The 461,373-nt window shown below is 56.8% G+C and carries 387 protein-coding genes, 14 tRNA genes, 3 rRNA genes, 1 other RNA gene and 5 pseudogenes (2 of these 410 only partly in view); 243 read left to right on the forward strand and 167 right to left on the reverse strand.

Features of this window, described 5'->3' with window-relative positions:
• Nucleotides 1-234 carry the end of an L-threonylcarbamoyladenylate synthase gene (locus ACZ5Q2_RS11205; protein WP_061333110.1) on the forward strand. The gene continues 390 nt to the left of window position 1, outside the view, so the window shows 234 of its 624 coding nt (coding positions 391-624); its start codon lies off the left edge, out of view; the stop codon is at nt 232-234.
• Nucleotides 235-261: 27 nt separating this feature from the next.
• Here ACZ5Q2_RS11205 and ACZ5Q2_RS11210 read toward each other — a convergent pair whose 3' ends face one another.
• Nucleotides 262-924, reverse strand: coding sequence for a hypothetical protein (locus ACZ5Q2_RS11210; RefSeq protein WP_061333111.1), 663 nt, complete (start codon nt 922-924; stop codon nt 262-264).
• Between the two features lie 267 nt (nt 925-1,191).
• Between ACZ5Q2_RS11210 and ACZ5Q2_RS11215 the strand changes: the two genes are divergently transcribed.
• Nucleotides 1,192-2,808 (forward strand): methyl-accepting chemotaxis protein, encoded by a 1,617-nt coding sequence (locus ACZ5Q2_RS11215; protein WP_061333148.1) that lies wholly within the window; start codon nt 1,192-1,194, stop codon nt 2,806-2,808.
• A 24-nt stretch (nt 2,809-2,832) separates the two neighbouring features.
• On the opposite strand, the gene ACZ5Q2_RS11220 is transcribed toward ACZ5Q2_RS11215, so the two are convergent.
• The gene (locus tag ACZ5Q2_RS11220; protein ID WP_061333112.1) at nt 2,833-3,480 is read right to left on the reverse strand and encodes an MBL fold metallo-hydrolase; all 648 of its coding nucleotides are present in this window, start codon (nt 3,478-3,480) and stop codon (nt 2,833-2,835) included.
• A gap of 59 nt (nt 3,481-3,539) precedes the next feature.
• On the opposite strand from ACZ5Q2_RS11220, the gene ACZ5Q2_RS11225 reads away from it, so the two are divergent.
• The 4 genes from ACZ5Q2_RS11225 to ACZ5Q2_RS11240 are packed head-to-tail and all read left to right on the forward strand — an operon-like array spanning nt 3,540 to nt 9,293.
• Complete coding sequence (locus tag ACZ5Q2_RS11225; protein ID WP_061333113.1) at nt 3,540-4,322, forward strand: Wadjet anti-phage system protein JetD domain-containing protein; 783 nt, start codon at nt 3,540-3,542, stop codon at nt 4,320-4,322.
• Nucleotides 4,315-7,257 carry a coiled-coil domain-containing protein gene (locus tag ACZ5Q2_RS11230; RefSeq protein WP_061333114.1) on the forward strand — a complete coding sequence of 981 codons (2,943 nt, stop codon included), beginning with the start codon at nt 4,315-4,317 and terminating at the stop codon, nt 7,255-7,257. The genes ACZ5Q2_RS11225 and ACZ5Q2_RS11230 overlap by 8 nt, the downstream gene beginning before the upstream one ends.
• Nucleotides 7,250-8,677: a hypothetical protein gene (locus tag ACZ5Q2_RS11235; protein WP_061333115.1), complete on the forward strand. Its 1,428-nt coding sequence runs from the start codon at nt 7,250-7,252 to the stop codon at nt 8,675-8,677. The genes ACZ5Q2_RS11230 and ACZ5Q2_RS11235 overlap by 8 nt, the downstream gene beginning before the upstream one ends.
• A complete protein-coding gene (locus ACZ5Q2_RS11240; RefSeq protein WP_197463858.1) occupies nt 8,670-9,293 on the forward strand; it encodes a condensin complex protein MksE in 624 nt (207 codons plus the stop codon). Before ACZ5Q2_RS11235 ends, ACZ5Q2_RS11240 begins: the two co-directional genes overlap by 8 nt.
• Before the next feature lie 6 nt (nt 9,294-9,299).
• Here ACZ5Q2_RS11240 and ACZ5Q2_RS11245 read toward each other — a convergent pair whose 3' ends face one another.
• Nucleotides 9,300-11,144, reverse strand: a complete 1,845-nt coding sequence (locus ACZ5Q2_RS11245; RefSeq protein WP_061333116.1) for a diguanylate cyclase domain-containing protein — start codon at nt 11,142-11,144, stop codon at nt 9,300-9,302.
• Between the two features lie 214 nt (nt 11,145-11,358).
• Between ACZ5Q2_RS11245 and ACZ5Q2_RS11250 the strand changes: the two genes are divergently transcribed.
• Nucleotides 11,359-12,390: a hypothetical protein gene (locus ACZ5Q2_RS11250; protein WP_061333117.1), complete on the forward strand. Its 1,032-nt coding sequence runs from the start codon at nt 11,359-11,361 to the stop codon at nt 12,388-12,390.
• Between the two features lie 64 nt (nt 12,391-12,454).
• On the opposite strand, the gene ACZ5Q2_RS11255 is transcribed toward ACZ5Q2_RS11250, so the two are convergent.
• Nucleotides 12,455-13,129: a spermidine synthase gene (locus tag ACZ5Q2_RS11255; RefSeq protein WP_061333118.1), complete on the reverse strand. Its 675-nt coding sequence runs from the start codon at nt 13,127-13,129 to the stop codon at nt 12,455-12,457.
• A gap of 215 nt (nt 13,130-13,344) precedes the next feature.
• Between ACZ5Q2_RS11255 and ACZ5Q2_RS11260 the strand changes: the two genes are divergently transcribed.
• Entirely contained in the window at nt 13,345-13,899 is a 555-nt protein-coding gene (locus ACZ5Q2_RS11260) for a PEP-CTERM sorting domain-containing protein (RefSeq protein ID WP_061333119.1), read from the forward strand.
• Nucleotides 13,900-13,976: 77 nt separating this feature from the next.
• On the opposite strand, the gene ACZ5Q2_RS11265 is transcribed toward ACZ5Q2_RS11260, so the two are convergent.
• Nucleotides 13,977-14,053 (reverse strand) — tRNA-Arg (locus tag ACZ5Q2_RS11265).
• Between the two features lie 94 nt (nt 14,054-14,147).
• On the opposite strand from ACZ5Q2_RS11265, the gene ACZ5Q2_RS11270 reads away from it, so the two are divergent.
• Complete coding sequence (locus ACZ5Q2_RS11270) at nt 14,148-14,867, forward strand: TIGR04283 family arsenosugar biosynthesis glycosyltransferase (protein WP_061333150.1); 720 nt, start codon at nt 14,148-14,150, stop codon at nt 14,865-14,867.
• The gene (locus ACZ5Q2_RS11275; protein ID WP_061333120.1) at nt 14,854-15,495 is read left to right on the forward strand and encodes a TIGR04282 family arsenosugar biosynthesis glycosyltransferase; all 642 of its coding nucleotides are present in this window, start codon (nt 14,854-14,856) and stop codon (nt 15,493-15,495) included. Before ACZ5Q2_RS11270 ends, ACZ5Q2_RS11275 begins: the two co-directional genes overlap by 14 nt.
• Here the strand turns inward: ACZ5Q2_RS11275 and ACZ5Q2_RS11280 are convergent.
• Both ACZ5Q2_RS11280 and ACZ5Q2_RS11285 read right to left on the reverse strand, forming a co-directional pair.
• The gene (locus ACZ5Q2_RS11280; protein ID WP_061333121.1) at nt 15,492-18,344 is read right to left on the reverse strand and encodes an insulinase family protein; all 2,853 of its coding nucleotides are present in this window, start codon (nt 18,342-18,344) and stop codon (nt 15,492-15,494) included. The genes ACZ5Q2_RS11275 and ACZ5Q2_RS11280 overlap by 4 nt on opposite strands.
• Before the next feature lie 36 nt (nt 18,345-18,380).
• Nucleotides 18,381-18,680, reverse strand: a complete 300-nt coding sequence (locus ACZ5Q2_RS11285; protein WP_061333122.1) for a hypothetical protein — start codon at nt 18,678-18,680, stop codon at nt 18,381-18,383.
• A gap of 378 nt (nt 18,681-19,058) precedes the next feature.
• On the opposite strand from ACZ5Q2_RS11285, the gene ACZ5Q2_RS11290 reads away from it, so the two are divergent.
• Nucleotides 19,059-21,044: an SDR family oxidoreductase gene (locus tag ACZ5Q2_RS11290; RefSeq protein WP_061333123.1), complete on the forward strand. Its 1,986-nt coding sequence runs from the start codon at nt 19,059-19,061 to the stop codon at nt 21,042-21,044.
• A gap of 57 nt (nt 21,045-21,101) precedes the next feature.
• Here the strand turns inward: ACZ5Q2_RS11290 and rnt are convergent, their stop codons facing one another.
• Nucleotides 21,102-21,767 (reverse strand): ribonuclease T, encoded by a 666-nt coding sequence (gene rnt, locus ACZ5Q2_RS11295; RefSeq protein ID WP_072676981.1) that lies wholly within the window; start codon nt 21,765-21,767, stop codon nt 21,102-21,104.
• Nucleotides 21,768-21,804: 37 nt separating this feature from the next.
• Entirely contained in the window at nt 21,805-22,836 is a 1,032-nt protein-coding gene (pyrC, locus tag ACZ5Q2_RS11300; RefSeq protein WP_061333124.1) for a dihydroorotase, read from the reverse strand.
• Nucleotides 22,837-22,995: 159 nt separating this feature from the next.
• On the opposite strand from pyrC, the gene ACZ5Q2_RS11305 reads away from it, so the two are divergent.
• Nucleotides 22,996-23,922, forward strand: a complete 927-nt coding sequence (locus ACZ5Q2_RS11305; protein ID WP_432210112.1) for a flagellar protein MotY — start codon at nt 22,996-22,998, stop codon at nt 23,920-23,922.
• A 15-nt stretch (nt 23,923-23,937) separates the two neighbouring features.
• Here ACZ5Q2_RS11305 and ACZ5Q2_RS11310 read toward each other — a convergent pair whose 3' ends face one another.
• Nucleotides 23,938-24,864, reverse strand: a complete 927-nt coding sequence (locus tag ACZ5Q2_RS11310) for a histone deacetylase family protein (RefSeq protein WP_061333126.1) — start codon at nt 24,862-24,864, stop codon at nt 23,938-23,940.
• 207 nt (nt 24,865-25,071) lie between these two features.
• Between ACZ5Q2_RS11310 and ACZ5Q2_RS11315 the strand changes: the two genes are divergently transcribed.
• A complete protein-coding gene (locus tag ACZ5Q2_RS11315) occupies nt 25,072-27,819 on the forward strand; it encodes a bifunctional acetate--CoA ligase family protein/GNAT family N-acetyltransferase (protein ID WP_061333127.1) in 2,748 nt (915 codons plus the stop codon).
• 15 nt (nt 27,820-27,834) lie between these two features.
• Here the strand turns inward: ACZ5Q2_RS11315 and rdgC are convergent, their stop codons facing one another.
• The 8 genes from rdgC to ACZ5Q2_RS11355 all read right to left on the reverse strand — a co-directional run bounded on the left by rdgC (nt 27,835) and on the right by ACZ5Q2_RS11355 (nt 33,645).
• Nucleotides 27,835-28,761 carry a recombination-associated protein RdgC gene (rdgC, locus tag ACZ5Q2_RS11320; RefSeq protein WP_061333128.1) on the reverse strand — a complete coding sequence of 309 codons (927 nt, stop codon included), beginning with the start codon at nt 28,759-28,761 and terminating at the stop codon, nt 27,835-27,837.
• 99 nt (nt 28,762-28,860) lie between these two features.
• Entirely contained in the window at nt 28,861-29,061 is a 201-nt protein-coding gene (locus ACZ5Q2_RS11325) for a DUF2788 domain-containing protein (RefSeq protein ID WP_058090221.1), read from the reverse strand.
• 26 nt (nt 29,062-29,087) lie between these two features.
• Entirely contained in the window at nt 29,088-29,858 is a 771-nt protein-coding gene (gene yaaA / locus ACZ5Q2_RS11330; protein WP_152438452.1) for a peroxide stress protein YaaA, read from the reverse strand.
• 12 nt (nt 29,859-29,870) lie between these two features.
• Nucleotides 29,871-30,104 carry a glutaredoxin family protein gene (locus tag ACZ5Q2_RS11335; RefSeq protein WP_058090219.1) on the reverse strand — a complete coding sequence of 78 codons (234 nt, stop codon included), beginning with the start codon at nt 30,102-30,104 and terminating at the stop codon, nt 29,871-29,873.
• Nucleotides 30,104-30,856, reverse strand: a complete 753-nt coding sequence (locus ACZ5Q2_RS11340; RefSeq protein ID WP_152438451.1) for a YciK family oxidoreductase — start codon at nt 30,854-30,856, stop codon at nt 30,104-30,106. Before ACZ5Q2_RS11340 ends, ACZ5Q2_RS11335 begins: the two co-directional genes overlap by 1 nt.
• Nucleotides 30,857-30,921: 65 nt before the next feature.
• The gene (locus tag ACZ5Q2_RS11345) at nt 30,922-31,587 is read right to left on the reverse strand and encodes an HAD family hydrolase (RefSeq protein ID WP_152438450.1); all 666 of its coding nucleotides are present in this window, start codon (nt 31,585-31,587) and stop codon (nt 30,922-30,924) included.
• Nucleotides 31,577-32,293, reverse strand: a complete 717-nt coding sequence (gene ubiG, locus ACZ5Q2_RS11350) for a bifunctional 2-polyprenyl-6-hydroxyphenol methylase/3-demethylubiquinol 3-O-methyltransferase UbiG (protein ID WP_058090216.1) — start codon at nt 32,291-32,293, stop codon at nt 31,577-31,579. Before ubiG ends, ACZ5Q2_RS11345 begins: the two co-directional genes overlap by 11 nt.
• A gap of 23 nt (nt 32,294-32,316) precedes the next feature.
• A complete protein-coding gene (locus ACZ5Q2_RS11355) occupies nt 32,317-33,645 on the reverse strand; it encodes a TRZ/ATZ family hydrolase (RefSeq protein ID WP_432210111.1) in 1,329 nt (442 codons plus the stop codon).
• Between the two features lie 194 nt (nt 33,646-33,839).
• Between ACZ5Q2_RS11355 and mtnA the strand changes: the two genes are divergently transcribed.
• Complete coding sequence (mtnA, locus tag ACZ5Q2_RS11360) at nt 33,840-34,895, forward strand: S-methyl-5-thioribose-1-phosphate isomerase (protein ID WP_432210110.1); 1,056 nt, start codon at nt 33,840-33,842, stop codon at nt 34,893-34,895.
• On the opposite strand, the gene ACZ5Q2_RS11365 is transcribed toward mtnA, so the two are convergent.
• From ACZ5Q2_RS11365 to ACZ5Q2_RS11380, 4 genes are all read right to left on the reverse strand, one after another.
• The gene (locus tag ACZ5Q2_RS11365) at nt 34,884-35,642 is read right to left on the reverse strand and encodes a helix-turn-helix domain-containing protein (protein ID WP_072676989.1); all 759 of its coding nucleotides are present in this window, start codon (nt 35,640-35,642) and stop codon (nt 34,884-34,886) included. The two genes, mtnA and ACZ5Q2_RS11365, sit on opposite strands and share 12 nt — an antisense overlap.
• A 5-nt stretch (nt 35,643-35,647) precedes the next feature.
• Nucleotides 35,648-37,822: a carboxy terminal-processing peptidase gene (locus ACZ5Q2_RS11370; protein WP_152438445.1), complete on the reverse strand. Its 2,175-nt coding sequence runs from the start codon at nt 37,820-37,822 to the stop codon at nt 35,648-35,650.
• 266 nt (nt 37,823-38,088) lie between these two features.
• Nucleotides 38,089-40,239, reverse strand: coding sequence for a 3-hydroxyacyl-CoA dehydrogenase NAD-binding domain-containing protein (locus ACZ5Q2_RS11375; RefSeq protein WP_432210109.1), 2,151 nt, complete (start codon nt 40,237-40,239; stop codon nt 38,089-38,091).
• A gap of 29 nt (nt 40,240-40,268) precedes the next feature.
• A complete protein-coding gene (locus ACZ5Q2_RS11380; RefSeq protein ID WP_072676992.1) occupies nt 40,269-41,477 on the reverse strand; it encodes an acetyl-CoA C-acetyltransferase in 1,209 nt (402 codons plus the stop codon).
• A 190-nt stretch (nt 41,478-41,667) separates the two neighbouring features.
• On the opposite strand from ACZ5Q2_RS11380, the gene ACZ5Q2_RS11385 reads away from it, so the two are divergent.
• Nucleotides 41,668-41,931 carry a late competence development ComFB family protein gene (locus ACZ5Q2_RS11385; RefSeq protein ID WP_058090209.1) on the forward strand — a complete coding sequence of 88 codons (264 nt, stop codon included), beginning with the start codon at nt 41,668-41,670 and terminating at the stop codon, nt 41,929-41,931.
• A gap of 2 nt (nt 41,932-41,933) precedes the next feature.
• Here ACZ5Q2_RS11385 and ACZ5Q2_RS11390 read toward each other — a convergent pair whose 3' ends face one another.
• A complete protein-coding gene (locus ACZ5Q2_RS11390; protein WP_432210108.1) occupies nt 41,934-42,305 on the reverse strand; it encodes a hypothetical protein in 372 nt (123 codons plus the stop codon).
• 75 nt (nt 42,306-42,380) lie between these two features.
• On the opposite strand from ACZ5Q2_RS11390, the gene ACZ5Q2_RS11395 reads away from it, so the two are divergent.
• Nucleotides 42,381-43,706, forward strand: a complete 1,326-nt coding sequence (locus tag ACZ5Q2_RS11395; RefSeq protein WP_230716015.1) for an IS1182 family transposase — start codon at nt 42,381-42,383, stop codon at nt 43,704-43,706.
• A 119-nt stretch (nt 43,707-43,825) separates the two neighbouring features.
• Here ACZ5Q2_RS11395 and ACZ5Q2_RS11400 read toward each other — a convergent pair whose 3' ends face one another.
• Complete coding sequence (locus ACZ5Q2_RS11400; protein ID WP_432210107.1) at nt 43,826-45,988, reverse strand: DUF349 domain-containing protein; 2,163 nt, start codon at nt 45,986-45,988, stop codon at nt 43,826-43,828.
• Nucleotides 45,989-46,134: 146 nt separating this feature from the next.
• On the opposite strand from ACZ5Q2_RS11400, the gene ACZ5Q2_RS11405 reads away from it, so the two are divergent.
• A complete protein-coding gene (locus tag ACZ5Q2_RS11405; RefSeq protein ID WP_152438442.1) occupies nt 46,135-46,629 on the forward strand; it encodes a regulatory protein RecX in 495 nt (164 codons plus the stop codon).
• A gap of 22 nt (nt 46,630-46,651) precedes the next feature.
• Here ACZ5Q2_RS11405 and mltF read toward each other — a convergent pair whose 3' ends face one another.
• A complete protein-coding gene (mltF, locus tag ACZ5Q2_RS11410) occupies nt 46,652-48,184 on the reverse strand; it encodes a membrane-bound lytic murein transglycosylase MltF (protein ID WP_152438441.1) in 1,533 nt (510 codons plus the stop codon).
• Between the two features lie 253 nt (nt 48,185-48,437).
• Between mltF and purL the strand changes: the two genes are divergently transcribed.
• Together purL and ACZ5Q2_RS11420 are read left to right on the forward strand one after the other, a co-directional pair.
• On the forward strand, nt 48,438-52,343 hold the full coding sequence (gene purL / locus ACZ5Q2_RS11415) for a phosphoribosylformylglycinamidine synthase (protein ID WP_432210106.1): 3,906 nt from the start codon (nt 48,438-48,440) through the stop codon (nt 52,341-52,343).
• Between the two features lie 434 nt (nt 52,344-52,777).
• Entirely contained in the window at nt 52,778-53,089 is a 312-nt protein-coding gene (locus tag ACZ5Q2_RS11420) for a YqfO family protein (protein ID WP_152438439.1), read from the forward strand.
• On the opposite strand, the gene ACZ5Q2_RS11425 is transcribed toward ACZ5Q2_RS11420, so the two are convergent.
• Nucleotides 53,090-53,638: an NUDIX hydrolase gene (locus ACZ5Q2_RS11425; protein ID WP_152438438.1), complete on the reverse strand. Its 549-nt coding sequence runs from the start codon at nt 53,636-53,638 to the stop codon at nt 53,090-53,092. It lies immediately after the preceding gene.
• A gap of 95 nt (nt 53,639-53,733) precedes the next feature.
• On the opposite strand from ACZ5Q2_RS11425, the gene ACZ5Q2_RS11430 reads away from it, so the two are divergent.
• The 9 genes from ACZ5Q2_RS11430 (at nt 53,734) to rrf (ending at nt 62,324) form a co-directional block, all read left to right on the forward strand.
• Nucleotides 53,734-54,315: an NUDIX hydrolase gene (locus ACZ5Q2_RS11430; RefSeq protein ID WP_058090203.1), complete on the forward strand. Its 582-nt coding sequence runs from the start codon at nt 53,734-53,736 to the stop codon at nt 54,313-54,315.
• 17 nt (nt 54,316-54,332) lie between these two features.
• Complete coding sequence (locus ACZ5Q2_RS11435; RefSeq protein WP_152438437.1) at nt 54,333-54,860, forward strand: gamma carbonic anhydrase family protein; 528 nt, start codon at nt 54,333-54,335, stop codon at nt 54,858-54,860.
• A 2-nt stretch (nt 54,861-54,862) separates the two neighbouring features.
• A complete protein-coding gene (locus ACZ5Q2_RS11440) occupies nt 54,863-55,045 on the forward strand; it encodes a DUF1289 domain-containing protein (RefSeq protein WP_072676999.1) in 183 nt (60 codons plus the stop codon).
• Nucleotides 55,046-55,067: 22 nt separating this feature from the next.
• The gene (gene purT, locus ACZ5Q2_RS11445) at nt 55,068-56,270 is read left to right on the forward strand and encodes a formate-dependent phosphoribosylglycinamide formyltransferase (RefSeq protein WP_152438436.1); all 1,203 of its coding nucleotides are present in this window, start codon (nt 55,068-55,070) and stop codon (nt 56,268-56,270) included.
• Between the two features lie 496 nt (nt 56,271-56,766).
• Nucleotides 56,767-58,307: ribosomal RNA gene (locus ACZ5Q2_RS11450) — 16S ribosomal RNA — on the forward strand.
• Between the two features lie 240 nt (nt 58,308-58,547).
• Nucleotides 58,548-58,624 (forward strand) — tRNA-Ile (locus ACZ5Q2_RS11455).
• Nucleotides 58,625-58,847: 223 nt separating this feature from the next.
• Nucleotides 58,848-58,923: transfer RNA gene (locus ACZ5Q2_RS11460), tRNA-Ala, on the forward strand.
• A gap of 291 nt (nt 58,924-59,214) precedes the next feature.
• A 23S ribosomal RNA gene (locus tag ACZ5Q2_RS11465) occupies nt 59,215-62,106 on the forward strand.
• 104 nt (nt 62,107-62,210) lie between these two features.
• Nucleotides 62,211-62,324, forward strand: a 5S ribosomal RNA gene (gene rrf / locus ACZ5Q2_RS11470).
• Together the 16S, 23S and 5S rRNA genes with 2 tRNA genes alongside form the textbook arrangement of a ribosomal RNA operon.
• A 50-nt stretch (nt 62,325-62,374) precedes the next feature.
• Here the strand turns inward: rrf and ACZ5Q2_RS11475 are convergent.
• The 10 genes from ACZ5Q2_RS11475 to ACZ5Q2_RS11520 form a co-directional block, all read right to left on the reverse strand.
• Nucleotides 62,375-63,580, reverse strand: a complete 1,206-nt coding sequence (locus ACZ5Q2_RS11475) for an ISL3 family transposase (RefSeq protein WP_011785425.1) — start codon at nt 63,578-63,580, stop codon at nt 62,375-62,377.
• Nucleotides 63,581-63,699: 119 nt separating this feature from the next.
• Complete coding sequence (locus ACZ5Q2_RS11480) at nt 63,700-64,452, reverse strand: response regulator (RefSeq protein WP_152438435.1); 753 nt, start codon at nt 64,450-64,452, stop codon at nt 63,700-63,702.
• A 165-nt stretch (nt 64,453-64,617) separates the two neighbouring features.
• Nucleotides 64,618-65,298, reverse strand: coding sequence for a sensor histidine kinase (locus ACZ5Q2_RS11485; protein WP_072677002.1), 681 nt, complete (start codon nt 65,296-65,298; stop codon nt 64,618-64,620).
• Nucleotides 65,295-66,938, reverse strand: a complete 1,644-nt coding sequence (locus tag ACZ5Q2_RS11490; RefSeq protein ID WP_432210105.1) for a response regulator — start codon at nt 66,936-66,938, stop codon at nt 65,295-65,297. Before ACZ5Q2_RS11490 ends, ACZ5Q2_RS11485 begins: the two co-directional genes overlap by 4 nt.
• Nucleotides 66,935-70,453, reverse strand: a complete 3,519-nt coding sequence (locus ACZ5Q2_RS11495) for a PAS domain-containing hybrid sensor histidine kinase/response regulator (RefSeq protein ID WP_432210104.1) — start codon at nt 70,451-70,453, stop codon at nt 66,935-66,937. The genes ACZ5Q2_RS11490 and ACZ5Q2_RS11495 overlap by 4 nt, the downstream gene beginning before the upstream one ends.
• 27 nt (nt 70,454-70,480) lie before the next feature.
• On the reverse strand, nt 70,481-70,987 hold the full coding sequence (locus ACZ5Q2_RS11500) for a hypothetical protein (RefSeq protein ID WP_061332645.1): 507 nt from the start codon (nt 70,985-70,987) through the stop codon (nt 70,481-70,483).
• 103 nt (nt 70,988-71,090) lie between these two features.
• On the reverse strand, nt 71,091-72,860 hold the full coding sequence (locus ACZ5Q2_RS11505; protein WP_152438431.1) for a sodium:solute symporter family protein: 1,770 nt from the start codon (nt 72,858-72,860) through the stop codon (nt 71,091-71,093).
• Between the two features lie 6 nt (nt 72,861-72,866).
• Nucleotides 72,867-73,130: a DUF4212 domain-containing protein gene (locus ACZ5Q2_RS11510; RefSeq protein ID WP_058090360.1), complete on the reverse strand. Its 264-nt coding sequence runs from the start codon at nt 73,128-73,130 to the stop codon at nt 72,867-72,869.
• A 210-nt stretch (nt 73,131-73,340) separates the two neighbouring features.
• Nucleotides 73,341-74,048: a 3'-5' exonuclease gene (locus ACZ5Q2_RS11515; protein ID WP_152438430.1), complete on the reverse strand. Its 708-nt coding sequence runs from the start codon at nt 74,046-74,048 to the stop codon at nt 73,341-73,343.
• A gap of 14 nt (nt 74,049-74,062) precedes the next feature.
• Nucleotides 74,063-75,979, reverse strand: a complete 1,917-nt coding sequence (locus tag ACZ5Q2_RS11520) for a putative nucleotidyltransferase substrate binding domain-containing protein (protein WP_432210103.1) — start codon at nt 75,977-75,979, stop codon at nt 74,063-74,065.
• A gap of 197 nt (nt 75,980-76,176) precedes the next feature.
• On the opposite strand from ACZ5Q2_RS11520, the gene smrA reads away from it, so the two are divergent.
• From smrA to ACZ5Q2_RS11560, 8 genes are all read left to right on the forward strand, one after another.
• Nucleotides 76,177-76,758, forward strand: coding sequence for a DNA endonuclease SmrA (gene smrA / locus ACZ5Q2_RS11525; protein WP_432210102.1), 582 nt, complete (start codon nt 76,177-76,179; stop codon nt 76,756-76,758).
• On the forward strand, nt 76,745-77,008 hold the full coding sequence (locus ACZ5Q2_RS11530) for a hypothetical protein (protein ID WP_156471760.1): 264 nt from the start codon (nt 76,745-76,747) through the stop codon (nt 77,006-77,008). The genes smrA and ACZ5Q2_RS11530 overlap by 14 nt, the downstream gene beginning before the upstream one ends.
• Nucleotides 77,009-77,047: 39 nt before the next feature.
• Nucleotides 77,048-77,536, forward strand: coding sequence for a (2Fe-2S)-binding protein (locus ACZ5Q2_RS11535; RefSeq protein WP_061332650.1), 489 nt, complete (start codon nt 77,048-77,050; stop codon nt 77,534-77,536).
• A 1-nt stretch (nt 77,537) separates the two neighbouring features.
• Nucleotides 77,538-79,736, forward strand: coding sequence for a xanthine dehydrogenase family protein molybdopterin-binding subunit (locus tag ACZ5Q2_RS11540; protein ID WP_432210101.1), 2,199 nt, complete (start codon nt 77,538-77,540; stop codon nt 79,734-79,736).
• Between the two features lie 88 nt (nt 79,737-79,824).
• Nucleotides 79,825-80,451 carry a methylthioribulose 1-phosphate dehydratase gene (locus tag ACZ5Q2_RS11545; protein ID WP_432210100.1) on the forward strand — a complete coding sequence of 209 codons (627 nt, stop codon included), beginning with the start codon at nt 79,825-79,827 and terminating at the stop codon, nt 80,449-80,451.
• A complete protein-coding gene (locus ACZ5Q2_RS11550; protein WP_432210099.1) occupies nt 80,448-81,008 on the forward strand; it encodes a 1,2-dihydroxy-3-keto-5-methylthiopentene dioxygenase in 561 nt (186 codons plus the stop codon). The genes ACZ5Q2_RS11545 and ACZ5Q2_RS11550 overlap by 4 nt, the downstream gene beginning before the upstream one ends.
• A complete protein-coding gene (mtnC, locus tag ACZ5Q2_RS11555; RefSeq protein WP_106693675.1) occupies nt 81,005-81,697 on the forward strand; it encodes an acireductone synthase in 693 nt (230 codons plus the stop codon). The genes ACZ5Q2_RS11550 and mtnC overlap by 4 nt, the downstream gene beginning before the upstream one ends.
• An 11-nt stretch (nt 81,698-81,708) precedes the next feature.
• Nucleotides 81,709-82,770 carry a DUF3080 domain-containing protein gene (locus ACZ5Q2_RS11560; protein ID WP_432210098.1) on the forward strand — a complete coding sequence of 354 codons (1,062 nt, stop codon included), beginning with the start codon at nt 81,709-81,711 and terminating at the stop codon, nt 82,768-82,770.
• A gap of 7 nt (nt 82,771-82,777) precedes the next feature.
• On the opposite strand, the gene tfpB is transcribed toward ACZ5Q2_RS11560, so the two are convergent.
• Genes tfpB through arsC form a run of 4 tightly spaced genes read right to left on the reverse strand, consistent with a single transcriptional unit; the run spans nt 82,778 to nt 85,991 of the window.
• Nucleotides 82,778-84,583, reverse strand: coding sequence for a type IV pilus assembly ATPase TfpB (gene tfpB / locus ACZ5Q2_RS11565; RefSeq protein WP_138435498.1), 1,806 nt, complete (start codon nt 84,581-84,583; stop codon nt 82,778-82,780).
• Nucleotides 84,584-84,611: 28 nt separating this feature from the next.
• Nucleotides 84,612-84,971 carry a DUF2069 domain-containing protein gene (locus tag ACZ5Q2_RS11570; RefSeq protein WP_061332656.1) on the reverse strand — a complete coding sequence of 120 codons (360 nt, stop codon included), beginning with the start codon at nt 84,969-84,971 and terminating at the stop codon, nt 84,612-84,614.
• Between the two features lie 41 nt (nt 84,972-85,012).
• Nucleotides 85,013-85,618, reverse strand: a complete 606-nt coding sequence (gene wrbA / locus ACZ5Q2_RS11575; RefSeq protein WP_230714624.1) for an NAD(P)H:quinone oxidoreductase — start codon at nt 85,616-85,618, stop codon at nt 85,013-85,015.
• Between the two features lie 19 nt (nt 85,619-85,637).
• The gene (gene arsC, locus ACZ5Q2_RS11580) at nt 85,638-85,991 is read right to left on the reverse strand and encodes an arsenate reductase (glutaredoxin) (protein WP_286250432.1); all 354 of its coding nucleotides are present in this window, start codon (nt 85,989-85,991) and stop codon (nt 85,638-85,640) included.
• A gap of 138 nt (nt 85,992-86,129) precedes the next feature.
• Here arsC and ACZ5Q2_RS11585 point away from each other — a divergent pair, with 138 nt between their 5' ends.
• The 17 genes from ACZ5Q2_RS11585 (at nt 86,130) to ACZ5Q2_RS11665 (ending at nt 104,905) form a co-directional block, all read left to right on the forward strand.
• Nucleotides 86,130-86,552 (forward strand): TlpA family protein disulfide reductase, encoded by a 423-nt coding sequence (locus tag ACZ5Q2_RS11585; protein WP_432210097.1) that lies wholly within the window; start codon nt 86,130-86,132, stop codon nt 86,550-86,552.
• 2 nt (nt 86,553-86,554) lie between these two features.
• A complete protein-coding gene (dnaE, locus tag ACZ5Q2_RS11590) occupies nt 86,555-90,037 on the forward strand; it encodes a DNA polymerase III subunit alpha (protein WP_432210096.1) in 3,483 nt (1,160 codons plus the stop codon).
• 102 nt (nt 90,038-90,139) lie between these two features.
• Nucleotides 90,140-91,093, forward strand: a complete 954-nt coding sequence (gene accA / locus ACZ5Q2_RS11595) for an acetyl-CoA carboxylase carboxyl transferase subunit alpha (RefSeq protein WP_061332660.1) — start codon at nt 90,140-90,142, stop codon at nt 91,091-91,093.
• Nucleotides 91,077-92,414 carry a tRNA lysidine(34) synthetase TilS gene (tilS, locus tag ACZ5Q2_RS11600; RefSeq protein WP_061332661.1) on the forward strand — a complete coding sequence of 446 codons (1,338 nt, stop codon included), beginning with the start codon at nt 91,077-91,079 and terminating at the stop codon, nt 92,412-92,414. The genes accA and tilS overlap by 17 nt, the downstream gene beginning before the upstream one ends.
• Nucleotides 92,415-92,502: 88 nt before the next feature.
• A complete protein-coding gene (locus tag ACZ5Q2_RS11605; protein WP_061332662.1) occupies nt 92,503-94,131 on the forward strand; it encodes a CTP synthase in 1,629 nt (542 codons plus the stop codon).
• Nucleotides 94,132-94,133: 2 nt separating this feature from the next.
• Nucleotides 94,134-94,979, forward strand: coding sequence for a 3-deoxy-8-phosphooctulonate synthase (gene kdsA / locus ACZ5Q2_RS11610; RefSeq protein ID WP_432210095.1), 846 nt, complete (start codon nt 94,134-94,136; stop codon nt 94,977-94,979).
• A gap of 205 nt (nt 94,980-95,184) precedes the next feature.
• Complete coding sequence (eno, locus tag ACZ5Q2_RS11615) at nt 95,185-96,480, forward strand: phosphopyruvate hydratase (RefSeq protein WP_342630637.1); 1,296 nt, start codon at nt 95,185-95,187, stop codon at nt 96,478-96,480.
• 199 nt (nt 96,481-96,679) lie between these two features.
• The gene (locus tag ACZ5Q2_RS11620; RefSeq protein WP_022990067.1) at nt 96,680-96,952 is read left to right on the forward strand and encodes a septum formation initiator family protein; all 273 of its coding nucleotides are present in this window, start codon (nt 96,680-96,682) and stop codon (nt 96,950-96,952) included.
• Between the two features lie 227 nt (nt 96,953-97,179).
• Nucleotides 97,180-97,878 (forward strand): 2-C-methyl-D-erythritol 4-phosphate cytidylyltransferase, encoded by a 699-nt coding sequence (gene ispD / locus ACZ5Q2_RS11625; protein ID WP_061332664.1) that lies wholly within the window; start codon nt 97,180-97,182, stop codon nt 97,876-97,878.
• 45 nt (nt 97,879-97,923) lie between these two features.
• A complete protein-coding gene (ispF, locus tag ACZ5Q2_RS11630) occupies nt 97,924-98,403 on the forward strand; it encodes a 2-C-methyl-D-erythritol 2,4-cyclodiphosphate synthase (protein ID WP_061332665.1) in 480 nt (159 codons plus the stop codon).
• On the forward strand, nt 98,400-99,464 hold the full coding sequence (gene truD / locus ACZ5Q2_RS11635; RefSeq protein WP_061332666.1) for a tRNA pseudouridine(13) synthase TruD: 1,065 nt from the start codon (nt 98,400-98,402) through the stop codon (nt 99,462-99,464). The genes ispF and truD overlap by 4 nt, the downstream gene beginning before the upstream one ends.
• Nucleotides 99,465-99,475: 11 nt before the next feature.
• Nucleotides 99,476-100,246, forward strand: coding sequence for a 5'/3'-nucleotidase SurE (surE, locus tag ACZ5Q2_RS11640; protein ID WP_061332667.1), 771 nt, complete (start codon nt 99,476-99,478; stop codon nt 100,244-100,246).
• Nucleotides 100,243-100,899: a protein-L-isoaspartate(D-aspartate) O-methyltransferase gene (locus ACZ5Q2_RS11645; protein ID WP_061332668.1), complete on the forward strand. Its 657-nt coding sequence runs from the start codon at nt 100,243-100,245 to the stop codon at nt 100,897-100,899. The genes surE and ACZ5Q2_RS11645 overlap by 4 nt, the downstream gene beginning before the upstream one ends.
• Nucleotides 100,899-101,876: a DUF368 domain-containing protein gene (locus tag ACZ5Q2_RS11650; protein ID WP_061332669.1), complete on the forward strand. Its 978-nt coding sequence runs from the start codon at nt 100,899-100,901 to the stop codon at nt 101,874-101,876. Before ACZ5Q2_RS11645 ends, ACZ5Q2_RS11650 begins: the two co-directional genes overlap by 1 nt.
• A 312-nt stretch (nt 101,877-102,188) precedes the next feature.
• The gene (locus ACZ5Q2_RS11655) at nt 102,189-102,941 is read left to right on the forward strand and encodes a peptidoglycan DD-metalloendopeptidase family protein (protein ID WP_082780594.1); all 753 of its coding nucleotides are present in this window, start codon (nt 102,189-102,191) and stop codon (nt 102,939-102,941) included.
• Nucleotides 102,942-103,135: 194 nt separating this feature from the next.
• A complete protein-coding gene (rpoS, locus tag ACZ5Q2_RS11660; RefSeq protein WP_061332670.1) occupies nt 103,136-104,134 on the forward strand; it encodes an RNA polymerase sigma factor RpoS in 999 nt (332 codons plus the stop codon).
• Nucleotides 104,135-104,329: 195 nt separating this feature from the next.
• Entirely contained in the window at nt 104,330-104,905 is a 576-nt protein-coding gene (locus ACZ5Q2_RS11665; RefSeq protein ID WP_058090333.1) for a chalcone isomerase family protein, read from the forward strand.
• A gap of 55 nt (nt 104,906-104,960) precedes the next feature.
• Here the strand turns inward: ACZ5Q2_RS11665 and nth are convergent, their stop codons facing one another.
• Genes nth through metG form a run of 8 tightly spaced genes read right to left on the reverse strand, consistent with a single transcriptional unit; the run spans nt 104,961 to nt 113,180 of the window.
• Nucleotides 104,961-105,599 carry an endonuclease III gene (gene nth, locus ACZ5Q2_RS11670; RefSeq protein WP_061332671.1) on the reverse strand — a complete coding sequence of 213 codons (639 nt, stop codon included), beginning with the start codon at nt 105,597-105,599 and terminating at the stop codon, nt 104,961-104,963.
• A 20-nt stretch (nt 105,600-105,619) separates the two neighbouring features.
• Entirely contained in the window at nt 105,620-106,336 is a 717-nt protein-coding gene (locus ACZ5Q2_RS11675; protein WP_061332672.1) for an electron transport complex subunit E, read from the reverse strand.
• Nucleotides 106,337-106,338: 2 nt separating this feature from the next.
• A complete protein-coding gene (rsxG, locus tag ACZ5Q2_RS11680) occupies nt 106,339-107,040 on the reverse strand; it encodes an electron transport complex subunit RsxG (protein WP_061332673.1) in 702 nt (233 codons plus the stop codon).
• A 3-nt stretch (nt 107,041-107,043) separates the two neighbouring features.
• Nucleotides 107,044-108,096, reverse strand: a complete 1,053-nt coding sequence (gene rsxD, locus ACZ5Q2_RS11685; RefSeq protein WP_432210094.1) for an electron transport complex subunit RsxD — start codon at nt 108,094-108,096, stop codon at nt 107,044-107,046.
• A 21-nt stretch (nt 108,097-108,117) separates the two neighbouring features.
• Nucleotides 108,118-109,944 carry an electron transport complex subunit RsxC gene (gene rsxC, locus ACZ5Q2_RS11690; RefSeq protein ID WP_432210093.1) on the reverse strand — a complete coding sequence of 609 codons (1,827 nt, stop codon included), beginning with the start codon at nt 109,942-109,944 and terminating at the stop codon, nt 108,118-108,120.
• Nucleotides 109,944-110,522, reverse strand: a complete 579-nt coding sequence (rsxB, locus tag ACZ5Q2_RS11695) for an electron transport complex subunit RsxB (protein ID WP_061332676.1) — start codon at nt 110,520-110,522, stop codon at nt 109,944-109,946. Before rsxB ends, rsxC begins: the two co-directional genes overlap by 1 nt.
• Nucleotides 110,523-110,537: 15 nt before the next feature.
• Nucleotides 110,538-111,119: an electron transport complex subunit RsxA gene (rsxA, locus tag ACZ5Q2_RS11700; protein ID WP_058090326.1), complete on the reverse strand. Its 582-nt coding sequence runs from the start codon at nt 111,117-111,119 to the stop codon at nt 110,538-110,540.
• A gap of 24 nt (nt 111,120-111,143) precedes the next feature.
• On the reverse strand, nt 111,144-113,180 hold the full coding sequence (metG, locus tag ACZ5Q2_RS11705) for a methionine--tRNA ligase (RefSeq protein WP_432210092.1): 2,037 nt from the start codon (nt 113,178-113,180) through the stop codon (nt 111,144-111,146).
• Between the two features lie 180 nt (nt 113,181-113,360).
• Between metG and apbC the strand changes: the two genes are divergently transcribed.
• From apbC to ACZ5Q2_RS11725, 4 genes are all read left to right on the forward strand, one after another.
• Nucleotides 113,361-114,461: an iron-sulfur cluster carrier protein ApbC gene (apbC, locus tag ACZ5Q2_RS11710; protein WP_230714610.1), complete on the forward strand. Its 1,101-nt coding sequence runs from the start codon at nt 113,361-113,363 to the stop codon at nt 114,459-114,461.
• Nucleotides 114,462-114,776: 315 nt separating this feature from the next.
• A complete protein-coding gene (gene dcd, locus ACZ5Q2_RS11715) occupies nt 114,777-115,343 on the forward strand; it encodes a dCTP deaminase (RefSeq protein ID WP_011784457.1) in 567 nt (188 codons plus the stop codon).
• A complete protein-coding gene (locus ACZ5Q2_RS11720; RefSeq protein ID WP_106693700.1) occupies nt 115,340-115,939 on the forward strand; it encodes a YjaG family protein in 600 nt (199 codons plus the stop codon). The genes dcd and ACZ5Q2_RS11720 overlap by 4 nt, the downstream gene beginning before the upstream one ends.
• A gap of 65 nt (nt 115,940-116,004) precedes the next feature.
• Nucleotides 116,005-117,276 (forward strand): valine--pyruvate transaminase, encoded by a 1,272-nt coding sequence (locus tag ACZ5Q2_RS11725; RefSeq protein ID WP_061332680.1) that lies wholly within the window; start codon nt 116,005-116,007, stop codon nt 117,274-117,276.
• Between the two features lie 23 nt (nt 117,277-117,299).
• Here ACZ5Q2_RS11725 and ACZ5Q2_RS11730 read toward each other — a convergent pair whose 3' ends face one another.
• The 3 genes from ACZ5Q2_RS11730 to purM all read right to left on the reverse strand — a co-directional run bounded on the left by ACZ5Q2_RS11730 (nt 117,300) and on the right by purM (nt 119,845).
• The gene (locus ACZ5Q2_RS11730; RefSeq protein ID WP_432210091.1) at nt 117,300-118,049 is read right to left on the reverse strand and encodes a DUF3108 domain-containing protein; all 750 of its coding nucleotides are present in this window, start codon (nt 118,047-118,049) and stop codon (nt 117,300-117,302) included.
• 72 nt (nt 118,050-118,121) lie between these two features.
• Nucleotides 118,122-118,784: a phosphoribosylglycinamide formyltransferase gene (gene purN, locus ACZ5Q2_RS11735; protein WP_432210090.1), complete on the reverse strand. Its 663-nt coding sequence runs from the start codon at nt 118,782-118,784 to the stop codon at nt 118,122-118,124.
• The gene (gene purM / locus ACZ5Q2_RS11740) at nt 118,781-119,845 is read right to left on the reverse strand and encodes a phosphoribosylformylglycinamidine cyclo-ligase (protein WP_072677039.1); all 1,065 of its coding nucleotides are present in this window, start codon (nt 119,843-119,845) and stop codon (nt 118,781-118,783) included. Before purM ends, purN begins: the two co-directional genes overlap by 4 nt.
• Before the next feature lie 233 nt (nt 119,846-120,078).
• Here purM and ACZ5Q2_RS11745 point away from each other — a divergent pair, with 233 nt between their 5' ends.
• Genes ACZ5Q2_RS11745 through ACZ5Q2_RS11765 form a run of 5 tightly spaced genes read left to right on the forward strand, consistent with a single transcriptional unit; the run spans nt 120,079 to nt 123,788 of the window.
• A complete protein-coding gene (locus tag ACZ5Q2_RS11745; protein WP_061332684.1) occupies nt 120,079-121,338 on the forward strand; it encodes a DUF2066 domain-containing protein in 1,260 nt (419 codons plus the stop codon).
• A gap of 20 nt (nt 121,339-121,358) precedes the next feature.
• Nucleotides 121,359-121,919: a CDP-alcohol phosphatidyltransferase family protein gene (locus ACZ5Q2_RS11750; RefSeq protein ID WP_061332685.1), complete on the forward strand. Its 561-nt coding sequence runs from the start codon at nt 121,359-121,361 to the stop codon at nt 121,917-121,919.
• Nucleotides 121,916-122,614 (forward strand): DnaA regulatory inactivator Hda, encoded by a 699-nt coding sequence (gene hda / locus ACZ5Q2_RS11755; RefSeq protein ID WP_061332686.1) that lies wholly within the window; start codon nt 121,916-121,918, stop codon nt 122,612-122,614. The genes ACZ5Q2_RS11750 and hda overlap by 4 nt, the downstream gene beginning before the upstream one ends.
• A gap of 39 nt (nt 122,615-122,653) precedes the next feature.
• Nucleotides 122,654-123,451, forward strand: coding sequence for a ParA family protein (locus ACZ5Q2_RS11760; RefSeq protein WP_061332687.1), 798 nt, complete (start codon nt 122,654-122,656; stop codon nt 123,449-123,451).
• 10 nt (nt 123,452-123,461) lie between these two features.
• Entirely contained in the window at nt 123,462-123,788 is a 327-nt protein-coding gene (locus ACZ5Q2_RS11765) for a YqcC family protein (protein ID WP_106693705.1), read from the forward strand.
• Nucleotides 123,789-123,809: 21 nt separating this feature from the next.
• On the opposite strand, the gene nadC is transcribed toward ACZ5Q2_RS11765, so the two are convergent.
• The gene (nadC, locus tag ACZ5Q2_RS11770; protein ID WP_432210089.1) at nt 123,810-124,649 is read right to left on the reverse strand and encodes a carboxylating nicotinate-nucleotide diphosphorylase; all 840 of its coding nucleotides are present in this window, start codon (nt 124,647-124,649) and stop codon (nt 123,810-123,812) included.
• A gap of 224 nt (nt 124,650-124,873) precedes the next feature.
• Here nadC and ACZ5Q2_RS11775 point away from each other — a divergent pair, with 224 nt between their 5' ends.
• From ACZ5Q2_RS11775 to ACZ5Q2_RS11790, 4 genes are all read left to right on the forward strand, one after another.
• Entirely contained in the window at nt 124,874-127,195 is a 2,322-nt protein-coding gene (locus tag ACZ5Q2_RS11775; RefSeq protein ID WP_432210088.1) for a DUF1631 domain-containing protein, read from the forward strand.
• Nucleotides 127,196-127,291: 96 nt separating this feature from the next.
• A complete protein-coding gene (ampD, locus tag ACZ5Q2_RS11780; RefSeq protein ID WP_413774341.1) occupies nt 127,292-127,912 on the forward strand; it encodes a 1,6-anhydro-N-acetylmuramyl-L-alanine amidase AmpD in 621 nt (206 codons plus the stop codon).
• Nucleotides 127,913-128,800, forward strand: coding sequence for a regulatory signaling modulator protein AmpE (gene ampE, locus ACZ5Q2_RS11785; RefSeq protein WP_374814631.1), 888 nt, complete (start codon nt 127,913-127,915; stop codon nt 128,798-128,800).
• 115 nt (nt 128,801-128,915) lie between these two features.
• Nucleotides 128,916-130,946, forward strand: coding sequence for a methyl-accepting chemotaxis protein (locus tag ACZ5Q2_RS11790; RefSeq protein WP_432210087.1), 2,031 nt, complete (start codon nt 128,916-128,918; stop codon nt 130,944-130,946).
• 32 nt (nt 130,947-130,978) lie between these two features.
• On the opposite strand, the gene ACZ5Q2_RS11795 is transcribed toward ACZ5Q2_RS11790, so the two are convergent.
• From ACZ5Q2_RS11795 to ACZ5Q2_RS11815, 5 genes are all read right to left on the reverse strand, one after another.
• A complete protein-coding gene (locus tag ACZ5Q2_RS11795; protein ID WP_061332692.1) occupies nt 130,979-131,536 on the reverse strand; it encodes a cob(I)yrinic acid a,c-diamide adenosyltransferase in 558 nt (185 codons plus the stop codon).
• 23 nt (nt 131,537-131,559) lie between these two features.
• Complete coding sequence (locus ACZ5Q2_RS11800; protein ID WP_432210086.1) at nt 131,560-132,444, reverse strand: ketopantoate reductase family protein; 885 nt, start codon at nt 132,442-132,444, stop codon at nt 131,560-131,562.
• A 4-nt stretch (nt 132,445-132,448) separates the two neighbouring features.
• Entirely contained in the window at nt 132,449-135,301 is a 2,853-nt protein-coding gene (locus ACZ5Q2_RS11805) for a valine--tRNA ligase (protein WP_432210085.1), read from the reverse strand.
• Nucleotides 135,302-135,612: 311 nt separating this feature from the next.
• Entirely contained in the window at nt 135,613-136,122 is a 510-nt protein-coding gene (locus ACZ5Q2_RS11810; protein WP_432210084.1) for a DNA polymerase III subunit chi, read from the reverse strand.
• Nucleotides 136,112-137,602: a leucyl aminopeptidase gene (locus tag ACZ5Q2_RS11815; RefSeq protein ID WP_152438387.1), complete on the reverse strand. Its 1,491-nt coding sequence runs from the start codon at nt 137,600-137,602 to the stop codon at nt 136,112-136,114. The genes ACZ5Q2_RS11810 and ACZ5Q2_RS11815 overlap by 11 nt, the downstream gene beginning before the upstream one ends.
• A gap of 226 nt (nt 137,603-137,828) precedes the next feature.
• Between ACZ5Q2_RS11815 and lptF the strand changes: the two genes are divergently transcribed.
• Together lptF and lptG are read left to right on the forward strand one after the other, a co-directional pair.
• Nucleotides 137,829-138,932, forward strand: coding sequence for an LPS export ABC transporter permease LptF (gene lptF, locus ACZ5Q2_RS11820; RefSeq protein WP_244178167.1), 1,104 nt, complete (start codon nt 137,829-137,831; stop codon nt 138,930-138,932).
• Complete coding sequence (lptG, locus tag ACZ5Q2_RS11825; protein WP_432210083.1) at nt 138,925-139,986, forward strand: LPS export ABC transporter permease LptG; 1,062 nt, start codon at nt 138,925-138,927, stop codon at nt 139,984-139,986. The genes lptF and lptG overlap by 8 nt, the downstream gene beginning before the upstream one ends.
• A gap of 19 nt (nt 139,987-140,005) precedes the next feature.
• On the opposite strand, the gene ACZ5Q2_RS11830 is transcribed toward lptG, so the two are convergent.
• On the reverse strand, nt 140,006-140,563 hold the full coding sequence (locus tag ACZ5Q2_RS11830; RefSeq protein WP_319635301.1) for an RDD family protein: 558 nt from the start codon (nt 140,561-140,563) through the stop codon (nt 140,006-140,008).
• Nucleotides 140,564-140,722: 159 nt separating this feature from the next.
• Here ACZ5Q2_RS11830 and alaS point away from each other — a divergent pair, with 159 nt between their 5' ends.
• From alaS to ACZ5Q2_RS11860, 6 genes are all read left to right on the forward strand, one after another.
• Complete coding sequence (alaS, locus tag ACZ5Q2_RS11835; protein ID WP_286250349.1) at nt 140,723-143,353, forward strand: alanine--tRNA ligase; 2,631 nt, start codon at nt 140,723-140,725, stop codon at nt 143,351-143,353.
• Between the two features lie 107 nt (nt 143,354-143,460).
• On the forward strand, nt 143,461-144,699 hold the full coding sequence (locus ACZ5Q2_RS11840; protein WP_072677054.1) for an aspartate kinase: 1,239 nt from the start codon (nt 143,461-143,463) through the stop codon (nt 144,697-144,699).
• A gap of 171 nt (nt 144,700-144,870) precedes the next feature.
• On the forward strand, nt 144,871-145,068 hold the full coding sequence (gene csrA / locus ACZ5Q2_RS11845) for a carbon storage regulator CsrA (RefSeq protein WP_022989559.1): 198 nt from the start codon (nt 144,871-144,873) through the stop codon (nt 145,066-145,068).
• Between the two features lie 125 nt (nt 145,069-145,193).
• A tRNA-Ser gene (locus ACZ5Q2_RS11850) sits at nt 145,194-145,283 on the forward strand.
• A 58-nt stretch (nt 145,284-145,341) separates the two neighbouring features.
• Nucleotides 145,342-145,418, forward strand: a tRNA-Arg gene (locus tag ACZ5Q2_RS11855).
• Between the two features lie 20 nt (nt 145,419-145,438).
• Nucleotides 145,439-145,515 (forward strand) — tRNA-Arg (locus ACZ5Q2_RS11860).
• A gap of 246 nt (nt 145,516-145,761) precedes the next feature.
• Here the strand turns inward: ACZ5Q2_RS11860 and ACZ5Q2_RS11865 are convergent.
• Nucleotides 145,762-146,298, reverse strand: a complete 537-nt coding sequence (locus ACZ5Q2_RS11865; RefSeq protein ID WP_319634287.1) for a DUF2058 domain-containing protein — start codon at nt 146,296-146,298, stop codon at nt 145,762-145,764.
• Between the two features lie 104 nt (nt 146,299-146,402).
• Between ACZ5Q2_RS11865 and dbpA the strand changes: the two genes are divergently transcribed.
• The 4 genes from dbpA (at nt 146,403) to ACZ5Q2_RS11885 (ending at nt 151,407) form a co-directional block, all read left to right on the forward strand.
• Nucleotides 146,403-147,776 carry an ATP-dependent RNA helicase DbpA gene (dbpA, locus tag ACZ5Q2_RS11870; RefSeq protein WP_432210082.1) on the forward strand — a complete coding sequence of 458 codons (1,374 nt, stop codon included), beginning with the start codon at nt 146,403-146,405 and terminating at the stop codon, nt 147,774-147,776.
• 223 nt (nt 147,777-147,999) lie between these two features.
• A complete protein-coding gene (locus ACZ5Q2_RS11875; protein ID WP_061332702.1) occupies nt 148,000-148,251 on the forward strand; it encodes an OadG family protein in 252 nt (83 codons plus the stop codon).
• 41 nt (nt 148,252-148,292) lie between these two features.
• Nucleotides 148,293-150,071, forward strand: a complete 1,779-nt coding sequence (oadA, locus tag ACZ5Q2_RS11880) for a sodium-extruding oxaloacetate decarboxylase subunit alpha (protein WP_061332703.1) — start codon at nt 148,293-148,295, stop codon at nt 150,069-150,071.
• 13 nt (nt 150,072-150,084) lie between these two features.
• A complete protein-coding gene (locus ACZ5Q2_RS11885; protein ID WP_061332704.1) occupies nt 150,085-151,407 on the forward strand; it encodes a sodium ion-translocating decarboxylase subunit beta in 1,323 nt (440 codons plus the stop codon).
• 258 nt (nt 151,408-151,665) lie between these two features.
• Here the strand turns inward: ACZ5Q2_RS11885 and ACZ5Q2_RS11890 are convergent, their stop codons facing one another.
• From ACZ5Q2_RS11890 to imuA, 3 genes are read right to left on the reverse strand one after another with little or no spacing between them, the layout of a single operon-like run.
• Nucleotides 151,666-154,782 (reverse strand): error-prone DNA polymerase, encoded by a 3,117-nt coding sequence (locus ACZ5Q2_RS11890; RefSeq protein WP_432210081.1) that lies wholly within the window; start codon nt 154,780-154,782, stop codon nt 151,666-151,668.
• Nucleotides 154,782-156,200 (reverse strand): Y-family DNA polymerase, encoded by a 1,419-nt coding sequence (locus ACZ5Q2_RS11895; RefSeq protein WP_432210080.1) that lies wholly within the window; start codon nt 156,198-156,200, stop codon nt 154,782-154,784. Before ACZ5Q2_RS11895 ends, ACZ5Q2_RS11890 begins: the two co-directional genes overlap by 1 nt.
• 5 nt (nt 156,201-156,205) lie before the next feature.
• Nucleotides 156,206-156,895, reverse strand: coding sequence for a translesion DNA synthesis-associated protein ImuA (imuA, locus tag ACZ5Q2_RS11900; protein WP_061332707.1), 690 nt, complete (start codon nt 156,893-156,895; stop codon nt 156,206-156,208).
• A 126-nt stretch (nt 156,896-157,021) separates the two neighbouring features.
• On the opposite strand from imuA, the gene ACZ5Q2_RS11905 reads away from it, so the two are divergent.
• Complete coding sequence (locus ACZ5Q2_RS11905; protein WP_432210079.1) at nt 157,022-157,357, forward strand: 4a-hydroxytetrahydrobiopterin dehydratase; 336 nt, start codon at nt 157,022-157,024, stop codon at nt 157,355-157,357.
• On the opposite strand, the gene ACZ5Q2_RS11910 is transcribed toward ACZ5Q2_RS11905, so the two are convergent.
• Nucleotides 157,354-158,346 carry an integron integrase gene (locus tag ACZ5Q2_RS11910; RefSeq protein ID WP_286920967.1) on the reverse strand — a complete coding sequence of 331 codons (993 nt, stop codon included), beginning with the start codon at nt 158,344-158,346 and terminating at the stop codon, nt 157,354-157,356. The genes ACZ5Q2_RS11905 and ACZ5Q2_RS11910 overlap by 4 nt on opposite strands.
• A 1,199-nt stretch (nt 158,347-159,545) precedes the next feature.
• Here ACZ5Q2_RS11910 and ACZ5Q2_RS11915 point away from each other — a divergent pair.
• The 14 genes from ACZ5Q2_RS11915 (at nt 159,546) to ACZ5Q2_RS11980 (ending at nt 174,971) form a co-directional block, all read left to right on the forward strand.
• Nucleotides 159,546-159,815, forward strand: coding sequence for a CPCC family cysteine-rich protein (locus tag ACZ5Q2_RS11915; protein ID WP_432210078.1), 270 nt, complete (start codon nt 159,546-159,548; stop codon nt 159,813-159,815).
• Between the two features lie 1,336 nt (nt 159,816-161,151).
• Nucleotides 161,152-161,562 carry an immunity 70 family protein gene (locus ACZ5Q2_RS11920; RefSeq protein ID WP_061334055.1) on the forward strand — a complete coding sequence of 137 codons (411 nt, stop codon included), beginning with the start codon at nt 161,152-161,154 and terminating at the stop codon, nt 161,560-161,562.
• Nucleotides 161,563-161,679: 117 nt separating this feature from the next.
• Nucleotides 161,680-162,000, forward strand: a complete 321-nt coding sequence (locus tag ACZ5Q2_RS11925) for a hypothetical protein (protein ID WP_023007682.1) — start codon at nt 161,680-161,682, stop codon at nt 161,998-162,000.
• Nucleotides 162,001-162,482: 482 nt separating this feature from the next.
• Nucleotides 162,483-163,811: a group II intron reverse transcriptase/maturase gene (ltrA, locus tag ACZ5Q2_RS11930; protein ID WP_230716002.1), complete on the forward strand. Its 1,329-nt coding sequence runs from the start codon at nt 162,483-162,485 to the stop codon at nt 163,809-163,811.
• Between the two features lie 118 nt (nt 163,812-163,929).
• Nucleotides 163,930-164,589 (forward strand): protein-tyrosine phosphatase family protein, encoded by a 660-nt coding sequence (locus ACZ5Q2_RS11935; RefSeq protein ID WP_432210077.1) that lies wholly within the window; start codon nt 163,930-163,932, stop codon nt 164,587-164,589.
• Nucleotides 164,590-165,131: 542 nt separating this feature from the next.
• Entirely contained in the window at nt 165,132-165,545 is a 414-nt protein-coding gene (locus ACZ5Q2_RS11940; RefSeq protein ID WP_354449541.1) for a GNAT family N-acetyltransferase, read from the forward strand.
• Nucleotides 165,546-165,600: 55 nt separating this feature from the next.
• Nucleotides 165,601-166,008 carry a VOC family protein gene (locus tag ACZ5Q2_RS11945; RefSeq protein WP_354449542.1) on the forward strand — a complete coding sequence of 136 codons (408 nt, stop codon included), beginning with the start codon at nt 165,601-165,603 and terminating at the stop codon, nt 166,006-166,008.
• Between the two features lie 111 nt (nt 166,009-166,119).
• Nucleotides 166,120-166,506, forward strand: coding sequence for a RidA family protein (locus ACZ5Q2_RS11950; RefSeq protein WP_431475200.1), 387 nt, complete (start codon nt 166,120-166,122; stop codon nt 166,504-166,506).
• Nucleotides 166,507-168,203: 1,697 nt separating this feature from the next.
• Nucleotides 168,204-168,539 (forward strand): GFA family protein, encoded by a 336-nt coding sequence (locus tag ACZ5Q2_RS11955; protein ID WP_464597178.1) that lies wholly within the window; start codon nt 168,204-168,206, stop codon nt 168,537-168,539.
• A gap of 133 nt (nt 168,540-168,672) precedes the next feature.
• On the forward strand, nt 168,673-169,134 hold the full coding sequence (locus ACZ5Q2_RS11960; RefSeq protein ID WP_432210075.1) for a hypothetical protein: 462 nt from the start codon (nt 168,673-168,675) through the stop codon (nt 169,132-169,134).
• A 564-nt stretch (nt 169,135-169,698) separates the two neighbouring features.
• Nucleotides 169,699-171,270, forward strand: a complete 1,572-nt coding sequence (locus ACZ5Q2_RS11965) for a transposase (protein ID WP_432210074.1) — start codon at nt 169,699-169,701, stop codon at nt 171,268-171,270.
• Between the two features lie 727 nt (nt 171,271-171,997).
• Complete coding sequence (locus tag ACZ5Q2_RS11970) at nt 171,998-172,594, forward strand: HEPN domain-containing protein (protein ID WP_432210073.1); 597 nt, start codon at nt 171,998-172,000, stop codon at nt 172,592-172,594.
• Nucleotides 172,595-172,739: 145 nt separating this feature from the next.
• Entirely contained in the window at nt 172,740-174,311 is a 1,572-nt protein-coding gene (locus ACZ5Q2_RS11975) for a transposase (protein WP_432210072.1), read from the forward strand.
• A gap of 255 nt (nt 174,312-174,566) precedes the next feature.
• The gene (locus ACZ5Q2_RS11980) at nt 174,567-174,971 is read left to right on the forward strand and encodes a DUF2251 domain-containing protein (RefSeq protein ID WP_432210071.1); all 405 of its coding nucleotides are present in this window, start codon (nt 174,567-174,569) and stop codon (nt 174,969-174,971) included.
• A 210-nt stretch (nt 174,972-175,181) separates the two neighbouring features.
• On the opposite strand, the pseudogene ACZ5Q2_RS11985 reads toward ACZ5Q2_RS11980, so the two are convergent.
• Nucleotides 175,182-176,752 (reverse strand): annotated as a pseudogene (locus tag ACZ5Q2_RS11985) (IS3 family transposase).
• Between the two features lie 378 nt (nt 176,753-177,130).
• Here ACZ5Q2_RS11985 and ltrA (ACZ5Q2_RS11990) point away from each other — a divergent pair.
• The 5 genes from ltrA (ACZ5Q2_RS11990) to ACZ5Q2_RS12010 all read left to right on the forward strand — a co-directional run bounded on the left by ltrA (ACZ5Q2_RS11990) (nt 177,131) and on the right by ACZ5Q2_RS12010 (nt 184,024).
• Nucleotides 177,131-178,459 (forward strand): group II intron reverse transcriptase/maturase, encoded by a 1,329-nt coding sequence (ltrA, locus tag ACZ5Q2_RS11990; RefSeq protein WP_230716002.1) that lies wholly within the window; start codon nt 177,131-177,133, stop codon nt 178,457-178,459.
• Nucleotides 178,460-178,580: 121 nt separating this feature from the next.
• Nucleotides 178,581-179,399 carry a class I SAM-dependent methyltransferase gene (locus ACZ5Q2_RS11995; protein WP_432210070.1) on the forward strand — a complete coding sequence of 273 codons (819 nt, stop codon included), beginning with the start codon at nt 178,581-178,583 and terminating at the stop codon, nt 179,397-179,399.
• 496 nt (nt 179,400-179,895) lie between these two features.
• The gene (gene yghU, locus ACZ5Q2_RS12000; protein ID WP_230714994.1) at nt 179,896-180,768 is read left to right on the forward strand and encodes a glutathione-dependent disulfide-bond oxidoreductase; all 873 of its coding nucleotides are present in this window, start codon (nt 179,896-179,898) and stop codon (nt 180,766-180,768) included.
• 9 nt (nt 180,769-180,777) lie between these two features.
• Nucleotides 180,778-183,177 carry a Lon protease family protein gene (locus ACZ5Q2_RS12005; RefSeq protein WP_230714996.1) on the forward strand — a complete coding sequence of 800 codons (2,400 nt, stop codon included), beginning with the start codon at nt 180,778-180,780 and terminating at the stop codon, nt 183,175-183,177.
• Nucleotides 183,167-184,024 (forward strand): universal stress protein, encoded by an 858-nt coding sequence (locus ACZ5Q2_RS12010; protein ID WP_230714998.1) that lies wholly within the window; start codon nt 183,167-183,169, stop codon nt 184,022-184,024. Before ACZ5Q2_RS12005 ends, ACZ5Q2_RS12010 begins: the two co-directional genes overlap by 11 nt.
• Nucleotides 184,025-184,037: 13 nt before the next feature.
• Here the strand turns inward: ACZ5Q2_RS12010 and ftsH are convergent, their stop codons facing one another.
• The 3 genes from ftsH to ggt are packed head-to-tail and all read right to left on the reverse strand — an operon-like array spanning nt 184,038 to nt 187,902.
• Nucleotides 184,038-185,939 (reverse strand): ATP-dependent zinc metalloprotease FtsH, encoded by a 1,902-nt coding sequence (gene ftsH / locus ACZ5Q2_RS12015; RefSeq protein ID WP_106695965.1) that lies wholly within the window; start codon nt 185,937-185,939, stop codon nt 184,038-184,040.
• Nucleotides 185,936-186,184 (reverse strand): YkoF family thiamine/hydroxymethylpyrimidine-binding protein, encoded by a 249-nt coding sequence (locus ACZ5Q2_RS12020; protein WP_061332734.1) that lies wholly within the window; start codon nt 186,182-186,184, stop codon nt 185,936-185,938. Before ACZ5Q2_RS12020 ends, ftsH begins: the two co-directional genes overlap by 4 nt.
• 44 nt (nt 186,185-186,228) lie before the next feature.
• A complete protein-coding gene (gene ggt, locus ACZ5Q2_RS12025; RefSeq protein ID WP_432210712.1) occupies nt 186,229-187,902 on the reverse strand; it encodes a gamma-glutamyltransferase in 1,674 nt (557 codons plus the stop codon).
• 230 nt (nt 187,903-188,132) lie between these two features.
• Here ggt and purU point away from each other — a divergent pair, with 230 nt between their 5' ends.
• The 12 genes from purU to pyrF all read left to right on the forward strand — a co-directional run bounded on the left by purU (nt 188,133) and on the right by pyrF (nt 202,470).
• The gene (purU, locus tag ACZ5Q2_RS12030) at nt 188,133-188,987 is read left to right on the forward strand and encodes a formyltetrahydrofolate deformylase (protein WP_058090533.1); all 855 of its coding nucleotides are present in this window, start codon (nt 188,133-188,135) and stop codon (nt 188,985-188,987) included.
• Nucleotides 188,988-189,113: 126 nt separating this feature from the next.
• The gene (gyrA, locus tag ACZ5Q2_RS12035; RefSeq protein ID WP_138437600.1) at nt 189,114-191,687 is read left to right on the forward strand and encodes a DNA gyrase subunit A; all 2,574 of its coding nucleotides are present in this window, start codon (nt 189,114-189,116) and stop codon (nt 191,685-191,687) included.
• Complete coding sequence (gene serC / locus ACZ5Q2_RS12040; RefSeq protein WP_432210069.1) at nt 191,684-192,766, forward strand: 3-phosphoserine/phosphohydroxythreonine transaminase; 1,083 nt, start codon at nt 191,684-191,686, stop codon at nt 192,764-192,766. Before gyrA ends, serC begins: the two co-directional genes overlap by 4 nt.
• A gap of 2 nt (nt 192,767-192,768) precedes the next feature.
• Nucleotides 192,769-193,866 (forward strand): prephenate dehydratase, encoded by a 1,098-nt coding sequence (gene pheA / locus ACZ5Q2_RS12045; RefSeq protein WP_432210068.1) that lies wholly within the window; start codon nt 192,769-192,771, stop codon nt 193,864-193,866.
• A gap of 33 nt (nt 193,867-193,899) precedes the next feature.
• Complete coding sequence (hisC, locus tag ACZ5Q2_RS12050) at nt 193,900-195,024, forward strand: histidinol-phosphate transaminase (RefSeq protein ID WP_432210067.1); 1,125 nt, start codon at nt 193,900-193,902, stop codon at nt 195,022-195,024.
• A gap of 1 nt (nt 195,025) precedes the next feature.
• On the forward strand, nt 195,026-197,254 hold the full coding sequence (locus ACZ5Q2_RS12055) for a bifunctional prephenate dehydrogenase/3-phosphoshikimate 1-carboxyvinyltransferase (protein ID WP_432210066.1): 2,229 nt from the start codon (nt 195,026-195,028) through the stop codon (nt 197,252-197,254).
• On the forward strand, nt 197,254-197,934 hold the full coding sequence (cmk, locus tag ACZ5Q2_RS12060) for a (d)CMP kinase (RefSeq protein WP_319635607.1): 681 nt from the start codon (nt 197,254-197,256) through the stop codon (nt 197,932-197,934). Before ACZ5Q2_RS12055 ends, cmk begins: the two co-directional genes overlap by 1 nt.
• A gap of 131 nt (nt 197,935-198,065) precedes the next feature.
• Nucleotides 198,066-199,757 (forward strand): 30S ribosomal protein S1, encoded by a 1,692-nt coding sequence (gene rpsA / locus ACZ5Q2_RS12065; protein ID WP_058090540.1) that lies wholly within the window; start codon nt 198,066-198,068, stop codon nt 199,755-199,757.
• 133 nt (nt 199,758-199,890) lie between these two features.
• Nucleotides 199,891-200,187: an integration host factor subunit beta gene (locus tag ACZ5Q2_RS12070; protein ID WP_058090541.1), complete on the forward strand. Its 297-nt coding sequence runs from the start codon at nt 199,891-199,893 to the stop codon at nt 200,185-200,187.
• Between the two features lie 70 nt (nt 200,188-200,257).
• Entirely contained in the window at nt 200,258-200,560 is a 303-nt protein-coding gene (locus ACZ5Q2_RS12075; protein ID WP_072677098.1) for a LapA family protein, read from the forward strand.
• Entirely contained in the window at nt 200,560-201,729 is a 1,170-nt protein-coding gene (gene lapB, locus ACZ5Q2_RS12080) for a lipopolysaccharide assembly protein LapB (RefSeq protein ID WP_432210065.1), read from the forward strand. The genes ACZ5Q2_RS12075 and lapB overlap by 1 nt, the downstream gene beginning before the upstream one ends.
• Before the next feature lie 30 nt (nt 201,730-201,759).
• A complete protein-coding gene (pyrF, locus tag ACZ5Q2_RS12085) occupies nt 201,760-202,470 on the forward strand; it encodes an orotidine-5'-phosphate decarboxylase (RefSeq protein ID WP_432210064.1) in 711 nt (236 codons plus the stop codon).
• A gap of 600 nt (nt 202,471-203,070) precedes the next feature.
• On the opposite strand, the gene ACZ5Q2_RS12090 is transcribed toward pyrF, so the two are convergent.
• A tRNA-Asn gene (locus ACZ5Q2_RS12090) sits at nt 203,071-203,146 on the reverse strand.
• Nucleotides 203,147-203,217: 71 nt separating this feature from the next.
• Nucleotides 203,218-204,402: a pyridoxal phosphate-dependent aminotransferase gene (locus ACZ5Q2_RS12095; RefSeq protein ID WP_061332747.1), complete on the reverse strand. Its 1,185-nt coding sequence runs from the start codon at nt 204,400-204,402 to the stop codon at nt 203,218-203,220.
• A gap of 191 nt (nt 204,403-204,593) precedes the next feature.
• Here ACZ5Q2_RS12095 and uvrB point away from each other — a divergent pair, with 191 nt between their 5' ends.
• Nucleotides 204,594-206,651 carry an excinuclease ABC subunit UvrB gene (gene uvrB / locus ACZ5Q2_RS12100; protein WP_432210063.1) on the forward strand — a complete coding sequence of 686 codons (2,058 nt, stop codon included), beginning with the start codon at nt 204,594-204,596 and terminating at the stop codon, nt 206,649-206,651.
• On the opposite strand, the gene rimI is transcribed toward uvrB, so the two are convergent.
• Nucleotides 206,652-207,767, reverse strand: coding sequence for a ribosomal protein S18-alanine N-acetyltransferase (rimI, locus tag ACZ5Q2_RS12105; protein WP_432210062.1), 1,116 nt, complete (start codon nt 207,765-207,767; stop codon nt 206,652-206,654). It abuts the gene before it with no gap.
• 198 nt (nt 207,768-207,965) lie between these two features.
• On the opposite strand from rimI, the gene ACZ5Q2_RS12110 reads away from it, so the two are divergent.
• Nucleotides 207,966-209,465, forward strand: coding sequence for a RimK family protein (locus ACZ5Q2_RS12110; RefSeq protein WP_138437592.1), 1,500 nt, complete (start codon nt 207,966-207,968; stop codon nt 209,463-209,465).
• Between the two features lie 13 nt (nt 209,466-209,478).
• On the opposite strand, the gene ACZ5Q2_RS12115 is transcribed toward ACZ5Q2_RS12110, so the two are convergent.
• The gene (locus ACZ5Q2_RS12115) at nt 209,479-210,642 is read right to left on the reverse strand and encodes a cation diffusion facilitator family transporter (protein WP_286922091.1); all 1,164 of its coding nucleotides are present in this window, start codon (nt 210,640-210,642) and stop codon (nt 209,479-209,481) included.
• A 403-nt stretch (nt 210,643-211,045) separates the two neighbouring features.
• On the opposite strand from ACZ5Q2_RS12115, the gene ACZ5Q2_RS12120 reads away from it, so the two are divergent.
• Entirely contained in the window at nt 211,046-212,071 is a 1,026-nt protein-coding gene (locus ACZ5Q2_RS12120; RefSeq protein WP_432210061.1) for a quinone-dependent dihydroorotate dehydrogenase, read from the forward strand.
• A gap of 179 nt (nt 212,072-212,250) precedes the next feature.
• On the opposite strand, the gene rmf is transcribed toward ACZ5Q2_RS12120, so the two are convergent.
• Nucleotides 212,251-212,463, reverse strand: coding sequence for a ribosome modulation factor (gene rmf / locus ACZ5Q2_RS12125; RefSeq protein ID WP_058090550.1), 213 nt, complete (start codon nt 212,461-212,463; stop codon nt 212,251-212,253).
• A gap of 325 nt (nt 212,464-212,788) precedes the next feature.
• Between rmf and rlmKL the strand changes: the two genes are divergently transcribed.
• A complete protein-coding gene (rlmKL, locus tag ACZ5Q2_RS12130; protein WP_432210060.1) occupies nt 212,789-214,963 on the forward strand; it encodes a bifunctional 23S rRNA (guanine(2069)-N(7))-methyltransferase RlmK/23S rRNA (guanine(2445)-N(2))-methyltransferase RlmL in 2,175 nt (724 codons plus the stop codon).
• 162 nt (nt 214,964-215,125) lie between these two features.
• On the opposite strand, the gene ACZ5Q2_RS12135 is transcribed toward rlmKL, so the two are convergent.
• Nucleotides 215,126-215,731, reverse strand: a complete 606-nt coding sequence (locus tag ACZ5Q2_RS12135; RefSeq protein ID WP_061332753.1) for an outer membrane beta-barrel protein — start codon at nt 215,729-215,731, stop codon at nt 215,126-215,128.
• A 105-nt stretch (nt 215,732-215,836) separates the two neighbouring features.
• Nucleotides 215,837-216,322, reverse strand: a complete 486-nt coding sequence (locus ACZ5Q2_RS12140; protein WP_061332754.1) for a hypothetical protein — start codon at nt 216,320-216,322, stop codon at nt 215,837-215,839.
• A gap of 115 nt (nt 216,323-216,437) precedes the next feature.
• On the opposite strand from ACZ5Q2_RS12140, the gene ACZ5Q2_RS12145 reads away from it, so the two are divergent.
• Nucleotides 216,438-217,727, forward strand: coding sequence for a M18 family aminopeptidase (locus tag ACZ5Q2_RS12145; protein WP_061332755.1), 1,290 nt, complete (start codon nt 216,438-216,440; stop codon nt 217,725-217,727).
• A gap of 52 nt (nt 217,728-217,779) precedes the next feature.
• On the opposite strand, the gene ACZ5Q2_RS12150 is transcribed toward ACZ5Q2_RS12145, so the two are convergent.
• Nucleotides 217,780-217,855 (reverse strand) — tRNA-Asn (locus tag ACZ5Q2_RS12150).
• 168 nt (nt 217,856-218,023) lie between these two features.
• Between ACZ5Q2_RS12150 and ACZ5Q2_RS12155 the strand changes: the two genes are divergently transcribed.
• Complete coding sequence (locus tag ACZ5Q2_RS12155; RefSeq protein ID WP_082780596.1) at nt 218,024-218,902, forward strand: YheT family hydrolase; 879 nt, start codon at nt 218,024-218,026, stop codon at nt 218,900-218,902.
• On the opposite strand, the gene ACZ5Q2_RS12160 is transcribed toward ACZ5Q2_RS12155, so the two are convergent.
• Entirely contained in the window at nt 218,845-219,504 is a 660-nt protein-coding gene (locus ACZ5Q2_RS12160; RefSeq protein ID WP_061332758.1) for an arylesterase, read from the reverse strand. The two genes, ACZ5Q2_RS12155 and ACZ5Q2_RS12160, sit on opposite strands and share 58 nt — an antisense overlap.
• A 69-nt stretch (nt 219,505-219,573) precedes the next feature.
• On the opposite strand from ACZ5Q2_RS12160, the gene ACZ5Q2_RS12165 reads away from it, so the two are divergent.
• Both ACZ5Q2_RS12165 and ACZ5Q2_RS12170 read left to right on the forward strand, forming a co-directional pair.
• Complete coding sequence (locus ACZ5Q2_RS12165; protein ID WP_061332812.1) at nt 219,574-220,293, forward strand: ABC transporter ATP-binding protein; 720 nt, start codon at nt 219,574-219,576, stop codon at nt 220,291-220,293.
• Nucleotides 220,293-222,779 (forward strand): ABC transporter permease, encoded by a 2,487-nt coding sequence (locus ACZ5Q2_RS12170; protein ID WP_061332760.1) that lies wholly within the window; start codon nt 220,293-220,295, stop codon nt 222,777-222,779. The genes ACZ5Q2_RS12165 and ACZ5Q2_RS12170 overlap by 1 nt, the downstream gene beginning before the upstream one ends.
• Before the next feature lie 4 nt (nt 222,780-222,783).
• On the opposite strand, the gene ACZ5Q2_RS12175 is transcribed toward ACZ5Q2_RS12170, so the two are convergent.
• The 4 genes from ACZ5Q2_RS12175 to ACZ5Q2_RS12190 form a co-directional block, all read right to left on the reverse strand.
• Nucleotides 222,784-223,563: a substrate-binding periplasmic protein gene (locus ACZ5Q2_RS12175; protein ID WP_058090558.1), complete on the reverse strand. Its 780-nt coding sequence runs from the start codon at nt 223,561-223,563 to the stop codon at nt 222,784-222,786.
• Between the two features lie 173 nt (nt 223,564-223,736).
• The gene (locus tag ACZ5Q2_RS12180; RefSeq protein WP_152438323.1) at nt 223,737-224,924 is read right to left on the reverse strand and encodes an iron-containing alcohol dehydrogenase; all 1,188 of its coding nucleotides are present in this window, start codon (nt 224,922-224,924) and stop codon (nt 223,737-223,739) included.
• A complete protein-coding gene (locus ACZ5Q2_RS12185; protein WP_432210059.1) occupies nt 224,924-225,469 on the reverse strand; it encodes a hypothetical protein in 546 nt (181 codons plus the stop codon). The genes ACZ5Q2_RS12180 and ACZ5Q2_RS12185 overlap by 1 nt, the downstream gene beginning before the upstream one ends.
• 159 nt (nt 225,470-225,628) lie before the next feature.
• Nucleotides 225,629-226,864 (reverse strand): M48 family metalloprotease, encoded by a 1,236-nt coding sequence (locus ACZ5Q2_RS12190; RefSeq protein ID WP_432210711.1) that lies wholly within the window; start codon nt 226,862-226,864, stop codon nt 225,629-225,631.
• A 229-nt stretch (nt 226,865-227,093) separates the two neighbouring features.
• Between ACZ5Q2_RS12190 and ACZ5Q2_RS12195 the strand changes: the two genes are divergently transcribed.
• The 7 genes from ACZ5Q2_RS12195 to ACZ5Q2_RS12225 all read left to right on the forward strand — a co-directional run bounded on the left by ACZ5Q2_RS12195 (nt 227,094) and on the right by ACZ5Q2_RS12225 (nt 234,926).
• Entirely contained in the window at nt 227,094-227,834 is a 741-nt protein-coding gene (locus ACZ5Q2_RS12195; protein ID WP_432210058.1) for a DUF599 domain-containing protein, read from the forward strand.
• Nucleotides 227,835-227,852: 18 nt separating this feature from the next.
• On the forward strand, nt 227,853-228,323 hold the full coding sequence (locus ACZ5Q2_RS12200; RefSeq protein WP_432210057.1) for a PaaI family thioesterase: 471 nt from the start codon (nt 227,853-227,855) through the stop codon (nt 228,321-228,323).
• Entirely contained in the window at nt 228,320-228,754 is a 435-nt protein-coding gene (locus tag ACZ5Q2_RS12205; RefSeq protein ID WP_058090563.1) for a PaaI family thioesterase, read from the forward strand. The genes ACZ5Q2_RS12200 and ACZ5Q2_RS12205 overlap by 4 nt, the downstream gene beginning before the upstream one ends.
• Before the next feature lie 379 nt (nt 228,755-229,133).
• Nucleotides 229,134-231,026, forward strand: coding sequence for a molecular chaperone HtpG (gene htpG / locus ACZ5Q2_RS12210; protein ID WP_432210056.1), 1,893 nt, complete (start codon nt 229,134-229,136; stop codon nt 231,024-231,026).
• A gap of 13 nt (nt 231,027-231,039) precedes the next feature.
• Nucleotides 231,040-231,258, forward strand: coding sequence for a DUF2835 domain-containing protein (locus tag ACZ5Q2_RS12215; protein WP_058090564.1), 219 nt, complete (start codon nt 231,040-231,042; stop codon nt 231,256-231,258).
• Nucleotides 231,259-231,645: 387 nt separating this feature from the next.
• A complete protein-coding gene (gene katG / locus ACZ5Q2_RS12220; protein WP_432210055.1) occupies nt 231,646-233,817 on the forward strand; it encodes a catalase/peroxidase HPI in 2,172 nt (723 codons plus the stop codon).
• Nucleotides 233,818-233,948: 131 nt separating this feature from the next.
• Nucleotides 233,949-234,926 carry a tRNA dihydrouridine synthase gene (locus ACZ5Q2_RS12225; protein ID WP_432210054.1) on the forward strand — a complete coding sequence of 326 codons (978 nt, stop codon included), beginning with the start codon at nt 233,949-233,951 and terminating at the stop codon, nt 234,924-234,926.
• A gap of 25 nt (nt 234,927-234,951) precedes the next feature.
• Here ACZ5Q2_RS12225 and ACZ5Q2_RS12230 read toward each other — a convergent pair whose 3' ends face one another.
• Nucleotides 234,952-235,971, reverse strand: a complete 1,020-nt coding sequence (locus tag ACZ5Q2_RS12230) for a class I fructose-bisphosphate aldolase (protein ID WP_432210053.1) — start codon at nt 235,969-235,971, stop codon at nt 234,952-234,954.
• 147 nt (nt 235,972-236,118) lie between these two features.
• Here ACZ5Q2_RS12230 and ACZ5Q2_RS12235 point away from each other — a divergent pair, with 147 nt between their 5' ends.
• Nucleotides 236,119-238,173, forward strand: coding sequence for a dehydrogenase (locus ACZ5Q2_RS12235; protein ID WP_374787397.1), 2,055 nt, complete (start codon nt 236,119-236,121; stop codon nt 238,171-238,173).
• A 126-nt stretch (nt 238,174-238,299) separates the two neighbouring features.
• On the forward strand, nt 238,300-239,178 hold the full coding sequence (locus ACZ5Q2_RS12240) for a metal-dependent hydrolase (RefSeq protein ID WP_432210052.1): 879 nt from the start codon (nt 238,300-238,302) through the stop codon (nt 239,176-239,178).
• Between the two features lie 52 nt (nt 239,179-239,230).
• On the opposite strand, the gene ACZ5Q2_RS12245 is transcribed toward ACZ5Q2_RS12240, so the two are convergent.
• From ACZ5Q2_RS12245 to ACZ5Q2_RS12300, 12 genes are all read right to left on the reverse strand, one after another.
• A complete protein-coding gene (locus ACZ5Q2_RS12245) occupies nt 239,231-239,716 on the reverse strand; it encodes a GNAT family N-acetyltransferase (RefSeq protein ID WP_058090570.1) in 486 nt (161 codons plus the stop codon).
• A 110-nt stretch (nt 239,717-239,826) separates the two neighbouring features.
• Nucleotides 239,827-240,786: an aldo/keto reductase gene (locus ACZ5Q2_RS12250; protein ID WP_432210051.1), complete on the reverse strand. Its 960-nt coding sequence runs from the start codon at nt 240,784-240,786 to the stop codon at nt 239,827-239,829.
• Nucleotides 240,773-242,110, reverse strand: a complete 1,338-nt coding sequence (locus ACZ5Q2_RS12255; protein ID WP_432210050.1) for an NTP/NDP exchange transporter — start codon at nt 242,108-242,110, stop codon at nt 240,773-240,775. The genes ACZ5Q2_RS12250 and ACZ5Q2_RS12255 overlap by 14 nt, the downstream gene beginning before the upstream one ends.
• 142 nt (nt 242,111-242,252) lie before the next feature.
• A complete protein-coding gene (locus ACZ5Q2_RS12260; RefSeq protein ID WP_432210049.1) occupies nt 242,253-243,164 on the reverse strand; it encodes a histone deacetylase family protein in 912 nt (303 codons plus the stop codon).
• Between the two features lie 3 nt (nt 243,165-243,167).
• Entirely contained in the window at nt 243,168-244,166 is a 999-nt protein-coding gene (locus ACZ5Q2_RS12265; RefSeq protein WP_230715066.1) for a serine hydrolase domain-containing protein, read from the reverse strand.
• Between the two features lie 104 nt (nt 244,167-244,270).
• The gene (locus ACZ5Q2_RS12270; protein ID WP_230715068.1) at nt 244,271-244,759 is read right to left on the reverse strand and encodes a hypothetical protein; all 489 of its coding nucleotides are present in this window, start codon (nt 244,757-244,759) and stop codon (nt 244,271-244,273) included.
• A gap of 90 nt (nt 244,760-244,849) precedes the next feature.
• Nucleotides 244,850-245,551 (reverse strand): helix-turn-helix domain-containing protein, encoded by a 702-nt coding sequence (locus ACZ5Q2_RS12275; RefSeq protein WP_230715070.1) that lies wholly within the window; start codon nt 245,549-245,551, stop codon nt 244,850-244,852.
• 61 nt (nt 245,552-245,612) lie between these two features.
• Nucleotides 245,613-246,074: a carboxymuconolactone decarboxylase family protein gene (locus tag ACZ5Q2_RS12280; protein WP_230715072.1), complete on the reverse strand. Its 462-nt coding sequence runs from the start codon at nt 246,072-246,074 to the stop codon at nt 245,613-245,615.
• A 132-nt stretch (nt 246,075-246,206) separates the two neighbouring features.
• A complete protein-coding gene (locus ACZ5Q2_RS12285; protein ID WP_230715074.1) occupies nt 246,207-246,584 on the reverse strand; it encodes a hypothetical protein in 378 nt (125 codons plus the stop codon).
• A 34-nt stretch (nt 246,585-246,618) separates the two neighbouring features.
• Nucleotides 246,619-247,302: a DUF899 domain-containing protein gene (locus ACZ5Q2_RS12290; RefSeq protein ID WP_432210048.1), complete on the reverse strand. Its 684-nt coding sequence runs from the start codon at nt 247,300-247,302 to the stop codon at nt 246,619-246,621.
• A 72-nt stretch (nt 247,303-247,374) separates the two neighbouring features.
• A complete protein-coding gene (locus ACZ5Q2_RS12295) occupies nt 247,375-248,118 on the reverse strand; it encodes a hypothetical protein (RefSeq protein ID WP_058090578.1) in 744 nt (247 codons plus the stop codon).
• A 121-nt stretch (nt 248,119-248,239) separates the two neighbouring features.
• Nucleotides 248,240-248,551, reverse strand: coding sequence for a winged helix-turn-helix transcriptional regulator (locus ACZ5Q2_RS12300; RefSeq protein ID WP_197463848.1), 312 nt, complete (start codon nt 248,549-248,551; stop codon nt 248,240-248,242).
• Nucleotides 248,552-248,726: 175 nt separating this feature from the next.
• Here ACZ5Q2_RS12300 and ACZ5Q2_RS12305 point away from each other — a divergent pair, with 175 nt between their 5' ends.
• Genes ACZ5Q2_RS12305 through ACZ5Q2_RS12315 form a run of 3 tightly spaced genes read left to right on the forward strand, consistent with a single transcriptional unit; the run spans nt 248,727 to nt 249,967 of the window.
• Nucleotides 248,727-249,356, forward strand: coding sequence for a glutathione S-transferase C-terminal domain-containing protein (locus ACZ5Q2_RS12305; RefSeq protein WP_058090580.1), 630 nt, complete (start codon nt 248,727-248,729; stop codon nt 249,354-249,356).
• Nucleotides 249,353-249,727 carry a nuclear transport factor 2 family protein gene (locus tag ACZ5Q2_RS12310; protein WP_058090581.1) on the forward strand — a complete coding sequence of 125 codons (375 nt, stop codon included), beginning with the start codon at nt 249,353-249,355 and terminating at the stop codon, nt 249,725-249,727. The genes ACZ5Q2_RS12305 and ACZ5Q2_RS12310 overlap by 4 nt, the downstream gene beginning before the upstream one ends.
• Nucleotides 249,728-249,730: 3 nt before the next feature.
• Nucleotides 249,731-249,967 carry a tautomerase family protein gene (locus ACZ5Q2_RS12315; protein ID WP_058090582.1) on the forward strand — a complete coding sequence of 79 codons (237 nt, stop codon included), beginning with the start codon at nt 249,731-249,733 and terminating at the stop codon, nt 249,965-249,967.
• 55 nt (nt 249,968-250,022) lie between these two features.
• On the opposite strand, the gene ACZ5Q2_RS12320 is transcribed toward ACZ5Q2_RS12315, so the two are convergent.
• From ACZ5Q2_RS12320 to ACZ5Q2_RS12365, 10 genes and pseudogenes are all read right to left on the reverse strand, one after another.
• Nucleotides 250,023-250,559 (reverse strand): TFIIB-type zinc ribbon-containing protein, encoded by a 537-nt coding sequence (locus ACZ5Q2_RS12320; RefSeq protein WP_058090583.1) that lies wholly within the window; start codon nt 250,557-250,559, stop codon nt 250,023-250,025.
• 57 nt (nt 250,560-250,616) lie between these two features.
• A complete protein-coding gene (locus ACZ5Q2_RS12325) occupies nt 250,617-251,507 on the reverse strand; it encodes a glycosyltransferase (RefSeq protein ID WP_058090584.1) in 891 nt (296 codons plus the stop codon).
• Between the two features lie 71 nt (nt 251,508-251,578).
• Nucleotides 251,579-252,121: a DinB family protein gene (locus ACZ5Q2_RS12330; RefSeq protein ID WP_058090585.1), complete on the reverse strand. Its 543-nt coding sequence runs from the start codon at nt 252,119-252,121 to the stop codon at nt 251,579-251,581.
• Nucleotides 252,122-252,176: 55 nt separating this feature from the next.
• The gene (locus tag ACZ5Q2_RS12335; RefSeq protein ID WP_058090586.1) at nt 252,177-252,638 is read right to left on the reverse strand and encodes a hypothetical protein; all 462 of its coding nucleotides are present in this window, start codon (nt 252,636-252,638) and stop codon (nt 252,177-252,179) included.
• A gap of 102 nt (nt 252,639-252,740) precedes the next feature.
• Nucleotides 252,741-253,643: a class A beta-lactamase gene (gene bla / locus ACZ5Q2_RS12340; protein WP_412535702.1), complete on the reverse strand. Its 903-nt coding sequence runs from the start codon at nt 253,641-253,643 to the stop codon at nt 252,741-252,743.
• Nucleotides 253,644-253,661: 18 nt separating this feature from the next.
• Nucleotides 253,662-254,387: a hypothetical protein gene (locus ACZ5Q2_RS12345; RefSeq protein ID WP_058090588.1), complete on the reverse strand. Its 726-nt coding sequence runs from the start codon at nt 254,385-254,387 to the stop codon at nt 253,662-253,664.
• A 132-nt stretch (nt 254,388-254,519) separates the two neighbouring features.
• Nucleotides 254,520-254,906, reverse strand: coding sequence for a tautomerase family protein (locus tag ACZ5Q2_RS12350; RefSeq protein ID WP_058090589.1), 387 nt, complete (start codon nt 254,904-254,906; stop codon nt 254,520-254,522).
• A 60-nt stretch (nt 254,907-254,966) separates the two neighbouring features.
• Nucleotides 254,967-255,428, reverse strand: coding sequence for a GNAT family N-acetyltransferase (locus tag ACZ5Q2_RS12355; protein WP_412537674.1), 462 nt, complete (start codon nt 255,426-255,428; stop codon nt 254,967-254,969).
• Nucleotides 255,429-255,557: 129 nt separating this feature from the next.
• Nucleotides 255,558-255,791 (reverse strand): annotated as a pseudogene (locus ACZ5Q2_RS12360) (transposase); the annotation flags it as partial.
• 161 nt (nt 255,792-255,952) lie between these two features.
• Nucleotides 255,953-256,567 carry a hypothetical protein gene (locus tag ACZ5Q2_RS12365; protein ID WP_412535703.1) on the reverse strand — a complete coding sequence of 205 codons (615 nt, stop codon included), beginning with the start codon at nt 256,565-256,567 and terminating at the stop codon, nt 255,953-255,955.
• A gap of 154 nt (nt 256,568-256,721) precedes the next feature.
• On the opposite strand from ACZ5Q2_RS12365, the gene ACZ5Q2_RS12370 reads away from it, so the two are divergent.
• Nucleotides 256,722-257,765 (forward strand): IS110 family RNA-guided transposase, encoded by a 1,044-nt coding sequence (locus ACZ5Q2_RS12370; protein ID WP_058091137.1) that lies wholly within the window; start codon nt 256,722-256,724, stop codon nt 257,763-257,765.
• 77 nt (nt 257,766-257,842) lie between these two features.
• On the opposite strand, the pseudogene ACZ5Q2_RS12375 reads toward ACZ5Q2_RS12370, so the two are convergent.
• The 8 genes and pseudogenes from ACZ5Q2_RS12375 to ACZ5Q2_RS12410 form a co-directional block, all read right to left on the reverse strand.
• Nucleotides 257,843-259,229 (reverse strand): annotated as a pseudogene (locus tag ACZ5Q2_RS12375) (IS5 family transposase).
• A 528-nt stretch (nt 259,230-259,757) separates the two neighbouring features.
• Nucleotides 259,758-260,300 carry a DinB family protein gene (locus ACZ5Q2_RS12380; RefSeq protein ID WP_058091134.1) on the reverse strand — a complete coding sequence of 181 codons (543 nt, stop codon included), beginning with the start codon at nt 260,298-260,300 and terminating at the stop codon, nt 259,758-259,760.
• Nucleotides 260,301-260,408: 108 nt separating this feature from the next.
• Nucleotides 260,409-261,362, reverse strand: coding sequence for a hypothetical protein (locus ACZ5Q2_RS12385; protein WP_058091133.1), 954 nt, complete (start codon nt 261,360-261,362; stop codon nt 260,409-260,411).
• A gap of 28 nt (nt 261,363-261,390) precedes the next feature.
• On the reverse strand, nt 261,391-261,885 hold the full coding sequence (locus ACZ5Q2_RS12390) for a hypothetical protein (RefSeq protein WP_058091132.1): 495 nt from the start codon (nt 261,883-261,885) through the stop codon (nt 261,391-261,393).
• Nucleotide 261,886: 1 nt separating this feature from the next.
• Nucleotides 261,887-262,816: a hypothetical protein gene (locus ACZ5Q2_RS12395; RefSeq protein ID WP_058091131.1), complete on the reverse strand. Its 930-nt coding sequence runs from the start codon at nt 262,814-262,816 to the stop codon at nt 261,887-261,889.
• A 115-nt stretch (nt 262,817-262,931) separates the two neighbouring features.
• Nucleotides 262,932-263,486 carry a hypothetical protein gene (locus ACZ5Q2_RS12400; protein WP_058091129.1) on the reverse strand — a complete coding sequence of 185 codons (555 nt, stop codon included), beginning with the start codon at nt 263,484-263,486 and terminating at the stop codon, nt 262,932-262,934.
• A 299-nt stretch (nt 263,487-263,785) separates the two neighbouring features.
• On the reverse strand, nt 263,786-264,484 hold the full coding sequence (locus ACZ5Q2_RS12405; protein ID WP_058091128.1) for a TSCPD domain-containing protein: 699 nt from the start codon (nt 264,482-264,484) through the stop codon (nt 263,786-263,788).
• A 30-nt stretch (nt 264,485-264,514) separates the two neighbouring features.
• The gene (locus ACZ5Q2_RS12410) at nt 264,515-266,653 is read right to left on the reverse strand and encodes an adenosylcobalamin-dependent ribonucleoside-diphosphate reductase (RefSeq protein ID WP_058091127.1); all 2,139 of its coding nucleotides are present in this window, start codon (nt 266,651-266,653) and stop codon (nt 264,515-264,517) included.
• Nucleotides 266,654-267,108: 455 nt separating this feature from the next.
• Here ACZ5Q2_RS12410 and ACZ5Q2_RS12415 point away from each other — a divergent pair, with 455 nt between their 5' ends.
• Nucleotides 267,109-267,237, forward strand: coding sequence for a hypothetical protein (locus ACZ5Q2_RS12415; RefSeq protein ID WP_264754030.1), 129 nt, complete (start codon nt 267,109-267,111; stop codon nt 267,235-267,237).
• Between the two features lie 63 nt (nt 267,238-267,300).
• Here the strand turns inward: ACZ5Q2_RS12415 and ACZ5Q2_RS12420 are convergent, their stop codons facing one another.
• The 3 genes from ACZ5Q2_RS12420 to ACZ5Q2_RS12430 all read right to left on the reverse strand — a co-directional run bounded on the left by ACZ5Q2_RS12420 (nt 267,301) and on the right by ACZ5Q2_RS12430 (nt 270,048).
• The gene (locus ACZ5Q2_RS12420) at nt 267,301-268,095 is read right to left on the reverse strand and encodes an ABC transporter ATP-binding protein (protein ID WP_432210047.1); all 795 of its coding nucleotides are present in this window, start codon (nt 268,093-268,095) and stop codon (nt 267,301-267,303) included.
• A 9-nt stretch (nt 268,096-268,104) separates the two neighbouring features.
• Entirely contained in the window at nt 268,105-269,007 is a 903-nt protein-coding gene (locus tag ACZ5Q2_RS12425) for an ABC transporter permease (RefSeq protein WP_106695907.1), read from the reverse strand.
• Nucleotides 269,008-269,073: 66 nt separating this feature from the next.
• Nucleotides 269,074-270,048, reverse strand: coding sequence for an ABC transporter substrate-binding protein (locus ACZ5Q2_RS12430; protein ID WP_432210046.1), 975 nt, complete (start codon nt 270,046-270,048; stop codon nt 269,074-269,076).
• A 253-nt stretch (nt 270,049-270,301) separates the two neighbouring features.
• On the opposite strand from ACZ5Q2_RS12430, the gene ACZ5Q2_RS12435 reads away from it, so the two are divergent.
• The gene (locus ACZ5Q2_RS12435) at nt 270,302-271,969 is read left to right on the forward strand and encodes an AMP-binding protein (RefSeq protein ID WP_058091123.1); all 1,668 of its coding nucleotides are present in this window, start codon (nt 270,302-270,304) and stop codon (nt 271,967-271,969) included.
• A gap of 87 nt (nt 271,970-272,056) precedes the next feature.
• Here ACZ5Q2_RS12435 and ACZ5Q2_RS12440 read toward each other — a convergent pair whose 3' ends face one another.
• A complete protein-coding gene (locus ACZ5Q2_RS12440; protein ID WP_058091122.1) occupies nt 272,057-273,745 on the reverse strand; it encodes an ABC transporter permease in 1,689 nt (562 codons plus the stop codon).
• A gap of 180 nt (nt 273,746-273,925) precedes the next feature.
• Nucleotides 273,926-274,939 (reverse strand): Fe(3+) ABC transporter substrate-binding protein, encoded by a 1,014-nt coding sequence (locus ACZ5Q2_RS12445; RefSeq protein WP_058091121.1) that lies wholly within the window; start codon nt 274,937-274,939, stop codon nt 273,926-273,928.
• A gap of 180 nt (nt 274,940-275,119) precedes the next feature.
• Between ACZ5Q2_RS12445 and ACZ5Q2_RS12450 the strand changes: the two genes are divergently transcribed.
• The 3 genes from ACZ5Q2_RS12450 (at nt 275,120) to ACZ5Q2_RS12460 (ending at nt 277,553) form a co-directional block, all read left to right on the forward strand.
• On the forward strand, nt 275,120-275,398 hold the full coding sequence (locus ACZ5Q2_RS12450; protein ID WP_058091120.1) for a PilZ domain-containing protein: 279 nt from the start codon (nt 275,120-275,122) through the stop codon (nt 275,396-275,398).
• Nucleotides 275,399-275,471: 73 nt separating this feature from the next.
• Complete coding sequence (locus tag ACZ5Q2_RS12455; protein WP_058091119.1) at nt 275,472-276,068, forward strand: hypothetical protein; 597 nt, start codon at nt 275,472-275,474, stop codon at nt 276,066-276,068.
• Between the two features lie 225 nt (nt 276,069-276,293).
• Complete coding sequence (locus ACZ5Q2_RS12460; protein WP_230714199.1) at nt 276,294-277,553, forward strand: HD-GYP domain-containing protein; 1,260 nt, start codon at nt 276,294-276,296, stop codon at nt 277,551-277,553.
• On the opposite strand, the gene ACZ5Q2_RS12465 is transcribed toward ACZ5Q2_RS12460, so the two are convergent.
• Nucleotides 277,543-278,661: a hypothetical protein gene (locus ACZ5Q2_RS12465; protein WP_058091117.1), complete on the reverse strand. Its 1,119-nt coding sequence runs from the start codon at nt 278,659-278,661 to the stop codon at nt 277,543-277,545. The two genes, ACZ5Q2_RS12460 and ACZ5Q2_RS12465, sit on opposite strands and share 11 nt — an antisense overlap.
• Nucleotides 278,662-278,920: 259 nt before the next feature.
• On the opposite strand from ACZ5Q2_RS12465, the gene ACZ5Q2_RS12470 reads away from it, so the two are divergent.
• From ACZ5Q2_RS12470 to queF, 3 genes are read left to right on the forward strand one after another with little or no spacing between them, the layout of a single operon-like run.
• Nucleotides 278,921-279,871 (forward strand): ABC transporter ATP-binding protein, encoded by a 951-nt coding sequence (locus ACZ5Q2_RS12470; protein ID WP_058091116.1) that lies wholly within the window; start codon nt 278,921-278,923, stop codon nt 279,869-279,871.
• Nucleotides 279,868-280,641 (forward strand): ABC transporter permease, encoded by a 774-nt coding sequence (locus ACZ5Q2_RS12475; protein WP_058091115.1) that lies wholly within the window; start codon nt 279,868-279,870, stop codon nt 280,639-280,641. Before ACZ5Q2_RS12470 ends, ACZ5Q2_RS12475 begins: the two co-directional genes overlap by 4 nt.
• Nucleotides 280,642-280,659: 18 nt before the next feature.
• On the forward strand, nt 280,660-281,478 hold the full coding sequence (queF, locus tag ACZ5Q2_RS12480) for an NADPH-dependent 7-cyano-7-deazaguanine reductase QueF (protein WP_058091114.1): 819 nt from the start codon (nt 280,660-280,662) through the stop codon (nt 281,476-281,478).
• On the opposite strand, the gene ACZ5Q2_RS12485 is transcribed toward queF, so the two are convergent.
• A complete protein-coding gene (locus ACZ5Q2_RS12485) occupies nt 281,479-282,918 on the reverse strand; it encodes an adenylate/guanylate cyclase domain-containing protein (protein ID WP_058091113.1) in 1,440 nt (479 codons plus the stop codon).
• 222 nt (nt 282,919-283,140) lie between these two features.
• On the opposite strand from ACZ5Q2_RS12485, the gene ACZ5Q2_RS12490 reads away from it, so the two are divergent.
• From ACZ5Q2_RS12490 to secF, 18 genes are all read left to right on the forward strand, one after another.
• Nucleotides 283,141-283,716, forward strand: coding sequence for a nitroreductase family protein (locus ACZ5Q2_RS12490; RefSeq protein ID WP_058091112.1), 576 nt, complete (start codon nt 283,141-283,143; stop codon nt 283,714-283,716).
• Nucleotides 283,717-283,950: 234 nt separating this feature from the next.
• Nucleotides 283,951-284,349, forward strand: coding sequence for a flagellar basal body rod protein FlgB (flgB, locus tag ACZ5Q2_RS12495; RefSeq protein ID WP_058091111.1), 399 nt, complete (start codon nt 283,951-283,953; stop codon nt 284,347-284,349).
• Between the two features lie 32 nt (nt 284,350-284,381).
• Nucleotides 284,382-284,834 carry a flagellar basal body rod protein FlgC gene (flgC, locus tag ACZ5Q2_RS12500; protein WP_058091110.1) on the forward strand — a complete coding sequence of 151 codons (453 nt, stop codon included), beginning with the start codon at nt 284,382-284,384 and terminating at the stop codon, nt 284,832-284,834.
• A 17-nt stretch (nt 284,835-284,851) separates the two neighbouring features.
• Entirely contained in the window at nt 284,852-285,529 is a 678-nt protein-coding gene (locus tag ACZ5Q2_RS12505; protein WP_058091109.1) for a flagellar hook assembly protein FlgD, read from the forward strand.
• 28 nt (nt 285,530-285,557) lie between these two features.
• Nucleotides 285,558-287,459: a flagellar hook protein FlgE gene (locus ACZ5Q2_RS12510; RefSeq protein WP_058091108.1), complete on the forward strand. Its 1,902-nt coding sequence runs from the start codon at nt 285,558-285,560 to the stop codon at nt 287,457-287,459.
• A 73-nt stretch (nt 287,460-287,532) separates the two neighbouring features.
• Nucleotides 287,533-288,285 carry a flagellar basal body rod protein FlgF gene (locus ACZ5Q2_RS12515; protein WP_058091107.1) on the forward strand — a complete coding sequence of 251 codons (753 nt, stop codon included), beginning with the start codon at nt 287,533-287,535 and terminating at the stop codon, nt 288,283-288,285.
• 78 nt (nt 288,286-288,363) lie between these two features.
• Nucleotides 288,364-289,152: a flagellar basal-body rod protein FlgG gene (flgG, locus tag ACZ5Q2_RS12520; RefSeq protein WP_058091106.1), complete on the forward strand. Its 789-nt coding sequence runs from the start codon at nt 288,364-288,366 to the stop codon at nt 289,150-289,152.
• A gap of 3 nt (nt 289,153-289,155) precedes the next feature.
• A complete protein-coding gene (flgH, locus tag ACZ5Q2_RS12525; RefSeq protein WP_061332135.1) occupies nt 289,156-289,857 on the forward strand; it encodes a flagellar basal body L-ring protein FlgH in 702 nt (233 codons plus the stop codon).
• A complete protein-coding gene (locus ACZ5Q2_RS12530; protein ID WP_061332137.1) occupies nt 289,854-290,948 on the forward strand; it encodes a flagellar basal body P-ring protein FlgI in 1,095 nt (364 codons plus the stop codon). The genes flgH and ACZ5Q2_RS12530 overlap by 4 nt, the downstream gene beginning before the upstream one ends.
• An 8-nt stretch (nt 290,949-290,956) precedes the next feature.
• Nucleotides 290,957-291,952, forward strand: coding sequence for a flagellar assembly peptidoglycan hydrolase FlgJ (gene flgJ / locus ACZ5Q2_RS12535; RefSeq protein ID WP_286921214.1), 996 nt, complete (start codon nt 290,957-290,959; stop codon nt 291,950-291,952).
• Between the two features lie 6 nt (nt 291,953-291,958).
• Complete coding sequence (gene flgK / locus ACZ5Q2_RS12540; RefSeq protein ID WP_432210045.1) at nt 291,959-293,989, forward strand: flagellar hook-associated protein FlgK; 2,031 nt, start codon at nt 291,959-291,961, stop codon at nt 293,987-293,989.
• Nucleotides 293,990-294,005: 16 nt separating this feature from the next.
• The gene (gene flgL, locus ACZ5Q2_RS12545; RefSeq protein ID WP_432210044.1) at nt 294,006-295,253 is read left to right on the forward strand and encodes a flagellar hook-associated protein FlgL; all 1,248 of its coding nucleotides are present in this window, start codon (nt 294,006-294,008) and stop codon (nt 295,251-295,253) included.
• Nucleotides 295,254-295,335: 82 nt separating this feature from the next.
• Nucleotides 295,336-295,422, forward strand: a tRNA-Leu gene (locus tag ACZ5Q2_RS12550).
• Nucleotides 295,423-295,462: 40 nt separating this feature from the next.
• A complete protein-coding gene (gene queA, locus ACZ5Q2_RS12555; protein ID WP_230714210.1) occupies nt 295,463-296,548 on the forward strand; it encodes a tRNA preQ1(34) S-adenosylmethionine ribosyltransferase-isomerase QueA in 1,086 nt (361 codons plus the stop codon).
• 14 nt (nt 296,549-296,562) lie between these two features.
• Complete coding sequence (gene tgt, locus ACZ5Q2_RS12560) at nt 296,563-297,684, forward strand: tRNA guanosine(34) transglycosylase Tgt (RefSeq protein WP_432210710.1); 1,122 nt, start codon at nt 296,563-296,565, stop codon at nt 297,682-297,684.
• A gap of 42 nt (nt 297,685-297,726) precedes the next feature.
• On the forward strand, nt 297,727-298,089 hold the full coding sequence (gene yajC, locus ACZ5Q2_RS12565) for a preprotein translocase subunit YajC (RefSeq protein ID WP_058091100.1): 363 nt from the start codon (nt 297,727-297,729) through the stop codon (nt 298,087-298,089).
• 93 nt (nt 298,090-298,182) lie between these two features.
• The gene (gene secD / locus ACZ5Q2_RS12570) at nt 298,183-300,057 is read left to right on the forward strand and encodes a protein translocase subunit SecD (RefSeq protein WP_061332147.1); all 1,875 of its coding nucleotides are present in this window, start codon (nt 298,183-298,185) and stop codon (nt 300,055-300,057) included.
• Nucleotides 300,050-301,003 carry a protein translocase subunit SecF gene (gene secF, locus ACZ5Q2_RS12575; protein WP_058091098.1) on the forward strand — a complete coding sequence of 318 codons (954 nt, stop codon included), beginning with the start codon at nt 300,050-300,052 and terminating at the stop codon, nt 301,001-301,003. The genes secD and secF overlap by 8 nt, the downstream gene beginning before the upstream one ends.
• 92 nt (nt 301,004-301,095) lie before the next feature.
• On the opposite strand, the gene ACZ5Q2_RS12580 is transcribed toward secF, so the two are convergent.
• Entirely contained in the window at nt 301,096-301,896 is an 801-nt protein-coding gene (locus ACZ5Q2_RS12580) for an inositol monophosphatase family protein (RefSeq protein WP_058091097.1), read from the reverse strand.
• 191 nt (nt 301,897-302,087) lie between these two features.
• Between ACZ5Q2_RS12580 and trmJ the strand changes: the two genes are divergently transcribed.
• The 13 genes from trmJ (at nt 302,088) to der (ending at nt 314,771) form a co-directional block, all read left to right on the forward strand.
• Nucleotides 302,088-302,948, forward strand: coding sequence for a tRNA (cytosine(32)/uridine(32)-2'-O)-methyltransferase TrmJ (gene trmJ / locus ACZ5Q2_RS12585; protein ID WP_058091096.1), 861 nt, complete (start codon nt 302,088-302,090; stop codon nt 302,946-302,948).
• Nucleotides 302,941-303,720: a serine O-acetyltransferase gene (gene cysE / locus ACZ5Q2_RS12590; RefSeq protein WP_058091095.1), complete on the forward strand. Its 780-nt coding sequence runs from the start codon at nt 302,941-302,943 to the stop codon at nt 303,718-303,720. Before trmJ ends, cysE begins: the two co-directional genes overlap by 8 nt.
• Before the next feature lie 78 nt (nt 303,721-303,798).
• Nucleotides 303,799-304,296 (forward strand): Fe-S cluster assembly transcriptional regulator IscR, encoded by a 498-nt coding sequence (gene iscR / locus ACZ5Q2_RS12595; RefSeq protein WP_061332149.1) that lies wholly within the window; start codon nt 303,799-303,801, stop codon nt 304,294-304,296.
• A 19-nt stretch (nt 304,297-304,315) separates the two neighbouring features.
• A complete protein-coding gene (locus ACZ5Q2_RS12600; protein ID WP_374786533.1) occupies nt 304,316-305,464 on the forward strand; it encodes an IscS subfamily cysteine desulfurase in 1,149 nt (382 codons plus the stop codon).
• A gap of 66 nt (nt 305,465-305,530) precedes the next feature.
• Nucleotides 305,531-305,959 (forward strand): nucleoside-diphosphate kinase, encoded by a 429-nt coding sequence (ndk, locus tag ACZ5Q2_RS12605; RefSeq protein ID WP_058091092.1) that lies wholly within the window; start codon nt 305,531-305,533, stop codon nt 305,957-305,959.
• A gap of 62 nt (nt 305,960-306,021) precedes the next feature.
• Nucleotides 306,022-307,131 (forward strand): dual-specificity RNA methyltransferase RlmN, encoded by a 1,110-nt coding sequence (gene rlmN, locus ACZ5Q2_RS12610; RefSeq protein ID WP_058091091.1) that lies wholly within the window; start codon nt 306,022-306,024, stop codon nt 307,129-307,131.
• 36 nt (nt 307,132-307,167) lie between these two features.
• Nucleotides 307,168-307,974: a type IV pilus biogenesis/stability protein PilW gene (gene pilW / locus ACZ5Q2_RS12615; RefSeq protein ID WP_374786534.1), complete on the forward strand. Its 807-nt coding sequence runs from the start codon at nt 307,168-307,170 to the stop codon at nt 307,972-307,974.
• Nucleotides 307,964-308,947 (forward strand): RodZ domain-containing protein, encoded by a 984-nt coding sequence (locus tag ACZ5Q2_RS12620; protein WP_432210043.1) that lies wholly within the window; start codon nt 307,964-307,966, stop codon nt 308,945-308,947. The genes pilW and ACZ5Q2_RS12620 overlap by 11 nt, the downstream gene beginning before the upstream one ends.
• A gap of 33 nt (nt 308,948-308,980) precedes the next feature.
• Nucleotides 308,981-310,099, forward strand: coding sequence for a flavodoxin-dependent (E)-4-hydroxy-3-methylbut-2-enyl-diphosphate synthase (ispG, locus tag ACZ5Q2_RS12625; protein WP_374786536.1), 1,119 nt, complete (start codon nt 308,981-308,983; stop codon nt 310,097-310,099).
• A gap of 71 nt (nt 310,100-310,170) precedes the next feature.
• The gene (hisS, locus tag ACZ5Q2_RS12630) at nt 310,171-311,424 is read left to right on the forward strand and encodes a histidine--tRNA ligase (protein ID WP_432210042.1); all 1,254 of its coding nucleotides are present in this window, start codon (nt 310,171-310,173) and stop codon (nt 311,422-311,424) included.
• 42 nt (nt 311,425-311,466) lie between these two features.
• Nucleotides 311,467-312,123: a YfgM family protein gene (locus ACZ5Q2_RS12635; protein ID WP_106695888.1), complete on the forward strand. Its 657-nt coding sequence runs from the start codon at nt 311,467-311,469 to the stop codon at nt 312,121-312,123.
• Nucleotides 312,123-313,286 (forward strand): outer membrane protein assembly factor BamB, encoded by a 1,164-nt coding sequence (bamB, locus tag ACZ5Q2_RS12640; RefSeq protein ID WP_230714221.1) that lies wholly within the window; start codon nt 312,123-312,125, stop codon nt 313,284-313,286. The genes ACZ5Q2_RS12635 and bamB overlap by 1 nt, the downstream gene beginning before the upstream one ends.
• A 63-nt stretch (nt 313,287-313,349) precedes the next feature.
• The gene (gene der / locus ACZ5Q2_RS12645; RefSeq protein ID WP_230714223.1) at nt 313,350-314,771 is read left to right on the forward strand and encodes a ribosome biogenesis GTPase Der; all 1,422 of its coding nucleotides are present in this window, start codon (nt 313,350-313,352) and stop codon (nt 314,769-314,771) included.
• 36 nt (nt 314,772-314,807) lie between these two features.
• Here the strand turns inward: der and pta are convergent, their stop codons facing one another.
• Genes pta through ACZ5Q2_RS12660 form a run of 3 tightly spaced genes read right to left on the reverse strand, consistent with a single transcriptional unit; the run spans nt 314,808 to nt 320,618 of the window.
• On the reverse strand, nt 314,808-316,961 hold the full coding sequence (pta, locus tag ACZ5Q2_RS12650) for a phosphate acetyltransferase (RefSeq protein WP_152438280.1): 2,154 nt from the start codon (nt 316,959-316,961) through the stop codon (nt 314,808-314,810).
• A 27-nt stretch (nt 316,962-316,988) separates the two neighbouring features.
• A complete protein-coding gene (locus ACZ5Q2_RS12655; RefSeq protein WP_230714225.1) occupies nt 316,989-318,176 on the reverse strand; it encodes an acetate/propionate family kinase in 1,188 nt (395 codons plus the stop codon).
• 21 nt (nt 318,177-318,197) lie between these two features.
• The gene (locus ACZ5Q2_RS12660) at nt 318,198-320,618 is read right to left on the reverse strand and encodes a bifunctional diguanylate cyclase/phosphodiesterase (protein ID WP_431475148.1); all 2,421 of its coding nucleotides are present in this window, start codon (nt 320,616-320,618) and stop codon (nt 318,198-318,200) included.
• Nucleotides 320,619-320,873: 255 nt separating this feature from the next.
• On the opposite strand from ACZ5Q2_RS12660, the gene ccoM reads away from it, so the two are divergent.
• Nucleotides 320,874-321,023, forward strand: coding sequence for a cytochrome c oxidase subunit CcoM (gene ccoM / locus ACZ5Q2_RS12665; protein ID WP_374786540.1), 150 nt, complete (start codon nt 320,874-320,876; stop codon nt 321,021-321,023).
• Nucleotides 321,024-321,056: 33 nt separating this feature from the next.
• Here the strand turns inward: ccoM and ACZ5Q2_RS12670 are convergent.
• The 3 genes from ACZ5Q2_RS12670 to ACZ5Q2_RS12680 all read right to left on the reverse strand — a co-directional run bounded on the left by ACZ5Q2_RS12670 (nt 321,057) and on the right by ACZ5Q2_RS12680 (nt 322,529).
• Nucleotides 321,057-321,132 (reverse strand) — tRNA-Glu (locus ACZ5Q2_RS12670).
• Between the two features lie 85 nt (nt 321,133-321,217).
• Nucleotides 321,218-322,123: a TIGR01777 family oxidoreductase gene (locus ACZ5Q2_RS12675; RefSeq protein ID WP_432210041.1), complete on the reverse strand. Its 906-nt coding sequence runs from the start codon at nt 322,121-322,123 to the stop codon at nt 321,218-321,220.
• A gap of 28 nt (nt 322,124-322,151) precedes the next feature.
• Nucleotides 322,152-322,529, reverse strand: a complete 378-nt coding sequence (locus tag ACZ5Q2_RS12680; protein WP_374786542.1) for a sirohydrochlorin chelatase — start codon at nt 322,527-322,529, stop codon at nt 322,152-322,154.
• A gap of 92 nt (nt 322,530-322,621) precedes the next feature.
• Here ACZ5Q2_RS12680 and ACZ5Q2_RS12685 point away from each other — a divergent pair, with 92 nt between their 5' ends.
• The 5 genes from ACZ5Q2_RS12685 (at nt 322,622) to ACZ5Q2_RS12705 (ending at nt 326,946) form a co-directional block, all read left to right on the forward strand.
• A complete protein-coding gene (locus tag ACZ5Q2_RS12685; protein ID WP_061332167.1) occupies nt 322,622-323,224 on the forward strand; it encodes a DUF924 family protein in 603 nt (200 codons plus the stop codon).
• A 107-nt stretch (nt 323,225-323,331) separates the two neighbouring features.
• Nucleotides 323,332-323,407 (forward strand) — tRNA-Gly (locus ACZ5Q2_RS12690).
• 133 nt (nt 323,408-323,540) lie between these two features.
• Nucleotides 323,541-324,338, forward strand: a complete 798-nt coding sequence (locus ACZ5Q2_RS12695; protein ID WP_061332168.1) for an MOSC domain-containing protein — start codon at nt 323,541-323,543, stop codon at nt 324,336-324,338.
• 5 nt (nt 324,339-324,343) lie between these two features.
• Complete coding sequence (locus ACZ5Q2_RS12700) at nt 324,344-326,281, forward strand: ATP-binding cassette domain-containing protein (protein ID WP_061332228.1); 1,938 nt, start codon at nt 324,344-324,346, stop codon at nt 326,279-326,281.
• The gene (locus ACZ5Q2_RS12705) at nt 326,278-326,946 is read left to right on the forward strand and encodes a DUF6901 family protein (protein WP_061332169.1); all 669 of its coding nucleotides are present in this window, start codon (nt 326,278-326,280) and stop codon (nt 326,944-326,946) included. Before ACZ5Q2_RS12700 ends, ACZ5Q2_RS12705 begins: the two co-directional genes overlap by 4 nt.
• A 46-nt stretch (nt 326,947-326,992) precedes the next feature.
• Here ACZ5Q2_RS12705 and ACZ5Q2_RS12710 read toward each other — a convergent pair whose 3' ends face one another.
• On the reverse strand, nt 326,993-327,424 hold the full coding sequence (locus ACZ5Q2_RS12710; RefSeq protein WP_058091192.1) for a universal stress protein: 432 nt from the start codon (nt 327,422-327,424) through the stop codon (nt 326,993-326,995).
• Nucleotides 327,425-327,554: 130 nt separating this feature from the next.
• Nucleotides 327,555-328,373: a hypothetical protein gene (locus ACZ5Q2_RS12715; RefSeq protein ID WP_061332170.1), complete on the reverse strand. Its 819-nt coding sequence runs from the start codon at nt 328,371-328,373 to the stop codon at nt 327,555-327,557.
• A gap of 314 nt (nt 328,374-328,687) precedes the next feature.
• On the opposite strand from ACZ5Q2_RS12715, the gene fadB reads away from it, so the two are divergent.
• From fadB to topA, 3 genes are all read left to right on the forward strand, one after another.
• The gene (gene fadB, locus ACZ5Q2_RS12720; protein ID WP_061332171.1) at nt 328,688-330,835 is read left to right on the forward strand and encodes a fatty acid oxidation complex subunit alpha FadB; all 2,148 of its coding nucleotides are present in this window, start codon (nt 328,688-328,690) and stop codon (nt 330,833-330,835) included.
• A 32-nt stretch (nt 330,836-330,867) separates the two neighbouring features.
• The gene (fadA, locus tag ACZ5Q2_RS12725) at nt 330,868-332,043 is read left to right on the forward strand and encodes an acetyl-CoA C-acyltransferase FadA (protein WP_106695880.1); all 1,176 of its coding nucleotides are present in this window, start codon (nt 330,868-330,870) and stop codon (nt 332,041-332,043) included.
• Between the two features lie 264 nt (nt 332,044-332,307).
• A complete protein-coding gene (topA, locus tag ACZ5Q2_RS12730) occupies nt 332,308-334,947 on the forward strand; it encodes a type I DNA topoisomerase (protein ID WP_106695879.1) in 2,640 nt (879 codons plus the stop codon).
• Nucleotides 334,948-334,983: 36 nt separating this feature from the next.
• Here topA and ACZ5Q2_RS12735 read toward each other — a convergent pair whose 3' ends face one another.
• A complete protein-coding gene (locus ACZ5Q2_RS12735; RefSeq protein ID WP_432210040.1) occupies nt 334,984-335,853 on the reverse strand; it encodes an NAD(P)-dependent oxidoreductase in 870 nt (289 codons plus the stop codon).
• A 105-nt stretch (nt 335,854-335,958) separates the two neighbouring features.
• Entirely contained in the window at nt 335,959-337,233 is a 1,275-nt protein-coding gene (gene gltA / locus ACZ5Q2_RS12740) for a citrate synthase (protein ID WP_061332175.1), read from the reverse strand.
• A 477-nt stretch (nt 337,234-337,710) separates the two neighbouring features.
• On the opposite strand from gltA, the gene sdhC reads away from it, so the two are divergent.
• The 13 genes from sdhC (at nt 337,711) to rluB (ending at nt 353,048) form a co-directional block, all read left to right on the forward strand.
• Nucleotides 337,711-338,085, forward strand: a complete 375-nt coding sequence (gene sdhC / locus ACZ5Q2_RS12745) for a succinate dehydrogenase, cytochrome b556 subunit (protein ID WP_061332229.1) — start codon at nt 337,711-337,713, stop codon at nt 338,083-338,085.
• Nucleotides 338,079-338,423: a succinate dehydrogenase, hydrophobic membrane anchor protein gene (gene sdhD, locus ACZ5Q2_RS12750; RefSeq protein ID WP_432210039.1), complete on the forward strand. Its 345-nt coding sequence runs from the start codon at nt 338,079-338,081 to the stop codon at nt 338,421-338,423. The genes sdhC and sdhD overlap by 7 nt, the downstream gene beginning before the upstream one ends.
• A gap of 3 nt (nt 338,424-338,426) precedes the next feature.
• On the forward strand, nt 338,427-340,199 hold the full coding sequence (gene sdhA / locus ACZ5Q2_RS12755; RefSeq protein ID WP_058091184.1) for a succinate dehydrogenase flavoprotein subunit: 1,773 nt from the start codon (nt 338,427-338,429) through the stop codon (nt 340,197-340,199).
• A 15-nt stretch (nt 340,200-340,214) separates the two neighbouring features.
• Nucleotides 340,215-340,919 carry a succinate dehydrogenase iron-sulfur subunit gene (locus tag ACZ5Q2_RS12760; RefSeq protein ID WP_058091183.1) on the forward strand — a complete coding sequence of 235 codons (705 nt, stop codon included), beginning with the start codon at nt 340,215-340,217 and terminating at the stop codon, nt 340,917-340,919.
• 317 nt (nt 340,920-341,236) lie between these two features.
• Nucleotides 341,237-344,074, forward strand: a complete 2,838-nt coding sequence (locus tag ACZ5Q2_RS12765; RefSeq protein ID WP_061332177.1) for a 2-oxoglutarate dehydrogenase E1 component — start codon at nt 341,237-341,239, stop codon at nt 344,072-344,074.
• Nucleotides 344,075-344,099: 25 nt separating this feature from the next.
• Nucleotides 344,100-345,317, forward strand: a complete 1,218-nt coding sequence (gene odhB, locus ACZ5Q2_RS12770; RefSeq protein ID WP_432210038.1) for a 2-oxoglutarate dehydrogenase complex dihydrolipoyllysine-residue succinyltransferase — start codon at nt 344,100-344,102, stop codon at nt 345,315-345,317.
• Between the two features lie 35 nt (nt 345,318-345,352).
• Nucleotides 345,353-346,795 (forward strand): dihydrolipoyl dehydrogenase, encoded by a 1,443-nt coding sequence (gene lpdA, locus ACZ5Q2_RS12775; RefSeq protein WP_106695876.1) that lies wholly within the window; start codon nt 345,353-345,355, stop codon nt 346,793-346,795.
• A gap of 195 nt (nt 346,796-346,990) precedes the next feature.
• Nucleotides 346,991-348,157: an ADP-forming succinate--CoA ligase subunit beta gene (sucC, locus tag ACZ5Q2_RS12780; RefSeq protein ID WP_061332180.1), complete on the forward strand. Its 1,167-nt coding sequence runs from the start codon at nt 346,991-346,993 to the stop codon at nt 348,155-348,157.
• Nucleotides 348,157-349,029, forward strand: coding sequence for a succinate--CoA ligase subunit alpha (sucD, locus tag ACZ5Q2_RS12785; RefSeq protein ID WP_011784666.1), 873 nt, complete (start codon nt 348,157-348,159; stop codon nt 349,027-349,029). The genes sucC and sucD overlap by 1 nt, the downstream gene beginning before the upstream one ends.
• Nucleotides 349,030-349,263: 234 nt before the next feature.
• A complete protein-coding gene (locus tag ACZ5Q2_RS12790) occupies nt 349,264-350,439 on the forward strand; it encodes a tryptophan--tRNA ligase (protein ID WP_267313162.1) in 1,176 nt (391 codons plus the stop codon).
• A 37-nt stretch (nt 350,440-350,476) separates the two neighbouring features.
• Nucleotides 350,477-351,304: a segregation and condensation protein A gene (locus ACZ5Q2_RS12795; protein ID WP_432210037.1), complete on the forward strand. Its 828-nt coding sequence runs from the start codon at nt 350,477-350,479 to the stop codon at nt 351,302-351,304.
• A gap of 14 nt (nt 351,305-351,318) precedes the next feature.
• Nucleotides 351,319-351,987 (forward strand): SMC-Scp complex subunit ScpB, encoded by a 669-nt coding sequence (gene scpB, locus ACZ5Q2_RS12800; protein ID WP_432210036.1) that lies wholly within the window; start codon nt 351,319-351,321, stop codon nt 351,985-351,987.
• Between the two features lie 38 nt (nt 351,988-352,025).
• Nucleotides 352,026-353,048 carry a 23S rRNA pseudouridine(2605) synthase RluB gene (gene rluB / locus ACZ5Q2_RS12805; protein ID WP_432210035.1) on the forward strand — a complete coding sequence of 341 codons (1,023 nt, stop codon included), beginning with the start codon at nt 352,026-352,028 and terminating at the stop codon, nt 353,046-353,048.
• A gap of 16 nt (nt 353,049-353,064) precedes the next feature.
• On the opposite strand, the gene ACZ5Q2_RS12810 is transcribed toward rluB, so the two are convergent.
• On the reverse strand, nt 353,065-353,991 hold the full coding sequence (locus ACZ5Q2_RS12810) for a GGDEF domain-containing protein (RefSeq protein ID WP_432210034.1): 927 nt from the start codon (nt 353,989-353,991) through the stop codon (nt 353,065-353,067).
• 285 nt (nt 353,992-354,276) lie between these two features.
• On the opposite strand from ACZ5Q2_RS12810, the gene ACZ5Q2_RS12815 reads away from it, so the two are divergent.
• The 5 genes from ACZ5Q2_RS12815 to ACZ5Q2_RS12835 all read left to right on the forward strand — a co-directional run bounded on the left by ACZ5Q2_RS12815 (nt 354,277) and on the right by ACZ5Q2_RS12835 (nt 364,538).
• Nucleotides 354,277-354,957 carry a GntR family transcriptional regulator gene (locus tag ACZ5Q2_RS12815; protein WP_061332186.1) on the forward strand — a complete coding sequence of 227 codons (681 nt, stop codon included), beginning with the start codon at nt 354,277-354,279 and terminating at the stop codon, nt 354,955-354,957.
• 1 nt (nt 354,958) lies between these two features.
• Nucleotides 354,959-358,450 (forward strand): chromosome segregation protein SMC, encoded by a 3,492-nt coding sequence (gene smc, locus ACZ5Q2_RS12820; RefSeq protein ID WP_432210033.1) that lies wholly within the window; start codon nt 354,959-354,961, stop codon nt 358,448-358,450.
• Nucleotides 358,451-358,571: 121 nt separating this feature from the next.
• Nucleotides 358,572-359,639, forward strand: coding sequence for a cell division protein ZipA (zipA, locus tag ACZ5Q2_RS12825; protein ID WP_432210032.1), 1,068 nt, complete (start codon nt 358,572-358,574; stop codon nt 359,637-359,639).
• A 24-nt stretch (nt 359,640-359,663) separates the two neighbouring features.
• Entirely contained in the window at nt 359,664-361,700 is a 2,037-nt protein-coding gene (ligA, locus tag ACZ5Q2_RS12830) for an NAD-dependent DNA ligase LigA (RefSeq protein WP_432210031.1), read from the forward strand.
• A 150-nt stretch (nt 361,701-361,850) separates the two neighbouring features.
• Nucleotides 361,851-364,538 (forward strand): alpha/beta hydrolase, encoded by a 2,688-nt coding sequence (locus tag ACZ5Q2_RS12835; protein ID WP_432210030.1) that lies wholly within the window; start codon nt 361,851-361,853, stop codon nt 364,536-364,538.
• A 23-nt stretch (nt 364,539-364,561) separates the two neighbouring features.
• Here the strand turns inward: ACZ5Q2_RS12835 and ACZ5Q2_RS12840 are convergent, their stop codons facing one another.
• The 3 genes from ACZ5Q2_RS12840 to ACZ5Q2_RS12850 all read right to left on the reverse strand — a co-directional run bounded on the left by ACZ5Q2_RS12840 (nt 364,562) and on the right by ACZ5Q2_RS12850 (nt 367,782).
• On the reverse strand, nt 364,562-365,194 hold the full coding sequence (locus ACZ5Q2_RS12840; RefSeq protein WP_061332191.1) for a CBS domain-containing protein: 633 nt from the start codon (nt 365,192-365,194) through the stop codon (nt 364,562-364,564).
• A gap of 114 nt (nt 365,195-365,308) precedes the next feature.
• Nucleotides 365,309-367,180: a bifunctional tRNA (5-methylaminomethyl-2-thiouridine)(34)-methyltransferase MnmC2/FAD-dependent 5-carboxymethylaminomethyl-2-thiouridine(34) oxidoreductase MnmC1 gene (gene mnmC / locus ACZ5Q2_RS12845; RefSeq protein WP_061332192.1), complete on the reverse strand. Its 1,872-nt coding sequence runs from the start codon at nt 367,178-367,180 to the stop codon at nt 365,309-365,311.
• Nucleotides 367,181-367,185: 5 nt separating this feature from the next.
• Entirely contained in the window at nt 367,186-367,782 is a 597-nt protein-coding gene (locus ACZ5Q2_RS12850; RefSeq protein ID WP_061332193.1) for a peptidylprolyl isomerase, read from the reverse strand.
• 202 nt (nt 367,783-367,984) lie between these two features.
• Between ACZ5Q2_RS12850 and ACZ5Q2_RS12855 the strand changes: the two genes are divergently transcribed.
• Nucleotides 367,985-368,731, forward strand: coding sequence for a hypothetical protein (locus tag ACZ5Q2_RS12855; protein WP_061332194.1), 747 nt, complete (start codon nt 367,985-367,987; stop codon nt 368,729-368,731).
• Nucleotides 368,732-368,802: 71 nt separating this feature from the next.
• Here the strand turns inward: ACZ5Q2_RS12855 and ACZ5Q2_RS12860 are convergent, their stop codons facing one another.
• The 3 genes from ACZ5Q2_RS12860 to flgA form a co-directional block, all read right to left on the reverse strand.
• Nucleotides 368,803-369,273, reverse strand: coding sequence for a flagella synthesis protein FlgN (locus ACZ5Q2_RS12860; RefSeq protein WP_061332195.1), 471 nt, complete (start codon nt 369,271-369,273; stop codon nt 368,803-368,805).
• Nucleotides 369,274-369,280: 7 nt separating this feature from the next.
• A complete protein-coding gene (flgM, locus tag ACZ5Q2_RS12865; protein ID WP_061332196.1) occupies nt 369,281-369,607 on the reverse strand; it encodes a flagellar biosynthesis anti-sigma factor FlgM in 327 nt (108 codons plus the stop codon).
• Between the two features lie 128 nt (nt 369,608-369,735).
• Nucleotides 369,736-370,437 (reverse strand): flagellar basal body P-ring formation chaperone FlgA, encoded by a 702-nt coding sequence (flgA, locus tag ACZ5Q2_RS12870; protein WP_197463836.1) that lies wholly within the window; start codon nt 370,435-370,437, stop codon nt 369,736-369,738.
• 192 nt (nt 370,438-370,629) lie between these two features.
• Here flgA and ACZ5Q2_RS12875 point away from each other — a divergent pair, with 192 nt between their 5' ends.
• The 5 genes from ACZ5Q2_RS12875 (at nt 370,630) to ACZ5Q2_RS12895 (ending at nt 374,975) form a co-directional block, all read left to right on the forward strand.
• Nucleotides 370,630-371,559, forward strand: a complete 930-nt coding sequence (locus ACZ5Q2_RS12875) for a chemotaxis protein CheV (protein WP_061332198.1) — start codon at nt 370,630-370,632, stop codon at nt 371,557-371,559.
• Between the two features lie 37 nt (nt 371,560-371,596).
• A complete protein-coding gene (locus tag ACZ5Q2_RS12880) occupies nt 371,597-372,424 on the forward strand; it encodes a CheR family methyltransferase (RefSeq protein ID WP_061332199.1) in 828 nt (275 codons plus the stop codon).
• A gap of 3 nt (nt 372,425-372,427) precedes the next feature.
• Nucleotides 372,428-373,609, forward strand: a complete 1,182-nt coding sequence (locus ACZ5Q2_RS12885; RefSeq protein ID WP_061332200.1) for an MFS transporter — start codon at nt 372,428-372,430, stop codon at nt 373,607-373,609.
• Nucleotides 373,610-373,618: 9 nt separating this feature from the next.
• Complete coding sequence (locus ACZ5Q2_RS12890) at nt 373,619-374,515, forward strand: LysR family transcriptional regulator (protein WP_061332201.1); 897 nt, start codon at nt 373,619-373,621, stop codon at nt 374,513-374,515.
• Nucleotides 374,516-374,609: 94 nt separating this feature from the next.
• Entirely contained in the window at nt 374,610-374,975 is a 366-nt protein-coding gene (locus ACZ5Q2_RS12895) for a DUF7352 domain-containing protein (protein ID WP_061332202.1), read from the forward strand.
• Between the two features lie 77 nt (nt 374,976-375,052).
• On the opposite strand, the gene ACZ5Q2_RS12900 is transcribed toward ACZ5Q2_RS12895, so the two are convergent.
• Nucleotides 375,053-375,706: a cupin domain-containing protein gene (locus ACZ5Q2_RS12900; protein WP_432210029.1), complete on the reverse strand. Its 654-nt coding sequence runs from the start codon at nt 375,704-375,706 to the stop codon at nt 375,053-375,055.
• 19 nt (nt 375,707-375,725) lie between these two features.
• Nucleotides 375,726-376,256, reverse strand: coding sequence for an isochorismatase family protein (locus ACZ5Q2_RS12905; RefSeq protein ID WP_106695857.1), 531 nt, complete (start codon nt 376,254-376,256; stop codon nt 375,726-375,728).
• A 167-nt stretch (nt 376,257-376,423) separates the two neighbouring features.
• On the opposite strand from ACZ5Q2_RS12905, the gene ACZ5Q2_RS12910 reads away from it, so the two are divergent.
• From ACZ5Q2_RS12910 to ACZ5Q2_RS12920, 3 genes are all read left to right on the forward strand, one after another.
• Nucleotides 376,424-376,514: transfer RNA gene (locus ACZ5Q2_RS12910), tRNA-Ser, on the forward strand.
• Nucleotides 376,515-376,545: 31 nt separating this feature from the next.
• A non-coding RNA gene (locus ACZ5Q2_RS12915) (RtT sRNA) lies at nt 376,546-376,686 on the forward strand.
• 330 nt (nt 376,687-377,016) lie between these two features.
• Nucleotides 377,017-377,421: a DUF1330 domain-containing protein gene (locus tag ACZ5Q2_RS12920; protein ID WP_058091156.1), complete on the forward strand. Its 405-nt coding sequence runs from the start codon at nt 377,017-377,019 to the stop codon at nt 377,419-377,421.
• 41 nt (nt 377,422-377,462) lie between these two features.
• Here ACZ5Q2_RS12920 and ACZ5Q2_RS12925 read toward each other — a convergent pair whose 3' ends face one another.
• A complete protein-coding gene (locus tag ACZ5Q2_RS12925) occupies nt 377,463-377,798 on the reverse strand; it encodes a branched-chain amino acid transporter permease (RefSeq protein WP_061332205.1) in 336 nt (111 codons plus the stop codon).
• Complete coding sequence (locus ACZ5Q2_RS12930) at nt 377,791-378,495, reverse strand: AzlC family ABC transporter permease (RefSeq protein WP_061332206.1); 705 nt, start codon at nt 378,493-378,495, stop codon at nt 377,791-377,793. The genes ACZ5Q2_RS12925 and ACZ5Q2_RS12930 overlap by 8 nt, the downstream gene beginning before the upstream one ends.
• A 157-nt stretch (nt 378,496-378,652) precedes the next feature.
• Between ACZ5Q2_RS12930 and ACZ5Q2_RS12935 the strand changes: the two genes are divergently transcribed.
• The 5 genes from ACZ5Q2_RS12935 to pgsA all read left to right on the forward strand — a co-directional run bounded on the left by ACZ5Q2_RS12935 (nt 378,653) and on the right by pgsA (nt 383,788).
• Entirely contained in the window at nt 378,653-380,272 is a 1,620-nt protein-coding gene (locus ACZ5Q2_RS12935; protein ID WP_061332207.1) for a methyl-accepting chemotaxis protein, read from the forward strand.
• A gap of 73 nt (nt 380,273-380,345) precedes the next feature.
• The gene (locus ACZ5Q2_RS12940; protein WP_058091152.1) at nt 380,346-380,606 is read left to right on the forward strand and encodes a hypothetical protein; all 261 of its coding nucleotides are present in this window, start codon (nt 380,346-380,348) and stop codon (nt 380,604-380,606) included.
• Between the two features lie 108 nt (nt 380,607-380,714).
• Nucleotides 380,715-381,374: a UvrY/SirA/GacA family response regulator transcription factor gene (uvrY, locus tag ACZ5Q2_RS12945; protein ID WP_058091151.1), complete on the forward strand. Its 660-nt coding sequence runs from the start codon at nt 380,715-380,717 to the stop codon at nt 381,372-381,374.
• On the forward strand, nt 381,358-383,217 hold the full coding sequence (gene uvrC / locus ACZ5Q2_RS12950) for an excinuclease ABC subunit UvrC (protein ID WP_061332208.1): 1,860 nt from the start codon (nt 381,358-381,360) through the stop codon (nt 383,215-383,217). The genes uvrY and uvrC overlap by 17 nt, the downstream gene beginning before the upstream one ends.
• Before the next feature lie 7 nt (nt 383,218-383,224).
• A complete protein-coding gene (gene pgsA / locus ACZ5Q2_RS12955; protein WP_061332209.1) occupies nt 383,225-383,788 on the forward strand; it encodes a CDP-diacylglycerol--glycerol-3-phosphate 3-phosphatidyltransferase in 564 nt (187 codons plus the stop codon).
• Here pgsA and ACZ5Q2_RS12960 read toward each other — a convergent pair.
• The 7 genes from ACZ5Q2_RS12960 to ACZ5Q2_RS12990 all read right to left on the reverse strand — a co-directional run bounded on the left by ACZ5Q2_RS12960 (nt 383,756) and on the right by ACZ5Q2_RS12990 (nt 391,482).
• Nucleotides 383,756-386,245, reverse strand: a complete 2,490-nt coding sequence (locus ACZ5Q2_RS12960) for a protein kinase domain-containing protein (RefSeq protein WP_464597162.1) — start codon at nt 386,243-386,245, stop codon at nt 383,756-383,758. The two genes, pgsA and ACZ5Q2_RS12960, sit on opposite strands and share 33 nt — an antisense overlap.
• A gap of 199 nt (nt 386,246-386,444) precedes the next feature.
• Entirely contained in the window at nt 386,445-387,245 is an 801-nt protein-coding gene (locus tag ACZ5Q2_RS12965) for a PP2C family serine/threonine-protein phosphatase (protein ID WP_374786567.1), read from the reverse strand.
• Nucleotides 387,184-387,852 carry a vWA domain-containing protein gene (locus tag ACZ5Q2_RS12970; RefSeq protein ID WP_374786568.1) on the reverse strand — a complete coding sequence of 223 codons (669 nt, stop codon included), beginning with the start codon at nt 387,850-387,852 and terminating at the stop codon, nt 387,184-387,186. Before ACZ5Q2_RS12970 ends, ACZ5Q2_RS12965 begins: the two co-directional genes overlap by 62 nt.
• Nucleotides 387,853-387,941: 89 nt before the next feature.
• The gene (locus ACZ5Q2_RS12975; RefSeq protein WP_374786569.1) at nt 387,942-388,475 is read right to left on the reverse strand and encodes an ABC-type transport auxiliary lipoprotein family protein; all 534 of its coding nucleotides are present in this window, start codon (nt 388,473-388,475) and stop codon (nt 387,942-387,944) included.
• A gap of 89 nt (nt 388,476-388,564) precedes the next feature.
• A complete protein-coding gene (locus ACZ5Q2_RS12980) occupies nt 388,565-389,503 on the reverse strand; it encodes an MlaD family protein (protein ID WP_106695847.1) in 939 nt (312 codons plus the stop codon).
• Nucleotides 389,503-390,327 carry an ABC transporter ATP-binding protein gene (locus tag ACZ5Q2_RS12985; RefSeq protein ID WP_230714255.1) on the reverse strand — a complete coding sequence of 275 codons (825 nt, stop codon included), beginning with the start codon at nt 390,325-390,327 and terminating at the stop codon, nt 389,503-389,505. Before ACZ5Q2_RS12985 ends, ACZ5Q2_RS12980 begins: the two co-directional genes overlap by 1 nt.
• Nucleotides 390,328-390,330: 3 nt before the next feature.
• Nucleotides 390,331-391,482 (reverse strand): MlaE family ABC transporter permease, encoded by a 1,152-nt coding sequence (locus ACZ5Q2_RS12990; RefSeq protein ID WP_413774339.1) that lies wholly within the window; start codon nt 391,480-391,482, stop codon nt 390,331-390,333.
• Between the two features lie 281 nt (nt 391,483-391,763).
• On the opposite strand from ACZ5Q2_RS12990, the gene ACZ5Q2_RS12995 reads away from it, so the two are divergent.
• Nucleotides 391,764-392,495: a murein L,D-transpeptidase catalytic domain family protein gene (locus tag ACZ5Q2_RS12995; protein WP_106695845.1), complete on the forward strand. Its 732-nt coding sequence runs from the start codon at nt 391,764-391,766 to the stop codon at nt 392,493-392,495.
• 6 nt (nt 392,496-392,501) lie between these two features.
• On the opposite strand, the gene ACZ5Q2_RS13000 is transcribed toward ACZ5Q2_RS12995, so the two are convergent.
• Nucleotides 392,502-393,206 carry an START domain-containing protein gene (locus ACZ5Q2_RS13000; RefSeq protein WP_432210027.1) on the reverse strand — a complete coding sequence of 235 codons (705 nt, stop codon included), beginning with the start codon at nt 393,204-393,206 and terminating at the stop codon, nt 392,502-392,504.
• A 240-nt stretch (nt 393,207-393,446) separates the two neighbouring features.
• Between ACZ5Q2_RS13000 and ACZ5Q2_RS13005 the strand changes: the two genes are divergently transcribed.
• Nucleotides 393,447-393,522, forward strand: a tRNA-Gly gene (locus tag ACZ5Q2_RS13005).
• 54 nt (nt 393,523-393,576) lie between these two features.
• Nucleotides 393,577-393,650: transfer RNA gene (locus ACZ5Q2_RS13010), tRNA-Cys, on the forward strand.
• A gap of 153 nt (nt 393,651-393,803) precedes the next feature.
• Here ACZ5Q2_RS13010 and ACZ5Q2_RS13015 read toward each other — a convergent pair.
• Complete coding sequence (locus tag ACZ5Q2_RS13015; RefSeq protein ID WP_230714259.1) at nt 393,804-395,240, reverse strand: alkaline phosphatase PhoX; 1,437 nt, start codon at nt 395,238-395,240, stop codon at nt 393,804-393,806.
• A gap of 243 nt (nt 395,241-395,483) precedes the next feature.
• On the opposite strand from ACZ5Q2_RS13015, the gene ACZ5Q2_RS13020 reads away from it, so the two are divergent.
• From ACZ5Q2_RS13020 to ACZ5Q2_RS13060, 9 genes and pseudogenes are all read left to right on the forward strand, one after another.
• Nucleotides 395,484-396,284 carry an IS5 family transposase gene (locus ACZ5Q2_RS13020; protein WP_432210026.1) on the forward strand — a complete coding sequence of 267 codons (801 nt, stop codon included), beginning with the start codon at nt 395,484-395,486 and terminating at the stop codon, nt 396,282-396,284.
• Between the two features lie 438 nt (nt 396,285-396,722).
• Nucleotides 396,723-399,365 (forward strand): hypothetical protein, encoded by a 2,643-nt coding sequence (locus tag ACZ5Q2_RS13025; protein WP_432210025.1) that lies wholly within the window; start codon nt 396,723-396,725, stop codon nt 399,363-399,365.
• The gene (locus ACZ5Q2_RS13030) at nt 399,352-399,747 is read left to right on the forward strand and encodes a response regulator (protein ID WP_432210024.1); all 396 of its coding nucleotides are present in this window, start codon (nt 399,352-399,354) and stop codon (nt 399,745-399,747) included. Before ACZ5Q2_RS13025 ends, ACZ5Q2_RS13030 begins: the two co-directional genes overlap by 14 nt.
• Before the next feature lie 82 nt (nt 399,748-399,829).
• On the forward strand, nt 399,830-402,979 hold the full coding sequence (locus ACZ5Q2_RS13035) for a poly-gamma-glutamate biosynthesis protein PgsC/CapC (protein ID WP_432210023.1): 3,150 nt from the start codon (nt 399,830-399,832) through the stop codon (nt 402,977-402,979).
• On the forward strand, nt 402,976-405,402 hold the full coding sequence (locus ACZ5Q2_RS13040; protein ID WP_230715822.1) for a carboxypeptidase-like regulatory domain-containing protein: 2,427 nt from the start codon (nt 402,976-402,978) through the stop codon (nt 405,400-405,402). Before ACZ5Q2_RS13035 ends, ACZ5Q2_RS13040 begins: the two co-directional genes overlap by 4 nt.
• On the forward strand, nt 405,392-406,306 hold the full coding sequence (locus ACZ5Q2_RS13045; protein WP_230715820.1) for a hypothetical protein: 915 nt from the start codon (nt 405,392-405,394) through the stop codon (nt 406,304-406,306). Before ACZ5Q2_RS13040 ends, ACZ5Q2_RS13045 begins: the two co-directional genes overlap by 11 nt.
• Nucleotides 406,303-411,252 (forward strand): hypothetical protein, encoded by a 4,950-nt coding sequence (locus ACZ5Q2_RS13050; protein ID WP_230715818.1) that lies wholly within the window; start codon nt 406,303-406,305, stop codon nt 411,250-411,252. The genes ACZ5Q2_RS13045 and ACZ5Q2_RS13050 overlap by 4 nt, the downstream gene beginning before the upstream one ends.
• Complete coding sequence (locus ACZ5Q2_RS13055; RefSeq protein WP_432210022.1) at nt 411,242-415,375, forward strand: hypothetical protein; 4,134 nt, start codon at nt 411,242-411,244, stop codon at nt 415,373-415,375. Before ACZ5Q2_RS13050 ends, ACZ5Q2_RS13055 begins: the two co-directional genes overlap by 11 nt.
• A gap of 102 nt (nt 415,376-415,477) precedes the next feature.
• A pseudogene (locus ACZ5Q2_RS13060) lies at nt 415,478-416,893 on the forward strand (CASTOR/POLLUX-related putative ion channel); the annotation flags it as partial.
• A gap of 68 nt (nt 416,894-416,961) precedes the next feature.
• On the opposite strand, the gene ACZ5Q2_RS13065 reads toward ACZ5Q2_RS13060, so the two are convergent.
• The gene (locus ACZ5Q2_RS13065) at nt 416,962-418,017 is read right to left on the reverse strand and encodes a DNA-binding protein (protein ID WP_230715989.1); all 1,056 of its coding nucleotides are present in this window, start codon (nt 418,015-418,017) and stop codon (nt 416,962-416,964) included.
• Between the two features lie 134 nt (nt 418,018-418,151).
• Between ACZ5Q2_RS13065 and ACZ5Q2_RS13070 the strand changes: the two are divergent.
• Both ACZ5Q2_RS13070 and ACZ5Q2_RS13075 read left to right on the forward strand, forming a co-directional pair.
• Nucleotides 418,152-418,953, forward strand: a pseudogene (locus ACZ5Q2_RS13070) (IS5 family transposase).
• Between the two features lie 177 nt (nt 418,954-419,130).
• Nucleotides 419,131-421,059, forward strand: a complete 1,929-nt coding sequence (locus tag ACZ5Q2_RS13075) for an alpha/beta fold hydrolase (protein WP_230714761.1) — start codon at nt 419,131-419,133, stop codon at nt 421,057-421,059.
• Between the two features lie 28 nt (nt 421,060-421,087).
• Here the strand turns inward: ACZ5Q2_RS13075 and ACZ5Q2_RS13080 are convergent, their stop codons facing one another.
• Nucleotides 421,088-422,452, reverse strand: a complete 1,365-nt coding sequence (locus tag ACZ5Q2_RS13080; protein WP_230714759.1) for an NAD(P)/FAD-dependent oxidoreductase — start codon at nt 422,450-422,452, stop codon at nt 421,088-421,090.
• 103 nt (nt 422,453-422,555) lie between these two features.
• On the opposite strand from ACZ5Q2_RS13080, the gene ACZ5Q2_RS13085 reads away from it, so the two are divergent.
• Nucleotides 422,556-423,419, forward strand: coding sequence for an SDR family NAD(P)-dependent oxidoreductase (locus ACZ5Q2_RS13085; protein ID WP_432210021.1), 864 nt, complete (start codon nt 422,556-422,558; stop codon nt 423,417-423,419).
• On the opposite strand, the gene ACZ5Q2_RS13090 is transcribed toward ACZ5Q2_RS13085, so the two are convergent.
• On the reverse strand, nt 423,337-424,542 hold the full coding sequence (locus ACZ5Q2_RS13090) for an ISL3 family transposase (protein WP_011785425.1): 1,206 nt from the start codon (nt 424,540-424,542) through the stop codon (nt 423,337-423,339). The genes ACZ5Q2_RS13085 and ACZ5Q2_RS13090 overlap by 83 nt on opposite strands.
• Before the next feature lie 190 nt (nt 424,543-424,732).
• On the reverse strand, nt 424,733-424,939 hold the full coding sequence (locus ACZ5Q2_RS13095; protein ID WP_058091071.1) for a cold-shock protein: 207 nt from the start codon (nt 424,937-424,939) through the stop codon (nt 424,733-424,735).
• Between the two features lie 436 nt (nt 424,940-425,375).
• Here ACZ5Q2_RS13095 and ACZ5Q2_RS13100 point away from each other — a divergent pair, with 436 nt between their 5' ends.
• The 4 genes from ACZ5Q2_RS13100 (at nt 425,376) to ACZ5Q2_RS13115 (ending at nt 432,358) form a co-directional block, all read left to right on the forward strand.
• On the forward strand, nt 425,376-427,748 hold the full coding sequence (locus ACZ5Q2_RS13100; protein ID WP_432210020.1) for a sensor domain-containing phosphodiesterase: 2,373 nt from the start codon (nt 425,376-425,378) through the stop codon (nt 427,746-427,748).
• 104 nt (nt 427,749-427,852) lie between these two features.
• Nucleotides 427,853-429,004 carry an efflux RND transporter periplasmic adaptor subunit gene (locus tag ACZ5Q2_RS13105; protein WP_432210019.1) on the forward strand — a complete coding sequence of 384 codons (1,152 nt, stop codon included), beginning with the start codon at nt 427,853-427,855 and terminating at the stop codon, nt 429,002-429,004.
• A complete protein-coding gene (locus ACZ5Q2_RS13110; RefSeq protein ID WP_432210018.1) occupies nt 429,001-430,941 on the forward strand; it encodes a MacB family efflux pump subunit in 1,941 nt (646 codons plus the stop codon). Before ACZ5Q2_RS13105 ends, ACZ5Q2_RS13110 begins: the two co-directional genes overlap by 4 nt.
• Nucleotides 430,942-430,945: 4 nt before the next feature.
• The gene (locus ACZ5Q2_RS13115; RefSeq protein ID WP_432210017.1) at nt 430,946-432,358 is read left to right on the forward strand and encodes an efflux transporter outer membrane subunit; all 1,413 of its coding nucleotides are present in this window, start codon (nt 430,946-430,948) and stop codon (nt 432,356-432,358) included.
• On the opposite strand, the gene ACZ5Q2_RS13120 is transcribed toward ACZ5Q2_RS13115, so the two are convergent.
• The 7 genes from ACZ5Q2_RS13120 to ACZ5Q2_RS13150 all read right to left on the reverse strand — a co-directional run bounded on the left by ACZ5Q2_RS13120 (nt 432,336) and on the right by ACZ5Q2_RS13150 (nt 439,762).
• Nucleotides 432,336-433,130 carry an RES family NAD+ phosphorylase gene (locus tag ACZ5Q2_RS13120; protein WP_432210016.1) on the reverse strand — a complete coding sequence of 265 codons (795 nt, stop codon included), beginning with the start codon at nt 433,128-433,130 and terminating at the stop codon, nt 432,336-432,338. The genes ACZ5Q2_RS13115 and ACZ5Q2_RS13120 overlap by 23 nt on opposite strands.
• Nucleotides 433,127-433,492 carry an MbcA/ParS/Xre antitoxin family protein gene (locus ACZ5Q2_RS13125; protein WP_432210015.1) on the reverse strand — a complete coding sequence of 122 codons (366 nt, stop codon included), beginning with the start codon at nt 433,490-433,492 and terminating at the stop codon, nt 433,127-433,129. The genes ACZ5Q2_RS13120 and ACZ5Q2_RS13125 overlap by 4 nt, the downstream gene beginning before the upstream one ends.
• A 63-nt stretch (nt 433,493-433,555) precedes the next feature.
• The gene (locus ACZ5Q2_RS13130; protein WP_432210014.1) at nt 433,556-435,115 is read right to left on the reverse strand and encodes an FGGY-family carbohydrate kinase; all 1,560 of its coding nucleotides are present in this window, start codon (nt 435,113-435,115) and stop codon (nt 433,556-433,558) included.
• A 5-nt stretch (nt 435,116-435,120) separates the two neighbouring features.
• Nucleotides 435,121-436,707, reverse strand: coding sequence for a glycerol-3-phosphate dehydrogenase/oxidase (locus ACZ5Q2_RS13135; RefSeq protein ID WP_432210013.1), 1,587 nt, complete (start codon nt 436,705-436,707; stop codon nt 435,121-435,123).
• 7 nt (nt 436,708-436,714) lie between these two features.
• Nucleotides 436,715-438,319 (reverse strand): FAD-binding oxidoreductase, encoded by a 1,605-nt coding sequence (locus ACZ5Q2_RS13140; protein WP_432210012.1) that lies wholly within the window; start codon nt 438,317-438,319, stop codon nt 436,715-436,717.
• A 109-nt stretch (nt 438,320-438,428) separates the two neighbouring features.
• The gene (locus ACZ5Q2_RS13145; protein ID WP_106695831.1) at nt 438,429-439,088 is read right to left on the reverse strand and encodes a transglutaminase-like cysteine peptidase; all 660 of its coding nucleotides are present in this window, start codon (nt 439,086-439,088) and stop codon (nt 438,429-438,431) included.
• A gap of 8 nt (nt 439,089-439,096) precedes the next feature.
• Nucleotides 439,097-439,762, reverse strand: coding sequence for a type II secretion system protein N (locus tag ACZ5Q2_RS13150; protein WP_432210011.1), 666 nt, complete (start codon nt 439,760-439,762; stop codon nt 439,097-439,099).
• Nucleotides 439,763-439,999: 237 nt separating this feature from the next.
• Between ACZ5Q2_RS13150 and gspE the strand changes: the two genes are divergently transcribed.
• Genes gspE through gorA form a run of 11 tightly spaced genes read left to right on the forward strand, consistent with a single transcriptional unit; the run spans nt 440,000 to nt 449,853 of the window.
• On the forward strand, nt 440,000-441,490 hold the full coding sequence (gene gspE / locus ACZ5Q2_RS13155) for a type II secretion system ATPase GspE (protein WP_230714764.1): 1,491 nt from the start codon (nt 440,000-440,002) through the stop codon (nt 441,488-441,490).
• A 3-nt stretch (nt 441,491-441,493) separates the two neighbouring features.
• Nucleotides 441,494-442,708, forward strand: a complete 1,215-nt coding sequence (gspF, locus tag ACZ5Q2_RS13160; protein WP_058091060.1) for a type II secretion system inner membrane protein GspF — start codon at nt 441,494-441,496, stop codon at nt 442,706-442,708.
• Nucleotides 442,709-442,762: 54 nt separating this feature from the next.
• A complete protein-coding gene (gene gspG / locus ACZ5Q2_RS13165) occupies nt 442,763-443,215 on the forward strand; it encodes a type II secretion system major pseudopilin GspG (protein ID WP_072677266.1) in 453 nt (150 codons plus the stop codon).
• On the forward strand, nt 443,216-443,752 hold the full coding sequence (gspH, locus tag ACZ5Q2_RS13170) for a type II secretion system minor pseudopilin GspH (protein ID WP_432210010.1): 537 nt from the start codon (nt 443,216-443,218) through the stop codon (nt 443,750-443,752).
• Nucleotides 443,746-444,123, forward strand: coding sequence for a type II secretion system minor pseudopilin GspI (gene gspI / locus ACZ5Q2_RS13175; RefSeq protein ID WP_106695829.1), 378 nt, complete (start codon nt 443,746-443,748; stop codon nt 444,121-444,123). The genes gspH and gspI overlap by 7 nt, the downstream gene beginning before the upstream one ends.
• On the forward strand, nt 444,123-444,884 hold the full coding sequence (gene gspJ / locus ACZ5Q2_RS13180; RefSeq protein ID WP_432210009.1) for a type II secretion system minor pseudopilin GspJ: 762 nt from the start codon (nt 444,123-444,125) through the stop codon (nt 444,882-444,884). Before gspI ends, gspJ begins: the two co-directional genes overlap by 1 nt.
• Entirely contained in the window at nt 444,881-445,891 is a 1,011-nt protein-coding gene (gspK, locus tag ACZ5Q2_RS13185; RefSeq protein WP_058091057.1) for a type II secretion system minor pseudopilin GspK, read from the forward strand. Before gspJ ends, gspK begins: the two co-directional genes overlap by 4 nt.
• A 2-nt stretch (nt 445,892-445,893) precedes the next feature.
• Nucleotides 445,894-447,201 (forward strand): type II secretion system protein GspL, encoded by a 1,308-nt coding sequence (gene gspL / locus ACZ5Q2_RS13190; RefSeq protein WP_230714732.1) that lies wholly within the window; start codon nt 445,894-445,896, stop codon nt 447,199-447,201.
• 4 nt (nt 447,202-447,205) lie between these two features.
• On the forward strand, nt 447,206-447,739 hold the full coding sequence (gene gspM / locus ACZ5Q2_RS13195; protein WP_058091055.1) for a type II secretion system protein GspM: 534 nt from the start codon (nt 447,206-447,208) through the stop codon (nt 447,737-447,739).
• A gap of 48 nt (nt 447,740-447,787) precedes the next feature.
• Nucleotides 447,788-448,465, forward strand: a complete 678-nt coding sequence (locus ACZ5Q2_RS13200) for a GNAT family N-acetyltransferase (protein WP_072677270.1) — start codon at nt 447,788-447,790, stop codon at nt 448,463-448,465.
• A 26-nt stretch (nt 448,466-448,491) separates the two neighbouring features.
• Entirely contained in the window at nt 448,492-449,853 is a 1,362-nt protein-coding gene (gene gorA / locus ACZ5Q2_RS13205) for a glutathione-disulfide reductase (protein ID WP_432210008.1), read from the forward strand.
• 13 nt (nt 449,854-449,866) lie between these two features.
• Here the strand turns inward: gorA and ACZ5Q2_RS13210 are convergent, their stop codons facing one another.
• The 3 genes from ACZ5Q2_RS13210 to ACZ5Q2_RS13220 form a co-directional block, all read right to left on the reverse strand.
• Complete coding sequence (locus tag ACZ5Q2_RS13210; protein ID WP_432210007.1) at nt 449,867-451,798, reverse strand: HAMP domain-containing hybrid sensor histidine kinase/response regulator; 1,932 nt, start codon at nt 451,796-451,798, stop codon at nt 449,867-449,869.
• Nucleotides 451,795-452,694, reverse strand: coding sequence for an ABC transporter substrate-binding protein (locus ACZ5Q2_RS13215; RefSeq protein WP_286922561.1), 900 nt, complete (start codon nt 452,692-452,694; stop codon nt 451,795-451,797). Before ACZ5Q2_RS13215 ends, ACZ5Q2_RS13210 begins: the two co-directional genes overlap by 4 nt.
• 131 nt (nt 452,695-452,825) lie before the next feature.
• Nucleotides 452,826-455,045: a TonB-dependent receptor plug domain-containing protein gene (locus tag ACZ5Q2_RS13220; protein ID WP_432210006.1), complete on the reverse strand. Its 2,220-nt coding sequence runs from the start codon at nt 455,043-455,045 to the stop codon at nt 452,826-452,828.
• 123 nt (nt 455,046-455,168) lie between these two features.
• Between ACZ5Q2_RS13220 and ACZ5Q2_RS13225 the strand changes: the two genes are divergently transcribed.
• The gene (locus ACZ5Q2_RS13225) at nt 455,169-455,843 is read left to right on the forward strand and encodes a J domain-containing protein (RefSeq protein WP_432210005.1); all 675 of its coding nucleotides are present in this window, start codon (nt 455,169-455,171) and stop codon (nt 455,841-455,843) included.
• On the opposite strand, the gene ACZ5Q2_RS13230 is transcribed toward ACZ5Q2_RS13225, so the two are convergent.
• From ACZ5Q2_RS13230 to ACZ5Q2_RS13245, 4 genes are all read right to left on the reverse strand, one after another.
• Nucleotides 455,820-456,818, reverse strand: a complete 999-nt coding sequence (locus ACZ5Q2_RS13230; RefSeq protein WP_106695821.1) for a bile acid:sodium symporter family protein — start codon at nt 456,816-456,818, stop codon at nt 455,820-455,822. The two genes, ACZ5Q2_RS13225 and ACZ5Q2_RS13230, sit on opposite strands and share 24 nt — an antisense overlap.
• The gene (locus tag ACZ5Q2_RS13235) at nt 456,815-457,495 is read right to left on the reverse strand and encodes a FadR/GntR family transcriptional regulator (protein ID WP_432210004.1); all 681 of its coding nucleotides are present in this window, start codon (nt 457,493-457,495) and stop codon (nt 456,815-456,817) included. Before ACZ5Q2_RS13235 ends, ACZ5Q2_RS13230 begins: the two co-directional genes overlap by 4 nt.
• 79 nt (nt 457,496-457,574) lie before the next feature.
• The gene (locus tag ACZ5Q2_RS13240) at nt 457,575-459,059 is read right to left on the reverse strand and encodes a flavin-containing monooxygenase (RefSeq protein ID WP_286922564.1); all 1,485 of its coding nucleotides are present in this window, start codon (nt 459,057-459,059) and stop codon (nt 457,575-457,577) included.
• Nucleotides 459,060-459,133: 74 nt separating this feature from the next.
• Entirely contained in the window at nt 459,134-460,042 is a 909-nt protein-coding gene (locus tag ACZ5Q2_RS13245) for a LysR family transcriptional regulator (protein WP_286922565.1), read from the reverse strand.
• A gap of 116 nt (nt 460,043-460,158) precedes the next feature.
• Here ACZ5Q2_RS13245 and ACZ5Q2_RS13250 point away from each other — a divergent pair, with 116 nt between their 5' ends.
• A protein-coding gene (locus ACZ5Q2_RS13250) for an NADH-quinone oxidoreductase subunit L (RefSeq protein WP_432210003.1) crosses the window boundary here: on the forward strand, nt 460,159-461,373 show its 5' portion. The gene runs 393 nt beyond the window's last position; only the first 1,215 of its 1,608 coding nucleotides appear in the window; it begins with the start codon at nt 460,159-460,161; its stop codon lies off the right edge, out of view.

Genomic DNA, 461,373 nt, shown 5'->3' on the forward strand with positions numbered 1-461,373 from the left:
GAGCTGCTGGGCGAGTTGGGCGAGCCGATCATGAGCAGTACCCTGATTCTGCCCGATGAAACTGAGCCGATGACCGATCCCTATGAAATCCGGGATGTTCTGGAACATGAGCTGGATTTGATCATTGATGGCGGGTTCTGTGGGATGGAAGCGACTACAGTGGTGAACTTTCTTGGGGATGCGCCCGAGGTCACCCGGGTTGGTAAGGGCGATCCCGCCCCGTTTCAGGTTTAACGGTCAAAGACCAATGCCACCCGGGTATCAGGCCCGGGTGTTCAGGTTGAAGGCGTAGCGTTGTACGCTGTTACCGAAGTCGGGTTGGCCGCTGTTGGCGTTGCGTTTCAGGCTGTCGTAACGGTGGATGACATCCTGTAATCCGTTGAACTGCTGGTTGTCGCTGAGCAGTGAATCCAGTAGGGAGTTGTTCACGCCGTAGGCCTGATTGAGCTTCAGGGCGTTATCCATAAAGTGCAGTGTCGGTTCGCTGACGCTCAGCCGACTGAAGGCTTCCCGGAAGCCCCGGTTGTTGTTCAGGTCCATTTCAATTCTTTCGCGAAGCTCCTCGGGCAGCTTCCCCTCAACTACCGCATTGCCGTTCTCACCTTTTCCCACGCTCAGGGCCGTTGCCGGGTGCAGGTTGTACTCGGCAAGTTTGTGCCGGAGGGTTTCACGAACAAAGGAAAGATCCTGTGCAACGGTCTGTTTGTACTGGCCGAGTGGGAGCTTGCGAGCTTTCAGGCTGCCGGGGTCCAGCTCTGACTGCCCGGACGGGGTAAAGCGGTCATCACCCGGGCTACCGGCGGCTTCGGGTTGCTTCGTGGCAGCGGGTTTCTCACCATCAGGGTTGGCTGCCGGTGCCTGGCGGCTGTCCATGGCTTGCTGAAAGCGTGTGCTGGCTTGTATCAGGGATGTCAGCAAAGACATGGTGTATTTCCTCCTCGGCGGTAAATAACTGCCGGAAATCCGTTTATGGGTTGTGTTTGTGAGTAATAAGCAGGTTTTGGGCCAGGTTGTTCTTGAGGTTCGGCAGTCTGTACTTGCGCGGAAATGTAAAACTTTGCAACGAGTGTCATAGGGATCGCATCGGGCTGATCTGGGTCATATAAAAATTGACGTATGTCTATAAAGTTATGCCCGAAACTGCCGTCATAACAGATGGTTGTTCAGTTGATCTTCCGCTGCCGGGGTACCATGAAAAAACAACACTCGATCCGTTTTCTGCTGCTTGCGGCCCTGGCCGTTGCGTTTTCCATCATTTTGGCGTTTACGGTTGTCTACAGCGCCCATTCGCAGCGCGCGCACCTTGAGGAATACAGCCACAAGTATGTGGACGGGCTGGCAAAATCCTACTTTGACGGGCTCAACACCATGATGGTTACAGGCACCATCAACAACCGGGAAGTACTGCGCGATCGGGCAAAGGCATCCGAGGACGTGCTGGATATCCGGGTGGTGCGCAGTGACCAACTGAATGCGATGTACGGCGCCGGCAATGCGGAGGAGAGACGTCGCGAACCTGAAGATCTTCGAGCATTGCGTGGCGAGCGGGTGGAGCTCTACTCGGCAAATGACCAGGGCCGGGTTTATACCCTGATTGAGCCGGTTATTGCCGAGGCAGACTATCAGGGCGTGAATTGCCTGGGCTGCCACCAGGCCCAGGAAGGCGACATTCTCGGTGCCATCCGGGTGGATTATTCCCTGGCCCAGAGCGATGCCCGCCTGCAACAGCAGTTACTGGTGGGCGGTGGTGTTCAGGTGGTCATTTTCGTTGTGATTTTCTTCCTGACCGCGCTGGTTCTGGGGCGATTGGTGTTCTCCCGGTTACGTGGGTTGCATGACAGGATGGATGAAATCTCCCGGAATTCGGATCTATCCATCGAGCTGGATGTTACCCGTAACGATGAAATTGGTTCACTGTCCCGCGCCTTTAACCGAATGGTGGCGAAGATTCGGGAGAGCATGCATACGGTGATGGACAATGCCGCCCAGGTTGAAGCCGCCGCACGAACCATTGCCGGCAAGGCAGAGACCACGGAGCGTGAGGTTCTCGCTCAACGAGACAATACCGATCAGGTAGCCAGCGCCACTACAGAGATGGCGGCATCCGCAGTTCAGGTGCGGGAGAACGCGGTGAATACCGCTCGCAAATCCGCAGACACAGCGAAGGCGGCGGAGACCGGTGAACAACTGGCTCACAACGCCGTGAAAGGTATTGAGACACTTAACACCGAGGTGCAGAGCGGTGCCCAGCGAATCGAACAGCTGGACCAGCGCACCACCGAAATGGCCACCCGGCTGGAGCTGATTTCCGAGATTGCAGACCAGACCAACCTGCTGGCCCTGAACGCCGCCATCGAAGCCGCCCGCGCCGGTGAACAGGGCCGTGGATTTGCGGTAGTCGCTGATGAAGTGCGCGCGCTGGCGTCCCGCACCCAGGCCTCCACGGAGGAGATTCGCAACACCATAGATGGCCTGAAAAAAGAGGTGGTGGATTGCGTGGGCACCATGCGCCATGCCTCTGAGCTGGCGCAGCATCAGGTGGAGTCGATTCTGAAAGTGGAAACGGAATTGCAGACCATTGCGGCGGCGGTGCGCGAGATCACCGGCCTGAACGAAGAAATGGAAAGCGCGGCCAATGAACAGAGCGATGTGTCGGAATCCATCAATCACAACGTGATTGAAATCAGCCGTTCTGCGGAGCAAACCTCCAGCGACGCCCAGGAAACCGCCCGTATTGCCGGTGACCTCCTGGCCATGGCCGAAACTCTGCGTAAGACCATCGAGCAGTTCCGGTTGTCACAACACTGATTCCGGCCGCTGGTACTGGGGCGCTCAGCCCCGGTGATCCGACACGAAAGGGTTGGTAGCCCGTTCCTGGCCGAAAGTGGACATAGGGCCGTGGCCGCAGATGAAGTTCACATCATCCCCCAGGGGGAACAGTTTTTCCCGGATGGAATGAATCAGAGTGTTGTAGTCGCCTTTCGGGAAATCCGTTCGGCCGATAGAGCCATTGAACAGCACGTCACCCACCTGGGCCAGCTTTGATCCACGATGGAAAAACACTACATGGCCCGGCGTGTGGCCCGGAGTGTGCAACACCTCCAGGGTTTCATTGCCAACGGTCACCGTATCCCCGTCTTCCAGCCAGCGGTTAGGCGTGAACACCTCCGGCGCCGGAAACCCGAACATCTGCGCCTGCATGGCCAGGCCCTGAATCCAGAAGTTATCTTCCTTATGGGGGCCTTCGATGGGCAGTTCTTCCGACTTTGCCAGCTCGGCGGTACCGCCGGCGTGGTCAATGTGGGCGTGGGTGAGCAGAATTTTCTCCAGGGTAACGCCTTCGGCTTTCGCTGCTGCCCGAATGCGATCCAGATCCCCGCCCGGGTCTACGACCGCTGCTTTATGGGTTTCGGTACACCAGAGCAGGGTGCAGTTCTGTTCAAAGGGAGTGACGGGAATCACGCGGTACTTCAGGGACATAATCTGCCTCGGGTTGTAAACTTTCTGACAAGTTTACCAAGGCGACAACAGGTGAGCCATTGAACAACTACCTCGAGAAAATCCTTCAGGGCCAGGCCATCAACTACGAGGCCTTTCTGAAAAAGTTGCCGGATGTCCTGCGCCAGCGACATCGTGAGCTTTTTTCAACGGAAAAGGCGGGGCCGAACCGCTGGCGGGTAACCGTTCTGGATGAGGCTGCCTTTGAGGCGCTTCGGGAGCAGGCTGCAGCCCCGGTGAGCCGGGTAGATGCGGCGAGGAAGGGCGATTCCCACCGCCATGGCACCGAGGTGAGTTTCCTGCTGGTGTATCATCACGCCTTGACCGGCCACCGGCCGGACTCGGTAGTGATTGCCGGGGATTCGGTGGATATTGCTTATACGCCTGCATCCCGGGTGCTGGTGGTGGAAAACGAACGCAATTTTTATCATTACCGCCAGATGCTGGCCTTTACCGGGGAGTGCCTTGGCGAGCCCGTGGCTCTGAAAGATTGTGATGTAGTACTTGGCGGAGGTAACCGGATTACCCGCACGGCAGACCTGAACTGGCTGGCCGGTTACGATGAGGTGCTCTGCGCCTTTGATTACGATGCCGGCGGCCTGCAGATGTTTGCATCGGTGCGATCGGCGTTGGGCAACAAAGCCTGCTATCTGCAGCCGGCTGACTGGCAGCTCTGGCTGAGCCGCTTCCGCAAAACCCCGGACGCCACCGAAAGGTTTACAAAGGCCATCATGCTGGCGGAAGATCTGGGGTTTGTGTCATTGGCGCAGGCTTTCCGGGCCACCGGCAAATTCATGGAACAGGAGATGATTCTGGATGAGTGATTCACAGGCGAGCGCGAGCACCTTTACCTTCGGCATTCGCCGCCTGGTGCTGGTGGATTCCGCCGGCTTCTGTTATGTGGAAATTCCGGTGGATAACCATGGCCTGATTCTGGGGCCGGGCAATCTGGGTAAATCCAGCTTGCTGAACTCCCTGCGCCTGTTCCTGTTGCCGGAGAACAACTTCAAGAACAGCCGCAAGAAGTTTGCTTTCCGCAACGCCAGTGCCGGCAGTTTCTACACCAACGAAGAAAGCTACCAGCACTATTTCCCCAGCCAGTTCAGCTTTCTCATCATGGAAGCGGAGAACCCGGCGGGCACCCATTGCCAGATTCTATACCGGGACAACGCCAGCCAGCTCAGCTATGGCCGGGCCTTTGTGCCCGTGAGCTACGACCAGCTGCGGCCGCTGTTCTGGAATGGCGACGATGAAGATGGCATTGGCCAAGCGGTGCCGGAGTTGTCGTTTAGCCGGTTATCCGAAGCCCTGAAAAAGCTGTCGAAAGATACGAAGCTGGTCAACGACCCCGCCAAACTCAAATCCATGCTCTACAGCAGCGAGCTAATGAACGCCAATGCCGTGCGCTATTCGGTGTTGCCGTTGGGGGAATCCGACGAGCGCCGGGTGCAGTCCCTGCGCACGCTGATTTTGCTGCTGTTCGAGATGAAGGCCGACGACCAGGCCATGGCCAATGCGGTGGCCAGTATCATCGAGGCGGACAAGAAGTTTGCCGATGATGCCTTCGATTTCAACATCGACGATTTTCTGAATCGCCATGACCAACTGAAACAGCAGCAAAGCCAGCTCAACCGAATCGAGAAGGAGCGACCAAGGTTTGAGAAGCTGAACCGCGACTACCAGGCCTATCAGACTTTGCTGCGCAGCCAGCACGATTTTGCCGCCTTTCGGGACGGCGTGGCCAGTGCCCTGGCGGACATCGGCGCCAAACGGCGGGTGGCGCTGGACGCCTTTAACGAACAGAACGACACCCTGCGCCACGTGCTGCAAACCCTGAAAAAACTGGAACAGGAAGTCAGCGGACTGAAAGGCGAGATCCGCTCCGCTGACCGTCGCATCAAGCAGGCGGAGCAGAGTCAGAAAGACGGCGAGCTGCTGGTTGCGCAATACGGCGAGATGACCCTGCAGGAAATCGCGGACATCCAGACCGAAGAATTGGAAAGCAAGAAGGGCCACCTCGCCGCCCTGAAAAGCGCCGCCCAGGCGGAGATTCGTCTGGAACAGATCCAGCGCAAGAAGCTGGACCTGGAACGACAGCTGGAAAGTCTGAGAGACCGGGAAAGCAAGCAGCAGTGGCAGTTGCAGAACCAGCTGGACGAAGCCACCGCCGCGCCGCTTCGTGCTGTCGATCCCCGGTTGATGATGGCCAGTCCGGGTCAGGATCTGGATGCGGACAGCAAGTCCACTATTGAAGCCTTCGCGCGATTGTTCATACCCAACGATCAGGGTTTTGACTGGTTTGACGCCGAATACCAGAGCCAACCCGCTCGCCACACCAACTTTGCCGAACAGCGGCATCACATCGAAAGTGAACGAAACAGCCTTGAAAGAGAACGTTCAGAGCTCGCGGACACCGCCAATCAGGAACACGACCGGCCCCGGCTGATTGAGCGAACGGAAAAAGAAATCCGCGCTATTGAGAAAGACCTGGAAACGCTACAGCGCTATCCGGCGGCGGCCACTACCCTGAAAGACGCGACGGAGGAAAAGCTGGCGGCGGAAGAACAGCTCGCCAAACTGGACGAGCAAGCCCGCCTGGAGCAGGAAAAACAGGACGCGGTGCAACAGAAGGCCGCCAAGGCCAAGGCTGAGAAAGACCGCATCGAGGAACGGGAGCGGGAGCTGGCGGGCCTGAGCCGTAGCGTAGGCACCGTTGAACACCGCTTCCCGCACCTGAAAGCGGTGGACGCGGAACAGCCACTGGCCATTGAGAAAGTCTCCGCTGCCGCCTTTGACGACCTGCAAACCCAGCTGGACGATCTGGAAGAACGGCGCCGCAACATACTCGATCACCTGCGCCAGTTCGTTTATCTGGGCATCCACGAGGACAGCGACGGCGAGTTGCAGAAAGATAGCCCAGCGTCGTCCATTATTCGTGAGACCTTCAAGAGTCTTGCGGACCTGTTCGCCGGTATGGCCGAGCGTTGGCAGGTATTGGAAGAGCAGATTGCCATCCACAACGAGACCGTGGCCAGCTACCGCCAGGCGTTGAAATCCAACCACGAACACATTGCGCGCTTTGAAGCCCAGCTCAATCGGGAGCTGGACGGCGTTCGCATCAACGACCTGGTGGAAATTCGGGTGGACATCCACACCGACCCGAAATTCCGCAACCTGGTGGAAGAAGCCAACAACATCGACCCGTACGGCAACCAGTTGCAGTCCGACGCCTTCTACGACCGCCTGCGGGTGTTTGTGGCCGACTTTTTCGGCGAGCAGGGCGGCAGCAAACGCCTGACCATGGACAAGGTGATCACCGGCATTTCCTACCGCACCCGCAAGGAAAACGCCGCGAACCTGGACAAGAAAGGCCAGTCCACCTCCACCACCGCGCTGATCAACCTGGAACTGGTGTACCGGCTGCTCAAGCGGGTGCTGTACCCGGGCGTGCAGTTGTCGTTCCCCATGGTGCTGGATGAGCTGGCCAGTGTAGATATCAGCCAGATGCCGTCCTTGCTGGAACGGCTGCGCAGACAGGGCTTCAACCTGTTCTCCGCCGCCACTCACAGTGCCAGTGCCGAAGTGATCTACCTGATTGGTCGGCACCTGGAAGTGGGGCAAATGCGCACGGCGCGGCCATACAGCCCGCAACGGACCCTGGTGTTCTGGGGCGGCGCCGAAGGCTTCACCGGCGGCGAACCGCTGAGCCATTGGGCGGACCAGACCCAAAACAGCCTGCTGGAGCCGGTGGATGAGTAAGCGCTTCAGCACCCTGGATACCACCCGGCTGCTGTTCGAGCACCCGAAGATCCTGTTCCGAATGATCGAACGCATGGACCGGAATGAGGCCCGCTACATTCGTGAAAGCGACCTGGTGACCGAGGTGATGGACTATACCGGTAACCTCGGTAAGGCCGACCGGGACCGGGTCCGGCTGGCCATGAACACCGACAACCTGTTCCGTAGCGGCCTGATCATCGACATCATCAAGGCCGACGGCGAGCGCCGGCTGGTGTTCCAGGACGCCCTGATCAATCTGATGCGCGCCTGTAACGCCTCGCTGTATCAGGAGCTGACCGACGCCCGCCTGCGGGGCCATTTGGTGACCCTGCGGGATGTACGCAACCGCCTTGAAATCAGCAGTTTCAGTGAAGCAGACCCGGATTACACCGAACTGCGGGACGACCTGAACGAACGGGTTAGCCAGCTCATCGGCCTGTTGCGCCAGAACGTGCTGCGGATGCAAACCATCAGTGCCCAGCTGGCGGACTTGTCTGGTGATGCCAGCCGGGCACCGGAAAAGTACCTGGAGTTTCGCCATAACCTGTTTGAACAAATCGTGACCCTTTACGACCGGCACATTAAACCCACCCTGGTCTTCCTGAACCCGGACACCCGTCTGCCCGATGGCAGCAATTTGTTCGAAACCCTGGAAGCCATGGTCCGTTTGCTGGAAACCAACGACAACCACAGCCTGGCGGACCAGATTTTCCGCTCGTCCCTCAGCCTGAACGCGCTGTACAAACCCATTCAGGCAGTGGCCCAGGAAGTGGAGCACTTCCTGCGCAAAACCCGCCGGGGCATGGCCCAGTACAATGCTATGGAGCACTTCTACGGCAAGCTGCGGGCGCTCAAAGACGACACCGAAACCCTCAGCCTGCGCCGCAAGTGGCTGGAAGGTGGGGAGTTTGCCCGCAGCACCGGATTTCTGGTGGGGCTGCGGGCACAACAGCGGCCCAAGCATTATGCCTTTGGCCAGTCTTCCAGCTACTACCAGCTGTTGTTCAGCGAACTGGACCTGCGCCTGAGTGATCTTCGCCGCAAAGCGGAAGTGCCGGTGCTGCAGGAAGTGGATGGCAGCGGCCGCCATAGTCGTATCGACGTTCAGCGCATCAACCAGCTTTACCAGTGGCTGGAAACGCTGGAGCTGAGGCCTACGGCGGATCTGGTGCGGGAGCTGCACGGCCGGCTGGATGGTTTTATTCCCGGCTACCGCTTTCCGGACCTGCTGGCAGCGTTGAACCGCTTGGTGAATTCGCCACCTGAGGGTATGCAGGTGGTCACCACCAACCGCTTCCGCACCCTGGAGCAGGCGCCGGACAGCGAGCAATTCGTCTACCGAAAACGCCGGCTTGAACCCGGCGTAACCGACATCAAACAAGAGCCAAGCCATGCCTGATTTTTCTGACATGACCGAGACGGAAAACAGCCTTAGCGCAGCGCCCGTCGGCAGCTTCGAGCAGATCCTGCCCGCCCACAGCGCCGCCATCTACCGTGAGTTCCAGGCCGGCCGGGTGATCGTGCGGGACGTGTGGGACAACAACCGCTCGGAGCTGCGGGCCAATCCACTATACAACCTGCTGTACAACCACTTATCCCACTTTCGCACCTTTTACGAACACCTGGGCAGTGAGCTTGTATTCAATGAAACCGGCGCATTTTTCTTCCTGAAAGAAAGCAGCGACGATGAGAGCGAAGAGCACGATGAGAACGCCTTCAGGGTACAAGTAGTGTTGTTGTTGATTGGTCGTTACTTTGCCCGCAGCGGGAGGGATCTGGATTACCTGGGGCGGCCAGACGCCGGCCTGAATGAGCAGGACCTTGAAGCTATGGCCGGAGACGACGAGTACCAGGACATTCTCCGGGCCGCCCGGTTCGAGAAAGGCCTCACGGAAGCCCTGGATTACCTGGAGAAGCGAAATCTGGTGTTCCGGGCTGGTGCCGGGCGGTATTTTCTTAGTTCTGCAGGCCTGTATTTTCTCGGCCAGCTGGTGCAGGAATATGAGCAGGCCTGAGCGGTTTCAGGCGTAGGCCACGGCGTTACGGCCACTGGTTTTAACGCGATACATGGCGGCGTCCGCCTGTTTCAGGAGGTCTTCCGCCGCCAAGCCGTGGTCCGGATAGAGCGCAACGCCAACAGAGGCGCCTATCTGGATATTGTGCCCCTGGATGTGGAAAACATCGTTCAGAACGGCGACGATTTTGTCGGCAATAGGCTTGGCGTCGTCATCGCCATGCAGCGGCCCGGTAATCACCACAAACTCGTCACCGCCTCGCCGGCCCACCACATCGCTGCTGCGAATGCAGTGTTTCAGACGCTTGCCAACATTGCGTAGCAGCTCGTCACCCACCTGATGGCCATAGTTATCATTCACAGGCTTGAACTTATCCAGATCCAGGAACATCAGGGCAAAATGGCTGTTATCCCGGCGCGCCTGCTGAATGGCCTGCTCCAGGTGGTTCTCCAGTGCCACCCGGTTAGGCAGGCCGGTCAGTTCATCGTAATGGGCAAGCCGGATCATCTGTTTCTCGGCCTGTACCCGCTCCGTGATATTGCTGAAGGTCAGCACCAGTTGCCGGATCTGGCCATTTTTGTTTCTGACGGGTGACACCGTCATCAGGTTGGGAATGGTGAGGCCCTGATGGCCCTTCAGCCAGACCTCACCTTGCCAGGCGTTCACCGTGACCAGCTGTTTCCGAATCTCCTCCAGAACAACACCTTTTCCTTTCTGACAGTCCAGAAAGTCTGTCAGTGGCTTGCGATGTAACGCTCTGTTTGCTTCACCGGTAATGTCGGAAAAAGCAGGGTTGGCCCGAACGATCATAAAGTTTGCATCGGTGATCAGAATCGCCTCATGAGTGTGTTCGAACACCTGGTAGGCCAGCCGCAGCTCTTCGGTGGAACGGGCGATCTGAGACGTTTGCTTTACCATCGCGCCGACAATCGGTTTCAGTGACCTCCAGACCAGCAACCCCGCAAGCGCAGAGAGCATAAGGATAGCCAGAATACTGATCATGATATCAACGATAACGTCGGCGAAAACCCGTGAGGTTCGGGTGTACATATGCAGTTCCCAGCCATAACCCGCCAGTGGCCGGTGGAACGTGAGCACTCTGGAACCATCGTCAAGCCTTGCCCGGAAAGCACCGGAGCGGTCTCGGGTGGACACTCCCTGCCTGACAGCCAGGCAGCCCTCAGGGGCCGTTAGCTCGATCTGATCCGTCTGTGGGTTCAGGATAATACGCTTGGTTCTCTGGCTGTCGAGCAGACAAAGTGATGAATCCGGCTGACCCTGGAAGACCTGCGCCAGAGAGTCCGGCGAGAACAGGAGCTGGTCATAACCTACCACCCGTCCTTCGGCCAGTATTGGGCTTGCTGCCTGCAGCAGCGGGCCGCTGGTTTCGCCGGACACCAGCGCGAATGCATTGATGTCCAGGGTATCGGAGAGAGGGATATCCGCAGGTAGATCATTGGCCCAGGGCCCGACCCTGACCAGTTCGTTGCCGGCAGCGTCGTATCGGATTAATACTGCAAGGTCTTCTATGATTCGGGCTGCGTCTTGCAGTCTCGGGCGGGAAAACGTGTGCACAACACCGGCTGAAACCTCACCTTTGGCGTGTTGGCCCAGCACCTTTGCCAGTTCTGAGCGGCTGGCGGTCTGGCGGGCCAGGTCCTGGTGCTGATCAAAAACAGCTCTGACGTTCTCTGCTTTCGCGTCTGCAACGCCCTCAGCTGTCTGTGCCGCCTGGGTGTGAATCTGGTTGATCAGTGGAGCAGAAACCACTGCGGCAATAATGATGCCCGTCATAACCACGGCAACAATGGCGGTGGTGATGATGCGGCGTTTCTGCTCAAAAATATCCATCAAGACGGGTCCGAAAAGCACTACCTGAGGCAATGGTATCCGTTTCTTGCAAACCGTAAAGCGGATTGCGGTACTTTTATGTAATAAACTGCTACGGGTCAAATGGCTTGCACTCTCCTGTGTTCCTTGAAGGGACAGCGGTTAGCGATGCATGACTCCTATGGTGCCGGCGTTCCGTGTAGACTAAAACCTTTCAGGTTGCCGGGAGTACTCGATGCAAGAGCCTGTGCTGTTCAGAACCCACCGTCGCCGGAGTGTGCTCTGGCTGGCACTGATTGCGCTGGCTGTTGCCGTGCTGGTGGCGGTTCGGTTTCAGCCGCAACCGGTGGAAGAGCGGCTGGTACGCCTGCATGCCCAGGATGTATTTGGCGCAGGTTCGACGGTGCTTGCCGAGCCACTGCCGGTGCAGGCCCTGCTGCTTGATTATCGGGACGACCGCCTGCTGTTGTTGAAGGCCCAGGCGGCGCTGCAGGTGTACCCGGAACACACCAGGTTTCTGATGGAGTTATTCGGGGAGGAACCCGAGTTCCAGGATGCCTTGAAAGCCCACGGTGAGTATCTGGTTCCCCCTGTGATTCACTTCTACCAGAACCCAGTTCGGTCCATCGAAGTAATGAATCGCGTGGCCGGAACCCGCCAAACCCTCACACCCGAACAGCGCGCCTGGTATGCCGTCAATTTTGCCAACAAGGAAGGGCAGGATTTCACCGGTCAGTTTGTGGTGGGCCCGGACGGGAATGTCGAGTGGATCTGGACCGATCGCATCACCGAAGGCGTTACCCAGTTCTTTACCAGCGGCATTCGCACCCTGGAATCCCGGTATCGCACCGATCAGCCCATTCGTGCCAGCGATGTGGGCTGGGCCGCCGTGGATGCCATTGTTATCGGCAGTGCGGTGAAGTTTCTGAAAGCGGGCAGGGCGGCAGCCACCACGGCGCGGGCTTCTACCGTCACTGCCCGTTCAGCGGCTTACAGCACGCGCCTTGCCCGGGCCGGGCGCATGGCCTCGGTTATGGTTGGTCATGCCAAATGGCCCGCCGTGGCTGCCCTGGCCTATGTGGCCGTTCGACACCCGTTGGTGCTGAACGACCTGTTCGCCGGCGCTGCCAAAGTACTCGGCGTGCCACCGTGGATGGTACAGGTACCCGGCTGGTTCCTGATTCTGCTGCCGTTCCTGTTGCTGTTACGCTGGATGACGCGGGTTTGCCTGTGGTTTGTTCCCGCCAGGCGCTCCCGAGTGCAGTAATAAATTTTGGGGTCAGACCCCAAGACATTTGAAGCGGTGAAATGTTCTGGGGTCTGACCCCAAATTACCAGGCCAGCCAGATAGTGTGCCTGGCTCCCTTGCCGGGGCGCAGGGCCCGCACAACCACCGGTTCCACCGAGAACCCGGCACGGCGCAGGCGTTCGGTGAAGGCGTGTTCCGGGCCGGCGGACCAGTAGGCCAGAATGCCGTCCCTACTCAGGGATTTCTGGGCAGCAGCAATGCCTTCGGGTGAGTAAATCCAGTTGTTTTCCTTGCGGGTAAGGCCTTCCGGGCCGTTATCAACATCCAGCAAAATGGCATCCCAGTTGCCATCACCCTGTCTCAGAAGTTCTGCCACGTCGCCTATGTGCACCTGGGCTCGGGCATCGTTCAGCGGATAGCCGGCCGCCGAGCCCAGGGGGCCACGGTTCCATATTTCAACCTCCTGGACCAGCTCCGCCACCGTCACCCGCGCTTTTTCACCGGTTGATGCCAGTGCCGCCGCCAGGGTAAAACCCATCCCCAGCCCGCCAATCAGAATACGCGGCTCTGGCAGATGGCTCAGGCGTTCACAGGCCAGCGTGGCAAGGGCATCTTCAGAACCATGCAACCGGCTGTTCATCAGTTCACCAGGCGCCCCAGCGATCTTGATGGAAAACTCGTCATTGCGCTGCAGCAGGCGCAAGCGGGTGCCGTTGCCGGGGATGGTTGCGGTGCCAATTTCGTTAAAGCGGGCCATTCGATGGATTCCGGTGGTGACAGGGTAGGCGGCATTGTAACCCCAAACTGGGCGCAGCTAAGCGTGAGCGCTCCAAATATTCGGTGTCAGAATATTTTACATGTGAGTGGTGCGCCGTTTTGCTGGCCGTTTGAAAACCCAGTGATACGTGCCATGGTTCGATAATTGCTTTAAATTACCCTGATGGATCATAGGTAAATCGAGGGACTGAACGCGTGAAGAATCTACTGACTATTGTGCTTGCCTGTTTGGCGCCGGCCGCAAACGCCGCGCTAATCACCTACAGCTACGACCACCCCATTATGAACCCGTACGAGAGTCATAATGCCACCGCGATAATCGAGGTTGATTCGGTGCTGCGTGGCCTGGTTTCTGTTCAGTTTACCAGTGACCCGATAACGTTCAGTTGGACTGGGCTTGTACCGTTGATGTATGACCAACCGATATCCGATACCGACGCCCTTTACGAGAACGGATTCGAACCCTTTGTGGTAGATAACTTTGAGTTTTTCCTTTTTCTCGACCTGTTTTACCTCGAGGCCGGCAAGGATATTTTCGACAACCTGCACCTCACCGCACCGTTTGAGGGTGCGCACGTCGGTAATCGGGACTCTGGGGACTACTACTGGCTGACTGGTCGCCTTAAGAAGATTGCGCCGGCCAAGGTCCCCGAGCCTTCCAGTCTATTGCTGTTGCTTGCGGGTTTGCTGGGGATTGCCGGGTACCGATGGGTCAAGTCAATCAGGGGCGTTTCCCGGGTACCCTGCTAGAGGCGGTTGACCTTCTCTCTCAGGGTGCAAGAGTGTTCAGTGGTCGAGGGTAATAACAACACTTGAATAAGGTTGTTTGGTACCCCCGGCAGGACTCGAACCTGCTACCTTCCCCTTAGGAGGGGGACGCTCTATCCAGATGAGCTACGGGGGCATTTCAGAAGAGGCGGTATGATAGCCGGCAAGGGCTTGTGGCTCAAGGGGTGTCCGGTTATGGTTGGGCCTTGTTCTCTTGGTCTGTCGCTTTTATGGATGCCAATACCCGGATTGCTTTGTCTTTAAGCGTGGTCGTACCCGTGTGGCGGGAGGCGGCCGGTATTGAAGAATCTTTGCAGAGGCTACAGCCCATCCGCCAGGCCGGTCACGAAGTGATTGTGGTAGACGGCGGCAGCCCGGATAACACGGCTGACTTGTCGCGCCCGTTGTGTGACCGGTTGCTGGTATCTGAACCTGGGCGGGCAGTGCAAATGAACGCGGGCGCTGCCGCTGCCCGTGGCGGCCTGATTTTGTTCCTGCATGCGGATACGCGCCTTCCCCCCGATGCCCTCGAACAGTTAACTGAAAGCCAACGCCTTGGTCGCCCCTGGGGGCGATTTGACGTTCGCCTGAGCGGCCGGCACGTCATGTTTTCTGTGATTGCCTGGTTTATGAACTGGCGCTCCCGGCTCACCGGCGTTTGCACGGGGGACCAGGGTATTTTCGTGCGTCGGGACGTGTTCGAGGCGTTGGGTGGCTATCGCGCCATGCCATTGATGGAAGATGTGGAGTTGTCCAAACGCCTGAAACTGGTGGCACGCCCTTACTGTATTTCTTCGGTGGTAATTACCGACAGCCGGCGCTGGGAGCAGGGCGGTGTGTGGCCCACAATTGTGCTGATGTGGCGCCTGCGTTGGCGTTATTGGCGGGGCGACAGTCCCGAATCCCTGGCTGCCCTTTGGCGGAGGAACGTGCGCCATGCTAGACACTGATCATTCACCGGCGATTCTCATGCAGTTTGCCAAATGGCCGCAGGCGGGCCGGGTCAAAACCCGGTTAATTCCGGCCCTCGGTATTGAGGGCGCGCTACAGGCCCATATCACCCTGAGTCTGGAGGTACTGGATAATCTGTGTGCCACGGGCTATGACGTCAGCTTCTGGTGGGATCGTCCGTTGGATCAGCCGCCTGAAGAAGCTGCTCCCTTGCTGGCCAATATCGAAGCAGCCAAATTGCCCCAGTCTTTTCAGCAAGGTGGCGATCTGGGGGAGCGAATGGCCAGGGCGTTGGGGCAGGGTATTGCATCTCATCACCGGGCGGTGGTGATTGGCAGTGATTGTCCATCAGTAGACCCCGGTTATGTGCGCTCCGCGGTAGCGGCTCTGGAGCATTACGATGTGGTGCTGGGCCCGTCGGATGATGGTGGTTACGTGTTAATCGGTGCTCGCAGGCTGGCGCCCGGTGCGCTGGAAGGTATTGCCTGGGGTACGCCAGATGTTATGCAGCAAACCCTGCAGAGGATGGATGCGGCGGGGCTCAGCGTTTACCTGCTGGAACCCCGCTGGGATGTGGACGAGCCGGAAGACTGGCAGCGCTTCCGGCGTATGGTTGGCCAACGTTAGCGTTCTACTCGGGCTGGCACGGCATCCCGCTGGCGCAGTCGGTCAAGAACGGACCGGCTGTTCTCGCCATCATCGCCCGTAACCACCAGCAGTGCCCTTTGGCGCTCTATCATGGCGTTGCGGAAGGTCGTTTTCAGCTGATCCAGGGTAACTTTTTGAATGGCGTCCGCCAGGCGCTCCCGGCTGTCGAAGGCGGTGTTCCCCCGGTCGATTTCCCGCCAGTAACGGCCCGACACCTCACCTAACTGCCGGTCTCGCTGAAGCAACTGGCTGATCACCGCTTGTTTCTCCCGAGCCAGTCGCTCGGACGTTAACTCTGCCAGACGGTCTGCGTACCCTTCAGCGAATTCCATCACCGCCTGGTCAATGGCTTCAGCCGTTGCTTCCGGAGATTGCACAACCAGCCCCAGGGCCGGTGTTTCCAGTATCTCGAAAGCGGTGGCGTAAACGATGTAGCCCAGCTGGCGGTTGGTACGGATGTCCTCATAGAAGGGGCTGCTCAGAATCTGCGCCAGCAGGCGGAACCTTGCCCGCTCCTCATAGGAGGTGTCGCGCCCCTGCAAGTACAGCGTATAGCCGGTATCCGGGTGTTCCAGAGTCAGCGTCGCCAGGGTTTGACCCTGCGGCAGCTGGCGCATGCGCGAGCGGTCTACCGTGGTGCGCTCCCGATTGTTCAATACCATGGCCTGAACCTGCCGTGCCATATTCAGTGTCGCTGCCTCCGTCAGGTTGCCGTGGGCCAGCATTACCGGGTCTGTTTGTGCAACCAGGCGGGCGCCAAAGGCTTCCAGTTCGTTCAGGGTGACTTCACGCGCGGCAGCGAGTTTATCCGGTACCGGAAAGGTGCCATCGATGAGGGCCGTTTGAATGAATTCCGAGGTTTGCTGAACCGGCCGGTCTTTGGCTTTGTTCTCAAGACCATCGATCAGTCTCTGCCGGGCAACGTCGAAACGCTGCTCAGTAAACTTGGGATCTGCAAATTCCAGCAGAATCCGGTTCACCAACTTGTAGAGCTTGTCGTTATAGCCACCCACCCGGATGGTCACACCCCGAAGATGTGGGTAAATGCTGTAGTCCAGCCCGGCCAGCCGCGCAGAATAGGCCCAGGCGTTCAGGTTGGTATCGATGGCGTCCACCAGCAATTGGGTTAGCACCTCGTTGCGGGCGGAGGATCTCGCCTGCGGAGTGCGCAGGCTGATAAACACGTTGGCTTTGGGCGTGTTGAACTGGGTGTCCCTGGCGTACCAGACAGCCAGGCCATCCAGTTCGTCCAGCAGCACTGGCTGGGCCATGGTGTTTCCGGGCACCAGCTCCAGGTTTTCCGGAACAAACGGATTGGCGGCGGGTAGGGCCAGGCGCTCAGCCAGCGTGGACTCTACTTCACTTTCGACGCTGAGCGGCGCTCTCTGCCAGGGTGTCTGATACCACTGCGTAAACTGTGGCGCTTCGAAATTCCGGTTGGGGGCAAACACCCAGACTTTGAGGTTATCGGGTGTCAGGCGTTCCAGAAGCGCTTTGTACTGTTCCGGAGCGTAACGATCCATCAGCCAGGGCGCGCTCAACAGATCTTCCGGTGGATAGTCCCGTAAAAGGCTGGATAGGCGCATGGCTTCGCGCATCGGCTCACTGCGCTCGCGAAACCGGAAGTCAATCACCGCAAGCTGTTTCATTTCCTCGAAGCGGTCTTCGTTAACTCCGGATTGCCGGACCTTGTCGATGTACCGAAACGCCAGCGCGATGATCTCGTCCTGCCGTTCGAGGCCTTCGCGCGTGAGAGACATACGGATGTCCAGCGTGGCATGATCCCCGGTATCCATTCCCAGCCCGGCCGACAACGACTCCACCAGACCCGCCTGTTTGAGGGTGTCAAACAGGCTGCCGGGGCCCTCGTGGCCCAGTAGATTGGCCACATAGGATGCCGGTTTGGTCCGGTAATTGTCCCGCTGCGATGGGATCGGGAACGACAGCGTCATGCTGCGGGAATCTCGCAGGCTTTCAGCAGTAATGCGTTCGGGCAATCTGCTCTCAACGTACAGCGGCTGTGGGTGTGTCTTGGCCGTCAGGTTTCGGTTTTCGATGGCGATAAAGCGTTCCCGGACCATCTGCTCTAACTGGTCGAGGGGCTGCGGGCCGTAAACTGCCAGTGTCATGATGTTGGCGGAATACTGGTCCTGCCAGAACTGGATCAGGTCTGGTCTCAGGGGATTCTCTTCAGTGTTTTCCAGGGTTGTCAGGTTACCGACGGCAAACTGACTGAAGGCGTGATCGGGGTTGCCCCCGGCCTTCAGAACAGACAGGAACCGGCGGCCATCTTCCTTGAGTTTGGCGGTGTACTCCGAGTGCACAGCGTTACGTTCCCGGTCGACCAGCTCCGGTGTGAACAGCGGGTGGGAGAACTGCTGGGCGAAGCGGTCAAGGGCCGGCTCAAGGAATTCTGCCTCGACATCAAAAAAATAGTTGGTGTCGGCAAATGCGGTAAAGGCGTTATGACTGCCGCCATGGCTGCGAATGAACTGCTGGTACTCGCCCGGGTCCGGATACTTCTCGGTTCCCAGGAACAGCATATGTTCCAGGAAATGTGCCAGACCCTCGCGGTCGGCGGGGTCGTTGCCGCTGCCAACGGCGACATTCATTGAGGCGGCTGCTTTGTCGGCTTCGGGGTCTGAGGCCAGAATCACCCGCAGGCCGTTGTCCAGTTCCAGAAACCGGTATTCGTTAGGGTCGTTGGGGCTTTTGGTCGGCGATGCGCCGGCAACAGCCAGAGGGCTGAGCAGCACACTGCCAAGTAAAAATAACAAAACAAACTGGAAACGGTACAGGTTCTGGAACACGGGGCGGTCAGCTGTCATGGTGCCTCTTCTGTCCGGTCAAAGTGGGGGTTTTGCTCAGTGCATGATCCCGGATTGGGTGCCAGCGGGTTGCTGGTCCAGGGTTTTGCGGGCAAGGCTGGCGGCTTTGTCGGCGTCCAGTTCGCCCGAAGCGATACGTTCAAGTACGGTTGCCATGATGGCAACGGATTGCCGATATTCGGAAAACTCCGCCTGGAAAGCTTTGTCGATCGCCTGATAGACCGCCTGGATCTTCTCCTCCCGACTACCACTGTTAGCGGCGGTGTCGTTGATGGCCTTCAGGCAGGCGCGGGCGATGGCAATGTAGCGTTCGGTATTGGGGCTGTCGTTTTGCATGCTGGTCTGGTAACTCTCAGGATCGTGGCTAGTTAGTGACGCCGTCTGGCGCGGTAAGTTCCCGATTATCGCATTGCCGGGCGAGCCTTGCATTGCCCATCGGTAATTGTGGTCGCAAGGCTCGCAGCAGGTGTTTACTGTGCTAATCTCAAACTCAGTGTGTCGGCAACAGGGACATTTTCTGCCAGGCGGAAGGCCGGTTTTTAGAGTAAAGGCTCTAACAAAAACAAAGGGTTACAGAGCAAAAGCTCTAAAAAAGTTCGATACATGAAAGTTGCAATTAAGTACAATGCCGGCCAATGGAATGCAGGTAAGACTTTAGTCTTACTCGTGCTGGTGTAATGACAACAACAGAGCAACAGGCAGGATGGAGTACCTATGAATTATTTCCTGACAGGCGGTACCGGGTTTATCGGCCGCTTTCTGGTTGAAAAGCTGCTCGCCCGAGGCGGTACCGTGTATGTCCTGGTACGTGAACAGTCCCAGGGCAAACTCGAAAAACTGCGCGAGCGGTGGGGTGTGGATGAGTCCCGGGTAAAGGCGGTCATTGGTGATCTGACCAGCAAGAACCTCGGAATCGACGCCAAGACCCTGAAATCCCTCAAGGGAAATGTCGATCACTTTTTCCATCTGGCGGCGGTCTATGACATGGGCGCCGATGAAGAGTCCCAGGCGGCCACCAACATCGAGGGCACCCGGGCGGCGGTTCAGGCGGCTGAGGCCATGGCGGCCAAGCACTTCCACCATGTGTCATCCATAGCGGCGGCAGGCCTGTTCAAGGGCACCTTCCGGGAGGACATGTTTGAGGAAGCCGAGAAGCTGGACCACCCCTATCTGCGCACCAAGCATGAGTCCGAAAAAGTGGTGCGGGATGAGTGCAAGGTGCCGTTCCGTATCTATCGCCCCGGCATGGTGATTGGCCATTCCGAAACCGGCGAGATGGACAAGGTTGACGGCCCTTACTACTTCTTCAAGATGATCCAGAAGATTCGCCATGCCTTGCCGCAATGGGTTCCCACCATTGGTATTGAAGGCGGCCGCCTGAACATTGTGCCGGTCGATTTCGTGGTGAACGCCATGGATCACATTGCCCATCTCGAAGGGGAAGACGGCAAGTGTTTCCACCTGGTGGACTCTGATCCCTATAAAGTGGGTGAAATCCTCAATATCTTCAGCGAGGCGGGCCACGCTCCCAAAATGGGGATGCGTATTGATTCCCGGATGTTTGGCTTTATTCCCCCGTTCATTCGCCAGAGCATCAAGAATCTGCCACCGGTTAAGCGCATCGCCAGTGCCGTTCTGGATGATATGGGCATTCCGCCGTCGGTAATGTCGTTCATCAACTATCCGACCCGTTTCGATGCCCGTGAAACTGAAAGGGCGCTGAAAGGCACCGGCATCGACGTGCCGCGCCTGCCAAGCTATGCGCCTGTGATCTGGGACTACTGGGAGCGTAACCTGGACCCGGATCTGTTCAAGGACCGCACCCTGAAGGGAACAGTGGAAGGCAAGGTGTGTGTTGTCACCGGTGCCACTTCCGGTATTGGCCTGGCAACTGCCCAGAAGCTGGCGGAAGCCGGTGCAATCCTGGTGATTGGCGCCCGCACCAAGGAAACCCTGGACGAAGTGGCAGCCGATCTGGAAGCCCGTGGCGGTAATATCCACGCGTACCAGTGCGATTTTTCCGACATGGAAGACTGTGATCGCTTTGTAAAGACGGTTTTGGATAATCACGGCCATGTAGACGTACTGGTGAACAATGCCGGCCGGTCTATTCGACGCTCGCTGTCCTTGTCGTTTGACCGTTTCCACGATTTCGAGCGCACCATGCAGCTGAACTACTTCGGTTCTGTGCGCCTGATCATGGGCTTTGCGCCGGCCATGCTGGAGCGCCGCCGTGGCCATGTGGTGAATATCTCGTCCATTGGGGTACTGACCAACGCACCACGTTTCTCGGCCTATGTGGCGTCGAAGTCAGCGCTGGATGCCTTCAGCCGGTGTGCGGCGGCGGAGTGGTCTGACCGTAATCTGACGTTCACCACCATCAACATGCCGTTGGTGAAAACGCCGATGATTGCGCCGACCAAGATTTACGATTCGGTACCCACGCTGTCACCGGATGAAGCTGCGCAGATGGTGGCGGATGCCATCGTTTACCGGCCGAAGCGTATTGCGACTCGCCTGGGTGTCTTTGCCCAGGTTCTGCACGCCCTGGCGCCGAAGATGGGTGAGATTATCATGAACACCGGTTACCGGATGTTCCCGGATTCTCCGTCTGCCGCTGGTAGCAAGTCGGGTGAAAAGCCCAAGGTGTCGACCGAGCAGGTGGCGTTCGCGGCCATTATGCGAGGTATCTACTGGTAAGCTGTCTCCAGGCAAGAAAAAACCCGCTTCGGCGGGTTTTTTTGATTCTGGCGGTTATCAGCTTGTCGCTTCTTCCTCTGGCTCAATGAGCGGCGGCGGAAAACCGCCCAGCTCTTTCCAGCGGTTCACGATGCCGCAGAACAGGTCAGCGGTTTTTTCTGCATCGTAGGCTGCGGAGTGGGCTTCCTTGTTGCTGAAGGGGATGCCCGCCAGCTTACAGGCTTGCGCCAGCACCGTGTGGCCATAGGCAAGGCCAGCCAGGGTTGCGGTATCAAAGGTGGAGAACGGGTGGAACGGGTTACGTTTGATGTCGGCCCGCAAGGCAGCCGCAAACACAAAGTTGTGGTCAAAGGTGGCGTTGTGGCCGACCAGAACCGCACGCTTGCAGTCGTGGGCTTTCACCGCCTTGCGGATCGGGGAGAATATTTCGCTCAGGCCTTCCCGCTCAGGAACTGCCTCACGTTCCGGGTTCCAGGGGTCGATGCCGGTGAAGTCCAGGGCAGACTGCTCCAGGTTGGCGCCTTCGAAGGGGTCAATCTGCTGTACGTGGGTTTCCCCCCGGCGCAGCAAGCCATCGTCGTCCATGGTCAGTATGACGGCGGCAATTTCCAGCAGGGCGTCCCGCTCCGGATTGAAACCGGCGGTTTCAACATCGACAACCACAGGCAGGAAGCCACGGAAGCGTTGGGACATAGGATGTGGCGGCTTGTTTTCTTCTGACACTCGAACTCCGATGTTCGTGTTATGAATGAATGATGAGTTACGCCATGCGCCAGTGAACGGTTTCACCGGCCTTCAAGGGTACGATGTTACCGTCGGCCAACGGCAGTTGCTCTGGCATGGTCCAGGGCTCACGTACCAGGGTAATGGTGTCGGTGTTTCGTGGCAGGCCGTAAAAGTCGGCGCCGTTGAAACTGGCAAAGGCTTCCAGTTTGTCGAGAATGCCGAGTTCCTCAAAGACGTCTGCGTACAGGCCAATGGCGCCGTAGGCAGAATAGCAACCGGCGCAGCCGCAGGCGGCTTCCTTTTTGTCGCGGGCGTGGGGGGCGGAATCTGTGCCCAGGAAGAAGCGCGGATCGCCGCTGGCAACCGCCTCGCGCAGGGCCAACTGATGCTTGTTGCGTTTCAGGATCGGCAGGCAATACAGGTGGGGGCGGATACCGCCCACCAGCATGTGGTTGCGGTTGTACATCAGGTGCTGGGGCGTCAGGGTGGCGGCCAGGTTGCCGCCGGTGTGGGCGCGCACAAACTCGGCGGAGTCCGCCGTGGTGATGTGCTCCAGGACCACTTTCAGGGTCGGGAAGGCCTCGATGGTTGGGCTCAGGACCCGTTCCAGAAACACTTTTTCCCGGTCGAAGATATCAATGTCGGCATCCGTGACTTCGCCGTGAACCAGAAGCAGCATGCCGCACTCGGCCATGGCTTCAAGTACCGGGTAAATATTGCTGATATCGGTAACACCCGATTCTGAATTGGTGGTGGCGCCCGCGGGGTAGAGTTTGGCAGCGACAACGCCGGCGGCCTTGGCTTCCCGAATGGTTTCGGGGGTCATGCTTTCGGTCAGGTACAGCGTCATCAGTGGCTCGAAGGCGGTATTGCCGGCGGCTGCCCGGATCCGGTCACGGTAGGCCACGGCGGCTGCGGCGTCGGTTACCGGTGGCACCAGATTGGGCATGATGATCGCCCGGCCAAAGCAGGCGGCGGTGGCCGGCACCACGCTGTTCAGTACAGCACCGTCGCGCACGTGCAGGTGCCAGTCGTCGGGGCGGGTGATGGTGAGTGTTCTGGTCATGATGGTATCCGCTAAGCAGCCAAAAAATTTTGCGGATTATATCAGAAGGCGGATGGGAATGTTTTTGCTAATCCAGTCCCTTTGTGGCTCAAGTAATCATTTTGAACGCCGTTAAACAGTCATGTTGGAAACAGACCCGGTTTTCGAGGCGCTCTCACAATGACTTATTCGCTTCACCATTTGCTTCATCAAAAACTGGCAGCTGCAGGCGTGTCGGCTTTGCTTTCAGTGACAGCTACGCCTGTTTTGGCGACAAGCTACGGTGCCGGCATTGAGAACAGCCAGTGGTACCTGTCGGAATCTGTGTTTGAGTGTTCCCTGGTACACGAGGTACCGGGATACGGCAGGGCGGTTTTCCGCCATCGGGCCGGCGAAGCGTTGAGTTTCTATCTGGAATCCGAGATCCCGGTGATGCGCCCTGGTCGCGGCCAGCTAGTGGTGGAAGCGCCAGCCTGGCGTCCTGGCGTGGCGCCCCGGGTCATCGGCTCGGTAACGGTCTCTGACCAGCCCAGGGCGGTCACGGTCAGCAGTCGTGAGGCAACGCTGATGACTCAGGGCTTGTTGCAGGGGATGCGCCCGACCGTCACACGAGCTGCCCGTTATGATGACCGGCCCGTGCGGGTCCAACTTTCCAACGTTAATTTCTCAGGCCCGTACTCGGGCTACCGGGAGTGCGTATCCAGCCTGCTGCCGGTGAACTACGACCAGATTCGTCGTTCCCGAGTGCCGTTTGCCAGCGGCAGTACCAGCCTGTCTGATACCGACAGGCAGCTGCTGGATAACATCGTGACCTACGTAATGGCGGATTCCACCGTTGAGCGGATATTTGTGGACGGCCATTCAGACAGTGTTGGCAGCCGCATCGATAACCGGGCGCTGTCCGAAGAGCGGGCGAATGTGGTGGCGGACTATCTGCGATCCCGCGGTATCGATGATGACCTTCTGATTGTGCGTGGGCACGGTGACCAGTTCCCGGTTTCCCGCCGGCATGCGGATAATCGCCGTACCACCATTCGCTTGCAACGGCAGGGCGAGCGCCCCGAGTTACAGCAGGCGAACGGCCCGGGTATGGATTTCTCAGGCTGAATGGAGCGGGACTTGTCAGTAAACCGTGCTGAGCAGGTCCAGGTGGGCGGTGACGCTTTCGGCCAGCGCTTTCAGGTGATATCCCCCCTCCAGAGTTGACACAATCCGGTCGTTTGCGTGGTCATGGGCCACGCTGATCAGCATTTCCGTCAACCAGCGATAGTCATCGACTTCCAGATTCAGTTCTGCCATCGGGTCGAGTTTATGGCCATCAAAACCGGCGGAAATCAGTACCAGCTGCGGGCGGAAATCCTGCAATTTCTTAAGCCACGCTGCTTCCACCGTTTTACGGTAGTCCAGAGCCGAGCAGTTGGCCTCGATCGGCGCATTGATAATGTTGTCCGCCTGGCGATGCACATGGGAGTGCGGATAGAAAGGGTGCTGGAAGCTGGAGCACATCAGGATGCGTTCGTCTCCGCCAACGATGTCCACGGTGCCGTTGCCCTGATGCACATCGAAATCAACGATCGCAACCCGTTCCAGGTGATGGAAGGTGAGGGCGCGCATGGCTGCCAGTGCCACGTTGTTATAGAAGCAGAACCCCATGGATTTGGAGCGCTCGGCATGGTGCCCGGGTGGGCGGGCGCAGACAAACGCGTTGGTCACCTGACTACTCATTACCATATCGACCGCCTGGATATTGCCGCCGGCGGCCAGTCGGGCGGCGCGCAGGGTATCCGGCATCATGGCGGTGTCCGGATCGGTAAACACCCGGCCCCGGGTAGGCTGCATCATATCCAGCTGTTGAAGGTAAGTCTCGGGGTGCACCGTTAACAGCTGGTCACGGGTAATTTCTTCCGGTCGAACCCAGTCCAGATCCCGTTCCAGGTGAGTGTCTGCCAGATACGCGAGGATGGTGGAGATTCGCTCAGGGCATTCCGGGTGCTCCGGGCCCATATTGTGCTTCATGCAGTCATCGTGGGAGAAAAATGCCGTGGTCATACGTCTAGCCTGAACCCGAATATGCTTATTTTTCAGGCCATGTTATCAGGGAAAACCGAAGTTTGTCGTATTTCTTTGGTCTAATGGTTGTGATACCGGATTTACATCAGGAAATACCCATCTAAGATAAGTTATACATTGATAAGTATCCTGTTTTATTGAGATTCTTATCCATATCTTCGTCGCCCATGGTCAGGGAGAGTCACCTTGAGTACCCGCTATCTGGAAAGCCTGTTCAATCCTGAATCCATTGCTGTGATTGGTGCTTCCGAACGGGCCGAGAACCTCGGTGGTATGGTACTCAGGAACCTGCTGGGTGGTGGCTATCCAGGCCGCCTGGTGGTGGTCAACCAGACCGACTACGACAACGTGCACGGGGTTCCTTGCGTCAAGAAGGTCTCGAAACTGGATTTTAGCCCGGATCTGGCCATTATCTGTACGCCACCGGATACTGTGCCGAAAATGATTCGAAAGCTCGGCGAATGTGGTGTGCGTACTGCCATTGTGATGACCGGCGGTATGTCACGTACCCACAGTAAAACCGGGCAGCCGTTGATGTATTCGGTGCGGGACGCGGCCCGGGAAACCGGCATTCGGGTATTGGGGCCCAATACCATCGGCCTGATGGTGCCGGCACGTCATCTTAACGCCACCTATGCACACATGGGCGCCATTCCCGGACGGGTGGCGTTTGTGGGGCAGTCCGGCACCATTGCCAGTTCGGTGATTGACTGGGCTTTTGCCCGGGGTGTCGGGTTTTCTTACTTCCTGACACTGGGCGATGGCATGGACATTGATCACGACGACCTGATCGATTACCTGGCCCAGGACACCCAGACCCGCGCTATCCTTTTGCACATCGAAAATATTCCCAATCCCCGCCGCTTTATGTCGGCGGTACGGGTAGCCTCCCGGACCAAACCGGTTATTGCGGTGAAATCCGGCCGGGTGCCGGAGTCGGAGTGGTTCGCCCATGAGTTACCGGCCGGCATCAAGCGCAGTGACCCGATTTACGATGCCATGCTGCAGAGAGCCGGTGTGTTACGGGTGGACGGCCTGGGCCAGATGTTTGATGCCCTGGAAACCCTGACCCGAATGCGCCCGCTGCGGCGCGAATCGTTGGCGATCATGGCCAACGGGGTTGGCCCCGGTGTGCTGGCGGTGGACCGGTTGGCCGACCTGGGCGGCGAACTGGCGGAACTGTCGGAGCAGTCCGTTGATGCCCTGGCGGAGCTGTTGCCGGCCTACTGGACCCGGAAAAACCCGATCGACCTCAACTACGACGCCACGCCAGAACTTTATGGCAAGGCGATCAAGATTCTCGCCAAAGACCCGAACGTGGCCAACGTGTTGGTGATGTATGCGCCAACCCTGATCGAGGACAGCCTGCAGATTGCCGATGCGGTGGTGCAGGCTTCCAAGGGCACACGGCTGAACATTTTCACCTGCTGGCTGGGGCAGAGCACGGTGATGGATTCCCGTGAAGAGTTTTATCGTGCCGGCCTGCCGTCGTTCTTCAATCCGGAGAAGGCGGTCATGGCCTTTATGCAGCACGTTCGTCACCAGCGGGTGCAGAGGCTGCTGACAGAAACACCGGAATCCTTCACCGACCATTTCGCCGACCGTGCCAATACCCGGAAACTCGTGGCCCGGGCACTGAGCGATGGCCGGAGGCATCTGTCCAACCGCGAAGCCCGGCGGGTGATCTGTGATTATGGCATCAACACCATCGACACCGTTTACTGTGACGATGTCGAAGAAGTACTTGAGGTGTTTGCGGTGGAGCGCCGGCCCATTGATATTACGGTGGTGCATGAACAGGGCTGCTTTCCGTTTCTGGACCTGAGCCCTACCCAGCGCCGTTACAAAGGCACGGTCAAAAAGCTCAACAGTGAGCAAGCCATTATCGATAGCTGCCGCTTCCTGATGGATGAGTACAGGGAGCACTTCCCCCGCAGCGGATTTCTCGGTTTTGCCGTGCAGCGTTCGTATCAGCATGTGGGCGGCATTGAGTTCAGTGTGGGGATCACTCGGGACAACTTGTTCGGCCCGCTGGTGGTGTGCGGTGCAGCGGGGGCTCAGATCAACATCATGACCGACCGGCAAATTGCCTTGCCGCCGCTGAACATGGTGCTGGCCCGCGAGCTGCTGCGCCGCACCTACATGTACAAACTGTTGAAGGAGCACAGCCTCAAGCCTGAGGAAGACATTCGTGCCGTGTCGGAGACATTGGTCACCCTGTCCCAGATTGTCATCGACATCCCGGAGATTCGGGGCCTGGAGATTGCGCCACTGCTGTTCAATGAGCAGGGGGCGGTGGCGGTAAACATTGCCATTGATCTGGATGACCGCCGGGGCAAACCGATCATCCAGCCATACCCGAGGGAGCTGGAAGAGTGGATTGTGCTGCCAAAATCCGGTCGGCGAGTCATTATCCGCCCGGTGCTGGCGGAAGATGAGCCGGCCCACCGTTCATTCCACGAACATCAGTCACCAGAGTCCATTCGTTACCGGTTCTTCCAGTACCGAAAACATTTCTCCCGGGAAGACGTTGCCCAGATGGTGCAGATCGATTACGACCGTGAAATGGTGTTTATCGCCAATGCACCGCGGCTGGACGGTGAGGGAGAGGAAACCCTGGGCACTGTTCGCACCTGGACAGACGCAGACAACCTGCGCTGTGAGTTTGCTGTGATGGTGGACGACCGGATGAAAGGTGAGGGGCTGGGCGTGGCACTGATGCAGAAGATGATCGACTACTGCCGTGCCCGGGGCACCATGGAAATGATCGGCAACGTGCTGGCGGATAACCGCCCAATGTTAAAGTTGGCAGAGCATCTGGGTTTTGAAATCAAGTACAACCCGGAAGAAGAAGTGATGGATCTACGACTGGTGCTGAATGAGCCGGTAAAAGACTGGCAAAAAGAGCGGCTGGGGAAAGGGGGGCACCTGTAAGTACCCCCTTTGGCCTTATTCCTCGACGATGGCGGAGCGGTCTTCACCGCCGAGCGCTTCCAGCAGCCCGGGAATCATTCGGGAGAGTTCCAGGGTCATCAGCGTAAAGGCGGCGTCGAACTTGGCCACGGCGTCGTCCACGTCCACATCATCCAGCTGGTCCTGCAGGGTTTCACCGAATTTCAGCCGGCGGATGCCCAGTTCCTCATCCAGAACGAAAGAGACGTTGTCATCCCAGGTCAGCGCCAGCTTGGTCACCTGCATGCCGGTTTCGAGGTGGTTGCGAATTTCATCGGCTTTCAGGTCCAGGCCCTTGCACCGCACCACACCGCCGTCTTCTGAAGGATCCTTGAGTTCGCACTCGCCGCCCAGCACGATATTGGCCGGGTGATCGATGGTTTCCGTCAGCCAGCCGGTGAAGGTAAAGGCAGGTGCCTGCTCTACTGCCGGTGGGCGAACGGGCAGCGAACCCAGGCTTTTTCGAAGGGTGGATGCCAGATCTTCCGCCTGCTTGGCAGAGCCAGCATCGACCACCAGTACACCGTCCTGCGGTGCCAGGTAGGCAAAGCAGCGGCGGTTACGGGAAAACGCCTGGGGCAGCATTTCCAGCATCACCTGCTCTTTGATTTCCTCTTTTTCCTTCTTGCGCACTTTTCGGCCCTGGTCCAGCTCGATGGCCTCGGCTCGCTCTTCTACGGCTTCCTTGACCACAGGGCCCGGCAGAATCTTCTCTTCCTTGCGCAGAGCGATCAGGTGGTAACCGTTGGCGCTGTGCACCAATTGCTCACCGTGTTTTCCAAGGGGAGGTACCCAACCCTGGCGGGTGGTTTCCTGGGGGCCGCAGGGCTTGAAGGCATCCGCCTGCAGCTTTTCTTCCAGGGCTTCGGCGGTGATATCAAAAGGCTTGGTGAAACGGAAAATCCGGGCGTTACGAAACCACATTGGGGCTGAATCCTTGCTGTTTGTTCGGAGCGTTGCAAAAGGGCAGGGGATGATACGGCCACACGGTGGTGGCCGTAAAGTGACGGCGATCCGGGCAGATCAGATCTGCATGATTTCTACCAGCACGGTTTTCACGATAAACCCCACAACGCCGGCGCCCAGCACGGTAAACAGGGCAATGGTGCCGAACTTCCCAGCCTGGGATTTTTTGGCCAGGTCCCAAACGATGAAACCCATCCAGACAATAAGGCCCGTCAGAAACACCAGCATGGCGATCTGGGAGAAGACTGCTTCGTTCATGGTTACTCCGATATCAACAGGTACGGTTACTGTTCATCCCGCAGGAAAACCCAGTTGTTTTTATCGGATTGGTCTTCGCTGAAATAATAGCCTTCAAGGTTAAAACCCTTGAGGTCGTCGGCCTGGGTGATCTGATTCTGAATCGCATAGCGGCACATCAGGCCCCGGGCCTTCTTGGCGTAGAAACTGATCATCTTGTACTGACCGTTCTTCCAGTCCTTGAACTGGGGGGTAATCAGGCGGCCGTCAAGCTGCTTCTTTTGCACACTCTTGAAGTACTCGTTGGAGGCAAGGTTAACCAGAACCTGGTCGTCTTGCGCCAGCAGCTCGTTCAGGGCCTCGGTAATCTTGCTGCCCCAGAAGGCGTACAGGTCTTTGCCTCGCTGGTTCTCGAACCTGGTGCCCATCTCCAGGCGGTACGGTTGCATCAGGTCCAGTGGTTTGAGCAAACCGTAGAGGCCGGACAGCATGCGCAGATGCTTCTGGGCGAAGGCGAAATCCTGTTCAGAGAAACTTTCGGCGTCCAGCCCGGTATAGACGTCGCCCTTGAAGGCCAGGATCGCCTGGCGGGCATTGTCTGGTGTAAAGGGGGTATGCCAGGTGCGGAACCTTTCGGCGTTAAGCTGGCCGAGTTTGTCGCTGATGCTCATCAGGTTGCTGACCTGATGCGGCTCCAGTGCTTTGAGCTGGTCGATCAGCTCGCAGGCGTCGTCCAGAAAATCCGGTTGTGTATAGGTTTCCGTCGCCAACGGACTGTCGTAGTCCAGAGTCTTGGCAGGGGAGATGATCATCAGCATGTCAGCGGATCCTCATTGCAGAAACGTGAGTAACTGGTCCCTGGTGAACGGCCAGTCCAGCTCCGCGCCGGTGTCGTTACGGCGTAGCACCGGAATGCGTGTGCCGTAGCGCTCAACCAGTTCTTCAGACTGGGCTATGTCTACCACATCCACAGGGATCGGCTCCGGCATGGGCGTGCTGACCAAAAGCGCTTCCGCCAGCTCGCACAAATGGCACTGGGAGGTGGTGTAAAACAGGAGTTCCATTATTTCTTCGGCTGCGCGTCGATTTGCTGGCCGTTGATATCCTGGCTGTCTTTGCCCATCAGGTACAGGTACACCGGCATCAGTTCTTCCGGCGCCGGGTTCTGGTTCGGGTTTTCTGCCGGATAAGCCAGCACTCTCATATTGGTACGGGTGGCACCGGGGTTCAGACTGTTTACCCGGATGTTGTGGCGGTTGTCATCCAGTTCATCCGCCAGCAGCTGGCTAAGGCCTTCGACGGCAAATTTCGATACCGCATAGGCACCCCAGTAGGCCCGGGCCTGGCGGCCAACGCCCGACGAGGTAAAGATCATCGAGGCATCATCGGATTTGCGCAGCAGGGGAATCATTGCCCGGCTGAGTAAAAACGGGGCCGTGGCGTTTACCTGCATCACCTTGTTCCAGGTTTCCGGATCATAAAGCTCTACCGGGCTGCGGGAGCCCAGAATGCCGGCGTTATGCAGCAATCCGTCAAGCCGGCCGAAGTTCTCTTCCAGGGTCATCGCCAGTTCTTCGTATTCCTTGACCGCCGCACCCTCGAAATTCATCGGCACGATGGCCGGTTGCGGGTGCCCGGCGGCTTCAATTTCATCGTAAACCTCTTCCAGCTTGCCTACGGTGCGGCCAACCAGGATGACGGTGGCGCCATGGGCAGCATAGGCTTTGGCAGCGGCGCGGCCGATGCCGCTACCGGCTCCGGTTACCATGACAATGCGGTCTTTCAGAAGATCGGCGGGTGCCTGGTAATCTTGCATAACCTGTCTCCGTGTTCAGGCGGTTACTGGCCAGCTTGGGGCCGGTGATGGAAATGAATCGGCGGCTATTGTAACAGCTTTGCCAGGTCGCTGACGGTATCGACGATGATATCAGCTTGCCACAGGTCAACCGACTCCGGTTGCTCGATGTAGCCGTAGCGAACGGCGATGGTACGCATACCTGCGTTCCGGCCTGCTTCAATGTCTCGTTCGTGGTCACCCACGTAGATCGCCTGTTTCGGCTCTGCGCCAATCTCACGGCATGCCAGGAACAGCGATTCCGGGTGAGGTTTGCGCTCGGCCACATGGTCCGGGCAAATCAGCGTGGCGCATCGTTCTGCAAGCCCGAGGGCTTCGATCAGGGGGATGGCAAACCGGGCGGGTTTGTTGGTAACAATGCCCCAGGGAATAGACCGGCCTTCCAGATCAAGCAGCAACTCGTCCATGCCTTCGAACAGCGTGGTTTCGATGGCGACACCTGCTTCATACAAGTCCAGAAACGCCGTGTGCTTTTCCAGGTAATCCGGGTGTTCCGGCTCCAGGCCAAAGCCGACCCGGATCATCGCCCGGGCGCCGTTAGATACCGAACGCCGGATATGCTCCGCCGGCAAGGGCGCCAGCTCGTGCTGTTGTCGCAGCATATTCAGGCAGCGGATGAAATCCGGGGCGGTATCAATCAGCGTGCCGTCCAGATCGAACAGTACGGCTGAAGGGAGAACGTCAGTCTTCACGAATATCCCGCGCGTGCATCAGGTAATTGACGTCGACATCCCGGCCCAGTTTGTACACCTTGGTTAGCGGGTTGTAGGTCATGCCGGTGAGTTCCTGAACTTCCAGGCCAGCATGGCGCAGGTAGTCGGACATCTCGGAAGGCCGGATAAACTTTTTCCACTCATGGGTGCCCTTGGGCAGCATGTTGAGCACGTATTCCGCACCCACGATGGCAAACAGGAAAGACTTCGGGTTCCGGTTAATCGTGGAGACAAACATGTGGCCGCCCGGGCGCAACATGGCGGCGCAGGCACGGATAACCGAAGCGGGGTCCGGCACATGCTCCAGCATTTCCAGGCAGGTGACCGCGTCATACTGGCCGGCATGTTCCGGATCACGCGCCAGCTCTTCGACGGTGGTTTGCCGGTAATCAACATTCACACCCGATTCCAAACCGTGCAGTTTGGCCACTGATAAGGGCGCTTCACCCATATCGATACCGGTTACATGGGCACCGCGCAGGGCCATGCCTTCCGACAACAGGCCGCCGCCGCAACCGACGTCCAGCACCTTTTTGCCGGCCAGGGCTACCCGCTCGTCAATGTAATTCAACCGCAGGGGATTGATGTCGTGCAGCGGTTTAAACTCGCTGGTGGGGTCCCACCAACGGCTGGCCAGGGCCTCAAACTTGGCAATCTCGTTCTGGTCTACGTTCTGGTTGCTCATGGTGCTACACCTGGGTGAAAAGGTTAACTGAGAATCTGTTGCCGCCATTCACTGACCCGAAGCATCAGGTCAGGTACGTCGATACGGGTCAGGCGACCGTCCTGTAATTGAGGTACGCCGTGAATCCAGCTGTGGCTTACTGCCCGGCCATGGTTGCTGTAAACCAGGTGGGATGCCGGGTCGTAGACCGGCTGCAGGAAAGGATCGCTCAGGTCCACGGCAATCAGATCGGCCAGCTTGCCTGCTACCAGGGAACCCAACTCCTGTTCCCTGCCGAGCGCGCGGGCACCGCTCAGGGTGGCCATTTCCAGCGCCCGGTGGGCGGACAATGCCGAGGCATCCCCGGCCACGACCTTGGCGACCATGGCTGCGGTTTTCAGTTCACCGAACAGGTCCAGATCGTTGTTGCTGGCGGCGCCATCCGTGCCGATGGTGACATTGATACCGTGGTCCATCAGTTTCTGCACCGGGCACAGGCCGCTGGCCAGTTTCAGGTTGGATTCCGGGCAGTGCACGATGTGGGCGCCTGAGCGCACCAGCTGTTCCAGGTCCGAATCGTCAATCTGGGTCATGTGCACGCACTGGGTATTCCTGCCAAGAACCCCTAGCTCTGCCATCCGGGTAACGGGGCGTGAGCCCGTGGCTTTCATGGCTTCATCTACTTCGAAGGCGGTCTCGTGCAGGTGCAGCTGGATGGCCGCTCCGGTTTTTCCGGCCAGGGCGACGGCGTCTTTCAGCGGCTGGTCAGAGACCGTGTAGGGGGCATGTGGGCCAATCGCCGGCATGATGTATTCGTCACCCTGCCATTGTTCGATCAGGGCCGCCCCTTTGCGCAGGTACTCGTCCGGCCCGGAACCCCAGACCGTGGGCATATCCATCAGCGGAAAACAGACCTGGGCGCGCATTCCGGCGTCGTGGGCCGCCTGGGCCGTGACTTCCGGAAAGAAGTACATGTCGGAGAAGGTGGTGGTACCGGTACGCAGCATTTCCGCCATCGCCAGCCGCGTGCCGTCCAGCACAAACGGCTCGCTGACGAACCTGCCTTCGGCGGGCCAGATGTGGTCGTTCAGCCAGGTCATCAGCGGCAGGTCATCGGCCAGGCCCCGGAACAGCGACATGGCGGTGTGGCCGTGCAGGTTGATTAGCCCCGGCATGACCACGTTACGGTCAAGGTTAACCGTTTCGCGGGTGCGGTATTTCTGGTCTGCCTCTGATTGTGGCAGCACGTCTGCAATGCGGCTGCCCTGCAGGATCACCGCCTGGTGCTCCAGCACAACGCCGAAGGGTTCTACGGGAATCAGCCAGCGGGCGTTGATTCGACTATCGGCTGCAGTGATGGTGTCTGCCGTCATTAACCTGCCTTTGTGTTGTGGGGCTTGGCCAAGCCCTGACATTCAGCTGCAAAGTATAACCAGCTGCCGATGGCAGAACTACCCCGGCGGCAAGGTCATGCCTTGCCGGAAGGGCATTGATGCTCAAACCGGGCAGGCAAACGGGCGCCTTGGCGTTATACTGGCGGTTTTCAGTTACCGGAATGGAGTTGACTATGGCAAAACACACTGCCAATCGATCGATGGGCACCGTGGCTCTGCGCTGGCAGGGCGATAGCCTCGAGTTGCTGGACCAACGCCTGCTGCCTGCAGAAGAGCATTGGATTAAAGCTGAAGGCGCTTCCGGTGTCGCCCAGTGCATTACCGATATGGTGGTGCGTGGAGCCCCTGCGATCGGCATCAGTGCCGCCTATGGTGTTGCCCTGGCCGCCAGGCACGCGGGCGCAGGCGATTGGCGGGCAGAGATGCACAAGGCCATTGACGAGCTGGCGCAATCCAGGCCAACGGCGGTTAACCTGTTCTGGGCCCTGGAACGCATGAAAGGCGTGTTTGAGCGTTGTGAATCCCTGGCTGAAGCCACCCGTCAGCTGGCCGCTGAGGCAGTGCACATTCATGAGGAAGATCTGGCGGCGAACCTTGCTATGGCGGACCATGCGCTGGAAGTCATGGCGCCTGAAAAGGCCATGTCGGTGCTGACGCACTGCAATACCGGTGCCCTGGCAACCGGCGGCTATGGCACGGCGCTCGGTGTGATACGCCGGTTGCACGAGGAAAAGCTGCTGAGCCGTGTGTACGCGGACGAAACCCGGCCCTGGTTGCAGGGCAGCCGGCTGACGGCGTGGGAGCTCACCCGCGACAACATTCCGGTCACCCTGAACGCCGATGGCGCTGCGGCGGCCATCATGGCGTCGGGAAGGGTGAAGTGGGTGGTGGTCGGTGCCGATCGAATTACCGCCAATGGCGATGTGGCGAACAAGATTGGTACTTACAATCTGGCGGTTCTGGCCCGTCATCACAAGGTCGGTTTCATGGTGGTGGCACCCTCCAGCACGGTGGATATGGCGTTGGCGTCTGGCCAGGATATTCCCATTGAAGAGCGTGATGGCACCGAGGTTCGGGAAATCCGGGGAATTCCGCTGGCACCGGCTGGCGTTGAGGTGTTCAACCCGGTGTTTGATGTGACGCCAGCCAGCCTGATTGATGCGATTGTTACGGAAAAAGGTGCGGTCAGGAATCCGAACATCACCGGTATGCGTGCATTATTTGCCTGAGGGCGCTTTTTTCTCGGTAGGCCCGGAGGGCTGCAGGCTTGCCTTCAGTTCCTCCATCTCGGCTTCCTGCTGTTCGATAAAGTGCATCGACATCTCGAAGCTATGGCGGGTGAACTCCAATACCTTGCGGAACCCTTCGTCCGAGAGATTGCGGGCGTCATCATGGCGCCGGAAGATATTGATAAATTCCCGCTCCCGCTCGAACTGCAGGGGAATGCGGCCGATGCCCCAGTCGTTCAGAATCTGCCACACCTCCGGATTATAGTTCCGGGTGGTGCGCATGATGAACGGAATAGGGTCGTTCCTGGCGATCAGCGCCGCCAGCCGCAGGATCAGTTCGAAAGACAGGGTAGAGGTGCCGTTCTCGATGGCCTCAAGCAGGGACTTATCCTTGAGGTTCAGCGCTTCGCTCATCTCAGACAGGGTGAGGCCGGCAACTTCCCGGATGTCTTTCAGGGACTGGCCGGCAGCGAGCATGGTTCGCAGCTGGTCCTGGGAATTGACCAGTGCCCGGCCAACCCGCAACGAGGTATCGGTGGCCCGGGCACCCAGCCGGAGTGCCGAACCGGTAAAGCCTACAATGCGGTCGAGGATGCCATCGGAGGTTTTATTCCGGCCGCCGGACGGTTCAATGCTCTCCACCTGTTCCATGGAGCGCATGGCATGGAGCGCGTCCAGCAGCATATCCTGCAGGACGCGGGCCCGTTGGCTGCTTTCCGGTTGATCCTTCGCTGCCGGGTCAGTCATGGCGATTATCTGGCTTCAGCCTTGGCGGCAAATTGCGTTGGCTTCAGGATAGACGCGGTACGCTGATCAAGCTCAAGCAGGTCGGCCATGATATGGCCGCCTTCCCGGATCACAAAGTCCAGCTCTTCGTCGGTGCTGTCGAGATCAGCGGCCTGTTCGTCCTGCCATTGTTCCAGCTCATCCAGGGTCTTGAAGGGCTCTTCTCCGCGCAGTTCCCGACGTGCGTTGGCAATGGTCAGCCGAGTCCGCTCGATCTGTTCGTGGTGCGCCTTGCGTTCATCCATATTCAGGCTGACGTAGGTCATTTCACGTTGCTTGGTCAGGAATTCAATTTCCTGCTCCAGCAGGCTGAATTCCGGGCTGGCAGAGAACCGGGCTTCATGGCGCTTGCGCAGCTCGTCAATCACACCGCTGAAATCAAAGTAACGGGTGTGGGGCACGGCTTCGATCTGGTCCCAGGGCAGGGCATGATCCAGCGCGTCTTCGCCAATTCGCGACGTGTCGACCCGTGACGGAATCTCGATATCCGGAATGACCCCCTTGTGTTGGGTAGAACCACCAGACACCCGATAGAACTTGGACTGGGTGATCTTCAGCTGACCATGGTTCAGTGGCCGCACGGCCTGCACCGTGCCCTTGCCGAACGTCTGAGAGCCGACCACCAGGCCGCGGCCGTAATCCTGAATGGCGCCGGCAAAGATCTCGGAGGCCGAGGCGCTCATGCGGTTCACCAGGACCACCAGCGGGCCGTCGTAGGCAACCGAGGGGTCTTCGTCGTTGAGAATCTGCACGTCGTTGTTCGCGTTGCGAATCTGTACGGTCGGGCCCTTGTCGATAAACAGGCCTACCAGGTCATTGGCTTCATGCAGGGCGCCGCCGCCATTGTTGCGCAGGTCCATGACCACGCCATCCACGCCCTGTTCCTTGAGGTCGTCCAGCAGTCTGCGTACGTCCCGCGTGGTGCTCTTGTAGTTGGGGTCGCCGGCCTGCATGGCCTGGAAATCCGCATAGAAGGTCGGAATGGTGATCACGCCAACCCGGTAGGTTTCACCGGAACGATCCAATTCGATGATGTCCTTGCTGGCGCTTTGTTCTTCCAGTTTGACTTCGTCCCGGTTGATGGCAATGGTGCGGGTGACGCTCTCGTCGGCGGCGTTGGCAGGAATCACTTCCAGCGTAACGGTGGAGTTACGGGGGCCACGTATCAGGTCGACCACCTCGTCCAGACGCCAGCCAATGACGTTAACCGGCTTTTCGCCCTCCTGAGCCACGGAGATGATACGGTCTGCCGTTTGCAGTTGGCCCTGCTTGGCGGCGGGGCCGCCAGGCACCAGGCGAACCACTTTGGTGTATTCGTTGTCGGATTGCAGGACCGCACCAATGCCCTCAAGTGACAGGCTCATGTTGATGTTGAAGTTTTCAGACGTGCGCGGTGAGAAATAGGACGTGTGTGGGTCCCACATGCCGGCAAAGGCATTCATATACGCCTGAAACGCATCCTCGCTGCGGGCCTGGTAGGCGCGTTTCAGCTGACCTTCATAGCGGCGGCGCAGGTTGTCTTTGATGGTGTCGTCTTCCGTACCGTTCAGGCGCTGGGCCAGCACGGCATTTTTGATTCGTTTGATCCAGAGGGCATCGAGGGCTTCCTGGTCTGGTTCCCAGTCGGCCTTGGAGCGATCCACCCGAATGCGTTCATCGGTGTTGAAATCGAGCTCATCCAGGCCGTTATCAATAACATTCAGGGCAAACTGAAGCCGCTCGATGATGCGCTGTTGAACCAGGTTGTAGATCTCGAACCCTGGCTGAAGCTGGCCTGTTTTCAGGGCGGAGCCAAGCCGGGATTTGGCCCTGGCGAGCAGTTCGATATCTTTTTGGGACAGATAGATGCGCTGGCCATCCAGGTATTTCAGGTACGCATCGAACACATCGCCAGAAAGCTCATCACTGATGCCAAGATTACGGAAATGTGTGAATTGCAGTTGGCGGGCAATCAGGATGTTGGCCCGGGCCTGGTCAATGGTCGGGGCTACGGGCTGGTAAACTGCCGTGTCGTCAATTTTTGCCTGCGCGACGGACATGCCAGACATCAGCAAAGAGAGTGTCAGTGCTGTGCAAGCGCCCACCCTGCTGGTTCTGGATGGCTTGGTGTGACGCTGCATGAGTTTTTCCGCAATGGCCATAAATGCTACCTGACGATACTGGACGGCTGAACAATCGGATTTCAGCCTAACATGTTCAGACGCCGATGACTGTGACGACGACTCTGACCCGTAATGAATTTATTGTAGGCAACCGCTACACCTGTTGCCATAGGCCATGGGTATCGCTTCGTGACAATATGTCCATATACGTTGCTGCCTATCTTTTCAGATTGGGGCAGGTTGCAGGAAGTAAAGAGGATGGGGGTGTAAAACGGCCGGAGGAGGAATCCCTCCGGCCGGTTGGGTCAGGCGAAGGACTCGTTGTTTTCTGCCTTTTGCAAAAGCAGTGCCGGTGGCGTGAAGCGCTCACCATACTGATCCGCCAGCTGCTGTGCCCGTTCAGCGAAAGCACGAACCCCATACTGGTTGACGAACTGGATGGCACCGCCGGTCCAGGGGGCGTAGCCGATGCCGAAGATGCTGCCAATGTTGGCATCTTCCACGGTTCTCAGCACGCCTTCCTCGAGACAGCGAATGGTCTCGATCGCCTGCATGAACAGAATGCGGTCTTTCAGGTCCTGCAGCTGGACGCTGCGAGCCTTGGCCTGGTCTACGAACAGGTTTTCCAGTTCTGGCCACAGGTACTTTTTACCTTTCTCCGGGTACTCGTAGAAACCGGCACCGGCGGCTTTGCCCTTGCGGCCGTGAGTGTCGACCATGGCATCGATGACAGCTTCGGCCGGGTGTGGCTGCCAGGTGCCGCCGGCGGCTTCGGTGTCTTTCTTGCTTTGCGCGCGGATGTGCTGCATCAGCGTCATACTGACTTCGTCGGAGATGGCCAGCGGCCCCACGGGCATACCGGCCAAAAGCCCTGCATTCTCGATACTTGAGGGATGAATGCCTTCAGCCAGCATACTGATGCCCTCGTTCACGAACGTACCGAAGACCCGGGAGGTAAAGAAGCCGCGGCTGTCGTTCACCACAATGGGGATCTTGCCGATTTGCTGCACGTAATCGAAGGCCCGGGCCAGGGTGTCGTCGGAGGTTTGCTCCCCAACGATGATTTCCACCAGCTGCATCTTGTCTACCGGGGAGAAAAAGTGCAGACCGATGAAGTTGTCCGGCTTGGCAGAAGCCTTGGCCAACTGGGTAATGGGAATGGTGGAGGTGTTGGAGGCAAAGATGCCGTTGGCCACCATTTTCGGCTCGGCTTCCTGGGTTACCTTGGCTTTGAGATCGCTGTCTTCGAACACGGCTTCGATGATCAGATCGCAACCTTCCAGGTCGTCGGCGGAAGCCGTGGCTTTAATGCGGGCCAGCAGCTCGTCTTTCTGGGCTTCGGTCATGCGGCCGCGACTGACTTTCTTGGCCAGCAGGTTTGCGGAATAGCTTTTGCCCTTTTCCGCGTTTTCCACGGAAACATCCTTCAGCACCACCTCAATGCCGCGGCTGGCGGTGGAGTAGGCAATGCCGGCACCCATCATGCCGGCACCCAATACCCCGACTTTCTTGAAAGTTTCTTTTTCAACACCGGCTGGGCGGCTGCCGCCAGCCTTGATGGCGTTAAGCTGGAACCAGAAGGTGCCGGTCATGTTCTTGGCCACCTGACCGGTGGCCAGCTCGGCAAAGTAACGGGTTTCAATCAGGCTGCCGTTGTCGAAGTCCACCTGGGCGCCTTCCACGGCGGCGGCCAGAATACGTTCAGGGGCAGGGTAACAGCCTTTGGTTTTCTGCTTGAGCATCGCGGGTGCGATGGCCAGCTTCTGCGCCATGGCAGGGTGATGCGGGGCGCCGCCGGGGAATCGGAAGCCTTTCTGGTCCCAGGGCTGCTGGCTCTTGGGGTTGGCTTCGATGAAGGCCCGGGCCTTGGCGATCATGTCTCCCGATGAGCTGGCCAGTTCATTCACGATTCCGGCTTTCAGGGCTGCTTTGGGGTTCACCTTCTTTCCTTCCATCAGGAACGGGAAGGCGGCTTCCAGGCCGATCATCCGGGGCAGACGCTGGGTACCGCCACCGCCGGGTAGCAGGCCCAAGGTCACCTCTGGCAAGCCCAGTTGGGTGCGGTCGTCATCAATGGCAACGCGGTGATGGCAGGCCAGGGCAAGTTCCAGGCCACCACCCAAAGCGGTGCCGTTGATGGCAGCCACCACTGGTTTGCCACAGGTTTCCAGCACTCGCATGTCGGCTTTCAGGCCGTTGACCATGTCTTCAAATTCTTTGGCCTGCTCGCGAGTGACTTTGTACAGTTCGTTCAGGTCGCCGCCGGCGAAGAAGGTCTTCTTGGCGGAGGCGAGAATGATACCTTTAATGTTGTCCAGGTCACCTTTGACCTTATTGACGGTTTCGGTCAGGGCGGTCCGAAATTCACCATTCATGGTGTTGGCGGACTGGCCCGGCATGTCGATGGTCAGGGTCAGAATCTGGTCTGAACCCAGTTCGTATTGGATGGCACTCATGGTCGGTTCCTTTTATTTGAAAGTGGCGTTCAGACGCGCTCGATAATGGTGGCAATGCCCATGCCGCCGCCCACACACAGGGTGGCCAGGCCGTAGCGCAGTTCACGGCGTTCCAGTTCATCCAGCAGGGTGCCGAGGATGATGGCGCCGGTAGCGCCCAGCGGGTGGCCCATGGCGATGGCGCCGCCGTTTACATTCACTTTCTCGTCCGGAACGGACAACTCTTTCTGGAACCGCATCACCACCGAGGCGAAGGCTTCGTTCACTTCAAACAGGTCGATCTGGTCCACCGTCATACCGGCTTTCTCCAGCGCCTTTCGGGCGGCGGGGGCAGGGCCGGTGAGCATGATGGTGGGGTCGGTGCTGGTAACCGCTGTGGCGACAATGCGTGCGCGGGGCTTCAGGCCCAGTTCTTTGCCTTTGGCTTCGCTGCCGATCAGCATGGCGGTGGCGCCGTCGACAATGCCGGAGGAATTGCCGGCGTGGTGCACGTGATTGATCTTCTCCACGTAGTGATACTTCTCACGGGCCACGCCATCAAAGCCCATTTCGCCCATCATCTGAAACGAAGGCTTGAGGCCGGCCAGGGATTCCACGGTGGTGTTACCGCGTACATGCTCGTCCCGGTCCAGGATCACCACGCCGTTCTGGTCGGTGACTGGCACAATGGATTTCGCAAAGTAGCCCTTTTCCCAGGCGCTGGCCGCTTTTTGCTGGGATTTTACGGCAAAGCCATCGACATCTTCGCGACTGAAGCCTTCCAGAGTGGCGATCAGATCGGCACCGATGCCCTGGGGCATGAAACCGGTGTGCAGGTTGGTTTCCGGGTCGGTTGCCCAGGCGCCGCCATCGGAGCCCATCGGAACGCGAGACATCGCCTCTACACCACCGGCAACTACCATGTCTTCCCAGCCGGAACGCACTTTCATGGCGGCCAGATTCACGGCTTCCAGGCCGGAGGCACAAAAGCGGTTCAGGGTGACGCCGGCCACTTTTTCGTCCCAGTCGGCTGCGAGTGCGGCAGTTTTGGCGATATCCGCGCCCTGATCGCCCACGGCGGTGACACAACCCATCACGATGTCGTCTACCTGGGCGGTATCGAGCTGGTTACGCTCCTGCAGGGCCTTGAGCACGGTGGTCAGCAGGGAGATGGGTTTGACGCTGTGCAAAGATCCGTCTTTCTTTCCGCGGCCGCGTGGCGTGCGGACGGCATCGAAGATGTACGCCTCGGTTGTCATGGTTGTTCCTCTGTTGATTGTTTTCCGGGCACGTTAGATTCAGAGCAGTAACCATAGCGGTTACTCGCTGCGCTGGGTAATGACAGGCGCTGCCAATCCCATTGGCTAAATTGCTCAGTCACAATGACAGCAGGCGGTTCGCCTTCTATGTTGAAGAGTAGATCATCAGCAAGCAGGCATAGGTGTGGTTATGTCACTGAGAGACGCGATCGACAACTTCTACGAACGGCTGGTGCTGGATGCCATTGATGCCACTCGGCAGGAAACGGACACGGCGGATTACCTGACAGACGTGATGTGTGTGGCTTTGAACCGGTTGCCCGCCCGCTACTATCGGCACACGATTGATATGATGTTTTATCTGGCGGATGAAGAGTTGAAAGAGATGAAACAAAAATCCCTGGCCGCGGTGAAGCAGGCCAGGGATTTTGTCAGTGAGCACCAGCGGGATTGAGTTCAGTCCGACGCAAGCATGGCATCCAACGCCCGGTTCAGGCGGTCGGCATTTTCCGGCGTTACATCATCGCCGCCAGGCTGGCTGCACCATAGGGCCACCAGTCTTTCCAGTTCTTTGAGGGGCGTTTCGGTCTCGCCATTACCGAGCCCCTCGGCCAGCCTCTGAACCTGAATTTCCATCCGGCGCTGCTGGTCGTGTTCCGGAGTCGGTGCGCCCGCCAGAATTTCGGCCCGTATGGCCAGATCTTTGCCAGCTAATCGGTCGGTCCCGTTGCTCAATTTGGCCCAATGGGGCGGCAGGGCATCGTCGGCCAGGCGCCCCTGGGCCTTGTCGGTGATCAGCGTTTTCCAGGACTCGAGAGTATTGGCCATTGCTCTAGGAGTCTGCGCGGCAGAAGCTCGTTTCTGGCATAATAAACCGAAAATTTTTCGGCAACAGGACGTCTGATGGGAACCACTTTCCGCCCGTACTCGCCCGACCAGGAATTGCTCCTTCCCCCAAGCCTGAACGAGTGGCTGCCTGATGGCCACCTGGCCTATTTTGTCAGTGATGTTGTCGAGGAGCTGGATTTGAGTGCGTTTTACGCCCGCTACGAAGGCAACGGTCGGCGTAACTCGCCGTTCGATCCGCGGATGATGCTGAAGGTTCTTATTTACGCCTACGCCACCGGCGTATTCTCCTCACGCAAGATTGCCCGGAAGTTGGAGGAAGACGTCGCCTTTCGGGTTCTGGCTGCGGGTAATTTTCCCAAGCACCGCACGATCTGTGATTTCCGCAAACACCATCTGGTCGCCTTCAAGGCCATCTTCATTCAAGTCGTACGGATTGCCCGGGAGGCGGAGCTGATCACGCTGGGAACACTGGCGATTGATGGCACAAAGATTCGGGCTAATGCCAGTAAGCACAAGGCCATGAGCTATGGCCGCATGGGCGAGGAAGAAGATCGTTTATCGAAAGAGATCGATGGGCTATGTCGTCAGGCCCGTCGAACGGATGAGTCGGAAGATCGGCAGTTCGGCCCGGATCAGCGGGGTGATGAGCTACCTGAGGAGTTGCAGTACCGACAGGCGCGACTGGACAAGATCCGCGCTGCCAAGGAGAAATTGGAAGCGGATCAGAAAGCGCGGGATACAGCCAAAGGCCGGCACCCGGACGATGATCGCCGCCCACCCCGCGGTGGCCGGAACTTCAAGCGAGATTACGGGGTGCCGGACGACAAAGATCAAAGCAACTTTACCGACCCGCAAAGCCGGATTATGAAAACGGCGGATGGGTTCCAGCAATGCTACAACGGCCAGTTGGCCGTGGATGGTGAATTCCAACTGATTGTCGCTAATCATCTGGGCAGCAATGCCAGTGATCAGGGTCGCCTGATACCGCTACTGGATGACGTGAAAGACATCCTGAAAACCTATCCGCAACAATGCCTGGCCGATGCCGGTTACCGTAAAGAAGACGACTTACAGTCCCTGGAGGACAAAAGGATCGACGGTTATGTCTCGCTGCGTCGGGAAGGGAAAAAGAGCGCAGAGATAGACGCGAGCGGTTATCCCGCCACGTCACGGATGGCCGAGAAGCTGGCCACCGCGACGGGGCGATCGGTTTACGCCCGGCGCAAGTATCTGGTTGAGGCGGTTAATGGCTGGATCAAGCATATTCTGGGCTTCCGGCAGTTCAGCCTGAGGGGGCTTAATGCCGTGCAAGGCGAATGGGATCTGGTCTGCCTGTCGCTTAACCTCAGGCGGATGAGTTCGCTGATGAGGCTGACATAGGCGATCTGAGGCGGCGTGCTGGGCCGTGCTGAGTGGTCGGGCTACGGTTGTGAACTTGCCTATAACCGTCTTGATTGCCTAGACAGAAAATCGTGACTCTATCCGGTTGGATACTGCGCCTATACTCTCGGGCACAACCGTGATTCGGCGCGGCGGAGGCACTTGCTCAAAACACTTCTGCCGCGCAGACTCCTAGCCTGGGTAATCCTATCCAGCCGTTGCCGCAGCTGCTGAACCCGTTCTCTAACCTCACCCGAAAGCGCGCCGCCGGCAACCTGCTTTACCGCAGCCCGGGCTTCACTCAGCATGGCTTCATTGGCTTCTGCGTCCAGGTGTTGGTATTGAGCCAGCACGGCCTGTGCGGCCTGGTCCGCCTCTTCTGTCGCCTGCTGACGTGCTGAACGCTGGGCATCACGGCGCGCGAAAATCTGGTCACAGGCTTTGCGGAATGCCTGCCACATTTTGCGATCTTCCCGGTGGCGGGTAATGCCGATGGCTTTCCATTCGGTTTGCAGGGCCTTCGCCTGCTCCATGGCTTCCTGTAGGGGTTCGTGCTCAATCAGTGCCCTGGCGCGGTCAACAATGGCCTGTTTCAGAGCTTCGTTCTTAAGGCGTTCATCGTCAAGCGGGCGTTCCAATTGTTTGAGAAGCTCGTCAAAACGCTTCTGAACCAGGCGATTGTCTTTGAAATCCACCGGCCAGGCGCTTTTCCATTCCTGGCGGGCGGTTTGGTGAATGCGTTCTGCCGCCTTCCAGTCAATAGAAGACCAGTCGGCATTGGCCAGGAAGTGCTCCAGTTGGTCACAGATCGCCTCCCGCGTGTGCAGGTTGGCCTGTTTCAGATCCGATTTTGCCTCAAAGTAGGCTTTGCAGGGCTCGTAAGCTGTATCGGACGCCGCCTTGAAACGGCTCCAGAGCGACCGGTCGGATGAGCCGCCCAAGTCGCGCCATTCGTTCTGCAGTTCTTTGATGCGCTCGGCTTTGATCTCCGGCTCAATGGGCTGATCCGCGAGGTGCTCCATCTGTTCACAGAGAGCGAGTTGTTTGGGTTCCGTCGCAAACCCTTGCCAGTCGCTCAGCTCCCGGAACTGGCCGGTGAGCAGTTGCATCCTGGCCTGAAGCTGTTTGCGCTGGCGACCGTCCAATTGTTGGAACTGGTTCTGGGCGAGCTTGAGCAGCTGCTTGGATTCTTTGAACTGCTTGGCCTCGAGGGCCGATTCCAGCTTCGGAAGGGTGTTGTGCAGTGCCTCGGAAGCGGCTTTCTGCTCGTCCCGGTTGCCGCCGGCCGGCTGTGCTGGCCGTGGTTTGCCCGCCAGTTTGCGAACCGGCGCAAGCTCAGCTGGCTGGGGGAAGTCTGATGGCCACTCAATTTCCTTCAGCAGCTCAAGGGCTTTCTGACGATGGCCATCGTCAGCCTCTTCAGTACCTGCTACCTGTGTTAGTTCAGAGAGAGTGTCCCTGGCCTGGGTAAACCTGCGAACGGCGCTGAGATAGTTGCGCAGCGCCAGCATTCGCGATTCGTAATCTTTTTGCTCCTGCTTCTCTACCTGGGTATCCCGGGTGGCTTCCAGCCATCGGTTTTCCTGGGTCTTTTGCAGGGCATCCAGGGCGGATAGGGAGGGTAGGGCGCTGGATTCCTGGGAAGTCAGGTCGCTCAGGGTCTGCTCAAGCAGGGCCAGTGTCTCTGAGCGTTGAAGTGCCTGTTCCCGGTGGCGTGCCTCTTCCTGCCGCGCCTGTTCCATCTGTTTCAGGCGCTCCCGGCACTGGTGCACGGCTTCCAGAAACTGCTGGGATTGCTCTGCTGTGGCGCTTGACTGGACCTCACTCCAGTTATCCTGCAGTGCTTCCAGCCGCGCCTGATAGAGTTTGAGGTCTTCACTGGCGGCCTGATCTTCAGCCTGGCCGATCAGGGTTTTGATTCTCTGGCGAACGGCGGTTTCGGCAGCTTGCTGTTCCTTCAGGCTTTGAAGGCTCTGCTTGACGGTCTGGTAAACACTTTTGTCCCGGCCCTTGGCCCGTTTCTGGACTTGCTGTAGCTGGATCTCATCTGTAAGAGCGGCGGCAGCTTCAAGCCGGATGGTTGCGGTCAACCCGTCAATCGCCAATGTGGCCAGTTGGGCCTGGTCCGGGTTGCTTCCGAGTTGTTGTTCCTGCTGTTTTTTTAGGAGCTGCCTGGTTTCTTCCTGTGAGGGTTGACTGGGTTCAGATTTTGCCGGTGTCCGGGGTGCGGTTGCCGGGTTGGCCTTGCGAGACTTGAACAGTTTCTGAATGAATGCAGCCATACAAAGGTATCCTTCGGGATTGAAACCAGTCAGCAGTGGCGGCAAAGTGGGCCGCCACCGTTCATCGGCTCACAGGCGTGGGCCGGGTAGTTGAAAGAATCGGCCGCTAGTCTAGCGTTTTGGATGCATTTGCGGGAAGGGGCTTTATGGCAAAACACGAAAAAGATCAGGACCCGGAATACAGAGCCCGCTCTGCGGCACTGCGCCTGCTTGCCCGCAGAGAGCACAGTCGTTACGAGCTGGTATTAAAGCTGCGGCAACGGCGTATTGAAGGCGATCTGATTGATACTGTCCTGGATGAGTATGAGCGCGAAGGCTGGCTGAACGATCAGCGCTTTGCCGATGTGTATGCCCGGCAGAGAATGGACCTTGGCTATGGGCCCTTGAGGATTCTGGCAGAGCTGCAACAGCGGGGCGTTCATCTCACTCCGGAATGTCTCGATGAAGTCTCAGAGGAAGACTGGTGCCAGCGAGCTGTCCGCTTGCGTGCCAAACGTTACGGCCTGGGGCGGCTGGACGATGATTTGCCGGAGAAGCTACGGCAGTCACGATTCCTGAGTCGCAGAGGCTTCTCTGCTAATCAGGTAGAGCGGGCGCTGCAAGCGCGTGAGGAAGAATGGGGCGATGAGTTCTCGTGGTGAGTCTGGGGGAGCATTTGCCCACTTACAGAGTGGGCGGAATCATCCCCAGTTCCGGCGGCAAGGCTGCCCGCAAATCCGGCCCCGGCGTCTCAGGTGATTCTGCCTGTGCGGCTGTTTCTCCAGGCTGCCGATCAAGCCACACCACTTCCTGATCAGCGTCAGGTTTGGGTTGGTCGGGTTCCGTAATGCGGGTGAGTACATCGTAATACCGGCGAATGTTCTGAACGTACACCACCGGTTCGTGGCCGCGGGCATAGCCAAAGCGGGTTTTGGTGTACCACTCTTTCTGGGCCAGCAGCGGCAGAAATTCTTTAACATCCATCCAGCGATCTGGATTTCTTCCGGCGGATTCCGTCAACCTTCTCGCATCTTCCAGGTGGCCGAACCCGACATTGTAAGACGCCAGGGCGAACCAGGTGCGGTCAGGCTCCGGAATACGCTCGGGGATCTTGGCGTGCACCATCTTGAAATAGCGGGCGCCACCTTCAATGCTCTCTTCAGGATCAAGGCGGTTGTTGATGCCGATGTAGCTGGCGGTGGTGCGGGTGAGCATCATCAAGCCCCGAACCCCGGTGGGTGACACTGCATTCGGGCGCCAGTGGGATTCCTGGTAACCGATCGCAGCCAGCAGTCGCCAGTCGAGGTCAATGTCTCTTGCGTAGTCCTGGAACAGCGACTGGTACTTCGGCAGGCGATTTTCCACGTGGTGCATAAATGTGCGCGCGCCTACATAGTTCAAACGGTCGAGGTGGCCGTAAAAGCGTTCTGCCAGTTGGGCCATCGAGCCATTACCCTGCGCTCTCTCCAGAAACTCTGTGGCAGCGTTTGCCAGTGTCTCATCCTGGGCAATCGGGAACAGCCACACCAGGTCTCTGGGCTCACCTAGAGCAAACCCTTCCTTGACCATGGGAAAGTAGACATGGTTCAGGTCCAGCTCATTCGATGAAACGGCAGCGTAGGCAATTTCTCCGGATTCAACCCTCGCCAGCAGCCCCGCAGCATCCAGCCCAGGATGGATGTGCCGGTGAATCAGGGCACCTTCCGGGTCATCGGCAATCAGGTGCTCATGGTTGCTGTCAGCGAGCAGGTGCAGGGTTTCACCGCCAAGGTCAGCCAGTGAGGCTGGACGGGGGAAGTCACGGTTATAAACCACAACCGATTGCGCCTGCACGCCGATGGGAACTGCGCGATACCTGCTTTCAAAATCGGGTTGCTCGGCCAGGCCGGCGAGGCCGATGTGGGCGTAGTTACGCGAGAGTACGGAGAGAATCTCGGTGTTGTCTTCGGCCACCCGCACACGCAGTTCGACCCCCAGTTCTTCAGCGAACCGGCGGGCAAGCTCGTAATCGTATCCGGTTGGTGCGTCTCGGCCCTCGTAGTAGATGGAAGGGGCTACGCGGGTAATCACGTGAAGCACACCCACGTCCCTGACCTCCTGGAGCGTGGTCGGGCGGGAACAGCCGGTCGCGGACAATGCTGTGGTCAACACTAACGCCAGCGGAAAACTGGTACTGCGAAGATGCCTGAAAAATCGCGACAAATCCCTGATCTCCATATAGCTCAATGTTCAGGAGGATGTGACCGGGTCACTGTTTTTCCTGTTTTATGATGCCTGAGGCTTTCCATGCGCCTGACCAATGATCCCCTGAGACTTCAGCGGGGTCAATCAAACTGATTAATTACTGTGCAAAACAATGTTAATTGTACAGCTGCTAAAGAACCTACCTTGCGCTGTATCCTGCGTTCGGTTTCAAGTATCATGGCGGCCTTTCAGACGTCCCCCGATTCGCGCGATACAGGTTGATATCATGCTTGAACTTCGCGGCGCTCCCGCGCTCTCGCCTTTCCGTTCCAGAAAGCTGCACTCCCGGATTCAGCAACTTGTTCCTGATGTGGAGCATGTATACGCCGAATTCATGCACTTTGTGGATCTCGATGCCGACCTTTCCGATGCGGAACAGGCAATACTTGATCGCCTTCTTACCTACGGGCCCAGTGTCGAACTGGAGCAGCCAGATGGTGTTTTGTTTCTGGTGGTCCCGCGCCCGGGCACACTCTCTCCGTGGTCCAGCAAGGCCACCGATATCGCTCGCAACTGTGGCCTGCGACAGATTCGCAGAATTGAACGCGGTATCGCTTACTACGTGCGCTCTTCCAGCAAGCTTGGCCTCGAACAGCGAGAAAAAATTGCAACCCTGCTGCATGACCGAATGACCCAGAAAGTATTCCATGAGACGGGTGGCGCCGAGTTGCTGTTCAGTCATGACGAGCCCCGGCCCCTCGGCCGGGTGCCGGTGTTGGCCGGTGGCCGGGGTGCTTTGGTTGAGGCAAACGGGCGCCTCGGCCTTGCCCTGGCCGACGACGAAATCGATTACCTGGTAACGGCGTTCACCGACCTTGAGCGTGATCCGACAGACGTCGAGCTGATGATGTTTGCCCAGGCAAACTCGGAGCATTGCCGCCACAAGATCTTTAACGCCTCCTGGGATATTGATGGCGAAGGCCAGGAAAAATCCCTGTTTGCAATGATCAAGAACACCTTCGAGATGAACAGCGAAGGTGTGCTCTCCGCCTATAAGGACAACGCTGCAGTTATTACCGGTAGCGAGGCGGGCCGTTTCTTCCCGGCGCCGGAAACCGGTGTTTACAGTTATAACCGGGAACCGGTGCATATTCTGATGAAGGTGGAAACCCATAACCACCCGACTGCGATCTCACCCTTTGCCGGCGCCGCAACAGGCTCCGGTGGCGAGATCCGCGATGAAGGTGCGACCGGCCGTGGTTCCAAGCCCAAGGCGGGCCTTGCCGGCTTTACCGTTTCCAACCTTAATATTCCGGGCGACGAGCAGCCATGGGAGTTTGGTTACGGCAAGCCGGACCGGATCGCCTCGCCGCTGGATATCATGATTGAAGGTCCCATCGGTGGCGCCGCTTTCAATAATGAGTTTGGCCGGCCCAACCTGGCGGGTTACTTCCGGACCTTTGAAGAGAAGGTTCCCGGTGCGGCGGGTGAAGAAGTGCGTGGTTACCACAAGCCCATCATGATTGCCGGCGGCCTGGGTAACATTCGCGAGAATCACGTCGAGAAGGGCAATATCCCGGTCGGCGCCAAACTGATCGTGCTGGGCGGCCCTTCCATGCTGATCGGACTTGGAGGTGGCGCTGCGTCCTCCATGGATTCCGGTTCCAGCAATGAGAATCTGGATTTTGCGTCGGTTCAGCGGGACAACCCCGAGATGGAACGCCGTTGCCAGGAGGTGATTGACCGTTGCTGGCAGATGGGGGAAGACAACCCGATTTGCTTCATCCACGATGTGGGTGCGGGTGGTCTCTCCAACGCCATGCCTGAACTGGTCAAAGATGGTGGCCGGGGCGGCAAGTTCGAATTGCGTGACATCCCGAGTGACGAGCCGGGCATGTCACCCCTGGAAATCTGGTGTAACGAATCCCAGGAACGCTACGTGATGGCCGTGGCACCGGAAAATCTGGACTTGTTCGATGCCCTTTGCCGCCGTGAACGCTGTCCTTATGCCGTGATCGGTGAAGCTACCGAAGCGCACCACCTGGAACTGGGCGACTCCTATTTTGATGACAAGCCTGTCGACCTGCCAATGGAAGTGTTGTTTGGCAAACCGCCGAGAATGCATCGCAGTGTTGCGCGTTCGTCGTTTACCAAACCGATCTTCGATTCCACCAAGATCGATTTGCACGATGCCATTCTTCGCGTACTCCGCTTGCCGTCGGTGGGCTCCAAGAGCTTCCTGATTACCATTGGTGACCGCACCATTACCGGGCTGGTCGCACGCGATCAGATGGTTGGCCCCTGGCAGGTGCCGGTTAGCGATGTGGCCGTTACCGCGGCATCCTTCGACGTGCGCACCGGTGAGGCCATGGCCATGGGCGAGCGCACGCCGCTGGCGGTGATTGATGCTCCGGCTTCAGGCCGAATGGCCGTAGGTGAAGTGATTACCAACCTGGCGGCGGCGGCAATCGGTAAGCTCTCTGACATTCGTTTATCGGCTAACTGGATGGCCGCGGCTGGTCACCCGGGTGAAGACGAGAACCTGTACGAGACTGCAAAAGCCGTTGGTATGGAACTGTGTCCGGCCCTGGGTATTACCATTCCGGTGGGTAAAGATTCCATGTCGATGAAAACCACCTGGGAAGAGGACAACGGTGAGCAGAAGAGTGTTACCGCACCGCTGTCTCTGATTGTCAGTGGTTTTGCGCCGGTAACCGACGTTGCCCGCACACTTACTCCCCAGTTGCGATCGGATGCCGGTGAGACAGACCTTATTCTGATTGATCTGGCCGCCGGTCAGAATCGCCTTGGTGGTTCTGCACTGGCGCAGGTGTATCGTCAGGTTGGCGCCGTAGCACCTGATCTGGATGATCCGGAAGACATCAAGGCTTTCTTTGCAGTCGTGCAGGGCTTGAACGCAGACGGCAAGGTGCTGGCGTATCATGACCGCTCAGACGGTGGCCTGTTTGTCACGCTGGCGGAAATGGCGTTTGCAGGCCGGACAGGTCTGGACATCAAGCTGGATGGTCTTGCCGAAGACCGCTCCCAGTTTGCCCGTGAGCTCTTCAACGAAGAACTGGGCGCTGTGATCCAGGTTCGCCGTGACGACACCAGCTTCGTCCTGCAGCAGTTCTCGGCCGCCGGTCTGGGCGACCATACAAGCGTTGTGGGCACACTGAATGATAAGGACCGCGTGCGCCTGACATTCGGTGGTGACATCGTGGTGGATGAATCCCGTACCGAGCTGCAGCGTCTTTGGGCGGAAACCAGTTACCGTATCCAGTCGCTGCGGGATAACGCGGACTGCGCCCAGGAAGAGTTCGACAACCTGCTGGACGAGAACGATCCGGGTTTGAGTGTTGAGCTTAGTTACGACATCAATGAAGACATTGCTGCGCCGTATATCAGTACCGGTGCACGGCCGAAGGTTGCGGTGCTTCGGGAGCAGGGCGTTAACGGCCAGGTTGAAATGGCTGCGGCGTTTGATCGGGCCGGTTTCGAGGCAGTAGACGTTCATATGAGCGATCTGCTGTCCGGTCGCATTACGCTCGAGACATTCCAGAGCCTGGTTGCCTGCGGTGGTTTCTCCTACGGCGATGTTCTGGGTGCCGGTGAGGGTTGGGCCAAGTCCATTCTGTTCAATGATCGGGTGCGAGATCAGTTTGCTGCCTTCTTCAACCGTCAGGACACTCTCGCGTTGGGCGTTTGCAATGGTTGCCAGATGCTTTCCAACCTGCATGAACTGATTCCGGGAAGCGAAGGTTGGCCGCGTTTTGTACGTAACCAGTCTGAACAGTTTGAGGCCCGCCTGGTCATGGTGGAGGTGGCGCAGTCACCGTCTGCGTTCCTTGATGGCATGGCCGGTTCTCGCATGCCGATTGCTGTTGCCCATGGTGAGGGTCGAGTGGAGTTTGCCTCCGGTAATTCGGCTCAGTCCCTTGCGGACAACGAGTTGGTGGCCATGCGGTATGTGGACAATCGGGGCCAGCAGACCTCGCGGTATCCTTATAATCCCAACGGTTCAGAGGCTGGCATTACTGGTGTTACATCCCGGGATGGCCGGGTGACCATCATGATGCCGCACCCAGAGCGTGTTTTCCGGGCGGTGCAGCACTCCTGGCGGCCAGATGGCTGGCAGGAAGATGGTCCCTGGATCCGCATGTTCAGGAATGCGAGGCGCTGGCTTGGCTGATTAAGCCAGTCAATCCGGGCGTGGTGGAAACCGGTCTGAAGAGTGTCCCTGAAGGGGCATTTCTCGGACCGGTTTTTTTATGCTCAATGATGAGGCTTGCTGCGCAAAAAGTGAGCAAATAAAATCGCTAAAAGTTCTGAAATTTGTCAGTCAAGGCCTTGACTAGAGAACTTTATGCACATTCCTGGTGCTTTGCTGGCTGAACTGTGAACAAAGTCCAAGAATTGCGTTCATTTTTTGCTCTAGCATCGTAAGGTATTGAAAAATATAAATAAAAACAAACGGGCGATTTTGTCGCCAATTTAAGGGGAGGTCAGTAACTGTGGGGGTTGGAGGCCGATTCCCAAAAACTTTCCCCAGAGTTATCCACAGATTCTGTGGGTAAGTTTGTAATGCCTTGTTCCGGATAAAAGTTGACCAATTTGAGGGTGCCTATGTACAAGCTTTGCTACTTCGTGCCGGAGAGCCATCTTGAGCAAACCAAGCAGGCATTATTTGATGCTGGCGCGGGAAGAATCGGTGATTACGACAGCTGCGCATGGCAGTGTGAAGGTGAGGGGCAGTTCCGACCCCTGGCGGGAAGCGATCCGTTTCTGGGCAGCCAGGGAGAGCTTGAGCGTGTTCGGGAATTCAAGGTGGAACTGGTGTGCAGCGATGAACTCATCAAGCCTGCCCTTGATGCACTCAAGCAGGCCCATCCTTATGAAGAACCTGCCTACGAGGTGTATCGCCTGGAAACGTTCTGATCAGGCTTTTTTGGCCATAGGGTGGCGAATATCAGTGACATGGACGTTATAGGCGTCAGACTTCATGTCCACAAGGAACAGCTCAAGCGTTTTGCGTACCGTGGGGAAAGATATCTCATCCCAGGGAATATCGCCCGGCTCGAACAGTTTTGATTCCAGAGATTCTTCTCCGGCGCCGAATAGGCCGTCTTTAAGTGTGGCACGGTAGAACATGTGGACCTGGTTGATGTGCGGAACATCGATGATGGAGTAAAGCCCCTGAATGTCCACTTCCGCCAGTGCTTCCTCGCGGGTTTCCCGGGCTGCTGCTTCTATCGTCGTTTCTGCATTTTCCATGAAGCCGGCCGGCAGAGTCCAATAGCCATACCGGGGTTCGATGGCTCGGCGACATAGCAGGATTCTGCCTTCCCATACGGGAACCGTACCGGCGACAATCCGCGGATTCTGGTAATGTATGGTCTCGCAGCTGATGCAAACATAACGGTGCCGATTGTCGCCTTCTGGAATGCGTTGCTCAACCGGTTGGCCGCAAGTGCTGCAATACTTCATCGTTTTCCCCGTATACTGAGTGTCCGTTGGTAGTCAGTTTAACGATCCGGACTGCCTGTGTCTCACTCAATATCAGGACGTTGCCGGAGTAAAGAGTGCAAGACCTGTTAACCGAGCGATTGTCGAATTACGCGCCCAGACAACTGGCACTGGACTACCCTGAAGCCGGTATCCTGGTGCCTATTACGGATAACGAGCGTGATCCGGAGATGATTTTTACCCTGAGGTCATCCAACCTCAAAACGCATCGGGGGCAGGTGGCCTATCCTGGCGGCAAGCGGGATCCTGACGACGCCTCCCTGATTGCAACCGCACTGCGTGAAACCCACGAAGAAATCGGTCTGCCCCCGGATCAGGTAAAAGTCATTGCGCCGTTAAGCCAGGTTATGTCGCTGCACCGTATCCTTGTCACTCCATACGTGGGCGTTGTGCCAGGCGATCATCCCCTGGAGCCAAACCCCCACGAGATCGAAAGTGTCTTCCGTGTTCCGATCTCCTGGTTCCTGGAAGATCAAAGGGAGCGTACCGACACGCTCAGTTTTCTGAACAGCACTCTGTACGTGCCCTGCTATCGTTGGCAGCAGTATCAGATATGGGGGTTGTCTGCGGTGGTGCTGGTCGATTTTCTGAATGCTGTGTACGATGCCGGAATCGATATTCTCGAGCCACCCCGTTGAATTAGCCGGAGAGATTGATGTTTTACAGAATTGATCAATATCAGCCAGAAAAGGAAGGCGATGGCCAGTTTGTCGCCCACAACGCCACGGTGATCGGGCGCGTAAAGCTGATGGAAAAATCGAGTATCTGGTTCAATGTTGTCATTCGTGGTGATAACGAACTGATTACGATCGGCCCCGAAACGAACGTACAGGATGGCTCAGTACTGCATACCGACCCGGGCATTCCGCTAACCCTTGGGCGTGGGGTGACGGTTGGCCACAAAGCCATGCTGCACGGATGCGAGATCGGCGACTACTCCCTGGTTGGGATCAATGCGGTGATTCTGAACGGCGCGAAGATTGGCAAACACTGTCTGATCGGAGCAAATACTCTGATCCCGGAGGGTATGGAAGTGCCGGATGGCTCGATGGTGGTGGGCTCTCCAGGGAAAATTCGCCGCGAACTCAACGATAACCAGAAAAAGATGCTCGAGTTCAGCGCAATGCACTATGTAAAAAATGCAGAGCGCTACCTGGCGACACTGACAAAGGTGGATATCTGAAGATGAAGGTGGCCGACAAGGTTCGATCGCCATGCGTGAATGTTTGCGCGCTGGACGAAAATGACATGTGTATCGGTTGCCAGCGCACAGGAGATGAAATCCTCCGCTGGACCACCATGAGTAATGACGAGCGACGGGAGGTTCTGCTGAAAGTGGCGGAACGGGAAAAGCAGGTCGCACTCTGACAGTAACAGGACATCAAACTATATGACTGGTTCAAACAGAACGGTGCGTATTGGCACGCCTCTGAAGCCATCGGCTACCCGTGTGCTTTTTTGCGGTGCCGGGGAGCTCGGGAAAGAGGTGGTTATAGAGCTGCAACGTTTCGGCATAGAAGTGATTGCAGTCGACCGATACGAGAATGCGCCCGCCATGCAGGTTGCCCATCGAAGCCACGTTATCGATATGCTGGATGGTGCAGCGTTGCGCGCCATCGTTGAAGCGGAGAAACCTGACCTGATCGTTCCGGAGATTGAGGCGATTGCCACCGCCGAGTTGGTTCGATTGGAGGAAGAAGGCTACAGCGTGGTGCCCACCGCCCGGGCGGTTAATCTGACCATGAATCGCGAAGGTATCCGCCGGCTTGCGGCTGAGGAGCTTGGGCTAAGCACATCAAAGTACCGTTTTGCCGGTACCAGGGAAGAGTATCTGGCTGCCATTGATGAGGTCGGGTTGCCATTGGTGGTGAAGCCGGTTATGAGCTCGTCCGGTAAAGGTCAGAGTACGGTGAAGAGTGCAGCGGAGGTAGAGGCTGCCTGGGAGTACGCCCAGACCGGTGGTAGGGCTGGAAAGGGCCGGGTGATCGTCGAAGGCTTTGTGGACTTCGACTATGAAATCACCCTGCTGACAGTGAGGCATCGCGATGGTATTTCATTCTGTGATCCGATTGGTCACAGGCAGGAAGACGGCGATTACCGTGAGTCATGGCAGCCACACCCTATGTCCGATGCGGCGTTTACCCGAGCAACAGAGATTGCACGGGCAGTGGTAGAGAATCTGGGTGGCTACGGCATCTACGGTGTTGAGCTGTTCATTAAGGGCGACCAGGTATGGTTCTCGGAGGTTTCTCCCAGACCCCACGATACTGGCCTGGTCACCTTGATGTCCCAGGACCTTTCAGAGTTCGCGCTGCATGCTCGCGCCATTTTGGGTATGCCCATCCCTGCCATTCGCCAACAGGGCCCAACCGCGTCGGCGGTCATCCTGCCGGAGGGCGATTCCGATAACGTGGTGTTCTCGGGGCTGGAACATGCCCTGGCAGAGCCTGATACCCAGGTTCGCTTGTTCGGTAAGCCGGAGTTGAAAGGGCGGCGGCGTATGGGTGTTGCCCTCGCCAAAGGCAGTACTATAGAAGAAGCGCGCCAGCGTGCAATCAAGGTAGCGCAGCAGGTTAAAGTGGAACTAGACTGAGAGGGTGGATAAGGGCTTTCTGAGGGCTGGAAAGTGGCCTTCCGAAAAAAGTTCAAATCCACCGTTGACTCCTCGGCTGAGGTCTGTAGAATGCGCATCTCGCTTGAGGGGCTGGCCACTGAGAAGAGGTAAAGCCTCGGCGATAACTGCTTGAAAGCACTGAAGAAAAAGTTCGAAAGATTCTTCAGAAAGCGGTTGACAGGAAGGCGGTTCAGTGTAGAATGCGCACCTCGAAACAGGCAGTAGGTCGGGCAGTTTTTCGGCGGTTTTCGGAAGCGGAAACGGCGAAAAATAAACGGTTGACAGGGCGGCGGAACGATGTAGAATACGCGGCCTTGATTGAGCAACAGCTCAAACGCTCTTTAAAAAGTTAACCAAGTAATTCGTGTGGGCGCTGGCCGAGGTATTTCGGATACGAAATATCAGGACAGTGACTCGTCGAAATTGAGTTTTGTCTTGAGCAAGAATTAAGAACTTTCGGGTTCTTGTATGATTTAAACTGAAGAGTTTGATCATGGCTCAGATTGAACGCTGGCGGCAGGCTTAACACATGCAAGTCGAGCGGTAACAGGGGGTGCTTGCACCCCGCTGACGAGCGGCGGACGGGTGAGTAATGCTTAGGAATCTGCCCAGTAGTGGGGGATAGCCCGGGGAAACCCGGATTAATACCGCATACGTCCTACGGGAGAAAGCAGGGGATCTTCGGACCTTGCGCTACTGGATGAGCCTAAGTCGGATTAGCTAGTTGGTGGGGTAAAGGCCTACCAAGGCGACGATCCGTAGCTGGTCTGAGAGGATGATCAGCCACATCGGGACTGAGACACGGCCCGAACTCCTACGGGAGGCAGCAGTGGGGAATATTGGACAATGGGGGCAACCCTGATCCAGCCATGCCGCGTGTGTGAAGAAGGCTTTCGGGTTGTAAAGCACTTTCAGCGAGGAGGAAGGCTCTGAAGTTAATACCTTCAGGGATTGACGTTACTCGCAGAAGAAGCACCGGCTAACTCCGTGCCAGCAGCCGCGGTAATACGGAGGGTGCAAGCGTTAATCGGAATTACTGGGCGTAAAGCGCGCGTAGGTGGTTAGGTAAGCGAGATGTGAAAGCCCCGGGCTTAACCTGGGAACGGCATTTCGAACTGTCTGACTAGAGTGTGGTAGAGGGTAGTGGAATTTCCTGTGTAGCGGTGAAATGCGTAGATATAGGAAGGAACACCAGTGGCGAAGGCGGCTACCTGGACCAACACTGACACTGAGGTGCGAAAGCGTGGGGAGCAAACAGGATTAGATACCCTGGTAGTCCACGCCGTAAACGATGTCAACTAGCCGTTGGGACTCTTGAAGTCTTAGTGGCGCAGCTAACGCACTAAGTTGACCGCCTGGGGAGTACGGCCGCAAGGTTAAAACTCAAATGAATTGACGGGGGCCCGCACAAGCGGTGGAGCATGTGGTTTAATTCGACGCAACGCGAAGAACCTTACCTGGCCTTGACATCCAGAGAACTTTCCAGAGATGGATTGGTGCCTTCGGGAACTCTGAGACAGGTGCTGCATGGCCGTCGTCAGCTCGTGTCGTGAGATGTTGGGTTAAGTCCCGTAACGAGCGCAACCCCTATCCCTGGTTGCTAGCAGGTAATGCTGAGAACTCCAGGGAGACTGCCGGTGACAAACCGGAGGAAGGTGGGGATGACGTCAGGTCATCATGGCCCTTACGGCCAGGGCTACACACGTGCTACAATGGCGCGTACAGAGGGCTGCCAACTCGCGAGAGTGCGCCAATCCCTTAAAACGCGTCGTAGTCCGGATCGGAGTCTGCAACTCGACTCCGTGAAGTCGGAATCGCTAGTAATCGCGAATCAGAATGTCGCGGTGAATACGTTCCCGGGCCTTGTACACACCGCCCGTCACACCATGGGAGTGGATTGCACCAGAAGTAGTTAGTCTAACCTTCGGGAGGACGATTACCACGGTGTGGTTCATGACTGGGGTGAAGTCGTAACAAGGTAGCCGTAGGGGAACCTGCGGCTGGATCACCTCCTTAAACGAAGCCGAACGCTTCGGTCAGAGTCCACACGAATTACTTGGTTGGCTAATAAAGAGAGCAAAAGGGGCTTTGCAGTCCCGATGACTGTGTCACGTTAAAGTGAAGCAGGCATTAGCGCTGTAGATTGTGACAGCTGACAAGGCGCAGGCTGAGAGAGCGAGGGAGCGTACATGAGTACGTGACCGAGTGAACGAAGGCTGCAACGCAGCTCAGGTGGCACAAGATGCAGTGATAATTGGGTCTGTAGCTCAGGTGGTTAGAGCGCACCCCTGATAAGGGTGAGGTCGGTGGTTCAAGTCCACCCAGACCCACCAGAATTTCACTGCTCGTCGTTGTCGAAGCACTTGCATAGCAGGCTATGCGGCGCACTTCGACGCCTAGATCAGCAAAATTCTGGTCTTGGAGGCGATAGCAGAGCGCAGGACAGGTTTCGTTAACCTAGGCGCAGCTTGAGTGAGTAAGGGAGTGACCCTCGATGGGTCATGACCGCAGCGAACGAATGTTGCAACGACGGGTAACGGACGCTGGACAAGTTCTGGGGCTATAGCTCAGCTGGGAGAGCGCCTGCCTTGCACGCAGGAGGTCGGCAGTTCGATCCTGCCTAGCTCCACCAAACTTTACTGACGAAAGTCAGTGTACAGAAACGAATGTTTCATATCGATGAAGCCTTCCTTTCTGATCACTGGGTCAGATTTGCTCTTTAACAAATTGGACGAGATAGAACACGAATAGATTTCTCTCATTATCTCCGAGAGGAACTGTTCAAAGTGATAGCGATTTCAAGCGTTATCCGGTGTTGTCGTTGAAGTGGTTGTTATATTGCTTCAAGTGACTGTCTCGAATTTGCGTTCATCAGGCTTGCCTGGTTGGCGGTGATTCGTGATCAGTTGTCTTGGGGTTATATAGTCAAGCAACTAAGCGCATACGGTGGATGCCTTGGCAGTCAGAGGCGATGAAAGACGTGGAAGCCTGCGATAAGGTTCGGGGAGCTGGCAAACGAGCTGTGATCCGGACATCTCTGAATGGGGAAACCCACCTGGTTTCGGCCAGGTATCTTACACTGAATCCATAGGTGTAAGAGGCGAACCGGGGGAACTGAAACATCTAAGTACCCCGAGGAAAAGAAATCAACCGAGATTCCCTAAGTAGCGGCGAGCGAACGGGGACCAGCCCTTAAGCTGGACAACTGGTAGGAGAAGGCTCTGGAAAGTGCCGCCATAGTGGGTGATAGCCCCGTATCCGAAACCTGAGTCCAGTGAAATCGAGTAGGTCGGCGCACGAGAAACGTTGACTGAACATGGGGGGACCATCCTCCAAGGCTAAATACTCCTGACTGACCGATAGTGAACCAGTACCGTGAGGGAAAGGCGAAAAGAACCCCTGTGAGGGGAGTGAAATAGACCCTGAAACCGTATGCGTACAAGCAGTCGGAGCAGACTTGTTCTGTGACGGCGTACCTTTTGTATAATGGGTCAGCGACTTATGTTCAGTGGCGAGGTTAACCGTTTAGGGGAGCCGTAGGGAAACCGAGTCTGAATAGGGCGAATTAGTCGCTGGGCATAGACCCGAAACCGGGCGATCTATCCATGAGCAGGTTGAAGGTGCCGTAACAGGCACTGGAGGACCGAACCCACTGTCGTTGAAAAGCCAGGGGATGACTTGTGGATCGGAGTGAAAGGCTAATCAAGCCCGGAGATAGCTGGTTCTCCCCGAAAGCTATTTAGGTAGCGCCTCGGACGAATACCACAGGGGGTAGAGCACTGTTTCGGCTAGGGGGTCATCTCGACTTACCAACCCGATGCAAACTCCGAATACCTGTGAGTACTATCCGGGAGACACACGGCGGGTGCTAACGTCCGTCGTGAAGAGGGAAACAACCCAGACCGCCAGCTAAGGTCCCAAAGTACCAGTTAAGTGGGAAACGATGTGGGAAGGCTCAGACAGCTAGGAGGTTGGCTTAGAAGCAGCCATCCTTTAAAGAAAGCGTAATAGCTCACTAGTCGAGTCGGCCTGCGCGGAAGATGTAACGGGGCTCAAACTGGTCACCGAAGCTGCGGCTGCATACTTTGTATGCGGGGTAGGGGAGCGTTCTGTAAGCCTGCGAAGGTGTGTTGAGAAGCATGCTGGAGGTATCAGAAGTGCGAATGCTGACATGAGTAACGACAATGCGGGTGAAAAACCCGCACGCCGGAAGACCAAGGGTTCCTGCGCAACGCTAATCGGCGCAGGGTGAGTCGGCCCCTAAGGCGAGACCGAAAGGTGTAGTCGATGGGAAACGGGTTAATATTCCCGTACCTTGGATAGCTGCGATGGAGAGACGGAGAAGGCTAGGTGAGCCGGGCGACGGTTGTCCCGGTTTAAGCGAGTAGGGAGTGGACTTAGGCAAATCCGGGTCCACAATCCTGAGACGCGACGACGAGTGCCCAAGGGCGCGAAGTCATTGATGCCCTGCTTCCAGGAAAATCTTCTAAGCTTCAGGCTATTCGAGACCGTACCCCAAACCGACACAGGTGGTCAGGTAGAGAATACCAAGGCGCTTGAGAGAACTCGGGTAAAGGAACTAGGCAAAATGGTGCCGTAACTTCGGGAGAAGGCACGCCGGTGTGTACGTGAAGCCCCTGCGGGTGGAGCGGAAGCCGGTCGAAGATACCAGGCCCCTGCGACTGTTTATTAAAAACACAGCACTCTGCAAACACGTAAGTGGACGTATAGGGTGTGACGCCTGCCCGGTGCCGGAAGGTTAATTGATGGGGTTAGCATTCGTGCGAAGCTCTTGATCGAAGCCCCGGTAAACGGCGGCCGTAACTATAACGGTCCTAAGGTAGCGAAATTCCTTGTCGGGTAAGTTCCGACCTGCACGAATGGCGTAACGATGGGGGCGCTGTCTCTACCCGAGACTCAGTGAAATTGAAATCGCCGTGAAGATGCGGTGTATCCGCGGCTAGACGGAAAGACCCCGTGAACCTTTACTATAGCTTCACAGTGAACTTTGAGCATGCTTGTGTAGGATAGCTGGGAGGCTTTGAACCCGGGACGCCAGTTCCGGTGGAGCCAACCTTGAAATACCAGCCTGGCATGTTTGAGGTTCTAACTCTGACCCCTTATCGGGGTTGAGGACACTGTGTGGTGGGTAGTTTGACTGGGGCGGTCTCCTCCCAAAGCGTAACGGAGGAGCACAAAGGTGGGCTAAGTACGGTCGGACATCGTACGGTTAGTGTAATGGCACAAGCCCGCTTGACTGCGAGACAGACACGTCGAGCAGGTACGAAAGTAGGTCATAGTGATCCGGTGGTTCTGTATGGAAGGGCCATCGCTCAACGGATAAAAGGTACTCCGGGGATAACAGGCTGATACCGCCCAAGAGTTCACATCGACGGCGGTGTTTGGCACCTCGATGTCGGCTCATCACATCCTGGGGCTGAAGCCGGTCCCAAGGGTATGGCTGTTCGCCATTTAAAGTGGTACGCGAGCTGGGTTTAGAACGTCGTGAGACAGTTCGGTCCCTATCTGCCGTGGACGTTGGAGATTTGAGGAAAGCTGCTCCTAGTACGAGAGGACCGGAGTGGACGAACCGCTGGTGTTCGGGTTGTGTCGCCAGACGCATTGCCCGGTAGCTATGTTCGGACAGGATAACCGCTGAAAGCATCTAAGCGGGAAGCCCCTTCCAAGATGAGATCTCCCTGAGGCCTTGAGCCTCCTGAAGAGCCGTTCAAGACCAGGACGTTGATAGGCTGGGTGTGTAAGCGCTGTGAGGCGTTGAGCTAACCAGTACTAATTGCTCGTGCGGCTTGACTATATAACACCCAAGACAATTGCGGATAACGCAGAGCCACGCGAAAGCCACGCTCAAATGAAATCAACATCACGTTCCATCTCGTCCCCCAGTGATCATCCGTTTTGCCTGACGACCATAGCGGTCTGGAACCACCTGATCCCATCCCGAACTCAGAAGTGAAACAGACCAGCGCCGATGGTAGTGTGGTTCGCCCATGTGAGAGTAGGTCATCGTCAGGCTCTTAATACCTAAAGCCCCAGCATCCTTGATGTTGGGGCTTTTTTATGGTTCATCGCGCTTTACCGGGAAATGCTGCTTTTATCTTCAGAAAGAAGTAGTCGTTATCCCGGTAGCCGTAGGCCACCCGCTTGATCACCTTGATCTTGTTGTTCATTCCCTCCAACACACTGGTGTTCAACCGGTAGACCGCGCTGGCGATAATGCCGTCGACGTAGCCCTTGAGGCGCCTGGCAAACTGCTGCACGGGGGCCAGCCCACTACTCATAGCCAGATTTAGCCAGTCTTGCCAGCGTTGTCTGGCATCGGCCTCTGAGGGAGCGTACCAGAGCTCTTTGAGCTGGTCTTTCAGGACGTAGACAGTCATCAGGGGCTGGTTGGCTTGCAGCAGTTCTTCGAGCTTCAGAGCCTGCTCGTCCTTGAGGTTGCCTCGGTTTCTGAGCAACAGCCAGCGACTTCGTTTCACTACTTTGCGAGCCGGCTTGTCGTGTCGAAGCTGATTGGCCTGATCGACCCGGACACGGTCAATCACTTCCCGTCCGAACTTTGCTACAACGTGGAACAGGTCATAGACCACCCGTGCTTGTGGGCAGTGGTGCTGAACTTCCAGGTCCATGGCGGTATTCATATCCATCGCCACGGCTTCGATCTGGCCACAGGTTTCCGGCCCCAGCCATTCAAAGAAGGGGCGTACCGCTGCTCGACTGCGGCCTTCTCCAACCCAGAGGACTTGTTGAGTATCCGCATCAATCGCCACGGTGGCGTAGCGGTGTCCCTTGAACAAGGCGAACTCATCCATGATCAGTCGACGAATCCGGCGTTTATCTGGCTCAGTCACTTCTCGTTTGAGGCGCCGATGGTCGATGGCCTTGACCGTATGCCAATGCAACCCTAGCAGCGTTGCCACATGTTGGATCGGCATCAGTCGTACCAGGGATTCAATCCAACTGACCATGCCTGCCGTCAGACGCTGTCGCCCTGGTAACCAGCGAATCTGTTCAAGCTTGGGGCCACAGGTCGTACAACGAACTCGGCGAACTGGCACGTCCAGCCAGACGCGGTATTGGAACAGGTCGCGTTCTCGGACTCGTCGGGTGCTGATGTCATGGATGGCAAGCGTGTGCTGATTACAACCACTGCAGCATGGCAAGTAATCGTCGGCAGGTTGCAGTCGGATGAGCAGAGATTGAGCGTCAATCTGGGCATACGATTCTATCGTGAATCCTTCCCAGAACAGGGCAAGAGGATTAGCATTCATAGGGACGGCGGTGAGTCGGTCAGGTTTGTTGTTTTGGCGAACTCAAAACTAACCGGTTTGACCGCCGTCTCCTACTTTTTCACGCTAACCCGCGATGAACCTTTTTTATTTTGGGCCCGTTATCGGCTGATCAATTCGATCACCCCACCTACAATGCTGTGCATCAACTCAAACTGTTCATTGGTACGCTCAATGTGATTGTCCAGGATGTTGGCCTGCCAGCTGCTAACCCATACCAGCGCTACGACCAGTAACACTGCTGTAGCCATCAGCCATCGGATGCTTCGGCTTTGGCGGTTGATACGATCGGTGTGTTGGCGCTGGGCGTTTTCGCTGGCTTGCCTGAGCTCTCTTAATTCTTCCTCAAGCTCTTCATAGGCTACTTCCAGGGTCGACATCCGACCGGTGAGTTTACGGGTAGCCTGCTCGGTATTCTCCTGTGCCGTTCTGCCAGTTTCCTCCACAGCGATTCTGAACGCTTCGCTGTACTCGGGTTCCGGGCTGTTTACCAGTAAGGTATCCAGAGTTTTCTGCAGGTGCTCTCGATCAATCTGCTTGCGAATAACTCCGGCAGCGCCAAGGGTCTTTGCTTCGTCAATGTAGCGCTCGGCGTTCTGTGAGGTGTACATGAAAACAGGTATGTCGCGTGTGTGAGGCTGGCTTTTGAGTTGTTCCAGAGCCTGGAATCCGTTCATGCCCGGTAGAAGGTGATCCAGAAAGATAACGTCATAGGACTCGTGCTGGAGTAACGAGAATGCTTCCTCTGCGGTTGAGACCCCTTTGCTACTGATGCCTGATCGTTCGAGGAGTCGGGCCAGGATGATCCTGGCAGTTGACGAATCTTCGATAATCAGTGCGTGCGCCCGTGCCATTGTATGTGTGCTCCCTGTCCTTGCTCCGCCATCACGATTCTGTAGCTGCATTGGTAATGCAGGATTGCTTGTCGCACTATAAGCGGAGTTCAAAAAATAAACAGGGGAGAGGGCGCCAGAGAGTCTGTTTTGCGACGCTCATTTGATTTTTCCAGGAAGGCACGTTCAGGGCAGCCAGATTTCAAACACCCCTCCACCATATTTCCCGCCGTTGTGCAGCGTTATTGAACCGGTGCGGTCGCCTTCCGTATGCAGCTTAGCCACGGAAGACGCGAAGAAAAGACCGAGGCTTGTGCTGCCGCTGTTGAAGTCGAGGGATTTGAAGCTGAGCGTTCCGGTATGTTGCATGCTCTCCGGATAGCCTGTGCCGTCATCTTCCACACCAAGCACCAGATAGCCATCCTGTTCCCGGGCGGTCAGGCGGATTTTGGTTTTGGTATAGCGGATGGCGTTATTGATGGTGTTGTTAAGCACCCCGGTAAGCAGATCGTCATCGAAGAAACCATTGATGTCATCGGCTTCAATGGCGTAATCGATGCCCAGGCCATCAAGCAGGGGGACGTGTCGTGCCATATGCTCGGAGAGAAAATCCGGTACAAAGTGTTCATCAATGTGGGCTGACAGATTGTTCTCACCCAGCCGATAGATACCCAGCAACTGAACAAGGTCATTGTGCATGCGCTCGGCCTCGTACTGCAGCATATTGAACTTGCTGGAGCCCGACAGCGACTCTTCATGTTCGGTACGGAGTTCATCAAGGGTGTTCAGCAGCATGCCGAGGGAGTTTTTCATGTCATGCACGGCTGAAGCCAGTACCATTGAAAAGTCGATGTTGTGGTCAGTCATGCAGTCAGTCCTTTCAGTTTTCTGGCCAGTGCGCTGTAACGGCGGTGCTGTCTGTGTTGTTCAGGCAGGCCTTCGAGCCGCCTGAGGCATTCCTGGCAGGTAGTGAGCAGGCTATGATCTTCCGGAGCCTGATCATACTTTCGCAGTAACACCTGAATCAGGTTGAGATTCAGGGCGGCATGATCCGGAACGATCGCCAGGGCTCGGTTGAAGGCCTCGACCGCGCCGTCCAGATCGCCGGATTCGAATGCTTTGATTCCATCTCGGTTGTATCCCCGGGCTTCTATTTTCTGGCGGAAGCCAACGGGTTCATCGAGAAGGTTTTCAATTTTCTGCAGAGTTTCCGGATTGTCACCGTAACGGGCCGCCAGATCCGACAGCAACGACTTGGCCTCTTCATCATGCCTCAACCTAAACAGGGTCTTGGCATAGTCGAGACCCAGATCTGCCGGGATGTCCTCCAGTGTTTCCAGTTCTGTCTGTAAGTCGCCCAGCAGCTTTTCTGCAGCTTTCTGGTTGCCCTGTCCGGCGTGAACACGGCATTGCACAATACGACTTTTCAGGCCGATGCTGTCGTCGTCGGCGAAACGCTTTTCCATCTTCGCCAGCACATTCAGGGCTTCTGCCGCATGTTCCGCACCTTCGGCTTCCGGGTGTCCTTCGCTGAGGTCGGAGAGGCTTTGGGCCAGCGACAGGTAGTGTTCAGAGTTATCGTGAATCGAATAGGTTCCCAGTGTCACAGTCTGCCGCCAGGCCTGTGAGGCGGTGTCTATGTCCTGGTTGGTACTGGCCAGCAGCGCCAGGTGTTTCTGGCGTAGCAGGGCGTTTGGTGAGTGCTCTGCGGCTTTTTCCAGGATCTGCTGGGCTTGCACTGCTTTACCCTGCTTTTCCAGGCCTTCGGCCAACAGGTCGTAGGCTTCCATGTAATCGGGGTGTTTGGCGATCAGGGCTTTCAGGCCTTCCACAGAGTCGTCAAAGTTTCTGTTACCCAGCAATACTTTGCAACGGCCCAGTCGGGCCCAGGAAAGCTCCCGCTGCGCGAGTACCTCGTCATACACTTTCAGGGCGTGTGACAGATCGCCGACGATGAAATACAGTTCGCCCAGGGTTTTCATTAGCCAGGTTTTGTACCTTGGTTGTTTGGGCAGAAGCTGTAGGCATTGTGAAATGGCCTCAGGGTAGTTCTCCCGATCCATTTCACGGGTAATCGGTAGCAAGGCACTACGTTGCTGAACCAGGGCGCCAAGGCGCTTCTCCAGCATGGCGCGGTTCAACGGCTTGGTCAGGTAAGCATCCGGTTGGTATTCACGGGCGCCCATGACCATCTCTTTGGACGTTTCGGCGGTCACCATCAAGAACAGGGAGGAGCGGCTCAGAAGCTTCTTGTGTCGGAGCTCCTCAAGAATATGCTGGCCGTTCTTGCCTTCCCCCAGGTTGTAATCACACAGGACAACATCTACGTGGTTGTAGGTGCAGTACTGGATTGCCGGGGTGGCGTGGGCCACCAGCTCGATTTTGTCTGCGCCACAGCTTCTGAGCATCTGGCGCATCGATAGACGGAAGTTCTCGAAATCATCAACCACCAGGAAGTTGAGTTTTCCAAAGGGGTTGATCGCGTCTTTCCTGTCGGCCTGGTTCATGTGCGCTTTTGTTTAAGTAATTTGTTGACGAGCGCTCTCAGTGCCGCTGGTTTAACCGGCTTGTAGAGAACCTGATAGCCGCGGTTCCCGGCGTCTTCGCGTACCTCTGGCGCCATATAACCGGTTATCAGAATGCCCGGTATGCCATGGCCAAGTTTGTCTCTTATGCTGTCCATGGCATCCAAACCATTGCGGTTATCATCCAGCTGATAATCCGCAAGTATAATATCCGGTAAGCGGTCTGCCAGTTTTTCCAGGGCATCTTCCAGGCTTTCGGCCGCAGTCACATCACACTGCCAGTTGCCCAGTAACGCGACCATACCTTGCAGTATGGCCGGATCGTTATCGATACACAGAACATGCAAACCTCCGAGACTGGATACCCGCCTTGTGCTGGCGCCGGGCTTATTGGATTCGGCGCGGCTCAGGTCTGGTGGCGCAAGTGGTACGGTGATACCGAAAACGCTCCCTTTGCCCTGAACTGAGTGCACGGTGACCGGGTGGTTCAGCATGCCGCTGATGCGGTCCACAATGGCCAGGCCAAGACCCAGCCCCTTCTTGTCACGGCCATGCTGGAAGCGCCGGAACTCCTCGAAAACATGGGTGAGCTGGTCTTCGGACATTCCTGGGCCGGTGTCCCAGACCTCAATGCGCAGGTAGCCTTTGAGCCGACGGCAGCCCATCAGTATCTTGCCACTGGCCGTGTAGCGAATGGCGTTGGACAGGAAGTTCTGGACTACCCGGCGTAGCAACTTGACGTCTGATCGTACCCAGGCGCTGCTGGGAACAACATGCAGGTCCAGCTCCTGATCTTTGGCGATAGCAGAGAATTCCGTTGCCAGGTGGCGGAGCAGTTCGTTGACCGGGAACACGCCGATATCCGGCTCCAGTGCCCCGGCGTCCAGCTTGGAGATATCGAGCAAGGTGCTGATGATCTCTTCAGCCGCGCCAAGTGAGCTGTCGATGTGCTCAACCAGTTCACGGGTATCACCCTCAATAACCTTGCCTGACAGGGCGGAGGTGAATAGTCGTGCCGCATTCAATGGTTGAAGCAGGTCGTGGCTGGCCGAGGCAAGAAACCGGGTCTTGCTCTGGTTGGCCTGTTCCGCGACCGATTTTGCTTTCAGCATCTGTTCGTTAATCACCTGCAGTTCCTGAGTACGTTCCCGTACCCGTTGCTCCAGGTAGATATTGGTCTCCTTCAGGGCCTGCTCGGTGCGACGCATGGCTGTAATGTCCTGGAACGTGGTGACATAGCCACCCCCGGGGATGGGGCTACCATCCACCCGGACAACGGTGCCGTCCGGGCGCTGGCGTTCGTATGACATGGGTTTGCCTTCGCGCATGCTGTTGCAGCGGTTATCGATGATGTCATCTATGCGCCTGGCTGACAGGTTGGCGTTGGTCAGGTTGTAACGCATCAGGTCTTCCACCGGCCGGCCAACCCGGACGAATCCTTTGGGGTAATTGAACAGCTCCAGGTAGCGATGGTTCCAAACCACCAACTGCTGTTGATGATTGACCACCGATACACCCAGGCTGATGTTTTCGATCGCAGATTGCAGCAGCTCGCGGCTGAAGGTCATGGCCTGGGACGCTTCATCTACGATGCTGACCACATCCTCGATCTGCATATCCCGCCCGGTCAGGGTGGACTCCAGGACGACACGGGCGGTAGACGCACCAATAACCGAGGCCAGTTGGCGCTCGATGTATTTCATCAGGTGGGTAGAGGCGGGCCGGTGCGGGTACAGCCTGATGGCGTTGCGGCGCTCGTAATTGCGGAAGACGCTCTCGGAGCGTTCCTCACCCATGAATCGATCGGTCAGGGCCTGGAGATCGGAGGTCAGGACCTCGCCCTGCCAGCTCTGATGTTGTGCGCTTTCCGGTTTTGGCTGGGATTCATGGAAGAAGGCGGCAATCTGGATCCGTTCGCGGATGCGCTGCCGGGTTACCAGTGACAGCAGGATGTAGGTGCCGGTGTTAATGCCGAGGCTCCAGATAATGCCGTGGCTGATCTGGTCCAGCTCAGAGCCGAACAGGGCAGTCGGGCGGGTCCAGTTCAGGCCAAACAGCCCCTGTTCGATCAGCGTGTCGGCAATCCAGCCGGTGGACACCAGGGCTGGTAACAGCAGGGTGTAGCACCACATCAGGAAGCCAAGGCCGAGGCCCCAGGCGGCCCCGGTAAAATTCCCGCGCCGCCAGATGATGCCGCCCACCAGGGCTGGCCCAAACTGGGCGGCGGCGGCAAAGGACAGCAGGCCGAAAGCGGTGAGGCTGTAATCTGCGCCCGCCATCCGGTAAAAACCGTAAGCGGTAAACAGCACGACAAAGATGGCTACCCGGCGAATGGTGAGCAAAAGGAAGCTCAGGTCTGTCCTGCGGTTCATGCCGGGCCGGAAAAAACGCAACAGCCCGGGCATGATGATTTCGTTGCTGACCATGGTGGCAATGGCCACAGAACAGACAATAACCATGGCCGCTGCGGCTGAGCCGCCGCCGAGAAAGGCTAGCACGGCCAGCCATTGCTCACCCGCCACGATGGGCAGTTGCAGGATGATGATGTCGGGATCACCGCCGGCGAGATCGGAGTTCAGTAGTCCAGCAGCTGCAATGGGCAGTACAAAGGCGCTGGCAATGACCAGGTAAATCGGCATGGCCCATCGCGCTGTCTCAAAATCACGGTGATCAGCATTTTCCACGACCATGACGTGAAACTGGCGGGGAAGGCAGACAATCGCCAGCATGGCGATCAGGGTTTGAGTCAGGAACGCAGGTGTCTCAAGGGAACTGGTGGTCAGGGTGCCCACCAGGTCGGCCTGTTTCACCCGGCTGAACAGGTCGCCAAAACCATTATAAAGCCCGTAACCAACAAACAGGCCAACGGCGATGAAGGCCACCAGTTTGATCAGTGATTCAAAGGCGACCGCCTGGATCATGCCTCGATGATGCTCGGTTGATTCAAGGTGTCGGGTGCCGAATAACACGGTAAAGACTGCCAGGGCCAGGGTGATGTACCAGGCGGAGTCATTCCAGGCAGCTGTGCTCAGTTCCTGGTAGCCGATTCCCCCCTCGGTCAATACGTTAAAGCCCAGCGCAATGGCTTTGAGCTGCAGGGCAATATAGGGAACGCTGCCAATCAGGGCAAAGATCGCCACCATGGCCGCCAGCACCTGAGACTTGCCGTAACGGGAGGCGATAAAGTCGGCAATGGAGGTGCTGTTGTTGCGTTTACTGATGTAAATAATGCGCCGCAAGAGCGGTGCAAAGAACAGGAATACCAGTAGTGGCCCCAGGTAGATGGGAAGAAAGGCAAAGCCTTCCTGGGTGGCTCGCCCGACGGCACCGTAGAATGTCCAGGAGGTAAAGTAGACCGCCAGTGATAGAGCGTAGATGTGGGTTCGCGCCAGCCTGCGTCGATACAATCCCGGGTGTCGGTCACCCGCCCAGGCAATGACGAACAACAGGGAAATGTAGCTAATGGATATAACTATCAGCAGCCAGGCGCTAATCATGCTTTGTTGTTATCCGGTTATCCGATGTCAGTTACCGCACACGGTTCTGTAAAGAGGATCGTTTGCGGTCAGCAACTTCATATTGTCCACTCGTGGCACGCCATCTGAACCAAGGGGGACCAGCTCCCGGCTCTGGCAATGGATCAGGTGAGCCCGGTGTGATACCGCGTCTGTCACGGTTTGCTCAAAACGGTAGAGGGTGAAGCGAACAATATCATCGTCGCTGGTATCCCGGCGGAAATCACTCGTGTCGACGGTGGAGAAGGCGGTGACATAGGGAAATACGAAGGTCCAGGGGCGGAAGAAAATCTTCTCCTGCTCAGTCGCCACGACAACCGCTTCTTCAGGGAGTAATGATCGCTTGTGGTCATACCAAGTATATTCGCCATAAACAAGGTAGCCGAGCATGCCGGCACCTGCAAACACCGGAATGATCCATCGGGGTGCACGCTTTGCGGTGGCGGCGCGGATGCCCATGGCGATGCCCGCAGCTCCGAGACCGCAAACAATAGTGGCAACAAAAGTCCAGAACATAGGATTGGATTCCTTAACTCAAAAAAGAACGGGCTCCCTCAGTGAGGAAGCCCGTTCGGTCTCAACCCGTCATTAGTTTCAATGAATCAGGCTGTCTTTCAGCTTAGTGGTCTTGAGCGCTACCGGCACCGCGTGGGTAACGGACGCTTTCAACCAGCTCCTGGATTTCAACAGGCGGCTCGGCGGTCACTTTCGATACCCCGAAGGCTACCGCAAAGTTGACCAGAGCACCAACCGCACCGATGGACAGCGGGGAAATACCCAGTACCCAGAACTCGGCGGTATCCGGCAGGTTGTTGGTTCCCGGAATGAAGAACCAGCCCTTGTAGATGAAGATGTAGACCAGGGTGAAGATCAGACCGGCCAACATACCCAGGGTAGCGCCTACGTTGTTTACGCGCTTGGAGAAAATCCCCATCATCAGCGCCGGGAACAGGGAGGCAGCAGCGATACCAAAGGCCAGAGCGACCACCTGTGCCGCGAACCCGGGCGGGTTGGCGCCCAACCAGGTGGCAACGACGATGGCAACGGCCATGGAGATCCGTGCCGCCAACAGTTCGCCCTTATCGGTGATGTTGGGGTTGATTCGGCCTTTGATCAGGTCGTGGCTCACCGCCGAGGAAATAGCCAGCAACAGACCTGCCGCCGTTGACAGAGCCGCAGCCAGACCGCCGGCAGCAATCAGACCAATAACCCAGCCGGGCAGGTTGGCGATTTCCGGGTTGGCCAGTACCAGGATGTCGTTGTTAACGGACAGCTCGTTGCCTTCCCAGCCCCTCTCAGCTGCGGTGGCTGCGAAATCGGCATTGCCGTCGTTATACACCTGGATGCGGCCGTCGTTGTTCTTGTCCTCGAACTTGATCAGACCGGTTTCTTCCCAGGTAGCAATCCAGCCAGGACGCGCATCATATTCGATGGGCTGGGCTGCGGTGCCTTCCGGGTAGATAGTGGTCATCAGGTTCAGGCGCGCCATGGAAGCAACAGCCGGAGCAGTCAGGTACAGCAGGGCGATGAAGACCAGGGCCCAGCCGCCGGACCAACGAGCGTCCGCAACCTTGGGAACGGTGAAGAAACGGATGATAACGTGGGGCAGGCCAGCGGTACCGATCATCAGGGACAGGGTAAACAGAACCATGTTCAGTTTGTTGTCGATGTCTGCCGTGTATTCCCGGAAGCCAAGGTCGGTGACCACCATGTTCAGTTTTTCAAGCAATGGCAGACCGGATTCAGTATGGGTTGAGAACATACCGAACATCGGGATCGGGTTGCCGGTCAGTTGCAGGGAAATGAACACCGCCGGAATGGTGTAGGCGATGATCAGAACGCAGTACTGGGCCACCTGGGTGTAGGTGATGCCTTTCATGCCACCGAGTACGGCGTAGATGAACACCACAACCGCTGCGATCATCAGGCCGTTGGTGGCGTCTACTTCCAGGAAGCGGGAGAAGGCAACACCAGCACCGGCCATCTGGCCGATAACGTAGGTGACGGAGGCAACGATCAGACAGATAACGGCGACCAGACGTGCGTTGGCGCTGTAGTAGCGGTCACCAATGAACTCGGGAACCGTGAACTTGCCGAACTTACGCAGGTAAGGAGCCAGCAGCATGGCCAGCAGAACGTAGCCGCCGGTCCAGCCCATCAGGAACGTGGAGTTTGCATAACCACCGGCGGCGATAAGGCCCGCCATGGAAATGAAGGACGCTGCAGACATCCAGTCGGCACCGATCGCCATACCGTTGGTGACCGGGTGAACGCCGCCGCCGGCAACGTAGAAATCGCTGGTGCTGCCGGCTTTCGCCCACACAGCGATCAGGATATACAGGAGGAAGGAACCCCCGACGAAAAGCAGGTTGATTGCAAATTGGCTCATGGTGTCTTACTCCTCATGTACGCCGAATTGCTCGTCGATCTTGTTCATACGCCAGGCGTAGAAAAAGATCAGGGCAATGAAGGTAAGAATGGAGCCTTGCTGGGCGAACCAGAAACCGAGATCGGTGCCACCGACCGGAATTCCCGCCAGCATGGGACGTAACAGAATGGCGAAGCCATAAGACACCAGGGCCCAGATGATCAGGCTCCCGAATATCAGGCGCAGGTTCGCCTTCCAGTAATTTTCAGCGTCGTAGCTATGACCTGACATACACATCACTCCTGTATTGTTGTTGTGGAGGTTGGGTGGGTTAATTGTGAGGTGTTGCGGATAGAGAATTTATTATTCATGTAGTACTTCTCCGACTTGTTGTCTCCTCCGACTTTACTGGTCAATGGAATTATGGATATTGGCAAATGGTCTAACTCTCAGTAACTTGCCTTGTAATCGGTCAAGGACATCAGGTGCTGAAGCAGGTTGTCAGTAGCGGTGCATGTTCTGTAAACGGCGCTGATAATGCAGCTTTTCCGCCAGTTCTTTCAGGTTCTTGACGCCATTTTTTTGCGCCCGGTTCAGGGCCATGAGTGTCAGTTCTGCGGTCACCATGGCATCGGCAGCGGCGTGATGCCGTTCACTGACTTCGAGTTTGAAGAAGTCGGCCCAGTGGTCGAGGCTGCGCCCCCTGGTTTCTGCTTTTGGGAATATCGCCGGTAGTAGCTCGGCAACATCCATCCAGATGTGGGGGACGGTGTAGCCAAGCTGGGCTTTCAGGGTTTTTTCGAGGAATTTCTGGTCGAATGCGGAGTGGTAGGCAAGAATTGGGTCGCCGTTCATCCACTCCAGCAGGTAGAGCAGGGCATCTTCGGTTTCGTGGCCCTGGGTCAGGGCCTCCGGCCCGATACCATGGATCAGCACGGTTTCCCGGATATCGAGCTCCGGTCGGCGCAGGATCAGATCAAACTGATCATTCAGGTGAATGACCCCGCCCTCAATAGCCACAGCGCCGATGGCGATAACTTCATCTTTCGAGGCATTCAGTCCGGTGGTCTCAAGGTCCAGTACGATCAGGCGGCACCGGGACAGCGGCTGGTCGCTCACCGTTTTCGGCGTGGGCAGGTTGTCTGGATCGTGATTGCCAACGGCGCCGCCCCTTCGCTGTGCCAGCCATTGCTTGATGTAGTCGAGCATGGTGCTTCCGGTACCTAGAGTTGGTAAGTGACTTCCAGCTTCTGCTGGAGCCGTTGGGCCTGGCGGAAAGACTCCCTCAGAATCCTTCGATCCAGCGGATTCAGGTCGTCCGGATCAATGTAGTTGGTCAGTTCCTCGCCCCTGTCCAGCATCTCCTGGTGGGCACGCATACGGATGGCCTGGATCAGGCTGTACGCCTCTTTCCACGCGTTCGCATCTTTGGCGTCAAAAACCCCCTTGCGGGACAGGGCGTCCATTCGCTCCAGGGTATTGGCAGCTTCCACCCCGTGGGCCAGGGCGAATACCCGGACGGATTCGACAAACGGCGCCAGGCCTTGTCGTTTCAGGTCCAGGGAATGCTTTTTCTCGTCATTCAGATAGCGAAAGTTCCTGAACATGGTGAGCGGTGGTTTGCGTTGCAGCGCATTGCCCGCCAGCATCTTCTGGAACAGGGCGTTCTTGCGAATCCTGTCCAGAACTTTCTCCAGCAATCGGTTCAATGGCTCCGTTGGCCCGAATACTGAGCGCATATCCAGGAAGATGGATGAGTACACCAGATTCTGGGGGGTGGAGGCGTCGATAAACCGAACGAACCAGTCATCCCACTCCCGATCGCTCAGACACAGTTTCGGGTTGCTTGCCATGATGTTGCCTTTACACAGGGTAAAGCCACACTCGGCCAATTCATCATTCACCTTGCGCGCGAACGGCAGCAGCTTTTCCCTAACCTGGTCCTCGGTCATGCCCTCGGGCGTCTCGAACAGGATACCGTTGTCCTGGTCGGTCAGCAGTGTTTGCTCCTGCCGGCCTTCGCTGCCAAAGGTCAGCCAGGTGAAAGGGATACCGGGATCGTTTTTCTTCAGGTTCAGTTCCAGTACCCGCCGAACGGTCACATCGTTGAGCGTGGTGATGATCTTGACCACCTGCCCGGAGTCCGCGCCGTGGGCCAGCATGGAATCCACCAGGCGGGAAACGTCGGTACGCAGGCTCACCAGCGTGCGCAGGTGGGTGGCTGTACCGATAGTTCGGGCCAGGTTTACCAGGTCCACGCGCTGGAGGGAGAACAGGTCCCGCTCGGAGACCACCCCAATCAGATGATTTTCCTCATCGATCACGCACAGATGTGCAAAGTGGTGCTCGGCCATCAACATGGCCGCTTCAAAGGCATCGGCCGTTGAGGGCAAGCAGCAGGGATCGGCGGTCATGACCTGCCGGATAGGGGTGTCGAGGGGGCCTCGCTCCTCGGCAATCATGGTGCGCAAATCGCGCAACGTGAATATGCCCTTGGGGTGGCGGTTGTCATCCGTAATAATGATGCTGCCCACATTATTCTCATGCATGCGGGCCACTGCCTTGCGCACCGGCAGGTCGGGCGAGCAAACGATAGGATTGCGCAGGGCGTAACGTTCAAGCGGGGTATCCAGGCTGTTGCTGGACCCGATCGAGGCCATCGCCTTGGACTGGATACGCTGGTTGACCTGATCCAGCAGGCTGCTGACGCCGCGCAGGCAGAAGTCCCGGAAGGGTTCGCTTTCGGAGAACAGGGTGATGAACGCTTTTTGTTCAATGCTCAGGCAGAAGGTGTCTCCCGAGGCCCGGTGCAGGGTGCGGGTAGGGCGCTCGCCAATCAGGGCCGCGAGGGGGAAGCATTCGCCCTGGCTGATTTCGAAGGTGGTTTCTGCCCGATCCTCTTTTTCGTTGTGGCGTTCGCCCCGAATACGGCCTTGTTTAACGATGTAAAAGCGCTTTACTACGCCGTCATCCGGCGAGAGCACCACGTCTTCATCGGCGTAGAATCTCAGGGTGGCATGTTCAGCAAAATGGGCCAGGTGGGTGTCATCCATGCTGGAAAAAGGTGCATGTTCCCGCAGAAATGTCATGATGGCTCGGGTGTTCTGGGGGCGGGATGTGTCCTGGTTCGCTGCTGCCATATCGCAATCCGTCGTGGGTCGGAGTTGGTCGGCCTTCGCCGCTGTTCCGTAGTTATTGTTGTCCGCTTGCAGTGTAGTTCAGCGGAGCCATGTTATGCCCTACGATTTTGGTCGAAACGTGTCTCAGGGCTTTTCTTTATGGTAGCCCGGCACGGTGGTAGAGTTCTGATACTCGTCAATCCAGAAACAGATAGCTCATGACCAGTAAAGATGAACGCCTGGCGTTTCTTGAAGAGATGAAGGATGTCCGGCGTATTCGGAAACCCAATCGGGCCGAAGTGTCGACCCCCAGGGAGCTGACGCCCGGGCATCTGGAACGGCAGAAAGCGGCCGTTGAAAAGCCGGTTCGTGACCTGAACCCGCTGACTTCTGACATGGTTGAGCCGCTGACGGCCCATGACGTCCTTAGCTGGATGCGGCCCGGTATTCAGCATGGTGTGTTCCGCAAGCTCCGGCTGGGGCAGTACCCGATCGAGGCCAGGCTGGATCTGCACCGGATGACCGTTGAGGAAGCCCGCCGGGAGGTATTTGCGTTTATCAACGATTGTGTGCGCTACGGCTTGCGTTCAGTCATCATTTTGCACGGTAAGGGTGAGCGCAACCCCGATGGCATTGCCCAGTTGAAAAGCTACCTGGCGAAGTGGCTTCCGGAACTGGACAGCGTACTGGCCTTTCACTCGGCCCAGAAACACCATGGTGGAACCGGCGCGGTCTATGTCATGGTTCGCAAGAGCGACCGGGACAAACAGAGTAATCGGGAATTGCATGGCCGCCGGTGATCAACGAATCACGGTACTGCATTTCAAACAGCTGATGAGGTTATTGATGATGAAAAAGGGTTCTCTGGTGGTGATTGTTATGGCCGGCCTGTTCACTCTGGCGGGTTGCAAAGACCGGGTGATCTGGGACGACAACGGCAAGGTGGAGAGTGCCACCAAAGATCGTGAAGTCTGGGATTCCAATGGCAAAATGAATACCGGTGACCGCAAGATCTGGGTAGACCAGGATGGCAAAGAAGTGATCAAGTGAACGAATTCGTCTTCCAGCAAATAATAAAAGGAAAGGCCCATGGCATTCAGCCTGACGATTAACGGCCAAAGGCACACAGTTGATGTTGATTCCGATACGCCTCTGTTGTGGGTGATTCGGGATGAAGTAGGGCTCAAGGGCACCAAGTTTGGTTGCGGTGCCGGCTTGTGCGGCGCTTGCACGGTTCATGTTAACGGTCAGCCAGCGCGCTCCTGTTCAACACCGGTGGCGTCGGTAGACGGCGCTTCCGTGACCACTATCGAAGGTTTGTCCGAAGATGGCCAGTTGCACCCGTTGCAACAGGCCTGGATTGATCAGGGCGTTCCCCAGTGCGGATACTGTCAGTCGGGCCAGATCATGACCGCAGCGCACCTTCTGAACAACAATCCGTCGCCATCTCGTCAGGACATTGTGACCGCCATGACCGGAAACCTGTGCCGGTGCGGTACCTATTCCCGTATTGTCGCCGCCGTCGAGGCGGTTGCCGGTTCGGTTGGCCATTACCAGCCCGCCGGGGAGGACGCCTGACATGACCATGAATCGTCGTGATTTTCTGAAAGTCAGCACGGGTGCTTCAGGCAGCTTGATACTGGCGGTATCTATCCCGGGGTGCGCCTCTGTCCAGACCGGGTACCAGCCCGAGACCGGAGAGTGGAAGCCGGATATCTGGCTGGAATTGACCCGTGATGATGAAATCATCTTTACCCTGGCCCGGGTTGAGATGGGGCAGGGCACCTACACCGGTTTGACCACCCTGGTGGCTGAAGAACTGGATGTGGAGCCGAGCAGGATTAAAGTCAGGTTTGCCCCGGTGGCGCCGGAATACCGAAACCCCCTGTTTGGTTTGCAGCTGACCGGCGGCAGTACCAGCCTGGCCACAAGCTGGGAGCCGCTGAGGGTTGCCGGCGCGCAGGCCCGGCAGATGTTGGTGATGGCGGCTGCCCGGGTGTGGGAAGTAGACGCGGACCAGTGCACTACCCAGGATGGCCGGGTGGTGCATCCTAACGGACTTGATTCGTTACGTTACGGCCAATTGGTGGAGCTGGCGGACCGGGAAGTTATCCGGGGCAAGGTGCCCCTCAAACCCCGCGCCGAATGGAAATACATCGGCCGCAAAGGCGGCAAGCTGGATGCCCGTGCCAAGGCAACGGGTACCGCCGTCTACGGGATGGATGTCGAGCTTCCTGGCATGGTCTATGCGGTTATGACCCGCAGCCCCCGCTACGGCGGCAAGGCCAGCAGCTTCAACCGCGATGACGTCATCGGTATGCCAGGTGTAACCGATGCCTTCATCACTGAGCGCGGTGTTGCTCTGGTTGCCCAGCGCTATTGGCAGGCAAGAAAGGCTCAGCAGAAATTGCAGGTAGAGTGGGACTTCTCTGAAGCGCTGGATACCGACACAGAAGCCGTTTTTGAGGGTTACCGCAAGGCCGCGAGTGAAAATTCCGGGGTCAAAGAACGCAGTGAGGGTAATGTCGATAAGGCAGCCGATCGGGCAAAACAGGTGGTTGAAGCCGAGTATGAGCAGCCCTATCTGGCCCATGCCACCATGGAACCGATGAATGCTACGGCCTGGTATCGCGATGGTGGAATGGATGTTTGGGCACCCACCCAGGCGCCAGACCTGGGGCGCATTGCCGCAGCTCGTCATTCCGATCTGTCACCGGGCAAGATCACTATTCACACCACATTCCTTGGCGGCGGGTTCGGCCGTCGCCTCACCCAGGACTATATCGAAGAAGCTGCCGCTGTGGCCTATCAACTGAAGGTTCCGGTCAAGCTGATCTGGTCCCGGGAAGAAGACACTCGTCACGGCTTCCTGCGCCCTGCCATGTTGCATCGTATGAAAGGCAGCCTGAACGACGGCGAACTGACCGGCTGGCACCATCAGATCGTCGGCCCGCAGGTTCTGGACTGGTACGTGCGCAATGCCGCACCCGCACAGTATCCCTGGGCGCCCAAGTTCCTCTACGACACCCTGGGGCGGGTAGGGCTGATGGCTGAGGGTATTGCCACACCAAAAGATATTTCGGCCATTGAAGGGGCCATTGAGTACCCCTACCAAGTGCAGAACGTCAGCGTTCGCCATACCCACACCGATCCCGGTGTGCCCATTACCTGGTGGCGTTCGGTGGGTTATTCCCACAACGGGTTTGCGGTGGAAACCTTTATGGATGAGCTGGCCCACGAATCCGGTGAAGATCCGCTGCAATTCCGACTGAAAATGCTGGATGGCGAGCCGCGACATCGTGAAGTACTAGAGCGCGCAGCCCGGCTGGCGGATTGGGGCCAGCCCGCGCCGGAAGGTCGGGCCCGGGGGCTCGCCTTGTTCAAGAGCTTTGGTACCTATGTGGCCCAAGTGGTTGAAGCCGGAATCGAGAACGGTGAAATACGGGTGTACAAGGTGATCTGCAGCGTGGATTGCGGCCAGGTGGTTAATCCCAGGATTGTTGAAGACCAGATCGAGGGTGGCATCCTGTTTGGCCTGACCGCCGCACTCTACGGCGAGATCAACTTCGACAACGGCGAGATCCGGCAGAGCAATTTCCACGACTACCGCCTGATGCAGATGCACCAGACGCCCGAAGTGGTGGTGGATATTGTTGACAGTGAGGCAGACCCGACCGGTGTGGGTGAGCCGGGCGTGCCCCCGGTGATTCCCGCCCTGGGCAATGCCCTGTTTGCGCTGACCGGAAAGCGCCAGCGCCGCCTGCCGTTGACGGCTTGAGCCAAAGCGGTTTTCGGGGAGCGATGGCCGTCCTATAATGGCGGCCATCGCTTGCCCGGCAGGGCACGTTTCAACCGGGAGATTGCGTGTGTTTGATGTAACACGATACGCCACAGCGGCTCAGTCCATTGTGGATGCAGGTCAGTTCCTTTACGGCCGTGGCTGGTCGCCTGCCACCAGCAGCAATTATTCTGCGCGGATCGACAGTGATCATGTGGCCATTACGGTGTCTGGCCGCCACAAGGGGCAGCTGACCACCGCAGACGTCATGGTGGTTGATCTTGACGGTCGGCCGGTCCAAAGCCAGTGCAAATCCTCCGCAGAAACCCTGTTGCATACCGTGCTTTACCAGGTGTTCCCGGAGGTTGGTGCCGTCTTGCACACCCATTCCGTAAAAGCCACAGTATTGAGTCGGCTGATTGCTGCGGGTCAGGCGCTGGAGCTGGAAGGCTACGAATTGCAGAAGGCGTTTTCCGGCGTCGAGACCCATGAGGGTGCGCTGAGCATTCCGGTTTTCGACAACACTCAGGATATTCCGGCGTTGGCCGAGGACACCCGGGCCTGGTTTCTGGATCATCCTGAACAACCCGGTTACCTGATTCGCGGCCACGGCCTGTATACCTGGGGTAAGACCATGGCGGATTGCCTGCGCCATGTCGAAGCCTTCGAATTTCTCTTTGAATGTGAACTTGAAACCATGAGGGTCCGCCCATGACTACCCTGAGCATATTTCACCAGAGCCAGCCGGACGAGGCCCACACCGTGATGACCGACCCAAGGGCTATCGGCGATGCGCTCGCCCGCCACGGAGTGCGTTTCGAACAGTGGCCAACCCGTGATCTGCCGGCAGATGCCAGCCAGGAGCAGATTCTGGAAGCCTACAGTGACGAGGTTGAGCACCTGAAGCAGGAATGCGGGTTCCAGACCGCCGATGTGGTCAGCCTCAACCCTGACAACCCGCAAAAGGAGGCGTTCCGCCTGAAGTTTCTGGACGAGCATACCCACAGCGAGGATGAAGTGCGGTTTTTCGTGCGGGGCCAGGGCCTGTTCTATCTGCACTTTGGCGACCAAGTGTATGCCCTGCTGTGCCAGCAGAACGATTTGATCAGTGTACCGGATGGCACACGCCACTGGTTTGATATGGGGCCAGAGCCGCAATTCACTTGCATTCGCCTGTTCACCAACCCGGAAGGCTGGGTTGCGAGCTTTACCGGCGAGGATATCGCCAGTCGACTGCCCCGTTACGAAGGGCTTGCGGGAGTGGCAGGATGATTCGGGTAGTTCTGACCGATATAGAGGGCACGACCAGCTCGATCTCATTCGTGCACGATGTGCTGTTTCCCTACGCCAGTAAACACTTGCCGGAATTTATCCGCACGAACCATCACACCACGCCGGCTGTGGCTGAACAGCTGGCTCTGGTCGCAGAAAAAAGTGGTGTCGACAGTAAAGATGTGGAGGGCCTGATTGATGTCCTCCAGGCCTGGATATCCGAGGATCGCAAAGAAGGGCCGCTCAAAGCACTGCAGGGCATGGTCTGGGAGCAGGGATATCACAGCGGAGAGCTGAAGGGCGATATCTATCCGGATGCGGCGGATTATCTTCAGCGCTGGCATGATCGGGGCCTAAGGCTGTTCGTATATTCCTCTGGTTCTGTGAAGGCACAGAAACTGATTTTTGGTTTCAGTAATGAAGGCGACTTTACGCCGTTTTTCTCCGGATACTTCGATACCGGTGTGGGCGGCAAAAAAGAAGCACAGTCTTACCGCAATATTCTTGCCGAGCTAGGTGTAGAGCCGGCGACCGTTCTGTTCCTGTCGGACGTGGAAGCCGAGCTCTCGGCGGCTGAGGAAGCTGGGCTTAAAACCGTCTGGCTGGTGCGTGATGGGGAGCTTCCTGATACTGGTCGGCCTGTTGCCCGTGATTTTGCGGAGGTAGACGCGCTACTGCGTAAACGTTAGGAGGTGGTCGAATGCCCGGTAGTTCATGTCTGAAATGGCCTATTCCGGGTGTTTGTGCCTTGTTTCTGGCCGGCTGCAATCCGTTCTCCGAAGCCGAGCCGATGATGGAAGAGTACCTGGAGCGCCTTGCCCGGGTGCTGGATACGCCATCGGTATCGGTTCCCTCTGATCTTCCCCCTGCCTCCACCGTACCCCGTCGCCGCGAACGTGTACTTGATATGCCTGAGCTGGATCTGGGCATGCTGGACTTTCTGTCGCTGTACGGGTGTGAACTTCAGTATGTGGTTGGCGAGCGAAACTCGGTGATGGGCCGGGTGATGCAGCCTCTTAACCGGCTGCGTTATGAAGTCCGGTTTATCCGAGCCGCGGAAGACTGCATGGCAGAGATCGACGACGAGCGCCTGGAGAAAACCCTCCAGGATGCGGTCGAGAGCAAGCGGGCATCGCTTCCTGTGGCGGTGTGGAATGCCACCTGGGGCACGGAAGAGATCGAACGCTTGCTGACCCTGTCAAAGGGGTTTTATCCGGTCGCTGCCGAAGGCAATCCGGTGTCTGATCTGGTGCGGGACCTGGGCCAGTTGAACCAGGCCGTATCCGATTTGTCGGTCCAGCAGCTCGATGTTCCCCTCGATGCACTTGGCGGAGTGCACCAACGCTGGCAATCGGAGTTTCGCGCCGGGCAGGTGATCAACAGCGCCCGGCTGTTGATTGCAACCCTCAATGCAGGAACAGAGACCCTGAAAGCGCGCCTTGATGAGCGTCCATTATGTCTGAATGGCCGGCCGAATAATCAATCAGAAATCGTCCGAAATTTCTTCTTCAATGTGTACATTGGTGAAATCCAGCCCTACATGAGCGATGTCAGCCGGGCCCGGGATTCGCTGATCGGGGCTCTGGCGGAGCTGGCGGACCAGCAAACTGCCGTTATGCCGGCGAGCTTTCAGGACTGGTACCAGCGTCATTTGTCAGCCGATGCTGAAGTCAGCCTCTGGCGGGAGCTGGACCAGGCCATGATGCAGCACACCCGGCACTGGCAGGAACTGTTGGAGCAGTGCGGTCTGCGCCCGGGTTGATGCGGGTTCAGCGCTGGCTTTCCGGGGTCACCCTCAGGATTTCTTCCACCGTGGTCTGGCCGGCGGCCACTTTCTGTGCGCCACTGAGGCGCAGGGATTTCATGCCTTCTTTGTAGGCGTCCAGCCTTAACTGCTCGAGTTCGCAGTGATCATTGATCTGGCGGGTCAGGTGGTCGGAGAGCGTCATGATTTCATAGACCCCGGCGCGGCCCATATAGCCGGTATTGCGGCATTCGAGGCAGCCCACCGGATGATAGAACTGACGGGGAACCGGCGCTTTCCAGGGGCGGGTCAGTGTTTGCCAGGCCTGCTCGTCGGCCTCACCCGGAGCCTTGCAGTGGGGGCACAGGGTACGGGCCAGGCGCTGGGCCATCACCCCCAGCACCGTGGCCCGGATCAGGTAGGGCGGGATGCCCAGTTCCATCAGTCGGGTAATGGCACTCGGGGCGTCGTTGGTGTGCAGGGTGGAGAGCACCAGGTGGCCGGTCAGCGCTGCCTGTACCGCCATCTCGGCGGTTTCCAGGTCGCGGATTTCACCAATCATGATGATGTCCGGGTCTTGCCGTAACAGGGCCCGAACGCCGTGGGCGAACGTCAGGTCGATATTGGTCTGCACCTGCATCTGGTTGAACGCTGGCTCCACCATCTCAATGGGGTCTTCAATGGTACAGATGTTCAGTTCCGGCGACGCCAGCTGTTTGAGGGTGGAGTACAGGGTGGTGGTCTTGCCGGAACCGGTAGGGCCGGTCACCAGTACAATGCCATGGGGGCGGGCGGTCATGGCCTGCCAGCGCTCCCGGTCTTCTTTACTGAAGCCTAGCTGCTCGAAGGACTTCAGCAGCACCTCCGGATCAAAAATCCGCATCACCATCTTCTCGCCAAAGGCGGTGGGCATGGTGGCCAGGCGCAACTCCACCTCGCTGTTATCCGGTTTTCGGGTTTTGATCCGGCCGTCCTGGGGCCGGCGTTTCTCGGCCACATTCAGGCGCCCCAGAATTTTCAGGCGGCTGGTGACAGCCACCCCGACATGTTCCGGAAACTCATAGACGTTATGCAACACGCCATCAATACGAAAACGCACCTGGGTGACCGCCCGGCGTGGTTCGATGTGAATGTCTGAAGCGCGCTGGTCAAAGGCATACTGCAACAACCAGTCGACAATCTTGACCACGTGCTGGTCATTGGCATCCGGGTTTTCGTTGGTACCTATGTCCAGCAGTTGTTCGAAATTCTGATTGCTGGCGGCACCCGGGGCCTGGCTGCCGCTGGCCTTGCTCACGGAATTGGCGAGCTGGTAGAACTCCACCGTGTAGCGCCGGATGTCTTCCGGGTTGGCAACGACACGGCGAATGTCCTTGCGAATGGCCTGTCGAAGGTTGCTTTCCCATTCGGTCTTGAATGGTTCTGTGCTGGCAATCAGCACTTCATCCTGGCGTATCTCTACCGCCAGAATGCCGTGGCGCTGGGCAAAGGCGTAGGACATCACCCGGGCGATGGCCGGCGTGTCGATCTTGAGCGGGTCTATGTGGTAGTAATCCTGGCCCGCCCATCGGGCCAGCCAGCTGGTCAGCCGATCAAGATCCAGGGTTCGGCCATCCCTGAGGCTGGTAATGCCGGCAATGGCAACCAGTTCCAGGGGGTGCCGCGGAGAAGTTCGTCCGTCCTGGGTAGCGGCCCCCAGGTTGGCCGTGAGCACCTTCTCAGCATCCTGCTGGCTGATTTCGCCACTTTCCACCAGGGCAGAGCAGATGTCTCGCAGGGTGAGGGTGTGCCGATGTGGTGGTGCTGGCATGGGGGGCGTTTGATCAGCCATCGTTGTGCTCTCCGGGTGTTATGGGCACTCAGTTGGCAACCGGCCGGTTTACTTTCAGGTGAACCATGGCGACGGTGAACAGTAGGAATGTAAGCACTGTGAGAATCATCGGGCCTGGGGCGCCTTCGCTCAGCCAGGCGGAGACCACGGCCTGGGTGAAGTAAAAAATCACCACGAAGGCCATCCAGATGTACCCGCGATTGTGCCCCCGGAATACCGGTACTGCAAACGCCAGCAGGGGTAACAGTTTCACCGTCAACATCAGGGGAATGGACACGCCTTCCACTGGCGCTGGATAGAATGTTGTCAACAGCAGTGTGGCCAATACCGCAAGGTACAGCGCAATGGTTATGCGGGCCGTGGTTTTTGCTTTTTCATTTTTGAGCATAAAAGGTTCCGGGTGGTTGAAAGTTTGGATGCTGGCGGTGATCAACCGGCAAGTTTGAGCGCCAGCCGGGCAAGGCGCTCACCAAAGGCCTGGCACAGGGCCTTTTCATGGTCACTCAGCGCCTGCTGTGCACCGGTACCTGCCCAGTGGGTGGGGCCGTAAGGCGTGCCGCCGGTCGAGGTCTCATTCAGGGCACTCTCGGAGTAAGGCAGCCCGCACAGTACCATGCCGTGGTGCAGCAATGGCATCATCATGGTCAGCAGCGTGGTTTCCTGGCCGCCATGCAGGCTGCCGGTAGAGGTGAAGGCGCCAGCAGGTTTACCAACCAGCTTGCCGTTAAGCCACAAATCGCCGGTACCATCGAGAAAGTGTTTGAGCGGGGCCGCCATATTGCCAAACCGGGTAGGGCTGCCCAGGGCCAGCCCGGCGCAGTTTGCGAGATCTTCACGGGTGGCGTAAGGGGCGCCGCTGTCCGGCACCGGGGGCATGCTGGCGCTGGTGTCTGGTGACACTGGTGGAACCGTGCGGATTTTCGCCTCAATGCCATCCGCTCGGGCGACGCCGCGGCCAATCTGGTTGGCCATCTCGGCGGTCTGGCCGTTGCGGCTATAGTAAAGCACAAGAACGTACGGTGTAGCGTTGCTCATGTCTGCTCCAGGGGATGGCTCAAAGAATATCCAGTACGTTCTCTGGCGGACGCCCGAGGGCTGCCTTTCCATTGGCCAGAACGATAGGGCGTTCGATCAGTTTCGGGGTATTTACCATGGCCTTGACCAGCTCTTCTCTGGTCAGTTCCGGGGCGTTCAGGCCAAGTTCTATGTACTCGGATTCCTTGGTACGCATCAGCTGGCGGGGTTCACAACCCAGAAGATCAAGAATGTGTAACAGTTCCTGCTCTGTCGGTGGTGTCTCGAGGTAGCGTATAATCTCCGGCTCGACACCCTTTTGCTGAAGCAGCTCAAGGGTTTGGCGTGATTTTGAACACCGTGGGTTATGGAAAATGCGGGTTGGTTCTGTCATGGTCATGCCCGGTTAACAGTGATGAGTACGGTCTTTAATGAGGGCCGTAGTCTAACAGGAGGATTTACCTTGCAGTACCCTCGGTACCCGTCCGTTCCCCGCCCCAAGGTTTCTGAATGGCCCAGGCGTTTGCTGCTGATGCCAGCCGCTATTATGGTGCTGGCCCTGGCGGGTTGCGAGAGAACGGAGTTGCAACGTGCCGATGGTGTGGCGGTGGACTGGGACAGTTACCGTGGCCAATGGGTGCTGGTGAACTACTGGGCCGAATGGTGCAAGCCCTGCCTGGAGGAGATTCCTGAGTTGAATCACCTCGACAAGTCACCGAGAATTTCGGTGCTGGGCGTCAATTTTGACGGCGTTGAAGGCGCCGCGCTTGTGGACCTGGGCCAGAGAATGGGCATTGAATTCACCATGCTGGGCCAGGATCCGGGCCCCGACTTTGGCTGGAAGATGCCGATGGCACTGCCCGCCACGTTCGTGGTGGACCCGGCGGGCAAACTGATAGAAACACGCTTTGGTCCCCAAACCGAAGAAGATCTGATGCAACTGATCGGTAGCTGACCATGGCACAGACGTTCGTACATCTTCGCGTACACTCCGAATACTCCATGGTGGATGGCCTGGTAAGGGTCAAGCCACTGATTAGCCGTGTGGCCGAGTTGGGCATGCCGGCGGTGGGCCTCACCGAACAATCCAATATGTGCTCGCTGGTGCGCTTTTATAAGGCGGCCATGGGTGCTGGTGTGAAGCCGATTATCGGTGCCGATCTCTGGCTGGAAAACCCGGACGAGCCGGAAAACCCGTTCCGGCTCACGTTGCTGGCGCGGGATGAGAAAGGCTATCTGCACCTTACCGAAATCATTTCCCTGGGCTACACCGAGGGCCAGCGCTACGGCAAGCCGATTATCCGGAAGGCCTGGCTGGAAGCCCGTGCGGCGGGTCTGATTGCGCTTTCCGGCGCCAAAATGGGCGATGTGGGCAAGGCCCTGCTGGCGGGCAAGCCGGAACTGGCCCGGGAACGGGCTCAATACTGGAAGAATCTGTATCCGGGCAGCTACTACCTGGAGCTGCAGCGTACCGAGCGGGCAGGTGATGAGGATTGCCTGCACCTGAGCGTCGAGCTGGCGGCTGAATTGGGCCTGCCGGTGGTTGCCACCAACGATGTGCACTTCCTGACGGCGGACGATTTCGAAGCCCACGAGGCCCGAGTCTGTATCGGTGAGAGCCGAACACTGGATGACCCCCGTCGGGACCGGCGATTCAGCGACCAGCAGTATCTTCGCAGCGCGGAAGAGATGATCGAACTGTTTTCGGACATCCCCGAGGCCGTTGAAAACACGGTCGAGATTGCCCGCCGCTGTTCGGTCAAGGTCCGGATGGGCGAATACTTCCTGCCGAACTACCCGATTCCCGATGGCATGACCATGGACGAGTATTTCCGGCATGTGTCCGAGGAAGGTCTGGAGATGCGCCTGGAAACCATCCTGAGCAAGGATGATCCGGAGTATGACCAGAAGCGGGAAGAGTATTACAAGCGCCTGAAGTTCGAGCTGGACATCATTATTCAGATGGGCTTCCCCGGCTACTTCCTGATCGTTATGGACTTTATCAAGTGGGCCAAGAACAACGGTGTACCGGTAGGCCCCGGCCGGGGTTCCGGTGCCGGTTCCCTGGTGGCCTACGCGCTGCTGATTACGGATCTTGACCCACTGGAGTACGACCTGCTGTTTGAGCGATTCCTGAACCCGGAACGGGTTTCCATGCCGGACTTTGACGTCGATTTCTGCATGGAAGGCCGGGACCGGGTGATCGAATACACCGCTGAGAAATACGGCCGGGAAGCGGTTTCCCAGATCATTACCTTCGGTACCATGGCCGCCAAGGTGGTGGTGCGGGATGTGGCGAGGGTTCAGGGCAAGTCCTACGGCCTGGCAGACAAACTGTCCAAGCTGATTCCGTTTGAAGTGGGCATGACGCTCAACAAGGCTATTGAGCAGGAGCCCCAGCTCAAGGAGTTTCTGGAGCAGGACGAAGAAGCCCAGGAAATCTGGGAGATGGCCCTCAAACTCGAGGGCGTTTGCCGTAATGCTGGCAAGCATGCCGGTGGCGTGGTGATTGCGCCCACCAAGATTACCGATTTCTCGCCCCTGTACTGTGACGACGAAGGCGGCAGCCTGGTCACACAGTTTGACAAAGGCGATGTGGAAGACGCGGGCCTGGTGAAGTTCGACTTCCTGGGTCTGCGGACTCTGACCATCATCAAATGGGCCTTGCATATGATTAACCCGCGCCGACAGGCGCAGGGTCAATCAGAACTGGACATTGCCACCATCCCGCTGGAAGACAAGCGCTCCTTCGAATTGCTCAAAAAGGCGGAAACCACCGCCGTTTTCCAGCTGGAATCCCGCGGCATGAAAGACCTGATCCGGCGCCTGCAGCCGGACTCCCTGGAAGACATGATCGCCCTGGTGGCCCTGTTTCGGCCAGGGCCGTTGCAGTCGGGCATGGTAGACGACTTTATCGACCGTAAGCATGGCCGGCAGCCTTTGTCTTACCCACACCCGGATTATCAGTATGAAGGCTTGAAGCCGGTATTGGAGCCCACCTATGGGGTTATCCTCTACCAGGAGCAGGTCATGCAGATTGCCCAGGTGATGGCGGGCTACACCCTCGGCAACGCCGACATGCTGCGCCGGGCCATGGGTAAGAAAAAACCGGAAGAGATGGCCAAGCAGAAGGCATTCTTCCTGGAGGGTTGTGCCAATAATGGCATCGATGAAACCCTGGCGGAAAACATCTTCGATCTGGTGGAGAAGTTCGCCGGCTACGGTTTCAACAAATCCCACTCCGCCGCCTATGCTCTGGTGTCGTATCAGACCTTGTGGCTCAAGGCCCACTACCCGGCCGAATTCATGGCTGCGGTACTCACCGCCGATATGCAGAACACCGATAAGGTGGTCACGCTGGTGGAAGAGTGCCGGAACATGAAGCTGGACCTGCTGGTGCCAGACGTCAGTCGTTCCGCTTACACCTTTACCGTCAATGACGACGGGCAGATTGTTTATGGTCTTGGCGCCATCAAAGGGTTGGGTGAGGGCCCGATTGATAGCATTGTGGAGGCCGCCAAAGACGGCCCGTTCCAGGATATTTTCGATTTCTGCCGCCGGGTTGACCTGAAGAAGGTCAACAAGCGTGCCATGGAGGCGCTGATCCGGGCCGGGGCCATGGACAAACTGGGTGCCGGGCGCGCGCAGCTGATGGCCAGTATCGACAAGGCCGTGCAGCAGGCAGACCAGCAATCCCGAAACGATGCCGCCGGCATGATGGATATGTTTGGCGAAATGCTGGAGAGCAGCGGTGAGGGTGAAGACCCCTACGCCGATGTGGCCCATGTGCGGGAGTGGCCTGAAAAAGAACGCCTGAAGGGCGAGAAGGATACCCTGGGCATCTATCTCACGGGCCATCCGTTTGATGAATACGAGCGGGAAGTCCGGCGTTTTGTCCGTAACTCCATCGCGGATCTGAAGCCCAACAAGTCACCCCAGCGGGTGGCTGGCCTGGTGGTTGCCCAGCGCACCATGAAAACCCGCACCGGGTCTACGATGTGCTTTATTACACTGGATGACCGCAGTGCTCGGATAGAAGCCACCCTGTTCTCTGAGGCGTTTTTCGAGAACCGGGAACTGCTGCAGTCAGATCAGGTGATCGTTGTCGAAGGGCAGGTTAGCCACGATGATTACTCCGGGCAAATGAAAATGCGCGTCAGTTCAGTGATGGACGTGGCCACGGCCCGACAGCAGTTCAGCCGTGGCATCCGGCTGGCGCTGCACGCGGAACAGTTGCAGAACGGGCTGCTGGACAAACTGGACGATACCCTGCGCCCGTTCCGCAACGAAGGCAGCCCGGTGTGGATTGAATACAGCAGTGCCGAGGCCAGAACCCGCATTGAGCTGGGTGAGTCCTGGCGAGTACAGCCGGATGACAACCTGTTGTTCGAGCTCAGACACCTGGTAGGCGAGAAGTCCGTGGAACTGGTCTATGATTAATACCAATGTCCGCTTTAGCTGTGCCGGTTGCACTGCTATCTTTGTCCCAAATTCTGGTTTTGGTGGGGTGAAACCTGCCTGGCAATCAAATGATGGAACATCATGAACCCTAATTACCTTGATTTCGAACAGCCGATCGCCGACCTGGAAGCCAAGATTGAAGAGCTTCGCATGGTGGGCAACGACACCGACATCAATATCACCGATGAAATCAGTCGGTTGAAGAAGAAGAGTGTCAGTCTGACAGAAAGCATATTTTCTGATTTGCAGTCCTGGGATGTTGCCCGTTTGGCCCGGCACCCGCGCCGGCCCTACACCCAGGATTACATTGATCTGATTTTCGAAGATTTCGACGAGCTGCACGGCGATCGCCGCTACGCCGACGATTTATCCATTGTTGGTGGTACCGCCCGGCTGGACAACAAGCCGGTGATGGTGATCGGCCATCAGAAAGGCCGCGAAGTGCGTGACAAGGTCAAGCGCAACTTCGGCATGCCTCGCCCGGAAGGTTACCGCAAGGCCCTGCGCCTGATGGAAATGGCCGAGCGTTTCAAGATGCCAATCCTCACCTTCATTGACACGCCGGGTGCCTACCCTGGTATCGGCGCCGAAGAGCGTGGCCAGAGTGAGGCCATTGCCTTCAACCTGGCGGTCATGTCCCGGTTGAAAACGCCGATTATCTCTACAGTGATCGGTGAGGGCGGTTCCGGTGGTGCCCTGGCCATTGGTGTGTGTGATCAGCTGAATATGCTGCAGTACTCCACCTATGCCGTTATTTCGCCGGAAGGCTGCGCTTCCATTCTCTGGAAAAGCGCCGAGTATGCAGCCCAGGCTGCCGAGGCCATGGGTGTCACCGCCCAGCGCCTGAAAGAACTGGGTGTTGCCGACAATGTGATTGAAGAGCCCCTGGGCGGTGCTCACCGTAATCCGGAGAAAATGGCGGAAACCCTGAAGGCCCGGTTGGCCAAGGGTGTCGCGGAACTGAGCCGGTTACCTCTGGACGAATTGGTTTCCCGCCGGTACGAGCGCCTTACCAAATATGAAAGCGGGCGGTAACACCGCCCGGGAATCTGGCTGGCCCGAGGATCTTCTCGGACCGGTCAGCTCACTCCCTGACAGCTCCCGCATCCTGGTCGCCCTCAGTGGTGGCCTGGATTCCAGCTTGTTGTTGTATGTGGCGGCAGCCTGTCACCGCAATGTCTGTGCTCTGCACATTAATCACCAACTCCAGCCCAATCACTCGCAGACTGAGCAGTTCTGCCGGTCGCTCTGTGAGCGGTTGGCGGTTCCCCTCCTTGTTGAGCGTGTGGACGTTTCAGTGGGCGAGTCTGGCTCCGGTGGTCTTGAGGAGGCGGCCAGGATGGCCCGATATGACGTGTTTCGGCGGGTACTGGGGGCTGGCGACCTGTTGTTGATGGCCCACCACGCAGACGATCAGGTCGAAACGGTGCTGTTTCGTTTGCTCCGGGGAACCGGTGTAACGGGTCTGGCGGGCATGCCTGAAAGCCGCCGTCTTGGCCAGGGAGCCCTGTTTCGACCCTGGCTGGCGGTAAGCCGTGACCGGCTGGAGCAGGTTGCCCGGGATGTCGGTCTCTCCTGGGTGGAAGATCCCAGCAATACCAGCCTGGCATTTGATCGCAATTACCTGCGCCACGCTGTGCTGCCGGGGCTCAAGGAGCGCTGGCCGGGCCTGCTGAAACGGGTGGAGCACAGTGCCAGGGCCTGCGCCGAAAGCGACATTCTCAATCATCGGTTGGCGGAATTGCAGTGGCAGATGTGTTCTGATTCAGGTCAGCTCCGACTGGCGTCGATTCAGGCCCTGAGCCCGTTGGAGCAGAGAAATCTGGTTCGATGGTGGATTCACCGGCAGGGTTTGAAAATGCCTGCCCTGGCAGATTGGGATCAGTCGCTGGCGGAGTTGGTTCAGGCCGGCGAAGACCGGACGCCGGAGATTCGTGGTGATGGTTTCAGTTTGCGGCGATATCGGGGCTACCTGTACCTGGTGCCAAACGTGGAAGTGCCGGCGCACTCCGCTGGCCTTGATCCCGGCCGCCCAATGCAATGGGGCCCCTGGACACTACGGCTCACGCCAACAGCCACTACACCGGAAGCAGCGCCCCCGCCAATACGGGTATCTACGAGGCAGGGCGGCGAAAGGCTTCGCTTTGAGGAGGGCGGACACTCTCGATCGTTGAAAACCTGGTTGCAGGAACAAGGAGTGCCGCCCTGGGAGAGGGCTTTACTGCCGCTGGTTTACCACGAAACACCCGGTGCCAGTGAGCTGATTGCCATTGGCGATTTGTGGTGTTCTGAACAATACTCGGGAGGCGCCCCTGCCACCGGTTGGCGGCTGATTGTGGAGAGGGATTGTGATTGAGTACAGGGGGGCTTTCTGGTAGTCTGGCGACCCATCTTGAGATGAACAATCTCCCTCCTTCACCGAACCAGATAATCACGGAATCTGCATGACGCGTTATATTTTCGTCACCGGCGGTGTCGTGTCCTCATTAGGCAAAGGTATTGCGTCTGCCTCACTGGCAGCCATCCTCGAGGCACGCGGCCTGAAGGTCACTATTCTCAAGCTGGACCCGTACATCAACGTGGACCCCGGCACCATGAGCCCGTTCCAGCACGGTGAGGTTTTTGTCACCGAAGACGGCGCGGAAACCGACCTCGACCTGGGCCACTACGAGCGCTTTATTCGTACCCCCATGAGCAAGCGCAATAACTTCACCACCGGCCGGGTGTACGAAGAAGTTATCCGTAAAGAGCGTCGCGGTGATTATCTTGGCGGTACCGTGCAGGTGATCCCGCACATTACCGACGAAATCAAACGCCGTGTGGTGGAAGGCGCAGCCGGCTCCGATGTGGCCCTGATTGAAGTGGGCGGCACGGTCGGGGATATCGAATCCCTGCCGTTCCTGGAGGCCTGTCGTCAGCTGAAGGTGGAAGTAGGTTCGCAGCGCGCGCTGTTCATGCACCTCACTTTGGTACCTTACATCGCGACCGCCGGCGAGATCAAAACCAAGCCGACCCAGCATTCCGTAAAAGAAATGCGCTCCATCGGCCTGCAGCCGGATATCCTGCTGTGCCGCTCCGAGCACGAAGTGGACGCCAGCTCCCGTCGCAAGATTGCCTTGTTCACCAACGTGGAAGAGCGGGCGGTTATCCCGATGCAGGACGCCAAGTCCATCTATGCCATTCCGCGCATGCTGCACGAATACGGCCTGGACCAGCTGGTCATCGACCGCTTCGGCCTGGATGCCCGTGAAGCAGATCTGGGCGAGTGGGATGCCGTTGTGGAATCGTTGATGAATCCGCAGCAGGAAGTCACCATTGCCATGGTCGGCAAGTACATGGAGCTGCTGGATGCGTACAAGTCGCTGATTGAATCCCTGCTGCACGCCGGCATCAAGACCCGCACCAAGGTCAATATCAACTACATTGACTCCGAAGACATCGAGCGTGATGGCACCCGTGTGCTGGAATCCGCCGATGCCATCCTGGTGCCGGGCGGTTTTGGCGAACGGGGCGTGGAAGGCAAGATCCGCACCGTTCAGTACGCCCGTGAAAACAAGGTTCCGTATCTGGGCATCTGCCTGGGTATGCAAGTGGCGGTTATCGAATACGCCCGCAACGTGGCCGGCCTGAAAGACGCCCACAGTACCGAATTCCGCGAGCACACCCCGGAGCCGGTGGTTGGGCTGATCACCGAATGGCTGGATGCCAGTGGTGCTACCGAAGCGCGTACCGAAGCCTCTGACCTTGGTGGTACCATGCGCCTGGGCGCCCAGGACTGCATTCTGACAGACGGCTCCACGATCGCTGCCTGCTATGGCAAGAAAACCATCCGCGAGCGCCATCGCCACCGCTATGAAGTCAACAACCACTTCCTGCCCAGCCTTGAGGAAGCCGGCCTGAAAATCTCTGGTCGTTCCGCAGATGGCAAACTGGTTGAAGTCGTTGAGGCGCCGGAACATCCGTGGTTCGTGGCATGCCAGTTCCACCCGGAATTCACCTCAACACCGCGCGACGGCCACCCGCTGTTCAAGGGCTTTGTTGAGGCGGCACTGGCCAACCGGAAAGGATCCTGAGCATGGCGCAGAGAAAGGTAAACGTCTCGGGCATTGAGGTTGCCAACGACAACCCGTTCGTATTGTTCGGTGGTATGAACGTACTTGAGTCCCGGGAACTTGCCTTTGAGGTTGCTGAAAAGTACGTGGATGTTTGCGGTCGCCTCGGCATCCCGTACGTTTTCAAAGCTTCCTTCGACAAGGCCAACCGCTCGTCCATCAACTCCTTCCGGGGCCCCGGCCTTGAGAAGGGGTTGCAGATCCTGGCGGACATCAAAAGCAAGTTCGGCGTGCCGATCATCTCTGATGTGCACGAGCCGGAGCAGGCTGCGCCTGCAGCTGAAGTCTGCGACATCATCCAGTTACCGGCATTCCTGAGCCGCCAGACCGATCTGGTCGTGGCCATGGCGAAGACCGGCGCGGTCATCAACATCAAGAAAGCCCAGTTCCTGGCGCCCCAGGAAATGAAGCACATCATCACCAAGTGTGAAGAAGCGGGTAACGACAAGGTTATCCTGTGCGAGCGTGGCAGTAGCTTCGGCTACAATAACCTGGTGGTGGACATGCTGGGCTTTGGCATCATGAAATCGATGAATGTGCCGGTGATGTTCGATGTGACCCACTCGCTGCAGATGCCTGGCGGACGTGCTGATTCTGCGGGCGGTCGCAGGGCCCAGGTAACTGACCTGGCACTGGCGGGGATGTCCCAGGGGCTGGCCGGCCTGTTCCTGGAAGCGCACCCAGACCCGGATCACGCCAAATGCGACGGTCCTTGTGCATTGCGCCTGAGCCAGCTGGAGCCGTTCCTGCAGCGGGTGAAAGCTGTAGATGACCTGGTAAAAAGTTTTACACCTATCGACACCGCCTGATTGGCGGTGTTCGTTTTTGTCCTGTTCGGGAGTACGAGCAGGTGGGGGATGGCTTTCCGAAACACGCTCCTTCGGCACATCCATGTGACGCTTGGGCTCCGCCATCCATGGCTCCGCACAGTTTCGGAAAGCCATCCCCCACCTGCTCTAGGCTGAACTTACAACTTGAACCGTTTAGATACAGAAAATCTGGAGAAATTTTCGCATGACCAAGATTGCCAACATCAAAGCTCGTGAAGTTTTGGACTCGCGCGGTAACCCGACAGTAGAGGCGGATGTGATTCTTGAGGACGGCACACTGGGTCGTGCCTGTGCGCCCTCCGGTGCTTCTACCGGTTCGCGCGAAGCGCTGGAACTGCGTGACGGGGACAAGTCCCGTTACCTGGGTAAAGGTGTTCGCAAAGCGGTTGAGGCCATCAACGGCCAGATTCGTGAAGCTCTGGTTGGCAAGGACTCTGCCGACCAGCGCAGCCTGGACCAGATTATGATTGACCTGGACGGCACCGAGAACAAGGCAAACCTGGGCGCCAACGCCATCCTGGCGGTTTCCCTGGCTGCCGCGAAGGCCGCTGCGACTTCTCTGGGCAAGCCTTTGTATGAGCACATTGCCGACGTCAACGGCACCTCCGGCGAATTCTCCATGCCGGTACCGATGATGAACATTCTGAACGGTGGTGAGCACGCGGATAACAACGTGGACATCCAGGAGTTCATGGTGCAGCCGGTTGCGGTGAAGAGCTTTGCTGAGGCTCTGCGTGTTGGCGCCGAGATCTTCCACAGCTTGAAGAAAGTTTTGAAATCACAGGGCCTGAACACCGCCGTAGGTGATGAAGGTGGTTTTGCGCCGAACCTGCCGTCCAACGAAGCGGCCCTGGCTGCGATCAAGCAAGCCGTGGAAGACGCTGGCTATGAGCTGGGCAAAGACGTAACCCTGGCGCTGGATTGTGCCTCTTCCGAATTCTATAAAGACGGTCAGTATCAGCTGTCTGGTGAAGGCAAGAGCTTTGATTCCGAAGGCTTCGCTGATTACCTGGCTGGCCTGTGTGAGCGTTATCCGATTGTGTCCATCGAGGACGGCATGGACGAAAGCGATTGGGATGGCTGGAAGATCCTGACTGACAAATTGGGTAGCAAGGTGCAGTTGGTGGGTGATGATCTGTTTGTCACCAACACCAAGATCCTGAAGCAGGGTATCGAGAAGGGTGTGGGCAATTCCATTCTGATCAAGTTCAACCAGATCGGTAGCCTGTCCGAGACGCTGGATGCCATCAAGATGGCTCAGGACGCCGGCTATACGGCGGTGATTTCTCACCGTTCCGGTGAAACTGAAGACACCACCATTGCAGACCTGGCGGTTGCTACCTGTGCCGGCCAGATCAAGACGGGTTCTCTGTGTCGCTCAGACCGGGTTGCCAAGTACAACCAGCTGCTGCGTATTGAAGAGGCGCTGGAAGGTAAGGCACCGTATCGCGGCCTGAGCGAGATCAAGGGTCAGGGTTAAGACCTGCGACATTTTTGAACCTGCCAGCGCTCGCTGGTAAGTAACAAAATGTTAAGGCCATCGCGTTCCGGATGAAAATTCGGACACGATGGCCTTTTTGTACAGTGACTTACAAGAATTTGTTGCTAATCTACTATAAGGTCTATACTTGACCTTCGACTCTTTCGATAAATCTGGTTATTTTCTGAGCTGATTTGGCATGAAAACGCTTTGGGCCATTCTGGTAGTGCTGATTCTCCTGCTGCAGGTTCGCCTGTGGGTCGGGGAGGGTAGCTTTGCGCAGGTTTGGTCGTTGGAGAAGGCGATTGCTGAGCAGCGGGCGGAGAATGCCGGGTTGGCGGGGCGTAATGACCGGCTTTATGCGGAGGTGCGGAATCTTCGTAACGAGCAGGGGGCGGTGGAAGAGCGTGCCCGCATGAATCTCGGGCTAATTCGCGAAGACGAGACATTCTTTCTGGTCGTCGAGAATTAGTTCTGGAGTTAGAAGCGCCGGGGGTGTCCTTTCCGGGAAACGCTACGAGCACCCGCAAGCGGGTCCGGCCAGCAATCGCAGATTGCTGTCGTTCGGCTGCGCATGAAGCTATGCTTCATTAACGCTTGCCTCACCCATGTGCGCTTCTCTCAGGCCATCCATGGCCTTCGAAATTCCCGGAGAGACACTCCCCGGCGCTCTCCTGACACAGTGCGGGCCTTCCGATTATGAAACCTCAACTTTGGCTTGTTGTTCCTGCCGCCGGCATCGGCCAGCGCATGAAAGCTGAATGTCCCAAGCAGTACCTCAAGATCAATAACCGTTTTATCCTCGATATCACGCTCTCCCGTTTACTGGATAACGCGCCGTTCAAGGGCTGTATGGTGCCGTTGAGTCCGGCGGATCACTGGTGGCCGGATAGTGAATCCTCCAGAGACGATCGTATCCAGACCTGTACTGGTGGCAAGGAGCGGACGGATTCGGTGCTTTCGGCGTTGCATGCGCTGGCGGAGCAGGCGGGTGATTCCGATTGGGTGCTGGTGCATGATGCGGCTCGGCCGTGTTTGCATGCCGATGATCTTTCCAACCTGATCGATACGCTGTCTGGCCACCCTGTTGGCGGGCTTTTGGCGGCGCCGGTGGCGGATACTTTGAAGCTGGCGGATGACGGCGTTCCGCCAGAGGTGGCGCAGACGGTGGATCGGAGTCGGTTGTGGCGGGCGTTGACGCCGCAGATGTTTCGGTTTGGTGCGCTCAGGGCCGCTCTTGAATCCTGTCTGGAAAGTGGTCACGGGGTTACCGATGAGTCCTCTGCGATGGAGTTTTCCGGTAAGATGCCTGTTCTGGTGGAAGGGCGGCCGGATAATCTGAAGGTTACGGTGCCGTCGGACCTTGCGCTGGCCGAGTTTATTCTGGGTCGGCTGTAGGGTTTTCCCGCCTCTTGTTTATTTCTGTTTTTCTCGGAGACGATGATGCGCATTGGTCAGGGCTTTGATGTCCATGCCTTTGGTGAGGGCAGTTCTGTCATTCTGGGTGGTGTTGAGATTCCCCATAGTCATGGCTTGAAAGCCCATTCGGATGGCGATGTGCTGTTGCATGCACTGGCGGATGCCCTGCTCGGTGCGGTGGCGCTGGGTGACATCGGGCATTTTTTTCCGGACACCAGCGACGAGTGGGCGGGGGCCGATAGCCGGGATCTGTTGCGTCGGGTGATGCAGCGGGTATTGGAGGAAGGCTTTGCTGTGGTGAATGTGGATACCACGATTATTGCCCAGGCGCCGAAGATGGCACCTCATGTGGAGGCGATGCGTCTCAATATTGCTGAGGATCTGGGGGTGCCGGTGAATCGGGTGAGTGTGAAAGCCACCACCACGGAGAAGCTTGGCTTTACCGGGCGCGGTGAGGGCATTGCCTGCCAGGCAGTGTGTTTGCTCGAACCGGTGGCCATGTGAGTCAGGATAACGGTGGGCCCCGCTGGCGGCTTGAGTGGCCCACGTCTTCGGGCAAGCGCCCGGGCAAGGCGCAATTAAAGTCGGTTCCTGAGGATTTCCGGGTTACGGAGAGACTCTGGCCAGATTCTGAATTGCCAGGTTCCGTGCATGGAGGGGCCGGTGAGCACTTGTGCGTGCGTCTTGAGAAGTCTGGCGACAATACCGAGTATGTTGCCCGGGAGTTGGCGGCCTTGGCGGGTTGCAAGGCGTTTGAGGTGGGCTTTTGTGGTTTGAAGGATCGCCATGCGGTTACCAAGCAATGGTTCAGTCTCTACTGCCCGGGCCGGGAATCCGAGGATGCTGCGCTGCTGCAAGCCATTGGTGCCCGGTGGCCAGTGTTGGCGAGTGGCCGCCATGCACGCAAGCTTCGCCGGGGCGAGCATCTGGGCAATGAATTTGATCTGGTGTTAAGGCAAGTCAGTGGCAATAGAGTGGACATTGAGCAGGCGCTGACGTTGCTTGGCGAGCGGGGAGCCCCAAATTATTTCGGGCCGCAGCGGTTTGGCATTGGCGGCGGCAATCTGGAACGGGCAGTGAATCTTGACCCTTCCCGATTGAACCGGAAGAAAGGCGGCCGTCGCGGCGGTGGCGGAAGCGGTTCGAAAAACGTATTGTACTTTTCGGCGGCACGTTCCTGGTTGTTTAACGAAGTCCTGGCTGCTCGGGTTGAAGCGGGCAACTGGTTCAACGGTGTGCCCGGAGAGCCCTCTGAAGACGGCCAGCCTACCGGGCCACTGTGGGGCGATGGTGGCACTCTGGCAACTGGAGAATTGGCGGAGCTTGAGCGGGCAGTGGTGTCAGAGCACCCGGAGTTTGAGCGGCTGTTTCTCAGCACCCGCATGAAACCGGAGCGTCGGGCCCTGGTAACCCGGCCTGAGCAAATGAACTGGCAGTGGCAGGATGACAATGCCCTGCGGATACAGTTTTTCCTGCCACCGGGGCAGTATGCCACCACGGTGCTGGGAGATATTTTTGAGCTGCAGGACATGAGCCTCAGCCGTGATAATAAGCAAGAAAGCTAGCGGAGAACACTGTGCGTATTTTGTTGTCCAATGATGATGGCGTGCATTCGCCGGGTCTTGTGGCCCTGTTTGAAGGCCTTGGGGGCCTTGGTGTGTTGGAGGTGGTTGCGCCGGACCGTGACCACAGCGGAGCCAGTAATGCCTTGACGTTAAGCCGCCCGCTGACGGTGGAAGAGCACCCCAACGGGTTTCACTCGGTTGATGGTACGCCCACCGATTGCGTGCATCTGGCGGTGAACGGCCTGTTCGATCAGCCTTTTGATCGAGTCGTGTCCGGTATCAACACCCACGCCAACCTGGGCGACGACATTATCTATTCCGGAACGGTAGCTGCGGCCACTGAAGGTCGTCACCTTGGGCTACCGGCTATTGCCGTATCACTGGTTAACGATGGCCATTTCCATTATGACACCGCCGCACGGGTGGTTCGTTTGCTGCTGGAGGACAAGCGGGCCCTGGCGTTGGGGCCTCGTTCAATCCTCAATGTGAACGTTCCTGATCTGCCTTGGCACGAACTCTCCGGTATCCAGGTCACTCGCCTGGGCCATCGGGAGAGGGCAGAAGGGGCGGTTCCGATGACTTGTCCCCGAGGCAAGCAGCGCTACTGGATCGGTGCCGCAGGCCGCGGCGGCGATGCCGGGCCTGGCACGGATTTTCATGCGGTACGTGAGGGTTATGTTTCCATTACCCCTGTCCACGTTGATATGACCCGTTACGAAGCACTGCCGGGGCTGCGGGACTGGGTAGATGGTTTGGAAGGTGCCAGGGGGGCGACATCGTGATCGCTCAACTTGAAGGGATCGGTATGACGTCCAGGCGCACCCGCCTGCGACTGGTGCAGCGGTTACGGGAAGCTGGCATTGAATCAGACCGGGTACTGGAGGTGATTGGTCAGGTACCCCGGCACATCTTCCTGGACGAAGCCCTTGCCCACCGCGCCTACGAGGATACCTCACTACCCATCGGCTATGGCCAGACCCTCTCCCAGCCCTACATTGTTGCCCGCATGACGGAGCTGCTGCTGGCGCATCAGCCGGCCCGGGTGCTGGAGCTGGGCACCGGTTCCGGGTATCAGACCACGGTGTTATCGCAGTTGTTCGATGACATCTACAGCGTTGAACGCATACGCCCGTTGCAGGAGCGAGCCCGGGACCGTCTGCGGCAGCTCAATATTCGCAATGTCATGCTCAAGCATGCGGATGGTGGTATGGGCTGGCCCGAGCGGGGGCCTTTTGATGGCATTATCGTGACCGCTGCGCCGGTAGACGTGCCACAGGAATTGCTCGATCAGCTAGCCGACGGTGGTGTACTGATCGCCCCGGTTGGCGAGCACCAGCAGGTTCTGGTGGAGATCATTCGTCGTGGGGAACGTTTTGAGCGGCGCGAACTGGAGCCTGTTCATTTTGTACCCTTGCTGGGTGGGGTTGTTCGCTGATGCAGCCTAAGCCCGATAGCGAAACAAACCGCGCACATCACCCGGCCGCGGTATTCCTGCGGGGTATGGCCATGGGCGCTGCGGATATCGTGCCGGGGGTGTCTGGCGGCACCATTGCGTTCATAACGGGCATCTATTTCCGCCTGCTGGAAGCCATCAGCGCCACACCGGTGGCCTTTGTCCGGAAACTGCTCAAAGGGGATGTGGCCGGCTTCTGGCGCTCGGTGGATGGTACCTTCCTGGTGTGCCTTCTGGCCGGTGTGTTAACCAGTATTGTCAGCCTGGCCTCGCTGATTACCTGGCTCCTGGAGAGCCATCCGGTGTTGATCTGGAGCTTCTTTTTCGGCTTGATTGTTGCGTCTGTCTGGCATGTGGGGCAACAGATTCGACGGGCAACGCCGGCAATGTTGGTTCCTTTGGCCTGCGGTATTGTGTTTGCCTGGTGGGTAACCACGTTGCCAGCCAGTGAGCTGGCACCAACGGGCATTGCCTTCCTGGGTGCGGGGGCACTGGCTATCTGTGCGATGATCCTGCCGGGTATCTCCGGCAGCTTTCTGTTGTTGATCATCGGTATGTATGCACCGGTCCTGGCGGCAATAAAATCCGTGGAACTGATCCATCTGGGGTTGTTTGCCACGGGCTGCCTGATCGGCCTGCTGTCGGTGGCCAGGGTAATCACCCTGGCGTTCCGGCATTTTCACGACACCGTATTAGCGCTATTGACGGGCTTTATGGTGGGGGCGCTGAGCAAGGTGTGGCCGTGGCAGAAAACCCTGAGTTGGCGTACCAATAGCGCTGGTGAGCAGGTGGCCGTGAGCCAGGCTCCGGTAGGCCCGGAAACCTGGGCCAGCCTGTATGGCCAGGACCCGCAGATAATGCTGGCCATCGCCATGGCCATTGCGGGTTTAGTCGTTGTGCTTGCGTTGGAATGGTTTGGGCGGATATCGGCCCGACGGCACCAGAATGTCGGGCCTTGACCGATAAAAGTGTTACCTGACGCACAAAATGTCGTTCCGGACGGTAACAAACCTGTGCGCAGAGTAACTTGGAATTGATTACAAAATGTGCAATATATTAGTAGGTTAGTCCTGAAACATGAGAAATTGCATCGAAAGTGATCAGTTTCTTAGATAGATTTATCATAATCAGGCGTTTGTTATTACGTGATTCTCTTTAGCCGGCACATTCAAGCTGTTCTTCCTATCAGGCTGCCGCCTGCTACGGAAGCGTTCTGCCGGCGGCGCACCGGCCTGCCCGTTGTGGTATCTGCTGTCCTGTTGCTGTTGGCAATGCTTGGCTTATCCGGCTGCAACACCAACGCGATCTATGGCGACGACCTTTACAACCCCCCTGTGTATTGGGGTAGTCATGTTGTGAAACCCGGGGAAACCCTGTACGGCATTGCCTGGCGTTATGGTCGCGACTATCGGGAGCTGGGTGATGCCAATGGCCTGGCGCCACCCTGGAACATCAAAGCCGGGCAGGTGCTCCGGCTCGACAGGAAGGGCACCATTCGCCAGACCGCGCAGGCATCTCCTCCGCCCAGACAATCCGCGCCTGCTCCCAGGCCCAGCACCAGCACGAGGGCACCAGCGCCCACAGCCTCCAAACCGGCTGCCAGAGCACCGGCCCCGGCGCCTCAGACGCGCACGGGTGGCCAGGTGGCTTCTGACATCCGCTGGAACTGGCCGCACTCTGGCACCGTTATTGCAAACTTTTCAGAGTCAGGAAAAGTCAATAAAGGTATTGATATTGCCGGGAATCCCGGTGATGCTGTGAAGGCGGCGGCGAATGGAAGTGTGGTGTATGCCGGTAACGGGTTGCTGGGTTACGGGAACCTGATTATCGTTAATCATAACGAGCACTACCTGAGCGCATACGCACACAACCGCAAGATTTTGGTGCAAGAAGGGGAGGATGTAAAAGCCGGACAGGTAATCGCGGAACTGGGAAGTTCTGGCACCGACAAACCGATGTTGCATTTCGAGATTCGCAAGAACGGCAACCCGGTTGACCCTGCCAGATACCTGCCACGACGTTGATTGATCAGAAAACTGGATATTTCTGAACAGATTACCGGTAAGGCCTGACTGAAAACCGCAAAGTAAAAAAAACAAGAACGGCAACTGTGATTGCCAGCCAACAAGCTAATGTCCTGAAGAAAACCAAACCGGAATAGGCCCGCAATAACAAGAAGTATCGGGCGTAACAGGATTATTGAGAGGCGGGGTAAACCATGTCAGCAGAGCAAGAAGACATCATTATTGATCGTGTTGCAGATCTGGATGAAGCAGACGATCATCTGTTAGCGGAAGATAAGCCTGAAAAACCATCGGCAGACGACTCGGTGGCAGAAGCGGAAGACGATTTTCCCACCCAGGGAAAGTATTTCACCAGTCAGAAACAGCTCGATGCTACGCAGCTGTACCTCAATGAAATCGGTTTCTCACCACTACTCACGCCTGAGGAAGAAGTCTACTTCGCGCGGCTCGCCCGTAAAGGCGAAGAGTCCGGTCGCAAGCGCATGATCGAAAGCAACCTGAGACTGGTTGTGAAAATCGCCCGGCGCTATGTGAATCGTGGGCTGACCCTGCTCGACCTGATTGAAGAGGGTAACCTGGGCCTGATCCGTGCCGTTGAGAAATTTGACCCGGAGCGGGGCTTCCGGTTTTCAACCTACGCCACTTGGTGGATTCGCCAGACCATCGAGCGGGCGATCATGAACCAGACCCGCACCATCCGCCTGCCCATCCACGTGGTCAAGGAGCTGAACCTTTATCTTCGGGCAGCCCGGGAGTTGACCCAGAAGCTGGACCACGAGCCCACCGCCGAGGAAATCGCACGCATGGTGGACAAGCCGGTGGCGGATGTGAAGCGCATGCTCGGCCTGAATGAGCGCGTGGCGTCCATGGACACGCCGATTGGTGCCGGCAGCGACAAATCGCTGTTGGACACCGTCGCCGATGAGGGCGCTCTGGACCCGGCGGATCTGCTTCAGGACAACAACATGTGTTCCTGCCTGGAAAAGTGGATTGACCAGCTGAGCGACAAACAGCAGGAAGTGCTTTCCCGCCGTTTTGGGTTGCGCGGTTACCCCATCAGTACCCTGGAAGAGGTGGGCCAGGAAATCGGGTTGACCCGTGAACGAGTGCGCCAGATCCAGGTTGAGGCGTTACGGCGTCTCAGGGAAATTCTGGAAAAAGAAGGTTTGTCTGGTAGCTTGCTGTTTAAATAGCCCCGGAGCCAGGGATAAGGAAAAGCCAGCCATGGCAACATGGCTGGCTTTTTTGTTAAATGTGGCAGCAATTGAGAACCAGGTGGCGATAGGCCTCTAATTTTCATTGTTAGAATGTCGTCTCCCGGCGGGAATAGGGTGTCGAATCCGGGGACGAATGAAACATTCAATAATAATGATCGAAAGGAAAGGACTATGAAGAAGACGCTTATCACAGGTTTCGCATCTCTGCTGCTGACAGGCGCTTTGGCTGCACCGGCTTATGCCCTGAATGTTGGCGGTGTCGATGTGCCGGACACCTATTCTGCCATGGGGCAGGAGTTGCAGCTTAATGGCGCAGGAACTCGCTCCAAGTGGTTTATGAATCTGTACGTTGGTGGCCTTTATGTACCGGAGAAAGTGGCCGATGCTGAAGCGGTTATTGATGCCGATGAGCCCCAGGCCATTACCCTGCATATCACCTCTGGCATGATCACCAGCGAGCGCATGACGGAAGCCACTATGGAGGGATTCCAGGCGTCCACCGGTGGTGACCTGTCTGGTATTCAGGCTGAGGTAGACCAGTTCATGGCGGTATTCCAGGAAGAGATCAAAGAAGGCGATGTCTTCGATCTGGTCTATGTGCCGGAGCAGGGCGTTCAGGTGCTTAAAAACGGTGAACAGCGCGACACCGTGGGCGACCTGGAGTTCAAGAAAGCCTTGTTTGGTATCTGGCTGTCTGACAAGCCGGCTCAGAAAGACCTGAAAGAGAAGATGCTGGGCAAACGCTGAAGCAATCTGTTTGCCTGCAAAAAAGCCGGCATTTGCCGGCTTTTTTAATGTTGGATTACTGGTAGTCCCGTTTCTGCTTGAATTCGCAAAGATCTTCAATCAGACAGGCCCCACACTTGGGCTTGCGGGCGGTACAGGTGTATCGGCCATGCAGAATCAGCCAATGGTGGGCATCCATCAGAAACTCTCTAGGCACCAGCCTCATCAGTCGTTTCTCAACTTCGACCACATTTTTGCCCGGCGCAATACCGGTGCGGTTTGAAACCCGGAAAATATGGGTATCAACCGCCATTGCAGGCTGTCGGAATGCTGTATTCAAAACCACGTTGGCGGTTTTACGACCAACGCCGGGCAGGGCTTCCAGGGCCTCACGATTGTCCGGTACCTGACTGTTGTGCTGCTCCATCAGAATCTTGCAGGTTTTGATGACATTCTCGGCTTTACTGTTAAACAGACCGATGGTTTTGATGTATTCCTTCAGGCCGTCCACGCCCAGTGCGTAGATGGTCTCGGGTGTGTTGGCGACGGGATACAGTTTATCGGTGGCCTTGTTCACCCCTACGTCCGTTGCCTGAGCAGACAGAATCACGGCAATCAGCAGCTCAAACGGCGTACTGTAGTTCAGCTCTGTCGTGGGATTGGGGTTTTCGTCCCGTAGCCGGGTGAAAATCTCAATTCGCTTCTGTTTGTTCATCGTGGCTCAAAATTCATTGTTCAGGAAATGGTGCCGGTTACCCGTACCCGTTTACTGCCTGCGCTGGTGCTCGCGGGCTCTGCCGCCTTCCGGCGCTCTTTGATCTGGTGATCAATGCCGTTCTTGAGTGCAATCAGCAAGCCGAGACCAACGAAAGCCCCCGGCGGCAGTACCATAAACAGCATATCCGGATAGTGTTCAAAGGGCCGGATCACCCAATCACTCGCCATGGGGCCCAGCAAAAGATGCATGTCGGCGAACAGGGTGCCCTGGCCAACGAGTTCCCGCATTCCACCCAGTACCACCAGCACCGCCAGAAAGCCGAGGCCCATCATCGCGCCGTCCAGCAGGGCCGGTAGTGGCGGGTTCTTGGATGCAAAGGCATCGGCACGGCCGAGAATGGCGCAGTTGGTCACGATCAGCGGAATGAAAATGCCAAGAATCTGGTAAAGCTCGTAGGTGAAGGCCTGCATCAGCAATTCGGCACAGGTTACAAACGATGCAATGATCATCACAAACGCCGGAAGGCGGACGGATTCGTTGACGAAGTTACGGATGATGGAGACCGACAGGTTGGAGCCAATCAGAACCATCAGCGTGGCGATACCGAGGCCAATGGCATTCACCACGGTGCTGGTTACGGCCAGCAGCGGGCATAAGCCGAGCACCTGAACCAGGGCCGGGTTATTGGTCCACAGGCCGTCTCTGATGATTTCAGCGGATGATTTAGTGGCCATGATCAGGAATGCTCCGCAGGAGTGGATTCACCGGCAATGGCTTCCGGAGTCAGGGTTCGGTTTCTGGGCGCGGGTGGTTCGTTCAGCCGCTCCCGGATAATATCCCGGTTCTGGTGGAAGTAGACCAGCGAATGCTGTACGGCTTTGACCACCGCCCGGGGCGTGATGGTGGCACCGGTAAACTGGTCAAACACACCACCGTTCTTTTTTACGTTCCACTGCTCGGCGGGCGGACTGCCCAGCGAGCGACCATCAAAACTGTACACCCAGTCGGATTTCCGGGTTTCAATACGGTCTCCGAGCCCCGGGGTTTCCCGGTGGTTAGTGACCCGCACACCCAGTATGCGGCCGTCCAGATCAATGCCTACCAGCAATCGGATTTCGCCGGAATAACCATCCGGAGCAACGGCTGGCAGGATCATGCCAATTGGCTGGCCATTGCGCCGGGCCACCCAGGCTTTGACCGGTTCACTGCCCGGTTGGCGAGCATTGGCGGGCAGAGTGATGACATCGCGCAGCATATCGTTGTCGTGCTGGTGTTCGGGGATAATCTCAAACAGGGCGCGCGCTTCGGCCCGCTCGGCCTGTTCCTGAATGCGGTCTTTGGTGATGCCCTGGGTCAGGGCAATGGTGCCACCCGTGATGACGGCAAACAGCCCAAGGCCGATGGCACTGCGACGGATAGAGGTCGTAATGGCATTCATCGCTTAACCTCCACTTTTGCTGGGCACGCCACGCTTGGCCTTGTGATGACCATAGGTTCTGGGCGGGGTGTAGTGGTCGATAAACGGCACCGCGAAATTCATCAGCAGCACACTGAAGGCTATTGCATCGGGGTAATTGCCCCAGGTTCGAATCAGATAAACCAGCACGCCAATGCCGGCGCCATAGATCAGCTTGCCCTGGTGACTGGTGGCGGCGGAGACCGGGTCGGTGGCGATAAAGAAAGCACCCAGCATGGTGCCGCCGGCCAGTAAGTGAAGCTGCAATGGTGCGTACAGGTCGGCATTGCTACCGAATGCCAGACTCATCACAACGATGGCGGCCAGGAAAGCGACGGGTATATGCCAGGTGATGATTCGGAGCCAGATCAGTAACAAGCCGCCAGCCAGAAAGGCCAGGTTGACCCATTCCCAGCCACGGGCAACCAGGTCGCCAAAGGTTGGGTGCTGCAGCACTTCGGCGGCGGTGTGGGTGGCGATCTTGTGTTTGTATTCGTCCAGTGGCGTCGCCATGGTCCAGGCATCGATGGTGGTCTGGCTGGCGGAGAAGATAGTGGCCAGGGTTTCACCAAAAACCGGTGCGCCACCCCACAGGGTTGCCGCCTGGGCCCAGTTGGTGGTCATTGCCACCGGGAAGGAAATGAGTGCCAGGGCATAACCCACCATGGCCGGATTGAATGGGTTCGACCCAAGCCCGCCGTATAGCTGTTTAGCCACGACAATGGCGGAAATCACCGCGATGGCGGAAACCCACCAGGGCGCGAACTGTGGCAGCGACAAGCCGAGCAGCAGACCGGTTACCGCGGCGGTATTGTCTTTGAGGAAGAATGAAATGGGTTTGCCACGCAGTTTCAGGATCGCCGCTTCTGACGCCAGGGCCAGGGCGATACACCAGACCACATTGATCAGGTTGCCCCAACCGAAAAACAGGGTCTGGGCGATCAGGCCAGGTATGGCCGCCAGAATAACCCAGAGCATAACCCGGGATGTCGGCCGGGCATTTCGGGCATGGGGTGATGACTGTTGAACTAATGCCATAAACGATAAGCCTGCAGTGGGTTACTCGGAGGACGCATCCGAGGTGTTGGTGGCCATCTGGCCCCGGGCTTCGGCCAGGGCCTCGCGGGCCCGTTCCACCCGGTCGTGATTCTTGGCCACAGCTCGTTCCAGCTTCTCCACGTTGTCGGCCTGCTGGGCCCTGGCTTCCTCCAGCATGCCCTGCATGGTGCTGAGTTTGGTTTCGGCCTGCATCAGCTGCTTTTCCAGCGTTTCAATATCGGGCTGTTCAACGGCGGGCGCAGCTGCCGGCGCCGGTTCCGCTGTCTGGGCAGCCTTGGCTTTCTTGCGCTCAAGGGCCTGTTGCACCAGCGCCACCTTTGCCGCCCGCTCATCGGTGGCTTCACCCTCGGCAACCGTTTGTTCCGCTTCGGCCTGTTTCTGGGCCTGGGCTTCCGCGGCCGCCTTTGCCCGTTCTTTGCGCCGCAGCTCTTTCTCCTGCTGTTCCCGCTCTAACCGGGCCTGGCGGGCTTCAAAGCGCTCGCGGGCGTGATCGGATTTCAGCTGCTCCGCACGCTGCTTACGGATCTCATCCTTGGCGTAGCGGTAGTATTGAACCAGGGGAATGGAGCTTGGGCAGACGTAGGAGCAGGCGCCACACTCGATGCAATCAAACAGGTTCAGGTGTTCCGCTTTCTCGAATTCCGAGGCCTTCGAGTACCAGAAAAGCTGCTGGGGTAGCAGTTCCATCGGGCAGGCCTCGGCACACTGGCTGCAGCGGATACAGGGCTGTTCCGGTGGTGGTGCGGGCAACTCGTCAACAGTGGCGGCAATGATGCAGTTGGATGTTTTAACCAGCGGTATGGTGTCTGTGGTGAGGGTGTACCCCATCATCGGCCCGCCAAGCACCAGCCGGTTCAGCTGGCTCTTTTGCAGCCCGGCACTCTCAAGCAGGTAACTGACCGGTGTCCCTACCAGTATTTCGAAGTTGCCCGGCTCACCAACGGCCTTGCCAGTAACTGTGACAATGCGGGAGATCAAGGGCTTGCCTTCGAAAACAGCCCGGGACACCGCCATTGCGGTGCCGACGTTCTGGCACATCACGCCGATATCGGCGGGAATGCCTCCACTGGGCACTTCCAGGCCAGTCAGAATCTGGACCAGCTGTTTTTCCCCGCCGGATGGATACTTGGTGGGAATCACCGCAATCTCAATCTGGGTGCCCTGAACCGCTTCCCGCATGGCGGCAATGGCTTCGGGTTTGTTGTCTTCGATACCGACCACACAGCGGGACGGCCGAAGAATCCAGGCCATCACTTTCAAGCCATTGACGACCTCTGTGGCGTGTTCGCGCATGGTCATGTCGTCGGCGGTGATGTACGGCTCGCACTCTGCACCATTGAGAATCAGGGTTTCGACTTTGCGATCCCGGGGCGGGCGCAATTTGATGTCGGTAGGGAAGCCGGCGCCGCCCATACCGGCAATGCCCGCTTCCCGGATCAAGTGCAGTACCTTCTCCCGGTCCAGTTTGTGATAATCGCCGATGGGCTCAAGTTGGCACCACTGGTCTTCGCCATCGGGTTTCAGCACCACGCACCAGTCAGACATGCCAGAAGGGTGAGGAACCGGTCGCAGTTCAATGGCTTCGATAACGCCAGATGTAGACGCATGCACCGGCACGCCCATGCCAGTAGTGACATCGGCAATCTTCTGACCCTTGAGTACACGCTCGCCAACCTCAACAATGACTTCAGCCGGCTCACCGATGTGCTGTTGTAGCGGCAGTACCAAACGTTCCGGTATGCCGGCCATGCGAATGGGGCGGCTGGTGGACTGGTGTTTGTTTTCAGACGGATGAACACCGCCGGAAAAATCCCATAGTTGCGTCATCAGGCACGGGCTCCCTGGCGATCAGTAGCAATAATGGTTGGTTCCGGGGGAGACCAGGTCCAGCTTCGTATGTCTGGCTCAATGGTGACCATGTCAATACAGTCCACGGGGCAGGGCTCCACACACAGGTCACAGCCTGTGCACTCGCTCTCAATAACGGTGTGCATATGTTTTGCGGAGCCAAGAATGGCATCCACCGGGCAAGCCTGAATGCATTTGGTGCAGCCAATGCATTCGTCTTCTCGAATAACCGCAACCCGCTTGGCCTGAGCCACACCGTGTTCGGCGTCCAGGGGCTGTGGCTCCACATCCAGCAGGTCGGCCAGCGCCTTGATGGTGGTTTCACCGCCTGGCGGGCATTTGTTGATGGCATCACCGTTGGCAATGGCTTCAGCGTAGGGGCGGCAGCCTGGGAAACCGCATTGGCCGCATTGGGTTTGAGGCAGCAGAGCATCTATCTGCTCGACCAGGGGGTTACCTTCAACTTTGAAGCGCTCAGAAGCAAAGCCCAGCAATCCGCCGAACACCAGAGCCAGGGCGAGCAGCACCACAACGGCTATCAGGAAACTTGTCCACATAAATCAACCGCTCCGTCAGACCGCAACCAGGCCAGTGAAACCCAGGAATGCCAGCGCCATCAAGCCTGCGGTGATCAAGCCGATAGACGCCCCTCTGAAGGCCACTGGTACATCAGACACGGCAATCCGCTCCCGCATGGCGGCAAACAGCACCAGCACCAGCGAGAAGCCTGCAGCAGCGCCGAAGCCGTACAAAACCGATTCAACGAAGTTGTTGTTCTTGTTGATGTTCAACAGGGCCACGCCAAGCACCGCACAGTTGGTAGTGATCAGCGGCAGGAAAATGCCCAGTACGCGGTAGAGCAGGGGGCTGGTCTTGCGGACCACCATTTCGGTGAACTGAACCACCACGGCAATCACCAGGATAAACGTGATGGTTCTCAGGAACGCCAGATCAAGGGGCTCCAGCAGATAGGTATACGCCAGGTAACTGCACACCGATGCCAGCGTCAGCACAAACGTGGTGGCCAGGGACATACCCATGGCGGTTTCCAGCTTGCCGGAAACCCCCATGAACGGACACAGCCCCAGGAACTGCACCAGCACGAAGTTGTTCACCAGAATGGTACTGACCAGTATCAGCAAATACTCTGTCATCGGAGTGTCTCTGCCTGTTGCCGCTTACATAACCCGCATGCCGGGCTTGGCACCGGAGTCGGGCGACAGAATGAAAATCTCTTTGCCGCCGGGGCCCGCCGCCAGGACCATGCCTTCGGACATGCCAAACTTCATCTTCCGGGGTTTCAGGTTGGCCACCATCACGGTCATACGGCCTTCCAGGTCTTCCGGTTTGTAAGCAGATTTGATACCAGCAAACACATTGCGCTCGCCATGCCCCACATCAAGAGTCAGGCGAAGAAGCTTGTCTGCGCCTTTAACATGTTCGGCTTTGACAATCTTTGCCACGCGAAGATCCACTTTGGCGAAATCCGGGAACTCAATTTCGTCTGCAACTGGTTCCAGATCCTGCACAGGCTGTTTATTGGTGTCGCCCAGTGCCGCTGGTAGCTCTTCTTTCGAGGCATCCAGCATTTTCTCGATCTGCACCATGTCGACCCGGTTCATCAGGGGCTTGAACTTGTCGATACCATGATCTTCCAGAAGTTCATGGCGGCGATTCCAGTTAAGCCGGTCATTCAGGAACGATTCGGAGGCCTGGGCCATCTTGGGCAGCACCGGTGCCAGATACGTGATCAGCAGGCGGAACATGTTGATGGCGTTGGTACAGATGGCCTGCAGCTTGTCATCCTGGCCTTCCTGCTTGGCGATCACCCATGGCTGCTCGTCGTTCACGTACTGGTTGGCAATGTCGGCCAGCTCCATGATCCGGCGCATGGCGCGGCCGAACTCTCGTGTTTCGTAGAACTCGGCAATCTGCTCACCGGCGTCGATAAACTCTTTCAGCTTGTCCTGTTCGGTGACCTTGCCCAGCTTGCCGTCAAAGCGCTTGGTGATGAACCCGGCGCTGCGGCTGGCGATGTTCACCACCTTGCCCACCAGGTCCGAGTTCACCCGGGCGGCGAAGTCTTCCAGGTTCAGGTCCATGTCATCCACGCCACCGGTCAGCTTGGCGGCGAAGTAGTAGCGCAGGTATTCCGGGTCCAGATGGTCCAGGTAGGTGCGGGCCATGATGAAGGTGCCGCGGGATTTGGACATCTTCTTGCCGTTGACCGTGACAAAACCATGGGCCCAGACCGCCGTTGGCGTGCGGAAGCCGGCATCGTGCAGCATCGACGGCCAGAACAGGGCGTGGAAATTGATGATGTCCTTGCCGATGAAGTGGTACACCTCGGCGGTGGAATCTTTCTTCCAGAAATGCTCGAAATCGATGCCTTCGCGGTTACACAGGTTCTTGAAGCTGGCCAGGTAACCAATGGGGGCGTCCAGCCAGACATAGAAATACTTGCCGGGCGCGTCCGGAATTTCGAACCCGAAATAGGGCGCATCCCGGCTGATATCCCACTCTTGCAGGCCCGCATCCAGCCACTCGGCCAGCTTGTTGGCCACCTGCGGCTGAAGGGCACCACTGCGGGTCCACTTGCTCAGGAAATCGTGGAACTCCGGCAGCTTGAAGAAATAGTGCTCGGACTCCTTCTCAACCGGCGTAGCGCCCGACACCGCAGAGCGGGGATTGATCAACTCGGCCGGGGTGTAGGTGGCGCCACAGGCTTCGCAGTTATCGCCGTACTGATCTTCCGCCTTGCACTTGGGGCAAGTGCCCTTAATGAAACGGTCCGCCAGGAACATCTGCTTTTCAGGATCATAGAACTGGGTGATATTGCGGGTGGCGATATTCCCGTTCTGCTGGATCTGGCGGTAAATGTACTCGGAGAAAAACTGGTTCTCCTCCGAATGGGTGGAATAGTAGTTATTGAAACGGATGTGGAAGCCGGCGAAGTCTTCCTGATGCTCCTGGCGAATCCGGTCAATCAGCTGCTCCGGGGTAATCCCCTCACGCTCGGCCCGCAGCATGATGGCAGTGCCATGGGCATCGTCGGCGCAAACGTAGTAGCAGTTGTGGCCACGCATATTCTGGTAGCGCACCCAGATATCGGTCTGAATGTATTCCAGCAGGTGCCCCAGATGAATGGGCCCGTTGGCGTAGGGCAGGGCGCTGGTAACCAGGATATCGCGCTGTTGCTTGCTCGCTTGCGTCATGGTGATGTCCGAACCTTATGTTGAGTCGGGTTGGAAAGACAAAAACGGGGTTCCGGCGACAATCGCAATTGATTGTTCCAGATAAAGACCCCATATGGTCAGAAACGGGCACAGATGATACCTTCCAAGCCATCATTTTTCACCTGCATTCAAGCTTATCAGCTTATTCCGGAGACCCCGATGACCCAGATTTCCCAACAGGCCCTAGAAACTGCCGTCAAAGAATACCGAGACCCCTATCTCAACAAGGACCTGTACGCACTGGGTGCCGTGAAAAGCCTGACCGCCGACGACAACGGCAAGGTCACCCTCATGGTGGAACTGCCGTACCCCTCCAAGGGCATCGCCGGCGGCCTGAAACAGATCGTCGCCAACGCTCTGGAATTTGTGGATGGCGTGGAAAGCGCTGAAGTTCACGTGGCCCAGAAGATCCACAGCTACAAAACCAACAAAGACCTCCCGGCTGTGCCGGGCGTGAAAAACATCATCGCCGTGGCCTCAGGCAAAGGAGGCGTTGGCAAATCCACCACCGCCGTCAACCTCGCCCTGGCCCTGCAGGCCGAGGGCGCCCGGGTTGGCATCCTCGACGCCGACATCTACGGTCCCAGCATCGGCATGATGCTCGGTGTACCCGAAGGCAAACGCCCGGACGTGCGAGAAAACAAATACTTCGTCCCCATGCAGGCCCACGGCCTGCAAGCCAACTCCATGGCCTTCGTCACCACCGACAAAACCCCGATGGTCTGGCGCGGCCCCATGGTCAGCGGCGCGGTGATGCAGCTGCTCCAGCAAACCCTGTGGGATGAACTCGACTACCTCATCATCGACATGCCCCCCGGCACCGGCGACATCCAGCTCACCCTGGCCCAGAAAGTCCCGGTCACCGGCGCCGTCATCGTCACCACCCCCCAGGACATCGCCCTGCTGGACGGCAAAAAAGGCATCGAAATGTTCCGCAAAGTCGACATCCCGGTACTGGGCGTGGTCGAAAACATGAGCGTGCACATCTGCTCCAACTGCGGCCACGAAGAACCCCTCTTCGGCCACGGCGGCGGCGAACGCATCGCAGAAGAATACGAAACCACCCTCCTGGGCCAGCTCCCCCTGCACATGACCATCCGCGAACAAACCGACAGCGGCGCCCCGACCGTCGCGGCTGAACCGGATTCTGAAGTGGCCCGGCGGTACCTCGATATCGCCAGAAGGGTAGGGGCGGAGCTGTCTACCCGGGAGCGGAACCTTGGTGGGACTATCTCCAGTGTTTCCGTCACCGAGCACTAACGAGTTAAGCCAATAGGTAGTTGTAGTCAGGCGAGTAAGAATATACCTCGTATGTGGTGCAGCTCTGTTGGCGGCGATTCCACCAGAGTTTTGTTGGCAGGGGCAGGGATAGCTTTCCAAAAATCTCGTAGGCCATGGATGGCCGGAGCGAAGCGCACATGGATGTGCTCGTAGCGTTTTTTGGAAAGCTATCCCTGCCGCTGCCCCGCACAAAACCAAGAAGGCTAGGAGAGTCAGGCGCCAGACCTTCGACAGGCACCGAGGGACAAGGTAAACTACGCCCCAATTTTTCCCAGCTGGAAACGAGAATTCACCATGAGCATCAAATCCGACAAGTGGATCCGCCGGATGTCCGAACAACACGGCATGATCGAACCCTTCGAAGCCGGCCAAGTTCGGGAAAGCGAAAAGGGCCGCGTCATCTCCTACGGCACCTCAAGCTACGGCTACGACGTACGCTGCAGCAACGAATTCAAAATCTTCACCAACGTCCACAGCGCCACCGTAGACCCAAAGAACTTCGATGAAAACAGCTTCGTCAACTACACCGGCGACGTCTGCATCATCCCGCCGAACAGCTTCGCCCTGGCGCGCACCGTGGAATACTTCCGCATCCCCAGAAGCGTACTCACCATCTGCCTGGGCAAAAGCACTTACGCCCGCTGCGGCATCATCGTGAACGTTACCCCACTGGAACCAGAGTGGGAAGGCCAGGTAACCCTGGAATTCTCCAACACCACCAACCTGCCAGCGAAAATCTACGCCAACGAAGGCGTCGCCCAGATGCTGTTCTTCGAATCCGACGAAATCTGCGAAACCAGCTACAAAGACCGGGGCGGCAAGTACCTTGGCCAGACCGGCGTGACCCTGCCCAGGACATGAACGCCAACCAGTTTCTTAAAGCCGTCTCACAACTGCAGGGCTGGCGCGAATGCGCCTTCCTGCTGGCCCTGGCCGAACGGGCCTTCCCCAACTACGCCCTGTTCGCTGACGCCGTTGGCATGAAAAGCGGTGGCAAAATGCGCCAGCTGCTTGACCTGGCCTGGGATACACTCCAGCAGGAGGCCACCGAAGCGGCCATCCCCCAGTTGCTCACCAAGCTCGAGAGCCTGAGCCCCAACGTTGACGACTACGACGCCTACGGCGTGTACCCGGCCTTCGACTTTTGCCAGTTGCTGGAACAGGCACTGCTCAACCGCCTGAACCCCAACAAACATCGTGCAACCGACGCATCCCAGCTGGCCACCAGGACCATCATGGACTTCGTTGAAATGTCCGAGGGCGAGGAACTGGATGAAGACCAGCTGGTGCGCCTGTTTGAACAGCATCCGCTGCTCAAGGAAGATAAAATCTTCCAACGCGATACCGTGCTTGCGCTCAAACGTCAGCGAACGCCATTGGAAGACTTTATCGCCGAACTCAAGGCGGATGCAGCCAACGACGGTGTCAGCAATCTCGGTATTTCCCTCGATAGCTGAGCCTTTCCGGCTCACGCTACACTTATCAGCTACCTATTGAATTGCCCGTAGAACGGATCAGTGCCATGAAACTCTCTGCTTTTGGTCGTAAGTTCACCGCCGACGCCGGTATCACCTCCCTGATGGATGACCTGGGTAACGCCATGGCCTCCGGTGAGGGGATGATCATGATGGGAGGCGGTAATCCCGGGCATATTCCCGAGATTCAGGAGCGGGTGCAGGAAATTCTGGCGGGTATCGCGGCAGATGAGGGGCAGATGCGCCGGCTGGTCGGGATTTATGATCCCCCCCAGGGTGAGAAGCAGTTTATCGCCTCGCTGGCGGAATTGCTGAACAAGGAATACAACTGGGGGCTGAAGCCCGAGAACATCGCCCTGACCAATGGCAGCCAGGCGGCGTTCTTCATGCTGTTCAACATGTTTGGCGGCGACTATGGCGATGGTCACCGCAAACACATCCTGCTGCCCCTGGCGCCGGAATACATTGGCTATGCCGATGCTGGTATCGAGCCCGGTCTGTTTCAGGCCGTGCGGCCGGATATTTCTTTTACCGATGCCCATGAGTTCAAGTATCGGGTGGATTTTGATGCGGTGGAAGTGACCGGTGAAACCGGCGCCATCTGCGTATCCCGCCCCACCAACCCGACCGGCAATGTGATTACTGATGAAGAGCTGGCGAGGCTGGAGGGGTTGGCCCGACAACACGATATTCCGTTGATTGTCGATGGCGCCTACGGCACACCCTTCCCGAGCCTACTGTTTGTGGACGCCCAGCCCACCTGGAACGAGCAGATTATTCTGTGCCTGAGTTTGTCCAAGCTGGGTCTGCCGGCGGCTCGCACGGGTATCGTGATTGCGGCGGAGCCGATTATCAAGGCGTTGTCTGGCATTAACGCCATCATGAACCTGGCGACCGGAAGTTTTGGTGCCATGCTGGCCGAGCCTTTGGTGCGCTCTGGTGAGATCCTGTCACTGAGCCGTGATGTGGTTTGTCCGTTCTATAAAGCCAAGATGGAAAGAGCTGTGGAGGCGTTTCGTGACGCCATGGGTGAGGACAGTTGCCGCTGGTACATCCACAAACCAGAAGGCGCTATGTTCCTGTGGCTGTGGTTTCCGGATCTGCCGATTTCCAGCCTGGAACTGTATCAGCGGCTCAAGCAGAGAGGGGTGCTGGTGGTGTCTGGCCACTATTTCTTCCCGGGCTTGCCGGAGGATGACTGGCGCCACCGTCACGAATGCCTGCGCGTAACCTACTCTCAGGACGACGCGCAGGTGGCAGAAGGGCTGAGGATTATCGCAGATGAGGTCAAAGTGGTCTGGGCGGAATCCGGCCGCTAGGGCCGGAGCCGCCCGACGGGTAATCAGTCCCGAATGGTCGCGTCTTTAAGCTTCAGCTCGTATTCGCTGCCATCCGGCTCCACCTGGAGTAATCTGAGCAGCAGGTGGCCCTGGTTTGGATCTATCCACATCAGCGTCTGGCGCTTGGAATCCTCGCCTCGCACCTTTTCCACCTTCAGGGTTTGCGTTGTCTGGCCATTGGTGTTGATGGTGCTGTCGTCGTCAACAACCGCAAAACGATCCTCGTTATAACGGCCTTTATCAATGATGTTGTAGGTCAGGTCCCGTTTACCGGCTTTCAGATCCTGGTGCATCTGCAGCTGGAAGCCCAGTGGGTCCAGCGCCCCGTCCTTGAGTTCCAGTTCAAAGGATTTGCCCCGGTATTTCCCTGTTGCAATACCTGTCTGCCAGTCGAAATCTATGGACTGCTCACGATTCCGAATCATCAGGCCTTTGAGGCTGTAGCGGTAGCGAAGCGGAACCACGCGGTCATCTTCCCAGAGAAGGACCACCGATTCGTCTATATCTGCAATAAACGACCTGACCTCTGTGCGATACAGCCAGACATTATTGCCCTGATCGGTCAGGCTGCGTTTGCCAGCACCACTGAGGCTGATGCCTTTTGACATGGATGCAGAGTAGGTGGCCTCGTGGGGGAAGAGGGCTGGGGTCGTGTCTTGAGTATCGGCGGCGGCAACCGTTAACGAGGCCAAACCGAACCAGAGTCCGGCCAGCCAGGTAACGATGCGCAAGGATGCTCTGAGTGTCTTCATCCGGAGCCTCTTTCACTGTATGTGTTTGCGACAGTGTAGCTTTTCAAAAGCCCGAGGGGGATGACAATCTGTTCAGCTGGCGGGCAAGCGCATGGGTTGTGACAGGGGGGTGCCATCAAAGAGCACGCCGTCACTCGCCAGTTGAATCCGGCCTTCACAGAACCAGCGAACCACGATCGGGTATAGCGCGTGCTCCTGTTGCTGAACCCGCTCCGCCAGTGAGTCAGGCGTATCGTTTTCCTGCACGGCTACCTCGGCCTGGGCAATCACCGGCCCGCCGTCCAGTTCTTCCGTCACAAAGTGGATGGACACGCCATGCACTTTGTCGCCAGCTTCCAGTACTCTCTGGTGCGTGTTCAGGCCGGTATAAGCTGGCAGCAGGGACGGGTGAATGTTCAGCATCTTGCCGCGGAAGGCCCGAACAAAGTCTTCGGTCAGAATCCGCATGAAGCCTGCCAGTACAATAAGGTCCGGGTTATGGCGGCGGATCTCGGCCATCAGGGCGCCATCGAATTCTTCCCGGCTGCCGTAATCCTTGTGATTGATCACAAAGGTTTTGATGTTGGCCTGGGCTGCCCGTTCCAGGGCAAAGGCACCGGGTGTGTTGCAGCCAACGGCCACAATGTCTCCCGGGAAATCCCGGTCCCGCGAGGCGTCAATCAACGCCTGCAGGTTGGTGCCGCTGCCGGAGGCCAGTACCAGGATGGTCGGGAGTGGCGCGGGATCAGCCTTCATGCCGTGAGTAACCCCGGTGCGTAGCGCACTTTCGGCTCATCGTCGGCTGAGCCGGCCGCTTCAATGACGCCTACCTGCCAAACTTTCTCGCCCATGGCGTTAAGGGCATCCATGGCCAGCTCTTTCTGGTCGGCAGGAACGCAGACAATCATGCCGATACCGCAGTTAAAGGTGCGGTACATTTCCTCACTGGCGACACCGCCGGAATTTTGCAGCCACTGGAACACCGGTGGCAGTTCCCAGCTCTGGGTGTCGATAGCGGCAACTGTGCCAGCCGGCAGCACCCTGGGGATATTCTCAGGCAGGCCGCCGCCGGTGATGTGAGACAGGGCTCGTACATCCACTTCACGAATCAGTTGCAGTATGTTCTTCACGTAAATGCGGGTGGGCGCCATCAGTGCGTCAGCCAGGGTGCTGTCGCCCATCGGCTGGCTCAGGTCGGCACCGCTGACTTCAATGATCTTGCGAATCAGTGAGTACCCGTTGGAGTGGGGCCCGGAAGAGCCCAGTGCCAGCATCACATCACCCGGCTGGGTGCGGCTGCCATCGATGACTTCACTACGCTCTACAATGCCCACACAGAAACCGGCCAGGTCATAGTCTTCGCCTTCGTACATGCCCGGCATTTCAGCGGTTTCGCCACCCACCAGTGCACAGCCGGACAACTCGCAGCCCTTGCCGATGCCGTCCACGACCTGGGCAGCAATATCCACGTTCAGCTTGCCGGTAGCGTAGTAATCCAGGAAAAACAGGGGCTCTGCGCCGCCTACGATCAAATCATTCACGCACATGGCGACCAGATCAATGCCGATGCTGTCGTGCTTCTCGAGTTGCATGGCCAGGCGCAGTTTGGTGCCAACGCCGTCGGTGCCCGAGACCAGTACAGGTTCACGGTAACCGGCCGGGATGGAAACCATGGCGCCGAAGCCGCCAAGCCCGCCGAGGACTTCGGGGCGGCGGGTACGGGCTGCCGTGTTCTTGATGCGGTTGACCAGATCGTTACCTGCGTCGATATCAACGCCGGCATCGCGATAGGTGAGGGAAGGCTTCTGTTCGCTCATGGAAATGTAACCGTTGGCCTGTGGGTCAGGCGGCGGATTTTAACAGGTGCGCACGGGCGCTCCAACCGGAATTCGGCAATGCGTGCAAATATTCAGGGTACATCATTGCCAACCTGCAACGGGGCCTTGCTACTCTCGTTTGTGGTGATGGTGTATCCTGTGCGCCAATCATGGGAACGGCAGGGTGTTACATGACTGGAACGGAAAAAAATGACGTTCGGACTTTCCGGGCAATGACTCTGTGGCTGGTGATGGCCGGGGCATTGTCAATGCTATTGGCCGGGACTGCGTCGGCAGTCACGGTGTCAGGACTGTATAACATTGAGGTAGCGGTCGACGGAACCGGCCAGAATGACCTTCAGGCAGGTTATGCCGAGGGTCTGCGGCGGGTTATGGTCAGGGTTTCCGGTACGCGGGACGTACTGCAACTTGAGGGCATAGACGATGTGCTCAAAGATGCAGAATCCCTGCTGCTGTCCTACCAGGTACGTCGTGAGAGTGGGGAGTCCAGGTTGCAGATGAGCTTTGGGGCGGTTGGCGTCAATCGGGCCCTGGCTTCGATTAATGCCCCGGTCTGGGGCGCAAATCGACCACTCACACTGGTTTGGGCTGCTATTGAAGACCGCGGTGAACGCAAGCTGCTGACTGCAGCAGCGGATGATGGCGAACAGGGTGACAGCGCCGTTGCTGATTGGCGCAGGGCGTTCCTGGCGGCAGCGGAAGAGCGCGGCTTACCCCTGGCCTTCCCGCCGCAGAGTGTCCAGGGAGACCGGGCGCTGCTGTCGGATCTCTGGGGCCAGTTTGTGGGCCGTATAAAGGAGGCATCGTCGGATCTGTCTCATGATGCCCTGGCATTGATGCGTATTAGTCGCTCTGGTGGTCAATGGCGCGCAGGCTGGGTATTCGACGGTATGAGCATGGATGCCTCGGAGCAATCGGTGACCGCGGCAGACCCGGAAGAACTGGCACGGCGTGCTGTTGGTCGCTGGGCCGATGCCTATGCCAGCCGCTACGCGGTTGCTGCCGGCGAGGTAGGTGAGGCGCCGCGAGTGGATATCGTGCTTGAGGGCGTCAATTCCTTAGCGGACTACGGCAATGTCGGAAAAGCACTGAACAGCTTTACGCCAGTGGTGTCTGTTGGTGCTTCCCGGGTGCGTAATGAGCGTATGACCGTTCAGGTGACCTTCACAGGGGAACTGGACCAGCTGAAAGAGTACATTGCGCTTGATCCCCGCTTTGTGGTCATGGACGGGCAGCCAGAGGAAACCGTACCGGCACCGCGCAGTGCGACCGCAGTAGCGCCAGTTGCCGAACCGAACGGTGCTGAGGAACCGGGCGAGGCCGGCGACCAGTACCCGGAGGGTGCCATGTTCGTTTACCAGCCGCTCGATGACGGCGACGAACAGGATGCCGAGCAGGCGTTCGAATCCCTGTACCAGGTGCTTTACTATCGCTGGCAGCCGGCTCCGGTTGTCCGTGGTGGCGGCAGCTAGGCGACGGCGGAGGTCTGCGCGTGACTTTGCAGCGTTGGCGATGGATTCCCAATGCCCTGACATTCCTGCGGATACTGCTCATTATTCCGTTCGCGTGGGCATTGCTGGAGGGGAATTATCGCCAGTCGCTGTTGATTTTCTTTCTTGCTGCCGCAACTGATGCTTTGGACGGCTTTCTGGCACGGCAGTTTAACTGGCGTTCCCGGCTTGGGGCCATTGCCGATCCGCTGGCTGATAAGGCATTGCTGATCACCGCTTACCTGATGCTGACCATCACCGGAATTATTCCGCTTTGGCTCTTCGCACTGGTGCTTGGCCGCGATCTGGTCATTGTCGGCGGTGCATTGATGTATCACTATGGTGTTGGCCGTTTTGAGATGGAGCCGAGTATTCCGGGCAAGATCAATACCTTTATTCAGATTCTCGTGGCGTTGGCGATTATCATTCTGATGGCAGACCTGCCAATGCAGCCCTGGGTAATGGACGTTGGCATATTGCTGGTTGCCTTGTCGGCCATATTCAGCGGCTGCCATTACATTCTGATTTGGGGTGCGCGCGCCTGGAGAGCCAAACGCTCATGACCACGTCACAGATGGTTCTCGGGGTGAAGCTCCGTGACGACGCCCGGTTTGATAACTTCCATGGCGATCGCAATCGAGATGCGGCGCTCCGGCTGGAGGCAGTTTGCACGCAGCCGGCCGGAGCACCTGTTGTGGTGATCTGCGGCGACTCTGACACCGGCAAAAGCCATTTGTTGCAAGCGGTCTGTCATTTTGCCGAGCAGCGGGGCCAGAGCGCTGTGTGCATCAGTATCGGTGAGTTGATGCCGTTTGGGCCTGAGGCGCTTGCGGGATTGGAAGGGCATGACGTGGTCTGCCTGGATGATCTTGACCTGATAGCGGGCGATGCGCACTGGGAGGAGGCCGTTTTCCATCTGTACAACCGGATTCTGGACCGCCAGGGGCTGTTGATGGTGACCCTGTCGGAGGTGCCGGCGGCGTTGCCGTTCGGTCTCGCTGACCTTGGTTCCCGGCTGGCACACGGCTTGCTGGTTCAGCTTGGTGTTTACCGGGATGAAGACCGGTCAAGAATTTTGATGGCCAGGGCCGAGCAGCGTGGTCTGGTGATGAGCGATGATGTGGCCGGATTTATCATGCGCCGGGCTCCACGCCGCCTTGGTCAACTGCTTGGGATTCTGGACACGCTGGATGAGAACTCCCTGCAGGCCCAGCGGAGATTGACCATTCCGTTCGTGAAGTCGGTAATGGGATGGTAGTGACGGATTTATAACCATAAAGGCCATTGGAGAGACGACATGAGACGGGTTGTATTCAATCAGAAAGGCGGTGTGGGTAAGTCCAGCATCACCTGTAACCTGGCGGCGATCAGCGCGGCCCGGGGCAAGCGCACCCTGGTGGTGGATCTGGATCCGCAAGGTAACTCAACACACTATCTGCTGGGTAAGCCGGCATCTGAACTGAAAGATACCGCAGCGGATCTTCTGGAGCAGACCGTTGCCTTCAGTATGTTCACCCGCCGCCCGGATGAGTTTGTGCATGCCTCATCTTTCAATAATCTGTTTGTTCTGCCGTCCAGCCCGGAGCTGGACTTCCTGGAGCGCAAACTCGAAGCCAAGCACAAGATCTACAAGCTTCGTGAATTTCTGAAAAAGCTCAGCGATTCTTTCGATGAGATCTACATCGATACCGCGCCCGCCCTGAATTTCTACACCCGCTCGGCCTTGATTGCGGCTCAGCGGTGTTTGATTCCTTTCGACTGTGATGATTTCTCACGCCAGGCGTTGTACAACATTCTTCATGAAATCAAAGAGCTGCAGGAAGATCATAATCAGGAGCTGGTGGTGGAGGGTATCATTGCCAACCAGTTCCAGCCGCGTGCCAGCCTGCCCAAACAGTTGGTGAAAGAACTCACGGAGGAGGGGTTGCCAGTGTTGCCGGTGCGGCTATCCAGCTCGGTGAAAATGAAAGAATCCCATCAAAGCCGGCAGCCGCTGATTCATATGGCACCCAAGCACGCATTGACTCGCCAGTTTGAAGACCTGTACCGGGTATTGCATGGTGAGTCGGTTGAACTTGAGCCCTTGGCCGACTGATCGGGTGACCATGAGTAATCGAGTGGACCAGGTAACCGACAGCCTGCTGAGAATCGAGATTGAGCTCCGGCGGATGGACGTCTGGGAGGCGAGCCCACCACCGGAGCATGCGTTCCGGAGCACCCAGCCGTTCTGTCTCGACACTATGGAGTTCACCCAGTGGCTGCAGTTTGTCTTCTTACAGAAAATGAAAGCGCTGGTGGAGGCGGGGCAACCGTTACCCTCGGTATCTGGCATTGCGCCCATGGCGGAAGAGCATTTCCGGGGGCGGGCGCAGTCAGGCCAGCGCCTTGTTGAGGCGCTGGAAGAGATAGACCGGTTGTTGTCTGGTCGTTGAGTTCGACGCCAGGCGGTGGAATCAGTCCAGCCGCATGGACAGGTCGATGGCCCGGATGTCTTTGGTCAGGGCGCCGATGGAGATGTAATCCACCCCGGTTTCCGCCACTGGTACCAGGGTCTGGGCATTGATGCCGCCGGAGGCTTCCAGCTTTGCCTTGCCGGCGGTGATTCGCACGGCTTCAACCATGTCCTCAAGCGAGAATTCATCCAGCATGATGATGTCGGCGCCCGCGCTCAGGGCCTGATTCAGCTCGCCCATAGATTCCGTTTCCACCTCCACCGGGCGGCCCGGTGCAATGCGCCGGGCTTCACTGATGGCGTTGGCAATTGAGCCGCAGGCCGCAATGTGGTTTTCCTTGATCAGAAAGGCGTCCCACAGGCCGAGGCGGTGATTGTGGCAATCCCCGCAGGTGACCGCGTATTTCTGCGCCAGGCGCATGCCTGGCAGGGTTTTCCGGGTATCCAGTAATCGCACACCGGTATGGGCGACCTTCGCCGCGTAGGCTGCGCAGGTGGTGGCAACGCCAGACAGTGTTTGCAGCCAGTTAAGGGCGGCTCGCTCTGCGGTCAGGAGTGATCGGGCCGGGCCTGCCATCCGGAAGATAACGTCATCGGCCGCCAGATCATCGCCGTCTTTGAAAAGCCAGGTCAGTTCCACTGCCGGGTCTACCTGGCGGAATACTTCCTCAACCCAGGCTCGTCCTGACAGGCGTGCCGGTTCGCGAGTGATCACCCGGCCGGTTGCGGTTTTGTCCGCCGGAATCAGCATGGCGGTAATGTCGCCGTCACCAATGTCCTCGCGAAGGCTTTGGGCAACGGATTCAATTCGGGCCTGGCGGAGCAGTTCAGGGGCAATCATGTCGGGTTTCCGGCGGTCTGGATGAGTTGAAATCTGCGAGCCCGGCAATTCTACTGCCAGCCTGCCGTTTCGCAAAATGCCCTGGCCAATAACTGCTAAAATGTGACGCAGGTCGTTGTTACACAAAAGGTGACAAATTCTGACACAAGGTGACGATGATCGGCCGTATCATGTCATTAATAGAAATTCCCAGCGATATTGCCGATCAACACCGGAGCATCTCCATGGCGCACGATAACAAGGTTGTCCATTTATCCGGCCAGAAACCGGTGGGCCGGTTTTCGCTTCCGCCTGCTCTTATACGGTTACGTGACGCATCCGGTCAGTCTCTGAAATCTGTGCTGGGGTCTTTCTTCGAGCAGGCAGACGACAGCCTGTTCGCCCTTGCGGATCGGGCTGGCTCTAATCAGGACCAGACAGCGTATTTCGATGCCATGCGGGAGCTCAGACTGCGCCGCAAATCCATGGCGGTCTCGATGCTTCAGTATGTCAGCCAGGCCTTCAATGACTTTGGGCGCTTCAAACCCTCGCACTCCGGTTCTGCCCTTGAGGAAGTCGATCAGGATTCCCTGAGCCTTTTGGATCATTCCGAACTCGAGCAACAGGTCGCCATTGATAATCTGGTGACCAAGCTGCGCAATCGTTACCAGGAGCCGGTCCGGATGCTGGCCGCTCGCGTGCGCCACCTGATGCCCGAGATTCAGATGTCTGATGATCAGATGCCCCTGAGCCCCGAGGTTATCTGTGGCGGAATTGCGGAGGCCTGTTCTGACCTGGATATCGATATTCGTGCCAAGCTGGTTGTACTCAAGCTTTTTGAGCGCCTGCTGGTGGATAAGCTTGCAGCCCTGTATGACCAGGCCAATAAAACCCTGGTAGCCGAAGGCGTGTTGCCAGATATGCGCCGGGCACCTGTCGGCGGTTCGTCGCCCCAGCCGAAGAGGCCGGTGCCACAGGCTGGAGCCCCGGCTTTGTCGCCAGGGCAGTCAGGTGCCGAGCACGGGGCGAGTGGTGCTGCCAGTTTCCCCACGTTTTCGGAATTGAGTGCGCTGCTGCATCAGGGAGAGACATCGTCCGCCGCGGGCGGCCTGCCCGCGGGTGGCGTGATACTCGATACTGGCGGGTTGATGGCCCGGCTCAGTGATCTGCAAGGTTCTCTCACCCAGGTATCCGGGGCAGAAGTGGTGCCATTGCGCCAGCAGATTGTCTCGGTCCTGCAGGAACCGGGCGGCAAGAAAGCTACTTTGGGCCAGGTGGACGGCGATGTCGTCAATCTCGTCTCGATGCTGTTCGATTTCATACTGGAAGATCGGCAATTACATCCGGTGATGAAGGCGCTGATCGGGCGCTTGCAGATTCCGGTCCTGAAGGTTGCCCTGAGCGATCGTAATTTCTTCAATCGTGGCGGTCATCCGGTTCGCAAGTTGTTGAATGAACTCGCACTGTCGGCCATTGGCTGGTCCGAAAAGCGCCAGGGCATGCGGGACCCGCTCCGGGAAAAAATTGAAGAAGTGGTTGATCGTGTTCTGAATGAATTCACCGACAATGTCGAGTTGTTCGAGGAGTTGCTCAAGGATTTCGGCCACTTTATGGATCTGGACCGGCGCCGTCGTGAGCTGGTTGAGCAGCGTCTTCGGGACGCTGAGGAAGGTCGGGCTCGCCAGGAACGTGCAAGCCAGGCGGCCACCAACCTCATTCAGGAAGAAACAGCCGGCCGTGAAATACCAGCTGCGGTGATGCAGATTCTCAGCGAGCCCTGGACTCGTTACCTGCAATGGGTGGTACTGCGTCAGGGCGAAGAAAGCGAGCAGTGGCAATCCGCCTGCGCGGTAACCGAGCGACTGATCTGGAGTGTGGACCCAAGGCCGGTATCGGATGAAACCCGCTCTGAGCTGCTTCGAGCAATACCGGAGGTGGTCGAGGACCTTCGCAGTGCTTTGCAGGAAATTTCCTGGGACCCATTCTCAACCGACGCTGCCATTCGTGACCTGGAATTGGCTCATGTTGATGTTTTCCAGAAACTGGTAACGGCTCCGGTCAGTGATGTCGAGAAGGCGCCGGAAGACCCTGCCCTGGCCGAAGAGGAGCTGGATCAGCCGGAGCAAATGCTGGCGCCACCGGAACCTCAGGTGGATGCCGGTGCCCCAGAGGAAATCGCGCAATCTGAAACCGAACCGGTCGTGGCGGAGACCGTTCAAAGTGGCGCGCAGCCGGCAACGGAAGCGCTGGTGGCTGCTGAAGAAGCGCCGTCTGCCTCGGTTGTTGCGGCGGAATGGTTGGCCCGGGCAGATCAGCTCAGGGTTGGCTCGTGGATCGAGATGGTGCGCGATGATACCCGTGTTCGCTGCAAACTGGCGGCCTTCATAAAGGCAACCGGCAAGTACATTTTTGTCAATCGCAGCGGCGCCAAGGTGGCAGAGTACCATCGGGATGATCTGGCGGTGGCGCTGCAGGACGGCGTTATTACGCTTCTGGACGACGGCCTGATTTTTGACCGGGCGCTGGAATCCATCATCGATAACCTTCGCCATAGTCGAAAGGATTGAAGGCGCGAATCCGCACCGTTCCATCCATAGCATCCACCGTCGCTTTGTGATTCAATCAATTGAACATCATAAAGCGACAGTGGATACGCCTTGCCAATCTCTGACCCTTTCAATCACGACAACAAGCATAACAACGACTCCCTCTCCAGCCAGGCTGAACAGTTAAGGCTGACCGGCCGTTACCCTGGCAGCCGATGGGTGCCCTCGCCGAATTTTGGTGCAAGGCCTGAGGGCTCTGCCATTTCCCTGCTGGTGGTTCACAACATCAGCCTGCCTCCCGGGCAATTCGGGGGAACGGAGATTGAAGACTTTTTCTGCAACCGGCTTGACCCAGCCGCCCATCCCTATTTTGAAACCATCGCCGCCATGCAGGTCTCCGCTCATGCCCTGGTGCGTCGCGATGGTTCAGTGGTGCAGTTTGTCAGTTGTTTGGACCGGGCCTGGCATGCCGGCCGGTCCTGTTTTGACGGCCAGGAAGAGTGCAACGATTTCTCTATCGGTATCGAACTGGAGGGGGCAGACGATGTTCCCTATGCGCCCGAACAGTACCGGACACTCGCAGATATGGCGCGGTTGACCATGATGGCCTGGCCCGAAATCAGCGCCAAGCGCATTACCGGCCACAGCGATATTGCGCCTGGCCGGAAAACTGACCCTGGTCCGGCGTTCGACTGGCGGTATTTTTCCCGGCTGTTGGCCCATGAGGAGATCGCCTGAATGGTGTTTGTCGTGTTTCTTTTGGCCTACCTTATTCGGCGTCAGCTGGATAGCCGGAACCGGCTTGATGGCGACGTGCTTTGGCGTGCCTGGTTTCACCGGGGCGCGAAAATTCAGGCCGGAAAGGAGGATGCCATTACCTCCGGGCTGATCTGGGTTCTGCTGCCCGGCCTGGTGTTGGTGGGCGTTGTGTGTTTGCTGGAATGGTATGGATTCAGGCTGGCGGCCTATCCGCTGGAGCTGATCGTGCTGGTGTTGCTGATGGGCGCGCCGGGTTGGCGGCATCAGTTACGTGACTATTCGGAAGCCTGGAGCCGGGGCGACATGCAGGCTGCCTGGCGACATATCCAGAACCGGTTGCCACCGGAAGAGCGGGGCGCCGCGCTGTCACCAGAGGCCATGCATCTGTCGTTATCCAAGGCTCTGGTGATCGGGGTTTTCGAGCGGTTCTTCCTGGTGGCTTTCTGGTATGTGGTGGGTGGAATAGGTGCTGCCCTGGTTGCCCGAGGCCTGGTGGCGTTGTCTGAGCAATGGCCGCAGCAAGCGGCCCGCGCCCGATTCCGGACTCTGGCCAACCTGGCCAGCTGGATTCCTGCTCGCCTACTGTCCTGCACGCTGGGGCTGGCCGGTGATCTCGCGGGCTGGTCGAAGGAGGCGAAGAAAGTCCTGCCCGGTTTTGGAAGAAAAACCTCGGAAGTCCTCATGATTTCCGCAAACGGGTCGTTAACCGGTTATGCGCTTGATCCAGCCCAGTTTGCGCGGTTGCACCCGGATGAGTGGACAAGTTTTGGCGGGCGTAGCCTGGCGGCCATACGGGGATTGTTGAACCGGAGCATGCTGGTGTGGATCTGCGTTGCCGCGTTGCTGGTCATTGCCGGGGTGGTCTGAGGAGTGTCATAAAACATTACAGAATAACACTTAAAGGTGATTAAGTTTTTCCGACCTTGGGCGATAATCAAACAAAGAATAAAGATTCAGTTATTAGAATCAGCGAGAGGGCGCCGTGAAATATTTGATCAATCCAGCTGTTAGCCTGATGAATCGGTTGCCCATGGTCTACAAGTTCAGCCTAATCAGCATCTTGTTCCTGGGCCCGATCATTGTCCTGTCGTGGTTGGTTATTTCCAGCCTCAATCAATCCGTTCAAACCATGACTCGCGGTATCGAGGGCCTTGCCGAACTTCGCAAGGTAGACCAGCTGTTGTCTTCGTCTATGGCTTACCGCGACTACCAGGCGCCGGGTGTGCTCAAGGATGAAGGCGAACTCCTGGGCAGGGCAGGTGAGGCTGCCGAGAAGATGGATGGCCTGCTTTCAGACCTTGCTGGGCACAACCGCTCGTTCGATTCCTCTGGTTCCTGGAAGGATCAGGTTCTGGCCTTGCAGGCGGAGTGGGAGCAACTGAAGCAGGACGACAACTACCAGGGCAACATAGACCCTCAGTTCAAGTATTACCACGAGTTTGTTCAGAAGGTGCTGGCCCTGTTGCCGGCTACGATTGAAATTTCGGGACTTGGACAAGACGCCTCGCGGGAAAATCTGTTGCTGCTTGGGCTGGTGCGTAATGCGCTGCCTGAGGCGAGGACCGTTGTTGGCAGGGCCCGATCTTACGGTATCTTTGCCTTGGTGGATGGCCAGGTGGGTTATAACCTGAGCGAGATTTTGAATGAAATCTATGACCAGCTGACCAACCGCAGCTCCCTGTTGTCGCCTGCCTTGTCGGTTGCGGTTGAAACCTCTCCCAAGCTGTCAAGCAGGGCCGGCGGCGCTGTGACGCGGGTCGATGAAAGCCTGATGGCGCTGCGCGAGCAACTGGACCTGAACATCATCACCCCGATGCGCCTGGAACAGCCCTGGCAGGAATTTGACGCCACCGTATCCTCCCAGCTGGACTACTACGATTCACTCAATGACAGCATTTTCAATGTGGTTTCTGGCAACCTTGAACAGCGACTGCAGCGGGAGACCGGCCAGCGCAGGTTGATTGTAGGGGCTCTGATCGGCGTGATGCTTCTTGTGGTGTACCTCTACATCGGCTTCTTTATGTCAGTAAGAACCGCCATCAACCGGTTTAGTGAGGCGGCTCGCAGCGTCGCCGCTGGTGATATGACGGCGCACATCCAGCTTAACAATCGTGATGAGCTGGGCGAGCTGACCACCGAATTCAATAATATGACGGACCGGATTGCCGAACTGATCCGCTCTGTCAGCGGGACCACGAATGATGTTGACAGTCAGGCGGTGAGGGTTAATGAGACTGCAGCAGCCAACAGTGAAGCGGTTGCCCGCCAGATGGAAGAGACCGGCCAGATAAACGAAGCCATGGGGCAGATGGTGGAGGCGGTCAACGAGGTGACTGAGAGTGCCCATCGGGTAGCGGACAGCGCCGGTAGCGCAGAGCGTGATACCGAGACGGGCCGACAGGTTGTGGCGGCTACCGTGCAAACTATTAACCGTCTTGCGGAAGAAATCGCTGGTGCGGTAGCGGTGATAAACAGGGTCAGTTCAGACAGCGACAACATCAGCCAGGTATTGGTCGAGATCAAGGCCATAGCCGAGCAGACCAACCTCTTGGCACTGAACGCGGCCATTGAAGCGGCCCGGGCCGGTGAACAGGGTCGGGGTTTTGCGGTGGTGGCTGATGAGGTGCGTTCACTGTCTCAGCGCACCCACAAATCGACTGAAGAGATTGAGGGTATGATCTCGCGGCTGCAGGGTGGTGTTAAAGAGGCGGTTTCTGCCATGACCTCCAGCCACGATGCCACGGAGCAAACGGTTCAGAAATCCGGTGAGGTGACAGAGGCGCTGGACCGCATTGCTTCGGGCATCTCTGAGATTGTGGATATGAGCCACCAGATTGCCCAGGCTGCAGAAGAGCAGTCTGCGGTGGCCAAGAACGTCAACGCCAACGTGGAGCGTATCGGCGAGTTGGGGCAGAGCACCGCTTCCAACGCCGAGGAGACTCTGGCGTCGTCCCGCCAGATGTCTGAGCTGACGGCATCGCTTCAGCGGCTGGTAGAGGCGTTCAAGGTATAAGGCAGGTGCCTTTGATGAGAAAAATCCGGCCCTCAGAGGCCGGATTTTTTTTGTTCCCAGAGAATTTCCTGGCTGCCATCCCGGCGGGCCAGCACGCGGGCAATGACAAACAGCAGGTCAGACAGCCGGTTCAGATAGTGGCGGGACGCAGTATTGATGGAATCTTCGTGACCCAGCGCTACCACCACGCGCTCTGCGCGACGGCAAACGGCCCGGGCCAGATGGCATTGTGCGGCGGCAGGGCAACCTCCGGGCAGAATGAAGTTCTTCAATGGCGGCAAGTCGGCATTATGCTCATCCAGGGTCTGTTCCAGCCAATCAATGTGGTCGTCGCTGATGACCTTGCTGCCAGGAATTGCGAACTCGCCGCCAAGATCAAACAGGTGGTGCTGAATCCGCCGGAACGTCTCGATCAGGCCGTCACCGGCTGGTAGCGTTTCAATCAACACTCCGATGTGGCAGTTGAGTTCATCCGCCATGCCCATGGCTTCCACGCGCTGGGCATTCTTGGCGATGCGGTTGCCATCGGCCAGCCCGGTAGAGCCGTCGTCACCGGTGCGAGTGTAGATTTTCGACAGGCGGTTGCCCATGTGTTTGCTCCCTGAATAAGTGATCAGTTCAGTTGTTGTACCCGTTCGGTGAGCATTTGGTTCACCGGTGTTGCAATGCCGTGCAGTTGGCCAAGCCTGGCCAGGTAACCGTTGATGAAGTCGATTTCCGTGGGGCGCCCTGCCAGCACATCCGCGCGCATGGAGGAGGTGTTGGTGGCGGTTCTGCGGGCGACCGCCTCAATGCCGTCGCGCAGGGCTTCCGGGGCTTGATTCGGTTGCCCTGCGGCGCCCAGCAGGCGGCTGATTTCTTCGCACAAGGGATCAATCCATTGCTGGTAGAACGGCTGCTTCAGTATCTCGCCGTTGGGGCAATCCAGAATGGCAGTAAAGGCGTTGATACCGGCGTTGATTACCAGTTTCTGCCAGAGTCGGCCAAGTATGTCCTGTTCAGGGTGAACCTCAAGGCGGCTTTCGGCAAGCTGCTGCGCAACCCGGTTCACCAGGGGTTGTCCGACCGAGTTCAGTGCGCCTACCCAGGTGTCGCCGCGGCCCGCGTGAACGGCCAGGCCCTGCTCGGGCCGGTTGGCGCCTTCGGTGGTGGAGGCGGCCAGCACCGGGCGTTGCGGCCAGGTTGCGGCAACCTGCTGTTGGCTGCCCAGGCCGTTCTGGAACAACACGATGGGTGTCGAACTGGCAATAGAGGGCAGGGCAGCTTTGAGGGCTTTGAGGGTATCGCCGGCTTTGGTGGTCACCAACAACAATTCAGGTGACTGACCGCGCTGCAGCCAGGGAACAGTGACGCTGAAGGATTCGCCTACGAGGGGTTGAAAACGGTAGCGGGCGGGTTCGGGCGCCTGGCCCGGGCGGGGCACAAACGCTACCTGCCCGGCAGGTAGCGTTGCGGCCCAGAGCCGGCCCAGAGAGCCGGCGCCGACGATGGCAATCATGGCCTTACATGGCCTCGATTTCAGCCCGTTGTGCGCTGAGCCGTTGCAGGCTGCCTTGCGCATCCTTCAGCTTCTCCTGCTCTTTCTCGACCACGTCAGCCGGGGCCTTGGCGGTAAACTTCTCGTTATTCAGCTTGCCTTCCAGGCGGCCGATTTCCTTGGTCAGGCGTTCCAGTTCCTTGTCCAGGCGCTTGAGTTCGGCATCCTTGTCAATCAGGCCGGCCATGGGCACCAGCACTTCCATTTCGCCCACCAGCTGGGTGGCGCTCATGGGGGCCTTGTCGCCTTCAAACCATTCCAGTTTCTCCAGCTTGGCCAGGGACATCAGGAATTGGCGGTTGTCGTTCAGGCGGCGTTCATCATCAGCATTGCCGCCTTTCAGCAGCACCGGAACCTGTTTGGCCGGGGAGATGTTCATCTCGCCACGGATGTTGCGTACGGCCACGATCACGCCTTTGAGCCATTCGATATCGGCGGCCACGGCGGCATCCTGCTTGCTGGTATCCGGCTGCGGGTACGGCTGCAGCATGATGCTGTCGCCCTGCTTGCCGGCCAGCGGGGCAATGCGCTGCCAGATTTCCTCGGTGATGAACGGCATCATCGGGTGTGCCAGGCGCAGTACAGCTTCCAGCACGCGAACGAGGGTGCGGCGGGTGCCGCGCTTGGCCTCGGCACTGGCTTTGTCGTCGCTCAGGGCCGGCTTGGACAGTTCCAGGTACCAGTCACAGTATTCGTTCCAGATGAACTCGTACAGGGCGTAGGCGGCCAGGTCGAAGCGGTACTGGTCCAGGTGGCGGATCACTTCCTGCTCGCAGTGCTGCAGCTGGCTGATGATCCAGCGGTCGGCCAGGGACAGCTCCACCGGCTCGTCGTTCACGCCGCAGTCTTCGCCTTCGGTGTTCATCAGTACGTAGCGGGCAGCGTTCCACAGCTTGTTACAGAAGTTGCGGTAGCCTTCCAGGCGCTTCATGTCCCAGTTGATGTCTCGGCCGGTGGTGGCCATGGCCGCCAGGGTAAAGCGCAGGGCGTCGGTGCCGTGGGCAGCGATGCCTTCCGGGAATTCCTTCTCGGTGCGCTTGCCGATTTTCTCGGCCAGCTTCGGCTGCATCAGGTTGCCGGTACGTTTTTCCAGCAGATCCGGCAGGCTAATGCCGTCGATCATATCCAGCGGGTCGATCACGTTGCCCTTGGACTTGGACATCTTGTCGCCGTGCTCGTCCCGGATCAGGCCGGTCACGTAAACGGTTTTAAAGGGTACCTGTGGGGTGCCGTCTTCGTTCTTCATGAAGTGCATGGTCATCATGATCATCCGGGCAACCCAGAAGAAGATGATGTCGAAACCGGTCACCAGCACGTCGGTGGGGTGGAAGGTTTTCAGGCGTTCGGTGATTTCCGGCCAGCCCAGGGTGCCGAAAGTCCACAGGGCGGAGCTAAACCAGGTGTCGAGTACATCGTCGTCCTGCTTGAGTTCCAGTGTGTCCGAAAGCTGGTGCTTGCTGCGCACCTCAGCCTCGCTCCGGCCTACGTAAATATTGCCGTCGGCGTCATACCAGGCCGGAATCCGGTGGCCCCACCAGAGCTGACGGGAGATACACCAGTCCTGGATGTCGCGCATCCAGGCGAAGTACATGTTTTCGTACTGTTTGGGCACGAACTGGATGCGGCCATCTTCCACCGCTTCAATAGCCGGTTTGGCCAGGGTCTTGGCATCGGCAAACCACTGGTCGGTCAGCATCGGTTCAATGATCAGGCCGGAGCGATCGCCGCGGGGCACGCTCAGTACGTGGTCTTCGATCTTCTCGACCAGGCCCGCCAGTTCCATGTCGGCGACAATCTGCTTGCGGGCCGCTTCCCGGCTGAGGCCGGCGTAGGCGGCCGGCAGGGCGCTGTTGATTTCGGAATTCTCGGTGCCGTCGGCATTGAAGACTTCGGCCACATCGCGGATGTTCGCATCCTGGGTCAGGACGTTGATCATTGGCAGGTTGTTGCGCTTGCCTACGGCGTAGTCGTTGAAGTCGTGGGCCGGGGTGATCTTCACGCAGCCGGAGCCTTTTTCCGGGTCCGCGTGGTGGTCGGCCACGATGGGGATGCGGCGGTTTACCAGCGGCAACAGTACGTGCTGGCCGATCAGGTGCTGGTAGCGTTCGTCGTCCGGGTGGACGGCCACGGCGGTGTCGCCCAGCATGGTTTCCGGGCGCGTGGTGGCCACGATCACGTAGTCTTTGCCGTCCTGGGTTTTCTGGCCGTCAGCCAGTGGGTAGCGCAGGTGCCAGAAGTAGCCTTTTTCTTCCTTGTTCTCTACTTCAAGGTCGGAGATGGCGGTGTGCAGTTTCGGGTCCCAATTCACCAGCCGTTTGCCGCGGTACACCAGGCCTTCGTCGTACAGGCGGATAAACACTTCCTGCACGGCTTTGTAGAAGCCGTCGTCCATGGTGAAGCGTTCGTTGTCCCAGTCGACGGAGTTGCCGAGGCGGCGGATCTGGCGGGTGATGGTGCCGCCGGAGTGTTCTTTCCAGTCCCAGATGCGCTTGATGAATTCTTCCCGGCCCAGGTCGTGGCGGGTTTTATCTTCTTCTGCGGCCAGTTTGCGCTCGACAACCATCTGGGTGGCGATGCCGGCGTGGTCGGTGCCGACGGTCCACAGTGCGTTACGGCCCTGCATGCGTTTGAAGCGGGTGAGGGTGTCCATGATGGTGTGCTGGAACGCATGGCCCATGTGCAGGCTGCCGGTCACGTTGGGTGGCGGGATGGCGATGCTGTAGGAATCGCCTTCGCCGCTGGGGCGGAAATAGCCTTTGGATTCCCAGTTTTCGTACCACTGGCGCTCGATGTTTTCTGGCTGGTAGGTTTTTTCCATGGGATTATGCAGTGACCGTTTTGGTTGATTCACATAGGGAAATTCTGAATTGGGCGATTATACATGGTCGCTGTTGATGCGGCGAACCTCTGTGAAACGTAGCCTGCTGGTATAGTGCCGTGTGGGGTTGGGGGTCGGCTTTCCAAAAAACGCTCCTGGCGGCACATCCTTGTGACGCTTCGCTTCGGCCATCCATGGCCTACGAGATTTTTGGAAAGCCGACCCCCAACCCCACAGATCGGAATTGGTGCTTTCCGCCGGTGAGCTTTTTGTCCGTGTAAGTCCGTGAGTGTCCGTGGCTAATAAAAAAATTAACGCTTTCGCATGTCGTGCACCCGAGCCTCAATTCCCATAGCCCTGAGTTGCTTGTAGTGCCCCCGAGCCTGGTTCAACACGGCCGGGTCGTTGTGGGCGACTAGAGCCAGCCGGCGGTACTGGTCGGCATCGTCGGGCAGTGTTGAGGACAGGACGATAACGGTATCCCAGTCTACAGCGGCCGGTGGGTAGAGGAGGATGCCGACGGGGTCGGGGCAGGGCGTGGTTGGGTCTTGGGCGATGCTGTGAGGGATGAAGGCATCGGGGGCGATGTTCCACAGCAGGTCGTCGAGTTCTTTGGCCTGGTCTTCGGTGTCGCAGAGGATGCACACGCGGTCGCCCTGCTGCCAGGCTTTGTCCACGAGTTTGGCTGCGTGGAGGTTGCGGGCGGCTGGGGTGTTCTGGGCGAGGATGTGGAACCAGTAGCGCTGGTTCTGGTCGTCCCGGCCGGAGGGGCCGGCAGTGGGGCTGCCGGGTTCCGGTGGGTTTGGCTGGTTATCCTGCATGGGTCATCAGGTAGTCGACAAGCAGGGGGACCGGGCGGCCGGTGGCGCCTTTGGCTTTGCCAGAGTTCCAGGCGGTGCCGGCGATGTCCAGGTGGGCCCAGCGGTAGTCTTTGGCGAAGCGGCTCAGGAAGCAGGCCGCGGTGATGGTACCAGCGGGGCGGCCGCCGATGTTAGCCATGTCGGCGAAGTTGCTGTCGAGTTGGCTCTGGTATTCGTCCCACAGCGGCAGGCGCCAGGCGCGGTCGCCGGTGCGTTCGCCAGCGGCCAGCAGTTCGTGTGCCAGTTCGTCGTTATTGGACAGCAGGCCGGTGGCCTGGTTACCCAAAGCAATGATACAGGCGCCGGTGAGGGTGGCCATGTCGACCACGGCTTCCGGGTCGAATTTTTTCACGTAGGTGAGGGCGTCGCACAGCACCAGTCGGCCTTCGGCGTCGGTGTTGAGGATTTCAACGGTCATGCCGCTCAGGGTGGTGACAATGTCGCCGGGGCGGGAGGCGCCGCCGTCAGGCATGTTTTCGGCAGCGGCGATTACGGCAACCACGTTGATTTTGGGCTTGGTTTCGGCCAGCACTTTCATGGTGCCGAACACGCTGGCGGAGCCGCCCATGTCGTATTTCATTTCATCCATGCCTTCGCCGGGCTTAAGGCTGATGCCGCCGGTATCGAAGGTGATGCCTTTACCCACCAATACGTAGGGTTTGTCTTTGGCTTTGCCGCCCCGGTATTCCATCACGATCAGGCGCGGGGGCTGTTTGGAGCCTTTGCCCACCGCAAGGATGGTGTTCATGCCCAGCTTTTCCATCTGCTTTTCATCAAGCACTTCGGTCTTGATGCAGTCGTATTCCTTGGCCATGTTCTTGGCCTGCTCGGCGAGCCAGACCGGGTGGCAGATGTTGGGCGGGGTGTTGCCCAGATCTTTGGTGTAATTCATGCCGCGCCCGGTCGCCAGGCCTTGGTTGAAGGCGTCTTTCAAGGCTTTGGCGGAACCGGAAGCCTGCACCACCACCTTCTTGAGTTTACGGGCAGCTGGCTTTTCACTCTTGAATTCGGTGAAGGTGTAGAGCTGGTCTTCCAGAATACGCCCGATCAGGTTCAGGCGGGCTTCTTCGGAGCTGACGGCGTCCTCACCCTGCAGGCTGGTGTCGGCCAGGCAGATCAGTGCGCTCTTGGACGGGCCGTCTTTCAGGGCGCCCATCATGGCGATCAGTGCCTTGCGAAAGTTGGCTGGCGTGCGGTCGCTGTCTTTGCCGGTGCCGACCACAACCACGCGCTGCCATGGTTGGTCGACCAGGGGCAGGGTGTTCACAGACGCGTTTTTGCCAGTCAGGTCGCCCGCTTTTTCAAGTTGCTTGATCAGCCCTCCCAGTGCTTCGTCTGCTGCTTTTGTGGTTTCCGGCCACTCGCCCTTCTCAGGCACCGCGATAACCAGGCAATCGGTTTTGGTGGCGGTGATGGCTTTGCTGCTCAGGCTGAAATTCATGGCAACTCCCGTTGTCAGGTTGTGCTTTGTTGAATGTGGTAGGCGTTGTTCATCCGATGCCCATAGGATTGGGGCAAAAGCTCGATTAATCAAGCGGCAGGCTTGTATCGTTACGATGGCTTTATCGTATCAGGCTTATACTGTCATTCATCGCCAAGGTTACATAGAATACCCGCAGTTTCCGTTATCGACCATCTCACGCTTCGGCGCTGCCAGAGAGACTGATTTGAACATCGTTTTCCGTTACCTCATTCGCCAGATCATGGTCAGCATGGTTGCCGTTTCCGGCATCCTGTTGCTGGTGTTTATGAGTGGTCGCTTTATCAAGTACCTGGGCAATGCCGCAGAAGGCGAGATTCCCGCCGGCGTTCTGTTTTCCATCATGGCCTACCGCTTTCCGGGATTCCTGGAGCTGATTCTGCCTCTGGGGCTGTTTATCGGCATCCTGCTGGCCTACGGGCGGATGTACCTTGAAAGCGAAATGACGGTGTTGTTCGCCTGTGGTGTCAGCGACAGGCAGTTGCTGGCGAAAACCCTGATTGGCTGTGTACCGGTGATGCTGGTTGTGGCCAGCATGAGCCTGTATGTGTCGCCGTGGGGTATGAAGCAGGTGGAGGCTATCTTCAACGAAGCGCGCACCGCCACAGAGTTCGAGATGCTGGCGCCGGGGCGATTTCAGGATTTTACGTCTGGTAGCCGGGTTACCTACACCGAGGCCCTGAGCGAAGATAAGCGGCAGCTCCAGGGAGTATTCATCGCCGAGTATGATCGTAACGGGCAAGGCGTGACCCTGATCACCGCCGAGTCTGGTTCCCAGTTGATCGATCAGGAAACCGGTAGCCGGTTCCTGATTCTGGAGAACGGTGGGCGGTTTCAGGGGCAACCTGGCAGGCTTGATTACAATGTTACCCGGTTCGAAGCCTATGGCCTTAAGATCATGGGTGGAGAAGCAGGTAACCGGGAGCTCGAGGAGGGCATCAGCACCAGGGCGCTCTGGCAATCGGATAAACCGGAGGACCGGGCTCTGCTACATTGGCGTTTTTCGCTACCGTTGATTGTGCCGATCGTGACCCTGCTGGCGGTCCGTCTTAGTCGGGTTAACCCGCGCCAGGGCCGTTTCTTCCATCTACTACCGGCGATGCTGGTTTACATCACCTACCTCGGGTTGCTGATTGTAGCGCGGGATGCCCTGGCGGATGGCAAGGTGCCGGAGTGGATAGGCATGTTGTGGGTGCATGTGATTTTCCTGGCGCTCGGGCTTTGGTTGCAGTTTGGTCCTGCCTGGCTTTATAAGCGGCGCCTGGAAAAGGAGGCCCGTGCCCATGCGTAGAATCGATGGTTACGTCATGCGCACCGTGGGTGGTGCGATGTTCCTGGTGATGATGGTGGTGCTGTCACTGGATGTGATTTTCGCCTTTATTGCCGAGCTGGACGACACCCGCAACGATTACCAGACCCTGCAGGCGCTCTGGTATGTATTTCTGACCTTGCCAAGGCGAATATACGATTACCTGCCGCTGGGTGCTTTCATGGGGTGCCTGGTTGGGTTAGGTGCCATGGCCAGCTCTTCGGAGCTGACGGTTATCCGGGCTGCCGGCGTTTCCATTCGCCGGATTGTCTGGTCGGCGATGAAGCCGGCCCTGGTGGTTGTTGTGTTGGGGTTGGCCATCGGTGAATACGTTGCGCCGACCACGGAGCGCATGGCGCAGAGCGACAAAGCGGTGGCCCTGGGGGCGAGCAGGAATGTTGCGTCGGCCCACGGTGTCTGGCATCGGGAAGGGAACACGTTCATGCATCTGAATGCCGTTCAGCCAAACGGCGTATTGCATGGCGTATCTTTGTTCCGTTTTGGAGACGACCGGCAGCTGGAGGTGTCCAGCTTTGCTGAAAGAGCGATTTTCCAGGGTGATCACTGGCTGCTGGAGAAGGTGGTGTCCACTCGCATTGAGGACGAACGCACCCTGCGCAATGAGCATGCCGCCTTGCGCTGGGAGACCGGGCTGTCACCGGAAGTGCTGAGTGTGTTGATCGTTAAACCAGAAAACCTTTCCATGGCCGGCCTCTACACCTACGCCACCTATCTGGGCGAACAGGGGCTGACGGCGGCCCGTTATTGGCTCGCATTCTGGAAAAAGGCGTTGATGCCGTTGGGTACGGCGGTGATGGTCTTGGTGGCCATTTCCTTCATCTTTGGCCCGTTGCGCTCTGTAACCATGGGGTTCCGCGTGTTCACCGGCCTGCTGGTGGGCCTGTTGTTCAAGTACATGCAGGATTTATTGGGGCCCATGAGCATGGTATACGGGTTTAATCCGCTCTTGGCGGTGCTGGTGCCGATTCTGGTGAACGCTTTGGTGGGGGCTGTGTTGATGCGGCGGGCCGGCTGAGATGGCCGGCCCGGGCGCATTACTTTTTGGTTTTGGCGGTTTTTGATTTGTCCGGTGCGGGCACGGCTACAACCACGCTGTTGGATGCGCGATCGGTCAGCGACAAGCCGTTGATCGGGTAGAACAGGGCGATCACAGCGGGCACGGTGAGCAGGAGCGTCAGGGAGCCGACGTAGTAGGCGGCAATCATGGTCAACACGATGACTGCCGCTGCGCTGCCATAGCGGAGCAGGGCCTGGGTCCAACTGACGGACGTGCCATCCAGGTTCTCGATTCGAATGCGCCATACCTGCATGCCCAGGGTTTGGCCGATACGGGTCCAGAAATAGGCGAAGAACAGGTAGAGCACCAGGAACAGGGTGAAGGTGAGGCCCGGGCCGCCCTCGAGTTCGCCGGCTTCCGCCATCTGTTCGTACTGTTCCCAGCCGGTAATCCAGCCTGCAATCATGGTGTAAGCCCAGGTGGCTACCAGCAGCACGGCAATACTGATCAATCCATCGTAGATAATGGCCAGGGCGCGCTTCAGTGCGGTGGCTGGCGGTAAAAGTTCCTCGGCGTTATGAAAGCGTCGGGGCATGGAGTCTCCTGTGAGGTTTCACGTTTTTCCTGTTCTCGGCGTGTGCTAGAGTAGCGGATTTGCACACGCATGTAAGTATTCGTATTTCAATCGCGGACTTGCCGGCTATTCCGGCGGGTTTCAGGCAAGGTGTTAAAGGTCGAAAGGTATCAAAGGTCTATGAAAACCGCAGAGTTGCGACAGGCGTTTCTGGAATATTTCAAGCAGCAGGGTCACACCATTGTGCCGAGCAGTTCGCTGGTGCCGGCAGACGATCCCACACTGCTGTTTACCAACGCTGGTATGAACCAGTTCAAGGATGCCTTCCTTGGCCGGGAAGAACGCGACTACACCCGGGCGACATCTTCCCAGAAGTGCGTGCGCGCCGGTGGTAAACACAACGACCTGGAAAACGTTGGCTACACCGCTCGCCACCACACGTTCTTCGAAATGCTGGGTAACTTCAGCTTTGGCGATTACTTCAAGCGCGAAGCCATTAATTTTGCCTGGACCTTCCTGACCGGTGAGCAGCACCTGAACCTGCCCGAGGAAAAGCTCTGGGTAACCGTGTACGCGGAAGACGACGAAGCCTTTGATATCTGGAACAAAGAGGTTGGCGTTCCGGCTGAACGGATTATTCGCATCGGCGACAACAAAGGCGGCCGCTACGCTTCCGATAACTTCTGGCAGATGGGCGACACCGGCCCCTGCGGCCCCTGTACCGAGATTTTCTACGACCACGGCCCGGATGTGGCTGGCGGACCTCCCGGCAGCCCGGAAGAAGACGGCGACCGCTACATCGAGATCTGGAACGTGGTGTTCATGCAGTATAACCGCACCGCCGATGGCGAGATGCTGAACCTGCCCAAGCCTTCCGTGGATACCGGCATGGGGCTGGAGCGGATTGCGGCTGTGCTGCAGGGCGTTCACAGCAACTATGAGATTGACCTGTTCCAGGATCTGCTGAAGGCTGCATCTGAAATTCTGGGCGGTGCGGCGACCACCGAAGCGTCGCTGCGGGTGGTGGCAGACCACATTCGCTCCTGCGCTTTCCTGATTGCCGATGGTGTGATGCCCTCAAACGAAGGTCGTGGCTTTGTACTGCGCCGAATCATCCGCCGTGCAGCCCGTCACGGTAACAAGCTGGGCGCAACCCAGCCGTTCTTCTACAAACTGACCGGCGCCCTGGTGGAATTGATGGGCGAGGCCTACCCACAACTGGTCAGCAGCCGCAAACAGATCGAAAAGGTGCTGTTGCAGGAAGAAGAGCAATTCGCCAAGACCCTGGACAAGGGGTTGCGTCTGCTGGAGCAGGACATCGCCGAACTGAAGGGTACGGAAATTCCTGGTGAAACCGTGTTTACCCTGTATGACACCTACGGCTTCCCGGTGGACCTGACCAACGACATCGCCCGTGAGCGTGGCCTGACCCTGGACTACGAAGGCTACGAAAAGGCCATGGACGCCCAGCGTGACCGTGCCCGCGCGGCCAGCAAGTTCGGCATCGATTACAACGCCGCCGGCATCACCATTGACGGCAAGACCGAGTTCACCGGCTACGATCATATTGACGGCCATGAGCGCATCCGGACGGTTCTGGTCAACGGTGAAGAGAAAACCGCCGAGGCCGGGGACGAGTGTGTGGTGGTGCTGGAGCGAACGCCGTTCTATGCGGAATCCGGCGGCCAGGTGGGTGATACCGGCCTGCTGACCTGGAGCGGTGGTCGCTTCCAGGTAACCGATACCCGCAAGGAAGGCGACAACCACCTGCACGTGGGCACATTGGTCGAAGGCGAGTTGTTCCCAGGCCTGGAAGTGGATGCCCGGATTGATCACGCCCGCCGTGAGCGTACCAAGCGCAACCATTCCGCCACGCACCTGCTGCACGCAGCACTGCGCAAGGTTCTGGGCGAGCATGTCACCCAGAAAGGCTCGCTGGTAGATCCGGACAAACTGCGCTTCGATTTCTCCCATTTTGAAGCGGTCACCCCGGAACAGTTGAAAGAGATCGAGCGTCAGGTAAACGAACAGGTTCTGGAGAATACCCCGGTTCAGGTGGACGTGACCGACATGGAGTCTGCCAAAGAGAAAGGCGCCATGGCTCTGTTCGGTGAGAAGTACGGTGATGTGGTGCGTGTGTTGAGCATGGGCACCGATAGTTATTCCGTGGAGCTTTGTGGTGGTACTCACGTGTCTCGCACCGGTGATATTGGTCTGTTCAGGATAACCTCGGAAAGCGGTATCTCCTCCGGTGTTCGCCGTATTGAGGCGGTGACCGGGTTTGGTGCGCTGGAATGGCTGGACGCCACTGAACGAACCCTGCGCGAAACGGCGCGCCTGGTTAAAGGCACCCGTGAGACCGTAGTGGACAAGGTTCAGCAGGTCCTCGACCGCAACCGCCAGCTTGAAAAAGACGTGGATGCACTGAAAGCCAAGCTCGCCAGTTCCGCAGGCAGTGATCTTGCCGGAAATGCTGTAGAGGTGGCCGGGCTAAAAGTCGTCGCGGCAGAGCTGGAAGGTGCTGACCGCAAGGCACTGATGGAAACCGCCGACCAGTTGAAGAATAAGCTGGGCGAAGGTGTGGTGGTTCTGGCCACTGTAGACGACGGCAAGGTTACCCTGGTTGCCGGGGTTACCAAGTCTGCCACTGGTCGTATTAAAGCTGGTGATCTGATGAAGCATCTGGCGGCGCAAGTGGACGGTAAAGGTGGTGGCCGCCCGGATATGGCCCAGGGTGGCGGTAACGATCCGTCCAAGCTGGCGGATGCCCTGGCAGGTGTTCCGGCCTGGGTTGAACAAAATATCGGTTAAGCAACTGTTTTTGGACGCGGGCGGAGGTTTATAATTCCGCCCGCTTTATTTGATGGGCGGGCAATCGGTGTTCCGCTTTGAGTCCCCGGTTCGGAGTTTGGCAAAACATGGCTCTGTTGGTTCAGAAATTTGGTGGTACGTCCGTTGGTACAACCGAGCGGATTGAGGCAGTGGCTGACAAAGTGTGTCAGTTCCGTAAAGACGGGCACGATGTGGTGGTTGTGGTCTCGGCCATGAGCGGAGAAACCAACCGGCTGATCGCCCTGGCCAACAACATTATGGAAGATCCGGTACCCCGGGAAATGGACGTACTGGTGTCTACCGGTGAGCAGGTGACCATCGCGTTGTTGTCTATGGCGCTGCAGAAGCGTGGCTGTGATGCCCGGTCTTACACCGGCTCACAGGTGCGCATCCTGACGGATAGCAGTCACACCAAGGCGCGGATCAAGCAGATTGATGAGCAGCGCATGCGCGAAGATCTGGAAGCCGGCCGGGTAGTGGTTGTTGCGGGCTTCCAGGGTATTGATGAGCACGGCAACATCACTACGCTCGGTCGCGGTGGTTCAGACACTACCGCGGTGGCACTGGCGGCTGCCCTGAAGGCTGACGAGTGTCAGATCTACACGGATGTGGACGGTGTTTATACAACCGACCCGCGGGTGGTAGACAGTGCTCGCCGGCTCGATCGAATTACATTTGAAGAAATGCTCGAGATGGCCAGCCTGGGCTCGAAAGTGCTCCAGATTCGCGCCGTCGAATTTGCAGGTAAATACAATGTTCCATTAAGAGTGCTTTCCAGCTTCCAGGAAGGTGAAGGCACTCTGATTACTTTTGAGGATGAGAACGCCATGGAACAACCGGTTGTTTCCGGCATTGCTTTCAATCGTGATGAAGCCAAACTGACCATTTCAGGTGTGCCCGACACTCCGGGTAGCGCCCTGCGGATTCTGAAGCCGGTCAGCGATGCCAATATTGAAGTGGACATGATTGTGCAGAACGTGGGCGAAGATAATAAAACCGCGTTCACCTTCACGGTCCACCGTAACGACTTCAAACGGGCCCAGGAAGTTCTGCGTGGTATCTCCAGCGAAATTGGCGCTGGCGAAGTGGGTGGCGACAGCAAGATTGCAAAAGTGAGCATTGTGGGCGTAGGCATGCGCTCGCACGCTGGCGTGGCAACTAAAATGTTTGAGGCGCTGTCCAAAGAAGGTATTAATATTCAGATGATCTCCACCTCGGAAATCAAGATTTCGGTGGTGATCGATGAGAAGTATCTCGAGCTGGCGGTTCGTGCACTGCACAGTGCATTTGAGCTGGATCAGGCCGGGGTGGACGAGGGCGCTTAACAGCAGGATGCTCGCAAGCGCGCCTTTTTGAGTCATTGATAATAGCTATCGAGATGCGAAGGGGTATAAGTATTATTGCGTCTTTAGTATGATCGGTGATCTCTTTATAAAAGCTATAAGTACAACATTCTGTTGTCGGAACAGGTTGGTTTGGAATAGGGAGAAAGGGATATGTTGATTTTGACCCGCCGTGTTGGCGAAACTCTGATGATCGGCGACGAGATTACCGTTACCGTTCTGGGAGTGAAGGGGAACCAGGTACGTATCGGTGTTAACGCGCCCAAAGACGTCGCGGTTCACCGTGAAGAAATCTATCAGCGGATTCAGTCCGAAAAAGGCTCAGACGAGCCGGAACCGGGCAATCGTTGATCGATAAAAAGCCGCTCACGGGAAACCTGAGCGGCTTTTTTGATGGTGGGGAAAATCGAGTAGAAAAAACTCGTGTCAACCCTATGAAAACAGAAAAATTATGGTAGTATACGCCCCGTTCTCAAGGAGAGGTGGGTGAGTGGCTGAAACCAGTTCCCTGCTAAGGAACCGTACGAGCAATCGTACCGAGGGTTCGAATCCCTCCCTCTCCGCCATTTCCTTTTGGGGAAACGAGAACAGGTTGAAGCAGCATTCAACCAATGCGAAAGATGCGCGGCTGTAGCTCAGCTGGATAGAGTACCTGGCTACGAACCAGGCGGTCGGAGGTTCGAATCCTCCCAGCCGCGCCACTATCGCAAACCCGTTTTTAGCGGCTGTAGCTCAGCTGGATAGAGTACCTGGCTACGAACCAGGCGGTCGGAGGTTCGAATCCTCCCAGCCGCGCCAAATAAAGATCAGAACGCCTCAGCTTGTATACCTCACAAGCTGGGGCGTTTTGCTTTGTATAGCTGGGAGAATTTGAACCGAAAGAGGTTCGACCGAAGCACACGCAGTGTGCTGAGGAACGTCGGAGCAGCGCGACGACGGCCCCGAAGGGGTAAGGGCCGTAGGCCCGAATAATCCTCCCAGCCGCGCCAAATAAAGATCAGAACGCCTCAGCTTGTATACCTCACAAGCTGGGGCGTTTTGCTTTCACCACATTAAATCATCCGGAATCTCATACCCCGCGTAAGGGTCGTCCTCTCCGGCATCATCCTGCTTGCGATCGTGCATCGAAATCACGGCGGTTTCGTCTCGCTCCATAATCTTGCGGGCTACTTTGTCCGGGACCACTTCGTAGTTATCTCCAATTGCCACAATCGCAAGCCGGCCACGGGAGAGCTGGTCAACCATGGTGTCATCCACCAGAATTTTCTTGATCTTCTTTCCGTCAACAAACTGGTAAGACGTTTCGCCCCGGCTGCGGTCCAGCCGGTTGGTTTCAATCAGTTGCCGAATCTGAGCCTGAATGGCTTTCTTTTCCGCCTCCTTTTGCCGTTCCAGATTCAGCTGGCGGTCACGCTCGGCCTTTTCAAGGCGGGCCTGGCGAGCGCGTTCCTCGGCTTCATTCACCTGGACTGCACCTTTGGGTTGCTGCTTGCGTTGCTTGCGTTTTTCGTTTCGTATGCTTTTGGCTTTCTTTTCGTCGGCCAGTCCGGCCTTGAGTAGTTGGTCCTGCAAAGACGCCATCAGTGACTCCATGGATTCGTGATAAACTGCAATCTATGAACCTCTAGTATACGCCGACGTTATTCCCGCAATAACCCACAAACATTTACCTCGTGGATTTTTCTATGTCTTCTTTTAAGGAACTGGGGCTGTCTCCGGCCATGCAGGCAAATCTGCAGCGGTTAGGTTTTGAGCGGCCGACTGGCATACAGGTCAAGGCATTGCCACCAGCGCTGGCCGGCAAGGATGTGATTGCCATGGCGCAGACCGGCAGTGGCAAGACGGCTGCATTCGGCATTCCGTTGGTGGAACGACTGAAGCCAAAACAGTTTGCGGTGCAGGCGCTGGTGTTATGCCCGACCCGGGAACTGGCTGATCAGGTGGCCAAGGCTCTGAGAGAGCTGGCGCGGGCACAAGACAACGTGAAAGTGCTCACGCTTTGTGGGGGTGTTCCCATAGGGCCCCAGATCGGCTCGCTCAGTCATGGCGCCCATATCGTGGTAGGCACGCCGGGCAGGGTTGATGACCACCTGCGCAAGGGTACGCTGACCCTGGACCGCGTGAACACGCTGGTGTTGGACGAAGCAGACCGAATGCTGGATATGGGGTTTGAAGAGGTGGTGTTGTCCATTCTTGAGCAAACGCCGGCCGCCCGACAAACCCTCCTGTTTTCCGCAACCTGGCCAGAACCGATCCGGGCCATGAGCGAGCGCTTCCAGTTTGAGCCGGTGGACGTCAGGATTGAGGCAGAAGACGCTACCAGCAGTATTTCTGAGGTGTTCTACGAAATATCGCCCGACCAGAAAGTTCGCGCAGTTGCAGCCCTGTTGTCTCATTATCAGCCAGTGTCGTCTCTGGTTTTCTGCACAACCAAGCGGGATTGCGACGAGATGGCGCAGGAACTTGAGGCGCTTGGCTTCGTGGCTTTGTCACTGCATGGCGATCTGGAACAGAAGGAGCGGGACAGCACGCTGGTGAAGTTTGCCAATCAGAGCTGTACGGTCATGGTGGCCACCGACGTGGCTGCTCGTGGTCTGGATATCAAAGCGTTGCCCCTGGTGATCAATGCGGAGCCTGCCCGCGACCCGGAAGTACACACCCATCGCATTGGCCGAACTGGGCGTGCCGGTGAACAGGGGCACGCGATTACGCTGTGCGCGCCCAGCCAGGGCCATAAAGTCTCGCGGCTTGAATCAGCCCGGGGTGCGTCAGTTGTCTGGGGCGATTCCGAAAGCCTGCTGGCGCAAACGTTACGCCCGGTTCGCCCGGCCATGAAAACCCTGTGCCTGGCCGGTGGTCGAAAAGACAAAGTGCGCCCTGGCGACGTGTTGGGCGCTTTGACCGGGGATGCGGGTATTCCGGGTACGGCAGTGGGAAAAATAGATCTGTTCGATTTCCAGTGTTTTGTGGCCGTTGATGAAGCCTGGGCAGATAAAGCTTTGGCTCGGCTTGAGAAAGGAAAGGTCAAAGGCCGCAAAATCAGGGTTCGTTATGCTTGATTCCGGTTGTTGAAGACCGGTCGGGTGAGTGTCAGATCAGGCCAGGAAGCTCGGAAAGTCCCTATAGAAATGTTTACTTCAGGTTGCTCCTGATCAATGAAAACGGTAAATTACGCAGGATTTTGCCTCCCGATTTGTTCGTTCCAGCCATTAGACTTTGGTCTGACGGCTGAAGGCGGCGAAGCGGGGAAATCACACAAATCAATACAGGTAGCTATTCGATATGAATGAGCTGATGTCACAAGCCGTCGAGTTGATGATTGCTGGTATGGGCTTTGTGTTCGCGTTCCTGGTTGTTCTGGTATTCGCGACACTGCTCATGTCCAAACTCATTGGACGGTTTGCGCCGCCAGAGCCGGCAACCCCGGCCAAAACGCCACGTGCCAAGCCGAAGGCGCCCGCGTCGGTTGATCCTGACACCGCCGAGGCCATCAAGAAGGCGATTGCACAATACCGGGCACGCCACAAGAAGTGACCCGTTGCACGATTAGAACCTTTTAACAGAAGGCTGACACGATGACTGATACCAAGAAACCGCTGGGGATTACGGACGTAATTCTGCGTGACGCCCACCAATCCCTGCTTGCCACCCGTATGCGGCTTGATGACATGCTGCCCATTGCCGAGAAACTCGACAAAGTCGGTTTCTGGTCTCTGGAGTCCTGGGGTGGTGCTACCTTTGATTCCTGTATCCGTTACCTGGGCGAAGACCCATGGGAGCGCATCCGCGAGCTGAAAAAAGCCATGCCCAACACCCAACAGCAGATGCTGTTGCGTGGTCAGAACCTGTTGGGCTATCGCCATTATGCGGATGATGTGGTTGACCGTTTCTGTGAGCGCGCCGCTGAAAATGGCGTCGACGTGTTCCGTATCTTCGACGCGATGAACGATCCTCGTAACATGGACCGTGCCATCAAAGCCGTTCGCAAGACCGGCAAGCATGCCCAGGGCACCATTGCCTACACCACCAGCCCCGTGCATACCGTCGACATGTGGGTAGAGCTTGCGAAAGAAGTGGCCGATATGGGTGCTGATTCCATCGCGATCAAAGACATGGCGGGCATTCTCAAGCCTTACGTAGCGTATGAGCTGGTCAGTCGTCTGAAGAAAGAACTGGATATCCCGATCCACATGCAGTGCCACGCCACCACTGGCATGTCTACCGCCACCGCCATCAAGGCTGCGGAAGCCGGCATTGATAACGTGGACACCGCAATCTCCTCCATGAGTATGACCTACGGCCACTCGCCCACCGAGGCAGTCGTGGCCATTCTTGAAGGTACCGACCGTGACACCGGCCTGGACCTGAACCTGCTGGAAGAAATTGCCGCTTATTTCCGCGAAGTGCGTAAGAAGTACGCCAAATTTGAAGGTAGCCTCCGTGGAACCGATTCCCGCATCCTGATTGCCCAGGTGCCGGGCGGCATGCTGACCAACATGGAAAACCAGTTGCGTGAGCAGAACGCAAGCGACAAGTTTGATCAGGTTCTGGAAGAAATTCCCAAGGTTCGCGAAGACCTGGGCTTCATCCCGCTGGTGACCCCAACCTCTCAGATTGTCGGTACCCAGGCGGTACTGAATGTTCTGACCGGCGAGCGTTACAAGTCGATCTCCAAGGAAACGGCTGCGATCCTGAAGGGTGAGTACGGCGCAGCGCCGGCACCCATGAACAAAGAATTGCAGGATCGTGTTCTGGATGGCAAGGAAGTGATGACCTGCCGCCCGGCGGATGTGCTTGAACCGGAAATGGACAAGCTGACCGCTGAGCTGAAGGACATTGCCAAAGAGAAGGGCATCAAACTGGCTGAGCAGGAAGTTGATGACGTTCTGACCTACGCCTTGTTCCCGCAGATTGGCCTGAAGTTCCTGGAAAACCGCGGTAATCCGGATGCATTTGAGCCGGTACCGAGTGCCGATGACGTTGCCCCCGCCAAAAAGGCCGCTGGCCCTGAGACTTACACCGTGGAAGTTAACGGCAAGAAGTACGTGGTTGCTGTTAACGAAGGTGGTGAGATCAGCCAGATTGAAGGCCAGGGTGGCGCCTCTGCGCCTGCCGCTGCTGCAGCTCCGGCTGCCGGTGAGGGCGAGCCTGTGGTGGCGCCTCTGGGCGGTAACATCTGGAAGGTTCACGTTTCTCCGGGTGATACCGTGGAAGAGGGCGACGTGCTGATTATCCTCGAAGCCATGAAAATGGAAACCGAGGTGCGCGCACCCAAGGCCGGTACCATCGGTGAAGTCTTCATCAAGGAGGGGGACGCCGTCTCCGTTGATGATGAAATGCTGACAATCGCATAAGGGCCAGCATTCCATGGAAAAGTTATTGACGTTGTGGACAGGTAGTGGCCTGTTCAACATAGAGCCGGGCCAGGTGGTGATGATCATCGTTGGCCTTGTGCTTCTCTATCTTGCGATCAACAAGAAGTTTGAGCCATTGCTTCTGGTACCCATTGGGTTCGGTGGCATCCTGGCGAATATTCCGGAGGCAGGGCTTGCCCTGTCTGCGGCCGAGAACGCCATCCATTTCGCGAAGCCGGAAGTGTATGCGGCTTTGGCGAGCACCCTGGATGTAGCCTATCAGGCTGGCCAGACAGTTACCCCTGAGGTAAAGGCTGCCTTCAAGGAAGCCTATGAGTCGGCTGGCTACGGCACGGTGAGTGCTGCGGATTCCATCGCTCAAAGCCTTGGTTACAGCCACGGGATGCTGCACAGCTTCTACATGGTGATTATCGGTTCTACCATTGGCCCGCTGCTGATCTTCATGGGCGTTGGCGCGATGACCGATTTTGGCCCCTTGCTGGCTAACCCCAAGACGCTGCTGCTTGGTGCCGCCGCTCAGTTCGGTATCTTTGGTACCGTGATTGGTGCGGCGCTGCTGGACTGGACCGGTGTTCTTGAGTTCACCATTCGTGAAGCAGCGGCCATCGGTATTATCGGTGGTGCGGATGGCCCGACGTCGATCTACGTATCAAGCGTTCTGGCTCCGCATCTGCTGGGTGCCATCGCGGTCTCTGCCTACGCCTACATGGCGCTGGTGCCGATGATCCAGCCGCCGATCATGAAGGCGCTGACCACCCAGAAAGAGCGCGCCATCAAGATGTCGCAGCTGCGCCCGGTGAGCAAGAAAGAGAAGATCATCTTCCCGATCGTGGTACTGATCGCGGTGGTTCTGTTCCTGCCGGATGCGGCTCCGCTGCTGGGTATGTTCTGCTTCGGTAACCTGATGCGTGAGTGTGGCGTGGTCGAGCGTTTGAGCGACACGGCCCAGAACGCGCTGATCAACATTGTGACCATCTTCCTGGGGCTGTCTGTTGGCGCCAAGCTGGTGGCGGACAAGTTCCTGGATGGCCAGACTCTGGGTATCCTGGTGCTGGGCATGGTGGCCTTTGCGGTTGGTACCGCTGCCGGTATCTTGATGGCCAAGTTGATGAATAAGGTGACCAAGGAAGCGATCAACCCGTTGATTGGTTCTGCCGGGGTGTCTGCGGTGCCGATGGCGGCGCGGGTGTCCAACAAGGTTGGCTTGGAGGCGAACCCGCAGAACTTCCTGCTGATGCACGCGATGGGCCCGAATGTGGCTGGTGTTATCGGCTCTGCGGTTGCAGCGGGTGTGATGATCAAGCTGCTTGGCTGATTGTTGTTCACTGCTGTATTAAGAGAACCCTGCTTCGGCGGGGTTTTCTTTTTTGTAGCCTGCTAGTTTGGTGCTGGCATCAGGGTGGCAGGGCTTTCCAAAAAACGCTCCTTCGGCACATCCATGTGGCGCTTGGGCTCCGCCATCCATGGCTCCGCACATTTTTGGAAAGCCCCGCCACCCTGCTGCTTCTGAGCTCCGAGTTGTCAGCTTTAAGAGTGCGGAAAAGTTTGCATTGTGGTGGTCGTTCCCAGCTGTTCAGTGAAAATCTCTGGAACTGACCGGTAACGCGTTAATCAGATGGCTCAGGTCAGACAGCTTTCCGGCCATGATATGAACGATATCTCCCTCCTTTTCGATAATCCCCTTTACGTGTAACAACCGGGCGGTGAGTAACGGTTTTCGTTGGCGGCGGGCGGTGTCTAGCCAGACGACGACGTTGATGTTGCCGGTTTCGTCTTCGAGGGTGACGAAGGTGACGCCAGAGGCGGTGCCGGGGCGTTGGCGGCCGGTGACGAGGCCGGCGACTTGTACGGGGATGCCGGGGCGGGTGGTTTTGAGTTGGTCGGCGGTGAGGCAGTAGCGCAGGTGGCCTTGTTCGCGGAGCAGGGCGAGGGGGTGCCTTTGTAGGGTTAAGCCCTGGCTGCTGTAGTCGGCCAGTACGTTCTGGCCTTCGGTGGGTTCGGGGAGCAGGTGGCAGGGCTCCGGGGTGTAATCGGCCATGGTTTCGTTGGCGAAGAGTTCTGCCGGTTCTTCGTGTTCGAGTAACTGCCAGTAAGCCTGGTGGCGGTTGCTGGTGAAGCCGGGCATGGCGTTGGCGCCGGCGAGGAGTTCCATGTCGCGCTGGTTGAGGCCCGCGCGGGTGCGCAGCTCGGCGGCGCTTTGGTAGCCGCTTACGGGGCGGTTCTGCTGAATGCGTTCGGCACCGCTGGAGGACAGGCCCTGTATGATTCTGAGGCCGAGGCGCAGGTGTTTTTCCTTGCCTTGCAGGGTGTGTTCCCAGGCGCTGTGGTTCACATCCGGTGGCAGCACGGTTACCTGGTGGCGCTGGGCATCCTGTACCAACTGGCTGGGGGAGTAGAACCCCATGGGCTGGCTGTTGAGTAGGGCGCAGTAGAAGGCGGCCGGGTGGTGGCGTTTGATCCAGGCGGAGACGTACACCAGCAAGGCGAAGCTGGCGGCGTGGGATTCCGGGAAGCCGTAGCCGCCGAAACCGCAGATTTGCTGGTATAAGCGTTCGGCGAAGTCCGGATCGTGGCCCCGTTCCAGCATGCCGCTGATCAGTTTGTCCCGGAACGGGGTGAGGTCGCCGTGGGATTTCCAGGCGGCCATGGCGCGGCGCAGTTTATCGGCTTCGCCGGCACTGAAGCCTGCCGCCACCATGGCCAGTTTGATGACCTGTTCCTGGAAGATCGGCACACCCAGGGTACGTTCCAGTACCTGGCGGACGGCGTCGTTCGGGTAGTCCACCGCTTCCAGTCCGTGTTTTCGGCGCAGGTAAGGGTGCACCATGTCGCCCTGAATAGGGCCGGGGCGGACGATGGCCACTTCGATCACCAGGTCATACCAGGTTTCCGGTTTCAGGCGCGGGAGCATGTTGATCTGGGCCCGGGATTCCACCTGGAACACGCCGATGCTGTCGCCTTTCTGCAGCATGGCGTAGGTGGCCGAGTCTTCCTGGGGCACGTCCTGGATGGTGAAGGTTTGGCCCTTTTCCTCGCTGATTAAGGCCAGCGCCTTGCGGATGGCGGTGAGCATGCCCAGGGCCAGTACATCCACCTTCATCAATCCCAGGCTTTCCAGGTCGTCTTTGTCCCACTGGATCACGGTGCGGCCTTCCATGGCAGCATTTTCTACCGGCACCAGCTCGGACAGTGGCCCGGCACTGATCACAAACCCGCCCACATGCTGGGACAGGTGCCGGGGGAAGCCCAGTATTGTGTTGACCAGGGTAAAGAACTGGTCTGCCACTTTCGGGTTTCGGGTGAGCCCTTTATCCATAATTTGCTGGCGCCAGTTGGTGGCCTTGTCGCGCCAGTCGATGCCATCGAGCAGCTTTTCCACCAGTGCGGCGTCGAACCCCAGAGCCTTGCCGACATCGCGGATGGCGCTGCGGGGGCGATAGCGGATAACCGTTGCCGCCAGTGCCGCCCGTTCCCGGCCATAACGTTGATAGATGTACTGGATGACTTCTTCCCGCCGTTGGTGCTCAAAATCCACATCGATATCCGGTGGCTCGTCCCGGTCTTTCGAGATGAAACGTTCGAACAGCAGCTCCACCTTGGCGGGGTTCACTTCGGTGATGCCCAGGCAGTAACAGACGGCCGAGTTGGCGGCCGATCCTCGCCCCTGGCACAAGATACCGCGGCTGCGAGCAAAGGCCACGATGTCGTGGATGGTGAGGAAGTAATGCTCGTAGTTGAGCTCCGAGATCAAACCCAGCTCTTTGCGGATTAATGCCTGCACCTTCATGGGCGTGCCCCTGGGGTAGCGGCGGCGTTCGCCGTCCCGGGTCAGGCGTTTTAGGTAGGCCGCCGGGGGTTCGCCCTTCGGTACAAGGTCAGGCGGGTATTCATAGCGCAGGCTGCCGGGCTCGAAACGGCAGCTGTTGGCAATGTTGACGGTTTCCTGAAGCCAGGCCTGGGGGAACAGGCGTTGCAGTACCGGGAGTGGCCGCAGGTAACGCTCGCCGTTCTGGAACAGGCAGTGGCCAGCGTTTTCGACCGTGGAGTGATGGCGCAGTGCCGTGAGTACATCTTGCAGGGGCTGGCGCTCCCTGGCGTGCATGTGTACTTCGCCGGTTGCGGCAATGGCAAGTTTGAGCTGATCGGCCAGCTTGCGTACACGAGCCAGCTGTTGCTCTTCGCCCGCTTCCAGGGTGCGGGTAGCGCCAATGCGCAGGCGTTGCTCAAACAACCGTTGCAACCATTCGCCACAAACCTCGGCTTGCTCGTAGCTGGCAGCCGACGATGCCGGTGGTAGCCACAGGCAGAGGCAGTTATCCAGCTCTTGGGTTTCGATATCCCGGGTAAACAGCTGATATTGGCCTTTCTCTGCCCGGCGCCGGCCGGTTGTGATCAGCTGGCAGAGTTGTCCATAACCCTTGCGGTTACGGGCCAGCAGTATAAAGCGGGTAGCTGCACCACCGGGGGGCGCATCTTCCAGTTCAAACCAGCTACCGGTAATCAGTTTTACCGGGCTGTCTTTCAGAGCAGCCCAGGCTCTGGGAATGCCGGCAACGGAGCAAGCATCGGTGATGGCGATAGCGTTGTAGCCCAGCTCCAGGGCACGTTTGGCCAGCTCGTGGGGGTGTGAAGCCCCGGTCAGAAAAGTGAAATTACTGAAGCAGAATAATTCTGCGTAGCCGGTAGCCATCAGCCAAACCATCCGTGTATGAACCAGCCACCCTGAACGTCCCGGAACACCCAAGCCAGTCCGCCGCCCGGCAACTGGGCGATGTAGTAATCCCGGTGAACCCGCTGGCCATCCCACCAGCCACCGCTGATGCGCTCAGGGCCGGAATGCCAGGTCTCCGGGGGCTGAGCCAGAGGCCGGGGGGCCTTCAGGAGCCACAAGGGGCGCCGGGGCAGTGTCACTGAAGCCTGTGGCCGGAGTTTACCGGGTTTGCCCGGATTGCTGGCAGACCAGGCACACTCGGGCCGGTGATCAGCCCTGGCCGCAAGCCGTTTCAGGGACTGTTCGCCCAGGCGTGCCTGCAGGCGGCTGATCAGCGTGTGCCAGGCTTCGTCCAGGTCTTCCGTTTCGCCCAACAGATCCCGGCCTAACGGGGCTTCCCGGCCGGTGAAGCGTTTGACTGCCAGAATCAGGCCGGTGACCGGTGCGCTCAAGGGGTGTTGGTCCAGCTTCAGGCGTATCAGTTTCAGAAACATCTCGGCCCGGTGTTCCGGCCCGGTAGTGCGAATGCGTAAACGGGTGGCTTGCTGATGCCGGTGCTGCAGAATCAGTAACAGGGTATCCGTGTCTTGCTGGCGCCAGCACAGGTCTTCTTCCAGTTCTGACAGAATCCGCTGTAATGAGAACAGCAGCCCCTCGGTGTGCTCCACTTCGTGAATGAAGTCGGCTTTTTGCCGGAAACTGTGGGGTGGTTGCCAGGGGGCTTTTGGGTCTGGCCGGGTGCCCTGGATTTTCTGGACCATGGCCAGCAGTTCTGGTGACAGTCGCCGGGCCAGCTCTGTGGGGGGCAGGGCAAACACCTCTGCCAGGGTGTTCAGCCCCAGGCGTTGTAAGCGGGTGCAGGACTTTTCATCAAACCCTGCGGCCGGCAAGGGCAGGCTTCCCACCGATGTAAGAATGTGGTGTTTGTCTGCCGTGCATTCCCCTTTGCCGGCCCGGGCCAGTAACTGTGCGGCCAGGGGCGTATGGCCAATGGCGACCCAGGCGGTCAGTTTACGTTCGGCCAGCGCCTGCTCCACGGTTTGCCAGATAGAAGGCAAGCCGCCATACAGTTTCTGCAGGCTGCTGACTTCTGCCCAGATACCGTCTGGCGGTGAGAGGGTAATGTGTGCTGCATAGCGGTATAGCCAGCGCGCCTGGTCTTCCAAAAGCCAGGCTTCCTGCCTGGCTTCGGTACGCATGATGCTCAGTTCTGGTGCCAGGCCCAGGGCAGTCTTCAGGCGCATACCGGCTTCAATACCAAGATCCCTGGCGTTTGGGCAGGCCTGAACCACGGTATGCCCGGCGCCATCCACAATCGCCAGGGCTCCTGTGGATGGCTGATTCCGGTGGATGTGGTCCAGCAGCAAATGCGGGAAGTGCAGGTAAAGCCAGAGCATGCAGCTTACCCTTGCGAACGGGGCCACGGCCCCTGAACCACACGGGATGAATCCTGAGTGGTGATGTCTGCCCGGTGCCCTAACGCCAGGGAACAACGCTGGCCAGGCCAGCTGCCACGGCGTTTGATGATATTTACTTTGAGGTCCTGGTGATCCCCTGGCACCAGTTCCAGGCGCAAAGCCGCAGGTGAGTTTTGATCCGCCTGCCGGCGGCTACGGAACAGCACACACACATTGCCGCCGGCTTCTGATGCCAGCTGTAGCCGCCGGATATCCCGGCTGGCAAGCTTGCCAGGCCAGGCGAGCACCAGCCCGGTTACCGGTGAGCGCAGGCAGTTCTCAAGTGTCCACAGGAAATCGCCCTGATCGTCTGTGTTGATCACCACCAGATGGTCCAGATTCACGCCTTCCCGGGCCAGGGCAGGGGCATAGGGCGTGTGCGGCGGGTTCAGCCAGAAAACGGTCTTGCCCTGCTCAGACAAGCGCTGCATTAATGGCAAAACAAGGTGCAACTCACCAATGCCGAGGGCATCCAGCAGGCATTCGCTCAACGCGCCCCGGGGCCAACCAAGGCCACCCAGTTGATTGTCCAGAACCTGATAGCCTGTCGGCTCTGCTGGCTGCGTAGTTTTTCTGTGCTTGTGGCCCTGCCATACGCGGGCATCCTGCAGAAGACTGCTGAGAAGGTCACTCATGGGGAAATCTCTGAACACTGTTTATATATACAGTATTATTGTGGGGGCGGAATTTCAACTACCCACTTGATAAAACCGCTCACGCCACCCACGCTGGACACAGTAACCAGGAGAGGAGAAACAGCCATGACAAAACTGAGCCAACACGCCTGTGAAGCCTGCCGTTCAGACGCACCGAAAGTGACCGGCCAGGAGAAGCAGGAACTGCTGAGCGTGATCCCAGACTGGGAAGATGTGATGGTAGACGGCGAGGAACAGCTACGCAGGGTCTTCACCTTCAAGAACTTCGTGGAAGCGCAAGCCTTCACCAACAAAGTGGCGGACCTGGCCGAAGTTGAAAACCACCACCCCGCGATTCTGCTGGAGTGGGGCAAAGCCACCGTGCGCTGGTGGACTCACAAAATCGGCGGTTTGCACAAAAATGATTTCATTATGGCCGCCAGAACAGACGAGCTTTATTAAAAGGCCTCGTCCACCGGGCTGCGCACACCAAAGCCGCCTTTACGGACAACATGGGTGTAGATTTCGGTGGTACGGACATCGGAATGGCCGAGTAGCTTCTGGATAGTGCGAATGTCGTAGCCGGCTTCAAGCAGCCTGGTTGCAAAGCTGTGACGCAGGACGTGACTGTTTGCCTGCTTGTAGATGCCGGCTTCTCGAATGGCCGCCCCAATGGCTCTTTGAACACTGCGATCCAACAGATGGTGTCGACGCAGGGTATTGCTGCGTGGGTCTTTAGATAGCTTGCCAGCTGGAAACAAGTATTGCCAGGCTGGCTCCTTGGCCGCCTCCGGAAACTTGCGATTTAGCGCAGAGGGCATGTAAACCTCACCATGACCACTGGCCAAATCTTGCTTGTGCTGTACAAGGCAGAGCTCGATCTGTAATTCCAGTGGTTTTAGCAATGACTCCGGGAGCAGGGTTGTTCTGTCCTTATTGCCTTTGCCGCTGCGAACAATAATCTGCTGCATGCCAAAATCAATATCTTTTACTCGAAGCCTCAACACTTCGTTAATCCGGAGTCCTGAACCATACATCAGGCGTGCTACCAGTTGGGAGGCACCTTCTAGATGGCTTATCACAGCTTTGGCTTCGTCGTGCGTAAACACCGTTGGCAGTCGACGAGGTTTTCTTGCTAGTTCAAAAGACAACTCATCCAGAGGTTGTTGAAGGAATTCACGAAAGAGAAATACGATGGCATTCAGCGCTGTTCGCTGTGTACTAATACTGCTGTTGCGCTGAACCGCGAGATGAGAGAGAAATTGTTCCACTTCTTTTGTGGCGCAGGTGGAGGGGTGTTGCATGCCATGAAACCGGATAAACCGTTTGATCCAGTGGCAATAGGTTTGTTCGGTTTTGTAGGCCAGGTTCCGGCTTCGAATCAAAGAGCGAAGCTGATCCATGAAGCGGGTTGGGTTCTCTGGTAGCTTTGGTGGTACATCCAGAATCATGCTTATAGCCTCCATGCTGTTTGGATATACAGTATTCTAGGTTTTGATTGGTGTAATTGCACGATGAGACGTGGAGCTATACGACATCTGTCGCAAAATTTCGTGTTTTTTATATGATGGTCTTACAAACCACTGAAAAATATGGAAGAGTTGGTATCGGTGAAATGCAGATAAGCGAACAAGCTCCTTGCGGAATCAGCGACATTTGACGCATATTTCCCGGCTGGCATTGCTAGTGCCAGATAACTCATTGTTGAAAAAAGAGAAATCCAAGTGGGTGTTTGGGGTTGCTTGGAATAAGCGTATTTTGCATAGATGTCTTTTGTCGTTGAATTAGCTGTTATGTGGTTTAGGACTTAAGAGTATGGACTGCAAATTCAGTCGGAGTCAGGTTACTTGGGAGCTAAACGGCAGCGAGATATCGGTATCAGTGTCTGGCGTTGACCAAGCGGTTTATAGCGGTGAACAGGATGCAGTCGTTGTTCTGGCGGGTAGTGATCAGGATTCTAAAAAAATATTTGTGTACGAATTGGATGGCACTCTCCGTTGCATGATTGAGCAGCCAGCCGATACCTTTTTCCGTGGCTTAGGGTCAAACCGAGGCCATGACGTAGCTATCTTTTCAGTGGTCTACCATATTGGTTGGCGGGACTGGTGGCTCTCGATAGATTCGAAGTCAGCAACGGTCGGAAGTTTGGGTGAAGGTCGTTAAACCACATAACCAGGCCAGGCACAGCGACGCCTTTTTCGTTGCGGCTTCGCCTCCACTACAAAGGCGCGCATGCTGGCAGCGTTAATGGCCCAGGCCGTCTTCATTTTTGGCGGGCTCAGTGCAAAGGCCTTGGCACCGGACTTGGCTGCAAAGCCGCTTATAGTGATGATGGCCAAGGCCGGAAAAGTTGCTGTCGGGGTTGGTTGCCAAAGTCACCCGCAGCCTGGTTATTCATGGCGTGCCCCAGTCGCGGGGCCGTCCAGTTCAAACAGTAATCGGGCTGGTTCGGTTTGCGTTCTGGTTCCTTTCGCCATCCGTCTGGTTGGTGCAAGCTGTTCGGGAGAGGGCATGCAGCGCTGGGTGCCAAGGGAGACTTTGGTGGTGACCGGCCACTAACCAGGCGGTCAACCGGACGCCAAAAGCTTACAGCTTTTGGTTCCCTCCGCTGCGCTCCGGCGCCGGTTACCATCAGCGTTAGAGCTACAGAATGAAATTGAATCAGTGCCCATGCTGCGACTACTTCACTCTCCCTGACGGGCAGGATTATGAAATCTGTCCCGTTTGTTTTTGGGAAGACGATAGCTTTGGCATAGAGGAGCTGGACGCTGAATCAGGCGCTAATAAGGGGCTTACGATTCGACAGGCACGAGCAAACTTCGCGAAATACGGAGCGTGCGACCCGGACATGGTTCGGAATGTACTTCCCACTGAGAAGCGTTCGCTCTATGGCCGAGAGTTACGTTCCATTAGGCTCTAACAAGGTGGTCAACGGGACGCCAACTACGCGTTGCTCCGTTGGCGCCCATTACCACGGCGTTATAAATTTTGAGAAGGCTTTGTTGGGCAGTAGACGGACAGTGGATAGCTGCTATTAGATTAAGGCCGAGGCAGGGCTTCTGGGGCATATGAGTAAATGGATCAAACTACTACAGCTACTTTTGCCAGCTTTTCTGATCTGCGCAGGAGTACTGCATGCATTGGCAATTTTGGTGGGCTCTGGTCTTGATACTGCTATAAGCCAGTTTGGGTCTCCGTTTATCTTTATCTTTACAGGTCTAGTTCTGGGAGACATCAACAAGCGCCGCAAGGATCTAAACTGAGGTTCCATGTCCCAATTTATAACAAGGCCAGGCACAGCGACGCCTACTACATTGCGGCTTCGCCTCCATTTCGCAGCCGCGCATGCTGGCTGGCGTTAAAAATCGGGAGAGTATGGGGCATATACGGAAATTCTTTCATGACGCGGCAAGGCTAAAGCCCTACTACAGAGTATGTTCAAATGTAGCCACGGGGTTGGGCGTAGGGATAGGCATCGGCATCTGGTACTTCGCTTTGGTTCCCATCTTAGCCGCTTCGGTAGGAATTGATCTTGCTGGCTCTGCCCAACCTGGCGATCCGACCGCGTTCTTTGCAGGTGCAATGGTTTTGCTGTTGGTAGCGGCGCTAATCGTTTGCGTCCAGGGAGCTTTTTTGTCTCTGGTTTTACTTGGCCGTTTGAGGTTAGCTGAAGTTACTTCGGTAATCTTTCGTTTGCGCTACCCTCGGAGTTGGACCAATTTTTAACAAGTCGCAGCAGTACGCGGCCGATGGCCGCCGGACGCCCTTTCCGTGGCTCCTTCGTCGCCACTCCAAGGTCGCCGCTGTGCTTCGGCGTTAGCTGGTAGTGCCTTGGATCTTTTGGGGTGTTTCGGTGCCATGGGGCCTTGGCCTCAAATGGGCAGCAAACCGGGTACTCTTGGAGCACCGCCAAGGCCGTCAAAACTCGCAGTCTGGCTGATAGCTCAATCGGAATATTCGGCAGGTATAAAGTTCAGTGTTCGCCGTGCGTGGCAATCCGACGAAAACTGAATTTCGATCTGCTACTCTGAAGTTCAGGGTCGTTCGCCGCGTTATAGGCGGTGGTTTTAATCAAGTTGCATCAGCGTATTTTGGTGCCAAGGCAACGGAGCATGCCGTCGAGTTGTTAGCCAGGGATTGGTCTTCATCGTGACCCCCAGCTAACCAGTGCATTAAATACGTTCCGGCCCGATGGGCCTCCACCGGACGCCCTAGTCGGGCGCCGTTTATGCAGGCGTTAGCCAATAGGAGAAGTCATGGCAGTAGGGATTACGGTAGGATCAATTACCGCTGAAATTGGTGCCGGAAGTTTTGTTCACTCATTTTTTTCTACAGTCACCATTCACTGTGAACCACATGGTTGGGGCAGTCGATACCCCCATTTAATGAACGAGCTTTATCAAGGCTATCTGCCCCACTCCCATGCAGCTGCAGCGCTCGAAGAGCTTCGTGACGCAAAGGCGGTGCTCGATAGGATTCCACCTTCAGATGTTGTGTGGGACATAGAAAACCGAGATGCTCAACCGCCATGGGGTACCAGCATATCCCCTGATATCACGAGTCTTGGTAATTACTTTGTCTCTAGCACTGGTCGGGATTTGTTTGCGTTACTAGAAGAGGTCTTGCAGTTATCAGTAGATAAGCAGAAGGACGCGAAACTTGGCTAACAAATCATTCAAGTTCGCTACCGGCCTCGCGGCCGTCCGCCGGACGCCTACTACGCTGCGCTACGAAGGCGCCGCTTAATATTCAGCGTTATGCCCTTTTAGGTCGGGACACCTAGTATGGAATTGAGCACTCCGGCAGCTATGCCATTTACGCGGGAAGCAGCGCTCAAAATGCTGAAGTGGGGTGCAGAGCCGTCGACATCTCCTTACTCCCACAAACAAATTGCGGAGTGGTGCGATAGATTCTGGTGCAAGTACCTCGATGTTGATGCGGAGCCGGAAATTGAGTCGTTACTGCCAATCCTCACTGATGTGGAAACTCAGTGGGATCTATATCTGGCGAACACCTATTCACTTGAGGAGCTCCGAGCGAAAAATTTCGAGGAAGAGCAAATGCCTACGGAGTGGTTTCGTGATTGGCTCCAGCAACTGGCATAACCAGGTGGTCAACGGGACGCCAACTACGCTGCGCTCGTGTGTCATGACGAAAGACTTCAGTCTTTCTTGCTGTACTCAAGATGAGGGAAGGCCCCTCGGTCTCGGTGACCAGACACCGGGATCAAACCGCCCTGTGCGGCTTGCATTAAGAGTGCGGGTCGTGAGCGACATGGGAAAAGGCCGTCAAGAGCGGTCAGGTACGTACCCAAGGAGATGAACGAAAGTGAACCGCCGATAAGGGGTCGAAATGTAGACAGATGTTGTCAGAACCGGGGACCGAGCGTCTCCCCGGGATGAGCTGTGACGTGAGCTGGCACAACGGACACAGCGGCAGCCGGTCTTGAGGCGGCATGACCTGGGTACAGGCTTGAGTATGGAACATGAGAACCTGTCGTCCTGATGTTAAGGGAGAAGCACAAGTGGAGATCCCACGAGGCGAGAGTACCGATGCAGGACACAGGGACGGATTGGCCCGTAGTAGTGTGGAAACACCTGTAATGGGTGTGGAGCGAAGGGGGCAAGTTATCCCGTCGGATCTAGATGGCCAACCGAATTCCGGGAGGAGCCGTCAGGGTCAGGCAAAACCATTTACCATCCCGAAGGCCTTGGTCTATCAGGCCTACAAGCGGGTTCGAGCCAACAAAGGTAGCGCCGGGGTAGATCATCAGAGTCTGGAAGACTTTGATGGTGACCTCAGCAATAACCTTTACAAGCTTTGGAACCGTTTGTCCTCAGGAAGCTATCATCCACCACCGGTTTTGCGCGTGGAGATCGAAAAGGCGGATGGGGCAACCCGTCGTCTCGGCATCCCAACGGTTGCCGACCGCATTGCGCAGATGGTGGTCAAGCTGCTGATTGAACCGGAACTGGAACAACACTTCCACCCGGACTCTTACGGCTACCGCCCGGGAAAGTCAGCGCACGATGCGCTGAAACAGACTCAGGCCCGGTGCTGGAAGAAAGCCTGGGTGCTGGATATGGACATTCAAGGCTTCTTCGACAACATCGACCACAACCTATTAATTAAGGCCGTGGATCGTCATGTGACCGAGGACTGGCAGAAGCTGTACATCCGGCGCTGGCTAAGCGCGCCGGTTCAGTTGGCGGATGGTTCCGTGGAGGAACGCGATCGGGGCACGCCGCAAGGCGGTGTGATCAGTCCCTTACTGGCAAACCTGTTCCTGCACTACGTCTTTGATCGCTGGGTGGAGAAGCGCTGGGGTGGCATCCAGTTCGAACGCTATGCGGACGATATCGTATGCCATTGTTCCAGTGAACGGGAAGCTCAAGCACTGAAATCGGTCCTTGAGGCACGATTCACAGCGTGTGGCTTGACGCTCCATCCCCGCAAGACAAAGATTGTGTATTGTAAGAGCGAGTACAACCGGCGGGACTACCCGGAGATCGCGTTTGATTTTCTGGGTTACACCTTCCGACCGCGGCTGATCCGCAACCGGTTGGGACAAAAGAAAGTCTACTTCACGGCGGCCATCAGCCAGAGTGCAGCGAAAGAGATCCGCAAGCAGATCAACGAGTGGCCCTGGAAATGGTGGCGACAGAAAGAACTCGGGCAGTTCGCTCGATTCTGTCAGTCCCGCCTCCGAGGCTGGATGCAGTACTATAGCCTGTTTGGCCGCAGTTACATTCGGAATGTGCTGTTTCATTTCGATCTGAGGTTGAGCCGGTGGGCATTAGGGAAGTATCGGAAACTCAGAGGTCTGTTACAGGCTGCCCGGAGAGTGAATGGACTGCGTCGGCGACGGCCGGATCTATTTGCGCACTGGGCAGGATCAAGGGCAGTGGTTGGATAACAAGAGCCGTATGAATCGAGAGGTTCACGTACGGTTCTGTGAGAGGCTTTGGGGGTGGTTCCCAGGGCCTACTCGACCGGCGCCGGTTACCTTCAGCGTTATAAACCAAGGGGGACTTTTGCGCGATTTCCGTCTTAGCTTGGCTGGCTTCATCATCCTGCTTCTTGTCGTTGGGGGCGTTTATATTCTGGCCATGGTGAGCAATGGCCAGCTAACCATCAGCTCCAACAATCAAGATTGGGCTAGCTTCGGAGCGTACTTCGGCGGTGTACTTGCGCCTGCAGCTGCCTTGCTTGCAGGCTATCTTGTCTATAAGAGTTTTAAATCCAACACCTATCAACAAAAGTTGCTGGTTATCCGAGAAGCTTTAGGCCGACTGGATCAGCAGCTTGAAAGAAACTTGGATTTGCCGTTCAACAATGGATGCTTCGGAGAGGAGTATCGCGGGTTGCCCTTAAGAACGATAATTTACGCAGTTTCAAACAAGGAACTAGAGTCCAATGAGGCATTTAATGACGCGCTCCTCTCGCTCCTTCACAATATTTCGATTCTTTCCTACTCAATTTCTGTCTATCTAAACCTACTTGAAAAATTTCCGACTGACGAGACAGACACCAATTGGCTTAAAAATCTTGAGCATCAATATTGGATAGAAAAATATTCCCCGGTTTGCCGGAGAATAAAGGGGATAGTCGGTAAAGATGCGATGGAACAGAAAATTAAAAAGCATCAGCTAGAAAGCTTTCGGGTTATTTTCAATGGTGGCTATGATTTATAACAAGTGGCTGTTGTCGGACGCACCTGCGCTTTCGCTCCGGTGCGCCGCAAAGCCAAGTCGTTAAAAATCGGGAGAGTATGGGGCATATACGGAAATTCTTTCATGACGCGGCAAGGCTAAAGCCCTACTACAGAGTATGTTCAAATGTAGCCACGGGGTTGGGCGTAGGGATAGGCATCGGCATCTGGTACTTCGCTTTGGTTCCCATCTTAGCCGCTTCGGTAGGAATTGATCTTGCTGGCTCTGCCCAACCTGGCGATCCGACCGCGTTCTTTGCAGGTGCAATGGTTTTGCTGTTGGTAGCGGCGCTAATCGTTTGCGTCCAGGGAGCTTTTTTGTCTCTGGTTTTACTTGGCCGTTTGAGGTTAGCTGAAGTTACTTCGGTAATCTTTCGTTTGCGCTACCCTCGGAGTTGGACCAATTTTTAACAAGTCGCAGCAGTACGCGGCCGATGGCCGCCGGACGCCCTTTCCGTGGCTCCTTCGTCGCCACTCCAAGGTCGCCGCTGTGCTTCGGCGTTATAAATCAGGGAGTAGCCATCGATGGAATGGCGCAAGGACGACTACCTAATCACTGATGACAGATCCAAGGTGCAACTGGATGTCGTCCACCGCTTGCTTGCCGCAACCTATTGGGGTGGCCGCCGCCCTCGAGAAATCGTAGATCGCATGGTTTCAGGCTCCATCTGCTTCAGCCTTTATCATGGTTCTACACAGATCGGTTTTGGGCGGGCAGTCACCGATAGTGCTACTTTTACCTGGGTGGCAGATATTGTGGTTGAACCCAAATTTCGCGGTAGCGGCCTCGGTAAGTGGATCATGGAGTGTTTGCTAGTGCACCCGGCCATAAAGGGAACCCAGATGGTGTTGCAAACCCGAGATGCACAAGGGCTCTACGAGCAGTTTGGGTTCACTGGAAACAGTGCTCTCATGAGCACCAAAGTCACTGATTTATAACAAGGCGCATCAATACGCGGTGGCGTTATGTGTACCCATCGGATTGGAGGAGCAGATGAAATCCATCACGACTTCGCTCATGTTTGTCGGAGAGCAGGCCGGGAAAGCCGAGGAGGCAATTAGGTTCTATACTTCTTTATTTCCTGGTTCACAGATCACCGATATTCAGCGCTACGGAGCCGGTGAGCATGAACCAGAAGGTTCTACCAAAATGGCTCGGTTTACGATAAACGGAACTGAGTTAATGGCGCTGGACAGTCACCTTGATCACCAATTTAGTTTTACTCCCTCCATGTCATTGTATGTCGAGTGTGAGTCCTCGAACGAAATCGAGGAGGCTTTTCGGGCCTTAGCCGACGGCGGCTCGGAGCTGATGCCTTTGGATAACTATGGCTTTAGCGAGAAGTTTGGGTGGCTGAAGGATAGGTATGGAGTGTCTTGGCAACTCAACCTAACGGATTAACGTGGCGGAAAAGTCAACACATAACCAAGCGCAGCACTACGCAGCCTCCGGCTGCCGGACGCTCGCAAGCTCGCGCCGGTGTGCGCGGCGTTATACCTCATGGAGGAGCATATGAGAAAACTGGTAAGTTCAGGCTCTCCTTTGGAAGAACCGATTGGGTTTTCCAGAGCATGCAGAGTTGAAAACATGATTTCTGTCGCCGGCACGGCACCCATAGAGAATGGTGAAACTACCTGCGTTGGGGATGTTTATGGGCAGACCAAGTATTGCTTGGAACTGTCTATTCGGGCTATCGAAGAGGCTGGAGGAAAACCGACAGATATAATTAGAACTCGCATCATGCTCACTGACATTTCTCGTTGGGAGGAAGCCGCCAAAGCACATGGTGAGCTATTTTCTGCAATAAAGCCCGCGTGTACGTTTGTTGAAGTAAGCCGCTTCATCAATCCGGACTGGCTTGTAGAAACGGAGATCGATTGTGTCCTGGGTCAGGTATAACAAAGCCATTAAGTCTGTTCCGGGCCGGTGGCCCTCCACCGGACGTCCCTGTCGGGCCGCCGCTTATGGCTGGCGTTATAAATTTTGAGAAGGCTTTGTTGGGCAGTAGACGGACAGTGGATAGCTGCTATTAGATTAAGGCCGAGGCAGGGCTTCTGGGGCATATGAGTAAATGGATCAAACTACTACAGCTACTTTTGCCAGCTTTTCTGATCTGCGCAGGAGTACTGCATGCATTGGCAATTTTGGTGGGCTCTGGTCTTGATACTGCTATAAGCCAGTTTGGGTCTCCGTTTATCTTTATCTTTACAGGTCTAGTTCTGGGAGACATCAACAAGCGCCGCAAGGATCTAAACTGAGGTTCCATGTCCCAATTTATAACAAGGCCAGGCACAGCGACGCCTACTACATTGCGGCTTCGCCTCCATTTCGCAGCCGCGCATGCTGGCTGGCGTTAGCTGGTAGTGCCTTGGATCTTTTGGGGTGTTTCGGTGCCATGGGGCCTTGGCCTCAAATGGGCAGCAAACCGGGTACTCTTGGAGCACCGCCAAGGCCGTCAAAACTCGCAGTCTGGCTGATAGCTCAATCGGAATATTCGGCAGGTATAAAGTTCAGTGTTCGCCGTGCGTGGCAATCCGACGAAAACTGAATTTCGATCTGCTACTCTGAAGTTCAGGGTCGTTCGCCGCGTTATAGGCGGTGGTTTTAATCAAGTTGCATCAGCGTATTTTGGTGCCAAGGCAACGGAGCATGCCGTCGAGTTGTTAGCCAGGGATTGGTCTTCATCGTGACCCCCAGCTAACCAGTGCATTAAATACGTTCCGGCCCGATGGGCCTCCACCGGACGCCCTAGTCGGGCGCCGTTTATGCAGGCGTTATTGGCCCAGGCCTCGGAAGGATTCAGTCGGTAGAGCAGGGAGTTGCTTTCAAGTGTTTACCACCGTCCAGCACTTCTCCCCGCAAATCTCTGCAAAATCCGAAAATTCCGTGTTCTGGTTCCTCACGCTATGGGCCAAGTTCGGTGCAAGCTAGTCAGTACACGGCATTCGGGTTTGGATGCCAGAGATTATCCACGGGGTATCCGGCCACTAACAAGGCGGTCAACCGGACGCCAAAAGCGTACCGCTTTTGGTTCCCTCCGCTACGCTCCGGCGCCGGTTACCTTCAGCGTTATAAATTTTGAGAAGGCTTTGTTGGGCAGTAGACGGACAGTGGATAGCTGCTATTAGATTAAGGCCGAGGCAGGGCTTCTGGGGCATATGAGTAAATGGATCAAACTACTACAGCTACTTTTGCCAGCTTTTCTGATCTGCGCAGGAGTACTGCATGCATTGGCAATTTTGGTGGGCTCTGGTCTTGATACTGCTATAAGCCAGTTTGGGTCTCCGTTTATCTTTATCTTTACAGGTCTAGTTCTGGGAGACATCAACAAGCGCCGCAAGGATCTAAACTGAGGTTCCATGTCCCAATTTATAACAAGGCCAGGCACAGCGACGCCTACTACATTGCGGCTTCGCCTCCATTTCGCAGCCGCGCATGCTGGCTGGCGTTATACACCCGGAATTTAAACTGTTCGTACATACAGTACTGTGTTATGGTTTCGCAAAACAAGTGATTTCGTCCTACAGAGGTGAATTATGATTAAAGGAAGTTGTTGTTGCGGAGCTGTACAATTCGAAATAAGCGAAGAGCCCAGCATGATGGGCATGTGCCATTGCAGTCGTTGTCGTAAAGTTGGGGCAAGCGCTTTAGCCTTCGTGAAATCAGACACATTTAGTATTACTGCTGGCCGCGACAAAATATCCACATTCAAAGCTGAGCCGCCGTACAAATATAATCGATGTTTTTGTCCAATCTGCGGCACTGCACTTGGCGAAGTTCTTTCAGGCTTGGATTTTTTTCCAATAAATGCAAACTGCATAGACAGTGGAATCGAGATAGACATTAAATTTCACGAGTTTGTTTCAGAGAAGCCGAGCTGGTTCAAAATCGGTGACAACGCGAAGCAATTCGATGAACACCCGCACGAATAACAATAAAAATGTATAACAAAGCTGTCATAGGGACATTTTTTACTTCGCTCCGTTTTGGGGTGGCTTCGCCACTTTACCCCAAAACTCCACTACGTAAAAAATGCCCCATACAGCGGCGTTAAATGTGGGGAAGATGACCTCGTACAACTATCCTGAACTCATACTGCAGAAGACAGCTGATCTTCCCAAGATCGTGGGTTTGTCGCTCGAGAAAACGTTGGTTAACTATGTTGCCGATGAGTTCAATGTGCTCTATTTGAAAGCCGGTGGTCGCTGGTTCGCTGCTCAGCCAGAAATCGGTGGTGAGATTTTGGGGTTTCATGAGTTGGGGGCGTCACCCCAAGAAGGACCAACCTCCGACGGCAGTGGCATTGTGAGTTGTGCTCTGTTCGAGCGGTTTATGGGAGCCCAAGTAACTGCTGTTCGGCAAATGGGTGAAGCGTGGAATGGGCACGGTTTTGAGTTGAGCTTCTTTGGCATTGTGGACCACACTCTGCTGGTGCAATCCATACATACAGGGTCTGAACCTGAAGACTATTCAGACTGCTTGCGTCTCGGGGTCGGAAGTTATGTACATGTCGCGAATTGCATTTAACCAAACGCGTCACACGGATGCTCTTTACGCCGCTACGCTCTGTAAAGGTCACCGGTGCGCTCAGCGTTATGGCGGCTTGTCAAGAGGTGAGTGTGAGTATGTTTAGCTTCCAGGATTTTGCGAAGCCTCGAGTTAAATCACTGATTGGAGCGTTGACCGTAGCGGTCTTGACCATGCTCGGATCATGGGCCACACCATTGCTCGGCTACGTTTTCGCACTGATGGCACTTGTGATGCTAATTGTTGTAACGCTTTTTAGCCCTGCTTGGCCCTCGCAGTCGAAAAAGGAGAACTCTCTGGTATTTTCGTTGTTCTGGGGGTTAATGGTGGGGGTGATCGTTCCCCATCTAATATCCACGTTTCTGGAAGGTGGAGCGTCTGCAGTTTTTGAAATTATGACGTCAGAGCCATAACCAAGCGGTCAACCGGACGCCAAAAGCATACCGCTTTTGGTTCCCTCCGCTGGCGCTCCGGCGCCGGTTACCTTAGCGTTGAGGCTGTAGAAAAACCCCGAAATCACCCTGTGTTTTGATAGGATCAGGCAAACGGACAAGGAGTGGTCAGATGCCCCGCTTCAAGCACTACAACTACGACCAGGACACCATGGTCGTCATCAACTACCAGGAACAGCTCCAGCCCGGCACCTTTGAACACGCGGTGCACTACCTGATCGAGCACAAGCTGGACCTGGCGGTGTTTCATCCCAAGTACCGCAACGAAGACACTGGCCGGCTGGCCTACGATCCGGCCATCCTGCTGAAGATCATCCTGTTTGCCTACTCCAAGGGCATCACCTCCAGTCGCGAAATGCAGTGGTGTTGCGAGACCAACATCATCTTCAAAGCCCTCTCCTGCGATACCGTTCCGCATTTCACGACCCTGGCCAAGTTTGTCAGCAGCCACGCCGATGAGATCGAAGAGCTGTTCGAACAAGTTCTTCTGGTGTGCCACGAAGAAGGTCTATTGGGTAACGAGCTGTTTGCCATCGACGGCTGCAAAATGTCCTCCAACGCGGCCAAGGAATGGTCCGGCACCTTTAAAGAGCTGGGCGAGAAGCGGGAGAAACTGCGACGACTGATCCGTCATCACCTCAGGGCGCATTACGAGCGGGATGAGGCAGACACCGAGGCCGAACTGGACCGCGACATCCGCCGAGCGAAGACCATTCTGTCGTTGGATGAGGCCGCTAAGAAGATTGATCGTTTCCTAAAGACGAGCCGCCCACGGATGGGCCGGGGGAAGCGGAGCAAGGAAGTGAAGAGCAACGTCACCGATAACGAAAGCGCCAAGATGACCACCAGCAAAGGCACGATCCAGGGCTACAATGGGGTCGCCACGGTGGATAAGAAACACCAAATCATCATCGACGCCCAGGCCTTTGGCGAAGGCCAGGAACATCACACCCTGCAACCGGTACTGGAAACCGTCGAAGCCCGTTTCAAGAAACTGGGTATCGCTGACAACATCTACCAGTCTGGCGCTATTGTCACTGCCGACACCGGCTTCGCCAACGAGGCCAATATGAAGTACCTGCACGAACGGCAGATCAATGGCTACGTGCCGGACAACAAATTCCGCAGCCGGGACCCGAAGTTCACAAACCAGAAAGACAAGTACGGCAAGCGGCATCAAAACCTGCCGGACAAGGGTTGGAAAGACATCATTCCGGCCAGTGAATTCCAGTTCGATCCCGTGAACCTGATCTGCGTCTGCCCGACTGGCGAAGAGCTTACCTATCGGGGTCAAAGGGAAGCCGAGAATGGCAAGGTCCGAGTGCACTTCGAAGGTCGATTGCTGCAATGTCGCCACTGTCCCAAGAAGCACCAATGCATGCAGAACCCTGCATCCGCTAACCACCGAAATGGGTCTGGCCGACAGGTGTCGTTCACCATTGAGAACAAGCGTCTGCCGAACTACACGGACTGGATGAAGCACCGGGTCGACAGCCAACAGGGCAAAGAGATATACAGCCACCGAATGTCGGTGGTGGAGCCGGTGTTCGGCAACATCGGCACGAACAAACGGCTGAATCGCTTCAGCTTGCGAGGCAAGAAGAAGGTGCAAGGCCAATGGCAGCTATACTGCCTGGTGCACAATATTGAGAAGTTGGCGAATTACGGGCGGTTAGCAGCGTGATGTCGGGATCAGGCGGTTACAAATGTGTCTGCTGGATGTCAGCTATACCGGCACTGACACCGTCAAAAGGACTGAAACTCATGGCTGAACATCGGAACGATGATAATCGGCTAACTGATGGCCGCTAAGAAAATTTTAGGAACCAGGTGCTGGGGAAGGCTCGGAATCGGGTTTTTCTACAGCCTCGTTAGGTTTGCAATGTTAAAACTCGTGGTGGAGACCTCGTGTACTTAGTATTAGCATATATTTCTATATCAGTAGGGATCCTACTTATTTTCTATTATGTTTGGCATTTGACGTGGCCAACAGTCGACGGAATGGTCTCAAATATCAACGAAGGGGTATATAAGAGCAGTATTCGTGGTCCCAGAAAATATCGGATGACCACGTATGATTATGAGTATAACGGAGAAAGGTTCCGTAACATGCGCCAAAGTTTGTTGTTTGGAGCCGTGAAAGGGCCGACAGTAAATAACGAATCAATTTTTCGTGTAAAGCATTGCAGAATACAACCGGCCCTTTCTTGTCCCTTCAGACCACTGTATGACTTTTTCTTGCTTGTTGTAACAATTTTGGGTCTCGTCTGCTTTGCTCTCGTTATGCTTCTCGAACACTGGGACCAGATAACCTAACAAGGCCAGGCACGGCGACGCCTACTACATTGCGGCTTCGCCTCCATTTCGTAGCCGCGCATGCTGGCGGCGTTATGAAGTGCAAGGAGTACGCATTGGACAAGTTTGAGGCTGTCAGACTGTATTATCTTGCCAGCAACTTTTGGCAGCTTACGCTCAATGTCGGTTCCGAATTAATCAAGCGTGGAAACCCAGGCTCGCTGATGAGAAGTGGCTGGGATGCTCCGTCTGAAGAAGAGATGGAGGAGGAGTTGAGATGGTCCGATTTACATATCATCGAACCAACGCTGTTCAATTTCTACCACGGTATTGAATTGAGCCTGAAGGCGTTACTCGTTGCGAAAGGCGAACCGATAGGAAAAATCCACAAGCTCTCCCGTTTACTGGAACTCGTCAATTCCCGATATGACAGTAAAGAGCTATCAGATTTCTACGGAGCTTACATCCATACGGAAAAGCTGCCTCCAATACTAAAAGAGTTTTGCAGCGAATCGGGCGTAACGATGGATTTCTATTATCAAAGCCTCAAATACCCCACTGGCACGAAAGCGGAATCATTCAATCATTCAGCACTACGAGGACACGAATCTGAAGGTGTTAAGCTGTTCAGCCAGATTTCTGAGGATCTGGTACGTTCTCGAAAGCTTATAGAAAAGTTTATTGAGAGCGAGTGTCGAGATGCACTCTCATAACCAGTGCAGGCACGGCGACGCCCATTACATTGCGCCTTTGGCTCCATTCCATGGGCGCGCATGCTGCAAGCGTTGAGGCTGTAGAAAAACCCCGAAATCCCTCTCGGTTTTGGTAGCATCAGGCAAACGGACAAGGAGTGGTCAGATGCCCCGCTTCAAGCACTACAACTACGACCAGGACACCATGGTCGTCATCAACTACCAGGAACAGCTCCAGCCCGGCACCTTTGAACACGCGGTGCACTACCTGATCGAGCACAAGCTGGACCTGACGGTGTTTCATCCCAAGTACCGCAACGAAGACACTGGCCGGCTGGCCTACGATCCGGCCATCCTGCTGAAGATCATCCTGTTTGCCTACTCCAAGGGCATCACCTCCAGTCGCGAAATGCAGTGGTGTTGCGAGACCAACATCCTCTTCAAAGCCCTCTCCTGCGATACCGTTCCGCATTTCACCACCCTGGCCAAGTTTGTCAGCAGCCACGCCGATGAGATCGAAGCGCTGTTCGAACAAGTTCTGCTGGTGTGCCACGAAGAAGGTCTGTTGGGTAACGAGCTGTTTGCCATCGACGGCTGCAAAATGTCCTCCAACGCGGCCAAGGAATGGTCCGGCACCTTTAAAGAGCTGGGCGAGAAGCGGGAGAAACTGCGACGACTGATCCGTCATCACCTCAGGGCGCATTACGAGCGGGACGAGGCAGACACCGAGGCCGAACTGGACCGCGACATCCGCCGAGCGAAGACCATTCTGTCGTTGGATGAGGCCGCTAAAAAGATTGATCGTTTCCTAAAGACGAGCCGCCCACGGATGGGCCGGGGGAAACGGAGCAAGGAAGTGAAGAGCAACGTCACCGATAACGAAAGCGCCAAGATGACCACCAGCAAAGGCACGATCCAGGGCTACAATGGGGTCGCCACGGTGGATAAGAAACACCAAATCATCATCGACGCCCAGGCCTTTGGCGAAGGCCAGGAACATCATACCCTGCAACCGGTACTGGAAACCGTCGAAGCCCGTTTCAAGAAACTGGGTATCGCTGACAGCATTTATCAGCAAGGCACCATCGTTACCGCTGACACCGGCTTCGCCAACGAAGCCAATATGAAGTACCTGCACGAACGGCAGATCAATGGCTACGTGCCGGACAACAAATTCCGCAGCCGGGACCCGAAGTTCACAAACCAGAAAGACAAGTACGGCAAGCGGCATCAAAACCTGCCGGACAAGGGTTGGAAAGACATCATTCCGGCCAGTGAATTCCAGTTCGATCCCGTGAACCTGATCTGCGTCTGCCCGACTGACGAAGAGCTTACCTATCGGGGTCAAAGGGAAGCCGAGAATGGCAAGGTCCGAGTTCACTTCGAAGGTCGATTGCTGCAATGTCGCCACTGTCCCAAGAAGCACCAATGCATGCAGAACCCTGCATCCGCTAACCACCGAAATGGGTCTGGCCGACAGGTGTCGTTCACCATTGAGAACAAGCGTCTGCCGAACTACACGGACTGGATGAAGCACCGGGTCGACAGCCAACAGGGCAAAGAGATATACAGCCACCGAATGTCGGTGGTGGAGCCGGTGTTCGGCAACATCGGCACGAACAAACGGCTGAATCGCTTCAGCTTGCGAGGCAAGAAGAAGGTGCAAGGCCAATGGCAGCTATACTGCCTGGTGCACAATATTGAGAAGTTGGCGAATTACGGGCGGTTAGCAGCGTGATGTCGGGATCAGGCGGTTACAAATGTGTCTGCTGGATGTCAGCTATACCGGCACTGACACCGTCAAAAGGACTGAAACTCATGGCTGAACATCGGAACGATGATAATCGGCTAACTGATGGCCGCTAAGAAAATTTTAGGAACCAGGTGCTGGGGAAGGCTCGGAATCGGGTTTTTCTACAGCCTCGTTAAACGTATCATGCAAATCAGACATCTGATCTTATTAGTAGTAACGATATTTTGGAGCCTTTTTGTAATGGCTGATGAGGCAATGATCTATGCCGAAACGGATTTCACCGTTGGCGAAGAAACCATTTTGGAAAGCGGCTCGCCCGAGAACAGCTTTATGGTTGTATTTGAGGATGATGGAGATACCGGATACCTCTATGGTTTAGATAGAAGCCGAGAGGGCAATCCCATTCTGGATGCTCTGCATATCTACAACGTTGCGAATGTCACGGACAAACATCTGCCATCTAAAGCTCAGATTGTTTGGTCTGGCGATGGGAATAAGTCACTTCTTCTGATAAACGGGTATCCGCACGCAGCCTTCGACTTCGCAGCCAAGAGAGGGTACTGCCGAACAAACTTTCCGCCACCGGACAAGAAATGGACAAAGTACAGCCATGAGTGGAGTGATGAAGTATTGGAGTTGTTCTAAGTTCACGTTTAACCAGTGGGTGAAGCCGACCGGTACTCCGCTGCGCTCGTGTGTCATGACGAAAGACTTCAGTCTTTCTTGCTGTACTCAAGATGAGGGAAGGCCCCTCGGTCTCGGTGACCAGACACCGGGATCAAACCGCCCTGTGCGGCTTGCATTAAGAGTGCGGCGTCGTCTGTCAAGGTAGTTGGAACCTGATTCATTTTGGCTCTAATAAGCCACGCATTGCTCTTTAACAGTTTGTTCCTCGGGTAGCGGGTTTAGCCACACGGCTCCCACCGGTTCGCAGTTGCGGATACCGGTGGACCAGCGACCAGGGTTCTTTTCCTTGGCCCTGAGCAAGGTCATTTTTCGACTTGCCAGGATGTCTGCATCCTTTCCGGCGTGACGGTCAGCCGGTGTCACATAACGGATCGCGCTATGGCGATGCTCGTTGTTGTACCAGCGGATGAACGTGCTCACCCAGTCACGGCTCAGTTCAAGGTTCTCAAAGCCCTCATGCGGGTATTCCGGGCGCTGCTTGGTGGTGCCGAACAGTGACTCGATATAGGCATTGTCATTGGACACACGCGGTCGACTGTAGGAGGGCGTGACACCCAGCTTCTCGAACGTGGCCGGTAGCGTGCCGCCTTTCATGGGGCTGCCGTTGTCAGAATGCACCACCGGTGGATTGTTCACGCAGCCCTCGCGTAACAGTGCTTTGCGCAACACGGTTTCGCTGTTGACGGCGTTTTCCGCATCGAATACTTCAGCGCCAACGATCTTGCGGCTGTAGACATCGAGCATGAAGTACAGATAAAAGAACCGACCCCGAACCGTCGACTTCAAGTAGGTCACATCCCAGCACCAGACCTGGTTCGGTCGGCTGGCCTCATGACGGCGTGGTGGGCCGACTCGCCCGGAGTGGCGGGCACCCCGGCGGTGGTTCTCGTTATGTTCGCTCAGAACGCGGTAGAACGAGGATTCCGAGGCGATGTACCACCCATAGTCGTCCATCAGCAGCGGCACGACCTGAGACGGCGGCAGGCTGGCATAATCGGACTGGTGACAAACGGCCAGAATCATCGCTTTCTCCATGGCGGTCAGTGTGTGAGAGGGGGTGTGCTTCGGGGCGTTGGGCCGACCATCTTCACCACCGGCTTTCCAGCGGCGGTAAGTGTTGGTGCCAATACCCAGTTCGGCACAGGCGCTTTTTAGGCGCGCCCCATCGGTACGCGTTTCATCGACCAGCTGCACAGCATACTGGCGATCCAGGGCACTGGTCAGTCGTCCTCGTCCCCCCAGATCGCCTGGGCCTTTTTTCGCAGAGTCAGCAGGGCGGCTGTTTCCGCCAGTGCGGCTTCCTTGCGTTTCAGCTCACGTTCCAGTTGACGGGTGCGCTTTTTCTCGTGCTTGACCGCCTCACGGGAGCGTTTTTCAATCTTTTCATCGCGATCATTGGCGGCTTCACAGCTCTGACGCCAACGACGGATATGCTCGGGATAGAGTCCACGTTTACGGCAGTACTCGCCCAGTTCGGACTCACTAAGCGCGGCGGTCTCAAGCACGGCGTTGAATTTATCGCGCGAACTCCAGCCTTCCGGGTCTGAGCCGTGATCTGGCAACAGTTGACCATTCTTTCGGGCTTCGCTGCGCCAGTTGTACAAAGTAGCGTCTGAAATGCCTTCTTCTTCCGCTACTTCAGCCACAGGCCGGTTATTCGGTGGCAGTAACTTGCGAAGAATGGCTTCTCGGCGTTCCGGTGAATACTTCATAAAAACCTCTGTCTCGCCCCACTTCATTTAGAGAGTCTAACATCGGGTGGGGTTCCAACTACCTTGACAGAGGGGGGCGGGTCGTGAGCGACATGGGAAAAGGCCGTCAAGAGCGGTCAGGTACGTACCCAAGGAGATGAACGAAAGTGAACCGCCGATAAGGGGTCGAAATGTAGACAGATGTTGTCAGAACCGGGGACCGAGCGTCTCCCCGGGATGAGCTGTGACGTGAGCTGGCACAACGGACACAGCGGCAGCCGGTCTTGAGGCGGCATGACCTGGGTACAGGCTTGAGTATGGAACATGAGAACCTGTCGTCCTGATGTTAAGGGAGAAGCACAAGTGGAGATCCCACGAGGCGAGAGTACCGATGCAGGACACAGGGACGGATTGGCCCGTAGTAGTGTGGAAACACCTGTAATGGGTGTGGAGCGAAGGGGGCAAGTTATCCCGTCGGATCTAGATGGCCAACCGAATTCCGGGAGGAGCCGTCAGGGTCAGGCAAAACCATTTACCATCCCGAAGGCCTTGGTCTATCAGGCCTACAAGCGGGTTCGAGCCAACAAAGGTAGCGCCGGGGTAGATCATCAGAGTCTGGAAGACTTTGATGGTGACCTCAGCAATAACCTTTACAAGCTTTGGAACCGTTTGTCCTCAGGAAGCTATCATCCACCACCGGTTTTGCGCGTGGAGATCGAAAAGGCGGATGGGGCAACCCGTCGTCTCGGCATCCCAACGGTTGCCGACCGCATTGCGCAGATGGTGGTCAAGCTGCTGATTGAACCGGAACTGGAACAACACTTCCACCCGGACTCTTACGGCTACCGCCCGGGAAAGTCAGCGCACGATGCGCTGAAACAGACTCAGGCCCGGTGCTGGAAGAAAGCCTGGGTGCTGGATATGGACATTCAAGGCTTCTTCGACAACATCGACCACAACCTATTAATTAAGGCCGTGGATCGTCATGTGACCGAGGACTGGCAGAAGCTGTACATCCGGCGCTGGCTAAGCGCGCCGGTTCAGTTGGCGGATGGTTCCGTGGAGGAACGCGATCGGGGCACGCCGCAAGGCGGTGTGATCAGTCCCTTACTGGCAAACCTGTTCCTGCACTACGTCTTTGATCGCTGGGTGGAGAAGCGCTGGGGTGGCATCCAGTTCGAACGCTATGCGGACGATATCGTATGCCATTGTTCCAGTGAACGGGAAGCTCAAGCACTGAAATCGGTCCTTGAGGCACGATTCACAGCGTGTGGCTTGACGCTCCATCCCCGCAAGACAAAGATTGTGTATTGTAAGAGCGAGTACAACCGGCGGGACTACCCGGAGATCGCGTTTGATTTTCTGGGTTACACCTTCCGACCGCGGCTGATCCGCAACCGGTTGGGACAAAAGAAAGTCTACTTCACGGCGGCCATCAGCCAGAGTGCAGCGAAAGAGATCCGCAAGCAGATCAACGAGTGGCCCTGGAAATGGTGGCGACAGAAAGAACTCGGGCAGTTCGCTCGATTCTGTCAGTCCCGCCTCCGAGGCTGGATGCAGTACTATAGCCTGTTTGGCCGCAGTTACATTCGGAATGTGCTGTTTCATTTCGATCTGAGGTTGAGCCGGTGGGCATTAGGGAAGTATCGGAAACTCAGAGGTCTGTTACAGGCTGCCCGGAGAGTGAATGGACTGCGTCGGCGACGGCCGGATCTATTTGCGCACTGGGCAGGATCAAGGGCAGTGGTTGGATAACAAGAGCCGTATGAATCGAGAGGTTCACGTACGGTTCTGTGAGAGGCTTTGGGGGTGGTTCCCAGGGCCTACTCGACCGTTGCCGCCAATTACCACGGTGTTAAGTGACTGAGGAAATACAGTGCAATTTTTTAAAAATCTGTTCGGAAAAAAGGAAGAGCCTGAACCTACAGTCACCATTGAGGGGGCCGGTTCTTTGGTCCTGAGGACCACGAACCTTTTTGGTTCGGCGAAATACATGGCAGTGAAATTTACGTTGGCTGCGATACGTAAACACTTAGCAAGTCATATGGGTCCGAAGCGCGACTGGGATGCAAGCGTCATGAAAGATTCAAAGAAATTTTGGGACAACTGTGCAGAGAAATACATAAAAAGCCCTATCAAAGATGAAGCTACATATCAGCAGAAGTTGGCCATTACTCAAGCGTTCCTGAAATCGGACTGGAAGGTACTCGAGTTCGGATGTGGCAGTGGCGCGACCGCTATTTGGCACTCCGCTTATGTGAAACACGTTGTCGCGACGGATATATCCGACAAGATGATAGAGGCGGCCCGACGAAAAGCCGCCGAGGCGGGTGCTGAAAATGTCACTTTTCAGCAAGGCACGCTAGACACCCTCGAATTTCAGGATGAAAGCTTCGACGCTGTTTTGGGGCTCAATGTGTTGCATCTTTTGGAGGATGTTGATGGCGCAATTGTTAACATTCGTCGACTTCTAAAAGAAGGTGGTGTTTTTGTTTCCAGCACATCGCTAATCGCAGAAATCAACTTGGCTTTTCGGTTGTTGATCTCTGGCATGCAGTTGTTCGGTCTGGCTCCTTATGTCAGCCGACTTACCAAGAGTCAGCTTACTTCCAAGCTACTGAAATCAGGTTTTACTATTGAACGAGAGTGGCAAACCAGTCATGAATCGATATTCTTAGTCGCTAGAAAAACATAGATGCCAACGAATGGCAGCGAGGCGACGGCTTTCCGCCACGCGCTATGCACAGAAGGAGCAATACATCGTGAAGAAAATCTGGATTGTTTTTGCCGTATTTGTTGTGACGACTGGGTGCAGCAGCAAGGCTGTGTATGACAATATCCAGCACAATAATCGACAGGAATGTAACAGTGCCCCTCCTGCCCAATATGAGGATTGTATAGAGCGTTCCAGTAAGACATACGAAGAGTACAAGCGGGAGCGTGAGGCGGTGATCGGGGAGGGTTGATTGGCTTCTGAGCGGTTTAATGAACCCTGACCCCATTCCTATTATACAGCCCATGCCCCGATGTGCCGCTCAACCCGGTTGCCTTCCTTGAGTCCCACCAGTATAGCCCAGTGATATCTCCCGGATTTGATCCGGCGCATTCTCAACCCAAACACAGGTGCTAACGGCGGGGGCAATCAGGTAAAGTCGGTCAATAGCTTACTCACCGTCAATCGGAGACCAAACATGAGTGATTCAACCTATACGCCTCCAAAGGTCTGGAAATGGGACAGCAGTAACGGTGGCAGGTTTGCCAACATTAATCGTCCCGTTGCCGGGCCTACCCACGACAAAGCGTTGCCGGTGGGGGAGCATCCATTCCAGCTGTATTCCCTGGCTACGCCCAATGGCGTGAAAGCGACGGTGATGTTTGAGGAGTTGCTGGAGAAGGGTATCAAGGAGGCAGAGTACGATGCCTGGCTGATCAACATCATGGAAGGAGATCAGTTCAGCAGCGGGTTTGTTGAGGTAAACCCGAATTCCAAGATTCCGGCGTTGCTGGACCGCAGCGAGAACCCGGCCGTGCGGGTGTTTGAATCCGGATCTATTCTTTTCTATCTGGCGGAAAAGTTCGGTGCCTTTTTACCAACAGACCGGGCCCGGCGCACAGAGACGATGAACTGGCTGTTCTGGCAGATGGCCAGCGCACCGATCCTGGGTGGTGGTTTCGGGCATTTTTACGCCTATGCCCCGGAAAAATACGAGTACCCGATCAACCGTTACACCATGGAGGTGAAACGGCAGCTGGATGTGCTGGATCGCCAGTTGGCGGACAACCAGTACATCGCCGGTGATGAATACACCATTGCCGATATGGCAGTCTGGCCCTGGTATGGCTCGCTGGTGAAGAACACGGTGTACGAGGCGGCGGAGTTCCTGGAGGCCCACACCTACACGAACATTTTGCGTTGGACAGATGAGCTGGCCAAGCGCCCCGCGGTGCAACGTGGCCGCATGGTAAACCGGGCCTGGGGTGAACTGTCTTCCCAGCTGCACGAGCGGCATGATGCCAGTGACTTTGGCTTGCGTACCCAGGACAAGCTGGACGGCGAAAAGTAAGGAGGAACAATGGCGCTACCTGCGGCGTTAACCGAAGACCAGATTTACCACCGTTGCCCGTTGGACAAGTTGAACTTTGAGACAACGGCAACGCTGGAGGAACTGGAACTTCCTTTTGGGCAGGAGCGCCTGCTGCGCGCGATGGAGTTTGGCGCCAGCATGGAGGCCAATGGCTTTAACCTGTTTGTACTGGGGCCATCCGGAGCGGGTAAGCACGAACTGGTCAGGCAATTCCTCGACAAGCACGCCGAAGGCCAGCCGGTGCCATCCGACTGGTGCCACGTGTTCAACTTTCAGCAATCCGACAAACCAAAGGCCATTAAGTTGCCGCCGGGTGAAGGCGGGGTATTCAAGCGTGATATGAGTGACCTGGCAGCGGAGCTGAAAACCGCCATCCCGGCTACCTTTGAAAGTGAGGAGTATCAGGCTCGCATTCAGGAGCTTCAGGAAGAGGTGACGCGTCGTCAGCAGAAGGGCCTGTTCGCCATCCAGGAAGAGGCGAACGCGAACAATATAGCCATGCTGACAACCCCGGCCGGCTTTACCTTTGCGCCCATGCGTAACGGCGAAGTGATTGAGCCAGAGGAATACAAGACCTTCTCTGATGATGAGAAGGCGCTGGTGGAGGCCAAGGTTGAAGACCTGCAGAAGAAACTGCAGCAGGCTATCCAGCAAGTGCCGCGGTTGCGCAAGGAAGTGCGGGAGCGTATCCATTCTCTGAACGAAGAGATGGTTCAGCTGACCCTGGGCGGCCCCATTGGCGAATTGCGCGAGAAGTGGTCGCACCTGCCGGAGGTGGTTGCCTACCTGGATGCGGTTCGGGAAGACGTGGTAGAACACGCCGAAGCCTTCCAGGATAGTGAGAACGGCGCCCCCGCCGGGTTGCTCAATCGTTACCGGGTGAACCTGTTGGTGGATAATTCGGAAACGCAGGGCGCCCCGGTGGTGTATGAGGACCTGCCCAATCACCAGCACCTGACCGGTCAGATTGAGCATCGTGCTCACCAGGGTAACCTGTACACGGACTTCACATTGATCCGGGCCGGTTCGCTGCATCGGGCCAACGGCGGTTTTCTGATCCTGGATGCCCGCCGCATTCTGACCCAGCCCATGGCCTGGGAAAGCCTGAAGCGTATCCTGTTTTCCAATGAAATTCGTATTGAATCCCTGGAGCGCCTTTATGGCCTTGCCACTACCGTCAGTCAGCAGCCTGAACCGATCCCGCTGAAAGTGAAAGTGGTGCTGGTGGGCGACCGGACCCTATATTACCTGTTGGCACACTACGACCCGGACTTCCTCGACCTGTTCAAGGTTGAGGCAGATTTCGAGGATGATCTGGACCGGGACGGAGAGAGCTATCAGCTCTACGCCAGAATGCTTGCCACCATGGCCAAATCTGTAAAGGCCCGGCCAATGGACAAGCCTGCCGTGGGGCGTTTGATTGAGCATGCCAGTCGCCTGGCTGGTGACCAGAAAAAACTGACCGCCCATGACCGGGTATTGAAAGACCTGCTCAGCGAGGCAAATCACTGGGCTGCCCGTGCTGACAGCAAGCACATTGGCATCGGGCATATTCAACAGGCGATTGATGAGCGGGAGTTCCGCGCCAGCCGCATTCGGGAACGTAGCCTGGAGCAGATCTACCGGGGTGTGGTGATGATTGCCACAGACGGTGAGCAGGCGGGGCAGGTGAACGGCTTGTCTGTGTTGCAGATAGGTGCCACCCGTTTTGGTCAGCCTACCCGCATCACGGCCACCGCCCGGCCCGGCAAAGGCCAGGTGGTGGATATTGAGCGTGAGGCGAAACTTGGCGGGCCCATTCACAGTAAGGCGGTGATGATCTTGTCCCGCTTTCTGGCAGGCCGCTATGCGCCCATGGGGGATTTATCCCTGTCTGCGAGCCTCGCCTTCGAGCAATCCTACGGTGGCGTGGAAGGGGATTCAGCCTCGGTAGCGGAAACCTGCGTGTTGTTATCGGCTATTACCGGTGTGCCGTTGAAACAGTCGTTGGCGGTGACCGGCTCCATGAACCAGCACGGTGAGGTTCAGGCAGTGGGCGGGGTGAATGAAAAAATCGAGGGTTTCTTCAATGTCTGCAAGAAAAACGGTGGGGTAAATGGCCACGGCGTGTTGCTACCCGCCAGTAACGTTGAGCACCTGATGTTGAACGAAGAGGTGCGCACGGCGGTTAGGGAGGGCGTGTTTGCCATTTACCCGATGACCCACATTGATCAGGCCATTGAGCTGATGACCGGCATGGCGCCAGGCTCGCCTGATGATGAGGGCGGTTATCCGGAAGGGTGCTTCAACCGTCGCGTGGCTGATCGTTTGGCTGAGTATGCAAAGGTAGGGCAAAAGAAGGAAGACGCCCAGGATAACGACAGCGGAGGCAAGAACGGTGACCGCTGAGCAACAGCTACCGGTTGAGCCAGTGGGCCGGGTGCTGATTCTGTTGGATGGTTCAAGGTTAAGTTTGGCGGCTCTGGAGGCCGCGGCGGACATTGCCCATGCCCGCAAAGCCGAAGTGCTGGGGGTGTTCGTGGAAGAGGTGAACCTGTTGCGCTGCGCGGGTTACGGGTTCACAAGGGAAGTGGGCAGAAATTCCGGAGTCGCCCGGCCAATGGACCTTGCGGCTATTGAGGCCCGGATGCGCTCGCTGGCGGAGCAGGCGAGAAGATCGCTGGAGCGTGCCATGGCGCAACGGGGGCTTGCCCAGGCGCTCACCTTGTGTCGTGGCCGTGTGGCAGATGAAGTACTGAATCTGGCGCGGCCGGGGGATTTGCTGGTGTTAGGCCGCGTGGGCTGGTCTGGAAGTCCGGGCTCTCGCCTTGGGTCCACGGCCAGTGTTCTGGTGAGCCAGGCGCTCGGGGATGTGTTGTTGTGGGCCGATCCGCCCATGCGGTCCCGAAATCGCATTGTGGTGCTGCTGAATCACGATCAAGGGGCGAACCATCGGGCTGTCAGGGTTGGCGCTGAGCTGGCAAGGCGTAACCGGCAGCCGTTGACGATCCTGGTGCGAACCGAAACCGGCCGTGATGAGCGTATCGCCGAGGATTTGCTGGCCTATATGGAAAGCGAGGGTATTACCGCCCGGGTCAGTTTCTTGCCCATGGCCAGTGCCGGAGCTGTTGCACGGGTGATCAGGGAGGAAGGCGCCTCGCAACTGGTGCTTAGCCGGCAGTGCAGCCTGTTCCGTGAGCAGGGTGCAGACACCCTGCTGATTGAAATGAACCTGCCGGTGACGGTAACACCCTGAAGCCTGAGGAGAATCATGCGATTTTCCGGTCGCCGGCTTTGCTCAACACCTCGGTGATTTCCTCCGTTGACAGGGTTTCGTGTTTCATCACCGCCTTGGCCAAGGCGTCCAATTCTTTGCGGTGTTCCTTGAGGAAGTTGACGGTGTAGGATTCCAGGTCCATGAGTTGCGACTGGATTTCTGAATCGATCAGGTCGGCCAGCTTTTCACTGTACTCCCGGGGGGCACCCATCTCCCGTCCCAGGAATACATGCTCCTCACCAATACCCAGTCCCAGTGGGCCCACTTTCTCACTCATGCCCCACTGGCCGATCATTCGGCGCAGCAATTTTGTGGCTTCTTTAAGATCGTTCTGGGCACCGGTGCTGACTTCTCCATAGATGATTTTCTCGGCGGAGCGGCCGCCCAGCATGACTTTGATGCGATCCCGCAAGTAACTTTCGGTGTAGTTGTATTTGTCTTCCCGAGGAGTTTGTTCGGTTACGCCCATGGCCATGCCATGGGGGATGATGGTGATCTTGGTGAGTGGGTCGGCCTTGGGCATGTAATAGGCCATGATGGCGTGTCCGCACTCGTGGTAGGCCACCACTTCCCGTTCTTCCGGCGTTAGCTGGGCATCCCGCTCCTCGCCCAGAATCAGTCGGTCCCGGGCCTGCTCAAAGCAGTGGGCGTTAACCTCGTCCAGATTTTCCCGGGCGGCGGTCAGGGCCGCTTCGTTGACCAGGTTTTTCAGGTCTGCGCCGGAGAAACCGGTGGTGCGGGCCGATAACTGCGCAAGGTCCACATCGGCGGCCAGCGGCACTTTGCGCACGTGCACTTTGAGGATGGCTTCCCGGGCCTCTTTGTGCGGGCGGTCCAGGGTGATCTTGCGGTCGAACCGGCCGGGGCGGAGCAGGGCGCTGTCCAGTACGTCCGGGCGGTTGGTGGCTGCCAGCACCAAAACATTCTCGTGGGCTTCGAAGCCATCCATCTCGGTCAGGATCTGGTTCAGGGTTTGTTCTCGCTCATCGTGTCCGCCGCCCAAGCCTGCGCCCCGGGAGCGACCAATGGCATCCAGCTCGTCGATAAAAATCAGTGCGGGTGCCTCCTTGCGGGCATTCTGGAACATGTCCCGAACCCGTGCGGCACCCACGCCAACAAACATCTCGATAAATTCCGAGGCGCTGATGCTGAAGAAGGGTACTTCCGCCTCGCCAGCAATGGCCCTCGCCAACAGGGTTTTACCGGTTCCAGGCGGCCCCACCAGCAGCACGCCTTTGGGCATGACCGCCCCGAGGCGCCGGTATTTCTCGGGCGATTTCAGGAAGTCGATGATCTCCGCAATGTCGCGCTTGGCGGATTCTATGCCTGCCACGTCATCCAGGGTGGTAGTTGAGGTTTCCTTGCGAGCCCGGCGGGCCCGGGACTTGGCATAGTCGAATGGTCCGCCACCTTGGGTCATTCGTTTTTGTGCCGCCCCCCAGAACCAGAACATCAGCGCCAGCAACAGTATCCAGGGCAGGAAGCCAAGAATCAGGTCCTGCCACCAGGGCCGGCCCGATGGCGCGCCACGAATGACAACCTCTTGCCGCTCCAGCAATGACAGCAGATCCGGATCGTCAACCGGTGGCCGTAACGTCAGGAAATTCTCTGTGCTGCGCCCGGTATCGGAACTGAACCGGGCGGCACCGGCCTCGGTAAACCGGCCACGGATTTCTTCGTTGCGCAGGGTGACTTCCTGCACCTGCCCGTTCAGTACCGCTTCTTTAAACTCGGAATAGGCCAGTTCCTGCTGCTGCGGGCGACCGGTGTCCTGTAGCCACAAAAACATCAGGAAAAAGGCAGCGCTCAGCCACAGGAATGAATACTGGTTCGGTATGGCTGGTTGAGGCTTGTCGTTGTTATCGGGTTTGCCTGGTTCGTTCGGGTTGGTCATCTCGGCCTCCGGTCGCCCTCCATGATCTTGGCCACGAACACCGATTTTCCGTAGGTTTCGAAAGACCACTTCATGGTATCGGACAGCACAGTCATTACTTCATCATAGTCGCCGAAAATTTCGGTGCTCATACGCCCGGGATAGACTTCCAGGCCGGTTTGTTTCAGGCGATCAATCAGATCCCAGATCGGTTGCTTGTAATCGTCTTTAAGCGGATAACAGCTCAGCTGTACAGAAAGATACATGATTTGCCTCCCAAACAGTCTGAGGCGGGTCAATTCCCGCCCGGTTAAAAGCCCATCGCCGATGACGTGCTCCGGCGTGGATCGGCACCGCCATAGAGGGTGCCATCGTCTCCAATCATAATACTCTGGATAGCGCCCATGGCGGCGCTGGTGGTGACCTCATGGCCTTTGGCCTCCAGCAGGCGCACGGTGTCTGGGCTGATGCCCTGTTCCATGCGGATTTCATCAGGCAGCCACTGATGGTGGATGCGGGGCACGGCAACGGCGGTCTGGATGTTCATGTTGTGGTCTATCACATTCATCAGAACCTGCAGGGTCGTGGTGATGATGCGGGAGCCGCCCGGGCTGCCGGTTACCAGGAAGTTGCGGTTGTTTTTGCGCACCACGGTCGGAGACATGGAGCTGAGCATGCGTTTGCCCGGTTCGATCTTGTTGGCCTCGCCGCCAATCAGGCCGTAGGCGTTGGGTTCTCCGGGCTTGGCGCTGAAGTCGTCCATTTCATTGTTCAACAGGAAGCCGGCTCCGGCCACGGTAATGCCGGACCCATAGCTGAAGTTGATGGTGTAGGTGTTGGATACCGCATTGCCCCAGCGGTCGACTACGGAAAAATGCGTTGTCTCGGGGCTTTCGAAGGCAGCCGGCTGGCCGGGTTTAATGTCGCTGGCGGGCCGTGCTTTTTTGGGGTTGATGCCTTTTCTCAGCTCTGCCGCATAGGCCTTGCTGGTCAGCCCGTTCAGGGGGACATCCACGAAATCGGTATCGCCCAGGTATTCAGCCCGGTCGGCGTAGGCCAGTTTCATGGCCTCGGCCATATGATGAATGGTCGCAGCGGAATTGTGGCCCATATCTGAGATAGGGAAGCCCTCCAGGATATTGAGGATCTGGATGATATGGGTACCACCGGAAGAGGGTGGTGACATGGAGTAGATGTCGTAGCCACGGTACTTGCCATGAACCGGTTGCCGGATGGCTGGTTGGTAGGCTTTGAGGTCGTTCAGGGTGATCAGACCGTCGTGGCGTTGCATCTCTTCGACAATCAGTTGGGCCGTTTTGCCCTGATAAAAACCGGCCGGGCCATGCTCTGCGATGCGTTTAAGGGTGTCAGCCAGGTCGGGTTGTCTGAATAGCTCACCTGGTTGCGGTGCAGAGCCGTCCTCCTTATAAAAGGTCGCCTTGGTGGCGGGCCAGCGTTGCAGGCGCTCCCGGGCTTGTTCGAGGCCTTCGGTAAAACGATAGGGAACGACAAAGCCGTCCTGCGCAAGCCGGATGGCCGGGGCCAGTGCCTCTTCCAACGAGAGAGTGCCGTGTCGCTCCAATGCCAGAGCCAGCCCGGCGACTGTGCCGGGAACACCGGCGGCCTGGTGACTGAACCGGCTGCGCTGGTTGATGACGTTGCCCCCGCTATCCTGAAACATGGTTTCCGTGGCGCCGGCCGGGGCGGTTTCCCGGTAGTCGATGGCTTCTGGCGCGGCGCCGTCACCGGGTGCATATAAAAGAAAGCCGCCACCACCGATGTTGCCGGAGCGGGGCTGAGTTACCGCCAAAGCAAAACCGGCGGCGACCGCGGCATCCATGGCGTTGCCGCCGTCTTTCAGAACCTTCAGGGCCACCTCACTGGCCAGGGTGTGACTGGTGGCTACCATGCCCTGAGTGGCCTGAACCGGGTGGAATCGCTCGCCCTCAAGAATGGCCTGATTGCTGGCGTAGGCGGCATTCATTGCCAGTAACGCTATCAATGCTGTTGTCAGGCCCCACAGGCGCCTCAGTGGAATTCTTGGTCGGGGGCTGTGGATCACTCTGTGTGTCATTGGATTCCTCGTTTCTGGCTGCCAGATAGGCTATCATAGCCGGTCATTTTTACCGGTGCGCTCAGGCACGCCACCGCAGGCGGATGTCTGTGGTTTTCCGGCGCACCCGCTTTCCCGGATTCAAGTTAAGGAAAGGCTTAATGGAGCATACCTATCGTCTTGTTATTTCCTGCCCGGACCGGGTAGGGATTGTTGCCAAGGTGAGTAATTTTCTGTCCACCTACAACGGCTGGATTACCGAGGCGAGCCACCATTCAGACACTCAGTCTGGCTGGTTCTTCATGCGTCACGAGATCAAGGCTGAGTCGATTCCCTTCGGGCTGGATCAGTTCCGCGCCGCGTTCGAACCGATTGCCCGCGAATTCAACATGCGCTGGCACATTGCCGATTCCGCGCGGCCCAAACGCGTCATCCTGATGTGCAGCAAAGAATCACACTGTCTGGCGGACCTCCTGCACCGCTGGCACAGCAAGGAACTGAACGCCGAAATGGTGGCGGTTATTTCCAACCACGATGACCTGCGCCGGATGGTGGAGTGGCACGATATTCCCTATCACCATATACCGGTCAGCAAGGAAAACAAGGCAGAGGCTTTTGCTCATATTGAAGAGCTGTTCCAGAAGTACGATGCCGACGTGGTGGTGCTGGCCCGTTACATGCAGATTCTGCCAGCTGAGCTGTGCGAAAAGTACGCTGGCAAGGTGATCAACATTCACCACAGCTTCCTGCCATCGTTTGCCGGGGCGCGCCCGTATCACCAGGCCTACAGCCGGGGCGTGAAGCTGATCGGGGCCACCTGCCACTACGTGACCCAGGACCTGGACGAAGGTCCGATCATTGAGCAAGACGTGATTCGCATCAGCCACAGCGATTCCATTGAAGATATGGTTCGGCTGGGCAAAGACGTTGAAAAGAACGTGCTGGCCCGCGGCCTTCGGTCTCATATCGAAGACCGCGTGATTACCTACGAAAACAAGACCGTAGTGTTCGATTAAGGCTGTGCCACAGTCGCCCCTCGGGGCAGTGGACTGTGGTATGCTTGGCGGCTTGTTGAAGAATAAAGACGGGGCCCGGAAACGGCCCCGGTACGACTTCCAGATAACGCAAAGGAACCTTTCTCGATGGGTGAGTTAGCCAAAGAGATCCTGCCGGTCAATATTGAAGACGAATTGAAGCAGTCCTACCTCGATTACGCCATGAGCGTTATCGTCGGCCGGGCTCTGCCAGACGTGCGTGACGGCCTCAAGCCGGTGCACCGTCGGGTGCTGTTCGCCATGTCCGAGTTGGGTAACGACTGGAACAAGGCATACAAGAAATCCGCCCGTGTGGTGGGTGACGTTATCGGTAAATATCACCCCCATGGTGATTCAGCCGTTTACGACACTATTGTTCGTATGGCCCAGCCGTTCTCCTTACGATACCCGCTGGTGGATGGTCAGGGTAACTTCGGGTCCATCGACGGCGACAACGCCGCCGCCATGCGTTACACCGAAATCCGCATGGAGAAAATTGCCCATTCGCTGCTGGCGGACCTGGACAAGGAAACCGTGGATTTCGTCGACAACTACGACGGCACCGAGCGTATTCCGGAAGTCCTGCCTACCCGTGTACCGAACCTGCTGGTCAATGGTTCTTCCGGTATTGCCGTGGGTATGGCGACCAATATTCCGCCCCACAACCTGACCGAAGTGGTCAATGGTTGTCTGGCGCTGATTGATAATCCAGACCTGTCCATCGACGAGCTGATGGAATTCATTCCCGGTCCGGATTTCCCGACCCAGGGCATCATTAACGGCCGTGCCGGTATCGTTGAGGCCTACCGCACTGGTCGTGGCCGCATTTACATCCGCGCCCGCCACGAGATTGAGCACGACAAGAAAACCAATCGCGACGCCATCATCATCACCGAGCTGCCTTACCAGCTGAACAAGGCCCGGTTGATTGAAAAGATTGCTGAACTGGTTAAAGAGAAGCGCCTGGAGGGCATCACGGAGCTGCGTGATGAATCCAACAAGGAAGGCATTCGGGTGGTGATCGAGCTTCGCCGTGGTGAAAACCCCGAAGTGATCGTGAATAATCTGTTTGCCCACACTCAGCTGCAAACCGTGTTCGGTATCAACATGGTGGCGCTGATCAACGGCGAGCCGAAGATTCTGAACCTGAAGGAAATGCTCGATGCGTTCGTTCGCCACCGCCGTGAAGTGGTGACGCGCCGGACCATCTATGAGCTGCGCAAGGCCCGCGAACGCGGCCATATCCTGGAAGGTCTGACGGTTGCCCTGGCCAACATCGATGAAATGATCGAGCTGATCAAAGCATCACCGAGCTCTGTGGAAGCCAAAGAAAAGCTGATGTCCAAGGGCTGGGTGCCGGGTGATGTTCTGGCCATGCTGGAGCGTGCCGGTGAAGACGCCTGCCGCCCGGACGATCTGCCGGAGATCTACGGCCTGCGCGATGGCCTTTATTACCTGTCTCCGGAGCAGACCCAGGCCATTCTGGATATGCGTCTGCACCGCCTGACCGGCCTGGAAACCGAAAAACTCCAGAATGAGTACAAGGATATCCTCGAGAAGATCGCCGGCCTGCTGGAAATTCTGGCAGACCCGGACCGCCTGATGCAGGTCATCCGTGAAGAGCTGGAAGCCGTGGTAGCCGAGTTCGGTGACGAGCGCCGTACCGAGATCACCAGTTCGCAGCGCGACCTGACGATTGCTGACCTGATCGATGAAGAAGACCTGGTGGTCACCATTTCCCACAGCGGTTACGCCAAGACCCAGGCGGTTGAAGATTACCAGGCCCAACGCCGTGGAGGCCGGGGCAAGGCAGCAACCTCGATGAAAGACGAAGACTTCATCGAGAAGCTGCTGGTGGCCAACTCCCACGATACGATTTTGTGTTTCTCTAACCGTGGCAAAGTGTATTGGTTGCGGGTATTCGAGATTCCCCGGGGCAGCCGTGGTTCCCGTGGTCGGCCGATGGTCAACATTCTGCCGCTGGAAGAAGATGAACGTATCACTACGTTCCTGCCGGTGCGGGATTACCCGGAAGATCAGTTTGTGCTGATGGCCACCTCTGCCGGTGTGGTCAAGAAAACCCCGCTGCCGAACTTCTCCCGTCCGCGCAGCAGTGGTCTGATTGCTTTGAACCTGGACGAAGGCGATACCCTGATTGGCGCGGCCATTACCGATGGTTCCGCCGAAGTGATGCTGTTTTCCACTGCGGGCAAAGCCGTTCGTTTCCAGGAGGAGCAGGTACGCCCGATGAGCCGGACCGCCCGTGGTGTACGTGGTATCAAGATGCCGGAAGGCCACCATGTTGTGTCCCTGATCATCCCGCAGGAAGGCGGTGTGATTCTTACTGCCAGTGAGCACGGCTATGGCAAGCGTACCGCCATTGATGAGTTCCCGGCATACAGCCGTGGCAGTCAGGGCGTTATCGCCATGCAGTGTTCAGAGCGTAACGGCAACCTGGTGACGGCGCTTCAGCTGTTTGAAGGCGACGAGATGATGCTGATCTCCGACAAGGGCACCCTGGTGCGTACCCGCACTGATGAGGTTTCGGTGCTCAGCCGCAACACCCAGGGTGTGCGCCTGATTCGCCTGTCTCAGGAAGATGAGCGCCTGGTGGGTGTGGAGCGTATTGCAGAGTCTGATGACGACGACGTCGAAGTAGAAGGCGAGGAAACCGAAGAATGAGCAGGGCGTTTAATTTCTGTGCCGGTCCGGCCACCTTGCCGGAAGCCGTGCTGAAGCAGGCTCGTGACGAGATGCTGGATTGGCGTGGCACCGGTATGTCGGTTATGGAAATGAGCCATCGTAGTGACGAGTTTGTGGCCATTGCCGATGCGGCTGAGAAGGACCTTCGGGAACTTGCAGGCATTTCAGATGATTACGCCGTACTCTTCATGCAGGGTGGAGCTTCCAGTCAGTTCTCCACCATTCCGCTGAACCTGCTGGGTGACAAGTCCTCGGCCGATTACGTGAACACCGGTATCTGGTCCAAAAAGGCCATTGCTGAGGCCAAGCGCTATGGTAACGTGAATGTGGTGGCCAGCTCCGAGGATGGCGGGTTTACCACCATTCCGGATCAGTCAACCTGGAGCACCCGTGCCGACGCCGCTTACCTGCACTACACCCCCAATGAAACCATCGGTGGCCTGGAATACGACTTCATTCCGGACAGCGGCAGGGTGCCGCTGGTGGCGGATATGTCGTCCACCATGCTGTCACGCCCGGTGGATATCAACAAGTTCGGGCTGATTTACGCTGGCGCCCAGAAGAACATCGGGCCGTCGGGCCTGGTGGTGGTCATTATCCGCAAGGACTTGCTGGGTAAGGCTCGTAAGGAAACGCCGACCATGATGAACTATCAGGTCATCGCGGATAACGGCTCCATGTACAACACCCCGGCCACCTATTCCTGGTACCTGTCTGGCCTGGTGTTCAAGTGGCTGAAAGAGCAGGGTGGCGTGAAAGCCATGGGCGAGATCAACGCCCGGAAAGCGAAGAAACTGTACGACTTTATCGACACCAATGATTTCTACGCCAACCCGATTGAGCCCCGCTTCCGCTCCTGGATGAACGTACCGTTTACCCTGGCAGACGATGCCCTTAATGGTGAGTTCCTGAAGGGGGCAGAGGCACGCCGGTTGCTCAACTTGCAGGGGCACCGCTCTGTGGGTGGTATGCGCGCCAGTATCTACAACGCCATGCCGGAAGAGGGCGTGGATGCGTTGATTGACTATATGGCGGAATTTGCGAAGGAGCGGGGCTGATCATGACGGATGAGAAGACCCGCCTGGGCGAACTGCGGGACGAAATAGACAGCCTTGATCAACAGATCATGCAGTTGATCAGCGCTCGCGCCAAGTGTGCCCAGGAAGTGGCCAATGTGAAGATGGCTGCCAATCCTGGTGAGGACGTGTTCTTCTACCGTCCGGAACGGGAAGCCCAGGTGCTGCGCCGTATCAAGGAACAGAACCCGGGGCCTCTGGCGGCCGAAGAGATGGCCCGGTTGTTCCGGGAGATCATGTCTGCCTGCCTGGCATTGGAAAAGCCGATGCACATCGCGTTCCTGGGGCCCCTGGGCACCTTTACCCAGGCGGCGGCGCTCAAACACTTTGGCCATTCCGTTATCAGCGTTCCGCTGCCAGCCATTGATGCGGTGTTCCGTGAAGTGGAATCCTGTGCGGCCCAATACGGCGTGGTGCCGGTGGAAAACTCCACTGAAGGCATGGTCAACCACACGCTGGATATGTTCATTTCCTCGCCGCTGAAAATCTGTGGCGAGGTGCAGTTGCGCATTCACCATCATTTGCTGGTCTCGCCCAAGCACAAAGACCAGGACATTACCCGCATCTATTCTCATCAGCAGTCGTTTGCCCAGTGCCGCCAGTGGTTGGATACACACCGTTATGGCATTGAGCGCATCACCGTTTCCAGCAATGCGGAAGCGGCCCGCCGTGCGGCGGAAGAGCCCGGCTCCGCCGCGATTGCCGGCGATATGGCCGCCGAGCTGTACGGCCTAGAAAAGCTGTCCAGCAGCATTGAGGACCGCCCGGACAACACCACCCGCTTCCTTATTATCGGGCGCGAAGAGGTGCCGGCCAGCGGCCAGGACAAGTCATCCGTACTGGTTTCCATGCGCAACAAACCTGGCGCCCTGTATGCGGTGCTGGAGCCTTTCCATCGCCATGGCATCAGCTTGACTCGCATCGAAACCCGGCCGTCGCCCAGCGGTACCTGGGCCTATGTGTTCTACATCGATTTCGAGGGGCACGTGGAAGATGAGCAGGTAAAGAAAGTGTTGTCAGAAATCGACCAGGAAGCCGTGGAGCTGAAGCGCCTGGGCTCCTATCCCATCGGCGTGCTTTGATTCCTGAACAGACCTCAACGGGAGGAAAGTTGAATGGCAGTGGATTACCAGAGTCTTGCGGTAAAAGGTGTTCAGGCTCTGTCTCCGTATCAGCCCGGTAAGCCCATTGAGGAGCTTGCCCGGGAACTGGGGTTGAATCCCGCGGAGATCATCAAGCTGGCCAGCAACGAGAACCCTCTGGGGCCCAGCGAGAAGGCCCTGGCGGCCGCTCGTAAAGCGCTGGAAGAACTTTGCCTGTACCCTGATGGCAACGGCTTTGAGCTGAAACGGGCACTGGCCAACCGGTTCGGCGTGGGTATGGATCAGATTACCTTGGGTAACGGCTCTAATGATGTGCTCGAGGTGATTGCCCGCTGTTTTGCCGACACCGAGAGTGAAGTGGTGTTTTCCCAATATGCCTTTGCGGTTTATCCCATCGTTACCCAGGCCATTGGTGCCAAAGGGGTGCCGGTTCCCGCCAAAGAGTGGGGGCACGATCTGGATGCCATGGCGGCGGCGGTGACCGAACGCACCAAGCTGGTGTTCGTGGCCAACCCCAACAATCCTACCGGAACCGTGCATACCGCCAGAGCCATTGAGTCGTTTCTGGATAAAATCCCGGAGCGGGTGCTGGTGGTTTTGGATGAAGCCTACTGCGAGTACCTGACCGGCGAGGAATACCCGGATGGCATCAAGCTGCTTGAACGTTATCCGAACCTGATCGTCTGTCGCACCTTCTCCAAAGCCTGGGGCCTGGCAGCGTTACGGGTTGGCTATGCCATAAGCTCGCCCGCCATTGCTGATATCCTGAACCGGGTGCGGCAGCCGTTTAATGTTGACTCGGTCGCCCTTGCGGCGGCCACGGCGGTTTTGCAGGATGAAGCCTATCTGAATCGTTCCCGGGAAGTGAATGCGGCTGGCCTGCGTCAGCTATCTGAAGCCTTTGAATTAATGGGCCTGCCTTATATCCCATCTGCGGGTAATTTTATTGCCGTTGAAGTGGGTGATCAGGCCCAGGGAATCTATCAGTCGCTGCTGTCTCATGGTGTGATTGTTCGCCCGATTGCGGGCTATGGCATGCCGCTTCACCTGCGGGTGTCGGTGGGGCTCCCAGAGGAAAACGAGCGATTCCTGGATGCCTTGTCCCAGTCCCTGGCGGCTGCCGGGCAGGGGGGCTGAGGTGGCTGATAACCAGCCTCTTTTTCAGCGCGTTGCTGTCATTGGCCTTGGGCTGATCGGTGGCTCCCTTGCCAGCGCCATTCGCAACCACAACCTGGCACGGGTTGTTGTGGGCTTTGATCAAAAGCCGGAAGATGCGGCACTGGGTGTGGACCTCGGTGTTATTGATCAGGCGGCGGCCACGCTCGAACAGGCGGTGAGAGGGAGTGATCTGGTGGTCCTGGCCGTGCCGGTTCGGGCAACGCGGGTGGTGCTGGAACAGATACGGCCCTGGCTGGCGAATGACGCAGTGTTGACCGATGTCGGCAGCACCAAGTCCAGTTTCGTCGCAGATGTTAAAGCCGTATTCGGCAGCCTGTCGCCAAGAGTGATCCCCGGGCATCCGATTGCCGGCTCGGAGAAAAGCGGTATCCGGGCGGCCAACCCGGACCTGTTCGCCAATCACAAAGTCATTCTGACCCCAGCCGACGATGCCGATGCGGCGGCGCTTTCAGGGCTAACAGCTCTGTGGGAGGGCACCGGTGCAACGGTCCTGACCATGTCGGTGGCGTATCACGATGAAGTGTTGGCGGCCACCAGTCATTTGCCCCATCTCATTGCTTTTTCCCTGGTGGACACCCTGGCGGGCGAAGACGAGAATATGGACATTTTCCGGTACGCCGCCGGTGGCTTCCGGGACTTCACCCGCATTGCCGCCAGTGATCCGGTAATGTGGCATGACATTTTTCTGTCAAACCGCGATGCCGTGTTGCGCGTGATTGATCATTTTACCCAAGACCTGGATCAGCTCAGGGCGGCCATTGCCAATGGCGATGGTGCAACCCTGCTGCGGGTTTTCAGTCGCGCCAAAGCGGCGCGGGAACATTTTTCGAAGATGCTTTCAGGACAGGCTTACGTGACTAACAATACCGACAAGCAGGTTATTTTTTCTATGCAGCCCGGCGGTTCCGTTCGGGGTGACATTCGGGTTCCGGGTGACAAATCCATGTCGCACCGGTCGATCATGCTGGGTGCCCTGGCCGAAGGTATTACCGAGGTGAAGGGCTTTCTGGAAGGTGAGGACAGCCTGGCCACCTTGCAGGCATTCAGGGATATGGGCGTAACCATTGAGGGCCCGGAAGACGGCTTCGTGCGCATTCATGGCGTGGGTATGCACGGGCTCCAGGCACCGCGCGGCCCTCTGTACCTGGGTAACTCCGGTACGGCTATGCGCCTGTTCTCTGGCCTGCTGGCGGCGCAGCCGTTTGACTCCGAGTTAACCGGCGATGCCAGCTTGTCCAAGCGCCCAATGGGCCGGGTTGCCGACCCGCTGCGTGCGATGGGTGCGGTGATTGATACCGCCGAGGGTGGTCGCCCACCGCTCAGGATCCGCGGCGGTAACCCGTTGACCGGTATCCACTATGAAATGCCGGTTGCCAGTGCCCAGGTCAAGTCCTGCCTGCTGCTGGCGGGCCTGTACGCCGAAGGCGTGACGTCGGTAACTGAACCTGCACCAACCCGTGACCATACCGAACGAATGCTGGAGGGCTTCGGTTACCACGTTCACCGTGATGGAGCCACAGCCAGCGTCACCGGTGGTGGCAAGCTGACAGCTTGCGCCATTGACGTGCCGGCGGATATTTCCTCGGCGGCGTTCTTCCTGGTGGCGGCGAGTATCGCACCGGATTCCGACCTGACCCTGCGCCATGTTGGCATGAACCCGACACGGGTAGGGGTGATCAATATCCTTCGCCAGATGGGTGCCAACATTGAGGTGCTCGAAGAGCGGGTGATTGGCGGCGAGCCCGTGGCTGACCTGCGCGTTCGGTCCGCAGAGCTGTGCGGTATTGATATTCCGGAAGACCAGGTGCCGCTGGCGATCGACGAATTCCCGGTGCTGTTTATTGCTGCAACCTGTGCCAAGGGCCGCACCGTGTTGCGTGGGGCAGAAGAGCTTCGGGTAAAAGAGAGTGACCGGATTCAGGTCATGGCGGACGGGCTTGCGGCTCTGGGCGTTGAAACCACGGTTACACCGGATGGTATTGTCATCGAAGGCGGCCAGACCATTGGTGGCGGCACGGTTGAAAGCCATGAGGACCACCGGATCTCCATGTCGTTCGCCGTTGCCTCTCTGCGAGCCACTGGCCCTATCCGCATCAACGATTGTGCAAATGTGGCTACGTCGTTCCCGGGCTTTGTTGACCTGGCCAAACAGACTGGCATCCAAATCAGTACAGAAGGCGAGTTTTAATGACCCAAAGCAAGGCACCGGTAATCGCCGTTGATGGTCCCGGAGGTTCCGGTAAAGGTACCATCACCCAGATGCTGGCCAGGAAACTGGGCTGGCATCTGCTCGACAGCGGGGCACTTTATCGGTTGACGGCATTGGCGGCTATGCGACAGGGCGTGGCCCTGGATGACGAAGCCGGTCTGGTAAAGGTGGCGGCGACCCTGGATGTGGCTTTCGAGCCCACCGGTGAAGGCCACCCGGTAAAGGTGATGCTGGCAGGTGAGGACGTAACCTCGGAAATCCGCACTGAAACCTGTGGCGACAATGCCTCACAGGTTGCGGTGATACAGCCAGTGCGGGATGCCCTGTTGCAACGCCAGCGGGATTTTCGCCAACTGCCCGGGCTGGTGGCAGATGGTCGGGATATGGGGACGGTGGTTTTCCCCGATGCGCCGGTAAAGATATTCCTGACCGCCAGTGCCGAGGAGCGGGCGCGGCGCCGCTATAATCAGTTGAAGCAAGCAGGGGTCGATGTTAACATTGACGCCCTTTTGGAAGAGATACGGGTACGTGACGATCGGGACATGAACCGGTCAGCGGCCCCTCTCAAGCCTGCGGATGATGCGCAAGTCATTGATTCTACGGGTTTGAGTATAGAAGAGGTGTTAGACAGGTGTATGGCCGCAGCAGGTCAGGCCTGACTACACCTTTTTGTTGTTGGAATGCCGGAAACAGCGCTAAATTGCCAGCCGCTGGCTGATTCCGGAAATCGTTAACAGACCGTGTTGCTGGCGGCACGGAGCACACTTGCGTTGATCATATAGGGCACATAATGAGCGAGAGCTTTGCGGATCTTTTCGAAGAAAGTTTGAAAGAAATCGATATGCAACCGGGTTCCATTGTTCAGGGAACCGTTGTAGACGTCGATAACGACTGGGTCACCGTTAACGCCGGGCTGAAGTCCGAAGGTGTTATCCCCGCCTCCCAGTTCCTGAACGAAAAAGGCGAGTTGGAAGTAGCTATCGGCGACGTTGTCGATGTGGCTCTCGATGCAGTTGAAGACGGTTTCGGTGAAACCCGTCTGTCCCGTGAGAAGGCCAAGCGCGCTGAAGCATGGAAGGTACTTGAGAAGTCCTTCGAAGCGGAAGAAGTGGTCAAGGGTATTATCAATGGCAAGGTCAAAGGTGGTTTCACAGTTGATCTGGCTGGCATCCGTGCCTTCCTGCCGGGTTCCCTGGTAGACGTTCGTCCGGTTCGCGACACTGCGCACCTGGAGAACAAAGAACTCGAATTCAAGGTTATCAAGCTGGACCAGAAGCGTAACAACGTGGTTGTTTCCCGCCGCGCCGTTCTGGAAGCTGAAAACAGCGAGCAGCGCGAAGCTCTGCTTGAAACTCTGACCGAAGGTCTGGAAATCAAGGGTATCGTCAAGAACCTGACCGACTACGGCGCGTTCGTAGATCTGGGCGGTGTTGACGGCCTGCTGCACATCACCGATATGGCCTGGAAGCGCATCAAGCATCCGAGCGAAATCGTGAATGTGGGCGACGAAATCAATGTTAAGGTCCTGAAGTTTGATCGCGAGCGTAACCGCGTATCTTTGGGTCTGAAGCAGCTGGGTGAAGATCCGTGGGTAGAAATCAAGGCACGCTACCCTGAAGGTGCCAAGGTTACTGCACGCGTCACCAATCTGACCGACTACGGCTGCTTTGCCGAGCTGGAAGAGGGTGTTGAAGGTCTGGTTCACGTATCCGAAATGGATTGGACCAACAAGAACATCCATCCGTCCAAGGTTGTTCAGGTGGGCGACGAAGTTGAAGTGATGATTCTGGATATCGACGAAGAGCGTCGTCGTATTTCCCTGGGCATCAAGCAGTGCGTTGCCAACCCGTGGGAAGACTTCTCCGGCAAGTTCAACAAGGGCGACCGTATCTCCGGTAAGATCAAGTCAATCACTGACTTCGGTATCTTCATCGGCCTGGACGGTGGCATCGACGGTCTGGTTCACCTCTCTGACATCAGCTGGAACGAGACTGGCGAAGAAGCCGTTCGCGAGTACAAGAAAGGCGACGAAGTTGAAACCGTTATCCTGTCTGTTGATCCAGAGCGCGAGCGCATCTCCCTGGGTATCAAGCAACTGGAAAGCGATCCGTTCGCCGAGTTCGTTCAGCTGAATGACAAGGGCTCCATCGTTAAGGGTACTGTTTCTGCAGTAGACGCCAAAGGCGCTACCATTGCCCTGAACGAGGAAGTTGAGGCGGTACTGAAGGCTTCTGAAATCAGCCGTGACCGCGTTGAAGACGCGCGTAACGTTCTGAAAGAAGGCGAAGAAGTTGAAGCGAAGATCATCAGCATCGATCGCAAGAACCGCGTAATCAACCTGTCTGTCAAGTCCAAAGACGTTGAAGACGACAAGCAGGCTCTGGAAAACGTACGTAGCAAAACTGCAGAATCCTCTGGTGCGACCACCATCGGTGATCTGATCAAAGAGCAGATGCAGCAGCAAAACGCCAATAAGGATTAATTTTCCGGTTGGCATCAAAAAAAACGGGCTCTAAGAGCCCGTTTTTTTTGTGTTTTTTTCTGGTTTGGCTAAACTAGAGGCACTGGGACCCGGTAATTGACTGCGGAATAATAATGACAGAGGGAAACGCCTCATGACGAAGTCCGAACTGGTTGAACTGATTGCCTCCAAGCAAACACAGCTCTCCGTCAAGGATGTGGAGTTAGCGGTTAAGACCATCATCGAGCATATGTCTCAGGCCCTTGCCGATGGTCAGCGTATTGAAATCAGGGGATTTGGCAGCTTTTCCCTGCACCACCGGGCAGCCCGAACCGGGCGTAACCCGAAAACCGGTGAAGCAGTGCAACTGCCCGCCAAATATGTTCCGCACTTCAAGCCCGGCAAAGAGCTGCGTGAACAGGTGAATGACAGCTTGAAAAAGGGTTTTTAAACCCGGTTCCAGGCAATGCTGATGGAACACCGTACTATCGGGCCTGGCGCCCGTCTGGAGAGATATCGACATGGCAGGACTGCAGAAGATCCTAATCACCGTTCTGGTTCTGGTTCTGATACTCCTGGCTCTGGTGTTTTCTCTGAACAATCAGATGGCCGTTTCGCTCAACTTCCTGTTGTTTGAAACGCAGCCCCATGGTGTTGCCGTCTGGATTATCATGTCGTTTGTGATTGGCGCCCTTGTGGGGGTGTTGATTGCCTTGCTTGCCACATTCCGTACGTCGGTGTCCCGGCGGACTCTCAAGAAAAGACTCGAGCGTGCTGAGCACGCATTAGAGAAATCCAGGGCACAGAACGACCGGGCAATTTGATGGAAATAGTTCTACAGTGGCTGCTTCTGACGGTGGCGGTCGCTGCCGGCTGGGTGGTCGGCAGGTTTGGTAGCCAGGGCAAGCGCCGCTCCCGGGCCATTTCCGATGAAGATTCCGTTCGCGACCGTCTGCAATTCCTGTTTACCAACTACTCTGACCAGGCTGTGGACAACTTTGTGCAGTCCCTGGCCGTCAATAAAGATACCGTTAGCCTGCATCTGTCTATCGGGAGCCATTTCCGCAATAAGGGCGAAACCGATCGCGCCATTCTGATCCACCAAAACCTGCTGGCCCGGCCCGAACTGCCGGCGCGCTATACGCCCCAGGTCACCTTGGAGCTGGCGATGGATTATCTCAATGCGGGCCTCCACGACCGGGCGGAAGCCCTGCTGCATCAGTTGATGGGGGACCGGGAGTACGGCCGCCGCGCTGCTACGGCCTTGATTGAGCTGTATCAGCAGGAGCGGGAGTGGGAAAAGGCTGGCCAGGTGGCACAGACCCTTACCCGTAGCGACGCAGATCCTGCGATGGTCAAAACGCTGGCGTACATTACCTGCGAGTTGTCCGATGCGGCCCTGGCCAAAGACGATCGGTGGACAGCCCAGAAACTGGCCAAAGAAGCCCTCGACTACGACCACTCCTGTGTTCGCGCAACCTTGTTGCTGATGAAACAGCAGATCCGCCAGGGCAACTTCCGCGAAGCGGGCAATCAAAGCCTGAAGGTGTTTGAACAGAACCCGGAGTTTGGTCCGGAGGCCATCGACCGCCTGATGAAGCTCGAGCGGGAACACGGTGATGTAGGCAGGCTGGTCAAAAAACTCCGCAAACTCTATGAACAGTATCCGAGTACCAGTTTGTTGCTGGCACTGGTGGAGTCGGTGGAGCGGTCCTTTGGTCGCCCCGCTGCTATTGATCTGCTCCGGCAGGAGCTGGAAATTCGGCCTTCTGTTCGTGGCCTGCTCCGGCTGGTGGAAATGGCCGGCTATGAAAAAGGCATGACCACAGACGAAGGCCGCCTTGTCAGCCGTATTGGCCACCTGATTCTCGCCAACCGGCCGGTTTACCGTTGCGTCAGTTGCGGTTTCTCGGGCCAGCAGCTTCACTGGCTTTGCCCCAGCTGTAAGCAGTGGGAAACGGTGCGTCCCATCCAGGGCGTTGAAGCCGAATAATGTTTTAACCTTTTGAACCGGAACCTGACCGTGCAAAACCTTAATGACCCGAAAATCATCGTTGCCCTGGACTTCCCCTCCCAGAACCCGGCCCTGGCGCTGGCTGATCAGCTGGACCCGGCCAAATGCCGGTTGAAAGTAGGCAAAGAGTTGTTCACCCGTTCCGGCCCGGAATTGGTCAAATCACTGCAGGGCAGGGGCTTTGATGTGTTCCTGGATCTGAAATTCCACGACATCCCGAACACCACCTCGGCGGCGGTTGCCGCAGCGGCGGATCTGGGTGTGTGGATGGTGAATTTGCATGCCTCCGGTGGTGAGAAAATGATGGTTGCCTGCCGCGAGCGCCTGGAGTCGTTCGGGGCGGATAAGCCGCTGCTGATCGCCGTCACGGTGCTGACCAGTATGTCCGATGCGGATCTGGCCGGTATCGGCATCACCGGTTCCGCAGAGGTCCACGTTTCCCGCCTGGCCACCCTGACCAGAAACTGCGGCCTGGACGGCGTCGTCTGCTCCGCCCAGGAGGCGCCCAGACTGAAAACAGAGCAGGGCGCCGACTTCCAGCTAATCACCCCGGGAATCCGCCCGTTGACCGCCGATAAAGGTGACCAACAGCGCATCATGACCCCAACCGACGCCCTCAAAGCTGGCTCCGACTACCTCGTCATCGGCCGTCCGATTACTCAGGCATCCGATCCTCTGGCCGCCTTGGAGGCGATTCACGCTGAGGTTGTTTCGGTCTGACTTTCGGGCTCTGTCCTAGGTCCTGGCCCTAGCCTGCCCGGTTGGCGGGCGGAGCGCGGATGGGTGTCCCTCCCGAAAAACGCTACGAGCCCCCGCAAGCGGGTCCAGCCAGCAATCATAGATTGCTGTCGTTCGGCTGCGCATGAAGCTTCGCTTCATAAACACTTGCCTCACCCATGTGCGCTTCGCTCCGGCCATCCATGGCCTCCGAGATTTTCGGGAGGGACACCCATTCGCGCCCTTCAGGCAAATGGAGGTGTAGTCAAAGTGCGTTGAAGGAGCTTTCCGGATCCTTTTCAGTGGTAATAGCTTTTTTCCATTCCCAGATTCCCGATTCTTAATTGCCTATACTTGCGTTCGCTGAGTGTCAGGGTGGGATAGCCTTTCCAAAAATCTCGTAGGCCATGGATGGCCGGAGCGAAGCGCACATGGATGTGCTCGTAGCGTTTTTTGGAAAGGCTATCCCACCCTGACACGCCACCAAAACAAGCAGGCTAGGGCGGGAGTTCGGCAAACCGCCAAATGTTGCAGGCAATAGAAACAAGCGAGAGCAAACGAAAAAGCCCGCTAATTCAAAGAACTAGCGGGCTTTCGGAATAGTGGCTCCCCGACCTGGGCTCGAACCAGGGACAAACGGATTAACAGTCCGTTGCTCTACCAACTGAGCTATCGGGGAACGTCGTCATGTGACGAGGCGCGTATATTAAGTTGGCTATACCGCCTCGTCAACCCTCTGACTAAAAATTTTTAGCCAAGCGCCTTCCGCAAACGCTCAACCGCCTTCTGCAGATTATCCATGCTGGTGGCAAAGCTCAGACGCATGTGGCCCGGGCTGCCGAAGGCAGAACCCGGAACCAGGGCTACGCCCGCTTCGGTCAGCAGCTTCTCGGCAAACTCAACGTCTGTGTTCACGCCGTCAGTGGCATTGATTGCGCCCTGGAAGCTTGGGAACACATAGAAGGTGCCGTCACCATTCAGGCATTCAACGCCAGGCAGCTTGTTCAGGGCGGCTACCAGCCAGTCGTGGCGTTCCTTGAACGCCTTGACCATCTCGCCCACACACTCCTGCGGGCCGTCCAGGGCTGCCTGGGCGGCGGCCTGGGAGATAGAGGCCGGGTTGGAGGTGCTCTGGGACTGGATTTTCTTCATCGCGCCGATGATCTTCGCCGGGCCTGCGGCGTAGCCGATACGCCAGCCAGTCATGGAGTAGGCCTTGGACACACCGTTCAGTACGAAGGTACGGTCATACAGCTCCGGGCAGGCGTTCAGGATGTTGCAGAACGGTTTGCCAGTCCACAGGATCGGCTCGTACATGTCGTCGGTGGCAATCATGATATTCGGGTGCTTTTTCAGCACCTCGCCAATCGCCTGCAGCTCTTCCAGGGTGTAAGCCATGCCGCTGGGGTTGGACGGGCTGTTGATCACAAACAGGCGGGTGCGCTCGGTAATAGCGTTTTCCAACTGCTTGGGGGTGATCTTGAAGCGGGTCTCGGCAGAGGTTTCGATAATCACCGGCTTGCCTTCAGCCACCAGCACCATGTCCGGGTAGGAAACCCAGTAAGGCGCAGGGATAATGGCTTCGTCGCCCGGGTTCAATGTGGCCAGGGCAAGGTTGAAAAAGCTCTGTTTGCCACCACTGCTTACCAGGATCTGGTTGGCTTCATATTCCAGGCCGTTGTCCCGTTTGAACTTCGCAATAATCGCTTTCTTCAGGGCCGGCGTACCATCAACGGCGGTGTACTTGGTCTGGCCGTTGTTAATGGCTTCAATGGCTGCCTGTTTGATGTGCTCGGGGGTGTCGAAGTCCGGCTCGCCAGCACCCAGGCCAATAATATCCTGACCGGCCGCGCGGAGTTCTGCGGCTTTGTTGGTGACTGCGAGGGTGGGGGAAGGCTTGATCGCCTGTACTCGGCTGGAAAGTTGAAGGTCCAAACTTGAGCTCCTTAAAGCTGCGTCTTATGGGCTGCGATCGGCCGGGCAACTATGGAGCCAAAGGTGCTGGCTGTTTTTCTCCCAGCCGTCGATCGCACAGATGGTATCATGAAGCAGCCAGAACACTAAATTTCTTGTAGGGGTTGTGCCGTATTGCGGCCGGCGCCGAACCCGGAGGTTAATCGCCAGTTATGGCCAGTAAATCAGCCACTGTTTCCCGTGAAGGTGTGTTCCGAGTTGATTCCCCATATCAGCCGGCCGGTGACCAGCCCAAGGCGATCGCCGGGCTGGTGGACGGCATTCATTCCGGGCTTGCGCACCAGACGTTGCTGGGGGTGACTGGCTCAGGCAAGACGTTCACCATTGCCAATGTGATCCAGGACGTGCAGCGGCCCACCATCATCATGGCCCATAACAAGACCCTGGCGGCGCAGCTGTACGGCGAGTTCAAGGAGTTCTTTCCGGATAACGCGGTGGAGTATTTCGTGTCTTACTACGATTACTACCAGCCGGAAGCCTATGTGCCGTCGTCTGATACCTTCATCGAGAAAGATGCCTCCATCAACGAACACATTGAACAAATGCGTTTGTCTGCCACCAAGGCGTTGCTGGAACGGCCGGATGCGATCATCGTGGCGACGGTGTCGTCCATCTACGGTTTGGGTGATCCGGAATCTTACCTGAAGATGATGCTGCACCTTGACCGGGGTGATCAGATAGATCAGCGCTCGATTCTGCGCCGGCTGGCAGAGCTCCAGTACACCCGTAACGACATAGAGTTCCACCGCGCCAACTACCGGGTTCGGGGCGATGTGATTGATGTGTTCCCGGCGGAATCGGAGCGGGAAGCCATTCGTATCGAGTTGTTTGACGATGAAGTGGAGAACCTCAGCTACTTCGATCCGCTGACCGGCGAGGTACTGCGCCGTGTGCCACGGGTAACCATCTATCCGAAGTCTCACTATGTGACGCCCCGGCAGAAGGTGCTGGATGCGGTCGAGAATATCCGGGCGGAGCTGGACGTGCGTTTGCAGCAGTTGCGGGATAACCACCGGCTGGTGGAGGCCCAGCGCCTTGAGGAGCGCACCCGCTACGACATGGAAATGATGATGGAGCTGGGTTACTGCAACGGCATCGAGAACTACTCCCGCTATTTGTCTGGCCGGGCGCCCGGTGAGCCGCCACCCACCCTGTTTGATTATCTGCCGCCGAACGCCTTGCTGGTGGTGGACGAATCCCACGTGACCATTCCGCAAATCGGCGCCATGTACAAGGGCGACCGTTCCCGGAAGGAAACGCTGGTGGAGTATGGTTTTCGCCTGCCGTCGGCACTGGATAACCGGCCCATGCGGTTTGAGGAGTGGGAGCGAATTGCCCCCCAGATGATCTTCGTGTCGGCCACGCCGGGTAACTATGAGGCGGAGCACGCTGGCCAGGTGGTGGAGCAGGTGGTTCGGCCGACCGGACTGCTGGATCCGGTGATCGAGGTGCGGCCAGCGTCTACCCAGGTGGATGACGTGCTCTCGGAAATCCACGCTCGGGTGGCTGTGGAGGAGCGGGTGCTGGTCACTACCCTGACCAAGCGCATGGCCGAAGACCTTACCGATTTCCTTATGGAACACAACATTCGCGTTCGGTATCTGCACTCAGACATCGACACCGTGGAGCGCGTCGAGATTATCCGGGATTTACGCCGGGGCGAGTTTGATGTGCTGGTAGGCATCAACCTGTTGCGGGAAGGCCTGGATATGCCGGAAGTGTCTCTGGTGGCGATTCTGGACGCAGACAAGGAAGGCTTCCTGCGCAGCGAACGCTCGTTGATCCAGACCATCGGCCGTGCCGCCCGTAACCTCAATGGTAAAGCCATTCTGTACGGGGACCGCATCACCGGTTCCATGCAGCGGGCCATTGACGAAACCGAACGCCGCCGGGCGAAGCAGTTAGCGCACAACGAAGAACACGGTATTACCCCCAAGGGGCTGAACAAGAAAATTGCCGATGTGATGGAAGGTGCCACCGGCGGTGGTCGTGGCCGGCGCAAGGCGGAGCGTCCGGGCCAGAAGGCGGCGGAGGAAGCCGAGAGTTACCTGGTGAAGGCGGGCAAACGCTCACCGGAAGACCTGCTCAAGGAAGTGGCGCGTCTGGAAGACGAGATGTACAAGGCCGCCGCCGACCTGGATTTCGAAACCGCAGCGCGATTGCGGGACCAGATCTCCGAACTCAAGGAAGCGGCTATTCGTACCGGCTGATCAGGGCCGTTTCGGCCCGACGATCACGGCCGCCTGCAAGGGTTGGTTGCGGCCGTAGCTGGACATCTTGCCAAATACCCGTTTGTCGACAGGCAAATATTGTTTGTCGGCCACGGTCTCGCCCACGTCAGTGTCGATCTCCGGGTCGTGCAGGTACACGAAGTCTTCATCCATGGCGCATACGGTCACCCAGTGGGGTACGCGACTGCGGTTAAGCTGCCAGGTACTGATCAGGATGACCGGGATGCGGCCCTCATGCAGGGCGGCTTCCATGGCTTCCAGGGTCAGTGGATCGTGGTGCAGCTGGATGCCGGTCTGGCCAATGTCGTGCAGAAAGCCTTCATGCACCAGTTCCAGTACCCGCTTTTTATCGTCGTTACGCACGGTATCCTTAAACAGGGCGCCTTCCTGACTGATCCAGGCGCTGGCCTCAAAGCCCCGGTGCCAGGCTGACAAGGCCAGGCCATGGGGTCCGCAGCCACCGTGACCGGCGAGCATGAAGATCGTCGTGGCCTCTCGCCAGATTTTCAGTTCTTCCAGGGTGTTCAGTTGCTGGTCTTCGTCCAGGGCGGCCATGGCCATGATCAGGGCAGAGGGGCCGCAGGTAAACTCGGTGGTTTGGGGGTAATAGGGTACCGGGAGATACTCCCGGGAAGGTTCGTAGTAAAGAATACGCCGTTCGAAGCGCAGGGCATCGCCATGGTCTTCGTAATAGTCCCGGTAGGTGCCGAACTGGCGATAGCCCAGTCGTTTGTATAGATTGATGGCGCCGGCGTTATCTTCCCGAACCTCCAGGCGCATGATGATGCGGTCTGCCTCTACGGCTTCCTTCTCCGCTTCCCGCACCAATTGCTCGCCCACGCCCCTGCCTCGCACGGTTGGCGATACCGCGATTGAATAAATCCGTGCCAAACGGGTGGCGGCACTCATCAGTACCAGGCAATAGCCCACCAGCTCGGAGCCTTGCTCTGCCACTATCAGGCGGTCCCTTGGCATTTCCAGAAACCGTCGGAAACTGCGTCGGGAAATACGGTCTTCGGTAAAACAACGATTTTCCAACTGCACCAGGGCAGTCAGATCGTCGGCGACTGCTTGTCGAAGCAAAACATCATGCATGGTTAACAAATCCCGGTCGCGAAAATCGCAGAAGCTGGCGAGCACTTCCACCGCAGCTATTATGGTAGAGACAGGTTGGTTTCGATAGCGGGCGATCATGCGTAAAAGCACGCATCCAGGCTGGATTGTACCAGGCGTCACAGCGGCGTATTGTTGCGCCCATTACCCGGCTGAACCTTTCAGGGAGGAACGCCTTTAATGTCCCGTTTGTTAATCGTTGTGGACCGTGCCAAAGACTGGTCACCCTATTACCCCAGCGAGGATGTACTGACCTTTGATCAGTATCTGAATTTTTCCGCCCCCGCCAATAGCCGGGTGCGCGTGATCAACCTTTGCCAGAGCGCGAAATACCTGAGCCGGGGTTATTACTGCTCCTTGTTGGCAGAGGCCCGGGGCCACCATGTGGTGCCCTCGGTGATGACCTTGAACGATTTGAGTCGCAAGGGCTTGTTTTCGCTGGAACTGGAGGAGCTGGATCACAGCGTCATTCAGTGGCTGGAGCAGGAAGCCAGGGAAATCGACCCGGCCACTGATGAGCGGGACGCCACCCACGAAGTGCGCATTCGCACCTATTTTGGCCAGGCGGAGCATGCGGATCTCAAGCCGGTAGCCCGGGCCTTGTTTGAGCGCTTTCCCTGCCCAATCCTGGAAGTGGTGTTCCGCCACCGCAAGCAATGGCAGATTGAATCCATGAAACCGGCCGCCCCGGCCGATCTGGATGAGCGCGAACAGGACGTGTTTGCGGCAGCGCTGGATCGTTTCAGCAGCATGATCTGGCGTAAGCCGAGAACGCGTCGGCGCTATCGTTTTGATCTGGCCATGCTGGTGAACCCGGAAGAGGAAATGCCCCCGAGTGATGAGGCCGCCCTAAAAAGATTCGAGCGGGCAGGGCGAAAGCTGGGCATCAATGTAGAGAGAATTACCCGTCGGGACTACATGCGGTTGCCGGAATACGATGGCCTGTTCATTCGGGAAACCACCGCGATTGATCACCACACCTACCGGTTTGCCCGCAAGGCAGAGGCGGAGGGCATGGTGGTTATTGATGACCCGGTCTCGATACTGCGTTGCACCAACAAAGTGTTCCTGGCGGACCTGCTCAAGAACAACAAGGTGCCAACCCCAAAAACACTGATCCTGTCCAAAGATCAGAAAGATGCGGTTGATCAAGTGGTCAGTGAGCTGGGTTTCCCGGTGGTCATCAAGATTCCGGACGGGGCCTTCTCAAGGGGCGTGGCCAAAGCCAAGGATGAGAAAGAGCTGCGGGCCGGCCTTAAAGAGCTGTTCAAGCAATCTGCACTGGTGTTGGCCCAGGAGTATTTTTACACCGATTACGACTGGCGCATTGGTGTGTTGGGCGGCCGTGCCATCTATGCCTGCAAATACATGATGGTGAAGGGGCATTGGCAGATCTACCAACACGGTGGCGCGGCGGTGGAAAGCGGCGGGTTTGAAACCATGCCTACCTATGAGGTGCCCCGGAATGTCATCCAGGCGGCGCTGAACTCCACCCGACTGATCGGTAATGGACTGTATGGGGTGGACATCAAACAGGCCGGCAACCGGGTGGCCGTCATTGAGGTAAACGACAACCCCAGCATCGATTCCGGTGTGGAAGACAAATTCCTGGGCGGCGAGCTTTATACCCTGGTAATGCAGGAGTTCCTGTCCCGCATGGAAGAAAACCGGCGCCGGTAATACCGGCGCTTGATCAGCTTGCAGACACCCAAACCCGGACTGAACCAAACCAGGGATAGGGTGCCAGCACCTCCCGGACGCTTTCGGTGGTCAACGCGGGTGCGGGATGCTGTTCGTCCAGGAAGACTTCGATATGAACCCGGTTTTTGAGGTAATGCAGTCTCAGCCGGCTATGTGGTGGCAGCTCACCGAGCTGCTGCGACAGCAGGTGGCGGATATCCTCGCGGCTGGGTAAGTGTGGGTCGGTCTGATGCGGTGTGTGTTCGTCGTTCTCGGCATCGATATGAAAGTTGATGTCCCGGATATTATCGATGGCGTCCCTCATGCCGGAAACCACCTTCATGCCGATCTGGTGTCCCTCAGAAACGCTTATCTCAGGCCGAACAACCAGGTGGACATCCAGTAGTATGTCGTGACCCATACGCCGGCTGCGTAGCTCGTGAACATTACGCACGCCGTCTGTGTCCATGGCAATGGCTCGCAACACCCGGGTATCTTCCGCAGACAGTCCGGTATCGACGAGTTCCTTGACGCTGTCCCAGGTGAATTTCCAGCCAATATGAATAATGATGCCGGAGATAACCACAGCGGCAAGGGTATCCAGCCAAACATATCCGACCATTGCACCGACAGTGGAAACCAGAACAACGACCGATGAAAATGCGTCTGTCCGGCTGTGCCAGGCGTTTGCGATCAGCAGGTCGGATCGAATTTTGATGCCCACATGGCGGGTATAACGGTAGATCCATTCCTTGGAGGCGACCGATATCCCCGCAGCAACCAGAACCGGCCAGCCCGGTACCGCGAGATCCTCTCCGGAGACCAGGCGCAGAATGTTCTCCCAGGCCAGGGCTGCGCCCACGGCGATCAGTATGCTCCCCAGCAGGAGTGTGCCGAGCGTCTCGATGCGCTGATGTCCGTAGGGATGGTCATCATCCGGGCCTTTACGGGACAGTCGCATCACTGCGAGAACAACCCAGTCGGAGACAACGTCGGTAAACGAGTGGATGCCATCCACCACCAGGGCGTGGGAATGAAAAAGAGTGCCGCCAATAATTTTTATCACACCAAGGACTGCATCCAGGACCATGCCAATAATGGTGACCCGGGAGGCGGCGTGTTTTTCCTGTTGCAAGTCCTTGTCAGTCCGTAGATGGGCCTTTGGGGGCTGATCCATGGCTCAGGCTCCGATCATTCTGTTGGTAGCCAGTATAGCAGCAGGAATGGAAAATTTGGGGAGAATTAATCGGGAAACGCAGGTCGATTTATGCACATGATGACAAAGTCGTTACCCACTACCACTTTGTAACCAAAGTCGTCAAATGGTTATTTTGTCTTTTTAAGTCATTGATTTTAAAATAAAAATTAACTGATCAAAAAATGATCAATTTGTAGGCTGGCGCAGTTATCAAGGGGTCGAGACGCTTGCCCCGACATTTTCAACAGAGTTATCCACAGATTCCGTGGAAAAGCCCCGCCAGCCGCTGAGGCATGGGCTTTTACGTTGTATTGAAGGTTCGGGAGGATGGTGTGGAAAACTTCCGGTATACTCCGGCCACCCCTCGGCAAGGAGCTCCAAGATGTACAGCATGCTACGTAATTTACTTTTCCGGCTGCCCCCGGAACAGGCCCATAATGCTGCCCTCAGGGGGCTGGATCTGGCCTACAAAACCGGCATTATAAATATTATTTCAAAGCGCCCGGAGCCGTGCCCGGTTAATGTCATGGGGCTGGAGTTCCCCAATCCGGTAGGCCTGGCCGCCGGCCTGGACAAAAATGCTGACCACCTGGATGCCCTGGGAACCCTGGGTTTCGGGTTCATTGAAGTGGGCACCGTCACACCCCTGGCACAGCCGGGCAACCCCAAGCCGCGGATGTTCCGCCTGCCCGAAAACCAGGCCATCATCAACCGCATGGGCTTCAATAATGAAGGCCTTGGTCATCTGGTGCGCAATGTTGAGAAGCGTCGTTATCGCGGTATCCTGGGCATTAACGTGGGCAAGAACAAAGATACCCCGAACGAGCAGTCCGAACAGGACTACCGTAAGGGTATCGCCGCAGTTTACCCCCATGCCGACTACATCACGGTAAACGTGTCGTCGCCAAATACCCCGGGGCTGCGTGATCTGCAGTTCGGCGACTCGTTGAAGCAGCTATTGCACGCGATCAAAGACGAACAGGCGATCTGCGAGAAAAATATTGGTCGTTATGTACCGGTGGCTGTGAAGATTGCCCCGGATATGGATGATGCAGGCATTCGCTTTGTCGCCGGGGCATTACTCGAGGCGGGCCTGGATGGTGTGATTGCCACAAACACCACTATCAGCCGGGAAGCGGTTCAAGGACACAAGCACGAGCAGGAAGCTGGCGGTTTGAGTGGTGCACCGGTGCGCGAGGCGTCTTTACGGGTTATTCAGGGGTTGTACGCCGAGTTGGGGGACAGAATACCGATTATTGGCGTTGGCGGTATCACTGATGGCGAGAGTGCGGCCGAGAAAATCCGGGCAGGGGCGAAACTGGTGCAAATCTACACCGGCTTTATTTACAAAGGCCCAGCTTTGATTAACGAAGCAGTAGAAGCGATCAGGAAAGAACAGCATAAGTAGTGAGGCCAGAAAGAAGGCGGGCCCGCTGAGCGGGCCCTTGCGGGGAACGAACCCCGTAGCGCTTCTTCGCATGGTACGGGGCGGGAGGCCCCGTTTTGGTTGCTCTGGTTACTGCGTCAGATTGTGGTGTAGCTACAACTAAAAGAGATCAGGTTAAACGGGGTATGCCAACACCGCGGTCACGTTGCGGTTACGTTGGCAAGTTTGTGGATGCCGGAGACGCCGGTCATGCCCTCCCAGTTATCTGTGCGGCCTTCTCGCCACCCGTTCAGCCATTCCTGGCGTACCTCTGCTTGGTCTAACGGGCAGCTGTCTTTGGATTTGCCGGACACGCCAGCGAGATAACCCCGCTTGAATGCACGAGCGTACATGTCTCTCTTCTGTCTTTTCATGCCGTTCCTCACTGATGGATTAACAGAACAAGCGTGTACACATCTGCTGTGGCCATGGTAAAGAAGGCACCCATCCGGGATAACCCACTATTGCCAGTTCCGGCCAGAGCAGTCAGGATCCTGTTAACGGAAGCACGGTTATGTTGGCTTCCAGAACGACGCGTCAACTACAAGGTAAGACGAACCTTGCGCGGATGTACACTATTTATTTCATCTATATGAAGCTTTTCTTATAGGTTTGTGAAATAACGATGACGGCCCGAATTCGGGTTTTGCTGCTATTCCGGCGGCTTACCGGCTCTATCCAGAAAACCAGGAGTTGATTTTGTCCAAGCATGTCTTTTTCGTAACCTGCCCCAAGGGTGTTGAGTATCTCCTGGCCGATGAGCTGGAAAGCTTTGGCCTGGCTCAAGTGCGCAACGCGCCGGCGGGCGTCTGGGTAGAAGGGGAGCTGGAAGCCGGATATCGCGCCTGTTTGTGGTCCCGGCTGGCCAACCGGGTCATCCTGCACATTGCTGAGGTGGATGCCCGTAGTGCTGACGAACTTTATGAGGGCGTGGTGTCTTTAGACTGGCAATCGCACATTCCCGTCAACGGCAGCTTTCGAGTGACTTTCCTGGGGCAGAACGAAGAAATTCGGAACACACAGTTCGGTGCCCAGAAAGTCAAAGACGGTATCGTAGACAGCATTCGGGGCGCAGGCCTGCCGCGGCCCTCGGTCGCACCAAAAGATCCGGATGTCACCATCTCTGCTCGCCTGAACCGGGGGCGGCTGTCGGTTGGGCTGGACCTTAGCGGGCATAGCTTGCACATGCGGGGATACCGTACTGAACAGGGTCTTGCGCCGTTGAAGGAAAATCTCGCGGCCGCGTTGCTGCTGCGGGCCGGATGGCCGGAAATTGCCGCCGCCGGCGGCGACTTTGTTGATCCCATGTGTGGCTCCGGAACGCTGGTGATTGAAGCAGCGTTGATGGCGCTGGACATTGCGCCGGGCCGAAAGATTGAGCGTTTTGGTTTTGAAAAATGGCCAGGGCATCAGCCGGAACTTTGGCTGGCATTGCGCCAGGAAGTCGAGCGCCGCGCACATGAAGGCAAAAACAAGCGCATACCGGCGTTTGCCGGTTTCGATCAGGACGACCGGGTGATCGACACGGCCCGCAACAACCTGCGCCGGGCTGGTCTGGACAACATCGTAAGCGTAGAGCCCCGGCCGGTATCGGCGTTTGAGCGGCAGCTGGACTGGGCGGATAAGGGCCTGGTGCTGACCAATCCTCCCTATGGTGAACGCCTGAGCGAGCGCAAAGAGCTGGCCGCGCTTTATCAAACCCTCGGTGAAACCGTCTTGCGTGAACTGCCGGGGTGGCGCCTGGCCGTGTTCACCGGTGCACCGGAATTCGGTAAATCCATTGGCCTGCGAAGCTTCAAGCAATACAAATTGTTTAATGGCAAGTTGCCAGCGCAGCTGTTGTTGTTCGAGGTGCAGCCTGAAAACGCCCGCACACCGCGAGACCCGGCTGCGCCCGGGCAGGTTATGCCACGCATCGCCAACCCCGAACGGGCAGACATGCTACGTAATCGCCTTAAGAAGAACCTGAAAACCATCGGCCAGTGGGCGCGGAAGCAGAATGTCAGCTGCTACCGGCTTTACGATGCCGATATGCCTGAATACGCGTTGGCCATCGACCTATACGATGGCAGGGTGCACGTGCAGGAGTACCTGGCCCCGAAGTCTATCGATGAAAAAGCCGCCCGGGAACGTCTGGCCGAGGCTCTGGCGGTCATACCGGAGGTGCTGGACGTTGCCCCCGAGAATCTGGTGTGCAAACAACGCCAGCGTCAAACCGGCACCAAACAGTATGAGAAACAGGCCGCAACCGGCGAATACTTCAACGTGCACGAACACGGCTGCACCCTGAAGGTAAACCTGAAAGACTACCTCGACACCGGCCTGTTCCTGGATCACCGCCCGGTGCGCCACTGGATTCAGCAGCATGCCCGTGGCAAACGCTTTCTGAACCTGTTCTGTTACACCGGCGCAGCCACGGTACACGCAGCCGTTGGCGGCGCCAGCCGGTCCCTGAGCCTGGATATGTCAAAAACCTACGTGAGCTGGGCCCAGGACAACCTGGCCCTGAACGGCGCCGACCTGCGCAAGCACGTGGTAGAGCAGGCGGACTGCCTGTCCTGGCTGGCGGACCGCAAAACCGCCAACCAGACCTTCGACCTGATCTTCATGGACCCGCCCACGTTCTCCAATTCCGCCCGAATGGCCGGTGTTCTGGATATCCAAAGGGATCATGGCACCATGGTTCGTCAGTGTATGGAGCGGTTATCCAGCGATGGTCTGTTGATCTTCTCCAACAACTTTCGGAAGTTTAAACTGGACGAAGACCTGGCGGCAGAATTCGAAGTGAAGGAAGTGACCGCCAGTACGCTGGATAAAGACTTCCAGAGAAATCAGAAGATTCACCGCTGCTGGCACATTCAGCACCGCGCCTGATATCGGGGGAGGAGGCAGGTGGGGCCTTCTTTCCTGGAAACGCTACGAGCACATCCATGTGCGCTTCGCTCCGGCCATCCATGGCCTCCGAGATTCCAGGAAAGAAGGCCCCACCTGCCTCGCCAGACTCTGGCGCTGGATTCGTTGGAAATCCAACGCGGGTCAGAATTCGTAACGCAGCCCCGTAGAAAACTGAAACGTATTGGCACTACTGCCAGTGTCTTTGAACAACCGCCCACCCTCAAACACCAGGAAGGTGTTGCTCAACACCTCGAAGTCCACCCCGGCCAGCCAGCTGATGCTGAAACTGCTGTCGGGGTAATCGCCCTCGAGATCCCGGAACTGCGCGTTGTAGCTTTCCTCACGGTTGGGCAGGGTTGCCTCGCCTTTTACGTGGGTAAAACCGGCCTGCGCATACACGTTGGCATAATCGGTAATCGGGTAGTGCAGGCCCATGTACCAGCTGGCGAAGTAATCGACAGCCAGGGTCAGGTCGCCACCGGAAACATCGGCATCGTTGAAGCCGCCACCCAGACGGATCTCGGCGTGAATCAGGTCGTTCAGGTGACCACCGATAACCAGCGTACCGGCTTGGCCCCAGGCATCCTCCTTGGTGCGCTCACCGATAGAGCGGTGCTCCAGAGCGGTCACCAGTAGGCCAACGTAGTGCTTGTCAGAACGAGGAGTGTCTTGTGCCTGTGCCGACAATGGGGCGAGGCTGATGGCCATCAGGCTGGAGCTGAGGAAACGTAGTGCGACCTTGTTCATTATTATCCGGCTTCCTGTCAGTAACGTTGCTGACGCCAGATTCTGCCTTGTGTAACGCTTTGTTACGCAGACGCCGGTCACACTTCCCCGTGTCAGCCGGCCCGCTTACAGGTCAGCCAGAAGGCCTTCCTCCTGCGCAAGCATCAGCAGGGCGTAAACGCCATTCTCCGGGAGTTGTGGTTCCAGGCCTTCGTCAAACATCAGTTGCCGACGGCGGTCTTCAAGGGTGTCGCTGTCGATGCCGGTAAACAGTTCGGAAATTGGAGCAATCTCGAAAGGGGCATCCTGGCTGACGGCACTGAAAATCAGGTCGATCAGAATTTCATCCGGGTCTATGCCATCCACGTATACGGTCTGGTCTGGCAGGTCCTGATGGAGTTCCTGAACCAGTTCAAGCAGCGGCACGCCCTGTTCTTCCAGGTACCGCAGGTCAAAGTCGCCCAAATCGCCGTCGTCTGGCAGCCAGGCTTCCTCCGGGGCTATAACCACGGTTTTCATCTGGCCGTCGGCCAGCGACCAGGCCATGGCGACGGGGAACAGGGCGTCGTCAGTCTGACAGTATTCGATGTCCAGGAATCGGGGTATCGACACAGTGGGCTCCGGCGTTGATCATTGGGTGCGTATAGGGACTAACCGGCAGCCTGGTAGGAGCGGGGCCGGCTTCGTGCCATACTGTAGCCGCCATTATCATGCAATCAGGAAGATCATGGAACACACTGAATTTAATAATGACTTGATTGAATTTCTGAATGCCTCTCCAACACCGTGGCATGCAGTAAGTACCATGAAGTCCAGGCTTGATGCCGCCGGTTTTCAGCAGCTGGACGAGCGGGAAGAGTGGGCGCTGGAGCAGGGCCGGGGCTATTACGCCATTCGCAATGGCTCCTCCATCATTGCCCTCCGTACCGGTAAGAATGACGTAGTGACTTCCGGCATCCGGATGGTGGGTGCTCATACCGACAGCCCCTGCCTGAAGGTAAAGCCAAACCCCGAAATCCGCCGCAAGGGCTTTTTCCAGTTGGGTGTGGAAGTGTACGGCGGCGTGTTGCTGAACCCGTGGTTCGACCGGGATCTGTCGTTGGCCGGCCGGGTTACGGTTCTGGATGAGGACGGTAAGGTTCGGGATACCCTGGTGGACTTCCGTAAGCCGGTGGCAATTATTCCCAGCCTGGCCATTCACCTGGACCGTGAAGCCAACAGCAATCGTTCAGTGAATGCCCAGACCGACCTGCCTCCGGTGGTTATGCAACTGCCGGAAACCGATACAACTTCATTTGCTGACTTGCTGCGTGAGCAGTTGGTCAGTGAATCCGGCCTGAAGATTCGTAAGGTGCTGGGCTATGAGTTGAGTTTCTACGATGCCCAGGGCGCGTCCTTCGTGGGTCTGCGTAAAGAGTTTCTGGCTTCTGCCCGGCTTGATAACCTGTTGAGCTGCTATATCGGTTTGCAGTCGCTGTTGAACACCTCTGGTGATGAAGCCGCGCTGCTGGTGTGCAATGATCACGAAGAAGTCGGCAGCATGTCGGCGGAAGGTGCCCAGGGGCCATTCCTGGGAGCCGTGCTGGAGCGCTGGTGTGGCGCAGGCAAGGGCAGGGCGATTGCCCGCTCCATGATGATTTCCGCGGATAACGCCCACGGTGTGCACCCGAATTTCATGGACAAACACGATGAAAACCACGGTCCGATCCTGAACCAGGGGCCGGTCATCAAGGTTAACCACAACCAGCGCTACGCCACCAACAGCCGGTCGGCCGCTCTGTACCGGCATATCAGTGATGAGCTTGGCCTGCCGCACCAAACATTTGTGGTACGCAGTGACATGGGTTGTGGCAGCACCATCGGGCCGCTGACCGCCGGTAATCTGGGCGTGACCACGCTGGATATCGGTGTGCCGCAGTTCGCCATGCATTCCATCCGTGAAATGATCGGTAGTCAGGATGGTTATACCCTGTACCAGGTTCTGAAGGAGTTTATGCAGCGGGAAGAGGTTTTCTGAGGCAGAAATGAAAAAGCCGCTGATGTTGAATCAGCGGCTTTCTCGGAATAAGTGGCTCCCCGACCTGGGCTCGAACCAGGGACAAACGGATTAACAGTCCGTTGCTCTACCAACTGAGCTATCGGGGAACAGCATCAAGTGGCGGGCATATTAAGTTCTTTAATAGTGTTCGTCAACCCCCTGAAAAGAAAGGTCAAAATTTGCACAAGCGCAGTCAATCGGGCTACCGCCCACCGGTCTGGTTACGTAACGGGCACATCCAGTCTGTGTGGCCGACGCTGTTCCGGAACGTGACCATGCCACAGCCGGAAACCGCTGTTCTGGCGACGCCGGATAACGACGAACTGCACCTGGACTGGTACCGTCAAGGCAGTGACCGCCTGGCCATTGTGTCCCATGGTCTGGAAGGCCACAGCCGGCGCCCCTATGTGCTCGGGCTGGCGCGGGCGTTAATGGCGGATGGCTGGGATGTGCTGGCCTGGAACTTCCGATCCTGCGGCGGGGTGATGAATCGCCAACCACGGTTCTATCACAGTGGCGCCACGGAAGACCTGCATACGGTGGTGTCCCACGCGCTGGAGGGCCACTACAACAACCTGTTCCTGTCTGGCTTCAGCATGGGCGGCAACCTCACCCTGCTTTACCTCGGCCAGCAGGGTGAGCGGGTTGACAGTCGCATCAGCGGTGCCGTTGCCTATTCGGTGCCCGCAGACCTGGCTGGTAGCGCGGATATGCTGGCCCTGCCCAGTCGCAGGATCTACATGCAGCGCTTTCTGAGGGATCTGCACGGCAAAATGCAGGAAAAGGCCCGTCGGTTTCCGGATCTGATTGACGTGACCGGGTTCGACAACATCCGCAACTTTCACGAATTTGATAACCGCTACACCGCACCCCTGCATGGCTTCCGGGATGCCCAGGACTACTGGGCCAGCTGCTCGGCACTGTTTCGGTTGAAGGACATACGGGTACCGGCGTTGATGGTTAATGCGGTAGACGATCCCTTCCTGTCAGCCCGATGTTTCCCGGAAGGCCGTAAGGTCCTGGGCGCCTACGTTACCGTCGAGGCGCCAAAGTGGGGCGGGCATGTGGGATTTGTCGAGCTGGCCCGTGACGGTTACTACTGGTCTGAGCGCAGGGCGCTGGGGTTCCTGTCCAGAATTAACGGCTCCAGCTGAGGCCATACGTTGTCCAGCAGCACCGGCTGGGCGGCTTCGGTGGGGTGAATGCCGTCTTCCTGCATTAACCCATCGGCGTTGTAGATGCCCTCGAGAAAGAAGGGAACCAGTGGGGTGTCGTAGCGGTCAGACAGGTTCGGGAAGATGTCCGCAAACATGCGGGTGTAACGCTGGCCGTAGTTGGGTGGAATCTGCATGCCCACCAGCACCGGGGTGGCGCCGATATCCCGCACCTGCTCGATCATGTCGGCGAGGTTAGATTCGATCACATTCGGTGGAAAGCCGCGCAGGCCGTCGTTACCGCCAAGCTCGATGATCACGACGTCTGGCTGGTTTTTCTGAAGCAGTTCAGGCAGCCGCCGCAGGCCGCCATCGGTCGTTTCGCCGCTTATACTGGCGTTCACAACGTTCCAGTTCAGGCCCTGTTCATCAAGTCTGTCCCTCAGCAGTTGAACCCAGGCGGTTTCGGATGGCACGCCATAGGCGGCACTGAGGCTGTCGCCGACTACCAGCAGTGTGTTCTGGCTGGCCAGGGCGGAGAGCGACAGCAACATCAGTGCTGAGAGGGCAAATGATCTGACCAACGCCGATACCGTATTCATAGTAAATTCGTATACCCTTTACAGATTCAATAAAACACAGCACCAGACAACGGAGCCACCGTGAACCAGATGACGGATCCCAAGTTAGCCGCCACAAACCCCATGTTACGGGTGACCGATCTTACCCACCGGGTGAGCCTGGAAACTGATACGTTGACGATCTTGCAGGGGGTCAGTCTGGAAATCAATCGGGGAGAGTCCGTAGCCATTGTTGGCCGCTCCGGTTCCGGAAAAACCACTTTGCTCGGATTGCTTGCCGGGCTGGACACCCCGACCGAAGGGAAAGTAGAGCTGGACGGTGCTGAAATCAGTAGCCTGACGGAAGACCAGCGAGCACAGCTCCGGGCGAGCCGGGTTGGCTTCGTGTTCCAGTCATTCCAGCTGTTGCCGGCGCTGAGCGCGCTGGAGAACGTCATGCTGCCCCTCGAACTGGCGGGGATGGAATCGCCGGAGGCGCGGGCCAAAGAGCTGCTGGAGCGTGTAGGGTTGGGTGAGCGCCTGAGCCACACGCCACGGCAATTGTCTGGTGGTGAGCAGCAGCGGGTCGCCATTGCCCGCGCCTTTGCTTCAGACCCGGTGATCCTGTTTGCCGATGAGCCCACCGGCAATCTGGATAACCGCACGGGCCAGGCGGTGTCGGATCTGCTGATGGACCTGAACCGGGAGCAGGGCACTACATTGGTCATGGTCACCCACGATGAACACCTGGCAGCCCGGTGTGGCCGGCAACTTCACATTGAAGCCGGTGTGCTGACAGAGCCGGAAGCGGCCCGGGAGTTGGCTGACTGATGGCGGCTGCAAAAAAACTGATGTCGGTGCGCCGGGACTGGCGCGAACGTGATGTACGGGTTGTGTTGGTGGCCCTGGTGATTGCCGTGGCCACCGTGGCCACCATTGCCCTGTTCGCCAACCAGCTGCAGCGAACCCTGGTGTCTTCGGCCAGCTCCTTTCTGGCCGCGGACCGTCAGCTTGAGGCGGAAAATGGCCGGCCAGTGCCAGGTGAATGGATTGACGAAGCTCGTGATCGGGGCCTGGAAACCGGCCAGCTGATTGAATTCTCCACCATGGTCTTTGGTGAGGGCGGGTTCCAGCTGGTGTCGGTCAAGGCTGTCAGCGACGAATACCCGTTGCGTGGCGAGATCGAAATTCAGCCAGGCGCGGATGCTGCTCGCCAAACCGTGGGCGCCGGCCCCGGGCGGGGCGAGATCTGGGTCAACCCCAGGTTGCTGCGTTTGTTGGAGCTGGAGATTGGTGAAACGCTGGAGGTGGGTAATCTTGAACTGGAGATCACCAGCCTGCTGATACGGGAGCCGGACGGCGGCTTCCGGCTTTCTTCCCTGGCACCCCGTGTGATGATTCATGTGGACGACGTGCCCGGCACCGGCGTGATACAGGAAGGCAGCCGTGCCGAGTACGTGTACTTGTTCGCCGGCCCGGACAACCTGCTTGACGATTACTATCAATGGCTGGAGCCGCGCCTGGAACCAAGCCATGAATGGGAAAGCGTACGCGATGGCGAAACCTTCTCCCGGTCCCTGGAGCGTGCTGAACGTTTCCTGTTGCTCGGTGGCAGCCTGGCGGTTCTGCTGGCGGCAGTGGCTGTGGCGGTTGCCAGCCGGCAGTACGCCTTGTCTCAGAGGGATACCGTGGCACTTCTTAAGACCCTCGGGCTGTCTAGCCGGGGAATTGGCGGCCTTTACCTGCGCCGGTTGGCGCTGTGGGGTATCGCCGGGGTGATTGGTGGTCTTCTGGTGGCGCTGCCGCTGTTCTGGATTCTGGTTCGCCTGTTGAGTGACGTATTGGAGCAACCGGTCGATTTCCATCTGGCGCCTTCGGCCCTGGTGCCGGCCTTGCTCACGGCCCTGGTTTCCCTGTTCGCGTTTGCCTATCCGCCCATTCGCCGGCTGCGTAATGTGGCTGCCATGCGGGTTCTAAGGGCGCAGCCCGGGGAAAGTGGGCGAGACGCGATCCCCGATATTGCGATTGCGATTCTGGCCGTGTTTGGTCTGGTCTGGTTATACGCGGGCGAGGTTGCTCTGGTGTTTGCCTTGTTGGGCGGCCTGGCTCTCTTATTGGCGGTGTTGGCGCTGGTTGGTGGGCTTATGGTGGCCATCCTGCGCCGTGTACGGGGCGGCGGTAATGCCTGGCGCCTGGCTCTGGTGGGTCTGTATCGGCATCGGCAGGCCAGCATGGCGCAGATGGCGGTGTTTGCCATGACCTTGATGCTGGCGGCCACGCTGATTCTGGTGCGCACCTCGTTGCTGGACGACTGGCAGGCCCAGTTACCGGATAATGCCCCCAATCACTTTTTGATCAACATCGCGCCGGATGCGGTGGACGACGTGGAAGGCTTCTGGGCAGAGCGTGACGCCCCATTGGATACAATCTATCCCATGGTGCGCGGGCGTTTGACGGAACTGAATGATCAGCCAGTTCTGGAGGCCGTGAGCAAGGATGAACGCATTGGTGCCCTGAACCGTGAGCTGAACCTGACCTGGATGGCGGAGCTGCCTGAAGATAATGAGATTGTCGCCGGCGAGTGGTTTGCCCCCGGCGACACCATCGGTGTGTCGGTTGAGGCAGAGCTGGCGGAACGTATGGGGCTGGTCATGGGGGATCGCCTGACCTTCACCATTGGTTCGGAAACAGTCACAGAGCCGGTCACCAGCATTCGTACGGTGCAATGGGACAGCATGAAACCCAACTTCTATATGGCCTTCCCGCCGGGCGGTGGGCTTACGGATATGCCTGGTACCTGGATTACCAGTTTCCATCTGGATGAGGGTAACAAAGTGGCGCTGAACGAGTTTTCACGCAGTTTCCCGACCGTCTCGGTTCTGGAGATCGATCATATCATTGAGCGTATCCAGCAGATTGTGCGCCAGGTTACCCAGGCCATTGAAGCCATTCTTGCGCTGATCCTGGCGGCGGCCCTGGTGGTCATGGCGGCGGTGGTCAGTGCCACGCTACGGGACCGTCAGCGGGAGGGCGCCTTGCTTCGCACCCTGGGCGGCCAGCAGTCGTTGCTTACCCGCAGCACTATGCTGGAGTTTGCCCTGCTGGGCTTCGTGGCGGGTATTATGGGGGTACTTGCAGCAGAGGCTGCGGTGTATGCACTACAGCTCCGAATGTTTGAAGGCAATTTCCGCTGGCACTGGCAGGTGATGCTGCCCATTCCTTTCATCAGCGCGGTGCTGCTGGCGTTGTTCGGGCGCTGGCAGTTGCGCCCGGTTCTCAGTGTGTCACCCATGCTGCTGTTGCGGCGGCTGGAATAAACTGTCAGCGATAGTTCGCGAGAATGGCCTGTAGCTCGCCGTTCTCGCGAACCCTTTGCAGCTCCTCGTTGAAGGCCTGCACGAACTCCGTCCACTCCGGGCGAACCATGATCCGGAAACCATACTGGCTGATGGCAGTCTCGGAGCTGCTGAAATGTTCTGCCATGCCCTCGGTTTTCAGAATCCACTGGCCGACAAGTCGGTCAGCCAGGGCGGTATCAAAGCGCTCGCCGTGCAGCAGAAACCGGAACATATCCCGGTCACGGGAGACGTCAAAACGCCGAATCTGTTCACTTTCGAAGTAGGAATCAAGGGCAGGGTACATGTAGCCCAGGTGAGTAACCACGGTTTTTCCGAACAGGTCGCTCGGGTGGTTGTACTCAAATTCGGCGCCGTTTGCGAAGAAGAACACTTCCTCTACGTGGACAACCGGGTTGGTGAACAGATACTGCTCGGGCTTCTCCGTCCATTCGATGGCACGGGGGGTGCCGTCCAGGAAACCGTCGGCCAGCATCTGGTCGACCCGCTTTCTTGGAATTTTCATGAACTCCAGATCGTAACCGAGGCGCGGCACTATCAGCGCGACCACGTCCCACATGATGCCGGAGGGCTTTTCTCCATCCACAATCAGGTATGGGGGGTAGCCGTTGGGGGAAATGTTGAAACGGAAGGTTCCGGATTGGTCTTCGCCACTGTGTGCCGCCATGGACAGGCACAGGCTCGCCGTCAGGATGGCAAGGCTACGGCGTGAAAAAAGCGATGCTCTGGACAATAGATCTTTCATTCAAAGAAACTCAGGTTGTTGCAGGCCACTGCGGTATATCGATCAAACTTACCCGGCCAACTCCCTGCCAGAACCTTGCTAAATAGTAACGACTTCCTCCTATAAATCAATCATTGTGAATCTGACTTTGGGCTAACCCATCGAACGATGGGTTAGCCCAGCCAACTCTGCGATCAGGCCCAGGCGCGCCGCAGCACCGAAAGGGCGTCTTCCTTGGTGACTTCCCGCGGGTTGAACATGATGGAGCCATCATCCAGCGCCATTTCGGCGATGGCCTCCAGCTGACTCTCCAGCACCTTGCCGGTTTCCTTCAGGGTACGGGGCAGCTCGCAGCGTTTATGCAGTGCGTCCCTGAGCTTGCGGATGGCGGAAATGCTGGCCTCGGCACGGCGGGCTGCAGGGGTTGCCGAGTAAACTTCCGGGCCTTCCAGATAGAGAAGCAGTTCGCCCAGGGGTTCACGGATGCTTTCAATATTGAATTCGAGTACATACGGCAGGTACAGGCTCATGCACAGGCCATGGGGCAGGTGGCAGATCGCGCCGGTTGCGTGGCCCAGGGAGTGTACCAGCCCAACCATGGAGTTGGAGAAGGCAATGCCGGCCATGGTAGAGGCCTGGGCCAGTTCAAGCCGCCCGTTCTCGTCTTTGGGGTTGTCCATCACCGCCAGAAGTGACTGGCTCACCTTTTTGATGGCAGCCGTGGCGTAGGCATCGCTCAGCGGATTCTTGGCCATGCAGGTAAACGCTTCGACCGCGTGAGTCATGGCATCCATGGCGGTTGCGGCGGTGATATGGGGAGGCAGGGTCAGCGTCATCCGTGGGTCGATGATCGCCGCATTCGGCAACAGGAACGATGAGGTGAACGGCAGCTTCACGCCTTTTTTCTCATCGGTAATCACGGCAACGGATGTGACTTCAGAGCCCGTTCCGGCTGTGGTTGGTACCACGAAGAAGGGCTTCAGGGGATGCTTTAGAATACCTGCGCCACTGTACTTGGCGATGTCATCGCCACCTTCGGAAACCAGAATGTTGACGGCTTTGCCGGTATCAATGGCGGAACCGCCGCCCACGGCAATAATGGAATCGCACTTTTCCTTGCGGTAAACCGTGGCGATATCGCGAACCACCGTTGTGGAGGAATCCGGGGGTACGTCGTCATAAATAGAGACGATTTCCAGTCCGCTTTCTTCGCAAGCGGCGATCACAGGGTCAAGCAGGCCTGCCGCCCGAACACCCTTATCGGTAACAATCATCGGGCGCTTGGCTGCCAGCCCGGTCAATTCAAACGGAATGTGTTCCAGGGCGGCTTTGCCGGCAATCACTTTTACCGGGCAGAAGAACTCGTAGTATTTGTTGGTCATTATGCTCTCGCTGTCTCGACAAAGTTGGTGGCGACTTTCAGGTAGATGCGGGCTCCGCTGATCAGTTTTTCAGGCAGATGCAGGTTGGCCGGGTATTCCTTGACCGCTCGCTGCGCGACCAGCTTGGGTAGGATGAACGACTCCAGGCGGTTGAGCACACGGGTCATACGCACGGCGTAACTGACATCACCATCTACCAGCATGCGGTCGTTGGCAAAGGCCACCGAGGTCTTTTCCTGGAAGGACAGTACCAGGAACGCATGGGCCATATGCTTGAACTGAATGGAAAGGTGCACCGGCCGGGGAGCACTGTCGCCGTGGAAATGCAGTTTGCCATCTCCGGTGTGCTCAACGATTAGCTTGGGGCCATTGGGCATCACCTGCATCTCGAACAGAAATCCTTCGGGCAGGGCGCGAGTTTCGTTTCGGGTTTGTTCGTCTACTTCGCTGATCGCCTGCAGGGCCCGGCCCATTACCTGGAACATCAGTTCCACATAGGACCGCCTTGCGTGGGAAATCATCGGTTGAAGTCGCTTTACGAGCATGATCGCCATCCGATTGTTGTTTGTTTGACTGATTTTTAGAGTTATTGCTCTAAATGTCAATGCAATCTGTGACGGCTTTTTTGCGTCAGCGTGGCAAATGCTTTAGCCATAAAAAAACCGGGAGCGTTAAGCCCCCGGTTTGTCCCCGCCAGGTGTATGCTATTGGGACAGATCGGCTAGCTTCCTTTTGGCTTCCTCACCCACATCGCCACCGGCTTCGGCGGCTTTCGAGTAATACCCAATGGCGTCATTCCGACGGTTTTGACGGCTGGCAATATCGCCAAGCCGAAGATAGGCAATGGACGTAGGCACTACCTGATTGGCACGCTCAAGGTGTCCACGGGCTTTGTCCAGATTATTCATGGCCAGTGAGTTCAGGCCGTTGTAGAGCTGGTACTGGAACATCTCAGGGTACAGCGACACCGCCTTGTCGAAATCCGCCTGGGCTTTCTCCATCTGCTTCTGCTCTTTATAGATACGCCCTCTGAGGGCGAAGAACATGGCCTCGCGCGGTTCCAGCTCGATCGCCTTGTTGATGGAATCAAGGGCCGCGTTCATATCGCCTTTGGAGGCCAGTTCCATGGCCTTGTCGTGGGCGTCATAGGCGGGCTGGAGCTCTTTCAGCAGGGCAATGCGCCGTTGGTAAATGTCGCGGCCCCGGAAGCCACCGGTTCCCAGCTCTGAGGCCAGGGCCTGGTTCTCCCGAACCCGCCTGGCTGAAGGCGGGTGGGTGGCGAACATGCCGTCCAGCCAACTTGTCTGCCGGCCCTGGGACAATTCCAGAAACAGCTCTTGCAGCTCAACCGCTGCCTGAGGATCGTAACCGGCGGCTTTCATGTAACGAATGCCGTAGTGGTCGGATTCCAGTTCATCACCCTGGCTGTACTGTGCCAGGGCCAGCTGCGCGCCCACGGCCGCGCCGCCCATGATCAGCCCCGCCCATTCGTTATCAGATAACGCAAAACCAAGGCCGGCTACGCCAGCGCTGATCAGCATGCCCTGTTGCATGCGTTGCACGCTGTGCTGTGCCGCAGCGTGGACAATCTCATGCCCCATCACAGCGGCCAACTGGGCTTCATCCTCAAACTTGACCAGCAAGCCCCGGTTGATGGCGATCTTGCCCCCAGGCAAAGCCCAGGCATTGGGCACGCTGCTATTGAGTATTACAAACTCGTATGGCAAATCGGGGCGATCACTAACCCGAGCCAGCTTCATGCCGACTTCGCGAACATAGACTGTCAATTCCGGGTCCAGATAAAACTGCCCACCCTGGGTTTGCTGGGTTGGGGTGTAGTGCTCGGCCCCGAGCGCCAATTCCTGGCTTTCAGGGATCAAAGACAGCTGCTTTTTGCCGGTGACCGGGTTTACGGCACAGCCCGCGATGGCAAGAAACATCACCGAGAGTAACGTCAGTCTCAGAATTTGTCCGGGGTTCACATCCGACTCCTTTGGGCGACCGGTTCCGTGGACGCGCAATTGTTGATTTGGGTGTTTCATTATATAGCACAGTACGACCGGTGTTTTAGTGTCAGACCACCCGGGTTGTGGCCGGTTCATGCACCTTCGCGTATTATTGTTAAGCAACCTTTCTGCCATCTACGTTACAACGGATCGATAACCACGCATGGGCTATTACCTGGAACTCATCGCATTGTTCTGGTTTCTGGTGTGCTGGGTAGGCTACACCTGGTATTCCCGAAATCGGGCAAGTACTCGCGCCTGTCTCTCGAACACGCTGGATATGTACCGTGAAGACTGGATGCGGGTAATGCTCAAGCGGGAGAACCGGATATCGGACGCTTCCGTGGTCGGTAACCTCGAACGCAATGGCGCCTTCTTCGCATCCAGCTGCCTGCTGATACTGGCTGGTATCATCACTGCACTCGGCTACACCCGCGAAGCGATGGAAGTGTTCGCCACCATGCCTTTCAGCGCCGTACCGACCCGCGAAATCTGGGAGCTTCGGTTGGTGGTGTTGCTGGTGGTGTTCGTGTATGCCTTCTTCAAGTTCACCTGGTCCATGCGCATGTATAACTTTGTGGCGGTGATGATAGGCAGCGCGCCCCTACCGGACGACACCAAAACCAGCCCCGCCGCCCGGGAGGCCTTTGCCCGCAGTGCCGGCAACATCTGCAACCTGGCAGGGGACGCGTTTAACCTTGGGTTGCGGTCCTATTATTACGCCCTGGCCGTGGTGGCCTGGTTTATCCATCCCATGGTGTTTATAGCGGCTTCTACCCTGGTGGTTATCGTACTTTACCGTCGGGAATTCCAGTCTGATGCGTTGGTTGCCCTGCGTGCCGGGAAAGTGTTCGAAGAACCCGTACCCGGTAAACAGGCTACAGAAACCACCCCGAAAAGCTGAATTGCAGGACATCCCTGAATGAACGATGAAACCCGAATCAACCGGGTTAACCGGTTTGTGAACACCCTCAACCAGGCCCGTGAACTGGGCCTGAGTGCAAAGGAAGCGGGCGAGGGTTATCTGGTCATGGAACTGCCGTACAGCGACAGGATCATTGGTAACCCGGATACCGGCGTTATCCACGGTGGTGCCATTACCACTCTTATGGACACCGCCTCCGGATCCGTGATGATCTGTGCCCTGGAAGACTTCGAGCTTTGCCCGACCCTGGATTTGCGGGTGGACTACATGCGCCCGGCCGAACCCCACAAACCTGTCTTCGCCCGGGCCGAGACCTACAAGATCACCAAGAACATCATCTTTACCCGCTGCGAGGCCTATCAGGAAGGCGGGGAGACGATTGCCAACTGCGTAGGCACATTCATGCGAATCGGCAAAGAGGCCACCCCGAAAACCTATCGAGACCTGATCACCGGAGGCGAGGAATGACCGACCCGGAAATCCTCAAATACACCCAGCAAACCGGCGACTTCTCCCGCATGCTGGAGAGCATTCCCTACGCCACCTGGATTGGCTTGCAGTGCGACCGGTTCGGAGACGACCTGATTTTCCGGTTGCCAAAGAAGGAAGAGAACCTGGGCAATCCGATTTTGCCGGCGATTCACGGTGGGGTGATTGGTGGCTTCATGGAAATGTCGGCAGCGATCTACCTGATCATGTCCCAGGACACCTTGCGGATGCCGAGAATTGTCGATTTTTCCCTGGACTACCTGCGCGCCGGCCTTAACCGGGAAACCTACGCCGAATGCCGCCTGACCCGCCAGGGCAACCGGGTTGCCAATGTGATGATCTCGGCCTGGCAGAAGTCCCGTTCCCAACCCATCGCCACGGCCCGCGCGCACTTCCTCCTCGAAGACTGAATTGGTTTTGACTGGGGTTGAAATGCCCCGGCTGACCCCCCATCTCTGGTTCAAGAAATTTCAGCATTGGTGCAGGCAAGCGGGTGGGGATGGCTTTCCGAAACACGCCTCGAGACGTCCCTGTGCGGCTCGGGCTCCGCCATCCATGGCTCCGCACGGTTCCGGAAAGCCATCCCCACCCGCTCGCCCAGACATCGTGCTTTCACTGGCCTAACTTAAAAGTCGGGTGGGCTGGGCCGGTAGGTTCTTCCAAAACCTTGCGGAGCCATGGATGGCGGAGCAGAGCGTACATGGACGTATTCACAGCGTGTTTTGGAAGAACCTACCGGCCCAGGCCGCTCCACAAAAGTTAAAACCCGAGCAGGAGAAAAACACAGCCATGACGGTAGAAACAAACAAAGAGACCCTGGGATTCCAGACCGAAGTGAAGCAACTGCTTCACCTGATGATCCATTCTCTGTACTCGAACAAGGAAATCTTCCTTCGTGAGCTTATCTCTAACGCCTCAGACGCCGAAGACAAACTGCGCTTCGCTGCCCTGAAAGACGACAAACTCTACGAAGGCGACTCCGACCTCAAAATCCGCCTGGATTACGACAAAGACGCCGGCACCATTACCCTGGCCGACAACGGCATCGGCATGACCCGTGACGACGTTATCTCCAACCTCGGCACCATCGCCCGTTCTGGCACCGCCGAATTCCTCAAGCAACTGTCTGGTGACGAGAAGAAAGACAGCAAGCTGATCGGCCAGTTCGGCGTGGGCTTTTACTCCGCCTTTATTGTTGCCGACAAAGTTGACGTATTCACCCGCCGTGCCGGCGCACCGGCAGAAGAAGGTGTGCACTGGGAATCCAAGGGCGATGGCGAGTTCACCATCGAGCCGGTGACCCGTGAGCAGCGTGGAACCGAGATTGTTCTGCACCTGAAATCCGACGCCAAGGAATTCGCCGATGGCTGGAAGCTGCGCAGCCTGGTCAAGAAGTACTCCGACCACATCTCCTTCCCAGTCGTAATGAAGGCCGAGTCTGAGGAAGAGGACAAGAAGGGCGAAGAGGAAACCGTCAACGACGCCACCGCCCTGTGGACCTTGCCCCGTAACGAGATCAAGGACGAAGAGTACAAAGAATTCTACAAGCACATCGGCCACGACTTCGAAGACCCGCTGACCTGGTCCCACAACAAGGTGGAAGGCAAGCTGGACTACACCAGCCTGCTGTATATCCCCAAGCGCGCGCCGTTTGATCTGTACAACCGGGAGGCACCCCGTGGCCTGAAGCTGTACGTTCAGCGCGTGTTCATCATGGACGATGCCGAGCAGTTCCTGCCGCTGTACCTGCGCTTCACCAAGGGTGTGATCGATTCCAACGATCTGTCCCTGAACGTGTCCCGGGAGATTCTGCAGAACGACAGCACGGTAGAAAGCATTCGCACTGCCTTGACCAAGCGGGTACTGGATATGCTGTCCAAGCTGGCCAAGAAAGGCGGCGACGAATACCAGGGCTTCTGGGACGAATTTGGTACCGTTCTGAAAGAAGGCCCGGCAGAAGACTTCAGCAACCGCGAGAAAATCGCCGGCCTGCTGCGCTTCGCGTCCACCCATACCGGTGAAGCCACCCAGAATGTGTCCCTGGATGATTACATTAGCCGGATGAAAGACGGTCAGAGCAAGATCTACTACATCACCGGCGACAACTTTGCCGCCGCCAAGAGCAGCCCGCACCTGGAAGTATTCCGCAAGAAGGGCATCGAGGTGCTCATCCTGTCTGATCGTATCGATGAGTGGATGATGGGTTACCTGAACGAATACGACGGCAAGCAGTTCCAGGATGTTGCACGTGGTGACCTGGACCTGGGCGAGGTAGAAACCGAGGAAGACAAGAAGCACCAGGAAGAAGCCGCCAAGGAACACAAGGATCTGCTGGAGCGAATCAAGGCCGCCCTGGAAGACCAGGTACAGGAAGTGCGGGTAACCAACCGCCTGACCGATTCGCCGGCGTGCCTGGTGGTGGGCCAGTTCGATATGGGTGCCCAGATGAAGAAGATCATGGAAGCCGCCGGCCAGAAGGTGCCGGAGAGCAAGCCGATCTTCGAAATCAATGTGGACCATCCGCTGGTACAGCGGCTGGAAACCGAGCAGGGTGAAGAGCGCTTCAAGGAATTGTCTGCCGTGCTGTTCGACCAGGCCACCCTGGCCAGTGGCGAGCAACTGAAAGACCCCGGCGCCTATGTCAGCCGCCTGAACCGTCTGCTGCTGGAGCTGGCTAACTGAGCCGGCCCTGACCATGCAGCAGATTATTGTGGATATCAGCATCAGTCCTGATGAGTGGATCAAACTCTATCAGGGCGTTGCCACCGATGTTCGCACCACGGCCCGGGACGGACGCTCTGTCCGTTTCCCGGCCCGTATCCTTTCTCGTTTCTTCCTTAAAGACGGCATTCAGGGCAGTTTCCGCATTCTGTTTGACAATCAGGGCAAATTTGCCTCGATCGAGCGTTTGTAACGCCCGCCTTCAAGGCTGACCTTCCTGCGCCTTTATCGATAAAGAAAACCTTTCAAAAGTATATTTTTAATTAATTGTCTGTTGGTCGCTCCCCCGCGATAAGGTGAGGGTGTTCTCGCAATCAAGGAGTTGCGCCATGTCAGTGTCAAACGAATTTGCATCGGTAGCATGGAAGGACTTGCTCGGGATTCTGGTGGACTACTATCAGGATTACGCAATCGCCCAGTGATCGTTCTGTCGCTTTGCCCGGGCTGCGGGAAGTCCATAGGGATTCACTATACAGGCGGTAGTAAACATTCAAGCAGCGGCCTGTGAATGATCTATATTTAGTGATGCCCTTGATCGTGAAAAGTTTTTTTACCAATGACGCAGAAACAGGAGAATACGATGTCTGAGAATAATAGTGGTGGTAAGTGCCCGGTCATGCACGGGTCCAATACGCAGGAGCAGGGCAATGTGGCGGCCTGGTGGCCGGAGAACCTGAATCTGGACATCCTGCACCAGCACGACAGCAAGACAAACCCGATGGGCGACGACTTCGACTACCGCGAAGAAGTCAAAAAACTCGATTACGAAGCGCTCGAAAAGGACATGCACGAGCTGATGACCAACAGCCAGGATTGGTGGCCGGCAGATTGGGGTCACTATGGCGGCCTGATGATTCGTATGGCGTGGCATGCGGCAGGCACCTACCGGTTGGCCGACGGCCGTGGTGGCGGTGGCACCGGCAACCAGCGTTTTGCTCCTCTGAATTCCTGGCCCGATAACGGCAACCTTGATAAGGCTCGCCGCCTGCTGTGGCCGATCAAGAAGAAGTATGGCAACAAGGTAAGCTGGGCCGACCTGTTTATTCTTGCCGGTAACATTGCCTATGAGTCCATGGGCTTCAAAACCTTTGGCTTCTCCTACGGCCGTCAGGACATTTGGCACCCCGAGAAAGACATCTACTGGGGCGCCGAAAAAGAGTGGCTGGCGCCGTCCGACAGCCGCTACGAAGACGTAGACAAGCCAAGCACAATGGAAAACCCGCTGGCCGCGGTTCAAATGGGCTTGATTTACGTGAACCCGGAGGGGGTAAACGGCAATCCCGATCCTCTCAAGACCGGCGAGCAGGTTCGCGAAACCTTCGCCCGTATGGCCATGAACGACGAAGAAACCGCTGCACTGACCGCCGGTGGCCACACCGTGGGTAAAGCGCACGGTAACGGCGACGCTGGTGCGCTTGGGCCAGAGCCGGAAGCCGCAGACGTAGAGAATCAGGGCTTCGGCTGGATCAACCCCAACATGCAGGGCAAGGCCACCAATGCCATTACTTCCGGCATCGAGGGCGCCTGGACCACCAACCCGACCAAATTCGACATGGGTTATTTCGACCTGCTGTTCGGTTACGACTGGCAGTTGACCAAGAGCCCGGCTGGCGCAAACCAGTGGGAGCCGGTCGACATCAAAGAAGAGCATATGCCGGTTGACCCGACCGACATGAAGACCCGCGTCAAGCCGATGATGACTGACGCCGACATGGCCATGAAAATGGACCCGAAGTACCGCGCCATCTGTGAGAAGTTCATGGCAGATCCGGAGTACTTCAAAGACTGCTTCGCCCGTGCCTGGTTCAAGCTGACACACCGGGATATGGGGCCGAAGTCCCGTTACATCGGCCCTGACGTTCCCGCTGAAGACCTGATCTGGCAGGACCCGGTTCCCCAGGGCGAGACCAACTACATTGAGGAAGTGGTCAAAGAGAAAATCGCTGACGCTGGCCTGAGCCTGAACGAGCTGATCACCACGGCCTGGGACAGCGCACGCACCTTCCGTGGCTCAGACATGCGCGGCGGTGCCAATGGTGCCCGCATCCGCCTGGCCCCTCAGAAAGACTGGGAAGGCAATGAGCCGCAGCGCCTGGCCAAGGTATTGAAGGTTTATGAGAAAGTCTCAGCCGACACCGGCGCGAGCATCGCGGATGTCATCGTACTGGGCGGTAACCTGGGCATCGAGATGGCCGCCAAGGCCGCAGGCCACGACGTGCACGTGCCGTTCCTGAAAGGCCGTGGCGATGCCACCGACGCGATGACCGATGCGGCATCGTTCGAGCCGCTGGAACCGCTGTCTGATGGATTCCGTAACTGGCAAAAGAAAGACTACGTGGTCAAACCGGAAGAGATGCTTCTGGACCGTGCCCAGCTGATGGGCCTGACTGCGCCAGAGATGACGGTTCTGCTGGGCGGTATGCGGGTGCTGGGCACCAACTACGGTGGCACCAAACACGGCGTGTTCACAGATCGCGTTGGCCAGCTGACCAATGACTTCTTCGTGAACCTGACCGACATGGCCAACCGTTGGGAGCCCACTGGCAAGAACTCCTACAACATCGTGGATCGCAAGAGCGGCAACACCAAGTTTACCGCGACCCGTGTTGACCTGGTGTTCGGTTCCAACTCCATCCTGCGTGCCTACTCAGAGCTGTACGCCCAGGACGACAACGAAGCCAAGTTCGTTAAAGACTTCGTAGCCGCCTGGACCAAGGTAATGAACGCAGACCGCTTCGACGTTAAGAAGTAAGCGGCAGTAACCAGCCGGGCATCCTGTTTCGGGATGCCCGGCTACCTATTTGCCCTCGAATTCCTTACAATCCGCTCCGCCTGATTTTTGATCAGCCGTCATTGATCTTTTTCTCAGTATCTGGAGCTTTCATGCGAATCATCCTTGCCCCGATGGAAGGGCTGGTCGACGCACCCATCCGTGAAACCCTGACCAAAGTCGGCGGGATTGACCGGTGCGTGACGGAATTTATTCGCGTGACCCACGGCATGCTGCCGCCCCGGATTTTCTACAAGTACGCCCCGGAACTTTACAACAACGCGCTGACCGAAGTGGGCACGCCCGTGGCCGTGCAGTTGCTGGGCTCAAATGCCGAAATGATGGGCCGCCACGGTGCCAAGGCCGCTGAACTCGGAGCAGGGCAGGTGGATATCAATTTTGGCTGCCCCGCCAAAACCGTGAACAAGCACAAAGGTGGTTGCGTGCTGATGCGGGAGCCAGAGTTGATGTATGACATCACCGCGGCCGTGCGCAAAGCAGTGCCTGCCAATATTCCTGTAACCGCCAAGATGCGCCTGGGCTACGACGACCGCTCCATGGGTGTGGCCTGTGGCCAGGCACTGGAAGCCGCCGGGGCATCGGAGATCGTGATCCACGCCCGCAGTAAAGTGGATGGCTACAAACCGCCCGCCTACTGGGAAGAGATTGCCAAAGTGCGCGAAGCGGTCCAAAGCCACGTCATCGCCAACGGCGAAATCTGGACAGTGGAAGACTACTGGCGCTGCCGCAAAGTCTCTGGCTGCTATGATGTGATGATTGGCCGTGGCCTGATTGCCCGGCCAGACCTGGCGGCACAGATTAAAGCCTCACAGCAGGGTGACTCTATCGAACCCATGGCCTGGCCGGAAGCGGTTGCCCTGGTGCGTGAATATGCGGCAGCCTTGCAAACTCGCCTGGAAGACAAATACGTGACCGGTCGCATCAAGCAATGGCTCAATTACCTGCGCCAGGGCTTTGCCGAAGCCGAGGCGCTTTGGCCCCAGGCTCGGAAGCTCCGGGACGTGGCGCCCATGCTGGCTTGCCTGGGCCAGCCGGTAGACTTACCCACCCAGCGCACCAACGCTGCCTGATCCGCACCCCGCATGCGAGGGGTGATCAGTCCTCCCTCTCCATGTCTGGCGAATAGCTTCCGGAACGGGCCAGGCCATTAAGCCTGGCCCGTTTTTTCATGGCCGCCTGGGCTTTGTCGGCATTATCCAGTTTTCCGGCCCAGGCTTTCTGGGCTGGTTCCTGTAGGGCCCGGCCGTAGGAAAAGCTAAGCTCCCAGGGGTGGTAACCCATGCTGTTCAGGGCGTTCAGGTTCTCCGTGGATTCCTCCGGGGTTTGGCCACCGGACAGGAAAAATATGCCCGGTACAGCCGCCGGCACCACCCGCCGGAACACGCTCAGGGTGGCTTCGGCAACCTGTTCCGGGCTGGCTTTGCCCGTTTCTTTGCCCGGTGTCACCATACTGGGTTTCAGCACCATGGTTTCCAGGTCCACCCGGTGGCGGTGCAGTGCCTTGAACACTTCCAGCAGCACATCTTCACTGACTTCCGCCGCGCGTTCGATGCTGTGGTTGCCATCTATCAGAACCTCGGGTTCCACAATCGGCACTATGCCCATGGACTGGCACACTGCGGCGTAACGGGCCAGCACCTCGGCATTGGATTTGATCGCCTGGAACGAGGGCAGGGTGTCGGAGATATGGAACACATCCCGCCACTTGGCAAAGCGCGCGCCCATGGATTTGTAGTGCTCCAGGCGCGTGCCAAGGCCATCCAGCCCGTAGGTGATTTCATCGCCCGGGGCGTTTACCAGCGGGCCTTTGCCCTGGTCCACCTTTATGCCAGGAACAATGCCCTGGCTGGCCAGCAGCTTGGGGATGGCCACATCGTCCAGGCTCAGTTGCTCCAGCGTTTCCTGGTACAGAATAACGCCGCTTACGTGCGCTCCAAGCTTTGGCGTGGAAAAGATGATGCTGCGGTATTCGCGCCGGGTGGCTTCCGTGGATTCAACGCCCACCGCCTTGAACCGCTTGGCAATGGTTGGGGCGCTCTCGTCTGCCGCGAGAATACCTTTGCCCGGCTGGACCAGGTCGGCAATGGTGGCTAATAGCTCCTGTTTAACGCTCATGGCTCCTCCTTGGTTGCTGATTCTGCAGTGGTCGAGATGTATTCAGTGTAGTCTCAAAAAGCCCGGCTGTTATTTGATCTGGGCTAAGGCGGGAACCCATCGCAGGTTCTAGACTTAAGGTATAACAAGATCATACTGGAGCCCGCCATGAAAACCGTCGTCAGCGTCAGCCAGGGATCGTCTGAGTACGACTATGAGCTGGAAACCGAATTTCTGGGCCATACGTTTCGCGTGGTGCGAGTGGGCACCGATGGCAATCTTGATCGGGCCGAGGCTGTTCTCGATTCGATTCGCGCACAGGCTGATGCCATCGGCCTGAGCATGATCCACGACCACTACCAGGTGGGCCGCGAGCAGCTTGAACACCCTGATACCGCCAGGCTGGAAGCCTGCGTACCAGACAAACCGATCACGACCGGGGCGGGCTTGCGGGGCATCCTCCAGGAATGGGCGGTTCGCCATACCCAGACGGAGCTGGGCCACTTTTTCGATAACGCCCGGGTGTTGTTCCTCAATGGCCAGGCCGGATTCCGCATTGCCAAGGCCTTGTCTGAGCATACCGACAACCTGTTCTTCGCCGATCCATACCTGGACTTTGGCGTGCCCCGGCTGCTTACTTCCCTGAACCAGCTCGAAGCCTATACCAGGCTCACAGCCCCGGTGATGTTCAGCCCCAGTGCGGTCAAGGTGATCGAGCGCCTGCATCGAACCCCGCTGTACCGAATGGGGGAGAAGCTGATCAGCGGCACGTTGCATGAAGCCGTGAAGGACTGCCATGTGATCGTTGGCGCCATGGGTGATCTTGAAGTGTTTTCCGAGAAGGAACTGGATGGCAAAACTGTGATTACCTCCAGAGTCACCGCATCCGCCCTGGACTGGTTCCGCTCCAGGCGCGTGGCCATGGTGGTGGATTACAGCCCCTGGCTGGAAGGCCGCCCCGTGGGGGTCAACGTGATGGAGGCGATGATCAGTGCAGCTCTGTCTCGCACACCGGAGCAACTGGGTGCGGACGATTTCCTGGACGTGATTGAACAGTTGGGGGTAGAGCCCCGCATCCTGTACCCGAACGGCTACCGTCGGATCAACCGCTTTGCCTTTGTGATTCACCCGTTGTCTCAGCAATACCTGACCAAAACCCCGCCCCTGGATTGGGTAGCGAGCGTGTCGCCACCGGCGGTGATGAATCTTGTGGAAAAGGCCATTGCCTACACGCCTCCGTTTGTTTACTCCAAGGTTTCGGGCATCCAGTCGCCCACCGGCGATGAGGTGGAAGGCTGGCTGATCACCGTAGGCGGCACACCCAGGGAAATCATGGCCCACGATCCGGAATTCACCTACAGCCGATTGCTGGCGGCGGCGAATCTGGCGAAAAAGCTGGGCGCCCAGATCATGGGGCTGGGGGCGTTCACCAAGGTAGTGGGTGATGCGGGGATCACCGTGGCCAAGCGGGCACCGCTGCCGATCACCACTGGCAACAGCTACAGCGCCTCGGGCGCACTTTGGGCGGCCCACGATGCGGCAAAGAGGATTGGCCGTGTCAGCATTGGCAAGAGCGGGAAGATGGCCGGCAAAGCCATGGTTGTCGGCGCCACTGGCGCTATCGGCTCTGTCTGCGCCCGGTTGTTGGCCAAGGCCGTGGATGAAATCTACCTGGTGGCACCGGAAGCGGCCAAACTGTTGTCTCTCAAGGAAAGCATTGAACAGGAAACCCCGGGCGCCATCGTGCATGTGGCCGCCACCACCAACCGTGACCTGGGTGATATGGACATGGTGGTCACTGCCACCTCCGGCGCCGGTAAACGTATTCTGGACATCATGCAGGTGAAACCCGGTTGCGTGATCACAGACGTGGCCAGGCCCCTGGATATCCCGGCGGAAGACGTGGCCAAGCGGCCCGATGTGCTGGTGATTGAATCTGGAGAGATCAAACTGCCTGGCATCGTGAGAATGAAAGATATCGGCCTCCCCAAGGGCATTGCCTATGCCTGCCTGGCAGAAACCATCGTGCTGGCGCTCGAGGCAAGGTTCGAGAATTTCACCCTGGGCCGGAACATTGAATGGGAAAAGGTGCGGGAAATATACAAACTGGGCCTGAAACACGGCATGGAGCTGGCGGCTGTATCCGGCGTTAACGGGGTGTTTACCGAGGAAGATTTCGAGAGAGTGCGCACCTTGGCCGCCCACGCCACGGAACCGGCCTGAACCAGGCAAAGGCCTGAAGTGTGCGGGTAACGGAGGATTTTGGCCTACAAACACCTGCCGCCCACTCCCGGAGCAGCGTAGCCTGTTGACTACGCAAAAAACGAATGGCTTCGGGAGAGTTCTGCCATGAACGCGCCAGTGTCACAGATCAAGAAAACCAGCAATGCAGCATACCGGACCGCAACGCCCCCTGGATTTCTACCGGAAGTGCGCAGCCCGGATTTCGAGTTTCCGGAAGACCTGCCAAGGTACTGGTGGGACAACGACCCGGCAAAAACACTTTTGCTGGCGGCGTTGTCTGCCAGCTTCCCGCCGGGAGAGAGATTCTTCATTGATACCGTTCGCCACTACCAGAACCAGATTACCGACCCTGAACTGAAAAAAGCGATTCGCGCGTTCATCGGCCAGGAAGCTCACCACTCGAAAGAGCATAAAATGATGAACGGCTTCCTTGAAGATCGGGGGGTTAACCTCAGCCGGTTGGAGCGGGAAGTCCAGTGGTTTATGAACTGGATGCGTAAGCGCTTCACACCGGAGAGACAGCTGGCCCACACCGTGGCAGTAGAGCATTTTACCGCCCTGATGGCTGAAGAATTCCTGCTGAAATACGATGCCCTTGAAGAGATGGACCCCCGCATCGCACCGGTCTGGGCCTGGCACGCCATTGAGGAATCCGAACATAAGGCCGTGGCATTTGATGTCTATAAAAGCGTGGGAGGCAGTGAATTCATTCGCGTAACGGAAATGATGTTTGTCAGCGTGATGTTTCCGTTGTTCAGCAGCATTCACCTGATCCAACTGATGAAAGCCGATGGCCAGCTGGGCAACCTGAAATCCTGGGCCAAGGGCCTGAACTACATGTGGGGCAAACCGGGGGTCTTCCGCAAACTGATTCCGTCCTACCTGAAGTATTACAGCCCGACCTTCCACCCCTGGGACAACGATGCCCGGGATCTGGTGGATAAGGCCAAGAAGCGTTGGTTGCCGGCCTCACTTCAAGGCTGAACAGCACCATTTGCATTCGTTGAGGGGGCAGCCGCAATGGCTGCCCGTCTGATTATGCCGTTAGGTCCTTGCGCATGTTGTAGCGCAGGAACTGTGCCCCGCGAACCGTCACCCGCTGTTCATCCACCACTTCAAAACCGTGACGCTCAAAGAAGGGCTTGGCCACTACGCTGGCTTCGGTTTTCAACTCTTTTGCGCCTTTGGCAATTAGCTGCTGTTCCGCCTCATGATACAGCGTGGAGGCAATGCCACGGCGGGCATAGTTTGGGGCGGTAAACACCAGATCAATGGTGCCGTCGTCATCGTAGGAGATAAACCCGGCCAGGTCCTGGCCTTCTTCCGCCACCAGGGTTTCCAGTGACTCCAGCCTTTGCCGCCAGGTATCCAGGTGCGGCGTACGGGAGGCCCAGGCAAACCGCTGGGTTTCGTCATAGGCGCCGGCCGTGAGTTCATGCACGGAATCGGTAAACAGGCGAACCACCGGGCTCAAATCCTGAATACGGTACTTGCGAATAGTGATCGACGTGATTGTGCTCATGATGACTCAGTGTGTACCTGTGTTGGAGCGCGGGTTAATAACCCATAAACCCGCTACTCCAGTCAGCATACCGACAACCGCAGGAAAATCCAGCCTTTGAATTGCCTTAGTCAAGCGCCTTGTTGCAGGCTTTCCATGTGCGCAATCATCCGTTGTCGCATCTCATCATCCGGCACCCGGCCCATTGCTGCGCCCATGTTGTCGATCATGTGGCGAGCTCTGCTTGTAGCGGGTGTGGCAGCGGTCACCACCGGGTGTGCCAGCACAAACTTGAGGAAGAACTGGGCCCAGGTATGGGCATCGAACTCTGCCGCCCACCCCGGCACCTCTTTGCCCCGAACCTTGTCCCACAGGCGAGTGCGACCAAAGGGTGCGTAGATCAGTACAGCAATACCCTTGTCCCGCGCCAGAGGCAGAATGCGCTCCTCCATGGTGCGGTTGTCAATCGCGTAGTCGACACCGATAAAATCGATGGGCTCTTGCTCCATTACCCGTTCCAGGCCTTGGTACTGCTGGGGGAAGGTGGTGGTCACGCCGATATAACGCACCCGGCCTTCAGCCCGGTATTCCTTAAGCATGCCCAACTGCGTGGGAATGTCCGCCATGTTGTGCACCTGGATAAGATCAATAGGGTCTTTTCCGATCCGCTCGAATGACGTTTCCAGTTGCGCCCGTGCCTGATCCGGGTCTGCCTTGCCACCGCCGCGCCCCGCCACATTCAGTTTCGTGGCCCAGAACAGCTTGTTGGCGATGCCCTGCTCATTGGCGATACGCGCAGCGACTGCTTCGGAAGCACCATAACTGGGGGCGGTATCAAATACGGTACCGCCTTCCTTCACCAGGGCTCCCAGCACTTCCCGAAGTGCATCCAGGTCTTCACTACGGGCAGTGCTGGAAAAAGTTGCGGAACTGCCAAGGCCAATCCCCGGCAAACGCTCGCCGGATGAGGGAATGGGGCGGGTAATCAGCTCCAGTTTGCGGTCTGCCTCAGCCCATAGCAGGCTGGGCCTGGCTGCCAGTGTAACGCCGGCGGCCATGGCCAGTTTCAGATAAGCTCTACGGGATATCATGGCGTGGTTCTCCTCGTGTTCCTTGGATCATTGGTGAAGCCGCAATGGCTTTCTGCCGCTGGCTCTTACCCAGCCAGAGCGCCAGGCCGGCCCAAACCAGGGCCAGTGGCACAGCCACGGTGGCAATGGCCGCCAGGCCCATGCCCAGCCGGGCCAGCAGGCCTTCGGTCTGGGCGCCGACCACATCACCGGCCCGGTAAACAAAGGTGTCGATAAACGCCTTTGCCTTGTACTTTTCTTCCCGTGTGGTCACGGTAAACAGGGTTTCCCGGGCGGGCCGCATCAAGGCTCTCTGAACAGCCCGGAACGAGGCTTCGAGCACCACCAGCGCCGCAAAGGAGCCAACAATGGCCAGCCCGATAAAGCCCAGGGCAGCAGTCAGCGGCAGCAAGGCCAGGGTCAGGGAAACCCCCAAACGCTTCATCAGGTGCCCGGCCACCAGCGCCTGCATCACCAGGGTCGCCACCTGGGTAATCAGGTCGATGCGGGCAAAAAGGGTGGTGCGCAGGTCTGTACTGTCTTCCATGGCTGCCACCATATGCAGGCGGGTGAAATAGATAAACGTCGCCATGATGGCCAGAATCACCACATAGGCGGCAATCCCCATCAAATACCGGGACTTGAACACGGCCCGGAAGCCCTCCCAGGCACTGCCACCAATGCGTTCATGTTCATCAACGGCGGGCGGATCTTCCGGGTCTTTGCGTTCTGCCGGGTTATGGGGTTGCAGGCCGGTGAGCACCCAGGCCGCAATCAGCGCCAGCACCAGAAACCCGGCCGAGACCAGCAGCAGAGCCGGAGTGCCTATAGGCTCTGCCAGTCGCCCCGCCAACCATGGCCCAAATATGGCGCCCAGGGTTCCCCCAACTGCAATCAAACCAAAGAAACGCTTGCCCTGGTCAAACGAGAAACGGTCGGCCATCAAGGCCCAGAAAACCATGGTGACAAACAGGTTGAACACGCTAAACCACACATAGAACACCTGCCCGGTGGTCACCCCGATCACCTCCGGGGTTAGCGTCATCAAGCTGTAGAACACCAGCAGGGTGAAACTGAAAAACAGGTAAGTAGCGGTTATAAACAAGCGGCGGGGTAGATGGCTGACCAGCCAGCCAAAGATCGGGTTAACGGCCAGCGTTATCACTGCGGTGCCAACAAACAGCCAGCGCACTGCATCAATGCCGCCCTGCATCCCCAACGCTTCGCGGGCAGGGCGCAATACCATCAGCGCCGTCAGTACACAGAAAAAATAGAACACAGCCAGGAACACCGGAACGATTTCGTGGCGGCGAATGTTGAACGCTTTCTGAAACGGGTGGCGCACGTGATGGCTCCCGATGGGGCCGGGGAAATGCGACGCGGTGCTCCCTGCGGCTATGAATTCTTGTTATCGTGTTAAACGAACTTTGATGTTAATCATAGGCCAAAGTTCCGCTGGATGGGGTGGAGACTGCATCGCTTCCTCATCAGCTGCCCGTAAATACCCGACAGGCCTCTTCCACCACAATCCCATGCCGTCTCGCGAGGTTGGCCCGGTTGTCATCATAGCCCCCACCAATCACTGTAGCCACGGGAATACCCCGGCGCTTGAGTTCCCCCAGCACAAGCCGGTCCCGCTGACGAATACCTTGCTCCGATATGTTGAGCTTGCCAAGCGGATCGCCCTCGTACACATCCACACCGGCGTCGTAGAGCACGATGTCTGGCTTGGACAGCGCCAACGCCTGTTTTAGGGTTTCGTGGACAACCGCCAGATAATCTTCATCACCCAAGCCGTCGGGCAGCGCTACGTCCAGGTGGCTCAATTGCTTCTCGAAGGGGAAGTTGCGTTCGCAGTGGATGGAACAGGTGAATGCCCCTGGTGTGTTGGCGAGCAGGGCTGCTGTGCCATCCCCTTGGTGCACATCCAAATCGAAGACCAGCACCCTGCTGATGCCTTTCTGCCCAAGCAGCACATTGGTGGCAATCGCGAGGTCATTGAGGATGCAGAACCCGGAGGCGTAATCGAAATGGGCGTGATGGGTACCGCCGGCAAGGTGGCAGGCAATGCCGTGTTGCAGGGCCAGTTGCGCCGCAAGCACGGTGCCGGAGGGTGCCAGAAACGTACGCCGCACCAGGCCGGTGCTCCACGGCAGGTTCACTTGCCGTTGCTCCCGCGCCGTCAGCCGGCCTTGCGCAAAACGGGCAAGGTAATCCGGGCAATGGGTTTGGGTCAGCCAGCCCTGGCGGCAAGGGGCAGGGCGGAAGCTGTTGCGGCGCGTGAGCAGCCCCGTGGATCGCATATATTCCGCCAGAAGCCCGAACTTTTCCATGGGGAAGCGGTGCTTCTGCGGGAAAGGAAAGCTGTAATCCGGGTGATGGACAATGGGTATGGTCATTCGCTAGGGCAGTGCCGGAATAATGTGGTCTTCAATTAACTGGAACTGGCGCCGCAGGTAACGGGACCCCGGCGAGGGTGGGGTAGGGTCTGAGGTCATCACCACGGTCAGTTCCAGGGATGGCACTACATAGAGGACCTGGCCGCCAAAGCCGCGCCCATAATACCCCATCTCACCCGCCATGGGCCGCAGGAACCAGCCGTAGCCATAGGGATCATCGGTGAAGGCGGATTCGCCGCGACCGGTCCAGGATTCAGTTACCCAGTTCTCCGGGAGCAATTGTTGGTCTCCCACACGCCCGTTATTGCGATACAGCTCGCCGACTTTTACCAAATCACGAGGTGAGAGCAGCATGTTGTTACCGCCAAAATAAACCCCTTGCGGGTCTTGGTCCCACGGCGGGATATCTATGTCCAGAGGTTTCCCCAGCCACTCCCGAGCCAGGGAAAGGGTACTGCGGCCAGCACTTTCTGTTAAAGCTGCAGAGAGCAGATGGCTGCTGCCTGAGGAATACAGCATGCGCCCGCCCGGTTCATCCACAAAGGGCCGGGTAAGCACGTGGCTGACCCAGTTGTTACTGGCCACCCAGGGCCCATAGTTGCCACCAGAGGTACGCTGTAACCCCGCTTGCAAGGACAACAGATGCCCGAGCGTAATGCGCTCAACACCCTCGGTGGCCGATGCTGGCACCCGGTTGCCCAAGGCTTCTACCACAGGCTGATCAGTTCCCTCGAGTACGTCGTTTTTGATGCCCATACCCACCAGCGCAGCCAGTACCGTTTTGGACAAAGACTTGATGTTGACGGGCGTATCCAGGCCCTGGCCCCGTAAATCCAGTGCCAGAATTTCTTCACCCTTGTGGGCAACAATCAGGGTGTGCAGGCGGTCAAGTTGTGCGGCTTCTTGCTCGACCTCGGCTTGCCAATCTGTGGGCTGTGCGTAGGAAAGTGAGGGGATAGCGAGGATCAGAAACGTTCGAGCCCACCTGGATAACCTCTGCATAGCGTTGGGATACCCTTCGTTGATGTAAACGTGAAAATCATTGCTGGATAACGACTTTACGCTACAAGATTAGAAGGGGCTCACTTCCGCTAATCGATTTCGCCTCAGGAATCGCCCACTTCGACCAATCTCACCGCAACACCACTGAGTTGCGAGCCTTGCTGGCCCTCATGATGTGAACCGAAAAGGTTGATCCACTGGTCGCCGCTTAGCAACACTTCTCCGCTACCGGTGCTGCTCTGATTTCCTGCCGCATAACGGCCGGCAAAGTTGAAGGCGAAAGCGCCAGGGGATTCCGGCAGTGGCGTTAACTTGAAGCCAATCGTCAGTTCCGGTGAAGACGCGTACCCCCGGCCTTCATCGGCAAGACCTACCCGCAAGAGGTGAGAACGTTCCAGAAATTCCGTGCGCAGTTCCGAAGAGCTGCCATCGGGCTCTGTCGCCTGGCATTCGCAATAGCGAATCTCCAAAATCATCGAACTGCTATCTAGGAAGTGTTCGGGAGTTGGGCCGCCGGCATGTGTCAATCCGGGAAACAGTACCAGTGCGGTAAGGCCAAGCAGAGTGAAGACGGATGACGCGATCCTTTGCATGATTGAACTCCATATGGTGTTTACCAGAAAACACCCAAGTTATTCTGTTTTGAATCCCAACTCAAGGTCGCCTGGTCTCTTAGCTATACCTCACACCTTCCCGGGCGTAATGCGCGCAATGGCACGGAACTCCCTCGTCATATGAGCTTGATCACTAAAGCCAAACTGATGGGCAACCTCTGCCAGGTTTGCCCGGCTGTGCTCGCGGATGTAGTCGATGGCTCGTTTCACCCGCAGGATGCGCTGGTACTGCTTGGGTGTCATTTCCATCCAGTGTTTGAAAAGCCGCTCCACATGCCGCTGGCTGACGCTGATTTGTTCGTTAAGCACCCCCGGTGTTGCGTTTTCGTTGAAGCTTTCCAGGGCCTGCTTCAGCGGCCCGGGGATGGTCTTTGTGAGACGGAAATGCCTGCTCAGCCATCGTTGCAGAGTGTTCACCCGGCTTACGTTGTCATGGTCTGACTTGAGGTTGGAGTAGAGCTGGCTAAGGCCGGGTAGATGCGCTGGGTCTGCGGTCAGGGCCGTGGGCTGATCAAAGTGTTGCCCGATTACCGCATAGCCAATCGCGGGTTGAAACCGAATACCCGCGAGCTGCGATTTGGGAAACAGGGAAACATTCTCTGATACCTTCTCAACCGGTAGCAGGATGACACCCTCCGGAATGGGGGTGTCGCCGATCTTCACGTCACCCGCCAGACTAAACCAGATGCTGCTGCACGCCTCAGAATGCAGCAACTTCACCACCGGCTCGTTTGCCAGCCCGGATACCGACGCTGACCAAATCCCTTGCACAAACGCCGACAACTGTCCTGACGGGCAGGACAGCTGAAAATCGAACGCTGGTCTGGAAAGGCTATTGTGGTTTATAGCTGCCTACCTCTGGCTTGAAGGTTTTGGCAATCCGGTTCCAACTGTTGATGGCGTTAACCGCGATGGTCAAATCCACCAGAGCCTGCTCACCCAAAGCTTTCACTACATCCTGATATTTCTGGTCGTCTACCGGTTTGCCATAGGTAAGATGCTCCGCCCAATCAAGCGCAGCTCGCTCTATGGGAGAATAGAAAGGCATGTCATGCCAGGCGCTCAAGCCCATCATACGCTCCGGGATTTCACCCTGCGCGGTGGCATCTTTGCTGTGCATGTCGATGCAGAAGGCGCACTGATTGATTTGCGACACTCTTAGCTTTACCAGCTCCCAAACAGCCGTGCTGAGGGTGTCTGACGCCCGGAACTGCTCCCTCAAATATGTTTCCTGATTCATCAGAATCTGCATGGCTTTCGGCGCCAGGCCGATGTAATTCGCGCGTGCCGTCATGATCCATGTCCTCCAATTGTTGTGGAGTTACACGGTAATAAATGGCCCGGGATCGGTATTGAAGATTTTCGACACTAGCGATGATCTCAGGTAATGCTACCCGTTTTAATGAAGGCTTATGGCACCTCTTTTTCAGCTCCATACACCGCATGGGGCTTCGGGAAGTTTGCCGGCCAATGTTACTTGCCAAGCTAAAGCTTCATCCCGGGATTCGAATGCCCGTTGAATACTTCCCGTTGAAATTGGCGCCCTTATTGTTGCCCTCGCAAACTCACGACTGCCAACCATGATGCGGAGAATGGTTCCGACATTGGCTTCCGTGTATGCCTCAAAACTCCTGGATCCAACCGCTGTCAATTTGATGTAAACCGGCCAACCGAGAGCTGTCTGTTCACCAACTGCAGAGGTTTCCACGTAGGACGAGCACAAGTAAAAGTGCTGTTCAGTCTCGGCCAATCCAATGGAAGGTAGAGCCCCCAGGATAAAAACGATAAAGGTCATTTTGGCCATTACCTGACACCGGTATCCTGTTTGCGGTGCATCCTCACAAGTCATATTCATCGTGACGACGATTCCACACATACGGCTTTGTCTGTGGCCAACCTTCCGGCGAATCCTCCCAGGTTTCCTGGCGACCATAAGGCGTCAAATCCAGATACGTCCAGAGACTACCCAGGTACTCAACGCCACGGGCACCCGTAAAGTAAGTGCGGTATACATCATTCCCGTCACGAAGGAATACGCTTGCGCCGTGCCTTTCTCCCTCAGCTGTCGTTACGCCAAAATCATAGTTAAAGTCACTTTCGAAAGACGAGTACCAGGGCATCGACCAGCCCATACGCTTTTTGTACTGCGCAAGCTTCTCGTAAGGTGCGCGTGACACCATCACAAGGGACGTATCGCGGGCATGCAGATGGGCAGGGTGGGTCATGGCGTCGGCGAGCCAGGAGCATCCGTCGCAACCGGCCTTCCAGTCGGGGGCGAACATAAAATGATAAACAATGAGCTGGCGGCGCCCGCCGAACAGGTCAAGAAAAGACACACTGCCTTCTTCGCCCTGGAACAGGTAATCATTCTTTACCTTAACCATGGGCAGTCTTCGGCGTTCAGCGCTCAAGGCATCCCTTGCTCTGGTGGCCTCTTTTTCTTTAACCAGTAACTGGCGGAGGGCGGTTTCCCATTCCTCATTCGAGACAATTGGTGGCAATGCTGGTTTGGTGTCTTGCATATGTAAGGTACCTCTTGCTGGATGAGCCTTCCCCCCAATCTGGCGGTTGCCCGCTGGATGCAGTTAACTTCGTCATTCCCCCTTGAGTCTTCTGGGCCTGATACGCCTGAGCCTTTCTTGGTTACTTTCAGACTTTGAATGCTGCAGGATTGTTGTCAACATTCCGCGCAACTCACGAACGGCTTTATAAATGGAATTACCACCGCCCCAAATGGACTTCACAGCCTTGAAGAGAACCCAAGCGCTTGGGTCGCTTGGTGCGGCGGTGATTGCCGCCGTGATATCCAATATGACGGTTGCGGCTCCAATACAGCCAGCAGCCACTTGTTTGAGAATACGGTGATCCGCAACTATCGTTGCCACCTCGGCTGAGTTCGCGATCTCGCAAACCACATTGCGGAGCTGTCGTAGTGGCTCCAGTGCATCATCAATTCCCAGTGATTGCGGCTGGTCGAGGGCGTTTTCTCCATTGGAGGCTTCGAATGAGAGCGCATCAATAGTTCCTGAAACGAGATGTTCCGGAACTTGAAGGCGGATGAGTGTTGCGCGATGATCCGCGAGATATTTTGATAGCTTCTCGATTGAATGACTTAGTTTCACACCGTCGATCGTGCGAACCAATTGATGGAGCGGTGAATCCCTTTGTTCAAGTTGGGATACGATGAAAGTCAGAGTTTCACAGAGGTGTCGGAACTGTTCGGCCGCTACTTCAATGCTTGGTTCGCTGTCACTGTCGCTAAGTTCAGTGTCTAATGCGCGTGCACCTTCTAGAAGTTCTGTTGCTCGTTCGTTGAGAAGGTCAATAACGCTGTCCATTATCAATCCTTGATCAGATATTTTGTGGTGGTCAATCTCCGCGCTAGTGGCAACTTTAACTATAGAAGGTGATTGCGATTCGTGGGAATTTCAGAGAGCAAAACGCCATTTAAGCAACTATTCATTCATTGCCGTGAAGATACCCCTTGGCCTTCAGTTTGTGACCAACCTTAACGATTTCATCCAGAGCAGGGACCAGCTCCTGACCAAGCTCCGTTAACTCGTACTCAACCGACGGTGGTGACGTATCCCGGACGTTACGTTGGACCACGCCGCGTTTCGTCAACTCGGCCAGCCGGGTAGAAAGCACCTTTGCCGAAACAGGCGGAATGTCGATTTTGAGCTCATTGAAGCGCCGTGGCCCGGCGCGCAAACACCAGATTACATTCGGCGCCCAAGCCCCTGCGATGACAGCCATGCACTCAGTCAGCATGCACGGCTCCGGTGGTTCCGGGCTTTTGTTTAGACGAACTTTCAGCGACATGAGAGTAACCAGGTTTCCTTGAGGTAACCCAATTCTATCTATAAATGCCTGGTTACTTCTAGTAATTACATAACCAATGGATATCCTTGGTGTGTCGACCACGAAACATAAGGAATCACAACGCATGAAGCTTTACTACAAACCTGGTGCCTGCTCCATGGCCTCGCACATCGTACTCAACGAACTGGGCATTGCCTTTTCTCTTGAGCGAACCGATACCGCTCAGGGCGTCACAGAGAATGGGCTGAAGTACAGTGATATCAATCCGAACGGCTACGTGCCCGCCTTGGAACTGGAGCCCGGCGTGGTACTCACTGAGAATCCCGCAATTCTTGAGTACCTCGCGGATCTTATTCCAGCGCAAGGCTTAGCCCCGCAGGAAGGCTCTTTCGAACGTACGCGCCTGCGTGAATTACTCGCCTTTTTGTCCTCAGAGTTACATAAGGCATTCAGCCCGTTTTTTTCAGGCGAGGAGCTTACGGTAGAAGAACGGCAGGTGGCAGAATCCAAAATAGCGAAGCGGATCGACCGTATCGAAGCTCGGCTCTCGCATACCGGTGCCAACCTTCTAGGCGGGCAACTCAGTGTTGCGGACTTCTATGCATTCGTAATTCTCAACTGGTCCCAATTCATTTCTTTCTCGCTAAGCCCATGGCCCTCTACTTACTCTTTCTGGAAGAGGCTTGGCACACATCCGAGTGTAGTAAAGGCGCTTGAGGCGGAAGGGTTGTTGCCTGAGGGAGCGGCACAATGAGTGCTTTCTCTGACATCCAAGAGGTGCTAAGCCAGTACTTCGACACATTGTATTTCTGTGACCTTGAAAAATTCGATGCGGTTTTCCACCCCCAGGCAATATACGCCACGGCTGACGAGGCGCCGTTGCTCCACAGGAGCATGCCCGAATACCGCAAGGTAATTGCTACACGCCGTTCGCCGGCGTCTCGTAAAGAACAGCGTAGAGACATCGTGGAGGCCATTGAGGTTGCAGGAGAAAACACAGCGTTTGCCCGTGTTCGTTGCTCCATCGGTGAGCGGGACTTTCTGGACATGCTGTCACTGGTCCGTACTGACGGTCGCTGGCTTATTATTGCCAAAGTATTTCAAATCATCGAAAAGAAGGAGTGAGCAATGCCATACGTTAATATCAAGGTTACACGTGAAGGCGTAACAGAATCACAGAAAGCGGCCCTGATTGAAGGAGTAACTAATCTTCTTGTTGACGTGCTGCAAAAATCACCGGCAGCCACGATGGTTGTCATTGATGAGGTCGACATGGAGAACTGGGGTATCGGCGGTCTTCCGGTAAATGAATACAGGCGCAGGATAGCTAACCTGGATGGTGACACGAAGACCACCGATCAATGAGTCATGACTCCTTCACAACGAGTGTGCTCAAGGTGGCGCGGTAACCGCGCCACCGTTATTCCGAGCCAATAAACTGAACAATAGCCACCTTTCGATCGTGGTTCTTCAGCCAATCTCTGATCTCGACGGCCTTTGCGGTATCGCTTTCCCCAACCAGCCTTTTCAAGCGGTCGACTTTTTTGCTCTCCATTTTTTCATCCCGCACTTTCCGCTGCCATTGGTCGGTAAAGACCTTGGGAAGTTTGTGTGCCAGTTCGAGGGATTTGAGCAATGTCCATTCACTGCCATCCAGCCAGGCCTCATCACAGAAACCGCAAAGATCAATACGGTTCTTGTGCTCGCTGGATACCGAGTACTTGGTCATCAGCTTGCTGCACTTGGGGCAGGATAGGGCGGTTTTAGCATCGTTCTCGACGGTTACATCCGCATCAAAGCTATCGCTCTGCTCGACGGGCTCATTTCTTTCCGCCCAGTCGCGGTAGTAGAGCAGTGACAGAGAGGCGCCGTCACAGCCTGGACAACCCATAACAGGGAGGCCATCCTCAATTTTGGTGGGTTTCAGGTCAGTGGTTCTGCATTTGGGGCATTTCATGGTCATTCCTTTTTTTGATGAAAGCCAATCTGAGAGGCTACCAATGTCAATCCTGTATCACCCATGGCGGGGGACTATCACTCGATAAACAGCGCGCCATACTACCGAGTCCAGAGGAGCATATCGCAGGGCCTGGGCAATTGCGCCCCAGGCGATGGCCGTTTTCCCCGCCGACGCAAAATAACGGGCTTTGCGGCAATAGAAGCGGGCCAGGCCCCAGTGGATCTCCCAGGGTTGAAGCGCGCTCCCGTGTTCCTCAATAAAATCCCGAATAATCGACTCGTTCGCTGCAAAGCGTCGTTGTTTGTCGCTGGAAATCTGATCTGCCATCACCCGGTAATAGCCCCAATATTCGGGTACATAAAGGAACGTAAACCGGGCCGAAAAACGCAGCCAGATGTCGTAATCGTCGGCAACGCCGTAACGGCCGGAAAACCCGCCCATGGTATCGAAACATTCCCGCCGCGCCATGACCGTGTTGATGCTCACGCTGTTGTCCACCAGCATCTGCCGGGCAATCCGGCCCGAGTACCGGCGCATATTCTTGCGGGACAACTCCCGGCCCTGTTCGTCGATCATGATTTCATCACTGTGAAGCACGTCCACCTCCGGGTGAGCCTCCATCAGCGCCACTTGCCGTTCCAGCTTATCGGGCACCCACAGGTCATCAGAATCGAGAAAACATATTAGCTCTCCCTGGGCGTACTGAAGCGCCAGATTCCGGGCAATGCTCTGGCCCTGATTCTCCTGAAAATGGTAGTGGATGCGGTCATCATCCAGGTAACTGGCCAGACTCTCGCTGGTGCCATCCTGGGAGCCATCATCAACGATGATCAGCTCCCAGTGGGGATATGACTGGGCCAACACAGACTCGACCGCTTGCGTGATGGTGCGCTCACGGTTGAAGGTGGGTGTGATGATGCTGACCAGGGGGGCTGACGCAGGCACAAGCTGTCCTTATTGGTGTCCATCGCGGGGCTGAGGTGCCGCAGGGGAGGCCGCGGAACTGAAGCGATGGGTCATGCTTGAGACTCTTCTGGAATTTGAACCAATAGATCAGTCACCCCGATATCCACCCCTGCCTGGGACAGCAAAGTCGACACCTGCCCACGATGATGAGTTTGGTGGTTGAAGAAATGAAGCACCAGGCTCGAAAACCGCTTTTTTGCCGGAACCCCTTTGGTGTTGTGGTAGGAGAGAACTACATCCAGGTCTTCTTCGGTAAGCTGAGCTATCCAATCGATGATCTGTCGATCCAGCCAGATTCGATGCTCAGTTAAGTGTTCAATATCACCAAAGAGAACTTGGTCCAGGCTAGTCGGAGTATCAAGGTCTGTGACTCCGCGCAGCGATTCCTGGCACGACGGGTGAGTAGCAAAACGCTTGAGCCAGATGGTATCGCCAACGAGAATATGGTTCAGGGTGCCCAGGATCGAGCCAAAGAAAGCGCCGCGGTCTTTCGTTAATTCGTCGGCCGACAGCTTTCCCGCCGCCTCATAGACCTTTGCGTTCATCCACTGATTGTATGTGGCGAGCAATTCAAAATGGTTTTTCACGTTCATTGGAATTCCGTTTCATTCAAAGTGCCAACTTTACTGCATCAGGTTGCAACGCCCGTTATGACGAGTGGTCACCGCCACGCGCATTGGCAAGCGCGATCTCAACATTGGGCACCAGATGGCTCTTGTACCATGTTGCAAGGTTCTCGATTACCGATTCCAGGGATTGTTCCCTTTCTGGTGAGTAGAAGTCGATACCCTTTATTGGTGCTTGCAGCTGCTGCGAACCAACGAGTTCAGCTGCCAGCAATCCCGTTTGTTGGAGTACGCGGCTGACCGGTTGAACAAATGGGGCGGAGTCGCCTAACTGCCCTCGGCCCCTAATAACCATATACCGAACGTTTTCCGGGAAGATATGCGCACTCTGTAAAGCGTCCCATACAGTGCCGGTGGTCTGTCCGTTGGTAGCTCGAACAGGGGTGCTTCGTTCATCATCCGTAATTTCTAAGTGATCCAAAGCTTCGCAGGCATCAAGCGCAGAATTTACGAGCCTACGAACCAATTTCCAATCTGTTGCCATGAATTCCTTTTCCTGTTGCCGGTTCGCGGATGACTCTTTGGCATTATCCCAATGTCACGAAAATTCTATCAAGCCCGCTTACTTAGCTCCATAGATGAACCCTTAGCGGCGGCTGGGGTCAAACGGCACCGTCAACACGATTGCTTTACCTATCTCGGCAATTGCCGCATTCCGCTCTTCGAAGGAAGCCTCCGTCTGAGTCAGATACAGCGCCACAATTATAGGTTGGCGCTCAGGTGGCCAGATGACGGCCGTAATAGACCTCGACCCGAAACCTCCCGCCCCGGTTCGATCTGCGACAGTCCAGCCCTCTGGTACAGCAGCCCGAAAAAGCCCGTCCGCAACCTGGTTGCCCTCGAGCCAATCACGTAGTTGCTCTCTGGACGGTTCGGATAAGGCATCACCCAACAGCAAGGTTTGAAGATTCCTGACCATCGCATTTGGCGTTGTGGTATCTCGGTTATCGCCTGGTAACGCTTCATTCAGTTCCGTTTCCCACCGGTCGAGACGCGTTACATCGTCTCCCAAATGCCTCGCAAACGAGGTTACTGCTTCTGGCCCGCCCAATTCTCGTAAAACCAGATTTGCGGCGGTATTATCGCTCGTTGTCAGTGTGGCCTCGCAAAGATCTGAAAGGGTCATCGCCTCACCACCAGCGTGCTTCTCTGTGATGGGGGAGTAGGTCACGAGATCGGATTCTGAAACATGCACCTTTCTGCTGAGGTTCGCCTGTCCCGTATCGACCCGATGGAGCAGGGCGGCACAAGCCGGGGTTTTAAACGTGCTGGACATCGCAAACCGCTGATCAGCGTGATATTCCCACCTCTGGCCCGATTCCACGTCGTAAGCAGCAAAGCCAACATGGGCCTCCAGGTCGTCAGCGACTTTCTCGACAGTTTTAATCAGGGAGTTATGTTGGTCAGCAGCGGCAACTGAGGTGAACAAGGTAAGTAAAGTAGCCGCGATAAGCGTATGAAATTTCATCAACGGTTCAACCTTCATCATAGGCTATGCGCGCCCAGTTTATTGGGTGTATAAGTCTGGATTTGGATGGGGTTCTTGATCAGGCACAGTGATCCCTGTTGCAGTCCAATATACTACCTCGCTATCTAACGGTTTATCATTCCTTATTTGGTTTTCGTTCTGGCTATAATGAAAACCATTACCGCAAAACGCTGTGAAGGAATTTCCATTGACTAGGTACATATCTGCGCTGACAACCGTATCACACCTGCCCGTATCCAAGACCTTTTTAGCTAGAGTAGCTCTCAAGGAAAAATATTCATCATACCAATCTTTATAGTATTTCCTGGCCTTAGATCCTGGCTCGTCTTTCAGTATTACACGAGATGCAATTCTTTGATTGTAATCATTTCTGGATAAGCTGGCCTCGGGTATCAACTTAGAATTAGCTACGACTTTTTTTCTGCCAAAGCCGTTTCGAAAATTTAGTTGTATGACATTGCTCGAAGATCCGTTGTCCGATATTTTATATACCACTCCAAGATTATGAAGACTGCCAGCTAAGCCTTCACCAGTATAAATGTACTTTTCATTTAGGTTTAATTTGTATTTCTCCACTAGATTATCAATTCTTCCTAGCCGAGCAATCCTATTCTCTGTGGACTCGGTTTCTTTTATAGCCATAATTATTGGCATAGCTTTGATGTTTTCTTCAGCTGATACAGCTAAACCAAAACCTTGCAGGAAGGTAAAGGTCATACCGATTATTAAACTGATCCTTGTCATGCAGTCCTCTCCGTTAAATTGGCTGACGAAACTCCGATAAGTAAAATCAACGCAGTCCCATTTTCGCCTGTCAATGCGCGCCACTACTGGCGGTGAAGCCTTACTAGCAATGACTTCACGTTGACAACATTGTTACACATTGACCGAGTACTTAAGGTCACGCACCTCGTCTCCAGTCATGCCCCGAAAGCCCCAACAGTGGGGCGGTTGTTCCTTGATCATGATCTCAACATCCACGGGTGAGATGCCAATCACGGACTCAATCTTGCTGAAGAGCTCCTTGATCAGAGCTTTCTGGGTCTCGGGCGTTCGGCCCTGCATCATATTAATCTCGATGGCCGTGTAGGCGGGCGTCCGGCCCCCGGGGTAATAAAAGTCCTCGGGTTCCATGGGGATAAAACGATGAGCCCGCTTGTCTTCCGGCATACCGAGTACGGACTGCATACATCCGTGAATAACCTCGGAGAGCTGAGCCTTGATCGGATTAAGATGTTCTTTGATTCCATAGATGACTATCATGATGCCTCCTGCAATGTTTACGGATGTCCTTATCTCCCAAAACCAGTGGTAATGGGCGCACTACAACAATTTGTTGTGCAATGCCCAATCTTCGCAAGTCATTCGATACACCCGCACCGGTCGGTTGTGAAACTCTTGAAGCGCGTAGTCTCGGAACCCAACCTTCTCCGTCACCCTAACGGAGGCTATATGCTCCGGCTCGATAATAACAATGACCGACTCACAGTGTTTTTTCCGGAAAGCATACCGGAGAACACCTTTGACAGCCTCTGTCGCATACCCATGATGCCAGAACCTGCGCGCCAGGCGATAACCCAGATTGATTTCTTCAACTTCGCCAACCAACTCCGGCCCAACGCCACAGAAGCCGATAAATTCGCCTGATTCTTTCTCATACAGAGCCCATGGCCCGATTCCATGAGAGGCGTAACACTCAAGGCACCAATCAACGAACTTTCGGGTAGCTTCTTCGTTGCAAACTCCTCGAACGGAAAACTTCATGACTTCCGGATCACTGAGCATTGCGGTGAGCACCGGAATGTCTTGATGGGAGAGCTTTCTTACAACCAACCTCTCTGTTTCAAACAATGGCACTGATTTTTCCCTGTGCAGTCTCGTGGGGCCGGCGTTTGTTCTCGATGGGGGGATTACCGAGGTGATGCCCTTGGAGTAGGCAAACAGGATGATCTTCAGCAGGATGGCCGGATCGTAGGCCAGCCGGCCAGTGTCTTCGTTGCGGTACTTGGGATGAAACACCGCCAGGTCCAGCTTGTGCTCGATCAGGTAGTCCACCGCGTGTTCAAAGGTGCCGGGCTGGAGCTGTTCCTGGTAGTTGATGACGACCATAGTGTCCTGGTCGTAGTTGTAGTGCTTGAAGAGGGGCATCTGACCACTCCTTGTCCGTTTGCCTGATCCTATCAAAACACAGGGTGATTTCGGGGTTTTTCTACAGCCTCAACGCCCGGCTCACGCGCCGGTTTGGAGCTGCGAAGCAGCGGAAAATCGGTCGCTGTGCAGCCGATTGTTAGGGCTTGAATGAAAGGTAATCATAGTTTTATTTTTCGAAATCCCTCTGCGGACACATTAAAAAGGACATTTCTGCCTAATTCTTGGTTAGTTTCAGGAACAAGTTTTTGTACAGGCATATCATTGAGCCACTTTCGATACATTATTTTATTTGCTTCAAGCGCATCAGTTACAAGTAGGTCTACCTTGGCTCCAATCAAGCCAAAGAACGGATAATCACCGTCTTTATCCACGATCTTAACGCCATGAAGCCCTTTGCAAGTACTCATGTTCAATAAAAGCGTTTGATCAGTAGCCACATTAATTTTTTGTAGATATGGACGCAGCATACTCCAAGTAACAAAATCGTCTCCTACTTGAATGCCGTCATCATTTCCATGAGACACAAAGTGGATCATAAAGCGCTCACCAGCTAAAGCTTTATCATAGAATATATCTAATGCACCAAAGAGTTGTGATGCTGTGTGGACTAAAGCTGTTACAGTGGTTAGCCCCTCACCCAAAAGCAAATTTTTCAACTGTTCTGTGATTCGGAATTCGTTCCTGTCAGCCTCACTAAGGCCATCCACAATCCCTACATAGTCATACTCTGCATCTAATTCGGGACGCTCATAGGTTATGTCGTTTTTTATCATAGTAATCCTTACTGACGGGCCCTAACGCCAGGCATCAGCCGCACCGCCAATGCAGTGTCGGCTGGATGCCCTTGATACTGATTGAGCCTTCTCCCCAGCCCGGCGGTTACCCGCTAAGCTGGAAGGCGACCAAGCACTACAAGGGAGAAGACTCATGAACTTTTACCATAGCACTCACCGTCACTATTGTGGAATCGACCTGCACGCCCGCAGCCTGTACGTTTGCATCCTCGACCAGCAAGGCGAGGTGCTGTTGCACAAAGAGATCAAGGCCAGACCGGAACCGCTACTGACACTGCTCGAACCCTTTCGAGATGACCTTGTGGTTGGTGTTGAATGCATGCACTGCTGGTACTGGATCTCGGATCTGTGTGAAGAACACGGCATCCACTTTATCCTGGGCCACGCCCTGTATATGAAGGCCATTCACGGCGGTAAAACTAAGAATGACCGCATCGATTCCTTCAAAATCGCCATGCTCATGAAGGGCGGCAACTTCCCGCTGGCCTACGTGTATCCCAAGGAGATGCGAGCAACCCGGGACTTGCTTCGCAGACGCACCCGCATCGTCCAGCACGGGGCCATGCTCAAGGCCCATGTGGTCAACACCACCAGCCAATACAACCTGCCGCCCAATAAGGTAAATCTAAAGAACGTCGGGGCCCGGGAGCAAGTCCGGGCGACGTTTGCCGACCGGGATGTCCAACACAACATCGATCTCGACCTGGCCATCATCGAGTGCTATCACCGGGAACTCAGCAAGCTGGGAGAACACCTCGAACGGCAGGCCAAGCAACACGACCCTACCTCCCTGAGTGTATTGCGAACCATTCCTGGCGTAGGCCGCATTCTAGCCCTGACGATGCTCTACGAAATCGGCGACATCCAGCGATTTGAGACGGTGCAGAAATTTGCTTCTTACGCTCGGCTCATCAAGTGCAAAGCCGAATCTGCTGGCAAAGTCTACGGCACTCAGGGCAACAAGATCGGCAACGCCCACCTGAAGTGGGCCTTCTCAGAAGCAGCGGTGCTGTACCTGCGGGGCAATGACAAAGCCCAGCGCTACCTGCAGAAACTCCAGAAACGCATGAACAAACCCAAGGCGCTGTCCGCGCTGGCCCACAAGCTCGGCCGGGCCGCCTACTTCATGCTCAAGCATCAGAGGGTGTTCGATGAACAACGATTCCTAAAGGGTTAGTCACGCCACGGGGTGAGCATGACGTCTAACTGGATCAAACAGGATGATAACTAGTCGCCCCTGCAAAAACGCCGTTTTCAGATAACCAGCAATTCACCGGTCTCTGTTGATTCATCCGGTAATGTCGGAATTGACCATAAAACAGCCAAAATCATCCGCAAATACCGTCCATTTTCATAAGGCCAAAGAAGCTCGGCGAGCTTCCTCAGAACCTTCCTCAGGTTCAGGCCCACGCCGCACAGTACCGCGTGTATCTTGTCGCCCTGGAATCCTCTGAGGAAGCTCCGGAACATCAGGCCATCGCTTTTCAGGTGGCCGATGATCGGCTCGATACTATTTCGTCGGTGTTGTTGGTCAGGGTGGGCCTTGCCGCGCCCTCGCCGCTTGCCGGTGATATGAATTTTCGCGAGAAATGTGCTCTCACTGCCACGGTACCCCCGGTCGGCCAGCAGATGCTCCGGCATCTTGCTGGTGTGCAGAAGGACCCGTTTGAGCGCCGTGTCGACGGTGTGGCCATCGTAGGGGTTGCCGGTCAGGGCCTGGCAATCCAGCACAAAGCCCTCTTTGGCGGTGGTCACCACGCTGACCTTGGCGCCGAACTCATACCGGGTACGGGCCTTGCCCTTGGCAATACACACCACCTCTGGTTCGTGCAGACTGTAAAGCCGGGGTTTGACGGTGCGGTCGCCATACTGATTCAGCAGTTGAAGTGCCTGGTGGAGCTTGTGGTTCAGGCGCTCGGAGCGCTGCTCCATCGGACGCTGTTCAACGATGGCGTTGCAGACTTTGGCCAGATTCCAGTGCATCTGGCGCAGCACCCGGTGCATCCGCTTGAACTGGCGGGCATGGGCATAGCGGCCCACTTGCCAGATCATTCCCGGCAGCCGCTTGCAGAAGGTCTGGCGGAATTTGATGCCTTCGTCCTTGGCCAGCGAGCGCCACCAGTTGCCGGTGGCAGCGGCCCGCCAACCGGGCGTCACTGGGGTAGGCAATGGCCTTGGGCATGACCGTGGTGTCGATCACTGCGACTTTCAGGCTTTCCGGAGCGATGACACCGGTATCCTGGCCCAGGGCGATGCTCATTGTCAGAAGTTCACGGGCTCCGTCTTCGCCAATGCGGTGGCGGAACCGCATCATGGTGGTTTCGTCCATCGGGAACCGGTGCTGGAAGATCACTTCGCCGCAGAACTGTTGCCAGTAGGGGTTTTCCACCCAGCGATCCAGAATATCCCGGTCGGACAAAGCGTACATGTGCTTGAGAAGCTGCAAGCCCACGTGCAAGCGGATGGGAAGCCCAGGACGCCCGGCCTCCACCGCGTACAGCTGACCAAAATGCTGCTCGCAAGCCGTCCAGTCGATCCGCTTGCCCATCTGCACCAGTTCGTGCCGGGGGTTGAGGATGTCTTCGAGGTAGGTTTCCAGCAGGTCTCGCTGCGGTGCTTGGCGTTTATCCCGTGGGATCATGGGCTTTTCTTCCGGTTTTTGGGCGAAACGGGGAGATTTGTGGTGGAAATTATACCCTGAAATCAGGCCAACCTGCTGGCATCATTGGTGTTTTTATCTTTTGCAGGGCCGACTAACTAAAAGCCGGGTGTCTGCTGACTGGTACCTGATACCGAACCGGCTTTCTATCACCGTCGTTGAAGCCAGTCGCCTTGATTAGCCGCCCCGTGGGCGTGCCTTAATGCTATGAGCCAGTGCGCTTACACCGGCCCTGAGCCTGACGCTAACTGGAGCTACGCAGCCAGATCCTTGAATAGTGCCAGTGGCCGGTTAACCGATGAATGTCTGGTGCCCCTGACCCACCGATGGAACAACCGGTCAGGCTGTGGTCTAAAGCCACGTAAGAGAGCCCCTATATGTGTTTGCTGTAAGTGCCTGACAGCTCCGCGAGACTGACGAAGCAGGCGTTCTCGCTCATGGGTTTAGGTTGGCCGCTGGCGCGGCCAAAAAAATACTATTGCCTGTTGACTCAGAGAAGGCTCATATGTGTTATACATGAGTTTCCTCCGGAATCAGAGTCAATAGGTCGGTAACCCCAACGTCCGCGCCTGCCTGTGATAGCAAAGCAGAAACTTGCCCTCGATGGTGAGTCTGATGGTTAAAAAAATGAAGAACAAGGCTCGAATATCGCTTGTTGGCCGGAACCCCTTTGGTGTTGTGATAGCTGAGAATGAAATCCAGATCGCCTTCGGTTAGCCCGGCTACCCAGCTGGTAATTTGTCGGTCAAGCCAAGCCCGATGTTCAGATAAGCGACTAATATCCTCAAATACTATCTGGCTTAGGCTTGTCGGATTTGGAAGGTTGGCGACCTCCTGCAAGGAACCCTCGCAGGATGGATGGGTAGCAAACCGCTTCAGCCAGATGGTGTCACCAACGACGATGTGATTCAGAGTTCCAAGAATAGAGCCGAAAAAAGCTCCGCGATCCTGAGTTAAGTCTGTTGCAGGGAGCGAACTTGCAGACTCGTAAATTTTGGAATTCATCCATTGATTGTAAATGGACAACAATTCAAAGTGATCTTTCAGGCTCACCTGAGTTCCCTCTCATGTATAACGCTTTTGTTCAGCGGCGACCTTTTTGCAGCGAAGCGGAGAAAAGGGCGTCCGGTGGAGGGCCGCCAGGCCCGGAACATACTGGAACTATTTGTTATACTCTTTTGGTAGCGGACACTCATAGTTAACATCAATCATATCCAAGTTTTTCAAGCTAAAGTTGGCATACTTTATGTCAGATTTTGAGGTATTTACTTCAGGTTGAGCGTATATAAAAACAAAGGCAGTGGGTGTGTCTTTTTGATAAATCTTCTCCAGCCTAGTTGCCATTAGCTTTTTTATCTTATAATTATCTATGGTGCTATCAGCAATCATTACAGTGGTCGTAAGTTCATCATCCCTTTGCTTTAGTTTTTTCTTAAATTTTATCTGGTAGCCGCGATCAGATGGAAGCCTATTAACGAACGCCCAACCGTAGTATATGACCGGAAAATCTGGAAGGTCATCCAGGTCTTGCTCCCAAATACATTTGAATATACTGCTGTAGTAAACATCCTTACCTGAAATATTTATTCTTCGGAACTTTATAGAACCATCTTTCTTATAACGTATATATCTGCTGACGACTGAACGCACAGAGTACACTGTGCCAATACTGCCATTTTCCCGAAGCCTCGTTTCCTTCGTTTTCCTTGCACATTTTGGCTTATTAGCGCCTTGTGCCTTTGGCGAATCACTTTCTCGTGGCTCGTCGTAATAGGATTCAGGGCGATCAAGCTCAAAAACGTCAACGATGGACTGGTCAACGCTAAGACGCTCCTCCTTCACCGGAGTGCCGTCTTCATAGTGGAGGTTCAGTGGTATATTTTTGCTTATCTCACAGTCTCTTGAGTGATCCCCATAAACCCTAAAATGAGGTACCACTTTCATATCTTGAATGTCTTCATCCAAGTTAGCGCACGTAACTTGGGCCATGCAGCCAGTGCCTGGGCATATGAATTTTTTCTTGTCGGTTATATTTCCAGACCAATAAAGATCATATGCTCTATCAGGATCAAGGTAATCCCGAGCTTCAATGCTATAGGCTACATCTAAAGACAACGTTCAACTCCTCCAAATATCACAGCAATTAGTCACCGTTTTCCATAAGGATGGTTCTTAGATCGTTCGCCGTGAGGAAGCCTCGAAATTGGACTATCGCTGCATATATTCCAACAACCAGACAAGAAACCCTTGCCGAAATGATTGCCCAACCTACCCATATTGGGAGACTTGAGCTCGCGCCATAGATAACTTCGCTAATGCCAAAAAGCGTTCTTTCCAAGAGAAGCAGCAATATTATCAATGCTATATTATAGATAACTTCACGCTTCAGATCGCTCAAGGCCTTTAATGCATGCTTATACTTATTTGGCTTATTTTTTGAAAGTTCTTTTGGGATATCCTTAGTTATGCCGTCAAGATAATTATATAAAGCAAAGGAAAGGGCGCCAAACAATATTGCAATAGTCACAAAGGCAGAAAGAGTATTTTCAAATACAGGGGTAGCCATGCCACACGAAAAGTAAAGTGCGACAAAGGATAGCCCGCTAGATATTAGAAAAGCAATAATCAGCTTGAGCATATCATGTGCCAAATTTACCGGCTATGTAGCGAAATACCCTCTCCACCATTCGCTTATCTCTTTCGCCGCGAGTTGAGGAGGGCTCGCCGGTCTCAAGATCTAGCTGGCCCTCCTCCTCATCGCCATTGTGTGTCGGCACCTCTAACTCTATGGTTTCTGCAGTATCAGCGCTACTGTGAGATTTTTTGCCCCCGTGATCTCCCTCAGTGGTCACTCTCCACGTCCCTTCGCCCTCTTCTATATATTCAATGTAATCTGACGTAGGCTCTTTTGGTACTTCTAAAGAACCTGAATCGTTTTTCATTTTTAAGATAATTTCATCCTGACCGAACAGGTCTTTTAATGCCGCTAAAGCCTCTCTTGCCTTGACGTTCGTCTGCAATATATTGGGCGATATTAGTCGAAGCTCTAAATTATATAGTTTATTGTGAGTGCCTACGATTTCCCAGAATTTACCTTCCGTAGGTTTGGGCTCCACAAAAACTCTATGGTTATAAACTGCAAGAGTCGGTTCACGCAGACCGGCCTCAATAGCCGTACATATTTGAGATGGGGTCCCAAACCGCCAATCCTTCTGGACGAAAACAGTCTGACTCACAGAATCGAATACCGCTACAAGCGGAATCCAATCATCTTCCTCATGCTCAATTATGTCTCCAGGCACTTTCTCGCCTACGTGAGCTTTGCGCAATTTTGCGATCTTACCGACAAAGAAACGATTTTCGGGGAAGGTTTCGTTGCGGCTTGGGTTAACAGGGGCAAAACCAACAAAGCTATATTTGACTCCATTCTTGATCCAGTCCCGTTCTGGAACAAGGGCGTCAAGAACGGCCGCACCTTTTACCGCTGGCAATGGCTTAGGATTAATCGAGCGCTGGTCCTCTTCAATCAGAAAGTATCTGAGAACTACGAAGGGTCGTTCTTGATCCATAAGCATGAGATCCTTTTAAATATAACGCCGAAGCACAGCGGCGACCTTGGAGTGGCGACGAAGGAGCCACGTAAAGGGCGTCCGGCGGCCATCGGCCGCGTACTGATGCGTTTTGTTAGCTTTGTTCGACAATAACATACGGACAGGCTACGTAATTTTTTGCATCATCTACGTGCCACATCACTCGGGCCAGGCATTTCACTGGAATACCAATATTTCCCTTTAAGGCCGAAGACGCACCGAATATCTCAGAAAACCCCGGGGCCAAATAGCTTTGGTTAGCTACAAAAGCCGTACGCTCGCCATTATGATTAAGTTGATAGAACTGGTATCCGGCCTCTTTGCTACCAGAGCTCTTCCATTCGCCGAGAGTTAGCTCTCCTTCCAGCCATAAAACCTTGGTACCTGAGTAGTTTTCAAACTCTGAGAAGTTATCGTATTCATCTATCAACTGGTTCCAAATAGACTGGAACATCTGTCGCGAGGTGACTGAAAAAGTACGCGATTCCTGGGTCGTAACACCCGCGTGAGCAAATAAGGCGTTAATTCCGGCGTTTCCGCCTTGCTGCTTGGTGATAGTTGCAGCCGGATCACCGCCAATTTTTTGCTCGTACTTTCTCGAGACAAACTCCAAGTCGAGATAGATAATTTTGTCGTCATTGACAGACATTTCCGCTCCCTAGATTCAAAGCTAACAGCGTATTGGATAGCAGTCTTCATTATTGCGATTATCTGACCGCTTCATTATCATCACGCACCGAAAATAAAGCTTGCTGGCCAACGGCGCTCCAAAAATACCGTAAGATCATATAACTACAAGCCCCAAAAAGAAGCAAGCCAGATCCCGCTTAGCAATATCAACGCAGTCGCATTTTCGCCAATTACAACGCGCTAAAAAATCTGCCAACCAACAAAAAGGCCTGGCAGCTTCCGCAACCAGGCCTTTTCATCACTCAGCGGTCAATCACCTCAACCGCACTTGCTGTCGCCGCAAGACAGGCAGGTGGCGCATCCGTCCATCACAATCACCGCTTTGGTGCTGCACTTGCCGCACATGGTGGCGTTGGCGGGGTAGTCGCTGCCGCTGTCGTCGTTGGTGGCTTTGTTCTGGCTGGCTTCGAACTCGGCGCGTTTCTCGGCGAGGATGCGCTTGGTGGTTTCACTCAGCTCGTCGCTTTCCAGCAGGCCGATGGCCTTCAGGTGTTTCTCGATCACGGCGCCGATTTCGGCAACCAGTGATGGCATGAACACGCCGCCTTTCTTGAAGTAGCCGCCGTTGGGGTCGTACACGCTGCGCAGCTCTTCCACCAGGAAGGTTACGTCGCCGCCTTTGCGGAATACCGCCGAGATTACGCGGGTGAGGGCGATAACCCACTGGAAGTGTTCCATGGATTTGGAATTGATGAACACTTCATACGGCTGCCGGCTTTCGTGGTCGGTGTCTTCGTTCAGCAGGATGTCATTGATGGTAATGTACATCGCGTGCTCAGCCACCGGCGGTTTGATCTTGTAGGTGGTGCCCAGCAAGAAATCCGGCCGTTCGATGTTTTCGTTCATCTCCACCGGCTTGGTTTCAGCTATCACCGGTGCCTGATGCTCGTTCGGGGTTTCCGTGTCGGCTTTCTTGACTCGGTAGCCGACAATCTTGTTGCTGATTTTCACTGTCATGTTCGTTGTCCTGTCTGTCGGTTCCCGGGATCAATATTTTCCGTAAGTGCCTTCTTTAAGCGCATCAAACAAGTTGGCGGCGGTGTGGGTTTCGCCGTCGTACTCTACCTGTTCGTTGCCCTTGAGGGTCACTTTGCTGCCATCGTCCAGGGTGAATTCGTACAGGGTGTTTTCAAGGTCTTTCTCTTTAACCAGTACGCCCTGGAAGGCTTCCGGGTTGAAGCGGAAGGTGGTGCAGCCTTTCAGGCCCTTGTCGTAGGCGTACAGGTAAATGCCTTTGAAGTCCTGGTACGCGAAGTCTGTGGGCACGTTGGCGGTTTTGGAAATGGAGGAATCTACCCATTTCTGTGCCGCTGCCTGAATATCCACGTGCTGCGTGGGGGTTACATCATCGGAGGTGGTGAAGTAACTGGGCAGCTTTTTGTCTTCGTCTTCGGAGAAGGGCATAGCGCCGGGATTGACCAGATGGCGGTAGGCCAGCAGCTCGAAGCTGAATACGTCCACTTTCTCTTTGGTTTTACGGCCTTCACGGATGATGTTCCGGGCGTAATGGTGCGAGAAGCTTGGCTCAATGCCGTTACTGGCGTTGTTGGCCAGCGACAGGCTGATGGTGCCAGTAGGCGCGATGGAGGTGTGGTGGGTAAAACGGCCACCTTTCTCGGCCAGCTTTTTCACCAGTTCCGGCTCAACGTGGCCAATCTGCTGCATGTAGCGGCTGTACTTGGCGTGCAGCAGCTTGCCTTTGAGGATGTCGCCCACTTTGTACCCGTCTTTGGCCAGGTCCGGGCACTTGTTCATCATCTTGGGCGTGATTTCAAACTCGTCTTCCATGATGGGCGCCGGGCCTTTCTCTTCAGCCAGGGCCAGAGACTGGCGCCAGCCTTCCACGGCCATTTCCCGTACCACGTCTTCGGTGAACTGCACGGAATCGTCAGAGCCGTAGGGCATGCGCAGCATGGCGAGGGTAGAACCCAGGCCCAGGATGCCCATGCCGTGGCGGCGCTTGTAGGTGATTTCATGGCGCTGCTCGGCCAGCGGCAGGCCGTTGATTTCCACCACGTTATCCAGCATGCGGGTGAAGATGCCCACTACCTTGCGGTACTTCTCGTAGTTGAAGCTGGCTTTGTCGGTGAACGGGTAGTCCACAAACTTGGTCAGGTTCACGGAGCCCAGCAGGCAGCTGCCGTATGGGGGCAGGGGCTGTTCACCACAGGGGTTGGTGGCGCGGATGTCTTCGCAGAACCAGTTGTTGTTCATCTGGTTAACTTTGTCGATCAGGATGAAGCCTGGCTCGGCGTAGTCGTAGGTGCTGGTCATGATGGTGTCCCAGATGAACTGGGCTTTCACCGTCTTGTAGATGCGGCAGGCCACTTTGCCTTCTTCGTTTACCACGTAGCCGTCCTGAACCGGGAAATCGCGGTACAGGAACTGCTCGGCGTTGTTCAGGTCCAGGCCTTCGTCTTCCACTTCCTTCTTGGTGACGGGGAAGGAGAGGTGCCAGTCGTCGCCGTTGCGTACGGCTTCGATGAAGTCTTCGGTGATCAGCAGAGACAGGTTGAACTGGCGCAGGCGGCCGTCTTCACGCTTGGCCTGGATGAATTCGATGACGTCGGGGTGGTGTACATCGAAGGTGGCCATCTGGGCACCGCGGCGGCCACCGGCAGACGATACGGTGAAGCACATGCGGTCGAAGATATCCATGAACGACAGCGGGCCGGAAGTGGTGGCGCCGGCGCCGGCGACGTAGGCACCGCGGGGGCGCAGGGTTGAGAACTCATAACCGATACCACAACCGGCCTTGAGGGTAAGGCCCGCTTCGTGGTTTTTCTCCAGGATGTCGTTCATCGAATCCTGGATACTGCCGGATACCGTGCAGTTGATGGTGGAGGTGGCAGGCTTGTGAGCTTCCGCACCGGCGTTGGAGGTGATCCGGCCAGCCGGAATGGCACCGTTCTGCAGGGCCCAGAGAAACTCCTTCATGTACTTGTTGCGTACATTCTTGTTCTCCACTTCCGACAAGGCCTTGGCAACGCGCTCGTAAGTTGCGTTGATGTCTTTGTCGACCGCTTCGCCTGTCTTGGTCTTCAGCTGGTACTTGCTGTGCCAGATATCAAGCGACGCTTCCTGCATGGGAATCGTTGTGATCACTGCCTGTGCCTTAGCGTTCATTGCCACCCTCGGTTTCCAGTATGTCTCGTTTTGATGGTGCCGTCGCCGGCGCCATGCCCCTTTTTTAATGGTGTTGCGTTCTTACTGCCGGCCTGTTTTTGGGTCAAAAACACTAGATGTGGTATTTACCTGGCGGAAGGTGCCGCCTGTTCAGAGCCGGTGGATTGCCGTTATCTTGCTGTCGGAGTTGCTTTTGCCGGCTTTCCCGGCGCCCGCGCGGCGGGCTGTGTGATTGTTATTTGCCCTATATATGGGCTTCTTGTTCGTGGAGTATAACAGGATATAGTGGTCTGTGAATAAGAGAGCAACTATTGAATGAGCTTTGAGTGCAAAGAAAATCAATGGAAGAATACTTGCAACGCGCAAAATGCCTGTTGTGTGGGCGTTCAGCGCGGTTTCGGGGGAATCACTAGATGTTGTGGTTAAAAAGCGTTCAGTGAAAATTGTTGTGATAGATGGACATGCTGATTGGCTCTGCCACCATCCGGGTGGATACCGCCACGGATACCCTGAGGCTGTTAGCGGATTTCGCCATTGACGACCTGGCGATTACCAATACCTCGATGCGCATTTACGGCCACTAACGGCTTTAACGGTGCAATAGAAAACGGGGCCTTCGTGGCCCCGTTTTCTATTGCGGAAATGGCTTAGCCCAGCAACAGGCTGTCGTCGTCCACTGCCAGCCCGCGCTGTTTCTCGAACAGGCCAAGCAGATCTTTTACTTCCAGGCCTTCCCGGTCTTTACCGGCAATGTCGAACACCACCTGCCCCTGGTGCAGCATGACTGTGCGGCTTCCCACTTCCAGCGCTTGTTTCATGCTGTGGGTGACCATCAGGGCGGTCAGCTTCTGTTCTTCAATGATCTTTTGTGTGAGTTCCAGAACAAAGTTGGCGGTTTTCGGGTCCAGGGCTGCGGTGTGCTCGTCCAGCAACAGGATGCTGGAGGGTGTGAGGCTGGCCATCAGCAGGCTGACGGCCTGGCGCTGACCACCGGAGAGCAGGCCCATTTTGTCGCCCAGGCGGTTTTCCAGGCCCAGTTTCAAGGTAGCGAGGCTGTCCCGGAACTGTGGCAGGTACTTGCTTTTTACCGCTGTGGTGAGGCCACGGCGCTGGCCGCGCTTGATGGCCAGTGCCAGGTTTTCCTCGATGGACAGGTTCTCACAGGTGCCGGCCAGGGGGTCCTGGAACACCCGCGCCACTCGCGAAGCCCGTTTGTGGGTGGGCAGGCGGGTAACGTCCTGGTTGTCGACAATAATCTGGCCGCTGTCCACCATCACCTCGCCCGAGAGGGCGTTCAGGAAGGTGGATTTGCCGGCCCCGTTACTGCCGATAACGGTCACAAACTCACCCTGGTTAACGGTCAGGCTCATACCCCGCAGTGCCGGGTTTTCCAGTGGCGTACCCTTGCCGAAGGTAAGCCGTAGATCGGTTGCGCTGATCATAGTGCCTCCTCAGGCTTTTTTGCGGCTGAAGCGGTTAGTGAGATTGGTACGAACGCCGGGCAGAACAATCGCCAGGGTAACCAGTACCGCAGTAATCAGGTTCAGATCCTGGGCCTGCAGGCCAAGTACGTCTGCATTCAGTGCGAAGGCAATGGCCAAACGGTAGATGATGGCGCCGATCACGCAGGCCAGCAGGGCACGCATAACGGTAGACGGGGTGAGTACCGCCTCGCCGCCAATCAGGGAAGCCAGGCCAATAACAATCACGCCCACACCCATGGTGACATCGGCGGCGCCCTGGCTCTGGGCGAACAGGGCGCCGGCCAGGCCAACCAGGCCGTTAGACAGTGCCACACCGAGGATAATCATACCGCCTGTGGCAATGCCCTGTGCCCGCGCCATGCGGGCATTGGAGCCGGTAGCGCGCATGGCCAGGCCGGTTTCCGATTTCATGAAGCGCCACAGCAGCACCAGGGATACCGCCACAACGATCAGGAACAGAATCACCGGTACCTGATGGAACTCCAGGCCCAGGGAATACCAGGGCGTCAGCACCGTTTCTTCTGATAATAAGGCGATATTCGGCCGGCCCATGATGCGCAGGTTTACCGAGTACAGCGCGATCATGGTCAGGATGGAGGCCAGCAGGTTCAGGATGTTGAGTTTAACGTTCAGGATGGCTGTTACAGCACCTGCCGCCATGCCTGCCAGCGCGGCGAAGCCGGTGGCAACCCACGGGTTCCAGCCTTCCAGGATCAGAACGGCGGCCACAGCGGCACCCAGGGGGAAGCTGCCGTCCACTGTCAGGTCGGGGAAGTCGAGAACACGGAAAGAGAGGTAAATACCAAAGGCAACCAGGCCGTAGATCAGGCCGGTTTCAAGAGCACCGTAGAATGCAATTTCACTGAGCATGGGTAGTTAATCACCGTGAAAGAAAACGGGCGGGCCCTTGTGGGGTCCGCCCGTGTTGGTCAGGCGTTACTTGTCGCTTTTGACGACTTCTTTTGCGTCCTGGATGAGGTCTTCGGACAGGGTAATACCCATGCGCTCACCGGCGGCCGGGTTTACGTAAAGGTCCAGCTCTTCCATGGTTTCAACGGGCATGTCGGCGGTACCGGCACCTTCCAGAATGCGCACAACCATGGCGCCGGTCTGGCGGCCGTGGTTGTAGTAGTTGAAACCGAGAGCGGCAACCGCGCCACGCTCAACAGTGGCGGTGTCTGCCGCGAATACCGGAATCTTGGACCGCTCGCCAACGGAAATCACCGCTTCGGCAGCACTGATCACGGTGTTGTCGGTGGTCAGGTAGATGGCATCTACCTTGCCGACCAGCGAGCGGGCCGCACCCAGCACTTCAGAGGTCTTGGTGGCAGCACCTTTAACCAGTTGCATGTCGCGGGCCGCCAGGCGCTCTTCGAGCAGATCGATCAGCGCGGCGGCATTCGCTTCACCGGGGTTGTAAACGGTGCCGATGCGCTTGGCATCCGGCATGACGCGCTGGAGCATGTCCAGGTGCTGTTCAATGGGCAGCATGTCGCTTACGCCGGTGATGTTGGCGCCGGGAGCTTCCCAGCTTTTCACCAGTTTGGCGGCCACAGGGTCAGTTACTGCTGAGAACACAACCGGAATGTTACGGGCCGCGGCGGCCACGGTCTGGGCAGATGGGGTAGCAATGGCAACGATCACGTCCGGGCTTTCACCCACGAACTTGCGGGCAATCTGGGAGGCAATCGCTGAGTTGCCCTGGGCGCTTTCGTGCATCAGGCGAAGGTTTTCACCCACGCGGTAGCCGCGCTCGGCCAGTTCATCTTTAATGCCTTCATGAGCGGCATCCAGCGCCGGGTGCTCAACAATCTGCGTGATGGCAACTACACGGGTTTCTTCAGCCTGAACCAGACTTGCTGCTGCCAGCAGCGAAGCGCCGATCAGGGTGCGCAAGGTCTTCTTGGCCATATGCCCATCTCCGAGTCAGTGACTGATTTCCCCGTTTGCCGGGGCGGAAAAATGAAAGTGCGCAAGTTTACCACAGGGATACAGGTTTCGGGGTAGGGATGGGCGATACTTTATCAGTTGCTATTGCGCATTTGTCTGAAATGCAGATATTTTGGTTTTGTCACGTTTTGACGTGCAGGGGTGTGTTGAAATAGGCTACGAAAGTCTAATAATACGATACCCCCCCAACTATAAAGACAAACTAGGAAGGTCCATGGACACAACAAAGAAACTTCCCCTCGATATGCTGTACCACTGGGAAGCCACGAAAGCTGATTCCCCTTACATGACTCAGCCGATTGGCAACGGCAAGGTGGTTGAATACACCTGGGGCCGGGCAATTGATGAAGCCCGCAGGATGGCATCCTACCTGAAGTCCCTTAACCTGCCGGAAAAGAGCCGTATTGGCCTTATTTCGAAGAACTGCGCGCACTGGATCATGACTGACTGGGCGATCTGGTTGGCTGGCCATATTTCCGTACCCCTGTACCCGACCCTGAATGCGGATACCGTCAACTACATCCTGAACCACGCCGAATGCGAGGTTCTGTTTGTGGGCAAGCTGGACGACTGGGACAGCATGAAACCGGGCGTTCCGGATTCCGTGCGTTGCATTTCCTACCCTCTTAGCCCGCCCAACGATTTCGAGACCTGGGACGACATCGTGGCCAAGTACCCGCCGCTGGAAGGCCAGGTACACCGTGAGCCGGAAGAGCTGGCAACCATTGTGTACACCTCTGGCAGTACTGGTCGGCCCAAGGGTGTAATGCTCAGCTTCGAAAACATGGCGTTTGCCGCTGCTGGTGGCATTGAGACTCTGGGTGTGGGCCCCGAGGAGCGCATGCTGTCTTATCTGCCGCTGGCCCACGTGTTCGAACGTACCTTTGTGGAGTTGGGCTCTCTGTATGCCGGCTTCCATCTGTACTTTGCTGAGTCCCTGGATACCTTTGTTCAGGATCTGCAGCGGGCGCAGCCGACGCTGTTCCTGTCTGTGCCTCGCCTGTGGGTGAAGTTCCAGCACGGCGTGTTGCAGAAGGTGCCCAAGGAGAAGCTGGAGCGGTTGCTGAAGATTCCGCTGGTCAACAAGCTGATCAAGAAGAAAGTCCTCAAAGGCCTTGGCCTCGACAAGGTCAAGCTGGCTGGCTCCGGCTCTGCGCCGTTGTCCAACGATGTGCTGGACTGGTACCGCAACCTGGGCCTGGAGCTGCTGGAAGGCTACGGCATGTCTGAGAACTTCGCCTATTCGCACATGAACAAGCCGGGCCGTACCCGCACCGGTTACGTGGGCGAGGCGCTGCCAGGTGTTGAGGTAAAAATCAGCGAGCAGGGCGAAGTGCTGGTGAAGAGCCCGGCCACCATGATGGGTTACTACAAAGATGAAGAGAAAACCAAGGAAGCCTTCACCGAAGATGGCTTCCTGAAGACTGGCGACAAGGGCGAGATCGACGAGATGGGCCGCCTGAAGCTGACCGGCCGCATCAAGGAGATCTTCAAAACCAGCAAGGGCAAGTACATTGCCCCTGCGCCGATTGAGAATCGCCTGATGTCGCACGACGCCATCGAGATGGTATGTGTGTCTGGTGCCAACCAGACCCAGCCCCATGCCCTGGTGCTGCTGGGTGAGGAGATTCGCCCGAAGATGGCCGATGAAAGCTTCCGCAAGGAAATTGAAGAGAGCTTCACTCAGCTGATCAAAGACGTGAACAAGACCGTTGATCCCCACGAGCAACTGGCGTTCATTACTGTGGTCAGCGATGAGTGGTCCATCGAGAACAGCTTCCTGACCCCGACGCTGAAACTCAAGCGTAACGTGGTTGAAGACGCTTACCAGGAGAAAGTGGATAGCTGGTACGCGAAGAAGCAGCCGGTTATCTGGCAGTAATGGCAGAACGCTCTACGCGGTAAACAGGAAGGCCCGGCAAATTGCCGGGCCTTCCTGTTTCTGAATCCGCTACGGAGCCCGCCGAAATCAGGTCATGGTTCTGGAATTGGAGATGGACCGGCTCATCAGAATGATCGGAATGATGCCCGCCAGCACGATGATCAGGGAGGGCAGTGCGCTGTGGTACAGCTTCTCATCCGAAGCAAACTGGTACACATAGGTGGCCAGGGTTTCGTAGTTGAATGGACGCAGTATCAGGGTGGCGGGCAGTTCCTTCATGCAGTCTACAAACACCACCAGGGCCGCGGTCACCAGGGTGCCCCTGAGCATGGGCAGATGCACCTTCACCAGGGTTTTACCGGGTGTGTGACCCAGCGAGCGCGAGGCCATGTCCATGCTCGGTGTGATTTTTTGCAGGGCGCTTTCCACACTGCCAGCGGAAACCGCCAAAAAGCGAACCGTGTAGGCAAACACCAGGGCAAACGCAGTGCCGCTCAGCAGCAGGCCGGTGCTGAAGCCAAAGTAATCCCGCATCAGGCCATCGAACCAGTTGTCGAAACCGGCCAAAGGAATAATCACACCAACCGCAAGCACCGCGCCGGGCATGGCGTAACCCAGGCTGGAAAGGCGCATCAGCACTTGCATGCCTCGGGTATTGTGCAGCCGGCGGCTGTAGGCGAGGGTAACGCCAATCAGCAGGGTGGTCAGCGCTGCGGTACCAGACAGGAACAGGCTGTTAAAGGTGTTGCGAATGAAGTTCGGGTTCCAGCTTTCATCGAAGTATTCCCATGCGTAGTAGCCAAGGGTGGCGCCCGGAATAATGAAACCGAAGATCAGAGGGACGGCGCATACGGCCAGGCAAATCATCTGGCGCGGAAAAGACATGGTAAAGCGGTGGATGGGGTCGCGGTTATCGCGGGCGGCAAATTGTTGCTGGCGCCTGCGGGAGTATCGCTCCAGGGTAACCAGGATCACCACGAACATAAGCATGGTGGTGGCGATCTGGGCCGCTCCGCCCAGGTTGCCCAGGTTCATCCAGGTATCGAACAGGCCCAGGGTGAGGGTTTGTACGGCAAAGAAGTCGACGGTGCCGAAGTCGTTCAGGGTTTCCATCAACACCAGTGACAAACCTACCGCGATAGCAGGGCGGGCAATGGGCAATACTACCCGGAAAAACGTACTGATGGCGGAATGGCCAAGACTGCGGCTGACCGCAAACAGTGACGGCGATTGCTCCATGAAGGCGGCGCGGCCCAGGAGATAAACGTAAGGGTAGAGCACCAGGCCGATCATCAGGACCGCCCCTTCCAGGCTGCGAATCTCCGGGAACCAGTAGTCTGCGGCGCTTTGCCAGCCAAACCATTCCCGTAGGGCTTTCTGGACCGGCCCAGCGTAGTCGAGCAGGCTGGTATAAACGTAGGCAATCACGTAGGCCGGCACCGCAAAGGGCAGCAGCAGGGCCCACTCGAAGAATTTTCGCCCCGGGAACTCGCACATGGTGACCGCCCAGGCGGTGGAAAGCCCGATGATCAATGTGAGAATGCCCACGCCAATCATCAGTTTGATGGTGGTTGTGAGGTAGCGGGGGAGGGTGGTTTCCATCAGGTGTGGCCAGATGTTCTCATCAGGGAACAAGGCCAGGTAAAGCACAGAGAAGACCGGTAAAGCGACAATGGCCGTGGTGATCAGGGCACTGATCATCCATCGTTTCGAGGTGCGTTTGGCCAGAAGTGGTTGCGAAAGCCCCGGATTGGCACTGGAAACGACCTCGGTCATGCTTGTCCCGTTATGAAAGTGGTGATGAGAAGAATTGCGATTTTAGATACTGAGGGGGCTCACTGCAATGACGGGGGTCATTTCTGTCTCTGAAAAAGACACTAAAAAGGGTACCAGCGTGCTGTTGGTACCCTTTCTTATAAGCGCCCGGAGTCGGCGCCAATTGGCCGGCCGTTCCGGTTAGCCGTCGTAGTCGACGCGGTCAATCAGTCGAACGGCTGCGTTGCGGTTGTTGGCGATTTCCTGCAGCGACAGACTGTCCGGCTTCATTTCGCCCCACTCAGCAACCATGCCAGTTGGTTTGATTTCCGGGTTTGCCGGGTACTCAGAGTTGGCCTCGGCGTAGATGCGCTGTGCGTTCGGTGAGGACAGGAACTCGATCAGCCTGATGGCGTTGTCCTTGTTCGGCGCGCTCTGGGTAAGTGAAATACCACTGATGTTAACGTGGGTGCCGCGATCATTGGTGTTCGGGAACACCAGGTTGACCTGCTCGGCGGTCGGGCGCTGGTTTTCGTCCATCAGCATGTTGCCGTAGTAATAGCTGTTACCCAGGGCAACATCGCATACGCCTTCTGCGATGGCTTTGATCTGGTCACGATCACCGCCCTGAGGCTTGCGTGCCAGGTTGTTTTTAACGCCCTGCAGCCACTCCTGAGCCTTTTCTTCGCCATGATGGGCGATCATGGAAGACACCAGCGCTACGTTGTACGGGTGCTTGCCGCTACGGGTGCAGATACGGCCTTTCCATTTTGCATCGGTCAGGTCTTCGTAGGTGCTGATCTCGCCTTCTTCAACCCGGTCTTTGGAGGTGAAGATCAGGCGACCACGGGTGGTCAGGGCAAACCACTTGCCGTCCGGGTGACTCAGGTTTTCCGGAATGTTCTTGTTAACGGTGTCGCTGTCTACTTCCGCGACCAGGTTTTTTTCAACCAGCTCGTTGATGCGGGAGATATCGACCGTCATAACCACGTCGGCCGGGCTGTTACGGCCTTCACGTTCCAGACGTTCTGCCAGACCCTGCTTGGCGAAGACAACGTTGGTCTTGATGCCGGTTTCATCGGTAAAGGCGTTTAACAGCGGCTCCAGCAGATAAGCCTGACGGTAGGAATAGATGTTTACTTCGCCATCGGCGGTGGCAGCCATTGGTGTAGCGGTCAGGGCGATGGCAACGGCAGCGGCTAGTTTCATTCGCATAGTGTTTTCCTTCCTTTTGTCTGGCTCACCTGATAGATAAACTCACAGGCAGTTAAAAACGACAACTATTCTCATTGCTATCACGGTTTGAGTCAATAACGCCGGAGGGATATTTGTGTAAAAATGGTGTTATGCTTGATAACACTATAAAAAACAGGCCAAAAGCAGGGTTCCCGGGGTATGGTAGACAACGATCGCAGAGTGCACAGCCGCACCGCTTTGAGTGCGAAAGTTAAGGTGGTACACGAACAGTTTGGTGAATTCGTGTTTTCAACCCGGGATATCTCGGACGGAGGCGTATTCATCGTACTCAACGACGAGCCTTTTGCGCCGCAGTTAGGCGACAAGGTAACCGTGCAGGTGCAGGGTTTGCCGGTGCCGGCACCTACACTCGATATGGTGGTGGTGCGGCAGACCAACGACGGTTTTGGTCTGCAGTTTGACCAGAATGATGAATAGTCCGTGGAATGTCCCCGCCCAATCCCGATAATGGAAGCCTTCGAGTCTGAGTTTTGAAAGGACGGCTTTACTGATGACTTTCGCTTTTTCAGGGCGTTCCGGGTTAGTGGCGATGTTGTGTTCATTGCTTGTGTTGAACGGCTGCGCCAGTTACTACACACACTATGCGATGTTCCCGGCCGAGACCTCCGCAGGCGAAACCCGCCAGGTGAGGGTGTCCTGGCAAAGTGCCGAATACCCCGGCTGGTGGCTGGCCAACAACAAGGCGACGCCTATCCGGCTGGAAACCCAGTGCAGCGAAAGGGTGTGGCGTATCACTGACCAGAACCACAGTGACAGCGGCGCCTGTGCCGAGGGTATCAGGGCCTGTGGTGAGCCTGGGAAAGACCGAATCGCAGCCACTGGCCAGCCGGCTACGGGCAAGGATGTGTGTGTAGCGGTTGAGCAGGGAGCGACCCTGCAGGGTGTCGCCGATATAGGGTCGAGTTTCGGCCTGCTGGTGAGCTGCCGGCCGGAATCTGTAGTGGTTAAGCGGGGTGATGACGAGGTAAACATGGATTATCTGCGTCCGTCGCCGGTTGCTTATACCGTTCACGCCAGAAAAGTTCCCAGGGGCACGCTCAGCGCCCGCCTGCCATCGTTCAACGAAAGTGAGTGTAAAGAAGACTGACGAGTGTGGCATTCAGCCTGTGATGCCGTTCACGATGCTACATTTCGTTGCGGTTTGATAACTTGCGTTACTCTTTGTTTCCTTTCTGTGGTGTTTGGATACCAAACTGTAATGGTGTCTTTTAACCAGAGTGGCAAACTGGTTGATATCCAATAATCCAGTTTTCTGAGGTGTGCGGTGGGAGTCCAGCAGAAGAAAATCGCGGTTCATGATCTGGAGGTCGGCATGTTCGTGTCTGACCTGGATCGGCCGTGGCATCAGACCCCGTTCCCCATTCAGGGCTTCTATATCCGCTCCCAGAACGACATTCGGGCGCTGGTTTCCCACTGCAAGTGGGTGATGGTCGATGTGGCTGAGAGCCGGGATTCTGCCGCCCTGAGTAAAGAGACCGGAAAATCCTTCCGTAAGGCGTCCACCAGCCGTACCAACGGCCGGGAGGAGCTGCAACTGGCTCCGTTGAGTATTCGTGAGCCAGTCATCTACCAGACCGCCACCACGCTCAAGAGAGAAGTAAAGGCTTCCCGCCGTTTGCTAGCGGATGCCGAGAAAGCGCTTAAGGAGACATTCGCGACAGCCCAATCTGGCCAGATGCCGGATCTTCGGCCGGCTGCCGAGGTGGCCCGTAAAATGGTGGCAAGTGTTGCCCGCCAGCCGGATGCGTTGTTGTGGCTGAGCCGCACCCGTCAGTATGACGATTACATCTATCGCCATGCGATCAATACCGCCGTTTGGGCGTTGGTCTGTGGTCGTCAGCTTGGTCTGAATGAGGGCCTGCTGAACCATCTTGGCACCGGTTGTTTGCTGTCTCAGGTGGGCAAGACCGAGCTGCCGAAAGACCTGCTGATGCGCGAGCATCAACTCGGGCCGGAGGAATACGCGGAGTATCGTAGCTACGTAACCCGGGGCGTGAAACTGCTTGAACACGCCGGCTTGTCACGTGCGGTGATGAGTGTGGTGCAGGGGCATCGGGAACGTCACAACGGTTCCGGTTTCCCGCAGGGGATCCGTGGAGACCGTATTCCGCTGCTGGCCAAGGTGGCTGGCATCGCTGAGTTTTTTGAATCGATGACGGCACCCCGTGATGATCAGCAGCCCTTGACCCCCGCTAAAGCGGTTTCCCTGCTGTACGACATGCGCAATATCGAATTCCAGGAGGACCTGGTTGAGGCCTTTATTCAGGCCATTGGTATCTACCCGACCGGTTCACTGGTGGAGCTGTCCGACGGCCAGCGGGGTGTGGTGGTTTCCCACTCGCCAGAGCGTCGTCTATGGCCCCGGGTGATGGTGATGCAAGGCCCGGATTGCCAGCCCCTGAAAACCGCCAGGATTATTGATCTGGCGAAATTCAACCAATCCCGTCCGGCCTCTGAAGCGGTGACTGTAAGGGACTGCCTGCCCCACGGAACAGAGGGATTGGACCCAGCCCTTTACGATGTTACCGGTGGCGAATTCCGGTGGTCGCTGAACAGTCTGATCAATCGATAACAACCCGCAATTGTTTGCGTACCCAGCGGTAGGTGTTGCCTGGTCTGAAGTTGATCAGCAGCTCCGATTCTCCGCCACTGGGCCCGGCCACAAAGTAGTCTACGTCTGCGTCTTGCCAGCTCCAGGAGTGGACAACGACATCCTGCTCCCGTTTGCTGATTGCCTCCAACTGAGCTAGTTCTGGCTCCCCACCGATCTTTCGGATTGCAACCGTCTTGATTTCGGTGTCGCTGGCGGCATGGTTGGCTTTATGGTCTGCCAGGTAATAGCGGCGCCCGATTTCCCGGGTGATGGCATTCAGCTCCCGGCGTAGATAGGTTCTGGCCCGTTCGTTGTCTGCATCTTCCAGGGTCCGTACGGCCTGGAGAATCCGGTTACGCAGGTTTTCCAGGTCTTCCCGGTAGTCGGTATCCGGATCAATGTCGTCGTCGTTTTCCGGCCGTGGCGGTGCGTTGTTGATGTCGTCGTCTGTGGGTGGGGCGGAGCAAAGCTCGTCGTCCTCCGGGTAGAAGCAGATCTGCGCCAGTAGTTGATTGGCGGGTGAGTCTTCTGCGGTGAACTCCGCCTGGTTGACGTTAAAATTCAGGGCCTTGGGCAGGTCCGGGTTGTCCAGGGCGGCGTTTAACTGGTCGACGACTCTTGTGCGTATATCAATGCCTGAGCCTTCAGGTACATTCTCTGTCCAGTTCAGGGCCATCAGAAACCGCGTCATGTTCAGCAGGGTGATGTTGTTGAGCTGCTGTTGTTCGCTGATGGTGTGATCCCGAAGTTCCTCGTCATTTACGCCGGGGGTGTTGAGGGCGTCCCGGGTCTCTGGCAGAAATTCGAGAAAGGTTACGTATTCCCGTGCCGGAACGTCAGAGACAATGGGCAGATTGCCAACGTTGAACGACAGGGTTTCGCCGGGATAGTAGCGGAACCGGCCCTGATCATCGGTTGTGCCGGTCTGGCTGGCGGTTTGGTAATCGAGACCACTAACCCCCAGAAAGTGCACACGCCCGGTACTGGTGTCGTCTGAGCCGGAACTGCCACCGCTGTCCAGGCAACCTGCCAGAACAAACGCAGCGGAAAAAGGTAAGAGCAGGCGGGTGAGGTGAACGAATCTCATAGTGTGTCGTACAATCCCTTCGCGTTGGCCTGGCGCATCCGGTGCCGGGTGTCAGGCTTTTTGTAAGTTGTTGTAACAGCATTATAGGGAGGGCGGCAGAGGTATATCGGGAAACCTGTCGCAGTTTCTGCGTTTGCCGGTGGTCTGCCTGGTTGTGCTCACCCCCCCCCCCTTGATTTTCGTCAGATCGCCACAATCACCTAGCTCTCTACCTATTTGCCGGTTTCGGCACACGTTCCTCTCAGATAACGGTTTGGTTATGACCTACGCATTGGAAATTGAAGGGCTGGTCAAAAGCTACAGCAGTGGCTTTCAGGCGCTTAAGGGGATTGATCTTCAGGTACAGGAAGGCGATTTTTTCGCACTTTTGGGCCCGAATGGTGCTGGAAAATCCACCACCCTGGGCATTGTGTCTTCGTTGGTGAACAAATCCGGTGGGCGGGTGAAGGTGTTCGGCCATGACATCGATACCGAACTGTCCGCCGCGAAGCTGAACCTTGGCGTGGTGCCACAGGAGTTCAATTTCAACCAGTTTGAAAAGGTCTTCGACATAGTCACCACTCAGGCCGGTTACTACGGCATTCCACTCAAGCAGGCCAGGATCTCGGCGGAGAAGTACCTCCGGAAACTGGGCTTGTGGGACAAGCGAGACACCCCGTCGCGGATGCTGTCTGGCGGTATGAAGCGGCGGCTGATGATTGCCCGTGCGCTGGTGCATGAACCACGCCTGCTGATTCTCGATGAGCCCACCGCCGGCGTTGATATCGAACTGCGCCGTTCTATGTGGCAGTTCCTGGAAGAAATGAACCGCCAGGGCACCACGATCATTCTGACCACTCATTATCTTGAAGAAGCCGAGGCGCTTTGCCGCAATATTGCGATCATTGACCACGGGGAGATTATCCGGCACACCAGCAAGCGCGAGCTGCTTAAACAGCTGAGTGTGGAAACATTCGTGCTGGATCTCGAGCAGCCCGTTGATGCCGCCCCGGAGCTCGAAGGCTTTTCTTGCGAACTCAACGACGACGGGGCACTGGAGGCCGAGGTGGCCAAAGGGCAGGGCCTGAACGCCCTCTTTGTTGAGCTGGAAAAGCAGGGCATCAAGGTAATCAGCATGCGCACCAAAGCCAACCGGCTGGAAGAGTTGTTCGTGCGCATGGTGGAAGATAACGCCCGTGAGACCAACCGGCAGGCGGAGGTGACGGCGTGACCTTGCATGCTTTGTGGACCGCGTTCTGTACCATTGTACTTCGGGAGATTCGCCGGTTTACCCGGATATGGCCCCAGACTCTGTTGCCGCCTGCGGTCACCATGACGCTGTATTTTATTATCTTCGGCAACCTGATCGGCTCGCGCATTGGTGAAATGGGCGGGTTCGACTATATGCAGTTCATTGTGCCGGGGCTGATCATGATGGCGGTGATCACCAACTCCTACGCCAACGTGGTGTCATCGTTTTTTTCCATGAAGTTTCAGCGCAGCATTGAGGAGCTTCTGGTGTCGCCGGTTCCCAACTGGACTATCCTGGCCGGTTACGTTGCGGGCGGTATGGCCCGGGGGCTGAGTATTGGCCTGGTGGTTACCTTGCTGTCTCTTGCTTTTACCCGGTTATCGATTCACAGCCTGCCCATGGTGGTAATGACGGTATTCCTGACATCGGCGTTGTTTTCCCTGGGGGGCTTTATCAATGCCATGCTGGCCACCAAGTTTGATGATATTTCCATTGTGCCCACGTTTGTGCTGACACCGCTGACGTACCTTGGTGGGGTGTTCTACAGCATCGATATGTTGCCGGGGTTCTGGCAGGGCGTGTCGATGGCCAACCCTATACTCTATATGGTGAATGGTTTCCGCTTCGGCATACTGGGTGTTTCAGACGTTAATCCGTTCGTCTCCCTTGGTATGATTCTGGTTTTCATTGTCCTTTTGGCGACCATTGCACTGCGTATGCTTGCCCGGGGCAAGGGTATCCGCCACTGACAGGTTTCAGGAAAAACTATGGCTTTGCACAATGCGCCGCTGGGTAAGTCCAGCGACTATCCGGATCAGTACGATCCGTCCCTGTTGTTCCCGGTTGCCCGTGAGGAAAACCGCCGCCGTATCGGGCTGGAGGATGGCCGCTGGCCATGGTTTGGTGAGGACCTCTGGCAGGCGTGGGAGATATCCTGGTTGCGCCCGGGCGGCGTGCCAGCAGTTGCCTGGGGGGAGATCCGTTTTCCGGCGGCGTCGCCGTCGATTATCGAAAGCAAATCCCTGAAGCTCTACCTGAATTCCCTGAACCAGGCGGTGTTCTCATCGGCGGATCAGGTTGCCGAGACCATTACCGCAGACTTGTCCAGTGCCTGTGGTGCCGCCGTGACTGTGCGGCTGTTCAGTGTCGACGAATCCGCGCCTGCGGAAGGTCGGCCGCAGGGCTATGAGCTGATTGATGACGAGCCGGTAGACGATGTGGTTTACGAATACTCGGCAGATTCACTCAGCGCAGGCGAGGAAGTGGTCAGCGAGCAGCTGTGTTCCCACCTGCTGAAAAGCAATTGCCCGGTCACTGGTCAGCCTGACTGGGCCAGCGTGTTCGTTCGTTATACCGGCCCGAAGATAGACCGTGCGGGTTTGCTGCGTTACGTGGTCAGCTTCCGCCAGAAGCAGGATTTCCATGAGCACTGTGTGGAAACCGTGTTTACGGATTTGATGGCCCGGTGCCAGCCAACGGAATTGATGGTTTGTGCCCGGTACATGCGGCGTGGAGGGCTGGATATCAACCCGTGGCGCAGTACCCGTGCAGAGGGTGATGCCGGACCGAGGTTGGTCCGGCAGTAGTTAGTCGGCGTCGTCTTCCTGACGCAGCCGGTCGGCTGCGTCTTCCAGGGCGGCGAGTACGTCTCTGCGTTCCCTTTCGGTGATCTTGTCGGAGTCCAGGTACATGGCAAAGCCGCTGTGTTCATGCTCGAGGAAGCTACGGTTCGGGCCCATGTCCCGGCGGAAGTCCACCACTTCGTAAATGGGCACCGGCTTGCCGAAGCCCTTCACGGTGATCTCGCCTTTGTCCCGGCACATGATGCGATCTTTGATCAGAGAGAAGGTCTCGTAGGACACCAGAATCTCGCCAGGTTCTGCGAGGCTTTCCAGCCGGCTGGCCAGGTTCACCTCCTTGCCGATAATGGTGTAGTCCATCCGGTTTTCGGCGCCGAAGTTGCCCACCGTGGTGTATCCGGTGCTGATACCCATACGGATCTCAAGCGGGGTTTTGATACCCTGGCTTCGCCATTTCTGGCGCATGATCTTCATATGCTTGCGCATGTCGATGGCCATCGACACACAGGCGAAAGCATCTTCTCGCTGGCCGCGGCTGGTCGGGTCGCCAAAGAAGATCATGATGGAATCGCCAACGAATTTGTCGATGGTGCCACCGTATCGGAGAGCGACTTCTGACATTTCATTGAAGTAGTGATTGAGCAGTTCGGTCAGGGCTTCGGGTTCCATTTCTTCAGACAGTTCGGTGAAGCCCTTGATGTCGGAGAAGAACACGGCCAGTTTTTTGCGCTGGGTTTCCAGGCGAACGTCACGCTCGCCGGTAAAAATGGATTGCCAGACCTGCGGGGACAGGTATTTGGATAGCTTGTGGGAGAGTGCGATGGACTGTTCGCGCTGGTTCTGGATCTGGGTTTTTGCCAGCAGTAGCGTGCGGGCCTGCTGGTGGGAATAGTAGGCGGTTACGCAAATATAGACGCCGGTAGAGGCCAGGGCCAGGATGCTGGTCAGCAGTGGCGATTGCAGGCTGTCGGCAACGCCAAAGGTAGCTGCAGACGCCGCAAGTGAGGCGAGCATGAGTACGGTGCCGAACAGCCACTGGCGGATACCGCCCACAATCAGGCAACTGAACATCAGCATTAACAATATGGACACCGAGGGAATGGCAATCAGGCCGATAAGGCCGATGAAGGTGCCACCAATAACGCAGTCGAGAAACAGCATCTTCTGCCGGATTCGTGGTGAGCGGCGAAGAAACGTACGCCTGGTCAGCAAATGGGCGATGTGCGGCCAGGTAAGTGCGCCGGCCACAAACCACAGCAACCATTGCTGAAACACGCCCTGGAGGATTCCGGCGACAATAATCGCGGCCGTTGCGGTGTAGGCGATGATTCGGCCGTTGTAATCCGGCATGGGCGGAATGGCCACGGTGTGGTCGTGGATGTCCGCGGAAGCGAGCTTACCCGCGCTGCTGGCGACATTGCGCAAATCGGCCTGTGCGCTCATCATGTCAGAACCGAGTCTTCCCGGTGGCAGGAATACAGGGCCCTGCAGTTGCGAAAAGCTTGTTGGTCACTCATTGTATGCCGCCGAACACGTTATCGTTGTTGGTGGTTATTTTTCTATGTGTAGTTACTACTAAAGGTTAACAGTATTACGTATAACCCACAATTCGCTGAGGCATCTTTGCCCTTAGGGCAACAGATACAGCCATCTTGACTGTGAGCCAGTATGACGTCTGTAACCCGATTTTTACTCGAAAGAGCATCCGAACCACGATTAGAAGACCCGGCACCGCCGCGGAGTATAGTTGATGTGGCCCTTCAGTGTGCCGCCAGGGCACCGGACCATGCCTTACTGAGGCCATGGCGCTATCTTGTGGTGGAAGGGGATGCCCGGCAGGCCCTGGGAGACCTGTTCGCCAAGGCATGTCCTGATAGCGCCAGTGAGCAGGAAATCGAGAAAGCCCGGCGGGCGCCGCTGCGGGCACCGATGGTGATCGTAGGAATCGCAACGCCCAAATCCCACCCGAAAGTGCCGGAGGTCGAACAGCTTATGTCTGCCGCATCGGGCATGAGCTTTCTCGGCCTTGCCCTACAAGATGCTGGTTTCGGCGTGATGTGGCGCACCGGGGGGGTGGCCTACCATCCCGATGTGCTTGAAGGGTTGGGTTTAGAGCCCGGGGAAACGGTCGTCGGCTTCCTGTATACCGGTACGGTGTCGGTTGAGAAACCTTCAGTGCCACGCCCGGCTACCGGGGATTTTGTAAAGGTATGGCGTGGGCCCGGGCGCCAGGAAAGTTGGTGAGCTTCCCGCTGATGTTTTGATAGCGGCAAACCGTTTAACCGCCAAGGGAAATGGTTTGCCGCCTTTGCTCTGAACCCTTCTCCGTTGCCGCTCAAAATCTGATCGCATCCCTCCAGAAGCCCTGGCGCCCAAGCACTCTCGAAAACTGGCACCACCTTTGCTTTGACTCTTCCAGAACGCAAATCCGGCAAGCCGCCGTTCAAGCGGTGCCGGTGCAGAATTCCGGAGGCAGTCATGGCAATTACATTTGATAAGGCATTGGGTATTCACGAGCACGCACTTCAGGCCCGGGTGCAGCGTGCGGAAGTACTCGCCAACAACCTGGCCAATGCCGATACCCCGGGCTACAAGGCACGGGATATCGATTTCAGGGCGATGATGCAGAAAGCCCAGGAGTCGGTCAGTGGTCTGCAAATGGCGACCACTCACCAAGGCCACATGGACACCTCCAGCCCCGGCAGTGACGGCGAGTTGCTTTACCGCAATCCGCACCAGCCGTCTGTCGATGGTAATACCGTGGATGCCCAGGAAGAGCAGAGCCGCTTCATGCGCAATGCCATGGACTATCAGGCCAGCTTCCAGTTTCTGAGCAGCAAGTTTTCCGGATTGACCAAAGCCCTGAAGGGTGAGTAAGCCGCAGTCATTTACGATTTGAGGAGATTGCCATGTCACTGGGCAACATTTTTGACATCGCCGGTTCCGGCATGACCGCACAATCCCTGCGGCTGAATACCACGGCTTCCAACATTGCGAACGCCGAGACTGCCAGTTCCAGCACCGAGAATGCTTACAGGGCACGCAAACCAGTCTTCGCCGCCATTCAGCAGGCCATGCTGAACCCGGATCAACAGCAGGGCTTCGGCACCAGCCTGGACGACGGCCCCGGTGCCGGTGTACGGGTTGAGGGAATCCTGGAGAGCGATGCAGAGTTGCAGATGCGCTACGAGCCCAACCATCCCGCTGCCAATGAAGACGGTTACGTGTTCTACCCGAATGTGAATGTGGTTGAGGAAATGGCAGACATGATGTCTTCCTCCCGCAGCTTCCAGATGAATGTGGACGTCATGAACACTGCCAAGTCCATGATGCAACGAATCCTGACGCTGGGTCAGCAGTAAATAGTGAGGAGTGAGTCATGAGTGCAGTGAATTCCGCATCGGCCTCAGACGTACTGAGCCAGTATCAGATCAAGCAGGACGACAAAGCCCGTGGCGGCAGCGAGCTTGGCAAAGATGCTTTCATGGAGCTGATGCTTGCCCAGTTGAAGAACCAGAACCCGCTTGACCCTCAGGACAACGGTGATTTCATCGCTCAGCTGGCGCAGTTCAGCTCTCTGGAAGAAATGCAGAACCTGTCGAGTACCGTTGAGGATGTGGCCGGACAGTTCCGTTCCAGCCAGGCGCTGCAGGCGTCTGCAATGGTTGGCAAGACGGTTCTTGCTCCTTCCAATGTGGGAATTTTGGGTAATGATGGCGAGATTACCGGAACCATCGAAGTGCCAGCATCTACCGGTGGGCTGCGCTTGTCGGTAATGAACCAGAGTGGTGAGCTGGTTCGCCAGATTGATATGGGCAGTAGCCAGGCCGGTGTGGTGTCGTTCCGTTGGGATGGCGAGGACGGCAACGGCAATCCTTTGCCGCCTGGACCGTACCAGATTGTCGCGCAGGGCTCTTATCCGTCCGGTCCTGAACAGCTCGGCACCATGGTTAGCGCCAATGTGGACAGTGTGTCCCTGGGTAAGGGCGGTTCCATTACCCTCAATCTTGCCGGTATGGGTTCCATTGCCCTGTCCGACGTCAAACAAATTAACTGATCCGGTGTCAGACCAGGAGGTATAAGTCATGGCATTTAATACAGGTTTGAGCGGCCTTCGGGCAGCTTCGGTCGATCTGGATGTCACCGGCAACAACATTGCCAACGCCAGCACGGTGGGCTTCAAAGGCAGCAAGGTACAGTTCGGTGATTTGTACGCCAGCGGCTTTCTGAGTGGCGGCACTAACCCGATCGGTGATGGTGTGCGCGTTCAGGACGTCAAGCAGTCCTTTGGCCAGGGCAACATCAGCTTTACCGATAATGGCCTGGACATGGCCATCAGTGGTGATGGTTTCTTTATCCTGAATAACAATGGCGAGATCCGCTACTCTCGGGCTGGCCAGTTTGGAATCGATAAAGACGGTTTTGTGACCAATAACCAGAACATGCGGGTTCAGGGTTTTACTGCAGATAACGACGGCAACCTGTCCGGTATTCGGGGTGATCTGCAGATTGAAACGGATAACCTGGCGCCACGCCGTACCACCAATTTGCGATCCGATCTGAACCTGGATTCCCGGCAATCTGTGCTGGAGAGCCGAGTGGTGGATTTCCAGGCGGTGTCTATGGGGGATATCACCGTAGATGATGTGTTCCGTGTTGCCTACTCGGATGGTACCAACTCGCCAGACATCACTATTCCCGCTGGCACCTCCGCACGGGATGCGGCGGGCATCATCAACCAGCAGCGTGGTCTGTCTGCCTCTGCCACCACGGCGGTCAGCCTGGGCCAGGAATTCTCGATTACTGATCTGGAAGATGCATTAGCGGCCGGCGATACTGAATTCCGGATAGAGCTGGACGGCCAGAATGTGCCTATCTCACTCAGCGGGGTCAGTTCATTGCAGGGGCTGGTAGACGCTATCAACGCCTCTAGCGCCACAAGCCTGTCTGCCTCCCTGGTTGATGGTGGAAGCGACATCCGGATTATTGATAACCGAGGCTCTGATGTGGGTATCAGTTTTGCCAGCACCGATGCGGGGGTCAACCAGCCTCTTGAGGTGTTCCAGGGTGATGTGAACATTCAGTCTGATCGCACGGTTCAGGACATTCTTCCGGCTGGTGCGAGCAGCGAGATTGCCGATGCCTTTGCAGGTGGCGACCTGCGGATTACCAATTCCTTCAATCCCCTGGATCAGAGAACCTACAACCATGCTACCTCAACCACCATTTTTGACAGCCTGGGTAATTCCCACGAACTGACCCAGTTCTTCGTCAAGAATCCTTCGCCGGGTAACGGCGTGGGTGTCAGTGAATGGTCGGTCTACCTTCAGATTGATGGTGAGCTCGTGGCCGGTACAGATACTTCTCCGTACACTGCGCGCTTCAACGAAGACGGCACCTTGCAGTCCATCAACGGTGACCCGAACGGTGAGATTGTGGTTACCGACTGGGTTCCGAAGGACCCGAACGGAGAGCCGAATGGTGCAGACGGCCCACCATTGGCCGGCGAGGAAGTGGTTACTCCCATTCCGGAGCCGCCAACGACGTCCGCCTTTGTCGTAGATCTTGGGAACACCACCCAATATGGCGCTGCGTTTGGTGTCAACGACCAGCGCCAGAACGGCTACAGCACCGGCCGTTTGTCTGGCCTGGACGTGTCTGATCAGGGTGTGATCTTTGCACGATATACCAACGGGCAATCCAAATCCCTAGGGCAGGTAGCATTGGCCTCATTCAACAACACCAACGGGCTGTCGCCGGTGGGTGAGACTACCTGGGTGGAAACCTTTGAATCCGGCCAGCCGATTATCGGCGCGCCGGATACCGGTACCCTGGGTTCCATTAAGGCAAGCTCGGTGGAAGAGTCCAATGTGGACCTCTCCGCAGAGCTGGTGAACCTGATCATTGCCCAGCGCAATTACCAGGCTAACGCCAAGACCATTGAAACCTCTGATGCGGTCACCCAGACCATCATCAACCTCCGGTAACGTCCCTCCATAAACATGGCATGACTCCTGCAGGATGACTGGAAACAGTCAAAATTCCGGCAGGAGTTTGCCCATGGACAAAGCCCTATATATTGGAATGTCTGGCGCCAAGCAGAACATGCTGGCCCAGCGTGCCCATGCCAATAACCTGGCAAACGTGAACACCACCGGTTTCAAAAAGGATTTTGCCCAGGCCCGCAGTATGCCTGTCTTTGGTGAACACCACCCCACCCGCGCCTACGCCATGACCGAGCGCCCCGGCACCGATCTCTCTGCCGGCGCCCTGATGGACACCGGTCGCAAGCTGGACGTTGCCGTAGAGGGCGATGGCTGGCTGGCAGTGCAGAACGATCTGGGTGAAGAGGTGTTTACCCGCAGCGGCAGCCTCCAGGTGGATGTAAACGGCCTGGTTCGCCTCGCCAGCGGTGAGCTGGTGCTGGGCAATGGTGGCCCCGTGGCCCTGCCGCCCTTTGACAACCTGCAGGTGGGGGCAGATGGCACCATCTCTATTGTGCCCGTGGGTGGCCCGCCGGATCAGCTGGTTGAAGTGGACCGCCTGAAACTGGTGAACCCGCCCGGCAATGCCCTCGAGAAGGGGCTGGACGGATTCATCCGCCGTAAGCCGGATCAGGCCCTGGATGGCCCGGAGCCGCCGGATGCCGCTATGCGCGTCGCCACTGGTTTTCTGGAAAGTTCGAACGTTAATGCTGTGGAAGAAATGATTGCCAACCTGCAGTTATCCCGTCAGTACGAGATGCAGGTGAAGGTCATGTCGACTGCTAACGAGAATTCCGAGGCTGCGGCACGACTGTTGCAGAACCTTTGATAACACTGAGATCAGATCATCCACTGGCCACAAGCGGCAAAGAATCGCCGCTGCAGCCGGCGGGTAAGGAGTAGAGCAATGCATCCAGCACTTTGGGTCAGCAAAACCGGGTTGAGCGCACAGGACACCAACATGTCCACCATCTCAAACAACCTGGCAAACGTGAACACCACCGGCTTCAAGCGTGACCGGGCGGTATTCCAGGATCTCCTGTACCAGATCAACCGGCAGCCGGGTGGTCTGAGCACTGAGAACACCGAGCTTCCGTCTGGCCTGCAACTGGGTACCGGGGTGAGGGTGGTTGGCACTGCCAAGCAGTTCAGCCAGGGCAACCTGCAGATTACCGATCAGCCGCTGGACCTGGCCGTGAATGGCCGTGGCTTCTTCCAGATTGAGCTGCCGGATGGCCAGATCGCCTATACCCGGGATGGTCAGTTCCAGTTGAATGCCGACGGCGATGTGGTAACGCCGGATGGTTACCCGCTGGAACCCAACATCAACGTGCCGGAAGACGCGACCAACATCACGATTGGTAAGGATGGCACCGTCACTGTGGTGACCGATGACCAGGCTGCGCCAATCAACCTTGGCCAGATCACCCTGGTGGACTTCATCAACCCTCAGGGCTTGCAGGCCATCGGCAACAACCTGTTCAAGGAAACCAACGCCAGTGGCGATCCGGCAGAGGGTGAGCCTGGCCTGGCCGGTCTGGGAAATATCGAGCAGGGCACCATTGAGTCATCCAACGTCGAAGTGGTGGAAGAACTCGTCAATATGATCACCACCCAACGGGCCTATGAGATGAACTCCAAGGTGGTCTCGACCACCGATCAGATGCTTCAGTTCATTACCAATAACATCGGGTAAGTTATGAACATCATTCATCACACCTTCAAGAAAGAACGGTTCGCCACCCTGGCACTGGTGGGTGTGCTGATTGTTCTGCAGGGCTGCACCGCCATGAGTCGCCCACGGGCACTGCCAGACGACCCGGCATACGCACCGGTGCGCGCCCAGGCCATGATGCAGCGTGACCCGGACTCCGGCGCCATTTTCCAGCCGGCCCGTAACTACAACCTGTACGGCGATACCAAGGCCCTGAACATCGGTGATGTGTTGACTGTGACCCTGCAGGAATCAACCCGTGCCAGCAAGAGCGCCGAAACCAGTATCACCAAAGACCAGGAGCTGAACATTCCGGAGCCGAGCATCTTTGGTAAGGCCAACATTGGCCTGAATGCCAGGGCGAACTTTGAGCGGGACTTCAACGGTTCTGCAGAGGCGGACCAGAGCAACAGCCTGGCCGGCAGCATCACCGTCACCGTCACGGAAGTACTGCCCAACGGTGTCCTGCGCGTTCGTGGTGAAAAGTGGCTGTCGCTGACCAACGGCGACGAGTACATACGCCTGACCGGTATGGTGCGGCCGCAGGATATCAAGCCGGATAATACCGTGGCCTCCAACCGGGTAGCGGATGCCCGCTTTGCCTATGGCGGCACCGGTGATTTCGACCAGGCTAACCAGATGGGCTGGCTGGCGCGGTTCTTCAACAGTGAGTGGTGGCCGCTATGATGCGCCGAATGATTGCTGTGTTCGCGTTGCTGGCAGTGTGTGCCTCTCCGGTGATGGCTGACCGCCTGAAGGATCTGGCCAAGGTAAAAGGTGTCCGTAACAACCAGTTGATCGGTTACGGCCTGGTGGTGGGCCTGGACGGTACCGGCGATAAAGCGCCGTTCACCAACCAGACCTTCCGCAACATGATGAATCAGTTCGGCATAACTCTGCCGGATGGCGTTAACCCGAACCTGGCTAATGTGGCGGCGGTTACGGTCAGTGCTACTTTGCCGCCTTTTGCCAAATCCGGCCAGGAGCTGGACATCACCGTGTCTTCCATCGGTAACGCAGACAGCCTGCGGGGTGGCACGCTTCTGATGACGCCGCTCAAAGGCGCTGATGGCCAGGTGTATGCCATGGCCCAGGGCAGCCTGGTGGTGGGTGGCTTTGGTGCCCAGGGGCAGGACGGTTCCCGGATTACCGTGAACGTGCCCAGTGTTGGCCGGATTCCCAACGGTGCCACCATCGAGCGGGAAGTCGAGTCTCCGTTTACCCGGGGTGACACCATCACCTTCAACCTGATGCGGGCCGACTTCACCACCGCTCGGCGGGTAGTGGAAGCCATTAACGATACGCTGGGGCCGGATATGGCCTATGCCCACGATGCGACAGCCATTTCCGTGCGGGCTCCCCGCGACCCCTCCCAGCGGGTCAGCTTTCTGTCGATTCTTGAGAACATCGAAGTGGAGCCGGCTGAAGAAGCCGCCAGGGTGGTGATCAACAGCCGCACCGGCACAATAGTGGTTGGCCAGAACGTGCGGGTCAGCCCGGCGGCCGTCACCCACGGCAACCTGACGGTGACCATTCAGGAAAACCCGGAGGTGGTGCAGCCCAATCCGTTTGCCCAGGGTGACACTGCGTTGCAGCAAAACACCCAGATAGCAGTGACTGAAGACCCGGCGAGAATGTTCCAGTTTGGCCCGGCGACCACCCTTAACGAGATCGTTCAGGCCGTTAACCAGGTGGGAGCAGCACCCGGGGATGTCATGGCGGTGCTTGAAGCTCTGAAAACGGCCGGCGCTCTGCGTGCCGAGCTGATCGTGATCTAGGTGTAGCCATGCAGGACTATCGCGTAAAACAGGCCGAGATCTATACCGACTTCAGTGGGCTGAATGCCCTGAAGACCCAGGCGAGATCGGATAAACAGGCAGCCCTTGAGCAGGTGGCGCGCCAGTTTGAAAGTCTGTTCCTGGCGGAAATGCTGAAATCCATGCGTAAGGCCGGGGAGGCCTTTGCCGAGGGTAATTACCTCAACAGCAACGAGTCAGAGTTCTACCGGGACATGTTCGACAGCCAGGTCAGTTTGAGCATGTCTGGCGGCAGTGGAACAGGTCTCGCGGAGGCGCTGGTCAGGCAGCTGAGCCGCGATGTACCCGGCATGGCCAGTAATGGCGAGCGGCTGGCGGGGCACAAGGCCACCCTGGCGGACTATGACCGCAGTGTGCCCGCGATATCCCGCAACTTGCCGGAGCAGCTGAAGGCCATCGATGAAATGACTCAGGCGGCCGAACAGAAGCAGCCCGAGCAAACCGCGACGGCGGCAGAGTTACCATTGACCTTTGAATCGCCGGAGCACTTCGTGGCCGAGTTGATGCCATTTGCCGAGCGCATCGGTAAAGAAAGCGGCATCGACCCCAGGTTGATGGTGGCCCAGGCGGCACTGGAAACCGGCTGGGGGCGCCACATGATCAAAGGGGATGGCGACCAGCCCAGTTTCAACCTGTTCGGTATCAAGGCCGATACCCGCTGGGGTGGTGACGCCGTGACCATTACCACCACCGAGTTTCGTGGGGGAGTACCCATGAAGGAGCGCGCCGATTTCCGGGCCTACCCGGATTACGAGGCGAGCTTCAGGGATTACGTGGATTTCCTTAACAGCAACCCCCGGTACCGGGATGTGCTGTCGTCAGCCGATCAGCCTGAAGTCTTTGCAGACAAACTTCAGGAAGCCGGCTATGCAACTGATCCGGAGTATGGTTCCAAGATTCGCCGGATTATGAACAGGGATTCTCTGATGACGCTGTCCATGAACAGCGACGTGCCGAGGGAGTAAAGCATCATGGCAGGGTTGATCGGAATCGGTTTGACCGGGGTGCTCAGTCATCAGACAGCGCTGAACACCACCGCCAATAACATCACCAATGCAAACACTCCGGGTTACAGTCGGCAGGAAGTGCAATTCGATACCCAGGAAGGGCGGCGTACTGGTGCCGGTACCATTGGCAGCGGGGTGTCCATTTCAAACATTCGCCGGCTGGCGGATGAGTACCTGACCCAGCAGTTGCGGGAAGACAGCACGCTGTACGGGGAGCAGAACGCCCTGAACGCTGAGCTGACCCGGCTGGATAACCTTTTGGGGGGCGAAAGCACGGGGTTAAATAACGCCCTGAACAATTTCTTCGCGGCCCTGCAGAATGCGGCGGAAGACCCGGCCTCACTGCCTCAACGCCAGCTGGTGCTTAGTGAGGCCCAGCAGGTGGTTAACCGCTTCCAGGCGCTCAACCAGGAATTTATCCAGCAACGGGAATCGGTTAAAACCCAGATGCAGCAGGGCGTGAAAGATGCCAATTCCCTGCTCAAGAGCATCGCCGATCTGAACCTGGCTATTTCTGAGTCTCCGGGCCTGGCCCAGGGCAAGATGCCCCTGGAGCTGATGGACAAGCGGGATCAGAAGCTCAAGGAGTTGTCGGAACTGGTGGGCATTCGGGTTACCCAGACAGAGGGTAGCCAGGTGAATGTGTCACTGGCTAATGGCTTGTCGCTGGTAACCGGCGCCAATGCCTCCGAGTTTGCCACCCGGACCAGTGCAGAAGACCCCACCCGCCTGGAGTTCACCCTGACCACCAGTGGCCGCACCCTGCAGGTGGATGAGCAGATCAATGGCGGCAAACTCGGCGGCCTGCGCCGGTTTGACCAGGAGGCCCTGAAACCCGCGTTCGATGAGTTGGGGCGGTTGGCCGTTGCAATTTCAGCGTCCATCAACCATCAGCATGAAATCGGGATGGATCTCGAGGGTGATCTGGGCGGTAACTTCTTTACGGATGTTAACGACATCGGGCTTCAGCGCAGTAGGGTCGTGCCCAACGCTAACAATGCAGATCCCAAAAATGGCCAGCTGGCGGTTGAGATTACCGATAGCAGCCTGTTACCAGCGGGCACCTGGACATTGCAGTTCAGTGGCGACGGCCGCAACTTCGAGCTGATTGATTCCGCCACTGGCAAAACCGTCAACCAGGGCCGACTGCCAGACCCGGTACAGTCCGAGATTTCCATGCCCGGTTTTAATATCCGGGTGGAAGGCGGGCAGTTCAATGCGGGCGACAAGTACCTGATCCAGCCGAGTCGAAATGCCGCTGAGAATATTAAGCTGAACGTTCTGCGGGAAGAAGATCTGGCGTTCGCCAGCCCGATCCGGGCTAGCGCGGATGACGCCAACCTCGGGACAGCCAAGATCAATCAGGGCAACATGCTGAACGTTCGCAACCCGAACACCAATGCCCTGTTGCCGGGGTTTGAAACCCGGGGCGAGCTGGCGAACGGGCCATTGGAGATACGATTCAGCAATGATGGCACCGACGTTACCTACACCATATTCGATGGTAATGGTGACCCGTTGAATCCTGCGAACCTGGCCTATGATCCGCAGCGGATCAACACCATTTTCAGTAACGACCCGACCGCTGGCGACCTCTACCAGGGTTACCAGTTTGAAATGACCGGCGAGCCGGCGGACGGTGATGTGTTCACCATTGGCTATAACAGCAACGGCATCTCCGACAACCGAAATGCCGAGCTGCTGGCTGCCCTGGGTACCGCCAATACGTTGAACGGTGGCCGGCAAAGCTTCACCGAGGGTTATGCGGGCCTGGTTGAGGATATCGGCGTCAAAACACGCCAGAGCCAGTTGGATAAAGAAGCTGGTAAAACGTTGCTTGAGCAATCCAATAACCAGCGTGAATCGATCTCCGGTGTGAACCTGGATGAAGAAGCCGGCAAGCTGATTCAGTATCAGGCGGCCTATAACGCATCGGCTCAGGTTATGTCTGTAGCGCAGGATCTGTTCAACACATTGTTGCAGAGCTTCCGGTAAGGCGAGGTAAACGAAAATGATCCGGATTTCATCTCAGCAGATTTTCTCTGGCGGCATCAGCCGGATGCAGGATGTGAACAGCAATCTGGTGAAAACCCAGGAGCAGATTTCAACGGGCAAAAAGGTTAACCGGCCGTCCGATGACCCGGTGGCCGCCGCGCGCATCCTGAAGCTCAACCAGGAGGTCAAGCGCATTGAGACCTACGAGCGCAACGCCAACCTCGCCGATAACCGCATCAAGCAGGAGGAGAGTACCCTGTCCAGTGCGGTGGATATCATCCAGCGGGTGCGGGAACTGACCGTTCAGGCGGGTAGCGGCTCGTTATCTGCCAACGATCGCCAATCCATTTCAGCAGAGCTGAAGGAGCGGCTGGGCCAGCTGGCAAACATAGCCAACACGCGGGATGCCTCCGGTGAATACATTTTCAGCGGCTTTCAGGGCAGTACACCGGCGTTTGCCAAGGACGACTTTGGTGCCTGGCAATATCAGGGTGATGAGGGCCAGCGGGTACTCGAAATAGATGATGGCGTGACAGTTCCGATCAGCGACCATGGCAAGGGTATTTTTGTGAACGTGCCAGCGGCGGTTACTGTTACTGGTTCGGATGACGGCACGGGCACCGGTGTTGCTGCCCAGGGTTATGTGTCCGGGTTGGAGCTGATTGCACCGAAAGACCTGAAAGACGCGTTCAGCCCGGCGGTTCCCGATGACCTGACGGTGAGGGTGATTGATGTTGGTGGCGGCAATCTGAATATCGAAGTGGAGGATCCGCGTACAGGCACGATTTTGACGACACAACCCTCGCCGGCGGTGCCTGGTGAGGAGTTTGTGGTCGCTGGTCTGCGTATGACCGTTAACGATGCCGCCGATGGTGACGAATTTACACTGGGTATCAGCGACAAGCAGTCCATCTTCGGCACCATCGAGAAACTGATCGCTGGTCTGGACAGCATCGACAAGGCGACACCAAAATCCAGCGCCGAGTACGATGCGCTCATTGCGGAATCGTTGACTAACCTGGACAACGGCCAGGAGTCCATCATTCTCAAGCAAACTGAACTGGGTGGCCGGTTGAATGCCATCGAATCCACTTCGTCATTTCTGGAGGATTCGGGGCTGTACACCAAGGAAATACGTTCACAGTTGCAAGACGTGGATTATGCCGAGGCCATCAGTAACCTGAGCTTCCAGAGCTTTGTGTTACAGGCCGCCCAGCAGTCGTTTGCGCAGATCTCCAGGCTCTCTTTGTTTGATCGTCTGTAATTGGCTGAGGCGGTAGGAGATTTTTACTCCCCGCCCGGTTGCTTTCAGATTCAGGCTCAGTATAATCCTCCCACTCTCCGATGGCGGCGTGGTGAAATTGGTAGACACGACGGATTCAAAATCCGTTGGGGTAAAACCCGTGGCGGTTCGAGTCCGCCCGCCGCTACCACTTATTGGCCGCAACCTGCGGCATCGTGAATAGCCGGCCCATGAACGTCTCCGATTTTCATTTTGACCTGCCGGACGAGCTCATCGCCCGTTACCCGCTCAAGCAACGCAGTGCGTCCCGACTGCTGGCACTTGAAGGCCTTACCGGCCAGACCCAACACCTGAACTTCACCGATCTCCCGGGCCTGTTGCAGCCTGGCGATCTTCTGGTATTCAACAACACCCGTGTTATTCCGGCCCGCTTGTTTGGCCAGAAGGAATCCGGTGGCCGTGTTGAAATTCTGGTGGAGCGCCTGTTGGGTGAGTTTGAATTGCTGGCCCACGCCCGTGCCTCAAAGGCTGTTAAAGAAGGCCAGAAGGTCCTCCTGGAAGATGGCTCTGCTCTGGGCATGGTGGGCCGGGAAGACGCACTTTTCCGATTTGTATACGAGGGCCTTGAGCCGGTCCTTGATGTGCTGGAACGTATCGGGCACATGCCGTTGCCGCCGTACATGGAGCGGGATGATGACCAGTCTGACCGGGAGCGATATCAAACCGTCTATGCCAAAGAAGCAGGCGCTGTGGCGGCGCCAACGGCAGGGCTGCATTTCGACGACGAGATACTTGAGGTCCTCAAGAGCAACGGCATTGAGTTTGCGTATGTAACCCTGCATGTAGGTGCGGGAACCTTCCAGCCGGTGCGGGTCGACAAAATTGAAGACCACCTGATGCACAGCGAAGTGGCCCATGTGCCCCAGGAAACCGTGGATGCGGTTGAGCGCACCCGGGCCCGGGGTGGCCGGGTGGTTGCGGTTGGCACCACTTCCGTGCGTTCGCTCGAATCCGCCAGTCGGGCAGGGCAGCTGAATACGTTCCGGGGGGAAACCGATATCTTTATCTACCCGGGCTATCGTTTCCAGACCGTTGACGCCATGATCACCAATTTCCATCTGCCGGAATCCACACTGATCATGCTGGTCAGTGCCTTTGCCGGCTACCGTAATATCATGTCTGCCTATCAGGAAGCCGTTGAACAGCGGTACCGTTTTTTCAGTTACGGTGACGCCATGTTCCTGACCGCCCAGGAGCCAAGCCGGGGCATGCTGGCCGGGGCAAACCAGACCGAATCCCGTGGAGAATCCTTGTGAGCAATTCCTGTTTTATGTCGTTCGAGAAGCTGGGCGAAGACGGCAGGGCCCGCCGGGGCCGGCTGACCTTCCCCCGTGGAACGGTTGAAACGCCTGCGTTTATGCCGGTCGGTACTTACGGCACGGTTAAAGGGATGTTGCCAAGAGATATCGAGGCAATCGGCGCGGAAATTATCCTGGGCAACACCTTCCACTTGATGCTGCGCCCGGGCACGGAAGTGGTCAAGGCCCACGGCGACTTGCACGATTTCACCCAGTGGCAGGGGCCAATACTGACCGATTCCGGCGGCTTTCAGGTGTTCAGCCTGGGCGAGATGCGCAAGATTACCGAGCAGGGCGTGACCTTCCGCTCCCCAGTAGACGGCTCAAAGGTGGAGTTGTCGCCGGAAATTGCCATTCAGGTGCAACGTGACCTCGGTTCCGACATTGTCATGATATTTGATGAATGCACGCCGTATCCTGCTACCGAGAAACAGGCAAAAGAATCCATGGAGCTGTCCCTTCGTTGGGCGGAACGCAGCAAAAAGGCCCATGAGGGCAATCCGGCGGCGTTGTTTGGCATTGTCCAGGGTGGCATGTTCGAGCCCTTGCGGGACCGATCCCTGCAGGGGCTGACCGATATCGGGTTTGATGGCTACGCCATTGGCGGTCTGTCGGTGGGCGAGCCGAAAGAAGACATGATTCGCATTCTGGACCATTTGCCTTCGAAAATGCCGGAAGACAAACCTCGTTACCTGATGGGGGTTGGACGTCCGGAAGACATTGTTGAGGCAGTTCGCCGGGGGGTAGACATGTTTGACTGTGTTATGCCCACCCGTAACGCCCGGAATGGCTACCTGTTCACCTCGACCGGCATTGTCAAGATTCGTAATGCGAAGAATCGTCACGATACCGGCCCGCTGGATGAACGTTGTGACTGTTATACCTGTCAGAATTTCTCAAAGAGCTATCTGCATCATCTGGATAAGTGTGGTGAAATGCTGGGCGCGCAGCTCAATACCATCCACAATCTGCGCTTCTATCAGAACCTGATGAGTGGATTGCGTGGGGCCATTGAAGCAGGTACATTGTCCGACTTTATAAGCGAATTCTATGCCTTACGTGGCGAATCTGTGCCGCCGCTGGGTGAATCCTGAGCAATTTTTACCTCAATATCAGTCAATAAACGGAGAACCTGAATGAAATCAATCAAACTGCTCATCGTTGGTCTGCTGTCTCTGATGCCTGCACTTGCCATGGCGCAGGATGCCGGTGCCCAGGGCATGAGCGTGATGGGTCAGATCATCTTCTTCGCCGGCTTTATCCTGATTTTCTACTTCCTGATCTGGCGCCCGCAGTCCAAGCGTGCCAAAGAGCATAAAGCGCTGATGTCCGGCCTGAACAAGGGCGACGAAGTGGTGACTTCCGGTGGCGTTGCCGGCCGCATCACCAAGGTGTCTGACGACTTCATCGTGCTGGAAGTGTCTGATAACGTCGAGATCAAGATTCAGAAAGTGGCGGTGGCTGCGGCGCTGCCCAAGGGCACACTGAAAGATATCTGAGCCAGTTGTGCGCAGGGCGGCCTATGGTCGCCCGTTTTGTGTTGACTTGCTGAAACACCAAGGCCGGCGCCATAGCTGGCTCGAAGGATTCTCATGCTGAACAAGTATCCTCTCTGGAAGAACCTGATCATAGTGTTCGCACTGGTCATCGGGTTCATTTACGCGTTACCGAATTTCTTTCCCGATGATTTCGCCATACAGGTTACCGGCGCCCGGGGCAGCACCGAGGTAGACCAGCGTGTGCTGGACCGTGCCCTCGGCGCCCTTGAAAGCCGCGGGATCGAAGTCAAGGAAAGTTCTCTTGAAGACCGCAATGCCCTGATTCGCCTGAACAGTTCCGACGCGCAGTTGCGGGCTCGCCCGGCAGTGCAGGCCGCCCTTGGTAACGATTACCTGGTGGCTCTGAACATGGCTCCCTCAACTCCTGGTTGGCTGCGTAGCCTCGGTGCAGGCCCGATGAAGCTCGGCCTTGACCTGCGAGGTGGTGTTCACTTCCTGCTGGAAGTAGACATGGACACGGCTGTCAGCCAGCGTCTGGAGGCGTTTTCCGGGCAGATCAAAAGAGAGCTTCGGGATGAGCGTATTCGCTATCGGGGTGGAGATGTTGAAGGCAACCGGGAGATTGTTCTTAGCTTCCGGGATTCTGAGTCTCGCAGTGCAGCCTTTGATCTGATTCGTCGGCAGTACAATGAGTTTCTGCTCAATGAAAGCACCCGGGAAGGCGAATTCCTGTTGGCACTGACCCTCTCTGAAGCTGAAGTGAGGAATATCCAGGAATATGCCCTGGAACAGAACCTGACCACCATCCGTAATCGTGTCAACGAACTCGGCGTGGCGGAGCCTCTGGTTCAGCGCCAGGGCGCAGATCGTATTATCGTTGAGCTGCCAGGTGTGCAGGATACCGCCCAGGCCAAGCGGGTTCTCGGCGCAACAGCCAATCTGGAATTCCGGATGGAAGCCCGCCAGGATACCCCGGGAGCAGAAACCGAGCAGTTCGGTTTCCGTGACAACCCCCAGCGAACAGCTCGCCTCGAGCGGGACGTGATTGCCACCGGTAATAATGTGGCTAATGCCCAGCAGGCCTTCGATGAGAATGGTCAGCCGCAGGTTAACATCACCATGGATTCGGTTGGCGGCGACCTGATGAACCGCGCTACCCGCAATAATGTGGGGCGCCGCATGGCGGTGCTGTTTATCGAGTTCCGCACCGAGACTGAAGCGCAGGAAGTAGACGGTGAGATTCGGGAAGTCGAAAAGCGGATTGTGGAAAAGGGGCTGATCAGCCTGGCAACCGTCCAGTCAGCGCTGGGTAGCAGTTTCCGCATTACTGGTCTGGATTCGATACCGGAAGCTGCAGAGCTGGCGCTGCTGTTGCGGGCAGGTGCACTGGCGGCACCCATGTACTTTGTTCAGGAGCGGACCATTGGGCCAAGCCTCGGACAGAAGAACATCGACGCTGGTGTAACCTCTGTTGCCTTTGGTTTCGCCTTGGTACTCATCTACATGTTGGTGTTCTATCGTGGCTTCGGGGTAGTGGCGAATATCACGCTGACCCTGAACCTGATGTTGCTGCTGGCCTGTATGTCCATTCTGTCTGCCACGCTTACCTTGCCGGGTATTGCCGGTATCGTTCTGACAGTGGGTATGGCGGTTGACGCCAACGTTCTAATCTTTGAGCGAATAAAGGAAGAGCTTAAAGCTGGTGTGCCGCCGCAGAGTGCGATTAACTCGGGGTACAGCCGGGCCTTTGTGTCTATCTTTGATGCCAACATAACCACTCTGTTGGTCGCTGTGATCCTGTTTGCCATGGGTTCCGGCCCGGTCAAAGGGTTCGCGGTAACACTGAGCATCGGCATCCTGACCTCGATGTTCTGTGCCCTGGTGGTCAGTCGCGCCATTGTGAACGTTGTCTACGGCGGCCGCAGGGTCGAGAAATTGTCGATCGGGGGGAAGCTGGCTAATGGCTGATACACAGAAACAACCATTTGATTTCATGGGGTTGCGGAAGATTGCTTCCGTGCTTTCGATCACACTGGTGGTGATTTCCCTGGCTTTGTTGGGTGTTCGCGGCCTGAACTTTGGCATGGACTTCACCGGCGGTACCTCAGTAGAGCTGGAGTACGCCGAGGCGCCGAGCCTTGACGCTATCCGGGACCAACTGGCAGAAGCGGGCTATGAGCAGTTCGTCGTTCAGAACTTCGGCGCGGATACCACCATCCTGATCCGCATGGCGGAAGCTGAGAACGATCAGTTAGCCCGTGAGGTGGCTGGCATGCTGGCTGCCTCCGGCGCCGAGCTCGAGTTGGTGGGGTCCGAGTTCGTCGGTTCTCAGGTTGGCGATGAGCTCAAAGAAGACAGTGGTCTCGGGCTGTTGATTGCCTTGGCGGTGGTGCTGATCTACGTGGGCATGCGCTTCCAGTTCAAGTTCGGTATCGCGTCTGTGATACCGCTGGCTCACGACGTCATTATTGTGCTGGGCGTGTTTGCGCTGTTCCAGTGGACGTTTGACCTGACCGTGCTGGCAGCGTTGCTGGCGGTAATCGGTTACTCGCTGAACGATACCATCGTTGTGGCGGACCGTATCCGGGAGAACTTCCGGAAAATGCGGGTAGGCGAGCCCTGGGATATCATCAACGAGTCCATTCACCAGACCATCACCCGTACCATCAATACTTCTGGTACAACCTTGGTGGTGTTGCTGGCGTTGTATTTCTTCGGTGGTGAGGCCATCAACAACTTCGCCCTTGCGCTCATTATTGGCGTGGTTGTGGGTACCTACTCCTCCATCTATGTCTCTGCCAATATGCTGATGGTGATGGGTGTTACCCGCGAAGACCTGATGGTACCGGCGAAGGAAGGCACCGGTGAAGAAGCCGAAGAAGAGCAGCCGCCCGAGTGGCTTAACCGGATGTGATCCGGTGGGGGAGGCCCGGGCCTCCCGCTTTCCGAGGCATGAAAAAACCGCCAGTCCCGTGAGGGAGTGGCGGTTTTTTTGTACCGGGAAGTCTACCTGGGCAGACGGCCGCGGAACGGGTGCAATACCTTGAGCACTTCGCGGAACAGCTTTGGATTGGCCACAACCAGCTGTTTGGCATTGCCAGCAGACGGGTTGCCGGAGAAATCGCCAGTCAGTGCGCCGGATTCCATGGCCAGGGTGACACCCAGGTCCAGGTCTGAGGCTTCCGGCCGGAAGATTACAGCGGCGTCCAGAAGGCCTGCAGAAACGCGGGCAATATCCAGAACAACGCAGCCGGAGGTGCGGAACATGGCGCTCTCACGCGCCAGCACTGCGGCCATTTCGCCCCAGATCATCGGGTCGTCGCCTTTGCGAGCCTGATCCAGCAGGTTGGTGGCAAATGCCGCCTTGCCGGGTAATTTGATTTCAGACGTGCGCACACGGCGGCTGTTGAGGGCTGCCCCATGGCCGCGGCTGGCAGAATATTCTTCACCTGTGATCGGATTGACCAGCAACAGGTTTTCTGTCCGGTTGTTCTTTTTCTGGCTCAGTGCCAGGGCAAATTCCGGAATACCACGAATGAAGTTTTCGCGGCCAAGCACGGGGAAGATGTGCCAGCTGCGCTCGCTGCCAGCGGCGTCGGCCTCGCCCATCGGTGCGATGGTGTGATCCCGATATGCCTTTTCCAGTTGCTCGGTGAAGTTGTCATAAATGGATTTCTCAACCCGTTCGAGCTGGCGGTAGCGCTCGGCCTCGTCCTTGCCGTTGGGTTCCTGTCGCTCGAAATGTGCTTTCAGGTAATCTGATCCCTGGCGGGCAACGCGCAGGGCCATTTTAATTGCTGGTTGCATCTGAGTGTTCATTATCCGGGTGTGTGAAGGCCCGGTATGATAGCAAAAACAACCCGCGCTTGTACGTTTTTTGGCTCAGCAAATGCACGGATACCATGGGTTTCGGCAACTCCGGAGAGCAGGGCGGCCCGGGTTTCTGCTATCATTCCCTTCCAATATTTAACGTCTGTTAATTCATAGGCCCGAAAACCATGCACAAGCCCGCATTGCCACAGGAAGGTTCTGACACGTTCAATGATCAGGTCAGGATCGTCCTGGTTGAAACTTCGCATTCCGGCAATATTGGTGCGGTCGCAAGGGCGATGAAAAACATGGGGCTGGGCAACTTATGGCTGGTTAACCCGGCTTCGTTCCCGGATGAGGCCTCTTACGCGCGTTCTGCCGGTGCCTCAGATGTTCTGGACAGGGCCCAGGTGGTTGCCACGCTTGACGACGCGCTGGCGGATTGTGTGCTGGTGATGGGTACCAGTGCCCGCGGCCGGAAGGTGCCCTGGCCGGTGATTGCTCCGCCCCAGGCGGCAGCGACGGCGGGCGAATATAGCCGGCAGGGTCGGGTTGCGCTGGTGTTCGGGCGTGAAAACCACGGTTTGTCCAATGATGAGCTTCAGCGTTGCCACTACCACATTCATATTCCGTCGAATCCGGACTACAGTTCATTGAATCTGGCCATGGCGGTGCAGGTGGTTTGCTACGAATTGCGCATGCATTACCTGCGCAGCCTTGAAGAAGGTGAGGCGAGTCCCAATCTTGAGGCCATGGTTGGACCGGGCGACCGTGGCTGGGATGTGCCGCCGGCAGAAGTGCAGGAGGTGGAAGGCTTCTTCGGGCATCTGGAACAGGTGTTGGTGGATGTGGATTTCCATCGTCGTAACAACCCCAGGCAACTGATGACCCGCCTGCGACGCCTGTTTCAGCGCGCACGTCTTGACCAGATGGAAATCAATATCCTTAGGGGCATTCTGACATCCGTACAAAAGGCTGCCGGAACCCTGCCGGGGAGCGACAAGCAGAAAAATACTGCGGATGAGGGGCAGGAAAAAGGCCATGTTTGAGCGTTTAAGGGAAGATGTCAAAAGCGTATTTCACCGGGATCCGGCGGCGCGGAACACCTTCGAGGTGCTTACCAATTATCCGGGCCTCCATGCATTGCTGTTTCACAGGTTTTCCCATTGGCTCTGGAATCTTGGGCTGAAGTGGCTGGCGCGGACCATCTCCACGTTGGCGCGCTGGTTCACCGGTATTGAGATTCATCCGGGTGCGACCATCGGTCGGCGGTTTTTTATCGACCACGGCATGGGCGTGGTGATCGGGGAAACCACGGTTATCGGCGATGACGTCACCCTCTATCAGGGCGTTACCCTGGGCGGAACCAGCTGGAACAAAGGCAAACGCCACCCGACTATCGGTGATGGCGTGGTTGTCGGTGCAGGTGCAAAGATTCTTGGGCCGTTCGAAGTGGGCCCTGGTGCGAAGATTGGTTCCAATTCCGTGGTTACCAAAGCCGTCCCCGCCGGCGCTACAGTGGTGGGTATTCCGGGCCGGGTGATTGTGAAGCGCCACTCCGACGATGACGTGCGGCGCAAGGAGATGGAAGAGCGCATGGGCTTTGACGCCTATGGTGTGACGGAAGAGATGCCAGACCCGGTTGCCCGGGCCATGCGTTCGCTCCTCGACCACATGCATGCGGTGGATGATCGAATTGAAACCATGTGCAAAGCACTCCGTAAGGTGAACAGTGAATATCAGAACGGAGAGCTGCCGCCGTTGCATGAAGAAGACTTTGACTGTGTGCGCGACGAGGCGGACAACGAGGGCAGGGGTTGAATACTTGACTGTTTTGGTGGGTCAATTCATACTCAGCCCTGCGAATCGAGATTCAATCCCATCACTGGGGCTGAGAATATGAAGCTGACCACCAAAGGCCGCTACGCTGTGACGGCGATGCTTGATCTGGCTCTGCACGGAAGCCAGGGGCCGGTAAGTCTTGCGGATATTTCAGCCCGGCAAGAAATTTCCCTCTCTTATCTGGAACAGTTGTTCTCGCGTTTGCGTCGCCAGCATCTGGTGGTGAGTGTGCGTGGTCCGGGCGGTGGCTACCGCCTGAGTCGGCCTGCCGACGACGTGTTTGTTGCTGAAGTGGTGGATGCGGTCAGTGAATCGCTCGACACCACCCGTTGCGGCAACAAGGGCGATTGCCAGAATGGCGAGAAGTGTCTTACCCACCATTTATGGTCTGATTTGAGTGATCAGATCCACCAGTTCCTGAGTGAAATCAGTCTGGGGGATTTGATGCGGAAGCGCGAGATCCGTCAGGTGGCGGATCGCCAGAACCGGAAGCACTCGGATGATGACTCTGACGCGATTAATACCCAACGCCTGACCGACCAGGCCACTGCCTGATAAACAGCATCCTGTGATTATGAAAAAGCCCGTATACCTGGACTACGCGGCCACGACGCCCGTTGATCCGTCTGTTGCCTCAGACATGATGAACTACCTGACCCTTGACGGAGTGTTTGGTAATCCTGCTTCTCGTTCCCATGGATACGGGTGGCAAGCGGAAGCGGCCGTTGAAAACGCTCGACGCCAGGTCGCTGACCTGATTCACGCCGACCCAAGGGAGATTGTCTGGACCTCCGGCGCTACCGAGTCCGACAACCTGGCCATCAAGGGTGCGGTTGCCGGCCACGAATCGCCTCACATTGTAACCTCGGTGATCGAGCACAAGGCGGTTGTGGATACCTGCAAATGGCTCGAGCAAAACGGTGTTGACGTTACCTGGCTGCACCCCGAGTCTGACGGCCGGATTGACCCCCAGGCGGTGGTAGCCGCCCTGCGTGATAACACCGTGCTGGTCAGCCTGATGATGGTGAATAATGAGCTGGGGTGTGTGACCGATATTGCCGCCATCGGCGAGCAGCTTCGCCAGCGAGGCATCCTGCTGCATGTTGATGCCGCTCAGGCTGCGGGTAAAATCCCAGTGGTGGTGGGCGAGCTGAACGTTGATCTTCTGTCTTTGTCAGCGCACAAGGTCTATGGCCCGAAGGGCGTGGGAGCGCTTTATGTGCGCCGTTCTCCCGATGTGCGTATTCAGGCCCAGATGCATGGCGGTGGCCATGAGCGGGGGATGCGTTCTGGTACCCTGCCAACCCATCAGATTGTTGGCATGGGGCGGGCGTTTGAGCTGGCCGGCGCGGGGCTTGATGAAGAACTGTCCCGGCTTGAATCGCTGCGCGAACGATTTCTCACAGGGCTGGAAGGGCTCGAAGGGGTGCACTTTAACGGCAGTCGGGAACATCGGGTGCCTGGCATTGTCAATCTGTCATTCGAGGGTGTGGAGGCTGAGTCTTTAATGCTCGGGCTACGAAATCTCGCGGTATCGTCCGGTTCCGCCTGCGCCTCAGCGACAGTAGAGCCCTCGTTTGTGTTGCGGGGCATAGGTTTGAGCGATGAGTTGGCGCACCGTGCCCTTCGGTTTTCGTTTGGCCGGTTCAGCACCGAGCAGGAAATGGATTTTGCCTGTTCGCAAATTATTGATGTTGTTACCCGACTTCGTGCCGTGCGGTAGGCAGTTGCACCCGGACTGCGTATAATCGCACCTCTGAATTTTCATGAACCTGACTGGAGAAATACCATGGCAAACGAGCGCACGCTCTCTATTATCAAGCCCGACGCGGTCGCCAAGAACGTTATCGGCGAAATTTACAGCCGTTTCGAGAAAGCTGACCTGAAAATCGTCGCTGCCAAGATGATGCACCTGACCCAGGAGCAGGCAGAAGGTTTCTACGCCGAGCACAAAGAGCGCCCGTTCTTCAACGATCTGGTTGCTTTCATGACGTCTGGCCCGGTGGTTGTACAGGTGCTGGAAGGCGAAGGCGCCATCCTCAAGAACCGCGATCTGATGGGTGCTACCAACCCGAAAGAAGCGGCGGCCGGCACTATCCGTGCCGACTTTGCATCATCCATTGATGCCAATGCCGTTCACGGTTCAGACTCAGCAGCTTCCGCTGAGCGTGAAGTGGCGTATTTTTTCAATGACAACGAGATCTGCCCGCGCGGTTGATGTTGTTGGTTCAGGGGTGGTGAAAACCACCCCTGAATTGGTTATCTGATCGAGGTTATTGCATGACTGGCACTGCCGAAAAAATCAATCTCCTGGGGATGCCCAAAGCCAAGCTTGAGGCGTTCTTTGAGACCCTGGGCGAAAAGCGCTTCCGGGCGCAGCAGGTGCTGCAGTGGATCCATCAGCGAGGCGTTGATGACTTCGATCAAATGACCAATATGAGCCGCGTACTGCGTGAACGGCTCAAGGAAATCGCCGAAGTTCGTGGTCCGGAGGTGGTTTATGACGAGACCTCCAAAGATGGCACCCGAAAGTGGGTGATGCGCATGGACAACGGCAACAGTGTTGAAACCGTGCTGATTCCGGACGGCGAGAGGGGCACCCTGTGCGTGTCTTCGCAGATTGGCTGTAGCCTTGACTGCACGTTCTGTTCCACTGGCAAGCGCGGCTTCAATCGTAACCTGACTGCCGCTGAGATTATCGGTCAGGTCTGGGTTGCCCGAAGAGCCTTCATGCCGTTTGATCCCAATGATCGCCCGATCACCAACGTGGTGATGATGGGCATGGGTGAGCCGCTGCTTAACTTCGACAACGTCGTCGATGCCATGAACCTGATGATGGAAGATCTGGCCTATGGTATCTCCAAACGGCGGGTGACCCTGAGCACGTCTGGCGTGGTGCCTGCCTTGGACCGGTTGGGTGAGGTTACCGATGTTTCACTGGCCATCTCGCTCCACGCACCCAATGATGAGCTGCGCAACACGCTGGTTCCATTGAATAAAAAGTATCCCATAGCGGAACTTCTGGCGGCGACGCGGCGTTATCTCGCCCGGTTGCCGGATAAACGTAAGGCCACCATTGAATATACGGTTATTGAAGGCGTTAATGATAAACCGGAACATGCGCGGGAGCTGGTGGCCCTGTTGAAAGGTCTGCCTTGCAAGATTAACCTGATCCCGTTCAACCCGTTCCCGGAAAGCGATTTCAAGCGGCCCAGCATGAACGCAACGCGACGATTCCAGACGGTACTCAACGAGGGCGGATACGTAACCACCATTCGTACCACCCGTGGTGACGATATCGACGCTGCCTGTGGGCAATTGGTCGGGCGGGTGGAGGACCGAACTCGCAGGAGCCAGAGATATATTGCAGTACAGCAGGTAAACCCCTGATTTAACAACGCGGAAGCGACTAAGGTAAGGTGTTTCGTGAAAGGAAAAGCACAAGGCTCGCATCTGTTTACAACGGCTGTTCTATTGTTCGGTCTTGTTCTCTCTGGCTGTGTAACCACAACCGACAGTCGCTTTTCCCGGGAAGCGGACCGCGACAAAGCGGTCAGTAACTATGTACAGCTGGCCACGGCCTATATCGGTCAGGGCAATCTTGATCGTGCTCGCCACCACCTTGAACGTGCCCTGGAACTCTCCCCGAATAGTTCTGAAGCCCTGGCTGCCATGGGTTTGGTCTATAACGCTGAGGGTGAGCCGGAACTGGCCGAGCGTAACTTCAAACGCGCCATCAGTCAGGATTCCAGTTACTCCCGGGCGCGGGTTTACTACGGTGCTTTTCTATATAGTAACGAGCGGTTTTCCGAAGCCCGGGATCAGTTCAGTGTTGCTTCACGCGATACCGGTTACCGGGAGCGCGGAGCGGTATTCTATAATCTGGGCATGACTGAGGAGCGGCTTGGTAACCTGGATGCTGCCGCGGGGGCCTACCGACGAGCGGTGGAACTGACTCGCGGTGAAGCAAGAACCTTGCTTTCTCTGTCCAGGGTGTTGGTTGAACAGGAGGATTTTACCGAGGCTTCCCGTTATTACAGCCGCCTCCAGACCATGATCCAGCGCAATACCCGCTTGTCACACTCGGCGGAAAGCCTGTATACGGGTATTCGGATAGCGCGGCATTTTAATGATCGTGATCAGGAAGTGAGCCTGGCGATGTTGCTCCGAAATGATTACTCAGATTCTTTGGAATACCAACAATACAGGGTGTTGATTGCCAATGACCGGTGACGTGGAGCCAGATCAGGTGACGGCGGAGCCTGTCGGGGAGCAGCTTCGGCAAGGTCGTGAACGTCTCGGATTGAGCGTCTCAGCCATTGCTGATGAACAGCATCTCCGGCCGTCTGTGATTCAGGCTATAGAAAACGGCGATTACAGCAAAATAGACAGTGAGCTTTTCCTAAAAGGGTATGTGCGTGCCTATGCCCGCCAGGTGGGGCTGGACGCAGACGCGGTTATTGCCGACCTGAATCGGGAGCTGGAGCCGGCTCGCCAGCAAAGGGAACAGGAACGCCAGGCAAGCCCCCTGGTTTCCATTGAACGCAAGAAACGCCGCAAGCGTCAGGTTGCAAAAGTGCTCTTGGCGCTGTTGGTTGTCGCGTTGGTGGCCTACCTGATCGCAGGATATCTTGCGGAGCAGGGAACGGACGGTGAGGCGGCTCCAGAGGCGGAAACCCCGGCCGGGACAGTGACGCCGGATCAGGGCCGAATGAGTGATGGTCAGGACGTGCAGCCGGTTACCGAGCCGAATGACGAGTTCAGCGCTGCAGAACAGCCGTTACCTGAAGAAGGCTCGTCGGTTCCGGAAATTGAACGTGTACCCCCGGCAGAGCCGCTGGAGCCGGAACCCACCGGTGCGGAGCTGGAAGAGCTTCCGGCTGACCGGGTGCCCGCAGTCACCCAGTCTACAGAGCCTGCTTTGCAGGAAGAGCAGCTCCTTGCTCCCGCCGCGACAACCGAGGCCAGGCTGCAGATTGCCTTTTCAGGAGATTGCTGGGTACAGGTGACAGACGCCGGCGGTAGCCGGTTGGTCAGCGGCTTGCGACGTAGCGGAGAGCAACTGGATGTGACCGGAGATGCACCGTTGACTGTGGTTATTGGTGCTGTGAGCGCCGTTGAGTCCATTCGATTCCAGGGTGAAGCCCTGAATATTGGTGATTTTCGCGTAGTGAACAACCGATCGGAGTTCACGCTCGAACTTTGATCCGAACGCCCGAATAACTGTTGGTTCCAGCAAATGAAACACGAATCCCCGATCAAAAGACGTAAATCCCGCCAGATCATGGTGGGCAATGTGCCGGTTGGCGGCGATGCACCGATTGCGGTTCAGAGCATGACCAACACAAACACCTGTGATGTAGAGGCGACTGTTGGCCAGATTGCAGCGTTGCAGGAGGCCGGCGCCGATATCGTCCGTGTTTCAGTACCCTCCATGGAGGCCGCTGAAGCGTTCGGACAGATTCGTAAGCGCGTATCTCTGCCGCTCGTTGCCGATATTCACTTCGATTACAAAATTGCCCTGCGAGTGGCCGAGCTTGGTGTTGACTGTTTGCGCATCAATCCCGGTAACATTGGCCGGGACGATCGCGTCAACGCGGTCATCAGTGCCGCTCGGGACGGCAATATCCCGATCCGTATTGGCGTGAATGCCGGGTCTCTTGAAAAGAGCCTGCAGCGCAAATACGGTGAACCCACTGCAGAGGCCCTGGTAGAGTCTGCCATGCGGCACATCGATATTCTGGATAAACACGATTTCCAGGATTTCAAGGTTAGCCTGAAGGCGTCAGAGGTATTTATGACCGTTGATGCCTACCGGAAGATTGCCTCCCAGATTGTACAGCCGCTGCATCTTGGCATTACCGAGGCCGGTGGCTTTCGTTCGGGCACAGTAAAATCCTCTATCGGCCTGGGCATGTTGCTGATGGACGGTATTGGCGACACCATTCGGGTATCACTGGCCGCAGACCCCGTGCAGGAAATCAAGGTTGGCTACGATATTCTCAAGAGCCTGCGTTTGCGCAGCCGTGGTATCAACTTCATCGCTTGCCCCAGCTGTTCCAGGCAGAACTTTGATGTGATCCAGACCATGAATGATCTGGAGGCTCGCCTGGAAGACGTCAATACCTCCCTGGACGTTGCCATTATTGGCTGCATAGTGAACGGTCCCGGAGAAGCCAAGGTGGCGGACCTCGGGTTGACGGGCGGTACGCCGAAAAACCTTCTGTATTTGGACGGAAAGCCAAATCAGAAGTTGGACAATGCGACGCTGACGGATGACCTGGAGCGAATCATCCGGGAAAAAGTTGCAGAGCGGCAGCAGCAGGAAGAATCCGTGATTGCCCGGTCTGCGGACTGAGCTGTCCATTCTGACATCATTCATTAAAGTATCAGGGTTTTAACTTGGCTAAGATTCAGGCAATCCGCGGAATGAACGATATTCTGCCGGAGCAGACCCCCGTCTGGCAGTATGTAGAGTCAACGGTACGTCAGGTACTTGGGCAATACGGATACCAGGAAATCCGCATGCCGGTGGTTGAACAGACCGAACTGTTCAAGCGCTCGATTGGTGAAGTCACTGACATCGTCGAAAAAGAAATGTACACCTTTGACGACAGGAATGGCGACAGCCTGACCCTTCGCCCGGAAGGCACAGCCGGTTGCGTCAGGGCAGCCGAAGAGCATGGCCTCCTGTTCAACCAGACCCGCCGGCTTTGGTATACCGGCCCGATGTTCCGCCACGAACGCCCCCAGAAAGGCCGTTACCGCCAGTTCCACCAGATTGGCGTGGAATGTTTTGGCATGGATGGTCCGGATATAGACGCCGAGTTGCTGATACTCACGGCGCGGCTGTGGCAGGCCCTTGGTCTTGCCGGGCATACGCGCCTTGAGATTAACTCCATTGGCACCAGTGAAGCCCGGAAAGTCTACCGCCAGGCTCTGGTTGATTATCTGGACCAGTACCGGGATCAGCTGGATGACGACAGTAAGCGCCGGTTGACCACGAATCCGTTACGAATTCTGGACAGCAAGGATGCCGGAACCCGGAAAATCCTGGAAGGGGCGCCAAGCCTGGACGAGTACCTGGATGACGAATCCCGGGCCCACTTTGAGCAATTGAAGGGGCTGTTGGACGCCGCCGGTGTGAAATACAGCGTAAACCCGGCCCTCGTTCGGGGTCTGGATTACTATGGCAAAACGGTTTTTGAATGGATTACCGACAGCCTCGGCGCACAAGGCACCGTGTGTGCTGGTGGCCGTTACGATGGCCTGGTAGAGCAGTTGGGTGGCAAACCAACCAAGGCGGTGGGCTTTGCTATGGGGCTGGAGCGACTGATCCTGTTGCTGGAAACCCTGGAATTGGTGCCTGATTACGTTAACAACCATGCCGACGTATACGTAACCGCCATGGGCGACAAGGTTATCGCCCCGGCAATGGCGATTGCCGAAGAACTTCGCAGCGCGTTGCCCGGTAGTGTGGTTGTCACTCACTGTGGCGGCGGCAGCTTCAAGAGCCAGATGAAGAAGGCGGACCGCAGCGGCGCCCGCTACGCGGTCATCCTGGGCGAGAATGAGCTGGCCAGTGGCAATGTTGGCCTGAAGCCCTTGCGCGACGATGAGCCGCAGCAGGACATTGCCCGCAGTGAACTGGCCCAGGCGCTCGCCAGCCGGCTTGCACAATGAATTTCACAAGAACAGCAACATTATTGATGAACAGGAGTTTACATGGCTGAGTTGCGCACCGAAGAGGAACAGATCCAGGCGATCAAGGACTGGTGGAAGAAGAACGGCAGTTCTCTGCTGATTGGTATCGGTGCTGCGCTGGCCATCGTATTCGGCTGGCAGGCCTGGCAGAACCACCAGGCTCAGCAGCGTGCGGAAGCGGCTAACCAGTTTGCCACTCTGCTCAATGCCTTTGCCGATGAATCCGACGAGAATGCCAGCGAAACCGTTGCATTTGTCGCCGAGACCCTTCGCAACGACTATGGCAAGAGCGCCTACGCCATCTATGGCAACCTGGTACTGGCTCGCCAACAGATGATGGTGGACGGTAACGCCGAGGCCGCCATTGACTCACTGAACTGGGCCCTGGACAAGGCAGCGGATTACCCGGCCCTGAGCCTGGTTGTGCGTAACCGACTGGCCCGGGCACAGTTTGCTGCCGAGCGGTACGATGACGCTCTGGCAACCCTGGATGGTGCGGCTAATGCCGACGCCTTTGCTGGCGTGTTCTCAGAATTGCGCGGGGACATCCTGCTCGCACAAGGTGACACCGACGGCGCCCGTGATGCCTACATCACGGCACGGGAGCAAAACCAACAGGGCCGCAGCGGTATCCTGGAACTTAAGCTCTCTGACCTTGGTGTTGGGGAGGGGGCCTGATGCGGGTAACTCGCAACAGGTTCGTCCGTTTTTCTCTGGCATCCCTGGTGGTGCTGCTCGTGGGCTGCAGTACCAAGGACACCTTTGAACAGCCAGTGCCGGTTCCTGAAATTGATGCCACTGTTGAGTTCAAACGTATCTGGACCATGTCAGTCGGTAAGGGACATGATGGCCAGTTTTTGCACCTGGCACCGCTGTACGCCGGCGACGTGATTTATGCAGCCTCTGCCGATGGCCTGCTGGTGGCAGTGGAGCCCGGGAATGGCAAGGCGCTCTGGCAGCGGCGGTCGAAAGATCGGATATTTGCCGGCTTTGGTGGCGACGGTAAGCAGTTGTATTACATCACCCGCGACGCCGAACTGGTCGCCCTGTCCCGGGAAACCAGCGATGAGTTATGGCGGGCATCACTACCCACCGAGGGCCTGGCTGCGCCCCAGTCCAACGGCTCCCTGGTGGTTGCCCAAACCACCGATGGCCGCGTTATCGGTTTTGATGCCGCGAACGGCGAGCGTCGCTGGCAGTACGACGGCCAGGTGCCGGTGCTGTCCATGCGCACGGCGGCGGCCCCGTTGGTGGGCGGCGATATTGTGATTGCTTCTTTCGCCAACGGCCGTGTTATAGCGCTCACCGCGGATGCTGGCCAGCCAGTCTGGCAATACGAAGTCGGGCAACCACAGGGCCGCACAGAACTGGAGCGGCTGGTGGATATCGGTGGCCAGCCGTTGGTCCTGGAATCGGCCATTATGGTGGCGGGGTACCAGGGCAAGCTGGCGTTGGTGGATATTCGCTCCGGGCAGGAAATCTGGAGCCGCCGTGCTTCAAGTTTCTACTCGCCAAGTATCGGTGGTGGCAGCATCTTCCTGGCGGCGGCGAACGGTGACATTATTGCTTACCGGGGCAGCGACCGCCGCGAACTCTGGGTTCAGGACCGGTTGTCCTGGCGCCAGGTCACCCGGCCGGTGGCCAGCGGTGACTACGTGGTTACCGGGGATTACGAGGGCTACCTGCACGCACTCTCCCGGGAGGATGGCGCCTTGCAGGGCCAGCTGAAGTTCGACAGTGACGGTATCCGCGTACCGGTTCAGGTGATTGAAGATGGTAACCTGCTGGTTTACGGCAACGGTGGGCGAATGGCGGTTTACAGCCTGAAACCAAAAAAGTAACACCGTTCACATGATCAGCCCGGCATGAGCCGGGCTTTTGACCTTTTTATATAGCAGAACATTATGACCCCAGTTATTGCCCTGGTAGGACGCCCGAACGTGGGTAAGTCCACTCTTTTCAATCAGATGACCCGTTCCCGCGACGCGCTGGTGGCGGATTTTCCGGGTTTGACCCGTGACCGGAAATACGGAGAGGGTCAATACGAGGGGCAGAAGTTCATTGTCATCGATACCGGTGGTTTGACCGGTGACGAGGTGGGGCTGGACGCAGAGATGGCCCGCCAGTCCATGCAGGCCGTTGAGGAAGCGGATATCGTGCTGTTTCTGGTCGACGGCAGGGCAGGGCTGACAGCCGGTGATGAGATGATTGCAGATCATCTGCGCCGTTCCGGCAAGCAGGCGCACCTGGTGGTGAACAAGACCGATGGCCAGGACCCGGATGTCGCCGCCGCCGATTTCTACTCCCTGGGTTTTGAGTCCACCTTCCAGATTGCGGCCGCCCATAACCGGGGTATTCGCTCGCTACTGGAAGTTCTGCTGCCTGAGCCGCTGGACGTTGAAGAGCAGGACCGGGCTGATCGGTACCCGGGTATCCGAATTGGAGTGGTCGGTCGCCCGAACGTAGGCAAATCGACTCTGGTCAACCGGATGCTGGGTGAGGAACGGGTCGTTGTCTACGATATGCCCGGCACCACACGGGACAGCGTGTATATCCCCTACGAGCGGCACGGCCATCAGTACACCCTCATTGATACAGCCGGTGTGCGGCGCCGGAAGAATGTGAAAGAAGTGGTGGAGAAGTTCTCCATCATCAAAACCCTTCAGGCCATAGACGACGCCCATGTGGTTATTCTGGTGATTGATGCCCGGGAAGGGCTCGTTGACCAGGATATGCACCTGATCGGCTTTGTTCTGGATGCGGGCCGCTCCCTGGTGATTGCCATCAACAAATGGGATGGCATGGATCCGGAAGACCGCGAAAAGGTGAAAGAGCAGGTGGGGCGCCGCCTGGACTTCCTGGATTACGCCGACAAGTATTATATCTCGGCTTTGCATGGTACCGGTGTTGGCACCATGTACGAGTCTGTGCAGGCCTGTTATGAGTCCGCAATGGCCAAGTGGCCAACCAATCGCTTGACCGCCATCCTGCAGGATGCCGTGGCCCAGCATCAGCCCCCCATGGTTCATGGTCGTCGTATCAAGCTGCGCTACGCCCACCAGGGGGGTTCCAACCCGCCGGTGGTGGTGGTGCATGGCAATCAGGTGGATTCGTTGCCCGGTGCTTATAAACGGTACCTGGAGAATACCTTCCGCAAGGTGCTGAAGGTGGTGGGCTCGCCCATCCGGTTTGAGTTCCGGTCTGGTGAAAACCCCTTCGCCACCAAGGTGGACCGCCTGACGCCGCGCCAGAAAGTGAAAAAAGACAACGACATCAAGAAGGGGCGCCGTGTGCGCAAAACCCGGCAGAAGAGCGTCAAGCGCTGATCTGACGGGCGGTGCCCCTTCTGTAACGGGTTGGCGTTACGCCAACCCGGCACTCTCTACCTGGCGGGCCTGAACCGCTGTCAGGGCAATTGTGAAAACAATATCCTCCACCAGCGCCCCACGCGACAGATCGTTTACGGGTTTTCTCAGGCCTTGCAGCATCGGGCCAACACTGACCACATTGGCACTTCTCTGAACCGCCTTGTAGGTGGTATTGCCGGTGTTGAGATCCGGGAACACAAATACCGTTGCCTTGCCGGCCACCTTGCTGTCCGGTGCCTTGGCCTTGCCGACACTCTCGATGGCTGCGGCGTCGTACTGCAGTGGGCCGTCGATAAGCAGGTCGGGGCGGCGTTCTCTGGCAATGCGAGTGGCTTCCCTGACTTTATCCACATCGGCGCCGGTGCCGGATTCCCCGGTGCTGTAGCTGATCATGGCAACCACTGGTTCGATGCCGAAGGCCTCGGCGGACTGGGCACTCTGGATGGCAATATCTGCCAATTCCTCAGCGTTGGGGTCCGGGTTGATGGCGCAGTCACCGTAAACCAGTACCTGCTGGGGCAGGAGCATGAAGAATACCGATGACACCACTTTGGCGTGATCGTGGGTTTTGATCAGCTGCAGAGCCGGTCGAACGGTATTGGCGGTGGTGTGAATGGCCCCTGACACGAGGCCGTCGGCTTCATCCATGGCAACCATCATGGTGCCCAGTACCACGTTGTCCTCGAGCATGGCTTCGGCCATGTCTTCAGTTAGCCCTTTGTGTTTTCGCAATTCCACCATGGGCGCGATATAGCGATTCCGGACTGACTGAGGATCAAGAATCTCAAGGTCTTCGGGCAGTTCAACGCCCTGGGAGCTGGCAACCGATTGTATTTCTCGCGGATCACCGATCAGAACGCAGCGGGCAAGTTTACGCTGGTGGCAAATGATGGCGGCCTGAACGGTTCTGGGTTCCGCACCTTCAGGCAGCACGATGCGTTTGTTGGCGGCCCGGGACCGTTCGGACAGTTGATAACGAAACGCTGGTGGCGACAGGCGCCCCTGGCGCTGAACCTTCAAATGTTCCTGCAGCCAGTCGGTATCGATTCGCGTAGCCACAGACTCCATGGCCTGTTCAATCCGATCGGGGTCATCGATGGGAATGGTGGCCGACAGGTTGGCAAGCATGTGAGCGGTTTCATAGGTATTGGTGGAAGAACTGAGCACCGGCAGCCCCGTTTCGAGTGCTCGCCGACACAGGTCAATTACCCTGTCATCGGGCATCAGGCCACCGGTGAGCATCAATCCGGCGAGCGGCACACCGTTGAGTGCCGCCACGGCTGTGGTCACGATGATGTCTTCCCGGTCACCCGGGGTGACCAGCAGGGTGCCTGGCTTGAGGATGTCGGTCATGTTCCGGATGGTGCGGGCGCACACAGACACGCGTTGTACCCGCCGGGAGTGCATCTGGCCGCCATGGAGTACCGGTACCGCGAGCTCGCGGGCCACGTCGGAAACACGGGGTGCCAGCAAGTGCGGTTGCCAGGGGATTTCACCCAACAGGCGAAAGCGCCCGGTGTTGAATACCGAACAGGCTGTCTGATAATCGATGTCCTGGTGCTCGTGATCGGGGTGCTGGTCAAGGGCGATGCCCGTTTTTTCCGGGGCACCAACCTTGTTCAGGATAACGCCGATCACGTCAGGGTCCGACGGGGCGGTAAAAATCCGGGCGGAGAAATCCAGTTCCTCGTCCAGTTCGGAAGCCGTGCAGGTTCTCGGGGTGCTGACAAGAATGACCTCGGAATTCAGGTTCCGGGCCACTTCTACATTCAGCCGGGCAATGTAGGCCTCGCTTCGGTCTGGCACAAGGCCCTCAATAATGACAACGTCGAAGTCTTTGGCGACCTTCTGGTACTCCCCGACAATGGTTTCCAGCAGCAAATCCGCCTTGCCGTGGTTCAATAACTGCTGGGCTTGCTTGAGGGGTAGAGGGTCGGGTGTCTGCACGTGGCTGCGGGAGCGGACGAACTCTACCGAGGAGTCCTTGCCTTCGTTGTGCCGGGCCTCACCACGATGCACCGATTGACTGAAAGGCTTGTAAAAACCGACGCTTACTCCTTCCCGTTCCAGAGCCCTCAGCAAGCCCAGGCATACGGAAGTGAGGCCCGAATCAAGGGATGTCGGGGCAATAAACAGACTCTTAGCCATAATGGTTCCTGGTTACGTCCTTGAATGTCAGTTTAGGTTAGCGAGCCGGCTGGCTTCTCTGGCAATCACCAGTTCCTCGTTGGTTGGGATGACCAGTACCGGAAAACGGGAATCCGCGTCACCAATATGGCCTTCACTGTACTGGCCGTGATGGTTGTTCAGGTCCGGATCGAGAGTAATGCCCAGTAATTTCAGGTGTTCGATCGTCTGGGCTCGGACTCTCGCACTGTTCTCTCCAATGCCACCGGTGAACACCAGGGCATCCAGATGGCTCAGGGACACCATCATGGCCCCAAAGTACTTCGCCAGACGGAAGCAGAATACATCGATGGCCAGTTGTGAAGGTTCGTGGCCATGGTCAGCCAGCTCGCACAGCGAGCGCATATCATTGGTCTGTCCAGACAGCCCGAGCAAGCCACTGTCCTGGTTCAAAACCCTGTGAACTTCACTGGCGCTGATGCCGCGCCCGGCCAGGTAGTCAAACAGCCCCGGGTCGACATCGCCGCTTCGGGTGCCCATCACCAGCCCCTCCAGCGGCGTCAGCCCCATGCTGGTATCTTTGCTGATGCCGTTATCGATGGCAGTCATGCTGCAGCCGTTGCCAAGATGCGCTGAAATGATGGACGTCGTCGCGGGAGTCTTGCCCAGCCGGCGCGAAGCCTCATGGGCCATAAATTGATGGCTGGTGCCGTGAAACCCATAGCGCCGGATACCCCATTCCCGGTAATAGTGTTCAGGCAGGGCATACAGGAAGGCCCGTTTTGGCAGGCTCTGATGGAAAGCGGTGTCGAAAACTGCCACCTGCGGTACATCCGGAAACAGTCGCTGCATGGCGTTGATGCCGATCAGGTTGACTGGATTGTGAAGTGGCGCCAGTGAGGCACAATCCTCAATGGCTTTTATGGTGTTTTTGTCGATCTGTGCGGCCTCCCGAAAGGCCTCGCCACCATGAACCACCCGGTGACCGATGGAGGCAGGCTCTTGGCTCATCAGGTTGCGGTCGTAGAAAGCGTTTACCAGGGCCTGCAGGGCGTGGTCGTGGGAAGCGTTTGCAGGTAAGTCCACCGGTACGCTATCACCGGAAATCTTTGCCATTGAGTCGGGATTATTCAATCGTTCAGCCAGTGCAGAGGCTTGTTTCTCGAGGTTGCTGTCGAACAGCGCGAGTTTGATAGATGAACTGCCGCAGTTCACGACCAGTATTGTTTCGTTCATGCTTGGTGCCGTTTTGATGATTCAGAGATTGGCCCGATGATTGGTTTCCAGCCAGTAGATGAAATCCTGCTCGGGCATCGGGCGACCGTAGAAGTAGCCCTGGGAATAGTCGCAGTTTTCATTCTTGAGGAAGTGGGTTTGCCCCTCTTCTTCGACGCCCTCGGCGATGACTTTCAGTCCCAGACTGTGGGCCATGTTGATGATAGCGCGCACGAGTGAGGCGTCTCCACTTTCGTTCAACACATCCTGAATAAAGGATTTGTCGATCTTGAGTGTGTCGAACGGGTACGACTTCAGATAGCTGAGGGCCGAATAGCCGGTTCCGAAGTCGTCAACTGACAGCCGGATGCCGGTCCTGTCCAGTTGCCGAAGGATGTCGGCGGTTTCAATGGTGTTATCAAGAATGAGCCTTTCGGTAATCTCCAGCTCAAGGCATTCCGGTGGCAGCCCGCTGGCGTTGAGGGAGCGCATGACTGCATCGGTAAAGCCGGGGTCCCGGAACTGGCGGGGCGATACATTGACCGCAATCGAAAGGGATTCGAGGCCGGTCATGGCTCGCCAGGCGACAGCGGCTTTGCAGGCCTCCTCGATAACCCATTCGCCGATCGGGATGATCAGGCCGGTTTCTTCAGCCAGCGGAATGAAGCGGTCGGGCATAACCATTCCCATGGCCGGATTATTCCAGCGCAGCAGCGCCTCGGCACCGATCAATGAGCCAGAAGCGGTGTCCACTATCGGCTGGTAATACAGCTCGAATTCTCCCAACTCCAGCGCCTTACGCATATGGGACTCCATTTGAAGCCGCTCATGGGACACTTCGGTCATTTCCGGCGTGAACTGGGCGTAGGAGCTCTTTCCTTTGTGCTTGGCTTGATACATGGCGGCATCTGCATGTTGGAGCAATGTACCACTGTTATCGGAGTCGGTAGGGAAGATGGCGATCCCGATACTGGTTGTCACGAAGACTTCCTGGCCATTGAGCATAAACGCGGGGGCAAAGGTTTTCAGGATCCTCTCCGCGACCTGGCATGAGGCCTCAGTTCCCGTGAGGCCCGGCAGGATAACCAGAAACTCATCCCCACCCAGGCGGGCTACGGTACTGGTGCCCCTGAGGCAGCTGGAGATACGGCGGGCGGCCTCAACCAGCAGCGTATCGCCGGCATCGTGGCCGAGGGTGTCGTTGATGTGTTTGAAATTGTCGAGGTCCAGGAACATGACCCCCACCTGGGAATTGTCTCGGCGGGCCTGGGCCAGTGCCAGCTTGAGGCGATCCAGGGCCAGCATCCGGTTTGGCAGGCCGGTCAATATGTCGTAATTGGCCTGGCGCAACAGTTGCTGTTCATAACGCTTACGGATGCTGATGTCTTCACCGAGGATCAGGTAGCCGGTGGTGTCACCGTTATTATCGCGGATAGGGGTGACCACCAGTTGCTCCCAGTAGCGCTCACCATTGCGCCGGACGCTGTTGACTTCGCCTTGCCAAACACCAACCCGTTGCACCTGGAGCCTGATGGACTGCCAAAGGTGGCGGGCATCCTGGATGTCCATACTGTTTTCGATCAGATGAGACGGGTGTTTACCAATGATGTCGTCTGTCGTGTGGCCGGTAAGCTGGCTGAACTTCCGGTTGGCATACTCGATTCGCCATTGGCGATCGCAGATCAGAACTGATGACGGGCTCTGATCAATGGCCTTGGAAAACTTCAGGATGTCGGCCGCATCGCGCTCGCGACGGGCGACATCATCAATCAATCGCTCACGCATCTGGTTGATGGCATCCGTTACCATGCCCAGTTCATCTTTGCCGTTGGCCGAGCTGTCAGGCCTGTCCAGCACCAGGGGCCTGGACAGGTTTTTCAGGGATAGATCCTTGGTGTAGTCGGCCATGGCGGTGAGGTGGCGTGTCACAAGGTGCTGGAATATCCACAGGATAAGCACGGAAACAAAAAAGACGGTCAGGAACTGCGTGGCCAGAATTACACCGACTTTTCTTTGAAGTTCGCCATAAACCCTCTCCAGGTTGGCGGTGACTTCCAACTCTCCAAGCAGGAACTCAGTTCCATCTCGCTGAACCAGTTCAAAACGATGGACAAGGGTATCGGCCTGTCTGGGGATTTCTCCCATGACGAGTTCGGAGTCAGGCTCGATTCGGAGTCGAAGGTGAGTGATATCCGGCAGGCTCAGGATGCCTTCCATCTGTGTTTGCAGAAGTTTCTGATCGAGGGCCCAGAGGCTTCGGGCAAGGCTTGAGGCGTAGCCGGATTCAATCACTTCCATCCGTTCTTCGATCAGCGACAGGTCTTTACGGTAATCAGAATAGATCTGCACGCCCGCCGCCAGAAGTGTGAAGGCAGTACTGAACAATAGGATCCATGCCAGGAGCCTGAACGAAAGCGGAGAGGCTGTGCGAATACGCCTCAATCGGGGCATGAATTCTGGCATGTTGTGAACTTCGCTATCACATTGGATATCAGGCATAAGATGCGCAGAGTGGGTGCTTATCCTGTTATCGACTATAGCAGTAGTTTATGTCGAATGCGCTGCAAATACAGGAAATAACGGAATAATTCGGGCGGTGTTTCGCAGTTTGTGAAATGAAAGAGGTGATAGTTGCCTTTGACACAGATCAATACGGGGTTGGTCGCCCGAGCGTAACCTGAGCTTAATCAAGTTTCAGATAGGGCAGGAGTTAACGCTATGTATATGGATGCAGTGGTTATCGCAGGTATCGCAACCGTGTTGCTGATGGTTGGCTTTTTTGTGGGGGTTGGGATTTTCGTCATGAAAGACCAGAAAGCCCACGGAGAAAAGGGGCACAAAAGTCATCATGGAGGGCAGGGCGGCTAACCGGCAAAAAATCGCTTAACCGATTGAAAAAATTGGCGTCCCCTAGGGGGTTCGAACCCCTGTTGCCGCCGTGAAAGGGCGGAGTCCTAGGCCACTAGACGAAGGGGACGCAACGTTTTCAACAACTTGCCTCGTCGAGGTGGCGCGTATATTAAGTAAGGGCTTTTGCCCTGTCAACGATTTATTTGAAAAAATTACCCCACCACGCTATCCGCAAGTGCTGGTTCCAGTTCGGCGTATTTGAACCGGAAGCCCTCGTGCTGCAATTTCGCCGGAACTGCTTTCTGCCCGGTGAGTAATAGCCCTGCCATCTCACCCAGTACCAGTTTGAGCACCGGCGCGGGGGCCGGGAATACCGTGGGCCGGTGAACAACCTTGCCGAGGGTTTTGGTGAACTCCCTATTGGTGGCCGGATTAGGGCTTACCATGTTGTAGGCTCCTTTCGCGTGGGGGTTCTCAAGCATCCAGATAAGCCCTGAAACCACATCATCCCTGTGCACCCAGGGCATGTACTGTTGTCCGTTGCCGAGGCGACCGCCAAGGCCAAGCCGGAAGGGCAGGATCATTCTCTGCAGGAAGCCGCCACCCCTGCCAGTTACAATGCCGGTGCGACACAGGCAAACCCTGGTGCCCAGCTCCTCCAAGGGCAGTGCTGCCTGTTCCCAGTCACGACACAATTCATGGGTGAACTCCGGATGTGGGTGGGTATCCTCTGTAACCAGATGATCTCCCTGGTCGCCGTAGTAGCCCACAGCAGAACCAGATACCAAAATTTCCGGCGGGCTTTGCCAGCTTTTGCATACATCAACCAAAGTCCGGGTTACGCCAATACGACTGTCCCGCAGGGCCTGTTTTCGGGACGCCGTCCAACGCTTGTCGGCGATTCCTTCGCCGGCCAGATTGATGACGGCATGGTACCCTTGGTGCCCTTCAAGAAGCTTCAGGTCTGATGTCGCTTCTACTCGACCACACAGTGCCCGAACCGTATCTGCCGGTTGCCGACTGAGAACGGTCAGCCCATACCCTTTGTTGACCAGCTCGCGGCAGAGTATGGTGCCGATAAAACCGGTACCGCCGGTAATCAGGATTTTTTTCTCCATGGTGATCTCCTCCTGTCGGCTGATGGTTTCAGGATCCGTTATTCTCCAGCTCCTGGAGCACAACGTCCCGGATGGCATCGCCCAACTGAGGGTTCTGGCCAATGGGTGGCGCCAGTTTGATCTGGACGCCATGCTGGCTTTCCAGGTCTGCGATCATTGCCGGTACATCTTTGCGCAGGTGCCGGCCCGCTGCCAGGAACAGGGGAACCACGGTAAAGTGCTCGGTACCCTCGGCTTTGCCCTGGCTCACGATGGTTTCCAGCGAGGGTTCGGCCAGCTCCATATAGGCGATGGCGGCGTTCTCGACCGATTTGAGTGTTGGTGCTGCCAGTTGTTCAAAGGTTTCACACCAGCGTTGGTCACTGCTGCCGTGGGCCAGCAGAATAATTCGGTGAGGCTGGGTCATGGTTGCTCCTGGGTGGTCAAATGGAATGCTTCGGTCGTAATCAAATAAGATCCTGTACACCCGCTGATTTAAATGTAACAGGGAGTCGGTAAATGTTCGATTGGAAAGAGCTTCTGGATTTCTGGTTTGGAAAGTTGGATGAGCATGGGCTGCCGGATGCCGATCACCGAAACCGTTGGTTTCGGTCCGATCGGAAGTTTGACCAGGAAATTCGAAGGCGCTTTCTTTCGCTGGTGCTGTTCGCCTCTGAGCAGGGTTTGGAGCATTGGCGAAATGAAGCGGGAGGCGCATTGGCTGAAATACTGCTGCTCGATCAGTTTACCCGTAACATCTTCCGTGGCGGTGCCCTGGCGTTCGAAAGTGATCGGCTGGCCCGCAATTTGAGCAGGCAGGCAATGGATAGGGGGCAGGATCTTGAGTTGCCGCTCATTCAACGGGCGTTTCTTTATATGCCCATGCAGCATTCTGAGCTCAAGAAGGACCAGGATTTGTCAGTGGCATGTTATGAGCAGTTGGTTGCCAGTGCCGACGGCTTACTCGCCGAATTTTTGGGTAGCTTCCTGCAGTCGGCCGTAGATCACCGGGATATCGTGCTGCAATTTGGCCGCTTCCCCCATCGGAACAAGGCGCTGGGGCGAACATCCACGGAGGCAGAGCAGGCCTATCTGGCGGGCGGTCGCCGATTTGGTCAGTAAAACGGCGCGGTTGAAGGTAATCACAAATTTTTAACAAAAATTGTTGACGGCCGAACGCTGATCAGTAGAATACGCAGCCGTTGAGAGGCAACGCCCTCTGACAGCAAGCGGGAATAGCTCAGTTGGTAGAGCACAACCTTGCCAAGGTTGGGGTCGCGAGTTCGAATCTCGTTTCCCGCTCCAGATTCAGGAAAAACCCGGCCCACAAGGCCGGGTTTTTTGTTTCCTGTTCCGCATTTCTCCCCCATGGACAAGGTTTCGTCGGTTATACTCGCTCACTTCCATCCCAAACCTGTTACTTGCAAGGGTGGTCATCATGCGCGTTCAATCCCTCTTTATATACCCGGTCAAGTCCCTGGCTGGCATCGAAGTGTCGTCATTCGAACTGGATGAATTCGGACCCGCCGGGGACCGGCGTTGGATGCTGGTGGGCGATCAGGGGCAGTTTATAACCCAGCGACAGCTACCTTTGTTGGCAAACGTTACGACCCATATAGGGCCTCAGGGTGTTGAGATCGGTGTTCCGGGGCAGGGTGACTTCGTCCTCAAGCCCGGCAATGGCAGGATGGCGGTCAAGGTCTGGCGCGATACCGTGGACGCCTTGACCGGCCCAGAGCCGGCCGATGCGGCGATCAGTCGTTACCTTGGCCAGTCCCTTCGTTTTGTGTACATGCCCGATGAGAGTGTTCGTCGTGTAGACCCGTTGCGGGTGCCAGAAAATCGCCGGGTTGGATTTGCCGATGGGTTCCCCTTGCTGATAACCAATCAGGCTTCCCTCGACGAGCTCAATAGCCGGCTGGCCAATGCCGTGGATATGCGCCGTTTCCGGCCGAACGTTGTCATTTCAGGGGCTGAGGCCTGGTCTGAAGATGGCTGGCAAAGTATTACCGTCGGTGAAACCCGGTTTGCGGTCGCAAAACCCTGTTCCCGGTGCGTAATGACCACGGTGGACCCGGATACTGGCCTGAAAGATCCGGATACCGAGCCCCTCAGAACGCTCTCCCGTTATCGCAAAACCGGGGATGGTGTGATTTTCGGCCAGAACGTCGTTCACCAGGGTAGCGGGCGCCTTTCGGTCGGCGATGCCGTAGACATTTCCCAACAGGAGTCTTGATCAAGGTGCCTTTGTTAACACTGGAAAAAATATCCCTGGCCTTCGGCATGCATCCATTGCTGGATGATGCAACCCTGATGATTGATCCCGGGGAGCGGGTGTGCCTTCTCGGGCGTAACGGCGAGGGCAAGTCAACGCTACTGAAAATCGTCAGTGGTGACGTCACTCCGGATGCGGGTGTTGTCCGGCTTGAGGAGGGCTCGGTGCTTGCGGTATTGCCTCAGAGCTTGCCGGCAGACGATGCCCGGACGGCTTACGATGTTGTTGCCTCGGCGTTTCCGGAAACCGGCGCACTCTTGGCGGAGTTTCATCGGCTGTCCCAAAGTGCTGATGAGGCTTCCATGGATAGTCTGATGAAGGTCCAGGAGCGCCTTGAGTCATTGGATGGCTGGCGCCTCGATCAAAAGGTGAACACCATTCTGGGGCAATATGGTATCGACCCGGACCGCCGCCTCAACACGCTCTCAGGTGGGTGGCAACGCCGGGTTTTACTGGCAAAGGCTTTGGTGGCAGAGCCAGATATACTGTTGCTGGACGAGCCAACTAACCACCTTGATGTGCCCGCTATTGCCTGGCTGGAGGAGGCCTTGACCCAGTTTCGTGGGGCGATGCTGTTTGTCAGCCATGATCGGGCGTTTATACGGCGCATGGCCACTCGGGTGGTCGAACTTGACCGTGGTCAGCTGATCAGTTTCGCTGCCAGTTATGACCGGTATCTCGAGCTCAAGGAGAAGGCGCTGGAAGATGAAGAGCGCCAAAACGCATTGTTCGATAAGCGCCTGAAACAGGAAGAGGCCTGGATTCGTCAGGGCATCAAGGCCCGCCGCACCAGGAACATGGGCCGTGTGCGGGCCTTGAAGGCCATGCGCGAGGAGCATCGACAGCGTAGGGTGCGGGGAGGCACGGCAAACTTCTCAGTGGAAGAGGCGGCGAAATCCGGCAAGCTGGTGGCAGAGTCGCGACAGGCAGGCTTCTCATACCCGGGCGGTCACCAGGTTGTGCGCGATATGGACCTGACGGTGATCCGGGGCGACAAGATTGGTCTGGTGGGAGAGAATGGCACCGGTAAAACCACTTTGGTCAGATTGCTGCTGGGAGAGCTTGAGCCTACCGAGGGTAGTATCCGCTTGGGGACCAACCTGCAGGTGGCGTACTTTGATCAGCTCCGGGGCGAGCTGGACCTTTCCCGTAACGCCCTTGATAACCTGGCTGAAGGTCGCGAGTTTATTGATATCAACGGCCAGAGCAAACATGTTCTGGGCTATCTTCAGGAATTCCTGTTTACGCCTGAACGTGCCCGTTCTCCGGTCAGGGTGTTCTCCGGTGGTGAGCGGGCGCGCCTGTTGTTGGCCAAGCTTTTCAGTAAGCCGGCCAATATACTGGTGTTGGATGAACCTACCAATGACCTGGATGTCGAAACCCTTGAACTGTTGGAAGAACAATTAGGGAACTTTAACGGCACAGTCATCGTCATCAGTCACGATCGGGAATTTCTCGATAACGTGGTGACGGATACCATCTTTCTGGATGGCTCCGGTTCGGTACGGGAGTACGTTGGAGGGTACACAGACTGGCGTCGACAGGGCGGCAGGTTTCCTTCGGAGACCTCCGGAAGTCGCCTCGACAAGCAGGACAAGCGTGATAAATCCGACAGTTCGGACAAAAATACGCAGCCGGTGCCAGAGACTGTGTCACAGTCGGCAAAACCAAAGGCCGCAAAGCTGAGTTACAAGCTTAAACTGGAGTTGGAACAGTTGCCTGGCAAGATTGAGGCACTGGAGCGTGAGGTGGCAGAACTTCAGGAATCCATTTCTGCCCCGGACTTTTATTCAGGCCCACCGGACGAAGTCTCAGCCACTCTTGAAAAGTTGTCGGAAACGGAAACCCGACTTGAGTCGGTCATCGAGCGGTGGATGGAGCTGGAAGAACAGGCGAGTCAATGAATATCAATTATAATTTCAAATTTCATGATGGACGAAACATCGAATTCAAGGTGACCGGTGAGCCGGCGAAGCCACCGGTCTCGGGATTCCCTTCCTGGGTCAGGCTTGAGCACTGCAAGTGCTCAAATTGTCCGCTGAAAGCGGGGGAGGTGGAATACTGCCCGGCGGCGGTTGAAATCCTGCCGGTGGTTGAGGCGTTTCAGGCCGAAGATGCCTACCAGAAAGTAGATGTAGAGGTCACCGACGACCGGCGCACTTACTCCAAGCAGACGACGCTTGAGGAAGCGCTGCGTTCGTTACTTGGGCTGAAGATGGCAACCAGTGGCTGCCCGGTACTGTCAGAACTCAAACCGATGGCGCTGCATCATCTTCCATTCGCTAACAGCGACGAATTCGTTATGCGGAGCGTCGGCTACTATCTGCTGCAGCAATTGTTTGCCCAGCGGAACCAGGAGCAGGCTGATTGGGAGCTAAAAGGGCTGGTAGAACGGAATCAGAGGCTTCAGTTAGTGAATCAGGCGCTTTGGCAACGGATTCATGCGGTCTGCAAAGGCGACAGCAACCTAAAGGCATTGCTGAATTTCTTCTCCATGGCATCGAGTGTCAGCGTGTCACTGGAGAGTCAACTCAGAAAACTGCAGGCGAGAATGAAAGGGGAGGCGTAAGCCTCCCTTTGTCATGGTGCCTCAACCGGCGTTTGGGCGGGGTGGCTTAGTGAATCCGGATGGCCAGAACGTCGCACTGGGTGCCGTGCAGTACGCCGTTGGCAGTTGAGCCCAGAAGCAACTGAAACCCCTTGCGGCCATGGCTGCCAACGATCACCAAATCAACGCCCTGGTCTTTTACCAGACGATGGATTTCGGATTCCGGACGGCCAACCGTGACGATCTGGTGGCTTTTCGGCACGCCATGCTGGTCACCGTACTTCGCCAGCTGCTCGCGGGCGGCTTTGTCCAACTGGTCCTGAAGTTCGGTGAGGTCCATCGGGATATCACCACCGTAAGCGTAACCCACCGGCTCAACAACATGGACGAGAAAAAGCTCGGCACCATAGGCGTCGCAGATCGCTTTTGCTTTGTTCAGAACCTGCGGGGCTTCTTCTGTCAGGTCAATGGCAACCAGCATCTTGTTGTAGGTCGACATTCAGTCACTCCTTTGCGAATTGGGGTAATAGTCAGTATCAACAGTTTATACGAGAAAGTGTAGCGGGATTCTGACGGGCATCAACAGGAAGGGAAACTTCGGGCGGATCGTTAATCCGCCCGAAGACACATCAGGCGTTACTTTCGAGGATTTCGATGGTGGTGGTCAGGCTGCGAATGATCCCTTTGGAATAGCGGTCAATGACGAAGCTGACGTTGTTTTCGTTGTAGTTGATGTAGGAGCTGCGGATGAACTGCCATTTGGAGCTGACATCATCAATGGCGGCCTTGAGCTCAGCACTGGCGGAGCCGGATTGTACCCGGGCCAGCAAGCTGTCAAACATCAGAGCCTGCTGGTCCAGCGACGCTTCGTCTGATGCGCCCTGGAACGTCTGGGCCACGGACGAGTGGGTGCGCGCGGAGTACCTTGCCATCATTTGTGCCATCACCACGGCCGCGGAGCGAGCAGACTCAATACGCGCGTCAGCCTGGGTGCCGCTGTTCTCCTGGGCAACACCATAAAGCTCTGTAGCACGCTCGTTCATGCTTGACGCCTTGTTTGCGAGATCGGCCATCAGGCGGAGGTCAGGGTAGCCGCGATCCCGGACTTCGTTGATGTTTCCGCGCATGAGATCCTTGAACTGATCGAAATCCTGATTGAGTCCTTCTACTTGTTGTGGCGACAGAACGCCACTGGTGCTGGCGATCACGGCGTTCATCGCATTATTGGAGGCATTGATACTGCCCACGATACGATTGAGGGCTTCCGTGTCGCCGTTGGCGCTGAATGCGTAGAACGAGTCCAGGGCCAGATAATTGTTGATGCGGAAATCGTGCAGATCTGACAGGAAGTCTGCGCCGGTGTCCTGTGCCTGGGCGCCAAACGCGGTCAGGGATAGTAGTAGCAGTGCGGCAAGCAGTGACTGAATGCGCAGGCGAGCGTCTTTCATCGGATGAGTCTCCGTAATACTGTTTTATTATTGTGGACTAAAGTCGCATCTCGAAGTTAAAGTAACTCTGCCGGCTAATCAAGTAGTTTCCGGCTCTTACAGGCTGTACTCCCTTTTTTCTTCAGGTTTCATCAAGAAACAAATTGACAAACGCGTCTTTTTTTTTCATCGTGTGTCCTCACGATTCAAACGACTGTATGAATTTTTTGGATCGAATGATCGGGCAGTGACCGAAATCTCGCTGCACAGGCAGTCGGCTCGGCGTTTCGCCAACCGGTTGTCAGCAGTTCCAAACACAGACTGGAGATCAGTTGATGATTTACGAAGGTAAAGCCATCACGGTTAAAGAGATCGAAGGCGGGATCGCTCAGTTGGACTTTGACTTGCAGGGCGAGTCAGTTAACAAGTTCAACCGTCTCACCATCGAAGAGCTGGGCGCCGCAGCTGAAGCACTCAAATCCCAGAAGAACCTCAAGGGCCTGGTAGTCACCAGCTCCAAGGACAGCTTTATTGTCGGTGCGGATATCACCGAGTTCACCGAGCTGTTTGCAGGTTCCGAGGAAGACCTCGTTGCTAACAACCTGAAGGCGAACGAAGTTTTCAACGCCATCGAAGATCTGCCGTTCCCGACGGTTACCGCTATCAACGGTATCGCTCTGGGCGGTGGTTTTGAGATGTGTCTGGCCACCGACTACCGTGTTATGGCTCCCAAGGCCAAGGTTGGTCTGCCGGAAGTGAAGCTGGGTATCTTCCCGGGCTTTGGCGGTACTGTACGTCTGTCCCGTCTGGTGGGTGTGGACAACGCCGTTGAGTGGATTGCCGGTGGTACTGAAAACCGTGCCGATGCCGCACTGAAGGTTGGTGCTGTTGATGCCGTGGTTGAAGCCGACAAGCTGGTAGCCGCTGCCGTTGCCATTATCAACCAGTGCAACGAAGGCAAGCTGGATAACCTGGCCCGTCGTGAAGAGAAGAAAGGCAAGATCAAGCTGAACGCCATGGAAAGCATGATGGCGTTCGAGATTTCCAAGGCGTTCGTGGCCGGCAAGGCTGGCAAGAACTACCCGGCGCCGGTGGAAGCCATCAAGACCATGCAGAAGCATGCCGGCATGACTCGTGACAAGGCGATCGAAGTGGAAGCCAAAGGCTTCGCCAAGATGGCCAAGACCAACGTTGCCGCGTGTCTGGTTGGTCTGTTCCTGAACGACCAGGCCCTGAAGAAGAAAGCCAGCGCCTGGGAAAAAGAAGCTTCCGACGTGAAACTGGCTGCGGTATTGGGCGCTGGTATCATGGGTGGCGGTGTAGCGTTCCAGTCTGCACTGAAAGGCACCCCGATTGTCATGAAGGACATCAATCAGGACGGCATCAAGCTGGGCCTGAATGAAGCCAAGAAGCTGCTGTCCAAGCGTGTTGCCAAGGGCAAGATGGACGCCGGCCAGATGGGCGACGTTCTGAACAACATCACGCCGACCCTGAACTACGGTGATTTCAAGAGCGTAGATCTGGTTGTTGAAGCGGTTGTTGAGAACCCGAAGGTTAAAGATGCGGTTCTGCGTGAAACTGAAGACGCGGTTCGCGAGGACACCATCCTGACGTCCAACACCTCTACCATCTCCATCAACCTTCTGGCCAAGAACCTGAAGCGTCCGGAGAACTTCTGTGGCATGCACTTCTTCAACCCGGTGCACATGATGCCGCTGGTTGAGGTTATCCGTGGCGAGAAGACCAGTGACCGCGCCATCGCGACCACTGTTGCTTACGCCAAGGCCATGGGCAAGACCCCGATCGTGGTCAACGATTGCCCGGGCTTCCTGGTTAACCGTGTTCTGTTCCCGTATTTCGGTGGATTTGCCGCGCTGCTGCGTGACGGTGCTGATTTCCAGAAGATCGACAAGGTGATGGAAAAGTTCGGCTGGCCCATGGGCCCGGCTTACTTGCTCGACGTTGTAGGTATGGACACTGCCAAGCACGCCAACGAGGTGATGGCAGAGGGCTTCCCGGATCGCATGAAGGCCGACTTCAAGTCTGGCATTGACGTGATGTTCGAGAACAACCGTTACGGTCAGAAGAACGACAAGGGCTTCTACAAGTACGAAGAAGACAAGAAGGGCAAGCCGAAGAAAGTTGTCGACGAAGAAACCTACAAGCTTATCGAGCCTGTGGTTAACGGCAGCAAGGACTTCGACGAAGAAGAAATCATCGCCCGCATGATGATTCCTCTGTGCCTGGAAACCGTTCGCTGCCTGGAAGACAACATTGTTGAAGACCCGGCCGATGCAGACATGGGCCTGATCTACGGTATCGGTTTCCCTCCGTTCCGTGGTGGTGCTCTGCGCTACATCGACGACATGGGCGTCGACAAGTTCGTCGAACTGGCAGACAAGTACGCAGATCTTGGCCCGCTGTACGCGCCGACCGAGAAGCTGCGTGAAATGGCCAAGACCGGCAAGAAGTTCTTTGGCTAACCCTAACGAGATTTCCGAACGGAGAAAGATCTATGAGCCTTAATCCGAGAGACGTTGTCGTCGTCGATTGCGTGCGGACTCCGATGGGTCGTGCCAAAAACGGCTGTTTCCGCAACGTTCGCGCCGAGACTCTGTCCGCTGCGCTGATTGAAGCACTGTTTGAGCGCAACCCGAAGCTCGACCCGAAAGAAGTAGAAGATGTGATCTGGGGCTGTGTAAACCAGACCAAGGAACAGGGCTTTAACGTGGCACGGCAGATTTCGTTGCTGACCCGTATCCCTCACGAGTCCGCTGCCCAGACCGTTAACCGTCTGTGTGGTTCCGCCATGAGCGCCATCCACACAGCTGCCCAGGCTATCCAGACTGGCAACGGTGATGTGTTCATGGTGGGTGGTGTCGAGCACATGGGCCACGTACCCATGACCGCTGGCTTTGACCACAACCCGGCTGCGTCCAAGTACACTGCCAAGGCCTCCAACATGATGGGCCTGACTGCAGAAATGCTGGCGAAAATGCACGGCATTACCCGTGAGCAACAGGATGAGTTCGGTGCCCGTTCCCATCGCCTGGCTCACGAAGCTACCGTTGAAGGCCGCTTCAAGAACGAAATCGTTCCGGTTGAAGGTCATGACGAAAATGGCTTTGTGAAGCTGATCGAAGAAGACGAGACCATTCGTCCGGAAACCACGGCTGAGTCCCTCGGCCAGCTGCGTCCGGCGTTTGATCCGAAGAACGGCACGGTCACTGCCGGTACTTCCTCCCAGCTGACCGACGGTGCCGCTGCGATGGTACTGATGTCAGCCGAGCGGGCCGAAGCCCTGGGCCTGAAGCCGATCGCCAAGATTCGCAGCATGGCAGTTGCCGGCTGTGATCCCGCGATCATGGGCTACGGTCCGGTTCCGGCTACCAAGAAGGCGCTGAAGCGTGCAGGCCTGAAAGTCGAAGACATCGACTTCTGGGAACTGAACGAAGCCTTCGCTGGCCAATCCCTGCCGGTTCTGAAAGATCTGAAACTGCTGGGTGTTATGGAAGAGAAGGTTAACCTGAACGGCGGCGCGATTGCCCTGGGCCATCCGCTGGGCTGCTCTGGTGCCCGTATCTCCACCACACTGCTGAATGTTATGCAGGCCAAAGGCGGTAAGCTTGGTGTTTCCACCATGTGTATCGGTCTTGGTCAGGGCATTGCCACTGTGTGGGAGCGCCTCTGATCGGTTGATCCGAATCAGTAACGCTCATCAGGAGGCCCGGCTTTTGCCGGGCCTTCCTGTTTCAGGGCCTGGTGTCTGCTGCTGATATTTGAAAAAAAGGCTGACTGAAATCAAAGAATGGGTTGTCTTGCAATTGTTGACCCTGTAAAACAGTGAGCCTATACACAATGGCAGCTCTGTGTTTTCCAGTTGCCTGATTTTTATGCGAGTTTGCGGTTTGTTCAGCTATTAACCGAATTATCGCCAAGGATACAGATCTCCGATATGGGTAAAAGTCTCGTTATTGTCGAGTCACCAGCGAAAGCGAAGACCATCAACAAGTACCTGGGCTCGGATTTTATCGTTAAGTCCAGTGTTGGCCACATTCGTGACCTGCCTGTCAGTGGTAGTGGCAGCCAGTCAGACCCGAAAGAACGGGCAAAGCAGGCCGCCGCCACCCGCAAGATGAGCCCGGAAGAAAAAGCCGAGCACAAGAAGCGTAAGTCACGGGAGCAGCTGGTTGCCCGCATGGGCGTAAACCCTGATGACGACTGGAGCGCCCGCTACGAGATACTGCCCGGCAAGGAAAAAGTTGTCAGCGAGCTCAAGCGATTGGCCAAATCCGCCGACCACATCTACCTCGCAACGGATTTGGATAGAGAAGGGGAGGCCATTGCCTGGCACCTTCAGGAGACCATTGGTGGCGAACCCGAAAAGTATCGCCGGGTGGTGTTCAATGAAATTACCAAGCGAGCCATTCAGGAAGCGTTCAAAGACCCTGGAAACCTCGATAACAACCGTGTAAATGCCCAGCAGGCGCGCCGGTTTCTGGATCGTGTCGTGGGTTATATGGTGTCTCCGCTGTTGTGGGCAAAGATTGCCCGGGGGCTGTCTGCCGGCCGGGTGCAGTCTGTTGCCGTTCGGTTGATTGTTGAGCGGGAGCGGGAAATCCGGAAATTCGTACCGGAAGAGTTCTGGCAGCTGCATGCGGATCTGACCGCAGATGGTTCCGCAGACCCAGTGCGGTTCGAGGTTACGCGTTACAATGACAAACCCTATCGCCCGGTAAACGAGGCTCAGAGCAAAGAGCACGTCGATCGCCTGAAATCCGGCGGCTTCAGGGTTTCAAAGCGGGAAGACAAGCCGACACGCTCACGCCCGTCGGCGCCGTTTATTACATCCACGCTCCAGCAGGCGGCGAGCAATCGCATGGGGTTCAGTGTCAAGAAAACCATGATGCTTGCCCAGCGCCTTTATGAAGCCGGTTTTATCACCTATATGCGTACTGACTCCACCAACCTGAGTCAGGATGCGGTAACGGGCTGCCGTGAATTTATCCAGAAGCAGTTCGGAGATCGCTATTTGCCGGACAGCCCCCGTTTGTATGGCAGCAAGGAAGGCGCTCAGGAGGCCCACGAAGCGATTCGTCCTACTGACGTATCCCGCAGGCCTACGGATATAAGCGGCCTGGAAAAAGACGCTGAGAAGCTTTATGACCTGATCTGGCGTCAGTTTATTGCTTGCCAGATGGCGGATGCCGAGTTCCTGAGTACGTCCATTGTGGTCGCCAATGGCGATTATGAGCTCCGAACCCGTGGTCGTATCGTCAAGTTTGACGGCTTCCTGAAAGCTGCGCCCCAGTCTGCCAAGAAAGATGAAGATGTGGCTCTGCCCGATATTAAGGTGGACCAGTCGCTGGACCTGAAAAAGCTGGACCCAACCCAGCACTTCACCAAGCCCTCACCAAGGTATACCGAAGCCAGCCTGGTTAAAGAGCTGGAGAAGCAGGGTATTGGCCGGCCTTCCACCTATGCTTCTATCATCTCTACCATCCAGGACCGTGGCTACGTTCGGCTTCAGAATCGCCGTTTCTATGCCGAGAAAATGGGTGAAATTGTTACCGAACGGCTGGCAGAGTCCTTCCCGAACCTGATGGATTACGATTTTACGGCTCGTCTTGAAGGTGAGCTGGACGAAATCGCAGAGGGTGATGTTCAGTGGAAGAAAGTGCTGAACGATTTCTACGCCAAGTTCCGCAATCAGCTCGAAAGCGCTGAGAAGTCTGATGGCGGCATGCGTGCCAACACCCCGACAGAGACAGACATATCCTGCCCGAGCTGCGGCCGTAATATGCAGATTCGCGTGGCCAGCACCGGTGTGTTCCTTGGCTGTTCCGGTTACTCATTGCCGCCCAAGGAGCGTTGCAAGACGACCATCAATCTGGTCTCTGGCGACGAAGTGGTCAGTGCTGATGAGGATGTGGAAGGCGAGGGCGAAACCCGCTTGCTGCGCAAGAAGCGCCGGTGCCCGAAGTGTGGTACTGCCATGGACAGCTACCTGATTGATGAGAAACGCAAGCTGCACGTTTGCGGTAATAATCCGGATTGTTCTGGCTATGAAGTCGAAGAGGGCAGTTTCCGCATCAAGGGTTATGACGGGCCGACACTCGAGTGCGATAAGTGTGGCTCGGAAATGCAGCTGAAAACCGGTCGATTTGGCAAGTATTTCGGTTGCACCAATACCGAGTGCAAGAACACTCGCAAATTACTCAAGAACGGCGAGCCGGCCCCGCCCAAAATGGACCCGGTACCCATGCCGGAGCTTCAGTGCCAGAAAGTGGATGACACTTATGTGCTCCGTGATGGTGCTTCCGGCCTGTTCCTGGCTGCCAGCAAGTTCCCGAAAAACCGGGAAACCCGCCCACCGCTGGTGATGGAAATCAAGCCACACCGGAAGGAAATCGATCCGAAATACGATTACCTGATGGACGCCCCGGAGAAGGATCCCGAGGGTAACCCGACGGTGATCCGTTATAGCCGGAAGTCCAAAGAGCAGTACGTGATGTCGGAACAGGATGGCAAAGCCACCGGTTGGTCCGCCTGGTACGAAAACGGCCGCTGGGTGCCCAGGGACAAGAAGAAGTGATTTTTTGCCACGGACGTGTGTGTCCGTGGCAAATCATTATTTCTTACGAAGCCTCTGAATCAGCGAAGACGTATCCCAGCGGTTTCCGCCCATCTCCTGCACATCTCCGTAGAACTGGTCCACCAGCGCCGTTACCGGCAGTCTGGAGCCGTTTTTGCGGGCTTCTTCCAGGCAGATAGCCAGGTCCTTTCGCATCCAGTCCACCGCAAAACCGTGCTCAAATTCGCCGTCAATCATGGTGCCGGAGCGCTTTTCCATCTGCCATGACTGCGCGGCCCCCTTGGAAATCACGTCAACCACTTTGCGTACATCGAGCTCTGCCTGTTCGGCAAAGTGCAGGGCTTCTGACAGGCCCTGAACCAGACCGGCAATGGCAATCTGATTGACCATCTTCGTTTTCTGGCCGCTACCCACCGGGCCCATCAGGTTGAGTGCCCGGGCATAGCATTGGAGTATCGGTTGAACCTTCCGGAAATCTTCATCATTTCCGCCGCACATAATGGTTAAAAGCCCGTTTTCAGCCCCTTGCTGGCCGCCGGATACCGGGGCATCAATGAAACCCTGACCCTTGGCCTGCGCGGCTTCAGCCAATGTCTCGGCAATGCCGGCAGAGGCCGTAGTGTGGTCTACCAGAATAGCGGTGCTCGGCGAATTGCTGATGATCCCCTCAGGGGCCGTGTAGACCTCTTCAAGGTCTTTGTCGGCGCCAACGCAGGTCAGTACCACATCGGCATTGTTGACCGCTTCTGCAATACTGTTGCAGGCTTTTCCTGGGTACTGTTTCGCCCATTGCTGAGCCTTTGCGCCACTGCGGTTCCATACGGATACGTCTTGGCCGGCTCGGGCCAGGTGACCGGCCATCGGATAGCCCATTACGCCAAGCCCGATAAAAGCGATGGTTGCCATGGTCTGATCCTTGTCATCGTTGGATTGGGAGAGTTTTGTATTGCCATGATACGAAAAAAGCCGCTGGGTCAGCGGCTTTTTTCATTTCCGGGCAATCCGAACGGATTACTTCTTCGGATAGTCGCGCTTTGGCGAGCCGGTATACAGCTGGCGCGGGCGGCCGATGCGGTAGTTGCCGCTGACCATCTCGTTCCAGTGGGAGAACCAGCCAATGGTGCGGGACATTGCGAAGATAACGGTAAACATGGACGTTGGAATACCGATGGCCTTCAGGATGATGCCGGAGTAGAAGTCGACGTTCGGGTAAAGCTGGCGCTTTACGAAGTACTCGTCTTCCAGGGCGATCTTTTCCAGGCGCTGGGCGATCTTCAGCAGTGGGTCGTTCTCCAGGCCCAGTTCGCTCAGCACTTCGTGAGCGGTTTGTGCCATAACCTTGGCGCGTGGGTCGAAGTTCTTGTACACCCGGTGGCCAAAGCCCATCAGGCGGAAAGGATCATCTTTATCCTTGGCCTTGGCGATGAACGTCTCAATGTTGGACTCGTCACCGATTTCAGCCAGCATGTCCAGAACCGCCTCGTTTGCGCCACCGTGTGCGGGCCCCCAGAGTGCTGCGATACCGGAAGCGATACAGGCATAGGGGTTAGCACCGGTAGAGCCGGCCAGGCGGACGGTGGAGGTAGAGGCATTCTGCTCGTGATCGGCGTGCAGAATGAAGATCTTGTCCATTGCGTTGGCAAGAACCGGGTTCGGCTTGTACTCTTCACACGGTGTGCCAAACATCATGTGCAGGAAATTTTCAGCGTAAGAGAGATCGTTACGCGGATACATGAATGGCTGACCAACGGAATACTTGTAGCACCAGGCCGCGATGGTTGGCATCTTGGCAATCAGGCGATGAGCTGTTACTTCACGCTGTTTGGGGTCGGTTACGTCCATCTGGTCGTGGTAGAACGCAGACAGGGCGCCAACAACGCCACACATGATAGCCATCGGATGCGCGTCACGGCGGAAGCCGTTGAAGAAGTTGCGCATCTGGTCGTGCAGCATGGTGTGGTTTTTGATGGTGTCGTGGAAGCGCTTGTTTTCGTCTTCGCTGGGCAGCTCGCCGTTCAGGAGCAGGTAGCACACTTCAAGGAAGTCAGATTGCTCGGCCAGCTGGTCAATCGGGTAACCGCGGTGCAGCAATACACCTTTGGCGCCATCAATGTAGGTGATGGCGGATTCGCAGGCTGCAGTGGATACAAAACCCGGATCGTAGGTAAAAACGCCTTCCTGGACTAGGCCGCGTACGTCGATAACGTCAGGGCCGACGGTGCCGGAATAAACCGGTAGCTCAATGGACTTATCTCCCACCGAGAGCGTGGCTTTCCTGTCGGTCATGGTGCTCTCCTGTTTGATTAGCTGTAACAGCTTTTCTGCATATGTAGATGCGCCAGAAAGCGCGTATTATCGCAAAACTGGCGGCAAAATATAGGGCGTCAGCCTTTTTTGTCAATGCACAAGTCTCGAAAAGCGGCAATTTAAATTTCCCGTGTAAATGAGGGATATCCGGAATAACGGTGCCAAACGGGTGAAATTGAATTTGTCAATAATGCTTATAGAGGGTGCGGGGCGCCTGTGGCCAAGGCTTTGGGCGTTGTTGCAAGTTTGTAATTGCCGGGGTGTCTCCTTATAATCCGTAGCCCGGAATCGGGGATGAACCTCAATGCACGCTTCAGCATAGCAAGCTACCGGGTTACCATCCGCCCTCCTGAACCAATCGGTTATCGGTCTCGTATCGATCCTCCGATCCCAACATACCAACCATCCGCAGCCGGTTTTCGGCCCTGCGGAACCAAGAGAGAGTGTGAGAGCGCTGTGAATAGCAAACGACCAGTAAATCTCGATCTCGGCAAGTTCCATTTCCCGCTGCCTGCCATCATGTCGATCCTGCATCGCATCAGCGGCATCATCATTTTTGTTGGTGTTGCCTTCCTGTTGTACGGCCTGGATCTCTCCCTGTCCGGAGAAGATGGTTTCGCCCGGGTGAGCGAACTGCTGGACAGCTTCCTGGCGAAGCTGATTATCTGGGGCATCCTGTCTGCTCTGTTGTACCACCTGGTTGCGGGCATTAAACACCTGCTGATGGATATGGGTATTGCAGAAGAGCTTGAGAGCGGTCGCCTCGCCGCGAAGATCACTGTTGTGGTTTCCATTGTTCTCATCATTCTGGCAGGAGTCTGGGTATGGTAAGCAGCGTAACTAACCTCGGCCGCAGTGGCGTTTTTGATTGGCTGATCCAGCGTGTCACTGCCTACGTACTGGCTATTTACACAGTGTTTCTTCTGGGCTTCATGGTGACGACAGACATCAACTATGAAACCTGGAGCGCGCTGTTCGACCAGACCTGGTTCCGTATTTTTACCCTGTTGGCACTGCTTTCCCTGGGTGCCCATGCATGGGTTGGTCTCTGGACTGTGACGACTGATTATCTCAAATCCATGGCGCCCCGTTTCCTTGTGCAGGCGCTGTGCGGTCTGACCATGTTTGTGTACCTGATCTGGGGCATTCAGATTCTTTGGGGGCTTTAATCGATGGCTAACATCAAGACCATGTCTTACGACGCGATTGTTATCGGTGGCGGCGGTGCCGGTATGCGAGCCGCCCTGCAGTTGACCGAGACCGGCGTCAAAACTGCGTGTATTACGAAAGTATTCCCGACTCGCTCGCACACTGTATCCGCCCAGGGTGGGATTACCTGTGCGATCGCAAGTGCCGATCCCAACGATGACTGGCGCTGGCACATGTACGATACCGTCAAGGGTTCCGACTATATCGGTGACCAGGACGCCATCGAATACATGTGTTCTGTGGGCCCCCAGGCAGTATTCGAGCTGGAGCACATGGGCCTTCCGTTCTCTCGTACCGAGCAGGGCCGTATCTACCAGCGTCCGTTCGGTGGACAGTCCAAGGGTCCGGATAACCCCACCCAGGCCGCTCGTACCTGTGCTGCTGCGGACCGTACCGGTCACGCCTTGCTGCACACTCTTTATCAGGCCAACCTGAAGGGCGGTACCACCTTCCTTAATGAGTGGTATGCGGTTGATCTGGTCAAGAACAGCAAGGATGAAGTGGTTGGTGTCGTAGCCATCGAGATCGAAACCGGTGAAGTGGCGTACATCAAATCCAAGGCTACTGTCCTTGCTACTGGCGGTGCTGGTCGCATTTATGCCTCCACCACCAATGCGATGATCAATACCGGTGACGGCATTGGCATGGCGCTGCGAGCCGGCTTCCCGGTGCAGGATATGGAAATGTGGCAGTTCCACCCAACCGGTATCCACGGCGCTGGCACGCTGGTTACTGAAGGTTGTCGGGGTGAGGGCGGTTACCTGATCAACTCCGAGGGTGAGCGCTTCATGGAGCGTTATGCTCCGAACGCCAAAGACCTTGCTGGCCGCGATGTGGTTGCACGTTCCATGGTTCTGGAAATCCTGGAAGGCCGTGGTTGTGGACCCGAGAAGGATCACGTATTGCTGAAGCTGGATCACCTGGGCGAAGAAACCCTGAACCTGCGCCTGCCGGGCATTTGCGAACTGTCCCGTACCTTTGCGCACGTTGATCCGGTGAAAGAGCCGATCCCGGTCGTTCCGACCTGTCACTACATGATGGGTGGTGTTCCCACCAACGTGGGTGGTCAGGCACTGACTCAGGACGAAAACGGCAACGATAAACCGATTCCCGGCCTGTTTGCCTGCGGTGAGGCTGCCTGTGTATCGGTACACGGCGCCAACCGTCTGGGTGGTAACTCCCTGCTGGATCTGGTGGTCTTCGGTCGTGCGGCTGGCCTGCACATTGAAGAGCAGCTGCGCGGCGGTTTCGAGGTTGATGGTGCCAGCGAAGAAGACATCAAACGCGCCATGGCCCGTCTGGAGCGTCTGGATAGTGCTTCTGAAGGCGAAGATGTGGCTAAGGTCCGTAAGGATCTGCAGAACTGCATGCAGCTCTACTTCGGCGTGTTCCGCGATGGCGACAGCATGGAGAAGGGTATCAAGCTGTTGGAAGAAATCGGCGAGCGTGTACGCAAAACCAAGTTGGCCGATACCAGCAAGGCGTTCAACACCGCGCGTATTGAAGCGCTCGAGCTGGATAACCTGTACGAAGTTGCATACGCCACCGCCAAGTCTGCGATCGAGCGTAAGGAAAGTCGCGGTGCCCACGCCCGTAACGACTTCACTGAGCGTGACGACGAGAACTGGCTCAAGCACTCCATGTACTTCCCGCTGGACAAGCGTGTTGGCAAGCGTGACGTGAACTTTGCACCGAAAACGGTTCCGACTTTCCAGCCGAAAGTCCGGACCTACTAAGGGGGTATCCTGAAAATGTTGGTAAGCCTGTATCGCTACAATCCGGAAACCGATAATGCCCCTTACATGCAGGATGTAGAGGTTGAGATTCCGGAAGGTAAAGACCTGATGGTCCTTGATGTTCTGAACCTGGTGAAGGAGAGGGATCCTTCCATGAGCTATCGCCGTTCCTGTCGGGAAGGTGTCTGTGGCTCTGATGGTATGAACATGAATGGCAAGAACGGCCTGGCTTGTATCACTCCGGTGTCGGATGTGGTCAAGAATAACAAGCTGGTTCTGCGCCCGCTGCCTGGTTTGCCGGTGATCCGGGACCTGGTGGTCGACATGAGCCTGTTCTACAAGCAATATGAAAAGGTGATGCCGTACCTGGTGAATGACACCCCGGCACCCGCCATTGAACGCCTGCAGTCTCCGGAAGATCGTGAGAAGCTGGACGGCCTGTACGAGTGTATTCTCTGTGCCTGCTGTTCCACGTCCTGCCCATCGTTCTGGTGGAATCCGGACAAGTTCATCGGCCCGGCTGGCCTGCTGCAGGCCTACCGCTTCCTCGCGGATAGTCGTGATACCGCACAGGCGGAGCGCCTGGCCAATCTGGATGACCCGTTCAGCGTCTTCCGCTGTCGGGGTATCATGAACTGTGTCAGTGTTTGTCCGAAAGGCCTGAACCCCACGAAGGCAATTGGCCACATTCGGAACCTGTTGCTGCAGCGCGCTACCTGAGCGCAAATTCTGTAGCACCAGCTATACTGGTGTTTCGGCACCAGTTTAGTACCCCGAAGGCCTCGCATTACGCGGGGCCTTCAACCAAAGGCTTATAGTCAAAGGTCTTAATGGAGTGCAAACTTAGGCCCGCTGCTTCGGTTGACTTATCCAGGATGCCGGGCAGCGTTGCCGAGTATAAAAAATCACTGGGGACGGAAAACATCCTTGCTGGGTGTGGTGGCCAAAGTCATGCCGTAATAACCCGTATTGACTGTGAATTACCCCTGGCCGACCATACCGGCTCCCCCGCACCAGCCCAAGGTGAGCTATTCAAAATGCACGAAAGCATCATGGAGCAGTTATGGCAGACTTCCCACCTGCAAGGTGGCAATCTGGCCTATGTTGAACAGCTTTTTGAAACCTACCTGACAGACCCCAACGCCGTTCCTGAAGAGTGGCGAAGCTACTTCGACAAGCTTCCCAGTGTTGATGGCTATCATGGCCGCGACATTGTCCACTCAACCATCCGTGAACAGTTTGAGCATATCTCCCGCAATCAGCGTTTCCTGGCCAGCAGTGGCGTACCCGCCAGTGCCACCTCAGATGCCGATAAAAAGCAGATTCGTGTTCTTCAGCTGATCAATGCGTTCCGTTTCCGCGGACACCAGGAATCCAAGCTTGACCCCCTGGGTGTCTGGCAGCGTGAGTCTGTTGAAGATCTTGAGCCGTCTTTCCACGAGTTGGGCGAGTCGGATCTTGATCTGGAATTCCAGACCGGTTCACTGAACTTCGGTTCCGAAACGATGAAGCTCGGCGACATCGTGCAGGGCCTGCGCCAGACGTATTGCGAGAGCATCGGTGCTGAGTACATGCACGTGGTAGATACTCGCATCAAGCGTTGGTTTCAGCAGCGTATGGAGCCTGTGCGCTCGCGCCCTGAGTACGAAGCTCAGACCCGCAAGCATATCCTGGAGCGCCTGACAGCTGCCGAGGGCCTGGAAAAGTACCTTGGCTCCCGCTATCCGGGCGTAAAACGCTTTGGTCTGGAAGGTGGCGAAAGCCTGATTCCATGCCTGGATGAACTGATCCAGCGTGCAGGCTCATACGGCGCCAAGGAAATTGTTCTAGGGATGGCCCATCGTGGCCGCCTCAACGTGCTGGTTAATACTCTCGGCAAAAACCCGAAAGAACTGTTTGATGAATTTGAGGGCAAGAAGCTCGCGGATTCAGGCTCCGGTGACGTGAAATATCACCAGGGTTTCTCTTCCAACGTGATGACACCCGGTGGCGAAGTGCATCTGGCCATGGCGTTTAACCCGTCGCACCTGGAAATTGTATCTCCGGTAGTGGTGGGCTCTGTACGCGCCCGTCAGGATCGCCGTGGCGATACCGACGGCAGCAAGGTTGTGCCGATTGTCATGCACGGTGACGCAGCGTTTGCGGGTCAGGGTGTTGTGATGGAAACCTTCCAGATGTCCCAGACCAGGGGCTTCGGCGTGGGTGGTACCATTCACATTGTGATCAACAACCAGGTGGGTTTCACCACTAGCCGGCAGGAAGATGCGCGCTCGACTGAATACTGCACAGACGTCGCCAAAATGGTTCAGGCGCCGATTCTGCACGTAAACGCAGACGATCCTGAAGCGGTGATGTTTGTTACCCAGATGGCCATGGACTACCGCAACGAATTCAAGCGGGATGTGGTCATTGATCTGGTGTGCTACCGCCGCCGCGGTCACAACGAAGCCGATGAGCCGGCTGCTACCCAGCCGCTCATGTATGAAAAGATCCGTAAGCTCAAGACCACCCGCAATCTGTACGCAGACCATCTGGTTGAAGCTGGCGTGATTACTGAAGAAGAAGCCAAGCAGATGGAAACCGACTACCGCGATGCGCTCGATAAGGGCGATCACGTGGTCAAATCGCTGGTGAAAGAGCCCAACAAAGAACTGTACGTGGATTGGGCTCCGTACCTTGGTCATGAGTGGACTGCCAAGTGCAAGACCAGTGTGGCTTTGAAGACCATCCAGAAACTGGGCAAGAAGATTACCGAGGTGCCTGAAGGCTTCAGCATTCAGCGTCAGGTTTCCAAGATCGTCAATGATCGCGAGAAGATGACGGCCGGCGCACTCTCACTGAACTGGGGCTACGGTGAGATGATGGCTTATGCCACCTTGCTGAATGAAGGTCACCCGATCCGCCTGACCGGTCAGGACGTGGGGCGGGGCACTTTCTCCCACCGCCACGCTGTTCTGCATAACCAGAAAGACGGGTCTACCCATATTTCCCTGCAGAACCTGAAAGACGAACAGCCCAAGTTCGATATCTATGACTCGCTACTTTCCGAAGAAGCGGTTATGGCATTCGAATATGGCTATTCCACCACCACGCCGGACGCACTGATTGTCTGGGAAGCCCAGTTCGGTGATTTTGCCAACGGCGCCCAGGTGGTCATTGATCAGTTCCTGACCAGTGGTGAGCACAAGTGGGGCCGTCTGTGTGGCCTGACGCTGCTGCTGCCCCATGGTTATGAAGGCCAGGGACCGGAGCACAGTTCGGCGCGTCTGGAGCGCTTCCTGCAGCTGTGTGCGGAGCACAACATCCAGGTTTGCGTGCCCACCACGCCATCCCAGGTATTCCATATGCTTCGTCGGCAGGTCAAGCGCCCGCTGCGTAAGCCGCTTGTGGCTATCACCCCCAAGAGCCTGTTGCGTCATAAAGAAGCCATTTCCGGCCTCGATGATCTGACCTCCGGTACCTTCCAGACCGTTCTGCCCGAGAAGGAGCCTTCTGATCCCAAGAAGGTGTCCCGACTGATTATGTGCAGCGGCAAGGTCTATTATGACCTTCTGGAGAAGAAAAAGGCGGATGAACGAGACGACGTCGCCATTGTCCGGATTGAGCAGCTGTACCCGTTCCCCGGTGATGATCTGGACGAGCTCCTGGCCCAGTACCCCAAGCTAAAGCATGTGGTGTGGTGTCAGGAAGAGCCGATGAACCAGGGTGCCTGGTACTGCAGTCAGCATCATATGCGTAACGCGCTGCAGCGCCTGAACCCCAAGTTATACCTTCAGTATGCCGGTCGTGAGGCTTCTGCTGCTCCTGCCTGTGGACACATGTCTGTTCACATCGAAGAGCAAAAGAAACTGGTTAACGACGCGTTTGAAATCTGACGAGCTACCGAACTAAGGATCCGTAATGTCAACAGAGATTAAAGCCCCCGTTTTCCCTGAGTCGGTCGCCGAAGGCACCGTCGCGACCTGGCACAAGCAGCCCGGTGAGGCATGCTCCCGTGACGAGCTGATTGTCGATATCGAGACCGACAAGGTTGTGCTCGAAGTGGTTGCGCCTGCTGATGGTGTGATCGAAGAAATTCTCAAGGGCGAAGGCGACACCTGCGAAAGCGGTGAGGTGATCGGCAAATTCAAGGAAGGCGCTGCGGGTGAATCCAAGCCGGCAGAGAGCAAGCCTGAAGCCAAGGCTGAGGCGCCGAAAGAAGAAGCCCCGGCTGCAACTTCCGGCGACGCCATCCTGAGCCCGGCTGCCCGTAAGCTGGCCGAAGAAAATAACGTTGACCCGGCCTCCGTCAAGGGCACTGGCAAAGACGGCCGTGTGACGAAAGAAGACGTGCAGAACTTTGTGGACAGCAGCAAGTCCTCCGGTGGTGCCGCTGCCAAGCCGGCAGCCATGCCTGAGGTAAATGTTGCCCAGGGTGAGCGCCCTGAGAAGCGTGTTCCGATGACTCGCCTGCGCGCCAGTATTGCCAAGCGTCTGGTGGATGCCCAGCAGACAGCGGCCATGCTGACCACGTTCAACGAAGTGAACATGGCGCCCATCATGGAGCTGCGTAAGCATTACCAGGACAGCTTTGTGAAGCGCCACGGCATCAAGCTGGGCTTCATGTCGTTCTTCACCAAGGCGGCCACCGAAGCCCTCAAACGCTTCCCGGCGGTCAATGCCTCGATCGACGGCAATGACATGGTGTACCACGGTTATCAGGATATCGGTGTTGCCGTATCCACGGATCGTGGTCTGGTGGTTCCGGTACTTCGCGATTCCGACGCCATGGGCCTGGCTGATATCGAGAAGAAGATTGTCGAGTACGGTACCAAGGCGAAGGAAGGCAAGCTGGCCATCGAAGACATGACTGGCGGCACCTTCACCATCACCAACGGCGGTATCTTCGGTTCACTGATCTCCACGCCGATCCTGAACCCGCCGCAGACCGCTATTCTGGGCATGCACAAAATCCAGGAGCGCCCGATGGCGGTGAACGGCAAGGTTGAGATCCTGCCGATGATGTACCTGGCGCTGTCATACGATCACCGTATGATCGACGGTAAGGAAGCGGTGCAGTTCCTGGTTGCGATCAAGGAAATGCTGGAAGACCCGGCCCGTATCCTGCTGGACGTGTAAGCTGACACTCAACGAATTCGATAACAGGAAAGATTATGTCCGATAAGTTCGATGTTATTGTCATTGGTGCCGGCCCCGGCGGTTACGTTGCAGCTATCAAGGCGGCCCAGCTTGGCCTGAAAACGGCCTGTGTGGAGTCCTGGACAAGCAAAGACGGTAAAAGCCAGGTTCTGGGCGGCACCTGCCTGAACGTGGGCTGTATTCCGTCCAAAGCACTGCTTGAGGTGACTCACAAATTTGAGGAAGCCAGCCACGATTATGAGTCCATGGGTATCATGACCAAGGGTGTTGATATCGATGTGGCGAAGATGATGGAGCGCAAGTCCGGCATCGTGCAGCAGCTGACTGGCGGTATTGCCGGCCTGTTCAAGGCTAACGGTGTGACTTCCATTCACGGTCACGGCAAGCTTCTGGCTGGTCGTAAGGTGGAAGTTACCGATAAAGACGGCAAGACCAAGACCTACGAAGCCGACAACGTCATTCTGGCGACGGGTTCCAAGCCGATCGAGATTCCGCCTGCACCGTTTGATGGCGAGTATATCGTCGATTCCGAGGGCGCGCTGGAGTTCACCGAAGTACCCAAGCGCCTTGGCGTTATTGGTGCCGGTGTGATTGGTCTTGAGCTTGGCAGCGTTTGGGCCCGCCTGGGTTCAGAGGTGACTGTCCTTGAAGCTCAGGACAGCTTCCTCCCGGCGGTGGATCAGCAGGTCGCCAAGGATGCGCTCAAGCAGTTCAAGAAGCAGGGTCTGAACATCATCACCGGTGCCCGCATGACCGGTGCTGAAGTCAAGCGCAAGCTGGTGAACGTCAGCTACGAAGATTCCAAAGGCAAGCAGGAAGCGAAGTTCGACAAGCTGATCGTGGCCGTTGGCCGTCGCCCGTACACCGACGGCGCCCTGGCCGAGGATTCCGGCGTGACCATGGACGAGCGCGGCTTCATTTTTGTGGACGACAACTGCAAAACCGAAGCGCCGGGTGTCTGGGCGGTAGGTGACATCGTTCGTGGTCCGATGCTGGCACACAAAGCGTCTGAAGAGGGCGTGATGGTTGCCGAACGCATTGCCGGTCATAAGCCGCAGGTCAACTACGATTGCATCCCTAACGTGATCTACACCTTCCCGGAAGTGGCTTGGGTCGGCAAGACCGAAGAGCAACTGAAGGCCGAAGGTGAAGAATACAACGTAGGCAGCTTCCCGTTTGCCGCCAACGGCCGAGCCATGGCGGCGAATGCGGCCGCCGGTATGGTCAAGATCATCGCAGACGCGAAGACGGATCGTATCCTGGGCTTTCACGTTGTTGGTCCTCAGGCGTCTGAAATCGTTGCCCAGGGCGTCATTGCCATGGAATTCGGTTCCAGTGCAGAAGATCTGGCCCTGACCTGCTTTGCGCATCCGACTCTGTCAGAGTCAGTGCACGAGGCGGCCCTGGCTGTTGCTGGCGGTGCGATTCACGTCGCCAACCGTCGCAAGAAGAAGTAACGCAACACCGGAATCGGGGCGCCAATGTCGGCGCCCCGCTGCCATCATAAAGGCAGCTTTCTGTGTGCGTAACCGGCGGGTTCAGGCGATCCCTTGCCCGCCAGAACGAATTCGCGATTGGTATGCCAAGGGCGGTGTGCCAGCGGGTTCATTTCCGTACGTGGTTATCCTCCATCAATAGACGGGACATTAACTATGAATTTGCATGAATATCAGGGCAAGCAGCTTTTCGCTGAGTATGGCCTGCCAGTATCCCAGGGCATTGCCTGCGATACGCCTCAAGAAGCTGTTGACGCTGCCACTGAAATCGGCGGTGACGCATGGGTTGTCAAGGCTCAGGTTCACGCCGGTGGCCGCGGTAAGGCCGGCGGTGTAAAGCTGGTCAAGAACAAGGAAGACATCCGTGAGTTTGCCCAGAAGTGGTTGGGCCAGAACCTGGTAACCTACCAGACTGACGAGAATGGCCAGCCGGTAAGCAAGATTCTGGTTGAATCCCTGACTGACATCGATCAGGAACTGTATCTGGGTGCGGTCGTTGACCGTGGCACCCGCCGTATCGTTTTCATGGCCTCCACCGAGGGTGGCGTTGAAATCGAGAAGGTTGCTGAAGAGACTCCCGAGAAGATCCTGAAAGCCGAAATCGATCCTCTGGTAGGTGCTCAGCCGTACCAGGGCCGCGAGCTGGCATTCAAACTGGGTCTTGAAGGCAAGCAGATTGGTCAGTTCACCAAGATCTTCCTGGGCCTCGCCAAGCTGTTTGAAGAGCGCGATCTGGCACTGGTAGAGATCAACCCGCTGGTGATCACACCGGCCGGCGACCTGCACTGTCTGGACGCCAAGATCGGCATCGACGGCAACGCGCTTTACCGTCAGAAGAAAATCCACGAAATGCGTGATCCTTCCCAGGAAGACGCTCGCGAAGCCGAAGCGGCCAAGTGGGAACTGAACTACGTAGCGCTGGAAGGCAACATCGGTTGTATGGTTAACGGTGCTGGCCTCGCCATGGGTACCATGGACATCATCAAGCTGTCTGGCGGCCAGCCCGCTAACTTCCTGGACGTAGGTGGCGGCGCGACCAAAGAGCGCGTTTCCGAAGCGTTCAAGATCATCCTGTCTGACGACGCTGTGCAGGCCGTTCTGGTCAACATCTTCGGCGGCATCGTTCGTTGCGACATGATTGCTGAAGGCATCATCGGTGCGGTCAAGGAAGTAGGCGTTAAAGTGCCGGTTGTGGTTCGTCTCGAAGGCAACAATGCCGAACTGGGCACCAAGGTGCTCAAGGACAGCGGCCTGAACATTATCGCCGCTACCAGTCTGGCGGACGCCGCAGAGCAAGTCGTTAAAGCCGCAGGGGGTAAATAATGAGCATCCTGATCAACAAAGACACCAAGGTTATCTGTCAGGGCTTTACCGGCGCACAGGGTACCTTCCACTCTGAGCAGGCCATTGCCTACGGTACTAAGATGGTCGGTGGTGTCAGCCCCGGTAAGGGCGGCACTGAGCATCTGGGCTTGCCGGTGTTCAACACTGTACGTGAAGCGGTAGAGAAGACCGGTGCAGAAGCGACCGTCATCTATGTTCCGGCTCCGTTCTGTAAAGACGCCATCATCGAAGCGGCCGATGCCGGCATTCAGCTGATCGTTTGTATCACTGAAGGTATCCCGACCATCGACATGCTCTACGCCAAAGAATACGTTGACCGTAAAGGCGTTCGCATGATCGGACCGAACTGCCCGGGTGTGATCACTCCGGACGAGTGCAAGATCGGCATTATGCCTGGCCATATCCACAAGAAGGGTAAGGTTGGTATCGTATCCCGTTCCGGCACCCTGACCTACGAAGCGGTCAAGCAGACCACTGACTTCGGCTACGGTCAGTCTACCTGTATCGGTATTGGCGGTGACCCGATTCCTGGCTCCAACTTCATCGACATTCTGAAGCTGCTGCAGGAAGATCCGGAAACCGAAGCCATCGTGATGATCGGCGAAATCGGTGGTACCGCCGAGGAAGAAGCGGCTGCGTTCATCAAAGAGAACGTCACCAAGCCTGTGGTTTCCTACATCGCCGGTGTCACTGCACCTCCTGGCAAGCGTATGGGCCATGCTGGCGCCATCATTTCTGGTGGTAAGGGTACCGCAGACGAGAAGTTTGCCGCCCTGGAAGATGCCGGCGTTAAAACCGTGCGCAGCCTGGCCGAAATCGGCAAGGCCCTGAAGGAAGTGACTGGCTGGTAAGCCCGCCATAACCTTCACCAAAACCCCCGGGTTCGCGAGAATTCCGGGGGTTTTGCGTTATGGCGCCGGTGTTTTATATCGCTTTGCTTAACGCAGCGAGGTGTAAAGACTATAATGCCCGGTCAGCCTGATTTCCTCAGCCACCTCCGGTGGTGAAACCAGGCGCCTAATAAACAGAAATAAGGAGTTCGTGCTTTGAGTTCTGTAGATTCCCAGCAAAGGGTTTTGTCCGGTATGCGACCGACCGGCAAGCTTCACCTCGGCCACTATCACGGTGTGCTGAAAAACTGGGTGAAACTCCAGCACGAGTATGAGTGCTTCTTCTTCGTGGCAGACTGGCATGCCCTGACCACGCAATACGATGACACTTCCGGCATTCAGCAAAGCGTGTGGGACATGGTTATCGACTGGTTGGCGGCAGGCGTTAACCCGGGGTCGTCGACGATGTTTATTCAGTCTCAAGTGCCGGAGCATGCGGAACTGCACCTGTTGCTCTCGATGATTACGCCGCTGGGCTGGCTGGAGCGCATTCCCACCTACAAAGATCAGCAGGAGAAGCTGCGTGAGAAAGATCTGGCAACCTACGGGTTCCTGGGTTATCCGCTGCTTCAGACTGCCGATATCCTGATGTACCGTGCGGGTAAGGTGCCGGTTGGAGCGGATCAGGTATCTCATGTGGAAATTACCCGTGAGATCGCCCGCCGCTTCAATCACATCTATGGCCGCGAGCCCGGTTTTGAGGAGCAGGCCGAGGCGGCCATCGTCAAAATGGGTAAGAAAAACGCCAAACTCTACCGCAACCTGAAGAAACGCTATCAGGAAGAGGGCAACATGGAGGCCCTGGAAACCGCACGGGCACTGTTGAAAGAGCAGCAGAACATTTCCCTGGGTGACCGGGAGCGGTTGTACGGCTATATCGAAGGCGGCGGCAAGGTAATCCTGCCAGAGCCCCAGCCGTTGTTGACGCCGGAATCGAAAATGCCGGGCCTTGATGGCCAGAAAATGTCCAAGTCTTACAACAACTACATCGGCCTGCGGGAAGAGCCAGACAGTGTTTCCCAGAAAATCCGCACCATGCAGACAGACCCACAGCGGGTACGCCGGACCGATCCGGGTGACCCGGAGAAATGTCCGGTCTGGAGTATGCATAAGGTGTACTCAGACGCCGAGACCTGTGAGTGGGTACAGCAAGGCTGTCGTAGCGCCGGCATTGGTTGCCTGGATTGCAAAAAGCCGTTGATCGATGCAGTGATTGAAGAGCAGCGGCCGCTTCACGAGCGGGCACGGGATTACGAGAAAAACCCGGATGTGGTTCGCTCGATCCTGGAAGAAGGCCGTGAACACGCACGGGATGCGGCCCGGGATACCCTGGAAGAAGTTCGCGCTGCCATGGGCCTCAGCTACCGCTGATTTTACCCGGTAGCCACTGCCAACGGCTGGAGAGGCCATGACCGACGAGACTGAGGAGTTAACACACGCCCCGGCAGAGGTCGGCGAGCAGGTGCCGCTGGCTCTGGTTTCTGGCAAGCCGTTGGTTGATCTTCCCAAGGACCTCTACATTCCTCCCGATGCCCTGGCGGTGTTTCTGGAGGCTTTCGAGGGTCCACTTGATTTGCTGCTGTATCTGATACGCCGGCAAAACATGAACATCCTTGATATTGACGTGAGTGAAATCACCCGCCAGTACATGGACTACATCGGCGCCGTTGAAGCCATGCGCTTTGAACTGGCGGCCGAATACCTGGTGATGGCGGCCACGCTGGCAGAGATAAAATCCCGAATGCTGCTGCCCCGCCATGAAACAGACGATGACGAGGAACTGGACCCCAGGGCGGAGCTGATTCGCCGGTTGCAGCAGTACGAGCGGTTCAAGAAGGCTGCCGAAGATATCGATGAAATGCCGCGTATGGAGCGTGACATTTTTGCAGCGTCAGCCGCCTTGCCGAAGCTGCCTTCGTCTCAGCCCCACCCGGAAGTGGATATGCGGGAGCTTTTGTTGGCTTTGCATGGCGTGCTGAAACGGGCGGATCTATTCACCAGTCACCATGTTGAGAAAGAGCGGCTGTCTACCCGCGAGCGAATGTCTCACATTCTCTCGGTGCTCCAGGGCGACCGGTTTGTCACGTTTGAAAGCCTGTTTACCATTGAGGAAGGGCGGCTGGGTGTGGTGGTGACGTTCCTCGCAACGCTTGAACTGGTGAAAGAGCAGCTGATTGAAATTGTACAGGCAGAGGTGCTGGGCCCGATTCACGTGCGTGCCCGGGCTGCCAGCTAGGTGAAGGCCAGATTATGAACGAAGACCATCTTGCGCGTGTTCAGGCGATTGCCGAAGCAGCCCTGCTGGCGGCTGGAAAGCCCCTGTCGCTGGAACAGCTCAGAGAATTGTTTGTGGAAGACGAGCGGCCATCCCGCCAGGTGATGGAGCACGTGCTGGTGCAGCTGGACAAAGCCTGCGAGGGGCGAGGTTTTGAGTTGAAGAAGGTGGCCAGCGGTTACCGCCTGCAGGTGAGGGAAGAGCTGGCACCCTGGGTTGGACGCTTGTTCGAGGAAAAACCCCAGCGGTATTCCCGGGCACTGCTCGAAACCCTGGCCCTGATTGCCTATCGGCAGCCAATCACCCGGGGTGAAATTGAAGATATTCGCGGTGTTACGGTAAGCAGCAATATCATTCGTACCCTGCTTGAGCGAGAGTGGGTAAGGGTTGTTGGACATCGTGACGTGCCGGGTCGCCCTGCAATGTACGCCACCACCCGACAGTTTCTGGATTACTTTAACCTGACAGGGCTGGATGAACTGCCACCGCTGTCTGAGGTTCGTGATCTCGAGGAAATTGGCCGGGAGATCGAACGAAACATACAGGGGGAGATTCAGTTTGAATCATCCCATAATGACAGCAGTGACGACCCCGGACAACCCGGAGGCAACCAGGCTGCTGAATCGGAACAGACACTTCACTGATGTCAAAAGACATCGGTTAATCGGTAAGGACGTATTACATGGCGGCATCTAGCCCCGGAAAACAAGGCCCTGGAAAACCAGGTTCCAGAACCCGAGCATCTCAGGGCGATAAGGCTCTGTCGGAGGGCCCTGAACGCATTCAGAAACTGCTCGCAAGAGCGGGTGTTGGGTCTCGCCGGGAGATTGAAGGGTGGATGGAATCCGGGCGGTTACAGGTTAACGGCCAGCCGGCGGAGCCAGGCCAGAAAGCCACTACGGACGACCGTTTTGAGCTGGATGGAAAGCAGCTGGATGTGTCAGCCGCCGCCCAGGTGGTTCGCAGGGTGCTGATCTACAACAAGCCCGAGGGCGAAGTCACCACCCGGAAAGATCCGGAAGGCAGGCCAACGGTATTTGACCGCTTGCCACGCCTGAAAGACCAGCGCTGGATCGCCATCGGGCGGCTGGATATCAATACCACCGGGCTGGTGTTGTTCACAACCGACGGTGAGCTTGCCAACCGGTTGATGCACCCGTCGAGCCAGATTGACCGGGAATATGCCGTGCGGGTATTTGGTGAGGTAGACGACGCCATGCAGCAGCGTTTGCTGGAAGGTGTGTTACTGGATGACGGCATGGCCAAGTTCTCCGACCTGGCTCCCGCTGGCGGCAGCGGCATCAACCAGTGGTTCCACGTGACCCTGATGGAAGGACGGAACCGGGAAGTCAGGCGCCTGTGGGAGTCCCAGGGGGTTAGGGTCAGCAGGCTTAAGCGGGTGCGCTATGGGCCAATTTTCTTGCCAAGCCGTCTTACCCTGGGCAAATGGGAAGAGCTGGATCAGAAAGGTGTGGATGCCCTGAGCAAGGCCGTCGGGCTGTCTGCGGTGGATATTCCGCAAAAGACCCCCGGTGAGCAGGCGGCTCATGATCGCAGGCGACGAAAAAGTCCCGGAAAGTCTCTGCAGCGTGCCCGCAAGGGAACCTGGCAGGTCAGCGACTCTGCGCCCGCCAAGCCAAAGCGCGATGACCGCAAAGCAAGGTCAGGCGCAAAGAAGCCGGCTCGTAACAATCGGGGCGAATAAGCCCCCCAATTGTCGCTCAGGAAATACTGGCGAAAACACGGGTGCAGTTGCGGCCCTGTGCTTTCGCCCGATATAACGCTTCGTCCGCCCGGGCCAGCCACTGCTCCGGCACCTCGTCTGCAAGGTGGGTTGCCACACCGCAGCTGCCGGTAACCGTCAGTGGCGTCTCACCACCATCCACCCGAATGCTTTCGATCGCCAGACGAATGCGCTCGGCTACCTCCCGTGCTTCCTGCTCGCTGGTGTGAGGCAGTAATACCGCAAATTCTTCCCCGCCAAATCGATACACTGTGTCTGAATTTCGAATGGCTTGTTCCAGTTTCTCTGCGGTTCTGGTCAGGATATGATCCCCAACCACGTGCCCGTGATTGTCATTGATCAGTTTGAAGTGGTCCAGGTCGCACAGGATGAGGCTCCAGGGCGCGCCATGCCGGTCGGCCAGAGCGCTTGCCCGCAGCAGGGCTTCGTCAAGGGCTCGTTTGTTGCCAATGCCGGTCAGTGCGTCGGTCAACGCGGCTTGCTCAATGGCGATGAACTGGCAGGCATTGCGCAGTGGGCAGATGGCTGCCGAGAGCATCATCTCCAGGCCAGTAAGTTCTTCGTCTGTAAACTTTTGCCGGCGATGAAAGGCGAGCGTGCCATAGTAACTACCTTCCAACGTGAGGCGGTATTCGCAGCGATGGGGCCCGCCCATACCGGTTGAGAACACAAAATCCTGCCGGGCAATCCGATGCCGGTAATTGAGGGCATCAAACGGGATGGTTTGTGCAATTTCCTCTGCGATGATGCCTAGTTGGGTTTCCAGTGACAGGGTGGTAGACAGCCGTTTTGCCATCTTGGTAAGAACATCAGGGGACTGGTTCCAGTCATGAAACGACTGCTTCAGGGCGGCCAGCCTGGCCGGCTGCGTCTTTGACGGCTGAATCGAAGTCAGGTTTTTCACAATGGCTCGCTCTGCTTCTGGAAACGGGTATAGTTGCAGCCTTACCAGCATGAACTGTGCCATTGAAAATAAAGGCATAATAAACAATGGAATATAATGTTTTCTTTATTCCGTTTTGAGGGTTTGGGCGGGGTGATTGTCCGAAAGCGCCATTTTTCCGGCAGGGCATTGCCGCTGGTGCAAAACCTGCAATCAAAATGTCAGACAAGGGGTGGGGCTGGCCGGAGGCTGTGATAAACTTCTGCGCTTGACCATGTCCTGTCATAACAAGAGAGCATCAGGTTTATGAGATTTCAGGCACCGGAGAGCCTTTCAGAGCAAATCGCGCAGCATATCGGCCAACGGATCATCATTCGTGATCTCAAGCCGGGGGAGCGGATTCAGGAACTGAAGGTGGCCGGTGAGCTGAATGTCAGCCGTGGCTCGGTGCGCGAAGCGCTGCTGATACTTGAGCGCCGCCACCTGGTGGAAATCTTTCCGCGCCGGGGGGCGGTGGTGTCTGATCTGACTCCGGGTTCGGTCAACGCCCTGTACGATATCTACATCGATCTGCTATGCATGCTCGGGCGCAAAGTGCTGGAGCGGTGGTCCGGTTCCGAGCTTGGTGGCGTGATGAGCCAGGTCAAGGAGCTTCAGGCGGTCATTGATGCACTCAATTCCAATGCCACTGATGCCGCGGAACAGGTCATAGACGCCGGCTTCGGCGTCATGCGTTACGCCTACCGATTGGTCGAAAACCCGTTTCTTGAAGAAACCCTTGAGAATTTCCGGCCCGCCATCAGCCGCACCTATTACGTAGCCCTTGAGCATTTCAGAAGTGAGATCGCCGAAACCGGCACTTTTTTCCGTCATCTGGCAGATGCGGCGGTCAAGGGCGATTCAGCTCTCCTGGAGCGGGTTATCCAGGATTTCGGCGAACACCAGAGAGCACAGGTTTTGAGCATTCTCACGGAGGAGAACGCCTGATATGAGGCTCAAGTCCATCAAGCTGGCTGGCTTCAAGTCGTTTGTTGATCCCACTACGGTGCCATTCCCGTCCAACATGACGGCGGTGGTGGGGCCAAACGGTTGTGGCAAGTCCAACATCATCGACGCCGTGCGCTGGGTGATGGGTGAAAGCTCCGCCAAGTATCTGCGCGGCGAGTCCATGACGGACGTCATCTTTAACGGCTCAAGTGCCCGTAAGCCTGTCGGCCAGGCGTCTATCGAACTGGTGTTCGATAACGGTGATGGCACCGCGCCTGGTGAATTCGTCAAGTTCAACGAAATTTCGGTCAAGCGCCGTGTGTCCCGTGAGGGGCAATCGGAATACTTCCTGAATGGCGCCAAATGTCGTCGCCGGGACATCACCGATCTGTTCCTGGGCACCGGCCTTGGCCCTCGTAGCTACGCAATCATCGAGCAGGGCATGATTTCCCGGTTGATTGAGGCGAAGCCTGAAGAGCTGCGCGTATACATCGAGGAAGCCGCGGGAATCTCCAAATACAAGGAACGAAGGCGCGAGACCGAGAACCGGATCAAGCGCACCCAGGAGAACCTGGAACGGCTTACCGACCTCCGCGAGGAGCTAGGGCGCCAGTTGCAGCATCTGGAGCGGCAGGCGGCCGCGGCCGAGAAGTATAAGGCCTACAAGCAGGAAGAACGGCAGAAAAAGGCCGAGCTTACGGTGCTGCGCTGGCAGGCGCTGGATAATGACTTACAGTCCTGGCGTGGAAAGATTCGGGATACCGAGCTCGAGCTGGAAAAACTGCTGACCGAACGGGTTAATCTGGAAACCTCCCTGGAATCGCTTCGGGAAGACCACCACGAACGCACCGAACATTTCAATCGGGCCCAGGCACGCTACTACGAAGCCGGCGCCGATATTGCCCGGATCGAACAAAGCCTGGAACACCAGCGGGAGCGCAGCCGCCAGACCGCCGCAGAGCTGGATCAGGCCATGGCCAACCAGCGGGAACTGGGGCGTGAGCTTGAGCAGGACGAAGAAAAGCTGGCGGGCATTCAGGAAGAGCTCGATATGATTGAGCCGGAGCAGGAAGCCCTGGCTATGCGTTCTGAAGAGTCTGGAGAAAAACTCCAGCTGGCCGAAGACGCCATGAGTGACTGGCAGCACCGGTGGGAGGAGTTCAGCACCCGGTCATCCGACGCTCGGCGCCAGGCGGAACTCGCCCAATCCCGAATCCGGTCGCTGGAAGACGCTATTGCCCAACTACAGAACCGTCACGGCAAACTGCTGGACGAACAGGTGTTGTTGGAAGAGCAGCTGGACCGGGCGGAACTTGATGAGCTGCTCGAACAGCAGGAAACCCTCGAGCTACAGCGTGAAGAGGCAGCGGAGCGCATTCAGACACTGCAGGATGACGTATACCAGAGCCGGCAGAAGCTGCGGGAAGCAGAGCAGGCTGTGGCCGAACGCCGGCAACAGGTGCATAGCCTGAAAGCGGCCCTGGACTCCCAGATGGCCTTGCTGGATGAACAGATGGGCGGCCATGACGACACCTTGCAGGGCTGGTTGCGGGATAACGGTTTGTCGGATGCGCCCAGGGTCGCCGCCGCATTGCGTATTGAAGATGGCTGGGAATTTGCGGTAGAGCAGGTGATTGGCCGGTTCAGCCAGGGGCTTGCATTGCCGGGCTTTGACCACCTTGTTGACGCCCTGGACAGCGCGCCAAAAGGCCTTGCGCTGGTGTCTTCGGGCACTGAACCAAGGCCTGCTGGAGGGTTGGCGGCGAAGGTGGATGGCGTGGGTGCCATCAGTCATCTGCTTGCCGGTATTGATACAGCAGACTCCACCAATGACGCACTGGCGCGCCGGTCCCAACTTTCCGCCGGTGACAGCTTGATTACCCCTGAAGGCGTCTGGGTTGCTCGCGATTGGGTCTTGATGCCCGACTCCGAAGCCGGGCAAATCGGTGTCATTGAGCGCCAGAAGAAAGTGAGCGAGCTTGAGGCACGTCTGCAAGAGGCGGAAGAGCTGCTTGAGCAGGCGGTCGAGGCACTGGAGTTGCTCCAGGAACAGGGCGAGCGTGCTGAGTCGGCCAGGGAAGAAGCCCAGGCCCGTTTGAGTGACGCTGAGCGGGAACTCGGTGCGTTGTCCTCAAAAGTTAGTGGTCTGAAAGCCCGGGCTGAACAGATTGATGCCCGCCTTGCCCGTATCCGGGATGATATAGAAGATGTGGCCGGAAACCTGGAACAGCAGAAGGAAGATCTCGAATCCGCGAGGGAAGAATGGAACCTGGCGCTGGCTTCCACCGAGGACAGTGACGAAGAGAAAGAACGGCTGCTGGAGCAGCGTGATAACTTGCGGGAGAATCTCGACAGGCTCCGCCAGGAAGCCCGCCACGACCGGGACCATGCCCACCAGTTGCAGTTGCAACTGCAGTCATTGCAAAGCCAGCGCGATGGTTTGAAGCAGACCATCGAACGCATGCAAATGCAGAAAGAACGGCTGGAAGAGCGTCTTGATATGCTCCGGGAAAGCCGAGAGAGCGCTGAAGAGCCACTGGAAGACCTGCAACTTCAACTCGAGGGGCTTCTGGAGCGCCGGTTGGCGGAGGAGGAGAAGCTTTCGGCCGCCAGGGACGCCCTGGAAGACATTGACCGCGAGGTACGGGAGCGGGAGCAGGGCAGAAGCCGCACCGAGCATGTGGTGGGTGAGGTACGTGCGCGGCTCGAAAAGCTCAATTTGGAATCCCAGGCGCTCGAAATCCGGTCTGGTAACCACATCGAGCAGCTCAAGGAGCTGGATGTAAAGCTCCAGGAAGTGCTGGGCCAGTTGCCGGAAGCTGCCGATGAGAAAATCTGGGCCGAAGAACTGGAGAAGATTGGTAACCGTATCCAGCGGTTGGGGGCCATTAATCTGGCAGCCATCGAGGAATATCAGGTACAGAGTGAGCGAAAGACCTACCTGGATGAGCAGCACAACGACCTGATGGAAGCCCTGGAAACCCTGGATACCGCCATTCGCAAAATAGACCGGGAAACCCGTCAGCGCTTCAAGGAAACCTTCGATCAGGTTAACGGTGGCCTGCAGGCGTTGTTCCCCAAAGTGTTTGGAGGTGGCAATGCCTATCTGGAGCTGACCGGCGAAGATCTGCTGGAGACCGGCGTGGCGATCATGGCGCGGCCACCGGGCAAGAAGAACAGTACCATCCACCTGCTGTCCGGTGGCGAGAAAGCCTTGACTGCGATTGCCCTGGTATTCTCTATCTTCCAGCTCAATCCGGCGCCTTTCTGTATGCTGGATGAGGTAGATGCCCCGCTGGACGATGCCAACGTTGGCCGTTACGCCAATATGGTGAAAGAGATGTCCAAACAGGTACAGTTCATCTACATTACCCACAACAAGATCGCCATGGAAATGGCGGACCAGTTGATGGGCGTCACCATGCACGAACCGGGTTGTTCCCGGCTGGTTTCGGTGGATGTCGACGAGGCGGCAGCCTTGGCGGAGGCCTGAGGGTTGGCGAAAAAGCCGTCAACCATGACAATAACGCCATCTCGGCCCGGAGTGCGTTGTATTCATTACGGGCTTTTCTTAGAGTAGCAACGTTCCGAACTGCAAACAGGACAGCAGCACTATGTCACTTAGGGAATGGTTAATTGCCATAGGTACCCTGGTTATTCTTGGAATCGTCATTGATGGTGTTCGGCGGATGCGCCGGGCCCGTAAGGAATCCATGGCGATTTCCTCCGGAATGGGCGCGGATGATCTGAAGGATTCCCCGCTCGATGATGATTACAATCCAGAACTTCCCAATGGTGGAGCCCGAACCGTATCCAGGGGAACCCTCGAAGAGCGGGGCTACCTCAAGCGGGACACGTCAGAGGATTTCGGCAGTTCGGACGATGACGACGTTATGCTGGAATCGGGGTGGGGCGCGACCGACGACAACATCGACGATGGTGTCCTGGGTGAGCCAAGAGTCGTGAATAGCCGTTCCGAGCGTTCAGTAGAACCACCGGCGGGTGAGGCTGAGGAGGTCTACGACGACGAAGTCTCCGCCCGGCCGGTATCAGAGCCCGAACTGCCGCCAGAACCGGAGCCGGCACCGGAGTCAGCACCAGAACCAGAACCGAAATCTCGTCCCGCAGGAAAAACCCGAGCGAAAGAACCTCCTGTGTTGACCACAGAGGTTGAGGAAGATACCGCTCGCCGGGAAGCGGCACCGGGCCCACGCAAAAATCAGCCGTTGGCGGGAGCCAATCGCCCGGAAGCCAGGGAAGTGCTGGTGATTAACGTATTGGCGCGTAACGGTGAGGAGTTCCAGGGAACGATACTGAAAAAGCTGTTTGAGGCCTGCGGTCTTGAACATGGCGACATGGACATCTACCACCGGCATGAAGGTGCTGACACCACCACGCCAGTGCAGTTCAGCGTTGCCAACGCGGTGGAGCCGGGAACCTTCCGGCCCCAGGATATGCCAACGTTGAACACTCCCGGAATCAGTTTCTTCATGAGCCTGCCCGGGCCATCCAATGCCATGCAGGCCTTCGAATTCATGCTCGAAACCGCTCAGTGCGTTGTGCGCAATATGGGCGGTGAACTGAAAGACGAACGCCGCAGCGTAATGACTCCGCAGACGATTGAGCACTGCCGGCAGCGCATCCGTGAATTCGAACGTAAACAGCGTTCCCATCGGGTATAACACTTAATCAGGACATTCGATCCGATGAGCCAGGTTTCTGCCGATATCCAGCAGCGCGTGGAACAGTTGCGCGCTGCCCTGGACGATCACAATTACTACTATTACGTTCTGGATGACCCCAGGATACCCGATGCTGAATACGATCGGCTGTTCCGTGAACTCCAGACACTGGAAGCGGACTACCCGGAACTGGCCACAGATAACTCGCCTACCCGGCGGGTTGGCAGTGCCGCGGAAACCAGTTTTGAAGAAATCACCCATCGATTGCCCATGCTGTCATTGGACAATGCGTTTAGTGACGACGAGCTCCGTGATTTCGACCGCCGAGTGCGTGATCGCCTGGCAACCGAGGATCCGGTGGAATATGTCTGTGAGCCCAAGCTGGATGGCCTTGCGGTCAGCTTGCACTATGAGCAGGGTGTATTAACTCGGGCCGCCACCCGAGGCGACGGTTATACGGGTGAGGATATCACGGCCAATATACGCACCATTCCGTCAGTCCCCTTGACCTTGCGGAGCGACGACTATCCGGATCTGGTGGAAGTTCGGGGTGAAGTCTATATGCCCAAGGCGGGGTTTGAGCAACTGAACCGGCGCCTCGCTGAGCAAGGCGAAAAGACCTTTGTAAACCCCAGGAATGCCGCTGCCGGCAGCCTGCGCCAGAAGAAATCAACAGTCACCGCCAAGCGCCCCCTGGAGCTGTGTGCCTACAGCATGGCGGTCACCGACGAAAGCCTGCTGCCTGAAACCCACTGGGAAAGCTTGCAGCGGGTTCGGGGCTGGGGGTTTCGTATTAACCCGGAAATGCGCAAAGCCATGGGGGTTGAAGCCTGCCTCGAGGCGTACCAGGAGCTGATGGCCAAGCGCGACACGCTGCCGTACGAAATAGACGGTATCGTGTTCAAGGTGAATCGCCTGGATTTGCAGCAGCAGCTGGGCTTTGTGTCCAGGGCACCCCGGTGGGCCATTGCCCACAAATTCCCTGCCCAGGAAGAACTGACCGTTATTGAAGATGTAGAGTTCCAGGTGGGCAGGACCGGGGCTGTCACGCCTGTTGCCCGGCTCAAACCGGTGTTTGTGGGTGGCGTGACCGTTTCCAACGCAACACTCCACAACATGGACGAGATTCGCCGGCTGGATGTGCACATCGGTGATACGGTGTTCATACGCCGCGCTGGAGATGTCATTCCGCAAGTGGTGAAGGTGGTTCCGGAGAAACGCCCGAAGGGCGCGGCGGAAGTGGTCATGCCGAGCCAATGCCCGGTCTGTGACTCGGACATCGTCCAGATAGAAGGGGAGGCTGTCGCCCGTTGTTCCGGGGGGCTGTACTGCCCCGCCCAGCGCAAGGAAGCCATTCGCCATTACGCCTCCCGCAAGGCCATGGATATCGAAGGTCTGGGTGACCGGCTGATTGAAGTGCTGGTGGATGAAGGCATGGTGAACACCGTCGCGGACCTGTACCGACTAACCAAATTCCAGTTATCCAGCCTTGACCGTATGGGGGATAAATCAGCAGGCAACCTTGTGGCGGCCATTGACCGGGCCCGTAGGCCGGTGCTGTGGCGGTTCCTCTACGCCCTGGGTATTCGTGAGGTGGGTGAGGCGACCGCGAAGTCCCTGGCATCGCATTTCGGTACCCTTGAGGCAATTTCAGCCGCCGATGACGAGGCGCTGCAGGCGGTACCGGACGTTGGTCCTATCGTGGCCGGCCATATTCGCAGTTTCTTCGACCAGCCCCACAACCAGGAAACCCTGCAGGCTTTGAGAGACGCCGGGGTAAGCTGGCAGGAAGAGCAGGGTTTCCCTGCCGAGGCCAAACCCCTTGCCGGGGAAACCTGGGTGCTGACCGGCACTCTGTCACAAATGACAAGGGACCAGGCGAAGGAAAAACTGGAAAAGCTGGGGGCCAAAGTGGCCGGCAGTGTTTCGAAGAAAACCGCCTGCGTTGTGGCCGGCGAGGCCGCTGGCTCCAAACTGGCCAAGGCGGAACAACTGGGAGTACCTGTGCTGGATGAAGATGGGCTTCTCGCTCTGTTGAAGGAGCATGGCATAGAAGGCTGATGCGGCCCGGCCGGTGAATCTGAGAACTCGCGCAGATCTGGCAGGGCACAAATTGGCTAACATGGCGTTGATCTGTAACGGTGTGTAAACCGGGAGCGTTATGCCCCGCTGGCACCGCCATAACAACAACGTCATGAAACGGATTTTTGCATGCGCGCCGATCTGCTCCCCCGCACCTCCTCCTCTGGCCGTCTTCTTGGCCTGGCCCTGATCGCACTGATGTCTGCCGGCTGTAAAACCGAAAAAGACCCCGACCAGCCCACGCTGCTTGGCGCGCCGCCCACCACGGCCTACCTCGGGGTTGAGTATTACTACAACTGGGGAGCTTATGGCGGCGAGAGCATACTGGATTACTCGCTGACGAACGCCCCGTCCTGGCTTGCGCTGGAAGATACCAGCAACAAAGCCCGTCAGGGCATCATCATGCGCGGCGTTCCTGGTCTCTCAGGGGGCGCGAGAGGTGAGGCCGATCTGGGCAGAAACGACAACATCGACATCGTCACCACCGATGGCCGCATGGCCGGGTTCCAGCCTTTTGATATTGAAGTCAAACGGAATGTAGTGTCGCTGGAGGCGCCGTCGTTCACCGAGGGCGAAAGCCCGGACATTCCCGACAGCTCCCGAACCCGTTGTGAACTGCCTGCACTGGATGTGGTCGGCGAGCATGACTATGAGATTGACCTGTACAACGAGGATGGCTCGTTTAAGGAGTCCAAGGCAGTTACTTCGCCAACCAATCGCGTGTTTGCAAAGGTTCTTTTGGACCAACCCTCCGTGACAAGGGTTTCCATCGCGTTCGAGCTGCGCTCGGAATTCGATGAGAATAAGTGTGACGACGAGGAAAGCCCACCGCACCAGCGGTGCGAATACAGCAGTGACAACCTCGGCCGTGCCATTATCGGTAACGACATTGTCGCGCAGGGCAGCAACACCGCGTTCCCGGTGGATGAACAGGGCGAGGAGCTGACCTACATCTCGTACTACGAGAACGACGCTGGCATCAAGGATCGGGGGCTGATTACCCTCGAGCCAGGTATCACCGAGTGCTACATTCCATTGGAAGTCATTGACGACACCATCCCCGAACCTTCCGAACTGGCGCAGCTTCATTTAACAGAGGTGCGCACGGGCATTGCCTCCCTGGGCGCATCGGACACCGGTGTGCGAACCAACCTGACCATTCGTGACAATGAACCGACGGTTGCCATCGAAACCCTGAAGGGCGGCCCGCGAGATACGTTGAACACCGGTACAACCGGGCAATATCGGGCCACGCTGTCCGGTGATAGGGAGGACGTCATCAAAGTCCGTTTGACGCACGCCCAAGGCTCCACGGCACGGCTGGGAACCGAGTTTGTCATTGAGCAGGAAGGCGTGGAGAACGATACCTTAAGCTTTCCCGTTGGCCAGAATGAATTGCTTTTCGAGGTCCGTGCCAGTGAGAGCTATTCAACGCCGGAGGACCTGCACGACCGATTTGCGAACCTGGCGGTAGACAGCCGGTTCCAGGCGGGCCGGGAAGGTTTTGCCAGAGGTGCCAGCGATAACCTGTTGAGGCTCAGCTTCAATCGTCTGAAAGAGTCTATTGTCTGGAATGACGGGTTTGTTGCGACGGACTTTACCGTTGGTCATGGCGGTCGCTACTTTGTCGCCGGGAGCAACAACGGCCAGGTTCAGGTGCGCATTCATGATCAGACTGGCGCCCTGCTGGGCGACCCCGTAGTTGTTGCCGATCTCGCAGATGCCTCAGCCCGCCCCGATGTGTTCGTGGATGTGGCGGAGCGGCGGGTCACCGAAGACACGGTCCGGGTCACCCGATATGAAATGGCCGTGGCATTCACTACTGACGAGCCGGTTGGCTCAGGCGATGCCGGGGCCGGAGATAATGTGATTGTAGGCGTTTATCGACTAAGTGATGGAGAGTATCAGCTGCGCTGGGATGACCTGTTCCGGATGGGCACCTCCGGGCATGACCGTGTTCGATGGATAGGGCTCAACCCTGGCAGTGGCTATGTTGCGATCGCGGGTGAAACCGACGGCGTATGGGATGGAGAGTCGTCGGCCGGCGGTATCGACGCATTCCTGACCCGAATCGATACGATACCCGATGGCGATGCCCTGGTACCAACGATCGCCTGGACGCGCCAGGTGGGTTCTGAGGGTGATGACTATGTGGTGGGCGGCAGTGTGGCCGCTCTCAGCCCCCTGCTGTTTGGTTTTGCGCCATCATCGATCGACGGCACGGCGGTTACCGGCCCCTTTTTCTTCGGTGGCAGCGCCTCGGGGACAGTGTCGGTTTACCAGGTTGGAGAAGAATCCGCCGAGGTTCTGCGGCACGGGTTTTATGGCGATGGTAGCGCCTGGCTGATTGGTGACGGCCCCTTTGAGTATCGAATGGAAGTTAACGAAGATGATGCTGACGAACTTATTCGCACACGCGTGAACAGCCGGGCCGGGTTTGCTCTCGGTTACAGTACCTCGGGTGCCATAGGCAGTGCATTGTCGGCCAATGATCAGAATGACACTGCCATTGTAGAGCTGAGCCAGGGCCTGCTGTTTAACGGCGATATGGTCATTGCGGGTTCCACCGACGGGGTCTTCGCTGAAGGCGCTGGAAATCCCTCCACCCGCCATGCAATCCTGGCAAGGCTGAATCGTGGTGATGACGAAGCGGCTTATCGGAGCTGGCGCATTCAGCCTGATGTTGAGGGGTTGAATGTGTTAAGGCTGAAAAACTATCGGGATGATGAAATTACTGCGTTGGTAGACCTCGGTGGTGAGCTGGCAATTAGACTGTTCAGCCCGGAGGGCGATGCACTGACCTCCGAGAACCCTTAATGGCGTTGAAGGGGGGGGAGGCCTTAGACGGTCCCCTCCTGCCGGCTGGCGCTGGCATACAGCTTCAGGTAGTCGGTACTGGTCACAATGCCTGATGGCTGGCCTTTTGCGTCAACGATCAGTGCCGCGTTCAATTGGTGTGCAAGCATAAGCCGCGCGAGCTGGTGTGCGTCGGTTTCCGGAGAGGCGGTCAGGAAAGCTGGCAGTTCAACCTGAGACAGGCTCTGACTTACTGCTTGTGACGGGTTTTCGTGGAGCCAGGCGAGTAGCCAGCGCAGGTCAATCAGGCCTGCAACGTTGTGGTCGGCCAGGATGACCAGATGGTGCACATTGTTGTCTTCCATGCTGGACATGGCCTCACCCATGGAAGCCGTAGCGGGTACAGAGTACAGCGCCGGTGAGCAAATGGCGGAAACAGGCAGGTACACACGCTCCTCGCGCCGTTCTCCGGCGGCTGCGGCGCCATACTCCTGGAGTGCACGGTGGCGGCCGCTGTTAGCGGCTTGCTGAAACTCCGCGTCGGTTGCCTCGCTGTGGCCCGGTGAAATCGCGCCGGATTCCGTCAGCTCGGTGACGTCGCCAACGCGACGGCTTCGCAAGGCTTCCGGCAATCGGGTGCCGATTGGTCGCCCCGGCTCACTTACGTGAATAGACATTCCACTAACTCTCCCATGTGACTGCTGCAACATCCCAATGCAGAGCAGCTCCTCTAATGGTAACGGCTGAATGTCACAAAACTGTAGGCCGGCCTCATTACGCCTGGGTAAGTGTCAGGTTCGGTATAGCCGCCCCGTTTCCAGTCGCTTTGAGAGCGGCGCAGGCAAGCAGTGGGGCTGGCCGCTGATAACATCTGCCAGATATTCTGCCAGCAAGGGTGCCCAGACCAACCCTTTGCTGCCCAGGCCGGTCAGCAGATACAGGTCGTTAAGGTGGTTCCCCTCTGTGTCCCGCATGTGGCCGGCCACAGGCTGGTAATCGTGCGTGGTACAGCGAAAGGCCACTCGCCCTTGCAGCTGATCGGGATCTGGCACCGATTCTTTGGTTACAGACGGCAGAATCCGTTTTAGCTCGTCAAGGTTTTCCTGGTGGCCTGCGGGGGTTGGGTAGGGGGTCTCGTCCTTAAGGTCAAATGTCGCCCCGGTGACTGCACTGCCGCCTTGAACAGGGTTGAGATACTTTGTCCCGCAGATCACCGTTTGGGGTAGGTTGAAGTTTGCCTCCGGTAGTTCAGTAACCTGACCGCGGATCGCTTTCAAACGGAGCTGCCCGGCTACGGGCACCAAGGCGGGGCTTTCGTGGCCTCCGGCAATGATCACCGCGTCTGCGCGGCAGTCTTCGCCAGAGTGATTGCGGATACACCATTGATTGTTACATGGCAGAAGGTTGACGACCTGGTAACTGAATCGTGTTTCGATCAGCGGGTGCTCAGCCAGCTGCTGACAGGCCTTTGCAGGCTCAAGCCAGCCAGAACCGGGAAACCAGAGACCGCCAGTATCGACGGGAATCCCTGCCAGTTCGCTCGCCCTGATTGCATCCACGGGTTCCAGCAGATTATCCGGGTATTCATTGCGCTCGCAGAACCGCCGTTGGCGGTCAGCTTCCTGATCATCGGTCGCCAATTGCAGCAGCCCCGTTGGGTGCCAGAAGCGGTTTTGCCAGGGCCGATAGAAACGTTGGCTGAAACTGAGGGCAGTTGCGGCAAGCTCAGTCTGTGCGTTGTACTCCACACCAAGTTTTACATAGAGCGCGCCCTGGGGATTGCCAGATGCCGCAGAACCGGCGTGGGGCGCCTTGTCCAGCAGCAGCACCTGTACACCCCGTTCCGCCAGATTGCGGGCGAGCAGGGTGCCGGCAATTCCTGCACCGATAACGGCAACCGTGCCAGTTCTCGCCTCTTGATTAGTGGTATTCCCTGGCGCGTATATACCTGCAAGCATTTCCCGCTTGCGGCCAAAGCCGGGGACTTTTGCGATCTCGAAGCCGGCCTCTGCAAGGCTGCGCCGCACACGGCCAACGGCGGTAAACGTGGCCAGGGTCGTTCCGGGCTTGCTATGGCTGGTGATCAGACCAATGGCATCGTCCAGCCACATGTCCGGGTTTAACGACGGGGCGAAGCCGTCAAGGAACCAGGCATCGGCGAAAAAAGTGAGATCCTTCCAGGCATCCAGGACATCGCCAAAATACAGGGTCAGCCGAACCCGACCTCCGGCCAGCACCAGCCGGTGAGTGCCCTTGATCAGTGGAGGGTAATGTTCGATAAGCTCCGTTGCCAGGGGGCTTAGCTCGGGCCAGTACGACAGCGCCTTTTCGAGGTCTTGACGGCGCAGGGGAAATCGTTCTACCGACACAAAGTGCAGAATGGCGTTGTCATCGGCCGGGCGCTGCTTTAACCATTCCGCCCAGGCGGCGAGAAAATTCAGGCCCGTGCCAAAACCGGTTTCAGCGATCACAAAGTGGCCGGTGTCTGGCACCTGCTGGAACCGCTCCGGCAACTGGTTATGCCCGATAAAAACATACCGGGTTTCTGCCAGGCCGTTGTCCCTGCTGAAATATACGTCTCCAAACCGGGTGGATTCGGGTACGCCGTCGCGCCAGATAAGATCTGCCGGCTCCATGGCCGGTGGCAGGCAGGGGGAGTGCATAGGGCTCAGTCTTCAATATTAACCAGAGTCACTTTCTCGATCACGACGGCCTGAACCGGAACATCCGCCATGCCCTGGCGATGTCCGGTTTGTACGCCGGCAATCTTGTCGATCACGCCCATGCCCTCGGTGACTTTGCCAAAGACCGCGTAGCCCGCACCACGCACACCAGCATTCAGGAAATCGTTTCTGGCGACGTTAACAAAGAACTGAGAGGTTGCTGAGTTTGGGGAGCTGGTTCGGGCCATGGCCACGGTGCCCCGAAGATTAGGCAGGGTTGCTGAGGCTTCGTTAACGATGGGGTTTTTGGTCTGTTTGCGGGCCATGGTTTCGGTTAATCCGCCGCCCTGAATCATAAAGCCGGGAATCACCCGGTGAAAGATCGTACCGTCGTAGAATCCGTCTTCGACATAGGAGAGGAAATTCTCCACGGTTTTGGGGGCTACGTCAGGGCGCAACTCAAGCTCAAAGGCCCCTTCAGAGGTAACAAAGCGAACCTTCGGCAGTTCTTCGGCCTGAATAGGAGTGGCCAGCATCAGGGCAGCGATGGCGGCAAACAGGACGGACATCACAGTTAATACGGGTTTTACGGTATTTGTCATTTCAGAGGCTCTCACAGTTTCAGTTGTTATCAGGAATCCTGAGACAATCCGGATAGAACAAAATTAGCGAAGATCTTAACAGATCCTTACCTGAATAAGTGCAAATCAGAACAGCGTAGGCCAGGGGATTGGGCTACGCTTTAATCATTATCAATACCGGGCCTGGTTGTACGGTGATCACTCTGAATGCGGGAGGAGCCTAGTGAGAATCCGTAAGGGGTTTGAAGAAAAGTCCCGGCTTGGCCGGTTGTTGATCAATCGTGGCTATTTGTCGGAAGGTCAGCTGGACGAGGCGTTGTTGTTGCAGCGGGAAACCGGGCAGCGCCTGGGCGAAGTGTTGATCGCCGCTGGCTGGGTGACTGACAAGGAACTGCATCGCGTTCTCAAACACCAGGCCCGTTATCGTAATGCGGCAGCGCTGGTTACCATGGTGACGTTGCCGTTTCAGCCGTTGGTGTCGCTGGCGGCCGGCAATACCAGCGCGGCATCCATGCCTGCGCAGGCCGGTCAGTTATATGAAAAGGGGGGCTTTGCGCCTCTGTCTGACAGCGATATGGCCGGCGTAACGGCTCAAAGCAGTGTGGGCTTGCTGGAGCGTATTGAAACGGTTGCCGCAATGCCGGGAAATGCTGGCGGCGCGGTTGATGACCCGGAACTCGCCGGACTCGATTCAGTAGAGGGAATCAAGCTGGCCGCCAACATTTTTGTGCCAGTGCTCAGTTTCCTCGATTCCGACCTGACCATCTCTGGTGTTCACTACAGGGAGGGTGAGCCCCGCTATTCCATTCGAGAGGATGGCGCCTTGAGGCTGGCGTTTCCCGAACGGATTGAGGAGATCCGGATGGACAATATCCGCGTGAGTGGCAATCAGAGTCCATCCATGGGGAACGTCAGCATTCACAACATACGGTTTCATCCGGATTCCCAGATGACGATCTACACCCGTTAATGAACGGGTAAGGTGAATCTAACGAAAAACGCCCGGATAGCTCATCCGGGCGTTTTTGTTTGCCGGGTCGGTCAGGCGCTGGCCAGAATGTTGCCGCTGGATACACTGGTTTGTTCGCCCTTGGCGCCATAAAGCTTCTGTTGGGCAGAGGCGCCACGGAAGATGTCCGTGAGCCTCGTCAGGCGTTTTTGAAGGTGTCCGACAACACGACCGTTGTTCTGGTTCAGTTCCTGGCAGGCACGAAGGCGCCCATCGGCGGTTTTCCAGAGTTGGTAAAGGTCTTCCATACCACCGGCACGGATAAACCTCGAGGGCTCGCCGGCATCCGGTCGGTACCCCATGTTCACCAGCAGGCGGATCTTTTGTTTCGCACGCTCACGGATATCCGTCAGGATGTTGTTTTTCTGAGTGGTGATTTCCTGGAGCGGAGCGATGTCGGAGGACGCCAGGAGTTGTTTTTCCTGGTTGAGAAGATCTGCCAGGGTTTCAAGCTGGCGGATGTCTTCTGAGAGAAGGGTCTTCAATTCAATGATTGCAGCCATGTTTTACTCACCCGAAAATGCTTTTATCCATCTCAAGCATTTTCTGGGCCAGTTTCTCTGCATCAATTTTGTAGGTGCCATCTTCCAGTGCTGCGCGAATCTGCGCAATGCGGTCGTCGTCCATTTCCGGGTAATCGCCCAGTTTCTGTTCCAGGTGCTTCAGGTTTTTGGCCTGATTGCTGAGACTGACGTTGTCGCCGCGGGCAGCCGTGCTTTGAGCCTTTGCCTGCTCTCCAGCCGTGGAGGGCGTACTCTGGCTACCTGTTGCTTTGTCGGCCGTGGTTCTGGTGGTGTTGACCTGGCCGGGGCCAATTCCATTTAAGTCAACTGACATAGGGATACCTGCTTGCCTGTGGCCACCTTCAGAGGCGGCGGAATCGAGTTTATATCTGCTTATCGGCAGCGTTTAGCCGACCTTTAGAAAAAAACGGAAAAAATTTGCCGCTGGGCACGGATTTTCCGTTACATGGCAATTTCCACCCGGCCAGGAGCCGTGACCGTTGCCCGAACCGTGCGTGCTGATTGCAGATTCTCAACCATCACTTGCTCGCCGACACTGGCACTGGCCAGCGCCTTGCCTCGGGAACTGACCGAGAACACCGCGGATTTGGCGGTGATGATAACATGATCGCCCCGCTCAACGGCATTGGGAGCTTCGAGCAGATCTGGCGTCAGCAGCGACCCTGCATTAACTGGTCGCCTCACCAGCATGCCGGATACCTGTTCAATATCTGTGAGAATGCCCCGGCGGCTGGCGTTGATCTGCACCTGTTTTTCCTGCAAAAGTTCACCGCTGATGCGCTCACCGCGGGCCAGAGGCCGAGCCGCCACAAGGGCAGGGCCGTGTACTTCGACACTGGCTGTGACGAACATCCGCCATGGCCGCTCCCCGGCACAGGACACCATCACCGATGGCGATGTGGTACGTAGGGGATCGTTGGTAAACGCGGTTTCGAGTGCCTGTTCGCAAGCAGCCAGGCTAAGCCGGCTGTCGATGCTGCCGACGGTGAAGTTCACCTCGTACTGTTGCTGGCGCTGCTCGTCGGCCCAGGTTTCGATAAATTGACCGGCGGCATCGCGTATCTCGCTTGCAGTGGTGGCCGCAGCCGCGGCATTCAGGCCCAGGGTCGATAGGCAAAAGGTCGCTAAAAAGATGGTTCGCATCTGCACTGCTTTGTCCTATGCTGTCAGTTAGGCATATTTACGCGAGTTCCGTTAAGGAAAATGGCGCTGGGGCCGTTAACCCTGATTGGACACCGGGCGTCAATGTTTTGGTCCGGGTTCGCGTAAGCAAGTTGTTTAATAATAACTGAGCAAATTCTGTGCCGATCGTTGGCATGCCGGGAGTAGAAAGTTATGGCAGGGGTGTTGGACAGCGTTAACCAGCGTACGCAGCTGGTTGGTCAGAACCGGCTTGAGCTGTTGTTGTTCCGTTTGCGGGGGCGGCAGCTATACGGGATCAACGTTTTTAAGGTGAAGGAGGTCCTTCAATGCCCGAAATTGTCATCGATTCCTAACAGCCGCCAGGTGGTTCGGGGCGTGTCCCATATCCGTGGCGAGACCATCCCCATCATCGACCTGAGCATGGCCATTGGCATGGCAGGCATTCCACAGGAAGAGCTGGCAACAAGCTTTGTCATCATTACCGAGTACAACCGTAAAACTCAGGGCTTTCTGGTGACTGGTGTCGACCGGATCATGAATATGAACTGGGAAGATATCCTCCCGCCACCCAAGGGGGCTGGCAAGGATGTGTACTTGACGGCGGTCACCAAAATTGAAGACAAACTTGTAGAAATCATAGATGTAGAAAAGATTCTTGCAGAAGTTTCTCCGCTCAGGGAAGATGTCACCGAAGAGCTGAAAACTCGCAGCGCCGAGCGTGTGCCCGGGCATTTGCCGGTACTGGTTGTTGATGATTCGTCTGTGGCGAGGCGCCAGATCGAGCGCTGCCTGACCGCGATCGGAATGGAAGTGGTCACCAAGAATGACGGTAAACAGGCGTTGAACTACCTCAAGGAGATTACGGGGGATGGTTCCACTGCCCGAGACCACTTATCGTTGATCATTTCCGATGTGGAAATGCCGGAGATGGACGGTTACACCCTCGTTACCAGAATCAAAGAGAATCCGGCGCTCAGCGGCATGTATGTGATGCTCCATACATCCCTGAGTGGCGTCTTTAACCGGGCGATGGTTCAGAAGGTCGGTGCCGATGATTTTATGGCGAAATTCAGCCCGGATGAGCTTGCCGAGCGCGTGATGGAAATTATTGACCAGAATTGATGCCTCGGCTCATGGACTTACCCACGATAGAGATCCAATGAAAGCGGAAATTACGCCTCAGGAATACGAAGCCTTCAAGACATTCCTGCAGGACGCTTGTGGCATTCTGTTGGGTGACAACAAGCAGTACCTGGTGAAGAGCCGTCTACGCAGGATTCTTGAGGAGAACAACCTGAATTCACTGGGTGAGCTTCTCGATCGCTTGAAGCGGGTGGGGCGCAGCGGCCTGCGTGAGCTGGTTATCGATGCCATGACCACCAACGAGACCCTCTGGTTTCGGGACAACCACCCATTCCGTATTCTTCAGGACAAGCTGTTGCCGGAGTTCGCCGAGCGCAATTCGCTCCAACCGCTTCGTGTCTGGTCTGCCGCCTGCTCAACCGGGCAGGAGCCCTACTCGGTAGGCATGGTGGTGGACGAATTCCGGCGCATTCGCCCCGGCAAGCTGCGTGACGTAAAGATCACCGCGACCGATATTTCCAAAAGCGTGCTGGAAGTGGCCCGGCGGGGTGAATATGAGATGATTGCGATAGGTCGCGGGCTTTCCCCGGAGCGGCAGAAGCAGTTTTTTACGCCATCACCTAACGGCGGGTGGCAGATCAAACCGCAGATCAAGGCCATGGTTGAGTTCAAAGAACTCAACTTGCTTGAGCGGTATATGCTCGGCAAATTCGATATCATCATGTGCCGGAACGTGCTGATCTATTTTTCCGCAGACCTCAAAAAGGACATTCTTACCCGCATGCACGGGGCGCTGAATCCGGGCGGCTACCTGATTCTGGGTGCCTCTGAATCCCTGAACGGCCTGCCTGATCTGTACGAAATGGTTCAATGCCATCCCGGCATTATCTACAGGAAGAAATAATTCATGCCGTTGAATGTCTGGGTGCTGGTGGCGGCCCAGGCGCTGGCCATGTGCACCGCGCCTTTTATCGTATTTATTGGCTCTATTCAGGGACGACTGCTGGCGCCTGCGCCAGAGTTGGCAACCTTGCCGGTCGGGCTGGTAGTGGTCGGCACGGTTCTGGCCATAAAGCCGGCGACATGGTTGATGGAGCGGATAGGGCGCAAACAGGTGATGCTTTTCGGCGCACTTGCAGGCATTCTCGCCGGTTTGCTGGGTGCGTACGCTTCCTGGCAATCGCACTTTACCCTGATGTGCCTTGCTGCCGTTCTGGGCGGTTCGGGCCTGGCCGTGGTGCACCAGTATCGCTTTGCGGCGATGGAGTCGGTAGCGCCGGACATAGCCGGCTCGGCAGCTGCAAGAGTGCTGCTGGGAGGCCTGGTTGCGGCCTGGTTGGGGCCTGAAGTAGCTAGCCTGGGCAGTGGGAAATCTGAATCCTTCCCGTTCCTTTACAGTTGGGTCGGGTTGGCCGTTGTTCAGGCCCTGGCGTTTATCATTCTTGCGTTTGGGTATCGCGCCAAGGCAGAGCGGGTCCCGGAAACCGTGGTTGGCGGGGGTCGCCCGCTCAGGGAGATACTGGCAAATCCGCTGGTGTGGACGGCTATCAGCGGCGCCGCCATCGGCTATGCGGTGATGAGCTTTATCATGACTGCAACCCCCTTGAGCATGACCGAAATGGCCGGGCATGATCTGGATGATGCCAAGCGGGTTATTCAGTTACACATTATGGCCATGTATCTTCCGTCTCTTATTTCTGGTTGGCTGACCCGTGTTGTCGGCATCCCCTTGATGATGGCGGCGGGATTATTGGCCTACCTGGCGTGCATTCTGCTGGCGGCCAGCGGTATCAGCTTTCATCATTATTTGTGGGCGTTACTGCTGCTGGGCGTGGGTTGGAATTTCCTGTTCGTTGGCGGGACAACCCTATTGCCCCAGGGTTACCAGCAGTCTGAGCGTTTCCGTGTGCAGGGCCTGAATGACATGATGGTGTTCACGGCTCAGGCGACAGCGGCCTTGAGTGCTGGCGCTGTACTGGCTTCGGTTGGCTGGGCAAGCCTGCTACTGGTGGCGGTACCATTATTGGTGCTGCACAGTGTGTTGATGTCGGTTTGGTTGCTGCGGTCACGAAGAGCCACCACAAACTAGGTTTACGCCATGGATCAGCTCAATCTCAGGCACCTCTATTATTTCTGGGTCATCAGCCGTGAGGGCTCGATTGCCAAAGCCAGCGAGCTGCTCGATCTTGCGCCGCAAACCCTGAGTGGCCAGCTTGCCACGTTCGAGGAATCAGTCGGAGGGCAGTTGTTCAGCCGGGAAAGGCGGCGTCTGGTCCTGACTGAACTGGGGCAATTGGTTCAGTCCTACGCCAACGACATTTTTGCACTGACTGGGGAGCTGTCTGAAACCTTGCGCCTGGCCCCCGCTGATCGCCCTCTGAGATTAGCGGCCGGCGTTTCGGCGTCAATTCATAAGCTGATTGCTTTTCAGTTGTTGCAGCCGGCTCTGAAGCTGAACAGGCGAGTCAACCTGGATTGCCGGACAGGTCGCGCGGAAGATTTGCTGCTCAGTCTCAAACGCAAAGAACTCGACGTCGTGCTGACAGACCGTATGCCTCAGACCGAAGCGGTCACAGATCGCTTCGCGGTTCATCCCCTGACATCGTCTACCATCAGTTTGTTTGCCGCCCCGGAGATGGCTGGGCGGCTTCGGGACGACTTTCCGGCCTCTCTCAATCATCAGCCCTTGCTGGCCAACGCCACGGATGCGCCGTATTTTCAGAAGTTGATGAACTGGCTGACCATCAGCAATGTCAGGATGGACCTGGTGGCCAGGGTAGACGACAGCGCGTTAATCAAGGTGTTCGGACGGGAAGGGTTGGGCGTATTTGCGGCGCCAACGGCGATAAAGGAGGAAGTGTGCCGCCAATATCAGGTGGAGGAGATTGCTCCTGTCAAAGCGGTAACCGATCAACTCTACGCCATCACCCGAAGCCGGAAGGTTGCCCATGAAGGTGTGCGGGCAATCTGTAGCGGCTTTGATCAGCCTCGATAATATCGATGATTCCTGCTCAATAAATCTTATTTTCTCGAAGTCTCTGGCGGTGCATAGTGGAATTGTGTCTGGCAACCTCTGAAGGAGTATCGCCATGAAAACCATTCACAAGTTCCGTCTTGAGCCTGGAAAAGAGCCGACCACGTTGACCCTGCGAGAGGGATGCAAGGTGGTTCGGTGCGAGTATCTGGTCGCCCAGAAGGCTGTTTTTCTCTGGGTGCAGCAGCCTCTGAGTGTTACGGTCCCGATGGTGGAACGGCAATTCAGGGTTGCCATGTCCGGCGAGCCGGTGCCAGATGCCTATGAGTACCTGGATACCGCCCTCGATCCCTTCGGACCAGAGGCCTACCATGTATTCGAAGTGCCGGCTGGTGAAGGGATGGCTATTGGTAATGGCCACGAACGATTCGGCAGTGATGAGTTTGGCCAACCCGGTTGGCGCACCAATCTCGCCTCTTAGCCAGGTGGTGTCTGATGATGTTGTAGTCGGGATAGTGCTCTATTTCGGCCCCTCTCGAGGGGCCGTTTTTGGTTAAATCAAACCAGAGGGAGGTGACCGGTCTTCACCCAGATGACCGTTTCCTGGTCAACAAACGGGTGATGCTGGCTCAGGTGTGGGCTACGTAACCAGGTTCCCTCGGGATAACGGCCATGCTCATCGCAGAACTCTCCGCTAAGTACAAAGATTTCCTCGCCACCAAAATGCCGATGGGGTTGAAATACTTCATTGGCTGGCCATTTAACCAGTGCCACATGCTCATGCTCGAACTCATGCAGCGGCATTACCTGAAGTCCGCCAATGCCAGGCAACCATTCTGCGGTGTTGGTATCGACACGAACCGTGGCCGTATCCCGTTGATCAAACTGGTGTAGCTTCACCAATAACGTACAGCCTTGTTTACTGAAGGGTGCATGCCCGCTACCAGGCGGATTACGCAAGTAAGTGCCTGCCGGGTAGTGGCCGGTTTCGTCAGAGAATACACCATCCAAAACCAGTATCTCTTCGCCCAGCGGGTGTTCATGACGGGCAAAGGCCGAGCCCGGAAGATAACGAACCACGCTGGTGGCGTGTCCCCGTTCGGCTTCCGCCCGGGCCAGGGGTTTACGTTCAACCCCGGCGGCGGGGCTGGCAACCCAGGGTTGCTCGGCGGTACGAATCACCACCCGTTGGGCGAAATCCATATTCAGCATGAACACCTCATTGTTTCGGTTATTTGATCAGCGCCTGAATATCCCGGAAACGGGGGTGCTTGCAATGTACCATCCACTCGAAGGCCACCATCTCGGTGGTGACAATCCGGGCGCCACTCTGGTGCAGGCGGTCAAGTGCGACATCCCGGTCGAAGTCGTTACGGGAGCCGGTGGCATCCGCTACCACCCATACTTTATAGCCGGCATCCAGCAAACTCAGCGCCGTTTGCAGCATACATACGTGGGTTTCACAGCCGCCGATGACAATTTGCTGGCGCCCCTCCGGTAGCTGATCAATCAAACCGTCCGGACAGGCATCAAAGTGATGTTTGCCCACCGTGACGTCACACAGTTCCCGCACCGACTCAACATTCGGCCCCAACTTCTCGGGTAGCTGCTCCGTGCCCACCACCGGTACCTCCAGCAGACCTGCAATAGTGGCCAGCAGGGTACAACGATCAGCCACTTCAGCGCCCTGGCTTATGGCGGGCATCAGGCGTTCCTGAACATCAACAAGTAGCAGCGTGGATTGTTCTGCCTTCATCAGCATGATTTTTCACTCCGGGTTAAAGGATCTGGCTACAAGAATGAGCAATTATCCCCGTTCAAACAAATTTTTCAGGAATCTCGCTGGAGACAGTTGCCAAACGCCCCCAAAACCATTAAAGTTTGCGCCCTCAAATGAGCGACGACATCGCTGATTTGAAACAGTTTATTGGAGAGGTGGCCGAGTGGCTGAAGGCGCACGCCTGGAAAGTGTGTATACGTTAATAGCGTATCGAGGGTTCGAATCCCTCCCTCTCCGCCAATATGAAACCCCAGCAGGAATGCTGGGGTTTTTTATTGGCTGTGAGGGCGGGTGAGAATCCTCGCGGGTTCGACCGTAGGCTGCGCAGCAGCCGTAGGAACGTCGGAGCATAGCGACGACGACCCCGAAGGGGAGAGGCCCGAAGGGCCGAATAATCCCTCCCTCTCCGCCAATATGAAACCCCAGCAGGAATGCTGGGGTTTTTTATTGGCTGTGAGGGCGGGTGAGAATCCTCGCGGGTTCGACCGTAGGCTGCGCAGCAGCCGTAGGAACGTCGGAGCATAGCGACGACGACCCCGAAGGGGAGAGGGCCGAATAATCCCTCCCTCTCCGCCAATATGAAACCCCAGCAGAAATGCTGGGTTTTTTTGTTTTCCTGTCGCTTATCCTGAGTCCTGCGACGTTAATCCAGAACGGGTGCAAATTTCAGTAAATTGGTTTACTGTTCGTTACACGGCTTCGATGTTCCGTAACGTTTTCACACTCATGAACAGGGACAAGCATGGCGACCATCAATCCATCTCAGGAAGAGCTCCGCAAAGTTTTGCAGGAAACCCCCAAAGATCAGCCCGTTGTGATGCTGAATCTTTTACGGTTTCGCGACCGGGCTGCTTACCAGGATGACGCTCACGATTGTTCAGGCCGTGATGCCTACAAGCGATATATGGAAGAAGCTGCGGAATGTGTTCGCACCGTTGGTGCTGAAGTGATCTGGTCGGGCCGCTCTGTAGGTTCGCTGATTGCTCCGCCCGATGAGTCCTGGGATCAGGTCTTGCTGGTGCGCTACCCGTCGATCAATGCCTTTCTGGCCATGATTGAGAGCCCGGAATATAAAGGTGTGGTCAAGCACCGCACGGCGGCGCTGGAAGATTCCAGGCTGGTTGCCAATGTTGAAGGTACGCCCTGATCTGGTATCCCGTCTGGTTAAGGAACTAGCCAGACGGGACACTACGTAAGCCAGCCTGCTTGCTGAATGGTCATGTATGCGGCAGTACCCGCGGCTATGGAGAGAAGCGCGTTACGCCGCCACAAGTGAATGATGACCACCAGCAACCCTGGAACTAAGGCGTCCAACCCTGGCGCGCTGGCGTTCCAGTTTGCCGACCTCTGAAGAAAAATCACCGCAAGCAATGCCATGACAGCTGCCGGTAGAAAGCGGCCGATATGCTTTACCAGGGGGTGCTCGGTGTGGCGCTCGAAAAACAGGAACGGCACCACACGGGTTGCAAAGGTTGCACCGGCAGACACCGCAATGAAGGCCGCCAGATAATACTGCTCAGCCATGGCTTACCTCACCGCCGTTTGTGCGCTTGTGCAGCTTCCAGTAGTGGAGCAGCAGGGTGGTTGTGACCAGGGTAATCGCTGCAATCAACTGATGGGCTGGCGGTACCAGCAACATGGCCAAGCCCGCCGCCAGTGCGCCCGCCCAGAGCGGAAAAGTGTTGCCCAAGGCCTTGTATTGCTCAATGGTCAGAACGATGAACAGCGCTACCAGTGCAAACTCAATACCGGTGCTGTCGAAAGCGACCAGCTCACCAAGCAGGGCACCAATGGCGCAGCCCGTTATCCAGTAAAGCTGGTTGAACAGCGTAATTCTGAAATCAATGGCTTGCTCGTGTTGGCGATCAGGTGTCCTCGGCCTGCTGGTAAGCAGCGAGTAGGTTTCATCGGTGAGACCGAATATCAGATAGCCCTTGCGCCAACCGGCACCGCGGAACTGCCCCAAAAGAGAAAGCCCATAAAACAGGTGCCTGGCGTTAAGCACGAACATGGCCACAGCCACTTCCAGCAGTCCGGCACTTGCGGCCAGCAGGCTAACAGCGAGTATCTGGCCAGACCCTGCATAAATAACCAGACCCATCAGGGGCGCAACCCACCAGGCATAGTCCAGCTGCGTGGCGAACAGCACGCCGAAGGCCATGCCCAATGGCAGATAACCAAACAGGATTGGCAGTGTCAGTCGGAAGGCGTTCTGGTTCATTAGCATCCAAACGTTATGAAAGCGGCGATGATAGTGAATTGGAACAGGGTTTTGAAGTGCGCAAAAAGGCGCAATCAAGTATTTGACGCGAAATCCGAAATAAAAGTGTCATAAAACAGGCATACCCTCCACGGGTACCTTCCCGTCTGGAGTTGTCATGCTGTCCACCGTTCGAGCCCGCATCCTGTTCTTTGCTGTCCTTTCTCTTATTGCCGTCACAGGCCTGGCGGTTCTTTCCTGGATGATTATTCTCAAGGCCGAGGATGCCTCCGAGAATCTCATGCGCAACAATCTTCAGGACACCTGGGTGCTGATGGATCTTGAGCAGGATCATCGCCGGCTTCAGGACCTGGCTTTCAAGATAAAGGCGCAGTTACTGTTATGGGATGAGATCGAGACGGAGTTTGACTATCTGGACACCGCTTTGCGTGACCATTGGAAGCGCGTGCAAGGGGCTGAGCGTTTGCGCAACTGGGCTGTCGATCATCAAGGCGAGTTTGATCGGGTGTTGGCTCTGATGGGCGACATGGACAAGGGTATTGAAGAGAAAAGTTACTACCGGGTAGGCCAGGTGGTCGATTTTCAGCTGTTTCCTGCGCTGGAGCCAATGCTGGAGGCCATAAACCAGCAACAGGCTGCCAGTCGGGACGATGTGGCAGCTGGCGCGGACGATTTGCTGGCGTTCCTCTCGGGGCAGAGAGTTGTTCTTCTTGGGGGCTCCCTGGCGTTCCTTGTGGTGGTCGTGGCCATGACCCTGTGGCTCAGGCATTCGGTCATTTTGCGGCTGCAATACATGGAGCGGGAATTGATGGCAATGGAGGCCGAGTCTGACTTGTCACGAACGCCGGAGGTGGGCGGCCGCGACGAAGTGGCGGGCGTTGCCGGTGCGCTGGAAAGCCTCGTGCGACGATTTGAGGGTTTCATTGGCGATATCCGTCGTGCAGCGGCCGGCCTGGATGAGCGTTCTGCGGCGCTTGATGAGGGGGCTGAAGCCTTGCAGCGTGCCTCAGAGGAAACGGGACAACAGATCAGTGATGTCAGTGCGTCGATGACTTCAATTGCTGATCAGGCATCACAGATTGAGCAAGCCACAGAGCTGTCGGCAGTCACGGTCCGGCAGGCCGTGGTTGCCAATGTGGAAGTGCAGGGCGGTTTGCGGAACAGCGAGCAGGCGGCAGAGCATACGGTTGAGGTGATAGCGCGGGTTTCCGAGTCCATTCACGCCCTCAATGACTCGACGGGCAAGATCGAACAGGTAATCGGTGTGATTGCCGATATTGCGGAACAAACCAATTTGCTGGCGCTGAACGCCGCCATAGAAGCTGCCCGGGCCGGTGAGCATGGTCGGGGATTTGCAGTGGTGGCAGACGAGGTGCGCACACTGTCCCGAAGGACGGCGGAGTCCACCAGCAACATCCGCCAGTGGGTGCAGGACCTTGTAACAGGCGTTGGTAGTGTCGATGGGCTTCTGGCGGAAATGCGAGAAGCGGGGGAGTTGAACCAGAGCAACCTCTTGGCGCTTAAAACTCACCTGGAGCGACTGAAAAACCAGTTCGATGAGCTGGAGCAGCACAGCGATCATATCCGCAGTTCCATTGGCCTTCAGCACGAGGAAATCGGCAGGGTAGGCCGCCGGGCTGTCTCATTGTCTGCCAGCGCTGACACCCTGACGGAGAACGTGGACAATGCGCGTCGGGTGAGTGAGTCGCTCAGGCAGGAGTCTGTATCTATGCGGCAGCTGGCCTCCGGCTTTCGAACCCGGTATGCGGATCAATAGCATGTGTCTCCAACAACGGGGGTTCTGATCGTCGCTATAAAACCGTAACATACAGCGACTGATTGGAGGTTTTATGAGTGACGAAGCAGCGCAGCAGCCGGAAGCGGACCCCCGGGAAGAGAAATTTGTGGTGGACGCCGGGTTGCTGACCGAAGACCAGCTGCAAGGGCTGGCTGAGGAGTACTGCACGCGTTACCACGGGTTGAACGACACCGAGAATCCACTGGCAGAGCGGGAGCGGGTGCTGTCTGCCGTGCGCCGGGGCGATCTGGTGGTCTGGTTTGATCCGGTCGAGAACACGGCTGGCCTTGGCAGCCCTTCCGCCGAAGTCTGAAAGCTTTTATTGGTTTGTCTGCAGGCTTTTGCCTGCGGTGCCTACCCGTAGGCTTTTCTAAACGTTACAATCAGTCTGTTTTTTTCATACCTGATGGCGAGGTGACATTTGATCAGGGTACTGGTTGTTGATGATCACGAGCTGGTGCGCTCCGGTATAACCCGCATGTTGGCTGACAATCCCGATATTGAAGCGATTGGCCAGGCCTCATCCGGTGAGGATGCGATTGAGTTTGTGCGCAAGGACCGCCCGGATATTGTCCTGATGGACATTCGGATGCCTGGCATTGGTGGCCTCGAAGCAACCCGGCGAATATTGCGTATTGATGATTCCATTCGGGTGATTGTTGTAACGGCCTGTGCCGACGACCCATACCCCGCCCGTGTCATGCAGAGTGGTGCCACCGCTTATATCACCAAGGGTGCTGATATTCAGGAGATGGTGCGGGCTATTCGCAAGGCCCACTCCGGCCAGCGGTACATCAGCCCGGAGATCGCCCAGAAAATGGCACTCAAAACGCTGGGTGGTGACCGTGAGGAAGACGGGGAGCTGTCCCGGTTCGAGCGGTTGTCTGAGCGGGAGATGCAGATCGCCATGATGGTGGTGGATTGCCAGAAAGTGCAGGACATTTCCGACAAGCTCTGCCTGAGCCCGAAAACCGTCAACAGTTACCGCTATCGTATTTTCGAGAAGCTCGAGATCTCCAGCGATGTCGAGTTGGCACTGATGGCAGTACGGCTTGGATTGCTGGATGCCGACAAGGTCTGAACCCGAAGATACCGTCGGGATGTTTGACAGCAAAGACTTCCTGAAGCAACTGACCGAGCGCCCCGGCGTTTATCGTATGTACGATGACACCGGCGGCGTGCTCTACGTGGGTAAAGCCCGCAACCTCAAGAAACGCGTCAGCAGTTATTTCCGAAAAACCGGCCTGGCCCCGAAAACCGAGGCCCTGGTGGGCAAGATTGCCTCCATCGAAGTCACTATTACCGGCAGCGAAACCGAAGCACTGTTGCTTGAACAAAACCTGATCAAATCCCTGAGGCCGCCCTACAACATCCTGCTTCGGGATGATAAATCCTACCCCTATATCTATCTGTCGTCCCACAGTGACTACCCGTCGCTGACGTTCCGGCGGGGGCGTACCAAGAAGGGTGGTGGCACCTGGTTTGGCCCGTTCCCTAGCTCCGGGGCGGTCAAGGAAAGTCTTAATGTTCTACAGAAGGTTTTTCGTATAAGATCCTGTAGTGAAAGCTATTTTAGAAACAGGAATCGTCCCTGCCTGCAATATCAGATAAACCGCTGTACCGCGCCTTGCGTGGAGTACATCAGCCCCGAGGACTACCAGCAGGATATTCGCCACGCCAGCATGTTTCTGGAGGGTAAGAACCCGGCCATCATCCATGACCTGATGAATGCCATGGAAGCGGCATCGAAGAATCTGGAATTCGAGAAAGCTGCCGCTTACCGGGATCAGATCAACCATCTGCGCCATGTACAGGAGCAGCAGTCGGTCGACGGTGAGGGTGGTGATGCCGATGTTATTGCGATTGCCCAGGATGCCGGTGTGGTGTGTGTGGTGGTGATCATCGTGCGCGGTGGCCGGGTTCTGGGTACCAAGGACTATTTTCCCCGCTTTTCACTGGAGCAGTCCGAAGGTGAGTTGCTGGCGGCGTTTCTGGGCCAATACTATTTTGGCGGCGATACCCGCCGGGAGATTCCAAGGGATATTCTGGTGCCCGTGGCGGTTGAAGGTGAGGCGCTGCTGGCGGAAGCCCTGAGTGAGGCCGCCAATCGGGAAACCCGTATCCGTGGCAATGTACGTGGTGAGCGCCGCCGCTGGCTGGAACTGGCCATGACGAATGCCCGCCAGACTCTGCTGACCCACCTGGCCAGCAAAGAAACCGTGTACCGGCGATTGCTCGCCCTGAGGGACCTGCTGGAACTGGCAGAGACCCCGGCACGCATGGAGTGTTTCGACGTCAGCCACAGCCACGGGGAAAATACCGTCGCATCTTGTGTGGTTTTCGACGAGAATGGGCCGCTGAAGAGCGATTACCGGCTATACAACATTGAAGGCGTGACCGCTGGCGACGACTATGCCGCAATGCGGCAGGTACTGACACGCCGGTATCGCCGGCTGGTTAGCGGTGAGGGCAAGCGCCCGAGCCTGGTGTTTATCGATGGTGGTAAAGGGCAGTTGAACATTGCCCGGGAAGTGTTTGAAGAACTTGGGATCTCTGACATTCCGCTGATTGGCGTCGCCAAAGGTGTGACCCGCCGGGCGGGAATGGAGCAGCTGATTGATGCCATGACCGGCGACGTCTTTCGGGTACCGGCAGATTCACCGGCCCTGCATCTGATTCAGCATATTCGCGATGAATCCCACCGGTTTGCCATTACCGGCCATCGCGCTCGCCGGGACAAAAAGCGTCGGCAGTCCACCCTTGAAGGTATCGAAGGGGTTGGGCCCAAGCGCCGCAGGGAACTTATCCGTTACTTTGGCGGCATACAGGAAATTCGCAAAGCCAGTGTGGATGAAATGACGAAAGTGCAAGGCATCAGCAAGTCACTGGCTGAATCCATCTACGCGGCATTGCATGATGAATAGGAAGTCCATGAATTTACCCAACGTACTGACCATGTCTCGCATCGTGATGATTCCGGTGTTCGTGGTTGTTTTCTATCTGCCCATGCAATGGAGTTACATGGCCAGTGCCGTTATCTTCGCCCTGGCGGGTATCACCGACTGGCTCGATGGCTACCTTGCCCGCAAGCTCGACCAGAGCACGCCATTTGGCGCTTTTCTGGACCCGGTAGCAGACAAGCTGATGGTGGCGGTGGCACTGGCAGTATTGATTGAAGAACATGCCGCGGTGCTGATGACTATTCCGGCGACCATCATCATCGGCCGGGAGATTGTTATCTCAGCCTTGCGGGAATGGATGGCGGAAATGGGTAGCCGGGCCAGTGTTGCGGTTTCCTATATCGGCAAGATTAAAACCACCGCCCAGATGGTGGCGATTGTTGGTCTGCTGGCGTTTCCACCGGGGCAGCTACTGGCGTATGTTTCGATCGGGCTGTTGTATCTGGCGGCTGTGCTGACGCTCTGGTCGATGTTTCTTTACCTGCGGGCGGCCTGGAGCGATTTATTTCCGGAGCCGGAAAGCCGTCAGGGATAATTCGAGCCCCGGCGGGTTCCGGTTGAATGAATCCTTAGCGAAGATGGCCGATCCCAGAATCGCCTCATCTGCGTTATTGGATAGCTTTACAAAGGGATTGATCCGGTCAACGTCCATGTTCGTCACCCGCCGATGTATGGTGTTCTGAAGCCTGTGACTGACCGCAGGTTGCGGCGCACTCAAATCCAGAATCCAGGCGCGGGCGATGGTTTTATGCTGAGGTGTATGCTCCAACTCGAGACCACTCAGCAAGGTCTTGCCATCAGGAGCCAGTTGAAGACCCAGGTTGAAGCGATGGCTCGCACCGAAGACATTGCTTAAGGAATAGCCAAACGCCGCGGGGTTATCCGGTGTTTTCAGCAGGTCCTGGCGCGGAAGCGTGTACTGGCCTGCAGTTGACCACTCATCAGTGCCCGTTTCGCGCCGCCAGATGTGAATGCCTGCCTTGGCGACCTTCGCCGTAACCGTTTGCCCCATTGCTTTGTAGCGAGATGAGTCGTCATCCAGGTCATGATAACTCCCAGTCACCAGGGTTTTTCCATCGTCGCTGACAACTACCGACGGCGCGGGAATGGAACCATCGTCCGGCCATATTTCGTCAAACCTGGTGGTCAGAACGAGCTGGTCATTGTTAAAAGTGTATTCCAGAACGGCGGCCGCGAATTCCATACCGAAATTACGATATCGGGACAGCGCCACGAAAATGGTCTCCCCGTCAGGCGTTATGGCAAGATCCGAGGCGCGCATGTCCTGCAAGTCGTCCGGATAGGCCAATTCAGCAAGGGATTTTTCGGGCGCTGACGTTGCAAAGATCCGGAGTCGGTCAGAATCAGCAATTACGGCGTGTTCGTCGTTGGCATCAATGGCAAAGTGCCAGGGCGGAATCGTCTGACGGAAGCCGGTTCCATCGTTTGCCTGGACATCGAGGACTTTAAACAATCGTTCCTCGCCATTTTGATCCGTTCTGGCCAGATGGTAGCAATTCATCTGAAACCCGCATTTGCGAGTGTAGAGTGCCTGGCTTGCCGGATGCACCAGCCATTCGTCTACCCGGTGGTTCGGCCCAATCGAGTAGCGCTGATGGCCTTCACTGTAGTCGTCGGACAACGGATCCAGTGTAATCATCGAGGCTACTTCGCCGCGATGGTAGTCCCAAGCAATGTTGGGAGGGGAGTAACCGAGGATCGGCAACTGCCGATAATTGTCAAAAGCCCCTACAGAGTAATGGGGAACAATGGGCGGTGGGCCTTCCGGTGGTTGGGAAGCAGGCCTTGAGAACGCATTCGTTGGCACAGGTAATTCATGGAAATTCGAATGCACGGTGATTGCCGACGCAGGGTCACCAATCTCGCGCCAGGCATTCCGCATTTTCAGGGCTTCAAGTTCCTCCTGTCTGTCTTTGGCTTCCTGGCGTGCCTGCTCGCGGGCCTCAATCTCCGCGAGCCATTCGGCCCGAAGCTTTTTTTCATTATGCAGGTGGGCAAAATAGCCAACCACCAGCAATACGAAGAAACCAATGCTCACAATCTGGGCGAGAGGCGAGGAGCCTGAGCGTGTTGTTGTCGGTCGCGGGGTGCGAGTGGTTGGCTGAGCGACCCGTGGCGGGTGCTGTTGAGCTCGTCGCCTGGCTGTTGCTGGAGGTTTCCTGGGACTTGGTCGTTTAACCTTCACTTCCACTAAAGCTTGTTGGCAGACCACACAGCCGTCACCCCAGAAGCCATGATCGGTATTGTTGGCGCAGCGTTTGAGACTGCTTACAGCGCGGTCTAGTTTGCTGACCCAATCTTTCGCAGTGGGTCGTTGGACGTTAGGGCGAAACGCGTTTCTGAAGGCAGAAGCGAGCGGGGCCGGGAAGTCGTTGTGAAGACTCCAGGGAGAGGGCTGAATCTTCGGGTTTGCCGGGGTGCTGTAGGCAAAAAGGTTGCTACCGATACGACTCTGGGTATCTGTGGGGATGGCTTGTTTACCCCGCGGTACCCCCTGATAGGGGTGAAGCCCTTCGTTCAAGAGTTGGAAAATAATGACCGCAAGCGCAAAGAGATCCTGGGCTTTACCAAGCGCTTCCGGCTTCTCTTGCTGTTGCCAGGCCTCTGGTGCGATATAGCCGGTTGTGTATTGATGGCCTGGAATAAAGCTGTCCTTCCCCTGGATGGCAAAGCCGTCGCAATCCACAACCACAATATCGGCCGTCCTTCGGTTAACCAGCATGTTGGCTGGTTTGAGGTCGATAATAAAATGGCCTTGATCGTGGAGCTGGGCGACACGCCTGGCGAGATTCCCAGCAGCCCTGATTCGAAATTCGCGAGATTGGGGGAGTTTGCCCAGTTCCCGGCCTTTTCGGGTCAGCAGGAGGTCCAGGTTGGCGTACTCTGATAAGGGGAGTAAGGGCATCGTGTAGCCGGCGAACTCACCCTTGTTGTCCTCCACCTTTGCTATGGGCCAGGCGAAATGGACCATGCCTTCGTCATCGGGTGGTGCCAACAGCATCTGTCGGATCTTCTGTGGGCGCTCCGGGTCTTTGGATGGCTCGTGATAGAGCTTCAAGGCCAGTTTTCCGCCGGGAGCAGCAAAAATTACGCCGTCAGCCCCCTGATTCAGTGGTTTGCTGCGAAGACGGACTGAATTAGTGGTTCCGTTGGGATAACGAAGGGTGAGGTTAGAACTGGTATTGCGCATTTACCCATACCAGTGTTTTGTCGTCGGCAGTAATTCGGTCTGCCTGGGGCGACTGTAGCGTACTGAGGATTGCCTGATTACGGGCTTCTATGTCTTGCAAATCGGACAGGTAACGGTGAATAGGCACCAGGAAATTGGAGGTAGGACGCCAAGGTAAAGTTTTGACGGCAAAACTGGCTGTGCCATCAGACATGAGAAACCAGGTTCGGTACTTCCGGGGAGCGCAGAAAACCCTCAGCGATTTCCGCCACTCCGGCAGCGTAAAAAAGTAGGTCGTCTCTGCGAATTCGCCGTTCTCCGGTTCGCTGACGACGAAGTCTGACCAGTCGTCCGGATTAACGCCCATCACAACGCCGTCGCCGAGATGAAAGACCAGACACTGGTCTTTGGACAGAGCAATGCCGCAGAGTGTGGAATGGAAGTCGAACAGCGGGCCTTTTCGTTGTAGCTGGCGGCGGGTATCTTCGATTGCGTCTTGCAACGCGAGGACAGCGGACGCTTGGTGCAGTTGGCCAATCTCTGACCTCAACGCCATTGAAACGTTGAGGGCAAGGCTTGCGGCGCCCTCCGCTGATCGGGATGCAGAACCGGCTCCATCGCAGACGCAGGCAACAATTCCACCATCTTCCTCTACAATGTGGTAGGCATCTTCGCAGGCTTTACCCCTGTCAAGGTGGCTCCTGCCTATGGCAGAAGCTCCTCCATACTGGAATGCCACCTTAAACCTCGATTTCGGCCCAGGAGTCTGTGGCCGGTAAGCTGACCCTTTCACCGGGGACACTGGCAGAGACTGTCGACATGCTTCGGCTCAACCACACGAAAAGCTCCCGGAACTGAAGGCCTTTCAGTTTCTTTGGCGTTTTGGTTGAAAACCTGCCGAGCGCTTCAAAGTCAGCACCCTTGGTGCCGATCGGAAATACAATTACCCGTTTGTTCTCTTCTTCTAGCCGAGCCTGATCAGCGTAGGATTCCCAGCCATAATCGTTGGGGCAGCCGTCAGAGAGCATAATTACCCAAGGACGTGTGCTGGAGATGCCATTGGCGTCGTACACCGCCTTCTGGTTAGCAATCTCCTCCAGTGCACGATGCATTCCCTGGCCCAGTGGAGTCAGCCCGTTGGCGCTGAGATAGGGAGCAGTGAAGTCGGCTGCATCGGTCCATGGCTGCACAACGCGAACATCTTCTGGTCCACCCACGGTAATCACCATGACCTGCACGCGAAGTGAGGCTACGGGATCTTTTTGCAGTTCTTCGGCAAAAGCTCTCAGGCCTTCGTTCAATTGGCGAATGGGTTCGCCAGCCATAGAAGCGGATATATCGAGCAGCAAAACGCAAGGAGTGCGTTGGTTGGTATTGTCTACAAATTCAACGCCGGGAATGGCTGTCATAACACGCTCCATGTGAGAGAAAAATCAGCGAAAGGCGACTCATGCCTTGAGTCCGGTGGAATTCTAATGGCGAACCAACGCCATGGCAATCAGTTATGGATAGTATTGCGGGACTGGTCCATGCAGCCGGTCATCCAGCGAGTCAGGTCATGTCCCAAACGATTTGCAGCGTTGCTGAAACCCTGCACGATACTTTCATGACCGCTGTCATTTACCGGTTCTGTAATGCTCCAGTTGCGAACACAGATACTCTCGCGCTGATTATTTTGCACCAGCTCCGTGTGTAACCGTATGATAACGTGAAGTTTACTGTTCTGATGCATAACGTGGAATGCCGTAAGTTCACTCACCAAGGTGAGTTCTGCGTTGGCAGGGCTGGTGTCGACAATCGCGTTACGAAATGCCTGACTGGTGCGGACGTGGCTTATGACGTGATCCCGAATCATTATGGGCGCAGTGTCTCTCCAGCGGGCTTCCCGAATGGCCTGAAACTCATAAGGTGTCGGTTTGATTAGAATTCGGGAACCATCGAACGGGGCTGATGCCAAGGGCGTTTCAACCCGGAGACTGGCATTGTGAGTTTGTGGTAACACGGTGGGGGCGCCGTCAGTACCCAGATCCATGATTCTAGGTGGCTCCGGGAGTGGAAAAACCGTGCAGCCTGAGATTGTAAATGCAGACAACAGCAGGACACAGTTCAAGAGTTGTCTGATCATTGCTCAAACTCCTTAAGCTTGGGGCCACCCCGTAATGTTCCGAGTGGGTCTTCATCCAGTTTTCGGGTAAACGAATTCAGAGATCTCAGAGTACTGCGCATTTCACGGAGCACAGGTGTTATCTCGCCCAAGCCCTGAATCCCTGCATCCAACACCTGTTCATTGTCTTCGGTCAGTCGGTCCAACCGGCTCAGGGTAGGCTGCAAGGTAGACAGGGCCAGGGTCATGGATTCCAGAACCGGCGCGATTTCCCGCTCCAGGGTTTGGCGCGCCCGGTCCGATGTGTCAGAAACCTTGATCGCGGCTTCCTCGGCGCGGATAGCGGCGGTGTCGAACTGAGCCATCAGGGCAAGCAACTCTTCCCGATTGGCGAGCAATGATTCCGTTGCCAGGCGTGTGTTGTCCAGAATGGCCGATACATTCTCCAGATTCTCCGACGCGAGCAAGCGGTTCATGCTGGTTAACAGTTGTTCTGCACTGGAGATCATGGCCTCACCGTTATTCAGCAGGTTGGAAAACGCCGATGGCTGTGCGTTGATGAGCGGTGGGTTATCACGGTTACCCTGAAGTACCGGGCTGTCGGTTGTGCCGCCGGTGAACTGGACACTCATGCTGCCGGTAATATTGGCAAGAACCAGCTCCGCCCGGGTGTTCTCCCGTACCGGGATGTCGCGATCCACACGCACCAGCACCCGAACATGGGCGGGATTGTCTGGTGCCAGGGACAGCTCGAGAACATCGCCAACCGGAACGCCGCTGTATAACACTGGATTGCCTTTTGACAGCCCGCCCACCGGGTGATCAAAGCCTATCTGGTAGTAAGCCCATTCGCGGTCTGCAGTCGATTTGCCCAGCCATAGTGCAAACAGCAGGGCAGCTGTTACTGCAACCAGCGTGAACAGTCCGATAATAACGTGATGGGCCTTTGGCTCCATTAAACGGGCTCCTGTCTGGTCAGCCGGTTATGTGCATCAATCGCGGCCCGCCCCCTGGGGCCATGAAAGTATTCCTGTATCCATTCGTCGTCGGTCTTGGCGACGTTTTCAAGTGTGTCTGCCACCAGCACTTTTTTACGGGACAATACGGCTACCCGGTCACAGGTTGTGTACAGCGTATCCAGATCGTGGGTAACAAGAAATACTGTCAGCCCAAGGGCGTTCCTCAGGGTCACGATCAGTTCGTCGAACGCTGCCGCGCCGATCGGGTCCAGCCCCGCTGTGGGTTCGTCCAGAAACAGCACCTCCGGGTCCAGCGCCAGGGCGCGGGCCAGGGCGGCTCGCTTCACCATACCACCGGAAAGCTCGGCGGGGTATTTCAGGGCGGCATCTGCTGGCAGCCCGGTCAGTGCCAGCTTCATCCGGGCAAGTTCCTCGGCCTCCGTTCGGGTAAGACCCGCGTGCTCGACCAGTGGCAGTGAAACGTTTTGCATCAGGTTCAGCGAGGTAAACAGGGCGCCACCCTGAAAAAGCACGCCGAATCGCTGCTCATACAGAGACCGCTCTGTGCCAGAAAGTTCTGTGAGATCAACATCAAAAAGCTGAATGTGACCGTCTGAAGGTGTGTTGAGGCCCACGATGCTGCGCAGCAAAACCGATTTGCCCGTGCCGGAACCGCCAACAACCCCAAGGATCTCTCCGGGAAAGAGGTCCAGCTCCAGGTTTTCATGGACCACGTGATCACCGAAACGGTTACACAGTCCCCGCACCTGGATCACCGGTGTTGAAGGGCTGTGGCCTTTCTGTGGTTTCAACTCCGGCATGACTTACCAGCCCATTTCCATAAAAAACAACGCCGCTATGGAGTCCAACAGGATCACCATAAAGATCGACTGAACCACACTGGAGGTGGTGTGTTCGCCCACCGACTGGGCACTGCCAGCCACCTTGAAGCCTTCGAGACACCCAATGACCGCAATCAGGAAGGCAAACACTGGGGCTTTTCCAATACCTACCAGAAAGTGTTTCAGGGCAATATCCCGCTCCACGATGGCCATGAACTGACTTGGAGGAATATCCAGCACCAGTGCGCAGACGGCGGCACCGCCCACCATTCCGGAGATCATGCCAATGAAGGTGAGCACCGGCAGGCTGACCATCATGGCCAGAACTCGTGGGACTACAAGTAGTTCCACCGGATTCAAACCCAGGGTACGAATGGCGTCGAGCTCCTCATTGACCTTCATAGCGCCGATGTGGGCGGTGAAGGAGCTGGCGGTGCGTCCGGCGAGCAAAATGGCCGCCAGCAGAACGCCAAACTCCCGCAGGAAAGAGAATGCCACAAGATTGACGGTATAGATCGTCGCGCCGAAGTCTTCCAGCACAGTCGCTCCCAGAAAGGCGACAACGGCGCCCACCAGGAAAGTTAGTAAGGCAACAATGGGCAGGGCATTCAGCCCGGTATCATGTACTGCCGCGACAAACGGAGTGATGCGCCAGCGGCGGGGCCGGGGAAGGATATAAAACAGGGTGGCAAGGGTTTGACCGATAAATCCCGTAAGCATCCATATCAGGCGGGCAATGGCGGTCACCTTCTCTCCGACGTCGGCCAGAAAGTCCAGCAGAGCGTTTTTCCGGGCGGGCTGCCAGGGTGCGCCTGCCATCGCCTCGGCAACGGTGATCAGAAGTTCCCGCTGTTCATCTGGCAGGTTGGCATTCTGCAGAAACCTCAGTGCCTGTTCCGGGCCTGTTAATCGGGCGATAAGCGCTGCCCCTGCCGTATCTACCCGGCTTAGCTTGTCGAACTCAATGTTGTTGATCGTGGCATCCCTGGCCTGAACCTCGTTTACCTGCTGGTTGAGCACCGAATAATGGGAGAGTGTCCAACTGCCGGATACGGTCAGGTTGTCACCATTGCAGACGAGGTTACCGGGGGTGTCGCGGTGTGCTGTCGTTGAATAGCCGGAATCAGTCGCCACAGGTGCCGTTAATCCTTGTCCGGTATGCAGAAAAGATAGTCTCAAGCTTAAAGATTCCGGAACGGGTCTGCCAGTATCTTTGGTTTTCCGTAACCTTGCCGGTGATCGGACCGGTCACGTTTCGGTCTTGTTATGCGGCGGGAAGGGAGGATCAAGCGCCCACGATTTGTATGGGAACGGTTAAAAATTGTACGGAATGAACGGCGTCTCAAAATTCTCTGTTAGAATAAGGCATCTTTTCAAGCAGGTAGCTTATCTTCCTGAATCCTGAGGTAACGTGCATGCCCAAGCATCACAATCGACGCGTTTTTTCATTGTTTTCCGGCCTGGCGGTTTCTTTAGCCATTTCCATACCGGCCCAGGCCCAGTCATTGGATGACCAGTTGCTTGCCCGTCTCGCCAGTGTTGCACCCAAGCTGAACCCGGAAGTGCTTGAGGCAGCCTTCAAAGCCACACACTGCGCCATCGCCAACGGCGTTGCCATGCCAGAACGGCTTGCAGTGATTGATTTCTCACTGCATTCGAGCCAGGAACGGATGTGGATTTTTGATCTGGAGCAGGGCGATTTACTGCTGCGGGACCTGGTTGCTCACGGCAGAAACTCCGGCAACGAGGAAGCCACCACCTTCTCAAATATTGAGGGCAGCTACCAGTCGAGCCTGGGGTTGTTCAAGGCCAGTGAATCCTATCGTGGCATGCACGGCTATTCCTTGCGACTGGACGGCCTTGAGCCAGGCATTAACGATCTCGCAAGGCAGCGGGCCATCGTGATTCATGGTGCAGACTATGTAAACAGCAACTGGGTGGACCAATACGGGCGCATCGGCCGCAGTCATGGCTGCCCGGCGGTAGACCAGAAAGTGGTGCAAACCGTGGTGGACAACCTCAAAGGTGGCCAGTTGGTCTTCAAATACTACCCGGACCAGGATTGGCTGCAGACCTCCAGTTTCCTGAATTGTGACAGTGCTACCCAGGTTGCCGGAAATCGCGCAGCCCGTGGTGGCAATAGCTGAGGTAGCTCAGGAATCGCCGGTCGGGAAGCGCAGGTTGTGCTTCTCGACCAATTCTTTCGGCGGCGCGCTCGTTGAATAGTCACGATAGGGTGATGTTTCCATCATCCGTTTTAACCCTTCCAGTGTTCGAATTGGTGCATCGGTAGCCACAATATTGGCCACCCAGGCGGGCACCAGACCTCCCGGATCCATATGGGTGGTGAATGTTACCCGTATCCAGCCATCCTCAAGCGGTTCTACCAAAAAGCTGTTATCCAGCATGGGGATGCGCACGTAACCGGATTGCTGCGGGGCATCATCCGGGCGGCCCGTGGATTGCACCGTGACAGCGCCACCCGGTTCGTCCTGAAGGAATACGGACTTCATCACCACATCCCGGTCTGAGGCTGGCCAAACGCCATCAAATTTCATCCACAGTAGCCGCTCACCGTCATCTGTAACGTGGTAGTTGGCTTCCTGGCAGTTGTAGATCCACTGTTGGCACAGGGAGATGTCATCAATCACCGATAGCGCAGCCACCATAGAGTGCTGGATTTCAACCACACCGCGGAACTGTTTGATTGGTGTATCCGAAACGGTCCTGACATAGGTGTTGATGTCAGACCGTTCCTTGCCTTGCTGCTTGGGCGTCCATCCTTCGCCAGATGCTTGGCTGGCCACCATGGTTGACAGGGTAAAGAGGGTAGCGATGACGGTTGCGGGAACGCGCATGGTATTGGTCTGCCTGATAATGTGATTGGGTGTCATGGATTCTGAAAGATGTGGGGGCGATAAACCATTGCGCAGATAACGGTTCTGATGGGTTGGCCGGAAATGACAAAAAGCGGTGGTGTTGGCTAAAGTTTGTTCACAATTGCCGTAAAAACAAAAACTTGAAAAAAAGGTGTTGACGCCCCCGGCGGAATCCGTAGAATACGCAGCCGTTGACGAGGCAAAGCCTCCAGACGAAGAGCGGGAATAGCTCAGTTGGTAGAGCACAACCTTGCCAAGGTTGGGGTCGCGAGTTCGAATCTCGTTTCCCGCTCCAATTTCCAAGTCTCTCACGCCTCCTGAGAGCATAAGCCAGAATCCAGGCTTACCCGGCGCGGTGGCAGAGTGGTTATGCAGCGGACTGCAACTCCGTGTACGCCGGTTCGATTCCGACCCGCGCCTCCATTTTATTTTTACCTCACTAACCCACAGCAGCCGTTCCAGAGACTGTTGGCCTTTCGATCTCGTCCCCAAAAAGCAATGCGCAGAATCAGGGCGTGTGAGATTTACCCGCACACCCCGGGAATTGCCTGTGGCGATTATCTGGCTGCCTAGAAATCAACCAGCTCGAAAACGTTCTGGTATTGTCAGCTCATAGGTTATGCCTAGCCCTGGAATCCCGGGGCCTGCTGCATTGCCTCTTTGAGAACTGAAATAGAGGAACCGACCATTACCGGTAAACGCCGGGCCAGTCAGTTCACTGCCGCCACCGGGTATCTGCAACAGGATTTTTGACGGACCATTGGGGTTCATTACCATCAGTCGCATAGCGTCGCCGTCTTCGGCGACAATGACATCACCCATGGGTGATATGGTGATGTTATCAACATCATCGAACGGGGTGTCGGGGGCGATCAGTTGTTCGTTGTCGAATACAACCTCTATCAAGTCGTTATCGATGTCCAGGGCGTACACTCGGTTGTCACCTTTGCAGGCAAAATAGACCACCGCACGAAGCGGGTTGCTCGCGCCGCTCACCTGCGGTCGCTGGCCTTCCGGCAGTTCCTGAAGCCAGATCCCTTCACCGCCTTTGAAAACAGTGCCTGGGGCCCCGGCGCCAGTAGCAATCTCGATTTCCGAACGGACCTGGCTCTGAGGTCGGTCCGGGGACTGAACGGGTACCCAGCGAACCCGCCTCACCGTTCGGGCTTCGGCCAGGTCTTGTTGATATGCGCCGGCTTCGAAGCCCTCAATTTCCAGGACCTCCAGGATTCCGTTATCCATATCCAGCCCCGGCTTTCCATTGATGGATACGGCCATACCGCCGGACCTGAACCGGTACAACCGGCCGCTTCCCGAGTCTTCTGTGAGGTAGAGTGTTTTCGTTGTGAGATCGACTGCAACCGCTTCATGGTTAAAAATGCCCAGCGCCGGGAGTTCTCTTGCGGTATCCGGTGTGCCCAAAGGATCGCATTCGTAAACCCTGCCGTCGGGAACTTCTTCACAAGATAGCCAGGTTTGCCAGGGCGTGTGGCCACCAGCACAGTTTTGGCGGGTGTTTTGAAGGATGGGGTAGCTGTCTGTGATCTGTCCATCACGATTGAATCTCAGTACGCCGACGCCGCCCGCCGGAGTGATTTCGCTGTTGCTGACGTAAATCCATCCTCCGTCATCAAGATCAAATACCGCGCCGCCATCCGGAAAGATGTGCCATGGGTAATTGATCATCCCCAGTGAAGGCAGAGGGATTGCCGTGGAGCTTGTAAGCCCGGAGACGGCAACTCGACGGATCTCAAACTCTGGGGGAATCAGAATGCCGTCAACCCCACTGTTTTCGAGAGGGCCAATGCTCATGAGAGGCCCGGGAGAAAGCGGAAGTTCCATGGCCAGGATGTCCGCGGGTGTGTCGCCCAGGTCGGGTACCGGGTTTAGATTCGGTGCAGGCGGATTGTTAAGTGGGTTGCCACCGCCGGATCCTCCCACACAAGCGCTCACTGCCACGGTTGAGCCACCCACCAGCAGTATCTGCAGAAACCGTCGTCTCTGATAATTCATGTGAATTCCTTTCATATCGTATAACCATAGTTAAACCGACTATCAGGTAGCCTAATACTCCTTTGTGGCAATTCCGTTACGATGGTGTGACGACGGAAAGCATCGATAAATCAGTTGAACTTTTGTTAGAGTGCATCGTATAATACATTGCATGCCTATCTAAAAGGGTTAGGGAGACTCTGAATAAGTCTCGAAGTCAGCGATAATGCAGTCATCGCCAACCGCATAGGATTCGTTGCCACCATGGATCAGATCACCTTCTCCGAAGCCGAGTACCAGACCAAGAAGCGCAAGACCCGTCGCGAGATCTTTCTGGAACGGATGGAGAAGCTGATTCCCTGGAAGCAGTTGGAGAAGAAGGTAGCCCGTTATTACCCCAAGGGCCAGAACGGACGGCCTCCGTATCCGCTGTCTGCCATGCTGCGAGTCCACTGCATGCAGCTGTTCTATAACCTGAGCGATCCGGCCATGGAAGATGCCCTCTACGAGATCGAATCCATGCGGCACTTTGCCGGCCTGAAACTGGACCGCTTGCCGGATGAGACCACCATTCTCAACTTCCGGCATTTCCTGGAGCAACACGGTCTGGGCAAGGTGCTGTTTAAAGAGGTGAATAAACACCTGGAGAAAAATGGCCTTATGCTGCGAGAAGGCAGCATCGTAGATGCCACCATTATTTCTGCTCCCAGCTCCACCAAGAACAGCACCGGCAAGCGCGACCCTGAAATGCACCAGACCAGAAAGGGCAACGAATGGCACTTTGGCATGAAAATGCACATTGGTGTCGACGACACGCTGGGTCTGATTCATAGCATCGATACGACTGCGGCCAACGTTCATGACGTCGTGCCCGCCGACAAGCTGAAAGCCGAGAAAATCAAAGCCAGTGTTCGCGCCAAAGTCGAGTATCCCTTCCGGTACATCAAGCAGGTCTTCGGCTACCGCAAAGTCCGCTATCGCGGCTTGGCCAAGAACAACAACCGGCTGCATTTGCTGGCCGCGTTCAGCAACCTGCTGATTGGTGAAAAATACACGCTGGCGTAGGGCCAGTGCGCCTGTTTTCCGCCAAAATGGCGGGAAACGGGCAAAAAAACCCAAATAGCGGGAGAATAGCGTCTGAATTTTCGATTTTTTGCAGGCTAAAACCAGCATCGGCAAAAATCACCGGTTATTCAGACCCTCCTTAGAGTAATCATGCGGTTGAGTTTTTGCTTGGACATGTCAATCCGGGCCCCCGCCAAAGATAGATTTGAAGTACGTGCAACTTTTTTGCCTTTCAATCCGTAGTAGAAGTGTGCAGACAAGCAGATTGCCCGCGCAGAGGCATTGGCCTGCGGTCACGCGGTTTCGATTTCAACAATTATCGCCCCGCCCGTGTGCCCGCGCTAAATAGATGAACAATTGATCTAAAATTTTAATACGGTAAACATGGCGAACATTCGAAACTGGCGAGTCATTTTAGCAAGTGCAACGGCGTTTGTTTTGTTGGTCGTTGCGTCTGCAGCGGGCTTCTGGCAATCGGGCAATCAGATGTTCAGCGACTGGTTGTTTGATATGGGCGCTATCAGCCTGGATCGCGAGCCGGCGGTTCTTCTGGTCGAACATCCGGAAAAGCGTCCCGAGCCGCAGGCCCTGAACCGCCTGATTGGCGAGTTGGATCGTCTGGGAGCCCGACACACGGTTGTGTTGCCCGGAGCCCTGACAACCGCTGCCGAGAACCTTCCCGCTTCGCTCTCCGAACGAGTCATCGTGTCCAAGTTCCCTGACGAAACTGCATCGCCAGAGGGCGGTCCGTGGATGGTCGCGCCGCGCTTCGAGGCGGGTTATTTCCGCTATATCGATAAGTCGGACGAATCTACTCCGACGCCCTGGTTCCGTGATTTGATGGGAGAGGCGGCACCGGCCAGCGAGCGTTTGTATCTGAATTTCGGATTCCTTCGGAACGGTCTGCCGATCGTGAGCCAGCAGCAGGTTCTTGCGGGCGAGGTGATTCCCGAGGTGGTGTCAGACCGAGTTGTGCTTCTTGGGCCCACCAGGTCGAACCTGACGCCGGGATTTCCGGTGCCGGGTACAGAAGAACACCTGAGCGCGCTCAAAATTCAGGGCCTTGCATGGGCAACGGCCGAAGCCGATGCCGGGCTTCACCTCCCGCAGCCACTGTGGCAAGTAACGTTCATTCTTGTTCTGTTCCTGGTGAATCTTCTGGTATTCCAGTGGCTGTCGCCCGTGATTGGCGTCGTATTTTCGCTGGTTGCGGTGGTTTTTGTGGGTATTGCTGGCTGGTTCTCCGTTCAGTATTTCCAGACCCTGTTGCCCGTGGTTGATCTAACGGTGGTACAGCTTGCATCGCTGTTGTTTGTCTATCAGGCGCGGAGGGCCACAGAGGATCGCACGGTCACAGAGATGCTGGGCACCACAAACGCTGCGTTGTTCGAACGCTACATTCCGGAAGCCTTCAATGAGAGCTCCTCGCCGTGGCCTAAACTGGTTGTGTTCATTCGGCAGCAGCTTAACCTTGAGCGCTCCATCCTCCTCGAGCGAGTGCAGGGTGACCATCGCGTACGCGAGATCGAATCGATTAACTGCAGTATCGACGACATTCGCGAGCAACGTCGGGATTACGAGCGGGTGCCGTACAGCGATGCTCTGCAGCGTCGTAAACCGTTGCAATTAAAAAGGCCGTATTTCGAGTTTACCGATGACGAGGAACTGGAATACCTGACGCCGCTGATGTTTGCCGGTGAGGTGCTCGGCTTCTGGGCGCTGACGGTCAGGCCTGACGACAGCTGGAGCCGGGAAGCGTTTGAAAGCAACATTGCCAGCTTCGCTCTTCAGATTGGCGAACTGCTCTACCATCGCCAGCAGCTGGCCCGGGAGAAGCAGCGTGAGCGGCGACTCGGTCGCCGCATCCTGGCGCTGGAAGTGGGACGCAATCATCCGGAACGGCTGCGCTCAGCGCTGGAGCTCCTGGGCAATCGGATGGCGTCCCTGGAAGCGGTCTACGACAGCTTAAAAACGGGCGCGATCATGTATGACCTGTTCGGTCAGGTCCTTCAGGCCAACGCCAGGGCTCTGGACATTGCGGGTCAGGCGAACCTGGCGGTCTATCAGCTGACGGCCCTCGATTTCCTGAGCGCTCTTTGCGGCCTGACCCAGGACAACGCGCGCCGCCAGTTGAGGCACGTAACGCTCAAACGGGCCGAAGTGCGGCTGCCCGTTCGGGCGGTGGCCAGTAACAAAGAGCTGATGCTGGCCATTCGTCCCATCAGCACGGCCCAGAACAGTCTTGATGCCATTCGCGTCGCCAACTCGGCGCAGCCGTTCAAGTTGTTGGGCCTGTCTTTCGAAATTACCGATACCAGTCATGCCGGGGCGGCGCTCGAACGCCGGGACGATCTCCTGCAACAGTTGATTCTGGATCTGCGCAACCTGGTTTCCCGGGTCACGCTGGCGGCTCATTTGACCGCCCCGGATCTGGAGAACGGGACCTCCGGCGAACGGTTGTTGGGCGAGATTAATCAGCTCTCAAGCCGGTTCGAAGCGGCGGTTGCCGACATCGAGCGGCAGGTCGCTGTGAGCGAGGAATCCACGGGACTGAAATCGGCAGAACCGATCAATCTGTTGCGGGCGGTCAACAAAACTTTGAATCAAAAAGAGCAGAGCATCCGCCAGAAGCGGCTGACCGTGTTGCGGGATTTGCCGTACGTGGTTTCGCTGGTGGGTGCTGTCGCTGACGAGTTGTCAGCGTTGATGGATCGCGTGCTGGACCTGCTGGTGTCCGATGCGTCTCCGGGCTCCCAGTTGCAGGTGTCGGTGAAGGAGCGATCCGAGCCCGACTCAGTGGTCAGTCTCACCCTCAGCAACGTGGGTTATGGCCTACCGCAGCGCACCCTGGACCGGATTCTGGCCAAACCCGTCGCCGAATTGCTGACGAGTGACGACCCGATCGAAGAAACCCTCGGTACGGTGAAATCCATGTCGGAGTGGGGAGGGCAGGCAGAGATCACCGCGGATGTGGGCAAGGGATATTCCCTTCATTTGCATTTCAAACCGCTCGCGTTCAGCAAGCCGCAAGGCGAGCAGACAACGCAAAGTTGGCAGGAGAAAGGTTATGCAGACGAATAGAAGCCGGTTACCCGAAGGTCCCCTATTGGTGGTTGAAGACGACCCGTTCCTGCTGAGCATGCTTCGGGAGGTTATTTCCAAGACGGGACGAATCGTCTACACCGCTGCGAACGGGGAGGAAGCCGTCAACCTCCTTCAGCGCAGGGCCGACATTCGGGCCGTGGTCACGGACCTCGCGATGCCTGAAATGGACGGCGTGCGCCTGATTCACTGGCTGAGCCAGGAGCAACCCGACATGCCCGTGGTGGTCCTGACCGCCTCCGCCAGTTCCGACGTGCAGGACTTGCTGGAGCGCCGCAGTGTCGAAGCGGTGTTTCAGAAACCACTCACAGGTCAGCGGATCAATGAACTGCTGGGAGCGTTGAACTCTCTGCATGCTTGACGCCTTATTTCCCCTCGATATTTTCCCGACAGGCGGTCTCTCAAGTTCGGTCATAACAACCGTTTGGGTGGGCGTCTGTGTCGTGGTGTTTCTCAACCTCCGGTTCGGCACAACCCTGTCCGGACTGGTGGTGCCGGGGTATGTCATCCCCCTGCTGATCGTTCGTCCGGTCAGCGGGTACGTGGTGCTGTTCGAAGGTGTCGTAACCTACCTGTTGGCGCGGTTGCTGGCTGAAAAACTGCCCAAGATATTAGGCTACGCAGAGCTGTTTGGACGCGACCGGTTTTTTGCCCTGGTGCTGCTCAGCGTCATGGTGCGACTGACATTCGACGGTGCCGCCTTTCCCTACCTCGAGGGCGTGCTCGCAGAATACGGCGTGGATTACAGCATCCGCAGCAATCTGCACAGCTTTGGTCTGATCGTAGTGGCACTGATCGCCAATCAGTTCTGGAACGGCGGTCTGAGATTCGGTGCCAGTTCGCTGCTGTTATACCTCGGCATCACCTACGTTCTCGTGCGCTGGGTGTTGATGGAATTCACCAATTTCAACATCAACACCCTCAGTTATATGTATGAAGATCTGGCCAGCTCCATTTTGGCCAGCCCCAAGGCATACATCATCTTGTTGACCTCGGCTTTCCTCGCGTCGCGGATGAACATCCGATACGGATGGGAATACAACGGCATTCTGGTCCCGTCGCTGCTTGCTCTGCAGTGGTATCAGCCGTCAAAGCTGCTGGCCACCTTTGTCGAAACCTTCGTCATCCTGTTCCTTGCCCGCTTTATGCTGACGCTGCCTGCCCTGCGCCAGCGCAACATTGAAGGCGCCCGGCTGCTGCTGCTGTTTTTCACGATCAGCTTTGTCTACAAGATGATTCTCGGTTACGCGCTGATCGATTTGGCCCCCAGCGCAAAAATCACGGATTTTTACGGGTTTGGTTATCTGCTGGCGACCTTGCTCGCGCTGAAAATGCACCAGAAAGACATCCCGGCTCTGGTAACGAGATCGTCGATCCAGACCTCTGCTGTGGCCGTGATTGGTGCCAGCATCATCGGTTTTGGCCTGACGTTACTGCCTGACCGGACGCAATACACAAACCTGGGTGAACCGGCATATCAGATCCGGGAGGCAACCGTTGAAGAGCCACTGGATTATCTGCACCAGCGGTTTGCGGACCTATACGATTCAGAGCGCCAGACTCTGTTCAAGGCTCCAACACCGCTGGAACTTGACCGCATCGAAACCGGGTTTAAGTTCCTGCGTCGGTACGTTGAGACCAAACAACCCGAAGCCCTGGCCCAGGCCAATGCTGCGCTTAGTGCCGAGGGCTTCCGGATGGAGCGGGTCAACGACGAGATCCTCACAGTGTTCGACGCCGATCCTGCCCGGGGCTGGGGCCTGTTCTTCCTCAGCCTGAATCCTGCAAGCCCGCTGTTTGTCCAGGTGCCGGCACCGCTGGATGAGAATGCCGCCGCGGAGGCGGGATTCTGGTTGTTCCTACAGGACCGTCCACGGGCTTTGGCCCTGTCCGGGTCCCGACGTTTTGCCAGCGCCGATGGCAGCGGCGACGTATTACTGAATCCGGCAACCGTGTTCCAGACTTTCCACCGGGTATTTGCGGACGAGAACGTCCTGCAAATGCGCAGTTACACCCAATCAACGGCTCGTCCGCTGCTCGGTGTCCGCGCTTCCGGACTGGCTCTGGAGGAAGAAGCCCGTACGTCCATGCTCTGGGTTACCCAACGATTGCCGGATGGTCTAAGCCTGCGTGATATCAAGGAAAGGACCGAAGATCTGGAGGTTACCTGGGCACCGTCACCACTGAATAACCGTCAGCGGGACGCGGTTCAAGAAGGGTTTGCGGAACTGTTCATCAGCGCGCGGGATTTGCGGCGCTGGATCGCCTACGACGATGCCTACCGGCTCAATACTCAGCGGGACAGCAAGCGAATCGACGGTTACCTCCAACGCTGGTTGGGCGACAACAAGGCACTCATCGCCGAGGCAGGAACTGATCAGTATCAGAAACCCGAACTCGGCACCCTGGCGTTCTTTGATCAGCTGTTGCTGACGCCGCTATTCAATCTGGTTGAAGGCGACCTGAGGGGCGGCTGGCAGGACGCGGCGGAGCCTCGTCTTATCCGCTTGTCCGTACTGGCGCAGAGTCAGGGATACCGGTTGTCCCGCTATCAGCACATCGAAACCGGTGACAATTACCTGATCCTCGCGCCGGAACCGGACCCAGAGAACCGGGCCCGTAACTGGGGCATTTACGTGTTTCGTTTGGGGCCGGCCCAGCCATTGTCGGTCCAGGTGCCGAGGCCCCTGTACGAATTGAACACCTTTGAATTCGGCGCCACCTTCTTTGAAGAAAGCCGGGCCGCGCTGCTCATGATTGCCGGGACTCACCCTTACGCAAATTCCGACGGCAGTGCCGATGTTGCTCATCCGGCCAACCAGCGAACTCTGTTCAACCTGGTTCATCAGGTGTGGCTGCGTGAGCTGAGAGACAAGCCCTTGGAAACCGTGCAGATGCGTGGAATGGGCGCGGCAGGTTCCGCTGGCGGTGGCGCGGCAGATGTGCTGGCGGGCTCCTATTACGGACTGGACAACCAGGATCGTCGCCAGGTAATCGACCAGACGCTTCGAAGGCTGGGTCTGCAGGTTGCCCCCGTTGTTGGACAGCGCTCCACGGCAGGCTACGAGGCCTCTTTCAATGCCCAGAGCCTCTATCTCAGTCTCACTCAGTCCAAAGACATGACGTCGCTGTGGCTGCGGCCGGACACTCGCCGTCTGTTCCGTTCCAGCGAAAATGACCGTCAGCAGCAGAGCCGTTTTGAAGCGGTGGGTGTTTCGAGCGAGTTGGGTTCTCTGCCGGAATGGGTGTTGGATAAAGGCTTTGCGACCGCACCGAGTGACGTGCTCCAGAGCATGACCAGAACGCTGCGCGAATATCAGGTCAGTGAAAACATTGGTTTCCTCGAAAGTCTGGTGAAGCGGCATCCGGATTATCGTTTCCGCCGGTTGGTGGACCTTAACAGTCAGCAGGGCTTTCTGGTCGTGCGAGACGGTTACGGAGAGACGGTTCTGGTCGCCAACCTGGCTCCCAGCCGTGATATCAGCGTCAGCCTGTCCACTCAAAACCGGTCGGCCGATGCGCTAGAGCAGGCATTGCGTGACTTTGTCGCGTCCCGTCAATCGTTCCTGATGATACAGGAGGGCGGTCGATGAGAAGGCTCGGACGTGCGATTGGGTTGGTGGTGTTGCTGCTGCTGTTCTGGCCACTGTTTGGGGGTTACGTCGTGTCGGCTTACCAGTGGCTCACCGACAGCGTGACTGATCAGCGGGCCGATCTGCCAGAGGAGGCCGATCAGGCCACCGTCTTCTGGCTCGATTCTGAGCGCTGGATGCGGTTTTCGCTGACCAAGAGCGCCGAGACGGTTCGGATTCTGACTCACCTCCAGATGTCGCCGGAACTCGTAGAAGCCGAAGTCGACCGGGTTTACGGGTTTGACTACCGATTCCTGAACAAGCGTCAGGAAGAAGTCTACTCGGATACGCATTATTTTCGGGCGGCCATACTGCCCCCCCGATTCCTCGAGGACGGACGTTCGTTCCCGACGCGTTTCTACGACGATCCGGAACGGGTTGCCAGCGCGGCAGAGAATCTTTATTACGCTCTCGAAGATCAATCCGACGCGGTATACCTAGAGTTGCGCGCCATCGAAAAGCCGGCGCCTGACAGCCGCATTGGCGTCCAGATCACAGAGGAGCAAACCCGGCCACGGGAAAACGCCGCCAGACTGTGGCCGCGTATGGCGCCGGAAACCCAGCGCAAGGTACTGCGCTCTCATGCCTATCCGCCGCATCTGGTCAGCCCGTTTGAAATCGAAAATGTGCTGATGTCCCGTTGGATGCCTCTGGGACCGGAGGGCGTCGACGGCACCGACTTTGAAAGCGATTACCTGTACACCCTCGAAGTGCCGCATTCGCTGCCGCGCGGCGGCGATGGGATTGTGCCTGCGGGACTGTATGCCGACCCGAGCCACTGGGTGACCCTGCCTGTCTCTGAGCGTACCAGGTATCGCCTGGAAGTGGAGCCGGTGGATGAGACGGTAAGGGACTTCAGTGTGAACTTTGCCCATCAGGAGAATGCCGAGCTAGAGGTTCAGCAATCCGTTTTGCAGGGCGAATCGCCCATGCTGGTCTGGAAGGGTGAGCTGGCTCCGGGGTTGCTGCAGGTCATTCCCAGTGTGCCGGTTGCGGTGAGGCTCTACGACGAGCCCTCAGGCGACGAGGTTACGCCCGATGCAAATTACCTTCGGGCAGATACCGCAGCGCCGGGCTCGCCGGTGCGTTTTCTTCTCGACTCGGACAGTCTGGCCGGCCAGCCGGTAAGGCTGGATGTCCGGACCTACGTGCACCCGGAACGACCGGACTCGTCCGCAGTTTCTGCTGTGGAAGTCCGCGTGAGGGACGCCAGTGGAGAGGTTGTGGAAACCTTTCAGCAGGACATCAATCCACCGGCAAGCTATTACCAGCGCTTCAGTGGGGAGCTAATGGGCAGTCGTGTGTCCGAGGCCAAGAGCCTGTTTTTGCAGGTCCCGGAGGATGCCGCAGAATTGGAACTGAGCAGCAACACGCCGGTTCTGGTGACCGGTTACGCGCGCCTGAATGGGTTGCCGCTTGAGCGAAATTTACCGAGCCAGCGCCGTCCCTGGCAGGGTTATGCTGACCGCATGCCCAGCTGGTTCCTGATGAAACCGCTGACCTCCAGCGACTCCGGGCAGCGGGTGGCGCTTCAGTGGTTTTTCCAGCCGATCGAGCGCAATGAGGCCATTCTGAGCGGCGTGTATGAGTGGGAAGCACTGGAACCGCTTCGTAACGGCCTGATACGCGATGTGCTTTTCCCTCATCGATTGTCGGGTGCGCTCAGGGAAACTGCCGTGGGCAGCATCTACCGGGCACTGCCGGACTCGCCGGTGTCGCTGACGCTGGTCGCTCCCGAAAAAAATATCTCTTTCACGCCGGACGTGATCTATCAGCGCAATGACCGCTCGCCGGAAACGGTCACCATCCTGCGGGATGGCAAAGTCTGGTTGCGCCGAGGTATTGCGGGGCGAACGGGTCGTTTCTCCCTTCCACTCGTCGATGCTGGCCGCTATACCCTCGAAATCCGGGGTTCCGGCCAGTGGTACATCAACCACAATCGCCCGCCCGAGGGGACCGGTTTCCTGGAGCGTTCGCTGTTTGAAATGGACGCTCGGGGCCAGACCTTCGTGATGAACAAATCTGCCCCGCGGGAGGTGGCCAACCTGGATCTGATCGCACCGCGCAATGCAGAGAAGTTCTCTGTCACGGTCAAGGTCAGACAGGCGACGCGCTCGGAGGGCCTGTTGCAGGACTACAGCTTCCTTGAACGACGCTACCACATTCAGGTGCAGGACAAGCAAACGCTGATGCTCGGTTCGCAGAGCGGCGCATGGGCCTCGCCAGTCACGATTGGTGTTCCGCTAGGCGAGGACCTTCCACCCGGTCGCTACCAGATCTCGGTAGAGCCTAGCCAGCCTGGTGGTCTAGTGTCCGGTTACATCGTACGTGAGGGTCAGCGTCAAGGTTATCGATTCTTCAGGAGGTCTTTGGATGGCTATTAAAACCGCGTTGTTGAAATCAATGGTGGTACTGCCGCTGTGTCTGGGGCTGATGAGCACAGTATCAGCCGCTCCGCTGGCGCCCGGATCGGACGCCAGGGACAGGCTGGAAACCCGGGTCAATCAATTTCACCTGCTCGATGATCAAGCCCTGCTGACTCTGGAGAGCGGCTTTGCAACTTTGCTTCGGGCGCAATCGGAGCAAGAGCTGGCGGACGCGCGTAAATCGCTGAAGCAGGTGGGATTCGAGTGGCAAATGCTGGACGAGGACCTGGTCATGCTTGCCGATACCCAGGGCGTTGGGCTGGGCCACTATGTGTTTCGAATCAACACGCTCAGTGACCTCATGCTGCAGGCACCGCATCAGTTTTTTGATCGTTTTACTGGCCAGTTGTCGATTGATCTGTTCGCCCGAAGTAACGCACGGGTTCTGGCGCTGAACAGCGCGCACCGGCGACTCGACATTCGTGACCGGTCAGGTAATGCCGACATTGCCCACCTGGAGCGGACGGCTCTTTCTGCACTGACGCGGGCGTTTGGTCTGGCCAAGCCGACCGGCGTGGTTGTGCAGTTGCACGGATTCGCCGAAGGCAAGAGGCGCAGTGAAGCCGGCCGTACCGCCGACATCATCATCAGCAGCGGCCAGCGCTGGTTGCAGCCGGTGGCGGACCGGATGGCGACCTGCCTCACCAATATCGGCCTGGGGCAGGTCCGTCGTTACCCGCTGGATGTGGGTGAGCTGGGTGGCACCACTAACACCCAGGGTGCGGCGCTCCGGCGTCTTGGCAATAACCGATTTGTTCATCTCGAGCTGTCACGGGCGCTGCGAGAGCGGCTTCTTGCAAGTGATACCGATCTCAATGCCCTTGGCAACTGTCTTCCTGAATCTAATGGTGATCCTTCATGATAATTCGTTGGTTTGGGCTTCTAGCGTCCTTGCTCATTGCCGTACCGACCCTGGCGATGACGCCGGTCGAGCAGTGGGTTACGCCAGACCAGAAGGCGCCGCTGATCTGGCAACAGGTCCGCAATTTTGAAACGTTTGGTGAGTCGGATTACGCGCAATTCGAGGGCGATGCACTGATTTTGCCGGCGGGCGAAAGCGTCCGATTTCTGATGGAAAATCGCCGATATCTCCGTCTGGATGCGCAGCTGGAAGACGGAGAGGACCTGAGCAATTTGGCCGTGCAACAATCGGCAGACGGTGCCTGGTTTTACCCGCTGGCGATGAGTGCCCGGAACCCGGATGGCGTCACCGTGAGCCTGCTGCCTCTTGGTGGGGATCGGGCCATCTGGCTTCGGAACCAGGGTGAAGAAGCGATGAAACTGGTCGTGTCGGCTGGTGAGTACCGCCCGGTGCCTTCGGAAGTCACCTGGCAGCCCCAGACTCTGGATGAGCTTCCGGGAGAGACTCTTTACCGTTTTCCTGAATCGGCTCTGAAGCATGTCTACACTGTTTCCCAGACTGACGTCCACGAACTGACGGTTGAAGGGCCCGCACTTTATGCCCTGAGCTTCCGAGAAATCCAGAACGGACTGTCGACGCGCAGGCGCGGTCGGGTCACTGTGGCACTGGATGGCCAGGCGCCGGATCTGCACTACCTCCATTTCTCGCCGGACCGGCGACATCGGTACGTCCACGATGGCGATTCTCTGTTATTGAGCCATGAAGAGCATCATTATCTGTGGGTACCGGAAGGCGAGCATAGGGTGTCTCTGAGGTCGGATCACGATCTGTGGTTCGAGCTGCTGAAAGCGGAGCATTATCGCAGTACGTCCCGGGGCAGTGACCGTCGCTGGACGGAAACCCTAATGGTGCTGCGCGAACGGCTGATGTTTGAACAGCAGCAGACGCAGTGGGCGATTCACGAATTGCTGACCGGCGGTGCCTCCGCTGCCGAACTGGCTGCGGCAAGCTTTGATTCCTCAGCCAGCGAAGGATGGCAGCAGGGTAATCTGGACAGCGTGTTTCGTCGGCGTTATACACAGGAACGCGCACTCTGGCCGATTGGTGGCGCGGAGGAAGTTCGGTTCACGCCGCTTCACACTGAGTTGAACCTCACCTCCAGCGACGATGTGTTCTACACCCGGCCCGATCGGCCGGGCGATGAAACCGTGTCCTATTTCCTGGTAAACAATGAATCCAAAACCTTGGCACTACCGAGAACCCAGGGGCCGACCCGACTGAATCTCAGTCTGGCTCACGCCGAGGCACCCGTCGAGTTGACTGTGGACATCGGCGGCCAACAGCATCAGCTTCAGTTCGACCCGCAAGGCTATCCGGACGACGATCAGCTGCGTCTGACCGCCCGTTCGCAGGCAAACCTTGACGCAGATACGGTCACAGCTAAACATCTGGTCAGTGACGCAAGCTTGCCATTGCCGCAGGGCGTCAGTCGTATTCAGATCCGGGCCACCGGGGGCGCCGCCAGCTTACGGGTTACCGTGGAAGAGGGCCGCTGGCCCACGTTTACCGAACAGGAATTCTGGGATTTCCTGGGGCAGTTGGGGCCGGATGCGTTCCTGTCCAGCTGGAAGTCGGCCCATCACGAGCGGGACGAATCAGGCAACACCCAGGGTGCACAGATACTGGATACCGCGCGAGTGGTTCAGGACGGCCAGTTCCTGCGCAACTGGTTGGTGAGCCGCTATGAAAACTTCATTGAAGACCTGTCGCCGTCCGTGTCGTCAGTGTCGACCCGAAAGCTCCGTGCCAACCTTGAATCTCTGTCTGCAGCCGAAGACCCGGCCCTGGCGCGTCGATACGCTGAAGGCGTCTTCGTCTACGCGACTGACCCGGACATCCGCCTGGAGGCCTATCACCTTCTGAAGCAGATGTTTGCCAGCGAAGGTAACGACTACGGGCTGCAAAGCTTGCTGGCGACGGCGTTCCTGCATCATGGGCGGTTGGATGTGCTGCCGGAACTGGCCATGATTCTTGAGCGCAATGGCTACGACGAGACGGCGCTCAAGCTGGCAGTGGTGCTGTTGGAGTCCGGGCGTTTGGAAAGCAGTCGCGAGGGTTTGCAGGAGCTTGTTCTTCGCACCTCGATCCTGGCGGACTGGCCTCTTACCCTGCAGAACCAGTTGCAGACCTTGCCGGACGAGGAACAACAGGCCTGGTACGAGCTGTATTTGCTGGAGCACTTCGGAGCGGCGAGCGAGCATTCTGAAGGCGATACACGACATGCCATTACTGCATTTGCAAACGGGCTTCCCGAGCCTGAGTCCGTGACTGCGGAAGCCTGGCTGTCTGAGTTCCGACGGGACTATCCCGGACTCTGGCGCTGGTCCGAGTGGTCGCTTGGATTCGAAGGCGAGGTTGAGCGCGTGAATATTCACAATCCGGATCTTGACCGCTATTACCAGCGCCATCGGGTAGCGCCGGAAGCGCCGCTGGGTCTGGAAGTGACCGGTCCGGTTCGTTTGCGAATCAATGCTGCTCTGGTGCATGAAGAGCGCACCAGTCGACTGAACGATCAACTGGCGGTCAGCCATAACGGTGAAGATTATCGTTTTGTCATCCTGAAAAGCGGGGTGTTCAATCGGCACCGGATCATTGGAGCGGACAACCAGTTCCCGGGCAGTATTGAGACGATTGAGGTGACTCTGGGGCCTGGCTCCCACGAGCTGGCCATTGCACCTGTTTCCGGGTCTGCTCTGGTTCAGGTTGAGATGAACACGCCGGCCTTCCTGTCTGGTCTTTACCTGAGCGGACAGACACGAAGCTGCCACGGCCGTCCTGATCCGTGGGCCGGATTCGTGGGCGAACGGGATGAGCCGACATCGCTGGCTCTGGCAACACCGGAGTGGGCAGCAGACACTACTGCTGATTCGACACTTTGCCGGACGTTCCTTGCGGACGCCTCAGAAGCAGGCGAGGAAAAATCGACCGCCGAGCAATCCTTCATGGCGGGCGCCGATGTGCGATTCATGCCAACGCCTATCAGTATGAATAGCGAGCCGTCTGAGCTGACCCCGTCCCGACCACAATCGCGGGACAAGGTGTCGCAGTTCCTGTCACAGGTGTTGATCACGCCGGGCTTTGCGAACCAGCCATCATTGATTGCCCGCAGCAATGCGCTGGCAGCGGCTCATCCCGAAGCGAGCGTTGTCCAGGACAAGCTTGCTGCGATTAACGAGGAACAGGGCTGGCAGCAGGAAGATCTGGTGCTTGAGAGTGCGGGGAAGCAGCGATTCGACAGCTCTCAGTGGTCTCCGTCTTTGCCATTCCTCAAGAATCGGCAGGATCTGCTGGGGCAGGCGCCCGCCTCCACAGAGCAACTGTTGTTTGGTATGGAGCCGATGGTGGTGTCCGTGGCGAACCCGTCGGGACAGGACTATCGGTTGCGTCTGCGTCTCGACAAGGTCGGATTCCAGAAGGTGTCTCCGGTAGCGGTTGATGTACGACTGAACGGCGATCGCCTTTCGCGACTCGAGTTAAGCGAAGGCAGTGCCCGCCGAGTGGTGTCGCTGAATCTGCCAGCCAGCACGTCTCAGCTTGAGCTGCAGATGCTCAATCCGTCCAGTCGCCACTGGGTGTACTTCCAGCTTGAGCAGCGCTCCGGCAGCGATGGCGCATGGCAGGCGGTAGCAAGGGAGCAGAGTCGTACGTACCACAAAGTGCTTCCGGGCCAGCCGCTGCTGATGTACGTGGACCAGCCAGCCTGGCTGCGCATGGAGGTGTTTGACGGCCAGCGTCATACGCAGCGCTACCGGTACCATCCGGCCGCCGGTGAGCTGACTATTCGTGCAAATGAATTGCCGGGCTCGTACGTGCGGGTCTACTCGCTGCGGCATCAGCCCGGCCGGTTGACGGCGCAGCCGCCTTCTTCCACGCCGATTTTGCGGTCCGTGCCGGACGGCACACTTCAGCAGGCCAACGCGTCCATTCCCGAGGCGCTGGTGTCTGACAGGCTACCCATGCCGGACCGTGACGCAGGCACTCATGGGGCCTATGCCGACTTTGTCCAGCGTAGGAACTTTGATGGCGCCTCCACAAATCTGCTGGAGCGGTTTGTCGAGTTTGGCTGGCGGTACCAACAGACGCCTTTGTTCTCAAGGTTCTACTGGCAATCGGACGCGTTCGCCAGACGGCATACGAATGAAGATATTTCGGTGCTGGGTACCCAGCAATGGCTGACCTGGCGACCAGACAACCGTTACTGGCGAATCACGATGTCCGGCGGTGCATTCTGGCAGCCCGAGGATTCAGCCGGCAGCGCTCACTTGGGCCTCTCATTCGACGGCTATATGCCGCTGAGCAACGAGTGGACGCTGGAGCATGAGCTGGCGGGCTTTGGCCGCGTGTTAACGGAAGAGGCAGGCGAAGTGGATGAGACGTCCTTCGACGATGATGTTTTCACCCGGTACAAGTCGAATCACCAGTATGGCGTCGATTTTAAAGAGTCTCTGAGTTACCGGCCCTGGCGGGACAGCCGCTTCTGGTTCGATGCGCACCTGAGAACCAATGAGGATCTCAGCCCCGAGCGCTATGCGTTGGCGTTGCGCTGGGACCAGTTCTGGATGCACAACACCCGAACCTATCTGGGTATCCAGCAGCGCTGGCTGCAGAAAGACGACGATCGGGCGGAAAGCGCCACCCAGCAGATTCTGGGCGTTGGCGCCGAGTGGCACGCCTGGCACAACCAGGGGCGTCGCTGGTTTGTCCGTCTGGACGCAGGGCTGGATCTGGATGAGTCCGAACCGGCTCTGAAGCTGTCGATTGGGCTGGATGTGCCTGGTACTAAACGTCTGGAAGATTTCCGACAGGAGCGGTTCCCGTTCTTTGGTTTCAAGGAGATGAACGCGGCCCGCTCTGTGGACACCAACGAGCTGAATTATGTCGAGTAGATCAACCCATCAGATGCTGACGCCGCGAGATCACATGCTGCTGGGGCTTAGTCGCCACTGGCAGCAGGTGTACCGGCATCTGGCCATTGAGCTGGAGCAGGAATACCAGAGCTGGCAACAGGGGAAAAACCGGCCGGAAACGGTTCCGGAGGCCCAGTGGCTCGTTCAACAGGTCGCCAGCTTTCTGGAATACCGGGTTGGCCAGTGTCTGACGACTCTGGACAAGCTGGACGAAGGCTTCCGGAGTTTTCAGCGCCGCTATCAGGGCGCTGGCGGCGCGATGGAGCGACAGCAGCATCTGATGTCCTATGCCGAGGAACTGGGCCAGACCCGCCGTGGCCTGCGGGCGGATCGTCGCTCGCTGGATCGCTGGTTTGACGACTCAGCCCTGCGGGACCGGTATCTTCGCAAAAGCAGCGAAGAGCAAAGGCTATTGATCTTCTGCATTCATCGGTTGAATGCCAATGTTTGTTACTTCTTGAGATCGTTTACGCGGCCTCAAGATATCCGTTTACATTTGCTGTCACTCGACAACCCGGATTTGATCGAACAACTGCTCACCCGAAAACTGGACCACCGGGTGACTACGGCAGCCCTGTCATTGATTTGCGGTTTGCTGGATGCCAGCGGCGGTGTTTTTGGCGACTTTATTGAACCGCAGATTTTGCAGTACTGTTATCGACTGTCGAACGACTCGACTCAGCCATTGTGGTTACAGGCAGAAGCCTTGCGGGTTACTTTGCAGCTGGACGCGGAATCGTCGCTGACATTCGTTCAGGACCGGTTTGATCGACAAGAGAAAGGCGATCCGATTTTCTTCCGCGCCCGGATTCTTTCCATGATGCTGCCGATTCAGAACAACGAGCGTGCTCAGGCACTGTATCGCCGCGCGTGTCGCGACGATAGCGAGCACGTCCGTCAGAGCCTGGTCAGATTGCTGCCCGAGCTGAAGTCAGAACGAGTGTCGGAAGTCCTTGACCTATTGATGGACGCAGAATCCTGCGATCGAGTGTTGGGGCGTCTGCTGAGGGTGCTACCCGCGTTGGTGCGCTCTGAAAAATGCGAACTGGACAGGGCGATAAAGATAATCAGCGAGCGGCTGCAGCAGGACGCGTCTGTATTGCTGGTTAAGTCCGCTCTGGCGGCCCTGATGGGTCTCAGTGGGAACTCATCGGTAGCGGCCCATGCTTGGGAAACGATCGAACACAAGTTGACGGAACTGCATCTCGAGCATTCTGAAACATCGGTCCGACGAGCAGCGGCTCAGGCGAGGGAGCGGCTCTGGTCGGGGCGTCAGGAGCTGGCCAGATCTACGGTGTTCAAGCCTCTGGAAGACCTTGACTGGCAGGCTCGGGCAAAGATTCAGCTTGACCGGAAAGATCTGAGTGACGAAGTCCTCGGGCGCTTTCTGGCAAGCCTGGCCGAGGACCGGTTTGGCTTCGATGTATCGCGAAGCGATGATCGCCTGACGATCACCGGTGGTTCCAGTTACCGGTTCCGTAGTTGGCGCTTCCTGCACGAATTGCGGACCAGCGCCAGCGACAAACGTCAGAACTACAATCACACCAAAGGCCGGGTGTATTACGGTCATATGCAGGTGCCGCCGTGGCATCTCGCTGAATTGAGCGAGACCCTGGTGCCCGGCGAACCCCTGCACATTGCAGAAGACGGGGACTGGCGGCCGTACCTTCCTCTACTGGACCAGGTGTTGTCCGCGCTGGATCAGGGTTGGCCGACGCGGCCCATCGAGCTGTACACCAGCGAGGGCATCACTCGGGTTCATCCGCCAGATCGTCTGATGGATCGGCTCCGGGCCCGGTTGGCGATCACACTGCGTTTTTCAAAGCTCAGCCGACTGCGCAATTGGCGTGAATCGTCCAGCCGCGAGCCAGACGCTTATCTGGCCGAACTCGAAAAACTGGGCTTCCGCTTCGAATTGCTCGGCCATCGCAAAGACGATCACAGCCGGTATCAGACCGACCCGCGAGTGCGACGGTTCTTCCCGGGGATGGCCAGCATCGCGCCGTTACCTGTGCTCTGGCAGGACTTCCGGAACTATTTTTATTCGGTGTACGAGAACAATCTCCAGCATCTGGTGATGTTCCTCGTCGCCGCAGCGGCGATCTTCTTTGGCCGGCACGTTTACATCGGCCATAAAATGAAGCGCGCCCGGGCCAGCCTTCCCTTTGTCGTGGGCGGTTGGGGCACCCGGGGCAAGTCGGGTACTGAGCGCCTGAAAGCCGCGCTGTTTAACGCCGAGGGGCTTAGCGTGGTGTCCAAGACGACTGGATGCGAGGCCATGTTCCTGTACAGTCCGGCCAATGGCAATCTGCGGGAAATGTTCCTGTTCCGGCCCTACGACAAAGCGTCGATCTGGGAGCAGGTTGATCTGGTACGTTTGGCATCGAAATTCCGAGCCGATGTGTTCCTTTGGGAATGCATGGGGCTGACGCCCCGATATGTGCAAATTCTCCAGGAACAGTGGATGCGGGACGACATGGCCACGATCACCAACTGCTATCCGGATCACGAAGATATTCAGGGGCCCTCGGGGATCGAGATACCGCGGGTTATGCAGAAATTCGTGCCCAAGCGCAGCCAGTTGCTCACGACAGAGCACAATATGTATCCGTTTCTGAAAGCCGCTGCGAACCAGAAACGCAGTGACATTGTGAAAGTGGATGAGTGGGAAGCGGATTTGTTGCCTGCGGATGTGTTGGACCGCTTTCCGTACGAAGAGCACCCGCTGAACATTGCTCTGGTACTTCGCATGGCTGCAGAGCTGGAGTTGGAGCCTGATTTCGCGCTCAAAGAAATGGCCGACCGCGTGGTACCTGACCTGGGCGTGCTTAAAGTGTACCCGAGGGTGAGTGTGCGAGGACGCCATCTGACCTTCATTAACGGTATGTCTGCGAACGAACGCCACGCTGCGCTCGCAAACTGGCGCCGACTGGAAATGGACCAATACACGCCAGACAAAACCCCTGACACCTGGATCACCACTGTCATCAATAACCGGGCCGATCGGGTGCCGCGCTCACAGGTCTTCGCCAACATGATGGTCGATGATCTGAGTGCTGACCGGCACGTGCTGATAGGAACGAACCTCGACGGTCTGCAAACGTATGTAGACACGGCTCTTGAGAAACGCCTCGCCAACGAAGGCTTCGACGGGCAGTCCTCCGAGGCCCTGGTGGAAGGGCTGGATCGTTACGCCGCGCACCTGCGTGTGGTGAGCAACGAAGACACGCTTCAACGCCGCCTTCTGTCCATGGTTGAGGGTGCGGGTATCGAAGTGACGTCGGATGTCGACTGGCTGAGGGATGTGGAAGCCTTTAAAGCCTTCTGCAACTCTAGCGAGGTAGAGCCCGACGTTATTGACGGCATCGTGGCGCAATGGCAACAGGACCAGCAGGAAATGGAAGAGTATCGTGAGCTGCGTCAGGCGCTTCAGTCTGGCGGGTCCGGGGCTGAGGCATTAATGGAGCATATACGCCGTTGGTTCTCCAGGCGCTTGGTGATCATCCCCAACAGTCACGCGACCGGCGACGAGGTGATTCAGACGATCGTGGATCACACACCGCCGGGTCTGGACACCCGCATGATGGGTATGCAAAACATCAAGGGCACCGGGCTGGACTTCATTTACCGCTGGCAGGCCTGGGACCGCCATTTCCAGGACGGCAGACTTCTGCTTTCGGATGACCCTGATGCGGTTCTCACCGCTGCACGTAATCTGGCGAGCGTGGAAGACTTTGGATGGCTGGATTTCGATTATTTCGATCCGCTACTCAGCGAAGCCAAGGAACGGGCGAAAAACCAGACTCAGGCTATTCAAGCTGAACTCGAAATGATTCGAACCCGGCTGGAGCGGCGTCGATCAGACCTGCAAAAAACCAGCGGCAACCAGAAAGATGGTAACGGCCCCATAGAGCGTTTTCTGGACGGTCTCGAAGCCATTCTGGATGCGGGTGCGGCGGTGAAGCGGCGCAAGCGGGCTAATCAGATCTATAAAGATCTGACCAGTCAGCGAATTAGCCACGAGAGGGCGGCGCTGGAATTGAAGGACATCAACCGATCGCAAAAAGGTGGATGGTTGAAACGACGTTACCTGGCGTCGTAAAGCGTCAGTGCGTGGGATTTATGTGTGGGTTCATCTTGAATAGGGCGGAATCTGGTATAGGATCACGGGAAGATCACAGCGACTGCCTGACAGAGGAACCCCATGCTGCCCTTTCGGCTTATTGACCGCATCAAATTTCTGGTGGAACGCCAGCTCGTCAAGGGCGCAGGATTTCAGCTTCTTGTCGTTGGTGTGTTTATTGGATTGATCTCGCTCATCGGCGGACTGCTGGTGTTGCCGTTGGGCGATGATTCGTTCACGGACATCGGCACGGCTGTCTGGTGGGCCTTCCTGAGACTGACAGACCCGGGGTATCTGGGCGACGATGTGGGCAACTGGAAGCGGTTGGTCTCCACCGTCCTGACCATCAGTGGTTATGTGGTCTTCATGGGCACGCTGGTGGCGATCCTGACCCGCTGGTTGATCGCCAAGATGACAGACCTTGAGCGTGGGCTCACACCCGTCACCCTGCGCAACCATATTGTTATCTTGGGATGGAGCAGTCAGACATTGCCCCTGTTGGGAGAGTTGTTGAGCTCTTCCGGGCGTATGCGCCGGTTCCTTGAACGGCACGATGCCAGCAAGTTGCGATTGGCGGTTCTTTCCGAGGAAGCGTCGGCCGCCCAGGTTCACGAGCTTCGGACCGAGCCCGGCATTGGCTCCAAGGCTCGTCAGATAATCCTGCGTTCCGGCACCGCCATCCAGCCGGAGGCATTAACCCGCGTGGCCTGCCTAGATGCCTCGGCGGTCATCGTCCCCAGCATGGCACACGAAGCCGGCAGTCTGGTGACCTCCGACGTTGAAACCGTGAAGGCCCTGTTGTCCATTGCCGCCCAGGCCCGCCAGTTCCGGACGCCCCTGCCATTCGTTGTTGCCGAGATTCAGGACATTCGCAAGCACCCTGTGATCGAACGGGCGTACCCGGGAGCGATTGAGGTGGTAGCGGGCGATGCCACCATCAGCCGGCTGATGGTTCAGAACATTCTTCACCCGGGGCTTTCAGGAGTCTACAACGAGTTATTTTCATCAGTGGATGGCAACGAAATCTACGTTCGCGGTGGTGAAAGCATGGCAGGCCAGACGCTGGCTGAGGTTGCCGCACAGCGTCCCTTTGCGATTTTGTTGGGACTTTTAAGAAAAGCAGGGGATGGTTGGTCAGTGCAATTGCCGGCAACCAGTGACACACGCGTTGAGGCCAGTGACCGGGTTGTGCTGCTTGCACGGAATTATTCGGACACTGACAGGCAGCCGAAAACCACGCCACTGCCGGCTGTCGAAAGAACGTCCACTACGCCGAAAACGATGGCGGCGGAAGCGCGGATCCACAGGATCCTGCTGCTGGGATGGAACCGCAGGGTGCCAGGAATGATCGCTGAGCTTTCCTGCTATCGTAACCGCCGTTTTGAAGTGGAGGTGGTGTCCGTGGTTCCGGCCGAGGAGCGCCGGCAGGATATCGATCGCTATCTGGGCGATCAGCAAACGGTGCCCTGCCGCCACATCGAGGCGGACTTGAGGGTCGGCAACGATTCTGACGAAATCCTCCAAATTCTTTGTTAACGAATTGTTTTACATATTAATTTTGGAAACTACTTAGTTAGGCTCCTCTGAAGTTGTTTTAACTGTCCCTGGAGCATCGCCTTTTCCTGCATTAAATCGCGGTTCTCATCACCGAGCAACCGGCTCCGGTCAATGGCAGTCGTGTATTGCTCATTGAGATGGATGATCCGCTGTTCGCAGGCGGCGAGTTTCTTTTCGGCTTCATTCAGGTCAGATTGAAGCCCCTCTCGTTGCTGAGTGTCTCCAGTTCGCTCCTGTTTGAGGCGTTTAACCGTTTCTGCCAGTGTTTCTATTCGCGCCTGTTGCTGAGCGGCAACGGATTGGCTCTCGTGCAGCCTTTCATTAAGGTCCTTGGCGTGATCCTGGCTAGCTTCATAGCGCCGCCCCATTTGGTCAAGGTGCTGTCTCAACGTATCCTGCGCCTGTTCGCTAGAGCTTAGCTGTTGCGTTAAGCGACCCACCTGACTCTCCAGCCCCGATTGAACCGCATGGAACTGGTCGCGTTCCTGTCGGCGATCTTCAGCAATCTGTTGTTGGTAATGCTCGAAGTGGCTGCGGATGTCCCGGTTTTCCTGTCGCATTTCCTGGGCCGCCGCCCCGGCGTCGCTGAGTTTGTCCTGACAGGCGTCCAGCTTAGTAGCGAGCGAGGCTGTCCGCTGCTGCTCTTTTTGCAGGACCTCTGCCTGGATCCGGTTTTCTGTTTGCAGGGCTTCGTTCACTTTTCCCAGCTCGTTGCACTGGCCGTCCAATGTTAAACATCGCTGCCGCACCTCTTCCAGCTCGGTGCGCCATTGCTGTTCCAGCGCCTGGTGCGCTTCGCGCTCCTGCGCAATACGTTCATCGGCCGCAGATTGAGCACGCTCATGCAAGCCTTTCACGGCAGCCACCAAGTCCGCCGGGAGTCCGTTCAGATCCGCTGCGGCTTCGCTGCCTGTTTTCCAACGTTTCAGCATTGGCCCGAGAGTGCTGCGACTGCCGGTACCGAGTTCCGATCGCACCCGGTCGACAGTGGGCTCGTCACCGCGTTGGCGGACGCGTTGCGCAGCGTTGGCGACATCCTGGTAAGTAATTCCGGCGCGGGCCATGACATGCCTCATTTTTATCATATACCGTGATATGTGATATTACGTTATTTATGCGATAATTAAGGAGACTCTGAATAAGTATCGAAATCAGCGATAATACGGCCATAGTCAACAGCATAGGATTCAGTGCCATCATGGACCAGATTACCTTCTCCGAAGCCGAGTACCAGACCAAGAAGCGCAAGACTCGTCGCGAGATCTTCCTGGAGCGGATGGAGAAGCTGATTCCCTGGAAGCAGTTGGAGAAGAAGGTAGCCCGTTATTACCCCAAGGGCCAGAACGGACGGCCTCCCTATCCACTGTCCGCCATACTGCGAGTTCACTGCATGCAGCTGTTCTATAACCTGAGCGATCCGGCCATGGAAGATGCCCTCTACGAAGATCGAATCCATGCGGCACTTTGCCGGCCTGAAACTGGACCGCTTGCCGGATGAGACCACCATTCTCAACTTCCGGCATTTCCTGGAGCAACACGGTCTGGGCAAGGTGCTGTTTAAAGAGGTGAATAAACACCTGGAGAAAAATGGCCTTATGCTGCGAGAAGGCAGCATCGTAGATGCCACCATTATTTCTGCTCCCAGCTCCACCAAGAACAGCACCGGCAAGCGCGACCCTGAAATGCACCAGACCAGAAAGGGCAACGAATGGCACTTTGGCATGAAAATGCACATTGGTGTCGACGACACGCTGGGTCTGATTCATAGCATCGATACGACTGCGGCCAACGTTCATGACGTCGTGCCCGCCGACAAGCTGAAAGCCGAGAAAATCAAAGCCAGTGTTCGCGCCAAAGTCGAGTATCCCTTCCGGTACATCAAGCAGGTCTTCGGCTACCGCAAAGTCCGCTATCGCGGCTTGGCCAAGAACAACAACCGGCTGCATTTGCTGGCCGCGTTCAGCAACCTGCTGATTGGTGAAAAATACACGCTGGCGTAGGGCCAGTGCGCCTGTTTTCCGCCAAAATGGCGGGAAACGGGCAAAAAAACCCAAATAGCGGGAGAATAGCGTCTGAATTTTCGATTTTTTGCAGGCTAAAACCAGCATCGGCAAAAATCAGCGGTTATTCAGACCTTTCTTAGGGATGGCATTCTAATAACAAGAGAGGAATTCCCGATGCGCCACTACATCCGTTGCACTAATAGCCTGCGCTTTGCTTGCGCAGCTGCCATGACGGTGAGTCTTTCAGGCTGCCTTGATAGCGGCTCCAGCGATGCACAACAGCCTGCTTCCAATCCACAGGTAACGGAAAGGCCGGCAAACAACGGTTGTGAAAATGCCGGCCAGGCGTGTGATGTTCCCGCGATTGTGCCGATTTCGTGTTCTGCAAACACACCCACCGAAGGTGGCCGCAGCTATCCGGTTGCCATTACGTCGAGCTCCGGAGAAACCATTTCCTTTCAGGTGCTGGAGCCCATCGGAGGCATTGACTGTCGGCGGGGGCATCCTCTGGTCTTGCATGGCCATGGTTTTGGCGGATCACGCTCCACGACCGGTTTCGACAACTACCGGGAGTCGGGCTTTGTCGTGATATCCATTGATCAGCGTGGCTTTGGCGAGAGTACGGGTACCGTGAGAGTTATGGACCCGGAGTTCGAAGGCCGCGATCTGATTCAGATACTGGATTGGGCAGAGGATAACCTCGAGTACCTTCAGTATCGGCGCGAGCCGTCCTTGCCACCGGAGCTGAACCCGAATCCGGTAGTCGGCGCTATAGGTGGCAGTTACGGTGGTGGATTTCAGTTATTGCTGCACGGGCAAGACCCGAAGCTGCGACTGGACGCGCTGGTTCCCGATATCACCTGGTATGACCTGCGGTCGAGCCTCAACCCCGGGAACGTGATCAAGACCGGCTGGGATCTGGTGCTTGTAGCTGGCGGTGAAGCCGGATCAACCGGTAACGGAAACGGCGGGCTGGACCCGATTATCCGTGAAATTCTCGCGCAGGGGCTCCTCTTGAACCGTTTTCCCGAATCCGGGTTGGATTTCTTCTTCTACCATAGCCCCGCTTATCGCTGTACCGGTGAACCACTGTCGGTACCCGAATCTCCGGATTTGTTGAGTTTTCAGATTGCTCCGCCAGCCTATGACGTGCCGCCAACTCCGTTCCGGCCCGTTAATGTTTTGCTTACCCAGGGGATGAAAGACACGCTGTTCAATTTCAACGAAGCCTGGCGAAATTTCGATTGTCTGCGTGCCCGGGGAGGCGATGTCAGATTGCTCACACACCAGACCGGTCATATTCTCCCCGTTGAAGCGCCAGACGAGCTGCAGCCGGCTGAGTACGTTGATCCAACCGCAAGCTTATTGGAGATCCCGGGGTTTCAGTCTGCCGGCGGGGCTTTTGCCTGCGGCGATGTCTCCATATCGGATGCCACTCTAAATTGGCTCCAGCACCATCTACAGGGCAAGCCGCTGGCGGACTATTTTGACGGGACTGATCAGAACGTCTGCCTTTCTCTGGAAGATGGGGCTGCAGTTCAGGTGCCGGTCGATTCCTTCCCGGCACCTGGCGCACCGGGCACGTTACTAAGCGGTGATGCCGTAGTGGAGCGCATGGTGAGTGCCGACATGCCTGTTCCGAACGGCGCCACCGCGGCGGCGACGCCGACCTTGCCACCTGAGGCTTTGTTGCTGGGCAAAGCCGGCGCCGATGGTGTAACAATCGGAGGTATTCCCACAGCTCTTGTAACTGTGTCCGATATACTCGGTCGAACAGAATGCGCGGCTGGCCTTAGTCAGTATGAGCCGGGCTGCGACGCGATTCTGTTTGTCGGGTTAGGTAAACGCAGTGAGGGCAGCAGCCGGTGGCAGCTGATCGATGATCAGATCCAACCGGTCAGGGGCCTGAAAAAGGCAGAGGTTGTTGAACTGGTCGGAGTCGCAGAAGCGCTGAACCCGGGCGACGAGCTGGCACTGTTGGTCTACGGATTCCACCCTCAATACCCGCTGAGTGGGTCGAGAGACCTGCTATTGCAGGCCGTTAACTTTGAGGCGACCGTTCAGGTACCCGTACTGCAAGGAACACTTGTCAACGAGGGGTAAGGGCTGGCGCCGGTGGGAGTGGGGGGGCTTACCATAGCTTCCGCTCCCACCAATAATCCTCAGCTTTCAGCGCCCCCTTAACCGCCGCTATACCCAGTTGCTTGAAGGGCTGAACCGGCCAACGCATCGGTGTTCGATTTACAAACCATGCCTCGGTGCGTTTGCTTTCCAGGCCGAGGGCCAGCTCAGCCAGAGTTTTTCCGCTGTATTGCGTCAGGGATACACCATGGCCAGTGCATCCGCACAGGTACAGCGTGCGATCATCTTTGTAGAATCCAAGGTTGGGAACCGTGTCGAGGGTGACCGACACCGGGCCACCCCACTGATAATCAATGCCAATCTCCGCCAGTGGCGGGAACAGGGTTTTCAGGTGTTTTTCCAGTGTCCGCCATGTTGGTTTGTGGTGATCGAGGCTCATGTTCTGGCCCGCGGTGGTCACCACGTTGGCGCCGCCAAAGGTAATGCGCCCGTCTGCCGTTGGCCTCAGGTAGTGAACCAGGTGCCGGTTGGTCTCTATGCCGTAACGCCCGGCCCAACCGATGGCTTGCCACTGCTCTGGAGTGAGGGGCTGGGTGACAATCTGATGTGTCCAGATGGGGGTCTGATTACGACGAAACGCTCCCATTTCCGGCAGTAGATGGCTGTATGCGTTGGTTGCCAGTAACACTTTGCTGGCGTTAACGGTGCCGCCGGACGTCTGCACGCTAACCCCGCCCTGGGGATAGGTGATGGCCTGGCATTGGGTGTTTTCATAGATATGGACGCCCAGCTTCTTGCAAATGGATTTCCAGTGCCGAACATGCTTCGCCGGGTTCAGAATGCCACACCGTTGCTCAAACAGGCCGGCTTTAGCCAGCGGGCTGTGAAGCCGTTGCGAGAGCTGGTCTTCGCCCCACCAATCAAAGGAGCTTGAGAACCCCAGTTCATGGTAGAGATCCTGCTGTTTTTGCAGGCGCCCACGATGTTTGTTGGTCAGTGCAATCCGCAGAAAGCCATTGTGTTCGTAATCGCTGTCGAAGTCGTATCGGGAAACACAATCACGCACGTAGTCGACGGCATCTTCCATGTACTGGTGGGCGGCCCGGGCCTTTTCCTTGCCGTGCAGCAGGCAGGTGATCTCGGGCTCAAAGCCGAACAGGGTCATTGAAAACCCGCCGTTGCGCCCTGAGGCCCCAAAACCAACGGCACTGCCTTCCAGAACGGTGACTTCGACCGATGAGTCCAGTTCTTTTATATGCGCTGCACAGGACAAACCGGTGAATCCACCGCCAATAATCACAATATCGGCCCGGTGGTCTTCAATTAGCGGCAGGTTAGGTGAGTAGGGGCCAAATTGATTAAGCCAAAACGATCGGGTCTCTGGTGAGCCAAGTTTGCTGTAGTCTATGCCCATGGCGTTTATCACGTTGTTATACTTGAAGCCTTTCGGCGCGGGAGTGCGCCAACGTGTATCAAGGTGGCGTTATAAAAACAAGACAAGAAACCGGGGTGTATTCATGAGTGTGAGCGGCAAGACCATTGTTCTGACGGGCTCGTCCAGCGGTATTGGTGAACAGGCAGCCTATCAATTGGCCCGAAAAGGGGCGCGTCTTTGCCTTGTGGCTCGTCGGGAGGATGAATTAAAAAGAGTGCAGCAGGCTATTATCGCCGAGGGCGGCAAAGCCTGGGTCTACCCGGCGGACTTGACGGATGAAGCCGGCTTGCAGTCGGTTGCAGACCGGATACTGGCCGAGCACGATAGGGTAGATGTGTTGGTCAATAATGCCGCCCGTTCCATTCGCCGCCCCATCTCCCAGGCTCTGGACCGGCTGCACGATTACCAGCGCACCATGAATATCAACTACGTTGCTGCGGTTGGCTTAACACTGAAACTGCTTCCGCGGATGTTGGCCCAGGGCCGAGGGCAGGTGGTGAACATCTCCACCTTGTCCTCCCAGGTTCCGATTCCCTTGTTTTCCGCTTACCTGGCCAGCAAGACTGCGCTGGAATCTTTCTCTCGTTCTTTGTTGGCGGAAATGGGGGATCAGGGGATCGACGTTACCGTGGTGTACTACCCGATGGTGCGCACACCCATGTCGTCGCAAACCAGCATTTACAAGCACATGCCGATGATGACTCCGGATAAGGCCGCGGGGTGGATCGTCAAAGCGGTGGATGAGGGGCCAGCCAGGGTTGGTAGCCTGATGGGGACTGCCGGCAGCATTGCGCTTGCGGCGTTACCTGGTCCGGTTACACGTTACACCCAGCCGTTGTTCAGGCTGATGGATAAAAAGTGGTTCATCGCGCTTTACCGGGAAATGCTGCTTTTATCTTCAGAAAGAAGTAGTCGTTATCCCGGTAGCCGTAGGCCACCCGCTTGATCACCTTGATCTTGTTGTTCATTCCCTCCAACACACTGGTGTTCAACCGGTAGACCGCGCTGGCGATAATGCCGTCGACGTAGCCCTTGAGGCGCCTGGCAAACTGCTGCACGGGGGCCAGCCCACTACTCATAGCCAGATTTAGCCAGTCTTGCCAGCGTTGTCTGGCATCGGCCTCTGAGGGAGCGTACCAGAGCTCTTTGAGCTGGTCTTTCAGGACGTAGACAGTCATCAGGGGCTGGTTGGCTTGCAGCAGTTCTTCGAGCTTCAGAGCCTGCTCGTCCTTGAGGTTGCCTCGGTTTCTGAGCAACAGCCAGCGACTTCGTTTCACTACTTTGCGAGCCGGCTTGTCGTGTCGAAGCTGATTGGCCTGATCGACCCGGACACGGTCAATCACTTCCCGTCCGAACTTTGCTACAACGTGGAACAGGTCATAGACCACCCGTGCTTGTGGGCAGTGGTGCTGAACTTCCAGGTCCATGGCGGTATTCATATCCATCGCCACGGCTTCGATCTGGCCACAGGTTTCCGGCCCCAGCCATTCAAAGAAGGGGCGTACCGCTGCTCGACTGCGGCCTTCTCCAACCCAGAGGACTTGTTGAGTATCCGCATCAATCGCCACGGTGGCGTAGCGGTGTCCCTTGAACAAGGCGAACTCATCCATGATCAGTCGACGAATCCGGCGTTTATCTGGCTCAGTCACTTCTCGTTTGAGGCGCCGATGGTCGATGGCCTTGACCGTATGCCAATGCAACCCTAGCAGCGTTGCCACATGTTGGATCGGCATCAGTCGTACCAGGGATTCAATCCAACTGACCATGCCTGCCGTCAGACGCTGTCGCCCTGGTAACCAGCGAATCTGTTCAAGCTTGGGGCCACAGGTCGTACAACGAACTCGGCGAACTGGCACGTCCAGCCAGACGCGGTATTGGAACAGGTCGCGTTCTCGGACTCGTCGGGTGCTGATGTCATGGATGGCAAGCGTGTGCTGATTACAACCACTGCAGCATGGCAAGTAATCGTCGGCAGGTTGCAGTCGGATGAGCAGAGATTGAGCGTCAATCTGGGCATACGATTCTATCGTGAATCCTTCCCAGAACAGGGCAAGAGGATTAGCATTCATAGGGACGGCGGTGAGTCGGTCAGGTTTGTTGTTTTGGCGAACTCAAAACTAACCGGTTTGACCGCCGTCTCCTACTTTTTCACGCTAACCCGCGATGAACCTAAAAAGTTGGGGCAGAAAGCACGCCAGTGAACAGAAACGAAAAAAGGCAGCCGAAGCTGCCTTTTTCTATCGTATCAGGGCTGTAAAATTACAGACCTACTACGTTATCCGCCTGAGGACCTTTCTGGCCCTGAGAAACGGTAAATTCAACCTGCTGGCCTTCTGCCAGAGTCTTGAAGCCGCCGCCCTGAATGGAGCTGTAGTGAACGAAAACGTCCGGGCCGCCTTCACGAGTGATAAAGCCAAAACCTTTTGATTCGTTGAAAAACTTAACAGTACCGGTAACAGTAGACATATTTATAAATCCTGAATTCAATCATTTTATTTGCTGCCAAACGTCATTGTGAGGTTGGGTCAGCGGTGTGCGGAAACAAAAAACTGGCGTGATCAAAAACAGGACGAAAGCTACTTGTTACAACTTACAACAGAGATGCGTCTTATTGATGAGTGCTATGCTAAATCTTTCCAACGACGGTCACTGTACTCTTGCCGGTTGGGAATAGAAAGCTTTTTTTCATAGGCATTTACCCACAGGGGGTATTGCCTATTCGACATACAGCGTACGGCCCCTAAACGCATTGTTGTCTGGTTACTAAAATCTGGTAACTCTGATTCCTGCCTTGATCTACACTGATGTCAGAAAGATAGAGGGATTTGTTCGTACCTCTTCTGGAGAATTAATACGCCCAAAAGGCCTGGTCTGGTGTTTCCTTACGCGGAGCAAAACCTGTATGCCCCTGGACCCTATGGAGAAAAGGCGCCTCGCTGCGCTTGAGAAGTTAGGGATTATGGACACGCCACCAGAGGAACGGTTTGACAGGCTGGTTCGAATTGCCCGCCAGTTTTATGGAGTCAAAACGGCCTTGTTCACCGTTTTGGATGATAAACGCCAGTGGTTTAAATCCAAAGACGGCATCGATGCTAAGGAAACACCACGCTCAGTGGCTTTCTGCGATTATGCGATCCGTCAGGACAAGGCTTTTATCGTCGAGGATGCCAGCAAAGACCCCCGCTTCAAATCCAACCCCTTGGTTACCGGCCAACCCCACGTCCGTTTTTATGCGGGCATTCCTGTTCGGGAGCCCAGTGGCTTCAAGCTCGGAACCCTTTGCATCATTGATGATAAACCGCGCCAGATCCAGGAAGTAGAGCTGGATGTACTTCGTACATTGGCCAGTCTCATCGAGGACGAGTTGGAATGCGCCTATCTCACCGGAGGAGATGAGGGTGACGTCAAGGTGTCGCATCTCAGCCGGGCCATTCAGCGGGCCCAGAATGTCTTTCTGACCAATGACAACGAGCGGGCGGCCTTCGAGTTGATGCTGGCCGATTTGCTGGCCCTCACGGGTAGCCAGTTCGGGTTTATTGGTGAAGTGCTGTATCACGACGATGGCACGCCATACCTCAAGGTAGGCGCGATCACCAACATCGCCTGGAGTCCTGAAACCCAGGCCCTGTTCCAGCAGGTAGAACGCAGGGGCATGCTGTTTGAGAGGCTGGATAACCTCTTGGGGGCAGGGTTGGTGTCTGGCGGTGTGGTGCTTACCAACAACTATGCAAACGATGCCCGCCGCGGTGGCCTGCCACCTGGTCACCCTCCAATCTCCAGTTACATCGGGTTGCCGGTATACAGTGGCGGGAATCTGATCGGATTGGTTGGCCTGGCCAACCGGGTGGGCGGCTATAAAGAAAGCCTTGCCGACGACCTTGCTCCGCTGCTGCAGACCGTTGGCACCCTGATTGAACGGAAGCGTCTTTACCAGGAAAAACGTGAGCATCAACTCAGCCTGGAACAGGCCGCTAATTTTGATGCCCTGACCGGGCTGCCCAACCGGCGACGGTTAACGGAACTGTTTGAACAGGAGCTGTTTGAAGCCAAGCAGCGCAACGGCACCGTGGCGGTTTGTTTTATTGACCTCGATGGTTTCAAGGAGATCAATGATGAGCATGGCCACTCCGTTGGCGATGCAGTTCTCAGGTCGATCGCGGAGCGGCTGAAGAACACCGTGCGGGGCCACGATGTGATCGCCCGCCTTGGCGGTGATGAATTTGTGGCGATACTTCGGGATGTAGACGATGAGCGTGTGTATTCCCGCATTCTGGAAGCCATCCGCCAGCCCATCAGTTACCGGCACTTTGTTTTACACCTGTCTGGCAGCATGGGCGTGACTGTGTATCCGGATGACGACGCAGATACCGATTTACTGCTTCGCCACGCGGACCAGGCGATGTATGCAGCCAAGGAATCCGGCAAGAACGCCTATAAAATCTTTGACCTGCAGTCCCATTTTACCCGGAAAGAGCGAGTAAGGGTTCTGGAGCAGATTGGCCAAGCCATCAGTCGTGACGAATTGGAGCTGTATTACCAGCCCAAGATTGATTACAAGCGCCAGACCGTTGAAGGCTTTGAGGCCCTTATTCGCTGGAATCATCCCGACGATGGCTTGCTGGGCCCGGGGCACTTTCTGGAACATCTTGAATACACCGAATACGCTCGCACCGTTGGCAACCTGGTGATCAACGAAGCCATCGACAAACTGTTGCTGTTCAATAGTCAGGGTTTGGCCTATTCCCTGAGCGTGAACCTCAGCCCGTCCCACTTTCTGGGCAAAACCTTCCCGGCAGATCTGGCCCAGGCAGTGGAGCGTTTGCCCCGCGGGCTCCGCCACCGGCTGATTCTGGAGCTGCTTGAAACCACCGCCATGGATGATGCCAGCCTGGTAATTGATACGCTTCGGCGGTGTCGGGACTTGGGGGTGGAGGTGTCGCTGGACGATTTTGGTACCGGCTATTCCTCTCTGGACTACTTCCGTAAACTTCCTGCCCACGAGATCAAGATTGATCGTTCTTTTGTCAATGACATGCTGGACGATCCGGAGAGTGAGATGGTGGTCACCGCAATACTGGGCCTGGCCCGCAGCTTTGGTCGTCGGGTGGTGGCTGAGGGCATTGAAAATGCTGAGACTCACGCTCGTCTGATTGAACTTGGGTGCGACCTTGGGCAGGGGTTCTATTATGCGAAGCCGATGCCTTACCAACAGGCTTATGAATGGGCCGCGAATTTCCACTGGCAAACGGTTGCGGTTACCGCAGTTGATAGCTGAACTGGAGCTATGTAAAGGTTTGGCAAAACCCTGAGCAAACTCTTTTTTTCCTCGCTGGCGTTCTCTATGGTTGCCGCTGATCAGAGCGTATGGAGAACTTCTGAATGGCACTTGCTTCCCGCAACCGCTGGCGTTGGCCAACCTGGTTTGGTGTTTTCACAGGCCTGGTGATTCTTGCAGCCGGAGGCTGGTGGTATTTCCAGAACGGCGGAAACAAACAGCCGCCCCTGAACACCATCGAAGTCTCCCGCGGCGATATCCAGCAGCTGGTCAGCGCTACTGGCGTGCTGGAGCCCAGTAATTATGTGGACGTGGGTGCCCAGGTATCAGGCCAGCTCGAAACCATCCATGTAAGGGTTGGGCAAACGGTTTCCCAGGGCGACTTGCTGGCGGAGATTGATCCGACCGTATACGTGGCCAAGGTCGACGCCACCCGGGCCCAGCTCAAGAATCAACGGGCGCAACTGGATGACCGAAAGGCGCAGTTGCGGCTGGCGGAAATCCAGTTCCAGCGCCAGAGCAATTTGTTCAAAGAAGAAGCCACTACACGGGAATCGCTGCAGACTGCCGAGGCGTCACTGGCCTCCGCCAAAGCGCAACTGGCAATGCTGGAAGCACAGATCGAACAAACCTCATCCACCTTGCGTGCGGAAGAGGCCAACCTCGGGTATGCACGAATCTATGCACCCATGGAGGGCACTGTCGTGTCCATTGAAGCCCGCCAGGGCCAGACCCTGAATGCAACCCAGCAAGCCCCGGTTCTGATGCGTATTGCTGATCTGGCCACCATGCGGGTGCGGGCACAGGTATCGGAAGCTGATGTGGGCAAACTCGAGCCTGGGATGCGCGTTTACTTCACCACGCTGGGTGATGCGGAACGGAAGGTGTACGGCGAGTTGCTGTACATAGAGCCGACACCGGAAGTGACCAACAATGTTGTACTGTACAACGCCCTGTTCGATGCCAATAACGATGACGGCAAACTGCTACCGAACATGACGGCCCAGGTGTTCTTTATTCAGAGCGAAGCCCTGGATGTGCTGCGGGTGCCAGTGTCCTCGGTTCAACGGGGCCGGGTGCAGGTGCTGACCCAGGCAGGCCAGGTTGAATGGCGGGACATTGTGGCCGGCGTCAGTAACCGGGTACATACGGAAGTGGTCTCTGGCGTAAAGGAAGGCGAAAAGGTCGTGTTGGTTTCCCGGGATCCGCGTTCTGGTTCCAGTAACACCAGCAACTTCCGGGGTATGCTGCGATGACCGCAAGCCGGCCTCTGATCGAGTTGCGCGGCATTACCCGTTCTTTCGGGGAGGGGGAGTTGGCCGTACCGGTACTCAAGGGCATTGACCTGAAAATTTATCCGGGTGAGTTCGTTGCCATCATGGGCCCCTCCGGGTCCGGTAAATCCACCTTGATGAATATCCTCGGTTGCCTGGACCAGCCAACCTCGGGGGAATACTGGTATGACGGCCGTGACGTTTCCGCGCTCAGTCGGGATGACCTGGCGTTATTGCGCCGGGAGGCTTTCGGCTTTGTCTTCCAGAGCTACAACCTGCTGCCGGGCATGACCGCTCGGGAGAATGTTGAGATTCCGGCCATCTATGCAGGCAGGGCCCCCGCCCAACGCCGGGAGCGGGCGGAGAAACTGTTAACCGAACTGGGACTGGGAGAGCGGCTTACCCATCGCCCCGGCCAGTTGTCTGGTGGTCAGCAGCAGCGCGTTTCAATTGCCCGGGCATTAATGAATGGCGGCCAGGTGATCTTCGCCGATGAGCCTACCGGCGCCCTTGATAGCAAAAGCAGCAAAGAGGTTATCCGGCTGCTGACTGAGCTGTCTGGCAAGGGGCATACCGTTATTCTGATCACCCATGATCAGGATGTGGCGGATGTTGCCCGCCGGCAAATTCATATCGCCGATGGCGAAGTGGTACAAGATACCGGCCGGGATGACAGCGCTACAGACTCATCATCGGCAATAGAGGCCAGTCGCCATGGCGTGGTGCTGAGTGACTGGCAGGAGGCCCTGAAAAGTGCCATGCGCTCGTTGCATAGCAATCTGTTCAGAACCGCACTGACGTTGCTGGGCATCGTGATTGGCGTGGCGTCTGTGATTACCATGCTGGCTATCGGGGAGGGGGCCAGGAAAGACGTGGTTGATCGAATCAGTACCATGGGCAGTGACTTGTTGCTGATTCGCCCCGGCGGTCCGGATCAGCGTGGGGGTCGCTGGTCAGTGACGACGCTAACCCCAGAAGATTATCGTGCAATCAATGAAGTAGAAGGGGTTCTTGCAGCGATACCTGAACTAACCGGTTCGCAAACGCTTCGGTACTTTAACCTTGACCACCGAGCCGAGATTAACGCCACCTCATACCAGTTTCCGGTGGCCAGGCAGTGGCCGGTGATTGAAGGCACCTTCTTTTCGGAACAGGATGAGCTCAACTATGCGGCAGTAGCCGTGTTGGGCAAAACGACGGCCGACACACTGTTCCCCGGCGAAAGCCCGCTCGGCAAACACCTGATGGTAAACAATGTGCTGTTCCAGGTGATTGGCGTGATGGGGGAGAAGGGCGCATCGCCCATGGGCCAGGATCAGGATGATGTTGTGTTAGTACCTTACACAACGGGTAGTTTGCGTATTTTTGGCCAAACCCACCTGCGCAATATCACCGTGGCGGTGGCTGATCTGGACCGGATGAGCGAAATAGAGGCGATTATTCACGAAACCCTACTGGCCAGGCATGGTGGCATTGAGGATTTCACCATCCGCAATATGGCGTCGCTGATCGACACCATCTCTGAAACCCAAAATACCCTGACCTGGCTGCTGGGCTCCATTGCGGCCATTTCGCTGCTGGTCGGCGGCATCGGTGTGATGAACATCATGCTGGTGAGCGTGACCGAACGCACGCGGGAAATCGGCATTCGCATGGCCACCGGAGCGCGGGCCTGGAACATTCTGCAACAGTTTCTTACCGAGGCCTGGCTGGTCTCGGCCATTGGTGGGCTGATCGGTGTCGCGCTGGGTATCACCGCCACCCAATTGATCGGCTCGTTTGGCACGCCGGTCCACATGACCGTGTCGCCGATGGTATTAGCGTTCTCCTGTGCCTTTGCCACCGGGCTGATCTTCGGTTTTCTGCCAGCCCGCAAAGCCGCTCACCTGGACCCGGTCCATGCCCTGGCGTCGGAATAAGACTATGACTATGAACGCCCGAATATTGGTTCTACTGCCAGCTCTCCTGGTTGCCGGATGCGCCACGTTCACACCGGAGCCGGTGCCTTTGCCAGTTACTCCACCGGAGCAATGGTCCGCTCAACTCGATAAGGGGCAGGACATCGATGCCAGTTGGTGGCAGGCTTTCAATGATGACCATTTGAACCGGCTGATTGACAAGGCCCTGGCGGCCAACCCCGATTTGGCGGCCACTGCCCAGTCCGTCATTCAGGCCGATTTGCAGCTGCAGTCCGCCGGCGCTGGCCTCTTGCCCTCAGTGGGGGCAACGGCCAGTACCGGGCGGCAGGCTTCCCGAGCCTCCGGTGGTGATACCAACAACGAGGGTTCAACCAGTGCCGGCTTATCCGTGGACTATGAACTGGATCTTTGGGGGCGGTTGTCTGCCGTCGAAGGTGCAGCTCTGGCATCTTTCCAGGCCACCCGGTTTGACTACGACGCAGCTCGTATCACCCTGATTGCATCGGTCGCCAGCACCTGGTTTGAATGGCTGGAGTTACAGCAGAGGGTAGAGGTGGCGCGGAATAACCTGGCGATTGGCGAGCGTACTCTGGCATTGGTGGAGGTCCGCTTCCGCAATGGGGCTGCCAGTCGGGCTGAGCTGGCGCGCCAGCAAACGTCGGTATTGAGCCTGCGTAACGCGGTGCCGCCACTGGAATACCAGGCCCGGCAACGGCTGGTAGCATTACGGGTGCTGACTGGAGAATTACCGTTTGAGGGCGACACGCCAGATGCCGATATCTCAGAGGTAAGCATACCGGTGATCAATCCCTTGGCGCCGGCCAGTCTGGTCACACGTCGGCCTGATCTGGCCGCCCAGGAGGCAAGATTGGTGGCTGCCAGCGCCGATATTGAACAGGCAAGGGCAGCCCTGTTGCCGTCGGTTTCCCTGAGTGCAGCGGTTCGGTTATCCACCGACAGTTTTCTCAGCCTTGCTGATCCGACTCGAAGCGTGAGTGGTCTGTTGGGTTTGAGTCAGTCGTTGTTTGACGGCGGCCAGCGGCGAAACGCCCTGGCGATTTCAGAATCCCGGCGGGTGGCCCTGCTCGAAGGCTATCGGGGCAGTCTGTTGACGGCATTCCAGGAAGTGGGCGATGCCCTTGACCGGGATTCTCTGTTTGAGCTTCAGGAGCAGCGCCTGCAAGAGATCCTGGCACGTGCTGAAGAAACGCTCAGACTTACGGAAGTCCGTTATCGGGAGGGCGCGGACGACTTGTTGACCCTGCTGGAGAGCCAGCGCAATGTGTTCGACGCCCGTCAGCAACTTAGCCAGATGCGCCTGAACCGACTGATTGCCGCCGTCGACCTCTACAAAGCCCTGGGTGGAGGTTGGCAGCGGGATGACGAAGTGGTGGCTACAGGGCCGGTTGAGGAATAACACCCTCTACCAGAAAGGCTTCCCGGCCAAAGTTGTGAACCTGCTTTCTTCCATCAGCCAGCGTCAGACTCATGGATACTTGCTGGTCTGAGGTGGCGACGATGAGTTTGTGGCACGACCTCGGCGCGGTGTCCCGGAGTGCCCGGGGGCTGAACAGCGCCACGTTGAGTCCGTCCATTCCGTGCCCAGGTTGCCAGGGTAGCCGGTACAAACCGGCCTGAAGAGCCCGGGCCGAGAGAAACTGAAACGCTTCCGCGCCGCATTGGCGCAGGTCGCTGCCCAGAGCCTGGGATTCCCGGTAGCTGACCGGGTCGGTCAGGGTTTCTTGAAGGTCCCGCCACTCAGGAGCCTGAAGCCGCGCTCCGCGACTTGAACGGAAACGGGCGGTGAAGACTGTGTGCAGCGTAGTCAGCGGCCGTTTGAAAGGTTCTGACACGTGGCTGGTGAACACAAACCGATAGAAAGCGGTCTCTGCCAAGGCTGTGGGAATGCTCATGGCGCCGTAAAACAGACTGGGTTCGAAGCTACGCCCGAACCGCGAGCCGTATTTGAGTGGCGGGTATCGAAAGGGCGTCGCCAGCAGGTAATGCAGTTTACCGGCTTGCTCGGGAATGGGTGGTTTGCTGGCATCCAGCAGTTGCTCCAGGCGAGCCTGTTCCTGCATGTTGTCAACGATTCGGGTGGTGGCGATGTCTTCCTGACTCTCGACCACCCGAAAGAGCTGTCCCTGTAAGCTGCCCAGAGTGTTCTTAATACGTTCCCTGTAGTTCAAATCCGTCCCCGCATGGCATCCAGATAGTGAATTACCCGAACCAGCCCTTCCGTTGACTGAATCATATCTCTTGGGGTGCCCCGAAAGTAATGATTTGGCGTGTTGAGCCAGTGGGCCATGGCCTGGTTGTCGCCGCCGGTCAGGGCGTAAACGCTTCGATACAGGCGAACGAACAGCAGGGCCAGTTCTCCTGACTTGCTGTCTGGATCAATGCCGTCGCGGGTCAAACCGCTGCGATTGCGGCCAACGATGGCGGCGGCTTCGGCCTGGGAAAGACCAAACGCCTTGGCGGAATTCAGCAAGGCCTTGGCCAGCAGGGCTTTGTCGCTGGTCTGAGGGGCCAGGGTAGCCGGCTCATTCATGGCTAGACCTCCTTTGTGCAATTTTCACCATTATATATGTATCGGGCGAAAATTCATCATTTATTACTTGGGGTAGCCGGTGATATTTCGGATTTTCCGATACAACGGCTGCAGCCGTGGGTACATGTCCAGATACACGTCTGAATACAGGCGCTGGTAAAGCTCAGTCGCTTGCTCAGAAGGGGTGAACACCTGGCCGACACGAGTCATCTCCCGTACCGCTGTGTCAAAATCCGGGTGCAGCCCCAATCCCACGGCGGCGTCTATCGCCGCGCCCAGGCCGGAGGTTTCATAGGTGTGCGGTCGCTCGGCGGGCAGTCCGAAAATATCGGCGGTCAACTGCATGGCAGCATCGCTTTGTGAGCCGCCACCGGCCACCCTGAGCCGGCGAATTTTCTGACCGCTGCGTTTCTCGATCCGCTCCTTGCCTTCGCGGAGTGCGTAGGCAAGGCCTTCCAGAATGGCGCGATACAGGTGTGCCCGAGTGTGGACGTCGCCGAACCCGATGATCGACCCCTTGGCTTCGGGGCCCGGCTGGCGCACACCCGGGCTCCAGTAGGGTTGCAGCATCAGGCCCATGGAGCCAGGCGGTACCGAATTGACCAGTTCATCGAACAGGACCTCCGGTTCAATCCCCCGTTGTTCGGCCAGCTTTTGCTCCCGCAAACCAAACTCTTTCTTGAACCAGCTGACCATCCAGAAGCCGCGGTAGATCATCACTTCCGTTGAGTAGTGACCGGGCAGGGCGGACGGATAAGGCGGCATAAACCGGGTGGGCTCAACGTACCGATGATTAGTGGTGTTGATCGTCGCGGTGGTGCCGTAGCTCATGCAGCCGATGTCCGGGCTGAGCCCGCCGGAGCCGAGTATTTCGCAGGCCTTGTCTGACGCCGCCGCAATAACTGGCAGGCCTGCTGGCAGGCCAAGGTGACTGGCTGCTTCCGGAACCAACTGGCCGATGACTTCACCCGGTCGTACCAGGTCCGGCAGCATGTCACGGGTGATTGGCATGGCCTGCCATTTGAAATCCCGGTTACCGGCCCACTGCTGTTTTTTGTAGTCAAAAGGCAGGTAGCCCACCTGGCTGCCGGTGGAGTCTTTGTACTCGCCAGTCAGGCGGTAATTCAGGTAGCCGGAGAGCAACAAAAACTTGTGGGTTTGTGCCCAGAGTTCCGGTTGGTTCTGGGCAATCCAGTTGGCCTGGGTTTTCTCCCGGAACCGCTCAATGGTGTCTTCCAGTCTCGCCAGTTTGAACAACAGTCCCCAGGGGCCCTTTAACGGGCCGTCCACCCGGGCATGGCGTTGGTCCAGCCAGATAATGGCCGGGCGCAACGGTTGCCCGTGTTTGTCCAGGTTGATTACCGTGCCCCTCTGGGTCGTCACGGTTACGCCGGCGACCTGGTCCGGTGTCGCATCGGTACTTTGCCAGAGCGCCTGGCAGGCCAACCCGAGATTGCGCCAGAAGTAGTCAGGATGCTGCTCGGCCCAGCCCGGGTGTTCTGAGAAGTATGGCTCGATTTCCTGCTTGCCCTTGCCGTGCAAATTGCCCTGTTGGTCAAACAGCAGCGCCCGGACGCTCTGAGTGCCATTGTCGATCGCCAGAATCAGCGGTGTGTTGGCCATACTGTTTACCTGCCCTCAGATGGCAGGGCATAAGCCTGCTGATACAGCGACAGATAGCGCTCCACTTCCCGTTGCCAGTGGTCGTTAGTCCAACCCAACCGGCGTTGGCATCGTTCCTGGATGTCTGGCAGCAGGGCTCTGGCGCCGGCGGGGAAGACAAGCCCCAGGCGGGTTCGGCGAAGTAAAAGGTCATCCAGGTGGTGTACCTGCTCATTCCGGCAGGCCCATTCCAGCTCGGCCCAGAGCACGCCGGTATCGGCGATTTCAGTGAAATCCGCATCGCGACACAGTTCGCCCAGGGCTGGTCCGTAGTAGCCCTTGAGACGGTGCCAGGTCAGGTGGCGAACCTGAGTGGGTCGCGGAAGGTCGGCCGGTGGAGTGAACACTGGCTGGTCATCGGCCCGGAGCCTGTGGCTGCCATCCGGCCCGAGCGCGGCTTCCAGAGCCTCCCGGGCAATCTGTCGGAAGGTCGTGAGTTTGCCACCGGCGACGCTGATCAGGCCCTTGTCCCGGCGCAGGGCGTGCTCACGGTTCTCACGGGAGGGGGCCTTGCCCTGACCATCCGTCACCACGGGCCGGACACCAGCCCAGGTGGAGATCACATCCTGGGCGGTCAGGCTGGCGCCGGGGAAAAGGTGTTCAGTCACCTTCAACAGGTAGCGAACCTCCTGTTCGTTAATAACCGGCTCCTGGTCCAGGCTTCCCGGATGGTCCAGGTCGGTGGTGCCCAGTACCGTTGTGCCGGCCCACGGAAAGGCAAATACCGGGCGTTTGTCCTCCGGATGGAACAAAGACACAGCGCAGGTTACCGGTAGCCGTTGCCAGGGCACGACAAGGTGGCTGCCCTTGAGCGGGCGAATACTCAGCGGTTGTTCTGAAGGGCCCTGCTGTTGCAGTTTGTCTGCCCAGGCACCGGTGGCATTGATAACCGTGTTGGCTGATACGGAAATGCCAGCTTCCAGTGGTTCCCCCTCCGGAACCAGAACAACCCCATTAACCCTGCCGGCCTCATTCCGGGTGATCCGGTTGGCGGATACATAGTTGAGGCAGAGGGCGCCGTCCTGGCTCGCCTCGGCGATCAGCCTTTGCACCAGTCGGGCGTCGTCGGTGAGGGCGTCGGTAAACAGGCTGGCACCCAGAAGCCCGGCCTGGCTCAGACCGGGCGCCCATTGCTGGCTTTGTGAGGGGGGCAGGCGTTTCCGGCTGCTCACACCGGCAAGCCGATCGTATACCGATAACAAAGCCTGGAACAGTCGGGGGCCGGGGAACTGGCTTCGGTAATGGGGCATGACAAACCGGAGTGGGTCAACCAGCCCCGGGGCCTCCTCCATCATGCGCTGGCGCTCCCTGACGGCATCCCGGGCCAGGCCAATATGGCCACTGCCCAGGTAGCGTAATCCACCATGAACCATCTTTGACGATCGGCTGGATGTGCCCCAGGCAAAGTCTTTCTGTTCCACCAGAAGGGTTCTCAGGCCGCTCCCGGCTGCTTCTCTGGCAGCACCTGCGCCGGTGATGCCGCCACCGACAATCACTACATCGAATCGGGCATCACCGCTTTTCAGTTCTGCGAGAATCTGCTGTCGTGTCATACCGACCTCAGTCCAGAAGGGTTTTGGGATTGAGGCGGGCGTCTGGGTCAAAGCTATCGGTCAGCGCACGGATGGCGCGCATGCCCAGTTCGCCTTTTTCCACCGGCAAGAAGGGGGCATGGTCCTTGCCAACCCCGTGCTGGTGGCTGATGGTTCCCCGGTTGCGGACGATCAGTTCCGAGGTGGTGTTTTTCAGGTGCTGCCATCGGGCAACGGTTTCCGGATAGGTATCGGCTACGCGGAACACATAGGTTGTGTAGATGGAACAACCCTGTCCGTAAAAATGGGACAGGTGGGTGAACACGTGGGTTCTTTCTCCGTCCTTACTGAGACCCTCCCGCAGGTTGCTCTCAATGCGATTGAGCAGGTTATCGACGTTATCCCAGTCTGTCGCCGTTTCCAGGGTGTCTACCGCATAGCCCATCTGCCAGAGCGCCTCCCGGAAGTAGGGCATGGTGAAGCGCTTTTCAGCCCACTTGGTGCCAAGTTTGGTGCCTGTATAAACACCACCATGGGCACTGCACACTTTCCTGGCTTGAGACAGGGTAGAACGACACTGGGCTTTGCTGCCGGTAATGCCGAAGGTCATCATGCACTTACCTTCGCGTACCCCACGGAACGACAGGAATTTCTCAAGCATGCCGATCAGTTGGGGGTGGCCGGCCAAAGCCAGTTGGGTTTCGGTTTCTATGGCGTTGCTTAACCGCAACATGGACAGGGGAATCCGGTTCTGAACCAGTTTTCGGCAAGCCGTTTTTGCCTGTTCCCAGCCTGGGAAGAACACGACATAGAAGGCTTCCTGGTCCGCCAGGTGGCTGACACGGGCTTTAACTTCAGTGATCAGCCCCAGCCGACCTTCGGAGCCCAGAATCATCTCCCGGATATCCGGCCCCGCACTGGAAGCAGGCAGGGTGGGCAGGTCCAGCGTGCCCTGGAGGGTTTCGATTCGGCCTCCGGCAAACAACTGCTCAATTCGGCCGTAGCGAAGGGACTGTTGTCCGCTGGAGCGGGAGGCCACCCAGCCGCCAATGGTGGAGAGCTCGAAGGACTGGGGAAAGTGGCCCAGGGTATAGCCGTGAGCACGTAACTGCGCCTCGACCAGGGGGCCCGGCGTGCCGGCGCCAAACGTGGCCAGCTGACTTTCCCGGTCCAGGTCCAGAAGGCGGTTCATTTTGGCCAGGCTGACGGTCAGAACCGGTTTGCCCTGGTCGATGGGGTTGATGTGCCCCGCCACGCTGGTGCCGCCACCGTAGGGAATCAGATGCAGGTCGTGGTCGTTGGCGTAGCGCAGCAAGGCCCGAACATCCGAATTGGAGTCTGGAAATGCAACCCCGTCGGGAAAGGTCCCGATCTCACCACTGCGAAGGGCGAGCCAGTCCACCAGGCTTTGGCCCCGGGCGTGGCGCACTCGTACCTCCGCGCTGGTATCGATCAAATCATCAACCTTGGCGTCGGCAGGCAGGCGTGTGGCCGGTACCTTCAGGCAGACCTTCTCCAGGGTGGCATCCTGTAACGGATTGGCAGAACCAACTCGCTGTTCAAGAAATGCCTGGCCCTGCGCAGGCAGCTCCAGGTTGAACTGATCATCACCCCATCCATTCCAGCGTCGCATCGACCACAACTCCCGATTTCATGAAAAGTGTCGGCATTCTATAGCGTTGGCGCCAAAACCCAGTGGCAGAGTGCGACATTGGCTTTGTCATTTGGCGCCAGGTGCAACATCAATGTCGCAGAGACTCGGTCAACCGTCTGTTCAGGTCCTGCCAGTGCTCAAGCCTCTGAGCATCGCCAATCCTCGAACGCTCCCCGGTGGAACGGTTGAGCCAGAGGCCTTCACCGTTAAAGCTATAAACGGGTTCTAGATCAGTTCTTTGAGAGGCAGGTTTAATGTCGTTTATCAGGTTGTCGAGGATCAACGGATCGGCGTCTGGGGTCTTATACCAGGCCAGAACCATGTGGGCCTGGTTCAGCTCCAGGGCTTTGACATAGACAATACGCAGCTCTTCGTCGGGAACGCCCATGGCTCGGAGTGTCAGGTACTTGGCAATGGAGAAGTCTTCGCAATCTCCACCATTTGTGGTCAGCAATTCTACGGGCGTGGCCCAGTAGTCTTCTTCACCCCAATGCTGGATGTCACTGACGAAAGGGATCCGATTGAAGAACGAATTGACCAGGCGAAGCTGTCGGTCGATCGGGGCATTACGGGCCAATTGATGCAGCCGCTGCCAGTCTTGCAGCCTTTGATGGGCTTCCTGGCCGAATTCACTCAGCACGTAGGTCATCAGCCGGTCACTGAGTTCAATGGCGCCCGCCAGGGAAAAAGCAAATACCAGGGGGATGAGGATGGAATGGCGACGTGCAGACCAGGTTGCCGTTGCCATATCAGGCCTCAATTACTGTTCTGTAGCCGTTGGCGTAACTGCTCCAGTCGCTGTCTGATCTCCTCTCTGCGTTGTTGTTCGCCCGCTGGCGTGGCCGTGCCGCTGGATGATGCACGTTGTGCAGGCTGCGGTGTTTGCCGTTGCTGTATCTCCTGGTCGAGTGCTTCTGCATTGCTGCTGGCCAGAGAAACGCCTGAGCGATCATCAAGCTCCGGAAAATAGAGGTTTTCGAGTTTGCCGGCGCGCTCGATAATGACCCGGTTAGGGAACACGGTGCGTAGCTTGGCGTTGCCGGGAAGCTCGTTGCCCACCAGGTAAGCTTCGGTCTTGCCCTTGTCATCTTCAATCAGCGCGCTGCCCGGGAACTCGCCGTCAGCAGCTAACACACCGCGCAGCGAAAGCCTGAGGTTGGTTTCTGGCAGATTTTCGGTATCCACCTCCACAGCGCCACCGGTGTCCGTGGCTGCACCGAACAGGGTCAGGTTTGCCAGCTGTACCTCTGGCACGTTCTGTCTTGTTGTGTCCGTTCCATTGCCTGCTACCTGCACCTGGGGCAGGGTACGCTGCGACTCTTTTTGCCAGAACTGGTATGCCTGCCAAGTGGTCAGCCCTAGCATGGCCACAACCGCAGTCACCGCAAGTAACAATGGTATCCTTTGATCAAGAGCGAGCATCGGGTTTCCTGAATGAATGATCGTAGGCGTAAAAAGCTCACAGGTTATCAGACTGAAATGAATTAGTGGCAGTATAGTGTATAGAGTTGTTCAGTGGTTCCCATTCCTGTGGTAGCCTTTTTTAGTGCCTTTGTATGGCTAAAGAATTAAAGGATTTTTCCGGCGCCGGAAAGTCCCAGAAGAATAATGAATGATCTGACGGAAACAACGAGGAAGACCTTGACCACCGAAACTGAAATGCAGCCGCAGGATGCGCCGCTGGGCCGTCTTCCGTTCACCTTTGCCAAGCGCAACGGTGTCATTCTTACCCGCAATGAAGACGGTGAAGCGATTATCCTGGTGCGACCGGGTGCGTCCCACTCTGCACTTGCTGAAGCAAACCGGATCAGTGGTGGTCGGGCCCGCTTTACCACAATTGAAGCAAACCGTTTTGACCAGGCCCTGAACGCTGCTTATCAGAATGATTCAGCCGAAGCCATGCAGATGGTGGAGGGTATTGGCGATGACATGGACCTGGCGTCGCTGGCGGATTCTGTGCCGGAGACCGAAGATCTTCTGGAGCAGGAAGACGACGCCCCGATCATTCGCCTGATCAATGCCATTCTTACCGAGGCAGTGAAAACCAACGCTTCGGACGTTCATATCGAAACCTATGAAAAACACCTGGTGGTGCGCTTCCGGGTGGATGGCGTGCTGCGTGAGGTGGTTCAGCCCAAAAGGGCCCTGGCGCCTTTGCTGGTTTCCCGCATCAAGGTCATGGCAAAACTGGATATCGCTGAAAAGCGGGTGCCCCAGGATGGCCGTATTGCGCTCCGGGTTGCCGGCCGGGAAGTGGATATTCGGGTGTCCACCATGCCGTCATCCAGTGGCGAGCGAGTGGTGCTGCGTTTGCTGGATAAACAGGCGGGCACCATTCGCCTGGAATCGTTGGGCATGGCGGGAAATGACCTTAAGATTTTGCGCAAACTCATCTACCGGCCTTATGGTATTTTGCTGGTAACCGGCCCGACCGGTTCCGGTAAGTCGACCACCCTGTACGCGTCATTGCAGGAGATCAATGATCGCAGCCGCAATATTCTGACTGTTGAAGACCCCATCGAATACAACCTGCCTGGTATCGGCCAGACCCAGGTCAACACCAAGGTGGATATGACCTTTGCCCGTGGGCTTCGGGCTATCCTGCGCCAGGACCCGGATGTGGTCATGATTGGTGAAATCCGGGATCTGGAAACGGCGGAGATTGCCGTTCAGGCCAGTTTGACCGGTCACCTTGTGCTCTCAACCCTGCATACCAATACTGCGGTGGGTGCCATTACCCGCTTGATGGATATGGGCATTGAGCCCTTCCTGATCTCCTCAAGCCTGGTGGGTATTGTTGCCCAGCGTCTGGTACGGGTGTTGTGTACCCATTGTCGCGAACCCTACACGCCGACTGAAGAACATTGCGAATTCCTGCAGCAGGACCCGGCCAATCCGCCCACCATTTATCGGGCCAAAGGCTGTGAACACTGCAACCAGCTGGGATACCGTGGCCGTATCGGTATTTATGAGGTGGTGGAAATTACCGAAGAAATCAGCACGCTGATTCACAAACGGGCAGGGGAGATGGACCTGGAGAAAGCCGCTCGCCTTCGTAGCCCGAGCATTCATGCGGACGGGGTCAAAAAGATCCTGGAAGGCACGACCACCGTGGAAGAAGTTCTGCGCGTTACCCACCGGAGCCAGTAATCCATGCCAGCCTACGTTTACAAAGCGCTGGACCAACGGGGAAAGCAAAAGCAGGGTGTACTGGAGGCAGACGCTGCTCGTGCCGTGCGCCAGCAGTTGCGGGAGAGAGGGTTAACCCCGCTGACCGTTGAACCGGCCGTTGACAAACAACAGGCCCGAACCAACCCGTTCAGTAATCGAGGTTCCCTGAGTGCCGCGGACCTTGCCCTGGTAACCCGCCAACTGGCCACCCTGATTCAGTCAGGCATCCCCATCGAACAGGCACTCAGTGCAGCCGCGCAGCAATCCACCAAGCCCCGCATCCGCAGCATGTTAATCGCTATTCGGGCCAAAGTGATGGAAGGCTACACGCTGGCGGACAGTTTTGGTGAGTTTCCAAGAGCATTTCCCCGGCTTTATCGCTCCACCGTCGCTGCCGGTGAACACGCCGGGCATCTGGACCTGGTACTGAACCGGCTGGCGGACTACACCGAAAACCGCCAGGAAGCCCGGCAGAAAATCCAGCTGGCCGCGATCTACCCGATCATTCTCAGTGTGGTTGCTATCGCCATCGTGGTCTTCCTGCTGACCTACGTGGTGCCGGATATCATCGAGGTGTTTGTCCGGCAAGGACAGGACTTGCCCGGGCTGACCATGGCCATGTTATCGGTGTCGGAATTTCTCGGCACTTATGGTGTCTATCTCTTTATCCTGTTGATGTTGGCACTGGTTGGTTTCCGCGTTGCCCTGAACAAACCCGGGTTCCGGATGAAATTCCACAAGCAGTTGTTACATCTTCCGTTGTTCTCGGGCATGGTTCGGGGTGTGAACACGGCGCGCTATGCAAGCACCCTGAGCATCCTGACCACCAGTGGTGTGCCACTGGTAGAGGCCATGAAAATCGCCGGTGAGGTACTGTCTAACGACTACCTGCGTAAAGAGCTGAAAGATGCGGCACGTAAAGTCAGCGAGGGCGGCTCGTTGCATCGGTCGCTGGATCAGACAGGCTACTTTCCGCCAATGATGTTGCACATGATTGCCAGTGGCGAGGCCAGTGGTGAGCTGGACGGCATGTTGGAGCGCACTGCCCGGATGCAGGAAAACACCCTGCAGTCGAAGATTGCAGCCATTGTCGGCCTGTTTGAGCCGTTGATGCTGCTGGTGATGGGCGTCGTGGTGCTGATCATCGTACTGGCGATCATGCTGCCCATTTTGAACATGAGCAATCTCGTGGGCTAACGCCTGCCATGAAAACGGATTAACCCAAGACCCAGGTCAATGATGAGTGGAACAATGAGTATGAAACAGAACCCGAACCCGGCCCGTAACAAAGGCTTCACGCTGATTGAAATCATGGTGGTGATGGTCATTCTTGGCTTGCTGGTAGCGATTGTGGCACCCAACATCATGGGCCGTAGCGACCAGGCTAAAGTGACGGTGGCGGAAACCCAGCTCAGCAACATTGCCAATGCTCTGGACCTCTACCGCCTGGACAACAGCCATTACCCGTCTACACAGCAAGGTCTGGAAGCGTTGGTGCGCCGGCCCAGTGGATCACCGGAACCCCGTAACTGGAACGCAGACGGCTACCTGAAAAGCGTCCCGGAAGATCCCTGGGGTAACGAGTACCAGTACGTGAGCCCCGGAACGGAGGGTCCCTACGATCTGTACTCCTTCGGCTCTGACGGCCAGGAGGGTGGCGAGGGTGATGCTGCCGATATCAGTGTCTGGAATACCGGGAACTGATTGATTGTGAAACGCAGGGCGAACCAAATCGGTTTTACGCTGATTGAAATTCTGGTTGTCCTGATTATTGTCGGGCTTCTGGCCGCGTTAGCGGTGTTCAACATGGCCGGAAGTTCTCAGAAGCGTGAGTTGGAGAATACCGTTCAGGATCTGTTCCTGCTGATGCAAACCGCATCGGAACAGGCAATCCTGAACAATCTGGAGCTTGGGCTGTTAATCGAGGACGACAACTATCGATTCGTGTCGTATCAGGATGATACCGGTGAATGGAAGATGTCCGGGGAGCGGCTGTTCCGTGCCAGGCCCTTGCCTGAATGGCTAACCCTCACTGATTACATTGAAAACGACGCGCCCCGCCTGACCTCGGCAGAAGATCGTCTGCGCCCGGACGTGGTGTTTTTCTCCAGTGGCGAAACCACACCCTTTATTCTTGAGTTCACCATCGGCAGCAACACCGACGACATGCACGTGATCGAGTCCGACGGTGTATCCCCGCTCCAGTGGCGCAAACCGGGCAGTGAGGATGAGGCATGGTAAACCGCGCCGGAGGTTTCACTCTGCTTGAAGTGCTGATTGCCTTGCTGGTGTTCGGTTTGATAGCCACTGCAGCGGCGGAGGTAGGCAGTCAATACATTTCAAGCTACGAACGGGTTCGCGATAAAACCCTGGCCGGCTGGGTGGCAGATAACCGGATCAACGAACTCCGTTTGCAAGAGGCGTTGCCGGGCATTTCCGAAAACTCCGATGATCAGGATTTCGGCCAGTACCGGTGGCGGGTCACCACGGTTGTTCAAGGTACCGCCGAGCCGAGCATGCGCCGGGTGGAAGTAACCGTTGCCCGCTACACTGACAGTGGGGGCGATCCGGTTCCTGTGCATACCCTGTCAGCATTTCTTGGGGAGAAGTGATGCGCTCCCGTTCAGGCTATTCAGGTCTTCATACCAGTTCCGGTTTTACCCTGATGGAAGTGTTGATTGCGGTGACCATCACCGCTGTTATCGGTCTCGGAGTCTGGCAGGTGATCAATGGCGTGGTGACTGCGCGTGACCGGGTGAACGACGTGTCTGGTGAGTTCGAAAACCTCCAGAAAACCATGCTATTGCTGGAGCGGGACCTGAACCAATTGGTTAACCGGCCGATTCGGGACGTCTACGGCGACTTCCGGCCTGCACTCAGCAGTCGTGAGGACGCCTTTGAACTGGTATTAACCCGCCAGGGCTGGCGAAACCCCCTCGGCCTGAGGCGTAGTGGGCTGCAACGGGTTGCCTGGGAATACACCGGGACCGAGCTCCGGCGCCGCTATTGGCCGACGGTTGACCAGGGACAGGAAGACAATAGCCAGGATCTGCTGTTACTGGACAACGTGGTGTCTCTTGAAATTCGCTTTCTGAACAGTCAACTGAACTGGCAGGATGACTGGCCGTCAGATCAGGACCTCGCCAGCCTGTCGCCCGGTGCCAGGCCGGTCCTGCCCATGCCGAGGGGCATTGAAATTACTCTGGAGCATGAACTGTTCGGAGAACTGGTCAGAACCTTTGCCCTGACTGACTTTGACCTTGCCCAGGCACAGGCCGTGGTTAACCAGCAGCAGGAGGCAACTGGCAACTCGGATACCGATGAAGAAGAATCTCAGGAAGTTCAGGATACCCAGCAAGGGGCCGGCACATGAAGCGGCAACCTGTCAGGAGTAAGCCGTCCGGACAGCAGGGCGTAGCGCTGATCATGGTGCTGCTGGCCATGGCGCTGGTGGTGATGCTGGCCACCGGCATGAGCAGGCAACAAAGTGTTCAGGTATTCAAGGCCGGGCATTACCTGGCGCAGCAGCAGGGACACAGCATCGCTCTGGGCGCCGAGGAGTTCGCCCGCCGCATTCTGGTACGCGATTTCGAGCAGGACCGGGAAGATGGCGTGATGGTGGACAGCCCCGATGAATTCTGGGCTCAATATGCCGCCATCCTGCCACTGGACGACAACGGTGTGGCGGAAGTTCAGATAGACGACCTGGCAGGGCGCATCAATCTCAACGACCTGGTCACCCCGAACGGCCAGGTGGACCCTTTGACCCGCGACAGACTGGTGCGGCTGTTCCGGGCTCTCGGCATTACCGCTGTGTCAGTCGACGCACTGATTGACTGGATTGATGCAGATGACCAGACGATCAGTGCCTATGGCGCCGAAGATGGCCAGTACCTGATAGCGGAGCCGGCGTATCGGGCGGCCAATCAGCCGTTTGTGTCAATCACCGAATTACGCCTGATCGATGGGATGACTGAGGAGATCTATGTGGCGCTCAGGCCCCATGTCAGTACGCTGCCGGTCAGTGGTATCGGGATCAACGTGAATACCGCCACTGGCGCGGTGTTGATGTCGTTGCACGATGACATGACGGAAGCTCAGGCAGAGTCAGTTCTGGCCAAGAGAGAAGAAGAGCGGTTTGAGAATTTGCAGGATTTCCTCGCCTTGCCAGAGTTTTCCGGTATGGGCCTGAAAACCACCGGGCTGACCTTGCAAACCCGTTTTTTTGAAGTTGTTTCACGGATTACCTACGATAATCGTGTCGTTAATATGGTCAGCACGGTATTCAGGAGTCCGGAGGGTGAAGTCCGGACGGTGCACAGGGATTCCGGGCAAAAGAATCGCATCACCAAAGAGCCATATACATTCTCAGAAGGATAGCCATGTCTTACCGCCTTTTTGTTCGGCCGGTCCCGCCCTTCGCAGACCTGGACCAGAACCCGGAATCACAGCCGTTCAGCTGGCTGTTACAGGATGCCAGTGGCGATACCCAGGCCAGTGGTGCGGCAGATACCCGGGATGCGATTGAGCAGACCCTCGGCCAGAATGCATTGGAAAAAGTGCTGCTGATCGGCCTTATTCCGGGTGACGAAGCCCTGTTTTGCCTGGCTGATATTCCGGCCAAGCAAAGCCGGTTCGTACACCAGGCGCTGCCATACGCGGTGGAAGAACAGATTGCCCAGGACATCGAGAGCGTTCACCTGGCGCTTGGCCGTCATACTTCGGATGGATACCATGTCGCGGCAATAGATCAATCCCAAATGGGGCAGTGGTTAGAGCTGTTTACAGGTTGGGAGCATGTGCGCCTGGATGCCATTTACCCGGATGCCTCCCTGTTGCCGACAACTGATAACGGCTGGACCGCCTGCCTCGACGGCGAGTGGGCCATGCTGGTAAGTCATAGAGGTGAGTGGCTGCGACTGCAGACCGCCAATCTAGGCATGCTGGGTGTTACCCTGGCGGCGCCAGCCACTGAAGAAGTGGTCGCGGAGATACCGGTCACTGTTTATGGAACCGAGCCCGAGCTGGAACTCTGGCAGCCGGCATTGTTGGAACTGAGCGGTGCCGATGGCCGGGTACATCTGGCGCAGAAGCCTCTGGAATTTACGGCGCTGGAGCTGCTGGCGTGGTCCCACCATCATCATATGTGTCACCCGGTCAATCTATGCCAGGGCGCCTTCTCCGTTAAAACGAACGGCAGCAGCCCGTTGAAGCCCTGGAAGCCACTGATTGCGGTTGCGTCCGTCTGGTTTGTGATTCAGCTGGGGCTTGAGATTGGTATGGGTGTGTATCACAACCAGGAGGCCGAGGAGCTGCAAAGCCAGGCCATGGCCATCTACCGTGACGCCTTTCCCGCTGACCGCCGTACCCACGCGGGCAATGTGCGCCGGGTGATTGAGGGCCAGTTGAGGGTGGCCGGCGCTGGCCGGGAAGAAGTGGATTTCATCACCCTGATGAAATACACCGGAGATCAGTACAGCCGGGTTGCGAATGCTCAGGCGGTTACCTTTAATTCCATCAACTACAGCCGGAACCGGGGAGAGCTAGTGGTAGACGTCCGGGCCGACAGTTATGAACGGATGAGTAATCTGAGAAACGGCCTGGCCAATCAGGGATTGCGTGCGCAGATTGGTTCTGTGGTTAATGAAAGCTCCGGCTCCCGTGGCCGGTTGACGGTTTCGGGAGGCTAACGCCATGTGGGCACGAATTAAAGACCAGCCGGCGGTCGGTAAGCTTATCGCGAGATACGATCAACTGCCGGTGCGGGACAGGCAGGCGCTGGTGATGCTGGGCATTGCTTTGCTGTTGGCCATTCTCTATTTTGGCATCTGGCGGCCTGTGGCTGATTTCAGCAACCAGGCGGAAGCTAGTCGTGAAAATGCCGAGCAACTTCTGGCCTGGATGCAGGCAAACCAGGCAACCATTCGTCGCCTTGGTGGCGCAGGTTCCGGTTCATCGGCGGGGGCCGGCGTTGAAAAGCCCGAGGACGGCCGGGCTCTGATGGCCCTGGTTACCCGCTCCGCAGGTGAAGCGGGGCTTTCGCTGCAGCGATTTGAGCCAAGCGGCGAGTCTGCCATCCGGGTCTGGCTTGAAGCCGCACCGTTCGCCGAGGTAGCGGCCTGGCTGGAACAGCTTGACGCCCGGCATGGGGTGATCGTAGATCAGGCTGCCATGGACAGGGGAAATGAGCCGGGGCGGGTATCCGTGCGGCTGACACTGACGATCTGAAAGGGGCATGCCCCAAGCTGACCGGTCATTCCGGAGGAGCGCGAGTAAATGCGTGATAAGCAGGAAAACAATAATAATTCTGATGCTGTCGTGGTTCGTCTTGATGAGACTGCCCGCAACGAGGCCCAGTCGATTCTTTGCCATGCGTACCGGGAAGATCCAACGTTCCAATACCTGTTTGATCATCGCCGGGCCGGTTATGACCAGCGGGTAAGAGCCACGGTGAGAGAGCTGATTGACCTGTACCTTGAGCTCAATCAGGATGCCGTTGGTGTGATGAAAGGGGATACCCTGATTGCCGTGGCCTTCATCGGCGACCCGGAACTCCGGATGAACCTCGCCGAGCAGCTTAGCTGGCGAATTCGCATGGTGCTGACGGCGGGGTTTGCCTCGACTCGCCGATACCTGGATTACCATCAGAAAATCCGCGACCTGTTGCCGCACCCGCAGGCTCATCAGTTGCCTTTGATGGGGGTCAACCCAAAATACCAGAATCAGGGGTATGGTCGGGTTTTGCTCAAAGCGGTCGAGAAGCTTTGTGAGGAAAATCCCCGGGGCAAGGGGCTGGTACTGGATACCGGTAACAGCCGATATCTGCCGTTTTACGAATCCGAGGGCTTCCGCAGCCTGGGTAAGATACGCCTGGGTGATTTTGAAGATCATGTCCTGTTCCGGGAAATTGGATCTGGAGCTAATGACGCCCGGAACGAGGCAGCGCCGCATTAACACAGTATTTGTCATCAGGAGTGAATGTGTCAGACAGCCATGATTTTGATTTGATCGTAATTGGTGCCGGTTCCGGTGGGGTCCGCCTGGCTAGAATGTCGGCACAGCGGGGCGCGAAGGTTGCCGTGGTGGAGTCCCGCTACCTGGGGGGCACCTGTGTTAACGTTGGCTGTGTTCCGAAAAAACTGTTTGTGTACGGCGCCCATGTTCATGATGAGCTGGAAGATGCCGCAGGCTATGGCTGGCGAGTTCCCCTGGATCAGGTCAGCTTCGATTGGCCCACTCTGGTGGCAAACAAAAACGCTGAGATTGAGCGCCTGAATGGCATCTATGGCCGCCTGCTCGAGAATGCCGGAGTTGAGATCATCAATGGCACGGCAACCATCAGTGATGCCAATACCGTCACGGTAGGCGAACGGAGCTATCGTGTAAAACACATCACAGTCGCGACTGGAAGCTGGCCGGTAGTGCCGGATGTTCCCGGTAAAGACTGCATCCTTACCTCCAACGAAATGTTCTACCTTCCACAATTACCCCGTCATGCCGTGGTTTGGGGTGGTGGTTATATTGCGGTGGAGTTCGCCGGTATACTGGCCGGGCTAGGGGTGGAAACCACCCTGTTGTACAGGGGGGATCTGTTCCTGCGGGGCTTTGATACCGATGTGCGCCGGTTCACCGAGCAGGAAATGCGGAAAAAGGGCGTCGACTTGCGTTTCAACGCAACCATCGAATCCATTGAGACCAAGGGCGCCCACTATCAGGTTATGTTGTCTGATGGAGAACGCCTTGAAACGGGCCTTGTGATGGCGGCAACGGGCCGGCGAGCCCTGGTTGATGGTCTGGGGCTGACAGAACTGGGTATTGAACTCAACGCTTCGGGTCACATCGTTGTGGATGACCACTTCCAGACCTCCGTACCCTCAATCACCGCGCTGGGCGATGTCATCGGCACACCGCAGCTCACTCCAGTGGCACTGGCCCAGGCCATGGTGCTGTCGCGTCGGTTGTTTGGTGACGGGCAGGGCGACATGGATTACAGCGCTATTCCGACCGCTGTGTTTTGCCAGCCCAATATCGGTACCGTTGGTCTGACTGAGGAAGAGGCCAGGGAAGCCGGTCACAGGCTGCGCATTTACCGTTCAGAGTTCCGACCGATGAAATACACATTGAGCGGACGGGACGAGAGATGCCTGATGAAACTGGTGGTGGACGATGAGACCGACAAGGTGCTTGGCGCTCATATGGTGGGGCCAGACGCCGGCGAGATCATTCAGGGGCTGGCCGTTGCTATCAAGGCCGGTGCCACCAAGGCGCAGTTTGACTCAACCATGGGTATTCACCCGACCTCAGCGGAAGAATTTGTCACCATGCGTGAACCGGTAGCGTAAGCTCACCGGTTCTTTACAATCGAATCCGGCGGCTTAGTACTTCCCTGAGCGTCTCGCGGCGTACCGGCTTGGGTATGTAATCATTCATGCCGCTGGCCCGGCAGCTGGCCTCGGTTTCTGTTGAGACATCAGCCGTCAGGGCGATGATCGGCGTACCGCATTGGCCGTTCCCCTGTTCCCATTCGCGAATCATTCGGGTTGCGTGGTAGCCGTCCATCACCGGCATCTGGCAATCCATCAGGATGACATCGTAGCCTTCGTGTTTGTTTTTTACCTTGTCGACCGCTTCCTGGCCGTTATTCGCGGTATCGGTTTCAAAACCGAGCTTGTTCAGCAGCGTGGTGGAGACCTTCTGGTTCACCTCATTGTCCTCGACCACCAGGGCCCAGGATTTTTTTCCCAACTGCTCCCTCGGGATATCCGTGAACTCCGGTTGAACCGTGGCCGGGGCATCCGCCAGCTCGAATGGCAGCTCAAAACGGAACGAGGAGCCCTCTCCGAAATCTGATTCCACCTGAATATGGCCACCCATCAGTTCCACCAAACGCTGAACCAGAGAGAGCCCCAGTCCGGCGCCGTCATGGGCACGGGTGTTACCGGAGTCAACTTGCTCGAATGTGTGGAAAATATTGTGGAGGCGGTCACTGGGAATACCCGCTCCGGAATCACTGACTGAACAGCCGAAAAGCACACAGCCGCTCTCAAGCGATAACCAACTTGCGCGCACACTGACAAAGCCGTTCGAGGTGTACTTGATCGAATTATCCAGCAGCCCTGCCAGAATCTGTCGGACTCGAGGTGCGTCGCCTACCACCACCGGGTTGTCTGGCCAGTCCCCCAGAAAATTGATATCCAGTGCCAGGCCTTGCTGCTCTGCTGCATGGCGATAGGAAGCCGCACAGTTGGCCAGAATGGACCGTAGATCAAACTCCTGGTGCTCCAGTTCCAGAGTGCCACTGTCCATACGGGCATAATCGAGAATATCGGAGATGACGGTAAGCAAATCCTCTGTGGCCTGCCGGGCAGTGCCCAGGTAATCCCGCTGTCGCTTGGTTAACGGTTCCTCCTGGATTAACTCAACCATTCCCAGTACCCCATTGAGCGGGGTTCTGAGCTCGTGGCTCATGGTTGCAAGGAATTCAGATTTGGCATGGCTTGCCAGTTCGGCCTTTTCCCGGGCCTCTTCCGACACCGCGAGGGTCTGGTCGCAGGTGGTTCTGAGCTTCTCCAGATGGTCCGCCAGCTCGTTCAGTTGTTTCTGTATGGCGACAATCTCTTTGGAGTTTCCCTTGGTGGTCACGGGCTGGGAGTCATAGTCGCCGGTAATCAGTTGATCAACCCGGCTTGCCACCTTGCGAATGGGCTGCAGGATATTATTGAGGAAATGGTTAACCAGAACGATGGTGAACAGAAGCATGGCGACACCAACTGCAATAGAAGACCACAGAATACTCTGCTGACGATCGGCCAGCACGCGCGGTTCGACGCCCACTTCAACTGCACCAACCCGCAAGGAACCAGAACTGAACCCATAGCCGGGGTTGAACCAGCCAGTGCCTGCTCCAAGGTCCAGGGGTTCCTGCAGGATTTCCGCAGAATAAATATCGAAGTTATGGTGTCGCTGTGACGAGCTGTCAAGACTATTGCTGACAAAGCCGAGTTCTTTTCCGACCACATCGGTTACGCGTATCCACTCGGCTTTACTACGCCGTAGTGACTGATTCAGTGTCTGCTCCAGGGCCGCAATATTGCCGGAAACCACAGCGTACTCGAGTGCCGGGGCCAGGCTGTCCGCCAGCATCTGGCTGCTCTCAGCCAGGTCGGTACGCGCGTCCTCCAGCCGGGCCGAGGTAAAAAATGCCATTAACGCAACAAACATGACAACGGCTGGCAAGGCCCCAAGCAACAGAAGTTTTCTGGACAGGGATGCATTCTGCCTGTTCATTCCAAATCCTCCTGGCTGGATAGCATCAGGTCGTCCAGATACTGCGATATCCAATCACGGCTCGGGAGCGGGATGTTGAGTGATCGGGCCACTTGCTCGTTGACCTCAACACGAAACTCGTTCGGATACGCGGGTTCAGGAAGAATCCCGGTTTCAAAGTATGCCTGGAGCAATTCGCCAGCCTTGGCAGCCATCGCAGGAAATGGGGCATAGCCGGAGGCCAGTACGCCCGCCTTGACATAAGCCTGGCTGGGACCAATGACAATCCGGTTACGCCGATAGGCTGTCAGCAGGATGTGCTTGATATTTCTGGGGTTGTAGATGGCGTCGTCAGAGCCGGCGAGCAGAAAATCACCGTAGTTCAGGGCCCTGATAAGGGTAGGAATCAACTGGTCGTCGCTATCCGTGACGAATACGCGTGCTTCGAGACTGTACTCCGCCAGCTGGTCAATCAAATCTTCATAGATCTCGACAGACTCCGTGGAAGCCAGCAATGCAATGCGATTGGACTGAGGCAGTATCGCCTTACCGGCCAGTGCCTGCCGCAATAACGGAACGTCATAGAAGACGGCAGACACCTGTCCCGGAGTGCGGTTAACGTACCCTTGGATAAACTTGCGCTCTACCAGCAACGCCAGTATCGGTGTGTTCCTGTTGATCTGACGAATACGGGTAAATGCGGCTGGGCCAATGGTGATGACGGGGCTGCCTGATGTACGCAGGCTTTGATCATCATGGATGAACACCAGTTCTGCCGTATCTCCGATCTGTTCACGTAGTAGGCGGGTAACATGTTGGTCCAAAGATGTGTTGCCTGAGCCTGCAATGTAGATAGTCGGCAGTGTTGGCTCACCGTTCTGACCGGAGACAAAAGGGGACCATGGCAGCAGAAGCATCAGCGCCACCACCATCGCGGCTCGGCTGATCCCTTGCAGGACTCGTGGCAGTTTAGTGTCAGAAAATCTGGATGAGATCATACCGTCCCGATTGGTGTGCTATCCCGTTGGTCAATCCTTTCAGCATAGTGTCAGAACCGGACTCCTGCCTCCACAAAGAACTGGTTGTGGTCTTCGATGTTGTTATCGGAGCTCAGTTCTGCTTCCCGGTTCAGATAGTGTTGCATGGTAAAGGCCACTTCAGCGGTATACCGCGGCTGATAGAAGCGCTTGGCAACTCTCGCATCAATGCGCTCGAATTGACTACGCCCAAATTCGTCTGCCCAGTAGAAGGCGGATGAGGCCTTGAGCCCCCACGGCAGGTCCTGAATCAGTGCCAGACTGCCGGAATGTCGCACAGAAAGCCGGGTCAGCAGACTGACCGCCTGGTCCTGTTTTCCAGTATCCAGATCACCGTCCTGGTTGATGATTGGCTGACCGGTGTACCAGGTATCCTGATCCAGGTAGCCGTAGCTGGCACGGAAGGTTGTGCCGGGGTATTCAATCATTGCTTCCACTTCAAAGCCTTGCTGATCCACGGCAACGTTGTTGTCGATGCTCCAGTCCTTGAGCTGAATAACACCGCTGATCATGTCCCGCATTTCATCCTTGAAGCCCCGCACTTCCAGAGACAGCATGGCCCGCTCTAGCGGGAACTGGCCGAAGTAGCTGGCTTCCCGGGAAATGATTCGTTCTTCCCTCAGGTCTTTGCCGAGCGTAAGCCACCCCAGGTCTTCGTACGCATCCGCAGTTGTTACCCTGCGGCCCTCAAGATCGGAATAAATCGCAGGGCGGACATTGCGAAGGGTGTATCCCCAGTCCGGATTCTGCTCGAAACCGTCCGGGGTTCTGACCGCCTGGGAATAGACAAAGCGGAGGGCGTGCCGGCTATTGAGCGTGAAATTCGCAGCCAACCGGGGCGAGAAGTAGTGATCGTCTGTTGTGCTTGTGCGCTCCCAGTTACCGCCTGCGTTAAGTGTCAGCCAGTTTATCGGCGTATATTCCACGTTGCCGAAGAAGCGGGACTGGTAATTGTTACCCCGGCCGTTGAAATAGGTTTCAGAGCGGAAGGTATCTTTCCGGAATCCTGCGCCAGAGACGATTCTCAGGTCGTCGCTGAGCAGAATGGTATCCTGGAACTCCAGTTCCAGGCGGGTATCCTCTGAATCCGCGTCTACCTGGGCAATGGCGGGTGCGCCACCTCCGTCCACAAAACAGAGCCGTTCTCGACTGCCATCCGGGAAATAGGTGTACTGATACAGCGGTGTGTTGTCTCTGAGGCACTGAACGGTACTATCCGGGAAACCAACAACGTACTGTTGGCGTCGGTCAAAGTTCTGGACACTGGCCATTACGTGGAAAAAATGGCGCTCGGAAGCAATCACGTTCAGTTTGGATTGCAGGTAGTAGTCCCGCACATCAATATCCGGATTCTCGAACGGGTTCAGCTCGCCGCTTTTGTCCTTGTCCTGGTAATTCATGCCATCCACAACGCCGCCCCGCAGCTCAACATCCGTGCGGTCGTTGATCTTGACGCGGGAATCATAGGTAAAGGAGTTGATGTCGTGGCCATCATGGAATGGAAAGCGTTCGCCGCCGTCTACCTGGTAGTCGAAGCCATCGAACTTGCGCTTTTCATAGGTTAATCGCCAATCCATATCCGGGTCGGCGTTGCCCACGGAACCAAAAGTACGCAGGTGCCCCCGAGAGCCCCGAACCACCCGTGCTTCCACTCCGGCGGTATCGGCCGGGTCCCGGGTGATGATGTTGATGGTGCCCAGGAAGGCATTGATACCATAGGCGGCTGAGTTGGGCCCCCGAGCGACTTCAATGCGTTCAATCATGTCCAGTGGTACTGGCATGGTTTCCCAATCCATATCGGAAAGGGTGGCCTTGTGGGCAGTACGACCATCTACCAGCACCTGCATTCGACGTTGTTCATAATGCACGGTGCCATGGTAAGTGGTAACCGGTTGGTGGCTACCAACGAAATTGACCACCATGCCCGGAACCAGGCGGAACACCTCGTACAGGTTCTGGATGCCAAGGTCCCGAATCATATCACCGGTGATCACCGTGGTGCTTCCGGGAACCCGGGTTTTTGGCTGGCGCAGCCGGGTGGTGGTCAGCACCTCCGGAATGTCATCGCCGAAAGCCACCAAGCCATTGCTGAACGCCGGAAAACCGGTATCCGCGCCGGCATTGCCGGTCGAGAGGGCTAAAATGGCTGAGGCAAGCAGGGAATGGCCGAAGGTTCTGCGCATGCGGAGTCGGTTAGCGCGATTTTCTGACAGGTAATTCGTAATGCGCATGGGTGTCGTTCTATAATTTGCCGAGCGGACTGATTTATTGTGATTCTCCCTGAATCCTAGGGGAGAACGATTGATTTGTCTCTATAAAGATTACAGATTTTACAGATCCGGAGTGACTGTTTTATGAATTGCTGGGACATCCTTGGCATTGAGCCAACCGGAGATCACGAACGCATTCGGCAGGCTTATGAGCGCCAGATGAAATTTGCCTCGGACAACGAGGCCCAGGCGCTGGAGCAGGCGTTCAGGGAGGCAACCGGTGGCATGCCGGCGGCCAGCGTCGCCGCCCGACCTGAGCCAGTCGCCCGAGAAGTCCGTCGAGAGCAGACTGAGGAATCCGGGGTTGAGAGCAACGCACAGCGGGCGCTGGACGCCCACGAAGCCCAGGTTGTCCGCGAAGTGGTGATTCAGATTAAAGCCCTGATGAACGACAACCAACGCCAGCAGGATGCTGGTATCTGGAAGGCCATCTTGTGCGAACCGCCTGCAGATCAGTTACCGCTGCGCAGGGAAATCGCCAAAAGCCTTGAGCCTCAGATCCGCCCGATGGCAGAGAACGGCAGTTTTCCCCGCCCGGTGGCGCAGTTTCTGGGCGACTGGTTTGACTGGTTCAGCGTGCGGGAAGCAAGCCATGAGCCAGACCCACGAAATTACCCGGATGAAGAGGTGTCCAGGGAGCAGGCCAGTGCCGATCAGGCAGATCAGCCACCGCAGATGGTGAATTTCTGGCCTGCCGTTATTGGGTGGATCGTCGGTCTGGTTATCCTGGCAACCCTATTCGGAGGCATGGGCGGCTGACGCCCGATCGATTTTCGCTCGATACTTCTGGGCCAGGATGGCCCCGACGATGACCTGAATCTGGTTGTAGCACATGATCGGCAGCACAATCATGCCGAAGCCCGGATGGCCAGAGAACAGCACTTTGGCCATTGGCAAACCGGATGCCAGGCTTTTCTTCGAACCACAGAACACCACCGCGGCTTCGTCTTCCAGGCTGAAGCCGAGCTTTCTGACCATCATCATCGCCACCAGCATGAACAAGCCAAGCAGACCAAAGCATAGCAGGATCGTCAGTACCACGGCCTGAAGTGGAAGGTTCTGCCAAAGCCCACTCACTACCGAGTGTGAGAATGCCGAATAAACGATAATCCAGATGACACACTGGTCGTAACGGGCCATCAACGATTCATTGCGTGAAAGGAAACCACCCAGCATTGGCCTGAAGGCATGCCCCACCGCAAAGGGCAGCAACAGTTGCAGAACGATGTCTTTCAACGCCTCAGCCACTGCAAACTCCCCGGTTCCGGAAGTCGAAACCAGTAAAAGCAGCAGGAACGGAGTGAGCATCATTCCGAACACATTAGACGCTGCAGCGCTGCATATGGCGGCAGGCACATTGCCTCTGGCCATGGCGGTGTAGGCAATGGACGACGACACCGCTGACGGAAGTACGCCCAGATAGAGAAACCCCAACCCCAGATCCCTCGGCATCCATTCCGGCACCAGGTTGCTGAGACCATTAATGGGCAATACTGCCAGGGGAAAGAACACGAAGGTCAGGGCGGTAATCAGGATGTGCAGGCGCCAATGGGTGGCGCCGTCGATAATCTGTTGCCGGGATAGGGCTGCACCATGGAAAAAGAATAGCAGGGCTACGGCAATGGTACCGGTGGTAGCAAGCAGGTCCGCGGCCTGCCCGGTAACCGGCAGGAACGACGCCAGGACGATGGCGCCGAGCAATAGAAGGGTGAACGTATCGAGACGAAATTTCATGGCTGATTCTGCCGGTTAATCACGTCAAGGCTGGGGGAGAGCAGGGCGCGCGAAAGCATTTCTGCCTTGGCTGGATCCTTTCGGCGGATGGCGGCCAGCAGAAGTTCGTGGTCCTCCTGGCTGGGTTCTGGCAGGTCGTCATCGCGCTCCGTACGTTCGATTGTCTGGCTGACGGCGTGTGAAAAATAATCATAGAGCTCGATCAGAGCGGAATTGTGGGAAGCGCGCACAAGCGCATGGTGGAACCACTCATCATGGTGGATTCTTTCGTTGAGGTTGTCCCCGGCGCTGGCTCGTGCATCCAGCGCATCGCTCATCGCTTTCAGGTCGCTGTCGGTGCGCCGAGTGGCCGCCAGCCTCGCGGCCTCCGTTTCCAGCATCAGCCGCACCTCGAGTTGTTCCGCCAACTGGCTGCGGGCAATACGCCGCAGCGTTTCTCCAGCGTCGCGATTGGCACGTACGTAGGTACCATCGCCCTGGCGGGTTTCCAGCATACCCACATGCACCAGCACCCGAACGGCTTCACGGATGGTGTTGCGGCTGATCCCCAGGGCTTCAGACAGCTCGGCTTCAATCGGAAGTCGGCTTCCTACAGGCCATTGGCCGTTTTCGATGGCGCCCCTCAGGCTTTCGATGGCTGTCTCCACCAGGGAGCCTTTCTTGATTGGCTTTAACATTTCCGATCACCCAGACAAATGATGAACCAATCATCCTATGTTTGGCGTTGAACTGCAACCGATTGGTTACAGCAGAGGACTAACGGCCTGCTTCAGGCTCCAGAAACTGATAATCAGCGGTGTCTGCAGCGCGGGTAGAGAAGCGATAGCTGAACGTGAACCCGGGCCAGTTGATGGTGTTACGGCCATGTTCATCCAGATACCAGGAGGTACATCCGGAATCCCAGACGCTGTTCTCAAGGCTGTGCTGGACCACCTGGCAATAGCGGGATTGCCGATCTTCCCGCACTTCCATGGCAGCCCCGGGGTATCTGGCCAGGGAATCAAGTGAGCTGATGACATAGCGGAACTGGGATTCCAGCATAAACAGAATCGAATTGTGGGCCAGATTGGTGTTGGGCCCATACAGCATGAACAGATTCGGAAAGCCATTCACGGTAATGCCTTTGAACGCTTTGCTGCCGTCTGCCCAGGCGTCGTTCAGGGCAACACCCTGACGACCAGTGATCTTGATGGGTGACAAAAACTCCGTCGCCTTGAAGCCGGTTCCGAAAATAATGGCGTCGACGGGACGGTGTTCTCCGGTGGCGGTCACAATGCCGGTTTCATCGATCTCAGAAATTCCCTCAGTGATCAGATTCAGGTGCGGCTGGTTAATGGCCGGGTACCAGTCGTTGGAGATCAGAATCCGTTTACAGCCGATACGATAGTCCGGAATGATGTGCTCCAGTTTGTGGGGGTCGGTCACCCATGTCTGTGCTTCCTTCCTGGCCTGTCGGGCAAAGATATCCAGTAGCCGGTTGAACCGGGTAAAGGCAAGCCCGCGTGACTCGTTCTTCCAGTAGATCATGGCCCGGTAGAGCCTGTCCCAGGCCGGCAGTTTCCGGAACAGTGATTGCTCAAGCGCGGTAAATGGGCGGTCGGCTTTCGGCAATACCCAGGCAGCGGAGCGTTGATACAGGTCCAGCGCTGCAACTTTTGGCGTAATTTCCGGAACAAACTGGATGGCGCTGGCGCCGGTGCCGATCACCGCAACCCGCTTGCCGGTCACATCATAATCGTGGTTCCAGCGCGCAGAATGGAAGCAGGTGCCCTTAAAACGGTCAATGCCGGGGATGGCGGGTATGGCAGGGCGGTTCAACTGCCCGGTAGCCGTGATCAGCACATCAGCGCGATATTCATGGCCCGATTCTGTACCCACTACCCACTCATTCGACTGGCTGTCAAAGCTGGCCGTGGCTACGGCACGGTCGAACTCGATATGGCGCGCCAGGTCGTACTTCTTAACACAATGCTCCATGTACCCGAGTATTTCGGCCTGGAGGCCAAACTTCCGGCTCCAGTCGTGTTTGGGCTCAAAGGAGTAGGAGTAAAGGTGCGATTGCACGTCGCAGGCCGCGCCGGGGTAGGTGTTGTCTCGCCAGGTTCCGCCAACGGCGCCTTCTTTTTCCAGCAATGTGATTTGCCCATAGCCGGCTTTTTTTAGCTGAATGGCCATGCCGAGCCCGCCAAATCCGGTGCCGATTATGATGACAGAAGGTTTTTGAGGGGCGCGCGATGTCATGGCTACTTCCTGATCTTGTTGTATTTTTACTCCCTATGACTATAACGGCCCCGGCGCCGCATCAAAAGACCAGTTCAACCAGAATCATTGTCCGGAAAGGTCAATAGTCGTTCCGGAGGTTGAGCCATTAACTCCTGCAGGGCCGGAGACTCAAATTGCCGGCGAATACGAATGGCATAGAATTCTTCGAACACGCCCGGCAATGCACCGTAATCCCTGAGTTCGCCTTTGCGCAATTCGTCACGCACAACCACCGGGGGCAGGATGGCGAAATGCCCGCTGTCTCGAGTCAGCAGGCGCATCATCGCCATGTCGTCCACCTCAGCCAGAATAATCGGGTGAATCTGGTGGTACTCACACAGCTGGTCAAAAGCCTGCCGGATATTGCTGTCCTGGCCCGGCACGATCAGTGGTTGGTCACGCAGCATGTCAGGAAAGCCGACCCGGGATTCGGCGGCCGCCGGCCCGATAATGCTGACAGGTTGCCTTGCAATACGCCGTGATAGCCAAGGGGTTTCATCGTCACCGTGAACGGGTTGATTGGACAGAATAAGATCCAAACGGTGGGCCGATAGTCTTCGTAGCAGATCTTCCAGGCTTCCGCTCTGGAGCTTGAGACCCAGATCCTGGCGGCCGAGCAGTGGCCGAAGGAAGCCTTCCTGGAAGTTCCTTGACAGAGTCGCTACCGCGCCAACCTTGAGCACCTCCCGATTGGTCTGGCGCCCGGTTCGGAAAAGGGCTTCCAGCTCCGCGCCCTTGCGAAAAATATCTTCCGCATAGGTGAAGGCGACGCGGCCGGCTTCGGATAGTTTTAGCCGTCGCCCCTCCCGGATGAACAGTTCATGGCCAAGACTGTCCTCGAGTTTCCGGATCTGACCGGACAGCGCAGACTGGGAGATATGCAACGCATCCGCTGCGCGGGTCAAATGGCCTGTGCTGGCTACTTTCCAGAAATAGTATAAATGATGATAGTTCAGGCGCATGGATATTCCCCGGTTTTACCTTTGTTCTCTTTTGGTGAACAATTTAATCGTTATAAACCATTTTATCTATGAATTCATAATCGGCAAAGTAGCTCTGTTCGCAAAAGGAGTTCGTTATGCCGACAATCACCAGCGTATTTTCCACCTCCGCCCTGGCTACCTGGCTGGCCTTGCCGATCCTGCTCCTGGCACTGGCCGGCTTCGCCAACTGGACTCGATCGAAAACCAAGATTGACCATTGCTGGCGCTTGGCGGAGTTTTTGCTGCAAACGCTGATTGTGGTCACCGGTGTGGTGGGCTTTCTTTTGTTGCTGAAGTCGGCCGGGCTGGATACGCGGTTGCCGGAACTGGGGGCACCGCTCGGGCTGTATCCCGATGGCCTGTCGGTATGGATGGCGCTGATGGTCAGTTTTGTCTCCTGGGTGATTCTGCGATACTCCCGGGATTATCTGCGTGGCGATGCCGCCTTCCCGGTGTTCTTGCCCTGGTTCCTCACCACAGTGGCCAGTGTGCTGGTGTTGGTATTCACCAATCATCTGCTGGTTCTGGCATTCGCCTGGATTGGTGTCAGCCTGGCCTTGCACCAATTGCTGACGCTCTACCCGGAACGGTCGCAAGCCCGGTTGGCGGCAGCACAGAAGTTCATTACCAGTCGCCTGGGTGATCTGGCGATTATTGGTGCTGTGGTGTTTATCTGGCGCCACTACGGCAGTTTTCATATTCCCGAAATCTACGCATTGGCCGGGGAAATAGGTGGCTCGTCCCCCAAGCTGACGACCGCGTCAGTACTGCTTGCCGTTGCCGCCGTGCTCAAATGCGCACAGATTCCATTTCACGGGTGGTTGATCCGGGTGATGGAAGCGCCTACACCGGTATCGGCACTGCTTCATGCTGGAGTAATCAACCTCGGCGGGTTCCTCTGGCTGCGGCTGTTCCCGGTGTTTGAAGGGTTTACAGTGGGCCACTTCCTGTTGCTTGTCGCTGGCGGCGTGACCGCCATCGTGGCAGTGTTTGCCATGATGACTCAGAGCTCGGTAAAACACGCGCTGGTCTGGTCCACAAACGCTCAGATGGGTTTTATGCTCTTTGAGATTGCGTTGGGCGCCTACACCCTGGCATTACTACATTTGCTTGCCCACTCACTTTACAAAGCGCACTCATTGCTGGCGTCTGGCCGGGCGGTAAAGGCCACGGCGGTCTACTTCTCCGGTAGCCCGGGGGCATCGCAGCTGTTGCTCGCCGGCGTGGCATCAGGTTTGGCGGCAGCCATGCTGTGGATGCTTCCCGATCTTGTGGAGGGCAAAGCGATACTGGCGGCCTTACTGGTGCTG

The organism is Marinobacter alkaliphilus (assembly GCF_055394375.1).

Bases quoted from the DNA above. Each gene is read 5' to 3' on its own strand.
- ACZ5Q2_RS12160 (WP_061332758.1), bottom strand. From the start codon at position 219,504: ATGAATACGGTATCGGCGTTGGTCAGATCATTTGCCCTCTCAGCACTG.
- ACZ5Q2_RS13050 (WP_230715818.1), top strand. From the start codon at position 406,303: ATGATAATTCGTTGGTTTGGGCTTCTAGCGTCCTTGCTCATTGCCGTA.
- ACZ5Q2_RS12885 (WP_061332200.1), top strand. From the start codon at position 372,428: ATGCCGTTGAATGTCTGGGTGCTGGTGGCGGCCCAGGCGCTGGCCATG.
- ACZ5Q2_RS13245 (WP_286922565.1), bottom strand. From the start codon at position 460,042: ATGCGCCTGAACTATCATCATTTATACTATTTCTGGAAAGTAGCCAGC.
- queA (WP_230714210.1), top strand. From the start codon at position 295,463: ATGAACGTCTCCGATTTTCATTTTGACCTGCCGGACGAGCTCATCGCC.
- csrA (WP_022989559.1), top strand. From the start codon at position 144,871: ATGTTGATTTTGACCCGCCGTGTTGGCGAAACTCTGATGATCGGCGAC.
- uvrB (WP_432210063.1), top strand. From the start codon at position 204,594: ATGGCCAGTAAATCAGCCACTGTTTCCCGTGAAGGTGTGTTCCGAGTT.
- ACZ5Q2_RS11650 (WP_061332669.1), top strand. From the start codon at position 100,899: ATGCAGCCTAAGCCCGATAGCGAAACAAACCGCGCACATCACCCGGCC.
- ACZ5Q2_RS13130 (WP_432210014.1), bottom strand. From the start codon at position 435,115: ATGGCCAACACACCGCTGATTCTGGCGATCGACAATGGCACTCAGAGC.
- pgsA (WP_061332209.1), top strand. From the start codon at position 383,225: ATGAATTTACCCAACGTACTGACCATGTCTCGCATCGTGATGATTCCG.
- ACZ5Q2_RS11810 (WP_432210084.1), bottom strand. From the start codon at position 136,122: ATGCAGGATAACCAGCCAAACCCACCGGAACCCGGCAGCCCCACTGCC.
- ACZ5Q2_RS12710 (WP_058091192.1), bottom strand. From the start codon at position 327,424: ATGTCGACCTACAACAAGATGCTGGTTGCCATTGACCTGACAGAAGAA.
- ACZ5Q2_RS11420 (WP_152438439.1), top strand. From the start codon at position 52,778: ATGTACAAGCTTTGCTACTTCGTGCCGGAGAGCCATCTTGAGCAAACC.
- rpoS (WP_061332670.1), top strand. From the start codon at position 103,136: ATGTCAGCAGAGCAAGAAGACATCATTATTGATCGTGTTGCAGATCTG.
- ACZ5Q2_RS12310 (WP_058090581.1), top strand. From the start codon at position 249,353: ATGAGTGCTTTCTCTGACATCCAAGAGGTGCTAAGCCAGTACTTCGAC.
- ACZ5Q2_RS11895 (WP_432210080.1), bottom strand. From the start codon at position 156,200: ATGCTCTGGCTTTACCTGCACTTCCCGCATTTGCTGCTGGACCACATC.
- ACZ5Q2_RS13135 (WP_432210013.1), bottom strand. From the start codon at position 436,707: ATGACACGACAGCAGATTCTCGCAGAACTGAAAAGCGGTGATGCCCGA.
- rsxD (WP_432210094.1), bottom strand. From the start codon at position 108,096: ATGGCATTAGTTCAACAGTCATCACCCCATGCCCGAAATGCCCGGCCG.
- ACZ5Q2_RS11665 (WP_058090333.1), top strand. From the start codon at position 104,330: ATGAAGAAGACGCTTATCACAGGTTTCGCATCTCTGCTGCTGACAGGC.
- scpB (WP_432210036.1), top strand. From the start codon at position 351,319: ATGAACGAAGACCATCTTGCGCGTGTTCAGGCGATTGCCGAAGCAGCC.
- ACZ5Q2_RS11355 (WP_432210111.1), bottom strand. From the start codon at position 33,645: ATGACGGCAGACACCATCACTGCAGCCGATAGTCGAATCAACGCCCGC.
- ACZ5Q2_RS12200 (WP_432210057.1), top strand. From the start codon at position 227,853: ATGAACGATGAAACCCGAATCAACCGGGTTAACCGGTTTGTGAACACC.
- ACZ5Q2_RS12840 (WP_061332191.1), bottom strand. From the start codon at position 365,194: ATGTCTATTCACGTAAGTGAGCCGGGGCGACCAATCGGCACCCGATTG.
- ACZ5Q2_RS13140 (WP_432210012.1), bottom strand. From the start codon at position 438,319: ATGCGACGCTGGAATGGATGGGGTGATGATCAGTTCAACCTGGAGCTG.
- alaS (WP_286250349.1), top strand. From the start codon at position 140,723: ATGAAAACCGCAGAGTTGCGACAGGCGTTTCTGGAATATTTCAAGCAG.
- ACZ5Q2_RS12005 (WP_230714996.1), top strand. From the start codon at position 180,778: ATGGCGCTACCTGCGGCGTTAACCGAAGACCAGATTTACCACCGTTGC.
- ACZ5Q2_RS11620 (WP_022990067.1), top strand. From the start codon at position 96,680: ATGAAAACGCTTTGGGCCATTCTGGTAGTGCTGATTCTCCTGCTGCAG.
- ACZ5Q2_RS12195 (WP_432210058.1), top strand. From the start codon at position 227,094: ATGGGCTATTACCTGGAACTCATCGCATTGTTCTGGTTTCTGGTGTGC.
- ACZ5Q2_RS12695 (WP_061332168.1), top strand. From the start codon at position 323,541: ATGCGCGTTCAATCCCTCTTTATATACCCGGTCAAGTCCCTGGCTGGC.
- ACZ5Q2_RS12445 (WP_058091121.1), bottom strand. From the start codon at position 274,939: ATGCGAATGAAACTAGCCGCTGCCGTTGCCATCGCCCTGACCGCTACA.
- ACZ5Q2_RS11960 (WP_432210075.1), top strand. From the start codon at position 168,673: ATGACCTCGTACAACTATCCTGAACTCATACTGCAGAAGACAGCTGAT.
- ACZ5Q2_RS12920 (WP_058091156.1), top strand. From the start codon at position 377,017: ATGGCGACCATCAATCCATCTCAGGAAGAGCTCCGCAAAGTTTTGCAG.
- ACZ5Q2_RS12390 (WP_058091132.1), bottom strand. From the start codon at position 261,885: ATGCTCAAGCTGATTATTGCTTTTCTAATATCTAGCGGGCTATCCTTT.
- rpsA (WP_058090540.1), top strand. From the start codon at position 198,066: ATGAGCGAGAGCTTTGCGGATCTTTTCGAAGAAAGTTTGAAAGAAATC.
- ACZ5Q2_RS12975 (WP_374786569.1), bottom strand. From the start codon at position 388,475: ATGGATCTGGGTACTGACGGCGCCCCCACCGTGTTACCACAAACTCAC.
- ACZ5Q2_RS11745 (WP_061332684.1), top strand. From the start codon at position 120,079: ATGACTCTGTGGCTGGTGATGGCCGGGGCATTGTCAATGCTATTGGCC.
- mtnA (WP_432210110.1), top strand. From the start codon at position 33,840: ATGGCAAAACACACTGCCAATCGATCGATGGGCACCGTGGCTCTGCGC.
- ACZ5Q2_RS11540 (WP_432210101.1), top strand. From the start codon at position 77,538: ATGACCATGAATCGTCGTGATTTTCTGAAAGTCAGCACGGGTGCTTCA.
- ACZ5Q2_RS12635 (WP_106695888.1), top strand. From the start codon at position 311,467: ATGGCTGAGTTGCGCACCGAAGAGGAACAGATCCAGGCGATCAAGGAC.
- purL (WP_432210106.1), top strand. From the start codon at position 48,438: ATGCTTGAACTTCGCGGCGCTCCCGCGCTCTCGCCTTTCCGTTCCAGA.
- ACZ5Q2_RS11270 (WP_061333150.1), top strand. From the start codon at position 14,148: ATGGATGCCAATACCCGGATTGCTTTGTCTTTAAGCGTGGTCGTACCC.
- ACZ5Q2_RS11765 (WP_106693705.1), top strand. From the start codon at position 123,462: ATGAGTAATCGAGTGGACCAGGTAACCGACAGCCTGCTGAGAATCGAG.
- dcd (WP_011784457.1), top strand. From the start codon at position 114,777: ATGAGCATCAAATCCGACAAGTGGATCCGCCGGATGTCCGAACAACAC.
- ACZ5Q2_RS12185 (WP_432210059.1), bottom strand. From the start codon at position 225,469: ATGCTCGTAAAGCGACTTCAACCGATGATTTCCCACGCAAGGCGGTCC.
- tilS (WP_061332661.1), top strand. From the start codon at position 91,077: ATGAAAGCGGGCGGTAACACCGCCCGGGAATCTGGCTGGCCCGAGGAT.
- ACZ5Q2_RS11605 (WP_061332662.1), top strand. From the start codon at position 92,503: ATGACGCGTTATATTTTCGTCACCGGCGGTGTCGTGTCCTCATTAGGC.
- ACZ5Q2_RS11395 (WP_230716015.1), top strand. From the start codon at position 42,381: ATGGGAACCACTTTCCGCCCGTACTCGCCCGACCAGGAATTGCTCCTT.
- ACZ5Q2_RS13040 (WP_230715822.1), top strand. From the start codon at position 402,976: ATGAGAAGGCTCGGACGTGCGATTGGGTTGGTGGTGTTGCTGCTGCTG.
- ACZ5Q2_RS12270 (WP_230715068.1), bottom strand. From the start codon at position 244,759: ATGCAAAGGATCGCGTCATCCGTCTTCACTCTGCTTGGCCTTACCGCA.
- ACZ5Q2_RS12320 (WP_058090583.1), bottom strand. From the start codon at position 250,559: ATGAAATGCCCCAAATGCAGAACCACTGACCTGAAACCCACCAAAATT.
- ACZ5Q2_RS13100 (WP_432210020.1), top strand. From the start codon at position 425,376: ATGCCCCTGGACCCTATGGAGAAAAGGCGCCTCGCTGCGCTTGAGAAG.
- ACZ5Q2_RS11505 (WP_152438431.1), bottom strand. From the start codon at position 72,860: ATGAGCCAATTTGCAATCAACCTGCTTTTCGTCGGGGGTTCCTTCCTC.
- ACZ5Q2_RS12465 (WP_058091117.1), bottom strand. From the start codon at position 278,661: ATGAGATTCGTTCACCTCACCCGCCTGCTCTTACCTTTTTCCGCTGCG.
- ACZ5Q2_RS12470 (WP_058091116.1), top strand. From the start codon at position 278,921: ATGACCTACGCATTGGAAATTGAAGGGCTGGTCAAAAGCTACAGCAGT.
- odhB (WP_432210038.1), top strand. From the start codon at position 344,100: ATGTCAACAGAGATTAAAGCCCCCGTTTTCCCTGAGTCGGTCGCCGAA.
- accA (WP_061332660.1), top strand. From the start codon at position 90,140: ATGAACCCTAATTACCTTGATTTCGAACAGCCGATCGCCGACCTGGAA.
- ACZ5Q2_RS13020 (WP_432210026.1), top strand. From the start codon at position 395,484: ATGGATCAGATCACCTTCTCCGAAGCCGAGTACCAGACCAAGAAGCGC.
- ACZ5Q2_RS11675 (WP_061332672.1), bottom strand. From the start codon at position 106,336: ATGGCCACTAAATCATCCGCTGAAATCATCAGAGACGGCCTGTGGACC.
- ACZ5Q2_RS11230 (WP_061333114.1), top strand. From the start codon at position 4,315: ATGAGTGATTCACAGGCGAGCGCGAGCACCTTTACCTTCGGCATTCGC.
- ACZ5Q2_RS11335 (WP_058090219.1), bottom strand. From the start codon at position 30,104: ATGGAACTCCTGTTTTACACCACCTCCCAGTGCCATTTGTGCGAGCTG.
- ACZ5Q2_RS13240 (WP_286922564.1), bottom strand. From the start codon at position 459,059: ATGACATCGCGCGCCCCTCAAAAACCTTCTGTCATCATAATCGGCACC.
- gspJ (WP_432210009.1), top strand. From the start codon at position 444,123: ATGCGCTCCCGTTCAGGCTATTCAGGTCTTCATACCAGTTCCGGTTTT.
- ACZ5Q2_RS12510 (WP_058091108.1), top strand. From the start codon at position 285,558: ATGGCATTTAATACAGGTTTGAGCGGCCTTCGGGCAGCTTCGGTCGAT.
- ACZ5Q2_RS11310 (WP_061333126.1), bottom strand. From the start codon at position 24,864: ATGACCACGGCATTTTTCTCCCACGATGACTGCATGAAGCACAATATG.
- ACZ5Q2_RS13090 (WP_011785425.1), bottom strand. From the start codon at position 424,542: ATGAATGCTAATCCTCTTGCCCTGTTCTGGGAAGGATTCACGATAGAA.
- sdhD (WP_432210039.1), top strand. From the start codon at position 338,079: ATGGTAAGCAGCGTAACTAACCTCGGCCGCAGTGGCGTTTTTGATTGG.
- ACZ5Q2_RS11425 (WP_152438438.1), bottom strand. From the start codon at position 53,638: ATGAAGTATTGCAGCACTTGCGGCCAACCGGTTGAGCAACGCATTCCA.
- ACZ5Q2_RS11485 (WP_072677002.1), bottom strand. From the start codon at position 65,298: ATGACTGACCACAACATCGACTTTTCAATGGTACTGGCTTCAGCCGTG.
- ACZ5Q2_RS13215 (WP_286922561.1), bottom strand. From the start codon at position 452,694: ATGCTTCTGCTGCCATGGTCCCCTTTTGTCTCCGGTCAGAACGGTGAG.
- flgG (WP_058091106.1), top strand. From the start codon at position 288,364: ATGCATCCAGCACTTTGGGTCAGCAAAACCGGGTTGAGCGCACAGGAC.
- ftsH (WP_106695965.1), bottom strand. From the start codon at position 185,939: ATGACCAACCCGAACGAACCAGGCAAACCCGATAACAACGACAAGCCT.
- ACZ5Q2_RS12335 (WP_058090586.1), bottom strand. From the start codon at position 252,638: ATGGCAACAGATTGGAAATTGGTTCGTAGGCTCGTAAATTCTGCGCTT.
- flgM (WP_061332196.1), bottom strand. From the start codon at position 369,607: ATGTCAGTTGACTTAAATGGAATTGGCCCCGGCCAGGTCAACACCACC.
- ACZ5Q2_RS11800 (WP_432210086.1), bottom strand. From the start codon at position 132,444: ATGATTGCCATCGTCGGCGCCGGCTCTCTGGGCCGGCTCTGGGCCGCA.
- ACZ5Q2_RS12850 (WP_061332193.1), bottom strand. From the start codon at position 367,782: ATGACAAATACCGTAAAACCCGTATTAACTGTGATGTCCGTCCTGTTT.
- ACZ5Q2_RS12295 (WP_058090578.1), bottom strand. From the start codon at position 248,118: ATGGACAGCGTTATTGACCTTCTCAACGAACGAGCAACAGAACTTCTA.
- hda (WP_061332686.1), top strand. From the start codon at position 121,916: ATGACCACGTCACAGATGGTTCTCGGGGTGAAGCTCCGTGACGACGCC.
- dbpA (WP_432210082.1), top strand. From the start codon at position 146,403: ATGTCTTCTTTTAAGGAACTGGGGCTGTCTCCGGCCATGCAGGCAAAT.
- ACZ5Q2_RS13085 (WP_432210021.1), top strand. From the start codon at position 422,556: ATGAGTGTGAGCGGCAAGACCATTGTTCTGACGGGCTCGTCCAGCGGT.
- gyrA (WP_138437600.1), top strand. From the start codon at position 189,114: ATGGGTGAGTTAGCCAAAGAGATCCTGCCGGTCAATATTGAAGACGAA.
- ACZ5Q2_RS12190 (WP_432210711.1), bottom strand. From the start codon at position 226,864: ATGTTTCTTGCCATCGCGGGCTGTGCCGTAAACCCGGTCACCGGCAAA.
- flgH (WP_061332135.1), top strand. From the start codon at position 289,156: ATGAACATCATTCATCACACCTTCAAGAAAGAACGGTTCGCCACCCTG.
- ACZ5Q2_RS11325 (WP_058090221.1), bottom strand. From the start codon at position 29,061: ATGAACGAAGCAGTCTTCTCCCAGATCGCCATGCTGGTGTTTCTGACG.
- pyrC (WP_061333124.1), bottom strand. From the start codon at position 22,836: ATGACCAGAACACTCACCATCACCCGCCCCGACGACTGGCACCTGCAC.
- fadA (WP_106695880.1), top strand. From the start codon at position 330,868: ATGAGCCTTAATCCGAGAGACGTTGTCGTCGTCGATTGCGTGCGGACT.
- ACZ5Q2_RS12600 (WP_374786533.1), top strand. From the start codon at position 304,316: ATGAAAAAGCCCGTATACCTGGACTACGCGGCCACGACGCCCGTTGAT.
- ACZ5Q2_RS11520 (WP_432210103.1), bottom strand. From the start codon at position 75,979: ATGGCAGCAGCGAACCAGGACACATCCCGCCCCCAGAACACCCGAGCC.
- ACZ5Q2_RS12580 (WP_058091097.1), bottom strand. From the start codon at position 301,896: ATGCAACCAGCAATTAAAATGGCCCTGCGCGTTGCCCGCCAGGGATCA.
- ACZ5Q2_RS12395 (WP_058091131.1), bottom strand. From the start codon at position 262,816: ATGGATCAAGAACGACCCTTCGTAGTTCTCAGATACTTTCTGATTGAA.
- ACZ5Q2_RS13030 (WP_432210024.1), top strand. From the start codon at position 399,352: ATGCAGACGAATAGAAGCCGGTTACCCGAAGGTCCCCTATTGGTGGTT.
- ACZ5Q2_RS12285 (WP_230715074.1), bottom strand. From the start codon at position 246,584: ATGGCCAAAATGACCTTTATCGTTTTTATCCTGGGGGCTCTACCTTCC.
- ACZ5Q2_RS11530 (WP_156471760.1), top strand. From the start codon at position 76,745: ATGGCCGCCGGTGATCAACGAATCACGGTACTGCATTTCAAACAGCTG.
- ACZ5Q2_RS12930 (WP_061332206.1), bottom strand. From the start codon at position 378,495: ATGAACCAGAACGCCTTCCGACTGACACTGCCAATCCTGTTTGGTTAT.
- ACZ5Q2_RS11890 (WP_432210081.1), bottom strand. From the start codon at position 154,782: ATGGCTACCGGCTACGCAGAATTATTCTGCTTCAGTAATTTCACTTTT.
- der (WP_230714223.1), top strand. From the start codon at position 313,350: ATGACCCCAGTTATTGCCCTGGTAGGACGCCCGAACGTGGGTAAGTCC.
- arsC (WP_286250432.1), bottom strand. From the start codon at position 85,991: ATGACAGAACCAACCCGCATTTTCCATAACCCACGGTGTTCAAAATCA.
- ACZ5Q2_RS12490 (WP_058091112.1), top strand. From the start codon at position 283,141: ATGACGTCTGTAACCCGATTTTTACTCGAAAGAGCATCCGAACCACGA.
- ACZ5Q2_RS12345 (WP_058090588.1), bottom strand. From the start codon at position 254,387: ATGACAAGGATCAGTTTAATAATCGGTATGACCTTTACCTTCCTGCAA.
- ACZ5Q2_RS13225 (WP_432210005.1), top strand. From the start codon at position 455,169: ATGAATTGCTGGGACATCCTTGGCATTGAGCCAACCGGAGATCACGAA.
- ACZ5Q2_RS12280 (WP_230715072.1), bottom strand. From the start codon at position 246,074: ATGACGGCACGCGCGAATTACATCGGCCTGGCGCCGAAAGCCATGCAG.
- bamB (WP_230714221.1), top strand. From the start codon at position 312,123: ATGCGGGTAACTCGCAACAGGTTCGTCCGTTTTTCTCTGGCATCCCTG.
- ACZ5Q2_RS12515 (WP_058091107.1), top strand. From the start codon at position 287,533: ATGGACAAAGCCCTATATATTGGAATGTCTGGCGCCAAGCAGAACATG.
- ACZ5Q2_RS11255 (WP_061333118.1), bottom strand. From the start codon at position 13,129: ATGGCCCGCTTTAACGAAATTGGCACCGCAACCATCCCCGGCAACGGC.
- ACZ5Q2_RS11585 (WP_432210097.1), top strand. From the start codon at position 86,130: ATGCCAGCCGCTATTATGGTGCTGGCCCTGGCGGGTTGCGAGAGAACG.
- ACZ5Q2_RS13105 (WP_432210019.1), top strand. From the start codon at position 427,853: ATGGCACTTGCTTCCCGCAACCGCTGGCGTTGGCCAACCTGGTTTGGT.
- ACZ5Q2_RS12205 (WP_058090563.1), top strand. From the start codon at position 228,320: ATGACCGACCCGGAAATCCTCAAATACACCCAGCAAACCGGCGACTTC.
- ACZ5Q2_RS12330 (WP_058090585.1), bottom strand. From the start codon at position 252,121: ATGAACGTGAAAAACCATTTTGAATTGCTCGCCACATACAATCAGTGG.
- ACZ5Q2_RS11920 (WP_061334055.1), top strand. From the start codon at position 161,152: ATGGCAGTAGGGATTACGGTAGGATCAATTACCGCTGAAATTGGTGCC.
- ACZ5Q2_RS11275 (WP_061333120.1), top strand. From the start codon at position 14,854: ATGCTAGACACTGATCATTCACCGGCGATTCTCATGCAGTTTGCCAAA.
- ACZ5Q2_RS12970 (WP_374786568.1), bottom strand. From the start codon at position 387,852: ATGACAGCCATTCCCGGCGTTGAATTTGTAGACAATACCAACCAACGC.
- ACZ5Q2_RS11535 (WP_061332650.1), top strand. From the start codon at position 77,048: ATGGCATTCAGCCTGACGATTAACGGCCAAAGGCACACAGTTGATGTT.
- lpdA (WP_106695876.1), top strand. From the start codon at position 345,353: ATGTCCGATAAGTTCGATGTTATTGTCATTGGTGCCGGCCCCGGCGGT.
- gspE (WP_230714764.1), top strand. From the start codon at position 440,000: ATGCAGCCGCAGGATGCGCCGCTGGGCCGTCTTCCGTTCACCTTTGCC.
- ACZ5Q2_RS12530 (WP_061332137.1), top strand. From the start codon at position 289,854: ATGATGCGCCGAATGATTGCTGTGTTCGCGTTGCTGGCAGTGTGTGCC.
- ACZ5Q2_RS12440 (WP_058091122.1), bottom strand. From the start codon at position 273,745: ATGACCGAGGTCGTTTCCAGTGCCAATCCGGGGCTTTCGCAACCACTT.
- ACZ5Q2_RS12110 (WP_138437592.1), top strand. From the start codon at position 207,966: ATGTCCCGTTTGTTAATCGTTGTGGACCGTGCCAAAGACTGGTCACCC.
- pheA (WP_432210068.1), top strand. From the start codon at position 192,769: ATGACGGATGAGAAGACCCGCCTGGGCGAACTGCGGGACGAAATAGAC.
- ACZ5Q2_RS12890 (WP_061332201.1), top strand. From the start codon at position 373,619: ATGGATCAGCTCAATCTCAGGCACCTCTATTATTTCTGGGTCATCAGC.
- rdgC (WP_061333128.1), bottom strand. From the start codon at position 28,761: ATGTGGTTTCGTAACGCCCGGATTTTCCGTTTCACCAAGCCTTTTGAT.
- flgK (WP_432210045.1), top strand. From the start codon at position 291,959: ATGGCAGGGTTGATCGGAATCGGTTTGACCGGGGTGCTCAGTCATCAG.
- ACZ5Q2_RS12315 (WP_058090582.1), top strand. From the start codon at position 249,731: ATGCCATACGTTAATATCAAGGTTACACGTGAAGGCGTAACAGAATCA.
- ACZ5Q2_RS13075 (WP_230714761.1), top strand. From the start codon at position 419,131: ATGCGCCACTACATCCGTTGCACTAATAGCCTGCGCTTTGCTTGCGCA.
- ACZ5Q2_RS12415 (WP_264754030.1), top strand. From the start codon at position 267,109: ATGGACATGCTGATTGGCTCTGCCACCATCCGGGTGGATACCGCCACG.
- ACZ5Q2_RS13220 (WP_432210006.1), bottom strand. From the start codon at position 455,045: ATGCGCATTACGAATTACCTGTCAGAAAATCGCGCTAACCGACTCCGC.
- ACZ5Q2_RS12880 (WP_061332199.1), top strand. From the start codon at position 371,597: ATGAAAGCGGAAATTACGCCTCAGGAATACGAAGCCTTCAAGACATTC.
- ACZ5Q2_RS12905 (WP_106695857.1), bottom strand. From the start codon at position 376,256: ATGCTGATGAAGGCAGAACAATCCACGCTGCTACTTGTTGATGTTCAG.
- mtnC (WP_106693675.1), top strand. From the start codon at position 81,005: ATGATTCGGGTAGTTCTGACCGATATAGAGGGCACGACCAGCTCGATC.
- ACZ5Q2_RS12935 (WP_061332207.1), top strand. From the start codon at position 378,653: ATGCTGTCCACCGTTCGAGCCCGCATCCTGTTCTTTGCTGTCCTTTCT.
- cysE (WP_058091095.1), top strand. From the start codon at position 302,941: ATGTTTGAGCGTTTAAGGGAAGATGTCAAAAGCGTATTTCACCGGGAT.
- ACZ5Q2_RS11370 (WP_152438445.1), bottom strand. From the start codon at position 37,822: ATGGCCATTGCGGAAAAACTCATGCAGCGTCACACCAAGCCATCCAGA.
- ACZ5Q2_RS12300 (WP_197463848.1), bottom strand. From the start codon at position 248,551: ATGCTGACTGAGTGCATGGCTGTCATCGCAGGGGCTTGGGCGCCGAAT.
- flgJ (WP_286921214.1), top strand. From the start codon at position 290,957: ATGCAGGACTATCGCGTAAAACAGGCCGAGATCTATACCGACTTCAGT.
- ACZ5Q2_RS13115 (WP_432210017.1), top strand. From the start codon at position 430,946: ATGACTATGAACGCCCGAATATTGGTTCTACTGCCAGCTCTCCTGGTT.
- ACZ5Q2_RS13055 (WP_432210022.1), top strand. From the start codon at position 411,242: ATGTCGAGTAGATCAACCCATCAGATGCTGACGCCGCGAGATCACATG.
- ACZ5Q2_RS11475 (WP_011785425.1), bottom strand. From the start codon at position 63,580: ATGAATGCTAATCCTCTTGCCCTGTTCTGGGAAGGATTCACGATAGAA.
- ACZ5Q2_RS11875 (WP_061332702.1), top strand. From the start codon at position 148,000: ATGAATGAGCTGATGTCACAAGCCGTCGAGTTGATGATTGCTGGTATG.
- ACZ5Q2_RS11490 (WP_432210105.1), bottom strand. From the start codon at position 66,938: ATGAACCAGGCCGACAGGAAAGACGCGATCAACCCCTTTGGAAAACTC.
- ACZ5Q2_RS11375 (WP_432210109.1), bottom strand. From the start codon at position 40,239: ATGAGTGCCATCCAATACGAACTGGGTTCAGACCAGATTCTGACCCTG.
- ACZ5Q2_RS12485 (WP_058091113.1), bottom strand. From the start codon at position 282,918: ATGATGAGCGCACAGGCCGATTTGCGCAATGTCGCCAGCAGCGCGGGT.
- ACZ5Q2_RS11365 (WP_072676989.1), bottom strand. From the start codon at position 35,642: ATGACTGACCCGGCAGCGAAGGATCAACCGGAAAGCAGCCAACGGGCC.
- ACZ5Q2_RS12835 (WP_432210030.1), top strand. From the start codon at position 361,851: ATGCGCGCCGATCTGCTCCCCCGCACCTCCTCCTCTGGCCGTCTTCTT.
- ACZ5Q2_RS12460 (WP_230714199.1), top strand. From the start codon at position 276,294: ATGTTCGTGTCTGACCTGGATCGGCCGTGGCATCAGACCCCGTTCCCC.
- smrA (WP_432210102.1), top strand. From the start codon at position 76,177: ATGACCAGTAAAGATGAACGCCTGGCGTTTCTTGAAGAGATGAAGGAT.
- ACZ5Q2_RS11510 (WP_058090360.1), bottom strand. From the start codon at position 73,130: ATGTCAGGTCATAGCTACGACGCTGAAAATTACTGGAAGGCGAACCTG.
- ACZ5Q2_RS12505 (WP_058091109.1), top strand. From the start codon at position 284,852: ATGAGTGCAGTGAATTCCGCATCGGCCTCAGACGTACTGAGCCAGTAT.
- ACZ5Q2_RS11235 (WP_061333115.1), top strand. From the start codon at position 7,250: ATGAGTAAGCGCTTCAGCACCCTGGATACCACCCGGCTGCTGTTCGAG.
- ACZ5Q2_RS12660 (WP_431475148.1), bottom strand. From the start codon at position 320,618: ATGCCAGAATTCATGCCCCGATTGAGGCGTATTCGCACAGCCTCTCCG.
- gspG (WP_072677266.1), top strand. From the start codon at position 442,763: ATGAGTATGAAACAGAACCCGAACCCGGCCCGTAACAAAGGCTTCACG.
- ACZ5Q2_RS12370 (WP_058091137.1), top strand. From the start codon at position 256,722: ATGAACTTTTACCATAGCACTCACCGTCACTATTGTGGAATCGACCTG.
- ACZ5Q2_RS12135 (WP_061332753.1), bottom strand. From the start codon at position 215,731: ATGAACAAGGTCGCACTACGTTTCCTCAGCTCCAGCCTGATGGCCATC.
- gltA (WP_061332175.1), bottom strand. From the start codon at position 337,233: ATGACCGACAGGAAAGCCACGCTCTCGGTGGGAGATAAGTCCATTGAG.
- tfpB (WP_138435498.1), bottom strand. From the start codon at position 84,583: ATGGCTGATCAAACGCCCCCCATGCCAGCACCACCACATCGGCACACC.
- ACZ5Q2_RS12075 (WP_072677098.1), top strand. From the start codon at position 200,258: ATGGCAGGACTGCAGAAGATCCTAATCACCGTTCTGGTTCTGGTTCTG.
- ACZ5Q2_RS11240 (WP_197463858.1), top strand. From the start codon at position 8,670: ATGCCTGATTTTTCTGACATGACCGAGACGGAAAACAGCCTTAGCGCA.
- ACZ5Q2_RS12430 (WP_432210046.1), bottom strand. From the start codon at position 270,048: ATGGCCAAGAAGACCTTGCGCACCCTGATCGGCGCTTCGCTGCTGGCA.
- ACZ5Q2_RS11435 (WP_152438437.1), top strand. From the start codon at position 54,333: ATGTTTTACAGAATTGATCAATATCAGCCAGAAAAGGAAGGCGATGGC.
- ACZ5Q2_RS12350 (WP_058090589.1), bottom strand. From the start codon at position 254,906: ATGATAGTCATCTATGGAATCAAAGAACATCTTAATCCGATCAAGGCT.
- yaaA (WP_152438452.1), bottom strand. From the start codon at position 29,858: ATGCTGATGATCATCTCCCCTGCCAAGACTCTGGACTACGACAGTCCG.
- ACZ5Q2_RS12155 (WP_082780596.1), top strand. From the start codon at position 218,024: ATGCCACAGCCGGAAACCGCTGTTCTGGCGACGCCGGATAACGACGAA.
- ACZ5Q2_RS12435 (WP_058091123.1), top strand. From the start codon at position 270,302: ATGGACACAACAAAGAAACTTCCCCTCGATATGCTGTACCACTGGGAA.
- ubiG (WP_058090216.1), bottom strand. From the start codon at position 32,293: ATGAGCAACCAGAACGTAGACCAGAACGAGATTGCCAAGTTTGAGGCC.
- ACZ5Q2_RS12115 (WP_286922091.1), bottom strand. From the start codon at position 210,642: ATGGATCAGCCCCCAAAGGCCCATCTACGGACTGACAAGGACTTGCAA.
- sucC (WP_061332180.1), top strand. From the start codon at position 346,991: ATGAATTTGCATGAATATCAGGGCAAGCAGCTTTTCGCTGAGTATGGC.
- flgB (WP_058091111.1), top strand. From the start codon at position 283,951: ATGGCAATTACATTTGATAAGGCATTGGGTATTCACGAGCACGCACTT.
- yajC (WP_058091100.1), top strand. From the start codon at position 297,727: ATGAAATCAATCAAACTGCTCATCGTTGGTCTGCTGTCTCTGATGCCT.
- ndk (WP_058091092.1), top strand. From the start codon at position 305,531: ATGGCAAACGAGCGCACGCTCTCTATTATCAAGCCCGACGCGGTCGCC.
- ACZ5Q2_RS12020 (WP_061332734.1), bottom strand. From the start codon at position 186,184: ATGTATCTTTCTGTACAGCTGAGCTGTTATCCGCTTAAAGACGATTAC.
- ACZ5Q2_RS12795 (WP_432210037.1), top strand. From the start codon at position 350,477: ATGACCGACGAGACTGAGGAGTTAACACACGCCCCGGCAGAGGTCGGC.
- ACZ5Q2_RS12715 (WP_061332170.1), bottom strand. From the start codon at position 328,373: ATGAAAGACGCTCGCCTGCGCATTCAGTCACTGCTTGCCGCACTGCTA.
- ACZ5Q2_RS11885 (WP_061332704.1), top strand. From the start codon at position 150,085: ATGGAAAAGTTATTGACGTTGTGGACAGGTAGTGGCCTGTTCAACATA.
- ACZ5Q2_RS11925 (WP_023007682.1), top strand. From the start codon at position 161,680: ATGGAATTGAGCACTCCGGCAGCTATGCCATTTACGCGGGAAGCAGCG.
- ACZ5Q2_RS11400 (WP_432210107.1), bottom strand. From the start codon at position 45,988: ATGGCTGCATTCATTCAGAAACTGTTCAAGTCTCGCAAGGCCAACCCG.
- ACZ5Q2_RS11405 (WP_152438442.1), top strand. From the start codon at position 46,135: ATGGCAAAACACGAAAAAGATCAGGACCCGGAATACAGAGCCCGCTCT.
- ACZ5Q2_RS13015 (WP_230714259.1), bottom strand. From the start codon at position 395,240: ATGAATTATCAGAGACGACGGTTTCTGCAGATACTGCTGGTGGGTGGC.
- ACZ5Q2_RS11280 (WP_061333121.1), bottom strand. From the start codon at position 18,344: ATGACAGCTGACCGCCCCGTGTTCCAGAACCTGTACCGTTTCCAGTTT.
- ACZ5Q2_RS12355 (WP_412537674.1), bottom strand. From the start codon at position 255,428: ATGCTCAGTGATCCGGAAGTCATGAAGTTTTCCGTTCGAGGAGTTTGC.
- ACZ5Q2_RS12245 (WP_058090570.1), bottom strand. From the start codon at position 239,716: ATGAGCACAATCACGTCGATCACTATTCGCAAGTACCGTATTCAGGAT.
- kdsA (WP_432210095.1), top strand. From the start codon at position 94,134: ATGGCGCAGAGAAAGGTAAACGTCTCGGGCATTGAGGTTGCCAACGAC.
- ACZ5Q2_RS13080 (WP_230714759.1), bottom strand. From the start codon at position 422,452: ATGGGCATAGACTACAGCAAACTTGGCTCACCAGAGACCCGATCGTTT.
- rimI (WP_432210062.1), bottom strand. From the start codon at position 207,767: ATGCATGATGTTTTGCTTCGACAAGCAGTCGCCGACGATCTGACTGCC.
- hisS (WP_432210042.1), top strand. From the start codon at position 310,171: ATGAACGATATTCTGCCGGAGCAGACCCCCGTCTGGCAGTATGTAGAG.
- ACZ5Q2_RS11215 (WP_061333148.1), top strand. From the start codon at position 1,192: ATGAAAAAACAACACTCGATCCGTTTTCTGCTGCTTGCGGCCCTGGCC.
- ACZ5Q2_RS13200 (WP_072677270.1), top strand. From the start codon at position 447,788: ATGCGTGATAAGCAGGAAAACAATAATAATTCTGATGCTGTCGTGGTT.
- ACZ5Q2_RS12305 (WP_058090580.1), top strand. From the start codon at position 248,727: ATGAAGCTTTACTACAAACCTGGTGCCTGCTCCATGGCCTCGCACATC.
- lptG (WP_432210083.1), top strand. From the start codon at position 138,925: ATGCGTAGAATCGATGGTTACGTCATGCGCACCGTGGGTGGTGCGATG.
- ACZ5Q2_RS11250 (WP_061333117.1), top strand. From the start codon at position 11,359: ATGCAAGAGCCTGTGCTGTTCAGAACCCACCGTCGCCGGAGTGTGCTC.
- ACZ5Q2_RS13095 (WP_058091071.1), bottom strand. From the start codon at position 424,939: ATGTCTACTGTTACCGGTACTGTTAAGTTTTTCAACGAATCAAAAGGT.
- gspM (WP_058091055.1), top strand. From the start codon at position 447,206: ATGTGGGCACGAATTAAAGACCAGCCGGCGGTCGGTAAGCTTATCGCG.
- ACZ5Q2_RS12260 (WP_432210049.1), bottom strand. From the start codon at position 243,164: ATGACCATACCCATTGTCCATCACCCGGATTACAGCTTTCCTTTCCCG.
- ACZ5Q2_RS11560 (WP_432210098.1), top strand. From the start codon at position 81,709: ATGCCCGGTAGTTCATGTCTGAAATGGCCTATTCCGGGTGTTTGTGCC.
- yghU (WP_230714994.1), top strand. From the start codon at position 179,896: ATGAGTGATTCAACCTATACGCCTCCAAAGGTCTGGAAATGGGACAGC.
- ACZ5Q2_RS12225 (WP_432210054.1), top strand. From the start codon at position 233,949: ATGCGAATCATCCTTGCCCCGATGGAAGGGCTGGTCGACGCACCCATC.
- ACZ5Q2_RS12985 (WP_230714255.1), bottom strand. From the start codon at position 390,327: ATGCCGGAGTTGAAACCACAGAAAGGCCACAGCCCTTCAACACCGGTG.
- wrbA (WP_230714624.1), bottom strand. From the start codon at position 85,618: ATGAGCAACGCTACACCGTACGTTCTTGTGCTTTACTATAGCCGCAAC.
- ACZ5Q2_RS11865 (WP_319634287.1), bottom strand. From the start codon at position 146,298: ATGGCGTCTTTGCAGGACCAACTACTCAAGGCCGGACTGGCCGACGAA.
- gspL (WP_230714732.1), top strand. From the start codon at position 445,894: ATGTCTTACCGCCTTTTTGTTCGGCCGGTCCCGCCCTTCGCAGACCTG.
- ACZ5Q2_RS12455 (WP_058091119.1), top strand. From the start codon at position 275,472: ATGACTTTCGCTTTTTCAGGGCGTTCCGGGTTAGTGGCGATGTTGTGT.
- ACZ5Q2_RS12400 (WP_058091129.1), bottom strand. From the start codon at position 263,486: ATGTCTGTCAATGACGACAAAATTATCTATCTCGACTTGGAGTTTGTC.
- ACZ5Q2_RS12765 (WP_061332177.1), top strand. From the start codon at position 341,237: ATGCACGAAAGCATCATGGAGCAGTTATGGCAGACTTCCCACCTGCAA.
- ccoM (WP_374786540.1), top strand. From the start codon at position 320,874: ATGTATATGGATGCAGTGGTTATCGCAGGTATCGCAACCGTGTTGCTG.
- oadA (WP_061332703.1), top strand. From the start codon at position 148,293: ATGACTGATACCAAGAAACCGCTGGGGATTACGGACGTAATTCTGCGT.
- ACZ5Q2_RS12230 (WP_432210053.1), bottom strand. From the start codon at position 235,971: ATGAGCGTTAAACAGGAGCTATTAGCCACCATTGCCGACCTGGTCCAG.
- ACZ5Q2_RS11245 (WP_061333116.1), bottom strand. From the start codon at position 11,144: ATGGATATTTTTGAGCAGAAACGCCGCATCATCACCACCGCCATTGTT.
- ACZ5Q2_RS11210 (WP_061333111.1), bottom strand. From the start codon at position 924: ATGTCTTTGCTGACATCCCTGATACAAGCCAGCACACGCTTTCAGCAA.
- bla (WP_412535702.1), bottom strand. From the start codon at position 253,643: ATGATGAAGGTTGAACCGTTGATGAAATTTCATACGCTTATCGCGGCT.
- ACZ5Q2_RS11980 (WP_432210071.1), top strand. From the start codon at position 174,567: ATGGCTGATGAGGCAATGATCTATGCCGAAACGGATTTCACCGTTGGC.
- ACZ5Q2_RS11805 (WP_432210085.1), bottom strand. From the start codon at position 135,301: ATGGAAAAAACCTACCAGCCAGAAAACATCGAGCGCCAGTGGTACGAA.
- ACZ5Q2_RS11940 (WP_354449541.1), top strand. From the start codon at position 165,132: ATGGAATGGCGCAAGGACGACTACCTAATCACTGATGACAGATCCAAG.
- ACZ5Q2_RS11340 (WP_152438451.1), bottom strand. From the start codon at position 30,856: ATGCAAGATTACCAGGCACCCGCCGATCTTCTGAAAGACCGCATTGTC.
- ACZ5Q2_RS11730 (WP_432210091.1), bottom strand. From the start codon at position 118,049: ATGAAGACACTCAGAGCATCCTTGCGCATCGTTACCTGGCTGGCCGGA.
- gspI (WP_106695829.1), top strand. From the start codon at position 443,746: ATGGTAAACCGCGCCGGAGGTTTCACTCTGCTTGAAGTGCTGATTGCC.
- ACZ5Q2_RS11975 (WP_432210072.1), top strand. From the start codon at position 172,740: ATGCCCCGCTTCAAGCACTACAACTACGACCAGGACACCATGGTCGTC.
- ACZ5Q2_RS11965 (WP_432210074.1), top strand. From the start codon at position 169,699: ATGCCCCGCTTCAAGCACTACAACTACGACCAGGACACCATGGTCGTC.
- ACZ5Q2_RS11285 (WP_061333122.1), bottom strand. From the start codon at position 18,680: ATGCAAAACGACAGCCCCAATACCGAACGCTACATTGCCATCGCCCGC.
- ACZ5Q2_RS11830 (WP_319635301.1), bottom strand. From the start codon at position 140,563: ATGCCCCGACGCTTTCATAACGCCGAGGAACTTTTACCGCCAGCCACC.
- ACZ5Q2_RS11290 (WP_061333123.1), top strand. From the start codon at position 19,059: ATGAATTATTTCCTGACAGGCGGTACCGGGTTTATCGGCCGCTTTCTG.
- ACZ5Q2_RS11945 (WP_354449542.1), top strand. From the start codon at position 165,601: ATGAAATCCATCACGACTTCGCTCATGTTTGTCGGAGAGCAGGCCGGG.
- zipA (WP_432210032.1), top strand. From the start codon at position 358,572: ATGTCACTTAGGGAATGGTTAATTGCCATAGGTACCCTGGTTATTCTT.
- ACZ5Q2_RS11550 (WP_432210099.1), top strand. From the start codon at position 80,448: ATGACTACCCTGAGCATATTTCACCAGAGCCAGCCGGACGAGGCCCAC.
- ACZ5Q2_RS12250 (WP_432210051.1), bottom strand. From the start codon at position 240,786: ATGATATCCCGTAGAGCTTATCTGAAACTGGCCATGGCCGCCGGCGTT.
- ACZ5Q2_RS12860 (WP_061332195.1), bottom strand. From the start codon at position 369,273: ATGGCTGCAATCATTGAATTGAAGACCCTTCTCTCAGAAGACATCCGC.
- imuA (WP_061332707.1), bottom strand. From the start codon at position 156,895: ATGAGTGACCTTCTCAGCAGTCTTCTGCAGGATGCCCGCGTATGGCAG.
- lapB (WP_432210065.1), top strand. From the start codon at position 200,560: ATGGAAATAGTTCTACAGTGGCTGCTTCTGACGGTGGCGGTCGCTGCC.
- ligA (WP_432210031.1), top strand. From the start codon at position 359,664: ATGAGCCAGGTTTCTGCCGATATCCAGCAGCGCGTGGAACAGTTGCGC.
- ACZ5Q2_RS11720 (WP_106693700.1), top strand. From the start codon at position 115,340: ATGAACGCCAACCAGTTTCTTAAAGCCGTCTCACAACTGCAGGGCTGG.
- ACZ5Q2_RS12450 (WP_058091120.1), top strand. From the start codon at position 275,120: ATGGTAGACAACGATCGCAGAGTGCACAGCCGCACCGCTTTGAGTGCG.
- ACZ5Q2_RS12735 (WP_432210040.1), bottom strand. From the start codon at position 335,853: ATGGCAACCATCGCTTTTATCGGGCTTGGCGTAATGGGCTATCCGATG.
- fadB (WP_061332171.1), top strand. From the start codon at position 328,688: ATGATTTACGAAGGTAAAGCCATCACGGTTAAAGAGATCGAAGGCGGG.
- apbC (WP_230714610.1), top strand. From the start codon at position 113,361: ATGACCCAGATTTCCCAACAGGCCCTAGAAACTGCCGTCAAAGAATAC.
- hisC (WP_432210067.1), top strand. From the start codon at position 193,900: ATGGCAGTGGATTACCAGAGTCTTGCGGTAAAAGGTGTTCAGGCTCTG.
- ispD (WP_061332664.1), top strand. From the start codon at position 97,180: ATGAAACCTCAACTTTGGCTTGTTGTTCCTGCCGCCGGCATCGGCCAG.
- katG (WP_432210055.1), top strand. From the start codon at position 231,646: ATGTCTGAGAATAATAGTGGTGGTAAGTGCCCGGTCATGCACGGGTCC.
- ACZ5Q2_RS12165 (WP_061332812.1), top strand. From the start codon at position 219,574: ATGACGGATCCCAAGTTAGCCGCCACAAACCCCATGTTACGGGTGACC.
- ACZ5Q2_RS11725 (WP_061332680.1), top strand. From the start codon at position 116,005: ATGAAACTCTCTGCTTTTGGTCGTAAGTTCACCGCCGACGCCGGTATC.
- ACZ5Q2_RS12875 (WP_061332198.1), top strand. From the start codon at position 370,630: ATGGCAGGGGTGTTGGACAGCGTTAACCAGCGTACGCAGCTGGTTGGT.
- tgt (WP_432210710.1), top strand. From the start codon at position 296,563: ATGTCGTTCGAGAAGCTGGGCGAAGACGGCAGGGCCCGCCGGGGCCGG.
- mltF (WP_152438441.1), bottom strand. From the start codon at position 48,184: ATGGAGATCAGGGATTTGTCGCGATTTTTCAGGCATCTTCGCAGTACC.
- ispF (WP_061332665.1), top strand. From the start codon at position 97,924: ATGCGCATTGGTCAGGGCTTTGATGTCCATGCCTTTGGTGAGGGCAGT.
- ACZ5Q2_RS11480 (WP_152438435.1), bottom strand. From the start codon at position 64,452: ATGGCACGGGCGCACGCACTGATTATCGAAGATTCGTCAACTGCCAGG.
- ACZ5Q2_RS13125 (WP_432210015.1), bottom strand. From the start codon at position 433,492: ATGAATGAGCCGGCTACCCTGGCCCCTCAGACCAGCGACAAAGCCCTG.
- rmf (WP_058090550.1), bottom strand. From the start codon at position 212,463: ATGAAAAGACAGAAGAGAGACATGTACGCTCGTGCATTCAAGCGGGGT.
- smc (WP_432210033.1), top strand. From the start codon at position 354,959: ATGAGGCTCAAGTCCATCAAGCTGGCTGGCTTCAAGTCGTTTGTTGAT.
- ACZ5Q2_RS13210 (WP_432210007.1), bottom strand. From the start codon at position 451,798: ATGAACAGGCAGAATGCATCCCTGTCCAGAAAACTTCTGTTGCTTGGG.
- rsxB (WP_061332676.1), bottom strand. From the start codon at position 110,522: ATGTGGACAAGTTTCCTGATAGCCGTTGTGGTGCTGCTCGCCCTGGCT.
- ampE (WP_374814631.1), top strand. From the start codon at position 127,913: ATGGTGTTTGTCGTGTTTCTTTTGGCCTACCTTATTCGGCGTCAGCTG.
- ACZ5Q2_RS12175 (WP_058090558.1), bottom strand. From the start codon at position 223,563: ATGAAAGATCTATTGTCCAGAGCATCGCTTTTTTCACGCCGTAGCCTT.
- ACZ5Q2_RS11500 (WP_061332645.1), bottom strand. From the start codon at position 70,987: ATGTTCTGGACTTTTGTTGCCACTATTGTTTGCGGTCTCGGAGCTGCG.
- ACZ5Q2_RS12620 (WP_432210043.1), top strand. From the start codon at position 307,964: ATGACCGGTGACGTGGAGCCAGATCAGGTGACGGCGGAGCCTGTCGGG.
- ACZ5Q2_RS11910 (WP_286920967.1), bottom strand. From the start codon at position 158,346: ATGATTCTGGATGTACCACCAAAGCTACCAGAGAACCCAACCCGCTTC.
- ACZ5Q2_RS12265 (WP_230715066.1), bottom strand. From the start codon at position 244,166: ATGCAGAGGTTATCCAGGTGGGCTCGAACGTTTCTGATCCTCGCTATC.
- nadC (WP_432210089.1), bottom strand. From the start codon at position 124,649: ATGATTGCCCCTGAACTGCTCCGCCAGGCCCGAATTGAATCCGTTGCC.
- ACZ5Q2_RS12070 (WP_058090541.1), top strand. From the start codon at position 199,891: ATGACGAAGTCCGAACTGGTTGAACTGATTGCCTCCAAGCAAACACAG.
- ACZ5Q2_RS13000 (WP_432210027.1), bottom strand. From the start codon at position 393,206: ATGCGCGTTCCCGCAACCGTCATCGCTACCCTCTTTACCCTGTCAACC.
- rsxG (WP_061332673.1), bottom strand. From the start codon at position 107,040: ATGAATGCCATTACGACCTCTATCCGTCGCAGTGCCATCGGCCTTGGG.
- ACZ5Q2_RS13235 (WP_432210004.1), bottom strand. From the start codon at position 457,495: ATGTTAAAGCCAATCAAGAAAGGCTCCCTGGTGGAGACAGCCATCGAA.
- trmJ (WP_058091096.1), top strand. From the start codon at position 302,088: ATGCACAAGCCCGCATTGCCACAGGAAGGTTCTGACACGTTCAATGAT.
- ACZ5Q2_RS11760 (WP_061332687.1), top strand. From the start codon at position 122,654: ATGAGACGGGTTGTATTCAATCAGAAAGGCGGTGTGGGTAAGTCCAGC.
- purT (WP_152438436.1), top strand. From the start codon at position 55,068: ATGACTGGTTCAAACAGAACGGTGCGTATTGGCACGCCTCTGAAGCCA.
- flgA (WP_197463836.1), bottom strand. From the start codon at position 370,437: ATGCGAACCATCTTTTTAGCGACCTTTTGCCTATCGACCCTGGGCCTG.
- ACZ5Q2_RS12290 (WP_432210048.1), bottom strand. From the start codon at position 247,302: ATGCAAGACACCAAACCAGCATTGCCACCAATTGTCTCGAATGAGGAA.
- ACZ5Q2_RS12815 (WP_061332186.1), top strand. From the start codon at position 354,277: ATGAGATTTCAGGCACCGGAGAGCCTTTCAGAGCAAATCGCGCAGCAT.
- ACZ5Q2_RS12235 (WP_374787397.1), top strand. From the start codon at position 236,119: ATGAAAACCGTCGTCAGCGTCAGCCAGGGATCGTCTGAGTACGACTAT.
- ACZ5Q2_RS11570 (WP_061332656.1), bottom strand. From the start codon at position 84,971: ATGCTCAAAAATGAAAAAGCAAAAACCACGGCCCGCATAACCATTGCG.
- ACZ5Q2_RS13110 (WP_432210018.1), top strand. From the start codon at position 429,001: ATGACCGCAAGCCGGCCTCTGATCGAGTTGCGCGGCATTACCCGTTCT.
- ACZ5Q2_RS12705 (WP_061332169.1), top strand. From the start codon at position 326,278: ATGAATATCAATTATAATTTCAAATTTCATGATGGACGAAACATCGAA.
- ACZ5Q2_RS12675 (WP_432210041.1), bottom strand. From the start codon at position 322,123: ATGGAGAAAAAAATCCTGATTACCGGCGGTACCGGTTTTATCGGCACC.
- gspF (WP_058091060.1), top strand. From the start codon at position 441,494: ATGCCAGCCTACGTTTACAAAGCGCTGGACCAACGGGGAAAGCAAAAG.
- ACZ5Q2_RS12215 (WP_058090564.1), top strand. From the start codon at position 231,040: ATGCAGCAGATTATTGTGGATATCAGCATCAGTCCTGATGAGTGGATC.
- purM (WP_072677039.1), bottom strand. From the start codon at position 119,845: ATGAGCGAACAGAAGCCTTCCCTCACCTATCGCGATGCCGGCGTTGAT.
- queF (WP_058091114.1), top strand. From the start codon at position 280,660: ATGGCTTTGCACAATGCGCCGCTGGGTAAGTCCAGCGACTATCCGGAT.
- sdhA (WP_058091184.1), top strand. From the start codon at position 338,427: ATGGCTAACATCAAGACCATGTCTTACGACGCGATTGTTATCGGTGGC.
- secD (WP_061332147.1), top strand. From the start codon at position 298,183: ATGCTGAACAAGTATCCTCTCTGGAAGAACCTGATCATAGTGTTCGCA.
- ACZ5Q2_RS12365 (WP_412535703.1), bottom strand. From the start codon at position 256,567: ATGATAAAAAACGACATAACCTATGAGCGTCCCGAATTAGATGCAGAG.
- serC (WP_432210069.1), top strand. From the start codon at position 191,684: ATGAGCAGGGCGTTTAATTTCTGTGCCGGTCCGGCCACCTTGCCGGAA.
- rlmN (WP_058091091.1), top strand. From the start codon at position 306,022: ATGACTGGCACTGCCGAAAAAATCAATCTCCTGGGGATGCCCAAAGCC.
- ACZ5Q2_RS11385 (WP_058090209.1), top strand. From the start codon at position 41,668: ATGTCACTGAGAGACGCGATCGACAACTTCTACGAACGGCTGGTGCTG.
- cmk (WP_319635607.1), top strand. From the start codon at position 197,254: ATGACCCAAAGCAAGGCACCGGTAATCGCCGTTGATGGTCCCGGAGGT.
- ACZ5Q2_RS11955 (WP_464597178.1), top strand. From the start codon at position 168,204: ATGATGGGCATGTGCCATTGCAGTCGTTGTCGTAAAGTTGGGGCAAGC.
- ACZ5Q2_RS11795 (WP_061332692.1), bottom strand. From the start codon at position 131,536: ATGGGCAACCGCCTGTCGAAAATCTACACTCGCACCGGTGACGACGGC.
- ACZ5Q2_RS12655 (WP_230714225.1), bottom strand. From the start codon at position 318,176: ATGAACGAAACAATACTGGTCGTGAACTGCGGCAGTTCATCTATCAAA.
- ACZ5Q2_RS11775 (WP_432210088.1), top strand. From the start codon at position 124,874: ATGGCGCACGATAACAAGGTTGTCCATTTATCCGGCCAGAAACCGGTG.
- rsxC (WP_432210093.1), bottom strand. From the start codon at position 109,944: ATGACGCAACTATGGGATTTTTCCGGCGGTGTTCATCCGTCTGAAAAC.
- sucD (WP_011784666.1), top strand. From the start codon at position 348,157: ATGAGCATCCTGATCAACAAAGACACCAAGGTTATCTGTCAGGGCTTT.
- ACZ5Q2_RS13230 (WP_106695821.1), bottom strand. From the start codon at position 456,818: ATGAAATTTCGTCTCGATACGTTCACCCTTCTATTGCTCGGCGCCATC.
- ACZ5Q2_RS11440 (WP_072676999.1), top strand. From the start codon at position 54,863: ATGAAGGTGGCCGACAAGGTTCGATCGCCATGCGTGAATGTTTGCGCG.
- ACZ5Q2_RS12980 (WP_106695847.1), bottom strand. From the start codon at position 389,503: ATGGAGCCAAAGGCCCATCACGTTATTATCGGACTGTTCACGCTGGTT.
- ACZ5Q2_RS13045 (WP_230715820.1), top strand. From the start codon at position 405,392: ATGGCTATTAAAACCGCGTTGTTGAAATCAATGGTGGTACTGCCGCTG.
- ACZ5Q2_RS12685 (WP_061332167.1), top strand. From the start codon at position 322,622: ATGTTCGATTGGAAAGAGCTTCTGGATTTCTGGTTTGGAAAGTTGGAT.
- ACZ5Q2_RS12425 (WP_106695907.1), bottom strand. From the start codon at position 269,007: ATGCTCAGTGAAATTGCATTCTACGGTGCTCTTGAAACCGGCCTGATC.
- dnaE (WP_432210096.1), top strand. From the start codon at position 86,555: ATGGCACAGACGTTCGTACATCTTCGCGTACACTCCGAATACTCCATG.
- ACZ5Q2_RS11950 (WP_431475200.1), top strand. From the start codon at position 166,120: ATGAGAAAACTGGTAAGTTCAGGCTCTCCTTTGGAAGAACCGATTGGG.
- mnmC (WP_061332192.1), bottom strand. From the start codon at position 367,180: ATGCACTCCCCCTGCCTGCCACCGGCCATGGAGCCGGCAGATCTTATC.
- purU (WP_058090533.1), top strand. From the start codon at position 188,133: ATGGAGCATACCTATCGTCTTGTTATTTCCTGCCCGGACCGGGTAGGG.
- secF (WP_058091098.1), top strand. From the start codon at position 300,050: ATGGCTGATACACAGAAACAACCATTTGATTTCATGGGGTTGCGGAAG.
- ACZ5Q2_RS12180 (WP_152438323.1), bottom strand. From the start codon at position 224,924: ATGACCAACAAATACTACGAGTTCTTCTGCCCGGTAAAAGTGATTGCC.
- ACZ5Q2_RS11840 (WP_072677054.1), top strand. From the start codon at position 143,461: ATGGCTCTGTTGGTTCAGAAATTTGGTGGTACGTCCGTTGGTACAACC.
- ACZ5Q2_RS12240 (WP_432210052.1), top strand. From the start codon at position 238,300: ATGAACGCGCCAGTGTCACAGATCAAGAAAACCAGCAATGCAGCATAC.
- pta (WP_152438280.1), bottom strand. From the start codon at position 316,961: ATGGCTAAGAGTCTGTTTATTGCCCCGACATCCCTTGATTCGGGCCTC.
- ACZ5Q2_RS12170 (WP_061332760.1), top strand. From the start codon at position 220,293: ATGGCGGCTGCAAAAAAACTGATGTCGGTGCGCCGGGACTGGCGCGAA.
- ACZ5Q2_RS12405 (WP_058091128.1), bottom strand. From the start codon at position 264,484: ATGACAGTGAAAATCAGCAACAAGATTGTCGGCTACCGAGTCAAGAAA.
- ggt (WP_432210712.1), bottom strand. From the start codon at position 187,902: ATGAATGCCGCCTACGCCAGCAATCAGGCCATTCTTGAGGGCGAGCGA.
- ACZ5Q2_RS12420 (WP_432210047.1), bottom strand. From the start codon at position 268,095: ATGATCAGCGCAACCGATCTACGGCTTACCTTCGGCAAGGGTACGCCA.
- htpG (WP_432210056.1), top strand. From the start codon at position 229,134: ATGACGGTAGAAACAAACAAAGAGACCCTGGGATTCCAGACCGAAGTG.
- ACZ5Q2_RS12940 (WP_058091152.1), top strand. From the start codon at position 380,346: ATGAGTGACGAAGCAGCGCAGCAGCCGGAAGCGGACCCCCGGGAAGAG.
- ACZ5Q2_RS11905 (WP_432210079.1), top strand. From the start codon at position 157,022: ATGACAAAACTGAGCCAACACGCCTGTGAAGCCTGCCGTTCAGACGCA.
- flgC (WP_058091110.1), top strand. From the start codon at position 284,382: ATGTCACTGGGCAACATTTTTGACATCGCCGGTTCCGGCATGACCGCA.
- ACZ5Q2_RS12145 (WP_061332755.1), top strand. From the start codon at position 216,438: ATGGAACACACTGAATTTAATAATGACTTGATTGAATTTCTGAATGCC.
- ACZ5Q2_RS12960 (WP_464597162.1), bottom strand. From the start codon at position 386,245: ATGGTCCATTTCGCCTGGCCCATAGCAAAGGTGGAGGACAACAAGGGT.
- ACZ5Q2_RS12760 (WP_058091183.1), top strand. From the start codon at position 340,215: ATGTTGGTAAGCCTGTATCGCTACAATCCGGAAACCGATAATGCCCCT.
- ACZ5Q2_RS12120 (WP_432210061.1), top strand. From the start codon at position 211,046: ATGTACAGCATGCTACGTAATTTACTTTTCCGGCTGCCCCCGGAACAG.
- eno (WP_342630637.1), top strand. From the start codon at position 95,185: ATGACCAAGATTGCCAACATCAAAGCTCGTGAAGTTTTGGACTCGCGC.
- iscR (WP_061332149.1), top strand. From the start codon at position 303,799: ATGAAGCTGACCACCAAAGGCCGCTACGCTGTGACGGCGATGCTTGAT.
- rsxA (WP_058090326.1), bottom strand. From the start codon at position 111,119: ATGACAGAGTATTTGCTGATACTGGTCAGTACCATTCTGGTGAACAAC.
- ACZ5Q2_RS11515 (WP_152438430.1), bottom strand. From the start codon at position 74,048: ATGCTCGACTACATCAAGCAATGGCTGGCACAGCGAAGGGGCGGCGCC.
- ispG (WP_374786536.1), top strand. From the start codon at position 308,981: ATGAAACACGAATCCCCGATCAAAAGACGTAAATCCCGCCAGATCATG.
- ACZ5Q2_RS11380 (WP_072676992.1), bottom strand. From the start codon at position 41,477: ATGACAACCGAGGCGTACATCTTCGATGCCGTCCGCACGCCACGCGGC.
- ACZ5Q2_RS12790 (WP_267313162.1), top strand. From the start codon at position 349,264: ATGCGACCGACCGGCAAGCTTCACCTCGGCCACTATCACGGTGTGCTG.
- gspK (WP_058091057.1), top strand. From the start codon at position 444,881: ATGAAGCGGCAACCTGTCAGGAGTAAGCCGTCCGGACAGCAGGGCGTA.
- rluB (WP_432210035.1), top strand. From the start codon at position 352,026: ATGGCGGCATCTAGCCCCGGAAAACAAGGCCCTGGAAAACCAGGTTCC.
- ACZ5Q2_RS12680 (WP_374786542.1), bottom strand. From the start codon at position 322,529: ATGACCCAGCCTCACCGAATTATTCTGCTGGCCCACGGCAGCAGTGAC.
- ACZ5Q2_RS11390 (WP_432210108.1), bottom strand. From the start codon at position 42,305: ATGGCCAATACTCTCGAGTCCTGGAAAACGCTGATCACCGACAAGGCC.
- ACZ5Q2_RS12995 (WP_106695845.1), top strand. From the start codon at position 391,764: ATGCCCAAGCATCACAATCGACGCGTTTTTTCATTGTTTTCCGGCCTG.
- ACZ5Q2_RS11655 (WP_082780594.1), top strand. From the start codon at position 102,189: ATGCTTGGCTTATCCGGCTGCAACACCAACGCGATCTATGGCGACGAC.
- topA (WP_106695879.1), top strand. From the start codon at position 332,308: ATGGGTAAAAGTCTCGTTATTGTCGAGTCACCAGCGAAAGCGAAGACC.
- ACZ5Q2_RS12895 (WP_061332202.1), top strand. From the start codon at position 374,610: ATGAAAACCATTCACAAGTTCCGTCTTGAGCCTGGAAAAGAGCCGACC.
- ACZ5Q2_RS12900 (WP_432210029.1), bottom strand. From the start codon at position 375,706: ATGCTGAATATGGATTTCGCCCAACGGGTGGTGATTCGTACCGCCGAG.
- ACZ5Q2_RS13065 (WP_230715989.1), bottom strand. From the start codon at position 418,017: ATGGCCCGCGCCGGAATTACTTACCAGGATGTCGCCAACGCTGCGCAA.
- ACZ5Q2_RS12925 (WP_061332205.1), bottom strand. From the start codon at position 377,798: ATGGCTGAGCAGTATTATCTGGCGGCCTTCATTGCGGTGTCTGCCGGT.
- ACZ5Q2_RS11220 (WP_061333112.1), bottom strand. From the start codon at position 3,480: ATGTCCCTGAAGTACCGCGTGATTCCCGTCACTCCCTTTGAACAGAAC.
- ACZ5Q2_RS13150 (WP_432210011.1), bottom strand. From the start codon at position 439,762: ATGCTCGCTCTTGATCAAAGGATACCATTGTTACTTGCGGTGACTGCG.
- metG (WP_432210092.1), bottom strand. From the start codon at position 113,180: ATGACGCAAGCGAGCAAGCAACAGCGCGATATCCTGGTTACCAGCGCC.
- uvrC (WP_061332208.1), top strand. From the start codon at position 381,358: ATGCCGACAAGGTCTGAACCCGAAGATACCGTCGGGATGTTTGACAGC.
- nth (WP_061332671.1), bottom strand. From the start codon at position 105,599: ATGAACAAACAGAAGCGAATTGAGATTTTCACCCGGCTACGGGACGAA.
- ACZ5Q2_RS11305 (WP_432210112.1), top strand. From the start codon at position 22,996: ATGACTTATTCGCTTCACCATTTGCTTCATCAAAAACTGGCAGCTGCA.
- ACZ5Q2_RS11915 (WP_432210078.1), top strand. From the start codon at position 159,546: ATGAAATTGAATCAGTGCCCATGCTGCGACTACTTCACTCTCCCTGAC.
- ACZ5Q2_RS11495 (WP_432210104.1), bottom strand. From the start codon at position 70,453: ATGATTAGCGCCTGGCTGCTGATAGTTATATCCATTAGCTACATTTCC.
- ACZ5Q2_RS12410 (WP_058091127.1), bottom strand. From the start codon at position 266,653: ATGAACGCTAAGGCACAGGCAGTGATCACAACGATTCCCATGCAGGAA.
- purN (WP_432210090.1), bottom strand. From the start codon at position 118,784: ATGAAGGCTGATCCCGCGCCACTCCCGACCATCCTGGTACTGGCCTCC.
- ACZ5Q2_RS11815 (WP_152438387.1), bottom strand. From the start codon at position 137,602: ATGAATTTCAGCCTGAGCAGCAAAGCCATCACCGCCACCAAAACCGAT.
- flgL (WP_432210044.1), top strand. From the start codon at position 294,006: ATGATCCGGATTTCATCTCAGCAGATTTTCTCTGGCGGCATCAGCCGG.
- ACZ5Q2_RS13145 (WP_106695831.1), bottom strand. From the start codon at position 439,088: ATGGCAACGGCAACCTGGTCTGCACGTCGCCATTCCATCCTCATCCCC.